At 71.8% G+C, this 452724-nt stretch carries 402 protein-coding genes, 1 tRNA gene, 1 other RNA gene, 6 pseudogenes and 2 riboswitches; of the genes and pseudogenes, 179 read left to right on the top strand and 231 right to left on the bottom strand.

Features of this window, described 5'->3' with window-relative positions; all coding sequences use genetic code 11:
* Positions 1 to 24 precede the first annotated feature (24 nt).
* Entirely contained in the window at positions 25 to 1524 is a 1500-nt protein-coding gene (rpsA, locus tag ACFZDL_RS12420) for a 30S ribosomal protein S1 (protein ID WP_346175183.1), read from the bottom strand.
* Between the two features lie 359 nt (positions 1525 to 1883).
* Between rpsA and ACFZDL_RS12415 the strand changes: the two genes are divergently transcribed.
* Positions 1884 to 2801, top strand: a complete 918-nt coding sequence (locus ACFZDL_RS12415; protein ID WP_391191013.1) for a methyltransferase domain-containing protein — start codon at positions 1884 to 1886, stop codon at positions 2799 to 2801.
* Between the two features lie 91 nt (positions 2802 to 2892).
* Positions 2893 to 5730: an ATP-dependent helicase C-terminal domain-containing protein gene (locus tag ACFZDL_RS12410; RefSeq protein WP_353593003.1), complete on the top strand. Its 2838-nt coding sequence runs from the start codon at positions 2893 to 2895 to the stop codon at positions 5728 to 5730.
* A gap of 57 nt (positions 5731 to 5787) precedes the next feature.
* Here ACFZDL_RS12410 and ACFZDL_RS12405 read toward each other — a convergent pair whose 3' ends face one another.
* The 5 genes from ACFZDL_RS12405 to polA all read right to left on the bottom strand — a co-directional run bounded on the left by ACFZDL_RS12405 (position 5788) and on the right by polA (position 12596).
* Positions 5788 to 6423: a hypothetical protein gene (locus tag ACFZDL_RS12405; protein ID WP_353593002.1), complete on the bottom strand. Its 636-nt coding sequence runs from the start codon at positions 6421 to 6423 to the stop codon at positions 5788 to 5790.
* Positions 6424 to 6539: 116 nt separating this feature from the next.
* On the bottom strand, positions 6540 to 7544 hold the full coding sequence (locus tag ACFZDL_RS12400) for a DUF3068 domain-containing protein (RefSeq protein ID WP_353593001.1): 1005 nt from the start codon (positions 7542 to 7544) through the stop codon (positions 6540 to 6542).
* Positions 7545 to 7568: 24 nt separating this feature from the next.
* Positions 7569 to 7703, bottom strand: coding sequence for an SPW_0924 family protein (locus ACFZDL_RS12395; RefSeq protein WP_353593000.1), 135 nt, complete (start codon positions 7701 to 7703; stop codon positions 7569 to 7571).
* Positions 7704 to 7897: 194 nt separating this feature from the next.
* A complete protein-coding gene (locus ACFZDL_RS12390) occupies positions 7898 to 9715 on the bottom strand; it encodes a lytic transglycosylase (RefSeq protein ID WP_353592999.1) in 1818 nt (605 codons plus the stop codon).
* Between the two features lie 142 nt (positions 9716 to 9857).
* On the bottom strand, positions 9858 to 12596 hold the full coding sequence (gene polA / locus ACFZDL_RS12385; RefSeq protein WP_353592998.1) for a DNA polymerase I: 2739 nt from the start codon (positions 12594 to 12596) through the stop codon (positions 9858 to 9860).
* A 252-nt stretch (positions 12597 to 12848) separates the two neighbouring features.
* Here polA and ACFZDL_RS12380 point away from each other — a divergent pair, with 252 nt between their 5' ends.
* The 8 genes from ACFZDL_RS12380 to ACFZDL_RS12345 all read left to right on the top strand — a co-directional run bounded on the left by ACFZDL_RS12380 (position 12849) and on the right by ACFZDL_RS12345 (position 22385).
* Entirely contained in the window at positions 12849 to 15143 is a 2295-nt protein-coding gene (locus ACFZDL_RS12380; RefSeq protein WP_353592997.1) for an FdhF/YdeP family oxidoreductase, read from the top strand.
* An 80-nt stretch (positions 15144 to 15223) separates the two neighbouring features.
* Entirely contained in the window at positions 15224 to 15739 is a 516-nt protein-coding gene (locus tag ACFZDL_RS12375) for a hotdog fold thioesterase (protein WP_353592996.1), read from the top strand.
* Positions 15740 to 15894: 155 nt separating this feature from the next.
* Positions 15895 to 16329, top strand: a complete 435-nt coding sequence (locus ACFZDL_RS12370; protein ID WP_353592995.1) for a hypothetical protein — start codon at positions 15895 to 15897, stop codon at positions 16327 to 16329.
* Between the two features lie 418 nt (positions 16330 to 16747).
* Positions 16748 to 17983 (top strand): branched-chain amino acid ABC transporter substrate-binding protein, encoded by a 1236-nt coding sequence (locus ACFZDL_RS12365; RefSeq protein ID WP_353592994.1) that lies wholly within the window; start codon positions 16748 to 16750, stop codon positions 17981 to 17983.
* 101 nt (positions 17984 to 18084) lie between these two features.
* Complete coding sequence (locus ACFZDL_RS12360; protein WP_353592993.1) at positions 18085 to 19017, top strand: branched-chain amino acid ABC transporter permease; 933 nt, start codon at positions 18085 to 18087, stop codon at positions 19015 to 19017.
* A gap of 13 nt (positions 19018 to 19030) precedes the next feature.
* On the top strand, positions 19031 to 20779 hold the full coding sequence (locus ACFZDL_RS12355) for a branched-chain amino acid ABC transporter permease (RefSeq protein ID WP_353592992.1): 1749 nt from the start codon (positions 19031 to 19033) through the stop codon (positions 20777 to 20779).
* A 5-nt stretch (positions 20780 to 20784) separates the two neighbouring features.
* Positions 20785 to 21672 (top strand): ABC transporter ATP-binding protein, encoded by an 888-nt coding sequence (locus ACFZDL_RS12350; protein ID WP_353592991.1) that lies wholly within the window; start codon positions 20785 to 20787, stop codon positions 21670 to 21672.
* Positions 21669 to 22385 carry an ABC transporter ATP-binding protein gene (locus ACFZDL_RS12345; protein ID WP_353592990.1) on the top strand — a complete coding sequence of 239 codons (717 nt, stop codon included), beginning with the start codon at positions 21669 to 21671 and terminating at the stop codon, positions 22383 to 22385. Before ACFZDL_RS12350 ends, ACFZDL_RS12345 begins: the two co-directional genes overlap by 4 nt.
* A gap of 84 nt (positions 22386 to 22469) precedes the next feature.
* Here ACFZDL_RS12345 and ACFZDL_RS12340 read toward each other — a convergent pair whose 3' ends face one another.
* The gene (locus ACFZDL_RS12340) at positions 22470 to 22664 is read right to left on the bottom strand and encodes a hypothetical protein (protein ID WP_353592989.1); all 195 of its coding nucleotides are present in this window, start codon (positions 22662 to 22664) and stop codon (positions 22470 to 22472) included.
* Positions 22665 to 23125: 461 nt separating this feature from the next.
* Between ACFZDL_RS12340 and ACFZDL_RS12335 the strand changes: the two genes are divergently transcribed.
* From ACFZDL_RS12335 to ACFZDL_RS12325, 3 genes and pseudogenes are all read left to right on the top strand, one after another.
* Positions 23126 to 23935, top strand: a complete 810-nt coding sequence (locus tag ACFZDL_RS12335) for a BTAD domain-containing putative transcriptional regulator (RefSeq protein WP_353592988.1) — start codon at positions 23126 to 23128, stop codon at positions 23933 to 23935.
* Positions 23932 to 24546 (top strand): annotated as a pseudogene (locus tag ACFZDL_RS12330) (BTAD domain-containing putative transcriptional regulator); the annotation flags it as partial. The gene ACFZDL_RS12335 and the pseudogene ACFZDL_RS12330, both read left to right, overlap by 4 nt.
* A 159-nt stretch (positions 24547 to 24705) precedes the next feature.
* Entirely contained in the window at positions 24706 to 27666 is a 2961-nt protein-coding gene (locus tag ACFZDL_RS12325; protein WP_353593069.1) for a BTAD domain-containing putative transcriptional regulator, read from the top strand.
* Here ACFZDL_RS12325 and ACFZDL_RS12320 read toward each other — a convergent pair.
* Positions 27629 to 28261, bottom strand: coding sequence for an ANTAR domain-containing response regulator (locus ACFZDL_RS12320; protein WP_014180542.1), 633 nt, complete (start codon positions 28259 to 28261; stop codon positions 27629 to 27631). The two genes, ACFZDL_RS12325 and ACFZDL_RS12320, sit on opposite strands and share 38 nt — an antisense overlap.
* A gap of 90 nt (positions 28262 to 28351) precedes the next feature.
* Between ACFZDL_RS12320 and ACFZDL_RS12315 the strand changes: the two genes are divergently transcribed.
* Both ACFZDL_RS12315 and ACFZDL_RS12310 read left to right on the top strand, forming a co-directional pair.
* Positions 28352 to 28434: transfer RNA gene (locus ACFZDL_RS12315), tRNA-Leu, on the top strand.
* Between the two features lie 87 nt (positions 28435 to 28521).
* Positions 28522 to 29301 carry a helix-turn-helix domain-containing protein gene (locus ACFZDL_RS12310; RefSeq protein WP_353592987.1) on the top strand — a complete coding sequence of 260 codons (780 nt, stop codon included), beginning with the start codon at positions 28522 to 28524 and terminating at the stop codon, positions 29299 to 29301.
* A 41-nt stretch (positions 29302 to 29342) separates the two neighbouring features.
* Here ACFZDL_RS12310 and pyk read toward each other — a convergent pair whose 3' ends face one another.
* The 5 genes from pyk to ACFZDL_RS12285 all read right to left on the bottom strand — a co-directional run bounded on the left by pyk (position 29343) and on the right by ACFZDL_RS12285 (position 35112).
* Positions 29343 to 30773, bottom strand: a complete 1431-nt coding sequence (pyk, locus tag ACFZDL_RS12305; RefSeq protein ID WP_353592986.1) for a pyruvate kinase — start codon at positions 30771 to 30773, stop codon at positions 29343 to 29345.
* A gap of 155 nt (positions 30774 to 30928) precedes the next feature.
* On the bottom strand, positions 30929 to 31642 hold the full coding sequence (locus tag ACFZDL_RS12300) for an SIMPL domain-containing protein (protein ID WP_353592985.1): 714 nt from the start codon (positions 31640 to 31642) through the stop codon (positions 30929 to 30931).
* Positions 31643 to 31802: 160 nt separating this feature from the next.
* On the bottom strand, positions 31803 to 32258 hold the full coding sequence (locus ACFZDL_RS12295; RefSeq protein ID WP_353592984.1) for an NUDIX hydrolase: 456 nt from the start codon (positions 32256 to 32258) through the stop codon (positions 31803 to 31805).
* A complete protein-coding gene (locus ACFZDL_RS12290) occupies positions 32258 to 33700 on the bottom strand; it encodes a SidA/IucD/PvdA family monooxygenase (protein ID WP_353592983.1) in 1443 nt (480 codons plus the stop codon). The genes ACFZDL_RS12295 and ACFZDL_RS12290 overlap by 1 nt, the downstream gene beginning before the upstream one ends.
* A complete protein-coding gene (locus tag ACFZDL_RS12285) occupies positions 33697 to 35112 on the bottom strand; it encodes an aminotransferase class V-fold PLP-dependent enzyme (RefSeq protein WP_353592982.1) in 1416 nt (471 codons plus the stop codon). Before ACFZDL_RS12285 ends, ACFZDL_RS12290 begins: the two co-directional genes overlap by 4 nt.
* Before the next feature lie 302 nt (positions 35113 to 35414).
* On the opposite strand from ACFZDL_RS12285, the gene ACFZDL_RS12280 reads away from it, so the two are divergent.
* A complete protein-coding gene (locus ACFZDL_RS12280) occupies positions 35415 to 35966 on the top strand; it encodes a MarR family transcriptional regulator (protein WP_353592981.1) in 552 nt (183 codons plus the stop codon).
* On the opposite strand, the gene narI is transcribed toward ACFZDL_RS12280, so the two are convergent.
* The 7 genes from narI to ACFZDL_RS12245 form a co-directional block, all read right to left on the bottom strand.
* Positions 35908 to 36669 carry a respiratory nitrate reductase subunit gamma gene (gene narI / locus ACFZDL_RS12275; RefSeq protein ID WP_353592980.1) on the bottom strand — a complete coding sequence of 254 codons (762 nt, stop codon included), beginning with the start codon at positions 36667 to 36669 and terminating at the stop codon, positions 35908 to 35910. The two genes, ACFZDL_RS12280 and narI, sit on opposite strands and share 59 nt — an antisense overlap.
* A gap of 234 nt (positions 36670 to 36903) precedes the next feature.
* Positions 36904 to 37512 (bottom strand): nitrate reductase molybdenum cofactor assembly chaperone, encoded by a 609-nt coding sequence (gene narJ / locus ACFZDL_RS12270; RefSeq protein ID WP_353592979.1) that lies wholly within the window; start codon positions 37510 to 37512, stop codon positions 36904 to 36906.
* A gap of 5 nt (positions 37513 to 37517) precedes the next feature.
* Positions 37518 to 39176 (bottom strand): nitrate reductase subunit beta, encoded by a 1659-nt coding sequence (gene narH, locus ACFZDL_RS12265; RefSeq protein ID WP_353592978.1) that lies wholly within the window; start codon positions 39174 to 39176, stop codon positions 37518 to 37520.
* A gap of 1 nt (position 39177) precedes the next feature.
* Positions 39178 to 42945: a nitrate reductase subunit alpha gene (locus ACFZDL_RS12260; protein ID WP_391191002.1), complete on the bottom strand. Its 3768-nt coding sequence runs from the start codon at positions 42943 to 42945 to the stop codon at positions 39178 to 39180.
* 267 nt (positions 42946 to 43212) lie between these two features.
* Positions 43213 to 44250 carry a tellurite resistance/C4-dicarboxylate transporter family protein gene (locus tag ACFZDL_RS12255; protein ID WP_353592976.1) on the bottom strand — a complete coding sequence of 346 codons (1038 nt, stop codon included), beginning with the start codon at positions 44248 to 44250 and terminating at the stop codon, positions 43213 to 43215.
* Between the two features lie 377 nt (positions 44251 to 44627).
* Positions 44628 to 47282, bottom strand: coding sequence for an aminopeptidase N (gene pepN / locus ACFZDL_RS12250; RefSeq protein ID WP_353592975.1), 2655 nt, complete (start codon positions 47280 to 47282; stop codon positions 44628 to 44630).
* Positions 47283 to 47779: 497 nt separating this feature from the next.
* Positions 47780 to 48088, bottom strand: a complete 309-nt coding sequence (locus ACFZDL_RS12245; RefSeq protein WP_353593068.1) for a chorismate mutase — start codon at positions 48086 to 48088, stop codon at positions 47780 to 47782.
* A 275-nt stretch (positions 48089 to 48363) separates the two neighbouring features.
* Between ACFZDL_RS12245 and ACFZDL_RS12240 the strand changes: the two genes are divergently transcribed.
* The gene (locus ACFZDL_RS12240) at positions 48364 to 48741 is read left to right on the top strand and encodes a VOC family protein (protein ID WP_353592974.1); all 378 of its coding nucleotides are present in this window, start codon (positions 48364 to 48366) and stop codon (positions 48739 to 48741) included.
* Here the strand turns inward: ACFZDL_RS12240 and ACFZDL_RS12235 are convergent.
* Together ACFZDL_RS12235 and ACFZDL_RS12230 are read right to left on the bottom strand one after the other, a co-directional pair.
* Entirely contained in the window at positions 48726 to 49409 is a 684-nt protein-coding gene (locus ACFZDL_RS12235; protein ID WP_353592973.1) for an MBL fold metallo-hydrolase, read from the bottom strand. The genes ACFZDL_RS12240 and ACFZDL_RS12235 overlap by 16 nt on opposite strands.
* Positions 49410 to 49519: 110 nt before the next feature.
* Complete coding sequence (locus ACFZDL_RS12230; RefSeq protein ID WP_353592972.1) at positions 49520 to 50317, bottom strand: serine protease; 798 nt, start codon at positions 50315 to 50317, stop codon at positions 49520 to 49522.
* A 210-nt stretch (positions 50318 to 50527) separates the two neighbouring features.
* On the opposite strand from ACFZDL_RS12230, the gene ACFZDL_RS12225 reads away from it, so the two are divergent.
* Both ACFZDL_RS12225 and ACFZDL_RS12220 read left to right on the top strand, forming a co-directional pair.
* Positions 50528 to 51424, top strand: a complete 897-nt coding sequence (locus ACFZDL_RS12225) for a hypothetical protein (RefSeq protein ID WP_353592971.1) — start codon at positions 50528 to 50530, stop codon at positions 51422 to 51424.
* A gap of 45 nt (positions 51425 to 51469) precedes the next feature.
* Positions 51470 to 51943 (top strand): PPOX class F420-dependent oxidoreductase, encoded by a 474-nt coding sequence (locus tag ACFZDL_RS12220; RefSeq protein ID WP_353592970.1) that lies wholly within the window; start codon positions 51470 to 51472, stop codon positions 51941 to 51943.
* Positions 51944 to 52012: 69 nt separating this feature from the next.
* Here ACFZDL_RS12220 and ACFZDL_RS12215 read toward each other — a convergent pair whose 3' ends face one another.
* The 20 genes from ACFZDL_RS12215 to ACFZDL_RS12120 all read right to left on the bottom strand — a co-directional run bounded on the left by ACFZDL_RS12215 (position 52013) and on the right by ACFZDL_RS12120 (position 73842).
* Positions 52013 to 53506 carry a glycosyltransferase family 39 protein gene (locus tag ACFZDL_RS12215; RefSeq protein WP_353592969.1) on the bottom strand — a complete coding sequence of 498 codons (1494 nt, stop codon included), beginning with the start codon at positions 53504 to 53506 and terminating at the stop codon, positions 52013 to 52015.
* A gap of 90 nt (positions 53507 to 53596) precedes the next feature.
* Complete coding sequence (locus tag ACFZDL_RS12210; RefSeq protein ID WP_353592968.1) at positions 53597 to 54478, bottom strand: transporter; 882 nt, start codon at positions 54476 to 54478, stop codon at positions 53597 to 53599.
* Complete coding sequence (locus ACFZDL_RS12205; RefSeq protein ID WP_353592967.1) at positions 54475 to 55590, bottom strand: translation initiation factor IF-2; 1116 nt, start codon at positions 55588 to 55590, stop codon at positions 54475 to 54477. Before ACFZDL_RS12205 ends, ACFZDL_RS12210 begins: the two co-directional genes overlap by 4 nt.
* Entirely contained in the window at positions 55587 to 56528 is a 942-nt protein-coding gene (locus ACFZDL_RS12200) for an ABC transporter ATP-binding protein (protein WP_353592966.1), read from the bottom strand. Before ACFZDL_RS12200 ends, ACFZDL_RS12205 begins: the two co-directional genes overlap by 4 nt.
* Positions 56525 to 56968, bottom strand: a complete 444-nt coding sequence (locus ACFZDL_RS12195; RefSeq protein ID WP_353593067.1) for a GntR family transcriptional regulator — start codon at positions 56966 to 56968, stop codon at positions 56525 to 56527. The genes ACFZDL_RS12200 and ACFZDL_RS12195 overlap by 4 nt, the downstream gene beginning before the upstream one ends.
* A gap of 203 nt (positions 56969 to 57171) precedes the next feature.
* A complete protein-coding gene (locus ACFZDL_RS12190; RefSeq protein ID WP_353592965.1) occupies positions 57172 to 58632 on the bottom strand; it encodes a glutamate synthase subunit beta in 1461 nt (486 codons plus the stop codon).
* Complete coding sequence (gene gltB / locus ACFZDL_RS12185; protein WP_353592964.1) at positions 58625 to 63184, bottom strand: glutamate synthase large subunit; 4560 nt, start codon at positions 63182 to 63184, stop codon at positions 58625 to 58627. The genes ACFZDL_RS12190 and gltB overlap by 8 nt, the downstream gene beginning before the upstream one ends.
* A gap of 296 nt (positions 63185 to 63480) precedes the next feature.
* Positions 63481 to 64212 carry a VIT1/CCC1 transporter family protein gene (locus ACFZDL_RS12180; RefSeq protein ID WP_353592963.1) on the bottom strand — a complete coding sequence of 244 codons (732 nt, stop codon included), beginning with the start codon at positions 64210 to 64212 and terminating at the stop codon, positions 63481 to 63483.
* 174 nt (positions 64213 to 64386) lie between these two features.
* The gene (lgt, locus tag ACFZDL_RS12175; protein WP_353592962.1) at positions 64387 to 65367 is read right to left on the bottom strand and encodes a prolipoprotein diacylglyceryl transferase; all 981 of its coding nucleotides are present in this window, start codon (positions 65365 to 65367) and stop codon (positions 64387 to 64389) included.
* 78 nt (positions 65368 to 65445) lie between these two features.
* Entirely contained in the window at positions 65446 to 66210 is a 765-nt protein-coding gene (locus tag ACFZDL_RS12170) for a thioredoxin domain-containing protein (RefSeq protein ID WP_353592961.1), read from the bottom strand.
* 55 nt (positions 66211 to 66265) lie between these two features.
* Positions 66266 to 67075 carry a tryptophan synthase subunit alpha gene (gene trpA / locus ACFZDL_RS12165; RefSeq protein WP_353592960.1) on the bottom strand — a complete coding sequence of 270 codons (810 nt, stop codon included), beginning with the start codon at positions 67073 to 67075 and terminating at the stop codon, positions 66266 to 66268.
* Positions 67075 to 68307, bottom strand: a complete 1233-nt coding sequence (trpB, locus tag ACFZDL_RS12160; protein WP_353592959.1) for a tryptophan synthase subunit beta — start codon at positions 68305 to 68307, stop codon at positions 67075 to 67077. The genes trpA and trpB overlap by 1 nt, the downstream gene beginning before the upstream one ends.
* Before the next feature lie 340 nt (positions 68308 to 68647).
* Entirely contained in the window at positions 68648 to 68830 is a 183-nt protein-coding gene (gene trpM, locus ACFZDL_RS12155; RefSeq protein ID WP_391190994.1) for a tryptophan biosynthesis modulator TrpM, read from the bottom strand.
* Between the two features lie 7 nt (positions 68831 to 68837).
* A complete protein-coding gene (gene trpC / locus ACFZDL_RS12150; protein ID WP_353592958.1) occupies positions 68838 to 69647 on the bottom strand; it encodes an indole-3-glycerol phosphate synthase TrpC in 810 nt (269 codons plus the stop codon).
* A 201-nt stretch (positions 69648 to 69848) separates the two neighbouring features.
* Positions 69849 to 70313 carry a DUF2752 domain-containing protein gene (locus tag ACFZDL_RS12145; RefSeq protein WP_391190992.1) on the bottom strand — a complete coding sequence of 155 codons (465 nt, stop codon included), beginning with the start codon at positions 70311 to 70313 and terminating at the stop codon, positions 69849 to 69851.
* Between the two features lie 221 nt (positions 70314 to 70534).
* Positions 70535 to 70777, bottom strand: a complete 243-nt coding sequence (locus tag ACFZDL_RS12140) for an HGxxPAAW family protein (protein ID WP_353592957.1) — start codon at positions 70775 to 70777, stop codon at positions 70535 to 70537.
* 197 nt (positions 70778 to 70974) lie between these two features.
* Complete coding sequence (locus ACFZDL_RS12135; RefSeq protein WP_353592956.1) at positions 70975 to 71664, bottom strand: TIGR02234 family membrane protein; 690 nt, start codon at positions 71662 to 71664, stop codon at positions 70975 to 70977.
* A 128-nt stretch (positions 71665 to 71792) separates the two neighbouring features.
* Positions 71793 to 73307: an anthranilate synthase component I gene (locus ACFZDL_RS12130; RefSeq protein ID WP_353592955.1), complete on the bottom strand. Its 1515-nt coding sequence runs from the start codon at positions 73305 to 73307 to the stop codon at positions 71793 to 71795.
* An 11-nt stretch (positions 73308 to 73318) separates the two neighbouring features.
* Positions 73319 to 73684, bottom strand: a complete 366-nt coding sequence (hisI, locus tag ACFZDL_RS12125; protein WP_353592954.1) for a phosphoribosyl-AMP cyclohydrolase — start codon at positions 73682 to 73684, stop codon at positions 73319 to 73321.
* Positions 73681 to 73842 carry a hypothetical protein gene (locus ACFZDL_RS12120; protein ID WP_353592953.1) on the bottom strand — a complete coding sequence of 54 codons (162 nt, stop codon included), beginning with the start codon at positions 73840 to 73842 and terminating at the stop codon, positions 73681 to 73683. Before ACFZDL_RS12120 ends, hisI begins: the two co-directional genes overlap by 4 nt.
* Positions 73843 to 73851: 9 nt before the next feature.
* Between ACFZDL_RS12120 and ACFZDL_RS12115 the strand changes: the two genes are divergently transcribed.
* Together ACFZDL_RS12115 and ACFZDL_RS12110 are read left to right on the top strand one after the other, a co-directional pair.
* The gene (locus ACFZDL_RS12115; RefSeq protein ID WP_353592952.1) at positions 73852 to 74841 is read left to right on the top strand and encodes a hypothetical protein; all 990 of its coding nucleotides are present in this window, start codon (positions 73852 to 73854) and stop codon (positions 74839 to 74841) included.
* 111 nt (positions 74842 to 74952) lie between these two features.
* Positions 74953 to 75585, top strand: a complete 633-nt coding sequence (locus tag ACFZDL_RS12110; RefSeq protein ID WP_353592951.1) for a TIGR03085 family metal-binding protein — start codon at positions 74953 to 74955, stop codon at positions 75583 to 75585.
* A gap of 79 nt (positions 75586 to 75664) precedes the next feature.
* Here the strand turns inward: ACFZDL_RS12110 and leuA are convergent, their stop codons facing one another.
* Positions 75665 to 77479 carry a 2-isopropylmalate synthase gene (gene leuA / locus ACFZDL_RS12105; protein WP_353592950.1) on the bottom strand — a complete coding sequence of 605 codons (1815 nt, stop codon included), beginning with the start codon at positions 77477 to 77479 and terminating at the stop codon, positions 75665 to 75667.
* A gap of 239 nt (positions 77480 to 77718) precedes the next feature.
* Here leuA and ACFZDL_RS12100 point away from each other — a divergent pair, with 239 nt between their 5' ends.
* The 5 genes from ACFZDL_RS12100 to ACFZDL_RS12080 all read left to right on the top strand — a co-directional run bounded on the left by ACFZDL_RS12100 (position 77719) and on the right by ACFZDL_RS12080 (position 81017).
* Positions 77719 to 78432, top strand: coding sequence for an FCD domain-containing protein (locus ACFZDL_RS12100; protein ID WP_353592949.1), 714 nt, complete (start codon positions 77719 to 77721; stop codon positions 78430 to 78432).
* 173 nt (positions 78433 to 78605) lie between these two features.
* Entirely contained in the window at positions 78606 to 78857 is a 252-nt protein-coding gene (locus ACFZDL_RS12095; RefSeq protein WP_353592948.1) for a hypothetical protein, read from the top strand.
* A gap of 19 nt (positions 78858 to 78876) precedes the next feature.
* Complete coding sequence (locus ACFZDL_RS12090; RefSeq protein WP_353592947.1) at positions 78877 to 79431, top strand: hypothetical protein; 555 nt, start codon at positions 78877 to 78879, stop codon at positions 79429 to 79431.
* A gap of 496 nt (positions 79432 to 79927) precedes the next feature.
* The gene (locus ACFZDL_RS12085; protein ID WP_353592946.1) at positions 79928 to 80431 is read left to right on the top strand and encodes a hypothetical protein; all 504 of its coding nucleotides are present in this window, start codon (positions 79928 to 79930) and stop codon (positions 80429 to 80431) included.
* A 19-nt stretch (positions 80432 to 80450) separates the two neighbouring features.
* The gene (locus ACFZDL_RS12080; RefSeq protein WP_353592945.1) at positions 80451 to 81017 is read left to right on the top strand and encodes a hypothetical protein; all 567 of its coding nucleotides are present in this window, start codon (positions 80451 to 80453) and stop codon (positions 81015 to 81017) included.
* Positions 81018 to 81118: 101 nt separating this feature from the next.
* On the opposite strand, the gene ACFZDL_RS12075 is transcribed toward ACFZDL_RS12080, so the two are convergent.
* Complete coding sequence (locus ACFZDL_RS12075) at positions 81119 to 81874, bottom strand: FAD-dependent monooxygenase (protein WP_353592944.1); 756 nt, start codon at positions 81872 to 81874, stop codon at positions 81119 to 81121.
* Here ACFZDL_RS12075 and ACFZDL_RS12070 point away from each other — a divergent pair.
* Complete coding sequence (locus ACFZDL_RS12070) at positions 81824 to 82519, top strand: TetR/AcrR family transcriptional regulator C-terminal domain-containing protein (protein ID WP_353592943.1); 696 nt, start codon at positions 81824 to 81826, stop codon at positions 82517 to 82519. The genes ACFZDL_RS12075 and ACFZDL_RS12070 overlap by 51 nt on opposite strands.
* Positions 82520 to 82563: 44 nt before the next feature.
* Positions 82564 to 83163 carry a hypothetical protein gene (locus ACFZDL_RS12065; protein WP_353592942.1) on the top strand — a complete coding sequence of 200 codons (600 nt, stop codon included), beginning with the start codon at positions 82564 to 82566 and terminating at the stop codon, positions 83161 to 83163.
* Here the strand turns inward: ACFZDL_RS12065 and ACFZDL_RS12060 are convergent, their stop codons facing one another.
* Entirely contained in the window at positions 83164 to 83970 is an 807-nt protein-coding gene (locus ACFZDL_RS12060) for a nucleotidyltransferase domain-containing protein (protein ID WP_353592941.1), read from the bottom strand.
* 171 nt (positions 83971 to 84141) lie between these two features.
* The gene (locus tag ACFZDL_RS12055) at positions 84142 to 84588 is read right to left on the bottom strand and encodes an ATP-binding protein (protein WP_353592940.1); all 447 of its coding nucleotides are present in this window, start codon (positions 84586 to 84588) and stop codon (positions 84142 to 84144) included.
* Positions 84589 to 84752: 164 nt separating this feature from the next.
* On the opposite strand from ACFZDL_RS12055, the gene ACFZDL_RS12050 reads away from it, so the two are divergent.
* Positions 84753 to 85517 (top strand): GntR family transcriptional regulator, encoded by a 765-nt coding sequence (locus tag ACFZDL_RS12050; protein ID WP_353592939.1) that lies wholly within the window; start codon positions 84753 to 84755, stop codon positions 85515 to 85517.
* Between the two features lie 16 nt (positions 85518 to 85533).
* Here ACFZDL_RS12050 and ACFZDL_RS12045 read toward each other — a convergent pair whose 3' ends face one another.
* Together ACFZDL_RS12045 and ACFZDL_RS12040 are read right to left on the bottom strand one after the other, a co-directional pair.
* Positions 85534 to 85875 carry a nuclear transport factor 2 family protein gene (locus ACFZDL_RS12045; RefSeq protein ID WP_353592938.1) on the bottom strand — a complete coding sequence of 114 codons (342 nt, stop codon included), beginning with the start codon at positions 85873 to 85875 and terminating at the stop codon, positions 85534 to 85536.
* Positions 85876 to 86168: 293 nt separating this feature from the next.
* On the bottom strand, positions 86169 to 86891 hold the full coding sequence (locus tag ACFZDL_RS12040) for a TetR/AcrR family transcriptional regulator (RefSeq protein WP_353592937.1): 723 nt from the start codon (positions 86889 to 86891) through the stop codon (positions 86169 to 86171).
* 79 nt (positions 86892 to 86970) lie between these two features.
* Here ACFZDL_RS12040 and ACFZDL_RS12035 point away from each other — a divergent pair, with 79 nt between their 5' ends.
* The gene (locus ACFZDL_RS12035) at positions 86971 to 87285 is read left to right on the top strand and encodes a DUF1330 domain-containing protein (RefSeq protein ID WP_353592936.1); all 315 of its coding nucleotides are present in this window, start codon (positions 86971 to 86973) and stop codon (positions 87283 to 87285) included.
* Positions 87286 to 87330: 45 nt separating this feature from the next.
* Here ACFZDL_RS12035 and ACFZDL_RS12030 read toward each other — a convergent pair whose 3' ends face one another.
* The 3 genes from ACFZDL_RS12030 to ACFZDL_RS12020 are packed head-to-tail and all read right to left on the bottom strand — an operon-like array spanning position 87331 to position 90712.
* Complete coding sequence (locus ACFZDL_RS12030) at positions 87331 to 88449, bottom strand: NADH:flavin oxidoreductase (protein WP_353592935.1); 1119 nt, start codon at positions 88447 to 88449, stop codon at positions 87331 to 87333.
* 41 nt (positions 88450 to 88490) lie between these two features.
* Entirely contained in the window at positions 88491 to 90098 is a 1608-nt protein-coding gene (locus ACFZDL_RS12025) for an MDR family MFS transporter (RefSeq protein WP_353592934.1), read from the bottom strand.
* A gap of 14 nt (positions 90099 to 90112) precedes the next feature.
* Positions 90113 to 90712, bottom strand: coding sequence for an NAD(P)H-dependent oxidoreductase (locus ACFZDL_RS12020; RefSeq protein WP_353592933.1), 600 nt, complete (start codon positions 90710 to 90712; stop codon positions 90113 to 90115).
* Positions 90713 to 90831: 119 nt separating this feature from the next.
* On the opposite strand from ACFZDL_RS12020, the gene ACFZDL_RS12015 reads away from it, so the two are divergent.
* Together ACFZDL_RS12015 and ACFZDL_RS12010 are read left to right on the top strand one after the other, a co-directional pair.
* On the top strand, positions 90832 to 91584 hold the full coding sequence (locus ACFZDL_RS12015) for a TetR/AcrR family transcriptional regulator C-terminal domain-containing protein (protein ID WP_353592932.1): 753 nt from the start codon (positions 90832 to 90834) through the stop codon (positions 91582 to 91584).
* A gap of 191 nt (positions 91585 to 91775) precedes the next feature.
* Positions 91776 to 93398 carry a PQQ-binding-like beta-propeller repeat protein gene (locus tag ACFZDL_RS12010; RefSeq protein WP_353592931.1) on the top strand — a complete coding sequence of 541 codons (1623 nt, stop codon included), beginning with the start codon at positions 91776 to 91778 and terminating at the stop codon, positions 93396 to 93398.
* A gap of 99 nt (positions 93399 to 93497) precedes the next feature.
* Here the strand turns inward: ACFZDL_RS12010 and hisF are convergent, their stop codons facing one another.
* From hisF to hisD, 8 genes are all read right to left on the bottom strand, one after another.
* Positions 93498 to 94271 (bottom strand): imidazole glycerol phosphate synthase subunit HisF, encoded by a 774-nt coding sequence (hisF, locus tag ACFZDL_RS12005; protein ID WP_353592930.1) that lies wholly within the window; start codon positions 94269 to 94271, stop codon positions 93498 to 93500.
* The gene (locus ACFZDL_RS12000; RefSeq protein ID WP_353592929.1) at positions 94268 to 94675 is read right to left on the bottom strand and encodes a RidA family protein; all 408 of its coding nucleotides are present in this window, start codon (positions 94673 to 94675) and stop codon (positions 94268 to 94270) included. The genes hisF and ACFZDL_RS12000 overlap by 4 nt, the downstream gene beginning before the upstream one ends.
* Positions 94672 to 95403 (bottom strand): bifunctional 1-(5-phosphoribosyl)-5-((5-phosphoribosylamino)methylideneamino)imidazole-4-carboxamide isomerase/phosphoribosylanthranilate isomerase PriA, encoded by a 732-nt coding sequence (gene priA, locus ACFZDL_RS11995; RefSeq protein WP_353592928.1) that lies wholly within the window; start codon positions 95401 to 95403, stop codon positions 94672 to 94674. The genes ACFZDL_RS12000 and priA overlap by 4 nt, the downstream gene beginning before the upstream one ends.
* A 67-nt stretch (positions 95404 to 95470) precedes the next feature.
* Positions 95471 to 96115: an imidazole glycerol phosphate synthase subunit HisH gene (gene hisH / locus ACFZDL_RS11990; RefSeq protein WP_353593065.1), complete on the bottom strand. Its 645-nt coding sequence runs from the start codon at positions 96113 to 96115 to the stop codon at positions 95471 to 95473.
* Positions 96112 to 96276, bottom strand: a complete 165-nt coding sequence (locus ACFZDL_RS11985) for a hypothetical protein (RefSeq protein ID WP_319698253.1) — start codon at positions 96274 to 96276, stop codon at positions 96112 to 96114. The genes hisH and ACFZDL_RS11985 overlap by 4 nt, the downstream gene beginning before the upstream one ends.
* Positions 96273 to 96866 (bottom strand): imidazoleglycerol-phosphate dehydratase HisB, encoded by a 594-nt coding sequence (gene hisB / locus ACFZDL_RS11980; RefSeq protein ID WP_353592927.1) that lies wholly within the window; start codon positions 96864 to 96866, stop codon positions 96273 to 96275. Before hisB ends, ACFZDL_RS11985 begins: the two co-directional genes overlap by 4 nt.
* Positions 96863 to 97981, bottom strand: a complete 1119-nt coding sequence (locus ACFZDL_RS11975) for a histidinol-phosphate transaminase (protein ID WP_353592926.1) — start codon at positions 97979 to 97981, stop codon at positions 96863 to 96865. Before ACFZDL_RS11975 ends, hisB begins: the two co-directional genes overlap by 4 nt.
* On the bottom strand, positions 97978 to 99303 hold the full coding sequence (gene hisD / locus ACFZDL_RS11970; RefSeq protein WP_353592925.1) for a histidinol dehydrogenase: 1326 nt from the start codon (positions 99301 to 99303) through the stop codon (positions 97978 to 97980). The genes ACFZDL_RS11975 and hisD overlap by 4 nt, the downstream gene beginning before the upstream one ends.
* A gap of 169 nt (positions 99304 to 99472) precedes the next feature.
* Between hisD and ACFZDL_RS11965 the strand changes: the two genes are divergently transcribed.
* From ACFZDL_RS11965 to ybaK, 3 genes are read left to right on the top strand one after another with little or no spacing between them, the layout of a single operon-like run.
* Positions 99473 to 101068: an oxidoreductase gene (locus ACFZDL_RS11965; protein WP_353592924.1), complete on the top strand. Its 1596-nt coding sequence runs from the start codon at positions 99473 to 99475 to the stop codon at positions 101066 to 101068.
* Between the two features lie 33 nt (positions 101069 to 101101).
* The gene (locus tag ACFZDL_RS11960) at positions 101102 to 101842 is read left to right on the top strand and encodes an LON peptidase substrate-binding domain-containing protein (RefSeq protein WP_353592923.1); all 741 of its coding nucleotides are present in this window, start codon (positions 101102 to 101104) and stop codon (positions 101840 to 101842) included.
* A gap of 24 nt (positions 101843 to 101866) precedes the next feature.
* The gene (ybaK, locus tag ACFZDL_RS11955; RefSeq protein WP_353592922.1) at positions 101867 to 102361 is read left to right on the top strand and encodes a Cys-tRNA(Pro) deacylase; all 495 of its coding nucleotides are present in this window, start codon (positions 101867 to 101869) and stop codon (positions 102359 to 102361) included.
* A gap of 48 nt (positions 102362 to 102409) precedes the next feature.
* On the opposite strand, the gene ACFZDL_RS11950 is transcribed toward ybaK, so the two are convergent.
* The 4 genes from ACFZDL_RS11950 to ACFZDL_RS11935 form a co-directional block, all read right to left on the bottom strand.
* Positions 102410 to 103066: a DUF2567 domain-containing protein gene (locus tag ACFZDL_RS11950; protein ID WP_353592921.1), complete on the bottom strand. Its 657-nt coding sequence runs from the start codon at positions 103064 to 103066 to the stop codon at positions 102410 to 102412.
* 59 nt (positions 103067 to 103125) lie between these two features.
* Positions 103126 to 103965: an ABC transporter permease gene (locus ACFZDL_RS11945; protein WP_391190979.1), complete on the bottom strand. Its 840-nt coding sequence runs from the start codon at positions 103963 to 103965 to the stop codon at positions 103126 to 103128.
* Positions 103966 to 104053: 88 nt separating this feature from the next.
* A complete protein-coding gene (locus ACFZDL_RS11940) occupies positions 104054 to 105034 on the bottom strand; it encodes an ABC transporter ATP-binding protein (protein WP_353593063.1) in 981 nt (326 codons plus the stop codon).
* A 169-nt stretch (positions 105035 to 105203) separates the two neighbouring features.
* A complete protein-coding gene (locus ACFZDL_RS11935; RefSeq protein ID WP_353592920.1) occupies positions 105204 to 106568 on the bottom strand; it encodes an NYN domain-containing protein in 1365 nt (454 codons plus the stop codon).
* Positions 106569 to 106843: 275 nt separating this feature from the next.
* Here ACFZDL_RS11935 and ACFZDL_RS11930 point away from each other — a divergent pair, with 275 nt between their 5' ends.
* Positions 106844 to 107038 carry a hypothetical protein gene (locus ACFZDL_RS11930; protein ID WP_353592919.1) on the top strand — a complete coding sequence of 65 codons (195 nt, stop codon included), beginning with the start codon at positions 106844 to 106846 and terminating at the stop codon, positions 107036 to 107038.
* A gap of 92 nt (positions 107039 to 107130) precedes the next feature.
* On the opposite strand, the gene dnaE is transcribed toward ACFZDL_RS11930, so the two are convergent.
* Positions 107131 to 110676, bottom strand: a complete 3546-nt coding sequence (dnaE, locus tag ACFZDL_RS11925; protein WP_353592918.1) for a DNA polymerase III subunit alpha — start codon at positions 110674 to 110676, stop codon at positions 107131 to 107133.
* Positions 110677 to 110872: 196 nt separating this feature from the next.
* Between dnaE and ACFZDL_RS11920 the strand changes: the two genes are divergently transcribed.
* The 3 genes from ACFZDL_RS11920 to ACFZDL_RS11910 all read left to right on the top strand — a co-directional run bounded on the left by ACFZDL_RS11920 (position 110873) and on the right by ACFZDL_RS11910 (position 113855).
* Entirely contained in the window at positions 110873 to 112198 is a 1326-nt protein-coding gene (locus ACFZDL_RS11920) for a DUF2252 domain-containing protein (protein WP_353592917.1), read from the top strand.
* A gap of 96 nt (positions 112199 to 112294) precedes the next feature.
* Entirely contained in the window at positions 112295 to 112975 is a 681-nt protein-coding gene (locus ACFZDL_RS11915) for a hypothetical protein (RefSeq protein ID WP_353592916.1), read from the top strand.
* A gap of 55 nt (positions 112976 to 113030) precedes the next feature.
* Positions 113031 to 113855 (top strand): thioredoxin domain-containing protein, encoded by an 825-nt coding sequence (locus ACFZDL_RS11910; protein WP_353592915.1) that lies wholly within the window; start codon positions 113031 to 113033, stop codon positions 113853 to 113855.
* Positions 113856 to 113874: 19 nt separating this feature from the next.
* Here ACFZDL_RS11910 and ACFZDL_RS11905 read toward each other — a convergent pair whose 3' ends face one another.
* Positions 113875 to 114462: a dienelactone hydrolase family protein gene (locus ACFZDL_RS11905; RefSeq protein ID WP_353592914.1), complete on the bottom strand. Its 588-nt coding sequence runs from the start codon at positions 114460 to 114462 to the stop codon at positions 113875 to 113877.
* Positions 114463 to 114506: 44 nt separating this feature from the next.
* On the opposite strand from ACFZDL_RS11905, the gene ACFZDL_RS11900 reads away from it, so the two are divergent.
* The gene (locus ACFZDL_RS11900; RefSeq protein ID WP_353592913.1) at positions 114507 to 115628 is read left to right on the top strand and encodes a mechanosensitive ion channel domain-containing protein; all 1122 of its coding nucleotides are present in this window, start codon (positions 114507 to 114509) and stop codon (positions 115626 to 115628) included.
* Between the two features lie 50 nt (positions 115629 to 115678).
* Here ACFZDL_RS11900 and ACFZDL_RS11895 read toward each other — a convergent pair whose 3' ends face one another.
* From ACFZDL_RS11895 to ACFZDL_RS11880, 4 genes are all read right to left on the bottom strand, one after another.
* Positions 115679 to 116149, bottom strand: a complete 471-nt coding sequence (locus ACFZDL_RS11895; protein ID WP_353592912.1) for a GNAT family N-acetyltransferase — start codon at positions 116147 to 116149, stop codon at positions 115679 to 115681.
* Positions 116146 to 117084 (bottom strand): RluA family pseudouridine synthase, encoded by a 939-nt coding sequence (locus ACFZDL_RS11890; RefSeq protein WP_353592911.1) that lies wholly within the window; start codon positions 117082 to 117084, stop codon positions 116146 to 116148. Before ACFZDL_RS11890 ends, ACFZDL_RS11895 begins: the two co-directional genes overlap by 4 nt.
* An 86-nt stretch (positions 117085 to 117170) precedes the next feature.
* Entirely contained in the window at positions 117171 to 117749 is a 579-nt protein-coding gene (locus tag ACFZDL_RS11885) for a signal peptidase II (protein ID WP_353592910.1), read from the bottom strand.
* 74 nt (positions 117750 to 117823) lie between these two features.
* Complete coding sequence (locus ACFZDL_RS11880) at positions 117824 to 118618, bottom strand: TraR/DksA C4-type zinc finger protein (protein ID WP_353592909.1); 795 nt, start codon at positions 118616 to 118618, stop codon at positions 117824 to 117826.
* Between the two features lie 603 nt (positions 118619 to 119221).
* Here ACFZDL_RS11880 and ileS point away from each other — a divergent pair.
* Complete coding sequence (ileS, locus tag ACFZDL_RS11875) at positions 119222 to 122359, top strand: isoleucine--tRNA ligase (RefSeq protein WP_353592908.1); 3138 nt, start codon at positions 119222 to 119224, stop codon at positions 122357 to 122359.
* A 155-nt stretch (positions 122360 to 122514) separates the two neighbouring features.
* On the opposite strand, the gene ACFZDL_RS11870 is transcribed toward ileS, so the two are convergent.
* The 16 genes from ACFZDL_RS11870 to rsmH all read right to left on the bottom strand — a co-directional run bounded on the left by ACFZDL_RS11870 (position 122515) and on the right by rsmH (position 141178).
* The gene (locus ACFZDL_RS11870) at positions 122515 to 123657 is read right to left on the bottom strand and encodes a DivIVA domain-containing protein (RefSeq protein ID WP_353592907.1); all 1143 of its coding nucleotides are present in this window, start codon (positions 123655 to 123657) and stop codon (positions 122515 to 122517) included.
* Positions 123658 to 123706: 49 nt separating this feature from the next.
* On the bottom strand, positions 123707 to 124003 hold the full coding sequence (locus ACFZDL_RS11865) for a YggT family protein (protein ID WP_014180455.1): 297 nt from the start codon (positions 124001 to 124003) through the stop codon (positions 123707 to 123709).
* A 73-nt stretch (positions 124004 to 124076) separates the two neighbouring features.
* Entirely contained in the window at positions 124077 to 124691 is a 615-nt protein-coding gene (locus ACFZDL_RS11860; RefSeq protein WP_353592906.1) for a cell division protein SepF, read from the bottom strand.
* Positions 124692 to 124814: 123 nt separating this feature from the next.
* On the bottom strand, positions 124815 to 125534 hold the full coding sequence (locus ACFZDL_RS11855; RefSeq protein ID WP_353592905.1) for a YggS family pyridoxal phosphate-dependent enzyme: 720 nt from the start codon (positions 125532 to 125534) through the stop codon (positions 124815 to 124817).
* A gap of 3 nt (positions 125535 to 125537) precedes the next feature.
* Positions 125538 to 126269: a peptidoglycan editing factor PgeF gene (pgeF, locus tag ACFZDL_RS11850; RefSeq protein ID WP_353592904.1), complete on the bottom strand. Its 732-nt coding sequence runs from the start codon at positions 126267 to 126269 to the stop codon at positions 125538 to 125540.
* Between the two features lie 44 nt (positions 126270 to 126313).
* Entirely contained in the window at positions 126314 to 127555 is a 1242-nt protein-coding gene (ftsZ, locus tag ACFZDL_RS11845; RefSeq protein WP_353592903.1) for a cell division protein FtsZ, read from the bottom strand.
* Positions 127556 to 127854: 299 nt separating this feature from the next.
* The gene (locus tag ACFZDL_RS11840; RefSeq protein WP_353592902.1) at positions 127855 to 128652 is read right to left on the bottom strand and encodes an FtsQ-type POTRA domain-containing protein; all 798 of its coding nucleotides are present in this window, start codon (positions 128650 to 128652) and stop codon (positions 127855 to 127857) included.
* A gap of 66 nt (positions 128653 to 128718) precedes the next feature.
* Positions 128719 to 129813, bottom strand: a complete 1095-nt coding sequence (gene murG, locus ACFZDL_RS11835) for an undecaprenyldiphospho-muramoylpentapeptide beta-N-acetylglucosaminyltransferase (RefSeq protein ID WP_353592901.1) — start codon at positions 129811 to 129813, stop codon at positions 128719 to 128721.
* Between the two features lie 6 nt (positions 129814 to 129819).
* Positions 129820 to 131448 (bottom strand): putative lipid II flippase FtsW, encoded by a 1629-nt coding sequence (gene ftsW / locus ACFZDL_RS11830; RefSeq protein ID WP_353592900.1) that lies wholly within the window; start codon positions 131446 to 131448, stop codon positions 129820 to 129822.
* 54 nt (positions 131449 to 131502) lie between these two features.
* Complete coding sequence (gene murD, locus ACFZDL_RS11825) at positions 131503 to 132954, bottom strand: UDP-N-acetylmuramoyl-L-alanine--D-glutamate ligase (RefSeq protein ID WP_353592899.1); 1452 nt, start codon at positions 132952 to 132954, stop codon at positions 131503 to 131505.
* Positions 132939 to 134006 (bottom strand): phospho-N-acetylmuramoyl-pentapeptide-transferase, encoded by a 1068-nt coding sequence (gene mraY / locus ACFZDL_RS11820; RefSeq protein WP_353592898.1) that lies wholly within the window; start codon positions 134004 to 134006, stop codon positions 132939 to 132941. The genes murD and mraY overlap by 16 nt, the downstream gene beginning before the upstream one ends.
* Positions 134007 to 134014: 8 nt before the next feature.
* On the bottom strand, positions 134015 to 135457 hold the full coding sequence (murF, locus tag ACFZDL_RS11815) for a UDP-N-acetylmuramoyl-tripeptide--D-alanyl-D-alanine ligase (protein ID WP_353592897.1): 1443 nt from the start codon (positions 135455 to 135457) through the stop codon (positions 134015 to 134017).
* Between the two features lie 62 nt (positions 135458 to 135519).
* The gene (locus ACFZDL_RS11810) at positions 135520 to 137148 is read right to left on the bottom strand and encodes a UDP-N-acetylmuramoyl-L-alanyl-D-glutamate--2,6-diaminopimelate ligase (RefSeq protein ID WP_353592896.1); all 1629 of its coding nucleotides are present in this window, start codon (positions 137146 to 137148) and stop codon (positions 135520 to 135522) included.
* 203 nt (positions 137149 to 137351) lie between these two features.
* Positions 137352 to 139331 carry a penicillin-binding protein 2 gene (locus ACFZDL_RS11805; RefSeq protein ID WP_353592894.1) on the bottom strand — a complete coding sequence of 660 codons (1980 nt, stop codon included), beginning with the start codon at positions 139329 to 139331 and terminating at the stop codon, positions 137352 to 137354.
* An 85-nt stretch (positions 139332 to 139416) separates the two neighbouring features.
* Positions 139417 to 139974, bottom strand: coding sequence for a septum formation initiator family protein (locus ACFZDL_RS11800; protein WP_353592893.1), 558 nt, complete (start codon positions 139972 to 139974; stop codon positions 139417 to 139419).
* A gap of 241 nt (positions 139975 to 140215) precedes the next feature.
* A complete protein-coding gene (rsmH, locus tag ACFZDL_RS11795) occupies positions 140216 to 141178 on the bottom strand; it encodes a 16S rRNA (cytosine(1402)-N(4))-methyltransferase RsmH (RefSeq protein ID WP_353592892.1) in 963 nt (320 codons plus the stop codon).
* A 406-nt stretch (positions 141179 to 141584) separates the two neighbouring features.
* Between rsmH and ACFZDL_RS11790 the strand changes: the two genes are divergently transcribed.
* The 4 genes from ACFZDL_RS11790 to ACFZDL_RS11775 all read left to right on the top strand — a co-directional run bounded on the left by ACFZDL_RS11790 (position 141585) and on the right by ACFZDL_RS11775 (position 147305).
* Positions 141585 to 142142 (top strand): carbonic anhydrase, encoded by a 558-nt coding sequence (locus tag ACFZDL_RS11790; protein WP_353592891.1) that lies wholly within the window; start codon positions 141585 to 141587, stop codon positions 142140 to 142142.
* Positions 142143 to 142345: 203 nt separating this feature from the next.
* A complete protein-coding gene (locus ACFZDL_RS11785; RefSeq protein WP_353592890.1) occupies positions 142346 to 143485 on the top strand; it encodes a MoxR family ATPase in 1140 nt (379 codons plus the stop codon).
* On the top strand, positions 143485 to 144876 hold the full coding sequence (locus ACFZDL_RS11780) for a DUF58 domain-containing protein (RefSeq protein ID WP_391190970.1): 1392 nt from the start codon (positions 143485 to 143487) through the stop codon (positions 144874 to 144876). Before ACFZDL_RS11785 ends, ACFZDL_RS11780 begins: the two co-directional genes overlap by 1 nt.
* Entirely contained in the window at positions 144873 to 147305 is a 2433-nt protein-coding gene (locus tag ACFZDL_RS11775) for a DUF3488 and transglutaminase-like domain-containing protein (protein WP_353592889.1), read from the top strand. Before ACFZDL_RS11780 ends, ACFZDL_RS11775 begins: the two co-directional genes overlap by 4 nt.
* A gap of 227 nt (positions 147306 to 147532) precedes the next feature.
* Here ACFZDL_RS11775 and ACFZDL_RS11770 read toward each other — a convergent pair whose 3' ends face one another.
* From ACFZDL_RS11770 to ACFZDL_RS11760, 3 genes are all read right to left on the bottom strand, one after another.
* Positions 147533 to 147934, bottom strand: a complete 402-nt coding sequence (locus ACFZDL_RS11770) for a DUF3040 domain-containing protein (RefSeq protein WP_353592888.1) — start codon at positions 147932 to 147934, stop codon at positions 147533 to 147535.
* Between the two features lie 281 nt (positions 147935 to 148215).
* On the bottom strand, positions 148216 to 148998 hold the full coding sequence (locus ACFZDL_RS11765; protein WP_353592887.1) for a methyltransferase: 783 nt from the start codon (positions 148996 to 148998) through the stop codon (positions 148216 to 148218).
* Positions 148999 to 149199: 201 nt separating this feature from the next.
* Positions 149200 to 149742 carry an SAV_6107 family HEPN domain-containing protein gene (locus ACFZDL_RS11760; protein ID WP_353592886.1) on the bottom strand — a complete coding sequence of 181 codons (543 nt, stop codon included), beginning with the start codon at positions 149740 to 149742 and terminating at the stop codon, positions 149200 to 149202.
* Between the two features lie 193 nt (positions 149743 to 149935).
* On the opposite strand from ACFZDL_RS11760, the gene ACFZDL_RS11755 reads away from it, so the two are divergent.
* A complete protein-coding gene (locus ACFZDL_RS11755) occupies positions 149936 to 150577 on the top strand; it encodes a TetR/AcrR family transcriptional regulator (protein WP_353592885.1) in 642 nt (213 codons plus the stop codon).
* Between the two features lie 300 nt (positions 150578 to 150877).
* Complete coding sequence (locus tag ACFZDL_RS11750) at positions 150878 to 152473, top strand: NAD(P)/FAD-dependent oxidoreductase (RefSeq protein ID WP_353592884.1); 1596 nt, start codon at positions 150878 to 150880, stop codon at positions 152471 to 152473.
* Between the two features lie 537 nt (positions 152474 to 153010).
* Here the strand turns inward: ACFZDL_RS11750 and ACFZDL_RS11745 are convergent.
* The 5 genes from ACFZDL_RS11745 to ACFZDL_RS11725 all read right to left on the bottom strand — a co-directional run bounded on the left by ACFZDL_RS11745 (position 153011) and on the right by ACFZDL_RS11725 (position 157595).
* Positions 153011 to 153964, bottom strand: a complete 954-nt coding sequence (locus ACFZDL_RS11745) for a hypothetical protein (RefSeq protein ID WP_353592883.1) — start codon at positions 153962 to 153964, stop codon at positions 153011 to 153013.
* A 39-nt stretch (positions 153965 to 154003) separates the two neighbouring features.
* Positions 154004 to 154921: a methylenetetrahydrofolate reductase [NAD(P)H] gene (metF, locus tag ACFZDL_RS11740; RefSeq protein WP_353592882.1), complete on the bottom strand. Its 918-nt coding sequence runs from the start codon at positions 154919 to 154921 to the stop codon at positions 154004 to 154006.
* A gap of 153 nt (positions 154922 to 155074) precedes the next feature.
* Entirely contained in the window at positions 155075 to 155731 is a 657-nt protein-coding gene (thiE, locus tag ACFZDL_RS11735) for a thiamine phosphate synthase (RefSeq protein WP_353592881.1), read from the bottom strand.
* A gap of 134 nt (positions 155732 to 155865) precedes the next feature.
* A complete protein-coding gene (locus tag ACFZDL_RS11730; RefSeq protein ID WP_065958576.1) occupies positions 155866 to 156231 on the bottom strand; it encodes an Rv2175c family DNA-binding protein in 366 nt (121 codons plus the stop codon).
* Between the two features lie 113 nt (positions 156232 to 156344).
* Positions 156345 to 157595: an FAD-dependent oxidoreductase gene (locus tag ACFZDL_RS11725; protein WP_391190965.1), complete on the bottom strand. Its 1251-nt coding sequence runs from the start codon at positions 157593 to 157595 to the stop codon at positions 156345 to 156347.
* 139 nt (positions 157596 to 157734) lie between these two features.
* Positions 157735 to 157849: riboswitch (TPP riboswitch) on the top strand.
* Between ACFZDL_RS11725 and thiO the strand changes: the two genes are divergently transcribed.
* The 7 genes from thiO to ACFZDL_RS11690 all read left to right on the top strand — a co-directional run bounded on the left by thiO (position 157846) and on the right by ACFZDL_RS11690 (position 164410).
* The gene (thiO, locus tag ACFZDL_RS11720; RefSeq protein ID WP_353592880.1) at positions 157846 to 159099 is read left to right on the top strand and encodes a glycine oxidase ThiO; all 1254 of its coding nucleotides are present in this window, start codon (positions 157846 to 157848) and stop codon (positions 159097 to 159099) included. Its footprint overlaps the riboswitch before it by 4 nt.
* Positions 159100 to 159128: 29 nt before the next feature.
* Complete coding sequence (thiS, locus tag ACFZDL_RS11715) at positions 159129 to 159329, top strand: sulfur carrier protein ThiS (RefSeq protein ID WP_353593060.1); 201 nt, start codon at positions 159129 to 159131, stop codon at positions 159327 to 159329.
* A gap of 6 nt (positions 159330 to 159335) precedes the next feature.
* Complete coding sequence (locus ACFZDL_RS11710; RefSeq protein WP_353592879.1) at positions 159336 to 160229, top strand: thiazole synthase; 894 nt, start codon at positions 159336 to 159338, stop codon at positions 160227 to 160229.
* Between the two features lie 25 nt (positions 160230 to 160254).
* Entirely contained in the window at positions 160255 to 160707 is a 453-nt protein-coding gene (locus ACFZDL_RS11705; protein ID WP_353592878.1) for an SRPBCC domain-containing protein, read from the top strand.
* A gap of 134 nt (positions 160708 to 160841) precedes the next feature.
* Positions 160842 to 162794 (top strand): Stk1 family PASTA domain-containing Ser/Thr kinase, encoded by a 1953-nt coding sequence (gene pknB / locus ACFZDL_RS11700; protein ID WP_353592877.1) that lies wholly within the window; start codon positions 160842 to 160844, stop codon positions 162792 to 162794.
* Between the two features lie 81 nt (positions 162795 to 162875).
* On the top strand, positions 162876 to 163757 hold the full coding sequence (locus ACFZDL_RS11695) for a deoxyribonuclease IV (RefSeq protein ID WP_353592876.1): 882 nt from the start codon (positions 162876 to 162878) through the stop codon (positions 163755 to 163757).
* 101 nt (positions 163758 to 163858) lie between these two features.
* The gene (locus ACFZDL_RS11690) at positions 163859 to 164410 is read left to right on the top strand and encodes a DUF4396 domain-containing protein (RefSeq protein WP_353593059.1); all 552 of its coding nucleotides are present in this window, start codon (positions 163859 to 163861) and stop codon (positions 164408 to 164410) included.
* Between the two features lie 34 nt (positions 164411 to 164444).
* Here the strand turns inward: ACFZDL_RS11690 and ACFZDL_RS11685 are convergent, their stop codons facing one another.
* Positions 164445 to 165068: a sulfite oxidase-like oxidoreductase gene (locus tag ACFZDL_RS11685; protein WP_353592875.1), complete on the bottom strand. Its 624-nt coding sequence runs from the start codon at positions 165066 to 165068 to the stop codon at positions 164445 to 164447.
* 157 nt (positions 165069 to 165225) lie between these two features.
* Between ACFZDL_RS11685 and bfr the strand changes: the two genes are divergently transcribed.
* On the top strand, positions 165226 to 165705 hold the full coding sequence (gene bfr, locus ACFZDL_RS11680; RefSeq protein ID WP_353592874.1) for a bacterioferritin: 480 nt from the start codon (positions 165226 to 165228) through the stop codon (positions 165703 to 165705).
* A 20-nt stretch (positions 165706 to 165725) separates the two neighbouring features.
* On the opposite strand, the gene ACFZDL_RS11675 is transcribed toward bfr, so the two are convergent.
* Both ACFZDL_RS11675 and ACFZDL_RS11670 read right to left on the bottom strand, forming a co-directional pair.
* Entirely contained in the window at positions 165726 to 165977 is a 252-nt protein-coding gene (locus tag ACFZDL_RS11675; protein WP_353592873.1) for a (2Fe-2S)-binding protein, read from the bottom strand.
* A gap of 140 nt (positions 165978 to 166117) precedes the next feature.
* On the bottom strand, positions 166118 to 167467 hold the full coding sequence (locus ACFZDL_RS11670; protein WP_391190960.1) for a class II 3-deoxy-7-phosphoheptulonate synthase: 1350 nt from the start codon (positions 167465 to 167467) through the stop codon (positions 166118 to 166120).
* Positions 167468 to 167593: 126 nt separating this feature from the next.
* Between ACFZDL_RS11670 and ACFZDL_RS11665 the strand changes: the two genes are divergently transcribed.
* Both ACFZDL_RS11665 and ACFZDL_RS11660 read left to right on the top strand, forming a co-directional pair.
* Positions 167594 to 167650 (top strand): trp operon leader peptide, encoded by a 57-nt coding sequence (locus ACFZDL_RS11665; RefSeq protein WP_106516695.1) that lies wholly within the window; start codon positions 167594 to 167596, stop codon positions 167648 to 167650.
* A gap of 94 nt (positions 167651 to 167744) precedes the next feature.
* Positions 167745 to 169784, top strand: coding sequence for an anthranilate synthase family protein (locus ACFZDL_RS11660; protein WP_353592872.1), 2040 nt, complete (start codon positions 167745 to 167747; stop codon positions 169782 to 169784).
* Positions 169785 to 169829: 45 nt separating this feature from the next.
* Here the strand turns inward: ACFZDL_RS11660 and ACFZDL_RS11655 are convergent, their stop codons facing one another.
* From ACFZDL_RS11655 to ACFZDL_RS11640, 4 genes are all read right to left on the bottom strand, one after another.
* Positions 169830 to 170858: a 6-phosphofructokinase gene (locus ACFZDL_RS11655; RefSeq protein WP_353592871.1), complete on the bottom strand. Its 1029-nt coding sequence runs from the start codon at positions 170856 to 170858 to the stop codon at positions 169830 to 169832.
* Between the two features lie 303 nt (positions 170859 to 171161).
* Positions 171162 to 171866: a response regulator transcription factor gene (locus tag ACFZDL_RS11650; RefSeq protein WP_353592870.1), complete on the bottom strand. Its 705-nt coding sequence runs from the start codon at positions 171864 to 171866 to the stop codon at positions 171162 to 171164.
* Positions 171863 to 173080, bottom strand: coding sequence for a MacS family sensor histidine kinase (gene macS, locus ACFZDL_RS11645; RefSeq protein WP_391191043.1), 1218 nt, complete (start codon positions 173078 to 173080; stop codon positions 171863 to 171865). The genes ACFZDL_RS11650 and macS overlap by 4 nt, the downstream gene beginning before the upstream one ends.
* A gap of 61 nt (positions 173081 to 173141) precedes the next feature.
* The gene (locus ACFZDL_RS11640; RefSeq protein WP_353592868.1) at positions 173142 to 173924 is read right to left on the bottom strand and encodes a lysophospholipid acyltransferase family protein; all 783 of its coding nucleotides are present in this window, start codon (positions 173922 to 173924) and stop codon (positions 173142 to 173144) included.
* 181 nt (positions 173925 to 174105) lie between these two features.
* Here ACFZDL_RS11640 and ACFZDL_RS11635 point away from each other — a divergent pair, with 181 nt between their 5' ends.
* Both ACFZDL_RS11635 and ACFZDL_RS11630 read left to right on the top strand, forming a co-directional pair.
* Positions 174106 to 174921, top strand: a complete 816-nt coding sequence (locus ACFZDL_RS11635) for an alpha/beta fold hydrolase (RefSeq protein WP_353592867.1) — start codon at positions 174106 to 174108, stop codon at positions 174919 to 174921.
* Positions 174908 to 175486 (top strand): hypothetical protein, encoded by a 579-nt coding sequence (locus ACFZDL_RS11630; protein ID WP_353592866.1) that lies wholly within the window; start codon positions 174908 to 174910, stop codon positions 175484 to 175486. The genes ACFZDL_RS11635 and ACFZDL_RS11630 overlap by 14 nt, the downstream gene beginning before the upstream one ends.
* Before the next feature lie 15 nt (positions 175487 to 175501).
* Here ACFZDL_RS11630 and ACFZDL_RS11625 read toward each other — a convergent pair whose 3' ends face one another.
* From ACFZDL_RS11625 to ACFZDL_RS11600, 6 genes are all read right to left on the bottom strand, one after another.
* Positions 175502 to 176266, bottom strand: a complete 765-nt coding sequence (locus ACFZDL_RS11625; RefSeq protein ID WP_353592865.1) for an endonuclease/exonuclease/phosphatase family protein — start codon at positions 176264 to 176266, stop codon at positions 175502 to 175504.
* 20 nt (positions 176267 to 176286) lie between these two features.
* The gene (locus ACFZDL_RS11620; RefSeq protein ID WP_353592864.1) at positions 176287 to 177228 is read right to left on the bottom strand and encodes an ROK family glucokinase; all 942 of its coding nucleotides are present in this window, start codon (positions 177226 to 177228) and stop codon (positions 176287 to 176289) included.
* A gap of 57 nt (positions 177229 to 177285) precedes the next feature.
* Positions 177286 to 177780 (bottom strand): DUF5304 domain-containing protein, encoded by a 495-nt coding sequence (locus tag ACFZDL_RS11615; protein ID WP_353592862.1) that lies wholly within the window; start codon positions 177778 to 177780, stop codon positions 177286 to 177288.
* A 101-nt stretch (positions 177781 to 177881) separates the two neighbouring features.
* Positions 177882 to 179198 (bottom strand): ArsA-related P-loop ATPase, encoded by a 1317-nt coding sequence (locus ACFZDL_RS11610; RefSeq protein WP_353592861.1) that lies wholly within the window; start codon positions 179196 to 179198, stop codon positions 177882 to 177884.
* A gap of 162 nt (positions 179199 to 179360) precedes the next feature.
* Positions 179361 to 179804, bottom strand: coding sequence for an SRPBCC family protein (locus tag ACFZDL_RS11605; RefSeq protein WP_353592860.1), 444 nt, complete (start codon positions 179802 to 179804; stop codon positions 179361 to 179363).
* 130 nt (positions 179805 to 179934) lie between these two features.
* Positions 179935 to 180696: a metallophosphoesterase gene (locus ACFZDL_RS11600; RefSeq protein WP_353592859.1), complete on the bottom strand. Its 762-nt coding sequence runs from the start codon at positions 180694 to 180696 to the stop codon at positions 179935 to 179937.
* Positions 180697 to 180960: 264 nt separating this feature from the next.
* On the opposite strand from ACFZDL_RS11600, the gene ACFZDL_RS11595 reads away from it, so the two are divergent.
* Positions 180961 to 182760 carry an AMP-dependent synthetase/ligase gene (locus ACFZDL_RS11595; RefSeq protein WP_353592858.1) on the top strand — a complete coding sequence of 600 codons (1800 nt, stop codon included), beginning with the start codon at positions 180961 to 180963 and terminating at the stop codon, positions 182758 to 182760.
* A 12-nt stretch (positions 182761 to 182772) separates the two neighbouring features.
* On the opposite strand, the gene ACFZDL_RS11590 is transcribed toward ACFZDL_RS11595, so the two are convergent.
* Both ACFZDL_RS11590 and ACFZDL_RS11585 read right to left on the bottom strand, forming a co-directional pair.
* Positions 182773 to 183921, bottom strand: coding sequence for a glycosyltransferase family 4 protein (locus ACFZDL_RS11590; RefSeq protein ID WP_353592857.1), 1149 nt, complete (start codon positions 183919 to 183921; stop codon positions 182773 to 182775).
* Positions 183922 to 184000: 79 nt separating this feature from the next.
* Positions 184001 to 185527 carry an MATE family efflux transporter gene (locus ACFZDL_RS11585; RefSeq protein ID WP_353592856.1) on the bottom strand — a complete coding sequence of 509 codons (1527 nt, stop codon included), beginning with the start codon at positions 185525 to 185527 and terminating at the stop codon, positions 184001 to 184003.
* A 113-nt stretch (positions 185528 to 185640) separates the two neighbouring features.
* On the opposite strand from ACFZDL_RS11585, the gene ACFZDL_RS11580 reads away from it, so the two are divergent.
* A complete protein-coding gene (locus ACFZDL_RS11580) occupies positions 185641 to 186168 on the top strand; it encodes a PadR family transcriptional regulator (RefSeq protein WP_353592855.1) in 528 nt (175 codons plus the stop codon).
* Positions 186169 to 186181: 13 nt separating this feature from the next.
* Here the strand turns inward: ACFZDL_RS11580 and ACFZDL_RS11575 are convergent, their stop codons facing one another.
* From ACFZDL_RS11575 to ACFZDL_RS11555, 5 genes are all read right to left on the bottom strand, one after another.
* Positions 186182 to 187426 (bottom strand): hypothetical protein, encoded by a 1245-nt coding sequence (locus ACFZDL_RS11575; RefSeq protein ID WP_353593057.1) that lies wholly within the window; start codon positions 187424 to 187426, stop codon positions 186182 to 186184.
* A gap of 127 nt (positions 187427 to 187553) precedes the next feature.
* Positions 187554 to 188639, bottom strand: coding sequence for a C40 family peptidase (locus tag ACFZDL_RS11570; protein WP_353592853.1), 1086 nt, complete (start codon positions 188637 to 188639; stop codon positions 187554 to 187556).
* 228 nt (positions 188640 to 188867) lie between these two features.
* Positions 188868 to 189893, bottom strand: a complete 1026-nt coding sequence (locus ACFZDL_RS11565) for an NlpC/P60 family protein (RefSeq protein WP_353593056.1) — start codon at positions 189891 to 189893, stop codon at positions 188868 to 188870.
* A gap of 304 nt (positions 189894 to 190197) precedes the next feature.
* Positions 190198 to 191559 carry an NYN domain-containing protein gene (locus ACFZDL_RS11560; protein WP_353592852.1) on the bottom strand — a complete coding sequence of 454 codons (1362 nt, stop codon included), beginning with the start codon at positions 191557 to 191559 and terminating at the stop codon, positions 190198 to 190200.
* A 17-nt stretch (positions 191560 to 191576) separates the two neighbouring features.
* Entirely contained in the window at positions 191577 to 191822 is a 246-nt protein-coding gene (locus ACFZDL_RS11555) for a hypothetical protein (protein WP_353592851.1), read from the bottom strand.
* Positions 191823 to 191994: 172 nt separating this feature from the next.
* Between ACFZDL_RS11555 and ACFZDL_RS11550 the strand changes: the two genes are divergently transcribed.
* Complete coding sequence (locus tag ACFZDL_RS11550) at positions 191995 to 192708, top strand: rhomboid family intramembrane serine protease (RefSeq protein WP_353592850.1); 714 nt, start codon at positions 191995 to 191997, stop codon at positions 192706 to 192708.
* On the top strand, positions 192705 to 192986 hold the full coding sequence (locus ACFZDL_RS11545; RefSeq protein WP_089514181.1) for an Lrp/AsnC ligand binding domain-containing protein: 282 nt from the start codon (positions 192705 to 192707) through the stop codon (positions 192984 to 192986). The genes ACFZDL_RS11550 and ACFZDL_RS11545 overlap by 4 nt, the downstream gene beginning before the upstream one ends.
* A gap of 16 nt (positions 192987 to 193002) precedes the next feature.
* Here the strand turns inward: ACFZDL_RS11545 and ACFZDL_RS11540 are convergent, their stop codons facing one another.
* From ACFZDL_RS11540 to ACFZDL_RS11515, 6 genes are all read right to left on the bottom strand, one after another.
* Complete coding sequence (locus ACFZDL_RS11540) at positions 193003 to 194403, bottom strand: aminotransferase class V-fold PLP-dependent enzyme (RefSeq protein ID WP_353592849.1); 1401 nt, start codon at positions 194401 to 194403, stop codon at positions 193003 to 193005.
* A 198-nt stretch (positions 194404 to 194601) separates the two neighbouring features.
* A riboswitch (SAM riboswitch) is annotated at positions 194602 to 194719 on the bottom strand.
* Positions 194720 to 194933: 214 nt separating this feature from the next.
* The gene (trpD, locus tag ACFZDL_RS11535; protein ID WP_353592848.1) at positions 194934 to 196007 is read right to left on the bottom strand and encodes an anthranilate phosphoribosyltransferase; all 1074 of its coding nucleotides are present in this window, start codon (positions 196005 to 196007) and stop codon (positions 194934 to 194936) included.
* A gap of 222 nt (positions 196008 to 196229) precedes the next feature.
* Positions 196230 to 197861 (bottom strand): cytochrome bc complex cytochrome b subunit, encoded by a 1632-nt coding sequence (locus ACFZDL_RS11530; RefSeq protein ID WP_353592847.1) that lies wholly within the window; start codon positions 197859 to 197861, stop codon positions 196230 to 196232.
* Positions 197858 to 198919, bottom strand: coding sequence for a Rieske 2Fe-2S domain-containing protein (locus ACFZDL_RS11525; RefSeq protein ID WP_353592846.1), 1062 nt, complete (start codon positions 198917 to 198919; stop codon positions 197858 to 197860). Before ACFZDL_RS11525 ends, ACFZDL_RS11530 begins: the two co-directional genes overlap by 4 nt.
* Positions 198916 to 199725 (bottom strand): c-type cytochrome, encoded by an 810-nt coding sequence (locus ACFZDL_RS11520; protein ID WP_353592845.1) that lies wholly within the window; start codon positions 199723 to 199725, stop codon positions 198916 to 198918. The genes ACFZDL_RS11525 and ACFZDL_RS11520 overlap by 4 nt, the downstream gene beginning before the upstream one ends.
* A gap of 67 nt (positions 199726 to 199792) precedes the next feature.
* Entirely contained in the window at positions 199793 to 200413 is a 621-nt protein-coding gene (locus ACFZDL_RS11515) for a heme-copper oxidase subunit III (protein ID WP_014180385.1), read from the bottom strand.
* A gap of 223 nt (positions 200414 to 200636) precedes the next feature.
* Here ACFZDL_RS11515 and ACFZDL_RS11510 point away from each other — a divergent pair, with 223 nt between their 5' ends.
* A complete protein-coding gene (locus ACFZDL_RS11510) occupies positions 200637 to 201038 on the top strand; it encodes a hypothetical protein (protein ID WP_353592844.1) in 402 nt (133 codons plus the stop codon).
* A 42-nt stretch (positions 201039 to 201080) separates the two neighbouring features.
* Here the strand turns inward: ACFZDL_RS11510 and ACFZDL_RS11505 are convergent, their stop codons facing one another.
* The 4 genes from ACFZDL_RS11505 to coxB all read right to left on the bottom strand — a co-directional run bounded on the left by ACFZDL_RS11505 (position 201081) and on the right by coxB (position 205600).
* A complete protein-coding gene (locus ACFZDL_RS11505; RefSeq protein WP_353592843.1) occupies positions 201081 to 202334 on the bottom strand; it encodes an Ig-like domain-containing protein in 1254 nt (417 codons plus the stop codon).
* Positions 202335 to 202503: 169 nt separating this feature from the next.
* Positions 202504 to 202902 carry a cytochrome c oxidase subunit 4 gene (locus ACFZDL_RS11500; RefSeq protein ID WP_353592842.1) on the bottom strand — a complete coding sequence of 133 codons (399 nt, stop codon included), beginning with the start codon at positions 202900 to 202902 and terminating at the stop codon, positions 202504 to 202506.
* Positions 202899 to 204641 carry a cytochrome c oxidase subunit I gene (gene ctaD, locus ACFZDL_RS11495; protein WP_391190949.1) on the bottom strand — a complete coding sequence of 581 codons (1743 nt, stop codon included), beginning with the start codon at positions 204639 to 204641 and terminating at the stop codon, positions 202899 to 202901. The genes ACFZDL_RS11500 and ctaD overlap by 4 nt, the downstream gene beginning before the upstream one ends.
* Entirely contained in the window at positions 204638 to 205600 is a 963-nt protein-coding gene (coxB, locus tag ACFZDL_RS11490) for a cytochrome c oxidase subunit II (RefSeq protein WP_353594431.1), read from the bottom strand. The genes ctaD and coxB overlap by 4 nt, the downstream gene beginning before the upstream one ends.
* Positions 205601 to 205864: 264 nt before the next feature.
* Between coxB and ACFZDL_RS11485 the strand changes: the two genes are divergently transcribed.
* A complete protein-coding gene (locus ACFZDL_RS11485) occupies positions 205865 to 207301 on the top strand; it encodes an aminotransferase class V-fold PLP-dependent enzyme (RefSeq protein WP_353594432.1) in 1437 nt (478 codons plus the stop codon).
* 15 nt (positions 207302 to 207316) lie between these two features.
* On the opposite strand, the gene ACFZDL_RS11480 is transcribed toward ACFZDL_RS11485, so the two are convergent.
* Positions 207317 to 208294 (bottom strand): carbohydrate kinase family protein, encoded by a 978-nt coding sequence (locus ACFZDL_RS11480; RefSeq protein WP_353594433.1) that lies wholly within the window; start codon positions 208292 to 208294, stop codon positions 207317 to 207319.
* A gap of 246 nt (positions 208295 to 208540) precedes the next feature.
* On the opposite strand from ACFZDL_RS11480, the gene ACFZDL_RS11475 reads away from it, so the two are divergent.
* Entirely contained in the window at positions 208541 to 210133 is a 1593-nt protein-coding gene (locus tag ACFZDL_RS11475; protein ID WP_353594434.1) for a hypothetical protein, read from the top strand.
* Between the two features lie 96 nt (positions 210134 to 210229).
* On the opposite strand, the gene ACFZDL_RS11470 is transcribed toward ACFZDL_RS11475, so the two are convergent.
* The gene (locus tag ACFZDL_RS11470; RefSeq protein WP_311724667.1) at positions 210230 to 210583 is read right to left on the bottom strand and encodes an iron-sulfur cluster assembly accessory protein; all 354 of its coding nucleotides are present in this window, start codon (positions 210581 to 210583) and stop codon (positions 210230 to 210232) included.
* A 229-nt stretch (positions 210584 to 210812) separates the two neighbouring features.
* Here ACFZDL_RS11470 and nadA point away from each other — a divergent pair, with 229 nt between their 5' ends.
* Entirely contained in the window at positions 210813 to 212000 is a 1188-nt protein-coding gene (gene nadA, locus ACFZDL_RS11465; protein WP_353594435.1) for a quinolinate synthase NadA, read from the top strand.
* Positions 212001 to 212068: 68 nt separating this feature from the next.
* Here nadA and ACFZDL_RS11460 read toward each other — a convergent pair whose 3' ends face one another.
* From ACFZDL_RS11460 to ACFZDL_RS11445, 4 genes are read right to left on the bottom strand one after another with little or no spacing between them, the layout of a single operon-like run.
* Positions 212069 to 212749, bottom strand: a complete 681-nt coding sequence (locus ACFZDL_RS11460; RefSeq protein ID WP_353594436.1) for a response regulator transcription factor — start codon at positions 212747 to 212749, stop codon at positions 212069 to 212071.
* Positions 212746 to 214029, bottom strand: coding sequence for a histidine kinase (locus ACFZDL_RS11455; protein WP_353594438.1), 1284 nt, complete (start codon positions 214027 to 214029; stop codon positions 212746 to 212748). The genes ACFZDL_RS11460 and ACFZDL_RS11455 overlap by 4 nt, the downstream gene beginning before the upstream one ends.
* A gap of 29 nt (positions 214030 to 214058) precedes the next feature.
* A complete protein-coding gene (locus tag ACFZDL_RS11450; RefSeq protein ID WP_353594439.1) occupies positions 214059 to 214337 on the bottom strand; it encodes a hypothetical protein in 279 nt (92 codons plus the stop codon).
* Between the two features lie 39 nt (positions 214338 to 214376).
* On the bottom strand, positions 214377 to 215147 hold the full coding sequence (locus ACFZDL_RS11445; protein WP_353594441.1) for a PspA/IM30 family protein: 771 nt from the start codon (positions 215145 to 215147) through the stop codon (positions 214377 to 214379).
* A 263-nt stretch (positions 215148 to 215410) separates the two neighbouring features.
* On the opposite strand from ACFZDL_RS11445, the gene ACFZDL_RS11440 reads away from it, so the two are divergent.
* Positions 215411 to 216007, top strand: coding sequence for a DUF3043 domain-containing protein (locus ACFZDL_RS11440; RefSeq protein ID WP_353594442.1), 597 nt, complete (start codon positions 215411 to 215413; stop codon positions 216005 to 216007).
* Positions 216008 to 216066: 59 nt separating this feature from the next.
* Positions 216067 to 216795: a methyltransferase domain-containing protein gene (locus tag ACFZDL_RS11435; RefSeq protein WP_353594443.1), complete on the top strand. Its 729-nt coding sequence runs from the start codon at positions 216067 to 216069 to the stop codon at positions 216793 to 216795.
* Between the two features lie 47 nt (positions 216796 to 216842).
* Here ACFZDL_RS11435 and ACFZDL_RS11430 read toward each other — a convergent pair whose 3' ends face one another.
* On the bottom strand, positions 216843 to 217046 hold the full coding sequence (locus ACFZDL_RS11430) for a hypothetical protein (protein ID WP_353594444.1): 204 nt from the start codon (positions 217044 to 217046) through the stop codon (positions 216843 to 216845).
* Between the two features lie 118 nt (positions 217047 to 217164).
* Here ACFZDL_RS11430 and ACFZDL_RS11425 point away from each other — a divergent pair, with 118 nt between their 5' ends.
* The 10 genes and pseudogenes from ACFZDL_RS11425 (at position 217165) to ACFZDL_RS11380 (ending at position 233056) form a co-directional block, all read left to right on the top strand.
* Positions 217165 to 218364 (top strand): bifunctional adenosylcobinamide kinase/adenosylcobinamide-phosphate guanylyltransferase, encoded by a 1200-nt coding sequence (locus tag ACFZDL_RS11425; protein ID WP_353594445.1) that lies wholly within the window; start codon positions 217165 to 217167, stop codon positions 218362 to 218364.
* 128 nt (positions 218365 to 218492) lie between these two features.
* Complete coding sequence (gene cobT / locus ACFZDL_RS11420) at positions 218493 to 219602, top strand: nicotinate-nucleotide--dimethylbenzimidazole phosphoribosyltransferase (RefSeq protein WP_353594446.1); 1110 nt, start codon at positions 218493 to 218495, stop codon at positions 219600 to 219602.
* 57 nt (positions 219603 to 219659) lie between these two features.
* The gene (locus ACFZDL_RS11415) at positions 219660 to 221438 is read left to right on the top strand and encodes a phosphatidylglycerol lysyltransferase domain-containing protein (protein WP_353594447.1); all 1779 of its coding nucleotides are present in this window, start codon (positions 219660 to 219662) and stop codon (positions 221436 to 221438) included.
* Between the two features lie 339 nt (positions 221439 to 221777).
* Positions 221778 to 222536: pseudogene (locus ACFZDL_RS11410) on the top strand (adenosylcobinamide-GDP ribazoletransferase); the annotation flags it as partial.
* Between the two features lie 645 nt (positions 222537 to 223181).
* Positions 223182 to 224735 carry a leucyl aminopeptidase gene (locus ACFZDL_RS11405; protein WP_353594448.1) on the top strand — a complete coding sequence of 518 codons (1554 nt, stop codon included), beginning with the start codon at positions 223182 to 223184 and terminating at the stop codon, positions 224733 to 224735.
* Positions 224736 to 225091: 356 nt separating this feature from the next.
* Positions 225092 to 226480 (top strand): dihydrolipoyl dehydrogenase, encoded by a 1389-nt coding sequence (lpdA, locus tag ACFZDL_RS11400; protein WP_065958648.1) that lies wholly within the window; start codon positions 225092 to 225094, stop codon positions 226478 to 226480.
* Positions 226481 to 226533: 53 nt separating this feature from the next.
* Positions 226534 to 228306, top strand: a complete 1773-nt coding sequence (gene sucB, locus ACFZDL_RS11395) for a 2-oxoglutarate dehydrogenase, E2 component, dihydrolipoamide succinyltransferase (RefSeq protein WP_353594449.1) — start codon at positions 226534 to 226536, stop codon at positions 228304 to 228306.
* Positions 228307 to 228472: 166 nt separating this feature from the next.
* Positions 228473 to 229096 carry a GntR family transcriptional regulator gene (locus ACFZDL_RS11390; protein ID WP_319699170.1) on the top strand — a complete coding sequence of 208 codons (624 nt, stop codon included), beginning with the start codon at positions 228473 to 228475 and terminating at the stop codon, positions 229094 to 229096.
* 171 nt (positions 229097 to 229267) lie between these two features.
* Positions 229268 to 231943, top strand: coding sequence for a pyruvate dehydrogenase (acetyl-transferring), homodimeric type (gene aceE, locus ACFZDL_RS11385; protein WP_353594573.1), 2676 nt, complete (start codon positions 229268 to 229270; stop codon positions 231941 to 231943).
* A 105-nt stretch (positions 231944 to 232048) separates the two neighbouring features.
* Positions 232049 to 233056: a WYL domain-containing protein gene (locus tag ACFZDL_RS11380; protein WP_353594450.1), complete on the top strand. Its 1008-nt coding sequence runs from the start codon at positions 232049 to 232051 to the stop codon at positions 233054 to 233056.
* Here the strand turns inward: ACFZDL_RS11380 and ACFZDL_RS11375 are convergent.
* Entirely contained in the window at positions 233047 to 233967 is a 921-nt protein-coding gene (locus ACFZDL_RS11375) for an SDR family oxidoreductase (protein ID WP_353594451.1), read from the bottom strand. The two genes, ACFZDL_RS11380 and ACFZDL_RS11375, sit on opposite strands and share 10 nt — an antisense overlap.
* 158 nt (positions 233968 to 234125) lie before the next feature.
* Here ACFZDL_RS11375 and ACFZDL_RS11370 point away from each other — a divergent pair, with 158 nt between their 5' ends.
* The 3 genes from ACFZDL_RS11370 (at position 234126) to ACFZDL_RS11360 (ending at position 237339) form a co-directional block, all read left to right on the top strand.
* Positions 234126 to 234644 (top strand): DUF4240 domain-containing protein, encoded by a 519-nt coding sequence (locus ACFZDL_RS11370; RefSeq protein ID WP_353594574.1) that lies wholly within the window; start codon positions 234126 to 234128, stop codon positions 234642 to 234644.
* A 142-nt stretch (positions 234645 to 234786) separates the two neighbouring features.
* Positions 234787 to 235695 carry a TIGR01777 family oxidoreductase gene (locus ACFZDL_RS11365; protein WP_353594452.1) on the top strand — a complete coding sequence of 303 codons (909 nt, stop codon included), beginning with the start codon at positions 234787 to 234789 and terminating at the stop codon, positions 235693 to 235695.
* Positions 235696 to 236007: 312 nt separating this feature from the next.
* Positions 236008 to 237339: an NAD(P)/FAD-dependent oxidoreductase gene (locus ACFZDL_RS11360; RefSeq protein WP_353594453.1), complete on the top strand. Its 1332-nt coding sequence runs from the start codon at positions 236008 to 236010 to the stop codon at positions 237337 to 237339.
* Positions 237340 to 237446: 107 nt separating this feature from the next.
* On the opposite strand, the gene ACFZDL_RS11355 is transcribed toward ACFZDL_RS11360, so the two are convergent.
* The gene (locus tag ACFZDL_RS11355) at positions 237447 to 238739 is read right to left on the bottom strand and encodes an MFS transporter (protein ID WP_353594454.1); all 1293 of its coding nucleotides are present in this window, start codon (positions 238737 to 238739) and stop codon (positions 237447 to 237449) included.
* 399 nt (positions 238740 to 239138) lie between these two features.
* Here ACFZDL_RS11355 and ACFZDL_RS11350 point away from each other — a divergent pair, with 399 nt between their 5' ends.
* Positions 239139 to 239948 (top strand): winged helix-turn-helix domain-containing protein, encoded by an 810-nt coding sequence (locus ACFZDL_RS11350; protein ID WP_353594455.1) that lies wholly within the window; start codon positions 239139 to 239141, stop codon positions 239946 to 239948.
* A 70-nt stretch (positions 239949 to 240018) separates the two neighbouring features.
* On the opposite strand, the gene ACFZDL_RS11345 is transcribed toward ACFZDL_RS11350, so the two are convergent.
* Positions 240019 to 241518, bottom strand: coding sequence for a regulator (locus tag ACFZDL_RS11345; RefSeq protein ID WP_353594456.1), 1500 nt, complete (start codon positions 241516 to 241518; stop codon positions 240019 to 240021).
* A gap of 214 nt (positions 241519 to 241732) precedes the next feature.
* Here ACFZDL_RS11345 and lipB point away from each other — a divergent pair, with 214 nt between their 5' ends.
* The 4 genes from lipB to ACFZDL_RS11325 all read left to right on the top strand — a co-directional run bounded on the left by lipB (position 241733) and on the right by ACFZDL_RS11325 (position 244708).
* Entirely contained in the window at positions 241733 to 242515 is a 783-nt protein-coding gene (gene lipB, locus ACFZDL_RS11340; protein ID WP_353594458.1) for a lipoyl(octanoyl) transferase LipB, read from the top strand.
* Positions 242516 to 242648: 133 nt separating this feature from the next.
* Positions 242649 to 243599: a lipoyl synthase gene (lipA, locus tag ACFZDL_RS11335; RefSeq protein ID WP_353594459.1), complete on the top strand. Its 951-nt coding sequence runs from the start codon at positions 242649 to 242651 to the stop codon at positions 243597 to 243599.
* A gap of 217 nt (positions 243600 to 243816) precedes the next feature.
* On the top strand, positions 243817 to 244017 hold the full coding sequence (locus ACFZDL_RS11330) for a hypothetical protein (protein WP_065958661.1): 201 nt from the start codon (positions 243817 to 243819) through the stop codon (positions 244015 to 244017).
* 10 nt (positions 244018 to 244027) lie between these two features.
* A complete protein-coding gene (locus ACFZDL_RS11325) occupies positions 244028 to 244708 on the top strand; it encodes a DUF4191 domain-containing protein (protein ID WP_353594460.1) in 681 nt (226 codons plus the stop codon).
* A 116-nt stretch (positions 244709 to 244824) separates the two neighbouring features.
* Here the strand turns inward: ACFZDL_RS11325 and ACFZDL_RS11320 are convergent, their stop codons facing one another.
* Positions 244825 to 245292, bottom strand: a complete 468-nt coding sequence (locus ACFZDL_RS11320) for an RDD family protein (RefSeq protein ID WP_353594461.1) — start codon at positions 245290 to 245292, stop codon at positions 244825 to 244827.
* A 267-nt stretch (positions 245293 to 245559) separates the two neighbouring features.
* On the opposite strand from ACFZDL_RS11320, the gene glnA (ACFZDL_RS11315) reads away from it, so the two are divergent.
* Complete coding sequence (gene glnA / locus ACFZDL_RS11315) at positions 245560 to 246969, top strand: type I glutamate--ammonia ligase (protein ID WP_353594462.1); 1410 nt, start codon at positions 245560 to 245562, stop codon at positions 246967 to 246969.
* A gap of 109 nt (positions 246970 to 247078) precedes the next feature.
* On the opposite strand, the gene ACFZDL_RS11310 is transcribed toward glnA (ACFZDL_RS11315), so the two are convergent.
* Complete coding sequence (locus ACFZDL_RS11310) at positions 247079 to 248257, bottom strand: Ig-like domain repeat protein (protein WP_353594463.1); 1179 nt, start codon at positions 248255 to 248257, stop codon at positions 247079 to 247081.
* A gap of 532 nt (positions 248258 to 248789) precedes the next feature.
* Between ACFZDL_RS11310 and ACFZDL_RS11305 the strand changes: the two genes are divergently transcribed.
* Genes ACFZDL_RS11305 through ACFZDL_RS11290 form a run of 4 tightly spaced genes read left to right on the top strand, consistent with a single transcriptional unit; the run spans position 248790 to position 254530 of the window.
* Positions 248790 to 251402, top strand: coding sequence for a SpoIIE family protein phosphatase (locus ACFZDL_RS11305; RefSeq protein WP_353594464.1), 2613 nt, complete (start codon positions 248790 to 248792; stop codon positions 251400 to 251402).
* A gap of 25 nt (positions 251403 to 251427) precedes the next feature.
* Complete coding sequence (locus ACFZDL_RS11300) at positions 251428 to 252531, top strand: substrate-binding domain-containing protein (RefSeq protein WP_353594465.1); 1104 nt, start codon at positions 251428 to 251430, stop codon at positions 252529 to 252531.
* A gap of 5 nt (positions 252532 to 252536) precedes the next feature.
* Complete coding sequence (locus ACFZDL_RS11295) at positions 252537 to 253319, top strand: ATP-binding cassette domain-containing protein (protein ID WP_353594466.1); 783 nt, start codon at positions 252537 to 252539, stop codon at positions 253317 to 253319.
* Positions 253316 to 254530: a sugar ABC transporter permease gene (locus ACFZDL_RS11290; protein WP_353594468.1), complete on the top strand. Its 1215-nt coding sequence runs from the start codon at positions 253316 to 253318 to the stop codon at positions 254528 to 254530. The genes ACFZDL_RS11295 and ACFZDL_RS11290 overlap by 4 nt, the downstream gene beginning before the upstream one ends.
* Before the next feature lie 79 nt (positions 254531 to 254609).
* Here the strand turns inward: ACFZDL_RS11290 and ACFZDL_RS11285 are convergent, their stop codons facing one another.
* The 5 genes from ACFZDL_RS11285 to ACFZDL_RS11265 all read right to left on the bottom strand — a co-directional run bounded on the left by ACFZDL_RS11285 (position 254610) and on the right by ACFZDL_RS11265 (position 258176).
* The gene (locus ACFZDL_RS11285; RefSeq protein ID WP_353594469.1) at positions 254610 to 255104 is read right to left on the bottom strand and encodes an inorganic diphosphatase; all 495 of its coding nucleotides are present in this window, start codon (positions 255102 to 255104) and stop codon (positions 254610 to 254612) included.
* A gap of 82 nt (positions 255105 to 255186) precedes the next feature.
* Positions 255187 to 256002, bottom strand: coding sequence for a carbon-nitrogen hydrolase family protein (locus tag ACFZDL_RS11280; protein ID WP_353594470.1), 816 nt, complete (start codon positions 256000 to 256002; stop codon positions 255187 to 255189).
* A 266-nt stretch (positions 256003 to 256268) separates the two neighbouring features.
* Entirely contained in the window at positions 256269 to 256718 is a 450-nt protein-coding gene (locus ACFZDL_RS11275) for an SPW repeat protein (protein WP_353594471.1), read from the bottom strand.
* A gap of 142 nt (positions 256719 to 256860) precedes the next feature.
* Positions 256861 to 257754: a DUF1963 domain-containing protein gene (locus ACFZDL_RS11270; RefSeq protein WP_353594472.1), complete on the bottom strand. Its 894-nt coding sequence runs from the start codon at positions 257752 to 257754 to the stop codon at positions 256861 to 256863.
* A 50-nt stretch (positions 257755 to 257804) separates the two neighbouring features.
* Entirely contained in the window at positions 257805 to 258176 is a 372-nt protein-coding gene (locus ACFZDL_RS11265; protein ID WP_353594473.1) for a 5-carboxymethyl-2-hydroxymuconate Delta-isomerase, read from the bottom strand.
* A gap of 121 nt (positions 258177 to 258297) precedes the next feature.
* Between ACFZDL_RS11265 and ACFZDL_RS11260 the strand changes: the two genes are divergently transcribed.
* Together ACFZDL_RS11260 and ACFZDL_RS11255 are read left to right on the top strand one after the other, a co-directional pair.
* On the top strand, positions 258298 to 258429 hold the full coding sequence (locus ACFZDL_RS11260; RefSeq protein WP_353594474.1) for a hypothetical protein: 132 nt from the start codon (positions 258298 to 258300) through the stop codon (positions 258427 to 258429).
* Positions 258430 to 258534: 105 nt separating this feature from the next.
* The gene (locus ACFZDL_RS11255; RefSeq protein ID WP_353594475.1) at positions 258535 to 259182 is read left to right on the top strand and encodes a winged helix-turn-helix domain-containing protein; all 648 of its coding nucleotides are present in this window, start codon (positions 258535 to 258537) and stop codon (positions 259180 to 259182) included.
* A gap of 129 nt (positions 259183 to 259311) precedes the next feature.
* Here the strand turns inward: ACFZDL_RS11255 and ACFZDL_RS11250 are convergent, their stop codons facing one another.
* Entirely contained in the window at positions 259312 to 261525 is a 2214-nt protein-coding gene (locus tag ACFZDL_RS11250; RefSeq protein ID WP_353594476.1) for an MMPL family transporter, read from the bottom strand.
* 310 nt (positions 261526 to 261835) lie between these two features.
* Here ACFZDL_RS11250 and ACFZDL_RS11245 point away from each other — a divergent pair, with 310 nt between their 5' ends.
* From ACFZDL_RS11245 to ACFZDL_RS11235, 3 genes are all read left to right on the top strand, one after another.
* Positions 261836 to 263113: a histidine kinase gene (locus ACFZDL_RS11245; RefSeq protein ID WP_353594477.1), complete on the top strand. Its 1278-nt coding sequence runs from the start codon at positions 261836 to 261838 to the stop codon at positions 263111 to 263113.
* 227 nt (positions 263114 to 263340) lie between these two features.
* Positions 263341 to 264765: a hypothetical protein gene (locus tag ACFZDL_RS11240; RefSeq protein WP_353594478.1), complete on the top strand. Its 1425-nt coding sequence runs from the start codon at positions 263341 to 263343 to the stop codon at positions 264763 to 264765.
* Entirely contained in the window at positions 264762 to 265925 is a 1164-nt protein-coding gene (locus ACFZDL_RS11235) for a hypothetical protein (protein ID WP_353594479.1), read from the top strand. Before ACFZDL_RS11240 ends, ACFZDL_RS11235 begins: the two co-directional genes overlap by 4 nt.
* Before the next feature lie 15 nt (positions 265926 to 265940).
* On the opposite strand, the gene ACFZDL_RS11230 is transcribed toward ACFZDL_RS11235, so the two are convergent.
* Both ACFZDL_RS11230 and ACFZDL_RS11225 read right to left on the bottom strand, forming a co-directional pair.
* Positions 265941 to 268079, bottom strand: a complete 2139-nt coding sequence (locus tag ACFZDL_RS11230) for a DUF6571 family protein (RefSeq protein WP_353594480.1) — start codon at positions 268077 to 268079, stop codon at positions 265941 to 265943.
* A gap of 206 nt (positions 268080 to 268285) precedes the next feature.
* Positions 268286 to 269158: a hypothetical protein gene (locus ACFZDL_RS11225; RefSeq protein ID WP_353594481.1), complete on the bottom strand. Its 873-nt coding sequence runs from the start codon at positions 269156 to 269158 to the stop codon at positions 268286 to 268288.
* A 139-nt stretch (positions 269159 to 269297) separates the two neighbouring features.
* Between ACFZDL_RS11225 and ACFZDL_RS11220 the strand changes: the two genes are divergently transcribed.
* The 3 genes from ACFZDL_RS11220 to ACFZDL_RS11210 are packed head-to-tail and all read left to right on the top strand — an operon-like array spanning position 269298 to position 270718.
* A complete protein-coding gene (locus ACFZDL_RS11220; RefSeq protein WP_353594483.1) occupies positions 269298 to 269627 on the top strand; it encodes a putative quinol monooxygenase in 330 nt (109 codons plus the stop codon).
* Between the two features lie 26 nt (positions 269628 to 269653).
* Complete coding sequence (locus ACFZDL_RS11215) at positions 269654 to 270349, top strand: hypothetical protein (protein ID WP_353594485.1); 696 nt, start codon at positions 269654 to 269656, stop codon at positions 270347 to 270349.
* A 21-nt stretch (positions 270350 to 270370) separates the two neighbouring features.
* Positions 270371 to 270718 (top strand): VOC family protein, encoded by a 348-nt coding sequence (locus ACFZDL_RS11210; RefSeq protein WP_353594486.1) that lies wholly within the window; start codon positions 270371 to 270373, stop codon positions 270716 to 270718.
* A gap of 51 nt (positions 270719 to 270769) precedes the next feature.
* Here ACFZDL_RS11210 and ACFZDL_RS11205 read toward each other — a convergent pair whose 3' ends face one another.
* From ACFZDL_RS11205 to ACFZDL_RS11185, 5 genes and pseudogenes are all read right to left on the bottom strand, one after another.
* Positions 270770 to 271144: a VOC family protein gene (locus ACFZDL_RS11205; protein WP_353594487.1), complete on the bottom strand. Its 375-nt coding sequence runs from the start codon at positions 271142 to 271144 to the stop codon at positions 270770 to 270772.
* Between the two features lie 220 nt (positions 271145 to 271364).
* Positions 271365 to 272729: a hypothetical protein gene (locus tag ACFZDL_RS11200; RefSeq protein ID WP_353594488.1), complete on the bottom strand. Its 1365-nt coding sequence runs from the start codon at positions 272727 to 272729 to the stop codon at positions 271365 to 271367.
* A 156-nt stretch (positions 272730 to 272885) separates the two neighbouring features.
* Positions 272886 to 273410: pseudogene (locus ACFZDL_RS11195) on the bottom strand (TetR/AcrR family transcriptional regulator); the annotation flags it as partial.
* Positions 273403 to 273828 (bottom strand): DUF4260 family protein, encoded by a 426-nt coding sequence (locus ACFZDL_RS11190; protein ID WP_353594491.1) that lies wholly within the window; start codon positions 273826 to 273828, stop codon positions 273403 to 273405. The pseudogene ACFZDL_RS11195 and the gene ACFZDL_RS11190, both read right to left, overlap by 8 nt.
* A gap of 70 nt (positions 273829 to 273898) precedes the next feature.
* Positions 273899 to 274153 carry an ATP-binding protein gene (locus ACFZDL_RS11185; protein WP_353594492.1) on the bottom strand — a complete coding sequence of 85 codons (255 nt, stop codon included), beginning with the start codon at positions 274151 to 274153 and terminating at the stop codon, positions 273899 to 273901.
* A gap of 6 nt (positions 274154 to 274159) precedes the next feature.
* On the opposite strand from ACFZDL_RS11185, the gene ACFZDL_RS11180 reads away from it, so the two are divergent.
* The 3 genes from ACFZDL_RS11180 to ACFZDL_RS11170 all read left to right on the top strand — a co-directional run bounded on the left by ACFZDL_RS11180 (position 274160) and on the right by ACFZDL_RS11170 (position 275324).
* Positions 274160 to 274366, top strand: a complete 207-nt coding sequence (locus ACFZDL_RS11180) for a hypothetical protein (RefSeq protein ID WP_353594493.1) — start codon at positions 274160 to 274162, stop codon at positions 274364 to 274366.
* 11 nt (positions 274367 to 274377) lie between these two features.
* A complete protein-coding gene (locus ACFZDL_RS11175) occupies positions 274378 to 274581 on the top strand; it encodes a DUF397 domain-containing protein (protein WP_353594494.1) in 204 nt (67 codons plus the stop codon).
* 83 nt (positions 274582 to 274664) lie between these two features.
* Entirely contained in the window at positions 274665 to 275324 is a 660-nt protein-coding gene (locus ACFZDL_RS11170) for a response regulator transcription factor (protein WP_353594495.1), read from the top strand.
* A gap of 42 nt (positions 275325 to 275366) precedes the next feature.
* Here the strand turns inward: ACFZDL_RS11170 and ACFZDL_RS11165 are convergent, their stop codons facing one another.
* On the bottom strand, positions 275367 to 276173 hold the full coding sequence (locus ACFZDL_RS11165) for an NAD(P)H-binding protein (protein WP_353594496.1): 807 nt from the start codon (positions 276171 to 276173) through the stop codon (positions 275367 to 275369).
* An 86-nt stretch (positions 276174 to 276259) separates the two neighbouring features.
* On the opposite strand from ACFZDL_RS11165, the gene ACFZDL_RS11160 reads away from it, so the two are divergent.
* Together ACFZDL_RS11160 and ACFZDL_RS11155 are read left to right on the top strand one after the other, a co-directional pair.
* Complete coding sequence (locus ACFZDL_RS11160) at positions 276260 to 276949, top strand: helix-turn-helix domain-containing protein (protein WP_353594498.1); 690 nt, start codon at positions 276260 to 276262, stop codon at positions 276947 to 276949.
* 75 nt (positions 276950 to 277024) lie between these two features.
* The gene (locus tag ACFZDL_RS11155) at positions 277025 to 278164 is read left to right on the top strand and encodes a winged helix DNA-binding domain-containing protein (RefSeq protein ID WP_353594500.1); all 1140 of its coding nucleotides are present in this window, start codon (positions 277025 to 277027) and stop codon (positions 278162 to 278164) included.
* A gap of 20 nt (positions 278165 to 278184) precedes the next feature.
* Here ACFZDL_RS11155 and ACFZDL_RS11150 read toward each other — a convergent pair whose 3' ends face one another.
* The gene (locus ACFZDL_RS11150) at positions 278185 to 279195 is read right to left on the bottom strand and encodes a hypothetical protein (protein ID WP_353594501.1); all 1011 of its coding nucleotides are present in this window, start codon (positions 279193 to 279195) and stop codon (positions 278185 to 278187) included.
* Positions 279196 to 279318: 123 nt separating this feature from the next.
* On the opposite strand from ACFZDL_RS11150, the gene ACFZDL_RS11145 reads away from it, so the two are divergent.
* From ACFZDL_RS11145 to ACFZDL_RS11135, 3 genes are all read left to right on the top strand, one after another.
* The gene (locus ACFZDL_RS11145) at positions 279319 to 280011 is read left to right on the top strand and encodes a TetR/AcrR family transcriptional regulator (protein WP_353594502.1); all 693 of its coding nucleotides are present in this window, start codon (positions 279319 to 279321) and stop codon (positions 280009 to 280011) included.
* Between the two features lie 133 nt (positions 280012 to 280144).
* On the top strand, positions 280145 to 283270 hold the full coding sequence (locus ACFZDL_RS11140) for an alpha-N-acetylglucosaminidase (RefSeq protein WP_353594503.1): 3126 nt from the start codon (positions 280145 to 280147) through the stop codon (positions 283268 to 283270).
* 156 nt (positions 283271 to 283426) lie between these two features.
* On the top strand, positions 283427 to 285415 hold the full coding sequence (locus ACFZDL_RS11135) for a hypothetical protein (RefSeq protein ID WP_353594504.1): 1989 nt from the start codon (positions 283427 to 283429) through the stop codon (positions 285413 to 285415).
* 27 nt (positions 285416 to 285442) lie between these two features.
* On the opposite strand, the gene ACFZDL_RS11130 is transcribed toward ACFZDL_RS11135, so the two are convergent.
* Positions 285443 to 285970 carry a DinB family protein gene (locus tag ACFZDL_RS11130; RefSeq protein ID WP_353594505.1) on the bottom strand — a complete coding sequence of 176 codons (528 nt, stop codon included), beginning with the start codon at positions 285968 to 285970 and terminating at the stop codon, positions 285443 to 285445.
* A 201-nt stretch (positions 285971 to 286171) separates the two neighbouring features.
* On the opposite strand from ACFZDL_RS11130, the gene ACFZDL_RS11125 reads away from it, so the two are divergent.
* Positions 286172 to 286765: a hypothetical protein gene (locus ACFZDL_RS11125; RefSeq protein ID WP_353594506.1), complete on the top strand. Its 594-nt coding sequence runs from the start codon at positions 286172 to 286174 to the stop codon at positions 286763 to 286765.
* 57 nt (positions 286766 to 286822) lie between these two features.
* On the opposite strand, the pseudogene ACFZDL_RS11120 reads toward ACFZDL_RS11125, so the two are convergent.
* From ACFZDL_RS11120 to ACFZDL_RS11105, 4 genes and pseudogenes are all read right to left on the bottom strand, one after another.
* Positions 286823 to 288202, bottom strand: a pseudogene (locus tag ACFZDL_RS11120) (alpha-amylase family protein); the annotation flags it as partial.
* 72 nt (positions 288203 to 288274) lie between these two features.
* A complete protein-coding gene (locus tag ACFZDL_RS11115) occupies positions 288275 to 289105 on the bottom strand; it encodes a carbohydrate ABC transporter permease (protein ID WP_353594507.1) in 831 nt (276 codons plus the stop codon).
* Positions 289106 to 289107: 2 nt separating this feature from the next.
* Positions 289108 to 290157, bottom strand: a complete 1050-nt coding sequence (locus ACFZDL_RS11110) for a sugar ABC transporter permease (RefSeq protein ID WP_353594508.1) — start codon at positions 290155 to 290157, stop codon at positions 289108 to 289110.
* Between the two features lie 12 nt (positions 290158 to 290169).
* A complete protein-coding gene (locus ACFZDL_RS11105) occupies positions 290170 to 291450 on the bottom strand; it encodes an extracellular solute-binding protein (protein WP_353594509.1) in 1281 nt (426 codons plus the stop codon).
* Positions 291451 to 291734: 284 nt separating this feature from the next.
* Between ACFZDL_RS11105 and ACFZDL_RS11100 the strand changes: the two genes are divergently transcribed.
* The 6 genes from ACFZDL_RS11100 (at position 291735) to ACFZDL_RS11075 (ending at position 298422) form a co-directional block, all read left to right on the top strand.
* Positions 291735 to 293396 carry a glycoside hydrolase family 13 protein gene (locus tag ACFZDL_RS11100; protein WP_353594510.1) on the top strand — a complete coding sequence of 554 codons (1662 nt, stop codon included), beginning with the start codon at positions 291735 to 291737 and terminating at the stop codon, positions 293394 to 293396.
* A 25-nt stretch (positions 293397 to 293421) separates the two neighbouring features.
* Positions 293422 to 294462 (top strand): LacI family DNA-binding transcriptional regulator, encoded by a 1041-nt coding sequence (locus ACFZDL_RS11095; RefSeq protein WP_353594512.1) that lies wholly within the window; start codon positions 293422 to 293424, stop codon positions 294460 to 294462.
* Between the two features lie 115 nt (positions 294463 to 294577).
* Complete coding sequence (locus tag ACFZDL_RS11090; RefSeq protein ID WP_353594514.1) at positions 294578 to 295468, top strand: phosphatase PAP2 family protein; 891 nt, start codon at positions 294578 to 294580, stop codon at positions 295466 to 295468.
* A gap of 227 nt (positions 295469 to 295695) precedes the next feature.
* Complete coding sequence (locus ACFZDL_RS11085; RefSeq protein WP_353594515.1) at positions 295696 to 296595, top strand: HAD-IIB family hydrolase; 900 nt, start codon at positions 295696 to 295698, stop codon at positions 296593 to 296595.
* An 82-nt stretch (positions 296596 to 296677) separates the two neighbouring features.
* Positions 296678 to 297793, top strand: coding sequence for a pyridoxal-phosphate dependent enzyme (locus ACFZDL_RS11080; protein WP_353594575.1), 1116 nt, complete (start codon positions 296678 to 296680; stop codon positions 297791 to 297793).
* A complete protein-coding gene (locus tag ACFZDL_RS11075; RefSeq protein ID WP_353594516.1) occupies positions 297790 to 298422 on the top strand; it encodes a PAS domain-containing protein in 633 nt (210 codons plus the stop codon). Before ACFZDL_RS11080 ends, ACFZDL_RS11075 begins: the two co-directional genes overlap by 4 nt.
* Here the strand turns inward: ACFZDL_RS11075 and ACFZDL_RS11070 are convergent.
* Positions 298401 to 299298: pseudogene (locus ACFZDL_RS11070) on the bottom strand (sigma-70 family RNA polymerase sigma factor). The gene ACFZDL_RS11075 and the pseudogene ACFZDL_RS11070 sit on opposite strands and share 22 nt — an antisense overlap.
* Before the next feature lie 86 nt (positions 299299 to 299384).
* On the opposite strand from ACFZDL_RS11070, the gene ACFZDL_RS11065 reads away from it, so the two are divergent.
* From ACFZDL_RS11065 to ACFZDL_RS11055, 3 genes are all read left to right on the top strand, one after another.
* Positions 299385 to 299534: a hypothetical protein gene (locus ACFZDL_RS11065; protein ID WP_353594517.1), complete on the top strand. Its 150-nt coding sequence runs from the start codon at positions 299385 to 299387 to the stop codon at positions 299532 to 299534.
* Between the two features lie 161 nt (positions 299535 to 299695).
* Positions 299696 to 300475, top strand: coding sequence for an alpha/beta hydrolase (locus ACFZDL_RS11060; protein WP_353594518.1), 780 nt, complete (start codon positions 299696 to 299698; stop codon positions 300473 to 300475).
* Between the two features lie 40 nt (positions 300476 to 300515).
* Complete coding sequence (locus ACFZDL_RS11055; protein ID WP_353594519.1) at positions 300516 to 301055, top strand: DUF6368 family protein; 540 nt, start codon at positions 300516 to 300518, stop codon at positions 301053 to 301055.
* A 725-nt stretch (positions 301056 to 301780) separates the two neighbouring features.
* Here the strand turns inward: ACFZDL_RS11055 and ACFZDL_RS11050 are convergent.
* The 5 genes from ACFZDL_RS11050 to ACFZDL_RS11030 form a co-directional block, all read right to left on the bottom strand.
* On the bottom strand, positions 301781 to 302668 hold the full coding sequence (locus ACFZDL_RS11050; RefSeq protein ID WP_353594520.1) for an alpha/beta fold hydrolase: 888 nt from the start codon (positions 302666 to 302668) through the stop codon (positions 301781 to 301783).
* Positions 302669 to 302674: 6 nt separating this feature from the next.
* Complete coding sequence (locus ACFZDL_RS11045) at positions 302675 to 303973, bottom strand: hypothetical protein (RefSeq protein WP_353594521.1); 1299 nt, start codon at positions 303971 to 303973, stop codon at positions 302675 to 302677.
* Between the two features lie 73 nt (positions 303974 to 304046).
* Entirely contained in the window at positions 304047 to 304625 is a 579-nt protein-coding gene (locus ACFZDL_RS11040) for a TetR family transcriptional regulator (protein ID WP_353594522.1), read from the bottom strand.
* Positions 304626 to 304744: 119 nt separating this feature from the next.
* A complete protein-coding gene (locus ACFZDL_RS11035) occupies positions 304745 to 305233 on the bottom strand; it encodes a pyridoxamine 5'-phosphate oxidase family protein (protein WP_089506287.1) in 489 nt (162 codons plus the stop codon).
* On the bottom strand, positions 305230 to 306615 hold the full coding sequence (locus ACFZDL_RS11030) for an MFS transporter (protein WP_353594524.1): 1386 nt from the start codon (positions 306613 to 306615) through the stop codon (positions 305230 to 305232). Before ACFZDL_RS11030 ends, ACFZDL_RS11035 begins: the two co-directional genes overlap by 4 nt.
* A 214-nt stretch (positions 306616 to 306829) precedes the next feature.
* Between ACFZDL_RS11030 and ACFZDL_RS11025 the strand changes: the two genes are divergently transcribed.
* Positions 306830 to 307312 carry a helix-turn-helix domain-containing protein gene (locus ACFZDL_RS11025; RefSeq protein ID WP_353594526.1) on the top strand — a complete coding sequence of 161 codons (483 nt, stop codon included), beginning with the start codon at positions 306830 to 306832 and terminating at the stop codon, positions 307310 to 307312.
* 178 nt (positions 307313 to 307490) lie between these two features.
* The gene (locus ACFZDL_RS11020; protein ID WP_353594527.1) at positions 307491 to 308795 is read left to right on the top strand and encodes a cytochrome P450; all 1305 of its coding nucleotides are present in this window, start codon (positions 307491 to 307493) and stop codon (positions 308793 to 308795) included.
* Here ACFZDL_RS11020 and ACFZDL_RS11015 read toward each other — a convergent pair.
* Positions 308758 to 309795, bottom strand: coding sequence for a ketoacyl-ACP synthase III family protein (locus ACFZDL_RS11015; RefSeq protein WP_353594528.1), 1038 nt, complete (start codon positions 309793 to 309795; stop codon positions 308758 to 308760). The genes ACFZDL_RS11020 and ACFZDL_RS11015 overlap by 38 nt on opposite strands.
* A gap of 204 nt (positions 309796 to 309999) precedes the next feature.
* Here ACFZDL_RS11015 and ACFZDL_RS11010 point away from each other — a divergent pair, with 204 nt between their 5' ends.
* From ACFZDL_RS11010 to ACFZDL_RS11000, 3 genes are all read left to right on the top strand, one after another.
* Positions 310000 to 311142 (top strand): acyl-CoA dehydrogenase family protein, encoded by a 1143-nt coding sequence (locus tag ACFZDL_RS11010; RefSeq protein WP_353594529.1) that lies wholly within the window; start codon positions 310000 to 310002, stop codon positions 311140 to 311142.
* Positions 311139 to 312620: an amino acid adenylation domain-containing protein gene (locus tag ACFZDL_RS11005; RefSeq protein WP_353594530.1), complete on the top strand. Its 1482-nt coding sequence runs from the start codon at positions 311139 to 311141 to the stop codon at positions 312618 to 312620. Before ACFZDL_RS11010 ends, ACFZDL_RS11005 begins: the two co-directional genes overlap by 4 nt.
* Positions 312621 to 312715: 95 nt before the next feature.
* Positions 312716 to 313003: an acyl carrier protein gene (locus ACFZDL_RS11000; RefSeq protein WP_353594531.1), complete on the top strand. Its 288-nt coding sequence runs from the start codon at positions 312716 to 312718 to the stop codon at positions 313001 to 313003.
* A 5-nt stretch (positions 313004 to 313008) separates the two neighbouring features.
* Here ACFZDL_RS11000 and ACFZDL_RS10995 read toward each other — a convergent pair whose 3' ends face one another.
* The 3 genes from ACFZDL_RS10995 to glnA (ACFZDL_RS10985) form a co-directional block, all read right to left on the bottom strand.
* On the bottom strand, positions 313009 to 316275 hold the full coding sequence (locus tag ACFZDL_RS10995) for a bifunctional [glutamine synthetase] adenylyltransferase/[glutamine synthetase]-adenylyl-L-tyrosine phosphorylase (protein WP_353594532.1): 3267 nt from the start codon (positions 316273 to 316275) through the stop codon (positions 313009 to 313011).
* A 134-nt stretch (positions 316276 to 316409) separates the two neighbouring features.
* Positions 316410 to 318047 (bottom strand): serine/threonine-protein kinase, encoded by a 1638-nt coding sequence (locus tag ACFZDL_RS10990; protein WP_353594533.1) that lies wholly within the window; start codon positions 318045 to 318047, stop codon positions 316410 to 316412.
* 75 nt (positions 318048 to 318122) lie between these two features.
* Positions 318123 to 319484: a type I glutamate--ammonia ligase gene (gene glnA, locus ACFZDL_RS10985; RefSeq protein ID WP_353594534.1), complete on the bottom strand. Its 1362-nt coding sequence runs from the start codon at positions 319482 to 319484 to the stop codon at positions 318123 to 318125.
* Between the two features lie 474 nt (positions 319485 to 319958).
* Between glnA (ACFZDL_RS10985) and ACFZDL_RS10980 the strand changes: the two genes are divergently transcribed.
* Both ACFZDL_RS10980 and ACFZDL_RS10975 read left to right on the top strand, forming a co-directional pair.
* Positions 319959 to 321614, top strand: a complete 1656-nt coding sequence (locus tag ACFZDL_RS10980; protein WP_353594535.1) for a multicopper oxidase family protein — start codon at positions 319959 to 319961, stop codon at positions 321612 to 321614.
* Positions 321615 to 321721: 107 nt separating this feature from the next.
* Complete coding sequence (locus ACFZDL_RS10975) at positions 321722 to 323488, top strand: NAD+ synthase (protein WP_353594536.1); 1767 nt, start codon at positions 321722 to 321724, stop codon at positions 323486 to 323488.
* Positions 323489 to 323584: 96 nt separating this feature from the next.
* On the opposite strand, the gene ACFZDL_RS10970 is transcribed toward ACFZDL_RS10975, so the two are convergent.
* The 4 genes from ACFZDL_RS10970 to ACFZDL_RS10955 form a co-directional block, all read right to left on the bottom strand.
* Positions 323585 to 324379, bottom strand: coding sequence for an alpha/beta fold hydrolase (locus ACFZDL_RS10970; RefSeq protein WP_353594537.1), 795 nt, complete (start codon positions 324377 to 324379; stop codon positions 323585 to 323587).
* A 65-nt stretch (positions 324380 to 324444) separates the two neighbouring features.
* On the bottom strand, positions 324445 to 325665 hold the full coding sequence (locus ACFZDL_RS10965; RefSeq protein ID WP_353594538.1) for an MFS transporter: 1221 nt from the start codon (positions 325663 to 325665) through the stop codon (positions 324445 to 324447).
* 72 nt (positions 325666 to 325737) lie between these two features.
* A complete protein-coding gene (locus ACFZDL_RS10960) occupies positions 325738 to 326571 on the bottom strand; it encodes an NAD(P)H-binding protein (protein ID WP_353594539.1) in 834 nt (277 codons plus the stop codon).
* Positions 326572 to 326620: 49 nt separating this feature from the next.
* The gene (locus ACFZDL_RS10955; protein WP_353594540.1) at positions 326621 to 327667 is read right to left on the bottom strand and encodes an MBL fold metallo-hydrolase; all 1047 of its coding nucleotides are present in this window, start codon (positions 327665 to 327667) and stop codon (positions 326621 to 326623) included.
* A gap of 111 nt (positions 327668 to 327778) precedes the next feature.
* Between ACFZDL_RS10955 and ACFZDL_RS10950 the strand changes: the two genes are divergently transcribed.
* Positions 327779 to 328420, top strand: a complete 642-nt coding sequence (locus ACFZDL_RS10950) for a TetR/AcrR family transcriptional regulator (RefSeq protein ID WP_353594542.1) — start codon at positions 327779 to 327781, stop codon at positions 328418 to 328420.
* Positions 328421 to 329020: 600 nt separating this feature from the next.
* On the opposite strand, the gene ACFZDL_RS10945 is transcribed toward ACFZDL_RS10950, so the two are convergent.
* From ACFZDL_RS10945 to ACFZDL_RS10925, 5 genes are all read right to left on the bottom strand, one after another.
* Entirely contained in the window at positions 329021 to 329767 is a 747-nt protein-coding gene (locus ACFZDL_RS10945; RefSeq protein ID WP_353594543.1) for a methyltransferase domain-containing protein, read from the bottom strand.
* Between the two features lie 482 nt (positions 329768 to 330249).
* Positions 330250 to 331455, bottom strand: a complete 1206-nt coding sequence (locus ACFZDL_RS10940; RefSeq protein WP_353594544.1) for an MFS transporter — start codon at positions 331453 to 331455, stop codon at positions 330250 to 330252.
* A gap of 192 nt (positions 331456 to 331647) precedes the next feature.
* On the bottom strand, positions 331648 to 332676 hold the full coding sequence (locus ACFZDL_RS10935) for an endonuclease/exonuclease/phosphatase family protein (protein ID WP_353594545.1): 1029 nt from the start codon (positions 332674 to 332676) through the stop codon (positions 331648 to 331650).
* Between the two features lie 221 nt (positions 332677 to 332897).
* Complete coding sequence (locus ACFZDL_RS10930; RefSeq protein ID WP_391190912.1) at positions 332898 to 333548, bottom strand: TetR/AcrR family transcriptional regulator C-terminal ligand-binding domain-containing protein; 651 nt, start codon at positions 333546 to 333548, stop codon at positions 332898 to 332900.
* Positions 333545 to 335170 (bottom strand): MFS transporter, encoded by a 1626-nt coding sequence (locus ACFZDL_RS10925; protein ID WP_353594546.1) that lies wholly within the window; start codon positions 335168 to 335170, stop codon positions 333545 to 333547. Before ACFZDL_RS10925 ends, ACFZDL_RS10930 begins: the two co-directional genes overlap by 4 nt.
* A 215-nt stretch (positions 335171 to 335385) precedes the next feature.
* Between ACFZDL_RS10925 and panB the strand changes: the two genes are divergently transcribed.
* From panB to ACFZDL_RS10910, 3 genes are all read left to right on the top strand, one after another.
* Positions 335386 to 336297 carry a 3-methyl-2-oxobutanoate hydroxymethyltransferase gene (panB, locus tag ACFZDL_RS10920; RefSeq protein WP_353594548.1) on the top strand — a complete coding sequence of 304 codons (912 nt, stop codon included), beginning with the start codon at positions 335386 to 335388 and terminating at the stop codon, positions 336295 to 336297.
* Between the two features lie 108 nt (positions 336298 to 336405).
* Positions 336406 to 337419 (top strand): ATP-binding cassette domain-containing protein, encoded by a 1014-nt coding sequence (locus ACFZDL_RS10915; protein WP_353594549.1) that lies wholly within the window; start codon positions 336406 to 336408, stop codon positions 337417 to 337419.
* A complete protein-coding gene (locus tag ACFZDL_RS10910; RefSeq protein WP_353594551.1) occupies positions 337416 to 338243 on the top strand; it encodes an ABC transporter permease in 828 nt (275 codons plus the stop codon). Before ACFZDL_RS10915 ends, ACFZDL_RS10910 begins: the two co-directional genes overlap by 4 nt.
* A gap of 33 nt (positions 338244 to 338276) precedes the next feature.
* Here ACFZDL_RS10910 and ACFZDL_RS10905 read toward each other — a convergent pair whose 3' ends face one another.
* The gene (locus ACFZDL_RS10905; RefSeq protein WP_353594552.1) at positions 338277 to 341843 is read right to left on the bottom strand and encodes a BTAD domain-containing putative transcriptional regulator; all 3567 of its coding nucleotides are present in this window, start codon (positions 341841 to 341843) and stop codon (positions 338277 to 338279) included.
* Between the two features lie 164 nt (positions 341844 to 342007).
* Between ACFZDL_RS10905 and ACFZDL_RS10900 the strand changes: the two genes are divergently transcribed.
* Positions 342008 to 342790 carry a site-2 protease family protein gene (locus tag ACFZDL_RS10900; protein ID WP_353594553.1) on the top strand — a complete coding sequence of 261 codons (783 nt, stop codon included), beginning with the start codon at positions 342008 to 342010 and terminating at the stop codon, positions 342788 to 342790.
* Between the two features lie 7 nt (positions 342791 to 342797).
* On the opposite strand, the gene ACFZDL_RS10895 is transcribed toward ACFZDL_RS10900, so the two are convergent.
* The 6 genes from ACFZDL_RS10895 to ACFZDL_RS10870 all read right to left on the bottom strand — a co-directional run bounded on the left by ACFZDL_RS10895 (position 342798) and on the right by ACFZDL_RS10870 (position 348214).
* Positions 342798 to 343001, bottom strand: coding sequence for a hypothetical protein (locus tag ACFZDL_RS10895; RefSeq protein ID WP_353594554.1), 204 nt, complete (start codon positions 342999 to 343001; stop codon positions 342798 to 342800).
* A gap of 113 nt (positions 343002 to 343114) precedes the next feature.
* Complete coding sequence (npdG, locus tag ACFZDL_RS10890) at positions 343115 to 343837, bottom strand: NADPH-dependent F420 reductase (protein WP_353594555.1); 723 nt, start codon at positions 343835 to 343837, stop codon at positions 343115 to 343117.
* A gap of 42 nt (positions 343838 to 343879) precedes the next feature.
* A complete protein-coding gene (locus ACFZDL_RS10885; RefSeq protein ID WP_391190908.1) occupies positions 343880 to 344818 on the bottom strand; it encodes an ABC transporter permease subunit in 939 nt (312 codons plus the stop codon).
* Entirely contained in the window at positions 344815 to 345753 is a 939-nt protein-coding gene (locus ACFZDL_RS10880) for a sugar ABC transporter permease (RefSeq protein WP_353594557.1), read from the bottom strand. Before ACFZDL_RS10880 ends, ACFZDL_RS10885 begins: the two co-directional genes overlap by 4 nt.
* A complete protein-coding gene (locus tag ACFZDL_RS10875; RefSeq protein WP_353594558.1) occupies positions 345750 to 347105 on the bottom strand; it encodes an extracellular solute-binding protein in 1356 nt (451 codons plus the stop codon). Before ACFZDL_RS10875 ends, ACFZDL_RS10880 begins: the two co-directional genes overlap by 4 nt.
* Positions 347102 to 348214 carry a sialidase family protein gene (locus tag ACFZDL_RS10870; RefSeq protein WP_353594559.1) on the bottom strand — a complete coding sequence of 371 codons (1113 nt, stop codon included), beginning with the start codon at positions 348212 to 348214 and terminating at the stop codon, positions 347102 to 347104. The genes ACFZDL_RS10875 and ACFZDL_RS10870 overlap by 4 nt, the downstream gene beginning before the upstream one ends.
* Positions 348215 to 348589: 375 nt before the next feature.
* On the opposite strand from ACFZDL_RS10870, the gene ACFZDL_RS10865 reads away from it, so the two are divergent.
* The 3 genes from ACFZDL_RS10865 (at position 348590) to ACFZDL_RS10855 (ending at position 350826) form a co-directional block, all read left to right on the top strand.
* Positions 348590 to 348787 (top strand): DUF5708 family protein, encoded by a 198-nt coding sequence (locus ACFZDL_RS10865; RefSeq protein ID WP_353594560.1) that lies wholly within the window; start codon positions 348590 to 348592, stop codon positions 348785 to 348787.
* A gap of 54 nt (positions 348788 to 348841) precedes the next feature.
* Entirely contained in the window at positions 348842 to 349447 is a 606-nt protein-coding gene (locus ACFZDL_RS10860) for a hypothetical protein (protein WP_353594561.1), read from the top strand.
* A 65-nt stretch (positions 349448 to 349512) separates the two neighbouring features.
* Entirely contained in the window at positions 349513 to 350826 is a 1314-nt protein-coding gene (locus ACFZDL_RS10855) for an MFS transporter (RefSeq protein WP_353594562.1), read from the top strand.
* Positions 350827 to 350880: 54 nt separating this feature from the next.
* Here the strand turns inward: ACFZDL_RS10855 and ACFZDL_RS10850 are convergent, their stop codons facing one another.
* The gene (locus tag ACFZDL_RS10850; RefSeq protein WP_353594564.1) at positions 350881 to 351120 is read right to left on the bottom strand and encodes a hypothetical protein; all 240 of its coding nucleotides are present in this window, start codon (positions 351118 to 351120) and stop codon (positions 350881 to 350883) included.
* Between the two features lie 73 nt (positions 351121 to 351193).
* Here ACFZDL_RS10850 and map point away from each other — a divergent pair, with 73 nt between their 5' ends.
* The 5 genes from map (at position 351194) to ACFZDL_RS10825 (ending at position 356564) form a co-directional block, all read left to right on the top strand.
* On the top strand, positions 351194 to 352051 hold the full coding sequence (gene map / locus ACFZDL_RS10845; RefSeq protein ID WP_353594565.1) for a type I methionyl aminopeptidase: 858 nt from the start codon (positions 351194 to 351196) through the stop codon (positions 352049 to 352051).
* Between the two features lie 157 nt (positions 352052 to 352208).
* Positions 352209 to 353336: an iron uptake system protein EfeO gene (gene efeO, locus ACFZDL_RS10840; protein ID WP_353594566.1), complete on the top strand. Its 1128-nt coding sequence runs from the start codon at positions 352209 to 352211 to the stop codon at positions 353334 to 353336.
* 14 nt (positions 353337 to 353350) lie between these two features.
* Positions 353351 to 354697: an iron uptake transporter deferrochelatase/peroxidase subunit gene (gene efeB / locus ACFZDL_RS10835; RefSeq protein WP_353594567.1), complete on the top strand. Its 1347-nt coding sequence runs from the start codon at positions 353351 to 353353 to the stop codon at positions 354695 to 354697.
* Positions 354698 to 354730: 33 nt separating this feature from the next.
* Positions 354731 to 355708, top strand: a complete 978-nt coding sequence (efeU, locus tag ACFZDL_RS10830) for an iron uptake transporter permease EfeU (RefSeq protein ID WP_353594568.1) — start codon at positions 354731 to 354733, stop codon at positions 355706 to 355708.
* Positions 355659 to 356564 carry a hypothetical protein gene (locus tag ACFZDL_RS10825; RefSeq protein ID WP_353594569.1) on the top strand — a complete coding sequence of 302 codons (906 nt, stop codon included), beginning with the start codon at positions 355659 to 355661 and terminating at the stop codon, positions 356562 to 356564. The genes efeU and ACFZDL_RS10825 overlap by 50 nt, the downstream gene beginning before the upstream one ends.
* Positions 356565 to 356664: 100 nt before the next feature.
* Here ACFZDL_RS10825 and ACFZDL_RS10820 read toward each other — a convergent pair whose 3' ends face one another.
* On the bottom strand, positions 356665 to 357408 hold the full coding sequence (locus ACFZDL_RS10820) for a bifunctional DNA primase/polymerase (RefSeq protein WP_353594570.1): 744 nt from the start codon (positions 357406 to 357408) through the stop codon (positions 356665 to 356667).
* A gap of 167 nt (positions 357409 to 357575) precedes the next feature.
* Here ACFZDL_RS10820 and ACFZDL_RS10815 point away from each other — a divergent pair, with 167 nt between their 5' ends.
* Positions 357576 to 358448: a glycerophosphodiester phosphodiesterase gene (locus ACFZDL_RS10815; RefSeq protein WP_353594571.1), complete on the top strand. Its 873-nt coding sequence runs from the start codon at positions 357576 to 357578 to the stop codon at positions 358446 to 358448.
* Here ACFZDL_RS10815 and ACFZDL_RS10810 read toward each other — a convergent pair whose 3' ends face one another.
* Positions 358449 to 359051, bottom strand: coding sequence for a TetR/AcrR family transcriptional regulator (locus ACFZDL_RS10810; RefSeq protein ID WP_353594572.1), 603 nt, complete (start codon positions 359049 to 359051; stop codon positions 358449 to 358451).
* Between the two features lie 134 nt (positions 359052 to 359185).
* Between ACFZDL_RS10810 and ddaH the strand changes: the two genes are divergently transcribed.
* Together ddaH and ACFZDL_RS10800 are read left to right on the top strand one after the other, a co-directional pair.
* Complete coding sequence (gene ddaH, locus ACFZDL_RS10805) at positions 359186 to 360022, top strand: dimethylargininase (protein WP_391191039.1); 837 nt, start codon at positions 359186 to 359188, stop codon at positions 360020 to 360022.
* A gap of 112 nt (positions 360023 to 360134) precedes the next feature.
* Positions 360135 to 361172, top strand: a complete 1038-nt coding sequence (locus tag ACFZDL_RS10800; protein WP_353595933.1) for a small ribosomal subunit Rsm22 family protein — start codon at positions 360135 to 360137, stop codon at positions 361170 to 361172.
* Positions 361173 to 361187: 15 nt separating this feature from the next.
* Here the strand turns inward: ACFZDL_RS10800 and ACFZDL_RS10795 are convergent, their stop codons facing one another.
* Both ACFZDL_RS10795 and ACFZDL_RS10790 read right to left on the bottom strand, forming a co-directional pair.
* The gene (locus tag ACFZDL_RS10795) at positions 361188 to 363620 is read right to left on the bottom strand and encodes an ATP-binding cassette domain-containing protein (RefSeq protein WP_391191037.1); all 2433 of its coding nucleotides are present in this window, start codon (positions 363618 to 363620) and stop codon (positions 361188 to 361190) included.
* 91 nt (positions 363621 to 363711) lie between these two features.
* A complete protein-coding gene (locus ACFZDL_RS10790; protein WP_353596006.1) occupies positions 363712 to 364122 on the bottom strand; it encodes a VOC family protein in 411 nt (136 codons plus the stop codon).
* A gap of 1206 nt (positions 364123 to 365328) precedes the next feature.
* Between ACFZDL_RS10790 and iscB the strand changes: the two genes are divergently transcribed.
* From iscB to ACFZDL_RS10775, 3 genes are all read left to right on the top strand, one after another.
* On the top strand, positions 365329 to 366630 hold the full coding sequence (iscB, locus tag ACFZDL_RS10785; RefSeq protein WP_391191036.1) for an RNA-guided endonuclease IscB: 1302 nt from the start codon (positions 365329 to 365331) through the stop codon (positions 366628 to 366630).
* A gap of 119 nt (positions 366631 to 366749) precedes the next feature.
* On the top strand, positions 366750 to 367178 hold the full coding sequence (locus tag ACFZDL_RS10780; protein ID WP_353595936.1) for a helix-turn-helix transcriptional regulator: 429 nt from the start codon (positions 366750 to 366752) through the stop codon (positions 367176 to 367178).
* A gap of 15 nt (positions 367179 to 367193) precedes the next feature.
* Entirely contained in the window at positions 367194 to 367610 is a 417-nt protein-coding gene (locus ACFZDL_RS10775) for a VOC family protein (RefSeq protein ID WP_353595937.1), read from the top strand.
* A 19-nt stretch (positions 367611 to 367629) separates the two neighbouring features.
* Here ACFZDL_RS10775 and ACFZDL_RS10770 read toward each other — a convergent pair whose 3' ends face one another.
* Both ACFZDL_RS10770 and ACFZDL_RS10765 read right to left on the bottom strand, forming a co-directional pair.
* Positions 367630 to 368793: a serine hydrolase gene (locus ACFZDL_RS10770; protein WP_391190899.1), complete on the bottom strand. Its 1164-nt coding sequence runs from the start codon at positions 368791 to 368793 to the stop codon at positions 367630 to 367632.
* Complete coding sequence (locus ACFZDL_RS10765) at positions 368769 to 370094, bottom strand: multidrug effflux MFS transporter (RefSeq protein ID WP_353595938.1); 1326 nt, start codon at positions 370092 to 370094, stop codon at positions 368769 to 368771. The genes ACFZDL_RS10770 and ACFZDL_RS10765 overlap by 25 nt, the downstream gene beginning before the upstream one ends.
* 124 nt (positions 370095 to 370218) lie before the next feature.
* On the opposite strand from ACFZDL_RS10765, the gene ACFZDL_RS10760 reads away from it, so the two are divergent.
* From ACFZDL_RS10760 to ACFZDL_RS10715, 10 genes and pseudogenes are all read left to right on the top strand, one after another.
* Positions 370219 to 371214, top strand: coding sequence for a Gfo/Idh/MocA family oxidoreductase (locus ACFZDL_RS10760; protein WP_353596008.1), 996 nt, complete (start codon positions 370219 to 370221; stop codon positions 371212 to 371214).
* Positions 371215 to 371337: 123 nt separating this feature from the next.
* On the top strand, positions 371338 to 372591 hold the full coding sequence (locus ACFZDL_RS10755; protein WP_353595939.1) for a pentapeptide repeat-containing protein: 1254 nt from the start codon (positions 371338 to 371340) through the stop codon (positions 372589 to 372591).
* Between the two features lie 106 nt (positions 372592 to 372697).
* Positions 372698 to 373300, top strand: a pseudogene (locus ACFZDL_RS10750) (transposase family protein); the annotation flags it as partial.
* A 132-nt stretch (positions 373301 to 373432) separates the two neighbouring features.
* Positions 373433 to 373663, top strand: a complete 231-nt coding sequence (locus tag ACFZDL_RS10745) for a hypothetical protein (protein WP_353595940.1) — start codon at positions 373433 to 373435, stop codon at positions 373661 to 373663.
* Positions 373641 to 374153, top strand: coding sequence for a DUF6879 family protein (locus tag ACFZDL_RS10740; RefSeq protein WP_353595941.1), 513 nt, complete (start codon positions 373641 to 373643; stop codon positions 374151 to 374153). Before ACFZDL_RS10745 ends, ACFZDL_RS10740 begins: the two co-directional genes overlap by 23 nt.
* Before the next feature lie 27 nt (positions 374154 to 374180).
* Positions 374181 to 375026 (top strand): helix-turn-helix transcriptional regulator, encoded by an 846-nt coding sequence (locus ACFZDL_RS10735; protein ID WP_353595942.1) that lies wholly within the window; start codon positions 374181 to 374183, stop codon positions 375024 to 375026.
* Between the two features lie 104 nt (positions 375027 to 375130).
* Entirely contained in the window at positions 375131 to 375580 is a 450-nt protein-coding gene (locus ACFZDL_RS10730) for a hypothetical protein (protein WP_353595943.1), read from the top strand.
* Entirely contained in the window at positions 375577 to 376257 is a 681-nt protein-coding gene (locus tag ACFZDL_RS10725) for a DUF6875 domain-containing protein (protein ID WP_391190893.1), read from the top strand. Before ACFZDL_RS10730 ends, ACFZDL_RS10725 begins: the two co-directional genes overlap by 4 nt.
* Positions 376257 to 377183 carry a protein kinase gene (locus ACFZDL_RS10720; protein ID WP_353595944.1) on the top strand — a complete coding sequence of 309 codons (927 nt, stop codon included), beginning with the start codon at positions 376257 to 376259 and terminating at the stop codon, positions 377181 to 377183. The genes ACFZDL_RS10725 and ACFZDL_RS10720 overlap by 1 nt, the downstream gene beginning before the upstream one ends.
* Complete coding sequence (locus tag ACFZDL_RS10715; protein WP_353595945.1) at positions 377180 to 377635, top strand: GNAT family N-acetyltransferase; 456 nt, start codon at positions 377180 to 377182, stop codon at positions 377633 to 377635. The genes ACFZDL_RS10720 and ACFZDL_RS10715 overlap by 4 nt, the downstream gene beginning before the upstream one ends.
* 109 nt (positions 377636 to 377744) lie before the next feature.
* On the opposite strand, the gene ACFZDL_RS10710 is transcribed toward ACFZDL_RS10715, so the two are convergent.
* Positions 377745 to 378137, bottom strand: coding sequence for an ATP-binding protein (locus ACFZDL_RS10710; protein ID WP_353595946.1), 393 nt, complete (start codon positions 378135 to 378137; stop codon positions 377745 to 377747).
* A gap of 204 nt (positions 378138 to 378341) precedes the next feature.
* Between ACFZDL_RS10710 and ACFZDL_RS10705 the strand changes: the two genes are divergently transcribed.
* Positions 378342 to 379229 carry a helix-turn-helix transcriptional regulator gene (locus ACFZDL_RS10705; RefSeq protein ID WP_353595947.1) on the top strand — a complete coding sequence of 296 codons (888 nt, stop codon included), beginning with the start codon at positions 378342 to 378344 and terminating at the stop codon, positions 379227 to 379229.
* A complete protein-coding gene (locus ACFZDL_RS10700; protein ID WP_353595948.1) occupies positions 379222 to 379452 on the top strand; it encodes a DUF397 domain-containing protein in 231 nt (76 codons plus the stop codon). The genes ACFZDL_RS10705 and ACFZDL_RS10700 overlap by 8 nt, the downstream gene beginning before the upstream one ends.
* A 209-nt stretch (positions 379453 to 379661) precedes the next feature.
* On the opposite strand, the gene ACFZDL_RS10695 is transcribed toward ACFZDL_RS10700, so the two are convergent.
* Positions 379662 to 381284 carry an alkaline phosphatase D family protein gene (locus ACFZDL_RS10695; protein ID WP_353595949.1) on the bottom strand — a complete coding sequence of 541 codons (1623 nt, stop codon included), beginning with the start codon at positions 381282 to 381284 and terminating at the stop codon, positions 379662 to 379664.
* 225 nt (positions 381285 to 381509) lie between these two features.
* Here ACFZDL_RS10695 and ACFZDL_RS10690 point away from each other — a divergent pair, with 225 nt between their 5' ends.
* The 3 genes from ACFZDL_RS10690 (at position 381510) to ACFZDL_RS10680 (ending at position 384097) form a co-directional block, all read left to right on the top strand.
* On the top strand, positions 381510 to 382259 hold the full coding sequence (locus tag ACFZDL_RS10690; RefSeq protein ID WP_353596010.1) for an SDR family oxidoreductase: 750 nt from the start codon (positions 381510 to 381512) through the stop codon (positions 382257 to 382259).
* A 198-nt stretch (positions 382260 to 382457) separates the two neighbouring features.
* Positions 382458 to 383132 (top strand): hypothetical protein, encoded by a 675-nt coding sequence (locus tag ACFZDL_RS10685; protein ID WP_353595950.1) that lies wholly within the window; start codon positions 382458 to 382460, stop codon positions 383130 to 383132.
* Between the two features lie 260 nt (positions 383133 to 383392).
* The gene (locus ACFZDL_RS10680; RefSeq protein ID WP_353595951.1) at positions 383393 to 384097 is read left to right on the top strand and encodes a response regulator transcription factor; all 705 of its coding nucleotides are present in this window, start codon (positions 383393 to 383395) and stop codon (positions 384095 to 384097) included.
* Between the two features lie 164 nt (positions 384098 to 384261).
* On the opposite strand, the gene ACFZDL_RS10675 is transcribed toward ACFZDL_RS10680, so the two are convergent.
* The 11 genes from ACFZDL_RS10675 to ACFZDL_RS10625 are packed head-to-tail and all read right to left on the bottom strand — an operon-like array spanning position 384262 to position 396718.
* Positions 384262 to 384711 carry an SRPBCC family protein gene (locus tag ACFZDL_RS10675; protein WP_353595952.1) on the bottom strand — a complete coding sequence of 150 codons (450 nt, stop codon included), beginning with the start codon at positions 384709 to 384711 and terminating at the stop codon, positions 384262 to 384264.
* Positions 384712 to 384728: 17 nt separating this feature from the next.
* Positions 384729 to 386075, bottom strand: coding sequence for a hypothetical protein (locus ACFZDL_RS10670; RefSeq protein ID WP_353595953.1), 1347 nt, complete (start codon positions 386073 to 386075; stop codon positions 384729 to 384731).
* Positions 386008 to 388377 (bottom strand): MMPL family transporter, encoded by a 2370-nt coding sequence (locus ACFZDL_RS10665; RefSeq protein WP_353595954.1) that lies wholly within the window; start codon positions 388375 to 388377, stop codon positions 386008 to 386010. The genes ACFZDL_RS10670 and ACFZDL_RS10665 overlap by 68 nt, the downstream gene beginning before the upstream one ends.
* 43 nt (positions 388378 to 388420) lie before the next feature.
* On the bottom strand, positions 388421 to 389599 hold the full coding sequence (locus tag ACFZDL_RS10660; protein ID WP_353595955.1) for an acyl-CoA dehydrogenase family protein: 1179 nt from the start codon (positions 389597 to 389599) through the stop codon (positions 388421 to 388423).
* Positions 389600 to 389605: 6 nt separating this feature from the next.
* Positions 389606 to 390673, bottom strand: a complete 1068-nt coding sequence (locus ACFZDL_RS10655) for a methyltransferase (RefSeq protein ID WP_353595956.1) — start codon at positions 390671 to 390673, stop codon at positions 389606 to 389608.
* Positions 390670 to 392439, bottom strand: a complete 1770-nt coding sequence (locus ACFZDL_RS10650; protein WP_353595957.1) for an AMP-binding protein — start codon at positions 392437 to 392439, stop codon at positions 390670 to 390672. The genes ACFZDL_RS10655 and ACFZDL_RS10650 overlap by 4 nt, the downstream gene beginning before the upstream one ends.
* Complete coding sequence (locus ACFZDL_RS10645; protein WP_353595958.1) at positions 392436 to 393680, bottom strand: aminotransferase class I/II-fold pyridoxal phosphate-dependent enzyme; 1245 nt, start codon at positions 393678 to 393680, stop codon at positions 392436 to 392438. The genes ACFZDL_RS10650 and ACFZDL_RS10645 overlap by 4 nt, the downstream gene beginning before the upstream one ends.
* Complete coding sequence (locus ACFZDL_RS10640; RefSeq protein WP_353595959.1) at positions 393673 to 393966, bottom strand: acyl carrier protein; 294 nt, start codon at positions 393964 to 393966, stop codon at positions 393673 to 393675. Before ACFZDL_RS10640 ends, ACFZDL_RS10645 begins: the two co-directional genes overlap by 8 nt.
* Complete coding sequence (locus tag ACFZDL_RS10635) at positions 393966 to 394808, bottom strand: acyl-ACP desaturase (protein ID WP_353595960.1); 843 nt, start codon at positions 394806 to 394808, stop codon at positions 393966 to 393968. The genes ACFZDL_RS10640 and ACFZDL_RS10635 overlap by 1 nt, the downstream gene beginning before the upstream one ends.
* A gap of 3 nt (positions 394809 to 394811) precedes the next feature.
* Positions 394812 to 395084 carry an acyl carrier protein gene (locus tag ACFZDL_RS10630; protein WP_353595961.1) on the bottom strand — a complete coding sequence of 91 codons (273 nt, stop codon included), beginning with the start codon at positions 395082 to 395084 and terminating at the stop codon, positions 394812 to 394814.
* Positions 395081 to 396718 carry a fatty acyl-AMP ligase gene (locus ACFZDL_RS10625; RefSeq protein ID WP_353595962.1) on the bottom strand — a complete coding sequence of 546 codons (1638 nt, stop codon included), beginning with the start codon at positions 396716 to 396718 and terminating at the stop codon, positions 395081 to 395083. Before ACFZDL_RS10625 ends, ACFZDL_RS10630 begins: the two co-directional genes overlap by 4 nt.
* A 420-nt stretch (positions 396719 to 397138) precedes the next feature.
* Here ACFZDL_RS10625 and ACFZDL_RS10620 point away from each other — a divergent pair, with 420 nt between their 5' ends.
* Entirely contained in the window at positions 397139 to 398794 is a 1656-nt protein-coding gene (locus ACFZDL_RS10620) for an FAD-binding protein (RefSeq protein ID WP_353595963.1), read from the top strand.
* A 119-nt stretch (positions 398795 to 398913) separates the two neighbouring features.
* On the opposite strand, the gene ACFZDL_RS10615 is transcribed toward ACFZDL_RS10620, so the two are convergent.
* The 3 genes from ACFZDL_RS10615 to ACFZDL_RS10605 all read right to left on the bottom strand — a co-directional run bounded on the left by ACFZDL_RS10615 (position 398914) and on the right by ACFZDL_RS10605 (position 401450).
* A complete protein-coding gene (locus tag ACFZDL_RS10615; RefSeq protein ID WP_353596011.1) occupies positions 398914 to 399273 on the bottom strand; it encodes a nuclear transport factor 2 family protein in 360 nt (119 codons plus the stop codon).
* 120 nt (positions 399274 to 399393) lie between these two features.
* Positions 399394 to 399954 (bottom strand): hypothetical protein, encoded by a 561-nt coding sequence (locus ACFZDL_RS10610; protein ID WP_353595964.1) that lies wholly within the window; start codon positions 399952 to 399954, stop codon positions 399394 to 399396.
* Positions 399955 to 400091: 137 nt separating this feature from the next.
* Complete coding sequence (locus ACFZDL_RS10605) at positions 400092 to 401450, bottom strand: MFS transporter (protein WP_353595965.1); 1359 nt, start codon at positions 401448 to 401450, stop codon at positions 400092 to 400094.
* Between the two features lie 249 nt (positions 401451 to 401699).
* On the opposite strand from ACFZDL_RS10605, the gene ACFZDL_RS10600 reads away from it, so the two are divergent.
* Complete coding sequence (locus tag ACFZDL_RS10600; protein WP_353595966.1) at positions 401700 to 402389, top strand: GntR family transcriptional regulator; 690 nt, start codon at positions 401700 to 401702, stop codon at positions 402387 to 402389.
* A 41-nt stretch (positions 402390 to 402430) separates the two neighbouring features.
* On the opposite strand, the gene ACFZDL_RS10595 is transcribed toward ACFZDL_RS10600, so the two are convergent.
* The 7 genes from ACFZDL_RS10595 to ACFZDL_RS10565 form a co-directional block, all read right to left on the bottom strand.
* On the bottom strand, positions 402431 to 403519 hold the full coding sequence (locus ACFZDL_RS10595; protein ID WP_353595967.1) for a mandelate racemase/muconate lactonizing enzyme family protein: 1089 nt from the start codon (positions 403517 to 403519) through the stop codon (positions 402431 to 402433).
* Between the two features lie 52 nt (positions 403520 to 403571).
* Complete coding sequence (locus ACFZDL_RS10590; protein ID WP_353595968.1) at positions 403572 to 404489, bottom strand: carbohydrate ABC transporter permease; 918 nt, start codon at positions 404487 to 404489, stop codon at positions 403572 to 403574.
* Positions 404486 to 405484, bottom strand: coding sequence for a sugar ABC transporter permease (locus tag ACFZDL_RS10585; protein WP_353595969.1), 999 nt, complete (start codon positions 405482 to 405484; stop codon positions 404486 to 404488). The genes ACFZDL_RS10590 and ACFZDL_RS10585 overlap by 4 nt, the downstream gene beginning before the upstream one ends.
* Entirely contained in the window at positions 405484 to 406836 is a 1353-nt protein-coding gene (locus tag ACFZDL_RS10580; RefSeq protein ID WP_353595970.1) for an extracellular solute-binding protein, read from the bottom strand. Before ACFZDL_RS10580 ends, ACFZDL_RS10585 begins: the two co-directional genes overlap by 1 nt.
* On the bottom strand, positions 406823 to 408112 hold the full coding sequence (locus ACFZDL_RS10575) for an alpha-L-fucosidase (RefSeq protein ID WP_353595971.1): 1290 nt from the start codon (positions 408110 to 408112) through the stop codon (positions 406823 to 406825). The genes ACFZDL_RS10580 and ACFZDL_RS10575 overlap by 14 nt, the downstream gene beginning before the upstream one ends.
* 559 nt (positions 408113 to 408671) lie before the next feature.
* Positions 408672 to 409077: RNase P RNA component class A (gene rnpB, locus ACFZDL_RS10570), an RNA gene on the bottom strand.
* Between the two features lie 56 nt (positions 409078 to 409133).
* A complete protein-coding gene (locus ACFZDL_RS10565) occupies positions 409134 to 409712 on the bottom strand; it encodes a Uma2 family endonuclease (protein WP_353595972.1) in 579 nt (192 codons plus the stop codon).
* Between the two features lie 163 nt (positions 409713 to 409875).
* Here ACFZDL_RS10565 and yaaA point away from each other — a divergent pair, with 163 nt between their 5' ends.
* Both yaaA and eda read left to right on the top strand, forming a co-directional pair.
* The gene (yaaA, locus tag ACFZDL_RS10560; RefSeq protein ID WP_353596012.1) at positions 409876 to 410673 is read left to right on the top strand and encodes a peroxide stress protein YaaA; all 798 of its coding nucleotides are present in this window, start codon (positions 409876 to 409878) and stop codon (positions 410671 to 410673) included.
* Between the two features lie 251 nt (positions 410674 to 410924).
* Positions 410925 to 411575, top strand: a complete 651-nt coding sequence (gene eda, locus ACFZDL_RS10555) for a bifunctional 4-hydroxy-2-oxoglutarate aldolase/2-dehydro-3-deoxy-phosphogluconate aldolase (RefSeq protein ID WP_353595973.1) — start codon at positions 410925 to 410927, stop codon at positions 411573 to 411575.
* A gap of 12 nt (positions 411576 to 411587) precedes the next feature.
* Here eda and ACFZDL_RS10550 read toward each other — a convergent pair whose 3' ends face one another.
* On the bottom strand, positions 411588 to 412778 hold the full coding sequence (locus ACFZDL_RS10550) for an FAD-dependent monooxygenase (protein WP_353595974.1): 1191 nt from the start codon (positions 412776 to 412778) through the stop codon (positions 411588 to 411590).
* A 151-nt stretch (positions 412779 to 412929) separates the two neighbouring features.
* Between ACFZDL_RS10550 and ACFZDL_RS10545 the strand changes: the two genes are divergently transcribed.
* Positions 412930 to 413421 (top strand): hypothetical protein, encoded by a 492-nt coding sequence (locus tag ACFZDL_RS10545; protein ID WP_353595975.1) that lies wholly within the window; start codon positions 412930 to 412932, stop codon positions 413419 to 413421.
* 51 nt (positions 413422 to 413472) lie between these two features.
* Here the strand turns inward: ACFZDL_RS10545 and ACFZDL_RS10540 are convergent, their stop codons facing one another.
* Genes ACFZDL_RS10540 through ACFZDL_RS10530 form a run of 3 tightly spaced genes read right to left on the bottom strand, consistent with a single transcriptional unit; the run spans position 413473 to position 416382 of the window.
* The gene (locus ACFZDL_RS10540; RefSeq protein ID WP_353595976.1) at positions 413473 to 414735 is read right to left on the bottom strand and encodes a bifunctional RNase H/acid phosphatase; all 1263 of its coding nucleotides are present in this window, start codon (positions 414733 to 414735) and stop codon (positions 413473 to 413475) included.
* A gap of 4 nt (positions 414736 to 414739) precedes the next feature.
* Complete coding sequence (locus ACFZDL_RS10535) at positions 414740 to 415483, bottom strand: C4-type zinc ribbon domain-containing protein (protein WP_353596013.1); 744 nt, start codon at positions 415481 to 415483, stop codon at positions 414740 to 414742.
* Complete coding sequence (locus ACFZDL_RS10530) at positions 415480 to 416382, bottom strand: Nif3-like dinuclear metal center hexameric protein (RefSeq protein ID WP_353595977.1); 903 nt, start codon at positions 416380 to 416382, stop codon at positions 415480 to 415482. Before ACFZDL_RS10530 ends, ACFZDL_RS10535 begins: the two co-directional genes overlap by 4 nt.
* Positions 416383 to 416599: 217 nt before the next feature.
* Here ACFZDL_RS10530 and ACFZDL_RS10525 point away from each other — a divergent pair, with 217 nt between their 5' ends.
* Entirely contained in the window at positions 416600 to 418312 is a 1713-nt protein-coding gene (locus tag ACFZDL_RS10525; protein WP_391190881.1) for a hypothetical protein, read from the top strand.
* A gap of 150 nt (positions 418313 to 418462) precedes the next feature.
* Positions 418463 to 418633, top strand: coding sequence for a hypothetical protein (locus ACFZDL_RS10520; RefSeq protein WP_353595978.1), 171 nt, complete (start codon positions 418463 to 418465; stop codon positions 418631 to 418633).
* A 116-nt stretch (positions 418634 to 418749) separates the two neighbouring features.
* On the opposite strand, the gene ACFZDL_RS10515 is transcribed toward ACFZDL_RS10520, so the two are convergent.
* Genes ACFZDL_RS10515 through ACFZDL_RS10505 form a run of 3 tightly spaced genes read right to left on the bottom strand, consistent with a single transcriptional unit; the run spans position 418750 to position 421738 of the window.
* Positions 418750 to 419697, bottom strand: coding sequence for a 3-oxoacyl-ACP reductase (locus ACFZDL_RS10515; protein WP_353595979.1), 948 nt, complete (start codon positions 419695 to 419697; stop codon positions 418750 to 418752).
* 31 nt (positions 419698 to 419728) lie between these two features.
* A complete protein-coding gene (locus ACFZDL_RS10510) occupies positions 419729 to 420814 on the bottom strand; it encodes a Zn-dependent alcohol dehydrogenase (RefSeq protein ID WP_353595980.1) in 1086 nt (361 codons plus the stop codon).
* Between the two features lie 60 nt (positions 420815 to 420874).
* The gene (locus tag ACFZDL_RS10505) at positions 420875 to 421738 is read right to left on the bottom strand and encodes a MaoC/PaaZ C-terminal domain-containing protein (RefSeq protein ID WP_353595981.1); all 864 of its coding nucleotides are present in this window, start codon (positions 421736 to 421738) and stop codon (positions 420875 to 420877) included.
* Between the two features lie 341 nt (positions 421739 to 422079).
* Between ACFZDL_RS10505 and ACFZDL_RS10500 the strand changes: the two genes are divergently transcribed.
* Both ACFZDL_RS10500 and ACFZDL_RS10495 read left to right on the top strand, forming a co-directional pair.
* Positions 422080 to 423288 carry a sensor histidine kinase gene (locus tag ACFZDL_RS10500; protein WP_353595982.1) on the top strand — a complete coding sequence of 403 codons (1209 nt, stop codon included), beginning with the start codon at positions 422080 to 422082 and terminating at the stop codon, positions 423286 to 423288.
* Complete coding sequence (locus tag ACFZDL_RS10495) at positions 423285 to 423890, top strand: response regulator transcription factor (RefSeq protein ID WP_353595983.1); 606 nt, start codon at positions 423285 to 423287, stop codon at positions 423888 to 423890. Before ACFZDL_RS10500 ends, ACFZDL_RS10495 begins: the two co-directional genes overlap by 4 nt.
* Positions 423891 to 423994: 104 nt before the next feature.
* Here ACFZDL_RS10495 and ACFZDL_RS10490 read toward each other — a convergent pair whose 3' ends face one another.
* The 4 genes from ACFZDL_RS10490 to ACFZDL_RS10475 form a co-directional block, all read right to left on the bottom strand.
* Positions 423995 to 424915 (bottom strand): hypothetical protein, encoded by a 921-nt coding sequence (locus ACFZDL_RS10490; RefSeq protein ID WP_353595984.1) that lies wholly within the window; start codon positions 424913 to 424915, stop codon positions 423995 to 423997.
* Entirely contained in the window at positions 424912 to 425451 is a 540-nt protein-coding gene (locus ACFZDL_RS10485) for a SigE family RNA polymerase sigma factor (RefSeq protein WP_353595985.1), read from the bottom strand. The genes ACFZDL_RS10490 and ACFZDL_RS10485 overlap by 4 nt, the downstream gene beginning before the upstream one ends.
* 68 nt (positions 425452 to 425519) lie before the next feature.
* Positions 425520 to 426986, bottom strand: coding sequence for an MFS transporter (locus ACFZDL_RS10480; RefSeq protein WP_353595986.1), 1467 nt, complete (start codon positions 426984 to 426986; stop codon positions 425520 to 425522).
* A 126-nt stretch (positions 426987 to 427112) separates the two neighbouring features.
* On the bottom strand, positions 427113 to 429443 hold the full coding sequence (locus tag ACFZDL_RS10475; RefSeq protein ID WP_353595987.1) for an acyl-CoA dehydrogenase: 2331 nt from the start codon (positions 429441 to 429443) through the stop codon (positions 427113 to 427115).
* 187 nt (positions 429444 to 429630) lie between these two features.
* Here ACFZDL_RS10475 and ACFZDL_RS10470 point away from each other — a divergent pair, with 187 nt between their 5' ends.
* From ACFZDL_RS10470 to ACFZDL_RS10450, 5 genes are all read left to right on the top strand, one after another.
* Entirely contained in the window at positions 429631 to 430314 is a 684-nt protein-coding gene (locus ACFZDL_RS10470; RefSeq protein ID WP_391190876.1) for a class I SAM-dependent methyltransferase, read from the top strand.
* A gap of 196 nt (positions 430315 to 430510) precedes the next feature.
* Positions 430511 to 431419 carry an N-acetylmuramoyl-L-alanine amidase gene (locus tag ACFZDL_RS10465; RefSeq protein WP_353595988.1) on the top strand — a complete coding sequence of 303 codons (909 nt, stop codon included), beginning with the start codon at positions 430511 to 430513 and terminating at the stop codon, positions 431417 to 431419.
* 165 nt (positions 431420 to 431584) lie between these two features.
* A complete protein-coding gene (locus ACFZDL_RS10460; RefSeq protein WP_353595989.1) occupies positions 431585 to 432415 on the top strand; it encodes a hypothetical protein in 831 nt (276 codons plus the stop codon).
* 120 nt (positions 432416 to 432535) lie between these two features.
* The gene (locus ACFZDL_RS10455; RefSeq protein ID WP_353595990.1) at positions 432536 to 433546 is read left to right on the top strand and encodes an LLM class F420-dependent oxidoreductase; all 1011 of its coding nucleotides are present in this window, start codon (positions 432536 to 432538) and stop codon (positions 433544 to 433546) included.
* 44 nt (positions 433547 to 433590) lie between these two features.
* Positions 433591 to 433884, top strand: coding sequence for a hypothetical protein (locus ACFZDL_RS10450; RefSeq protein ID WP_353595991.1), 294 nt, complete (start codon positions 433591 to 433593; stop codon positions 433882 to 433884).
* Between the two features lie 42 nt (positions 433885 to 433926).
* On the opposite strand, the gene ACFZDL_RS10445 is transcribed toward ACFZDL_RS10450, so the two are convergent.
* From ACFZDL_RS10445 to ACFZDL_RS10435, 3 genes are all read right to left on the bottom strand, one after another.
* The gene (locus ACFZDL_RS10445) at positions 433927 to 435024 is read right to left on the bottom strand and encodes a prenyltransferase (protein WP_353595992.1); all 1098 of its coding nucleotides are present in this window, start codon (positions 435022 to 435024) and stop codon (positions 433927 to 433929) included.
* Positions 435021 to 435764 carry a methyltransferase domain-containing protein gene (locus tag ACFZDL_RS10440; protein WP_353595993.1) on the bottom strand — a complete coding sequence of 248 codons (744 nt, stop codon included), beginning with the start codon at positions 435762 to 435764 and terminating at the stop codon, positions 435021 to 435023. Before ACFZDL_RS10440 ends, ACFZDL_RS10445 begins: the two co-directional genes overlap by 4 nt.
* Before the next feature lie 81 nt (positions 435765 to 435845).
* Positions 435846 to 437216 (bottom strand): glycosyltransferase family 4 protein, encoded by a 1371-nt coding sequence (locus ACFZDL_RS10435; RefSeq protein WP_353595994.1) that lies wholly within the window; start codon positions 437214 to 437216, stop codon positions 435846 to 435848.
* 311 nt (positions 437217 to 437527) lie between these two features.
* On the opposite strand from ACFZDL_RS10435, the gene ACFZDL_RS10430 reads away from it, so the two are divergent.
* Together ACFZDL_RS10430 and ACFZDL_RS10425 are read left to right on the top strand one after the other, a co-directional pair.
* Positions 437528 to 438226: a TetR family transcriptional regulator gene (locus ACFZDL_RS10430; protein WP_353595995.1), complete on the top strand. Its 699-nt coding sequence runs from the start codon at positions 437528 to 437530 to the stop codon at positions 438224 to 438226.
* A gap of 122 nt (positions 438227 to 438348) precedes the next feature.
* The gene (locus ACFZDL_RS10425) at positions 438349 to 438981 is read left to right on the top strand and encodes a response regulator transcription factor (RefSeq protein WP_353595996.1); all 633 of its coding nucleotides are present in this window, start codon (positions 438349 to 438351) and stop codon (positions 438979 to 438981) included.
* On the opposite strand, the gene ACFZDL_RS10420 is transcribed toward ACFZDL_RS10425, so the two are convergent.
* From ACFZDL_RS10420 to ACFZDL_RS10395, 6 genes are all read right to left on the bottom strand, one after another.
* Positions 438958 to 440805 (bottom strand): ATP-binding cassette domain-containing protein, encoded by a 1848-nt coding sequence (locus ACFZDL_RS10420; protein WP_353595997.1) that lies wholly within the window; start codon positions 440803 to 440805, stop codon positions 438958 to 438960. The genes ACFZDL_RS10425 and ACFZDL_RS10420 overlap by 24 nt on opposite strands.
* 97 nt (positions 440806 to 440902) lie before the next feature.
* Positions 440903 to 442765: an ABC transporter ATP-binding protein gene (locus ACFZDL_RS10415; RefSeq protein WP_353595998.1), complete on the bottom strand. Its 1863-nt coding sequence runs from the start codon at positions 442763 to 442765 to the stop codon at positions 440903 to 440905.
* 227 nt (positions 442766 to 442992) lie between these two features.
* Positions 442993 to 443127, bottom strand: coding sequence for a SapB/AmfS family lanthipeptide (locus tag ACFZDL_RS10410; RefSeq protein ID WP_014180165.1), 135 nt, complete (start codon positions 443125 to 443127; stop codon positions 442993 to 442995).
* A 76-nt stretch (positions 443128 to 443203) separates the two neighbouring features.
* Positions 443204 to 445873, bottom strand: coding sequence for a class III lanthionine synthetase LanKC (gene lanKC / locus ACFZDL_RS10405; RefSeq protein WP_353595999.1), 2670 nt, complete (start codon positions 445871 to 445873; stop codon positions 443204 to 443206).
* Between the two features lie 169 nt (positions 445874 to 446042).
* A complete protein-coding gene (locus tag ACFZDL_RS10400; protein WP_353596000.1) occupies positions 446043 to 446273 on the bottom strand; it encodes a ferredoxin in 231 nt (76 codons plus the stop codon).
* Positions 446273 to 447739 carry an aldehyde dehydrogenase gene (locus ACFZDL_RS10395; protein ID WP_353596001.1) on the bottom strand — a complete coding sequence of 489 codons (1467 nt, stop codon included), beginning with the start codon at positions 447737 to 447739 and terminating at the stop codon, positions 446273 to 446275. Before ACFZDL_RS10395 ends, ACFZDL_RS10400 begins: the two co-directional genes overlap by 1 nt.
* A gap of 127 nt (positions 447740 to 447866) precedes the next feature.
* On the opposite strand from ACFZDL_RS10395, the gene ACFZDL_RS10390 reads away from it, so the two are divergent.
* The 4 genes from ACFZDL_RS10390 to ACFZDL_RS10375 all read left to right on the top strand — a co-directional run bounded on the left by ACFZDL_RS10390 (position 447867) and on the right by ACFZDL_RS10375 (position 452579).
* Positions 447867 to 449060, top strand: a complete 1194-nt coding sequence (locus ACFZDL_RS10390) for an MBL fold metallo-hydrolase (RefSeq protein ID WP_353596002.1) — start codon at positions 447867 to 447869, stop codon at positions 449058 to 449060.
* 186 nt (positions 449061 to 449246) lie between these two features.
* Positions 449247 to 450704 carry a cytochrome P450 gene (locus ACFZDL_RS10385; RefSeq protein WP_353596003.1) on the top strand — a complete coding sequence of 486 codons (1458 nt, stop codon included), beginning with the start codon at positions 449247 to 449249 and terminating at the stop codon, positions 450702 to 450704.
* Entirely contained in the window at positions 450686 to 451819 is a 1134-nt protein-coding gene (locus ACFZDL_RS10380; RefSeq protein WP_353596004.1) for a cytochrome P450, read from the top strand. The genes ACFZDL_RS10385 and ACFZDL_RS10380 overlap by 19 nt, the downstream gene beginning before the upstream one ends.
* A 247-nt stretch (positions 451820 to 452066) precedes the next feature.
* Entirely contained in the window at positions 452067 to 452579 is a 513-nt protein-coding gene (locus ACFZDL_RS10375) for a GNAT family N-acetyltransferase (RefSeq protein WP_353596005.1), read from the top strand.
* Positions 452580 to 452724: the final 145 nt, after the last annotated feature.

The raw sequence follows: 452724 nt of genomic DNA, 5'->3' as shown, positions 1-452724 counted from the left end.
GGCCGGAGCCATGGGCAGCCGAGCTCAGCTCTGGCCGCCGGCCAGCTTCTCGCGGAGCGCGGCCAGCGCCTCGTCCGACGCCAGGGCGCCGGAGTTGTCGGCCGACTCCGAGGAGTACGAACCGCCGGACGCCTGGCCACCCTGCGCCGGGGCGGCGCCGCCCGCCTCGGCAGCGGCCTGCTCGTCGGCCTCGCGCGACTTGATGACCTGCGCCTGGTGCTGCTCGAAGCGCTGCTGCGCCTCGGCGTACTGGCGCTCCCACTCCTCGCGCTGCTTCTCGTAGCCCTCGAGCCAGTCGTTGGCCTCGGGGTCGAAGCCCTCGGGGTAGATGTAGTTGCCCTGGTCGTCGTAGGACGCGGCCATGCCGTACAGGGTCGGGTCGAACTCGACCGCGGACGGGTCGGCACCGAAGGACTCGTTGGCCTGCTTCAGCGAGAGGCTGATGCGGCGGCGCTCGAGGTCGATGTCGATGACCTTGACGAAGATCTCGTCGTTGACCTGGACGACCTGCTCCGGGATCTCCACGTGGCGCTCGGCCAGCTCGGAGATGTGGACCAGGCCCTCGATGCCCTCGTCCACGCGGACGAACGCACCGAACGGCACCAGCTTGGTGACCTTACCCGGGACGACCTGGCCGATCTGGTGGGTCCGGGCGAACTGCTGCCACGGGTCTTCCTGGGTCGCCTTGAGCGACAGGGACACGCGCTCGCGGTCCATGTCGACGTCCAGGACCTCGACCGTGACCTCCTGGCCGACCTCGACGACCTCGGACGGGTGGTCGATGTGCTTCCAGGACAGCTCGGAGACGTGGACCAGACCGTCGACGCCACCCAGGTCCACGAAGGCACCGAAGTTGACGATGGAGGAGACGACGCCGGAGCGCACCTGGCCCTTCTGGAGGGTGGTGAGGAAGGTCTGGCGGACCTCGCTCTGGGTCTGCTCCAGCCAGGCACGGCGGGACAGGACCACATTGTTGCGGTTCTTGTCGAGCTCGATGATCTTGGCCTCGAGCTCCTTGCCCACGTAGGGCTGAAGGTCGCGGACGCGGCGCATCTCCACCAGGGAGGCGGGGAGGAAGCCACGGAGGCCGATGTCGAGGATGAGACCACCCTTGACGACCTCGATGACGGTACCGGTGACGATGCCGTCCTCTTCCTTGATCTTCTCGATGGTCCCCCAGGCACGCTCGTACTGGGCACGCTTCTTCGAGAGGATCAGGCGACCTTCCTTGTCCTCCTTCTGGAGAACAAGAGCCTCGATCTCGTCGCCGACGGCCACGACCTCGTTCGGGTCGACGTCGTGCTTGATCGAAAGCTCGCGGGAAGGAATGACGCCTTCGGTCTTGTAACCAATGTCGAGCAGGACCTCGTCCCGGTCGACCTTCACGATGACGCCGTCGACGATGTCGCCGTCGTTGAAGTACTTGATCGTCTCGTCGATCGCGGCGAGGAAGGCTTCCTCGGAACCGATGTCGTTGACCGCCACCTGCGGGGTGGTGCGGGTTGCCTCGGTGCTGCTCGTCATGTGGGAAAGGGCTCCGGTACGGACATGAAGTCGTAGGTACTGCTACGCCGAGGACCCGTATCGCACTGCAGAAGCCGGACAGCCTCGGAGGCGTTGATCTCTTCCCGAGGGATCGAAAAGCGCCTCGGTGACCGAGGGGACATACATACAGATGCGAGCGCGGCCTGCTCCGTCTGAGGCGCGCAGGCCCGCAGCGCAACTTGTAGCATACGGGGGCAGCCGGGCAGGGTCAATGCACGAAGAGCACACGCGGGACATTTCGTCCCAAGCCCGGCAAGTCGCACGGTCCGTGCTGCGACGCGGAGTCCAGCCGTTCCCCACAGCCACAGGTCGATACAGAGAGTACGACGACGCGCCCGATGGTCCAAGAACACATGCCCCGTGCAACCGACGAGCCCGGCACGCCCGGCGCCTTGGGAGATCCCCTGGCTCCCGCGGCGAGCGAGCCCGAGGAGGAACCCACAGCCACCCGGCGGATCGCCGGCGACGCGGAGTCCAGCCGGGCCAGCCGCGGCTGGTGGGACCGCAACGCGGACGAGTACCAGGAGGAGCACGGCGGCTTCCTGGGCGACGACCGCTTCATCTGGGGCCCCGAAGGGCTCGACGAGGCCGAGGCCGGGCTGCTCGGGCCGGCGGACCACCTCAAGGGCGCGGCCGTCCTGGAGGTCGGGGCCGGCGCGGCGCAGTGCTCCCGCTGGCTGGCGGCCCAGGGGGCGCGGCCGGTGGCGCTCGACATCTCCCACCGCCAGCTGCGGCACGCGCTGCGGTTGAACGCCGAGGACGGCGCAGCGGGCGCGGCCGGGCCGGGGCCGGTCGCGCTCGTCCAGGCCGACGCCACGGCGCTCCCCTTCCGGGACGCCTCCTTCGACCTCGCCTGCTCGGCGTACGGGGCGATCCCCTTCGTCGCCGACCCGATGCGGGTGATGCGCGAGGTCCACCGGGTGCTGCGGCCGGGCGCGCGGTGGGTGTTCTCGGTGACGCACCCCATACGGTGGGCGTTCCCTGACGAGCCCGGGCCCGAGGGGCTGAGCGTCGCCGCCTCCTACTTCGACCGCACACCGTACGTCGAACAGGACGAGACGGGCCGTGCCGTCTATGTGGAGCACCACCGGACGCTGGGCGACCGGGTGCGGGACGTGGTGGCGGGGGGCTTCAGGCTGCTCGACCTCGTCGAGCCGGAATGGCCCGCCTGGAACGGCCAGGAGTGGGGCGGCTGGTCCCCGCTGCGGGGAAATCTGATCCCGGGGACGGCGATCTTCGTATGTGAACGGGACTGAAGCGGCGGAGCGGGGCTGACAGGATGATCCGATGACCGCCCGCCGTACGCCCAGCGAGCCCCGAAAGCCACGCACGCCCCGTACGCCCCGTATGCCCCACCTGCCTCGCACCGACGCGCTCGAAGCGCTTCCCGTACGCGACGCCGTGCCCGCCCTGCGGCGTGCGCTCGACGCCCGGGGCGCGGCGGTGCTGTGCGCCCCGCCCGGGACCGGCAAGACGACGCTGGTGCCCCTGGCGCTCGCCGGAGCGACCGGCGGCGGGCCCGCCCGGCGGGTGCTGGTCGCCGAGCCGCGGCGGATCGCGGCGCGGGCCGCCGCGCGGCGGATGGCGTGGCTGCTGGGCGAGGACGCGACCGGCGGCCGGGTCGGATTCACGGTGCGCGGGGAGCGGCGGGTGAGCCGCGAGACCGTGGTGGAGGTGGTCACCACCGGAGTGCTGCTGCAGCGGCTGCAGCGCGACCCCGAGCTCGCCGGAATCGACGCGGTGGTGCTCGACGAGTGCCACGAACGGCACCTGGACGCCGATACTGCCGCCGCCTTCCTGCTGGACGTACGGGCCACCCTGCGGCCCGACCTGTGGCTGATCGCCGCGTCCGCGACCACGGACGCCGAGGGCTGGGCGCGGCTGCTGGGCGCGGACGACGAGGCGGCGCCGGTCGTGTCCGCCGAGGGCGCGTCCCATCCGGTCGAGGTGGTGTGGGCACCGCCCGCGCGCCCCCTCCGCCCGCCGCACGGGATGCGGGTGGACCCCGCCCTCCTCGACCATGTCGCGGCGGTGGTGCGGCGGGCGCTGCGCGAGCGGGAGGGGGACGTGCTGTGCTTCCTGCCGGGCGTCGGGGAGATCGCACGGGTCGCGGGGCTGCTCGGCGGTGCCGACGCGGAGGTGCTGCAGGTGCACGGGCGCGCCCCCGCCGCCGTGCAGGACGCGGTGCTCGCGGGCGCGGAAGCGGCGGGGCGACGGCGGCGGGTGGTCCTGGCGACCTCCGTCGCCGAGTCGAGCCTGACCGTGCCGGGCGTACGGGTCGTCGTGGACTGCGGGCTGGCGCGCGAGCCGCGGATGGACCACGCGCGTGGCCTGAGCGCGCTGACGACCGTACGCGCCTCACGGGCCGCGGCCCGGCAGCGGGCCGGCCGGGCCGGGCGTGAGGCGCCGGGCACCGTCTACCGCTGCTGGCCGGAGGCCGAGGACGCCCGGCTGCCGCGCTTCCCGTCCCCGGAGATCAGCGTCGCGGACCTGACTGCGTTCGCGCTGCAGGCGGCGTGCTGGGGAGACCCCGACGCCTCCGGCCTGGCGCTGCTCGACCCGCCGCCGGGCGGTGCGCTGACCGCCGCACGCGAGGTGCTGACCGCCATCGGCGCCGTGGACGGCGCCGGACGGGCCACGGACCGCGGCACCCGCATGGCCCGGCTGGGCCTCCACCCCCGGCTCGCGCGGGCGCTCCTGGACGGCGCGCCGGAGGTCGGCGCGCGCCGCGCGGCGGAGGCCGTGGCCCTGCTCAGCGAGGAGCCGCCCAGGGAGTACGGCGACGACCTGGCAGCCGCGTGGCGCACCGCCCGGCGCGGCACGGACGCGTACGCCGCCCGCTGGCGCCGGGAGGCCCGCCGCCTCGAGGGCGCGTTGCGGTCTTCCGGACATCCGGCGGCGGAGGCGGCTGGAGGTGAGGCAGTGGCGGCTGGAGGTGAGACGGAGGCGCGTACGGGCGTCCCCAGCGCTGGAACGCGGCGCCACGACGGGCCGAGCGCCGGCGCGCCGGGCGCGGATAGCCACGACGCGGGCGCGCGGGACAAGGGAGCGCCCGCTGTCGCCGCGGAAGAGACAGCCGCACAGGACGTTGCAGCAGTGGGCCCGCCAGGACACGCCGCCGCCGCACCAGCGGCGGCCCGCCATGGGCAGGCACGGGCCGACAACACCGCCGACCGCACCGCGCCGGGCGCCCGCGTCGCGGGGCCGGTGAGTGACGACGCCGTCGTGGGGCTGGTCGCCGCGTTGGCGTTTCCCGAGCGGGTGGGGCGGCGGCGGGGGGAGCGGGCGTATCTGATGGTGTCCGGCACCGGCGCGGAGCTCGGTGAAGGGTCTCGGCTGCGGGACGCGCCGTGGCTGGCGGTGGCGGTCGCGGACCGGCCCGTCTCGGCGGCGTCGGCGCGGGTGCGGCTGGCGGCCGTCGTGGACGAGGAGACGGCTCGTCTCGCGGCGTCGGCCCTTCACGAGCGGCGCGAAGAGGTCGGCTGGTCCGGCGGGGACGTCGTGGCGCGCCGGGCGGAGCGGCTGGGGGCCGTGGAGCTGGCGGCGCGGCCGCTGGCCGCGCCCGATCCGCGGCTGGTGCGCGCCGCGCTGCGGGACGGGCTGCGCGGCGAGGGGCTCGGGCTGCTGCGCTGGTCCGACGATGCCGTCGCCCTCCGGGAGCGGCTGGCCTTCCTCCACCGGGAGCTGGGCGGCCCTTGGCCGGATGTGTCCGACTCGGCGCTGCTGGCGGAGCTGGACGCCTGGCTGGGCCCTGAGCTCGACCGGGCGCGGCGGCGGGCCGACCTGGGGCGCGTGGACACCGGCCGGGCGCTCGCCAGGCTGCTGCCCTGGGCTACCGGGGACGCGGCGCGCTTCGACGAGCTGGCCCCCGAGCGGGTACGGGTCCCCAGCGGCTCGCGGGTGCGGGTGGACTACGGCCAGGAGCAGCCCGTGCTGGCCGTCAAGCTGCAGGAGCTGTTCGGGTGGCAGGAGACGCCCCGGATCGCGGGCGGCCGGGTGCCGCTGCTCGTACACCTGCTGTCACCGGCCGGGCGCCCCGCCGCGGTCACGGCCGATCTGGCGTCGTTCTGGCGGGAGGGTTACCGGTCCGTCCGCGCCGAGCTGCGCGGCCGGTATCCCAAACACCCCTGGCCGGAGGACCCGGCGACGGCCGAGCCGACGCGGCGTACCAACTCCCGTCGCTGAGCCCGCCGGGCCCCGAGCCTCCGACCCGGCGCGCACGCTCCCACCCCGAGCGGCCCGTCAGCACTCGATGAGGCCGCCGAAGTCGCCCGCCCCCGGGAACTGCCGCCCGGCCGGGTACGGGGCGATCCACACCAGCGCCTGCTCGAAGGTGTCGTACGAGCCGCTGTCCGTGCACTGGCCTACCACCAGCGCGTTCCCCCCGCAGCGCCACGCCGCGTAGTTCCAGGGCGACTTGCTCTCCTCGTGGCGCACGGAGACCTCCGGGTCCCCCAGCCGCTCGGTGAACAGGGCCACGGCGGCCCGCCACTGGGCGTCGAAGTGCGCGCGGTCGGTGTGCCGCTCGAAGCGCCACTCGGGGTCGTCGGCGTGGTGCCTCTCCAGCCAGTCGATGTTGCCGCTCAGCCCGCCGACGGCCAGTTCCTCGTCGAAGTCGTCGGCCTCGTAGTAGTAGCAGAACGGCAGGTGGCACGCCTCGTCCTCCTCCTGCTCCTCAGGCGGCGCGGCGAACCATTCGGGGACGACGTAGTGCCCGGTGTTGGTGGCGAAGGCGGCCGTCCAGGGGACGTCGTCGACCGGCGTCCAGCCGAAGCGTTCGGCGGCGGCCGCGGTGGCGCCGGGCGTCCATTCCAGGCGCGCCAGTTCGGCGAGCTGGTCGGCGAGTTCGGGGCTGGGCAGGCAGGTGGTGGTAGGCATGGGCGTACGGTACGGGCTCGCACTGACAGAGCTGACAGACCCGGCAGAACCGATAGAACCGGCAGAACCGGCAGTCCCGATGGCCTCGGCGAGCATCGACAGCCCCGTCGGGCCGATCACACCGGGGCGGGCACGGGCTGTGGCGCCGGGGACTCGTCGCGGGCCTCGGTGCCGCTGCCCGGGCGGCGGCCACGGGCCTCCAGCACGAGGGAGAGGGTCAGCAGCCCGGCGGCGAGGGCGAGGAAGCCCCAGGGCAGGTAGGTGGTGAGCAGGAGGACCAGCTGCCGCTGGGACTTGACCATCTTCACGGTGTGCTCGATGTAGTCCTCGCGCATCTTCACATGGCCGGAGAAGACGGTCACCTTGTCGCGGCCGCCGAGCAGCGTGCCGCCGCGCAGCTCCTCCCGGTGGATCTCCTCCCCGTTGACGGGCGCGCCGGTGGTGGGCTCGACCCAGAACATGCGCTTGGTGGAGTACCAGCGGGTGGTGCCGGCCTTGCGGACGGTCTCGGGGGTGATGCCCTCGACGGGCATGGTTTTCGGCAGCTTCACCTTCGTCCAGGGGATCGTCTGCTCGAAGTAGTAGACCTTCAGACCGCGGAAGTCCCGGGTGCCCTTGTAGTGGATGGGCGCGGAGGTCCTGGTCTGGGCGTCGAAGTAGGTGTAGTCGCGCTTCTCGGTGAGGAAGGGCCACTTGAACTCGATGCCTTCCCGGCGGACCGGGTCCCCGTCGACGTGTTCGCCGCCCTGGTGCACGGGATCCTGGGAGTGCGCGTCGAAGACATAGCGCTCGGGGATCTTGGAGACCATCTTGCCGTCGGGCCCGGCGATGTACGACAGGGCGTCCCAGACGACGACATCGCGCCCGGCCGCCTTCCCGGCCTTCTTCGCCGCGTCGACGTTTCCGCGGAGCGTCTGCACGATGCTGACCTTGGAGACCTTCTTGGGCCGCATGGTGCCGTAGTCGAGCAGCACGGCGGGCTTGGCCTCGAGGACGGCGGTCTGGTACTCGCTGGGCGGGATCTTGGCCAGCCGCGGGAAGGCGTACCAGCGCAGCAGCGGCGACAGGGCGGCGAAGAAGACGGCGAAGGCGAGCAGCACCAGGCTGGCTTTGCGGCGCATGGCGGGATGTCCCTCCCTCGGGGCTCAGGGGTGCTCGGGGACGGTGGTGAGCAGCGGTTCGGGGGAGGTCTTGCCGCTGGGGGCGCCGATGGCCGTCACCGTGAGGACGAGGGCGAGGGCGGCGGCCAGTCCGATCGCGGCGGCGGCGAGGGCGCGCATGTCTCAGCCTCCGGTTGCTGCGGCGTACGGGCGCTCTGACGGGGCGTCAGGGCTGGGGCACCGTAGCAACGCGGGCCGAAGATGAGAACACGAAGCAACACGGGGATGTGAACGCGTGCGGGCAGACATCGCACCGCCCCTGGGCCCGGTGGGGGCGCAGGGGCGGTGGGGCGGCGCTCGGTGGCGTCGGCCGGTTACTTGGCCGTGGGCTCGGATGTGGGCTCGGCCGAGGGCTGATCCGTGGGCTGAGCCGCGGGCTCGGTGACGGTCAGCTCGATGGTCAGGGTCGCGCCGTCGGCCGTGGTGAGGCGGAGCAGGAAGGTGCCCGCGTGGTCGTCGGTGTAGATCTTGGGGAGGACCAGCTGCCCCGTGGCGTCCGTCTTCAGGGTGGTCAGGGTGCGGGTTGGCTTGCCCTGGGCGTCCTTGAAGTAGGGGCCCTTGTCGTTCTCGGTGGGCTTGTCCGTCGCCTTTGCCGCATCGTCGGCGATCATGGTGGCGTTCACCGCCACACCGGCCGCGGCCTTGCCCTTGTAGGTGGCCTTGACGGCGACCACGTCGGCGAAGGAGCTGCCGGTCTCGGCCTTGAGGTCCTTGTCGGCGGTGCGGGCCAGCGCATCGGCCCGCGGCGCGGGGCGGGCCTTGACGGTGGCGTCGAAGTCGGCGGCGGCCACGGTGCGGCCGACGACCGTGACCCGGACGGTGAAGGAGCCGGTGGTCTCGCCCGCGCGCAGCGCCGGAGCGGTGGCGGTGCCGTCGCTGCCGGTCATGACGCTGACGCGGGTCGCGCCCCAGGGGAAGCGGGCGTCCGTCTCGCCGCGGATCTCGAACTGCACGCGCACGCCCGCGACCGGCTTGCCGTCCGCGGTCTCGGCGCGGACCCGGGGCTTGTCGGCGAACTGCTCGCCCGCCGTGGCCGTCAGCTCCGTGGCGCCTACGGCCTTGAGCCGGGCGGCGGTGGCCGGGTCGGGCGTCTCCGGGGAGGGAGTCTCCGGGGAAGGGGTCTCCGGAGAAGGAGTCTCCGGGGAGGGCGTCTCGCCCCCGCCCGAGCCGGTCGAGGGGGGCTCGGGGGTGGGGCTGTGGTCGCCGCCGGGCTCGGTCGGGTCGGGCAGCGGCCTGGGGCTCTCCGAGCCACCGCCGCCGTGGTCCTTGCCGCCGCCCGAGCCGCCGCTGTTCTTGGCCGGGTCGGGCTTCACGCCGGTGCCGTCGGGCACCTCGTGGGTGCCCTTCTTGTAGTACTCGAACCAGGACAGGACGGTGGCCAGGTATTCCTGCGAGTGGTTGTACCCGAGGATCGCCCGGTCCAGATCGGCCTTGTCCGACAGATCCCGGCCGTCCGCGCACAGATACGCGCCGGCCGCGAGCGCGGCGTCGTAGATGTTGTTCGGGTTCTTCTCGCCGTCACCGTTGCCGTCCCGGCCCCAGGTGGCCCACGTGGACGGGATGAACTGCATGGGCCCGACGGCCCGGTCGTGGGTGGTGTCCCCGTCGTACGCGCCGCCGTCGGTGTCGGTGATCCTGGCGAAGCCGTTGCCGTTGAGCACGGGGCCCAGGATGGGCGTGTACGTCGTGCCGTCGGCGTCGACCCGGCCGCCGCCAGCCTGGCCGGACTCGACCTTGCCGATCGCGGCGAGCAGCTGCCAGGGGAGGTTGCAGCCGGGCTTGGACTCCTTGAGCGCAGCCTCGGCCTTCTTGTACGCGTCGAGCACGGTCGCGGGTATGCCCGCCTCGGCTTCCGCGACGCCGTCAGGCAGCCCCGGCAGGTCGATCGATGTGCCGGGCTTACCGGGCTTCTGCAGGGGCGGCAGATCGGTGTGGTAGGACGAACCGCCGTCGACGGGGGTGTCGGACGGAGGTGGTGGTGGCGACGTCTCGCCGGCGCTGTCGTGGTGCCCGTCCCGGGCCGTGCCGGCGAACCCGGGGGCCTGCGAGGCGGTGAGAGCGGCCATCACGACCGCCGCCACCGCCGTCGTGGCCGCTCCCCTGCGCAGTCGTCGGCCGATGTGCGGTGCCATCCGTATGTCCCTCCCTGTCGAGCACTGCGCGCGCTCCCCCACGTCAACCCTCGTGACACTACGGCAACTTACCGCCTCGCAGCTACCGGGCGTACCGCCCGATTCGCCCCTCTCCTGCAGTCCGTTCGGCCCGGAAATGCCCTTAATGCGCCGCCGATTCCCAGTCGGTCCCGGCCCCGACGGACACGTCGAGCGGGGCCCGGAGGTGGAAGGCTCCGGCCATTTCCCGGCGCACCAGGGCCTCCACGCGCTCCCGCTCCCCCGGGGCGACCTCCACCACGATTTCGTCGTGCACCTGGAGCAGCATCCGCGACGACAATTTCTCCTTTGTCAACGCCTCGTCCACCCGAAGCATCGCGATCTTCACGATATCGGCGGCGGTGCCCTGGATCGGGGCGTTGAGCGCCATGCGCTCGGCCATCTCGCGGCGCTGGCGGTTGTCGCTGTTGAGGTCCGGGAGGTAGCGGCGGCGGCCGAGCATGGTCTCCGTGTAGCCGATGGCCCGGGCCTCGTCGACGACCCGCTGGAGATAGTCGCGCACCCCGCCGAACCGCTCGAAGAAGGTGTCCATCAGCTTGCGCGCCTCGTCCGGTGTGATGCCCAGCTGCTGGGACAGGCCGAACGCCGACAGCCCGTACGCCAGCCCGTACGACATCGCCTTGATCTTGCGGCGCATCTCCGGGTCCACCGCGGACTTGGACACGCCGAACACCTGGGAGGCGACCGTGGTGTGCAGGTCCTCACCGGAGGTGAACGCCTGGATCAGGCCCTCGTCCTCGGACAGATGGGCCATGACGCGCAGCTCGATCTGGCTGTAGTCGGCGGTCAGCAGCGACTCGAAGCCCTCGCCGACGACGAAGCCGCGCCGGATGGCCCGGCCCTCGTCGGTGCGCACCGGGATGTTCTGCAGATTGGGGTCGGTGGAGGAGAGCCGGCCGGTGGCTGCCACGGTCTGGTTGAAGGTGGTGTGGATGCGGCCGGCGGGGGCGATGGTCTTGATCAGGCCCTCGACGGTGGAGCGCAGCCGGGCCTGCTCGCGGTGGCGCAGCATGATCACGGGCAGTTCGTGGTCGGTCTGCGTGGCCAGCCAGGCCAGCGCGTCCGCGTCCGTCGTGTACCCGGTCTTGGTCTTCTTGGTCTTGGGCAGGCCGAGCTCGCCGAAGAAGACCTCCTGGAGCTGCTTGGGCGAGCCGAGGTTGAACTCATGGCCCACCGCGGCGTGTGCCTCCTTGACGGCCTGCTGCACGGCCGCGGCGAACTGCTGCTCCATGCGGTCCAGCCACTCGCGGTCCGCCGCGATGCCCGCCTTCTCCATGCGGGCCAGCAGCGCGGAGACGGGCAGCTCGACATCGCGCAGCAGCTCCACCGCGCCGACCTCGGCGAGCCGCTCGCCGAACGCCCCGCCGAGGTCCAGGATCGTCCGGGCCTGGATCATCAGGGCGTCCTGCTCGGCCTGCTCGTCGGTGCCGAAGGCCAGCTGCCCGCTCTCCGCGGCGGCGGCCGGGGACAGCTCACGGCCCAGGTACTCGACGGACAGGGCGTCCAGCGCGAAGGAGCGGCGGCCGGGCTTGACCAGATACGCGGCGAGCGCGGTGTCCATGGTGACCCCGGCCACGGTCCAGCCGTGCTCGTCGAAGACCCGCATCACGCGCTTGGCATCGTGCATCACCTTCGGCCGGTCCGGATCCGCGATCCAGCGGGCGAAGGCCCGCTCGTCGGGCTCGTCCACCGCCGACGGGTCGAAGCAGACGGCGGGGCCCGAGGCGGCGGCCAGGGCGATCTGGCTGACGCTGCCGCTGCCCAGCGCCCAGGTGTCGACGGTGGCCAGGCCCAGGGGCTCGGCGCCGTACCGCTCCAGCCAGGGGGCCAGCTCGCCCGAGCCGATCACCACGCCGTCCACCTCGACGCCGGGGGCCGCGGCCGCGGGCTCCTCCTCGGCGGTGCCGGGGTCGACGGCCAGGACGCGGTCCCGGAAGTTCTGGTGGCGGAACTCCAGCGCGTCCATGATCACCGACAGCGCCTGCCGGTCGTACGGAACGCGCTTGAGGCCGTCGGGGCCGAGGGGCAGCTCGACGTCCCGCACCAGCTCGGTCAGCTGACGGTTGAGCTTGACGGCCTCCAGGTGCTCGCGGAGCTTGTCGCCGACCTTGCCCTTGACCTCGTCGACCCGCTCCACCAGCTCCGCGAAGGAGCCGAACTGATTGATCCACTTCGCGGCGGTCTTCTCGCCGACGCCCGGGATGCCGGGGAGATTGTCCGACGGGTCGCCGCGCAGCGCGGCGAAGTCCGGGTACTGCCGCGGGGTGAGGCCGTACTTCTCCTCGACCTTGGCGGGGGTGAACCGCGTCAGCTCGGAGACGCCCTTCGTCGGATAGAGGACCGTGATGTGGTCGCTGACCAGCTGGAACGAGTCGCGGTCGCCGGTGACGATCAGCACCTCGAAGCCCTCGGCCTCGGCCTGGCAGGCGAGGGTGGCGATGATGTCGTCGGCCTCGAAGCCCTCGACCGCGAAGCGGGTGATGTTCATCGCGTCGAGCAGCTCGCCGATCAGCTCGACCTGCCCCTTGAACTCGTCGGGAGCCTTGGAGCGGTTCGCCTTGTACTCGGTGAACTGCTCGGAGCGCCAGGTCTTGCGCGAGACGTCGAACGCCACCGCCAGATGCGTGGGCTGCTCATCACGGAGCGTGTTCGCCAGCATCGAGGTGAAGCCGTAGATCGCGTTGGTGGTCTGGCCGGTGGTGGTGTTGAAGTTCTCCGCCGGCAGCGCGAAGAATGCCCGATATGCCAGGGAATGCCCATCCAGCAGGAGCAGCCGGGGGCGGTCTCCCGCACGGTCGGCGGTCGCGGGCGCTGCGGTCTTCTTCGATGCTTTCTCTGCCACGCCCCCGATCCTGCCACGCCCCACCGACAACGCCGCCGCTCGCACCGCGAGCGGCGACCGTCGGTCACCATGGCAGGATCGGGGGCGGGCATTTCGCCACTCGCGTAGGGAGAAGCGACGTGACTCCGCTCACCGCCGAAGCAGCGGGCTTCCAACCCGAAGGGGTTGCGGTCCAGCCCGAACCGATCCCCGAAGAGACAGCAGAATGATACTGCACCGTCACGCACCGCAAAGCCACGGAAGGTGAGTTACATGGCAGCCAAGCCGCCCGCGGGCGACCCAGTGCAGGACGCACCCGAGGTGGCCGCACCGCAGCACGCCGCCGCCGGGCTGCCGGCCATCGGCCACACCCTGCGGATAGCCCAGCAGCAGATGGGCGTGCGCCGCACCGCGCTCACCCTGCTGCGGGTCAACCAGAAGAACGGCTTCGACTGCCCGGGCTGCGCCTGGCCCGAGGGGGACAAGCGCCACAAGGCCGAGTTCTGCGAGAACGGCGCCAAGGCCGTCGCCGAGGAGGCGACGCTGCGCCGCGTCACCCCCGAGTTCTTCGCCGCCCACCCCGTCGCCGACCTCGCCACCCGCAGCGGCTACTGGCTCGGCCAGCAGGGGCGCCTCACCCAGCCGATGTACCTGCCCGAGGGCGCCGCGTCGTACGAGCCGGTGACCTGGGATCGCGCCTTCGAGATCATCGCCGAGGAGCTGACCGCCCTCGCCTCCCCCGACGAGGCCGTCTTCTACACCTCGGGGCGCACCAGCAACGAGGCCGCCTTCCTCTACCAGCTCTTCGCCCGCGAATTCGGCACCAACAACCTGCCCGACTGCTCGAACATGTGCCATGAGTCCTCCGGCTCGGCGCTGACCGAAACCCTCGGCGTGGGCAAGGGCAGCGTGCTGCTGGACGACCTGCACCAGGCCGATCTGATCATCGTGGCCGGCCAGAACCCGGGCACCAACCACCCGCGGATGCTCTCCGCGCTGGAGCGGGCGAAGACCGGCGGCGCGAAGATCATCAGCATCAACCCGCTGCCCGAGGCGGGCCTGGAGCGGTTCAAGAACCCGCAGACGCCGCGCGGCCTGGTGGGCGGCGGCACCGCGCTCACCGACCTCTTCCTGCAGATCCGGCTGGGCGGCGACCAAGCCCTCTTCCGCGCCCTGAACCGGCTGATCCTGGAGGCCGCCGAGACCACCCCCGGCGCGGTTGACGAGGCGTTCGTACGCGAGCACACCCATGGGTTCGAGGAGTTCGCCGCGGCCGCGCGCGCCGCCGACTGGGACGAGATCCTGCGCGCCACGGGCCTGGAGCGGGCCGAGATCGACCGGGCGCTGCACATGGTCCTCGCCTCCCGGCGCACCATCGTGTGCTGGGCGATGGGCCTGACCCAGCACAAGCACTCGGTGCCCACCATCCGGGAGGTCGTCAACTTCCTGCTGCTGCGCGGCAATGTGGGCCGCCCCGGCGCCGGTGTGTGCCCGGTGCGCGGACACAGCAATGTGCAGGGCGACCGCACCATGGGCATCTTCGAGCGCCCCGCCCCGGCCTTCCTGGACGCCCTGGAGCGGGAGTTCGGCTTCGCCCCGCCCCGGGAGCACGGCTTCGACGTCGTACGGGCCATCCGCGCGCTGCGCGACGGGCAGGCCAAGGTCTTCTTCGCCATGGGCGGCAACTTCGTCGCCGCCTCCCCCGACACCGAGGTGACCGAGGCCGCGATGCGCCGCGCCCGGCTCACCGTCCATGTGTCCACCAAGCTCAACCGGTCCCATGTGATCACCGGCGCGCGGGCGCTCATCCTGCCCACGCTCGGCCGCACCGAGCGCGATCTGCAGGGCGGCGGCGAACAGTTCGTCACCGTCGAGGACTCCATGGGCATGGTGCACGCCTCGCGCGGGCGCCTCGCACCCGCGAGCCCCGGGCTGCTCTCGGAGCCCGCCATCGTCGCCCGTATGGCCCGGCGGGTGCTGGGGGCCGAAAGCCGCACCCCCTGGGAGGAGTTCGAGAAGGACTACGGCACGATCCGGGACCGCATCGCGGCCGTGATCCCCGGCTTCGAGGACTTCAACGCCCGGGTGACCAAGCCCGGCGGCTTCGCGCTGCCGCACGCCCCGCGCGACTCCCGCTCCTTCCCCACCGCCACCGGCAAGGCCAACTTCACCGCCGCGCCCGTCGAGTACCCGAAGGCACCCGAGGGCCGGCTGCTGCTGCAGACCCTCCGCTCCCACGACCAGTACAACACCACCATCTACGGCCTGGACGACCGCTACCGGGGCATCAAGAACGGCCGCCGCGTGGTGCTGGTCCACCCCGAGGACGCGCGTGAGCTCGGCCTCGCCGACGGCTCGTACGCGGACCTGGTCAGCGAGTGGACGGACGGCACCGAGCGCCGCGCGCCCGGCTTCCGCGTCGTCCACTACCCGACCGCGCGCGGCTGCGCCGCCTCCTACTACCCGGAGACCAACGTCCTGGTCCCGCTGGACTCCACGGCCGACACCAGCAACACCCCCGCCAGCAAGTCCGTGGTGGTGCGTCTGGAATCAAGCGACCCCGCCTAAGCGTTTGCTCAGTCGACTGGCAGGATTCGGCCATCGGCACAACGACGGCAGGACACCCGAGCGAAATGGAGCAGGACCCCATGGGCGAGCAGACCGGTGCGACCTTCCCGCAAGAGGTGATCGACGAGTACGCGGCGCTCGGCGTGGACCTCCCCGCGCTGTTCTCCGCCGGGCACCTCGGCACCCGCATGGGCGTGCAGATCATCGAGGCCTCCGCCGAGCGCGTGGTGGGCACGATGCCGGTCGAGGGCAACACCCAGCCGTACGGGCTGCTGCACGGCGGCGCGTCGGCGGTGCTGGCCGAAACCCTCGGCTCGGTCGGCTCGATGCTCCACGGCGGCAGCTCCAGGATCGCCGTCGGCGTGGACCTCAACTGCACCCACCACCGCGGGGTCCGCTCCGGCCTGGTGACCGGTGTCGCCACGCCCGTCCACCGGGGCCGTTCCACCGCCACGTACGAGATCGTCATCACCGACGAACAGGACCGGCGCGTCTGCACGGCCCGGCTGACCTGCCTGCTGCGCGAGGTCGACGTGAACCAGGCGCTGACCAACCTGCCCGCCGCCGGCGGGCCCGAGGGCGGCTCGGCGCGCTGACGGCCGCCGGGCGGGCCTGGCAGGGCGGCCCTGGCAGGGCGCCCCGCCGGGCCCGCCCGGCCCCGGCCCGGCCCCACAGCCCCTGTCCCGCGACCCGAACGGCCGCCGTGCGCACGGCCGTTGCCTGCCCGCCGGGGCGGCTCTACCGTTTCCCCATGGGGGCACCAACCCGCCGATCGACCCGCACGCGGACCCGTCCCGCCGCCGCCTGCGCCCTCGCGCTGGCGCTCGCCGCGGCCGCGAGCGCGTGCACCGACCACCGGTCCCGCCCCGCCCCCGCCCCGCACACCTCGGCCAAGGCCCCCACCGCCCAGGCGACTTCACCGGTCCAACTGTGTTTCGACCTCATCTCGTACTGGGCCGAGCAGGACCTGCTGGGCAGCAGATGGGCCGGGCTCGACTGGGAGCAGAAGGGGCTGTCCAACCAGCAGTACGAGATCTACGACGACATCGTGCGCGCCGCCCGCGCGGAGCGGAAGCGGCGCGGCACGGCGGCCGCCAGGGAGCTGATCGGACAGGAGACCCTGCGGCGCTGTACGGACGCGCGCGGAGCGACCCACAGCTCGGAGAACTGGCGCCCGCCGTCATGACCGTCGGGCGTAACACTCCGTAACATTCAGGCAATGCGAGACTACGTATTGACTTAGTCGGAGACCTGTAGTGTCGATCTTTTCGTGTACATGATCGCACGCCAGTCCGCACATCCCACGCCAGTCCCCCGCACTGCTTAGCGGAACTGCAGATTCTCAGCATCCGGACCTTATGGATTGCATTGACATGCCCCATTTGTCCCTTACGTTCCGCTACACGAACACGCCCTGATGACTTATGGCATAACAAGACAGTCACATCATTGCCTGCACCTCTGCCCCCCGCTGCGTGACGCGCTTAGAGTCACAGCCAGTCACCACGTCGTCGGGTGTTCACCCAACATCCGACGGCCGTTTCAGACCTCCGGCGAGGACCCGGCACCCAGAGGTAGGGGGCCGGCCAGGGAAAGGATTCCTCGTGCGACACCGTTCCTTGCTCATCATCACGACCGCGATCACCGCGGGCGCACTCACCCTCAGCGCCTGTGGGTCGCGCGACAAGAGCGACAGCAGCGACGGCGACAACAACAAGAAGACCACCGTCGTCATCGGTGTCGACGCCCCGCTGACCGGCTCCCTGTCCGCCCTCGGCCAGGGCATCAAGAACTCGGTCGACCTCGCCACCAAGGTGGCCAACAAGAACAACGAGGTGCCCGGCGTCACCTTCAAGATCAAAGAATTCGACGACCAGGCCGTGCCCTCGTCCGGAAAGACGAACGCCACCTCGATGGTCGACGACGACGAGATCCTGGGCATGGTCGGCCCGCTGAACTCCGGAGTCGCCCAGTCCATGCAGGGCGTGTTCGCCAAGGCCGACCTGGCCCAGGTCTCCCCCGCGAACACCAACCCGGCCCTCAGCCAGGGCGACGACTGGGCCTCCGGCAAGAAGGTCCGGCCGTTCAAGACCTACTTCCGCACCGCGACCACCGACGTCATCCAGGGCCGCTTCGCCGCGCAGTACTACTACAACGACGCCAAGAAGCGGAAGGTCTTCGTCGTCGACGACAAGCAGACCTACGGCGCCGGCCTCGCCAAGATCTTCGCCCAGGAGTTCAAGCGGCTCGGCGGCAAGGTCGTCGGCACCGACCACCTGACCGTCAAGGAGACCGACTTCTCCGGCGTCGCCGCCAAGGTCAAGTCCTCCGGCGCCGACTCCGTCTACTTCGGCGGCCAGTACCCCGAGGGCGGCCTCCTCTCCGACCAGGTCAAGCAGGCCGGGGCCAACGTCCCGATCATGGGCGGCGACGGCATCTACGACCCCGCCTTCATCAAGGCCTCGGGCACCAGCAACGACGGCGACTACGCCACCTCCGTCGGCTACCCCGTCGAGAAGCTGCCCTCCGCCAAGGCCTTCGTCAAGGACTACGCGGCCCAGGGCTACAAGGACCCCTACGCGGCCTACGGCGGCTACTCCTACGACGCCGGCTGGGCGATCATCCAGGCCGTCAAGGCCGTGGTGAACGACAACGACGGCAAGCTGCCCGACGACGCCCGCGCCAAGATCACCGAAGCCCTGAACAAGGTCTCCTTCGACGGTGTGACCGGCAAGGTCTCCTTCGACCAGTACGGCGACACCACCAACAAGCAGCTCACGGTCTACAAGGTCGTCAAGGGCGCCTGGACGGACGCGACGAGCCGAACCTTCAAGGACTGACCTCTCGGACTGACCCGCAAGCACCAACCCCCCAGCCGCGCGGAGGCGCAACAGCGCCCCCGCGCGGTGTCATATCCGACACGCTCATCGGAGGCCCTGCGGTGCACGAACTGCCGCAAACGCTGGTCAACGGCCTGACCCTTGGCGCCCTCTACGGCTTGATCGCCATCGGGTACACCATGGTCTACGGCATCGTCCAGCTCATCAACTTCGCCCATGGCGAGATCTTCATGATCGGTGGCTTCGGAGCCCTCACCATCTACATCTGGCTCCCCAGCGGCACCGCGCTCTCCCTGGCCCTGCCCCTCATGCTCATCGGCGGAGTCGTCGCCTCGGTGGCCATCGCCACCGCCGCCGAGCGCTTCGCATACCGGCCACTGCGCGGCGGGCCCAGGCTCGCCCCCCTGATCACCGCCATCGGCCTGTCCATCGCACTGCAGCAGGCCGTCTGGGCCTTCTATCCGGACGCCAAGAAGCCGCGCAGCTTCCCGCAGTTCGAGGGCAAGTCCCTGGAGATCTTCAGCAATCTGCACATCCAGCGCGGCGATGTCTTCCTCCTCATAGCCGCCCCGGTGTGCATGCTGGCCCTGGGCCTGTTCGTCTCCAAGAGCCGCGCCGGACGTGCCATGCAGGCCACCGCGCAGGACCCCGACACCGCCAAGCTGATGGGCATCAACACCGACCGCATCATCGTGATGGCCTTCGCCATCGGCGGTGCGTTCGCCGCCGTCGCCGCGCTGGCCCACGGGCTGAAGTACGGCCAGATCAACTTCGAGATGGGCTTCATCGCCGGCCTCAAGGCCTTCACCGCCGCCGTCCTCGGCGGCATCGGCAACATCTACGGCGCCATGCTCGGCGGAGTCGTGCTCGGTATCGCCGAGGCACTGGCCATCAAGTACATCCAGGACATCCCCGGCATGGAACAGCTCGGCGGCGGCGCCTGGAAGGACGTCTGGGCCTTCACCTTGCTCATCGTCGTTCTGCTGGTCAGGCCACAGGGCCTGCTCGGCGAACGCGTGGCGGACCGGGCGTGAGGAGGGACCACACATGAGCACCGACACCAGCAAGACCACGGGTGAGAACACCCCGACCGCCCAAACCGGGTCCCGCGCCACCATGCTGCGCGCGATCACCGCCGTCGGCGGCCTCGCCACCTTCGTCTCCACCTTCCTCGCCTGGACCTGGACCGACGAGTTCCCCGGCGACCTCACCTTCAACGGCTACCCCGGCGGCCTGCAGATCCTCACCCTCGTGCTGGGCCTGCTCACCACCGTCTTCGCGCTCGCCTCCATGGACCTGCGCGGGCTGCGCTGGCTCACCCCCGCCGGCTCCACCCAGGCCCTGCGGCTCATGGCCCTCGGCGCCTTCGCCACCACCTGGTTCACCGTCATCGCCATCGCCGTCGACCTCGGCGGCCTGGCCAACTGGGAACCCGGCGCCTGGGTCGCCGCCATCGGCAGCGCCATCCCCCTCGCGTCCCTCCTGATCCCGAACGACACCCGGCCGCTCAAGCGCCCGGCGGAGCTGCCCTCCTGGGCCGAGATCCTGATCATCGCCGCCGTCTTCGCGATCGGGCTCTACGTCGTCAACTACGGCATCCAGACCGACCCCGACCACCCCGAGCCGTTCCTCGGCTATCTGATCGCCGTGGGATTCGCCGCCGCCGCCCTCTTCAAGGCCGGGATCGTCGCCCGCATGGGCGCGCTCACCGGGAAGTACCGTTCCGTCACCCTCCTCGCGGCCCTGGTGACCGCGGTGGCCTTCCCGTTCACCCAGGACAAGGCCAGCTACACCGAGCTCGGCGTCAACATCCTCATCTTCGCGACCGTCGCCCTCGGCCTGAACATCGTGGTCGGCCTGGCCGGCCTCCTCGACCTCGGCTATGTCGCCTTCCTCGGCGTCGGCGCGTACACCGCGGCCCTGGTCTCCGGAGCCACCTCCTCCACGATCGACGTCCACTTCCCCTTCTGGGCCGCCGTCATCGCGGGCGCCGTCGTCTCCCTGATCTTCGGCGTCGTGATCGGCGCGCCCACTCTGCGGCTGCGCGGCGACTACCTCGCCATCGTGACCCTCGGGTTCGGAGAGATCTTCCGCATCGCCATGATGAACCTCGACGGCGACTCCGGCCCCTCCGTCACCAACGGCCCCAACGGCATCCCCAACATCCCGCCGCTGGAGATCTTCGGCTTCAACTTCGACGAAGACCACACCGTCCTCGGCCGCACGCTCGACTCCAACGCCAACTATTTCCTGCTGATGCTGCTGGTGACGGTCGTCGTCGTGCTCGTCTTCAGCCGCGCCGGCAACTCCCGCATCGGCCGCGCCTGGGTCGCCATCCGCGAGGACGAGACCGCCGCCACCGCCATGGGCATCAACGGCTTCCGCGTCAAGCTCATCGCCTTCGCCCTCGGCGCCACCCTCGCCGGTGTGGCCGGCACCGTCTGGGCGCACGTCCAGACCACCGTGGTGCCCGAGCAGTACGTCTTCGCCGGGCCCGTGCCCCCCAACTCCACCTTCCTGCTCGCCGCGGTCATCCTCGGCGGCATGGGCACGATCGGCGGGCCTCTCCTCGGCGCCACGCTCCTGTTCCTGATCCCCAAGAAGCTGGAATTCCTCCAGGACTACCAGCTCCTCGCCTTCGGCATCGCGCTCATCCTCCTGATGCGCTTCCGCCCCGAAGGGATCATCCCCAACCGGCGTCAGCAGCTCGAATACCACGAGACAGGCCAGCTCGACGTCCCCGACCAGCCCCAGCTCTCCGGCAACGCCGTCGGCGTCACCAAGGCGGAGGCGTGACAGACATGACGACCACCACCTCTCCCGTGCTCAGCGCCAGCGGCGTGACCATGCGCTTCGGCGGACTGACCGCCGTACGCTCCGTCGACCTCACCGTCAACTCCGGTGAGATCGTCGGCCTCATCGGCCCCAACGGCGCCGGCAAGACCACCTTCTTCAACTGCCTGACCGGGCTGTACGTCCCCACCGAGGGCAGCGTCACCTACAAGGGCGGCGTCCTGCCGCCCAAGCCCCACCTGGTCACCCAGGCCGGCGTCGCCCGCACCTTCCAGAACATCCGGCTCTTCGCCAACATGACCGTCCTGGAGAACGTGCTCGTCGGCCGCCACACCCGCACCAAGGAAGGCCTGTGGTCGGCCCTTCTGCGCGGCCCCGGCTTCAAACGCGCCGAAGCCGCCTCCAAGGAACGCGCCATGGAGCTGCTGGAGTTCACCGGCCTCGCCGACAAGGCCGACCACCTCTCCCGCAACCTCCCCTACGGCGAACAGCGCAAGCTGGAGATCGCCCGGGCGCTCGCCAGCGACCCCGGTCTGCTCCTCCTCGACGAGCCCACCGCCGGCATGAACCCGCAGGAGACCCGGGCCACCGAGGAACTGGTCTTCGCCATCCGGGACCAGGGCACCGCCGTCCTCGTCATCGAGCACGACATGCGCTTCATCTTCAACCTCTGCGACCGGGTCGCCGTGCTCGTCCAGGGCCAGAAGCTCATCGAGGGCACCCCCGACGTCGTCCAGAGCGACGAGCGCGTCATCGCCGCCTACATCGGCACCCCCTTCGAGGGCGACCCGGGCGCGGAGGAGGCCGCCGAGATCGAGGCAGCCGAGGCGCAGCAGGACACCGGGCCGGACGGGACCCCGAAGAGCACCACAGCACGTACGGAGGACGGACAGTGACCGCACTGCTCGAGGTCGAGGACCTGCGCGTCGCCTACGGCAAGATCGAGGCCGTCAAGGGCATCTCGTTCACCGTCGAGGCCGGCCAGGTCGTCACCCTCATCGGCACCAACGGAGCGGGCAAGACCACCACCCTGCGCACCCTGTCGGGCCTCCTCCAACCGCTCGGCGGCTCCATCCGCTTCGAGGGCAAGCCGCTGACCGGGATCCCCGCCCACAAGATCGTCGCCCTGGGCCTGGCCCACTCCCCCGAGGGCCGGCACATCTTCCCGCGGCTGACCATCGCCGAGAACCTCCAACTCGGCGCGTTCCTGCGCAAGGACGCCGACGGCATCGCCGCCGACGTACAGAAGGCGTACGACCTCTTCCCCATCCTCGGCGAGCGCCGCTCCCAGGCCGCGGGCACCCTGTCCGGCGGCGAGCAGCAGATGCTCGCCATGGGCCGCGCCCTGATGTCCCGCCCCAAGCTGCTCATGCTCGACGAGCCCTCCATGGGCCTCTCCCCGATCATGATGCAGAAGATCATGCAGACGATCGCCGAACTGAAGGCCCAGGGCACCACGATCCTGCTCGTCGAGCAGAACGCCCAGGCCGCCCTGTCGCTCGCCGACCACGGCCATGTGATGGAGATCGGCAAGATCGTGCTGTCGGGGACGGGCTCGGAGCTGCTGCACGACGAGTCGGTGCGAAAGGCCTACCTGGGCGAGGACTGACGCGCCCCCGACGCATCGAGGGCCTGTCCGTACCCTGGCGGTACGGACAGGCCCTCGTCCGTTCGGGGTTCAAGCGTCTGTTGCTCAGGCCACGCCGACCACGCGGTACAGCGCGTAGAGAATCGCCGGCAGCACCCCGACGAACACCCCGAGGGCGCTGATCACCCCGGGCAACCGCTGCGCCGACCGCAGCACCCTGGCCACATAGCCGACCAGTACGAAGAAGGCCAGGATCACCACGACCCCGGCCAGCAACCACACAAGAGAATCCGGATACACCGCAGCACACGCTCCTTCGACTCTGCCTAGTCCAGCTCCCGGCACACGGACGGCAAAGGACTCCACGCAGGCCCTTGGTAGGAGAGCCAGGAGTCCCCGCGACACGCGGCGAGTTGGACATGACGGTAGCCGAAGTGGGCTCGGTTAGGCCAGAGTTACCCGTAGTTACGCAGAAGCACGGCAAGGCAGGGCGCCCCGGGCTACCACCCCCGGAGGCCCTGCCTGAGCGCACGCTGGACTAGGCATGTCGCAAGCGCACTGCTCAATCAGAGTGCCCGCCTCCTATAGACGATTGATGAACGTCCAGATGAGGCAATGTCCTCCGCCCTTTCCCCTCCCCGCTCTGTTTCCGCTCTGCTTCTCCTCTGCAGCCACTTAACGTCCACTAAGCGTACTGCTAGGCTGGCTTTCATCGATCGCCAATCACACGCCAACTCACAGCGCCGGCACTCACGGGAGGGGTGAGGGCGATATCCCTCCGATTCGACCTCCTGGGGCCCGTCCGGGCCGCCCACGACGGTAAGGACATCACCCTCGGCCCCCCGCAGCGGCGGGCAGTGCTCGCCATCCTGCTGCTCTCACCGGGACAGGCCGTCACCATCGCCACGCTGCGTGAGCGCATCTGGGCGGGTCCGCCTCCCGTCTCGGCCACCCAGGCGGTCCACGTCCACATCCACCATCTGCGGCAACTGCTGCGGCAGTTCACCGACGGGACAGCCGACGGCCCCCGTCTGGTCACCCACCCCGGACACGCCCCCGACCAGGTGAGCTACGTCCTGCACACCGCCCCGGACACCGTGGACGTACCCGTCTTCCACCGCCTCCTGGAGGACGGCGAGGCAGCCCAGCGCGACGGCGACACCAGCACCGCGCTCACCCGCTACGACACCGCGCTGAACCTGTGGCGCGGCGAGCCCGTCGCCGACCTCCAGCCCTCCGCCTACATCCGCAGCGTCCGCCTCAGCCTCGCCGAAATCCGCCTCGACCTCGGCAAACGCCACGCCACCGCGCTGCTCGCTCTAGGCGCCGCCGCCCGCGCCACGGCCGAACTGCAGGACCTCCACACCCGCCACCCCGGCGACGAGAGCATCGTCGTCCTGCTCGCCCGCGCCCTGCACGCCACCGGAGCCCACACCCGCGCCCTGCGGCTGGTGACGGATGAACTGGAGCGCTGGGAGCGCGAATACGGCCTGCGCGCCCCCGCGCTCCTCGAACAGCGCGACAGCCTCGTCCACGGCCCAGGCCATGGCCATGGCGGAGCCGCACCATGAGAACTGAAGCGCGGCTCCTGGGCCCCGTCGAACTGCTCGTGAACGACACCGACGTCACCCCCACCTCGGCACGCGCCCGCACCTTCCTCGCCTCCCTCCTGCTCCGCAGCGGACGCCCCGTACCCATGGAAACGCTCAGCGAAGAGCTGTGGGGCGACTCCCCGCCGGCCACCGCCCGAGCCCAAGTGCACACCTACGTCAGCCAGTTGCGCCGCCGCATCGCCCAGGCAGGCGGGCCCGACGCGGGAGGGCGCCTGCTGGCCACCCACCCCATCGGCTACACCCTCCTGGTCGACCCCCAGCACGTGGACCTGCCCCGGTTCACCGCGCTGCTCGACGACGCCAGAACCCAGCTGAGCGAGGCCCGTTACGAACGCGCCCACGACCTGCTCACCACCGCGCTGAAGATGTGGCGCGGCCCCGCCCTCGCCGGCGTCACCGCGGGCCCCCGCCTCGCCGCACACGCACGGCGGCTGGAAGCCGAGCGCCTGGATGCGCTGTCCCTGCGCATCGAGGCCAACCTACGGCTCGGCCGACCCGGCCGGGTCATCCCCGAACTGCGCGCACTCACCGACGAACACCCCCACCACGAGCCGTTCCGCACCCAACTGGCCCAGGCCCTCCACGAGGCGAGCCGTACGACAGAGGCGCTGGACGTCCTGCGCGCCCTGGCCCCCACCCCCAAGGACCAGCCCACGCCTACGCCCGAGCCCCCCACCCCGGCATCGGCTCCCCCAGCCCCCCAGCCGCCCGCCCCCCGACCACCCGCAATCGTGCTCCACGGACCGGGCCATCCCGAACAGCTACGCTTCTCCGTGCTCGGCCCGGTCCGGGTCTGGCATGACGAGGTGCCGCTCAACACCGGCTCCCCGCAACAGCGGGCACTGCTCGCCGCGCTGCTGCTGCGCGGCGGCCGGACAGCGACCGCCTCCGAGCTGATCGACGCGCTCTGGGGCGATGAACCTCCCCACGCGGCCATCGCCGCGCTGCGAACCTACGCCTCACGGCTACGGAAGGCCTTCGGACCGGACGTATTGGTCAGCGAATCGGGCGGATACGCGATCCACGTCAAGGGAGGGGCGCTGGATCTCGAGGTGGCCGAGGAACTGGCCACCAAGGCGGAGCAGGCACGGCACACCGGGGACGCCGCGCGCGCCCGCGAGCTGCTCAACCAGGCACTGGCGCTGTGGGACGGCGAACCGCTGGCCGACCTGCCCGGCCCATACGCGGAGACACAACGCGCCCGCCTCGTGGAATGGCAACTGTCGCTGCTGGAGACGCGGCTCGACCTCGACCTGGAGCTGGGCCTCCACGCAGAGGCCGTCTCCGAACTGACCGCGCTGACCGCCACGCACCCGCTGCGCGAGCGGCTGCGCGAGCTGCTGATGCTGGCGCTCTACCGCAGCGGACGGCAGGCAGAGGCCCTGGCCGTCTACGCGGACACCCGGCGGCTGCTGGCCGAAGAACTGGGCGTGGACCCGTCAGCGGACCTCAGCGATCTGCAACAGCGCATCCTCCAAGCCGATACGGCCCTCGCGGCCCCCGCGGAACACACCCCGGCTCCCCGGCCGCCGAGGCCCGCGCAACTCCCCGCCACCGTCCCGGACTTCACCGGGCGCGCCGCCTTCGTCCACGAGCTGGCCGAACAGCTCGCCACAGCCGGAGGCGGGATCACGGCCATCTCGGCCCTCGCCGGAATCGGCGGCGTCGGCAAGACCACCCTCGCCGTCCACCTGGCGCACACCGTGCGCCATCAGTTCCCCGACGGACAGCTGTACGCCGACCTCCAGGGCGGCAGCCCCACCCCCGCCGCCCCCGAAACGGTGCTGGGCTCCTTCCTGCGCGCCCTGGGCACCCCCGACTCCGACATCCCCGACAGCCTCGAGGACCGCGCCGCCCTCTACCGCTCCCTCCTCGGCGACCGCCGCGTCCTGGTCCTCCTCGACAACGCCCGCGACGCCGCCCAGGTACGACCGCTGCTGCCCGGGACCGAAGGCTGCGCCACCATCATCACCAGCCGCATCCGCATGGTCGACCTGGCGTCCGCCCACCTGGTCGACCTGGACGTCATGAGCCCCGACGAAGCACTCGCCCTCTTCACCCGCATCGTCGGCGAGGAGCGGGTCCACACGGAGCGCGAAGCCGCCCTGGACGTGGTCGCCGCCTGCGGCTTTCTGCCCCTGGCCATCCGTATCGCCGCCTCCCGGCTCGCCGCGCGCCGCACCTGGACCGTGTCCGTCCTGGCCGCCAAGCTCGCCGACGGACGGCGGCGGCTCGACGAGCTGCGGGCGGGCGACCTGGCGGTCACGGCCACCTTCCAGCTGGGCTACGGGCAGCTGCAGCCGTACCAGGCCCGCGCGTTCCGGCTGCTCGGGCTCGCAGACGGTCCGGACATCTCCCTCGAGGCGGCGGCAGCCCTGCTCGGCATGGATGTGTACAGCACCGAGGATGCGCTGGAGTCCCTTGTCGACACCTCGCTGCTGGACTCCGCCGCCCCCGGCCGCTACCGCTACCAGCACCTCGTACGCCTCTTCGCACGGGCCTGCGCCGAGCGCGACGAGCAGCCACCGGAGGACCGGGACGCGGCCCTCTCCCGCCTCCTCGACTTCTACCTCGCAACCGCCGCCCGGGCCTACGCCCAAGAGCGGCCCGGCGACCGCCTCGTCAACCACCTGACGCCCACCGACCACACCGGCCTCGACTTCCCGAACCGGACCGCCGCACTCGACTGGCTCTACCGCGAAGCCGACTGCCTGCTCGCCTGCGTCGCCCAGACCGCGTCCGCCCCCGCCTCCGACACGGCGCTGCGCCGCGCGGCCGACCTGCTCCTGACCGCCTTTGACCTCGCCGAGTCCGGAGCCCACATCCGCCAGTACGAAGCCGTGGCCGACACCCTCAGCACGGCCGCCGAGGCCGCCGGAGACAGCCGGGCCGAGGGCCGCGCCCGCACCGCCCTGTCCCGGGCGCTCAGCCTGCGCGGCGAGTACGAGCAGGCGGACGAACAAGCCGGGCTCGCCTTGGACGCGCAGTCGCGGGCCCAGGACATCGGCATCGGCGGCCATGTGCTGAGCCAGCGCGGCGCCACCGCGCTCACCCTGGGGTGGGCCGAGGAGGCAGAGCGCCACCTGCGCGGGGCGATCCACGCCTTCCGCGCCATCCACGACCAAGCAGGCGAAGCGGGCGCACTGTGCTCACTGTCGCGGGTCCACCTCGCGCTGGGCCGCACAGCCGATGCCGTCCAGTTGGCCCGGCAGGGAGTCACCCTGTACGAGAGCCTGGGCCTCACCCTGCGCCTCGCCAACGGAAAGTACGCACTCGGGGTCGCACTGGCCCAGGCCGGAGAGGGACAGAAAGCGGTCGAACAGCTCCTGGTCGCGCTCGAGATCTTCACCGCGAGCCGACACCGCCTGTGGGAGGGGCTGACCCATCAGCGGCTGGCGGAGGCCCGGTTGGCCATGCACCATCCGGCCGAGGCCGCCGCGCACGCAGAGCAGGCTCTCGCCCTGGGCGTCATCGGCGGCGAATGGCGGCGCGCCACCGTCCTGACCGTCCTCGGCAAGGCTCTGACCGACCTCGGCCACGCCGACCGGGCCCAGGCGTGCTGGCGCGAGGCGCTCGCCATCCATGAGCGGCTGGGAACGGCGGAGGCCGAGGACGTACGGGCGCTCCTCGGCGAGCTCGCCCCTGCCTCCGCTACTGCTGCTGCTTCTTCTCCGCCGCGTCCTCGATGACCGCCTCGGCCACCTGCTGCATGGACAGCCGGCGGTCCATCGAGGTCTTCTGGATCCAGCGGAACGCGGCGGGCTCGGTCAGCCCGTACTGCGTCTGCAGAATGCTCTTCGCGCGGTCGACCAGCTTGCGGGTCTCCAGGCGCTGGGCGAGGTCGGCGACCTCCTTCTCCAGCGTCTTCAGCTCCGTGAACCGCGAAACCGCCATCTCGATGGCCGGGACCACATCGCTCTTGCTGAACGGCTTCACGAGATAGGCCATCGCCCCCGCGTCCCGGGCCCGCTCGACCAGCTCGCGCTGCGAGAACGCGGTGAGCATGAGGACCGGGGCGATACGGTCGGCGGCGATCCGCTCGGCGGCGGAGATCCCGTCGAGGACCGGCATTTTCACATCGAGAATCACCAGGTCGGGACGGTGCTCCTGAGCGAGCGCGACGGCCGTCTCGCCATCGCCCGCCTCGCCCACGACGGAGTACCCCTCCTCCTCGAGCATCTCCTTGAGGTCGAGGCGGATGAGGGCCTCGTCCTCGGCGATGACCACGCGGGTGGTGTGCGGGGGGACGTGCGACTGCGCGTCGGGGGCGTCAGTGGTGCTCACGTGGCTCCTCGTTCATGGCAGGTGCTGCCTCTTGAGCCTACCTGCGAGACGAGATCGTCTCCCACACGGTAAGCTGTCGGCGCTGCACCGGCCGGGTTGGTGGAATGGTATACACGGAGGTCTCAAACACCTCTGCCCGAGAGGGCTTGCGGGTTCGAATCCCGCACCCGGTACTCGCGATCCGCAAGCGGATTTTCCCCTTCGCATGAACGCCCTGGAAACGGCCGTCCCTTCGCCGTTGACTGTGCGACGCTCAGTACATGACTCAGTACGCTCCGTCGGCCCGCCATGAGGCCGTCGCACTGATGCGGCAAGGGGTCCCCAATCGCGAGGTGGCCGAGCGCCTCGGGGTGCCGCGCGGGACTGTCGGCTGGTGGCGGCACGAAGACCGGAAGCTGCAGGGCGAGATCTTCGAGCGGCCCACCGACTGTCCCCAGTGCACGGGCCGCGCATTCGACCACCAGGCCTACTCCTATCTGCTCGGCCTCTACCTCGGCGACGGCCATATCGTCTCCAAGCCCAAGCAACACCATCTGTCGATCTACTGCGCCGACGCATGGCCCGGCTTGATCGAGGGCGCCGAAGAGGCGATGCGGAAAGTGATGCCCGCGCCCAGCGTCCGCCCCCGGCAGAAGAAGGGCTGCACCGAGGTGAAGTCCTACACCAGGCACTGGACCTGCATGTTCCCGCAACACGGACCGGGCAAGAAACACGAGCGGACCATCACCCTCGAAGCCTGGCAGCAGCAGATAGCCGACGAGTTCCCCTGGGACTTCATACGCGGGCTCTTCCACTCCGACGGCTGCCGCATCATCAACTGGACCACGCGGATGGTCGCGGGGAAACAGAAGCGCTACGAGTATCCCCGGTATTTCTTCGCCAACAAGTCCGACGACATCCGCAAGCTGTGCTCCGACACCCTGACGAAGGTGGGCGTCGAATGGTCCACCCTGGCCCGAGGGAGCGACCCCTTCAACATCTCCGTCGCCAAGCGCGCCTCCGTCGCCCTCATGGACACCCACATCGGGCCGAAGTACTGAGCCGCACACAGCACACCCCGCACTCCGGCCCGGATCACCCCCTACCGCGAGTCCGCCTCGCCAATCCGATGCACGCGGACCAGGTTCGTCGAGCCGGAGACGCCGGGCGGGGAGCCGGCGGTGATGATGACGAGGTCGCCCTTCTGGCAGCGGCCGATCCGCAGAAGCTCCTCGTCGACCTGGGCGACCATCTCGTCCGTGGAGTCGACCATGGGGCCGAGGAAGGTCTCCACGCCCCAGGTGAGGTTCAGCTGGGAGCGGGTCGCGGGTTCGGGGGTGAAGGCGAGGAGGGGGATGGGTGAGCGGTAGCGGGAGAGGCGGCGGACGGTGTCGCCGCTCTGGGTGAAGGCGACCAGGAACTTCGCGCCGAGGAAGTCACCCATCTCGGCTGCCGCGCGGGCGACCGCGCCACCTTGGGTGCGGGGCTTGTTGCGCTCGGTGAGCGGGGGGAGGCCCTTGGCGAGGATGTCCTCTTCGGCCGCGGCGACGATGCGGCCCATGGTCTTGACCGTCTCGATGGGGTACTTGCCGACGCTGGTCTCGCCGGAGAGCATCACCGCGTCCGTGCCGTCGATGACCGCGTTGGCGACGTCCGAGGCCTCGGCGCGGGTCGGGCGGGAGTTCTCGATCATGGAGTCGAGCATCTGAGTCGCGACGATGACCGGCTTCGCGTTCCGCTTGGCGAGTTTGATCGCGCGCTTCTGGACGATCGGCACCTGCTCCAGCGGCATCTCCACGCCCAGGTCGCCGCGCGCGACCATGATGCCGTCGAAGGCGTCGACGATCCCTTCGAGGTTCTCGACCGCCTGGGGCTTCTCGACCTTGGCGATGACCGGGAGCCGGATGCCCTCTTCCTTCATGACCCGGTGGACATCGATGACGTCGTTGCCGTTGCGGACGAAGGACAGGGCGATGACGTCGGCGCCGGTGCGCAGCGCCCAGCGGAGGTCTTCGACGTCCTTGTCGGAGAGGGCGGGGACGGAGACGGCGACGCCGGGGAGGTTGAGGCCCTTGTGGTCGGAGACCATGCCGCCTTCGATGACGATGGTGTGCACGCGGGGGCCTTCGACGTCCACAACTTCAAGGGTGACCCGGCCGTCGTCGACGAGGATGCGCTCGCCCCGGCTGACGTCGGTGGCCAGGCCCTTGTAGGTGGTGCCGCAGCGCAGGCGGTCGCCCTCGATCGGTTCGACGGTGATGGTGAACTCATCGCCGCGTTCAAGGAGTACGGGGCCTTCGCGGAAGCGGCCGAGACGGATCTTCGGACCTTGAAGGTCGGCGAGGATGCCGACGCTGCGACCGGTTTCGAGCGAGGCCTTTCGGACTCGCCGGTAACGCTCCTCGTGCTCGGCGTACGTGCCGTGGCTGAGGTTGAAGCGGGCCACGTCCATTCCGGCTTCGACGAGTGCCTTGATCTGCTCGTACGAGTCGGTTGCGGGTCCCAAAGTACAGACGATTTTTGCTCGGCGCATGCGGCGAGCCTATGACTTACCCGCGGGTAAAGAACCGGGAACCAGCCACTCCCCCATGGCCTTTAGGTGGCCGGCCGTCGACAACTAATGAAACGTGCGCGGGCGTGCTCTGATGAGCGGTTTATGTGACCCGCGCACGTCCGTGCGCGGGTCGCTCAAAGCTGCGGGGGCGACATCGTAAAACGGGCGTTGACCTGTGCGTATACGGTCTGGCGCTGGGGTTCGAGGTCCAGGGCGGGGGCGGCCTGGGGCGCGCCGCCGTAGCCGGCGGAGCGCGGGGCCGCCCCGTAGGCGACCGGGTAGGGCTGGTCGGCGCCCTCCGCGTCGAGGTCGGCCAGCTCGACGAGGGCGGTGAGCCGGGCGTCCAGCGCGCCCGCGTATTCACGGGCGCGCTGGACCGCCTCCCGTACGGCCTGGCGGCGCGCTTCGGCGTGGGCGGGCGAGTCGGGGCGCAGGCCCCATGTGGGGCCGTGGACCTGGGTGAGTTCGAGGTCGGCGAGGCGGGTGGTGAGCTCGCCTAGGGCGGTGAAGTCGGCGACGGTGGCGGAGAGGTGGACGCGGCCGTGGTAGGCGTGTATGCGCTCGTGGCGGCCCTTGGCGGTGAGCTGCGGGGTGATGGCGAAGGAGCCGGTCTCCAGCTTCTCGACCGCCTGGCCGTAGGACTTCACGAGGTCGAGGACCTGGGCGTTGCGGCGGGTGAGGTCTTCGAGGGCGGTGCGGCGGTCGCTGCCGCGCGCGCTGACGGTGATGCCGAGACGGGCGATCTCGGGGTCGACTTCGAGGCGGGCCTCGCCGCGGACCGCGACGCGCGGGGTTTCGGGGGTGCCGTAGGGCACGGCGGTCGTGGGCTGCGGGGAGGCGTGGTCCATGGGGTGGCTCCTTGCGCGCGGGTTGGAGGTTCTCGGGGTGGGTGGTTGTGCCGAGGGTTCTTGTGCCGAGGATGGTCGTTCGGGGCGGCGTTCTTGCGGTGGCGTTCTCGCGGTGGTGGCCGATCGTAGGCGTCTGTGAGCCGGTCGCCGACGTCTCGCGTCAGGCGGGTGTCTGGACCCGGCCCTGGGCGGGGCGGGTCCGGTGCAGCGACAGGGCGATGTCCACGAGCGGGACCCGGGGCAGCTCGGCGACCCGGTCGAGTTCGACCCAGGCCGCCTGGTCGGTGGAGCCGTTGGTCTCGTGGCGCAGCTGCCCGCCGACGACATGCGCGGTGTAGACGACGCGGAGGCCGTGGAAGTCGGCGTCGCGGCCCCGGCGGCGGGCGTAGCGGTGGTGGACGGAGTCGATGCCGAGGAGGTCGTCTATCTCGACGGTGTAGCCGGTCTCCTCCTCGACCTCGCGGATGGCGGCGTCGTACGGGTCCTCGCCGTGCCGGATGCCGCCGCCGGGCATCGTCCACTGTTTGCTGTCGGGCCCCACCCATCGGGCGAGGAGGATTCTGCCGTCCTGGATGCAGACGGCGTAGGCGGCGACTCGGAGTTGTCTGTTGGCCATCACCCAAGGATGGCCTGGGCGTCGGATGATCGAAAGCTGTCGCGCTGTTCGGGAAGGTGTCCGCCGGTGGTGCCGGGGTGGGTGGGCTGGAGGCCGAAGGTGGTGAAGGCGGTGCGGGGCGGGAGGGCGTAGACGGGCTCGGTGGTCAGCGAGTTGAGGATGACGGCGGAGCGCCAGGCGGCGAGGCCCAGGTCGGGGGCGCCCACGCCGTGGGCGTGGCGCTGGGCGTTCTGGACGTAGACGGGGCCCTTGACGAGGGGGTCGAGGACGATGCGGTGGTGTTCGTCGATGCGGGGGCGCTCGCGGGAGTCGCGGCGGATGTAGGGGTCGAGGGCGGCGATGATGGTGTCGATGCGCCGTTCGCGGTAGCCGGTGGCGAGGACGACGGCTTCGGTGGTGTGGCGGCTGCGGGTGCCCTGCTGGACGTGTTCGAGGTGGAGTTCGAGGCGGGCGGCGGCGGTGCGGCCGGCGGTGCGGACGGTGACGCCGGGGGTGAGCACGGCGTCGGGCCAGCCGCCGTGCCGGGTGCGGCGGTAGAGCTCGTCGTGGATCTCGGCCATGGTGTCGTGGGCGATGCCCTTGTAGAGCTGCCATTGGCGGGGCAGCAGTTGGTCGCGTACGCATTCGGGCAGGGCGTGGAAGTAGCGGGCGTAGTCGGGGGTGAAGTGTTCGAGGCCGAGCTTGCTGTACTCCATGGGGGCGAAGGCGGGGGTGCGGGTGAGCCAGTGAAGGCCTTCGGCGCCCGGGGGCCGGTTGCGGAGCAGGTCGAGGAAGACCTCGGCGCCGGACTGGCCGGAGCCGACGACGGTGACATGGCCGGTGGTCAGCAGCTCTTCGCGGTGTTCGAGGTAGTCGGCGGAGTGGATGACGGGCACGCCGGGGGCGTCGACGAGGGGGCACAGGGGTGCGGGGACGTGGGGTTCGGTGCCGACGCCGAGCACCAGCGCGCGGGCGTAGCTGCGGCCCATGTGGCGGGCCTCGCCGGCGGCGTCGAGTTCGGTGAAGTCGAGTTCGAAGAGGAGGTGGTCGTGGTTCCAGCGGACGGCGTCGATCTGGTGGCCGAAGTGGAGGCCGGGGAGGTGGCGGCTGACCCAGCGGCAGTAGGCGTCGTATTCGGCGCGTTCGATGTGGAAGCGCTCGGCGATGTAGAAGGGGAAGAGCCGTTCGTGGGTCTTGAGGTAGTTCAGGAAGGACCAGGGGCTGGTCGGGTCGGCGAGGGTGACGAGGTCGGCGAGGAACGGGACCTGGATCGTGGCGCCGTCGACGAGGAGGCCGGGGTGCCAGTGGAAGGCGGGGCGCATGTCGTAGAAGGCGGTGCGCAGGCAGGGGATGCCGTGGGCGAGGGCGGCCAGGGAGAGGTTGAACGGTCCGATGCCGACACCGGCGAGGTCCAGGGGCTGTTCGGGTCCGGCGGCGGGGGTGGGGGGTTGGGCGGTGCTCATGGGGTGCTGCCTTCCACGAGTTCGACCAGCGCCCGCAGGTCGCTGGGCTGGGTGTGCGGGTTGAGGACGGTGGCCTTGAGCCAGAGCCCTTCGCGGGTGGTGGCACGGCCGAGGACGGCCCGGCCCTCGCGCAGGAGGCGGCGTCGTACGGCTGCGACGGTGGCCGGGTCGGCTCCGGCGGGCCGGAAGAGGACGGTGCTGATGGCGGGGCGGGCGTAGAGGTCGAGGCCGGGGCGGGCGTCGATGAGGTCGGCGAGGTGCTGGGCGGCGGCGCAGGCTCGTTCGACGAGGTCGCCGAGGCCGCGGCGGCCGAGGGCGCGCAGGGTGACGGCGATTTTGAGGATGTCGGGGCGGCGGGTGGTGCGCAGGGAGCGGCCGAGGAGGTCGGGGAGGCCGCCGGCGGTGTCGTCGTCGGCGTTGAGGTAGTCGGCGCGGTGGGCGAGCGGGGCGAGGACGGCGCTGTCGGGGACGGCGAGGAGGCCGGCCGCGGCGGGCTGCCAGCCGAGTTTGTGCAGGTCGAGGGCGGTGGTCCGGGCCCGGTCGAGGCCGTCGAGCCGGGCTTTGAGGGTGTCGCTGAACAGGAGCGGCCCACCGTAGGCGGCGTCGATGTGAAGGGTGGCCGGGTGGTGGTCGCAGAGGTCGGCGATGTGCGGCAGGGGGTCGATGGCGCCGGTGTCGGTGGTGCCGGCGGTGGCGACGACGAGCACGGGGTGGGGTGGGCGCGGCAGTGCGGCGAGGGTGTCGTGGAGGCGGGCGGGGTCGAGGACGCCGGTGGGGGTGGGGATGGTGAGGGGCGCGGGGAGGCCGAGGAGCCAGGCGGCGCGGTGGACGCTGTGGTGGGCGTTGGCGCCGCAGACGATCCGGAGGGGGGCGGTGGCGCCCGCGGTGCGGGCTGCCTCGCGGGCGAGCAGCAGGGCGAGTTGGTTGGCCTCGGTGCCGCCGGTGGTGACGAGGGCGTCGGGGGCCGGGCGGTGGGGGTGGACGAGCCGGGCCAGGGCGCGGCAGGTGAGCGTTTCGAGTTCGCCGGCGGCGGGGGCCTGGTCCCAGGAGTCGAGGGAGGGGTTGAGGGCGCTGGCGGCGAGGTCGGCGGCGGCCGCGACGGCGAGGGGCGGGCAGTGCAGATGGGCGGTGCAGTGCGGCTCGGCGGGGTCGGCGGCGCCCGCGGCGAGGGCCCGGACGAGGGTGTGCAGGGCCTGGTGGGCGCCAGTGCCGACGGCGGGGAGGACGGGCTCGGCCGCGGCCCGTACGCGGCGGGCGACGGCCCGGGGGCCGCCGGGTGGGAGGGGGCCGCCGCGGTCGGCGGCGCCGGTGGCGAGGGCGTCGATGACGGTGTCGAGCATCGGGCGGAGCGCGCGCGGGCCTTCGATACCACCGGCCAGGAGGCGGGCGGTCGCGGAAGCGGGCACAGGCATGGGTGTGCCCCTCGTTTCGAGGTCGGGCAGGGAGAGCGGTCCTGGGCGATGGCTCAAAAGCAGCGCCGGGCCGCGCGGGGGCGGGTCTCACAGCCTCGGTGAGCGGACCGGGCGCGCGGGACGGGCGTAACCTCTGAACAGGCCCTAAAGTACTTCGCGCGCAAGCGGTTCGGCCTGTCGTCGCGACAGGTCCACTCGTACGTGGTAGTGGTGGCGCGTGAATTGATCGCGGCGGCGTGAAGCGCGGCGCCGGTTTCCGTAGGATGCCCGGCACAGGAACGTCGAGCGGGCCGGGGGGCGCCGTGGACAGGCAGCCGGACGACAGCGGCCTGGTCGAAGAGGTCATCGCCTCGATGATGGCCGCCTCGCGGCTGCTGGTGGCGATCTCCGCGCGGGCGCTCGCCTCGGTCGACGAGACGCTGACGGCGACGCAGCTGCGCGCCCTGGTGGTGCTGGACAGCTGTGGCCCCGCGAAGCTGGCGGCGCTGGCGTCCGGGCTCGGGGTCAACCCGTCCACCGCCATGCGGACGGTGGGCCGGCTGGAGTCGCTGGGCCTGGTGGACCGGCGGGCCAATCCGGACAGCCGCCGGGAGGTGGTGCTGCGGGTGACCGACCGGGGCGCGGAGGTGGTGGCGCGGGTGCTGGACTACCGGCGCGCCGAGATCTCCGTCCTGGTGGAGCGGCTGCCCGCCGAGGCGCGGGCCGGTCTTGCCCGTGGCCTGCGGGCGCTGAACGCGGTGGCGGAGGAGCCGGATCTGCGTGCGGCGGGCCCGTCCGGGGCGGGGCCGGCCCGGGTCAGCGAGGTGCTCGCCGCCGCTTCCGGGGAGGTGCGTCCGCGCCGTCAGGACCGGTGAGCGCCGGGTGGCGGTACGGCCGGGCGGGGGTGCGGGAGCGGTAGACCACGTACGGCCTGGCCAGGTAGCCGAGGGGGGCGGCGAAGGCGTGGACGAGCCGGCTGAAGGGCCACAGCGCGAACAGGGCCAGGCCCAGCAGGGCGTGCAGCCGGTAGACGAGGGGGGCGTGCGCCATGGCCGGGACGTCGGGGTCGAGGGTGAACAGGCTGCGGAACCAGACGGACACGCCCTGCCGGTAGTCGTAGGCGTCCGCGCTCGCGCCGGTGGCGGTGGCGGTGAGCCCGGCCAGCAGGACGGCGGCGAGCACCGGGTAGACGAGCCGGTCGCTCCGGCTGGTCGCCGCCCGTACGGCCGGTACCCGCAGCCGCCGGTAGAGCAGCAGCCCAAGGCCCGCGGCGGTGGCGAGGCCCGCGGTGCCGCCGACGAGCAGCGCGTTGGCGTGGTAGAACCCTTCGCTGACGCGCAGCCGCTCGGTCAGCGATTCGGGGACGATCAGGCCGACGACGTGGCCCGCGGCGACGAACAGCAGCCCGAAGTGGAAGAGCGGGCCGCCGATGCTCAGCAGGCGGTGTTCGTGCAGCTGGCTGGAGCGGGTGGTGAAGCCGAAGCGGTCGTAGTGGTAGCGCCAGGCGGCGCCGGCGGCGAAGAGGACGAGCACGAGGTAGGGCAGCACGCCCCACAGGGCGATGTTGAGGTGGTTCATCGGCCGGTTCCTCCCGGAAGGTGGCCGGCGCGCTGGGGGGCGGCGGCGAAGGGGGTAGTGGTCTGGGGTAGGGCCGGGTGGAAGAAGGAGGGGGTCCCTCCAGGCCCGCCAGGGCCTAGGGGGAGGGTCGAGGGGCAAGCATGGGCGTGCCCCGTGAGGAGAGCGCAGCGGCGCTGCGTGCGACGAGCGGGGTGCGGCCAGGCGCCGCCCATCGGCACGCGACGCCGCCCGGCCCTACCCCAGACCACTTAGCCCGACCGCTTCGGCGGGCGGTCCGCTGCGGGCGAGCGCCAGGGCTGTGGCGCGGTCGGCGGGCGAGGGGCCGGGCAGGGTGTCGCAGACGGCGCGCAGCACGTCGGCGTAGGGGCTGTCGTGGTCGGTCAGGGCCATTCTCAGCAGCTCGATCGCGGGGCGGTGTTCGCTCAGCAGCCGCGCCCCCGGGGCGGGGCAGCGGGCGGCGAACTCCAGGGCCAGGGGCAGGTGGTCGGGCAGTTCGTCCTCGGGGGGCTCCCAGCCGTGGGCGCGGTAGCGGGCCTTCCACTCGGCGAGCGAGCCGCCGCGGCGCCGGGTGTCGCCGTCGGTGTAGTAGGTGAGGTGCAGGGTGCGCCGCCGGCTGCGGTCGAAGGTGACGACGTAGCGGGCGGCCAGGTCGAGTACGGAGATGTCCTGTACGGCGGCGCAGAACCGCAGCAGTGGTGCGGTGCCGGGGCCGGTCAGTTCGCCGAGGGCGTCGCGTACCAGGGTCAGGCGCGCGGGCCAGTGCTGGTCGGGGTAGCCGAGGAGGAGGGCGGCGGCCTGGTGCACGGCGGGGGTGGCCGGGCCGGCCGGGTTCAGCGGACTCATGGGCGTCATCCCTGCTCTTCGGCGCGGCGCGGGAACAGTCCGCTGGGGCGTCCGCGGCCGTTCCAGTTGAGCAGGTTGAGCCGGCCGGCGAGCCCCGTTCCGGCTCCGGTGCCCGCTCCGGCTCCGGCGGGTGCGGGTACCGGCGGGGCGTGGAAGTCGTCGGCGCCGGGGAAGCCGTCGGGCATCATGCCGGGCAGCCCGTCGGCGTCGAGGCTGCAGGTGTCGGTGGGTCCGTCGCTGCCCGAGCCCGCGGCGTAGCCGGTGGGGATGACGTACCGCTCGTCGTACTTGGCCAGGGCGAGCAGCCGGTACATGGCCTCGATGGTCTCCTGGTCCATGCCGACCGCGCGGGCGATCGCGGGGTCCCGTTCCTCGCCGAGGTTGATGTGCCGCATGTGGCTGCGCATGGCGGCGAGCCGGCACAGGGCCGCCTCGACCGGTTCCGGGTCGCCGGCGGTGAACAGTTCGGCGAGGTAGGAGACGGGGATGCGCAGGGCGTCGATGGCGCCGAAGAGGTTGGCCGGCTCCTCACCGTCGTGGCCGGTGGCGGTGAGCGCGTCCACGACCGGGGAGAGCGGGGGGATGTACCAGACCATGGGCATGGTGCGGTATTCGGGGTGCAGCGGCAGCGCCACCTTGTACTTGTTGATCAGCGCGTGGACCGGGGAGCGCCGGGCGGCCTCGATCCAGTCGTGCGGGATGCCGGACTCCTCGGCGGCGCGGACCACGTCCGGGTCGTCGGGGTCGAGGAAGCAGCCGAGCTGGGCCTCGTAGAGGTCCTTCTCGTCGGGGACGGCGGCGGCCTCGCCGACCTTGTCGGGGTCGTAGAGCAGCACGCCGAGGTAGCGCAGCCGGCCCACGCAGGTCTCGGAGCACACGGTGGGCTCTCCGGCCTCGATCCGCGGGTAGCAGAAGGTGCACTTCTCGGCCTTGCCGCTGCGGTGGTTGAAGTAGACCTTCTTGTACGGGCAGCCGCTGACGCACATCCGCCAGCCGCGGCAGCGGTCCTGGTCGACGAGGACGATGCCGTCCTCGACCCGCTTGTACATCGCGCCGGAGGGGCAGACCGCGACGCAGGAGGGGTTGAGGCAGTGTTCGCAGATGCGCGGCAGGTAGAACATGAAGGCCTGCTCGTACTCCAGGCGGACCTTCTCGGCCATTTTGACCAGGACGGGGTCGCCGGCGAGGTGTTCGGGGCCGCCGCCGAGGTCGTCGTCCCAGTTGGGGCCCCAGGTGACGGCGGTGGGGCGGCCGTCGATGAGGGAGCGGGGCGGGGCGGTGGGCAGGTCCTCGCCGAGGGGGGCGGTGGTGAGGTTGTCGTAGTCGTACGTCCAGGGCTGGTAGTAGTCGTCGAGGGAGGGGAGTTCGGGGTTGGCGAACAGCCGGGCGAGGCGGCGGGCGCGGCCGCCGCTGCGCGGCACGAGCCGGCCGCCCTTGAGCTGCCATCCGCCCTTCCACTTGTCCTGGTCCTCGTAGCCGCGTGGATAGCCCTGGCCGGGGCGGGTCTCGACGTTGTTGAACCAGACGTACTCGGTGCCCGAGCGGTTGGTCCAGGTCTGTTTGCAGGTGACCGAGCAGGTGTGGCAGCCGATGCACTTGTCGAGGTTCATGACCATGGCGACCTGGGCCATCACCCTGGGGCGGGACGGCTGGCGGCGGGGCATGTCAGTACTCCACGTTCTGGGACCGGCGCCGGATGACGGTGATCGCGTCGCGCTGGTTGCCGGTCGGTCCGTAGTAGTTGGGGGCGAAGGAGAGCTGCGCGTAGCCGCCGATGAGGTGGGTGGGCTTGATGAGCAGCTTGGTCAGGGCGTTGTGGGCGCCGCCCCGGCCGCCGGTGGCCTCGGACTTGGGCACGTTCACCAGGCGTTCCTGCACGTGGTACATGAACACGGTGCCTTCGGGCATGCGGTGGGAGACCACGGCGCGGGCGACGACGACGCCGTTGGCGTTGACCGCTTCGATCCAGTCGTTGTCGGCCACGCCGATGGCCTGGGCGTCGGGGACGCTGAGCCAGATGACGGGGCCGCCGCGGGCCAGCGTCTGCATGATCAGGTTTTCCTGGTACTCGGAGTGGATGGACCACTTGGAGTGCGGGGTGATGTAGCGGACGGTGACCGAGCGGCCGTCACCGCCGCCGGCGCCGTGGGTGCCGGGCGGCGGGGCCTCGCCGAGGGCGGCCATGTCCAGCGGGGGCCGGTAGACGGGCAGTTGCTCGCCGAGTTCGGCCATCCAGTCGTGGTCCAGGTAGAAGTGCTGGCGGCCGGTGAGGGTGTGCCAGGGCTTGCGGTGTTCGGTGTTGATGGTGAACGGCGCGTAGCGGCGGTCGGGGGCCTCCTTGCCCGACCATTCGAAGCTGGCGCCGACCTGCACGGGGCGGGTCTGGGTGTCGGAGAACACCACGCGGCGTTCGGCCACCGAGGCGCCGAGTTCGGTGAGGCCCGAGGCCGGGCCGCAGCGGTCGGCGAGCTGCCGGAACCCTTCCGCGGCGAGGCGTCCGTTGGTGGTGCCGGAGAGGGCGAGGATCGCCTCGCACATCTTGGTGTCGGTGTCCAGCAGTGGCCGTCCCTTGGCTGCGCCCCGTACGGCGGTGCCGCAGCGGTCCGCGAGCCAGGCGGCCTCGGGGGTGGGGTCGACGCCCACGCCCTTGACCCGCATGCCCTGCCGCTCGGCGAGCGGGCCGAAGGCGGCGAGCTGGTCGGCGACGGCGGTGTAGTCGCGTTCGACGAGGGCGAAGTCGGGCAGGTTCCGGCCGGGCACGGCGCCGGTCACGGTGCCGGTCGCCGCGTCGCGCCAGTCCGGGACGGTGCCGCCGGGCTGGGCGGTCTCGCCGGGGGTGTCGTGCATCAGGGCGCAGGCCACCAGGTCGTGGGCGCTCTCCAGCCGTCCGGCGGCGAGTTCGCTCAGTTTGCGGGCGAGGCCGTGGAAGATCTCGAAGTCGGTGCGGGCCTGCCAGGGCGGGATGATCGCCGGGGTGAAGGCGTGGACGTACGGGTGCATGTCGGTGCTGGACAGGTCGTGTTTCTCGTACCAGGTGGCGGCGGGCAGCACGAGGTCGGCGAAGAGCGTGGTGGAGGTCATCCGGAAGTCCAGCGCCATCAGGAGGTCGAGCTTTCCGCGCGGCGCCTCCTGTCGCCAGGTGACGTCCGCCGGGCGGTTGCCCGGCGGGGCCTCCTCGGCGGTGGCGTTGTCGCGGGCGCCGAGCAGATGGCGCAGGAAGTACTCGTTCCCCTTGGCCGAGGACCCGATGAGGTTGGCCCGCCAGACGGTCAGCACGCGGGGCCAGTTCTCGGGTGCGTCCGGGTCCTCGCAGGCGAAGTCCAGTTCTCCCGCAGCCAGTTGCCCGGCGATCCACTCCCCCGCCGGCTGTCCGCTCTCCTTCGCCCGGCGGCCGAGGTCGAGGGGGTTGGCGGCGAAGGTGGGGTACGAGGGCATCCAGCCAAGCCGCATGGACTGGGCGACCAGGTCCGCGGTGTGGCGGCCGGCGAACAGGCCGCTGCTGGTGGGGGACGCCAGCGCGTCGGCCCCGTACCGCTCGTAGCGCCACTGGTCGGTGTGCAGATACCAGTACGGGGTGCCGGCCATCTGCCGGGAGGGCCGTACCCAGTCGGCGGCGGTGGCCATTTGCTGCCAGCCGGTGAAGGGGCGCACCTTCTCCTGGCCCACGTAGTGGGCCCAGCCTCCGCCGTTGACGCCCTGGCAGCCGGTGAGGAGCAGCAGGGTGAGGAACGAGCGGTAGATGGTGTCGGAGTGGAACCAGTGGTTGGTGCCCGCCCCCATCACGATCATGCAGCGCCCGTTGCTCTTCTCGGCGGTGTCCGCGAACTCGCGGGCCGCGCGGATCACGGCGGCGGCCGGTACGGAGGTGATGGCCTCCTGCCACGCGGGGGTGCCGGGCACCGAGGCGTCGTCGTAGCCGGTCGGCCACTGCCCCTCAAGGCCGGGGCGGCCCACCGCGTACTGGGCCATGAGCAGGTCGAAGACCGTGGTGACCAGCCGCCCGCCGAGCCGTCGCACGGGGACGGAGCGCCGGACGGTCGCGCCGGACTCGTCAAAGCGGGGCAGTTCGACCAGGGTGGTCTCGGTGGTTTCGGCTCCGGCGGTTCGATGGAGTGTCAGCCGGGGGGTGATGCCGGCCAGGTCCAGGTTCCAGCGGCCCTCGCCGCCCTTGCCCCACCGGTCGCCCAGGGTGCCGTTGGGCACGACCGGGCGGTCGGTTTCCGTGTCGTAGAGCACCGGCATCCAGCGCCGGGCCGCCTCGTCGGCGTGGGCGGCCAGGCCCGGGTCGGTCTCCTCCAGGTCGGCGGCGGTGAGGAACTTGCCGGGGACGCGGGGTCCGGACGGCTCGCGCTCCACCAGGTCCACCAGGAAGGGCAGGTCGGTGAAGCGCCTGACGTAGTCGGTGAAGTAGGGGACCTCCCGCTCGGCGAAGAACTCCTTGAGGATGACGTGGCCCATCGCCATGGCGACCGCGCCGTCGGTGCCGGGGTGGGGGTGCAGCCACTCGTCGGCGAACTTGGTGGCGTCCGCGTAGTCCGGGGAGACCACCACCACCTTCTGGCCCCGGTAGCGGGCCTCGGCCATCCAGTGGGCGTCGGGGGTGCGGGTGACCGGGACGTTCGAGCCCCACAGCATCAGATAGGCGGCGTCCCACCAGTCGCCGGACTCGGGGACGTCGGTCTGGTCGCCGAACACCTGGGGGGAGGCGATGGGCAGATCCGCGTACCAGTCGTAGAAGGAGATCATCGGCGCGCCGATCAGCGACATGAAGCGGGCGCCGACGGCGTGCGAGGCCATGGACATGGCGGGGATCGGGGAGAAGCCGGCGATCCGGTCCGGGCCGTAGGCCTTCAGGGTGTGCACATGGGCGGCCGCCGCGATCTCCAGCGCCTCGTCCCAGCCGATGCGGACCAGCCCGCCCTTGCCGCGGGCCGACTGGTAGCGGTGGCGCTTGTCGGGGTCGCCGGTGATCTCGGCCCAGGCGGCCACCGGGTCCCCGAGCCGCGCCTTGGCCTCACGGTAGAGCTCGACGAGCACGCCACGGGCGTGCGGGTAGCGCACCCGGGTGGGCGAGTAGGTGTACCAGGAGAAGGAGGCGCCGCGCGGGCAGCCGCGGGGCTCGTACTCCGGCCGGTCCGGGCCGACCGAGGGGTAGTCGGTCTGCTGGGTCTCCCAGGTGATCAGCCCGTCCTTGACGTACACCTTCCAGGAGCAGGAGCCGGTGCAGTTCACGCCGTGCGTGGAGCGCACCACCTTGTCGTGGGCCCAGCGCTCCCGGTACGGGGAGTCCTCCACGGTCTGGTCGGTCCGGTACACGGCCCGCAGGTCCAGGGTGGTCGGGGTGCGCCTGAGGGACGCCCCGGCCCGCAGGAGGCGCTCGGTCACCGCTGACGCGGCTGACTCGACCTCCGATCGTGTTGTGCGACGCGCCACGGACCAACAACTCCTCTGGGTGGGGGGCCAGGTCAGGCGCCGTTTCCCCCGCCGGCGGACATGACCTGCTTCGGTTCGCGCCACAGCATTGCCCGCGAATCAGCCACACCGTCTGACCGCTTTCAGCCATTTAGCATCACCTGAAACTGTTTTTTCTTGCACTTTGCAATGCTTGCCTCAGGCGTATGTCTTGCCCGCAAGGCAAAAGTTGACGGAAGTTGACGAGGCATCAAACGCGCCTGGTTGATCGGTACGGCGCGGGCCTCCTCACCGCCCGGGCGGCGCCGCACGGCGGACGTTGCCTTTTCTTGACCTCTTTATCTGGCCAAATCCACGATCGCCCAACGCGCCGATCGCGACCAGCGCCCATGCCCCGGAGGCAGCCCAGGCCATCACATGCCCCACGGCCACCAGGCGGTGCGGCCCCTCGGCGGTGCCCAGGGCGGCGGAGGACACGGCGTACATGCCCAGCGGGAAGACGATCGTCCACCAGGTCGGCTCATAGGCCAGCGGCACCCGGTGCACCCGGTGCCGCCAGATCCCGGCGGCCAGCAGCACCGGCACCAGACAGGTGATCCAGCCCCACATGACCAGCAGAAACCCCGCGGCGACGTCCCCCGGCGGCGAGGCGTCGAGCCCTTGCGGGACGAGCCGGGCACCGGCCAGCAGGCTGATCGCGCAGGCGCCCATCGTGACCCAGTACGGCGGCGACAGCTCCTGCGGCCGTATCCCGAGGCGCACCATCCGGCTCGCCACCGCCACGGCCACCGCGACATACAGCGCCACGCCGAGGGCCCAGCCGGCCGCCTTCGCCGCCAGGGCCCGATGGGGTTCCAGCGCGGCGCCCGCGATCACCGCGGACTGCAGGCCCACCACACACAGAAACCAGCTGCCGTCGACGTGCCGCAGCACCCCGCCGGGCCCCAGCGCGCGCACCACCCGGGCCGCACACCACATCAGGGCCAGCCATACGGGCAGGGCCACGGCCAGCAGAATCGCCGCGGCCGGCCGCCAGGGACCGGCCGCCAGCCGGGTGGCGAGCACATCGGAGCCCGCGACGAAGGTGAAGAATCCGAACACCTTCGCCGGGTCCCTCAGCTGCGCCGCCACCTCCTTCCGGTGCCCGGTCAGCCGCCGCGCCCAGGCCACCAGCAGCAGCCCGTACATCACCAGAGCCGCCGCCAGCAGCCCGTCGGAAACCCATCGCGGGCCCGCGGCGCGGACCCCCTGCGAGACGATGCCGGTCGCCATCACCGGCGCGAAGCCGCCCGGCCGCAGCTCCCGGTCCGCCCGTACACGTGTCATCCACATCACGCCAGGAGGCTGCCACCGGCCCGGCGCGCCGACGCCGTGGTCCGGCCGGGCGGGATCTCGCCAGGGGCGTGTTCGGCCAAAGACATCCCATGATCTGGCCACGCCGTCTTGGTGATTGCTTGGCGCTATGCAGAGATACCCGATACCCGCCGGGGCGCCCGGCCGCCCCGGCCGTACCGGGCGGCCCGAACAGGTGTCGCGAACAGGGCCGCGAACAGATGAACGCCCCCTCGGAAGGGGGCGTGGGGTGGCCGGCCGCGGCGGTCGGGCGGGGTGCGGGGCGCCTTTCCCGGGCGCCCCGCCGCCGGGGCCAGGCCCTGTCCGGCGCACAGCGCCGTCCGAACAGCGCCGTCCGCCGGAGGCGGTGCTCAGCCCCTGTCCCCCGCGGCCACCGCCGCCTCCTCCTGGGCCCGCTGGACGTGCAGCGCCCGGCGCAGATCGTCGATCTGGTCGGCGAGGCGGCGGCGCAGCGCCGGGAACGCCGGGGACATGGCCGGGTCGTCGGCGCTCAGGCACTCCTCCCCCAGCCGCAGGGTCGCCTCGTCCACCGTCGTCGGGAAGCACCAGCGGGCCACCGATTCGGCGATGGCGGGGCCGCGGCGGGCGGCCAGGGCGACGGCGGCCGGGAAGTACGCGGGGACGTACTCGGCGAGCAGGGCGTGCTGCTCGGGCTGCCAGAAGCCCAGCGACGTGGCGGTGACCAGGTAGTTGGACAGCTCGGGGCCGTCGGCGTCGAAGAGCGCGGCCCAGGCGGCGCGCTTGGCCTCGGCGTCGGGGAGCGCGGCGCGGCAGCGGGCGGCGCCCTCCTGGCCGGTGGCGCTGGAGTCCCGGGCGAGTTCGGCGTCGATGTCGCCCGGGGTGACGGCGCCGAGGACGGCGAGGCGCCGGAGGATCTGCCAGCGCAGCTCGGGGTCGAGAGCCGGGCCGCCGGGGACGGTGTCGCCATCCAGCCAGTCGCTCAGCTCGGCGGCCGAGGTGGCGCTGTCGACGAAGGTGCGCACGGCGGCGAGCCGCAGCCCGGGGCCCGAGCCGTCCTCGGTGCGGCGCAGCAGGTCACGGCAGGTGGCGGTGATGGTGGCGAGGGCGGCGGCGCGCCGGGGGGCGGGGAGGTAGCGGTCGGCGATCTGGGTGCGGGCGAAGGCCAGGACGCCCTGGACGATGGCTATGTCGGTCTCGTGCGGGAGATGGGCGCGGGCGGCGTCCAGGTAGGCGCCGGGCGGCAGTTCGCCGTCGCGCACCATGTCGCGCGCGGCGTTCCACACGACGGCGCGGTTGAGGGCGTCGGGGAGGCCGGACAGGGAGCGCAGGGCCGTCTTCCAGGAGCCGGGGTCCAGCCGGATCTTGGCGTAGGTGAGGTCGCTGTCGTTGAGGAGCAGCAGGTCCGGGCGGGGTCCGCTGAACGGGAGGGTCAGCGAGGAGCCGTCGGTCAGCTCGGCCTCGACGCGGTCGCGCAGCACGAGCTTGTGGGGGGCGGCGGGTTCGTGGTCGTACAGGCCGATGGCGATGCGGTGCGGGCGGCTGGTGGCGCTGTCGCCGGCTCCGGCTCCGGCTCCGGCTCCGTTGCTTCCGGCGGGGTTTCCGGCTGGGCTTCCGTCGTGGCTTCCCCGGTGGTGGATCTCGGCGGTCCACCGGCCGCCGCTCGCGGTGATCACGGGGGTGAGGGTGTCCACGCCGGTGGTGCGCAGCCAGCGGTCGGCCCAGGCGTGCACGTCCCGGCCGGAGGCCTCGGCGAGGGAGTCGATGAAGTCGGCGAGGGTGGCGTTGGCGAAGCGGTGCCGGGCGAAGTGGGTGTTGATGCCGTCGAGGAAGTTCTTCTCGCCGAGCCAGGCGACGAGCTGGCGCAGCGCGGAGGCGCCCTTGGCGTAGGAGATGCCGTCGAAGTTGAGGCGGGCGGCGGCGGTGTCGGGGACCTGCTCGGGCTCGGGGGCCACGGGGTGGGTGGAGGGGCGCTGGTCGGCGTCGTAGCCCCAGTTCTTGCGGCGGACGCCGAAGTCGGCCCAGGTGTCGGTGTAGCGGGTGGTCTGGGTGAGGGTCTGGTAGCCCATGTACTCGGCGAAGGACTCGTTGAGCCAGATGTCGTCCCACCACTTCATGGTGACCAGGTCGCCGAACCACATGTGGGCCATCTCGTGGGCGATGACCATGGCGCGGGTCTGCCGTTCGGCGTCGGTGACGGCGGAGCGGTAGACGAATTCGTCGCGGAAGGTGACGAGGCCGGGGTTCTCCATGGCGCCGGAGTTGAACTCCGGGACGAACGCCTGGTCGTAGGAGTCGAAGGGGTACGGCTCGTCGAAGATCTCGTGGTAGTGGTCGAAGCAGCGGCGGGTGATGTCGAAGAGTTCGTCGGCGTCGGCTTCGAGGTACGGGGCCAGCGAGCGGCGTACGTGCAGGCCGAACGGCAGCCCGGCGTGCTCGGTGCGCACCGAGTGGTACGGGCCGGCGGCCAGCGCGAGCAGGTAGGTGCTGATGGGCGGGGTGGGCGCGAGCCGCCAGCGGCCCTCGTGCGGCTCGCCGACGCGGGTGGCGATGCCGTTGCCGAGGACGGTCCACTCGGGCGGGGCGGTGACGTGCACCTCGAAGACGGCCTTGAGGTCGGGCTGGTCGAAGCCGACGAAGACGTCGTTGGCGTCGGACATACAGCACATGGTGTAGAGGTACGTCTCGCCGTCGGCGGGGTCGGTGAAGCGGTGCATGCCCTCGCCGGTGCGGGAGTAGCGCATGTCCGTCTCGACGCGCAGCTCGTGCTCGCCCTCGGCGAGCCCGGTGAGCGGCAGCCGCCCGTCGGCGATCACCTGCTCGGCGTCCGCGAGGGGAAGCTCCTGGCCGTCGAGCACGACGCTGTGCAGGGCGGCCGGACTGAGCTCGGCGAAGGTGTCCACGTCCGATTGGCGCGCGCTGAAGCGGATGGTGGTGGTGGAGCCGAAGATCTGGTCGCCACGGGTCAGGTCGAGGTCGAGGGTGTAGTGGTGGACCTCGATGAGGCGAGCTCGGGTCTGCGCTTCGTCGCGCGTCAGTACGGACATGGAGACATGCTGCCCTACTGCCTGTGGACGTCACACGCCCGGGAAGAGGTTGCGCGGCGCGGTCGGGTCCTGTCGCGGTTCGAGGGTGGTGCGCGGGGGCTGTGGGTGGGTGCCGGGGGCGTCAGGGCGCGGCCAGGCGCCGCTCCGGCGTGGGGCGGTGGGCCGTGGTCCAGGCGTGGGCGGCGCCCACGGCAGCGGACGCGCCGAGGTCGTGCAGCCGCGCCATGGCCGGGGCGGCGGTGTCCCAGTCGATGAGGGCGACGGGGGCCGTGCTACGAAAGCACCTCGCGGCCGTGCTCGTCGGTGCCGAGGTGGCGGGGCGCGCCGGGCCGGCCGCGCCGGGTGAATGGGTGAGGAGGGCGCGTACGCAGCCGGCCCGCTCGGCCGGGCGGCGCCGGACCGTGTTCCCGACGCGGACGACCTCGGTGACGAAGCCGCCGGGCAGCGGCTCTCGTCGGCGGTCATGATTCGGCGGTCATCGTTCAGGCGCTCACGGCTCAGGAGCGCGCGATCGTCTCGTGGTGGCGGATGACCTCCGCGATGATGAAGTTGAGGAGCTTCTCCGCGAAGGCCGGGTCGAGCTTGGCGCTCTCCGCGAGGTCGCGGAGCCGCTTGATCTGGCGGGCCTCCCGGGTCGGGTCGGCCGGGGGGAGCTTGTGGGCGGCCTTGAGGTAGCCGACCTGCTGGGTGCACTTGAAGCGCTCGGCCAGCATGTGGACCACCGCCGCGTCGATGTTGTCGATGGAGTCGCGCAGCCGGGTCAGCTCGGCGCGCACGGACTCGTCGATCTCGTCGTTGGTGCTCATGGTGGCGGCCCCGTCGGTCCCCTCGGTCTCGGTGTGCGTCATGACCAGTGACCTTATGCGGCCCGGGGCGCTCCTGTGACCAGTGGGTGGGCCGGGGCCGGGTCGCGGAGGCCGCCCCCGGCCCCTGTGGGGGGTTGGGAAGGGGCCGAAGGCGGCCGATCCGCTCGGAGTGCTCTCCCCGGTCGAGCGCCTCCACCGTGGAGGAGTGGGATATGGAGGCGGAGGTTCCCTCCGCGGTCGGTTTTTCTCGGTGCGCCCCGCCTATCGTCAAGGACATGATTGCGAAGCTGCAGTGCACCGTCATCGACTGCCCCGACCCCGTCGCGCTGGCCGGTTTCTATGCCGGGATCCTGGGCTGGCGCGTGGACGCGGGCGATCCGCAGTGGGTGTGGCTCATCTCGCCGGACGGCCCGCGGTTCGCCTTCCAGGCGGCCCCCGACCACAAGCCGCCGCGCTGGCCGGACCCGGACCATCCGCAACAGGTCCATCTGGACTTCGACGTGGACACGATCGAGGACGTGGAGCGCGCACAGCGGGAGGTGATCGCTCTGGGTGCGACGTTCCTGCACGACAGCGGCGGCGAGCGGTCGGGGTTCCGGGTCTTCAGCGACCCCGCCGGGCATCCTTTCTGTCTCTGCTACGGACAGAGCTGAGCCGCGGCGGCGCGCAGCGCCGCTCCCGCGCCGGTGCGGATCGGATCACCGTGGCCGAAGCAGGCGGTCTCCACGTCCAGGGCCGCCTGCCGGTGGAAGGACCGCGCGGTTTCCCCGGGGTCGACGTTGAAGACGCCCGGCATCAGCTGCCGGACGTTGGCGATCGAGTCGCCCGTGAACAGGGCGCGCAAGGACGGCAGATGGAGGGCGACGCTGCCGGCCGTATGGCCGGGCACATGCACGATCCGCGCCTCCTGGCCCCAGTCGAGGGCGTCGCCGTCGGCCACTTCCCGGTCGACCGGGACCGGGCGGGGCGGCGGGACCTGGGGCGTGTGGGCGGCGTGGAGGGGCCGCTCCCAGTCGGCGAGCACGGGCGGGGGGATCGTCTCCGTCCCGCTGATGGCGGGCGCGTCGGCCGCGTGGGCGAGAACCCGGGCGCCGGTGGCCTCGGCCAGCCCGGCCGCCGCGCCGTAGTGGTCGGCGTGGCCGTGGGTGATCAGGATCTCGCGCAGCTCGCCGAGTCCGCGCAGCGCGTCGAGGATCTGCCGCTCGTGGCCCGCCCAGCCGCAGTCGACGAGCGCACAGCCGTCGGGGAGCCGTACGGCGTAGGCCTGGCCGACCGGGAAGCGCAGCATCCGGATGTCCGGGGTGACGTCTGTGATCTCCATCCCGCAGACGGTAGGAACCGGGGCGCGGGGTGCCGAGGCGGTTCTGCCCCTGGCAGACACGCCAGGGGCGAACGCCGGGGCCGGCGGGGAGCCGGCCCCGGGGCGGTGGGTCAGCCGCCGAGCTGGGTGGCGCCCGCCTTGATGTCCTTGGCGAAGGTGCTCACCTCGGTGTAGACGCCGGGCTTGCCGGGGCGGGCGCAGCCGTCGCCCCAGCTGACGATGCCGACCTGGATCCACGCGCCGCTGTCGTCCTTGCGGAACATCGGGCCGCCGGAGTCGCCCTGGCAGGTGTCGACGCCGCCGGTGCTCATGAACCCGGCGCAGATCTCCTCGCCCGCGACGAGGTCGCTGTACGCCCTCTTGCAGGTGGTGTCGTCGACGAACGGCACGGTGGCCTTGAGCAGGTAGCGCTGCTGGCCGCCGCCCTCGACGGCGGCGCCCCAGCCCGCGACCGTGAAGTCACCCTTGTTGTAGGCCGTGGTCTCGGCGATCTTCAGGGTGGGCTGGTTGATGGGCTTGGCGAGCTTGATCAGGGCCCAGTCCTTGCCGGTGCCGTTGTAGCCCGGGGCCTGCAGGACCCGGGTGGACTTGACCTTGACGGCGCTGGAGCTCTGCAGGTCCACCACGCCGGCGGTGGCGGTGATGGAGGTGTTGGCGCCGCTGCCGTTGACGCAGTGGGCGGCGGTGAGCACGATGTCCTGGGTGTAGAGGGCGCCGCCGCAGCCCATGGACAGCCGCACCATGAAGGGGAATTCTCCCTGGGCGGCGCGGGTGCCGCCGACGACGGAGGGGCCGGGTTCGGCGCTCTTGGCCTGGGCCAGGGAGGTGCCGGGCATCAGGCTGAACGCGGCGAGAGCGACGGCTCCGACGGCGGCCGATCTCTTGACGGGCTTCCGGAGATTCCGCAACGGGGTTCCTTTCGTGGGGGGTTGGGCTGCTTGCCAGGCTCATGCCAAGCAGCGATGCGATTATCTGGACGCACCGATCAGCCTGACAAGGGTCGCTTTCCGGCCACGCCCATCAGCCACACCGACCGGCCCGGCCTGCGGCGCGGCCGGGCCCCGCGCCCGTAGAGTTGAATCAGGGGACACGGCGGACAACGGGTACGGGGTGACGGCGTGGCGGCACCTGGCAGCGACATCGAGCACGGATTCCCGCACCTGGACACCGTCCGGGCCGCGCTCACCGCGCTCTACAAACGCCTGTCGTACGACGGGGTGCGGACCTACGAGCTCAGCGTGGCCCCCGGCGATGTGGCCTTCTGCGACCAGGACGACCTCTACCTCGGCGTCCAGCGCGTCGCCCGGGTCATGGTGCGGCAGCTGCGCCTCCCGGACGCGCGCATGATCGTGAGCTTCCGCGAGATGCGGCACGCGGGAAACATCGAGCTGGCCGCAGGACCCGAGTACTTCATCGAGCTCAACTCCCGCTTCAAGACCCACCGCCGGGACATCGGCGCGGCCCTCGCCCACGAGGTCACCCACGTCTATCTGCACCGGCTCGACCTGTCGTTCCCCGGCACCCGCGCCAACGAGATCCTCACCGACACCACCGCCGCCTACCTCGGCGCGGGCTGGCTGCTGCTCGACGCGTACCGCCAGGACTCCGTCTCCAGCCAGAAGCTCGGCTATCTGACCCCGGAGGAGTTCGGATACGTCCTGGCCAAGCGGGCGCTGGCGTTCGGCGAGGACCCGGCCGTCTGGTTCACCAGCCCGCAGGCGTACGAGGCGTACGCCAAGGGCCTGGACGTGGCGCGCCACGACGAGCGGCAGCCGCCGCTGGCCGCATGCGGCTGGGCGGGTCGCCGCCGGTACGCGCGGGACCGCCGGTTCGCACAGGCCGACCCCGAGGCGCCGCCGCCGGCCGGCCCGGCCGGATACGCCTTCGAGACCGGCTCCCCGCTGCGCGTCTCGTTCCCCTGCCCGACCTGCCGGCAGCGCATCCGGGTCCCGGTGCGCGGCAGGATGCGGGCCCGCTGCGGTCTGTGCCGCACGGTGCTGGAGTGCGACACCTGACCGGGCCATGCCGCGTCGGGCGTCCGAGGTCGTAGGCTCGGCCGCATGAGCCCCTCCATCGCCACCAACACCCGCGTCGGCCGCGACGAACTGCTGGAGTTCGTACGGCCGCGCCACCGCGCCATCCTGCTGACCCGCCGCGCCGACGGCTCGCCGCAGGCCTCCCCGCTGACGTGCGGCGTCGACGACGCGGGGCGCGTCGTCGTGTCGACCTACCCCGAGCGCGCCAAGGTCCGCAACGCGCGGCGCGATCCGGCCGTCAGCGTCATCGTGCTCTCCGACGAGTGGAACGGGCCGTGGGTGCAGATCGACGGCGCCGCCGAGGTGATCGACATCCCCGAGTCCGTGGAGCCGCTGGTCGAGTACTACCGGAACATCGCGGGCGAGCACCCGGACTGGGACGAGTACCGGGCCGCCATGGTCAAGCAGGGCAAGTCGCTGATCCGGATCGCCCCGGAGCGCTGGGGCCCGATCGCCACCGGCGGCTTCCCCGCCCGCCTGGCCGAGAACGAGGGGTAGGAGCGGTGCGGGCGCGGCATGGTCCGCCTTCGAAGGCGGACCATGCCCGCGTGGCCTGCCGCGCCCGGGTCAGCAGGCGCCGGGGCGGGCGTAGAGGACGACCACCATGCCCTGGACCTCCCGCTCGGCGCACCGGCGGAAGTACTGGTCGAGCACCTCGCGCTTGACCCGCTCCTGAGGGGTGTCGTCCACCGGCTTGCCGGGCGGGTCCATCACCGCGGCGATCCGCTGGACGGCCAGCATGCGGGCGCGGATGCGGGGCGCGGGCAGCTCTGTGCCGTGCAGGGTGGCGGAGGGCACCGCGTGCCGGGCCAGGGCCAGTTCCTTCAGGCCGCGGAACTCCCCTGGGCTCGACAGGATGGGCTCACGCCGCCGCGCGGGCATGAACAGCACCCCGTCCCCGGGCCGGGTCAGCTCCCCTACGGCGCGCGCCGCGGCCATCGGGTCGTCCAGGCGGCTCTGCGGCGTCCGCAATTGGATCGAGTACGGCAGCAGGGCGGCCACCGCGACGGCGGCCAGCGCCGCGGCCGCGGCCTTCGGATGCCGGACGGCGCGCAGCACGGCCTCCAGCGCGGCGCCCGCCAGCAGGGCGAATCCGGCGTAGGCGTACAGGACATACCGGTCGACGTAGATCGGGTGGATGAAGGAGACCGCCAGCAGCGTCGCGCCCGGCAGGACCAGCAGCGGCAGCGCGAGCGCGCGCAGCGGGACGGGTCCGGCCGCGGCCGAGGGGACCTTGGCGCAGCCGAGCCCCACCAGGGCCGGTACGGCGAAACCCAGCAGCTCGGGCGGGCCGGGGTCGTCTATCCACCCCACCAGCGCGGCCTGCTGCTGGCTGACGATCACCAGCGGCGCCAGCGCGACGGCCACGGCCCCGGCCGCCCGCGCCCAGGCCCACCGGACCGGTGTGGGAACGCGGGCCAGGAGCAGCGCCACGCCGTGGGCGAGCACCGCCAGGACCGCGAACTCGTGCAGCAGACAGGTGACCGACGCGGCGGCGGCGTACCCGGCCCAGGTCCGCCTGCGGGGACGCGCGACGGCGGACAGCAGCAGATGGGTGCACCAGACGACCGCCGCGCAGACCAGGGCGTATGAGCGCCCCTCCTGCGCGTACCGCTGCACCGCCGGGGCGAGCGCGAAGACGACCCCGGCGGCCAGCCCAGCCCGGGGCCCCGCGAGCCGGTGCCCGAGCAGCGCCACTCCGGCGGCCGCGGCGGCCATGGCCAGCGTCGAGGGGAGCCGCAGCGCGAGCAGCCCGCCGTCCCACAGGGTGAAGACGCCGTGCATGAGCAGGTAGTACAGGCCGTGGGCGACATCGGCCGCGCCGAGCAGCTGCCAGAGGTCGGCGACGGAGCGGTGGGCGACCTGATACGTCGTCGACTCGTCCCGCCACATGCTGTTCTGACGGCGGATTCCCCACAGGCCGAGCGCCAGCGTCAGCCCGGCCGGGACGAGCGCGACGGCGGCGCGCCGCCAGGGGCGGCGGGGCGCCGTGGGCGCGGGCGCGGGGCGGAGGCGGGGGACGGCCCGGGCTGCGGTGTCGAGGGCGGGCGGGAGGGCCATGGCGTAGGGGACTCCGATCGGAGCGGAGGGTTCGGAGCGGGACGTGAAGGGGGCGCGGAGCGTGAAGGGGCGCCGTCGGGCGGCCCGTGGTCAGGGCCGTCTGTGTCTGATCCACCACAGGCAGAAGGCCGCGAGCAAGGCCGCCGCGCCCAGACAGATCCCGGCCTGGATCCACTGCATGGGCCAGAAGTGGCTGCCGGGGTTCGCGGTCGTGGTGAGCGGGGGCATCAGATGGGGGCGCATCTGGCGGAGGCCGTAGATGGAGCCGACGGTGAGGGCGAGGGTGCAGGCCATGGCGGGCACGGTCCGCCGCAGCAGCAGGCCGAAGGCCGTGCCGAGGACCAGGGACAGCAGGGCAAACGCCACGGGGGCCGGGCCCGCCACCTCGAAGGGCACGGCGGTGACCCAGCTGACCTCCTCGAAGACCATGCCGCGCACGGGCCACCACCACCAGGTGAACAGCGCGGCCAGCAGCGTGGTGGCGGCCAGGGTGGCGGCGGCGGGGAGGGCGAGCGTGGCGAGGAGCCAGCGGGTCCGGCCGGCCGACTGGGACCAGACGAGTTTGGCGGTGCCGCTCTCGATTTCGCGTGCGACGAGGGGGGCGCCGATGGACGTTCCGATGATCGCCGGGATCGCGAGCAGCAGCCGTCCGGTGTGGAGCAGCGCGCTGCGGTACGCGTCGAGGTCGGCGAACGCCCGCCCCAGCGGGGTGGGGCGGCCGTCGTCGGACGACAGTCGCCTCCCGTGGCACTCGGGGTACCACAGCCGGCAGCCGGTCAGGTTCCGGTCGCGGATCAGGGCGACCATGCCGGTGCGCTGGTAGACGATGTATCCGGCGAGGACGAGGACCAGCGCCCCGCCCGTCAGCAGCGCGGCCCGCTGGCGGCGCCAGGCCGGCCAGAGCGGGCCGCTCGGGCGCAGCCGGGCGCGGGTGGGCTGTGCGCCGGGACGCGGGGTGGCCGCGGTCTTCACGCCCCTCCCTCCCGCTCGGTCCTGCCGCGCTCCAACGCGCGGGCCTCCTTCCGGGCGGGCCGGCGCCGGATCCACCACACGCAGAACGCGGCGAGCGCGGCGGCCGCGGCCAGACAGATCCCGGCCTGGATCCACTGCATGGGCCAGTAGTGGCCGGCCGGGTGCAGCTCCTCGTACTGCCGTTTGGTGGCGCCGAGCCGGGCGAGGCAGCGGTTCCAGTCGGCGTCACCGAGAGCGGACGAGCAGCGTTCCGAGGGGATCTTCTCCCCGGAGCGGGTCACAAAGCCCTCGGTGAAGCTCCGCCACGAGGTGTAGAAGACCTCCCTGGGGGTGTGCGAGAAGTCGCCGGTGGCGTCGGAGACGATGGTCCGCGGGGTCATCAGGTGGGGGCGCAGGGCGCCGAGCCCGTACTGGACGCCGACGGTGATCCCCAGCGTGGCCACCATGGCGGGCAGGGTGCGCCGCAGCAGCAGTCCGGCCGCCGCGCCGAGGAAGAAGGACAGCGGGGCGAGGGCGACCGCCGCCGGGCCGGTCGCGTCGAAGGGCACGGCGGTGCCCCAGGCGATGTCCGAGAACTGGACCCGGGCCGCCCGCCACCACCAGGTGTAGAGGGCCGCGAGGAGCGTGGTGCCGGCCAGGACGGCGGTGAGGGGGAGGGCGAGCTTCGCGACGAGCCAGCGGGTCCTGCTGACGGACTGGGTCCACACCACCTGATGGGTGCCCGTCTCCAGCTCCCGGGCGAACAGCGGCGCGCCGACGAAGACGCCGATCACCGCGGGCAGCGCGATGAGCAGCCGTCCGGTGTTGAGCAGGGGTGTCCGGTAGGCGTGGCCGAGGTGGAAGAACGCGTCGGTGATCGGGTCGGTGCCCCGGCGTGGCGCGATCCGCCTGCCGTGGCAGGACGTCTCCCAGTCCGCGCAGCCCTCGATGCCGTGCGTCCGCATATAGCCGACCATCTGGGTGCGCTGCCACACGATGTACGCGGCGACCGCGGCGACCAGGGCGAGGCCCACCCAGAGCGCGGCCCGGTGCTGCCGCCACACCAGCCACACCAGTCCCCGTGTTCGCGGCCGCGCGCGGGGCCCGGCGAGCCTGACACCGGCCGTGCTCACGCGTCTTCTCCCCGCTCGGTCCCGGCGGGCGGGAGCGCACCGGATGTGATCAGCGGCGGGGCGTCGGGGGCGCGAAGATAGCCGAGCAGGACCTCCTCCAGGGACGGTTCCCTGACGATCCAGCCGTCCTCGCCGGGTGCCGCCGACGGCCGTATCAGCGCGGTGAGCTGACGGCCCGTCGCCCGGGTCTCGACCACGGTGTGGCGGGCGACCTCCCGCGGTGTTCCCCCGTCGGTTCCCCTCGGCCCGGTGATCAGGCGGTGGGCGGCCTGGACGGCGTCGGTGTCCCCCGCCAGGCGGAGCCGGCCGCCGCCGATCAGCAGCAGGAAGTCGCAGACGCCGTCGAGTTCGGCGAGCACATGGGTGGAGATGACCACGCTGGTGCCGCGCTCGGCGGCCTCGGCCATCAGGGCGCCCATCATCCGGTGGCGCCGCAGCGGGTCCTGATCGGCCATCGGCTCGTCGAGCAGCAGCAGGTCGGCTCGTTTGCCGAGGGCGAGGGCCAGGGCCACGCAGGTGCGCTGGCCGCCGGAGAGGGAGCCGACGCGGGCGGTCAGCGGCACCTCGGCCTCGGCCATGAGGTGTGTCGCGGCCGACTGGTCCCAGCCGGGGTTGAGTTCACGGCCGAGGCGCAGGGTCTCGGCGACGGTGAAGCGCGGGTAGAGCGGCTTGTCCTGGGCGACGAAGGCGATGCGCCGCCGGGCCTCGGCGGACCGCGGATCGGCGCCGAAGACCCGTACGGTCCCGGTGGTCGGCGCGAGCAGGTCGGCGGCCAGGGACAGCAGGGTGGACTTGCCCGAGCCGTTGGGGCCGACCAGGGCGCAGATGCGCCCGGCGGGCAGCCGGAACGTCAGGTCCCGCAGGGCCCAGCCGCGCCGGTACTTCTTGCCGAGTGCGGTGGCCTCCAGGGCGGTGGTGGGGTCGTGTCGGTCGGTCACCCGTGCTCCCTGTCCAGGGCTGTGCTCTCGCCGGTGTCGTGGTGGGGGGCGGCCGGGCCGTCGGGGAAGCGCTCGTCGAGGACCGAGGCGATCAGCGCCGCGACGTCCTCGCGGTCGAGCCCCGCGGCGCGCGCCCGGTCCGCCCACGCGGCCAGTTCGGCGCGCAGCGGGGAGTCGGCGGCCGCGCCGGGCCGGGCCAGGGAGCGCCGTACGAAGGTGCCGAGGCCGGGCCGCGGCTCGACCAGGCCCTCCCGCTCCAGTTCGCGGTAGGCCTTCAGGACGGTGTTGGGGTTGATCGCGGTGGCCGCGACGACCTCCTTGGCCGTGGGCAGCCGGTCCCCCGGCTGCAGCAGGCCCAGCCGGAGCGCCTGCTTGGTCTGCTGGACGATCTGCAGATAGGTGGCGATGCCGCTGCGGCGGTCGATGCGGTACTCCACCACCACCACCCTTTCACTAATCAGTTAGTGGAATGATGGTGTGATGATCCCGGGGCGATGTCAAGGCGGGCCGGGGCGGCCAGGTGCGGCCGGTGCGTCAACCACACGGCGCCCGCCCCCGGTCGGGATGGGGGCGGGCGCCGTGCGCCGGTCCGTACGCCGTTGTACGGGCGGAGTCCAGGGAGGTGCCTGGAGGTGCGGAGGGGTCAGACGGCCAGGGCTCGGTCCGTCGGGCGGATCGGGGCGGGCAGGGCGCTGGTCCCCGCCAGGTAGCGGTCCACGCCGCGGGCGGCCGAGCGGCCCTCGGCGATGGCCCAGACGATCAGCGACTGGCCGCGGCCCGCGTCGCCGGCCACGAAGACGCCGTCCACGTTGGTGGCGAACTCCGCGTCGCGGGCGATGTTGCCGCGCGCGTCCAGCTCCAGGCCGAACTGCTGGACCAGGCCGTTCTCCTGGTCGGTGCCGGTGAACCCCATGGCCAGGGTGACCAGCTGGGCCGGGATCTTCCGCTCCGTGCCCGGCTTCTGCTCCAGCTTGCCGTCCTTGAACTCCACCTCGATCAGGTGGAGCCACTGCACATTGCCGTCCTCGTCGCCCTCGAAGTGGGTGGTGGAGACGGAGTAGACCCGCTCGCCGCCCTCCTCGTGGGCGGAGGTGACCTTGTAGAGCATCGGGAAGGTCGGCCAGGGCTGGCCCGCGGAGCGCTCCTCGCCCGGCCGCGGCATGATCTCCAGCTGGGTGACCGAGGCGGCGCCCTGGCGGTGGGCGGTGCCGACGCAGTCGGCGCCGGTGTCGCCGCCGCCGATCACCACGACGTGCTTGCCCTCGGCGCTGATCGGGGCGGTGACAAAGTCGCCCTCCTGCACCTTGTTGGCCAGCGGCAGGTACTCCATGGCCTGGTACACGCCGGTGAGCTCGCGCCCGGGCACCGGCAGGTCGCGGGCGGTGGTGGCGCCGGCCGCGATGACCACGGCGTCGTAGCGCTTGCGCAGCTTGGCGGCGTCGATGTCGCGGCCGATCTCCACACCGGTGCGGAACTTGGTGCCCTCCGCGCGCATCTGCTCGATCCGCCGGTTGATGTGGCGCTTTTCCATCTTGAACTCGGGGATGCCGTAGCGCAGCAGCCCGCCGATGCGGTCGGCGCGCTCGTACACCGCGACCGTGTGGCCGGCCCGGGTCAGCTGCTGGGCGGCGGCCAGGCCGGCCGGCCCGGAGCCGATGACGGCGACGGTCTTGCCGGACAGCCGCTCGGGCGGCTGCGGGGTGACGTCGCCCGTCTCCCAGGCCTTGTCGATGATGGAGACCTCGACGTTCTTGATGGTCACGGCGGGCTGGTTGATGCCCAGCACGCACGCGGCCTCGCACGGGGCGGGGCACAGCCGCCCGGTGAACTCCGGGAAGTTGTTGGTCGCGTGCAGCCGCTCGCTGGCCTCCCGCCAGTCCTCGCGGTAGGCGTAGTCGTTCCACTCGGGGATCAGGTTTCCGAGCGGACAGCCGTTGTGACAGAACGGGATGCCGCAGTCCATGCAGCGGCCGGCCTGCTTGCTGATGATCGGCAGCAGCGAGCCGGGGACGTAGACCTCGTTCCAGTCCTTGACGCGCTCACCCACCGGGCGGGTCTTGGCGACCTCGCGGTCCGTGGTCAAAAAGCCCTTGGGATCAGCCATTGGTCGCCGCCTCCATCATCTTCTCGGTGGTCTCGGACTCGGAGAGCCCGGCTCGCTCGGCGGCGTCCTTGGCGGCGAGCACTGCCTTGTACGTGGTGGGGATGATCTTGCTGAAGCGGGTGAGGGCGGCCTCCCAGTCGGCGAGCAGGGCGCCCGCGACGGTGGAGCCGGTCTCCTCGTGGTGGCGGCGCACCACGTCGTGCAGCCACCGCTGGTCGGCTTCGTCCAGCGCCTCGATCGACTCGACGTTGCCGACGTTGACGTTGTCCCGGTCCAGGTCGACGACGTAGGCGATACCGCCGGACATGCCCGCCGCGAAGTTGCGGCCGGTCGGGCCGAGCACCACCGCGCGGCCGCCCGTCATGTACTCGCAGCCGTGGTCGCCGACGCCCTCGGAGACGACGGTCGCGCCCGAGTTGCGGACGCAGAACCGCTCGCCGACGCTGCCGCGCAGGAACATCTCGCCGCCGGTGGCGCCGTACGCGAGGGTGTTGCCCGCGATGGTCGAGTACTCGGTCAGGTGGTCGGCGCCCCGGTCCGGGCGGACGATCACCCGGCCGCCGGACAGGCCCTTGCCGACGTAGTCGTTGGCGTCGCCCTCCAGGCGCAGCGTGACGCCGTGCGGCAGGAACGCGCCGAAGGACTGGCCGGCCGAGCCGGTGAAGGTGATGTCGATGGTGTCCTCGGGCAGGCCCGCGCCACCGAACTTCTTCGTCACCTCGTGGCCGAGCATGGTGCCCACGGTCCGGTTGATGTTGCGGATCGCGACCTGGGCGCGGACCGGCTGGGCCGCCTCGGCGCTCTCCGCGTTCAGCGCGTCGGCCGCGAGCTTGATCAGCTCGTTGTCCAGCGCCTTCTCCAGGCCGTGGTCCTGGGCCACCACCTGGTGGCGCACCGCGCCCTCGGGCAGGTCCGGGACGTGCAGCAGCGGGGCGAGGTCCAGGCCCTGCGCCTTCCAGTGCGCCACGGCACGGGTGGTGTCCAGCAGCTCGGCGTGGCCGACGGCCTCGTCCAGGGTGCGGAAGCCCAGCTCGGCCAGGAGCTCGCGGACCTCCTCGGCGATGAACTCGAAGAAGTTCACCACGAACTCCGCCTTGCCGCTGAACCGCTCGCGCAGCACCGGGTTCTGGGTGGCGATGCCGACCGGGCAGGTGTCCAGGTGGCACACGCGCATCATCACGCAGCCGGAGACCACCAGCGGGGCGGTCGCGAAGCCGAACTCCTCGGCGCCGAGCAGCGCGGCGATCACGACGTCGCGGCCGGTCTTGAGCTGGCCGTCGGTCTGCACCACGATGCGGTCGCGCAGGCCGTTGAGCAGCAGCGTCTGCTGGGTCTCGGCCAGGCCGAGCTCCCAGGGGCCGCCCGCGTGCTTGAGCGAGGTGAGCGGGGAGGCGCCGGTGCCGCCGTCGTGGCCGGAGATCAGCACCACGTCCGCGTGGGCCTTGGAGACGCCCGCGGCCACGGTGCCGACGCCGACCTCGGAGACCAGCTTGACGTGAATGCGCGCCTTCGGGTTGGCGTTCTTCAGGTCGTGGATCAGCTGGGCGAGATCCTCGATGGAGTAGATGTCGTGGTGCGGCGGCGGGGAGATCAGGCCGACGCCCGGGGTGGAGTGCCGGGTCCTGGCGACCCACGGGTAGACCTTGTGGCCGGGCAGCTGGCCGCCCTCGCCGGGCTTGGCCCCCTGCGCCATCTTGATCTGGATGTCGTCGGAGTTGACCAGGTACTCGCTGGTGACGCCGAAGCGGCCGGAGGCCACCTGCTTGATCGCCGAGCGGCGCGCCGGGTCGTACAGGCGCTCCGGGTCCTCGCCGCCCTCGCCGGTGTTGGACTTGGCGCCCAGCTGGTTCATGGCGATCGCCAGGGTCTCGTGCGCCTCCTTGGAGATGGAGCCGTACGACATGGCGCCGGTGGAGAAGCGCTTGACGATCTCGCTGACGGGCTCGACCTCCTCGATCGGGATCGAGGGGCGGTCGTTCTTGTCGTTCTTGAATGCGAACAGGCCGCGCAGCGTCATCAGCCGCTGGGACTGCTCGTTCACCCGCTCGGTGTACTTCTTGAAGATGTCGTAGCGGCGGGTCCGGGTGGAGTGCTGCAGCCGGAAGACCGTCTCGGGGTCGAACAGGTGCGGCTCGCCCTCGCGGCGCCACTGGTACTCGCCGCCGATCTCCAGCGCCCGGTGGGCGGAGGGGATGCCGGAGACGGGGTACGCCTTGACGTGCCGCGCGGCGACCTCCTGGGCGATGACGTCCAGGCCCGCGCCGCCGATCTTGGTGGCGGTGCCGTGGAAGTAGGTGTCCACGAAGGACTCGTCCAGGCCGACGGCCTCGAAGACCTGCGCACCGCGGTAGGAGGCCACGGTGGAGATGCCCATCTTGGACATCACCTTCAGCACGCCCTTGCCCAGCGCCTTGATCAGGTTGCGGATCGCGGTCTCGGCCTCGACGCCCGGCAGGAACGTCCCGGCGCGGACCAGGTCCTCGACCGACTCCATCGCCAGGTACGGGTTGACCGCCGCGGCGCCGTAGCCGATCAGCAGCGCGACATGGTGCACCTCGCGGACGTCGCCCGCCTCGACCAGCAGGCCCACCTGGGTGCGCTGCTTGGTGCCGATGAGGTGGTGGTGGACGGCGGAGGTGAGCAGCAGGGAGGGGATCGGGGCGTGCTCGGCGTCCGAGTGGCGGTCGGAGAGCACGATCAGCCGGGCGCCGTCCTCGATGGCGGCGTCGGCCTCGGCGCAGATCTCCTCAAGGCGCGCGGCGAGGGCCTCGCCGCCCCCGCCGACCCGGTACAGGCCGGAGAGGGTCGCGGCCTTCAGGCCCGGCATGTCGCCGTCGGCGTTGATGTGGATGAGCTTGGCCAGCTCATCGTTGTCGATCACCGGGAAGGGCAGGGTGACGCTGCGGCAGGAGGCCGGGGTCGGGTCCAGCAGATTGCCCTGCGGGCCCAGCGAGGAGATCAGCGAGGTGACCAGCTCCTCGCGGATGGCGTCCAGCGGTGGGTTGGTGACCTGCGCGAACAGCTGGGTGAAGTAGTCGAACAGCAGCCGCGGCCGCTCGGAGAGGGCGGCGATCGGCGAGTCGGTGCCCATCGAGCCGATCGGCTCGGCGCCGGTCTTGGCCATCGGGGCCAGGATGACGCGCAGCTCCTCCTCGGTGTAGCCGAAGGTCTGCTGCCGGCGGGTGACCGAGGCGTGGGTGTGCACGATGTGCTCGCGCTCGGGCAGGTCGGCCAGGTCGATCAGGCCGGCGTCCAGCCAGTCGCCGTACGGCTGCTCGGCGGCGAGCGCCGCCTTGATCTCGTCGTCCTCGATGATGCGGTGCTCGGCGGTGTCGACCAGGAACATCCGGCCGGGCTGAAGCCGGCCCTTGCGCACCACCTTGGCCGGGTCGATGTCCAGCACGCCGACCTCGGAGGCCAGCACGACCAGGCCGTCGTCGGTGACCCAGTAGCGCCCGGGCCGCAGACCGTTGCGGTCGAGGACCGCGCCGACCTGGGTGCCGTCGGTGAAGGTGACGCAGGCGGGGCCGTCCCAGGGCTCCATCAGCGTGGAGTGGTACTGGTAGAAGGCGCGCCGCGCCGGGTCCATGGAGGGGTGGTTCTCCCACGCCTCGGGGACCATCATCAGCACGCTGTGCGGCAGCGAGCGGCCGCCGAGGTGCAGCAGCTCCAGGACCTCGTCGAAGGTCGCGGAGTCGGAGGCGTCGGGGGTACAGATCGGGAAGATCCGCTCCAGGCTCTTGTCTCCGAACAGGTCGCTGACCAGCTGCGACTCCCGGGCGCGCATCCAGTTGCGGTTGCCCTTGACCGTGTTGATCTCGCCGTTGTGGGCGACGAAGCGGTACGGGTGGGCCAGCGGCCAGCTCGGGAAGGTGTTGGTGGAGAACCGCGAGTGGACCAGCGCGATGGCGGTGGCGAAGCGGCGGTCGGACAGGTCGGGGAAGAACGGCTCCAGCTGCCCGGTGGTCAGCATCCCCTTGTAGACCAGGGTGCGCGAGGACAGCGACGGGAAGTAGACCCCGGCCTCCCGCTCGGCGCGCTTGCGCAGCGCGAACGCCTTGCGGTCCAGGGCGAGACCGCTGCTGGCGCCGTCGGTGACGAAGATCTGGGAGAAGGCGGGCATGGTGGCGCGCGCGCCACTGCCCAGCAGCTCGGGGGCGACCGGCACCTCGCGCCAGCCGAGGACGGTCAGGCCCTCCTCGGCCGCGATCCGCTCGATGTGGCCGGCGGCAGCGGCGCCCTCGGCCTCTCCTTCGGGGAGGAAGGCGATGCCCACGGCGTACGAGCCGGCATCGGGGAGCTCGAAGCCACTGACGCTCTCCCGCAGGAAGGCGTCCGGGACCTGCACCAGAATGCCGGCGCCGTCGCCGGAGTCGGGCTCGGAACCGGTGGCCCCGCGGTGCTCGAGGTTGGTCAGGACAGTAAGAGCCTGCTCCACGAGCTCATGGCTGGCCTCGCCGGTGAGGGTCGCCACGAAGCCGACACCACAGGCGTCGTGCTCATCGCGGGGGTCGTACATCCCCTGTCGGGCGGGGTGGGACGCGGAACGCATCGGCTCTCCCGTCGTCGTCTACGGCATGTGGGTGTGCCGAGGGACGACGCTGGCCCTCCGCCAAGAAATTTTCGTGCAGGTTACATGATGAGGCGCTTCTCGAGAAGCGGATAGCTCGTTCCATCATGCGGACACTGCGCACGAGGGGTGAAGTCGGGCAAGGGGGGATCAAAGGATCACCCCGCCGCAGCACCTGGCGGGCGACGCTGCCCATGGCGCTACGGCGTTATGCCCGCCGGTAAACGGATTGAAACCGTCAAGTAACGGGGTAATCTTGCGGCTCGCCGTATGGTAAATCAACCCACGGCCGTGCCAAAGAGTATGCCCAAGGCATATGTCACACCGGCCGCCGCGCCACCCAGCACCAGCTGCCGCAGCCCGCTGAACCACCAGCTGCGGGCGGTCACCCGCGCCACCACCGCACCGCATCCGAACAGCCCGATCAGCGCCAGCAGCACGGCCGGCCACAGCGCCGTCGCCCCCAGCAGATACGGCAGCACCGGCAGCAGCGCGCCCAGCGCGAACGAGCCGAACGAGGACACCGCCGCGACCAGCGGCGACGGCAGATCGTCCGGGTCGATGCCCAGCTCCTCGCGGGCGTGTATCTCCAGCGCCTGCTCCGGGTCCTTCGACAACTGCTCGGCCACCTGACGCGCCAGCTCGGGCTCCACGCCCCGCGACTCGTACAGCGCCGCCAGCTCCTCCAGCTCGTCCACGGGATGCTTGCGCAGCTCGCGCCGCTCGACCTCCAGCTCGGCCTCCACCAGCTCACGCTGGGAGGCGACGGAGGTGTACTCCCCGGCCGCCATCGAGAACGCACCGGCGGCAAGACCGGCCAGGCCGGTGATCACGATCGTCTGCCGGTCCACAGCACCGCCCGCGACACCGGTCATCAGCGCGAGGTTGGAGACAAGACCGTCCATGGCACCGAACACGGCCGGGCGCAGCCAGCCGCCGTTCACATCGCGGTGGGTGTGGTTGTCGCGGTGCGCGATGTGCGGGGGTTCGGTGCTCGCGATGACAGACATGACGGATACTGCGCTCCCTTCAGGGGTGCGGGCGCGGCCGCCCTCAACCCAACAGTCCGAAGGTACGCACGAATTCCCCGCCGCCGCCAGCAAGGAAGGCCGAACTTACCTCGCTGACCTGCGGAAACACAAAGGCCGCCGAACCCTTGCGGGTCCGGCGGCCTCTCGGCGACGCTACTTCGAGGCCTCGGCCTCCGGCTTCGACTCCGCCGCGGGCTCGGTCTTGCCCTCCGCCTTGGACTCCGTCTCGGTCCCGGCCTTGGCCTCCGCCTTGTGCTCCGCCTCGCCGTCCTCACGGCCCGGCTCGCCGCCCTCGGCCTGCTCCGCCTCGGCCACCGCGGCGGGCTCCACGATCTCCTCCCGCCCGGGGGCCTTCTTCGCGGAGATCACGAAGTAGGCCACCGCCGCCAGGAAGACGACGATCGCCGTCCAGTTGTTCAGCCGCATGCCCAGCACATGGTGGGCGGTGTCCACTCGTAGGTACTCCACCCAGAAGCGGCCTACGGTGTACGCGGCGACGTACAGCGCGAACGCCCGGCCGTGTCCCAGCTTGAACCTCTTGTCCGCCCAGAGCACCAGCAGCGCCACGCCCACGCACCACAGCGACTCGTACAAGAACGTCGGCTGGTACGTACCGGCGACGCGCCCTATGTCGGCGTCGGCGTCGATCTTCAGTCCCCAGGGCAGATCGGTCTTCTTGCCGTACAGCTCCTGGTTGAACCAGTTGCCCCAACGGCCGATCGCCTGGGCGAAGGCGATCCCCGGCGCGACCGCGTCCGCCCACGCCGGGAGCGGGATGCCCCGGCGCCGGCAGCCGATCCAGGCGCCGAGGGCGCCCATCGCGATCGCACCCCAGATCCCGAGGCCGCCCTCCCAGATCTTGAAGGCGTCCACCCAGTCACGGCCGTCGGTGAAGTACAGCTCGTAGTCGGTGATGACGTGGTACAGCCGACCGCCGACCAGGCCGAAGGGCACCGCCCACACGGCGATGTCGGCGACCGTGCCGACCCGGCCGCCCCGGGCGACCCAGCGTCGGCCGCCGAGCCAGACCGCCACGAAGACACCGAGGATGATGCAGAAGGCATAGCCGCGCAGCGGGATCGGGCCGAGGTAGATCACGCCGGACGACGGGCTGGGAATGTATGCGAGGTTCATGTCGGAGTCGACGCTACCGTGCCGGGCGGTCAATGCGGCAACCCACCCGGCGCAACGGCTGCGTAACGAGCCGGGCTGCTAGCCCTTCCCGGTGACCATCCGCTTGAGCTTCCGCGGGCTCAGCGGCTCGTCCGGATCTCCGTAGACCGCCTTCCCGTCCAGCAGAACGGTCGGCGTCGAGCTGTAGCCCGAGCGGTTGAAGGCGCCATTGGACTTCCGCACCCACCCATCGTGCCTGCCCTCCTGGACGCACCTGCGGAAGGCCTCGGTGTCCAGCCCCGGGACCTTGCCCGCCAGCTTGATCAGCTTCGTCTTGTCCGCGTACGAGTCCTTGGTCTCCGGCGGCTGGTTCTTGTAGAGCACATCGTGGTACGCCACATACTTCCCGGCGTCCTGCGCGCAGGCCGCCGCGTTCGCCGCGTACAGCGAGCCGGTGCCGCCCATGTTGCCGTCGATGATCGTCACCAGGTGGTAGCGGACCTTCATCCGGCCCTCGTCCTGCAACTGGTGCACAGTCGTGCGGAAGACGTCCTCGAACTGCTTGCAGCCGGGGCAGCGGAAGTCCTCGTAGACGGTCAGCGTCTTCTTCGCGCCCGCCTTACCTGTCGGGATCACCGTGCCGGCCGCGCCCTTCGGGGCGACCGCCCGGCTGCCCGACTTCCCCGAGTCCCCGCCGGTCTTCGTGGCGACCACGCCCACCCCGGCGGCCACCCCCAGCACGGCCACGACCGCCCCGGCCACCCCCAGGGCGCGCCTGCGCCTGGCGCGGGCCTGGTCCTTCTCTCGCTGTTCCCGCAGCCGCTCCCGGGCGCTGCGCTTCCCCTGACGGTTTTTCTCGCTCACGCCCTCGACAACGAGGCGGAGGAGCCCCACTGAACTCCTCCGCCCCGTATTCGCTCTAACGGGGGACGCGGACGCCCTCCGCCAGCTCACCCGCCAGCTCGCGGACGGCCGTGAGCCCCGTCTCCGGGTCCTCGGCGTCCATCATCCGCCGCACGAACGCCGTCCCGACGATGACGCCGTCCGCGTACTCGGCCACCTCGGCGGCCTGCCCGGCGGTGGACACCCCGAGCCCCACGCACACCGGCAGGTCGGTCGTCGCGCGGGTCCGCTCCACCAGCCCCCGCGCCCCCTCCCCCACCGAATCGCGGGTACCGGTCACCCCCATGACCGAGGCCGCGTACACAAAGCCGCTGCCCGCCGCGGTGATCCTCGCGAGCCGCTCGTCGCCGGTGCTCTGCGCCACCACGAACACCGTGGCGAGCCCGTGCTGCTCGGCGGCCTTCCGCCATCCCTCCGACTCCTGGACGGGCAGGTCCGGCAGGATGCACCCCGCGCCGCCCACCGCGGCCAGATCGGCCGCGAACCGCTCGGGCCCGTACCGGTCCACCGGGTTCCAGTACGTCATGCACAGGACGGGCGCCCCGGTCCGCTGGTGCACCTCGCCGACCGTACGGATCACATCGCGGATGCGAACGCCGCCCCGCAGCGCGATGTCGTCGGCGGTCTGGATGACCGGGCCGTCCAGCACCGGGTCGCTGTAGGGCAGACCGACCTCGATCACATCGCAGCCGCCCTCGACCATCGCCGTCATCGCCCGCACCCCGTCGTCGACGGTCGGGTAACCGGCGGGCCAATAGCCGATGAGCGCGGCACGCCCCTCCGCCTTGGCCTTGGCCAGCACGGATCCCAGCAGCTCTGCGCTCATCACTTCTCTCCCTCGTAGAGCCCGAAGTACCGCGCGGCCGTGTCCATGTCCTTGTCGCCACGGCCCGACAGATTGACCAGCACCAGCGCGTCGCCGCCCAGCTCACGCCCCAGCTCGAGCGCCCCCGCCAGGGCGTGCGCGCTCTCGATCGCCGGGATGATCCCCTCGGTCCGCGACAGCAGCCGCAACGCCTGCATCGCGGCGTCATCGGTGACCGCCCGGTACTCGGCCCGCCCCGTGTCCTTCAAATACGCGTGCTCCGGCCCGACCCCCGGGTAGTCCAGACCCGCCGAGATCGAGTACGGCTCCAGGATCTGCCCGTCCTCGTCCTGCAGCACATACGACCGGGAACCGTGCAGAATCCCCGGCTCCCCCTTGGTCAGCGTGGCCGCGTGCTCCCCGGTCTCCACGCCGTGCCCGGCCGGCTCGAAGCCGAACAGCCGCACGGACTCGTCCTTCAGGAAGGCGTGGAACAGCCCGATCGAGTTCGAACCGCCCCCCACGCACGCCGCGACCGCGTCCGGCAGCCGCCCGGTCCGCTCCAGGATCTGCCGACGCGCCTCCACGCCGATCACCCGGTGGAAGTCGCGCACCAGCGCCGGGAACGGGTGCGGTCCTGCGGCGGTCCCGAACAGATAGTGCGTACGGTCCACATTGGCCACCCAGTCGCGGAACGCCTCGTTGATCGCGTCCTTGAGCGTCCGGCTGCCGGTCTTCACGGCGACGACCTCGGCGCCCAGGATCCGCATCCGCGCGACATTGAGCGCCTGGCGCTCGGTGTCGATCTCGCCCATGTAGATCACGCACTCGAGCCCGAACAGCGCACATGCGGTGGCCGTCGCCACGCCGTGCTGCCCCGCGCCGGTCTCGGCGACCACCCGGGTCTTGCCCATGCGCTTGGCGAGCAGCGCCTGGCCCAGCACGTTGTTGATCTTGTGCGATCCGGTGTGGTTGAGGTCCTCCCGCTTCAGGAAGATCCGCGCACCGCCCGCGTGCTCCGCGAACCGCGGCACCTCGGTCAGGGCGCTGGGCCGCCCCGTGTAGTTGACCAGCAGATCCTCGAGCTCGGCGGCGAACGACGGGTCGCTCTTCACCTTGTCGTACTCGACGGCGACCTCGTCCACCGCGGCGACCAGCGCCTCGGGGATGAACTGGCCGCCGAACGCGCCGAAATACCCCTCGGCGCTGGGGATGTGACCCTCCGGGTCCGGGACAAAGAAGTCAGACGGCATCTGACGTACTCCTCAGTCGGGGCGCATACCCCACCACTCATAACGGACAAATGACCACGATGATCGCTGCGCGGCGCTGACGCTCTGAACGCTGCAGGGCACCCGGACCGCGCCCGGGACGGGCCGACGCCGGGGTCACCGGCAGGGAGCCGCCGACGAGGCGGGAGGGGGCGGGGGTGCAGGGGTGGCGCCCTGGACGCTTACGCATATGTGTGGCGCCAAGTTCCGGCCAGCGCCACGCTTCGGGTCACCGGCGCCGTAAATATGCGGTCCAGGGTGACAGCCCCGGAGGCCCCGCCCCCGGCACCCACCACGAACGCTCAGCGCACCCCGCGCAACCTCAGCCCGCCACGCACAAGCTCAGCACACCGCGCGCAGCAAGGCACGCGCGCCATCGACGCCCGTTGACCTGCCCGGGCTCGCACCCGATGTGGTAGCGCACGCGCCGCCCCCGCACCCGCCTCGCGGGCGCACGGCAGCCACGGGGACGACACCCCCGGGCCAGGCGCGCGTACGTGTCCATGACGGTCTCAGTCCCGCCCGTGCCGCAGCGCCGGGTGCGCACCCGCCGCGACCAGGTCCGCGACCGCGCCCTTCGGGTCCCGGCCGGTGACCAGCGACTCGCCCACCAGCACGGCGTCCGCGCCGTCGTTCGCGTATGCGATCAGATCGTGCGGGCCGCGTACGCCCGACTCCGCGACCTTCACGATGTGGTCCGGGATCTCCGGCGCGACCCGCGCGAAGGTCCCCCGGTCCACCTGGAGCGTCTTCAGGTTCCGCGCGTTGACGCCGATCACCCGCGCCCCGGCGTCCACCGCCCGCTCGACCTCGTCCTCGTCGTGCACCTCGACCAGCGGCGTCAGCCCGATGGACTCGGCGCGCTCGATGAGCGAGACCAGCGCCGGCTGGTCCAGCGCGGCGACGATCAGCAGGGCGACGTCCGCGCCGTATGCCCGCGCCTCCCACAGCTGGTAGGAGGTGACGATGAAGTCCTTGCGCAGCACCGGGATGTCGACCTTCGCGCGCACGGCCTCCAGGTCGGCCAGCGATCCGCCGAACCGCCGCTGCTCCGTGAGCACGCTGATGACGGCCGCGCCGCCCGCCTCGTAGTCGGCGGCGAGCCCGGCCGGGTCGGCGATCGCGGCGAGCGCGCCCTTGGACGGGCTGGAGCGCTTGACCTCGCAGATCACCTTGACGCTGTCGCCCTTGAGCGCGGCTGCCCCGTCCTTGGCCTGGGGCGCCCTGGCGGCCCGCTCCTTGAGCTCGTCGAGGGTGACGCGCGCCTGCCGCTCCGCGAGGTCGGCACGGACTCCGTCGATGATCTCGTCGAGCACACTCACGCGAGCGGCCCCCTTCCGGACGGGGTTGGAGCTTCTGATCACTACTGGCGCAGCGGGCCTCCACCGGGAGGCGAGCACTTCACCAGGCACTGCGATGGTATCTGGCGGAGGACCGAGGTCTCGCATCCGGTTGACGCGGACCTGCACACTCCGCTGCACCGAAGCCGATACGGAACCAAGGGATCCCTGTGTATTCAACGGTCACGGCGTGAGAAAACTTCCGAAGGGGAGGTTCCGGATAACGGTGAAACCCAGAACCGCCCCACTGAGCACCCACCCGTGCACGGCGCGCAGCGCAACCACCGGCCCGGTCGACGCCACCGCCCCCACCGGCCCCGCCGTACGCCACCGCACGCACTCCACGAACCACCGCAGCCACACCACGGCGAACCCGAGGTAGCCGAGGACGGCGAGCGCATTGCCCCCCAGCGCGGCGAGCGGCTCCCCGTGGGCGACCGCGTACGCGCTGCGCAGCCCGCCGCAGCCGGGGCAGTACAGGCCGGTGAGCCTCAGCAGCGGGCAGGCGGGGTAGTGGCCCGGCTCATTGGGGTCGACGAGCCCGACGAAGGCGAAGGCGGCCAGAACCGCCGCGAGCACGCCCACAGGAGCGCCCAGCCGACGCACCAACGACGGAACGTCCGACGGCGCGGGTGTTTCCTCGGTCACATCGCCGAGTCTCCGCGCGGATACGCGAAGGCGCAGCTCAGGATCCGCGCACCTGCCTCCGTACGGCTGTACCGCTGTACCGCTGTACCGCTGTACGTGCCGTACGGCGGCGGCCGTACGCCCGGACCCCGCGCCGCGCCTCGAAACGAACCAGGCGGACAAAGGCGGCGGATCAGGCGGGTCGCCTCAGCCCCGCCCCACACGCCCCACCCCGCCCCGGGCTACTGCTGCGCCTGCGCCTGGGCCGCCGACTGCACCTGCGGCTGGCGCTTCGGCGCCTGCCCGAGACCGGCCGCGCGCATCGCCGCGCCGACGACACCGCCGAGGGCCACCACGACCAAGCCCGCCCAGAAGCCGATCGGGTTGGCCAGCACGACGAACGCACTGGAGATGCAGAAGCCGATGAAGGCGATGGTGACGCCGGTCCAGGCGGCCGGGGTGTGTCCGTGGTTGTTACCCGCCATGAATACTCCTCGTTGCTCTACTGCCCCCGGGTCCCGGGCGCGCGGGGCGAACGCTCCCACGTCATTGTCCCCGACGCGCGAAGCCGCCTTGAGCGGGGGGTGCCGCTCGGACCGGCCCGCCGGGCCGGTCCCGTCGGACCGCTCAAGCCGCAGCCGGTCCATGGGGACCGCTCAGGCGGGGCAGACCCGAAAACCGCTCAGGCCTCGCGGCCCGCCGACCCCTCCGTCGGGTCCTCGCCCCGGTCAAGGGCCTTCCACAGCTCCTCGGGCCGCTCCGGATCCCCGGCGGGCCCGCCCCGCCGCACCCGCGCCCCCGCGCCGCGGCTCTTCCCGCCGCCCCCCGCGCGCTCGTAGCGGCCGGACATGGCGGGCCAGTGGCGGCCGTAGCCCAGCGCGAGCAGCCCGGCGAGCAACAGCAGCAGCCCGCCCACCATGGCGACCCAGGGCCATGGGGTGTACGCGACGTCGTGGATGGCGCTGTCGGCCAGGCCGGTCGCCTGGGACGCCTTCTCCTCGAGCGCCGCCTTGTCGGACGCGCCCAGCGCCGAGCTGACCACGATCCCCGCCCCGCTGAGGGCCAGCAGCCCGGAGACGACCCAGCGCCCGAGGCGGTTGACGGCGAACACCGCGACGAGCGCGGCAAGGCCGACGACCGCGAGCGCTCCGGGCAGCCCGGTGATGTCGTCACCGTCGGCATGCTGCTGCAGGGTGCCCTTGGCGACCGCGGCCGTGCCCTTGGCCCAGGTGCGGCTGGTGGCCAGCAGCACGAGCGCGGCGCCGAGCGCGCCGGACAGCAGGGCGACGCCGAGGCTGCGTCTGCGGCTGCGCGCGGCGGAGGCGGTGGGCTCGTGATGGGCCCGGGGCTGGGGTACGGCTGCTGCACTCACGCGTACCACTATCCCCCACCGGTCGGACAAGCCCGCCGCGGGGATACGGTATGCCTGATTCGACGCCGGAAACCCGGAACGTCAGATGCCCGGAACCCGCATCTTCACGACGCCGGAAACCCCGAACGTCAGCCCCGCTCCAGCCGCCCCGCCGTGTGCACGGCCCGCAGCACCGCCGCCGCCTTGTTCCGGCACTCCGCGTCCTCCGCCACCGGGTCGGAGTCGGCGACGATGCCCGCGCCGGCCTGGACGTACGCGGTCCCGTCCCGCAGCAGCGCCGTACGGATGGCGATCGCGGTGTCGGAGTCGCCCGCGAAGTCGAGATAGCCGACGCACCCCCCGTACAGGCCGCGGCGGCTCGGCTCGAGCTCCTCGATGATCTGCATGGCGCGCGGCTTGGGGGCGCCGGAGAGGGTACCGGCGGGGAAGCAGGCGGTGAGCACGTCGAAGGCCGTACGGCCCTCGGCGAGCCGGCCGGTCACGGTGGAGACGATGTGCATGACGTGGCTGTAGCGCTCGACCGACATGAAGTCGACGACCTCGACGCTGCCCGGCTCGCAGACCCGGCCGAGGTCATTGCGCCCGAGGTCGACGAGCATGAGGTGCTCGGCGCGCTCCTTGGGGTCGGCGAGGAGTTCGTCGGCGAGGGCGGCGTCCTCCTGCGGGGTGGCGCCGCGCGGGCGCGTACCGGCGATCGGGTGCACCATCGCCCGCCCGTCCTCGACCTTGACCAGCGCCTCGGGGCTGGACCCCACGACGTCGAACCCGTCGAAGCGGAAGAGGTACATGTACGGGCTCGGGTTGGTGGCCCGCAGCACGCGGTAGACGTCCAGGGCGCTGGCCGCGCAGGGCGTCTCGAACCGCTGGGAGGGCACGACCTGGAAGGCCTCGCCCGCGCGGATGCGCTCCTTGATGTCCTCCACGGCCGCCATGAAGTCCGGCCCGCCCCACAGGGCGGTGTACTCGGGGAGCTCGGAGGCCGGCAGGGCGGTGGGGTCCGTGGGGACGGGGCGGGCCAGGTCGGCGGCCATCGCGTCGAGCCGCGCCACGGCGTCCGCGTACGCCTCGTCGACGCCCGTGTCGAGGTCGTTGTGGTTGATCGCGTTGGCGATCAGCAGGACCGTGCCGTCCCAGTGGTCGAGCACGGCGAGATCCGAGGTGAGCAGCATGGTCAGCTCGGGCAGCCGCAGATCGTCCCGGCCGCTCTCGCCGATCTTCTCCAGGCGGCGCACGATGTCGTAGCCGAGGTAGCCGACCATGCCGCCGGTGAACGGCGGCAGATGGACCAGCCCCCCGAGGTCGCGGGGGGTGTGCAGGGTTTCGATGGTCGCGCGCAGCGCCTGCAGCGGGTCGCCCTCGGAGGGGACGCCGACGGGCGGGGTGCCCAGCCAGTGCGCCTGGCCGTCACGCTCGGTGAGGGCGGCGGCGCTGCGTACGCCGATGAAGGAGTAGCGCGACCAGGACCGGCCGTTCTCGGCGGACTCCAGGAGGAAGGTGCCGGGGCGCTCGGCGGCCAGCTTGCGGTAGAGCCCGACCGGGGTGTCGCCGTCCGCGAGCAGCCGCCGCGTGACGGGGATGACGCGGCGGTCGGCCGCCAGCTTGCGGAAGGTCTCGAGGTCCATCGTGTGCGCACCCTGGGTCATGGCTGGCGAGCCTACTGGCCGAGTGGGAGGACGTCGGAATCGAAGCAGGTGCGGTCGCCGGTGTGGCAGGCCGCGCCGACCTGGTCGACCTTGACCAGGACGGTGTCGGCGTCGCAGTCGAGGGCCACGGACTTGACCAGCTGGATGTGCCCGGAGGTGTCGCCCTTGACCCAGTACTCCTGGCGGCTGCGGCTCCAGTAGGTGCAGCGGCCGGTGGTGAGGGTGCGGTGCAGCGCCTCGTCGTCCATCCAGCCGAGCATCAGCACCTCGCCGGTGTCGTACTGCTGGGCGATGGCGGGGACGAGGCCGTCGGCGTCGCGCTTGAGGCGGGCGGCGAGGGCCGGGTCGAGGGCGGAGGGGCGGTCGGAGCCGGTCATGCGACCATTCTGCACTCCTGAAGCCGGGAGGTGATTCCGCGCTCCCCGTGGCCGAGCGGGCCGGGGTCGAGCCGGGCCGGGCCGGGGTCGAGCCGGGGCGGGCCGGGGCCGGGGATGCCGCGGAGCCCGATGGCTCGGTTGTCGGTGGCATGGGGCATGCTTCGGGCATGACGTTTCCCCCGCCGCCGAACGATTCCAACCGGCCTGGAAACGGCGGGGGGTTCGGGCCACCGCCGGAGCAAGGTTTCGGGCCGCCGCCCGAGCAGGGCCAGGGACAGGGCTTCGGACCGCCTCCGGAGCAGGGCTTCGGGCCGCCCACGCAGCCCGGCCTGCCCGCCCCGCAGGGACAGCTGCCGCCGGCGGGCGGCTTCGGGCCGCCCACCGGCGCCCTGCCTCCCGGTCCGCTGCCTTCCGGCGCGCTCCCGCCCGGCGCCTTTCCCCCCGGCCCCCTGCCGCCCCCGCCACCGCCGGGCCGTGGCTCGGGCGGGGCGAGGACCGCGGCGATCGCGATCGCCGCGGCGGTGGCGGGCGCGCTGGTCATCGGCGGCATCCTCATCGGCACCCGCGACGACGACAGCAAGAGCGAGGCATCCGCAGACAAGACGGCACAGCCGTCGGCGGACGCGAAGTCGTCGGACTCCCCCTCGCCCTCGGCCTCCGCGTCGGCGTCCGCCTCCGAGGGAGGGTCCGGTTCGGCCGACCCCGGGCAGGGCGCGCCGCTGGGCGGCGGCAGCGACGTCCCCGACGGTGGTACGACCCCCTCGGCCTCCGCGTCCGGGGACCCCGGCGACCTGGTGCCGTATGTGGTGCTCAAGCCCGGCGAGTGCTTCGACCACCCCATGCTCGACACCAGCGTGACGAAGGTCGAGAAGCGGGGGTGCAACGGTCCGCACGACGGTGAGGTGGTCGCCAACGAGACGCTGACCGGGGACTTCTCCACCGAGAAGGACATCCAGGCCAAGGCGCTCTCACTGTGCGAGACGGACGCCAAGAAGCGGCTGAAGTCCATACCGAACGACGGTCGGATGTATTACTACTACGCGCTCTATCCGGCGCTGGGCACCTACCGGATCCGGGGCGAGGACCAGGTCTCCTGCTCGCTGACGCTCAGCTCGGGCCCGGGTGGCAAGAAGCTGACCAAGCCGCTTCCGGGGTGACGGGGCGCAAGGCTGACGGGGCACAAGGCCGACCTGGACGCGAGGGCAATCGGCACCGCGGCGGCCCGGCGCCAGTGGCGGGGGCCGGACGGCGGTCGTAGGGTGGGCGGTATGTCCACTCACGCGAGGCGCGAACGGCTGCTCCTGGCCGATCTGTTGGAGACCGCGGGCCCCGATGCCCCGACGCTGTGCGAGGGCTGGACCACCCATGACCTGGCCGCCCATCTGGTGGTCCGTGAGCGCCGCGCGGACGCGGCCGCCGGTCTGCTGCTCAAGCCGCTGGCCGGGCGGCTGGACCGGGTCCAGGCGGAGTTCGCCGCGAAGCCGTACGGGGAGCTGATCCGGCTCTTCCGCGAGGGCCCGCCGCGGATGTCGCCGTTCGCCGTCAAGCAGGTGGACGAGGCGGCCAACACCGTCGAGTTCTACGTCCACGCCGAGGACGTCCGCCGGGCCCAGCCGGACTGGCAGCCGCGCGAGATCGACCCGGTCTTCGCCGACGCGCTGTGGTCCCGGATCGAGCGGATCGCCAAGGCGATCGGCCGCAAGTCCCCGGTCGGCCTGGTGCTGCGCCGCCCGGACGGCCGTACGGCGGTGGCGCACCGCGGCACCCCGGTGGTGACGGCCACCGCGGACCCGGGCGAGCTGGCGGTCTTCGTGTTCGGCCGCCAGGACGCCGCCCGGGTCGAGTTGGAGGGCGAGAAGGAAGCGGTGGCCAAGCTCCAGGCCGCCAAGCTCGGCATCTGAGCCGGCGTCCGACGGAGCGCCCGGCGGAGCATCGGCACACCACCCCCTCATCTCACCTCACCTCACCTCACAGCGGTCATCACAGCGCCCGCGCCCGGTTCACCGCGGCCAGTACCGCGCGCACCGAGGCGGTGAGCACGGAGGTGTCCTGACCGGCGCCCCACCGCGTGGTGCCACCGACGCGGCATTCGGCATAGGCCATGGCGGGACTGCCGGGCCCGGCGGCGGTCGCGTGCTCGGCGTAGTGGAGGATGTCCACGGCGATCCCGGCGCCGGCCAGGGCGTCGGCGAAGGCGGACAGCGGCCCGTTGCCCGTGCCCTCGTACACACACTTGTCGTCGCCCATGTGCAGCTCGCAGACGAAGCGGTGCCGGCCGGGGCCGGTCTCCTCGGCCGTCCACGCCCCGAGGGTGACCGGACCGTCGTCGTGGCCGGGGGCGAGATACGAGGCGCGGAACAGCTCCCACAGGTCCTCGGCCGCGGCCTCCCGGCCGCTGTCGTCGGTGGCGGCCTGCACGATGCGGGAGAAGTCGGCGCGCAGCCGCTTCGGCAGGTCCAGGCCGTAGTGCGCCTGGAGCAGATGGGCGATGCCGCCCTTGCCCGACTGGCTGTTGACGCGGATGACGGCCTCGTAGCTGCGCCCCACGTCGGCCGGGTCGATCGGCAGATACGGCACCGCCCACGGCGCCTGCCCCTCCGGCACCCCGGACTCGGCGGCCCGCCGGGCGTGCTCGGCCAGCCCCTTGCTGATGGCGTCCTGGTGGGTGCCGGAGAAGGCGGTGTAGACCAGCTCGCCGCCGTAGGGGTGGCGGGGGTGGACCGGCAGCCGGTTGCAGTGCTCGACGGTGTCGCGGATCGCGTCGACATCGGAGAAGTCGATCATCGGGTCCACGCCCTGGGCGTAGAGGTTCAGGGCGAGGGTGACCAGGTCCACATTGCCCGTCCGCTCGCCGTTGCCGAACAGACAGCCCTCGACGCGCTGGGCGCCCGCCAGCACGGCCAGCTCCGCGCAGGCGACCCCGGTGCCCCGGTCGTTGTGCGGGTGCACGGAGAGGACGACGTCCGAGCGCCGCTCCAGGTGGCGGTGCATGTACTCGATCTGGTCGGCGTACACGTTGGGGGTGGCGCACTCGACGGTGGCGGGCAGGTTGTGGATCACCGGCCGCTCGGGGCAGGCGTCCCACAGCTCGGTGAGGCCGTTGCAGACCTCCAGCACGAAGTCGGGTTCGGTGAGGTTGAAGACCTCCGGGGAGAACTGGAACCGGATGTTCTCGGGGCGCGCCTCGGCGAGCCGGGCCAGCTGCCCGGCGGCGTCCCGGATCATCCCGTACACCTCGGTACGGTCGCGGCCGAGCACCACCTCGCGCCAGACGGGGGCGGTGGCGGTGTACAGGTGCACCACCGAGCGGGGCAGGCCCTCGATGGCGGCGAACGTCCGCTCGATCAGGTCGCGGCGGGCCGGGGTGAAGACCACCACGGTCACATCGGCGGGGACCGCGTCGCTCTCCGCGAGGTGGCGTACGAAGTCGAAGTCGGTCTGACTCGCGGAGGGGTAGCCCACCTCGATCTCCTTGAATCCCATCGCCACCAGGAGGTCGAACATCCGGCGCTTGCGCGGGGTGTCCATCGGCTCGGCCAGGGCCTGGTTGCCGTCGCGCAGATCCACCGGCACCCACAGCGGGGCCCGTTCGATCCGGCGCCCCGGCCAGGCGCGGTCGTCGGTCAGCGGCACCGCGACCCTGTCGTACACGGACCGGTAGCGGTGGTACGGCATGGCGCTGGGGCGCTGCGGGTTCCAGGAGGGGGCGTCGGCGGGGAGGGGCCCGTGCGGGGTGCGGAGCGCCGGGGGCGCGGGGGTGTGGTGCTGGATAAGCTCGTCGTACTGAACAGCCATAAGGCCGGGATGTCCTTCGCTCGATCGGGGTCGACCGGCAAGCACGGCACTCCGCGGCGGGGTGCCGGTCCGGTCAGGCCCCGCCGCGGCAGCCGAGAAGAAGGAGTCCGCGCAGCGACATGCGGGATAGGCTAGCCACATGTCAGGTCCTCAGACAAGCTGAGAACTTGCGGAGTTGGCGACGACGAGACGACGCCCACGCCCCCAACTCTCCAGACGCACCCCGAAAGGTGAACCGGATGCCGCTGGCCGCCCTCCGCCCCACCCCCCTGATCGAACAGGCGGCCGCACGGCTGCGCGAGGAGATCACCGGAGGCCACTGGCCGGTCGGCACCCGGCTCCCCGGCGAGACCACCCTGGCCAAGACCCTGGGCGTGGGCCGCTCCACCGTGCGCGAGGCGGTCCGCGTCCTGGCGGGCGCGGGGCTGGTGCGGGCCCGTCAGGGCTCCGGCGTCTTCGTCGTCGCCACCGAGCCCGCCGAGGACTGGCCCGCCCGGCTGCGCCGCGCGGCCGTCACCGATGTCTTCGAGGTGCGCATGCTGGTCGAGGTCCAGGCCGCCCGCCTGGCCGCGCTGCGCCGCACCGACGCCGACCTCACCACTCTGAACGCGGCGCTGGACGCCCGGAGCGCCGCCGCCGCGGGCGACGACGCCGCGTTCGTGGACGCGGACATCGCGCTGCACGCGGCGGTGGTCGGCGCCGCGCACAACCCCGTACTCACCGATCTGTTCGCCGAGTTCGTCCCCCGGCTGCGACAGGCCCTGATCGACCTGGTGGACCTGCTCGCCCTGCGCACCGGGGCGACCGGGACGCCGAACCCGGGCGACGAGGCCCACTCCGCCCTGGTCCGTGCCGTCGAGCGGGGCGACGCGGATACGGCGGGCCGTGTGCTCCAGGCCGAGCTGGAGCAGACCCTGACCCGGCTGCGCGACGGCGACGGCCACCTCGACTGAGCGACACCGCGCTGACGTGACGAATCGAGGCTGACTTTGCCCGGCCGCAGCCGGAGTGATGTCATCCGATTCGGCTAGCATGCGTTTCTATTCGCGATGTGGTGCGGCGAGCCAGGGGAAGGACGGCCGCAGCGCCGGGCGCGCTGATGTCCTCTTCGGGAGGTAACGGGGAAATGTCGTTCGACAGCGAGTGGTCTCAGCTCAAAGCGGACGCGGCCGGGCAGCAGAGCGCCCATACGCGACTCAACCAGCTTGCCGGGGCCGGGGCGGACAAGGAGGGCGTGGCGTCGTCCATGCGGTCGGCCAAGGCGCTGAGCGACCACAAGAAGAGTCACGCGAACGACGACGAGCTGATCGCGGCCTCGTTGCGACACCGGGACGGCTCGGCCGTGAGCGTTTCCGAGATATCCAAGACGGTGAAGTAGCGGAAACGGGGGAATGACGATGGGGACTCTCACTTACACGGATCTCGTCGGGGTCGATCTGGGAAAGCTCAATACCGCGGTCACGGACTGGAAGTCCGTTGTCGATGGTTTGAAGAAGCTGATGAGTGATGCGCGTTCGGGCCTGCTGAAGAAGTCGGAGGATGCGCGGTGGGATGGGCTCAACGCGACCGTCACGCGTGAATTCGTCAGCAAGACCGCGAAAGAATTCGAGGACCTGTACAAGGAGGCCAGCAGCATCTATGCCATCCTGGACGACGCGCACTCCCAGCTGACGATGATTCAGTCCAAAGTCAAGTCGCTCGTCGCAAGCGCGCAGGACGACGGGTTCAGGGTCTCCGACAACTCCGACGGCACCGTGCGTTTCGATGAGTCCGGGGACGGCGGGTCGCGGTGGTCACTGGACTCCCCGACGTCGTACTCCGAAGCCGTCAATCATGAAATTCGCCGGGCCGTCACGACCGACCTCCTGGCCAAGCGCGCGCTGGCCAAGATCCACGGCGGAGACCCGTCCGACGCGGGCCACGCCCAATACCACTCTCTGCTGGACGTATAACAGGGAAGTCGTGACGGTGGAGCCCGGTGGCCATGGGAAGCCCAAGGTGTCCGCACGCGCACGACCGGAGGGGCCGGTGCATGGCGTTCTTGGCCAGCTCAGCCGCTTCCGCCCCTCGATGTCGCGGTGGTCGATCCGCTGCTCCTGGGGCCCGGCCGCCGCCCGGCCGAAGGTGATCCTCGAATCGGAATTCATCGCGTACGGGGAGGAAAGAGGGACCTTCGCATTCTCCGAGCCCGTGGAACCCGGCGCAGCCGGACGGCGTCACGCGACAGCCCATCCCGCACCGGCCAAGAACATTACGGGCGAACCACCGGATCGATCAGCAATCGAACCCCGCTGACGAATCGAGGCTGACTTTGCCCGACCGCAGCCGGAGTGATGTCATCCGATTCAGCTAGCATGCGTTTTCATTCGCGATGTGGTGCGGCGGGCCAGGGAAGAAACGGCCGCGGCACCGTACGCGCTGATGTTCTCTACGAGAGGTAACGGGGAAATGTCGTTCGACAGCGAGTGGTCTCAGCTCAAGGCGGACGCGGCCGGGCAGCAGAGCGCCCATACGCGACTCAACCAGCTTGCCGCGACCGGCGGGGGCGGCGGGGGCGGCGGGGGCGAGGACGGCGGCAAGGCCTCCGATCTCATCGTTCATCAGGACGACTTGGGCGCCGTGGGGCACGAGGCCTTCGTCCTGCACGGGCAGCTGCAGAAGGCGGCCGACATCGCCGGAGCCGGGGCGGGCGAGGACGGCGTGGGGTCGTCCATGCAGTCGGCCAAGGCGCTGAGCGACCACAACTTCACCATGGGCGATGAGCTGAGCACGACGGTGTCCGTCTGGACTTCCCAGGTGAACACCATGCTGCAGATGTGCGCCCATATCTCCAATCACCTGGACTACTCGAAGAAGAGTCACGCGAAAGACGACGAGCTGATCGCGGCCTCGTTCCGAAACCGGGACGGCTCGGCCGTCAGCGTTTCCGAGATATCCAAGATCGTGAAGTAGCGGAAACGGGGGAATGACAATGGGGACCCTCACTTACAGGGATATCGTCGAGCTCGATCTGGGAACGGTCCTGATCGCGACCATGGACTGGAAGTCGGTTGTCGATGGTTTGAAGAAGCTGACGAGCGATGCGCGTTCGGGCCTGCTGAAGAAGTCGGAGGGTGCGCGGTGGGATGGGCTCAACGCGACCGTCACGCGTGAATTCGTCCGCAAGACCGCGAAAGAGCTCGAGGACCTGTACAAGGAGGCCAGCAGCATCTCGGCCATCCTGGACGACGCGTATGACCAGCTGACTGCGATTCAGGACAAGGTCAATCGGACCGTCAATGACGCGAAGGTCCACGGGTTCAAGGTCTCCGTCAGCTCCGACGGCACCGTGCATTTCGATGTTCCTGAGGGTGACGATTCGCGGTTGGCGCAGGTCAACAAGCGGTTGTATGGCGATTCTGTCAATCAAGAAATTCGCCGGGCCGTCACGACCGACCATCTGGTCAAGCGCGCACTGGCCAAGGTCCACGGCGGAGACCCGTCCGACGCGGGCCACGCCCAGTACCACGGTCTGCGGGAGATAACAGGAAAGCCGTGACGGCGGAGCCCGGTGGCCATGGGGTGGTCGGGGCGCACGACCCTGCGCCCTCCCACCCTGCGCCTACGCGACGGCCGCCCCCTGATGACCGGTTGGCCTGGTTATAGCGAGATCGCGTTCTTGGCCCGCTCGACCGAGGCCTCGGAGGCCGGCCCGCCCGGATTCTCCGTGGCCAGCGCCTGGTTGAGCGCGACGAACGGCCGCATGCGCCGCTCGTACTGGTCGTACGCCGCGCGGTGGTCGCCCTCCGCCCGGCCCAGCGCGTCGGCCAGTACGTAGGCGCCCACCAGGGCCAGGCTGGTGCCCTGGCCCGACAGCGGGGACGCGCAGTAGCCCGCGTCGCCGAGCAGCGCCACCCGGCCGTGCGACCAGCGCTCCATTCGGATCTGCGCCATCGCGTCCGAGTAGAAGTCGGGCGCCTCCCGCATCGCCTTGAGCATCCTCGGCGCCTCCCAGGGGACGGCGCTCATCCGGTCGGCGACCACCCGCTTCCGCCCCTCGACGTCGCGGTGGTCACCCCCCTGGTCCGAGGGCCCGGCGGCCCAGCCGAAGGTGATCCTCAGCTCGGAGTTGTCGCGTACGGGGTAGACGCCGTATCCGGCGGTGCCGTCCCTGAGCCACAGCTGCCAGTCCTCCAGGCCCAGGAAGTTGTCCGCGCGGAAGATCGCCACATGCATCCCGAGGTGGTGCGCGAACTCCTCCTCGGGGCCGAAGACCAGGCCGCGCACGGTCGAGTGCTGCCCATCGGCGCCGACCACCAGGTCGAACGTACGCGACCGCCCGCTCTCGAACTGCACGCGCACGCCGTGCTCGTCCTGGCGGAGGGCCGCGATGCCGTCCCCGAAGAGATACTCCACGCCGTCGCGGGTCCGCTCGTACAGCAGCCCCGTGAGGTCCTCGCGCAGCAGCTCGATGTCGTCGCTGTCGAGCCGGCCGCTGCTGTACGTCTTGTCGGTGGACCGCTCGGTCTCGTTGCCGACGCCGGCCACGACCGTGCCGACTCGGGGGCGCGCCTCGACGAGTCCTACCCCGCCGACCCTCCCACCGACTGGCGCCCCCGCCTGGAACTGGCCGCGCACACCCTGTGGGCCCTCTACCGCAAACACCCCTGGCTGGCCCAGACCGGCCCCCTCACCCGCCCCCTGCTGCTGCCCAACCTGATGGTCCACGCCGAATGGGTGCTCGCCACCCTCGACGGCCACGGCCTCGACCCGAAAACCGTCCTCGACCTGCACGTCCTGCTCTACAGCTACATCCAGGGCATCGCCGTCCACCTGGAGCAGGAGGCCCAGGCCGAGGCCGCGACGGGCCTGTCGGAGGACGAGTGGATGGACCGCCAGTCCCAGGCCCTCCAGGCGATCACCGCCTCCCCCCGCTACCCGGCGTTCACCCGCCTCACCGCCTCCCTCTCCGACGGCTACGACCTCCGCCTCGACGAACTCTTCGAACTCGGCCTCGGCACGCTGCTCGACGGCGTCGCGGTCATCATCAAGGGCCGTTAGGCGCCGCGCCATGTTCGGCAACACCGCCGTGTAGCTTGACCGTCATGCCGTCCAAGAGCTTCTACGACCTGGCGTTCGGGGTGTCCCCCGGAGCCGCCCGCAAGGACGCCCACTACATCCGGGGCAGTCTCGACGAGGTGAAAGCCGACCTCGCGGACGAACTGTCGGACAGCCTCAACGTGTATCTGCTGTGCTGGCACAACTCCGCGCAACTCGCGCTCCATGTGTACCAACAGGGCACGCGGACACACTCGATAGACCTCCGTCCCTTTGTCACGGTCTCGGTCGACGGCTATCCGGACATCACCTTTCTCGACTCCGGCGAGCCGACCGGTTACGCCGCCGGCGCGGATGACCCGGCCACGGTGTCGCAGGTGCTCGCCGACGGAATGTTCTCCCGGGAACTCGACGGCGCGATCAAGGTCACCGTCGACTGGGACGCCATCGAAGTACCGTCGCTGATCGGCGAGATCGCAGCGGACGGCGACTATGTGCTCCTCGCCGAAGACCCCGACGGCGCCGACTTCGAGGACTACGGCTGGGAGGACAGCGAGGAGGATGACGACCTCGACGAGGACGAGTGGGAAGACCTGATGATCGAGCGAGGAGCCATCCCCTACGGGTTCACCGACTTCGAGTCCTGACTATGACCCGGCGGCCCCGTCCCCGGCAGAGGGGCGCCAGGACGCGACGTATCCCTCCCGGAGGGGACCGCCCAACAGCTCCAGCACACGGCGGGCCGCAGTGGTCAGCGGCGCCGGGTCGGCACGCTCTGCGAGGGCCAGGTGCCCACGGAGCAGTTCCCGACCGAGGACCGGATCGGCTGCGGTCAGGCGTCGGGGCAGCCACTTGCCGGCCCCGTTCCAGGCGCGGTGATAAGCGGTCAGGAGGTGTGCGGCCTCGCGCAGCGTCCGGTCGGCGATGGCCAGTTGCTCATGTCGGTCAGTGCCGGGACCGGTCTCGACCAAGTCGTCCAGAAGGTCGGTGAGCACGAAACGGCCGAACTCGCTCTCGTTCGGGGCAAGGGGCTCGGGCCCGGCGGCGAGCAGGGTCTGTGCCTCGGCACGCTGGGCTTCGACATGGCCGTCCGGGTCGTGCAGCAAGACGGACTCGGCGTAAATGAAGAGCGCGGTCGCCCGGCGGCTGGCGCGGGCTGCCGCGAACGCCTCCCCCAAGTCCGCGCGGGTGTGCAGGAACACCTCGGCGGGGCGGCCTTCGTGACGGAACACTTCACGGCGGCTGGTGCCGTCGTCGGGGAGAAGGACAGCGATGTCGAGGTCGCTGCCGGGGGTGGCCCGGCCGGAGGCGCTGGACCCGCCGAGTGCGGCGCCGAGTGCGTCCGGATAGCGGGCGAAAACCAGTCTCCGGGCTTCGTGAGCGTACTCAGCGACCGCGCTGGAACCGGTCGCCTCCGGGAAGGTTGGGGGGTCAGTCCGTGGGTGGGCATCCATGGCTGCCATCGTTCCAAGCCGACGGCGAATGTGGGCAGGGTTAATCGCGTGAGCACAGTCGCGGACCACATCTGGCTTCGGAGCGGGCGGGCACCTGTGGCGCCCGCTTGGAGGCTGCGGGGGTCATCGACGGACGATGGCCGCAGAGTATGCGCAGTACGGAGACGAGCGTCAGCGTGAGCGGCCGAACGCCTTGTACATCACGAACACAACCACCGTGCCCCCGTATGGACTCGGCGCCGACCACCACTCGTCGCACACCGCGTCCACGATCATCAGCCCGCGCCCGTGGGCCTCGTCGGCCGCAGGGCTGCGCAGCCGGATCCCGGCCGGGAGACCGGGGTTGTGCACATGCACCCGAAGCGACTGCCCCACCCGGTACCACTCAACACGTACGCGCCAGATCCCCTCTGCCGAGCCGTACCTGATCGCGTTGGTGACCAACTCCGAGATCAGCAGCACGCATTCGTCGATCGAGCAATCGAGCTCTTCATGGGCCGTGAACTTCCGAAACCAACGGCGCGCCCGCGGCACCGACTCCGGGACCGGGCACAGGACCAGCATTCCAAGCCGCTCGGGCTCCGCTTCACCGCCCTGGACGTCGACCACACGCACCATCACACCCTCCCCACCGGAGACATCTCTAGACATCTCCATTCCAGCGGACATCTCTAGAGATGTCAACACGCTGATGCGTGACCCGATTGGTCAATCAATCGAACGGAGATCTAGGGTGTCTCTAGAGAAGATCGGAAAGTCTCAGAGAGATCGGAGGACGGCCATTGGCAGCGGGCCAGGGCAACGTCGGAAAGCTCAAGTATCAGCGCATCGCAAATGCGCTCAAGGCCGCCATCGCCGCTGGTGAGTACGGGCCGGGGGATCGCCTGCCGGGCGAGAACGAGCTGATGACCACGTACCAGGTGGCTCGCATGACCGCCCGCCAAGCGCTCGGCGTCCTACAGAGCGAAGGCATCGCCGAAGCTCGCAAAGGCGCCGGGGTCTTCGTACGGACGTTCCGACCGCTGCGGCGACGCGGCATCCAGAGGCTCGCCCGGGCCCAGTGGGGAGCGGGGCGGTCGATCTGGTCCGCGGACCTGGATGAGGACCGCGAGCTCACCGTCGACAACATCTCGGTGACCGAAGAAGAAGCCGCGAGCCACATCGCCGATGTCCTGGGGCTTCGCCCCGGCGACCGAGTCTGCACCCGCACCCGCCGCTTCGTCCTCGACGGCAAGCCGGTCCTGCTCTCCACCTCGTACTTGTCCACCGCCCTGGTCGCGGACTCAGCGATCACCCGGGAGGACAGCGGCGCCGGCGGCATCTACGCACGGCTCGCGGAGCTCGGCCACGCACCCGTGCACTTCCGGGAGGAGATCCGGTCACGCATGCCCAGTGCGACCGAGGCCCAGGACCTCCGGCTGTCCAGCGGTACTCCCGTCATCCTGGTATGCCGCACGGCCTTCACAGAGAACGGAGCGGCGGTGGAGGTCAACGAGATGGTGCTCGACGCCGCCTCCTACATTCTGGAATACGACTTCGACGCGTGACCGGGGAGTTCGGCGCTCATGTCTCCCGGACCCGGCCGCCGAAGAAGACCTGGGTCTCGGTGATCCTTCCGTCCCGCACGGTGATCAGCTCGACGTTGCGATAGCGTCCGCCAGCCTTCAGTTCGTACTCGTAGAGGAGGAAGACGTCGTCGCCCCCGGCGGGGACCGCGTCCAGGACCTTCTGGTACCGGAGGCGATCGACCGTGGGGAAGCAGCGTTCGAAGAACGCGGCCTTGTCGATGTGGTCGTCCTGCGGGCTCGTGAAGACGAAATCCTCGGCGATCAGCCGGTCCGCGGTGTCACGGTCCTGTGCGAGGTAGCTCTCCATGCATGCGCGGACGACGTCGACGTTCGCCATGGCTGCTCTTCCTTCCGGTCCGGGTCGCTCTCCTGGCCCCATAGGGCAGACCGATCCCGTCGCCGGAACTCATCGGCGAGGCGCCGCGGGCCTGGCCCACGGGAGGACGGGCGCACGTCCGCCTTGAGGCGCATACGCGAAGGGGCAGTCGGACCTTGGAATCAGCCGCACCATGGTGAAGCCTGCGGCCATACGCACATGCCGTTCCGCGTCAGACAAGTGGCCCTGACCCACGCCAGTTCAACGGCCTGACCGTCAGCCAGCCACATGATCGCCACCCGGAGCAGTAGAACCTAGGCCAGGCCCAGTGATCCGACCAGGTCAAGCATTTCGGCGCGGTGCAGGGCGGCCGGGTTCCCCGCGACGGGGTGGATGTGGCCGTCGATCTCCAGGGCCACCAGGCCGTGCATCCGGCCCCAGACGCGCAGCGCGAGCGCGGCCGCGGCGGGTGGCACGTCCGGGAGGTCTTCCTGGATCTTCGCGACGTAGTCCGGGTGAAGATCGGCCCAGGAGGTGTCCTCGGGCTGGCGGTGCCGGGCGTTGGGCCATGCGGCGGCCACCAAGCGGGTGAGTTCGCGGCACACACGGCGTGCCGTCCGGTCCACCGGCCCGTCCTCGGGGGGTTGGTAGCCGGGGATGGGGTGGCCGTAGAAGAGCCGGAAGCTCTCGGGGTGGGCCAGTGCCCATTCCCTCAGGGCCTGGCCCCAGGCCAGCAGCCTGCCACCGGGGTCGGTGTCGGGCACGGCATTGCTGGCGGTCTCCAGCGCCTCCGCGAGCGAGGCTGCGATTCCGCTGATCAGTGCCGTGATCAGGTCGTCCCGGGTGGGGAAGTAGCTGTAGATCGCGCGAGCGGTCATCCCCATCTCGCGGGCAATGCCGCGCAGCGAGATCGCTCCGGGCCCCCCTTCTGCCATCTGCCGCAGCGCGATGGCCTTGATCTCCCGGCTCGTCTCCATCCGCAGCCGCTCCCGGCGGCTCATCACACCCGTGACACTTGCGCCCTCTTCGATACCCACCTTGAGCACGTTACAGGGATGCAATAGTCTCCGCCGTGACATAAGTACACGCCGTGTCCAAAGGAAACGGGGAGCCCCTATGCCTGCTTACGTCATCGTCAACGCCGATGTGATCGACGAGGAGGCCGGCTGGGCCTACGCCCCTGTGGCCCAGAAATCCATCCTCGACCACGGCGGCCGTTACCTGGTCGCGGGCCCCACGCCCGAGCCCGTCGAAGGCGCCTGGGACTCCTCCCGGTTCCTGGTCATCGAGTTTCCCGACATGGACCGGGTGCGGGAGTGGTACGACTCCCCCGAGTACCGACGGGCCCGGGAGATACGAGAGGGCAAGGTTCGAGTGGGAATGCTGTTCGCCGAGGGCGCGCCTCCCGAGGGCTTCTCCCTCCCTGCCTAGCCGTGCTGCTGGTGCGGTGACCGGACCGGGCCTCGGCGGAGCGGGTCAGTTCAGGGCGGCGAGCAGGCCCACGTGGAAGGGCCTGAGGTCCGACGTCCGGCCCGTGAGGACCTTCGTGAGCCAGTCGGGGTCACCGAGCAGGGCGCGGCCGACCGCGGCGAGGTCGAACTCGTCGCGCTCCATCCGGTCGAGCAGGTCTTCGATGCCCGTGACCTCGCCCGGCCGGCCCTGGATCACATCGGTGAACTCGTTGTCGAGGCCGACCGAGCCTACGGAGATCGCGGGCTTGCCCGAGAGTTTCTTCGCCCAGCCGGCCAGGTTGAGGTCGGACCCTTCGAACTCGGGCTGGTGGAAGCGGCGGGTCGAGCAGTGGAAGGCGTCGACTCCGGCGTCCGCCAGCGGGGCGAGCAGGGCTTCGAGTTCCTGCGGCGAGCGGGCGAGCCTGGCGTCGTAAGCCCCCATCTTCCACTGTGAGAACCGGAGGGTGATCGGGAAGCCCGGGGAGACCGCCCGACGGACGGCGGCGACGACCTCGGCGGCGAAGCGGGAGCGGGCGGCGAGGTTCCCGCCGTAGGCGTCGGTACGACGGTTGGTCCGCTCCCAGAGGAACTGGTCGATGAGATAGCCGTGGCCCGCATGGACCTCGACGCCGTCGAACCCGATCCGCTGGGCGGACGCGGCAGCCGTGGCATAGGCCGCGACGACGTCGTCGATGTCGGTCTGGGTCATGGCCCGGCCGGTCTCCATGCCGTCGACGGCGATGCCGGAGGGACCCATGGGCGGGGCGGCGGGCACGGGCGGGGAGCCGGGCTTGCGGTCCATGCCGACGTGCCACAGCTGCGACATGATTGTCCCGCCCGCGCTGTGCACCGCGTCCGTCACCCTGGCCCAGCCCGCCAGGGCCTGTTCGCCGTGGAGACGGGGGACGCGGTCGCTGCTGCCCGCCGAGTCATGGCCGATGTACGTCCCCTCGGTGATGATCAGGCCGACCCCGCCCACGGCCCGCCGGGCGTAGTACGCCGCCACGTCCTCGCCCGGTGTGCCGCCGGGCGAGAACTCGCGGGTCATCGGCGCCATCACGATCCGGTTGGGAAGGGTGAGACCGCCCAAGGTGAAGGGGCGCAGAAGGACGTCCTTGGCGCGTGCGGCGGAGGTGCTGGGCATGGGTTGCTCTGCTTTCTCGGTCGAGTGCGTGTGACAAGGCTTCAGTCCGCCGTCGCCGGGATCTGCGCGCGGTCCGTCTCCTTGGTGGGGCCGGAGGGCTTGGCGGCCGCGTTCCCCCGGACGCACCAGGCGAGGGCGAAGGCGGCGACGGCCAGGACGGCCGTGCCGGCGACGACCCCGTGCAGGCCGCTGGTGAAGGCCTCTTGGACGGCGTGGCGCGTCCCGGCGGGCAGGGTGGCGACCGCCGCCGGGGTCACCTCGCCCGTGGAGGTGAGCTTTTCGGCGGTGCGGTGGCCGAGCCGGTCCGCGAGTTCGGCCGTCATTCGGCCGGCGTGTACGGCGCCGAGGGCGGCGACGCCGAGCGAACCGCCGATCGTGCGCAGCAGGGTGACGGTTCCGGTGGCGGCGCCCATGTCGCGGGGCGGGGCGGTGTTCATCGTGGTGAGCAGCGTGCTCTGCATCAGCATGCCGACACCGACGCCGAACACCAGGGTGAGCGCCGAGGCCGCGAACCCCGGGGTGTCGGTGTCGAGCAGGAGCAGCAGGAGCGCGCCGGTGACCGTGAGGGCGGCGCCGGCGATCGGCACCGCGCGGTCCAGGTCAAGGCCGCCCAAGCCGCCCTTGCTGTCCTGGCCGCCCTGGCCGCCTCCGCTCATCAGTCGGCCCGTGATGAGCTGTGCCGCCAGCATGCCGAGCATCAGGGGCAGGATCCGGATGCCGCTGACGGTGGAGGAGGAGCCCTGTACGAACTGCATGTACTGGGGCAGGTAGTTCACCACCGAGATCAGCGCGGCACCGACCAGGAAGCTGAGGATCTGGGCGAGCGTGAAGTCGCGGCTGCGGAACAGCCTCGGCGGGATGACGGGCTCCGCCACCCGCCGCTCCACCCGGACGAAGGCGGCGAGGGCCACGACGGCCGCCACCCCGAGCAGCAGGATCTGCGGTGAGGCCCAGTCGTAGGTGGTGCCGCCCCAACTGGCCAGCAGGGTGAGCGACAGGATGGCGATGGTCAGCAGGGCCGTGCCGGCGTAGTCGATACGTCCGCCGGCCCGTGGCGCCCGTGGCAGCCGTACGCCCTTGCCGACGGCGAGCAGCGCGACGGCGCCGAAGGGCACATTGACGTAGAACACCCAGCGCCAGTCCAGGGCGTCGGTGATGAATCCGCCGAGCAGGGGGCCGCCGACGAAGGCGACCGGCAGCATCACGCCGATCATCGACTGGACGCGGCCGCGGTCCTGCGCGGGGACCAGTACGCCGATGACGGACAGCGCACCGACCATGAGACCCCCCGCCCCGAGCCCCTGGGCGGCGCGGAAGGCGATGAGCTGGCCCATGGTCTGCGCGAGCCCGCACAGGACCGTACCGGCAAGGAAGAGCGCCACGGACCAGAGGTAGGCGCCCTTGCGGCCGTAGAGGTCGCCGAGTTTGCCCCAGATCGGGGTGGCCGCGGCCATGGTGAGCAGATACGACGTGACGGCCCAGGAGAAGTGGTCGAGGCCGCCGAGGTCGCCGACGATGGTCGGCAGCGCGACGCCGACGATCTGGCCGTCGAGCGTCGCGAGGAAGATGCCGAGCATCAGGCCGAAGATGCCCAGGTAGGGAAGGTTCTGCCGGGTGGGGTCGGGGGTGTCCCCCGTGTCGCTGGTCATCGCTCTGCCCCGCCTCAGCCCGCGTACGGGCGTGCGGCGCGGGCGTCGCGCAGCGCGAGCCCCCACCACGTCAGCTGGTCGAGCAGGGACTTGGCCGCGGCGTCGCACTCCGGGTCCAGGGGTGCGCCGTCCGCGTCGAACTTGTCACCGTAGTTGTGGAAGCTGACCGTGTTGCGGATGGTCACCGCGTGCAGCTCGGCCAGGACGCCCCGCAGGTGTTCGACCGCGCGCAGGCCGCCGGAGATGCCGCCGTAGGAGACGAAGGCGACCGGCTTGGCGTGCCACTGCTGGTTGTGCCAGTCGATCGCGTTTTTCAGGGCCGCCGGGTAGCTGTGGTTGTACTCCGGCGTGACGATGACGAACGCGTCGGCCGCCGCCAGCCGCGGGGTGACGGCGCCCAGCAGCGCCACGTCCTCGTCGGCCGGCGGCTGCCCGAAGGCCGGCATGACGGCCGGAACCGGTGTCTCGACCAGGTCGACGAGGTCGGCCGTCATGTCCTCGCGCCCGGCGATCCGGCCCGCCGCCCACCTGGCCACCACGGGCCCGAAGCGGCCGTTCCGGGTGCTGCCGACGAGGACCGCCACGCGCAGCGGGCTGTTGTTGAGGTCGTTCATGGGGGGACCTTCGTTCGATGTGTACGTTGTATCGGACGAGATACAACGTACACACAGGGGTGTACGTTGTCCACTGAGCGATACTCTGTACATCACTCGCGAGAGAAGGAGCTGGCCCCATGCCCCCCCGGAAGAAGCAGGAGACCCAGGCGAAGCCGGAGCAGGGCGAGCCGGAGGCCGCCTTCCTGTGGGAGCGGCTGAACCGCCCGGCCCCCGCCCCCCGCTCCACGCTCAGCCCCGAGCGCATCGCCCGGGCCGCGGTGGCGATCGCCGACGCGGAAGGGCTCGACGCCGTCACCATGCGCCGGCTCGCGACCGATCTGGGGGTCGCGCCGATGGCGGCGTACCGCTATGTGTCCGGCAAGGGCGAGCTCCTGGAGCTGATGGTCGACCACGTCTACGGCGAGATGACGCCACCCGAGGGCGCCAAGGACTGGCGGCAGGCCATGCGAGCGCTCTCCCAGCGCACCAGAACCGTGCTCCTCCAGCACTCCTGGGTGGCTCGCACGGCGGTGTTCACGCTGACCCCGAATCAAATCGCCGTGGTCGAGGGCGCCCTGGCCTCGCTCGACGAGCTCGATCTGGACATCGACACGATGATGGCGGTCTGCCGCGCCGTCGACTCCTATGTGAAGGGCGCCGTGGACCGCGAGATCGGCCTCGCGGAGCTGATGCAGGAGCAGGGGTGGGCCAGCGCCGACGAGACGCGCCTCGCCCTTGCCCCGCGCATGACCTGGCTGATGAACACCGGCCGGTACCCGACATACGCCCGCTACATCAACGAGGCGACCCGCAAGGACGACGCGGAGTGGCAGTTCGAGATCGGGCTCGACGCCGTCCTCGACGGAATCGCCGCCCGCCTGGGCATCTGAGCCGTCATCACACCGGGGCTCAAGTGGCCGAAACACAGCGCCTGTGCGGCAGCTACCACCGGCTGACGGCCGCCTGAACCTTCTGCTCCTGGGCCCGCCTTCGGTGCAACTCCACGGCTTCGATCGTCGTCTGTCCCTGTGTCCATGCGGGCCGCAGGTCGTGGCCCAATCGGTGGACGGGGGTTGGAACCATGACGTACGAGGACAACAGCGACGCGCCCGGGCCGGGCACGCCGAACGGGCCGGGCGCGCCGAACGGGCCGGGCACGCCGAACGGGCAGGGCGCGCCGAACGGGCAGCCGCCGGGCCAGGGGCCGGCGGGGGCGGCCGTGCCGCCGAGACCGCCGGTGCCCCCGGCCGCGCCCGGGACCGGGCCGCAGCCCACTCCGCCCGGCGCCGCGCCGCAGCCCGGGCAGCCTGGGCAACCCGGGCAGCCCGCGCAGCCGGGCCTGCCCTCGTATCCGCAGCCGCAGCCCGGAGGCGGGCCCGCCCCCGGGGCCCCGTGGCCGCCGCCCCCGCCCGTGCCCCCGCGGCGCGGCGGGGGCAAGGTCGCGACCGTCATCGCCCTCGTCGTGCTGTTGCTGGCGGGCGGCATGGCGGTCGCGCTGGCCAAGCACAGCAGCTCGGGCTCCGGGGGCACCGGCTCCGGCGACCCCTCGGCGAAGCAGTCAGGGCCCCCGGCCCACGCCCTGCGCCAGAAGTGGCAGACGGAGCTGCCCGAGTCGCACGTCCTGGGCAATCTCAGTGGGCTGCCCGCGCTGTGGACGACCGAGCGCGGCCCCGTCTACGCCGACGACAACGGCGTGCGCGGCTTCGACCCCGAGACCGGCAAGACGCGGTGGACGGTGAAGACGCCGAAGGGGGCGAGCGAGGTCTGCGCCATCGCCCCGCAGCCGAACTCCGAGGGCGTCGGCGCCGCCGTCTACGACGCGGGCGGCAACGACTGCGCGTACCTCGTCGTGTTCGACACCGAGACCGGGCGGACTCTGTGGTCGAAGAACCTGTCGAGCGGCTACAGGACGGTCGCGCCGCACGTCGAGGTCAGCGAGGACACGGTGGTTGCCAGTATCGGCGTGGTCTCGGCGTACTCCATCTCCGGCGGCGACAAGAAATGGACGGTGCACTCGCGCGGCTACGACTGCGGGAACGACATCGAATGGTCCGCCGGCTACCTGGCCTACTCCAGCAGTTGCAGCGACGCCAAGCCGGAGGACGAGCTGTCCATCCTCGACCTGCGGTACGGCGACAACTGGAAGTTCCCGAACGAGAAGCGGGACGTGGAGATGGTGGTGGGGGACGACCCGCTGACCCTGGTCCTGGTCGACCAGGAGGGCAACGACGACGCCAAGCGCTATCTGCAGACCTATACGGACGACGGAAAGCCGGACAACAGCTTCCGTCTGACGGGCAAGCTGGGGAACGTCCAGTTCGGAAACACCAGCATCGTCGTCAAGGACGGGTCCGTGCTGCTGTCCAACTATGACGACACCGCGGGTCTGGGGGCCACCGACCTCAAGACCGGCAAGGTGCTGTGGTCGAAGCGGCAGACGCGGGAGGTCGGCCTGGAGGACGGGAAGGTGCTCGCGCTCAAGGCGGCCGAGCAGCTGGGCGGTGACCCGACCCTGGTCTCCGTCGGACTGCGGGACGGCAAGGAGGAGTCCCGGGGCGTGCTCTACACGCCGAAGCACTCGCTGAACCGGGTCGACATGATGAGCGTCGGCACATGGGGCGACAAGCTCTACGTGATCGGCCATCCGAGCGATGACCCCCAGGGCAAGCTCGTCCTTCGCGCCTTCGACATCAGCGGGAGCTGAGCCGGGCCCGGCGCTCCGGGCGGCGGCGTGTGCGCGCCGCCGCCCGGGGTTCCGGAGGCCTACAGCCGGGGCCTGCAACCGGAGCCCGCGACGGGGGGCCTACAGCCGGACCGGGTGCCCCGCCTCCCGCAGCGCCTCCTTGACCTGCCCGATGCGCAGATCGCCGAAGTGGAAGACGGAGGCCGCGAGCACCGCGTCCGCGCCCGCGGCGATCGCCGGGGAGAAGTCGGCGAGCTTGCCGGCGCCGCCGCTGGCGATGACGGGCACGGTGACGTGCTTGCGGACGCCCTCGATCATGGCGGTGTCGTAGCCGTCCTTGGTGCCGTCGGCGTCCATCGAGTTCAGCAGGATCTCCCCCGCGCCCAGCTCGGCCGCCCGGTGGGCCCACTCGACGGCGTCGATGCCGGTGCCCCGGCGTCCGCCGTGGGTGGTGACCTCGTAGCCGGACGGGGTGACCGTGCCCTCACCGCAGCGGCGGGCGTCGACGGACAGGACCAGGACCTGGCTGCCGAAGCGCTCGGCGACCTCCCGGATCAGCTCGGGGCGGGCGATGGCGGCGGTGTTGACGCCGACCTTGTCGGCGCCGGCCCGCAGCAGCTTGTCGACGTCCTCCGCGGTGCGGACGCCGCCGCCCACCGTGAGGGGGATGAAGACCTGCTCCGCGGTGCGGCGCACCACGTCGTACGTGGTCTCGCGGTTGCCCGAGGAGGCGGTGATGTCGAGGAAGGTCAGCTCGTCGGCGCCCTCCTCGCCGTAGATCTTGGCCATCTCGACGGGGTCGCCGGCGTCCCGCAGGTTCTGGAAGTTGACTCCCTTGACGACCCGGCCGTTGTCCACGTCCAGGCAGGGGATGACTCGGACCGCCAGGGTCATGACGCTTGGGCTCCTCGGAATGCTTCTACTTCGACTTCCACCAGGACGCGCGAGTCGACGAAGCCGGACACCACGACGAGGGTCGCGGCGGGGCGTACGGCGTCGAAGAGCTCCTTGTGCGCGCGGCCCACCTCGTCCACATCGCGCGCGTGGGTGAGGTACATGCGGGTACGGATGACCGATTCGACGCCGAGGTCGAACTTGCGCAGCGCGTCCAGCGCGTTGCGGAAGGCGGCCAGAGTCTGTTCGTACGGATCGCCCTCGCCCTGCAGGACCCCGCCCACCAGCGGCATCGTCCCGGAGACCAGGACCCGGTCGCCGGCCGCGACGGCCCTGGCGAAGCCGATGGTCTCTTCCCAGGGGCTGTCCGCCTGGACGCGCCGCACACGCTCGGGTGAGGTCATACGGATACCGCCTCCAACGCCTCTTCCAAGGTGAACGCCTTGGCGTAGAGAGCCTTGCCGACGATGGCGCCCTCCACACCCTCCGGTACCAGGGTCGCAAGGGCGCGCAGATCGTCAAGGGAGGAAACGCCGCCGGAGGCGACGACCGGCTTGTCGGTGGCGGCGCAGACGTTCTTCAGCAGCTCCAGGTTGGGGCCCTGGAGGGTGCCGTCCTTGGCGATGTCGGTGACGACGTAGCGGGCGCAGCCCTCGGAGTCCAGGCGGGCGAGGGTTTCGTACAGGTCGCCGCCGTCGCGGGTCCAGCCGCGGCCGCGCAGCGTGGTGCCGCGGACGTCGAGGCCGACGGCGATGCGGTCCCCGTACTCGGCGATGACCTTGGCGACCCACTCCGGGGACTCCAGCGCGGCGGTGCCGAGGTTGACGCGGGTGCAGCCGGTGGCGAGGGCCGCGGCGAGCGAGGCGTCGTCGCGGATGCCGCCGGACAGCTCGACCTTGAGGTCCATGGCGGCCGCGACCTCGGCGATCCGCTCGCGGTTGTCGCCGGTGCCGAAGGCCGCGTCGAGGTCCACCAGGTGCAGCCACTCGGCTCCCGCCCGCTGCCAGGTGAGGGCGGCCTCCAGCGGGTCGCCGTAGGACGTCTCGGAGCCGGACTCGCCGTGGACCAGGCGGACGGCCTGGCCGTCGCGGACGTCGACGGCGGGGAGGAGTTCGAGGCGGTGCGTGCTCATGGGAGACCTTACGGTGAGGTGCGGGCAGGTACGAGAAGGCCTGGCGAGGGCGGGGCCGGGCCGCTGGTCAGAGCGTGTCGAGCCAGTTGCGCAACAGCTGCGCTCCAGCGTCGCCGGACTTCTCGGGATGGAACTGGGTCGCCCACAGCGGCCCGTTCTCGACCGCGGCGACGAACGGCTCGCCGTGGGTGGCCCAGGTGACCTTGGGGCCGGGGATCTTGGGGTTGGCCACTTCGAGCTCCCAGGTGCGGACCGCGTAGGAGTGCACGAAGTAGAAGCGGGCGTCCTCGTCCAGGCCCGCGAAGAGCTGGGAGTCCTCGGGGGCCTTGACCGTGTTCCACCCCATGTGGGGGACGACGGGGGCGTTCAGCCGCTCGACGGTGCCGGGCCACTCGTCCAGCCCCTCGGCCTCGACGCCGTGCTCGATGCCGCGCCCGAAGAGGATCTGCATACCGACGCAGATGCCCATCACCGGCCGCCCGCCGGCCAGCCGACGCCCCACGAGCCAGTCGCCCCGGGCCTCGCGCAGCCCCTTCATGCAGGCGGCGAAGGCGCCGACGCCGGGGACCAGGAGTCCGTCGGCGGCGTCGGCGCGGCCGTAGTCACGGGTGATCTCGACGTCCGCGCCGACGTGGGCGAGGGCCCGCTCGGCGGACCGTACGTTGCCGAAGCCGTAGTCGAAGACGACGACCTTCTTGGCGCCCGCGGTCAATTCCACACCTCCAGCCGAAGGATCCCCGCCGTGAGCGACATCGCGGCGCCGATGCCCAGCAGCACGATGATGCTCTTGGGCAGGCCCTGCTTGACGAAGGAGTAGACCCCGCCGAGCAGAAACAGGCCGAGAACGATAAAAGCCGTGGACAGACCGCTCACAATGCGCCCTTCGTGGAGGGAAGAATGCCCGCGGCCCGCGGGTCGCGCTCGCTCGCGTAGCGCAGCGCCCGCGCCAGCGCCTTGAACTGGCATTCGACGATGTGGTGGGCGTTGCGCCCGTACGGGACGTGGACGTGCAGGGCGATCTGTGCCTGCGCGACGAAGGACTCCAGGATGTGCCGGGTCATCGTGGTGTCGTAGGTGCCGATCATCGGCGCCATGTTCTCCGGCTCGCTGTGCACCAGGTACGGGCGGCCCGAGAGGTCGACGGTCACCTGGGCCAGCGACTCGTCCAGCGGCACCGTGCAGTTGCCGAAGCGGTAGATCCCCACCTTGTCGCCGAGCGCCTGCTTGAAGGCGGCACCGAGCGCGAGGGCGGTGTCCTCGATGGTGTGGTGGGTGTCGATGTGCAGGTCGCCCTCGGTCTTGACGGTGAGGTCGAAGAGTCCGTGGCGGCCGAGCTGGTCGAGCATGTGGTCGTAGAAGCCGACGCCCGTCGCGACCTCTACCTTCCCCGTGCCGTCCAGGTCGATCTCGACGACGACCGAGGTTTCCTTGGTGGTGCGCTCCACACGGCCCACGCGGGTCATGCGCTTCTCTCCTTCATCAGCTCGCGTACCGCGTCGAGGAACGCGTCGTTCTCGGCCGGGGTGCCCGCGGTGACCCGCAGCCAGCCCGGCACACCGTTGTCCCGGACCAGGACCCCCCGCTCCAGCAGGGCCTGCCACGCCACATGGGCGTCCTCGAAGCGGCCGAACTGTACGAAGTTGGCGTCCGAGCCGGTCACCTCGCAGCCGAGCGCGCGCAGCTCGCGCACCAGCCGGTCCCGCTCGCCCTTGAGCGCCTCGACGTACCCGAGCAGGGTATCGGTGTGTTCGAGGGCGGCCAGCGCGGTGGTCTGGGTGATGGCGGACAGGTGGTAGGGCAGGCGGACCAGCTGGACGGCGTCCACCACCGCCGGGTCGGCGGCGAGGTAGCCGAGCCGCAGCCCGGCCGCGCCGAAGGCCTTGGACATCGTCCGGGACAGGACCAGCCGCGGCCGTCCCTCGATCAGCGGAAGCAGCGAGGGGCTGTGGCTGAACTCCCCGTACGCCTCGTCGATCACCACCAGCGCCCCGGCCGCGTTCGCCCGCGCCGCCTGGGCCGCGTCATGGAGGGCCAGTACGGTCTCGGCGTCGACGGCGGTGCCGGTCGGGTTGTTCGGCGAGGTGATGAAGACCACGTCGGGCCGGTGCTCGGCGATGGCCGCGCGGGCCGCGTCGACATCGATGGTGAAGTCCGCGTTCCGCGGGCCGGAGATCCAGGCGGTGCCGGTGCCGCGGGAGATCAGCGCGTGCATCGAGTACGAGGGCTCGAAGCCGATGGCGGTGCGCCCGGGCCCGCCGAAGGCCTGCAGCAGCTGCTGCAGCACCTCGTTCGAACCGTTGGCGGCCCACACATTGGCCACTCCGACCTCGTGGCCCGCGGTGCGGGTCAGATACTTCGCGAGCTCGGTGCGCAGCTCGATCGCGTCCCGGTCCGGGTAGCGGTTGAGGTGGCGGGCCGCCTCGGCGACCCGCTCGGCGATCCGGGCCACCAGCGCCTCGGGCAGCGGGTACGGGTTCTCGTTGGTGTTCAGCCGCACGGGCACGTCCAGCTGGGGGGCGCCGTACGGGGACTTGCCGCGCAGTTCGTCCCTGATGGGGAGATCGTCAATCCCGGTCACTTGTCGCCCGGCACCTTCCAGTCGAACCTTGCCTTCACCGCGGCGCCGTGGGCGGGCAGATCCTCCGCCTCGGCGAGCGTCACCACATGGCCGGCGACCTCCGCCAGCGCCTGGCGGGTGTAGTCCACGACATGGATGCCGCGCAGGAAGGACTGCACCGAAAGACCCGAGGAGTGGCAGGCGCAGCCGCCGGTGGGCAGGACGTGGTTGGACCCGGCCGCGTAGTCGCCGAGGCTGACGGGCGCGTACGGCCCGACGAAGACCGCGCCGGCGTTCCGCACCCGGGCCGCGACCGCCGCCGCGTCCCTGGTCTGGATCTCCAGGTGCTCGGCGGCATAGGCGTCGACGACCGCCAGGCCCTGCTCCAGGCCGTCGACCAGCACGATGCCGGACTGCCGCCCGGTCAGCGCCGGGCGGATCCGCTCCTCGACGTGCTTGGTCGCGGCGACCTGCGCCTCCAGCTCCTTCTCGACCGCCGCGGCCAGCTCCTCGGAGTCGGTGACGAGCACCGAGGCGGCCAGCGGGTCGTGCTCGGCCTGGCTGATCAGGTCGGCGGCGACATGCACCGGGTCGGCGGTGGTGTCGGCGAGGATCGCGATCTCGGTGGGGCCGGCCTCGGCGTCGATGCCGATCCGCCCCTTGAGCAGCCGCTTGGCCGCGGCCACATAGATGTTTCCCGGCCCGGTGACCAGGGAGACCGGGCGGCACTCCTCGGTGCCGTAGGCAAACATGGCGATGGCCTGGGCGCCGCCCGCCGCGTACACCTCGTCCACGCCGAGCAGCGCGCACGCCGCGAGGATGGTGGGGTGCGGCAGCCCGCCGAAGTCACTCTGCGGCGGCGAGGCGACGGCCATCGAGCCGACCCCGGCCTCCTGCGCGGGCACCACGTTCATCACAACGGAGGACGGGTAGACCGCCCGTCCGCCCGGTACGTAGAGCCCCACCCGCTCGACCGGCACCCAGCGCTCGGTGACCGTGCCGCCGGGCACGACCTGCGTGGTGTGGTCGGTGCGCCGCTGCTCGCGGTGGACCAGCCTGGCCCGCCGGATGGACTCCTCCAGGGCCGCCCGCACGGCCGGGTCCAGCTCCGCGAGGGCGCGCGTCAGCGCCTCCTGGGGCACCCGCGCCCGCTCGATGGCCACACCGTCGAACCGCAGCGCGTAGTCGATCAGCGCCGCGGTGCCGCGATGGCGCACGTCGTCACAGATGGGCCGCACCTTCTCCAGGGCGGCCTCGACGTCGAGCTCGGCACGGGGCAGCAGGTCGCGGTCGATCCCGCCCTCGGGGAAGGCGGCGCCGCGCAGATCGATACGGGAGATCACGCGATCAATTGTCTCAGACCCGCACCGGCGGCCCGCCCCCCGTATCAGTGAGTGATACGTACCCCCTAGGTTGACCCTGGAAGTTGAACCTGACCGCAAGCGTTCAAGCGGTTACTCAGCGGGAATGGGGATCCGTACGGGGGTACGGAGAACAGGAGGGGACACGGCTGTGACCGAGCCACGCGACGGCGATCCACCCCCGGGGCTCGACCTGACCACCGCGGAGTGGGGCATGTGGCAGGCGTTCCGCAACGGCAGCACCCACGATCTGCGCACCTCCCACCCCCAGCGCAACGACCCCTCCGGCCCCTACGCCTGGGGGCCCGAGCGCAGTGTGCGCGCCCGGGTGGTGGCCCTGCTGCTGCTCGACGGCCCTCCCCCGCAGCCGGGCCGGGTCGCCGCGCTCAAGCTCAACGGGGTGCACATCACCGGCACGCTCGACCTGGCCGGCGGCACCATCGAGCCGTATGTGGAGATGAAGAACTGCCGCTTCGAGCGGGAGGTGCTGCTCCCCGAGGCCCACTTCACCACCCTGCGCCTGGTCGGCTGCGCCCTGCCCCGGCTGGAGGCGGCCCGGGTGCGCACCGAGGGGGATCTGCATCTGCCGCGCTGTGTCGTGGAGCACGGCATCCGGCTCACCGACGCCCATATCGGTACGGACCTGCTGCTCAACCAGTTAGTGGTGCGGCGGGACCGGCGGGGCCAGTCGATCAGCGCCGACGGTCTGACCGTCGGCCAGGACCTGCAGGCCGAGATGATCGAGTCACACGGCGAGCTGAGCATGCGCGGCGCCCAGATCGGCGTGTCGCTCAGCCTGCGCGGCGCCCAGCTGCGCAATCCGTACGGGCGCCGGGCGCTGAACGCCCCGCAGCTGACCGTCGAGCGCAGCCTCTACCTCACCGCCGCCGGGGTGAGCAGCTACCCCAGCGGCTCGACCCCGCCGTACGGCACCAGCAACACGCCGACGCGCGGGACGCGCATCCAGCGCTTCGAGTGCGAGGGCGGGATACGCCTGGACGACGGGCGGTTCAACGACGCGGTCGACTTCGACCAGGCCCGTTTCGTCATGGAGAACGACCAGGAGCTGTCGCTGCGCCGCATCCAGACGCCCGAGCTGCGGTTCGTCGGGGAGCGACCGCAGCGCGGCCGGGTGATCCTCTCCGGCGCGCGGGTGGTCAACCTGATCGACAAGTCCGTCAGCTGGCCGGGCCCCGGCGGGCTGACCATGGCGGGCTTCTCCTACGAGTGTCTGATCCCGGTCGGCCACTTCCCGCTCTCCCGGCGGCTGGAGTGGGTGGCGGCCGCGACCCCGGAGTTCTCCCGGGGGCCGTACGACATGCTCGCCACGGCGCTGCGCACCAACGGCGAGGACGCGGAGGCGCGCGAGGTGCTGCTCGCCAAGGAGCGGCGGCGCCGCGAGACGCTGCCGCTGGCCGGGAAGCTGTGGGGCTACCTCCAGGACTGGACCGTGGCCTACGGCTACCGGCCGGGCCGGGCGGCGGTGTGGATGGCGGTGCTGTGGGCGATCGGCTCGGTGTTCTTCGCCCACAACCGGCCGGACCCCATCAAGCCGGGCGAGTCGCCGAACTGGAACGCCTCGCTGTACACCCTCGACCTGCTGATCCCGGTGATCGATCTGGGCCAGGACGGCTACTGGAAATCCGACGGCGCGGTCCAATGGGCGGCCATCGTGACGATCTTGCTCGGCTGGATCCTGGCCACCACGGTCGCCGCCGGCGCCTCCCGTCTGCTGCGCCGCCAGTGATCGGGGCGCGCGGGGCCATTAGGCTTAACGCCCGTGACCTCCGCGCGCCTTCCGCTCTTCCCGCTGAACACGGTGCTGTTCCCGGGGCTCGTCATGCCCCTGAACGTCTTCGAGCAGCGGTATCGCGCCATGATGCGCGAACTGTCGGCGCTCCCCGAGGACGCGCCGCGCCGCTTCGGTGTCATCGCCATCCGGGACGGTTTCGAGGTCGCGCCGACGGCCGTCGGCCTCCCGGACCCCACCGCCGAGCCCCAGCGGGGCGCGGCGGCCGGGTTCGGACCGGAGCCGATGAAGTCCTTCCACGCCGTCGGGTGTGTCGCGGACGCGGCCACCATCCGGGAGCAGAAGGACGGCACCTTCGAGGTGCTCGCCACCGGCACCACCCGCTTCGAACTGCGCTCGGTCGACACCTCGGGCCCGTATCTGACGGCCGAGATCGACGAGCTCGACGAGAAGCCGGGCGACGGCGCCGGGGCGCTGGCCTCCGGGGTCGTACGCGCCTTCCGGACCTACCAGAAGCGGCTCGCGGGGGCCCGTGAGCGGACCCTGGCCGCCCAGCAGGACCTGCCCGGCGAGCCGTCCGTGCTCTCCTACCTGGTCGCGGCCGCCGCCGTGCTCGACACGCCGACCAAGCAGCGGCTGCTGCAGGCCCCCGACACCGCCACCCGGCTGGCGGAGGAACTGAGACTGCTGCGCGCGGAGAGCGCGCTGATCGGTAAGCTCCCCTCGCTTCCCGCGGTCGAGCTGACCCGCCACCCCACCAGCCCCAACTGAACCCCCACCTCACCCCGGACCCACATGGCCAAGAAGAAGACCTCCGCCGGCACCCCGGCCACCACCGCCCTGACCGCCGCAGGCACCGCCTTCACGGTGCACGCCTATGAGCACGACCCGGCGGCCCCCTCGTACGGCGAGGAGGCCGCGCAGGCCCTCGGCGTGGACCCGGCCCGGGTCTTCAAGACCCTCATCGCGAGCGTCGACGGCGGCCTCACCGTCGCGATCGTGCCCGTCTCCGCCACGCTCGACCTCAAGGCCCTGGCGGCGGCGGTGGGCGGCAAGCGCGCGGCGATGGCGGATCCGGCGGCGGCCGAGCGCGCCACGGGCTATGTGCTGGGCGGGATCTCCCCGCTCGGCCAGCGCAAGCGCCTGCCCACGGCCCTGGACGCGTCGGCGGCCGACCACGAGACCATCTGCGTCTCGGCGGGGCGGCGCGGGCTGGAGGTCGAGCTGTCGCCCAAGGACCTCGCGACGCTCACGGACGCGGTGCTGGCGCCGATCGCGCGCCACGGCTAGCCCGCCGGCGGCGGGCTGGCCTCAGCTGGTCTGCCGCGCCGGCACTCCTCACCCCGCCGGCTGCGCCGGCTCCTCGTCTCGCGGTCCGAAAAGCGACGTGAGCCCCAGGTGCACCGCCATGGCCGCGAACGACCACGCCAGCAGCGCCCCCTTCGCCCCCAGCTTCAGCGGCGCGTCGAACGTCACGCCCTTTCCCACCGCCTTGGCGTGCGCCTCGATACTGGACTCGGGTCCGAGCCACACACCGAGCCGCCAGGCGATCACCGAGGCCAGCACCCCGCCGATCGCCAGCCCCACGACCAGCGGGATACCGCCCCGCCGGAAGAACAAGAAGACGAGGGCCGCCGACACGGCCCCGAAGGCCAGCGCCCACAGCGTGAACACCCCGTCCGCCCCCATCGCCTGCTCGCCCTCGGCGTCCTTCGGGTAGATCCCGTCGCCGATCCAGACCAGCGGCACGCGCGGCGCCAGCCACAGCCACACCAGCCCGAGCAGCACCCCCGACACCGCCACCCCGATCGCCACCAGCGCCGCCTGCACCAGCTCGGCGCGCAGCTCGGGGCCGGGCTCGGAGTGGTCCGGAGCCGAGGGGCCCGGCCCGGAGGGAGCCGGGGCAGAGGGGTTGGGCACTGCACCTCCCAGCGCAGACGGGTCGTGCGGCGAAGGCTGTTGAGGCTGATCGTGCGGAGTCAACGGTGCGGTCACCCCGTCATGGTGCCAGGCGGTGGAGGTACATCGGGCGGCGGGAGGCCCGCCGCGGCGCGTCAGCGTACGGCCGCGCGCCGATAGGCCCAGGTCGCGGCGGTCAGCGAGACCACCGCCACACCCGCGCACACCCCGAGGTCCGCGCAGACCACGAGCCAGTCGGGGTGCCCGTCGAAGGACCGCGCCAACGCCTCCACACCGTACGTCGAGGGCAGCAGATCGCGCGCGTACGACACCGGCGCGGGCATCCGCTCGGCGGGCAGCACCCCCAGCAGCAGCGCGGCCGACATGCCCAACTGCCCGCACAGCGTGGCCAGTTCCTGGCGGGGCGCGATCAGCCCGAGCGCCGCGCCCAGGCCCGCGAGGGCCGCGCCGGACAGCGGGATCACCGCTGCCAGCACCCACAGATGCGTCATCGGCAGCTGGAACAGCGCGCTCCCCGCCACCGCGGTGACCACCGTCCCGGGCACGGTGAAGGAGGCGTACGCGGCGGCGGCGCCGAGCACGACGGCGGCGGGCGGCACCGGCAGGGTCGCGTAGTGGTCGAGCCCCCCGCTCGCCCGCAGCTGCCCGAAGTACTGCGCCAGCAGGTTCAGCGCGACGAACGCCACGACCAGCACGCTGGACCCGGCGACCACGGACCGCGCCTCCATCCCGCCGTCCACGACCCCGCGCATCAGGACCATGATCCCCACGGACTGGAAGGTCGCCACGAACAGCAGCGGTATCCGCGCCACCCGGGCCCGGGACAGCTGCGCCCGGTAGACGGCGGCCAGCGCGGGCAGCAGCCGCGCCCGCGCCGCCAGGGGGGCGGGGGCGGCGTCGTCGCCCGGCCACGGCGCCTCGGCGGCCTGGGCCAGGGCTTCTCCGGACACGGCCTCCGCGGGCACGACACTCACCTTGCGCTGCTCCTGTTCCCCGCGCCGCCCGCACCTCGTGCGGGTGCGGCGGTCCCCGCGGCGGTCCCCGCGAGGGTTCCGACGGTCGTCACGCCTTCACCAGCCCCTCCGCCCCCTCCGAGCGGCCGCCCAGCGCGAGATAGACGTCCTCCAGGCTGGGGGTGGCGAGTGTGAAGTCGTCGAGGGCCGCGAAGGCCGGACCGCCGGTCACCGTGGCGATGGTGGCCCGGGCCCGCTCCGGGGCCATCCGCAGCGTCCAGCGCCGCCCGGAGGCCAGCGCGGCCTCCCGCAGCGCCGCGACCTCCGGCACCTCAAGCGGCGGCTCCCCGCGCCAGACGAGGTCCACCCGGACCTCGTCGGCGACCAGCGCCTTCAGCCCGGCCGGGGTGTCGCAGGCGATGACCCGGCCGCGCTCCAGCACCGCCACCCGGTCCAGGACGGTCTCCGCCTCGATCACATTGTGGGTGACCAGCAGCACCGTCACCCCCCGCTCCGCCCGCCGCCGGTCGACGGCGGCCCACACGGCCCGCCGTGCGACGGGGTCCATCCCGGTGGTCGGCTCGTCCAGCACCAGCAGCGGCCGCTCCCCGACCAGTACGGCGGCGAAGCAGGCCAGCCGCCGCTGTCCCCCGGAGAGCTTCTTGAGCGGGCGCCCGGCCACCTCGCCCAGGCCCAGCTCCTCGATCACCGCGTCCCGCTCCGCGCGGGCCGCGCGGGCGTCAAGACCGCGCAGCCGCCCCGTGGTCTCGGCGGCGAGCGCGACGGTCAGCTCGTCCAGCGCGGTCGAGTCCTGCCCCAGATAGCCGAGGAGGCGCGCCGCGCGCTCGGGGTGGCGTACGAGATCGTGGCCGAGCACCCGGACGCCGCCCTTGTCGGGGCGGAGCAGCCCGGTGAGCTGGCGCACCAGGGTGGACTTCCCGGCGCCGTTCGGGCCGAGCAGCCCGAACACCTCGCCGCGGCGCACCTCGAGGTCGATGCCGTCGCTGGCCCGGACGGCGGGCGCGGCGGGCACGCCCCGGCGGCCGCGCGCGGCGGGGTAGGTCTTGACCAGGCCGCGCACGGTGCACACCACATGGCCGTCCCCAGCCTGTTTCGCGCCCGTCCTCACGAGCTACGAGGGTACGCGCCCAATCACCCACGCTTGCCCTCGGGTCGGGCGGAGCGTCCGATTCCGCCTGCGGCCGGGAACACCTCCCAGCGGTGGCCGGGGCAGCGCCGAGCCCCGCGGAAGGGCGCCGTCAGTCCGCGGCGGGGGCGTGCTCGGCGGCCGTACGGATGTCGATCTCGCGCCAGAAGCCGGCCCGGATCGCATAGCGGTCGTGCTCGTCGATCTGGTCGTCCTTGTGGGCGAGCAGTCCGAAGCGGGCCGCGTAGCGCAGCAGTTCCCCGTCGATGCGGTGGGGGATGCGCGGGTATTCGGTGGACAGCTGCTGGAGGTGGGCCGGCTCGGAGAGCCGTTCGATCCAGCGGCGGGCGAAGACCTGGCCCACCTCGAAGGGGTCGCCACTGACGGTGGTGATGTCCTCCTCGCGGTCGGCCCAGCGCTGCTCGGGGCTGGTGAGCTGGGCCAGCATGGGCAGCCCGGCGGTCTCCGGCGGCTCGCCGAGCCCGGTGCCCGAGCCGCGTTCGATCCAGCCCTTGTCCGAGGACCAGCGCAGGGTGGCGCTGGGGGCCGGGTGGGAGCCCGCCTGGCCGCCCGCGGGGCCGCGGCCGAGGTCGGCGAGGTCCTTGGGCGTGGGCACGCCTCTGCCGCCGGGGGCGGAGCCCGCCTCCGCGCCGTCCTCCGGGGCGGCGCCCGGGCCGCCGGCGGCGGCGCCGGGGCCGCCCGCCGGGGCCGGGGCCCGCCCGGGGGCGCCCGCGGCGCGTGTGGGCGCGCCGCCCGGCCGCGTGGCGCCGTTGCGGCCCGGGGCCAGGTCGCCGGGGACGCCCGGCACCCCGGGGACACCGGTCACCGCGCCGGCGGCGGCCGCGGCGGCCGTCTCGGGGAGCGGGGCGGAGAGGATGGCCGCGATCTCCGGGCGGGGCTCCGTGACCGGCGCGCACGGCCCCGTGAGGTCCTTGGCGCGGACGGCCCGGGTGATCCAGGAGCGGTCCAGGACCCGCCGTTCGTCGGCCTCGGCGACCAGGTCCTCCGACTGGTTGTAGTCGCCGTCGGCGGCCTGGACGGCCCACAGGTGGACGGCCACGCCGTGTTCCTTGGCGGACATCAGGCCGGGCAGCAGATCGCCGTCGCCGGTGACGAGCACGATGTCGGAGCAGGCCCGGTTGCGGGCCAGCTCGGTGAGCTCGGCGTGCATGGCGGCGTCCACGCCCTTCTGCGCCCAGCGGCCGTCGCTGCGGGTCAGGGCGCCCAGCCGGACGGTGACCCGGGGCATGACGCGCAGCCGCCGGTGCTCGGGCTGGGGGACGCGGTCGGGGGCTCCGTCGAACCAGTAGATGCGCAGCAACGGTCGCTCGGTCTCGGCTTCGGCGCGCTCGCGCAGCCCCTGGATGAGGGTCGCGTGGTCGACGGAGATGCGGGACCGGGCTGGCTCCCCGGCGAGCAGGCTCGCGGCGGCGCCCAGCAGATAGCCGGCGTCCACCAGGACGACGCAGCGGTCCACGTTCCACCCTCTTTCCTGAAGTCCAGTCCTCGGTTGCCCCCCGTACACAGCCGTGCTCGAAATTCCTGTCTTCGGCCTCATGTGGAGTGTGCCCGACCGTACCGGGGTTATCAGTCCGAACTGGATCACTGGCGTGGCGGATACGGCCTACCCTCGAAGACCCTCCTTCTCACTCACCGTAATTGCCCGAAATGCAGCCTTCCGCACGGCGTGTCAGTGTTTCTTCCCGGAGGGCTCTTCCCTTGGGGGGCGATCCCAACTGGAGGCACAGCACCATGGCTAAGAACAAGAACCGCGACCGCAAGCAGCAGCAGCGCCAGGGCCGCGGGACGGCCGACCGTCCGGGTGAGCAGGCGCAGAACTCCTCGATGGACGCGCAGTCGCAGGCCATGCAGTCGGAGGGCGGTCCGGCGACGGCCCCTTCGGCCGCCGCCCGTAAGGACCGGCAGAAGAGCTTCGGCCACAATTGATCGCCGCGGCACAGCCGTTGAGGGGCGCGCCCGGTGCGGGCGCGCCCCTCTCATGAGCGGTGGTCCGTCAGCCCACCGTGATGAGCGGTGGTTCAGCCCGCCAGGCAGGCCGGGCCCAGCAGCACCTTCAGGTCGCCGAACAGCGCGGGGTCGGCGGTGACCCGGTGCCGGTCGAGCCGGAGCACCGTGGTCTTACGCGCCCCCTGGAGCTTGATCCGCACCTCGGTGGAGCCCCGGTGGTGGGTGAGGACTTCGCCGAGCTTCTCGACCAGGGGCGGGGTGACCTTCACCGTGGGGATGGTGATCGTCACCGGCGCGTTGGCCCCGGCCTCGGACAGGTCGGGGACCATGAGCTCCATGGCGACCAGCCGCGGCACGTCCTCGCGCTTGTCGAGCCGTCCCTTGACGAAGACGACGGCGTCCTCGACGAGCTGGGTGGAGACCAGCTGGTAGGTGGCGGGGAAGAACATGCAGTCGATGGAGCCCGCCAGGTCCTCGACGGTGGCGATGGCCCAGGCGTTGCCCTGCTTGGTCATCTTGCGCTGCAGACCGGAGATGATCCCGCCGATGGTGACGATGGCGCCGTCGGCGTGCTCGCCGCCGGTGAGCTGGGCGATCGCGGCGTCGGCCTTGTCGTTGAGGACGTGCTCGATGCCGAAGAGCGGGTGGTCGGAGACGTACAGGCCCAGCATCTCGCGCTCCTGGGCGAGCAGATACGCCTTGTCCCACTCCACGTCGGAGAACTCGACGTCGAGCCCGAAGCCCGGCCCGTCGCCCCCGCCGTCGTCGCCGCCCATACCGCCGAAGAGGTCGAACTGGCCCTCGGCCTCCTTGCGCTTCACCGCGACCACATTGTCGATCATGGTCTCGTAGTGCGCCATGAGCCCCTTGCGGGTGTGGCCCATCTCGTCGAAGGCACCGGCCTTGATCAGCGATTCGGTGGTGCGCTTGTTGCAGACCACCGCCTCGACCTTGTCCAGGTAGTCCGGGAAGGAGGTGTACTTCCCCTTCGACTTACGACCACGGATGATCGCTTCGACGACGTTCGCGCCAACGTTTCGGACCGCGGTGAGGCCGAAGAGGATCACATCGTCGCCCTGGGCGGTGAAGTTCGCCTCGGACTCATTGACGTTCGGCGTGAGCACCTTGATGCCCATGCGGCGGCACTCGTTGAGGTAGATCGCCGACTTGTCCTTGTCGTCGCGCACCGAGGTGAGCAGCGCGGCCATGTACTCGGCGGGGTAGTTGGCCTTCAGATACGCGGTCCAGTAGGTGACCAGGCCGTACGCGGAGGAGTGGGCCTTGTTGAAGGCGTAGCCGGCGAAGGGGACCAGCACGTCCCACACCGCCTGGATGGCCTCGTCGGAGTAGTTACGGTCCCGCATGCCCTTCTGGAAGGGGACGAACTCCTTGTCGAGGACTTCCTTCTTCTTCTTGCCCATCGCACGGCGCAGCAGGTCGGCCTGGCCGAGCGAGTAGCCCGCGAGCACCTGGGCAGCCTTCTGCACCTGCTCCTGGTAGACGACCAGGCCGTAGGTGATGCCGAGGACCTCCTTGAGCGGTTCTTCCAGCTCCGGGTGGATCGGGGTGATCTCCTGCTGGCCGTTCTTCCGCAGGGCGTAGTTGATGTGCGAGTTCATGCCCATCGGGCCCGGCCGGTAGAGGGCCGAGACGGCGGAGATGTCCTCGAAGTTGTCGGGCTTCATCATGCGCAGCAGGGAGCGCATGGGGCCGCCGTCGAACTGGAAGACGCCGAGCGTGTCACCGCGGCACAGCAGCTCATAGGTCTTGGGGTCGTCCAGCGGCAGCTCGAGCAGCTTGAGGTCGACGCCCTTGTTGGCGCGCACCATCTTGACCGCGTCGTCCATGATGGTCAGGTTGCGCAGGCCGAGGAAGTCCATCTTCAGCAGGCCCAGCGACTCACAGGTGGGATAGTCCCACTGGGTCACGACCTGGCCGTCGTTCTTCGGCGAGAAGACCGGCACGTGCTCGGTGACGGTCTCACTGGACATGATCACGCCCGCGGCGTGCACGCCCATCTGCCGCACCAGGCCCTCGATACCGCGGGCGGTGTCGATGACCTTCTTCACATCCGCCTCGTTCTCGTACATCCCGCGCACCTCGGCCGCCTCGCTGTAGCGGGGGTGCTTCTCGTCGGTGATGCCGGACAGCGGGATGCCCTTGCCGAGCACATCGGCGGGCATGGCCTTGGTGATCCGGTCGCCCATCGCATACGGGTAACCGAGCACACGGGCCGAGTCCTTGATCGCGTTCTTGGCCTTGATGGTGCCGTACGTGCCGATCTGGGCGACCTTGTCGGCGCCGTACTTCTCGGTGACGTACCGGATCACCTCACCGCGCCTGCGCTCGTCGAAGTCGATGTCGACATCGGGCATGGAGACGCGCTCGGGGTTGAGGAACCGCTCGAAGATCAGTCCGTGGTCGATGGGGTCGAGGTCGGTGATGCCCATCGCGTACGCGACGATCGAACCGGCCGCGGAGCCACGGCCGGGGCCGACCGCGATGCCGTTGTTCTTCGCCCACATGATGAAGTCGGCGACCACGAGGAAGTAGCCCGGGAACCCCATCTGGATGATGACGTCCATCTCGTAGTCGGCCTGCTTCTGGCGGTCCTCCGGGACCCCGGCCGGGTACCGGCGCTCCATGCCGCGCCGGACCTCCTCCTGGAACCAGGAGACCTCCGTGTAGCCCTCGGGGACGTCGAAGCGCGGCATCAGGTCGCGCTTCTCGAACCACCCGGTGGTGTCGATCTGCTCGGCGACCAGCAGCGTGTTCCGGCAGCCCTCCTGCCAGGCGTCGGAGGAGTCGATGGCGTACATCTCGTCCGTCGACTTCAGGTAGTAGCCGGAGCCGTCGAAGCGGAAGCGGTCCGGGTCGGAGAGGTTCTTGCCGGTCTGGACGCACAGCAGCGCGTCGTGGGCCTCGGACTCGCGGGAGTAGGTGTAGTGCGAGTCGTTGGTGACCAGCGGGGGGATGCCCAGCTTCTTGCCGATCTCCAGCAGGCCGTCGCGGACCCGGTGCTCGATCTCGATGCCGTGGTCCATCAGCTCCAGGAAGTACCGGTCCTTGCCGAAGATGTCCTGGTACTCGGAGGCGGCCTTGAGGGCCTCGTCGAACTGGCCGAGCCGCAGCCGGGTCTGCAGCTCACCGGACGGACAGCCGGTGGAGGCGATCAGGCCCTCCGACCACTGGGCGATGGTCTCCTTGTCCATCCGCGGCCACTTGACGAAGTAGCCCTCCATATAGGCGTCCGAGGAGAGCCGGAAGAGGTTGTGCAGACCTGCCTTGTTGGACGCCCAGATCGTCTTGTGGGTGTAACCACCGGAGCCGGAGACGTCGTCCCGCTTCTGGTGCGGCTGGCCCCACTGCACCCGTCGTTTGTAGCGGCGCGACTCGGGGGCGACATACGCCTCGATCCCGATGATCGGCGTGATGCCCGCGCCGGTCGCCTGCTGGTAGAAGTCGTACGCCCCGTGGAGGTTGCCATGGTCGGTCATGGCGATGTGCGTCATGCCCATTTCCTGGCAGGCGTTGAACATGTCCTTGAGCCGCGCCGCACCGTCCAGCAGCGAGTACTGGGTGTGGACATGCAGGTGCGTGAAGGGCGGCTTGGTCACGGTGGCAGACCTCCGGCGAACGGTCGATGAAGGGTGGGCGGAACAGCTCCGAAGGTTACCCCTCCGGACTGACAGCGGATGGGCACCCACGAGTAGCCTCAGGCGTTGGGACGGACGGAGCGAGCCGTCCCGTTCGCGATCTTTGTCATGCTCTTCTCTCCACGTCCTTCCCTCACGCACCAGGAGGCGCCCCGCGATGCCGACCCAGCAGACCCAGGCGGAACAGCGCGGCGAGCACATCCTCGCCGTCTTCGACACCGCCTTCGGCGAGCTGCTCGCCGCCGACCCGGCCGCCTTCCGCGTCAAGTTCCGCAAGATGGCCGCCTCGGCCTTCGCGTTCTACCGCGGCACGGCCTGCCTGTTCTACGCCGATGTGGAGCAGGAGCGCGAGGGCGGCCCCTACCTGGACGACCGCACGGGCCGGGTGTGGATCCACGGTGACCTCCACGCCGAGAACTTCGGCACCTACATGGACGCCAACGGCCGCCTGATCTTCAATGTCAACGACTTCGACGAGGCGTACGTCGGCCCCTTCACCTGGGACCTCAAGCGCTTCGCGGCCTCCGTCGCGCTGATCGGCTACACCAAGGCGCTCAGCGACGAGAAGATCAGCGAGCTGGTGCGCATCTACGCCGCCGCCTACCGCGAGCGTATCCACGCCCTGGCCGCCGGCGCCAAGGACGACGAGGTGCCGCCGTTCACCCTGGAGACCGCCGAGGGCCCGCTGCTGGACGCGCTGCGTGACGCCCGCTCGCTGACCCGGTTCGGGCTGCTCGACTCGATGACCGCGATCCGCGACTTCGAGCGCCGCTTCGCCTCCGGCGGCGGCTCGGTCGAGCTGGACGCGGCGACCCGCTACAAGGTCCTGGCCGCCTTCGACGGCTATCTGGAGACGCTGCCCGAGTCCAGCCTCGCCAGGCCGGACTCCTACCGCGTCAAGGACGTCGTCGGCCGCCGCGGCATCGGCATCGGCAGCGCCGGGCTCCCCTCGTACAACATCCTTCTGGAGGGCAACAGCGACGCCCTGGAGAACGATGTGGTGATCTACATGAAGCAGGCGCAGACCCCGGCGGTCTCCCGCCACATCACGGACGAGCGGGTCCGCTCGTACTTCCACCACGAGGGGCACCGCACGGTCATCTCCCAGCGCGCCCTGCAGGCCCACGCCGACCCCTGGCTGGGCTGGACCGAGCTGGACGGCTCGGGGCAGCTGGTCGCCGAGATCTCCCCGTACGCGGTGGACCTCGACTGGTCCGACATCGACGACCCGGCCGAGATCGCGGCGGTCGTCGCCGACCTGGGGCGGGCCACGGCCACCATGCACGCGGCCGCCGACGACCAGAGCGGCCACTCGCTGGTGCCCTTCTCCACCGAGCGGGCCATCGACGCGGTGATCGCGGCGGACGAGGGCGGCTTCGCTGAGCTGCTGGTGGACTTCGCGCACTCCTACGGGGCGCGGGCGCGGGCCGACCACCAGATCTTCGTGGACCTCTTCCGGAACGGGCGCATTCCCGGGCTGTGAGGCCCCCGTACGGTCGGTAGGCGCGTGGGCGGGGAGTGATCCCCGCCCACGGTCTTGACGCCATCCCTACATCCGATCGTGTGACAATCGGGCTCTATGGACGGTACGGGACCGCTGCTGAGGGCACTGCGCGCGGCGCTGTTCACAGCGCTGTGCGTCACGCTGTCCTCCGCCGCCCACGTCCTGCTGTCACGCACGCCGCTGCCGCTGACGACCGTGGCGGCGCTGTCGGGCGTCGTCTTTGTGATCGCGTACGCCCTGGCGGGCCGGGAGCGCGGCTACTGGAGCATCGCCGCTCTCCTGGTCCCGCTGGAGCTGGCCGCCGACACGGTGTTCACCACCGGCCAGAGCACCTGTTACGGGCCCTCCGGCGGCCCCGTGGCGGGCTCCCTGCGCGCCCTGGGCATGGACTTCCTGTGCGGCAGCGGCGGGGTCGGCTCACCGCTGGCCCGGGTCGCCGGACCGGACGGCAGCGGCGCCCTGACGGCCGCCGTGGGCTCCGCCACCCCCTGGCTGCTGCTCGCCGCCCATATCGCGGTCGGACTGATCGCCGCGGCCTGGCTGCGGCGCGGCGAGGCCGCCTTCGCCCGGCTGCTGACCTCGCTCGCCGCCGTCGCCTTCCGGCCGCTGCTGCTGGCCGTCGCGGTGGTCACCGCGGCCTTCGCGCCCCTGCGCCGCTCCCCGCGGCCGGCCGGACCCCCGAGTCCGGCCCCGGCGCTCCCCCTCCTCGTGCACTCCGTCGTGCGGCGTGGTCCGCCGTGCTCAGCCACCGCCTGAGCACAGCGTTTCCCACCCTTTCGTACGACCTTCACACGACGGAGACCGATCCATCATGAGCAACCGCAACAACCACCAGAACAAGCAGGCCGCACGCGAGCGGATGCGCGCCGAGCGCGAGCGCCAGGCCAAGAAGGACCGGGCGCGCCGCCAGCTGGTGGTCGGCGGCGCGGTCGTCGCCATCCTGGCGATAGCGGGCGGCATAGGCTACGCCGTCACCCAGATGAACGGCGGCGGGAACGCCGGCAAGGAGTGGACGGCGGCCGCGGAGAAGAAGGCCCTGGTCAAGCCCGCCCACACCACTGGCCCCCAGGGTACGACGGTGATCATCGGCAACAAGAACGCCAAGAACACCCTGCATGTCTACGAGGACATGCGCTGCCCGTACTGCGCGCAGTTCGAGCAGCTGACGGGCACGACCGTGGCGAAGGACATCAAGAACGGCACCTTCAAGGCGCAGTACACGATGGGTACCTTCCTGGACGCCAAGACCGGGGCCGGCTCGAAGAACGCCCTGAGCGCTCTGGGCGCGGCCCTCAATGTCAGCCCCGACGCCTTCCTGGAGTACAAGTCGGCGCTCTACTCGGCCAAGAACCACCCCAAGGAGACCGATGACGCCTTCGCCGACGACCAGAAGCTGATCGCCATCGCCCAGCAGGTCAAGGAGCTCAAGGGCAACAAGACCTTCGAGAAGGCCGTGACGAACGGCACCTACGACCGGTGGGCGCTGGCGATGTCGAAGTCGTTCAACGACACGAAGGACGTGAGCACCACCCCGACCCTGAAGCTGAACGGCGAGATCCTGACGACGGACCAGGGGGGCGTCCCGCTCACCCCGGCCCAGTTCACCCCGCTGCTCCAGCAGCACCTGAAGAAGTAGGACCGAGGGGCCCGAGGGGCTACCCCTCCGCTACCTCCGAGAGGAAGCCGAGCGCCACCTTCCAGGTGGCCTCGGCGGCCTCCTCGTCGTAGTCCGGCAGCTCCGGGTCGGTGAACAGGTGCCCGGCCCCCGGGTAGCGGTAGACCTCCACGTCCGCCCCGGCCCGCCCCATCCGCAGGTACCACGCGTTCAGCCAGTCGTGCGGCTCGAAGGGGTCCGGGTCCGCGACGTGCAGCTGCACCGGCAGGCCGTCCGCCGCCGCGTCCTCGGCGATGTCCGAGGTGCCGTGCAGAAGCAGCAGCCCGCGCGCCTTCTCGTCGCCCAGCGCGAGGTTCTGGGCGATCGACCCGCCGAGCGAGAACCCCGCGTACACCACGCCGCGGTCCGACAGCGGCGCCGCGGCCACCACGGCCCGCCGCAGCAGCTCGTCCTTGCCGATCTCCTCCTTGAGCGCCATGCCGTCCTCGGCGCTGTCGGCCGTCCGCCCCTCGAACAGATCGGGCACGTGCACCTCGTGCCCGGCGGCGCGCAGCCGGTCTGCGGCGGTGTGCACGGCGGGCCGCAGCCCGTACATCGAATGGAGGAGCAGGATCGGGGAACGGGTCACTTCGTCACTTCCTTGTCACGCGGTAAGGATCAGGATAGGTGTCCATGGAGGACGTACTGCGGCCGATCGTCGTCATCGGCGGCTCGCTCGCCATCACCCTGTTGATCGGATGGGCGGTCGACCGGCTGCTGCGGCGCGCCGACGCCCGCCACCCGGAGACGCCGCTGTGGGGCCTGCTGCGGCGCTGTCGGCTTCCGCTCCAGGTGACCGTCTGCACGGCGCTGCTGCGCGGCTCCTACGACAAGACGCACGCCCGGGTGGTCCAGGAGCACGCGTCGGCCATCGGGCAGATTCTCGCACTGGTGCTGATCGCGGCCACGGCGTGGCTCGCGGTGCGGGTCTCGGCCGCGGTGGTGGAGTCCTCGTACCGCCGCTATGCCGCCAGCGCGCACGACCCGGCGCGGGTGCGCCGGGTGCGCACGCAGGTGACGCTCATCCAGCGGGTGGTGGCGGCGATCGTCGGGGTGGTCGCGGCGTCGGCGATGCTGCTGACCTTCCCCGCGATGCGTACGGTGGGCACCTCCATGCTGGCCTCCGCCGGGATACTGGGCGTCGTCGCCGGTGTGGCCGCGCAGTCGACGCTGGGCAACCTCTTCGCCGGGCTGCAGATCGCCTTCGGCGACATGGTGCGGATAGGCGACACGGTGGTCGTGGACGGCGAGTGGGGCACGGTCGAGGAGATCACGCTGACCTTTCTGTCGGTGCGGACCTGGGACGAGCGCCGGATCACCATGCCGGTGTCGTACTTCACGGCCAAGCCGTTCGAGAACTGGTCGCGCGGCGGCACCCAGAAGACCGGCGCGGTCATCTTCCACCTCGACCACTCGGCGCCGGTCCCGGCGATGCGGGTGAAGCTGGGCGAGATCGTGCGCAAGTCCACGGCCTGGGACGGCCGGGACTGGAACCTCGCGGTCACCGACACCACGCCGTCCACGATGGTGGTGCGGGCGCTGGTCACGGCGCGGGACGCGGACGACGCGTGGAACGTGCGCTGTGAGGTGCGGGAGCAGATGATCGCGTGGCTGTGGGAGCACCATCCGCACGCGCTGCCGCGCATCACCACGGCGACCGTCCAGCCACCGCGGATCGCGGCCGACTCCGAGGACCGTCTCACCCGCTTCAGCGGCGACCTCCGCAAGGACGGCACGGCCCCGCGCCGGAGCTAGGCCCTGTCGTCGAAGTCCCGCCGGGGGGGTGCTCCCGGGGCCCAGGGGGGCTACAGCGCCCTGCGCATGGCGCGGTGCGGGATTCCGCTGCCCTCGTCGAACTCGGGGCCGTACGCCGCGTACCCCAGGCGCTCGTAGAAGCCGAGGGCATGGGTCTGGGCCTCCAGGTAGACCTCGGCGAGACCGCGCCGCAGCGCCTCGGCCTCGACCGCGCGGACGAGCTCCGCGCCGAGCCCGGTGCCGCGGGCGGCCGGCAGGACCGCGAGCCGGCCGAGGACGGCGGTCGTCACGCCGTCCACGCCCGCGTGGCCGTACTTCTTGTCCGCGGCCGCACCGTGGAGGAAGCGGACGGTGCCCGTCGGGCCCTCGGGGCCGGTGGCCAGGAGGTGGACGGCGTGCGCGTCGTAGGCGTCCATCTCCTCCGACTCGGGGATCCGCTGCTCGACGACGAAGACCTCGCGGCGGACCGAGCGGCAGGCCTCGAGGGCGGCTGTGCCCACGACCTCGATCCGGTACGTCACGCGCTGTCCGCCCGCACGGTGTCCAGCGCCCGCTGCAGATCGTCCGGGTAGCGGCTCTCGAACTCCACCCAGCCGCCGCCCGGGTGCTCGAAGCCCAGGCGCACGGCGTGCAGCCACTGCCGGGTCAGCCGCAGCCGCTTGGCGAGCGTCGGGTCGGCGCCGTACGTCAGGTCGCCGACGCAGGGGTGGCGGTGGGCCGCCATGTGGACGCGGATCTGGTGGGTGCGGCCCGTCTCCAGCTTGATGTCGAGGAGGCTGGCGGCGCGGAACGCCTCGATGAGGTCGTAGTGGGTGACGCTGGGCTTGCCCTCGGCGGTCACGGCCCATTTGTAGTCGTGCTGCGGATGACGGCCGATCGGCGCGTCGATGGTGCCGCTGAGCGGGTCGGGGTGGCCCTGGACGAGGGCCTGGTAGCGCTTGTCGACCGTCCGCTCGCGGAACTGCTGCTTGAGCAGGGTGTAGGCGAGCTCGGACTTGGCGACGACCATGAGGCCGGAGGTGCCGACGTCCAGCCGGTGGACGATCCCCTGCCGCTCGGCGGCCCCGGAGGTCGAGATGCGGAAGCCCGCGGCGGCCAGGCCGCCGATGACGGTGGGCCCGCTCCAGCCGGGGCTGGGGTGGGCGGCGACCCCGACCGGCTTGTCGACCACCACGACGTGGTCGTCGTCGTGCACGATCTCCATGCCCTCGACGGGCTCGGCGACGATCTGTACGGGCGGCGCGGCCTGCGGCATCTCCACCTCGAGCCAGGCGCCGCCGGACACCCGGTCGGACTTGCCCGCGACGCTGCCGTCGACCTGCACCTTGCCCGCGGCGGCCAGCTCCGCCGCCTTGGTCCGAGAAAAGCCGAACATGCGCGCGATCGCGGCGTCGACGCGCTCGCCTTCGAGGCCGTCGGGTACGGGAAGCGTGCGGATCTCGGGAATCGTACTCACCCGTCGAGTATGCCGGACCGCACGCCCCGCTTCGTACGCCAGTCCTCGGGCCCCCGCCCCCGATCCGGCCCCCGCGCCCTGAAGGCTCAGTCCTTGTGGACGGTGCCGTCCGGGTCCAGGCCGCGGAAGGACAGGATGACGATCAGGAAGCCACCGCAGACGATCGCCGAGTCGGCGAGGTTGAAGACCGCGAAGTGGGCGGGGGCGATGAAGTCGACCACCGCGCCCTGCAGCCCACCGGGCGCGCGGAAGACCCGGTCGGTGAGGTTGCCGAAGGCGCCGCCCAGCAGCAGCCCGAGCGCGATGGCCCAGGGCAGGCTGTAGAGCTTGCGGGCCAGCCGGGCGATCACCACGATGACACCGGCCGCTATCACCGTGAAGACGATGGTCATGGCCTCGCCGAAGCCGAAGGCGGCGCCCCGGTTGCGGATCACCTCGAACTGGAGCCAGGTGCCGATCACCTCGATCGCGTCATGGTGCTCCAGCTTGGCGACCACGAACAGCTTGCTGCCCAGGTCGAGGAGGTAGGCGAACGCGGCGACGGCCAGCAGCACCCCGATGCGCCGCCGCCCGCGCCCGGCCCCCGCGCCGTCGGCAGCCGCGACGGCGCCTTCCTCGGCCTTCCCCGCTTCTGGCGTACCGATGGCCTGCTCCGCCTCTGTCACGTAAGTCCCTCAAACATCGTCCGGGCCAGTCTCCCCCTGGCTGAGGACGAGCGTACGGCACTCCCGACGGGCGGTCAGCGCCGCTCCTGCCGCTGTTTGCACTCCACGCAGAGAGTGGCCCGGGGGAACGCCTGCATCCGGGCCTTGCCGATGGGGTTGCCGCAGTTCTCGCACAGCCCGTACGTCCCGGCATCCAGCCGATCCAGGGCGCGCTCGGTCTGCAGCAGCATCTCGCGGGCGTTGCCGGCCAGGGCCAGCTCGTGCTCGCGCGTGATGTTCTTGGTGCCGGTGTCGGCCTGGTCGTCGCCGGCTCCGTCCCCGGAGTCCCGCATCAGACCCGTGATCGCCTCCTCGGAGGCGAGGATCTCGGTGCGCAGCCGGCCCGCCTCAGCCAGCAGCTCGGTGCGCGCCTCGGCCACCTCCTCCGCCGACCAGGGCTCCTCACCCGGGCGTACGGGCAGGTCACCGGGGGCCACGGGGCCGGCGCCCGCGCGGGCCTTGGGGACCGCGCCCGGCGCCTCGGGGGCCTGCTTCGCGGTCGGCGCCCCACTCGGAGTCTTCTTCGCAACCACTTTCCTGGCTCCCGTCTTCTTCGCGGGCACCGCCTGCTCGGCGGATGCGGCCTTCTTGGTGGCCTTCTTGGCCGTGGGGTTCGTGGCCTCGGCCTTCTTGGCCGTGGTCTTCATGGCCTCGGCCTTCTTGGTCGCGGCCTTGTCGGCCGTGCCCTTCTTTCCCACCGCACTCTTCGCGGCCTTCTTGGCCGCCGTGGCGGGCGCTGCCGCCTTCTTCCCGGAAGCACTCTTCTTGACGGTCGTGGCCTTCGTCGCCTTCGCCGTGCTCTTCTTCACGGCGGTCTTCCTCGCCACCATGGCCGCGGCCCCTTCACATATTGTGATCTTGCACGCGAATCGTTCCGGAACGATAAATCGACTCCAGGCACGCGGCAACGGGGCACGCCGCCTGATTCGCCCGGCTTATCCGCAGGACAACCCGGTCTCAATCGGTTGTGCCCCACCGCCCGCCCGGTAATCCGGCCATGGACCGGCCATGAATCAGTACCGCGTGGTGATGCCCCGGCCGGGCGGACTCCGGCACCCTGCGTATCGCCATTCGGGTCACCGCCCGGCGGCCCGTACCTCACTCGGCGCAGCCCGTAAACCGGTCGGCCGGGTGCCGCCCGGACCCGTACACTGGGCGAAGCGAAAGGCGTGGAAGGGGACGAGTAGCGTCGTACGCAGCCATGAGCGACCCGGGGACGGTGCGAGCCCGGGGGCGAGCGCGATGTGAAGGATCACCCCGGAGCCGCCGGAAGAACCCCCGCTCAGGGCCAGTAGAACCGGTGTCGCGACCCCAATGAGGGGGCCAGGAGCAGCCCAGCGCTCCCGGCCAAGGAGGGTGGTACCGCGGGAGCGCGAGCTCTCGTCCCTCCGACGGAACGCAGGCCAGCACGTTTCCGCCGGAGGAAGGATCCGATGACGCAGTACCGCCAGGTGCCCGCCCAGGTCGACCTGCCAGCCCTCGAGCACGCCGTGCTCGACTTCTGGCGGGAGAACAAGATCTTCGCCCGGAGCCTCGAGCAGTCCGCGGGGCGGCCCGAGTGGGTCTTCTACGAGGGCCCGCCGACCGCCAACGGCATGCCGGGCGCCCACCACATCGAGGCCCGCGTCTTCAAGGACGTCTTCCCGCGCTTCCGCACCATGCGCGGCTACCACGTCGAGCGCAAAGCGGGCTGGGACTGCCACGGCCTGCCGGTCGAGCTGGCCGTCGAGAAGGAGCTCGGCTTCAGCGGCAAGCAGGACATCGAGGCGTACGGCATCGCCGAGTTCAACGCCAAGTGCCGCGAGTCGGTCGGCCGGCACACCGACGCCTTCGCCGAGCTCACCACGCGCATGGGGTTCTGGACCGACCTCGACGGCGCGTACTGGACCATGAACCCCGAGTACGTCGAGTCGGTGTGGTGGTCGCTCAAGGAGATCTACAACAAGGGGCTGCTGGTCCAGGACCACCGGGTCGCCCCCTGGTGTCCGCGCTGCGGCACCGGCCTGTCCGACCACGAGCTGGCGCAGGGCTACGAGACGGTGATCGACCCGTCGGTCTTCGTCCGCTTCCCGCTGACCTCCGGCCCGCTGGCCGGCGAGGCGGCGCTGCTGGTGTGGACGACCACGCCATGGACCCTGGTGTCCAACATGGCCGTCGCCGCGCACCCCGATGTGCGCTACGTGGTGGCCACCGACGGCCAGGAGAAGCTGGTCGTCGCCGAGCCGCTGCTGGCCAAGGCCCTCGGCGAGGGCTGGACCGCGACCGGGCAGTCCTTCACCGGGGCCGAGATGGAGCGCTGGACCTACCAGCGCCCGTTCTCCCTCGTGGAGGTCGACGGCGACGCGCACTTCGTGGTCAACGCCGAGTATGTGACGACCGAGGACGGCACCGGCCTGGTCCACCAGGCCCCCGCCTTCGGTGAGGACGACCTGCGGACCTGCAAGGCGTACGGCCTGCCGTACCTCAACCCGATCCGCACGGACGGCACCTTCGAGGAGGGCCTGGAGCTGGTCGGCGGCCAGTTCTTCAAGAAGGCCGACGAGGCGCTGACGGCCGATCTGGCCGCCCGCGGCCTGCTGTTCCGGCATGTGCCCTACGAGCACAGCTACCCGCACTGCTGGCGCTGCCACACCGCGCTGCTGTACTACGCACAGCCGTCCTGGTACATCCGCACCACCGCGATCAAGGACGCGCTGCTGCGCGAGAACGAGCGGACGAACTGGTTCCCCGAGTCGGTCAAGCACGGCCGCTACGGCGACTGGCTGAACAACAACATCGACTGGGCCCTGTCGCGCAACCGCTACTGGGGCACCCCGCTGCCCATCTGGCGCTGCGCCGAGGACCACCTCACCTGCGTCGGCTCCCTCACCGAGCTCTCCGAGCTCACCGGCGCCGACCAGACGGGCCTGGACCCGCACCGGCCGTACATCGACGAGGTGACCTTCACCTGCACCGCCGAGGGGTGCGAGCTGGAGGCCGTCCGGGTCCCCGAGGTCATCGACGCCTGGTACGACTCGGGCTCCATGCCCTTCGCCCAGTGGGGCTACCCGTACCGCAACAAGGAGGTCTTCGAGAAGCGGTACCCGGCGCAGTTCATCTCCGAGGCCATCGACCAGACCCGTGGCTGGTTCTACACCCTGATGGCGGTCGGCACGCTCGTCTTCGACAAGTCGAGCTATGAGAACGTGGTCTGCCTCGGACACATCCTGGCCGAGGACGGTCGGAAGATGTCCAAGCACCTGGGCAACATCCTGGAGCCGATCCCGCTCATGGAGCGGCACGGCGCAGACGCCGTCCGCTGGTTCATGGCCGCCGGCGGCTCGCCCTGGGCGGCGCGCCGGGTGGGCCACGGCACCATCCAGGAGGTCGTCCGCAAGACGCTGCTCACCTACTGGAACACGGTCGCCTTCCAGGCCCTGTACGCCCGCACCTCGGGCTGGGCCCCGAGCGAGGCCGACCCGGCCCCGGCCGACCGGCCGCTGCTCGACCGCTGGCTGCTGGGCGAGCTGGGCACGCTGACCGAGCAGATGACGCTGGCCCTGGAGGCGTACGACACCCAGCGCGCCGGCAAGCTGCTGTCGGGCTTCGTCGACGACCTGTCCAACTGGTACGTCCGCCGCTCCCGCCGCCGCTTCTGGCAGGGCGACGCGGCCGCGCTGCGCACGCTGCACGAGGTGATCGAGACGGTCACCCGGCTGCTGGCCCCGCTCGTCCCCTTCATCACCGAGCGGGTCTGGCAGGACCTGATCGTCCCGGTCACCCCGGACGCCCCGGAGTCCGTGCACCTCGCCACCTGGCCCGAGGCCGACAAGGCCCTGATCGACCCGGCCCTCTCCACGCAGATGGCGCTGGTGCGCCGCCTGGTGGAGCTGGGCCGCGCGACCCGCGCCGAGTCGGGGGTCAAGACCCGTCAGCCGCTGTCGCGCGCGCTGGTCGCGGCGTCCGGCTTCGAGTCGCTGTCCGCGGAGCTGCGCACGCAGATCGAGGAGGAGCTGAACGTCTCGTCCCTCGCCTCGCTCAGCGAGGTCGGCGGCTCGCTCGTCGACACCACGGCCAAGGCCAACTTCCGGGCGCTGGGCAAGCGTTTCGGCAAGGGGACCCAGCCGGTCGCCAAGGCGATCGCCGAGGCGGACGCGGCCGCGCTGTCGGTGGCGCTGCGCGAGGGGACGGCGTCGGTGGTGGTGGACGGCGAGACAGTCGCGCTGTCCGCGGACGAGGTGATCATCACCGAGACCCCGCGCGAGGGGTGGTCGGTCGCCTCCGACGCGGGCGCGACGGTGGCCCTCGACCTGGAGATCACCCCGGAGCTGCGGCGCGCGGGGCTCGCCCGTGACGCGATCCGGCTGATCCAGGAGGCCCGCAAGAACAGCGGCCTTGACGTGGCCGACCGGATCTCGCTGCGCTGGGGCACGGCGGACGAGGAGGTCCGTACGGCGCTGACCGACCACGCGGCGCTGATCGCGGACGAGGTCCTCGCCACGGACTTCGCGTCCGGCGACGGTGACTCCGGCTACGGCGAGGAGTTCTCCGACGAGGCCCTGGGGCTCACCTTCCGCCTCCGCAAGGCGTAAGGGCGCCGCCTCGTGGTGGGGGCCGGGACTCCGGCCCCCACCGTCCGCGAGAGCGGCGTCGGTTCAGGCGCAAAACAGCCCGGGCCCAGGAGCTCTGCTCCTGGGCCCGGGCTTTTGACTGCCGACGACTGCGCGCTACGCCGCGCGCCGCCGCGTCAGTTGTCGTCCTCGTCGATGAGGAAGCCGCGCATGGGGCTCGGTGCCTGCTGCATCGGCTGCGGGGCCTGCGGGCGCACCGGGGCCATCGGCTGGGTCATCGCGGGGGACATCTGCTGCTGACCGCCGTAGGACGGCGCGCCGCCGCCCTGGGTGTGGCCGCCCATGGGCTGGTTGCCGCCCATGGTGTGGCCGCCCATCGTGCTCGCGCCGGCCGAGGCCATGGAGCCGGTCATGGACGGGGACGGCGGCAGCGAGGCGGTCGCCGGGGTGCGCGGCGGGGCCAGGGAGTCGTCAGCCTGGTTCTCCAGCTGGCGCAGCTGGCTCTCCAGGTACGACTTCAGCCGCGTGCGGTACTCGCGCTCGAAGCCGCGCAGGTCCTCGACCTTGCGCTCCAGCGTGGCGCGGGCCGACTCCAGCGAGCCCATCGCGACGCGGTGCTTCTCCTGCGCGTCCCGCTCCAGCGCGTCGGCCTTGGCGCGGGCGTCCCGCTCCAGGCCCTCGGCGCGGCTGCGGGCCTCACCGACGATCTTGTTGGCCTCGGAACGGGCCTCGGCGATCGCCTGGTCGGCGGTCTGCTGCGCGAGCGAGAGCACGCGCGCGGCGCTGTCGCCGCCCGGGCCCTGGCCCGGCTGCGGCAGCTGCGGGCCGCCGGGGCCGCCCATCGGACCGCCCATGGGGCCACCGGGGCCCATCGGACCGCCCTGCCCCATCGGGCCGTTCTGTCCCATGGGGCCGCCCTGCCCCATCGGACCGGGGCCGCCCTGGCCCATCGGACCCGGTCCGCCCTGACCCATCGGGCCTGCCGGCAGCTGCGGGGCACCGCCCGGAAGTTGGGGCGGGCCACCCATCTGCTGCTGGCCGGGCGGCACGGGCTGCGGTCCGGATATGGCGGCGGGCACAGGTGCGCCGGGCCGCTCCTGCTGTTCCGGAGGTTTACGCATGTTCTGCTGCTGACTCTGCGCGGCGGCGCGGGTCGCGGCGGCCAGCTTGGCCCGCAGATCCTCGTTCTCCCGCAGCAGCCGGGTCAGTTCGGCTTCGACCTCGTCGAGGAAGGCATCGACCTCGTCCTCGTCATAGCCTTCTCGGAGGCGGACGGTCGTGAACTGCTTGTTCCGCACGTCCTCGGGGGTCAACGGCATCTCTAACTCACCTCAACGTAGTCGTCGGCAATCGGCAAGACCGTATCGTTCACACGCTGCTCGCAAAATTGCGGACGACGGTGATCAGGATCCAGACGATGATCATCAGAACGAAGAAGGACAGGTCGAGCGCCACACCCCCGAGACGCAACGGCGGGATGAACCGCCGCAGAAGCTTCAGCGGCGGATCGGTGACAGTGTAGGCGGCCTCCAGGATGACCACCATCGCCTTGCCGGGTTGCCACGAGCGGGCGAACTGGAAGACGTAGTCCATCACCAGCCGGAAGATCAGCACGATCAGGAAGCAATACAGCGCGATGTAGATCACCTGCAGTGCGATGCCCATCCCGCTGTGTCCCTCTCCCCTTGCGTGCTCGGCCGTACGGCCTGTTGATGACTCGGTGTTGCCGTGTTGCGTCTCAGCTTTGGTTGAAGAACCCGCCCTCTGCGATACGGGCCTTGTCCTCCGCCGTGACATCGACGTTAGCAGGAGACAACAGAAACACCTTCTGAGTCACCCGCTCAATGCTCCCATGGAGACCGAACACGAGTCCGGCCGCAAAGTCGACAAGTCGCTTCGCGTCCGTGTCGTCCATCTCCGTGAGATTCATGATCACCGGGGTGCCCTCACGGAAGTGTTCCCCGATAGTACGGGCCTCGTTGTAGGTCCTGGGGTGCAGCGTCGTGATGCGGTACGGCTCTCGCTCGGACACGACCTTGGGCATGATCACCGGCGCGTTCTTCTCCAAGTTCTGACGTTCAGGTGTGATGGATGCCACGGGGGCGATTCGCGCGGGTCGCCCGGTTTCCGCTACGAGCGGGGCGGGTTCACGCTGCGCCGGGGGATGGACGACTCGTACAGATTCGCCCCTCTCCGGCCGCGGCTCGGTTTCCGCCACCTGATGCCTGCGACGATCCCGCTCGGGCTCCGGTTCGGGCTCGAACTCGTCGTCGGGGTCGAATCCCCGGCCGTCGTACCCATCGTCCTCCACGAGGCCGAGGTAGACCGCCATCTTGCGCATCGCGCCGGCCATTCTCTGCGTCCTCCGCTCTGTGGTGGATCGGCTCCGCCACCGGATGCCTTGGATCCACGCGGCCTGCCCGCCTTTTGACGGGAATGACCATATTTTGTGCTGTGGTCCGACTTCTTCGCGACGTTACCGGAGCCTGGGTCGGACTCCGAGTACCGCCGTGCCGACGCGCACATGTGTCGCACCGGCGGCCACCGCGTCCTCGAGATCCGAGCTCATCCCCGCCGAGACCATGTTCGCAGCAGGATGGTTCGCGCGCAGGCGGGATGAGATTTCCATCAGCCGATCGAAGGCGGCCCGCGGCCGCCCCTCGTACGGTCCGGCCAGCGGAGCCACCGTCATCAGACCGTCCAGCCGCAACCCCCGAGCCTCGACCACCGCGTCGGCGAGGGCATCCACCGCGTCCGGCGCGACACCTCCCCGGCTTCCTTGTTGACCCGACTCCGCGTCGAGAGCCACCTGAATCAGGCAGCCCAGTTCACGGCCGGCCGCCACCGCCGCGCGCGAGAGCGCGTCAACCAGCCGCTTGCGGTCGACGGATTGCACCATATCGGCATAACTGGCGACGGAACGCACCTTATTGGTCTGCAATTGCCCAACAAAGTGCCAAATCAACGGAAGATCAGCACATTCGGCCGCTTTGGGAGCTGCGTCCTGATCGCGGTTCTCTGCCACGTGGTGCACGCCGAGTTCCGCGAGGAGCCGGACATCGCTCGCCGGGTAGGTCTTGGTCACCACAATCAACGTGACTTCTTCACGTTTGCGGTCAGCAGCAGCACAAGCCGCAGAGATACGTTCCTCCACGCGAGCAAGATTTTCGGCCAGTTCCGTTCTGCGATCGGTCACAGTTCAGCCGCCCAACCAGACATAGCTCGCGAGCCGCCCCGTGGTGCGCTCGCGCCGGTACGAGAAGTGGTCCGTGGATTCCAGGGTGCAGACGTGGGGGTGCTCTTCCGTCTTCACGCCCGCGTGCGCGAGCTGGGAGCGCACACCGGCGGTCACATCCACCGCCGGAGTGCCCCAACTGGTCTCGGCCCATGCCGCGGGCACGGTCTTCGCGACCTCGGCGCGCATCGCCTCGGGGACCTCGTAGCAGCGCCCGCAGACCGAGGGGCCCGTACGGGCGAGAATCCGGGCGGGGTCCGCGCCCAGTTCGGTCATCGCCCGCACCACCGCAGGCACCACCCCGGCGACCAGGCCCGGCCGCCCCGCGTGCGCGGCCCCGGCGACCCCGGCCACGGGGTCGGCCAGCAGTACCGGGGTGCAGTCGGCGGTCAGGACGGCGAGGGCGAGCCCCCGACGGGCCGTCACCACCGCGTCGACCGCCGGGACCTCGCGGTCCCCCCACGGCCCGTCGACCACGGCCACGTCCCGGCCGTGCACCTGGTTCATCCAGACGACCTCGGCCGGGTCCAGGCCCAGCGCCTTGGCCGCCAGTTCACGGTTGGTCCGTACGGCCGCGGGGTCGTCGCCGACCGCGCCGCCGAGGTTGAGCTGGTCATACGGAGCGGCGCTCACTCCGCCCCACCGGTCGGTGAAGGCGAAGTGCGCGCCGCTCGCGTCGTGCTGTTGCGCTATCACTTCTGGATCGCTTCAGGATCGCCGTGGAGCCATGCCCGCACGGCTCACTTGAGGAAGTCCGGCACGTCCAGCTCCTCGGCCTGGCTCTCCGGGTACGGACGGGCCGGCGGGACCTGGGGAGTGGGCATCGGGGCGGGCGCCGGGACCTCGGCGACGGGGGTCGGCTCGGGCGCGGGCTCCTCCTCGCGCGGGGTGACGCTGCCGAGCCCGCCGAAGGACGGCCGGCTGCCGGTGTCGGAGGACGAACGGCCGGTGCCGGCGCCGACCGGGCCGAGGCCCTCGTCGCGGCTGCCGCCGCCGTAGGAGCCGAGCACCTTGTCGCGGTTCTTGGCCGGCGGCTGACCGCCGTCGAAGCCGGCCGCGATCACGGTGACCCGGACCTCGTCGCCGAGCGCGTCGTCGATCACCGCGCCGAAGATGATGTTGGCCTCGGGGTGCGCGGCCTCGCTCACCAGCTGGGCGGCCTCGTTGATCTCGAACAGGCCGAGGTCGGAGCCGCCGGAGATGGAGAGCAGCACACCGCGCGCACCGTCGATGGAGGCCTCGAGCAGTGGCGAGGAGATCGCCATCTCGGCGGCGGCCACCGCGCGGTCGTCGCCGCGGGCCGAGCCGATGCCCATGAGCGCCGAGCCCGCCTCGGACATCACGGACTTGACGTCCGCGAAGTCGAGGTTGATCAGACCCGGGGTGGTGATCAGGTCGGTGATGCCCTGGACGCCCGACAGCAGTACCTGGTCCGCGGACTTGAACGCGTCGAGCACGCTCACCTGACGGTCCGAAATGGACAGCAGCCGGTCGTTCGGAATCACGATGAGGGTGTCGACCTCGTCGCGCAGCCCCGCGATGCCGTCCTCGGCCTGATTGGCGCGGCGGCGGCCCTCGAAGGTGAACGGACGGGTGACCACACCGATCGTCAGTGCGCCCAGCGAGCGGGCGATGTTGGCGACGACGGGCGCGCCGCCGGTGCCGGTGCCACCGCCCTCGCCCGCGGTGACGAAGACCATGTCGGCCCCCTTGAGGACCTCCTCGATCTCCTCGCGGTGGTCCTCGGCGGCCTTCCGGCCGACCTCGGGATTGGCGCCGGCGCCGAGGCCGCGGGTGAGCTCGCGGCCGACGTCGAGTTTGACGTCCGCGTCACTCATCAGCAGGGCCTGCGCATCGGTGTTGATCGCGATGAACTCGACGCCCTTGAGCCCGACCTCGATCATCCGGTTGATGGCATTCACGCCACCGCCGCCGATGCCGACGACTTTGATGACTGCGAGGTAGTTCTGCGGTGCTGCCACGTCGAAGGCCTCTCGCCTCGAGTTACGTGTCGCCACCCCGCCGTTGCCGCGGTGCGCCGACTGATGCCGAATGGGACGGTTCTGATCGCCGACCCCAACCCTAACGCTGAAGTTTAGGGTTACCAGTGCCTCTGTTTCCCGGAGTCTTCGGAACAGGACACTAAGTCGACAAGTGGCGCGCGTTCAACGAACACGCCGAACCTCCCGTTTTTCTTTTCACCCTATGTGATCACCCAGCGGACTAGCCAACCAGGGTCCTGGCCTGCGGCCCCTCTTCCTGCGCGGTCTCGCTGTATACGTCAACCGCGCGTCACCGCAGGGGCGGTCGGCGCACTGACGTCGTAGCGCTCCGCGTCCGGCACGGCCTTCATGAGCGCGGTCAGAGTCTTCGCCTTGGCCGCCCCGCGCTCGGAGCTGCCCCATACGACCGTGCGGCCGCGGGTCAGCCCGAGCGCGATGGAGTCATAGGAACGGACGCGGATCGAAAGGGTCTCCGCCCGGACCTTTTCGGGCAGTTGAGCGATCACGCCGACCGCCTCACGGCGCAGCCTGGGCGCGCCGAAATGGCGGGAACTCGGCGACCGGTCCGCGTCCACTTCCAGCAGCGGAACGCCCTTCGGCGCCTGTGGAACGGTCGCGAACAGCACGCCTTCCTCGTCTACTTCGAGGAACTTGCCGTCCTTTTGGACGATCGCCTCGGGCCTGCGCTCGGTCACCCGTACGGCGATGGTGTCCGGCCAGGAGCGCGAGACGTCCACCTCCGCTATCCGCGACAGCCGCGCCCGCAGCCTGTGCTCGACGGAGTCGGTGTCCACCGCCGCCAGCGGCTCGTTCAGCGGGACCGCGGCGGCCTCGCGCACCTCGTCCGGGGTCAGGGCGGCCGTACCGCTGACGGCCACATGCTCGACCCGCAGCCAGCTCGACCCGTACAGCAGCCAGGTGACGCCGGAGCCGAGGAGCACGGTCGCCACCCCCGTCACCAGCACCGTGCGGCGGCGGGGCAGCCGGAGGCGGCGGCGCGCCTTGAGGGCGGGCGGGGGCGGGCCGGGCGGCGGTGTCCTTCGGGCACCGCCCTTGGCGGTCGTCGCTCCGGCCACGCTTGCCCACCTTCCTTCTTCCGGTCCGGAGGGGTCCTTGAGGTCGCCCTCCGGACCGGCCCCGCCTCACATCTGGCGGCGTGCCGCGATTGCCTCGTACACCATGCCGACCAGCAGCTCGTCGGCGTCCCGGCGGCCGAACTCGGCGGCGCGCCGGGACATCTCGTACAGACGGTGCGGGTCGCCGAGCACGGGGAGCACATGGGACTGGACCCACTCGGGGGTCAGCTCCGCGTCGTCGACCAGCAGCCCGCCGCCGGCCTTGACCACCGGCTGGGCGTTGAGCCGCTGCTCGCCGTTGCCGATGGGCAGCGGGACGTAGGCGGCCGGCAGCCCGACGGCGGACAGCTCGGCGACGGTCATCGCGCCCGCGCGGCAGAGCATCATGTCCGCCGCGGCGTACGCGAGGTCCATCCGATCCACGTACGGTACCGGCACATAGGGTGGCATACCGGGCATGTTGTCCACGCGTGGCAGTTCGTTTTTCGGTCCGACCGCGTGCAGGATCTGGATTCCGGCCCGCTGCAGGAACGGGGCGACCGACTGGACCACCTCGTTCAGCCGGCGCGCGCCCTGCGAGCCGCCGGAGACCAGCAGCGTCGGCAGGTTCTGGTCGAGGCCGAAGGCGGCGCGCGCCTCGGGGCGGACCGCCGCCCGGTCGAGGGTGGCGATGGTGCGGCGCAGCGGGATGCCGACGTAGCGGGCGCCGCGCAGCTTGCTGTCCGGGGTGGAGACCGCGACGAACTTGGCGTACCGGGAGCCGATCTTGTTGGCGAGGCCCGGCCGGGCGTTGGCCTCGTGGACGATGATGGGCACCCCGAGCCGCTTTGCCGCCAGATAGCCCGGCAGCGCCACATAGCCGCCGAAGCCGACCACGCAGTCGGCCTTGGTGCGCTCCAGGATCTGCTCGGCGGCCTTGATCGTGCCGCGCAGCCGCCCGGGGACGGTGATCAGCTCAGGGGTGGGCTTGCGCGGCAGCGGCACGGCGGGGATCAGCCCGAGTTCGTAACCCCGCTCGGGCACGAGCCGGGTCTCGAGCCCCCGCTCCGTGCCGAGCGCCGTGATCCCCACGGTCGGATCCTGCCTGCGCAGGGCGTCCGCGAGGGCGAGCGCGGGCTCGATGTGGCCGGCGGTCCCCCCACCGGCGAGTACGACATGCACCGAAATTCACCGCTCTCCGGACGGTCGCTTCTTGACGCGCCGTCTCATCGTCTTCCGTCTCACCCGAGCCAGCTTCTTCCGCAAAGCAGGCTGCCGCGTGGCCAGCGCCGCCCGCGCGCTCGGCTCCGCCCGCGCGAAGGCGATCAGCAGGCCGATCGCGAACATGGTCGGCAGCAGGGCGGACCCTCCGTAGGAGAACAGCGGGAGCGGGACCCCGGCGATCGGCAGCAGACCGAGCACCGCGCCGATGTTGACCACGGCCTGGGCCGTGATCCAGGTGGTCACGCCTCCCGCGGCATACCTCACGAAGGGGTCCTCCGTGCGTCCGGCCACGCGGATACCCGCATAGCCTAGAGCCGCGAAGAGGACGAGCACCGACAGCGTCCCCGCGAGGCCGAGTTCCTCCCCGGTAATGGCGAAGATGAAGTCGGTGTGCGGTTCGGGTAGTTCGCCCCATTTTTCCATACTTGCGCCCAGTCCGGAACCGAACCAGCCGCCATTGGCGAGGGCGTAGATCCCGTGCACCGCCTGCCAGCACTGATCGCCCGGACCGGGCTCGGTGGCCCCGATACAGGCGAGCCGGGACATCCGGTTGGCACTGGTCTTGATGAGCAGCACACCGATCGCCACGGCGAAGGCGAGCACCCCGGCGAACAGCCGGGTAGGGGCGCCGGCCAGCCACAGCAGGCCGAAGAGGATGGCGGTGAGGATGATCGCGGTGCCCATGTCCCCGCCCAGCATGATCAGGCCGAGCAGCAGGGCCGCCGCGGGCACCAGCGGGACCAGCAGGTGCTTCCACTGGGCCAGCAGCCGCTTGTCCTGTTTGCGGGCCAGCAGATCGGCCCCCCACAGCACCAGCGCGAGCTTGCCGAATTCGGAGGGCTGCAGCAGGAACGGGCCGCCGAAGGAGATCCAGTTCTGGTTGCCGTTGACCGCCACCCCTATCCCCGGCACCTGCACCAGGCACATCAGGAAGACCGACCCCGCGAGCAGCGGATAGGCGAAGGCGCGGTGCAGCTTGATGGGCATGCGCACGGCGAGCAGCAGCAGCGCACCGCCCAGCACGGCGGCGAGCAGCTGCTTGCGGAAGAAGTAGGAGGGGGCCAGCCCCGACTGCAGCGCCTTGATCTGGGAGGCGGAGTAGACCATCACCAGGCCGAGCACGATGATCAGCAGGCTGCCGCCCATGATCAGGTAGTACGCGGTCAGCGGCCGGTCCCACGCCTTTCTGAGCCGCGTCTGCGCTCCGCGCAGCGCCTCCAGCACGCTCCCGCGGGTGGGGCGGCGGGGCGGGCGGGGGGCGCCCGGGCCGCGCTCGGGGCGTGTGAAGCGCGGGGCCCGCTCGCGCGCGGCCGTCCGCTCCCGGGGGGCCGCCCCCTTTTTCGCGGCCGTCCCTTCGCTCCCCGCCACGCGCCTGCGCCCCACCGCGCCCTGACGCGCGGCGCCGCTCTGGCGCGCGGCCGCCCGCTCCGGCGCGGCGGCCCGCTCCCGTGCGCCCGCGCGCTCCCGCGAGGCAGGCTGGGCCCGCGGGGTCGTCCGGTCCCGGGGAGCCGCCTGGGACCGTGGCGCGCCGCGGCCGGTGCCCGGGCGGCCGGGCCTCCAGGGTCGCGGCGCGGCGGGCTGGTCAGCCGTCATGTCGTATCCCCTCCAAGGTCCCCGCGCGAGCGGTCCGCGCGGGGGACCGGCGGGTTACTGATCGTCCGGGACCCGGCCCGAGGCCAGGTCGTGAACCGCCGCGGCGAAGGCGTCGCCCCGCTTGTTGTAGTTGGCGAACATGTCCATCGAGGCGCAGGCCGGGGCCAACAGGACCGTATCGCCCGGCCGGGCGAGCCGGGCCGCTTCCCGGACAGCCGCCGCCATCGCCCCAGTGTCGGTCCGGTCGAGGTCCACGACCGGGACATCTGCCGCGTGTCGCGCGAGCGCTTCGCGGATCAGGGCCCGGTCGGCGCCGATCAGCACGACCCCGCGCAGCCGCTTCGCCGAGGCGACCACCAGCTCGTCGAAGGTGGCGCCCTTGGCCAGGCCGCCCGCGATCCACACGATGGGATCGAAGCTGTCCAACGACGCCTGGGCCGCGTGGGTGTTGGTGGCCTTGGAGTCGTCCACGTACGCCACCCCCGCCACGTCCGCGACGTGCTCGACGCGGTGCGGATCGGGCCGGAAGGCGCGCAGCCCGTCCCGTACGGCGGTGGGCGGGACGCCGAAGGCGCGGGCCAGGGCGGCCGCCGCGAGGGCGTTGGCGATGTTGTGCGGGGCCGGCGGGTTCACATCACGGACTTCGGCGAGCTCCTGGGCCTGCTTCTGCCGGTTCGCCACGAAGGCCCGGTCGACCAGGATGTTCTCGACGACGCCGAGCTGGGAGGGGCCGGGCGTGCCGAGGGTGAAGCCGATCGCCCGGCAGCCCTCCTCGACATCGGCGGCGCGCACCAGGTCCTCGGTGGCCGGGTCGGCGACGTTGTAGACGCAGGCGACCTGGTTGCCCTCGTAGATACGGCCCTTGTCGGCCGCGTACGCCGCCATCGAGCCGTGCCAGTCGAGGTGGTCGGGCGCGAGGTTGAGCACGGCGCCGGAGTGGGCGCGCAGCGACGGCGCCCAGTGCAGCTGGTAGCTGGAGAGCTCGACGGCCAGGACGTCGTACGGCTCCTCGCCGAGCACCACGTCCAGCAGCGAGACGCCGATGTTGCCGACCGCGGCGGTGCGCAGCCCGGCCGCCTCCAGGATGGCGGCCAGCATGCGCACGGTGGTGGTCTTGCCGTTGGTGCCGGTGACCGCGAGCCACGGCGGCGCGTCGGCCTTCCTGAGCCGCCAGGCCAGCTCGACATCGCCCCACACCGGCACGCCGGCCTCGGCGGCGGCCTGGAACAGCGGGCTGCTCGGCTTCCAGCCGGGCGTGGTGACGATCAGCTCCGCGCCCTGGGGAAGTGTGTCCCCGTCGCCGAGCCGGACCGTGACGCCGCCCAGCGCCTCCAGTTCGGCCGCCTCGGCGCGCTGCCGCTCGCCGTCGTTGCCGTTGACGACGGTCACCGTGGCCCCGAGGCCCCGCAGCGCACGCGCCGCGGGGACCCCGGAGACGCCGAGTCCGGCGACGGTGACATGCCGCCCGGCGAGGTCGGAGACGTCCAGTGTCACTGGGCTCGCCATCCCCCGTAGAAGAGGCCGAGTCCGACGATCACGCACATGCCCTGGATGATCCAGAACCGGACCACCACAAGGACCTCGCTCCACCCCTTGAGTTCGAAGTGGTGCTGTAGCGGCGCCATTCTGAAGACGCGCCGCCCGGTGAGCCGGAAGGAGCCGACCTGGATGACCACGGACATGGTGATCAGGACGAACAGGCCGCCGAGGATGGCGATCAGCAGCTCGGTGCGGGAGCAGATGGCCAGGCCGGCGAGCGCCCCGCCGAGCGCGAGGGAGCCGGTGTCACCCATGAAGATCTTCGCGGGCGAGGTGTTCCACCACAGGAAGCCGAAGCAGGCGCCCATCAGCGCGGAGGCGACGACCGCGAGATCGAGCGGGTCGCGGACCTCGAAACAGGACGAGGGGTTGGTGAGGGTCTGCGCGTTGGCGCAGGACTCCTGGTACTGCCAGACGCCGATGAAGGTGTAGGCGCCGAAGACCATCACGGAGGCGCCGGTGGCCAGGCCGTCGAGGCCGTCGGTGAGGTTCACGCCGTTCGACATCGCCAGGATCATGAACAGCGCCCAGATCGCGAAGATCACCGGACCGAAGGACCAGCCGAAGTCCTGGACGAAGGAGAGCCGGTCGGAGGCGGGGGTCTGCTGCCGGGAGTCGGCGAAGTTCAGCGAGAGGATCGCGAAGGCGACGCCGACGATCAGCTGGCCCAGCATCTTGGCCTTGGCGCGCAGACCCAGGCTCCGCTGCTTGACGATCTTGATGTAGTCGTCCAGGAAGCCGACCAGGCCCATGCCGGCGAACAGGAAGAGCACCAGCACACCGGAGAAGGTGGGCTGGCTGCCGGTGATCACCTTCGTCAGGGCGTAGGCGATCAGCGTGGCCAGGATGAAGGAGATGCCGCCCATGGTGGGCGTGCCCTTCTTGCTGCCGTGGGTGCGCGGGCCGTCGTCCCGGATGAACTGGCCGTAGCCCTTGCGCGCCAGCAGTTTGATCAGCAGCGGGGTGCCGATCAGGGTCAGGAAGAGCCCGATGGCTCCCGAGAAGAGGATCTGCCTCATGCCACCCATCAGCGGACGACCTCACCCTCGCCCTCGAGCAGCGCCTGCGCGACCCGCTCCAGCCCCACCGACCTGGATGCCTTCACCAACACGACGTCCCCCGGTCGCAGCTCGCTGCGCAACAGATCGACCGCCGCCCGCACGTCGGACACGTGCACCGACTCCTCACCCCACGAACCCTCGTTCTTGGCGCCCATGTCGAGCCATGCGGCCTCCTGGCCGCCGACCGCCACGAGCTTGCTGACGTTGAGCCTGACGGCCAGCCGCCCGACCGCGTCGTGCTCGGCCAGTGACTCCTCGCCGAGCTCGGCCATCGGGCCCAGCACCGCCCACGTGCGCCCCCCTTCCGCCTGGCCGGCCGTGCCCATCGCGACCAGCGCGCGCAGCGCGGCTCGCATGGACTCGGGGTTCGCGTTGTAGGCGTCGTTGACGACCGTCACGCCGTCCCGGCGCTCGGTGACCTCCATCCGCCAGCGGGAGAGCTGACCCGCCTCGGAGAGCGCCACGGCGATCTCGTCGACGGACATGCCCAACTCATGAGCGACGGCGGCCGCGGCAAGCGCGTTCGACACGTGGTGCTCACCGTACAGGCGCATGGTCACTTCACTGCACCCGGTAGGGGTGTGAAGGGTGAAGGACGGCCGACCGCCGTCGGCGAGCCGGACATTCTCGGCACGTACGTCGGCATCGGCGGCCTCGCCGAACAGCACCGTGCGGGCCTTGGTGCGCGTCGCCATGGCGCGTACGAGGGGGTCGTCGGCGTTGAGCAGCGCGATCCCGCCCTCCGCGGCGGCGGGCAGGGCCTCGACGAGCTCGCCCTTGGCCTCGGCGATCGCCTCACGGCCGCCGAACTCGCCGATGTGGGCGGTGCCGACGTTGAGGACCAGGCCGACGCGGGGCGGGGTGAGGTCGGTCAGGTACCGGATGTGGCCCTTGCCCCGGGCGCCCATCTCCAGCACCAGGTGGCGGGTCGTCTCGTCGGCGCTCATCGCGGTCAGCGGCAGGCCGATCTCGTTGTTGAGCGAGCCCGGCGTCCACACGGTGGGGCCGTGCCGCCGCAGCAGCTGCGCGATCAGGTCCTTGGTGCTGGTCTTGCCCGCCGAGCCGGTGAGCGCGACCACGGTGGCGTCCAGGCGCTGTACGACGGCGCGGGCCAGCACCCCCAGGGCGGCCTGGACGTCGGGCACGACGATGACCGGTACGGGCGCGTCCGCGGCGGCGGACGGGACCGGCCGAGCGGCCAGCACCGCCACGGCGCCCGCCTCGACCGCGCGGGCCGCGAAGTCGTGCCCGTCCACGCGCTCGCCGGGGAGCGCCGCGAAGAGGCCGCCCGGGCGCACCTCACGGGAGTCGATCACGACGGGGCCGGTGACCTTCAGGTCCGTGTCCGGTATGTCGTGCGGCTGCCCGCCGACGATGCCGATGATCTCGGCGAGGGACAGGGCGATCACTGATCACCTCCGGCCGTGCGGGGAAGCTGCCGGGAGGGGGCTGGTGCGCGCATGGCGGTCTGTCATCCCTGGTTGTCTTGGCGTTTGACGGCGAGCTCGATGGCTTCGCGCAGTACCTGGCGGTCGTCGAAGGGGCGTACCACCCCGGCGATGTCCTGACCCAGCTCATGGCCCTTGCCCGCGACCAGGACGGTGTCGCCGGGCTCGGCGCGGGCGACGGCGGCGGCGATGGCCTGCGCCCGGTCGGCGTCGACCAGCACATCGCCGCGTTCGTGTACGGGCACCTCGGCGGCGCCCGCGAGCATGGTGGCCAGGATCGCCAGCGGGTCCTCGGAGCGGGGGTTGTCGGAGGTCAGCACGGCGGTGTCGGCGTAACGGGCGACGGCGGCGCCCATGGGGCCGCGCTTTTGCGGGTCGCGGTCGCCGCCGCAGCCGAGGACGGCGTGCAGCCTGCCCTCGGTGACCTTGCGCAGGGCGCGCAGGACCGACTCGACGGCGTCCGTCTTGTGTGCGTAGTCCACAACCGCGAGATACGGCTGTCCGGCGTCCACGCGCTCAAGCCGGCCGGGCACCCCGGGGACGGCCGCGACGCCGTCGGCGGCGGTCTGCGGGTCGATCCCGGCGACGGCGAGCGCCACGACGGCGGCGAGCGTGTTGGCGACGTTGAAGGCGCCCGGGAGGGGCGCGGCGGCGGTCACGGACTCGCCGTTCGGACCGACGATGGTGAACTCGGAGCCGAGCGGGCCCACCGTCACGCCGGCCGCGCGCCAGTGGGCGTCGGGGTGGCCCTCGGCGGAGAAGGTGGTGACCGGGACCTCGGAGAGGTCCACCAGGCGTTTGCCGTACTCGTCGTCCAGGTTGATCACCGCGGCGCGGCTGCGCGCCTTGGTGAACAGCTGCGCCTTGGCCTGGAAGTAGTCCTCCATGCCGGAGTGGAACTCCATGTGCTCCGGGCTGAGGTTGTTGAAGACGGCGACGTCGAAGACGCAGCCGTCGACCCGGCCGAGCACCAGGGCGTGGCTGGAGACCTCCATGGCCAGCGAGCGGACCCCGCGCTCGCGCATCACCGCGAAGAGGGCCTGCAGATCGGTGGCCTCGGGGGTGGTGCGCTCGGATTTGATCCGCTCGTCGCCGATCCGCGACTCGACGGTGCCGATGAGGCCGGTGAGCGAGCCGTCGCCCTTGGCGGCGGCCGCCTTCAGCCCGCCCTCGACGAGGTAGGCGGTCGTGGTCTTGCCCGAGGTGCCGGTGATGCCGATCTGCAGCAGGTCCCGGCCCGGCTCGCCGTAGATCGTAGCGGCCAGCGCGCCCATCCGGCCGCGCGGGTTCTCGACGGCCAGGACCGGCAGCCCGGTGGCCGCCGCGCGCTCGGCGCCGCCCGGGTCGGTGAGCACGGCCACCGCGCCGAGGTCGGCGGCCTGGGCGGCGAAGTCCGCGCCGTGGAGGCGGGCGCCGGGCAGGGCCGCGTAGACGTCACCGGGGCGCACGGCCCTCGAGTCGTGGGTGATGCCGGTGACGGCCGCCTCCTCGGGGGCCTTCAGGGCGTCGAGGCCCAGCTGATCGGCCAGCTCCCGGAGCGGGGTGGCGCGGACCTGGAGGGGCCGGGGCGCTCCCGGGTAGGCCGAGGGGCCGCCCTTTTGAGTGGGCGGCTGCGAGGGCTGGGAGGTTTGAGACTGATCAGCGTGGGGCACGGCGTGAGACTACCCGCCGCACCCGCTCCCCCGCGAAATGAGGGGGTGCTGCGCGCAGCGCAGACGGTTGAGGGTGGTGGTGGGAGACGGGCAGGCGAGGGGTGCCTGCGCGCAGCGCAGACGGTTGAGGGTGGTGGTGGGAGACGGGCGGGCGAGGGGTGCCTGCGCGCGGGAGTGGAGTGGTCTCGGTCACGGCTTGACCGTCATCGGCCGGGGCTGTAGCTGACCGGCAGCCGCGCCGCCCGCTTCCCTGACGGGGCCACCTGCAGCGTCTTCAGCGAGAACTCCATGACCTGTTTGAAGACCGGCCCGCAGACCTGGCCGCCGAAGTAGCTCCCCTTGGTCGGGTTCTGGACGGCGCAGTACACGGTCACCCGCGGCTGGTCGGCGGGCGCGAAGCCCGCGAAGGAGGCGGTGTAGCCGTGGTAGCGGCCCGTCTTGGGGTCCACCCGGTTGGACGTGCCGGTCTTGCCCGCGACCCGGTAGCCGGGGATCTTCGCCTTGGTCCCGGTGCCCTGCTGGTCGTCGACGACCGACTCGAGCATCGAGGCGAGCGTCTTCGCGGTCTTCTCGCTCACCACCCGGGTCCGCTTGGCGGGCGGCGCGGCCGTGAAGCGGTCTCCGGAGCTTTGGGTGCCGCGCACCAGGGAGGGCTGGACGCGTTCGCCGCCGTTGGCGATGGTGGAGTAGACGGAGGCCGCCTGTACGGCGTTGAGCGAGAGCCCCTGGCCGAAGGGGATCGTGTACTGCTGTGAGGCGCTCCAGTCCTCCGGCTTGGCCAGGATGCCCCGGGTCTCGCCGGGGAAGCCGAGCCCGGTGTAGCTGCCGATCCCGAACTTCCGCAGGTACGAGTAGAGAATCCGGTCGGCTTGCTTCTGGTTCTTCCCCAGCTGTTCGGTGGCGAGGATGGTGCCGATGTTGCTGGACTTGGCGAGCACCCCGTTGAGGGTGAGGTACCAGGTGGGGTGGTCGATGTCGTCCGCGAAGGCGCGGTCCGCGCGCGGCAGCCGGTTGGGGACCACCACATGGGTGTCCCAGGTGGCGACGCCCTCCTCCAGGACGGCGGCCATCGACATCAGCTTGCTGACGCTGCCCGGCTCGTACGCGTCCGAGAGCGCGGCGTTGCCCATGGCGTCCGCGTTCGCGCCCGAGATGTCGTTCGGGTCGAACCCCGGGGCGTTGGCCAGCGCCAGGATCTCACCGGTGCGGGTGTCCTGGACGACCACATAGCCGCGGTCCGCCCTGGACTTCTTCACCTGCTCGCTGATGGCGCTCTGCGCGGCCCACTGGATGTCGCGGTCGATGGTCAGCTCGACGTCGCTGCCGGGCACCGCGGGCTGCTCCTTGACGTCCCCGGTGGGCACCTGGCGGCCGCCGGACTGGGCGTAGACCCGCTTGCCGTCCTTGCCCGCGAGCTGCTTGTTCAGCTCCCGCTCGACGCCCGCGGCGCCGTGCCCCTCCGCGTCCACGAAGCCGAGCACCCCGGCGGCGAGGTCCCCGTTCGGGTAGACCCGCTTGCTGTGCGCCTCGCGGTTGACGCCGGCCAGGACGTTCACGCCCTTGCCCTTGGCCGCCGCGTCGTCCAGCGCGTTCTTGAGGTCCTTGATCTGCTTCCACACCTGGGGGGACTGCTGGCGGGCCAGCACCACGTACTTCGACTTCGGATTGGCGGTGAGCTTCCGCTCCAGCTCCGCCTGGTCCTCGCCGAGGATCGGCGCGAGCAGCGCGGCGGCCTGGCGCGGCGCGTCGTCGGTCTTGGCCGTCTGGGGGGTGAGGAGGTCGGGGGCGGCGGTGATGTCGTACGCGTCCACGGTGGTGGCCAGGTCGACGCCGTGGCGGTCGGTGATCGAGCCGCGCTCGGCGGCCAGCGTGACCGGGATGTAGCGGTTCACATTGGCCTTCGCCGCGTACGCGCCCGCGTCGACGGCCTGCACCTGCAGCAGCCGTACGACGAAGACCAGCATGATCAGGGTGAGGCCGAGGCTGATCAGCCGCAGCCGTGGGCGCGGGCTGCCCAGCCGCAGCGGGGATGCGGCGTTCCCCGGCCGGGCGGCCCCGGCGGACCGCCGCGGGGCGGGGCGTGCGTCGCCCGGCCGGCGCGGCGCGCCCTGGCGCGGGCGGCCGTCGCCCCGCGACGGTCCGCCGGGGCCGGGCAGGCGGCGGGGGTCGCGCGGGGCCGTCACGCCGTCGTCCCGGGACCGGTCCTGGCGCGGACGGTCCTGGCGCAGACGGTCCTGGCGCAGGCAGAGGGTCGCGTCACCGTGTCACCTACCGAGGGGCGGGGGTGGAGTTCGCGGACGGAGCGGCGCCGGGCGCGGTGGCCGTCGCGGCGCCGTCGGCGGGCGGCGCCGCCGAGGGCGTCGGGGAGACCTCGGCGTCGTCGGACACCGCGCCCGGCGCGGTCGACGACGGCGATGCGGCCGTGGGGCCGGGGGCGGACGCCTGGGCCGAGGGCGCCGCGGCGGGCGGGGACGGCAGCGGCGCCCCGGGGGCGCGGTACACCGAGGGCCCGCCGGAAGCGGGCGCGGGCGCGCCCCTGACGCTGCCGTCCGGGTTCAGGAACGCCGGGCTGCCACCCGGCACCATCCCGAGCTCCCGGGCCCGCCGCTCCAGCGCGTCCGGCGCGGAGAGCCTGTCCACTTCCTGCTGCAGCGCCTGCCGCTCATCGGAGAGTTCGGTGGTCTGCCTCTCCAGCCTGCTGAGCTCGAAGGACCCTTGGTTGAGCGAGGAGTTGAGCAGCAACAGCGCGATCAGCCCGGATCCCAGCAACACCACGACCAGCAACACAAACGGCGTCCGCCGCGCCACCCTCGTCCCCCCGGCCATCACCACGTCCCCCTGTCCCCATCACCCTTCACGCCCCGGCCACGCGCCCCCGATGCCGCGCGCACGTCGCCCGCGGCGCGGAAGCGTTCGTCTCCCCGCCCGCGCAGCGACGGCGCGGGCACCACTGCCGCCCGCCGCCCGGCAACGGCACCCGCAGCGCCAACGCACTCGTCCCCACCCCCGCACGGCGCACCCGCGAGGTTTGCCACCCGCCGCCCGGTGGCGACGGCGTGTGTGGCACTCACGGCGCGACCTCCTCGCGGATGCGCTCCGCGCCTCTCAGGCGGGCGGGGGCGGCGCGGCGGTTTTCGGCGATTTCTTCTTCCGTGGGAAGTTCCGCGCCGCGGGTGAGGAGCTTGAGGCGGGGCTGGTAGCGCTCGGGGACGACCGGCAGGCCGGGGGGTGCGGTGGACTCCGCGCCGGCGCCGAGTACCTGCTTGACCAGGCGGTCCTCGAGCGACTGGTAGGAGAGGACGGCGATGCGGCCGCCGACCGCGAGGGCCGCGACGGCTGCGGGGATCGCGCGTTCCAGGACCGTGAGCTCGCCGTTGACCTCGATCCGCAGCGCCTGGAAGGTGCGCTTGGCGGGGTTGCCGCCGGTGCGCTTGGCCGCCTGCGGCAGGGCTTCACGGATGAGTTCGACCAGCCGGGCGCTGTTACGGAAGGGCTCCTTCGCCCGCTCGCGCACCACGGCGTCCACGATCTTCCTGGCGAACTTCTCCTCGCCGTACGTCCGCAGGATGCGCACCAGTTCGCCCGGTGGGTAGGTGTTGAGCACCTCGGCCGCGCTGATCCCGGTCGTCTGGTCCATCCGCATGTCCAGCGGCGCGTCCTGCGCGTAGGCGAAACCGCGCTCGGCCTCGTCGAGTTGCATGGACGACACGCCGAGGTCGAAGAGGATCCCCTGGACGCGCGGGATGCCGAGCCGGGCGAGGACGTCGGGGAGCTCGTCGTAGACGGCGTGCACGAGGGTCGCCCGGTCGCCGTAGGGGGCCAGGCGTTCGCCGGAGAGCTGGAGCGCCGCCGGGTCGCGGTCGAGGGCGACCAGCCTGGCCTCGGGGAAGGTGCGCAGCAGCGCCTCGCTGTGCCCGCCGAGGCCCAGGGTGCAGTCCACCACGACCGCTCCGGGCCGCTCCAGGGCGGGGGCGAGCATGTCCAGGCAGCGCTGGAGCATGACGGGGACGTGGAGAGCGTTGCTGCTCATGCGCTGCTCGTGCGCCCTTCTGCGGGTCGGGCGAGGAGGGCACGCACCGCCGGGTCCCCACCCGCTCTGAAGGGGAAGTGACCTACTGGCGCCGGGGAAGTGACGTCAGGCGGCCGGAGCGGGAGGAGGCCGAGTGGTACGTACGCACCGCGCTCACGCGAAATTCCGGGATCCTTGGGGAGCGTCAGGCCTCCCACTTCGCGCCACTTTAGTCCACTCGTCCCTTCGGTCAACCAACCGGCCACCGTGCCCGGCGCGGGTGTCGAACACGTGCGGCGGGCGCACGGAGGGGCGGGCGCCGCCGGTGTGGGGTCTCTCACACGGATGGCCGTGCGCCTGCCGATGCACCCGTTTGCCCTATCTAAAGAAAAGACAAAATCCCCTGGTGGAAGGTAGTGTTCCAGCCATGTCGATATCCGCGCCGCAGCCGCTGCCCCAGTCCGCCGACAGCGCCGCCCGCACGGGAGGTACGGTCACCGATCGCCTCGTAGAGGCCAACCGCCGTTATGCCGCCGAGTTCCAGGACCCCGGCATGGACGCCCGCCCCGTGCTGCGCGTCGCCGTGGTCGCCTGCATGGACGCGCGTCTCGATCTGCACGAGGCGCTCGGCCTGGAGCTGGGCGACTGCCACACCATCCGGAACGCGGGCGGTGTCGTCACCGACGACGTCATCCGTTCCCTGACGATCAGCCAGCGCGCGCTGGGCACCCGCAGCGTCGCGCTCATCCACCACACGGGCTGCGGCCTGCTGAACCTGACCGAGGACTTCCGGCACGACCTGGAGGACGAGGTCGGCCAGCGGCCGTCCTGGGCGGTCGAGGCCTTCAAGGACCTCGACGCCGACGTACGCCAGTCGATGCAGCGGGTGCGCACTTCCCCGTTCCTGCTCCACACGGATGATGTGCGCGGCTTCGTCTTCGACGTGAAGACCGGTCTGCTGCGCGAGGTGGCGCCACGCGAGTGAGCCCGTTTTAACTCCTCAAAACCCTCCAGTCCCGACAAATCACTCCGGGTTATCCACAGCCGAGTGACGAGATGAGGCAGGGACCGCAAGAATGCGTATGTGACATCGCCCCCCGCGGCCTGCGGGGGGCCGATGCCAGCGTGTTGCGGTGGGCCGGTCCGTTCCGAGGGCAGCGGCCCCGAGATCGGGCCGAGGAGGGCCGGGTGACGACCTATGACGAGCGAGCGAGCCTCAGCGATCTGACCACCACAGCGGAGCGGGTCCGCCGGTCGGTGGAGGGTGTGATCGAGGGCAAGCCCGAGGTCGTGCGGCTTTCGCTGACCGTACTGCTCGCTGAGGGGCATCTCCTGCTGGAGGATGTCCCGGGCGTGGGAAAGACCATGCTTGCCAAGGCGCTCGCGAAGTCCATCGACTGCTCGGTGCGCCGTATCCAGTTCACTCCCGACCTGCTGCCTTCGGACATCACGGGCGTGAGCGTCTACGACCAGCAGCAGAAGGACTTCGAGTTCAAGCCCGGTGCAATCTTCTCCCAGATCGTCATCGGGGACGAGATCAACCGGGCCTCGCCCAAGACCCAGTCGGCGCTGCTGGAGTCGATGGAGGAGCGGCAGGTCACCATCGACGGGCAGACGTACGAGCTGCCGACCCCGTTCATGGTCGTGGCCACGCAGAACCCGATCGAGATGGAGGGCACCTACCCGCTGCCCGAGGCGCAGCGCGACCGCTTCATGGCGCGCGTCTCGATCGGCTATCCCAGCCCGCAGGCCGAGCTGCAGATGCTGGACATCCACGGCGGTGTCTCCCCGCTGGACGATCTGCAGCCGGTGGCCCATGCCCATGAGATCGCCAAGCTCATCGAGGCGGTCCGCGAGGTCCATGTGGCCGAGGCCGTCCGGCGTTACGCGGTCGACCTGGTCTCCGCCACGCGCAACCACCCCGACCTGCGGCTGGGCGCGTCGCCGCGGGCGACGCTGCATCTGCTGCGGGCGGCCAAGGCGGCCGCGGCGCTGGCCGGGCGGGACTTCGCCCTGCCCGACGATGTGCAGTCGCTCGCCGTGGCCGTACTGGCCCACCGGCTGCTGCCGACCGCGCAGGCCCAGCTGAACCGGCGCACCTCGGAGCAGGTGGTGGCGGACATATTGCAGCGCACCCCGGTGCCCAGCGCGGCTCCGCGCGGCGCGGGCCAGCAGATGCCGCCCGGCGCGGCCTCCATGCCACCGCCCGGAGCGCCGCTGCCGCCCGGCGCCGGCCCGGTGCCCCCCGGCGCCGGTCCGATGCCGCCCGTGCCGCCCGCGCCTCCGGTTGAGTACGGTCAGCAGCCGCCGGGCGCGCGGAGGCTGTGATGGCGGCAGGGGGGATGCCCGTGGCCCCCGGCGACGACGACGGCCGCGAGGGCCGGGGCGGGCTGCGGGCGGCGCTCGCCGGCCTGACCACCCGCGGCCGTTCGTTCCTGGCGGCCGGGGTGGCGGCCGCGGTGTGCAGCTATGTCCTGGGGCAGGCCGATCTGCTGCGGGTCGGGCTGCTGCTCGCGGCGCTGCCCCTGGTGTGTGTGGCCGTGGTCTACCGCACCCGTTACCGGGTGGCGGGCAGCCGACGGCTCTCGCCCGCGCGGGTCCCGGCGGGCTCCGAGGCCCGGGTGCACCTGCGCATCGACAATGTCTCGCGGCTGCCCACCGGCCTGCTGATGCTGCAGGACCGCGTGCCGTACGTGCTCGGGCCGCGGCCGCGTTTCGTGCTGGACAGGGTGGAGCCGGGCGGGCGCCGCGAGGTGTCCTACCGGGTCCGCTCGGATCTGCGCGGCCGCTATCCGCTCGGCCCGCTGCAGCTGCGGTTGAACGACCCGTTCGGGATGTGCGAGCTCACCCGCTCCTTCAGCGCGTACGACACGCTGACGGTGGTGCCGCGGGTCGAGCCGCTGCCCCTGGTGCGCTTCGCGGGCGAGGCCATGGGCTACGGCGACGGGCGGCACCGGTCGCTCGCGCTCGCGGGCGAGGACGACGTCATCCCGCGCGGCTACCGCCACGGCGACGATCTGCGCCGGGTCCACTGGCGGTCCACCGCGCGCTACGGCGAGCTGATGGTCCGCCGGGAGGAGCAGCCGCAGCGCGCCAGCTGCACGGTGCTGCTGGACACCCGGCGCGTGGCCCACCAGGGCTCGGGGCCGGACTCGGCGTTCGAGTGGGCGGTCTCCGGAGCGGCCTCGGCCGCGGTGCACCTGCTGGAGCGGGGCTATGGGGTCCGGCTGCTGACCGACACCGGCACCTCGGTGCCGGGCCCGGACAGCGGGGGCGGCTTCACCGGCTCGGGCCATGACTCGGCGGACACGGCCGGGCTGATGCTCGACACCCTCGCGGTGGTGGACCACTCCGAGGAGGCCGGGCTCTCCCGGGCCTACGAGGCGCTGCGCGGTGGCAACGAGGGGCTGCTGGTGGCGTTCCTCGGCGATCTGGACGAGGAGCAGGCGACGATGGTCGGCCGGATGCGGCACCGCACCGGGACGGCGGTGGCGTTCGTCCTGGACGGCGGCGCCTGGTCCCGGGGCGCGTGGGCCCCGGATCCGCGGGGTCTGGAGGAGCGGCTGCGGATGCTGCGGGAGTCGGGGTGGACGGCGCTGCCGGTCACCCCCGGCACCACGGTGGCGCAGCTGTGGCAGCAGGCCGACGCCCAGGGCAGCGTCCAGGCCGGCGTCGGGCGGCCGTCGGCGGGCGGCGGTATGACAGGGGGCTGGGCATGAGTGGAAGCGTGCGACTGGCGATATGCGCCGCGCTGGCGACGGTGGCGGCGGCCTGTGCGTTGCTGCCGCTGGTCGACAAGCCCGGCTGGCTCGTACAGGCCGCACTGCTGCTGGCGATCCAGAGCACGGTGGGCGCGCTGGCCCGCCGGGTGCCGCTGGCGCGGCCGCTGACCCTGGCGGCGCAGGCCGTGACGGGCCTGCTGCTGCTCACGATCGCCTTCGCGCGCCACGAGGCGCTTGCCGGGGTGCTCCCGAGCCCGCAGGCGTTCCAGGCGCTGGGGCGGCTGCTGCAGCAGGGCACGGTCGACGTGGGGCAGTACGCGATTCCGGCGCCGGTCACCGACGGCATCAAGCTGCTGCTGGTGGGCGGGGTGCTGGTGATAGGCCTTGTGGTCGACGCGCTCGCGGTGACCTACCGCAGCGCCGCCCCCGCCGGGCTGCCGCTGCTCGCGCTGTACTCGGTCGCGGCGGGCCTGTCCGACGGCGGCGACGACTGGCTGTGGTTCCTGGTGGCGGCGGCCGGCTATCTGCTGTTGCTGCTGGCCGAGGGGCGGGACCGGCTGTCCCAGTGGGGCCGGGTGTTCAGCGGCGGCGCCCCGCGCCCGTACGGGATGGGGTCCTCGGGCCTGGCCGGGGCGGGCGGCAGCCCGGCGCTGGCCCCGGTGCGCACCGGCCGCAGGATCGGCGCGCTGGCGCTGGGGATCGCCCTGGCGGTGCCCGCGGTGCTGCCGTCCCTGGACGGCGGCCTGCTGGACCAGCGGAACGGCGGCGGTGGCGGCAGCGGGGGAAACGGGACGATCTCGGCGGTGAACCCGCTGGTGTCGCTGCAGGACAGCCTGAACCAGCCGGAGAACCGCGAGGTGCTGCGGTACCGCACCTCCTCCCAGACCGCCCAGGACATGTATCTGCGGATCGTCGCGCTGGACAAGTTCGACGGGACGGCGTGGAAGTCCTCCGAGCGGCATGTCCAGGACGTGCCGGACAATCTGCCCACCCCGACCGGTCTCGGCGCCTCCGTGCGTGTCTCCTCGATCGACACCAGGATCACCGCCGCCGACTGGTACGCGCAGAACTGGCTGCCCCTCCCCTACCCCGCCATGAAGGTCGACATCGACGGCCGCTGGCGCTATGAGCCGGAGGGCCGGACGCTGGTCGGCGACCGGGGACAGACCACCCGCGGTGTGCGGTACCGGGTCAACAGCCTGGTCGTGGAGCCGACCGCGGCGCAGCTGGCCGAGGCGCCACAGCCGCCGGCGAAGCTGCTGCGGGAGTACACCGAGGTGCCGGACTCGCTGCCGTCCGTCGTCTCCCGCACGGCGCGCCAGGTGACCGCGGGCGCTTCGAACGCGTATGAGCAGGCGGTGAAGCTGCAGGACTGGTTCGCCGTGAGCGGCGGGTTCCGCTACGACACGCGGGTGCAGTCGGGCAGCGGCTCGGCCGCCATCGTCAAGTTCCTGCAGCAGAAGGAGGGGTTCTGCGTCCACTTCTCCTTCGCCATGGCGGCCATGGCCCGCACGCTGGGCATCCCGGCCCGGGTGGCCGTCGGGTTCACCCCCGGCACGGCGCAGGCGGACGGCTCGGTGTCGGTCGGGCTCAAGGACGCCCACGCCTGGCCCGAGCTGTACTTCGAGGGCGTCGGCTGGACCCGTTTCGAGCCCACCCCCAGCCGCGGCACCCAGCCCGACTACACGATGGAGCAGACGCCCTCCGGCGACTCCACCGATGAGCCGACGCAGGCGCCCACCGCGTCCGAGGAGCCGTCGGCCGCGCCGTCGGCGTCGGACAGCTGCGCGCAGGACATGAAGAAGCTCGGCGAGTGCGGCGGGGCCCCGGGCGAGCAGCCCGAACAGCCCTCCTCGAGCGGCGGCTGGTCGGTCGGCAAGCAGATCGGCTGGAGTTCGTTCGCGGCGCTGCTGCTGGTGATTCCCCTGCTGCCGATGTTGTGGCGGCAGCGGCTGCGGGCCCGCAGACTGGGCGGCTCGGGCGGGCGCACCGAGCAGGACGCCGCCGACCGGATCCTGGCGGCCTGGCGGGAACTGCTCGACACCGCCTGGGACTTCGGGATCGTGCCGGACGACTCCCAGACCTCGCGCAACGCGGTGGCCCGCATCGTGCGGATGGCGGAGCTCGACCAGGAGGCGGCAGAGGCGGCGCAGCGGGTGGCCGCGTCCGTCGAGCAGGTGCTGTTCGCACCGCGGCCGCGTCCGGCTCCGGGCGTCGGGGACGAGGTGCGGTTGGTGCTGGCCGGTTTCCGGGCCAAGGCCGGGCGGTGGGACCGGCTGCGGGCGTTGCTGGCCCCGCGGTCGGCGGTCCGGGTGGTCTGGGCGGCCTCGGCGCGCTGGTCCGCGCTGGTCGAGCGGTGGGGCGCACCCCGGTGGGCACGGTGGCTGTCCGGGCTGCGGGGCGGTCCCAGCCGTCAGCGGGGCTGACGGGGACGAGGGGACGCGACAGCGAAGCGAGGGGCGGCCGCCGAGTGGCGGCCGCCCCTCGCTCATGCACGAGATGGCGCGTGCGCTTGCCGAGATGAGGCGTGCGCTCGCTTACGCGGTTCCTGTCTGCGCGGCAGGCCGGAAGACCTTCCCGCACCAGCTCGACCGGGCGTCTTCCAGCGGCAGCCGAGAAGCAGCCGAGCGCCTTGGAACCGGGTGGTCAGGGCTCAGTGGCCCTGCTCGTCGCGGCGGCGCTGCCACCGCTCCTCGATCCGGCTCATCATGGAGCGGCGCTGACGGCTCTGGCGACGGCCCGCAGGCCCGCCCCCGCCCGCCTGGGGCCGCTCGCCGGGCTTGGGCGCCTTGCGCCAGCCGGTCACCGCGAGCCCGGCACACCCCAGCATGACGAGGAAGCCCACCACGCTGATCCAGATCTGCTGCGGAATGATCACGCCGACCATCAGGAGCGCAACGCCCACCAGAAAGCCCGCGATCGCCTGATAGACCCGTCGCCGGGTGTACGTGCGCAGGCCGCTGCCCTCAAGCGCTGTCGCGAACTTGGGGTCTTCGGCGTACAGCGCTCGCTCCATTTGCTCGAGCATGCGCTGCTCGTGCTCCGAGAGCGGCACGGAGTCCTCCTACTCGTCGGTCGCGGGGGGCGACCGGGGTGCGACCCTTTCAGGATAGGCAGGGAATCGCCCCCGTGAAACCCGCCCCTCTGCGCCAATTCGTCACCGGTACGCGCGTGGCGACAGTTGACGCTGAGACGTGCATTCCCCTCCCGCCGATCCGCCATGCCCGACGGTGTACCTCGATCATACGGGGCACGGCGGCCGATCGGAGGGCCTGTGGCCTACTCCACCTGCGCCGTCCGTCATGCGGTCATGCAGGCCGGAGGGGCCGGTAGCGGTCAGTCGCGCTCCGCGAGCACATGCAGCTGGGTGGCGACGGCGTGGAAGGCGGGCAGCTCCGCGGCGGCGGCCTCCAGTTGCAGCAGGGCGTCCAGGGCGCCCGGTTCGGTGTCGACCAGCACGCCGGGCACCAGATCGGCGAAGACCCGCACCCCGTGCACCGCGCCGACCTCCAGGCCCGCACCCGTGACCAGTCCGGTCAGCTGCTCGGGGGTGAAACGGCGGGGCATCGGGTCGCCGGCGCCCCAGCGGCCGGCCGGATCGGCAAGCGCTTGCCGGGCCTCGGTGAAGTGGCCGGCCAGCGCCCGGGCGAGCACGGCGCCGCCGAGGCCCGCCGCGAGCACACTGAGCGTCCCGGCCGGGCGCAGGGCCGCCACGGCGTTCCCCAGGCCCTCGGCCGGGTCGTCGACGTACTCCAGCACGCCATGGCACAGCACCACGTCATAACCGCCGCGCTCGGCCACCTCGAACAGGTCGGCGGCATCGCCCTGGACCCCGCGGACCCGGTCGGCGACCCCAGCCTCGGCGGCCCGCCGCTCCAGCGCGAACAGCGCGTTGGGGCTCGGGTCGACCACCGTGACGCGGTGGCCGAGGCGGGCGACCGGCACCGCGAAGTTGCCGCTGCCGCCTCCGGTGTCGAGCACGTCAAGCGCACCAGGGGCGCGCTCGCCCGCGCCGGGGCCCTGGCCCACCGCCTTGACCCGGCGGTCCAAGGCGTCTTTGAGGACCTCCCACACCACGGCGGTACGGAGGGACGCACGGGGGCGCAGCGGGTCTGACACGGTGGGTGGCTCCTCGGCGCGGTGCCGCCACCGCCCATGGCGGTGACGACGAGTTACTGACGTCGGCGCTCCCAGCCTATTGCCTCTGGCGCGATGCTCCCCCAGCCACCGCTGGGAGGCGCCCCTGCGCCGGTCCGAGGCCCGGGACCCCGCGTCTCCTCCCGGGCCCGCGACCGGCGCCTCCCGGCGCCCGGCCCGCGGCTACGCGCCCTCCCTCCCGCCGGGCGCGGCCGACTGCGGGTGCTGCGGCTGCTGCGGCAGTGCGGGCTGGAGGGCCAGCATCCGCTCGACCAGGCGCAGGAACATCGCGACGGCGCGCAGCAGATCGTCCGCGTCCCGGCAGGTCGCCGCGCCTGGTATGCCCGCCTCGGCGCGGGCCCTGCGGTCGGCGCCGGCGGCGAACAGGGCGCTCCACTCGGTCAGTTCGGGAGCGACCTCGGGCAGCACTTCCCAAGCGCTGCGGATCCGCGCACGGCGGCGCGCGGTGGGCTCGGGGCGGCCGCGCACGGCGAGCACGGCGGCCGCCGTGCGCAGGGCGGCGAGGTGGGCGGTGGCGAAGCGCTCATTGGCGGTCTCCAGCCCGGCGGCCTCCTCCAGGCCGTGGTGGGCCTGGGTGAGCAGGTCGAGCGCGGCGGGCGGCGCGGACGCGCGGCGCAGCACGGGGTGGACATCGCTCGCGGGACCGGTCAACGAAGGGGCAGGGGCGGCGGCACGGTGCCGGCGCGCTGCGGCGGTACTGGCCATGACGAACCTCCTGTCGTCGCGTGGCGGCCGGTCATGTGGTAGAGCGACCGCCGTATGGACCCATCGTGGGGCACACCACTGACAATCGGCTCTGACCTGTCGGTGAAGCGGCTCCACCCGGCGCTGAGCCCGTGATCGTCTCGGGAACGGGCCTGTGAGCGGGACCACTTGGGCAGCGGGCACAATCAGCGCCATGGACAGCAGCAGCACGCGTCGCCAGGCCACCCGGCAGAAGCTTTTCGAGGCAGCGGTCACCCTCATCGCGGAGCAGGGGTTCTCCTCCACCACCGTGGACGAGATCGCCGAACGGGCCGGAGTGGCCAAGGGCACGGTCTACTACAACTTCGCGAGCAAGACCGTGCTCTTCGAGGAGTTGCTGCGGCACGGCATCGAGCTGCTGACCGCCTCGCTCCAGAGCGCCGCCGACGAGACGGCCGAGCGCGGCGGCAGCCATGTCGACGCGCTGGACGCCATGGTCCGAGCGGGCCTGCACTTCATCGCCCGCCACCCCTCGCTGACCCAGCTGTACGTCGCCGAGCTGTGGCGCACCAACCGCGCCTGGCAGCCCACGCTGATGGTGGTGCGGCAGCAGGCCATAGCGGTGATCGAGTCGGTGCTGCGGGAGGGCGTGGCCGCGCGGGAGCTGAGCGAGGACATCGACATCCCGCTGACGGCCTCGGCGGTGTTCGGGATGGTGCTGGTGGCGGCGCTGGACTGGCAGTCGTACCAGCCGGAGCGGTCGCTGGACGATGTGCACGCCGCGCTGTCCCGGCTGCTGCAGGGACGCGTGAGCGGGGCCCCGGCCAAGGGGGTCGGAGCCCCGGGCCGGGCCTGACGCCCAGAAGGTGCTGTTCTGGTGCGGTTCGAACCCCGATCGACCCGCGCCGGAACAGCACCCCCCGTACTCCCCCGGGGGACTCCCCCGGCTCGGACAGGTCGCCACGCCGTTCCGCCGCCCCGTGTCGGCGGTCCGGCGCCGCGCCCCTTCCGCGCTCACCACTCTCCCGTCCGCGCAGGTCATGACCCATCCGCGCGGCTACTCATCTGTCCGGCTAGGTACACGTACTCAAGCCCTGGGCGGTTGTCCCCAGGCCGCGGTGCCCGGGTGTCGGTGGCGGCGGATAAAGTCGCGGTCATGGCACGGATTGCGGTGATCGGCGCCGGGATGGGCGCCATGGCGGCCGCCGCCCGGCTGGCCGTCGCGGGCCACCAGGTGGCGGTGTACGAGCGCGGGCGGACCCATGGCGGCGGGGTCGGGCGCTTCGAGCGTGACGGCTTCGCCTTCGACACCGGCCCCGGGCTGCTCCATCTGCCCGCCGTCTATCGCGATCTGTTTGTGAAGACCGGCAAGGAAACCCTGGAGCAGTGCGTCGAGCTGACCCAGGTCGACCCCGCGAGCAGGCACGTCTTCGCCGACGGCACGGACGTCCCGCTGCCCAACGCCTCGCGGGCGGGGGTCCTCGGGGCGCTGGACGACGCTTTCGGCGCGGGCGTGGGCGAGCGCTGGAGCGACCTGGTCAACCGGGCGCGCGAGGCCTGGGACGCCACCCGCAGACCGCTGCTCGAGGAGCCGCTGCGCGCGGACTGGCAGACCCTGGGCCGTGACCCGTATCCGGTGCCGGCCCGCCGCGGGCTCGCCGGGTGGTTCCGGCGGGACGGCGGAGCCGCCCGGCAGCCCGTCACGCTCGCCGATGTGGCGCGCCGCGAGCTGAAGGACCCCAGGGCCGTCGCCCTGCTGGAGAGCCACGCGCTCGCGCACAGCCTCGATCCGCGCACCGCTCCGGCCGGCGCCGCGGTGCTGCCCTATCTGGAGCAGACCTTCGGCACCTGGTACGCGCGCGGCGGAATGCGGGCGCTGGCCGACGCGGTGTACGAGCGCTGCCGGGCCCGGAAGGTGCGGTTCAGCTTCGACACCGAGGTCGTCGGCATCGTCGAGAAGGACGGGCGCGCGGCGGGCGTGGAGCTGGCGGACGGCTCGGTGGCGGAGGCGGACGCGGTGGTGGCCGGCATCGACCCGGCGCTGCTGCCCGCGCTGCTGGGCGGGGCCGAGCCCTGGCGCGACGGCGATGTGCGCCCCGCCGCCGGGGCCGGCGGCGGTCCCGGCGGCGGTGCGGCGGGGCGGCTCACGGTCTTCCTCGCGCTGCGCGGCGCGCGTCCCCGGGGCGCGGCGCACCGCACCGTGGTCCACACCCCGGATCGCGGCGCCGAGCTGGCGGCGGTCTTCGGCGAGGCGGGCGGGCCCGGCGGGCCCGGTGACAGCCTCAGGACGCGCGCACTGTGCCCCCGCCCGACGGTGACCGTGCTGCGCCCGGACGACCCCACGACCCGCCCCGACGAGGACCACGAGGCCGTCACGCTCACCGCGACCGTCGCCCCGCACGGGCCGGTGGACTGGATCGACGGCACGGCCGCCGAGGAGGACGCGGACCGGCTCGTGGCGGCCGCCGAGCCGGCGATGCCGGGGCTGCGCGACCGCATCCTGTGGCGCGAGGTGCGCACCCCCGCCGACACCGCCGCGGCCACCGGGGCCGCGCGTGGCGCCGTGCCCGGGCCCGCGCTGGCCGGCGCGGAGGGCCGCTTTCTGCGCCCCGCCAACGCGACCCGGCTGCCGGGCCTTTATCTGGCGGGCGGCTGGGCGCATCCGGGCGGCGGGCTGGCCCATGCGGGGATGTCCGGCGCGATGGTGGCCGGGCTCATCGTCGGGGGCGCGGACTGGCGCGGCTCGCAGTGACCGCGGTGACCACCGCGGCGCTACGGCGGTGACGCGGCGGGGCGCCGCGGGGGCCTCACCGCGCCCCGGCCGCGGCGTGGCCCGCCGGGGCCGTCCGCGCCACGCCAGCAACGGCCGACCACCCGCCGGCCAGGTGCCCCCGGACCGGCTGCGCACCCTCGCGCCGCGCGCGGCCATGCGTCCCGGCCGGTGGCACCCGGTGGGACAGTCGCCAGTCGCCCCCAGGTCAGCGGCGCATGCGCGCCCCGCGCGGCAGTGTGTCCCGGCCACTGGCGCCCGCTGGGACGGCGCCGGGCCCTGTCGCGCCGCGAGCCGAAGTGGCGCGGACGGCCAAGGCTCTCGGCCGCGGCTGCGGCCCTCTGACCCGGGGCCCGGCGCGACAGGGCCCGGATGGCGCGGGCGGCCCGGCGCCCGGTTGGCCGCGCCGGGACGGCCGGGCAGGGCGGGGGCACGGGCCGCTGCCGCGGCGGGCAGCGGAGTGTCCGGCCCCCGCCAAGAGCCGTCAGCCCTCAGCCCTCAGCCCTCAGCCCTCAGCCCTCAGTAGCGGTACCGCTCGTCGTAGCCGCCGCTGTTGTAGTCCTGCTGCTGGTACGGGTACGGCGACTCGTCCTGCGGGAGCCCCGCGTCGCCGTCGCGCTGCTGGGGGACCCAGCCCCCGCCGGGCTGCATCCCGGCGTCCGGGGCGTACTGCTGCTGCCCGCCGTAGGAGGGCTCCGCCGCGTAGTGGTCGCCGAGGCTGCCACCGCCGTACTGGTCCTGGCCGTAGGCGGCGTACTGCCCGGCGTACTGCTGGTGCTGGTCGGCGTAACCCTGACCGCCCTGCTGCTCGTAGCCCGGCTGCTGCGAGCCGTCGTACGGGTCGGCATAGCCCGCGTACGCCCCGGCGCCGTAGCCGTACTGCCCGGCGTCCGCGTAGATGTCCTGGCCGTTGCTGTGGCCCTGGGCCGCGTCCGCGTAGACGGCCTGGCCGTCCGGGGTGCCGTAGCCGCCGTAACTGTCATAGCCGCCGTAGCCGCCGACCCCCGCGTTGGCGGCGCCGGGCACGCTGTGTGCGGCGTGCGCGGCGGAGTCGCCGTAGACGCCGTACTCGCCCGTGTCGTCGGGCAGCGGCTCCGGCTGGTACGCGGGTGGCTCCGGCGCGGCCACCGGGACCGCCTCCAGGTCGGAGACCTGGAGCGTCGGCTCGGCGTCCACCGGGGGCGGGGCGCTCTCGTCCTCCCCGCGGTTGAGGCCGGGCACCCCGCGCAGCGCCCACCCGGCGACGAAGCCGCGCCGGAAGGACAGCGTCACGTACGTCTGGCCGATCGCGAAGGCGACCGCCCCCGCGCCGATCACCGGCACGGACGGGATGAGCACCCCGGCCACCACGCCGAGGAAACCGGTGAAGGCGAGGAGCCGCCAGCGCAGCCGCGCCTTGTACTGCAGCAGCACCTCTCCCAGCAGCCACAGCGCGACCACGCCGAACGCGATGTAGAGGACCGCCCAGCCCATGCCCGCCCCTCTCGTGCGGCCGCCCGTCGGCTGCCGTCCTCAGGACCGCTGATGCAGTCCCAGATTCTCGTAGATCTCCAGTGTCGCCGGGGAGTGGTTCAGCGTAATGAAGTGAAGTCCGGGGATCTCCTCGGCCATCAACCGCGCACACAGCTGCGTGGCGTAGTCGATCCCGATCGAGCGTACAGCCGCCGCGTCGTCCTTCACCGCCAGGATCCGCTCCGCGAGGTCCGGGGGGAAGGCGGCGTTGCTCAGTTGCGCGAAGCGCTCGATCTGCTTCACGTTCGTGACGGGCATGATCTCAGGGATGATCGGCGTCGTACAGCCCGTGGCGGCGACCCGGTCACGCAGCCGCAGATAGTCCTCCGCGTAGAAGAACATCTGAGTGATCGCGAAGTCCGCGCCCGCCCGGCACTTGTCCACGAAGTGGCGGACGTCGGTGTCCCAGTCGGCCGAGCGCGGGTGCATCTCGGGGAAGGCCGCGACGCCGACGCAGAAGTCCCCCGACTCCTTGATCAGCTCGACCAGTTCGGCGGCGTAGGTGACGCCGTCGGGGTGGCGGACCCACTCGCCCATCGGGTCGCCGGGCGGGTCGCCGCGCAGCGCCAGCATGTTGCGGATGCCGGCGCCCGCGTACTGCCCGATGATGTTGCGGAGTTCGGCGCGGGAGTGGTTGACGGCGGTGAGGTGGGCGACCGGGGTGAGCGTGGTGTCGGTCGCGATGCGCTCGGTGACGCGCACGGTCCCCTCACGGGAGGAGCCGCCCGCTCCGTAGGTCACGGAGACGAAGGTCGGTGAGACGGCTTCGAGCCGACGGATGGCGTTCCACAGCGTCTGTTCTCCCTTCTCCGTCTTCGGGGCGAAGAATTCGAAGGAGTACGACTGCTCGCCTGATGCGAGCAGATCACGCACCGTCCGTGCGCGATCCGTCCTGGTGGAGGCTGTGCCTAGGGCCATACGGGAAGGTTAGCCAGCGGTTCGGCGCACGCCCAGCCGAAGGCGGCGTTATGCCCCTTTCGCCGGGCATTGGTCCGTACTGCGGACACTTTGCCGACGACGAGCCGACGACGAGCGGGCCGACGCGCCCCTCACGGGCCGCGGGCACACCCCTCACAGGTCCCGGGCGCGCACCCGCTTGGCCAGCTCGGCCGCGGCCGCGCCGGGGTCATCGGCCGCGGTGATCGCCCGCACGACGACGATCCGCCGCGCGCCCGCCTCCAGCACCTCGTCCAGGTTCGAGGCGTCGATTCCGCCGATGGCGAACCAGGGCAGCGCGGGCTTCAGGGCGGCGGTGTGGCGCACCAGCGACAGGCCCGGGGCGGGCCGGCCCGGCTTGGTGGGGGTGGGCCAGCAGGGCCCGGTGCAGAAGTAGTCGACGCCCGGCTCGGCGGCAGCGGCCTCCGCCTCGGCCGGCGCATGGGTGGACCGTCCGATCAGCACGTCCGCCCCGAGGATCGCGCGCGCCGCCGGGACCGGCAGATCGCCCTGGCCCAGGTGCAGCACGTCGGAGCCGATGGCATGGGCGACATCCGCCCGGTCGTTGACCGCCAGCAGCTTGCCGTGGCGGCGGCAGGCGTCGGCGAACACCGCGAGGTGGTCCAGCTCCTCGCGCGCCTCCATGCCCTTGTCGCGCAGCTGGACGATGTCCACCCCCGATGCCAGGACGGCGTCCAGGAACTCCGGCAGATCGCCCTGGCGCCGGCGGGCGTCGGTGCACAGATAGAGCCGGGCGTCGGCAAGCTGCTCGCGGGCGGCGGTGGTGGCCATCGGGACGGCTCTCCCCTGGGTCGGCGACGTGTCGGCGGCATGTCGGCGGCGTACGGACCGGAGCGGCCGGCCCGTACGCCGCGGTGGTGATTCAGCGGTGGTGATTCAGACGGTACGGATGGTGGTGCGGCGGCTCAGACGGCGAGCGCCTGGGCGCGGCGCTTGACCTCTGTGCCGCGATTCTCGCGCAGGGCCTGGGCCGGGGTGCCCGGCAGGCTCGGATCCGGGGTGAAGAGCCACTCCAGCATCTCTTCGTCGCTGAAGCCGTCGTCCTTCAGCAGCGTCAGGGTGCCCACCAGGCCCTTGACGACCTTTCCGTCACCGATGAACTCGGCGGGCACCTGGAGCACCCGGTTCTCGCCACGGCGCACCGCGATCAGCTGACCCTCCTTGACCAGCTGCCGCACGCGCGTCACCTCGACACCGAGCCGTTCGGCGACGTCGGGGAGGGTGAGCCAGGCGGGGACGAGAGCATCGATCTTTGCGTCAATCTCGGTCACGGGACAAGCCTGCCATCTGGGACTGACAGTGGGTAGTCGGGCACCCGGCACAGGTGCCGCCGCGCCCGCGTCAGCCGCCCTCGGCCGAGGTCACCGCCGGGGCGCGCCGAGGGTCACAGGACCGCCGACTTGAGCGGCACCGACGGGTCCGCGGCGCGGCCGCGGTCCAGCCGGGAGCCCTGCTCGATCAGCTTGCGGCCCTGGGCCAGATCGCGCGGACGGCCGACGGCCAGCAGGGCGACCAGCGCCCCGTCGCGCAGCCAGCACACCGACCAGGCCGCGCCCTGCGGGTCGCCGCGCCAGACGAGTTCGTCGGCGGCGGCGTGGTGGCCCGCGTACTGCACGAAGCGGCCGAACTGCTCGGACCAGAAATACGGCACCGGGTCGTAGACCGAACCGGTGAAGTGCGCGTTCCGGCTGCCGACCACATTGGCGGCGACGGTGCGCGGCCCCTGCAGGGCGTTGTCCCAGTGGTGCACCAGCAGCCGCTCGCCGTAGCGGGCGGAGGGGAAGGACGCGCAGTCCCCGACGGCGTACACGTCGGGCGCCGAGGTGCGCAGCTGTTCGTCGGCGGCGACGGACCGGTCAGGGGCCAGCTCGACGCCCGAGTCCGCCAGCCAGCCCGTGGCGGGCCGCGCCCCGATGCCGATGACCACCGCGTCGGCGCTCAGCCGGGTGCCGTCCCGGAGCAGCACCCCCTGCTCGTCCACGGAGGCCACCTGCGCGCCGGTGACCAGCTCGACGCCGTAGTCGGCGTACCAGCCGGCCATGGGGGCCGCGACCTCGGCCGGGAGGGCGCCCGCCAGCGGGCGGTCGGCGGCCTCCACGACGGTCACGGCGCAGCCCGCCTCGCGCGCCGCCGTGGCGAACTCCGCGCCGATCCAGCCCGCCCCGACCACCACGATCTCGCGCTGCCCGGCGAGCACCGGGCGCAGCCGCTCCGCGTCGTCCAGCGTGCGCAGCAGATGCACGCCGGGCGCGCCCTCGCCGCCGGGCAGGGTGATCGGCTCGGCGCCGGTGGCGATCACCAGGACGTCGTACGGCACCGGGCCCGCCGCGGTCTGAAGCCGCCGCGCGCCGGTGTCCAGGCCGGTGACGGACACCCCGAGGCGCAGCTCGACGCCGAGCGCGGCGAAGTCCACGTCGAAGGCCGAGCCCTCGGCCTTGCCGAGCAGGACGGCCTTGGACAGCGGCGGCCGGTCGTACGGCTGGTGCGCCTCGGCGCCGAGCAGCAGGATGCCGCCGGTCCAGCCCTGGTCACGCAGCGCGACGGCGGTCTGCACCCCGGCCATCCCCGCGCCGACGATCACCACTTGCTGCCCGCTGCCCCCCGCGGACGCCGATTTCGTCGTCTCATCGCTCACACGATCACTGTAGGGCGGCGCGAGGGGCCGACCGGAGAACCGGCGGACGAGATCTCCGGCACAGGAGCGGCCGCGGGCGGGTCGCCCGGCGGCGCTCGCCCTTCCGGGCGGTTCCGGCCTCGTACTAGGGTTGGCGGGACGAAGCACTCGCGGGAGCCCGGACGCACCGGGCTGAGAGGGAGGCTGAAGCGGCCTCCGACCGTACGAACCTGATCCGGGTCATGCCGGCGAAGGGAGGGGCGTTACAGCCATGCACGCATCGCGCGCGAACGCATCGCGCACATCCTCACGTACGCAGCCGGACGGGCCATCGGACGGACCGCCGGACGGACCGTACGACGCGCTGGTCGTCGGAGGCGGTGTCATCGGCCTGGTCACGGCCTGGCGGGCGGCCCAGCGGGGGCTGCGCACCGCCGTCGCCGATCCGGCGCCGGGCGGCGGCGCGGCCCAGGTGGCGGCCGGGATGCTCGCGGCCGTCACCGAGCTCCACTACGGCGAGCAGACGCTGCTCGCCCTCAACCTGGCCTCCGCGCGCCGCTATCCGGAGTTCGTGGCCGAGCTGGAGGAGGCGAGCGGCCAGGACGTCGGCTACCGCGCCTGCGGCACGCTCGCCGTGGCCTTCGACCCCGACGACCGTGCCCACCTGCGCGAACTCCATGACTTCCAGCGGCGGCTCGGACTGGAGTCACAGTGGCTGACGGGGCGCGAATGCCGGCGCCTGGAGCCGATGCTCGCGCCGGGCGTGCGCGGGGGCCTGCGCGTGGACGGGGACCATCAGGTCGACCCGCGGCGGCTGGCGGCGGCGCTGCTGGCCGCGTGCGAACGGGCCGGCGTGGTCTTCCACCGCGCCCGCGCGGAGCGGCTCACGCTCACGGCTGACCGCGCGACCGGCGTCCAACTCGCCGACGGCACACGGCTGGCCGCCGAGCGGACCGTGCTGGCCGCGGGCAGCTTCAGCGGACGGCTCGCGGGCGTCCCGGAGGACGTGCTGCCCCCCGTACGCCCCGTCAAGGGCCAGGTGCTGCGGCTGCGCGTGCCGCCCGCGTACGCGCCGTTCCTGTCCCGGACCGTACGGGCCGAGGTGCGCGGCGGGCACGTCTATCTGGTGCCGCGCGAGAACGGCGAGCTGGTCGTCGGCGCCACCTCCGAAGAGCTCGGCTGGGACACCACGGTCACCGCGGGCGGCGTCTACGAACTGCTGCGCGACGCGCATGAGCTGGTGCCCGGCATCACCGAGCTGCCGCTCGTCGAAACCCGTGCCGGGCTGCGCCCCGGCTCCCCCGACAACGCGCCGCTGCTCGGCCCGAGCGCGCTGCCCGGCCTGTTCGTGGCCACCGGCCACTACCGCAACGGCGTCCTCCTCACCCCCGTCACGGGCGATGTCATGGCCGAGGCGCTGACGCGCGGCGAACTCCCCGACGAGGCCCGGCCGTTCTCCCCGCGGCGCTTCCAGGCCGCGCCCGTCAGCCCCACCACCCCCGTACCGCAGGAGCAGCCCTCATGAGCGCCCCCATGACCGGCCCGACCGCCTCCATGACCGTCTCCGTGAACGGCGAGCCCCGCGAGCTCCCCGGCGGCACCACCCTCGACCTGCTGGTCGCGGAGCTGACCCCGGCGCGCTCGGGGGTCGCCGCGGCCGTCAACGAACAGGTCGTCCCGCGCGGCCAGTGGCCCGCCACCCCGCTCGTCGACGGAGACCGGGTCGAGGTCCTCACCGCGGTCCAAGGAGGCTGAACCCAGATGGCCGAGACGACGCAGGACACCATGCACGACACGACGTACGCCACGGTCCGCCCCGGGCCTGCACCGGACCCGGACCGGAACCGGACCCCGGACCCGGACCCGGACCCGCTCACCATCGCGGGGACCGCCTTCACCTCCCGCCTGATCATGGGCACCGGCGGCGCGCCCAGCCTGGAGGTCATGGAGCGCTCGCTGCTCGCCTCCGGTACGGAGCTCACCACCGTCGCGATGCGCCGCCTGGACCCCACCGTGCAGGGCTCGGTCCTGTCGGTGCTCGACCGGCACGGCATCCGCGTGCTGCCCAACACCGCCGGGTGCTTCACGGCCGGCGAGGCGGTGCTGACCGCCCGGCTGGCGCGGGAGGCGCTGGGCACCGACTGGGTCAAGCTGGAGGTGGTGGCCGACGAGCGCACCCTGCTCCCCGACCCGGTCGAGCTGCTGGACGCCGCCGAGACGCTGGTCGACGACGGCTTCACCGTCCTGCCGTACACCAACGACGACCCGGTCCTGGCCCGCAAACTGGAGGACGTGGGCTGCGCCGCGATCATGCCGCTGGGCTCCCCCATCGGCTCCGGTCTCGGCATCCGCAATCCGCACAACTTCCAGCTGATCGTCGAGCGCGCCACGGTCCCGGTGATCCTGGACGCGGGGGCGGGCACCGCCTCGGACGCCGCGCTCGCCATGGAGCTGGGCTGTGCGGCGGTGATGCTCGCGTCCGCCGTCACCCGCGCCCAGGAGCCCGTCCTGATGGCCGAGGCCATGCGGCACGCGGTCCGGGCCGGCCGGCTGGCGCACCGCGCCGGCCGCATCCCGCGCCGCCATTTCGCCCACGCCTCCTCACCTGCGGAGGGGCTGGCCGCGCTGGACCCGGAGCGCCCGGCGTTCGGGTAGGGCGGTGAGCGGTTAGCGTGGTGGCATGGTGGCCGACCGGATCGAGCGCGAGGTGTACGTCCAGGCGCCCGTCGACCGCGTGTGGCGGGTGCTGACGACCCCCGAGCACATCCGCGTCTGGTACGCGTTCGAGGGGTGCGAGATCGACCCGCGTCCCGGCGGGACGCTCCGCTTCCGCTGGGATGACCAGGGGGAGTTCCACGGCAAGGTGGAGAAGGCGGTGCCGGACGCGCTGTTCCGCTTCCGGCTCGCCAGCGAGCCGGACCGCCCCCTGGGCGCGGAACCGGGCGACTCGACCCTGGTGGAGTTCGCGCTCTCCGCCGAGGGCCACGGCACCCGGCTCCGCCTGGCCGAAAGCGGCATCCAGGAGCTCGCGGTGCCGGAGGACGCGAAGGCCAAGCACGCGGAGTACGCCGCCGCGACCTGGACCACCGCGCTGGAGGAGCTGTCCGCGCTGGCCGCCGCGTCGCACAACTAGGGCCCGTGTTCAAAGGGCGCGCGTACGGCCAGGAACACGCGCGCGGCCAGGGCATGTCACCGTTCGGCACCAGTCCCGCGCCCGGGCCTGGCAAGCGACCTTGCGTGTCGTAGCGGCTCGTAGACTGCTCTCTCGTGGATACGACCCTGCATGATCCCTTGGTCGGACAGCTGCTCGACGGCCGCTACCGCGTCGAGGCGCGCATCGCCGTGGGCGGCATGGCGACGGTCTACCGCGCCGTCGACACACGGCTCGACCGCGTACTGGCCCTCAAGGTGATGCATCAGTCGCTCTCCACCGACGACTCCTTCGTCGAGCGCTTCATCCGCGAGGCGAAATCCGTGGCCAGGCTCGCCCACCCCAATGTGGTGGGCGTGTACGACCAGGGCACCGACGGCTCCCACGTCTATCTCGCGATGGAGTACGTCGCCGGGTGCACGCTGCGCGATGTGCTGCGTGAGCGCGGCGCGCTGCAGCCGCGGGCCGCGCTGGACATCCTGGAGCCGGTGCTGGCCGCGCTCGGGGCGGCGCACCTCGCGGGGTTCGTCCACCGGGACATGAAGCCGGAGAACGTGCTGATCGGCGACGACGGCCGGGTGAAGGTCGCCGACTTCGGACTGGTGCGGGCCGTGGACACCAACACCAGCGCCTCCACCGGCACCCTGCTGGGCACCGTCTCCTATCTCGCGCCCGAGCAGATCGAGCACGGCACGGCCGACACCCGCGCCGATGTCTACGCCTGCGGTGTGGTGCTCTACGAGATGCTGACCGGCGCCAAACCGCACACCGGGACCACCCCGGCGCAGGTCCTCTACCAGCGGCTGAACGAGGACGTGCCCCCGCCCTCCGCGAGTGCGCCGGGGGTCGCGCCGCAGCTGGACGGCCTGGTCGCCGCGGCCACCGCCCGTGAGCTCGGGCAGCGCCCCGCCGACGCCGTCGAACTGCTCGGCCTCGCGCGGGAAGCGCGTGCCGCGCTGAGCGACGAACAGCTCGACGCCGTGCCCCCGCAGGCCAAGGCGGACGCGCACGACGGCTCCGAGAACCGTACGAGCGTGATCCCGCGCCCGGTCGGCGGCATCGGGGGGCCGGTGCCCGCCGATGAGCAGCAGCTCAATCTCACCAGCCGGCTGGAGCTGCCGCCTCAGCCGCCGCAGGGCGGGCGCCCCCCGCGGCCCGCCGGCCGCGGCCGGCTGCCGCGCCGCGGGATCGTGACGATCGTGGTCGGGCTGCTGCTCGCGCTCGGCCTCGGGGTGGGCATCTGGTACATCAATTCCGGCCAGTTCACCAAGGTGCCCTATGTGCTGGGCAAGTCCGAGGCGGACGCCCGGAACAAGCTGAAGGACGCCGGGCTCGAGGTGAAGATCACCCGGGAGTTCAGCGATGCCGTGGACAAGGGCAGGGTCATCAAGACCGACCCGGGCGGCGGCAAGCAGATCCGCGACACCGGCACGGTGACGGTCCACATCTCCGACGGGCCGCCGCGCACCAAGGTGCCCAATGTCGTGGGTATGCCGCTCAAGCAGGCGAAGCAGCAGATCTCGGACGCGAATCTGTCCGTCGGCGAGGTGACCGAGGACTTCAGCGACGAGACGCCCCAGGGCTCGGTGCTCAGCACCGACCCGAAGGCCGGCACCACCCGCCGGCCGGACACCCCCGTGGGGATCATGGTCAGCAGGGGCCCCAAGATCGAGATCCCCGATGTGATCGGCGAGTCCGAGGAGGACGCCCGGGCCGAGCTGACCGAGGCGGGATTCACGGTGGAGATCGCGTCGGAGCGGGTCTTCTCCGACGAGGACAAGGGCTCGGTCGCGGACCAGTCCCCGGCCGCGGACGGGGGCGCCGTGGGCGCCAAGGGCGACAAGGTGACGCTGACCCTGTCCAAGGGCCAGGAGATGATCGAGGTGCCGGACGTCACGGGCATGTCCGAGGGCGACGCCAAGCAGACGCTGGAGGCGGCGGGCTTCGAGGTCGACGTGGACAAGCCGCTGCTGTTCCCCGGTGACAAGGTCTCCGACCAGTCGGTGGAGGGCGGGGACAAGGCACCCAAGGGCAGCACCGTCACGATCAAGTTCAAGGGAGTCTTCTAGGGCGTCCCCTGAGGGAGCCCTCAGGGGATCTCCCCCGGGCCCGGCTCACGGCCGTCGGGCCCGGACTGGCACCCTGGGCTCGTGAGTACGCCCAAGAACCGCACCCGCGACCGCAATCCGGTCGGCGGCCATATCCGCGTGGCCGGCGGCCTGGCCACCGTCGGCCTGCCGTACGCCCGTGACATCGGCGCCGAGGCCGTCCAGGTCTTCGTCGCCAACCCGCGTGGCTGGGCCACCCCGCGCGGGGTGGCGGCGCAGGACGAGAAGTTCCGCGCGGCGTGTGCCGAGCAGTCGGTCCAGGCGTACGTGCACGCCCCCTACCTGATCAACTTCGGCTCGCACAGCGCCGAGACGGCCGAGCGGTCGGTCGACTCGCTGCGCCACTCGCTGCGGCGGGGCCGCGCCATCGGCGCGCCGGGCGTCGTCGTCCACACGGGCTCCGCCACCGGCGGCCGGGCACGGCCCAAGGCGATCGCCCAGGTGCGGGAGCGCGTCCTGCCGCTGCTCGACGAGCTGAGCCACGACGACGACCCCTGGCTGCTGCTCGAGCCGACGGCCGGGCAGGGCGCCTCGCTGTGTGCGCTGGTCGAGGACCTGGGCCCGTACTTCGACGCGCTGGACCGGCATCCGAAGCTGGGCGTCTGCCTGGACACCTGCCATGTCTTCGCCGCCGGTCATGACCTGGCGGCCCCGGGCGGGATGAAGAAGACGCTGGACGAGCTGGTCGCGGTCACGGGCAAGGGGCGGCTGAAACTCATCCACGCCAATGACTCCAAGGACGTCGTCGGGGCCCACAAGGACCGCCACGAGAACATCGGCGCGGGCCATATCGGCGCCGATCCGTTCCGGGAGCTGTTCCGGCATCCGGCGACGAAGGGGGTGCCGCTGGTGATCGAGACGCCGGGCGGCAAGGAGGGGCACGCGGCGGACGTGGCGCGGCTCAAGGAGCTCCGCGACAGCTGACGGCAGAGAGTTGACAGGCATCGGGAATACCCCGGTGGGGTATCTGAGCTGGTGGAAGGAAAGACGGCAGGAACACCATCACCCTCCGGAGAGTGACCCCGATGGAGCGGCACGACGCACACGCCGGCCATGAGCACCACCAGCACGGCGACGCCGACCTAACCGACCACACCGATCACGCAGGTCATACCGGCCACGGGACACACGCCGGCCACGCCCCGGCGAACTGGGCCATGGCCGCCCAGGCCACGCTGCACTGCCTGACCGGCTGCGCCATCGGCGAGATCCTGGGCATGGCCATCGGCACCGCGCTCGGCTGGCACAACGCCCCGACCATGGTCCTGGCGATCATGCTCGCTTTCGTCTTCGGCTACTCGCTCACCATGCGCGGCGTGCTGCGCGCCGGACTGGACCCGCGTACGGCCCTCAAGGTCGCGCTCGCCGCGGACACGGTCTCGATCACCGTGATGGAGCTCGCCGACAACGCGACCATCCTGGTCTTCCCGGGAGCGATGGACGCGACGCTGTCCGACGCGCTGTTCTGGCTCAGCCTCGCGCTGTCCTTCGTGGTCGCCTTCGCGGTGACCACCCCCGTCAACCGGTGGATGATCGGCCGCGGCAAGGGCCACGCCGTGGTGCACCAGTACCACTGACCCCGCCGGGGCCACCGACGCCGCCGGGGCACCGCTACAGCTCCGGGCCCTCCCCCGGCTGCTCCTGGTACGAGTAGCGCTGTTCCTGCCACGGGTCGCCGATGTTGTGGTAGCCGCGCTCCTCCCAGAAGCCACGGCGGTCGGCGGTCATGTACTCCACGCCCCGGACCCATTTGGGCCCCTTCCAGGCATAGAGATGGGGGACGATCAGCCGGACCGGAAATCCGTGCTCGGCGGTGAGCAGCTCGCCGTCCTTGTGGGTGGCGAAGATGGTCTTCTCGGCGGTGAAATCCGAGAGCCGCAGATTCGAGCTGAAGCCGTACTCCGCCCACACCATGACATGCGTGACCTCGGGAGCGGGCGGCGCGAGTTCCACGATCCGACGCGCCGCCACGCCGCCCCATTCCGCGCCCAGCATGCTGAATTTCGTCACGCAGTGCAGATCGGCCACGACGGTGGAGTACGGCAGCGCCGAGAACTCGTCATGCGTCCAGGCGTGCTTTTCCCCGTCGGCCGTGGCGCCGAAGACCCGGAACTCCCAGCGGTCCGGCTTGAACTTGGGGACCGGCCCATAGTGCGTAACCGGCCAACCGCGCTGCAGCCGCTGCCCCGGAGGCAGCTGTCCGGGCTCCCCCTCGCGGCTTTCCGACTGACCCATGGACTCCATGGTGTCAGACCATCGGGGGTGGTCGTGACCAGGGCAGCAGCTATCCGGGCAACTCATACTAAGCGTGCACTTACTGGACGCTCTCGACAGCGCGGTGCGACGATGCGCACAACCCGCCATCCCGTTCGGATTGGAAGGAGCCCCTTCGATGCAGGGCGACCCCGAGGTCCTCGAGTTTCTCAACGAGCAGCTGACCGGTGAGCTGACCGCGATCAACCAGTACTTCCTGCATTCGAAGATGCAGGACAACTTCGGCTGGACGAAGCTCGCGGCCTACACCCGGGCGGAATCGTTCGACGAGATGAAGCACGCGGAGATGATCACCGATCGGATCCTTCTCCTGGACGGGCTGCCCAATTACCAGCGGTTGTTCCACGTCCGCGTGGGCCAGACCGTCACCGAGATGTTCCAGGCGGACCGGCAGGTGGAAATCGAGGCCATCGACCGCCTCAAGCGCGGCATCGAGGTCATGCGGACCAAGGGCGACATCACCTCGGCCAATATCTTCGAGGACATCCTCGCCGACGAGGAGCACCACATCGACTATCTCGACACCCAGCTCGCGCTGGTCGAGAAGCTCGGCGAGGCGCTTTACCTCGCCCAGCAGATCCAGCAGCCGGAGACCTGACCGGCGAGCCGGCCGGAGCGTTACGCGGCTTCCGCGACCCGGGGCTCGGACGCCGACGCGACGGCGGGCACCCCGGCCGGGCCGAGGGTGTCCAGGGACTCGCGCCGGGGGCACGCGCCGCGGCCCAGCAGCGCCTGGATGCGGCGTACGCACGAGCCGCAGTCCGTACCGGCCTTGCAGGCACCCGCGATCTGGCGCGGGGTGCAGGCGCCGGACTCGGCGTGCTCGCGCACCTGCTTCTCGGTGATGCCGAAGCATGAGCAGACGTACACGCGGCTCTCCAGATCGATCAGTGAGGTAACCCTTACCTTACCTTCCCCTCGGGAGGGACGACAACGCCGATGGGGCGCGGACCATGTGATCCGCGCCCCATCGCACCGTTCAGTCCCGGTGTGTCACCGGTCCCTGTGTGTCACTGGTCCCGGTACATCTCCGCGACCAGGAACGCCAGGTCCAGCGACTGGCTGCGGTTGAGCCGCGGGTCGCAGGCCGTCTCGTAGCGCTGGTGCAGATCGTCGACGAAGATCTCGTCGCCGCCGCCCACGCACTCGGTGACATCGTCACCGGTCAGCTCCATGTGGATGCCGCCCGGGTGGGTGCCGAGCCCCTTGTGGACCTCGAAGAAGCCCTTGACCTCGTCCAGCACATCGTCGAAGCGCCGGGTCTTGTGCCCGGACGCCGCCTCGAAGGTGTTGCCGTGCATCGGGTCGCAGATCCAGGCCACCTGGGCGCCGGAGGCCGTGACCTTCTCCACCAGGTCGGGCAGCTTGTCGCGGATCTTGTCCGCGCCCATCCGGGTGATGAAGGTGAGCCGGCCGGGCTCGCGGTTCGGGTCGATCCGGTCGATCAGCGCCAGCGCGTCCTCGGGCGTCGTGGTCGGGCCGAGCTTCACGCCGACGGGGTTGCGGATCCGCGCGGCGAACTCGACATGCGCCCCGTCCAGCTGGCGGGTACGCTCGCCGATCCACACCATGTGGCCGGACACGTCGTACAGCTCGCCCGTACGGGAGTCCGTGCGGGTCAGCGCCGACTCGTAGTCCAGGATCAGGGCCTCGTGCGAGGAGTAGAACTCGACGGTCTTGAACTCCTCCGGGTCCACCCCGCAGGCGTTCATGAAGTTCAGCGCCCGGTCGATCTCGCGCGCCAGCGCCTCGTAGCGCTGCCCCGCGGGGGACGACTTCACGAAGTCCTGGTTCCAGGCGTGCACCTGGCGCAGGTCCGCGTAGCCGCCGGTGGTGAAGGCGCGCACCAGGTTCAGCGTCGAGGCGGAGGCCTGGTACATCCGCTTGAGCCGCTGCGGGTCCGGAATCCGGGCCTTCTCGGTGAACTCGAAACCGTTGACCGAGTCGCCGCGGTAGGTCGGCAGGGTCACCCCGTCGCGGGTCTCGGTCGGCTTGGAGCGCGGCTTGCTGTACTGGCCGGCGATCCGCCCGACCTTCACCACCGGGACCTGCCCGGCGTAGGTCAGCACGGCGCCCATCTGCAGCAGCGTCTTGAGCTTGTTGCGGATCTGGTCCGCGCCGATGGCGTCGAACGCCTCGGCGCAGTCGCCGCCCTGCAGCAGGAACGCTTCACCCCGGGCCACGGCACCCAGGCGGTCGCGCAGCTGGTCGCACTCGCCCGCGAAAACGAGCGGCGGATAGGACTCGAGCTCGGCGATCACCTCGCGCAGAGCCGCTTGGTCCGGCCAGTCGGGCTGCTGCGCCGCGGGAAGGGACTTCCAGGTGTGGCCACCGGTGTGGGATTCAGCGTTCACGGTCACGCCAGCAAGGTTACGGGGTCCCTACGGGCGCCCCGCCCCCTGCCCACGGATTGAGACACCTTCCGCCGCCCCGGCTCCGGGCCGCTCGGACATGCGGGACGGAAAAGATGCGGTAGGGTCCGGGCCATGTTCGCGCGACTGACCATGACCTGGTGGTGGACCGCTCATCCGGCGGCCCACTGATCGCGCGTACTCACCGACATCGCGAAGGCCGCCCGAGGGGCGGCCTTCGGCGTATCCGCGGGTCGTTCCTCCCTCCCGGAAGGAATCCCCCGCCATGGGAATCCCCGCCCAGCACCGTGATCCGCACCACGACCCCCGCGACCACGACCCCCGCGAAAACGACCCGCGCGACCACCACCCGCGGGACCACGACGCGCGCGCGATCGTCCGGCGGCTGCTGGCCGCAGACTGCCCGCCCTTCGCCCTGCTGCACCGCCGTACGCCCGGCCACGCGCCCGACACCGTCGAGGTGCTGCTCGGCCCCGTCACCGAGGTGGCGCGGCTGACCGACATCCCGCTGCCGACCGGGGCGCCCGAGCGCGGCGCGGGCGTGCGCGACGCGCTGGCGCTGGTGCCGTTCCGGCAGATCCGCGAGCGCGGGTTCGAGGTGCGCGACGACGGGACGCCGCTGGCCGTGCTGCGGCCCGAGGAGAGCTACGAGCTGGCGCTGGGCGAGGTGCTGGACGCGCTGCCCGCGCACCCGGTGCGGACCCGGGGCGGGGCCTTCGACATCGACGACGACGCGTACGCGGAGATCGTGCGGCGGGTCGTCGAGGACGAGATCGGGACCGGGGAGGGCGCGAACTTCGTGATCCGCAGAACCTTCCGCGGCGAGATCCCCGGCTTCGACCGCGCCGACGCGCTCGCGCTGTTCCGGCGGCTGCTGGCCGGGGAGCGCGGCGCGTACTGGACGTATGTCGTCCGCCTGGCGGACGGTCGGACGCTGGTGGGCGCCAGCCCCGAGGTGCATGTGCGGATGTCCGGCGGGACGGTCGTGATGAACCCGATCAGCGGGACGTACCGCTATCCCCGGGACGGGGCCCGGCTGGAGGGGCTGCTGGAGTTCCTGCACGACCGCAAGGAGGTGGAGGAGCTGTCCATGGTCGTGGACGAGGAGCTGAAGATGATGTGCACCGTCGGCGACATGGGCGGCGTGGTGGTCGGCCCCCGGCTCAAGGAGATGGCGCACCTCGCGCACACCGAGTACGAGCTGCGCGGCCGATCGTCCCTGGATGTCCGCGACGTGCTGCGGGAGACGATGTTCGCGGCGACGGTGACCGGCTCGCCGGTGCAGAACGCCTGCCGGGTGATCGAGCGGTACGAGCCCGCCGGGCCCGACGGGGCGGGGCGCGGCTACTACGCGGGGGCGCTCGCGCTCATCGGGCGGGACGCCGGGGGCGCGCAGACCCTGGACTCGCCGATCCTGATCCGCACCGCCGACATCGACGGCACGGGCGCGCTGCGGGTGCCGGTCGGGGCGACGCTCGTACGCCACTCCGACCCGCGCGGCGAGGTCGCCGAGACCCACGCCAAGGCGGCCGGGGTGCTCACCGCCCTCGGGGTGCGCCCGGCGCCCGCGGGGCGGCCCGGCGGACCCGAGCTCCCCCGGCTGGCCGACGACCCCCGGGTGCGGGCGGCGCTGGACGCCCGCCGGGCCGACCTGGCCCCGTTCTGGCTGCGGATGCACACGCCCGAGTCCGCGCCGCCGGCCGGGCCGGGCCGGCCGACCGGGCACGCGCTGGTCGTCGACGGCGAGGACACCTTCACCGCGATGCTGGCGCATCTGCTGCGGACGAGCGGGCTGACGGTGACCGTGCGGCGGTTCGACGAGCCGGGCGTACGGGAGGCCGCGCTGGCGCACGAGGGCCCCGTGATCCTCGGCCCGGGTCCGGGCGACCCGTCGGAGGTGGCCGACCCCAAGATGCGGTTCCTGCGCGGGCTGACGGCCGACCTGGTGCGCGGGCACCGGCACGGGCTGCTGGGCGTGTGCCTGGGGCACGAACTGCTCGCAGCCGAGCTGGGCCTGGAGATCGTACGGAAGGACGTGCCGTTCCAGGGCGCGCAGGAGCGCATCGGCTTCTTCGGGCGCGAGGAGACCGTCGGCTTCTACAACACCTTCACCGCGCGGTGCGACGAGGCGGCCGCGGCCGAGCTCGCGATGCACCGGGTGGAGGTGAGCCGCGACCCGGCGACGGGGGAAGTACACGCGCTGCGCGGACCGAACTTCGCGGGCGTGCAGTTCCACCCCGAGTCCGTGCTGACCCTGAACGGCTCGGCCATCGTCGCCGAGCTGCTGGCGGCCGTCCTGGTGTGACACCGGCCTCGGCCGCCCGGGACACGGGCCCGGGCGGCCGGGGGTTCAGCCGAAGAAGACCTCGGCCTCGGCGTACAGGGAGAGGTCCACGGTCTTCAGCCGCGCGGTGGCCTCCGTGAGGGGGACGCGGACGATGTCGGTGCCGCGCAGCGCGACCATCTTGCCGTAGTCCTCGTCCCGGACGGCGTCGATGGCGTGCAGTCCGAAGCGGGTGGCGAGCCAGCGGTCGAACGCGCTGGGGGTGCCGCCGCGCTGGACGTGGCCGAGCACGGTGGTGCGGGCCTCCTTGCCGGTGCGCCTCTCGATCTCCTTGGCCAGCCACTCACCGATGCCGGAGAGCCGGACGTGGCCGAAGGAGTCGAGCGACTCGTCCTTGAGGACCGCGTCGCCGCCCTTGGGCATGGCGCCCTCCGCGACGACGACGATCGGGGCGTAACGGATCTTGAAGCGGGACTCGACCCAGGCGCAGATCTGGTCCACGTCGAAGCGCTGCTCGGGGATGAGGATGACGTTGGCGCCGCCGGCCAGCCCGGAGTGGAGGGCGATCCAGCCGGCGTGACGGCCCATCACCTCGACGACGAGGACGCGCATATGCGACTCGGCCGTGGTGTGGAGGCGGTCGATGGCCTCGGTGGCGATGTTGACGGCGGTGTCGAAGCCGAAGGTGTAGTCGGTGGCGGACAGGTCGTTGTCGATGGTCTTGGGGACGCCGACGCAGCGGATCCCGTACTCGCTGGAGAGCCGCGCGGCCACCCCGAGCGTGTCCTCGCCGCCGATCGCGACGAGCGCGTCCACTTCCTCCTTGGCGAGGTTGTCCTTGACCCGGCGGATACCGTCCTGGCTCTTGAGGGGGTTGGTGCGGGAGGACCCGAGAATGGTGCCGCCGCGCGGCAGGATGCCGCGCACGGCCTGGATGTCGAGGGTCACGGTGTCGCCTTCGAGCGGACCGCGCCAGCCGTCCCGGAAGCCGACGAAGTCGTAGCCGTACTCCTGCACGCCCTTGCGGACGACGGCGCGGATGACCGCGTTGAGCCCGGGGCAGTCACCGCCACCGGTCAGTACTCCGACCCGCATCGTTTCTTCCCTTCTCCCATGAAAACGCGTGAATGACCCGATACGGGAAGCCACGCTAACGGTGATCCAGGTCACACGGGATAGGGCGGGAAGTGAATCCCCTGTGGGCAGGGGCAGTTGACGGCCGACTTCACTCGAACGAGCGGTGGCGGCCGCTGACGCCCCCGGCGAGTGAGCCGAAGGGGCGCGGCCGCTGTCGAAAGGGAGAGCGCGCGGAGGCCCTGAGGAACGAAGGGCCGAGCACGGTCGACCGTCGACAGGGGCTGTAGCGCCCCGGAGGCGAACCGAGCCGTAAAAAAGGGCTCAGGCGCCGGTGTCCAGGCCGCGCTCGATCGCGTACCGCACCAGCTCGACGCGGTTGTGCAACTGCAGCTTGCCGAGGGTGTTCTGGACGTGGTTCTGCACCGTGCGGTGCGAGATGACCAGCCGCTCGGCGATCTGCTTGTACGACAGCCCCTTGGCCACCAGCCGCAGCACCTCCGTCTCCCGCTCGGTCAGCCGGGGGGCGACGGGGCGGTCGGGCGCGGCGGGGGCGGGGTCGGTGGCAAGCCTGCGGTACTCGCCGAGCACCAGGCCGGCCAGGCCCGGGGTGAAGACCGGCTCCCCGGCGGCCGTCCGGCGCACCGCGTCCAGCAGATCCTCCGTACTGGCCGATTTGAGCAGATAGCCGGTCGCCCCGGACTTCACCGCCTCCAGGACGTCCGCGTGCTCCCCGCTCGCGGACAGGACGAGTACGCGCGGGCCGGACGGGGCCGACTCGCCGCCCACGAGCTGCCTGCAGACCTCGACCCCGGGCAGCCCGGGGAGGTTGAGGTCGAGCACCAGGACGTCGGGGTTCGCGGCCTTGGCGCGGCGCACGGCCTGCGGGCCGTCCCCCGCCGTGGCCACCACCTCGAACCCGGCCTCGGACAGATCGCGGGCGACGGCGTCGCGCCACATCGGGTGGTCGTCGACCACCATCACGGTCACGGGCCGCTCCTCGCCCCCGCCGCCCTGCCGCTCGGTCATCGTCCGGTCTCCCCCTGTCGCGGAACCTTCAACTCCACCTCGGTGCCCTGCCCGGGGGCCGAGATCCACTCGGCGCTGCCGCCCAGGTCGCGCAGGCGCCCCCGGATGGACAGGGCCACCCCGAGCCGCCCCTCGCGCTCGGCGTCGGCCAGCCGCCCCTCGGGGATGCCGGGGCCGTCGTCGCGGACGGTCACCATGACCGCGTCCGGCTCGTCCTCGACCAGAATCCAGGCGTGCGCGTCCTCCCCCACGTGCGCCCGCACATTGTCCAGGGCGGCACCGACAGCGGCCGCGAGCTCGGCGGCGGCCTCGGCGGGGAGCGACACGGCGGTGCCGGGCCCGGAGAGGGTGACGCGGGATCCGGCGTGCGGGGCCAACAGGGCCAGCAGATCGGACTGTTCGCCCTCGGCGGCCCCGCCCCCGGCGGGGGCGTCGGCCGCGACCGTCAGGAGCGCCGTCCCGACCGGCTCAGCCGACTCCGCCGGCTGAGCCGTCGTGGCCCCGGGCCCGGTCGCCGGGCCGGTGGAGATCAGCGTGCGCAGGGCGATCTCCTGTTCCCCCGCCATCCGCCCCAGCTCGGCCGCCTCCCCGCCGATCGCGGCACCCCGCCGCTGCACCATGGCGAGGACCTGCAGCACGCTGTCGTGGATGTCGCGGGCCAGCCGCTCCCGTTCGCGCGTGGCCGCCTCGATCCGCAGCGCCCGGGCCAGGGTGCGCTCACTGGCGCGGGCCACCTCGACCACATAGCCGATCGCCACGCTCGCCACCCACACCAGCATGAGCATGTGGACGGCGTCCTGGGCGAATCCGCCGCGCTCGATGATGTTGGCCGCGCAGACGACGGTGGAGGCCCAGGCGGCCCACCGCCAACCCCCCTTGATCGCGAAGCCGAGCACGGCTCCGGCCGTCCATATCGACGGCAGGGTCGGCGTGCCCTCGGCGATGCGGTCGTGGGTGTCGACGAGCGGGGTGAGCAGGATGCCGACCACCGCGACGGTCAGATCACCGACCAGGAAGCGCAGGGTGCACCGCTCGGCCGAGGAGACCATGCGAACGGTGAGGGCGGTCCACACGGTCAGCACGGCCATATAGGCGCCCGCCCCGAGCGGGTGGTCGTAGTTCTCGTAGGCGTAGGCGTAGAGGGTGAGCGCGTACAGCAGTGTGAGCACGCGGTAGGCGGTCAGCGCCCGCCACAGGGGCTGTTCCACCGACATGCGCACGACACGCTCCCCCTTGGGACGCTGCGCCACTTCCCCACCCCCGTGCCGGACGCGGTCACGCCCCGGCCTTGTCCCCGCCCCGCTCGTCGGACTTGTCGTCGCCCCGCTCCCCGGGCTTGTCGTCGACCGCGCCCTCCGCGCCCTTGCCCTCGCGCTTACGGGCCGCCTCGGCGTCCGCGATCTGCCGCTTGGCGACGGTCGCGTAGATGTCGACGTACTCCTGGCCGGACAGCTTCATGATCTCGTACATGACCTCGTCGGTCACCGAGCGCAGGATGAAGCGGTCGTTGTCCATGCCGTGGTAGCGGCTGAAGTCCAGCGGCTTGCCGATCCGGATGCCCGGCCGCATCAGCTTGGGCATGACCTTGCCCGGTGGCTGGATCTTCTCGGTGTCGATCATCGCGACCGGGATCACCGGGGCGCCCGTCGCCAGCGCCACCCGCGCCAGACCGCCCGGCTTGCCGCGGTACAGCCGCCCGTCCGGCGAACGCGTGCCCTCCGGGTAGATGCCGAACAGCTCGCCGCGCTCCAGCACCTCGATACCGCTCTTGATCGCGGCCTCGCTCGCACCGCGCCCGCCCGAGCGGTCCACCGGCAGCTGCCCGACACCCTTGAAGAACGCGGCGGTCAGCTTGCCCTTCACACCGGGGGTGGTGAAGTACTCCTGCTTGGCGATGAAGGTGACCTTGCGGTCGAGCATCGCGGGGAGGAAGAAGGAGTCGGAGAAGGACAGATGGTTGCTGGCGAGAATGGCCGGCCCTTCGGCGGGGACGTTCTCCAGTCCCTCAACCCAGGGCCGGAAGGCAAGCTTCAACGCTCCGCCGACCGACAGCTTCATGGCGCCGTAGAACAACCGAGGACCTCGCCTGTATCCGATCTGTACCCGACGAGGAGACCTTAACGTGCCTACCCCCTGTGCGGCGCGCCGCGTACGCTGAGATCCCGGGCCGCCCGGCCCCGTTCCACCGCCCGGCCAGATGCTTCAACCCACTGCTTGATACACCGAACGGAGATCCGCGGTGCCGCTCCTCCCCGGGGCCCAGCCGTTCCGCCGCGACGGCGGAGAGACCGGCGTCCTCGTCTGTCATGGCTTCACCGGCTCGCCCCAATCGGTCCGCCCCTGGGCCGAACACCTCGCGCGGCAGGGCCTGACGGTCTCGCTGCCGCTGCTGCCCGGCCACGGCACCCGCTGGCAGGACCTCGCGGTCACCAGCTGGGAGGACTGGTACGCCGAGGTGGACCGGGAGCTGCGCGGGCTCTCCGAGCGGTGCCGTCAGGTGTTCGTATGCGGTCTTTCGATGGGCGGCGCGCTCGCCCTGCGGCTCGCCGCCCGGCACGGGGCGCGGGTCAGCGGGCTGGCCCTGGTCAACCCGGCCCACTCGATGCACGACCGGGCGGCCCCGGCGCTGCCGGTGCTGCGCCATCTGATCCCCTCCGTCAAGGGCATCGTGAGCGACATCGCCAAGCCGGGCACACCGGAGTGGGGCTATGACCGGGTGCCGCTGCACGGCGCGTACCAGCTGCGCCGGCTGCTGCGGAAGGTGGACGCCGAGCTGCCGCGGGTGACCCAGCCGCTGCTGCTGATGCACAGCGCGCAGGACCATGTGGTGCCGCCGGTCGACTCGGCGCGCATCCTGAGCCGGGTCTCCTCCCGGGACGTCACCGAGCTGGTGCTGGAGCGCAGCTACCACGTGGCCACCCTGGACCACGACGCGGAGCTCGTCTTCGCCGAGACCCACGCGTTCATCAGCAGGCTGGCTCGGGGTATCGATGAGGACAGCGGGACGGAAACGCGACGTGGGAAGGAGGGGGCGGCGACCAGTGGCGGAGCGTGACCCGAACGAGAACGAGGCAGGCGCGCGGGACGACGACGCCGCGTTCGCCGAGATCGTCGCCGCGTACGGCAAGGACACCCGGGACCCCGAGGGCCGGGCGCCCTGGCCCGAGGCCGAAGACCTCCCCGACGACGCGGCGGACGTGAACGACGCGGCCGACGCGAACGAGGAGACCACGGCGGCGGGGGCCGGCCCGGCCGACGTGGCCAAGCCCGACAAGCCCGTGGGCAGCTTCATCGTGTACGCGCCGGGGGTCGGCCCCCGTGACTGGGAGCCCGCCGAGCCGTCCGACGACGACTTCGACGAGACCGACGAGGGCCACTTCGTCCCGCCCGAGCCGCCCCCGCTCCCCGAGACCGACACCACCACCCGCTTCGCCTGGCTGGGTGTGCTGGGCGGCCCGCTGCTGCTGCTCGGCGTGGTGCTGTTCCAGGTGGAGCTGACCTGGTGGATCACCACGTGCGGGGTGGGCGGCTTCCTGGGCGGCTTCACCACGCTGGTGCTGCGGATGAAGGACGACGACGAGGAGGAGGACGACGGCCCGGGGCGCGGCGCGGTCGTCTGACCCCCGCGCGGCGGCCTAGATCGGGAGCCTGAGGGCCGCGAGGACCGGGAGGTGGTCCGAGGCCGCCCTCAGATCCGCCTCGGTGACCCCGGGCAGCCCGGTCGGCACCCCGCAGCCGAGGATTTCCACACCCTCGGTCGCGAACAGGGCGTCGATGCGCTGCCGGGGCTGCCCCGGCGGGTAGGTCAGCTCGCTCCCCCAGGGCTCGGTCGCCCAGGCGTCGCGCAGCGATCCGGCCAGCCGGCGGAAGGCGCGGCCGTCGGGCGCGTCGTTGATGTCACCGGCCAGGACGGTGTACGGGACGTCCAGCCGGGCCAGGTGGTCCAGGACCATCCCGGCCTGGTCGTAGCGCTCTGCCGCGGCCAGGCTCAGATGGCAGCTGACCACGCCGAGCCTGACCCCGTTGTCGCCCCGGTGCCCGCCGAAGCGCAGCACGGCGGTGGCCAGGCCGCGCCGGTGCAGCCCGGGGACGCGGGGCAGCAGGATGTCCTCGGTCCGCTCCACATGCGCGCGCAGCGAGGTCAGCAGCATCGGGCCGGTGGCGGTGGCGCCGCCGGTGGTGTGGACGAGGCCGGTCTCGCGGGCCAGCCAGGAGGCGGCCTTGCGCCAGCGGAAGAAGCGCGGCGCCTCCTGGACGCACAGCACGTCGGGGGCGCAGGCCCGGACCACCCGGACCAGCGCCTCGCGGTCGTCGCGCAGCGAGCGGATGTTGTAGCTGAGCACCCGCACCACCGCGGCGTCCTGGGCGGTGGCCGATGCCGGCAGGTCCGCGAGCACCATGAGTCGTCCCCCCGTCCCCGTCAGCCCTGGCGGGCCAGGTCGGCGGCGCCTACGAGCCCGGCCTTGCCGCCGAGCTGGGCGGCGAGCACCTGGGCGTGCGGGCGCCACTGATTGCCGACCAGCCAGCGGCGGAAGGACTTGCGGATCGGCTCGAGAACCAGGTCGCCCTCGTCGGAGACGCCGCCGCCGACGATGAACGCCGAGGGGTCGAAGAGGGAGGCGAGGTCGGCGAGGCCGGCGCCGGCCCAGCGGGCCAGCTCGCGGAAGGAGTCGACGGCGACCGGGTCGCCCTGGCGGGCGGCGTCGCTGATGTGCTTGCCCTGGATGCCCTCGGGGGTGCCGTCGCCGAGGCCGAGCAGCACCGCCGCGTTCTCCGGGGTGGCGTTGGCCCGCTGCTTGGCGTAGCGGACCAGGGCGCGGCCGGAGGCGTACTGCTCCCAGCAGCCCTGGCTGCCGCAGCCGCACAGCAGCCCGTCCGGGACCACGCGGATGTGGCCGAACTCGGCGGCGACGCCGAAGCGGCCGCGGTGCAGCCTGCCGCCGATGATGATGCCGCCGCCGAGGCCGGTGCCGAGTGTGATGCACACGACGTCGTCATGGCCCTGGCCGGCGCCGAAGCGGTATTCGCCCCACGCGGCGGCGTTCGCGTCGTTCTCGACGACGACGGGCAGGCCCACGCGCTGCTCGACCTTGTCCTTCAGCGCCTCGTGGCGCCAGTTGATGTTGGGCGCGAAGAGCACCGTGGCGCGCTTGTCGTCCACGTAACCGGCCGCGCCGATGCCGACGGCCTCGATGTCATGGCCGGTGCTGACCGTGCGCACCGCGTCCGCGATGGCGTCGACGACCCCCTCGGGAGTCAGCGGGGTCGATACCTTGCACGTCTCGAGAATCGAGCCCTCTTCGTCGACCACGCCAGCTGCGATCTTCGTGCCGCCGATGTCGACGCCGATGGTGAGTCCCATGTGTCCCTCAGTTATTTGGTCGAACCCCGCCGAGCACAACGGTACCGGAGAAGGGGCTCAGTCGAGGTCGATGTGTTCACTACTCGAAGACTCATCGCCCTTGTCCGGCTTCTCGGCGCCACTGTCCGCCTCGGTGGCGCGGTCGTCGCCGCCCCGCGTCCAGCGCTGCTCCTGACCCTGGACGGCGGCCCGATAAGCGGCGAGGAGTTCGCCGCCGGCGGAGGCGAGGTGGTCGAAGACCTCAGGGTTCCGTTCGATGACCGGTTCGACAGCGGCCTTCGCCTGTGCGATCAAGTGTTGTACGGCGCCCTGCACGGCCGTTCCGGCCAGCGGGGCCTGGGCTCCGGCGAGCCTGTCGGCGATGGCCTCGGCCAGTTTGCGCAGCTCCTCGGCCGCGCTGCCCGGCTCGTGGCCGCCCTCGCGGGCCCGGCGGCGGGCCCGCTCCGCGGCGAGGTCTTCTTCACAGGCCCGCTCCCAGGCGTCGGGGTCGATGTCGGTGACCGGTACGTCGGTGACCGGGGATTCGGCGGGGCGCTCGGTGGCGTCGCTCATGGCGGGCTCCTGCGGCGGAAGGACTGGCGGCCCGGGGGTGTTCATCCGGGCTTGCTCCCGACGTTACCGGAATGACAAGGGGAGAAAAGGGGCCCGGGGCGTCACAGGCCCTTCGGCCACAGCTCGGGGTCCGGCGCGAAGCGGACGTGCAGGCGGCCGTCGCGCAGCCCGGCGCCCGCCACGGTGCAGCGGCGCAGGGCGGACGGCAGCGGCAGCACGCGGTGGAACGGGCCGACGGTGACGATCAGTTCATCGCCGCGGCGCACCAGGCCGAGGGCGTCGCGGTCGGCGCCGGGCAGCGGCAGCCGCCACACCAGCTCCCCGTCGTCGGCGAGGCGGTCCTCGACCGTCCACGGCTCGGCGGCGGGGCGGTCGGGGCGCGGCTCGGGGGCCCCGACCGGGCCGGCGAGGGCGGCGAGCCCGGCGGTCCCGCCCGCCCGGTGCGCACCTCTCGCCCCTTCGGAGCCGTGCGGCGCGGCGGGGTCCTGCGCGCCGCTCGGCTCCAGCGGGTCGCGGCCCAGGTGGGGCAGTTCGCGGACGGGCACGTCGGGCGCCCACTCCCCGTGCAACTCCTTGAGCGCGGCCTGCTGCTGCCCGGACAGCGCCGCGAGCCAGGGGTCGGCCGTGCCGGTGGGCAGCAGCCGGTTGGCGACCACGGCCTCCACGCGGCAGCCGTACAGCGCGAGCCCGGCGCGCGCGGTGCGCAGCGCCCGGTCGGCGAGCGGCCCCGGGTCCACCACCAGCCGTACGGTGGTGGCCTCGGACTCGATCAGGGCCTGCACACCGGCCAGTTCGCGCTCCCAGCGCTCGGCCGTCTCGTACAGCTTCTGGGCCGGCATCGGCACCCCGGCGAGCTGCGCCAGCATCGGCCGCAGGGCGCGCGCCGCCTGCCGCTCGGCGGGCAGCAGCCGGCGCAGATAGCGGCGCAGCTGCTCGGGCAGCGCGAGGACCGCGACCGTATCGGGGGCGGGCGGCATGTCGACGACCAGCACGTCCCAGCCCGCGGCGGCCGGTTCCGCGTCGTGGGCGGCCCGCAGCGCGCGCAGCACCGCGAAGGCCTCCGTGCCCGGCAGGCCGGTCAGCTCCTCGGGGTCCAGCGGAGTGGCGCCGAGCATGTCCAGCGCGCCGCGCCCCCGCTCCTGGAGGGAGGTCAGCTCGCCGCGGAACCAGTCGTCGGCGGCGATGCGCGCGGCCCACAGCCCGGGGGCGGCCTCGACCGGCGGGGACCACGGCAGCCGCTCGGCCGCCGGGGCGGCGGGCCGGGACGCGGGGAGGCCGAGCAGCGCCTCCGGGGTGCCGTCGCGGTCGGCCGTGAGCAGCAGGGCGCGCCGTCCCTCGCGGGCGGCGGCGAGCGCGGTCGCGGCGGCGACGGTGGTGCGGCCCGCGCCGCCGGTGCCGGTGACGAGGACCGTACGCATGAGAAGGAGCCTCCGGGCAGGGTGGGGCGTGGTCGGGCTTCCCGACCGTAGCGTGGTCGGGCTTCCCGACCGTAGCGGGATCAGCGGCGCTCGCGGTCGCGCCCGCGCCGGGCGGGGCCGGGTCCAGGGGCCCGGTCGGCCCCAGGGCCTGTCGTCAAGGCCCTAGGCGGCGCTTTCCACCCGCTTCTTCAGACCGGCCAGCGCGCGGTCGATGATGACCTTCTCGGCCTTGCGCTTGATCATGCCGAGCATCGGGATCTTGACGTCGACGGTGAGCTGGTAGGTGACCTCGGTGCGCTTGCCGCTGTCGAGCGGGGCCAGCAGGTACGAGCCGTCGAGGGAGCGCAGCATCTGGGACTTGACCAGGGACCAGCTGACCTGGTTGTTACCGGTCCAGGTGTACTCCAGGGTGTAGTCGTCCTTGATCGCCCCGGCGTCGAGCAGCATCCGCACCTTCTCGGCGCGCCCGCGGTCGTCCTTGGTAAGGACGTCGGCCTCCTTGACCTCTCCGGACCACTCCGGGTAACGGTCGAAGTCGGCGATCACCTCCATCACGTCGGCCGGTGCCGCCTCGATCGTGATGCTCGAGCTGGTGTGTTCCGCCATCGCCGTGGTTCCTTCGGTGTTGGTCCGCTTTGATCCGCCGCCTGGGTCTCTGCCGCTGAAGGCTACCGCGCGCGGCTCGGACCGCCCGACAGTAGGGCCCGCGGCGTCGTGGGCCCGCTGTCCGGCGGTCTCACCACTCCAGGGCCCAGGGGGTGCCGGTCGAGGCGAAGTGGCCGACGTTCACGCACTCGGTGGCGCCGATCCGCATCCGGCGGGCGAGCGGCTGGTGGACGTGGCCGAAGAAGGCGTACGTGGGCCGCACGGCGCGGATGGCGTCCAGGAGGGCGGCGCTGCCGCGCTCGAAGCGGCGGGCGACGGTGTCGTAGCACAGCTCGGGGACGTCGGGCGGGATATGGGTGCACAACACGTCGACCTCGCCGAGCGCGGCGATCTTCGCGGCGTAGGCCTCGTCGTCGATCTCGTACGGGGTGCGCATCGGGGTGCGCAGCCCGCCGCCGACGAAGCCGAAGACCCGGCCGCCTATCTCGATCCGCTCGCCGTCGAGGACGGTGGTGCCGGGCGCGGCGTACTCGGACCAGAGCCTCGGCATGTCGACATTGCCGTAGGTGGCGTACGTGGGGGTGGGGAAGGCAGCGAAGAGTTCGGCGTACTGCCGGCGCACCGCGGACTCGATGGCGGCGTTGCGGTCGAGGCCGTCCCACAGCCGGTTGCCGAATTCACGGGCCTCTTCGAACCGGCGGGCGGTACGCAGCTCCACGATGCGGTGGGCGTTCTCGACGCCGAACAGGTCGGGGAAGATACCGCGGGAGTGATCGGCGTAGTCGAGGAAGAGCACCAGGTCCCCCAGACAGATCAGGGCGTCCGCGCCCTCGCCCGCCCTCTTCAGATCCCGGCTGTTGCCGTGCACGTCGCTGACCACGTGAACTCGCATGCGGGTCAGCCTAAGTCCTGCGTCCTTCGGCGGTCAGGGAGCGGCCCGCACCGCCCCGCCGCCACCTGCGGTTACTTCCGGGTCCGGGGCGGGGTCGACTAGTCTGCGGCCAGTACGAGAGCGGGGTGTGACGCATCGAACATCTGGGAAGACCCCCCTATCCCAGATGCCATACCCATCGGTAACGTCCGGGCAGTCCACCATCCCCCCTTGCCCGCGGGGATTGCCCGTAGCGGCGCCGGCGCCCGACGAGGAGCAGCAGTCTTGCGCGAGTTCAGCCTTCCGGCCCTGTACGAGGTTCCGGCCGACGGGAATCTGACCGACCTCATCCGGCGCAACGCCGCCCACCACCCCGATGTCGCGGTGGTCGGCAGGAAGGTCGCCGGCGCGTGGCAGGACGTCACCGCCACCGAGTTCCTCGCCGAGGTGCGGGCCGTGGCCAAGGGCCTGATCGCGGCCGGGGTGGAGCCCGGCGACCGGGTCGGGCTGATGTCCCGTACCCGCTATGAGTGGACGCTGCTGGACTTCGCCATCTGGAGCGCGGGCGCGGTCACGGTGCCGGTCTACGAGACGAGTTCGGCCGAGCAGACCCAGTGGATCCTCGGCGACTCGGGCGCGGTCGCCTGCGTGGTGGAGTCCGCCGCGCACGAGGCCGCCGTCGAGTCCGTACGGGACACCCTGCCCGCGCTGAAGGGCCTGTGGCGGATCGAGGGCGGCGGGGCGATCGAGACCCTGCGGAACCTGGGCGCGGACATCGCGGACGAGGTGGTCGACGAGCGCAGCACCATCGCGAACGCCGACTCCCCCGCCACGATCGTCTACACCTCGGGCACCACCGGCCGCCCCAAGGGCTGTGTGCTCTCCCACCGCAGCTTCTTCGCCGAGTGCGGCAACGTCGTGGCCCGCCTCAAGCCGATCTTCGTGACCGGCGAGTCGTCGGTGCTGCTCTTCCTCCCCGAGGCGCATGTCTTCGGGCGGCTGGTGGAGATCGCGGCGGTGCTGGCGCCGATCAGGCTCGGGCATGTCGCGGACATCAAGACGCTCACCGACGAACTGGCCTCCTTCCGGCCGACGCTGGTGCTCGGCGTGCCGCGCGTCTTCGAGAAGGTCTACAACGCGGCCCGGGCGAAGGCCCAGGCCGACGGCAAGGGCAAGATCTTCGACAAGGCCGCCGCGACCGCCATCGCCTACAGCGAGGCGCTGGACAACCCCTCCGGGCCGTCCTTCGGGCTCAAGGTCAGGCACAAGGTCTTCGACCGGCTGGTCTACAGCAAGCTGCGCGCCGTCCTGGGCGGCCGGGCCACCCACGCGATCTCCGGCGGCGCCCCGCTGGGCGCCCGGCTCGGCCACTTCTACCGGGGCATCGGCTTCACGGTGCTCGAGGGGTACGGCCTGACGGAGTCCTGCGCGGCGACCACCTTCAACCCGTGGGACCGGCAGAAGCTCGGCTCGGTCGGCCAGCCGATGCCGGGCACGGTGGTGCGGATCGCGGACGACGGGGAGGTGCTGCTCCACGGCGACCACCTGTTCAGCGGGTACTGGAACAACGAGGCGGCGACGGCGGAGGCGCTGTCCGACGGCTGGTTCCACACCGGCGATGTGGGCACCCTCGACGAGGACGGCTATCTCACCATCACCGGCCGCAAGAAGGAGATCATCATCACCGCGGGCGGCAAGAACGTGGCCCCGGCGGTGATCGAGGACCGGATCAGGGCGCACGCCCTGGTCGCCGAGTGCATGGTGGTCGGCGACGGCCGCCCCTTCGTCGGCGCGCTGGTCACCGTCGACGAGGAGTTCCTGCCGCGCTGGCTGGCCGAGCACGGCAAGCCGGCCGGCTCCACGGTGGCCGCCCTGCGGGAGGACCCCGAGCTGCTGGCCGAGATCCAGCGGGCGGTGGACGACGGGAACGCGGCGGTCTCCAAGGCGGAGTCGGTGCGCAAGTTCCGCATCCTGGCCACGCAGTTCACCGAGGACTCCGGGCATGTCACGCCGTCCCTGAAGCTCAAGCGGAACGTGGTGGCCAAGGACTTCGCGGCCGAGATCGAAGCGCTCTACCAGCGCTGAATCAGCGCCGCGTCAGCTTTGGAGCAGGCCCTCCAGGCGCTCGGCGAGCAGGTCCCAGCGCCAGCGCTCCTCCACCCAGGCGCGCCCCCGCTCCCCCATCCGCCGCCGTAGCTCGGGGTCCTGGAACAGCGCGACGATCCGCTCGGCCGCCTGCTCGGCGGAGCCGCCCGGCACCACCCAGCCCGTCTCGCCCTCGAGGACCGCGTCCGGCGCGCCGCCGGAGTCGCCGGCGACGACGGGCAGACCGGTCGCGGAGGCCTCCAGGTAGACGATGCCGAGGCCTTCGACGTCCAGGCCGCCGCGGCGGGTGCGGCAGGGCATGGCGAACACGTCGCCCGCGCCGTAGTGGGCGGGCAGCTCCTCCCAGGGGACCGCGCCGGTGAAGCGTACGGAGCCGGCGACGCCGGTGGTCTCGGCCAGCCGGTGCAGCTCCTTGGCGTACGGGCCGCCGCCGACGATCAGCAGGACGGCGTCCGGGACCCGGTCCAGGATCCGCGGCATGGCCTGGATGAGGGTGTCCTGCCCCTTGCGCGGCACCAGCCGGGAGACACAGACGACGACGGGGCGGCCGGCGAGCCCGAGCCGGGCCCGGACCTCGGCGCCGCCCGATTCGGGGTGGAAGGTCTTCTCGTCCACGCCGGGCGTCAGTTGGACCATGCGCGCCGCGGCCTCGGGCCCGATCGCGGCCGCGATCCGCGAGCGGGTGTACTCGCCGAGGTAGGTGAGGGTGTCGGTGGACTGGCCGATCCGGCGCAGCAGCCCGCGGGAGGCGGGGAGCTGGGCCCAGGCGGCCTCGTGCCCGTGGGTGGTCGCCACCAGCCGCCGGGCGCCGGCCGCGCGCAGCGCCGGGGCCATCAGCCCGAGCGGGGCGGCGGCCCCGAACCACACCGAGGTGCAGCCGTGCGCGCGCAGCAGCTCGCAGGCCCGCCGGGTCACCCGCGGGGTGGGCAGCAGCATGGTCGTACGGTCCCGTACGACGCGGAACGGCTGCTCGGCGTCGAACCGGGCGGTGGCCTCGGCGCCCTCCCGGCCGCGCTTCCACGTGGAGGCGTAGACCACGACCCGCTGCGGGTCCAGGCGCAGCGCGATGTTGTGCAGGAACGCCTGGATGCCGCCGGGCCGGGGCGGGAAGTCGTTGGTGACGATCAGGGTCTTGTCCATCCCTGCCGACAGTACCGGCCCCGCCGACAGTACCGGCCCCGCCGACACTACCGGGTGCGGGCGCGGCCGCCGGGCCCGGTCAGCGCGCCCCGGCCCGCTCCGCCGCGCGGCGGGCCGGCGCCCGTGGCGGGGTGAAGCGGCGGCACAGGGCGAGCACGGCCAGGCACTGGAGGGCGGCGGCCAGCGCCATGGCGGCGCACACCCCGGGCAGCCCGAAGCCGGACAGGCCGTAGGCCAGCGGCAGTTGGACGGCCGTACCGGCGAGGGTGACGCGCAGCGTCAGCGGGCTGCCCCCAGCCCCCTCGAACACGCCGCCCAGCGCGATGAAGCAGCCCAGCAGGGCCAGGTACGGGCCCACGCAGCGCAGAAACGCCGTACCGGCCTCGGCCACGTCCGGCCGCGCGCCGAAGGCCCGCATCACCCACGGCGCGGCGGCCAGCAGCGCCAGGGCGGCGAGCGCGCCGAGCGCGGCGCCGAGCAGCGCGGCCTGGCGGGCGATGGCGGCCCGCTGGTCGCGGCCGGCGCCGAGGGTGTGGGCGGTGTGGATGGCGGCGGCCTGCCGCACCGCGTAGAAGGACATGGTCGCCACGTACATCGCCTTGGTGGCGATGGCGTACGCGGCGACGGACGCCACCCCGATCCGCGCCACGACGGCCACCAGCAGCAGGGAACCGGCCATCCGGGCGGTGAAGTCGGCGGCCATGGGCAGCCCGGTGGCGGCGGTGGCGCGCAGGGCGGCGAAGCCGCCTCGGGGCGGCGGGGGTGAGTTCCCGCGCCGTCCGGCGCGGGAGGACCAGCGGCGGCCGGGGGCGCCGCCCGCCGTGCCGGCGGTTGGTGTCACCGCGGCGGCGCGGGGGGCTGCGCCTCCTTCCCCGGAACCGCTCGGAGTGCGCCCCGTGGGGCGGGCCGTGGCGGCCCGGCGCGGGAGGCGGTCACCCCCCAGGTCGTGACGGCGCAGCGCCATCAGTCCGGCCGCGAGGGCGGCCGAGCGGCCGGCGACGGTGGCCCAGGCGGCGCCGGTCACGCCGAGCCGGGGCAGCCCGCACAGGCCGAAGACGAGCAGCGGGTCGAGGACGAGGATCAGCGCGTTGGCGAGGAAGGCGAGGCGCATGGGGGTGCGGGTGTCCCCGGCGCCCTTGAGGACGCCGTCGAGGAGGTTCTGCGCGAAGAAGACGGCGAGGCCGGGCAGGGAGACCGCGAAGTAGCCGACGGCGAGGCGGAGGGCGGTCGCGTCGCCGCCGCCGAGCACCAGGTGGGCCAGTGGCTCGCGCAGCGCCCAGCCGCCGATCGCGACGGGCGGGGTGAGCAGCGCGCACAGCGCCCAGCCGCCGCGCACGGCGGTGCGCAGGGCCGCCGGGTCGCGCGCGCCGCGGGCGCGGGCGACCAGGACGGTGGTGCCGCTGCCGGCCATCAGGATCAGGCCGAGGGCGAGGTTCTCGACGTTGGTGGCGACGGCCACGGCGGCGACGGCCGGTCCGCCGAGGCGGGCCACCCACACCATGTTGACGATCCCGGCGACCACGCCGGCCAGCAGCTCGGCGTAGACCGGGCCCGCCAGGCCCAGGAGTCTGCGGCGGTGTTCCCTCGGCAGTGCCTTCTGCGGCATTCTTCCCCTCCCGGTGCCACGTACCTCGAATCGAGGTACCGCGATGAGAGGTACCATGGCGCGGTCGCAGGAGCAAGTGAGTCGCAGGAGCACGTGAAAGGACGTCACCCAAGGTGCTGGAGCTGTCGATCCTCGGCTTCCTGTACGAGCAGCCGCTGCACGGCTACGAGCTCAAGGAGCGCATCAAGGCCCTGAGCGGCCATGTCCGCCCGGTGAGCGACGGCGCGCTCTACCCGGCGATCACCCGGCTGACGAAGGCCGGTCTGCTGGACCAGCGCACCGAGCCGGGCGCGAGCGCCGCCCCCCGCCGGGTGCTGTCCCTCACCGGCGCGGGCCGTGCCGAGCTGCTGTCCCGGCTGCGCGCCCCCAAGGACGTGGAGATCACCGACGGGCAGCGCTTCTTCACCCTGCTGGCGTTCCTCCGCCATCTGCCGGACCCCGCCGAGCAGGCGGCCGTGCTGCGGCGCCGCCAGGCGTTCCTGGACGCGCCGTCGAGCTTCTTCTACGAGGGCGGCGAGCCGGTGCGCGCGGAGCGGGCCGGGGACGTCTTCCGCGAGGGGATGCTGCGGATCGCCCGCGCGACCACCGCGGAGGAGCGGCGGTGGCTCGCGGACGCCCTGGACCGCCTGGAGGCCCGCTAGCCCGCCGGCCCGCTCATCGAACCCCTTGGTCGAACTGAGAGATCACGTACTTGCGCCACAGGCCGGTGAAGTCGGCCAGGTTCGTGCCCAGCACCTCGCGCAGCGCGGACTCCACCGCCCCCTCGCGGCGCGGGCTCGCGCCCACCGCGCGGTAGAACTCGACCAGCTTCCCCTCGCCCCACTTCTCCGCGATCAGGCGGCAGGCGAGCCAGCCCTCCTCGTACGCCTGGGACAGGGCGTCCGCGTCGCCGCCGAACCTGAAGGCCTTGTCGTCCGGGAGGGCGTCCGGCAGCCGGCCGGCCGCGACGGAGCCGGCGAGTTCCGGGGCCACGTCGCGGGCGGCGCGGCCGGTGCCCACATAGCCCGTCCAGTCCGCGAAGCCCTCGGAGAGCCACATCGGGGTGGCGGCGGTGGTGGCGGCCCGGGTGGCCACATGGGCCGTCTCGTGGGTGATCACGACGCGCCGCCCGAAGTCGCCGAGGACCTGGTACGCCTCGGGGTTGACGATGACGCGGTCGGCGACCGCGGAACGGCCGCCCCCCGCCTCGCCGGTGGTGACGGCCGCGATACCGCGGTAGCCGCTCGCGGACGAGCCCAGCAGGGCGGCCATCCGCTCCAGGGAGGCGGGGACCTCCACCACCACCCGCCCGGCCCACGGATGGGGCCACACCTTCCGCAGCACGGCCACCGCCCGGTCCGCGCCGGCCGCCAGTTCGCGCAGCCGCCGCCGGTCCTGGCCCACGCCGAGGACGAGGCTGTGCTCGCCGCGTACGGCGGTCACCGCGCCCTGGTCCCACAGCTGCACGGAGGTCCGCCGGCCGTCCTTCTCGCCGTCGTCGGAGGCCACGTACCAGCGCCCGCCGCGCTGGGCGAGGGTCAGGTACTCATCGGCGACGACCGGCGCGGTGTCGTACCCGGAGAGCCGGTAGCGCAGTTCGACCCGGGCGGCGAGGCGGCGGCCCCCGCCCAGCGCGGGGTCGAAGCCGCCGGTGTCCACCAGGCGGTAGGTCCAGGAGCGCACCGGTACGGCGGACAGGTGAGCGAACATCCGCCGCTGCTCGGCCAGATAGCGGGCGGAGCGCCGGTCCACGGTGGCGAGGAAGGCGCCCTCGTCGCGCTCCCGGACCGCCGCGGCCCGCCGGTCGAGCAGCTGCTGGACGGCTCGCCCGTCCCGCCCCGCGCCGTCATCGGGGCTCTGCGCGGTGCCGCAGCCGGTGAGCGCGACGGCCGGCAGGGCGCAGAGCGCGGCCAGGCACAGCGCCGTCCAACGCCTGGAACACCGCCCGGCCCACCGTCTGCCCAACCGCCGCCTACCCGCCACGCCGTAGATCGTACGAGGCCAACGGTTCGGAATCAGGCGCGCTTATCAGACACGTGCGGTGGCATCAGACACGTGTGATGGCCGAAATCGGCATCATTCCGACCGGGTCGTAGCGCACCCGTGCCCCGGGGTAGGGCGCGTGGATGACCTGGCCGTTGCCCGCATACATCCCCACGTGGCCCGCGTCGGAGCGGTAGACCACCAGATCGCCGGGGCGGATGTGGCTCAGCGCCACCGGGTGCCCTGCGGACGCCTGCTGCTGCGAGGTGCGCGGGATGGCCACCCCGGCGTGCCCGTACGCCCATTGGGTCAGCCCCGAGCAGTCGAAGGCGCTCGGCCCGGCCTGCCCCCAGGCGTAGGGCCGGCCCACCGCCCCGCGCGCGGCCTCGAGCGCGGTGGCCGCGCGCGGCGAGGACGGCGGCAGCTCCGCCACGCCCGGCGGCCGGGAATCCGCGGGCGAGCCCTGGAGATAGGCCGCGCGCTGTGCGGGCGGCAGGGCGTTGAACAGCCGGCGCGCCGTGGCGAGCTTGTGCCGTACGACCCGCTTGTGGCGGATGACGGCCTTGCGGCTGTGCTCCAGCCGCGCGAGCCTGGCCGCCGCCTCCGCGCGCTGCTGGCGCAGCGTCCGCTGGGCGCCCTGGAAGACCCGGAGCTGCCCGGCCTGCCGCTTGCCGATCCGCTGCAGGGTGGTGGCCTTGTCGAGGTAGTGGGCGGGGTCCTCGGAGAGGATCAGGGCGAGGCCGGGGTCGACCCCGCCGGACCGGTACTGCCCGCCCGCGAGGGCGCCGAGCGCCACCCGCATCCGGTTGAGCCGCTCCTGGCCGCGGGCGACGCGTTCCTGGATCAGGTCGACCTGGCGGCGCAGCCCCTGGGTGTGCGCCTCGGCCGCGTTGTAGCGCTCGGTCGCCCGCTCCGCCTGCGCGTACAGCCGCTCCACGGCGCCGAGGGTGGCCTGCGGGGCCGCGCTGTCCGAGTGGGGGTCGTGCGGCTCGGCGCAGGCGGGTGCCGCCGACAGAGCGGCCACCGAGGCCACGGCGGCCGAGGCCGCGGTCCAGACGGTGGCCCGGCCGGAGCCGGATCGCAGAAAACCGGACTGGGGGAAACCGGACTGAGGGAAACCGGACTGAGGGGAACGGCGACAGGACGCCATGGAAGCCGAACTCCCTTCCGCTGTGTCGGGAAGTCCACCTATGTCGAGAACTGTGCACGGTGAACTGCGCGCAGACAGTAGCCGCACGATCACGCGCGGTCCAAGAAGCTGTGGCGGGTACACAAAGCGACGCCCCGCCGGAGACGCAGGTCACCAGCGGGGCGGACGCTCAGCGGAAGGTGTTCGGCTCTCCCGAATTCCCCCGAACGGACGGTTCGGAGAGGCGGCTCAGACCCGGACGCCGAACATGAACGGCATGTTGTCCATCGACTCGTAGCGCACATTGGCCCCGGGCTTGGGGGCGTGCAGCACCTGGCCGTTGCCCGCGTACAGGCCTATGTGGTGCAGATCGCTGTAGAAGAGCACCAGGTCGCCCGGCTTGAGCTGGCTGCGGCTGATGCGGGTGCCGGCGTTGGCCTGGTCCTGCGAGATGCGCGGCAGGGAGACGCCGGCCTGCCCGTACGCCCAGCCGGTGAGCCCGGAGCAGTCGAAGGAGGACGGACCGGTGGCCCCCCACACGTAGGGCGAGCCTATCTTCGTCTTGGCGGCGGCCAGCGCGGCGGCGGCGCGCTGCGAGTCCGGCACGTCATTGCCCAGGTTGACCCGCTCGTTGGAGCGGTTGGAGCGCTCCTGCTCCTTGGCGGCGAGCGCGGCCCGCTCCTTGGCGGTGAGGGTGTTCAGGAGCTGCTGGGCCTTGGAGAGCTTGCCCTGGATCTCCTTCTTCTTCTCGCCCAGCGCCTTGCGGGTGTCCTCGAGGTCCTGCAGCTTCGTGGACGCCTCTTCGCGCTGCTGCTTGAGCGTGCGCTGCTTGTCGGCGATCTTGCGCAGCGACTCGGCCTGCTTGCCGCTCAGCTGGCTGAGCGTGGAGGCCTTGTCGAGGTAGGTGTCCGGGTCGGAGGAGAGCAGCAGCTGAACGGAGGGGTCGATGCCGCCGGAGCGGTACTGGGCGGTGGCCATCGAACCCAGGCCGTTGCGGAGCTTGTTCAGCTCCTCCTGGCCGCGGGCCACCTTGTCCTGCAGCTCGCCGACCTGCTTCTCCAGCTTCTCTTTCTTCTCCTTGGCGCCGTTGTACTTCTCGGTCGCCTGCTCCGCCTGCTCGTAGAGCTTGTCGACCTGCTCCTTGACGTCCTTCTTGTCCGCCTTGGGCGCGGCCTGTGCGGCCTGGGACGACAGGGCCACGGCCGCCGCGGCCGTCGCGGTGAAGACGGTTACCCGAGTGCGGCTCGGCTGCTTGGGTCGACGGTGGGACGCCACGAAGGCGAGCTCCTTCTTCCTCCAGCCGCCTACCGGGTGAGTGGGGGTCAAGACCCCGGCTCCGCGGAATGCAGCGCACGCGGACTCGGCGGTACCCCCGCTGTCATCCCCTATGGATGATCAACCGCGCGGAGGTTCGAGCTGACCATAGTGACCTCGTCGTGATCCGTTCAAATCCCACCGACAAAAAAGTTGGTCTCCGAGCGCATCTTTTACAAACATCACACATACCGTAACGGTCGGTTGACGCTCCGCAGGCGTCAACAGCCATACGGCGCCCCCTCAGCGCATCGCCTGGAGCCACTCAGGTACGCGCGAGTCGCTTGAGCAACAGAGCGGAGGCGACCGGTCGTGCCCCGGCCTTGGCCACCCCGTCGGCCACCTCACGATCCGTGGAGACCACGACCACCGGCCGGCCCGGCGGCTCCGCCCGCACCAGCTGTCTGATCAGCTCGTCCGCGGTCACCCCCGGCTTGCTGAACAGCACCCTGACCCCGCGCGGCGGCGCCAGCAGCACCGGCGCCGCCAGCTCCGCCCCGTCGAAGACACAGGTCATCTCGGCGCCGGTCTGGGCCGCGAGCACCGCGAGCCCGCCCAGCAGCCGCAGCCGCTGCTTGTCCAGCGGCATCGTCGGATAGCCGGTCTTGGTGACGTTGTAGCCGTCCACCACCAAGTGGGCCTGAGGCAGCGCGAGCAGCTGGTCGAGCAGCGCGGGGTCCATCTCCGACAGCGCCCTGGTCGCTATGTCTTTGGGTGTCATCTTGCCCGGCTCGACCGCGTCCACCGCGTCCGCCGGGCGCATCGACGCGGGTGGCAGCGCCAGTTCGCGCCGTAGCCCCTGCGCCGCGTCCAGCACCGTGTCCAGCAGCAGCCGCACCCGCATGTCCTCGACGCTGCGGCCCTCGCGCGCCGCCCGCCGGCTGGCCTCAAGCGCCGACTCCGTCTCCGCGAGCCGGGCCCGCAGCCGCCGCGCCTCGCCCTCCGCCGTGGCCTGCCGCACCGCGGCCGCCGACCGTACGGACTCCAGCTCGGAGGCGGCCTTGCGCAGCGCCGCCTCGCCGCGCTTGACGTCGCTGAGCGCGCTGCGCAGCTTCCGGTGCAGCGCGTCCGACTCCTTGCGGGCCGCCTCCAGTTCGGCGCGGGACCGCTCGGCCTCCGTGCGCGCCGCGGCCCTGGCCTCGGCCAACTCCTCGCGCAGCCGCCGCAGTTCGCGCTCCGCCTCCTCGCCGGCCCGCTCGGCGGAGGCCCGCTGCGCCTCCTCGCCCGCGGCCTCGACCAGCTTGACCCAGCCGGCCGGCCGCAGCACATAGGCGAGCGCCGCGACATCCACCGGATCGGCGGCGGCCGGCGGCGAGCCGCCCTCGATGGCCTCGGCGAGCTCCTGCTGCGTCTCCCGCAGCCGCCCCGCGATCCGCTGGCGGAAGACCGGATCGGACTCCACGGCCGCGGCCATCGCGTTGCCCGCGAACTTCGCCCGGCGGGTCGGGGTGAAGCGGGCGTACTGCCGCAGCTGGGCGGGCAGCTCGGTGACCGTCAGCCCTCCGAAGGCGTCCGCCACCAGGGCCACGACCCGGCGCCTGACCCCCTCCGGCAGGGGGCGGTCGAGCGCCTCGGCGACGCCCTCGGCGTCACCGGCCGACGCGGGGTCGCCCGTCCGCTCCACCACCTGTCATCGCTCCGTTCTCAGGCGCTCGCGCTCGCGCCCGGACGGTCGACCAGCTCGATCTGGTCGACCGCGTTGCACCAGCGGCAGCGCACCGACTCAATGGTCTCACTGACCACCTCGCGCTCCTCGACCCTGGGCTCCCCGCCGAGGTCGAGATGGACGTACTCGACGGCCTTGGTCGAGCGCGTCACATCGAAACGGGTCAGATTGCCGCACAGAGTGCAGCGCCAGCGGGTCTGGGCTGTCGGCAGGGGCACGGACATGGCGTCGTCGTCCTCAATCTCTTGGTCGCCTTGGTTCCACTGTGGCACTTGGCGTGCTGTAACCCTACGGCCTGAGCCCTGCCCCGCGCCGGGGCCGGTGCGCTCCCCGGTCCGCCCCCGGCGGCGGCGAGGCACTCTGGGCAGGTTGTGCCCGGTACGCCATGATCTGCCCATGATCGAGACGTCGGAAGGGTCCGGCCACCGCCCCCTGATGACTTACGCCCTCATCGCGTCCTGCTGCCTGATCTTCGCCCTCGGGCCGGCCTCCGGCCTCGACCCCGGCTACGGCACGGGAGACGAGCTGCTGCGGGCCCAGACGGGCTACTTCGAGCGCTGGGGGGTGGTGCCGAGCGCCCTGTGGAGCGGTGCGCCCGCGGAGCCGCTGACCCCGCTGACCGCGCTGTTCGTCCACGGCAACTGGCTGCACCTGCTCGGCAACATGCTGTTCCTCTACGTCTTCGGGGCGATGGCCGAGGAGCGGATGGGGCGGATCCACTTCGCTCTCTTCTACCTCGCCACCGGCTATCTGGCGCTGCTCGGCTACGCGGCGGCGCACGCCGGCTCCACCGAGACCCTGGTCGGCGCCTCCGGGGCCATCTCCGGGGTCCTCGGCGCCTTTCTGTGGCTGTTCCCCCGGGCCCGGGTGACCAGCCTCTTCCCGTTTCTGTTCTTCCTGCCGCTGCGCTTCCCCGCCTGGGTGGTGCTGATCTTCTGGGTCGCGCTGCAGTGGCTGGCCGCCCGCGGGGCCGACGACCGGCCCGGCGTCGCCTACCTCGCCCACCTCGTGGGCTTCAGCCTCGGGTTCCTCTACGCGTGGGCCCGCTTCGGGCGGACGACTAGAGTGAGCAGGGCAGTCAGGTCCAGCGAGGGAGAAAGCCAGCCGTGATCACTTCGATCGTGCTCATCAAGACCAGCGTGGACCAGATCCCCGAGATCGCCGAGCAGATCGCCGCGCTCGACGGCGTGAGCGAGGTCTACTCGGTCACCGGGGCGCACGATCTGATCGCGATGGTGCGGGTGGCCCGGCACGACGACCTCGCGGACGTCATCCCGGGCCGGATCAGCAAGGTGCCGGGCGTGGCCTCCACGGAGACCCACATCGCCTTCCGCACCTACTCCCAGCACGACCTCGAGGCCGCCTTCGCGATCGGCCTCGACGGCTGAGGCATCTCGCCGGACGTCAGCCGCGGTCCGGGACGCAGCGCCCGTCCTCGGTGCGGTAGCTCCACTTCGCGCCGTCCCGGACCAGCTCCTTCACCGCGCCGACGAACCGCTCGACGTGCTCGTCCGGGGTGCCCGCTCCGAAGCTGACGCGGATCGCGTTCAGCGACCGCTCCCCCGGCGCGGCCTCCGGGGCGCCGCACTCGCCCGCCTCCCCGGGCTCACCGCCCAGCAGGGTGCGCACCAGCGGATGCGCGCAGAACAGGCCGTCGCGCACGCCGATGCCGTACTCCGCGGAGAGCGCCGCCGCGAAGTGGGAGCTGTTCCAGCCCTCCACGACGAACGAGATGACCCCCACCCGGGGGGCGTCGTCGCCGAACAGCGACAGGACCCGCACCTCGGGCACCTCGGCCAGCCCCGCGCGGACCTTGGCGATCAGCTGCCGCTCCCGCGCCACCAGGGACTCGAACCCGGCCTCGGTCAGCGCCTTGCAGGCCGAGGCGATCGCGTACGCCCCGATGACGTTCGGCGAGCCCGCCTCGTGCCGGGCCTCGGTGGTGTGCCACTCCACGTCCACCCCGCCGTCGTCCGCCCGGGCCACCTTGCGGCTGGCGCCGCCGCCCGCCAGATACGGCCGCGCCTCGCGCAGCCAGTCCGCGCGCCCCGCGAGCACACCGGCCCCGAAGGGCGCGTACAGCTTGTGCCCGGAGAACGCGACCCAGTCGACGTCCAGGGCGGCGATGTCCACGGGGTGGTGCGGTGCGAGCTGCGCGGCGTCCAGCACGATCCGGGCGCCGTGTGCGTGCGCCGCCCGCGCCAGCTCCCGCACCGGCCACAGCTCACCCGTCACATTCGAAGCACCCGTCACGCACACCAGCGCCGCACCGCCCGTGCCCGCCTCGGCCCGCCAGTCGGCCAGCGCCCGCTCCAGCGTCTCGACGGCCTGCCGCGGGGAGCGCGGCGCGCTCAGATAGCCGACCTCGACGCCCTCCCGCTGCTCCCACGGCAGCAGCGAGGCGTGGTGCTCCGTCTCGAACACGAACACCCGGGTGCCCTGGGGGAGCGCGGCGGCGAGGAGGTTGAGCGAGTCGGTGGTGGCGCGGGTGAAGATCACGTGGTCGTCGGGGCGGCAGCCGAGGAAGGCGGCGACATCCTTGCGGCTGTTCTCGAACAGGTCGGTGGACAGCTGCGAGAGATAGCCGGCCCCGCGGTGCACGCTGCCGTAGTACGGGGCGTAGGCCGCGATGTCGTCCCAGACCCGCTGCAGGGCGGGGGCGCTGGCGGCGTAGTCCAGCGCGGCGTAGCCGACCTCGCCGCCGGTGACCAGCGGGACGAGGACATCGCGGCCGAGGACGGGCAGCGGGGAGGGGGTGGCGGTGGTGGCGGCGGGGGCGGTGGAGGCAGCGGCGGTCGCGGACATGGCGAAGTCTCCCGGGAGGACGAAGAGGTGAATGCGTCACGCGCGCAGGCGGCAGCCCGCCGCCGGGCACGTGGAAAAGAAACTCACCGCGCGGACGGGACCGCGCGAGATGAGGGGGAAAGGGGCCGTCGGCCCTAGCGCATTCGCTGCATCACGGAAGAACTCCCTCGACAACCAGGACCCCTGGGTTTCGCGAGGGGTCCGCGCTTGCCGCAGACCTCGCTGCCTGCGGCCTGGTCATCACCCGGGGCACCCCGCCACGGACGGAGGGTTGCCGGACAGCGGGCCGGGGCCGAAGTCGCTGTCGCTCGTGACCTGCGCAGGAGTATGCCATGCCCTGCCACAAACCGAGATCCCTGTCCGCGATACGGACACACCCGCCCGCGAGGGCCCGCCCCGTCCCCCCCGCGCGGCGGAGCCGCGGAACGACAGGGGGGAAGGGGCGGGGAGTGGCGGGGTGGGGAACAGGCACGCCGCGGGCGGCCCGGCGCCGCGGGCCGGGCCGCGTCGCGTCGCGTCGCCAGGGTCGGTTACGCGTTCGTGGCCAGCACCCACCGTTCCAGGGCGGCTCGGGCCTCGCCCGAGTCGATGGATTCGGCCGCCTTCTCGACACCCGCCGCGATGCGCTCCGCGAGGGGCTTGGCGCCCGGTCCGCCCTCCAGTGCGACCAGGGCTGCCGCCGAGTTGAGCAGGACCGCGTCGCGGACCGGCCCGCGCTCGCCCGCGAGCAGCCGCCGGGCGACGTCCGCGTTGTACGAGGGGTCGGCGCCGCGCAGGGCGTCCACCGGGACCAGGCCGATGCCGACGTCGCGCGGGTCGAAGGTCTCCTGGCGTACGGTGCCGCCCTCGACCACCCACACCTGGGAGGTCGAGGTGACGGTCAGCTCGTCCAGGCCGTCGTCGCCGCGGACGACCAGCGCGGAGGTGCCGCGCTCGGCGAGCACGCCGGCCATGATGGGCGCCATGCGGGCGTCCGCGACCCCGGTGGCCTGGGCGCGCACCCGGGCCGGGTTGGTGAGCGGGCCGAGGAAGTTGAAGATGGTGGGGATGCCGAGCTCGCTGCGCGCGGTCCCGACGTGGCGCAGCGAGGGGTGGAACTTCACCGCGAAGCAGAACGTGATGCCGGCTTCCTCGGCGACCTCGGCCACCCGCCGCGGCGTCAGGTCCAGGTTGACGCCGAGCTTGGCGAGGACGTCGGAGGAGCCGCTGGCGGAGGACGCGGCGCGGTTGCCGTGCTTGACCACCTTGGCGCCGGTGCCTGCCACCACGAGCGCGGACATGGTGGAGATGTTGACGGTCTTGGCGCGGTCGCCTCCGGTGCCGACGATGTCGACGGTGGCCCCGGGGACCTCGATCACGTTCGCGTGCTCGTACATGGTGCGGACCAGGCCGGACACCTCCGCGACGGTCGCGCCCTTGGCGCGCAGCGCGACCGCGAAGCCGGCGATCTGCGCGTCGCTGGCCTCGCCGCGCATGATCCGGTCCATGACCCAGGCGGTGTCGTCGGCGGTGAGGTCGTGGCCGAGCAGCAGCGAGTCGAGCACGTCCGGCCAGGTGCGGGCCGTCGCGCGGTTGTCGCCTCCGGCTGGGGTCACAACGTCCATGGTCCGCTCCTGCGTCTCGGCTGGGGAAGGAAGGGTCCGCGCAGTTCAACGGCCCCTGGCAAGCCTATCGGCGCGGGCCGGGCACGCGGCCCCGTGCCCGGGTCCCGGACGCCCCGCGGGAAGCCCGGGTGCCCGGACATGGCCCAGGGCCCCGGCCCGGACCGTGTGGTCCGGGCCGGGGCCCTGGTGTGTGGCGTACAGCTGAGGTGTTCGCTGAGGGGATCAGTGGTGGCCGTGGCCGCTGGTGATCTCCTTGTACTCCTCGACGGTCGGCTTGGGGATCACGTTGTCCCCGCCGTAGTAGCCCTTGGACAGCTTGGCCCGGAGCTTCTGCGAACCCTTTATCTTCCGGCGGACCCCGTTCTCGTCGACCGCGGGGCCGACCTCGTACGGCTTGGGCTGCTCATGCTGGGTGAGCTTGTGCAGGTCCTCCTGCGACAGCGGCTCGTGCACCTCGATGAACTCGCCGTGCGGCAGCCGCTTGATGATGCCGGTCTCGCGGCCGTGCAGCACCTTCTCCTTGTCGCGCCGCTGCAGACCCAGGCAGATCCGCTTGGTGACGATGAAGGCCAGCACCGGGCCGGCGAAGAAGCCGATCCGGACGAACCAGGTGATCGAGTTGATCGACAGGTGGAAGTGGGTGGCCCACAGGTCGTTTCCACCACCGACCAGCATCACCAGGTAGGCGGTCAGCCAGGCGACACCGAAGGCCGTACGGGTCGGGACGTTGCGCGGGCGGTCCAGGATGTGGTGCTCGCGCTTGTCGCCGGTGATCCAGGACTCGATGAAGGGGTAGACCCCGATCGCGAACAGGACCAGCGGGAAGAGCACGATCGGGATGAACACGCCCAGGACGAGCGTGTGGCCCCAGGCGTTGATCTCCCAGCCGGGCATCACACGGACCAGACCCTCGGCGAAGCCCATGTACCAGTCGGGCTGGGCGCCGGTGGACACCTGGTCCGGCCGGTACGGGCCGATGGCCCAGATCGGGTTGATCGTGGCGACCGCGGAGAGGATCGCGATCACACCGAAGACCAGGAAGAAGAAGCCGCCCGCCTTGGCCATGTAGACCGGCAGCAGAGGCATGCCGACCACGTTCTTCTCGGTCTTGCCGGGGCCCGGGTACTGCGTGTGCTTGTGGTAGAAGACCAGGATCAGGTGCGCCACCAGCAGGCCGAGCATGATGCCCGGCAGCAGCAGGACGTGGACCGGGTAGAGCCTGGGGATCAGGTCCATCCCGGGGAACTCGCCGCCGAACACGAACATCGAGATGTAGGTGCCCACGACCGGGATCGACAGGAACACACCCTCGATGAACCGCAGACCGGTGCCGGAGAGCAGGTCGTCGGGGAGCGAGTAGCCGGTGAAGCCGGTCAGCATGCCGAGGAAGAACAGCAGGAAGCCGAAGAGCCAGTTGATCTCGCGCGGCTTGCGGAACGCGCCGGTGAAGAAGACGCGCATCATGTGCACGAGCATCGCGGCGAGGAAGATCAGCGCGGCCCAGTGGTGGATCTGCCGGATGAGCAGACCGCCGCGCACCTCGAAGCTGATGTCGAGCGTCGAGGCGAACGCCTCGGACATCCGCACGCCCTGCATCGGGACGTACGGGCCGTGGTACGTGACCTCTTCCATGCTGGGGTGGAAGAACAGCGTCAGATACACACCCGTGAGGATGATGATGATGAAGCTGTAGAGCGCGACCTCACCCAGCATGAAGGACCAGTGGTCCGGGAAGATCTTGCGCATATTGGCCTTGGCGAGGCTGTAGACGCCCAGCCGGCCGTCGGCCCAGTCGGCGACGCGCTCGCCCGCGGGGGCCTTGCGGCCCCGCTGCGTTTCAGTTGCAGTACTCATCCGCGCTCCCAGAAAGCAGGACCGACGGGCTCCGCGAAGTCGCCCTTGGCTTCGAGGTAACCGTCCTTGTTGACGCCGATCCGCAGCTGCGGCAGGGCGTGCCCGGCCGGGCCGAAGATCACGCGGCCGCCGTCGGAGAGGTCGAACGTCGACTGGTGGCACGGGCACAGGACGTGGTGCGTCTGCTGCTCGTAGAGGTTGATCGGGCAGCCGACGTGGGTGCAGATCTTGGAGAACGCGACGATGCCGTCGTGCGACCAGTCCAGCTCGCGCTTGTCCTTGATGTTCTCCGGCTGCAGCCGGACCAGCATCAGGGCGGCCTTGGCGATCTGCGTCTGGAAGTCGTGGTCCGACTCGTGCATGCCCTCGGGCATGGCGAAGGTGAGCGAGCCGACCGCGATGTCCTCGGGACGCAGGGCCCCACCGGTGTTGTAGTTCATCAGGCGCTTGCCCTTGGCCCACTTGGTGTGCCGGAGCTTGTCCTCCGGCAGCGGGCCGAGGTCGCGCAGCAGCACCAGGCCGGAGAGCGGCACCAGGGTCAGCGCGCCGAAGAGGGTGTTGCGGGCCAGCTTGCGCCGGCCGAACCCGGACTCGGCGGCGCCGGCCCGGAAGTCCTCCAGCACCTTGGCCTTGACCTCGGGCTCGGCCTCGATCGGGTGACGGTCGTCGGCGATCTCGACGTCCGACATCAGGGTGCGGGCCCAGTGGACCGCGCCCGCGCCGATGGTGAACAGCGCGATGCCGAGGGTCAGGCCGAGCGAGAAGTTCAGCGCGCTGATGTGGCCGAGCGGGAAGACATAGATGATCTTGTCGACCGGGAAGGCCACATACGAGGCGATGAAGGCGATCGTCGCCAGCATCGAGACCGTGAACAGCAGCGCGATGGTGCGCTCGGAGCGCTTCGCGGCGCGCTCGTCGATGTCCTGCTGGCGGTGCTCGTGCGGCGGAAGACCCGGGTCGGCGAACGGGTTGTCGGCCGCCTCTACCGCGCCGCCCTCCGCGGCCTCCCGCCCCTGTGGCAGGTTGTCGTCTGTGTGTGAAATGTCGTGGCTACTCATGACTTCTTGGCCTTTGCGGTCCGGGCGGCGACCCAGATGGTCAGGATGATCATCACACCCATACCGAAGACCCAGCCGAACAGACCCTCACTGACCGGGCCCAGGCCGCCGATCTCCATACCACCGGGGGTCTTGGTCTTGTCGCTGTTGACCGTGTCCAGGTAGGCGATGATGTCCCGCTTCTTCTCCTCCGGCATCACGGTGTCCGGGAAGGAGGGCATGTTCTGCGGGCCCGTCTGCATGGCCTCGTAGAGGTGCTTGGGGGACACACCCTCGAGGGACGGCGCGTACTTGCCGTTGGTCAGGGCGCCGCCCTTGCCGACGAAGTTGTGGCACTGCGCGCAGTTGGTGCGGAAGAGCTCACCGCCCTCGGCGATGTTGCCGCCCGCGGGGTCGTACTGCTCCTTGGTCGGCGTCACCGGGCCGGGGCCGAGCGAGGAGATGTACGCGGCCAGCTGCTGGATCTGGGCGTCCGAGTAGATGTTCTTCTTCTTGGGCACCTGGGCACCGGGCTGCTGCGCGGGCATGCGACCGGTGCTGACCTGGAAGTCCACGGCGGCGGAGCCGACGCCGACCAGGCTGGGACCGTCGGTCGTACCCTGACCGCCGGTGCCATGGCAGCTGGCACAGCCGACGGCGTAGAGCTTCTTGCCCTCCTCGATGGCGAGGGACTGGGCGGAGCTGTCATCGGCCTTCGCCTCGCTCGGCGAGAACGCGGCGTACAGCCCCCCAGTGACCGCCAGCGCGAAGAGTAGGACGACGAGCGCAGCCAGCGGATGGCGCCGTCGTGCGGAGAGCTTTTTCACGGATTACCCCGGTGTCAGGATCTTCTGCGTCGATGCTTTAGGACGTGGTGCCGGTGCGGCGACCGGATTACTTGATCATGTAGATCGTGGCGAAGAGGCCGATCCAGACGACATCGACGAAGTGCCAGTAGTAGGACACCACGATGGCCGCCGTCGCCTGCTGGTGAGTGAACCTCTTGGCCGCGTACGTCCTGCCCAGGACCAGCAGGAAGGCGATGAGGCCGCCTGTCACGTGCAGTCCGTGGAAACCGGTGGTCAGGTAGAACACCGAGCCGTACGGGTCGGACGAGAGCGACAGGCCCTCGTGCTTGACCAGTTCGGTGTATTCGAAGATCTGCCCGCCGACGAAGATCGCGCCCATGATGAAGGTGATCACGAACCAGGCGCGCAGCTTCTTCACGTCACCGCGCTCGGCAGCGAAGACACCGAGCTGGCAGGTGAGAGAGGAGAGCACCAGGATCGTGGTGTTCGTCGCGGAGAACGGGAAGTTCAGCGCGGACGCCATTTCCTTCCAGTGCTCTGCGCCGGTCACCGATCGCAGGGTGAAGTACATCGCGAAGAGGGCCGCGAAGAACATCAGCTCGGAACTCAGCCAGATGATGGTTCCGACGCTGGTGAGGTTCGGCCGGTTGACCGATGGGTGCGCGTGCCCGGTATCTACTGCTGTTGCTGTCGCCACGACCGACATTATGTCGGTCGCTTATCCAGCCCTCACTCCCGGGGGTACCGTTCGGAGTGTCAAGGGCATCGATGCTGCTCGTACGGCCCGTTGCGAGCGGGGATCCGGCAGTTGTCGAGCGCGTGCCGCCCGGTCCCCCGAAGGAAGGACGGGGTTGCACGCCCCCTCCTCCCCAGGGCTGTACCGGAGTAGCATCCGCGCCAGGAGTCCACCCACGTAACGCGGAGGAACGATGCAGCCGACCGCCACGGTGCTGGTCTACAGCGATGACTCGGGCACCCGCCAGCAGGTCCGGCTCGCGGCCGGGCGCCGGCCCGCCCCCGACGTCCCGCCCGTGGAGTTCGTGGAGTGCGCGACCCTCCCCGCCGTCCTCTCGGCTCTGGAGGACGGCGGTATCGACGTCTGCGTCCTGGACGGCGAGGCGGTGCCCGCGGGCGGCATGGGGGTCTGCCGGCAGATCAAGGACGAGATCTTCCGCTGCCCTCCGGTTCTGCTGCTCATCGGCCGCCCGCAGGACGCCTGGCTGGCCACGTGGAGCCGCGCCGAGGCCGCGGTCACCCATCCGGTGGACCCGGTGGCCTTCGCGGACGCACTGGCCGGGCTGTTGCGCCAGCGGCTCGCCGTGGACGCCTGACCGGGCGCCTGACGCGTCACCGCCCTGCGCCCGGGGCCGTTCCTACACCTGGGGCCGCAGCCTGGCCGAGTCGGCCGTGGTGCCGCCGTCGGCCCGTCCGGAGGCCACGGCGCTGCCCGCACGCCACTTGTCCCAGGCCACGTTCCAGTCGCCGAATCCGTTGTCGAACGGTGTCATCATCGAGCCGCGGCTGTTCACGACCTTGACGATGTCTCCGAGGCGCACGGTGTCGAAGAACCAGTGCGCGTTCTCGGTGCTCATGCCGGTGCAGCCGTGGCTGACGTTGGCCGCGCCCTGTGAGCCGACGGACCAGGGCGCGGCGTGGACGTACTCGCCGCTCCAGGTCACCCGGGCCGCCCAGTGGACCAACAGGTCATAGGAGTTGCCGAGGCCGATGCTGGCGCCGGTCATCCGTACGGAGGACTCCTTGGCGAGGATCACCTTGATGCCGTTGCGGGTGTCGAAGCCGGGCATGCCGGTGGTGATCGGGATGGTACGGATCGCCTGACCGTTCTTGAGCACCGTCATCTGGTGGGTGCCGGAGTCGGTGATGGCCTCGACGCGGTCGCCGGTGTGCAGCCGCAGCGGCTTGGAGGAGGCGCCGTACAGGCCGTTCGCGACCCTGATGCCCTTGAGGTTGGCGTGCACATCGATGGTGGCGTGCGCGGGCCAGTAGTCGCGCGGACGGTAGTGCAGGGTCCGGTCGTCCACCCAGTGCCAGACGCCGTCCACCGCGGGCTGTGAGTCCACCTTCAGGGCGCGTTCGACGACGGCCCGCGCCGAGGGGTCCTTGACCGGCGCGCTCAGCGAGGCGGTGACGGGCTGGCCCACCCCGTAGGTGCCGGCGTCGGGGCCGAAGGTGACCCGCAGCCTGCTCTCGGCCCCCGAGGTGTCGAAGCCGATGGTCCGGCGCCCCGGCGCCCCGTGGGAGTCCTCGGTGCTCACCCGCAGCGTGTAGTGGGTTCCCGCGGCCAGGGGCACGGTGCTGCGCCAGCGCTTGCCGTCGGGCGTGAGCTCCCCGCGTACGTACCGTCCCGCGGAGTCGGTCGCCGTGACGTCGGTGATGCGGCTGTCGTCGCCCTTGGCCGTGACCTCAAGTGGCTTGTCGGGGTCGGCCTTGTGGGAGCCGCCCACGCCGCTGAAGGCGACCTGGTCGGCCGCGTCGTACGGCTTGGCCGCCAGCGGATCCGAGGAGGGGCCGCCGCATCCGGAGAGCCCCGTCGCTATCAGGGGTGCCAGCAGCAGAGCGCAGCCGAGCACCGTCCGGGACCGGGGTGATCGAGGTGTGTGGCTCATGGTCACAAGCTAAGAAGACCGGCCCCGGACGGCTCGCGGAATGCGGCAGTCGGGTGAACAGGAGACCCGGGGGCAACGCGGCGGGGCCCGGACACCTGGGGAGGTGTCCGGGCCCCGCTCGGGCTCGGTGCGCCGGGGCCCGGTTCAAGGGGCTCCGGTGGACGACCGGTTACTGGTTCTGGTTCTCACCGCGGTAGTACTCGAACACCCAGCCGAAGAGGCCGGCCAGGATGACCGGGGCGGAGAAGTACAGCAGCCACCAGCCGAAGATCACGCCCATGAAGGCCAGGGCGCCACCGATCCCCAGGAAGAGCGGCTGCCAGCTGTGCGGGGAGAAGAAACCCAGCTCACCGGCGTCGTCCGCGACATCCGCGTTCTTGTTGTCCTGCGCCCCGACATCCACCCGGCGAGCGGTGAAGGCGAGGTAGTAGCCGATCATCACGCTCAGGCCGAAGGCCAGGAAGAGCGCGGTGGTGCCGGCGGGCTCCTTCGACCACACCCCATAGACGATCGCCATGATGAGGATGAAGACGGAGAGCCAGATGAACATCCGGCCTTGGACCTTCACTTGCTGGCCTCCTTGCCACCCGCGAGGGCCTTGTCATCGGACCCGGCGGCCCCGTGGTTCTCGAGCTGGTCGAGGGCCGCGATCTCCGGGTGGTGCAGGTCGAACGCCGGGGATTCGGAGCGGATACGGGGCAGCGTGACGAAGTTGTGCCGCGGCGGCGGGCAGGAGGTCGCCCACTCCAGCGAGCGGCCGTAGCCCCACGGGTCGTCGACCTCGACCTTCTTGCCGTACTTGGCGGTCTTCCAGACGTTGTAGAAGAACGGCAGGATCGACAGACCGAGCAGGAACGAACTGATGGTCGAGATGGTGTTCAGCGTGGTGAAGCCGTCGGCCTTCAGGTAGTCGGCGTACCGGCGCGGCATGCCCTCGGCGCCGAGCCAGTGCTGGACCAGGAACGTGCCGTGGAAGCCGATGAACAGCGTCCAGAAGGTGATCTTGCCCAAGCGCTCGTCCAGCATCTTGCCGGTGAACTTGGGCCACCAGAAGTGGAATCCGGCGAACATCGCGAACACGACGGTGCCGAAGACCACGTAGTGGAAGTGGGCCACCACGAAGTACGAGTCCGAGACGTGGAAGTCCATCGGGGGCGAGGCCAGGATGACACCGGTCAGACCGCCGAAGGTGAAGGTGATCAGGAAGCCGATCGTCCACAGCATCGGGGTCTCGAAGCTCAGCGATCCCTTCCACATCGTGCCGATCCAGTTGAAGAACTTGATACCGGTCGGCACCGCGATCAGGAACGTCATGAACGAGAAGAACGGCAATAGCACGCCGCCCGTGACGTACATGTGGTGCGCCCACACCGTCACCGAAAGGCCCGCGATGGAGATCGTCGCACCGATCAGGGAGATGTAGCCGAACATCGGCTTGCGCGAGAAGACCGGAATGACCTCGGAGACGATTCCGAAGAACGGCAGCGCGATGATGTACACCTCTGGATGGCCGAAGAACCAGAAGAGGTGCTGCCAGAGCAATGCGCCGCCATTGGCCGCGTCGAAGACGTGCGCGCCGAATTTACGGTCGGCCTCCAGCGCGAACAGCGCGGCGGCCAGGACCGGGAAGGCCAGCAGCACCAGCACACCGGTGAGCAGCACGTTCCAGGTGAAGATCGGCATGCGGAACATCGTCATGCCCGGAGCGCGCATGCAGATGATGGTGGTGATGAAGTTGACCGAGCCGAGGATGGTGCCGAAGCCGGAGAAGGCCAGACCCATGATCCACATGTCGGCGCCCACGCCCGGCGAGCGGACCGCGTCCGACAGCGGCGAGTACGCGAACCAGCCGAAGTCGGCCGCGCCCTGCGGGGTGAGGAACCCGGCCACCGCGATCAGCGAGCCGAACAGGTACAGCCAGTAGGCGAACATGTTCAGCCGCGGGAACGCCACGTCGGGGGCGCCGATCTGCAGCGGCATGATCCAGTTCGCGAAGCCGGCGAACAGCGGGGTGGCGAACATCAGCAGCATGATCGTGCCATGCATGGTGAACGCCTGGTTGAACTGCTCGTTCGACATCAGCTGCGAACCGGGACGGGCCAGCTCGGCGCGCATGAACAGCGCCAGGAGGCCACCGATGCAGAAGAAGGCGAACGAGGTGACGAGGTAGAGCGTCCCGATCGTCTTGTGGTCGGTGGTGGTCAACCACTTGACGACCACGTTCCCTGGCTGCTTGCGGCGCACGGGCAGCTCGTCCGCTTGCGCGGCGGCTGCGTCGGCACCCTGAGGTTCGTTGAGGATGCTCATCGGTTCCTGGTCTCCGCGTTCTTGGCGGCGTCCGTCTGCTCAATGCCCGCCGGGATGTACCCGGTCTGGCCCTTCTTCGCCAGCTCCTTCAGGTGCTCCCGGTACGCCTTCGGAGAGACGACCTTGACGTTGAAGAGCATCCGCGAGTGGTCCTGACCGCACAGCTCGGCGCACTTGCCCATGAAGGTGCCGTACTTGTTCGGGGTCACCTCGAAGCGGTTGGTGTGCCCCGGGATGACGTCCATCTTCATCAGGAAGGGGACCACCCAGAACGAGTGGATGACATCACGGGAGGTCAGGATGAACTGGACCTTCTCGCCCTTCGGCAGCCACAGGGTGGGGCCCGGCCAGCCCTTGTCCGGGTTCCGGTCGCCCGGGATGCCCGCCTCGTAGACGCCCTCGGCGCCCTTGGGCACGGCCTTGAGCATGCGGTCCGGGATCGACGAGACCTCCTTGGGGGTCTTCGCCGGCGTGGACAGGTTCCCGTCCACGTTCTCCATGTAGTTGAAGCCCCAGCTCCACTGGTAGCCCACCACGTTGATCACGTGGTCCGGCTTCTTGGAGGTCTTCAGCAGCTCGTTCTCATCACGCGCGGTGAAGTAGAAGAGCACCGAGACGATGAGGATCGGGACCACGGTGTACAGCGCCTCGATGGGCATGTTGTACCGGGTCTGGGCGGGAACCTCGATCTTGGTCCTGCTGCGGCGGTGGAAAATGACCGCCCACAGGATCAGGCCCCAGACCAGCACGCCCGTGGCGAGCGCAGCCGCCCACGAGCCCTGCCACAGGGAGAGGATCCGCGGCGCCTCCTCCGTGACCGGGGTGGGCATTCCGAGGCGGGGGAAGTCCTTCGATGTGCAACCGGTGGCGGTCGCCAGGACCAAGCCCGCGGCCAGCGCCTGCAGCAGCTTCCGCCGCACCGGGCGCCGCGACGAGCGGTCGGAGCCGTTGGGACTCACGTAGCGCCTTCCCGAGAGTCTCGCCCGCACGGCCGCGGCCGTCTCTCTGGTCGGTCGCCGGCCCGGTGCGGGCAGGGGTTTGGATGTTTATGCGGAGCAAACCCTACTGGACGCCTTTTAGGGCCGCGCGGGGAGGGTGCCCAACGCGCCGGGGTGCTCCCCGAAGAGGTGGAGGAACCCGTTCGAAGGGGACTTCAAGAGACCCGAAGGGACTTCGACGAGGCACGGAGCCGACTTCCGCGGGCTGCGACTAGCGTTTGGTGTGTGCCCTACTTCGACGCCGCTTCGTCCGCCCCGCTGCATCCCGTCGCCCGCCAGGCGCTGCTCGCCGCGCTCGACGAGGGCTGGGCCGACCCGGCCCGCCTCTACCGCGAGGGGCGGCGCGCCAGGCTGCTGTTGGACGCCGCGCGCCAGACGGCGGCCGAGGCCGTCGGGTGTCGCCCCGACGAACTCACTTTCACCTCTTCGGGTACCCGCGCGCTGCACGACGGCATCGCGGGAGCCCTCGCGGGCCGCCGCCGGGCCGGCCGCCATCTGGTCGTCTCCGCCGTCGAGCACTCCGCGGTGCTGCACGCCGCGGCCGCCCACGAGGCGGGCGGCGGCACGGTCACCGAGGTCCCGGTGGACAGCGCCGGCCGGGTCGCGCCGGGCGCGTACGCCGCGGCGCTGCGCGACGCCCCAGGACCGACCGCCCTGGCCGCTCTGCAGTCCGCCAACCACGAGGTGGGCACCCGTCAGCCGGTGGCCGAGGCCGCGGCGGAGTGTGCGGAGGCGGGCGTGCCGCTGCTCGTGGACGCCGCGCAGTCGCTGCCCTGGGGCGCGGTCGCGGGCGGCTGGTCGCTGCTGACCGCGAGCGCCCACAAGTGGGGCGGCCCGTCGGGCGTCGGCCTGCTGGCCGTGCGCAAGGGGGTGCGCTTCGCCGCCCACGGCCCGGCGGACGAGCGCGAGTCGGGCCGCGCCCCCGGCTTCGAGAACATCCCGGCCGTCGTGGCGGCGGCGGCCTCGCTGCGCGCCGTACGGGAGGAGTCCGCCGCGGAGGCGGAGCGGCTGCGGGAGCTGGTCGACCGGATCCGTACGCGGGTGCCCCGGCTGATCCCCGACGTGGAGGTGGTCGGCGACCCGGAGCGGCGGCTGCCCCATCTGGTGACCTTCTCGTGTCTCTATGTCGACGGGGAGACATTGCTGCACGAGCTGGACCGCGCGGGTTTCTCCGTCTCCTCCGGCTCCTCGTGCACCTCGAGCACCCTGACGCCGAGCCATGTGCTGCGCGCGATGGGGGTGCTGTCGGAGGGCAACGTCCGGGTCTCGCTGCCGCTGGGGACGCCCGAGGAGGACGTGGAGCGCTTCCTCGCCCTGCTGCCGGACGTGGTGCGCCGGGTGCGCGGACAGCTGGGCGCGCCGGAGCGGGACCTCACGGCGGCGGTGGGGTCGGCGGCCGCCGCCGGTCCGGGCGGCGGGGAGGCGGCGGAGGAGGCGGCGGAGCTGGTGGTCGACTCGCTCGGCAAGCTCTGCCCGATCCCGGTCATCGAGCTGGCCAAGGTCATCGGGGACGTCCCGGTCGGCGGCGTCGTCACCGTGCTCGCCGACGACGAGGCCGCCCGGCTGGACATCCCGGCGTGGTGCGCGATGCGCGGCCACGAGTACATGGGCGAACGCCCGGCCGACCACGGCACGGCGTACCGCGTCCGCCGCCGGGCGTAACCCGCTCTGCGGTCCTCAGCCGGCGAGGTGGGGCTGGATCTCGGAGGCCGCCTCCTGGCCGTACGCCTTGGCGAAGCGCTCCGTGAAGTGGCCGCGGCGCAGCTCGTACTCCTGGGGGCCGAGGGTCTCGATGACCAGTGTGGCGAGCATGCAGCCGACCTGGGCCGCGCGCTCGAGGGACAGGTCCCAGGAGAGCCCGGAGAGGAAGCCGGCGCGGAACGCGTCGCCGACGCCCGTCGGGTCCACCTTCGCCTCCTCCTCCGGGCAGCCGACGACGATCGGCTGCTCGCCGACGCGGTCGATCCGCACACCCTGCGCGCCGAGCGTGGTGACGCGGGTGCCGATCTTGGCCAGGATCTCGTCCGCCGACCAGCCGGTCTTGGTCTCGATCAGCGCGGCCTCGTACTCATTGGTGAACAGGTAGTCCGCGCCCTCGACGAGCATCCGGATGTCCTCGCCGCCCATGCGCGCGAGCTGCTGCGAGGGGTCGGCGGCGAAGGGGATGGAGCGGGTGCGGCACTCCTCGGTGTGGCGGACCATCGCCTCCGGGTCGTCTGCGCTGATGAGGACGAGGTCGAGCCCGCCGACCCGGTCGGCGACGGGCTGCAGCTCGATCTGGCGGGCCTCGCTCATCGCGCCGGTGTAGAAGGACGCGATCTGGTTGTGGTCGGCGTCGGTGGTGCAGACGAAGCGCGCGGTGTGCAGCACCTCGGAGATATGGACGGAATCGGTGTCCACACCGTGGCGCTCCAGCCAGGCCCGGTACTCCGCGAAGTCCGCGCCGGCCGCTCCGACGAGGATCGGGCGCAGGCCGAGGACGCCCATGCCGTAGCAGATGTTGGGGCCGACGCCGCCGCGGCGGACGTCGAGGGTGTCCACCAGGAAGGAGAGGGAGACCGTGTGCAGCTGGTCGGCGACCAGCTGGTCGGCGAAGCGGCCGGGGAAGGTCATCAGGTGGTCGGTGGCGATGGAGCCGGTGACTGCGATACGCACGGCTGGTCTGCTCCTGCGGGAGACGGAGGAAGTCGGAGGAAACGCGCGCCTTACGCTATCGGCTCCGCCACCCCCGCACGAATGGCCGAAACCACCCGATAGTAGCTCTTTGCGTACTGCGTTCACGATGCATACGCCGCCGGTTACGGCGCATGGAGGAACCACGCGCCCCCGCGCTCCGTCTCAGCGACGTCCCCTCGCGAGAGATGGGACGGTACAGCCGAGCGGATCCGAAGGAGCGAAACGGTGAGCACCGAGGACACCGACACCCCACAGACCCCCGAGGGCGAGAACCCGCGGCCGCGGCGGCGTTCGCCGCTGGCCGTCGCCTCGGTGGCGGCGGCGGTGCTGCTCGCCGGTGGCGGCGGGGCGTACTGGGCCTCCACCGCCGCGGGCGGCGGCGCGCAGGACCCGGGGGCCGCACAGAAGGACGGTTCGCCGAAGCCGCTCGCCCTGGACGGTTACGGATCGCCGGGCCGGGCGGGCATCGCGCCGGGCGAGCCGAACCCGTACGGGCGGCAGTACAAGGCCGCGGGCGAGCTGCCAAAGGGGCCCGAGTCGGCGCCGGTGTACGAAACCGCCGCCGAGGTCGCCAAGGACGAGGTGGCGCGGCTGGCCAAGGCCCTGGACGTGGCGGGGACCCCGCGCGCGGACCACGGCGTCTGGAAGGTCGGGGGCGCCAAGGACGCGAGGGGCCCGGTGCTCCAGGTGAGCCAGAAGGGGCCGGGCGGCTGGTCGTACACGGCCTACGGGTCGCCGGGCGGCACCTCCTGCGTACAGCAGCCGGACACGGGCTCCGGCGCCCAGCCCTCCGACGCGCAGTCCACCGACTCCACGGGGAGCGGTAAGAGCTGCCCCTCCTACCGTGGCGGGCCCGCCGACTCCAAGGGGTCCGGGTCCGAGGGGTCCGGGTCCGAGGGCTCCGGGGCCCGGGGCGACAAGGGCGCCAAGGGGTCCGAGGGCTCGGACAAGGCCGTCTCGGAGGCCGAGGCCAAGCGGGCGGCCCAGCCGGTGCTGGACGAGCTGGGGCTGAGCGGCGCGAAGCTGGACGCGACGCAGCTCTACGGCGCGGTGCGGGTCGTGAAGGCGGACCCGGTGCTGGACGGTCTGCCGACGCACGGCTGGCGGACGAGCCTGCAGGTGGCCGCCGACGGACAGCTGGTCGGCGGCGACGGTCTGCTGTCGAAGCCCGCGAAGGACGACACGTATCCGCTGATCGGCGCCGCCGAGGCGATGAAGCGGCTCAACAAGGGCGACGGCATCTCGGGCGGCGCGGACGGCGAGGACGTCGTGCCCGAGAAGGCGGAGCCCGCGGAGAAGGCGCCCGAGGAGGCGGCGACGGGCAGCGCGAGCGGCACGGGCGACGAGGTCACGGTGCGCAAGGCGACGCTGGCGCTCGCGGCGCACTCGGTGGGCGGCCGGCGGGCGCTGGTGCCGTCCTGGATCTTCCAGGTCGGCCCGTCGAGCGCGGATGACTCCGTGAACACGGTCGCCTACCCCGCCATCGACCCGAAGTTCATCAAGAAGCCGTCCCCCTCGGGTACGTCCCCCTCCACCAAGCCCGGCGAGGAGAACGTCGACGACATCACCTCGTACACCGTGGACGGCAAGAGCCTGACGGTGCGCTTCTGGGGCGGCGTCTGCGAGCGGTACTCGGTCTCGGCGGTGGAGTCCTCGTCGCAGGTGAAGGTGGAGATCAAGGGCAAGCGGCTGCACCCGGGCCGGCCCTGCATCCTCATCGCCAAGCAGATCGACAAGAAGGTCGAGCTGGACAAGCCGCTCGGCGACCGCAAGGTCGTGGACGCCAGGACCGGCGAGACGGTGCCCAAGCGCAAGTAGGGCAGCGAGAACCGAAGACGCCGCAGGGGGCGGGCCCGGCACCGGGCTCGCCCCCTGCGGCGTCTGATCGAGGTGAGGCCGCTTGCGTGAAGCGCCTCAGCTGAAGGAGTCGCCGCAGGCGCAGGAGCCCGTGGCGTTCGGGTTGTCGATGGTGAAGCCCTGCTTCTCGATGGTGTCGACGAAGTCGATCGAGGCGCCGTTCAGGTACGGAGCGCTCATGCGGTCGGTCACGACCTTGACCCCGCCGAAGTCCTTGACGACGTCGCCGTCGAGCGAGCGCTCGTCGAAGAAGAGCTGGTAGCGCAGGCCGGAGCAGCCGCCGGGCTGGACGGCGACGCGCAGCGCGAGGTCGTCGCGGCCCTCCTGCTCCAGCAGGCCCTTGACCTTCGACGCGGCGGCGTCGGACAGGATGATGCCCTCGCTCGCGGTGGTCTCGTCCTGAACGGTCATCTGCTTCTCTCCCGGGTCGTACGGACTGCTTGCCGTCGGCTCCAACCAACGGCGTCCCGGATTCATTCCGGGGCGGGCGCTTTTCTCACCGCGCTGTTCATGCTCGCACACACGGGCCTCGCCCTGGAATGCGTCACATCGACGCGATGGGCATCGTCAAACTGACATGAAGCAGTTATGATAGATAGCGTCATTTTGACGATTACTGGGTCCCCATGAAGAAAGAAGGGTGCGTGACGTGACCACCGCCCAACCCCTCGATGTCCAGCCGACACCGCTCGCCCTGCTCCTCCTCGGCCGGGAGGCCGACCCCAGGAGCGAGCGCGGCGTGGAGTGCCCCGGCGACCTTCCCGCGCCCTCCGACCCGGACCTGGTGGCGCGCGCCCGCGCGGCCAAGGCCGAGCTCGGGGACCGGGTGTTCGTGCTCGGCCACCACTACCAGCGCGACGAGGTCATCGAGTTCGCCGATGTCACCGGGGACTCCTTCAAGCTGGCCCGCGACGCGGCCGCCCGGCCCGACGCCGAGTACATCGTCTTCTGCGGTGTGCACTTCATGGCCGAGTCCGCCGACATCCTCACCGGCGACAGCCAGCAGGTGATCCTCCCGGACCTGGCCGCGGGCTGTTCGATGGCCGACATGGCCACCGCCGAGCAGGTCGCCGAGTGCTGGGACGTGCTGACGGAGGCCGGGGTCGCCGGGGCGACGGTGCCCGTCTCGTACATGAACTCCTCCGCCGACATCAAGGCCTTCACCGGCAAGCACGGCGGCACCATCTGCACCTCCTCCAACGCGAAGCGGGCCTTGGACTGGGCCTTCGAACAGGGAGAGAAGGTGCTGTTCCTGCCCGACCAGCACCTCGGGCGCAACACCGCGGTGCGCGAGATGGGCCTGTCCCTGGACGACTGCGTGGTCTACAACCCGCACAAGCCGGGCGGCGGGCTGACCGCCGACGAGCTGCGCGCGGCCAAGATGATCCTGTGGCGCGGGCACTGCTCGGTGCACGGCCGCTTCTCGCTGGACTCCGTCAACGAGGTCCGCGAGCGCATCCCGGGCGTCAACGTCCTGGTGCACCCCGAGTGCAAGCACGAGGTGGTGGCGGCGGCGGACCATGTGGGCTCGACCGAGCACATCATCAAGACGCTGGAGGCCGCCCCGGCCGGGTCGAAGTGGGCGATCGGCACCGAGCTGAACCTCGTCCGGCGCCTGGCGAACCGTTTCGCCAGCGAGGACAAGGAGATCGTCTTCCTCGATCGCACGGTGTGCTTCTGCTCCACCATGAACCGCATCGACCTGCCGCATCTGGTCTGGTCCCTGGAGTCGCTGGCCGCCGGCAAGGTCGTCAACCGCATCCAGGTCGACAAGGAGACCGAGGCCTACGCCAAGCTCGCCCTCGAGCGCATGCTGGCCCTGCCGTAACGGACACCTGCGGCAGAACGCCTTCAGGGCCCGGGGCCGGAACGCCCCGGGCCCTGAAGTCCGCCCGCTCACACCCGGGGCCGCACCAGCCCCGTCTCGTACGAGATCACCACCAGCTGCGCCCGGTCGCGGGCGCCGAGCTTGGCCATCGCCCGGTTCACATGCGTCTTGACCGTGAGCGGGCTGACCTCCAGCCGCGCCGCGATCTCGTCGTTGGACAGCCCGCCCGCGACCTGCACCAGCACCTCGCGCTCCCGCCCGGTCAGCGCGTCCAGCCGCGCCGCGTCATACGCCCCGGCCTCCCCGTCCCGCCCACCGCCCTGCGCCAGGAACTTGGCGATCAGCCCCTTCGTGGCGGCAGGCGACAGCAGCGCCTCCCCCGCCGCCGCGATCCGGATCGCGGCCAGCAGCTCATCGGGCTCGGCGCCCTTGCCCAGAAAGCCGCTCGCGCCGGCCCGCAGCGACTCCACGACGTACTCGTCCACCTCGAAGGTCGTCAGCATCACCACCCGGACGTCCTCGAGCCGCGGATCCTCGCTGATCATGCGGGTCGCGGTCAGCCCGTCCGTACCGGGCATCCGGATGTCCATCAGCACCACATCGGCGCCCCGGTCACGGGCGATCTCCACCGCCTCGGCGCCGTCCGACGCCTCGCCGACCACCTCCATGTCCGGCTCGGAGTCCACCAGCACCCGGAACGCACTGCGCAGCAGCGCCTGGTCGTCGGCCAGCAGCACCTTGATCGTCATGAGTCCCCTTCACCCCCTTCGCCCCCTTTTCCGCGCGCCTCCCCTGTCCGCGCCTGCAGGGGCAGTCTCACCCGGACCCGGAAACCGCCCTGCGACCGGGGTCCCGCCTCGCAGCTGCCGCCCAGCGCGGCGACCCGCTCCCGCATCCCGATCAGCCCGTGTCCGCCGCCGGGCTCCTCTGCTGGGGGCTGCTCCGCGCAGGGCCCGTCGTCGTCGACCGTGATCAGCAGCACGGCGGAGGTGCGCACGATGCGGACCTGGGCCTTGGCGTCCGGCCCGGCGTGCTTGTGCACATTGGTCAGGGCCTCCTGGACGATCCGGTAGGCGGTGAGGTCCACCGAAGCCGCCAGCGGGCCGAGCCCGTCCCGGGAGACCGCCTCCACCTCCACCCGCAGCCCGGCCTTGACGAAACCGTCGACGAGCTGGTCCAGCACCGCGAGGCCCGGGGCCGGCTCGGTGGGCGCGGCCGGGTCGCCGTACTGCCGCAGCAGCCCGACGGTGGCGCGCAGCTCGTCCAGCGCCGAGCGGCTGGCCTGGCGTACATGCGCGAGCGCCTGCTTGGCCTGGTCCGGGCGGTTGTCCATGACGTGCGAGGCGACCCCGGCCTGGACGTTGACCAGCGCGATGTGATGGGCGACCACATCGTGCAGCTCGCGGGCGATGCGCAGCCGCTCCTCGGCGACCCGGCGGCGGGCCTCCTCCTCCCGGGTCCGCTCGGCGCGCACCGCGCGCTCCTCGATGGCCGCGACATAGGCGCGGCGGCTGCGGGCCGCGTCGCCCGCGGCGGCGGCCAGCCCGGTCCAGGTGAAGATGCCGAAGTTCTCCTGCGAGTACCAGGGGCGCACCCCGCAGAGCATCGCGACCCCGGTGAGCAGGGCGACGGTGGTCAGCCCGACCCGCAGCGTGGTCGGCCGGTCGGTGCGCGCGGCGACGGTGCACAGGGCCACCACGACGCCGAACACGATCGAGATGCGCGGCGGCCCGTCGTGGGCGGTGACGACCTCCACGACCGTGAGCCCGGCGGTGACCGCGAGAACGCCGATCGGGAATCTGCGGCGCAGCACCAGCGCGGCCGCGGCGAGCCCGGCCAGCAGGACGAAGACCGAGTCGATCGGATCGACGGAGCGGTGCCCGGTGTGCGGGCTGGCGGCTGCGCCGATCAGCATCAGCGCGAAGGCGACCACGGCCAGCAGCACGTCCAGCGCACGCGGATGCGCGATCAGCCAGCGGTACGGACGGGCCAGACCTGGCCCGACGGCGAGGGGAGTCACGGCATCCAACCGTAAGCGCTGGGCCACGGCGCGCCGTCTCAGCCCGGAATGAGGCCGTCGTCCCTGAGCATCGCCCGGACCTCCTGGAGCGTCGCGTCCGGGCCCGGCAGGATCAGTTGGGAGGGTTCCAGAGAATCGTCGGGCAGCGGCTCGCCCAGTGAGCGCACGGCGTCCAGCAGCGCGCCGAGAGTGCGCCGGAAGCCGTCCGCGTCGCCGCTCTGCACCTCGGCGAGCAGCTCGTCATCGAGCTTGTTCAGTCCGGACAGGTGGGAGTCGTCCACCCTCAGCTGCCCCTCCCCCATGATCCGTACGATCATGACGACCTCCTCCGGGGCCGGTGGACCACGTGTCCAGGACTACTTGTCCATATTGGGGCGGGGCTGCTCCTGCTTCTGCCCGCCCTCGATGGCCTGCTGCGGGGCGCCGCCCGCCAGCTCGGCCTTCATCCGCTGCAGCTCCAGCTCCACGTCCGAGCCGCCGGAGATCCGGTCCAGCTCCGCGGCGAGGTCGTCCTTGGCCATGCCGGAGGGGTCGTCGAGGGCGCCGGAGGCCATCAGCTCGTCGAGGGCGCCGGCCCGGGCCTGCAGCTGCGCGGTCTTGTCCTCGGCGCGCTGGATCGCCATGCCGACGTCGCCCATCTCCTCGGAGATGCCGGAGAACGCCTCGCCGATCCGGGTCTGCGCCTGGGCCGCGGTGTAGGTGGCCTTGATGGTCTCCTTCTTCGTACGGAAGGCGTCCACCTTGGCCTGCAGCCGCTGCGCGGCCAGCGTCAGCTTCTCCTCCTCGCCCTGCAGCGTCTGGTGCTGGGTCTCCAGGTCGGTGACCTGCTGCTGCAGCGCGGCACGGCGGGACAGCGCCTCGCGCGCCAGGTCCTCCCGGCCCAGCGCGAGCGCCTTGCGCCCCTGGTCCTCGAGCTTGGCGGACTGCCCCTGCAACTGGTTGAGCTGGAGCTCCAGCCGCTTGCGGGAGGTGGCCACGTCGGCGACGCCGCGCCGCACCTTCTGCAGCAGCTCCAGCTGCTTCTGGTACGAGTAGTCGAGGGTCTCGCGCGGGTCCTCGGCCCGGTCCAGGGCCTTGTTGGCCTTCGCGCGGAAGATCATTCCCATACGCTTCATGACACCGCTCATGGGCCTCGCGCGCCCCCTTCTGACGGACTACGGACTACCGGCTCCAGCACATCCAACAGACCCAGCCTACGGGCCACACATCCATTACCGCACTGTTCGGACCCGCTCGTGCTCCTCCTGCAGGACGATCGGTTCCCGGGCGCCTCCGGCGCAAGGAGGAGCAAAGGCTTGGCAGCGAGGAGCAGTGATGAGCGCGGTGCCGTTGCCGGATCGTTCCCCCAGAGGCTGGGGCCCACACCCGCAAACCCGTACCCTTGGGCTTTGTGTTCCGTAGCCGTTCAAAGGACGAGCAGGCCGCCACCACCAAGGTGATCGCGGACCAGCCGCAGCAGACCCGTGACCCTCAGGCGCCCAAGGGCCGCCCGACCCCCAAGCGCAGCGAGGCCCAGTCGCAGCGCCGCAGCCTGGCGAACTCGCAGATGAGCCGCAAGGACGCGACGCGGCGCCAGCGCGAGGCCCGCCGGGCCGACCTCGCGCGCCAGCGCGAGGCGCTGGCCGGCGGCGACGAGCGGTATCTGCCGGCCCGTGACAAGGGTCCGGTGCGGCGCTTCGCCCGTGACTACGTGGACTCCCGCTTCTTCGTCGCGGAGTTCTTCCTGCCGCTGGCCGTGGTGATCCTGGTCCTCAGCATGATCCAGGCCGGGGCCATGCAGACCTATGTGCTGCTGCTGTGGATGCTGGTCATCCTGCTGATCGTCATCAACTCCGTCGTCCTCGGCATCCAGCTCAAGCGCCAGCTGCGCAAGAAGTTCCCCGACGAGAACCTGCGCGGCGTGGTGGCGTACGCCCTGATGCGCACGCTCCAGATGCGCCGCCTGCGGCTGCCCAAGCCGCAGGTCAAGCGCGGAGAGCGGCCCTGAGCGCGGCCCCTTCCGGTTTCGCGGGCGGGGCTGACGGCTGGCTGAGCGGGCTCGGGGCCTTGCGGAACACCGTCCGCCAGGCGCTGGTCGCCCGTCAGCTCGACGAGCAGATCGCGGCCCACTTCCCGGTGGGCCGGCGGTTACGGGTGCTCGACGTCGGCCTCGGCCAGGGCACCCAGGCCCTCCGGCTGGCCCGGGCGGGCCATGAGGTCACCGGGCTCGAGTCCGACCCGACGATGCTGGACGCGGTCCGCGAGGCCCTGACGCGCGAGCCCGCGGGCATCCGGGAGCGGATGCGCCTCATCGAGGGCGACGGCCGGGACACGGGCGCGCACTTCCTGCCGGGCGCCTTCGACGTCGTCCTGTGCCATGGCGTGCTGATGTACGTGCCCGAGCCGGACCCGATGCTCGCCGCCCTGGCCCGGGTCCTGGCCCCCGGCGGCCTGCTCTCGCTCCTGGTCCGCAACGCGGACGCGCTCGCGCTGCGGCCGGGGCTCTCGGGCGACTGGGACACCGCGCTCGCCGCCTTCGACTCCCCCGCCTACACCAACCGCATCGGCCTCACCGCCCGCGCCGACCGCCGCGAGGCGCTGACCACCACGCTCACCGCGATCGGCACACCGCTGCACACCTGGTACGGCGTGCGGGTCTTCACCGACCTGGCGACTGACGACACCCCGGTCCCCGAGGACTGGGACCGGCTGCTGGCGGCGGAGGACCGGGCCGGGCGCACCGACCCGTACCGCGCGGTGGCGGCGCTGCTGCACCTGTGCGGAGTGCGCGGCTGACCCGGCGCGCCCAGCGCCTGTGTCAGCCGCGCGCCCTCACCACACCGTTACTCGGCCCGCAGGCTCATCGGCCCGTAGACCTTCGACCCGTCTTCGAAGAGGATCACCTGCTCCGCCCCTCCCTCCAGCAGGGCTCTCCACTCCTCTCCGATCCACGACTCCGCGTCCCCCTGCGTGGGGAACTCGTCGGGCTGTACCGCGGGCTTCGTCTCCGTACCGTCGGACTTCTCGAACCGCCACGTCCATGCCATGTCCGCCTCCTCCATCCCGCCGGTCACATAATGTCTGCCCCGCAGCCTAGGGGACTGATCACTCCCGACGAGGTGACCTGAGCGCGCCCGCCGCACCGGGACGCGAGACGATCAGGGCGTGGAACTGACTCTCCTGGGCACCGGAGCCCCCGCCGGGCTGCCGCGCCACGGCTGCCCCTGCGCGGCCTGCGCCGCCGCCGTGGGCGACGAGGCGCGGGCCGCGACCGCGCTGCTGATCGACGGCGCGCTGCTGCTCGATCTGACCCCCGGCGCGGCCTTCGCCGCCGCGCGCGCCGGATACTCGCTGACGGGTGTGGTGCAGGTGCTCCTCTCGCACCCCCACGAGGGCCCGGCCGTCGAGTTCCCCGCCGGGCTGCCCGCGCCGGGGCGGGTCCCCGACGGCCGGGAGCTGGTCCTGATCAGCGGCCACCGGGTACGGGCCGTCCCGCTGGACTCCCCCGGCACCGGCTACGAGGTCACCGGCCCGGACTCCACCCGCCTGCTCTACCTTCCGCCCGGCGCGGCCCCGGCCGGTCTGACCGCCCCCGCCGAGCCCTGCGACATGGTGCTGCTCGACGTCCTCGGCCGCCCAGGCGCGCTGGCCCACCTCCGCGCCACGGGGGCGGTCGGCCCGACCACCGACGTCCTCGCCGTCCACCTCGACCACACCGTCCCGCCCGGCCCCGAGCTGCACCGCCGGCTCGCGGCGGCGGGCGCGCGCGCCGTCCCGGACGGCGAGACGGTCGTCGTCGGGGAGTACCACGCGGTGCCGGACCTGCCCCGCCGCACCCTGGTCCTGGGCGGCGCGCGCTCCGGCAAGTCCCTGGAGGCCGAACGGCGGCTCGCGGCCCTCCCCGACGTCCTGTACGTCGCCACCGGCGGCACCCGCGACGGCGACCCCGAGTGGGCCGCGCGCATCGCCGCCCACCGCGAGCGCCGCCCCGGCTCCTGGCGCACCACCGAGACCTGTGACCTGCCGCCGCTGCTCGCCCGGGACGGCGGGCCGCTGCTGATCGACTGTCTCGCGCTGTGGCTCACCGACGCGATGGACTCCGTCGGCGCCTGGGACGACGAGACCTGGGCCCACGGCGGCAGGCGCGCCCTCCACGAACGCGTCGACGCCCTGGTCTCCGCCCTCCGGGCCACCACCCGCACGGTGGTCGCCGTCAGCAACGAGGTGGGCTCCGGCGTGGTCCCCGCCACCGCGTCCGGGCGCCGCTTCCGCGATGAACTCGGCCGCCTGAACGCGGCGTTCGCGGCCGAGTGCGAACAAGTCCTCCTCGTCGTGGCCGGCCAGGCCCTCCCCCTGCGGGGCTGAAGGAGCTTCCAGCGCAGCCGCCGGGCGGCCACCGGCGCCGGTCGCATGCGGTCGGGACCAGGCGGACGGCGGCGAACGCTCGCGCACCCCCACCACACCACCGGGGTACCCCCGGTAGGGTTCCGCCCGTGAGCGGTCTGAATCTCGATGACTTCGTCGACCTGATCGAACGTCCCGACGGCGGTGTCCGGCGCGATGCCGAGGAGCGCCGGGAGCGGCTGACGCTGCCCCCGGGGACGCTGGGGCGCCTGGACGAGCTGGGCGAGTGGCTGTCGGCCGCCCAGCAGCGGGTGCCGGTCAAGCCCATCGAGCGGTCGCGGGTCGTGCTCTTCGCCGGCGACCACGGCGTGGCGGAGCTGGGCGTGTCCGGCCGCCCGGCCGGCACCGCCCACCGGCTCGTACGCGCCGTGCTCGACGGCGAGAGCCCCGTGGCGATCCTGGCCCGCCGCTACGGCGTGCCCGTGCGCGTCGTCGACATGGCCCTGGACTGCGACCCGGACGACCTCCCCAAGGAGGTCACCCGCCACCGGGTGCGGCGCGGCTCCGGCCGCCTCGACATCGAGGACGCGCTGACCCTGGAGGAGGCCGAGCAGGCCTTCCGCGCGGGCATGGCGATCGCCGACGAAGAGGCCGACGCGGGCACGGACCTCGTGGTCCTCGGCGATGTGAGCGTCGGCGGCACCACCGCCGCCGGCACCCTGATCGCCGCGCTCTGCGGCACCGACGCCTCCGTGGTCACCGGCCGCGGCGGCGCGGGCATCGACGACCTCGCCTGGATGCGCAAGTGCGCGGCCATCCGCGACGGGCTGCGCCGCGCCCGCCCCGTCCTCGGCGACCAGCTGCAGCTGCTGGCGACCAGCGGCGGCGCCGACCTCGCCGCGATGACCGGCTTCCTGCTCCAGAGCGCCGTACGCCACACCCCCGTCATCCTGGACGGCGTGGTCTCGGCGGCCTGCGCGCTCGTCGCGCAGCGCGTGGCGTTCCGCGCGCCCGACTGGTGGCTGGCCGGGCAGAACAGCGGCGAGCCGGCCCAGGAGAAGGCGCTCGACCGGATCGCGCTCGACCCGCTGCTCGACCACGGCGTCACCGTGGGCGAGGGGACGGGGGCGCTGCTGGCCCTGCCGCTGGTGCAGGCGGCCGCGGCGCTCGCCGCGGAGCTGCCCGAGCGGACCGACCCGGCGCCCGGCGAGCGGGCCGACGGGCCGGACGACGCCCCGGCGGTCGACGACATCACCTGACCGCACCCGCCCCGCCCCCGTCCGTCCCTCGTCCCCTTCTGCCCATATGCTCGCGACATGGGAGAGGTCCGTACGAAGACGACCGCGGAGGCCACCCGGCGCGGCCACCCCTGGCCGCGCCGCTCCGCCGCCTTCGCCGTCTGGTACCTGCGCGCCGTCACCGCGCTGAACCTCCTCGGCGCGGTGTGGGTCTCCTTCGGCAACGACATCAGGCGCCACAACGTCGACCAGTACTTCACCCCGTACCTGCTCACCGCGGGCTTCTTCTCCGGCGCCTTCTCGATGTTCCTGGCGATCACCATGCGCCGCCGCAAGCGCGCCGCCTGGATCCTCAACCTCGTCCTCGGCGGGCTGACCGTCCCGCTGCTGGCCCTCGCCCTGACCCAGCCGCCCGTGGCCCGCCACCCGCAGAACTGGATCTCGCTGGGGCTCACCGCCGTCTTCGTCCTCGCCCTGCTCATCGGCCGCCGCGAGTTCTACGCCAAGGGCGACCGCTCCAACCCCAAGCTCGCCGCCGCCGTCGCCGTGAGCGGGCTGCTGATCGGCTCGCTGCTGGCGACCGCGCTGGTCACCCTCACCAACACCGCGCCCGACGACTACCGCTCCTCCTTCCTCGACCGCTGGCACTACGGCGCGCTGCGCCTGGTCTCGCTCGCGGCCCTCGAAGGCCGCTTCGAGGGGATCCAGACCCCCGGCTGGGCGAATGTGGCCATCAACATCATGAGCACGGCGCTGCTGCTGCTCGTGCTGTACGTGGCCTTCCGCTCCCGCCGCGTCGTCGACCCGATCTCCGCGGCGGACGAGCGCGGGCTGCGCGCGCTGCTGGAGCGGCACGGCGACCGCGACTCGCTCGGCTACTTCGCGCTGCGCCACGACAAGAGCGTCATCTGGTCGCCGACCGGCAAGTCCGCCGTGACGTACCGGGTGGTGAGCGGCGTCTCCCTCGCCTCGGGCGACCCGATCGGCGACCCGGAGGCCTGGCCCGGCGCGATCGACCAGTGGCTGGCCGAGGCGCGCGAGCACGGCTGGACGCCGGCCGTGATCGGCGCGAGCGAGGAGGGCGGCACGGTGTACGCGCGGCACGGCCTGGACGCCCTCGAACTCGGGGACGAGGCGATCGTCGACACCGAGGAGTTCACGCTGGAGGGGCGCGCCATGCGCACGGTGCGCCAGGCCTACAACCGCGTCAAGCGCGCCGGCTACACGGTCCGCATCCGCCACCACGAGAACATCCCGGCGGAGGAGATGGCCGAGTTGCTGCGGCTCGCCGACGACTGGCGGGACGGCGAGACCGAGCGCGGCTTCTCCATGGCGCTCGGCCGGCTCGGCGACCCCGCCGACGGCCGCTGTGTGCTGCTGGACTGCGCCGACCGCGACGGCAGGCCGCGCGCGCTGCTCAGCTTCGCGCCCTGGGGTTCGCACGGGCTCTCCCTGGACCTGATGCGGCGCGACCGGGACTCGGACAACGGGCTGATGGAGTTCATGGTGCTGGAGCTGATCCAGCGGGCGAAGGAGGTCGGCGCCGACCAGATCTCGCTGAACTTCGCGGTGTTCCGGTCCGTCTTCGAGCGCGGGTCGAGGCTGGGCGCCGGCCCCGTGCTGCGGCTGTGGCGCTCGCTGCTCAGCTTCTTCTCCCGCTGGTGGCAGATCGAGTCGCTGTACCGCGCCAACGCCAAGTACCGGCCGATCTGGGAGCCCCGCTATCTGCTCTTCGAGAAGAGCACCGACCTGCCGCGGATCGGTATCGCCGCGGCGCGGGCCGAGGGATTCCTGGAGGCGCCGGGGCTGCCCAAGTGGCTGAACCGCAAGCACTTGGAGACGACGGCGGCGCGCTGAGGGCGGTGCGCGGTAGCCTGCGGCGCGATGGACACCACGCCGGAGCAGTCCCCCGCACGCCGGCCCGGGCCCCCGGGACCCCCGGGACCCCCGGGACCCCCGGAGCCGCCGAGGCCCGCGGCCCCGCCACGGCCCGCCGCGCCTCCGAAGGCCGCGGACGAGCCGAGCGAGCCGGCTGAGCCGACTGGGCAGAACCAGCCGAACCAACCGGCTGAGGCTACTGAGGCGGCTGCGGCCACTGAGGCGGCTGAGCCTGACGGGCCGGGTGAGCCGTCCCGGCCCGAGCCCCCGGCCAGTCCCCCGCCGCCGCCCCACCCCCCGCGCGCCTCCTGGGAGGACGGGCTCCGCTTCGCCTTCGGCACGCTCACGGCCCTCCCCGTACGTGTGACGCGCTGGGACCGCGAGGCGGCGCGGGCCGGGATGCTGTGCGCCCCGCTGGCCGGGCTGGCGGTCGGGCTCTGCGCGGCCTCGGTGGGCGCGGCGCTGCTGCTCCTGGGCGGCGGCGCGCTGCTGGCGGCGGTGGGCACGGTCGCGGTGCCCGCCGTACTGACCCGCGGGCTGCATCTGGACGGGCTGGCCGACACCGCCGACGGCCTCGGCAGCGGCAAGCCGGCGGACGGCGCGCTGCGCGTCATGAAGCAGTCGGACATCGGGCCGTTCGGGGTCATCACCCTGCTGTTCGCGCTGCTCGCGCAGGTGGCCGCGCTGGCCGAGCTGTACGGGGCCGGCTGGCCGCACGGCGCGGTGGCGGCGGCCACGGCCGGGATGGCCGCGCGGTGCGCGTTGACGCTCGCGGCGCGCGACGGAGTGCCCGCGGCGCGGCCGGAGGGCCTGGGCGCGGAGGTCGCGGGAGCGGTGCCGCCCGGGCCCGCGCTGGGCGCGGCGGCGGTGTCCGTCGTCGTATGCGCGGTGGGCGGCGCGGCCTTCGGCGCGTTCGGGGCGGTGCACCACGCGCTCGCCGTCCTCGCCGCGCTGGGCGCCGCGGAACTCCTCCAGCACCACTGCCGCCGCCGCTTCGGCGGCGTCACCGGCGACGTCTTCGGCGCCCTCGCCGAAACGGCCACCACGACCGCCCTGATAGCCACGGCCCTCGCCTGACCCACCCGCGCCGCCCCGCCGCAGGCAGCGCGGTGGCCGCCGGGTCACGGCCCCGCGTGCACGCCGAAGCCACGGAACGCCGCCGCCCGAGCGCCACCGGCTGGCGGCAGCCGGCGGGCGCCGCCCGGCGGGCCCAGCCGGTCCGTCCGGCCGGAGCCGCCGGACCACCCGGGCCCGGTCTCGCCGGCAAGGCGGGCCCGGGCCCGGCGGCGCCGGGCAGAACTCCCGCCCCCGGCATCCACCACCGCCGCGCCAACTGCCCGCCCCGCGCTGCCGCACACCTCCCCGCGCGCCTCAGCGCGCCACCGCCCCGTCCACGGGCTGGACGGCGCGGTTCCCCTCCGGGGGGCGTGGGCGCAGGTGGACGGGCGTGCCTCGCGCGGCGCCGCCGCGGCGGCGCGGGAAGGCCGCGGGGGCCGCCGTCGGGTGCCCTGGGCGGGAGGGTGTCCGTGCTCGCCCGTCCTCGCGAGCCCGCGCGCCGGTGCCGTCGGGGGAGTTACCCTCGCGATGGCCCGCGACAGCCCGCCGCTCGGACACCTGGTGACCCGCGCATACGATGCCGATGGGCGCGGCTGACCCGTCCCTGTCTCGACGGGGGCACCCCACGTCGGCCGAGGAACTATCCGGAAGAGGGACCCCATCACCGTGACTTCTCTGACTCTCAGCACCTCCTCCGCCGCGACGCTGCGCGCGGACGCCGTCGTCGTCGGCGTGGCGAAGGGGGCCAAGGGCCCCGTCGTCGCCCCCGGCGCCGAGGCCGTGGACAAGGCCTTCGGCGGGAAGCTGGCCTCCGTCCTGGAGACCCTCGGGGCGACCGGGGCGGATGGCGAGGTGACCAAGCTGCCCGCCGCGTCCGGCCTGAAGGCCCCGGTCGTGCTGGCGGTCGGACTCGGCGACGCTCCGGCCAAGGGCGACGGTTACGACGCCGAGGCGCTGCGCCGCGCGGCCGGTGCGGCCGCCCGCGCGCTGTCCGGTTCGAAGAAGGGCGCGTTCGCCCTGCCGGTGGCGGACGCGGCGGACGCCGCCGCCGTCGCCGAGGGCGCGCTGCTCGGCGCGTACTCGTACAAGGCCAATCAGAAGGCCGGCCAGAACGGCGGCGGCAACAGCGGCAACGCGAACAGCGGCGGGAAGAAGAACGGCGCCCCGCTCGCCGAGGTCGCCCTGATCGGTGCCAAGCCGCGCGACAAGGAGTTCAAGGCGGCGGCCGAGCGCGCGATCGCCCTGACCGCCGAGATCAACCGTGCTCGCGACCTGATCAACACCCCCTCGAACCTGCTCAACCCCGCCATCTTCGCCGCCGCCGTGCAGGAGGCGGCCAAGGAGCACGGCCTCAAGACCGAGGTGCTGGACGAGAAGGCGCTGAAGAAGGGCGGGTACGGCGGCATCATGGGCGTCGGCCAGGGGTCGGAGGCCCCGCCGCGCCTGGTCCGGGTGGCCTACTCGCACCCGAAGGCGGAGAAGACCCTGGCCCTGGTCGGCAAGGGCATCACCTACGACTCGGGCGGTATCTCCCTGAAGCCGGCCGGCCACAACGAGACCATGAAGTGCGACATGAGCGGCGCGGCCGCCGTGTTCGCCACGGTGGTCGCCGTCGCGAAGCTGGGTCTGCGGGTCAATGTGACCGGCTGGCTGGCGCTCGCCGAGAACATGCCCTCGGGCTCGGCCACCCGTCCCGGCGATGTGCTGACGATGTACGGCGGCAAGACCGTCGAGGTGCTGAACACCGACGCCGAGGGCCGGCTGGTGCTGGCCGACGCGCTGACCCGGGCCTGTGAGGAGAAGCCGGACGCCATCGTGGACGTGGCGACGCTGACCGGCGCGATGGTGTTCGCGCTGGGCCACCGCACGTTCGGGATCATGGCGAACGACGAGGCGTTCCGTACCTCGCTGCACGAGATCGCGGAGGAGGTCGGCGAGCAGGCCTGGCCGATGCCGCTCCCCGGGGACCTGCGCAAGAGCATCGACTCGCCGGTGGCCGATCTGGCGAACATGGGCGAGCGGATGGGTGGCGGCCTGGTGGCCGGGATCTTCCTGAAGGAGTTCATCGAGGACGGCACGGTCTGGGCCCACCTGGACATCGCGGGTCCCGCCTTCAACGAGTCCGGCCCCTTCGGCTACACCCCCAAGGGCGGCACGGGCTCCGCGGTCCGCACCCTGGTGCGGCTGGCCGAGCGCACCGCGGCCGGCGACCTCGGCTGAGCCGCCGACGGCCGGGCCCGACGCGGGCCCGGCCGCCCCGCGCGGCCCCGCACGGACCTGCGCGGCCCCACACGGACCCGCACGGACCCCGTGCCCCGCACGGACCCCGCGGATTTCGCCGTAAACGAAATCCGACCACCCCACGCACGCAGTACCCGCGAGTAACCCCTGAACAGGGGTTTGGAGATATCTCACACAGCGGCCCCGCGTCCCGCCTCCCGTCAACAAGTGCGAAGATGTTGTCTCGGCAGGACAGGGCCCCCGACACCAGGGCCGAAAGCAAGACGCGGCCGAACAACAGCCGCCGCCCGGCCAACGACGGCCGGCCCCGGCGCACCATGCATGGAGGACGTGACGTGGCGAACGACGCCAGCACCGTTTTCGACCTAGTGATCCTCGGAGGCGGTAGCGGCGGTTACGCCGCTGCCCTGCGCGCGGCGCAGCTGGGTCTGGACGTCGCCCTGATCGAGAAGGACAAGGTGGGCGGCACCTGCCTGCACCGCGGCTGCATCCCCACCAAGGCTCTGCTGCACGCCGGTGAGATCGCCGACCAGGCCCGTGAGGGCGCCGAGTTCGGTGTGAAGACCACCTTCGAGGGCATCGACATCGAAGGCGTGCACAAGTACAAGGACGGCGTGGTCTCGGGCCTGTACAAGGGTCTGCAGGGCCTGATCGCCTCCCGGAAGGTCACCTATGTGACCGGTGAGGGCCGGCTGTCCTCGCCGACCTCGGTCGATGTCGACGGCCAGCGCTACACCGGCCGCCACGTCCTGCTCGCCACGGGTTCGGTGCCCAAGTCCCTGCCGGGTCTGGAGATCGACGGCGAGCGCGTCATCACCTCCGACCACGCGCTGGTCCTGGACCGGGTTCCGAAGTCCGCGATCGTGCTGGGCGGCGGCGTCATCGGCGTCGAGTTCGCCTCCGCGTGGAAGTCCTTCGGGACCGACGTCACCATCGTCGAGGCGCTTCCCCACCTCGTCCCGGTCGAGGACGAGAACAGCTCCAAGCTGCTGGAGCGCGCCTTCCGCAAGCGCGGCATCAAGTTCTCCCTCGGCGCGCGTTTCTCGGGCGTCGAGCACACCGCCGACGGTGTGAAGGTCTCGCTGGAGAACGGCAAGACCTTCGAGGCCGAGCTGCTGCTCGTCGCCGTCGGCCGCGGTCCGGTCTCGCAGGGCCTGGGCTACGAGGAGGCCGGGGTCGCGATGGACCGCGGCTACGTCCTCGTCGACGAGTACATGCAGACCAACGTCCCCACCATCTCGGCCGTGGGCGACCTGGTCCCCACCCTCCAGCTGGCCCACGTCGGGTTCGCCGAGGGCATCCTGGTGGCGGAGCGGCTGGCCGGTCTGAAGACCGTGCCGATCGACTACGACGGTGTGCCGCGGGTCACCTACTGCCACCCCGAGGTCGCCTCGGTCGGCATCACGGAGGCCAAGGCCAAGGAGCTCTACGGCGCCGACAAGGTCGTGGCCCTCAAGTACAGCCTGGCGGGCAACGGCAAGAGCAAGATCCTGAAGACCTCGGGCGAGATCAAGCTCGTCCAGGTGCGGGACGGTGCCGTCGTCGGTGTCCACATGGTCGGCGACCGCCTGGGCGAGCAGGTCGGCGAGGCGCAGTTGATCTACAACTGGGAGGCGCTGCCGGCCGAGGTCGCGCAGCTCATCCACGCGCACCCGACCCAGAACGAGGCGCTCGGCGAGGCCCACCTGGCACTGGCCGGCAAGCCCCTGCACGCCCACGACTAATAGTCCCCGAGCGCGCGAACCATCCGCACAGATCGTTAGGAGCAACCGAAACCATGGCGGTTTCCGTAACCCTGCCGGCGCTCGGCGAGAGCGTGACCGAGGGCACCGTCACCCGCTGGCTGAAGGCCGAGGGTGAGCGGGTCGAGGCCGACGAGCCTCTGCTCGAGGTCTCCACCGACAAGGTCGACACCGAGATCCCGGCCCCCGCGGCCGGTGTGCTCACCTCCATCAAGGTGGCCGAGGACGAGACGGTCGAGGTCGGCGCCGAGCTGGCCGTCATCGACGACGGCGGCGCGGCCCCGGCCGCCGCCCCCGCCCCCGCGGCCGAGCCCGCCCCCGAGGCGCAGCCCGAGCCCGCCCCGGCCCCCGCCGCCGAGGCCCCGGCCCCGGCGCCCGCTCCGGCCGCCGCCCCCGCGGGCGGTGCCGAGGGCACCGACGTCGTGCTGCCCGCCCTGGGCGAGTCGGTGACCGAGGGCACGGTCACCCGCTGGCTCAAGGAGGTCGGTGACTCGGTCGAGGCCGACGAGCCGCTGCTCGAGGTCTCCACCGACAAGGTCGACACCGAGATCCCCGCCCCGGCCTCGGGCACCCTGCTCGAGATCCTGGTGGCCGAGGACGAGACCGCCGAGGTCGGCGCCAAGCTCGCCGTGATCGGCGCTGCGGGCGCCGCTCCGGCCGCCGCGCCCGCCCCCGCGGCCCCGGCTCCGGCCCCCGCCGCCGAGGCCCCGGCCCCGGCTCCGGCCGCCCCGGCGCCTGCTCCGGCCCCGGCCCCGCAGGCCCCGACCGCCCCGGCCCCGCAGGCCGTCACCCCGGCGCCGGTCGCCCCGGAGCCGGTCCCGGCCACTCCGGTGCCCGCCCCGGCCCCGGTCACCCCGGCTCCGGCCGCCGGTGAGGGCGAGGGTGCGTACGTGACCCCGCTGGTGCGCAAGCTCGCCGCGGAGAACGGCGTGGACCTGGCCAGCGTCAAGGGCACCGGCGTCGGCGGCCGCATCCGCAAGCAGGACGTCATCGCCGCCGCGGAGGCCGCCAAGGCCGCCGCCCAGGCGCAGGCCCAGGCCGCCCCGGCCGCGGCTCCGAAGGCCGCCGCCGCGGCCCCGTCGCCGCTGCGCGGGCAGACCATCAAGATGCCGCGGATGCGCAAGGTCATCGGCGACAACATGATGAAGGCCCTGCACTCGCAGGCGCAGCTCACCAGCGTGGTCGAGGTGGACATCACCAAGCTCATGCGGCTGCGGGCCCAGGCGAAGGAGGGGTTCGCGCAGCGTGAGGGCGTCAAGCTCTCGCCGATGCCGTTCTTCGTCAAGGCCGCCGTCCAGGCGCTGAAGACCCACCCGGCCATCAACGCCCGGATCAACGACGACGAGGGCACCATCACCTACTTCGACGTCGAGAACGTCGGCATCGCCGTCGACGCCGAGAAGGGCCTGATGACCCCGGTCATCAAGAACGCGGGTGACCTGAGCCTCGCCGGTATCGCCAAGAAGACGGCGGAGCTGGCGGGCAAGGTGCGGTCCAACAAGATCACCCCGGACGAGGTGTCCGGCGCGACCTTCACCATCAGCAACACCGGCTCGCGCGGTGCGCTGTTCGACACGATCATCGTGCCGCCGAACCAGGTCGCCATCCTGGGCATCGGCGCGACCGTCCGCCGCCCCGTGGTCATCAACCACCCGGAGCTCGGCGAGACGATCGCGGTGCGCGACATGACGTACGTCGCGCTCTCCTACGACCACCGCCTGGTGGACGGCGCCGACGCCGCCCGCTACCTGACGGCGGTCAAGGAGATCCTGGAGGCCGGTGAGTTCGAGGTCGAGCTCGGCCTCTGAGGCCGCCCGAGAGCCCCTGAGGCTGTCTGCGAGCCCCTGAGGCTGTCTGCGAGCCCTCGAGTCGGCACAGCTGACGGCGGCGCCCCCGTCCGGAGTGATCCGGGCGGGGGCGCCGCCGTTTGCCTGTCCGCCGTATTGTCATGTCAGTACCGTCCGGAGGAGTGCCATGGTCCATCCCGTCGTCCACTCGCTGCGCGAGCAGATCCGCGAGCACATCGTGGAGGGCATCGTCAGCGGGCGCTGGAAGCCGGGCGAGCGGATCGTGGAGCGTCGGATCGCCACCGAGCTGGAGGTCAGCCAGACGCCCGTCCGCGAGGCCCTGCGCGAGCTCGAGACGCTGCGGCTGATCGAGTCCGCCCCCAACAAGGGCGTACGCGTCCGCAATCTGACCGCTGCCGACCTGGAGGAGATCTATCCGGTGCGGGCCGGTCTGGAGCAGATCGCCGCGGAGCTGGCCGCGCCCCGGCTGGCCGAGGACACCTCGGCCCTGGAGCCCGAGGTGGCGGCGCTGTACGAGGCGGACCGAAGATCCGACGGGGAGGCGCAGGTGCGGCACACCGTGGCCTTCCACCGCGAGCTGGTCCGGGCCTCCGGCAACAGTGTGCTGCTGCACACCTGGGAATCGCTCGGCATCGAGATCTGGACCACCTTGTCCATCCGCTGGCTGGGCACCCGCCAGCAGTCGTACGCCGAGGAGCACCAGGCCGTCGTGGACGCGTTCCGGCGACGGGACCCGAGGGTGGCGGAGCTCGTCAAGGAGCATGTGCTCGGCTGCGCCCCGCGCGCGTAAGCCCCCTGGGGCTGCACGGCGTGCCCCGTTTCGCGGCACGGAATGCCAATTTCGCCTTCCGGAGAAGTTTTTGGGCTCAAGTACTTTGATCGATCATCGATCAGAATTTACAGTCGACGCATGACCGACCTCGTCAACGGAGGGATGGCCGCAGCCACCCGGAAGCAGCCCATCCAGCAGCCCGTCCCGAAGCAGCCCAGCGAGCTCGACCAGCTCCCGGACCGCGACCCCGAGGAGACCGCCGAGTGGGGCGCGTCCCTGGATGCCGTCACCCGGGCCGCCGGCCCGCACCGCGCCTCGTACCTGATGCGGCGCACGCTGGAGCACGCCGAGAGCGCCGGGCTCGGGCTGCCCCCGCTGCTCGAGACGGACTACGTCAACACCATCCCCACCGCCGCCGAGCCCTCCTTCCCCGGCGACGAGGACATGGAGCGCCGCATCACCGCCTGGAACCGGTGGAACGCGGCCGCGATGGTCACCCGCGGCAGCCGTGACGGCCTCGGCGGCCACATCGCCACCTTCGCCTCCGCGGCCTGGCTCTACGAGACGGGCTTCCAGCACTTCTTCCGCGGCAAGGAGGCCGACGGCTCCGGCGACCAGCTCTACATCCAGGGCCACGCCTCCCCCGGCATCTACGCCCGCGCCTTCCTCGACGGCCGGCTGACCGAGGCGCACCTGGACAACTTCCGCCGCGAGGCGGGCGGCTCGGGCCTGCCCTCCTACCCGCATCCGCGGCGGCTGCCCTGGCTGTGGGAGTTCCCCACCGTCTCCATGGGCCTCGGCCCGATCTCCGCGATCTATCAGGCCCGCTTCAACCGCTACCTCGCGAACCGCGGCATCAAGGACACCTCCGGCTCCCACGTATGGGCCTTCCTCGGCGACGGCGAGATGGACGAGCCCGAGTCGACCGCGGCGCTCGCCCTGGCCGGCCGCGAGGGCCTGGACAACCTCACCTTCGTCATCAACTGCAACCTGCAGCGGCTCGACGGCCCGGTGCGCGCCAACTTCAAGATCGTGCAGGAGCTGGAGGCGCAGTTCCGCGCCGCCGGCTGGAACGTCGTCAAGGCCCTGTGGGGCTCCGCCTGGGACGAGCTGCTGGCCCTCGACACCTCGGGCGCGCTGCTGCGCCGGCTGCGCGAGGTCCCCGACGCCCAGTTCCAGACGTACGCGACCCGCGACGCCGCGTACATCCGCGACCACTTCTTCGGCGCCGACCCCCAGCTCGCCCGGCTCGGCCAGGGGCTGACCGACGCCAAGCTCGCCGAGTGCTTCCACACCTCCCGCGCCGGCCACGAGCCGCGCAAGGTGTACGCGGCGTACCGCGCGGCCATGGAGCACAAGGGTGCCCCGACCGTCGTCCTGGCCCAGACCGTCAAGGGCTACACGCTCGGGCCCGGCTTCGAGTCGCGCAACGCCAACCACCAGATGAAGAAGTTGACCGGCAAGGAGTTCCGCGCCATGCGCGACCTCCTGGAGCTGCCCATCCCGGACAGCGCGCTGGACGACAAGCTGGTCCCCTACGCCCACCCCGGCGCCGACTCCCCCGAGGTGCGCTACCTCCAGGAGCGCCGCGCCGCCCTCGGCGGCCCCGCCCCGGCCCGCAGCGTCCACCCCGTGGCCCTGCCCGAGCCGTCGGCCAAACCCTTCGAAACCCTCGCCAAGGGCTCCGGCACCCAGGAGATCGCCACCACCATGGCGTTCGTCCGCCTGGTCAAGGACCTGATGCGGGACAAGGAGACCGGCCGCCGCTGGGTGCCGATCGTCCCCGACGAGGCGCGCACCTTCGGCATGGAGTCGCTCTTCCCGACCGCCGGGATCTACTCGCCGCTCGGCCAGACCTACGACCCGGTCGACCGCGACCAGCTGCTCTACTACAAGGAAGCGGCCAACGGCCAGATCCTCAACGAGGGCATCACCGAAGCCGGTTCGATGGCCGACTTCACCGCCGCCGCGACGTCGTACGCGACGCACGGCGAGCCGATGATCCCCTTCTACATCTTCTACTCGATGTTCGGCTGGCAGCGCACCGCCGACCAGATGTGGGCGCTGGCCGACCAGCTCGGCCGCGGCTTCCTGATCGGCGCCACGGCGGGCCGCACCACGATGACCGGCGAGGGCCTGCAGCACGCCGACGGCCACTCCCACCTGATCGCCTCCACCAACCCGGCGGCGGTCGCCTACGACCCGGCCTTCGCGTACGAGGTCGGCGCGATCGTGCGGGACGGTCTGCGCAGGATGTACGGCCCGGACGCCGAGGACGTCTTCTACTACCTGACCGTCTACAACGAGACCAAGGTCCAGCCGCCCATGCCGACCGGCGAGGGCGTCGAGGAGGGCATCCTCAAGGGCCTGTACCGCTACAAGTCGGCCGAGCCGGCGGACGAGGGCGCCCCGCGCATCCAGCTCCTCGCCTCAGGCACCGCCATCCACTGGGCCCTGGAGGCCCAGAAGCTCCTCGCCGACGACTGGGGCGTGGCCGCCGACGTGTGGTCCGCCACCTCCTGGAGCGAGCTGCGCCGTGACGCCCTGTCCTGTGACGCGGCGCAGCTCAACGGTGAAGACCGGGTCCCGTACGTCACCCGTGCCCTGGCAGGCGCACCGGGCCCGGTCCTCGCCGTCAGCGACTGGATGCGCGCCGTCCCCGACCAGATCAGCCAGTGGGTCGAGCAGGACTGGTACTCGCTGGGCACGGACGGCTTCGGCCTCTCCGACACCCGCGAGGCCGCCCGCCGCCACTTCGGTGTGGACGCCCCGGCCATCGTGGTCGCCGCCCTCAGCCGCCTCGCCCGCCGCGGCGAGGTCAAGCCCACGGCGGCGAAGGAAGCGGCCGAACGCTACGGCATCTGAGGGGCCTCTCGCCCCTACCGCACGCCCCGGGCCTGCCAGGACGACCCTGGCGGGCCCGGGGCGGGTCCATGGGCGGCCGGCCGCGGGCGACGGCATGATGGGCGCATGCGTGCCGCTCGGCTGATCCGTCTCGTGCTGTTGCTCCAGTCCCGGCCCTCGATGACGGGGGCCGAGCTGGCGCGGGAGCTGGAGGTGTCGGAGCGTACGGTCACGCGCGATGTCGCCGCGCTCTCCGAGGCCGGGGTCCCGGTCTACTCGGACCGGGGCCGCAGCGGCGGCTACCGCCTGGTCGGCGGCTACCGCACCCGGCTGACCGGCCTCGGCCGTACGGAGGCCGAGGCGCTGTTCCTGTCCGGGGTGCCGGCCGCGCTGCGCGGCATGGGGCTGGCGGACGCCGCGTCCGCCGCCCGGCTGAAGGTCTCCGCCTCGCTGCTGCCCGAGCTGCGCGACGCCTCGCACACCGCGGCGCAGCGCTTCCACCTCGACGCCCCCGGCTGGTGGCAGGAGCCCGAGACACCGGAGCTGCTGCCCGCGGTCGCCGACGCCGTGTGGGACGACCGCCGGATCACCGCCCGCTACCGCCGCCGGGACACGGAGGTGGAGCGGGAGCTGGAGCCGTACGGCCTGGTGCTGAAGGCGGGCGTCTGGTACCTGGCGGCACGGATCGCGACCGAGGGCGACTTCCGCGTCTACCGGGTGGACCGCTTCACCGCCGTCTCGCCGACGGCCGTCGACGGGACCAGCCACGACCGCCACCCGCGCCGCGACCGCTTCGAGCGCCTGCCGGACTTCGATCTGCCCGCGTTCTGGGAGGAGCGGGCCGCGCAGTTCGCCCGCTCGCTGCTGCGCGAGAAGGTCGTGCTGCGGCTGACCGACGAGGGCACGCGGCGGCTGCCGCATGTGACGGACCGTACGGCGGGCCAGGAGGCGGTGGCGGCGGCCGGGGAGCCCGACGGGCGGGGGCGGATCACCGTCACCCTGCCCGTCGAGTCGCTGGACGTGGCGTACGAGCAGCTGCTGGCGCTCGGCCCTGAGGCGGAGGTGCTGGCGCCGCCGGAGCTGCGTGAGCGCTTCGCCGCGGCGGCCGCCCGGGCCGCGCGGCTCTACCGGTAGTCCTCGGCCGCCCCCTCCCTCCCGCCGAAGACCACGTCCCGGAAGTAGCCGAACGCGTCCGGCCGCGAGCCGTCCACATCCGTGAAGCCGTACTCCTTGGCCAGCTCCCCGCTGGAGACGGACTTGCCGGACCACCGCGCCCGCTCCGGGTCCGCGGCGAGCGCCGCGACCGCCCGCCCGACGAAGCGCGGCGTCTCGGCGATGGCGAAGTGCGGCTCGCGCGCGATGGCGTCGCGCCAGTTCTCCTCGGTCACCCCGAAGTGGTCGAGCATCTGCTCGGAGCGCAGAAAGCCCGGGGTGATGCACACCGCCGTGCCGCCGAACTCCTTGAGCTCCTGCGCGAGCCCGAAGGCTGTCCGGATGGGGGCGTTCTTGGCGAGGTCGTAGAAGAGGTTCTCGCGGTAGGTCTTGTTGAACTCGGCAGTCCCGTCGGTCACCTCCACGACCAGCCCGCCCGGCCGCCGGACGAGCAGCGGCAGCGCGTAGTAGCTGGTGACCAGGTGGGTCTCGACGCCGAGCCGGAGCATCCGCAGCCCGTTCTCCAGCTCCAGCTCCCAGGACTTCTTGTCGAAGGTGACCAGGTGCTCGCCTCCCCACACGTCGTTGACGAGCACATCCAGCCGCCCCTGCTCACGCTCGATGCGCTCCACCAGCGCGCGCACCTGCTCGGGCTCCAGGTGGTCGACCGGCACCGCGATCCCTTCGCCGCCCGCCGCCGTGACCAGTTCCGCCGTCTCCTCGATGGTCTCCGTCGGCCGCCCGACCTCGCTGACCTTCTGCCGCGTCGTGCGCCCCGTCGCGTAGACGGTGGCCCCCGCCGCCCCCAGCTCCACGGCCATCGCCCGGCCCGCGCCGCGCGTCGCCCCCGCGACGAGTGCGACCCTGCCGGCCAGTGCGCCATTTGTGCTCACGTTTGTACGTCCCTTCGGTGTGGCGTCCACCCGGACCGGTGTGGACACCTCCGACCCTCGCAGCGAATCCCGCCATCTTCTGTCGCCTTTTCCCGGGGGAGCATTCGGGGCCACTCCGGCGTGCGCGGGCGCGCGCGAGGGCCGATCCTGGTCCCGTGATGGACGAGACGGAGTTCTGGGAGCTGGTCGACAGCGCTCGGGATGCCGCCCAAGGCGACCCCGAGGACCAGTCCGACCTGCTCGTCGACCGGCTGTCCCAGCTCGATCCGGACGCCGTCCTGGACTTCGCCCGCCACTTCGAGGCCCGCTCCAACCGCGCCTACCGCTGGGATCTGTGGGGCGCGGCCCAACTCCTGCTGGGCGACGTGGGCGACGACGCCTTCGACGCCTTCCGCTACTGGCTGATCGGCCAGGGCCGGGAGGTGTTCGAGGGCGCGCTGCACGAGCCGGACGACCTCGCCGAGCTGCTGGAGGACTTCGACGAGCAGGTGGACGGGGACTGCGAGGACCTGGGCTTCGCGGCCGACGAGGCGTACGAGCAGCTGACCGGCGCGGTGCTGCCGGACCTGGGTCTGCCGCCGCGGCAGACGGAACCGCAGGGCACGGTCGTCGACCTGGAGGACGAGCGGGCGCTGGCGCAGCGGTTCCCCCGGCTGTGGGAACGCTTCCGCGGCTAGTGCCGCGTCAGCTCACAGGGCACGCCCCATCAGCACGTCGTCCACGTACTCCCCGTCCAGCGTCGGCGCGACGAGGCGTATGAAGCCCGCCGTCCGCCCCCGCCTCCGACATCCCGCGCACGATGGCGGGCAGGATGGCCCCATGCGTATCGCGATCACTGGTTCGTCCGGGCTCATCGGCACGGCTCTCGTCCGCTCCCTGCACGCGGACGGCCACCAGGTGGTGCGTCTGGTGCGGCGCGCGCCCCGGGCGGAGGACGAGGTCCGGTGGGACCCGAAGCGGCAGTGGGTGGACCCGGAAGGGCTCTCGGGCTGCGAGGCGGTGGTGCACCTCGCGGGCGCGGGGATCGGCGGCCGCCGCTGGACCGACGCCTACAAGAAGGAGTTGCGGGACAGCCGGGTGCTCGGCACGGCCGCCGTCGCCGAGGCCGTGGCCTCGCTCGACGCCCCGCCCCGGGTACTGGTGAGCGCCAGCGCGATCGGCTACTACGGCGACACCGGGGACCGCGTGGTGGACGAGAGCGCGCCCCCCGGCGACGGCTTTCTCGCGGACCTGTGCCAACAGTGGGAGGAGGCGACCGCGCCGGCCCAGGAGGCGGGCGTGCGGACCGCGTTCGCCCGCACGGGGCTGGTGGTGGCCGCTGAGGGCGGGGCCTGGGGGCGGCTCTTCCCGCTGTTCCGGTTCGGCCTCGGCGGCCGGATGGGCAGCGGCCGCCAGTACTGGAGCTTCATCGCCCTGGACGACCACATCGCCGCTCTGCGCCACATCCTGGCCACCGACGAGCTTGTCGGCCCGGTCAACCTCACCGCGCCCGAGCCCATTACCAACCGGGAGGTGACCGCCGCCATGGGCCGGGTGCTCGGCCGGCCCACGCTGCTGTCCGTCCCCGCGCCCGCGCTGCGGCTCGCGCTCGGCGAGCTCTCCGGCGATGTGCTGGGCAGCGTACGGGCCGTGCCCCGGCGGCTGTTGGACTCGGGGTTCTCCTTCGCCCATCCGACGATCGAGCAGGCGCTGCGGGCCGCGCTGGCCGCGCGCGCCGATCGCCGCTGACGCCCGCGGCTCCGTCGGCCCGGTCCCTGACCGGTCCCTGGCCGGTCCCTGGCCCGGGACCGCCCGTCAGCCGACGCTCTCAAGAGCCGCCAGGCGCCGTTCCAGCGCCTTTTCAGCCCACTTCAGCCCCAGCCCAGGGCAATGTGCGACCGCTGTGCGCCCATGCTCGGTCGATGCGCGTCTGGCATCGACCGTTTTTGTCCGTACCGTCATGACCAGCCCAGGGAACCCGAGTTGCGGAACGTACGCATCCGGGCTGCCGGTCGGGGGCATCAGGCCCCTTAGCGTACGCACCGACCTCGGGGAGGGCACGTGCTCACCAGCGCGCACCGCACGGACGTCGTCATCGTGGGAGCCGGACTGGCGGGGCTGGCCGCGGCCCAGCAGCTGACCAGCGCGGGGGTGACGGTCACCGTTCTGGAAGCCGCGCCCCATGTGGGCGGCCGCATGACCACCGATCTGATCGACGGCTTCCGGCTCGACCGCAGCGGGCAACTGGTCACCACCTCCTTCCCGGAGCTCCAGCGCACCCCCGGGCTCGGCGGGCTCGTGCTGCGCCCGTTCTCCCCGGGCGTGCTGGTGCGCGCCGACGGCCGCACCCACCGGGTCGGTGCCACCGGCACCGGCGGCCGGGGCACGAGGGGCGCACTGACCACCGCACGCGCCCTTGCGAACGCCGCCCGTGCGCCCCTCGGGAGCGCGCTCGACCAGGCGCGGCTCGGCGCCGCCCTCGGCAGGCTCGCCGCGGTGCCCGCCGACCGTCTCCTCACCCGCCCTGACCGGCCCGTCGCCGAGACCCTGGCCGGGCGCGGTCTCCCGGCCCGTACCGTCGAGGGCTTCCTGCGCCCGCTGCTCGTCTCGCTGCTCAGCGACCCCGGGTTGACCACCTCCAGCCGCTGCGCCGACCTGGTGCTGCGCGGCTACGCGCGGGGCCGTCTGTGCCTGCCCGAGGGCGGCGCGTCGGCCATCCCCGAACTGCTGGCCGCGGCCCTGCCGCCGGGCACCGTACGCACCGGCATACGCGCCGTGACGGCCTCCACCACCGCCGTGGCCACCGCCGGACACGGCGAGTTCGCCTGCCGCTCGGTCCTGGTGGCCACCGGCGCCCACGCCGCGGCCGACCTCCTCCCCGGGCTGCGGCTGCCGTCCTTCCACCCGATCACCGTGTTGCACCACACCGCGGACCACGCACCGCTGCGCGAGCCCGCGCTGGTGCTCACCGCCGGGGACCGCGGCCCGGTCGCCCACACCGCCGTGGCCAGTGAGGTCGACCCGTCGCGCACCCCGCCCGGCCGGGTCCTGATCACCTCCACCGTCCTCGGCTCCGCCGCCGCCCTGCCGACCGCCGAGCTCGACCGGGCGGCCCGGACCCAACTCGCCGCGGTCTACGGCACCTCCACGGTCGGCTGGGACCTGCTGGCCGCGCACCACGACCCCTACGCGGTCCCCGCCATGCCCGCCCCGCACGACCTGCGGCGCCCGGTCCGGCTGCTGTCCGGCCTGTACGTATGCGGGGACCACCGCGACTCCAGCACCGTGCAGGGCGCCCTCGTCTCCGGCCGCCGCGCCGCCCGGGCGATCCTCCACGACCTCGGCGCCCTCCCCGGCGCCGAGCCCTCAGCCCCGGACGCGGCGGCGGCCTGACCCGCCGCGCCCGGAGGACCTGCGGGGCGGCGGGTCACCCCCGCCGCCCCGCGCCCAAGCCCCGGCCGACACCCCCACACGACGCCCCCACTCACGCGCCGCCCCGCCTACCCGGCGCGCGCGTCCCGCGCCGCACCCCCGCCCGGCCCGACGCCCCCGCCCGGCCCGCCAGGGCCGCCCGCCGCGCCCGGGCGCGCCACCGCCGCCACGGCCGCCAACACCGCGCCCGCCGCAAAGCACCCCGCGCCGAGCACGGCCGACAGCCGCATCCCGGCGTAGAAGCCACCGGACGCCGCCAGGAGCGTGCCGAACAGGGCGACCCCGATCGCGCTGCCCAACTGCCGCGCCGCGTTGAACGCACCGGACGCCGCGCCGCGCACGTCCTGAGGTGCCGCCTCCATCGCCGCGACGGTCGCCGAGGGCATGGCGAACCCCGTTCCGAAGCCCGCCGCCAGCAGGGCCGGGAGGAGCAGCCCGTACGGTGTGCCCGATCCGGCCGCGCACCAGCCGAGCAGCCCCAGGGCGCCGATCAGCAGCCCGGCCACGACCGGGACGCGGGTCCCGACGCGCGCGGCCAGCCGCCCGGACAGCGGCGAGCCGAGGCCCGCCATCGCCCCCATGGGCAGCAGCGCCAGGCCCGTCCACAGCGGGTCCCAGCCGCGGTTCCCCTGGAAGTAGACGGTGGTCACGAACAGCAGGCCGTAGAAGCCGAGGTTGAGCAGCACGCCCACGGCCAGGCAGGCCGGGAAGCGGAAGCCGGTGAACAGCCGCGCCGGCAGCGCGGGGGCCGCCGCCCGGCGCTCCAGCGCCCAGAACAGCACGCCCGCCGCCGCCGCGGCGGCCAGGCAGCCCAGAACCAGCGGGTCGCCCCAGCCGCGGCCCCCGGCCTCGTTGAGCCCGGCCGTCAGGGCGGCGACCCCGGCGGCGCCGCAGAGCTGGGCCGCCAGGTCGAGCGGTCGGCGCGCCCGGCCCTCGGGGGCCTTCGGCGCGGGCACCCGGCGGCGGGTGAGGAACACCGCGAACACCCCGACGGGGACGTTGAGGAAGAAGACCGAACGCCAGCCGACGCCCCACACCAGGAGCCCGCCGACCACCGGCCCCGCCGCCGCGGCGACCCCGGCGATCCCGCCCCATACGCCGAACGCCCGGGCCCGGGTGGCCGGTTCGGGGTGGAGCTCGCCGAGCAGCGCGAGCGAGGCGGGCACCATCATCGCCGCCCCGGCCCCCTGCGCCAGCCGCGCGCCCACCAGGACCACGGCCGTCGGGGCCAGGGCGCACCCGGCGGAGGCCACCGTGAAGGTGCCGAGCCCGGCCAGGAACACCCGCCGGTGTCCCAGCCGGTCCCCCAGGCCCCCGCAGAGCAGCAGCAGCCCGGCGAAGGCCAGGGTGTACCCGTCCACCACCCTCCCCCAGCCTTCGGCCGGGAGGTGCCCCCTGCAGGACGCCGTGCCCCGCGCCGAGCTCCGCCGCGATACGCGGGACGGCCACGGTGACGACGGTGACGTCGAGGATGACCAGGAAGTAGCCGAGGCAGATCGCGAGCAGCGGCAACCTGCGCACCGGCGGTGGGCCGGTGCGCGGGCGGGCGGACCGCGGAGAGCCGAGGTCGGATGCGGTCATGCCTCCAGCCTCACCGCCCAGCCCTTCGGCCCCCGCCGAAGCATGCCCGTACACCGCGGGGCCGACCGCTACGGACCGCCCCGCGCACACCACCCGGCGCAACGCGCCCGCCGCGGACCGCCCGGCCTCGCGTCCACTCTTCGCCTGCCGCCAAAACGTCTCCGCCCTACGGTGGACTCATGGCAACCGTCGCACCGCTCGCCCCCGCCCCCGCCCCCGCCCGCGACGCCGACATCGCCAGCGCCGCCGCCGCGTTCGCCGACCCCTCCCGCGCCCGGGTCCTGCGGGCCCTCGCCGAGGGGCGGGCGCTGCCCGCGAGCGTGCTGGCCGCCGAGGCGGGGGTCAGCGCCTCCACGGTGAGCGGACATCTGGCGCTGCTGCTGGACTCCGGCCTGGTCCAGGTCGAGCCACACGGCCGGCACCGCTACTACCGGCTGGCCGGACCCGCCGTCGCCGAGGCGCTGGAGGCGCTGGCCCGGATCTCCCCGCCGCTGCCGGTGACCTCGCTGCGCGAGTCCACCCACGCGCACGCGCTGCGCCGCGCGCGTACCTGCTACGACCACCTCGCGGGCCGCCTGGGCGTGGCCCTGATGGCGGCGCTGCTCGAGCGGGGCTTGCTGGAGGGCGGCGACGGCCGGTACGACCCGGGGGCGGCGAAGCTCGACCGGCCGGCCACCCCGGGGAAGGACACGGCGTACCGGCTGACGGCGCGCGGGGGCGAGGAGTTGGCGGCGTTCGGCGTGGACGCGGACCGGCTCCGCGGGCGGCGCCCGCTGATCCGCTACTGCGTGGACTGGACCGAACAGCGCCACCACCTGGCCGGTGCCCTGGGCGCCGCGCTCACGGACCGGCTGTTCGAACGCGACTGGATCCGCCGGGGCGGCCACCGCCGGGTGGTCCTGCTGACCGACGCGGGCCGTACGGGCTTCGAGCGGGCCTTCGGCGTCTGCCCGACCTGGGACAGGCTGCCGGAACAGCCCCCGGCCTGACGGCCCCGGCAACCCCGGCGACAGCCCCCGGCCTGACGGCCCGGCCATCCCGGCCAGCAGCGCCCACGGCCTATCCCAGCGCCGCCACCCGGTCCCGGTACCCCCGCACCGCCGCCGCGTCCCGGTACGGCTCCAGCCGCCGCTCGAAGTCCCGTACGTAGTCCGTCGCCCGCGCCGACCGCATCTCGGCCGCCTGCTGCGCCGCCTCCGCGCCCAGCGCGCAGGCCTGCTCCAGTTCGCCGAGGCCCAGCCGGGCCGTCGCCAGCACCACCCGGCAGAACAGCCTGCTGCGCGCGTACGCCTTGCCGCGCAGCTGGAGCGAGCGCTCGGCGTGCTGGGCGGCGGCGCGGTACTGCTGCAGATCGCGGTGGCAGTGTCCGAACTCGTCGGCCAGCTGCGCCTCGTCGAAGAACCGCGCCCAGTACGGCACCTCGTCCCCGGGCCGGGAGGTCTCCAGCGCCCGCTCGGCGCGCGCCAGCGAGGCGGTGCAGGCCCGGACCTCGCCCATCACGGCGTGGCCCCGGGCCTCCACGGCGTGCAGCAGGGACTGCAGGACGGGCGGGGCGCCGCCGCCCATGCCCTGCTGGGCCACCCGGGCCAGCTGGACGGCCTCCCGCCCGTGGCCCAGGTAGACGGCCTGGCGGCTCATCGTGACCAGCACATAGCTGCCGTACGGCCGGTCCCCGGCCGCCTGCGCGAGCCGCAGGGCCTGGACGAAGTAGCGCTGAGCCAGGCCGTGGGCGGCGATGTCGTACGACGTCCAGCCCGCCAGCCGGGTCAGATCGGCGATCGCCGCGAACAGCCGCCGCCCGGTCGCCTCCCCGTAGGTGCCGCGCAGCATGGGCTCGCCCTCGTGTTCCAGATAGCGCACCAGGGCCTGCCGCGCGTGTCCGCCGCCGTAGGTCTGGTCGAGCGACCGGAACAGCTCGCCCACCGACCGCAGCGCGGCGATGTCCCCGCCGGTGACCCGGTAGCCCGGGCCGCGCTGGGACCGGTCCGCCTGCCGCTGCCGGGGCAGCGGCGGCCGGCCGGCCGGGCCCAGGGCGCGTCCCGCGGCCCTGGGCCCCGGCATGCCCCCGGCGGGGGGTGCCGTGGGGGGTGCCGCCTGGGGCTCGCCGCGCGCCACCTTGTCGTCGGGCCGCCCGATCAGCCAGTCACGGCTGGGGACCACCAGGCCGGCCGGGGTGAAGGCGATCTTCCGTAGCTCGGCCTGGCTGCCGGAGTCCTTGCGCCACAGCCCGCTGACGATGTCCACCGCCTCCTGGGGGGTGGCGGCGAACTCCAGCCCGGCGTAGACCGGCGCACAAGCGTCGAGGCCCAGGTCCTGGGCGGTGAGCCGGCGCCCCAGGCGCCGGGTGAACACCTCGGCGATCAGCGCCGGGGTGGTGCCGCGTGGCTGCTGTCCGCGCAGCCAGCGGGTCACCGATGTCTTGTCGTACCGCAGGTCCAGGCCGTGTTCGAGGCCGAGCTGGTCGACCCGCCGGGCGAGCCCGGCGTTGGAGAAGCCAGCCTCCGCGATGAGCGCGGCGAGCTGACGGTTGGGAATGCGCTGCGGGGGTCGTTCCGTCATCAGCCTGCCGGTCTCCCTGATCGCTTCGTGGAACGGCCCGAAAGTAGCCGCCGGTGAGGCACTGATCGTCTCGGTCGCCCGGCATTCATCCGATCGTGTGAGGGTCGGCTGAGATCGATCCGGATGCGGGGCCCGTGTTTCCCGGACGTACAGTGACTGAGGCGTCCCGTGCGGGGCGCCGGAGCGCTGTACGAGGTCCGAAGGGATTGCCGCCGTGAGTGAGCTGCGCTTTGTCCATCTGGGGTTCGGGGCGGACGCCGTCGAGTACCAGGAGGCGTGGCAGGAGCAGAGGCGGGTGCACGCCGCTCGGTTCGCCGACGAGGCGCCGGACACCTGCCTGTTGCTGGAACACCCGCCGGTCTACACCGCGGGCCGGCGCACGGCCGACGACGAGCGCCCCCTGGACGGCACCCCGGTCGTGGACGTGGACCGCGGCGGCAAGATCACCTGGCATGGCCCGGGTCAGCTCGTCGGCTATCCCATCCTCAAGCTGCCGCGTCCGGTGGACGTCATCGCGCATGTACGGCGTCTGGAGGAGGCCCTGCTGCTGACCTGTGCGGAGTTCGGTCTGGAGGCCACCCGGGTCGAGGGCCGCAGCGGGGTGTGGGTGCTGGGCGCCCCGCTGGAGGAGCGCCGCGCGCTGGGCGGGCTGAACCTGGACTTCGACCCGCGCGTCGCGGACGAGGAGTTCGACCCGCGGCTGAGCGGCCCGGAGTACGCCCCGTCCAACGCCGGACAGCGCGGCGAGGACCGCAAGCTCGCCCAGATCGGGGTGCGGGTCGCCAAGGGCGTGACGATGCACGGCTTCTCGCTGAACTGCAACCCGGACACCACCTGGTTCGACCGGATCGTGCCGTGCGGCATCCGGGACGCGGGGGTGACCTCGCTCTCGGAGGAGCTGGGCCGCGACATCTCCGTGGCGGAGGTGGTTCCGGTGATCGAGAAGCATCTGCGAGCCGTCATGGAGTCCGCCGTGCCGCTGCCGCGCGCCGTCTGACCGCCGTACCGCCGCCGGGGAATGGGACCTGGGGGTTCTCGGTTGCCCTGGACGTAAAGGCGTACGAATGACGGGCGTACGCTGGGGTTCGCCAAAGATTCGATGCCTCGCCAAGCACTAAGGAGTGCCGGACGTGTCCGCAGTCGCACCCGACGGACGCAAAATGCTGCGCCTTGAGGTCCGGAACAGCCAGACGCCCATCGAGCGCAAGCCCGAGTGGATCAAGACCCGCGCGAAGATGGGGCCCGAGTACACCGAGCTGCAGGGCCTGGTGAAGCGGGAGGGCCTGCACACCGTGTGCCAGGAGGCGGGCTGTCCGAACATCTACGAATGCTGGGAGGACCGCGAGGCGACCTTCCTGATCGGCGGCGACCAGTGCACCCGGCGCTGTGACTTCTGCCAGATCGACACCGGCAAACCGCAGGCCCTGGACCGCGACGAGCCGCGCCGGGTCGCCGAGTCGGTCCGGTCCATGGAGCTGAAGTACGCGACGGTCACCGGTGTCGCCCGCGACGACCTCGAGGACGGCGGCGCCTGGCTGTACGCCGAGACGGTCCGCCAGATCCACGCGCTGATGCCGGACACCGGCGTCGAGCTGCTGATCCCGGACTTCAACGCGGAGCCCGAGCAGCTCGCCGAGGTCTTCTCCGCCCGCCCCGAGGTGCTGGCGCACAACGTGGAGACCGTCCCGCGGATCTTCAAGCGCATCCGTCCCGGCTTCCGCTACGAGCGCTCCCTCGAGGTGATCACCAAGGCGCGTGAGGCGGGTCTGGTCACCAAGTCCAATCTGATCCTGGGCATGGGCGAGGAGCGGGCGGAGATCAGCCAGGCGCTCCAGGACCTGTACGACGCGGGCTGTGAGCTGATCACGATCACGCAGTATCTGCGCCCGAGCGTCCGGCACCACCCGGTGGACCGCTGGGTCAAGCCCCAGGAGTTCGTGGAGCTGAAGGAGGAGGCGGAGGAGATCGGTTACGCCGGTGTCATGTCCGGCCCGCTCGTCCGCTCCTCGTACCGCGCGGGCCGGCTCTACCAGCAGGCCATCGAGAAGCGCGGGATCGCGGTGGCCGCTCAGGCGGTGTGACCACCGCATGTGACCAACACGCTATGTGAGTACGGGCACACCCCGGGCCCGGGGCTGTGTGCGACACCGCAGGTCAGCGTTAAGTTCGGGGCCATTTCAAGGCTTCATCGGTGTTTGACCGGCCGGTCACGCGCTGGTAACACCTTTGGGTAACGATTGAGCCACACAACGTTCTGTGTGTGGACTCTGATCATCCGCCGCTCCCGAGGGGGACCCCATGTCGGCCGCGCCCGTTCGTCCGCCGTCCGTCACCGACGCACTGCTCGTTCTGGAGGGTCTGCTGCTGGGCGGCGGGCAGCGCACCGCCCGCCGCAACGCCTGGACCGCGGTCCTGGAGGACCGGCGCCGCGCGAAGGACCGTCACGAGGCCGAGCACGTGCTGGAGGCCGTGTCCGCCGGGGCTTCCCAGGCCACGTAAACTTCGCTGTATGGCGAGGAAGGAAAACTCCGAGAACCCCGGGCGGCTGAAGCAGATCGCCCTGACCTACAAGATGACCAAGAAGGTCGACTCGAAGGTCGGTCTTGTCGTCGCCGCGGTGGGAATCGTCACATTCGGTGTCTTCCTCGCGATCGGCTTCTGGATCGACCACCCGATCTTCCTGGGAATCCTGGGCTTTGTCCTGGCCTTCCTCGCGATGGCGATCGTTTTCGGCCGCCGTGCCGAGCGAGCGGCCTTCGGGCAGATGGAGGGACAGCCGGGCGCGGCGGCCGCGGTGCTGGAGAACGTGGGCCGCGGCTGGTCGGTGACGCCCGCGGTGGCGATGAACCGCAACCAGGACGTCATCCACCGGGCCGTCGGCAAGGCGGGCATCGTGCTGGTCGCCGAGGGCAACCCGAACCGGCTGAAGTCCATGCTGGCCGCGGAGAAGAAGCGGATGGCGCGCATCGTCGCGGATGTGCCGGTCCACGATGTGATCGTGGGCACCGGCGAGGACCAGGTGCCGATCAAGAAGCTGCGCACCAAGCTGCTGAAGCTGCCGCGGGTGCTGCCCGGCGCGCAGGTGACCGCGGTCAACGACCGGCTGCGGGCGCTGGGTGACCTGATGAGCAACATGCCGATCCCGAAGGGCCCGATGCCCAAGGGCATGCGGATGCCGAAGGGCCGCTGAACCCCGTTCGACCCGCCGCATGGGACGGCACAGGACCGCATACGACTGGGGCGGCCCGGAATCGAGATTCCGGGCCGCCCCAGTCGTTTCGGCTCCCGTTGTCTTCGGCGCCGGCCTCAGACCTGGATCTGCACCGAGTTCGAGAGCCGGTCGTGCAGACCGCGCGTGTCCCGGTCCCAGACCACCGCGGGGATCACGATCAGCAGCAGCACGCTGCGCAGCACCACGCGCGGCAGGCTCAGCCGCCCGCCGCTCGCGGAGATCACGCGCAGCTTCAGCAGCAGCTTGCCCGGGGTGCAGCCGACCGTGCCGACGGTGAGCACGCTCAGCACGAAGAAGACGGCCAGCGCCCAGTTGCCCGTGGCCTGCGCCTTGCCGCCGGACAGCAGCGCGTAGGAGACGAGCAGGCACAGTCCCCAGTCGATGAGCAGCGCCCCGAGGCGGCGTCCGATGGGCGCGATGGAGCCCGGCCCGCTCTCGGGCAGCCCCAGTGCCTCGCCCCGGTAGCCCAGCTCGACGCCCATGTCCTCGGCGGCCGCGCGCGGCCCGGAGAGCCATGATCCGATTGCTTGCCTCTTGTCCACCCGACCACGTTACTGCGACCGCATACGTTCCCCGCGGAGCGGGGCCCGCTTCCCGTACGGCTCTCCCGCGGCCCGCCCGCGCGCGGACCGGGCCGCGGCCTCACGTGCCCCCTCCACATCAGACGTATGCCGGTTAACCTGGGTGAAACAAATGGGTCATGCCCGGGAAATCCCGTCTGCCTATGGTCGGCCACAGCGCGCCAGCCGCACATGAGCCGCGCGACCGAACAAATCCCCGTCCCCCGCGGCCGGGCTAGGAGGAGTTGGATGTTCCAGAACGCCGACGACGCTCGGAAGTTCATCTCGGACGAGGACGTCAAGTTCGTCGACGTCCGGTTCTGTGACCTTCCCGGCGTCATGCAGCACTTCACCGTACCCGCGGAGGCGTTCGACCCGCACGAGGAGCTCGCCTTCGACGGCTCGTCGATCCGCGGCTTCCAGGCGATCCACGAGTCGGACATGGCCCTGCGCGCCGACCTGTCGACGGCCCGTGTCGACCCGTTCCGCCGGGACAAGACGCTCAACATCAACTTCTTCATCCACGACCCGATCACGGGCGAGCAGTACAGCCGTGACCCGCGGAACATCGCCAAGAAGGCCGAGGCCTACCTCGCCTCCACCGGCATCGCCGACACCGCGTACTTCGGCCCCGAGGCCGAGTTCTACGTCTTCGACAGCGTCCGCTTCGAGACCAAGTCGAACGAGGCCTTCTACCACATCGACTCCGAGGCGGGCGCCTGGAACACCGGCGCGCTGGAGGACAACCGCGGGTACAAGGTCCGCTACAAGGGCGGCTACTTCCCGACCCCGCCGGTCGACCACTTCGCCGACCTGCGCGCCGAGATCAGCCTCGAGCTGAACAGGTCCGGTCTCCAGGTCGAGCGCCAGCACCACGAGGTGGGCACCGCCGGTCAGGCCGAGATCAACTACAAGTTCAACACGCTGCTCGCCGCGGCCGACGACCTGCAGCTGTTCAAGTACATCGTCAAGAACGTGGCGTGGAAGAACGGCAAGACCGCGACCTTCATGCCGAAGCCGATCTTCGGTGACAACGGCTCGGGCATGCACGTCCACCAGTCCCTGTGGCTGGGCGGCGAGCCCCTCTTCTACGACGAGCAGGGCTACGCGGGCCTGTCGGACACCGCCCGCTACTACATCGGCGGCATCCTCAAGCACGCCCCGTCGCTGCTGGCCTTCACCAACCCGACGGTGAACTCCTACCACCGTCTGGTCCCCGGCTTCGAGGCCCCGGTCAACCTGGTGTACTCGCAGCGCAACCGCTCCGCCGCGATGCGTATCCCGATCACCGGCTCCAACCCGAAGGCCAAGCGCGTCGAGTTCCGCGCCCCGGACTCCTCCGGCAACCCGTACCTGGCCTTCTCCGCCCTTCTCCTCGCGGGCCTGGACGGCATCAAGAACAAGATCGAGCCGGCCGAGCCGATCGACAAGGACCTCTACGAGCTCGCCCCCGAGGAGCACGCGGGCGTCCCGCAGGTCCCGACCTCCCTGCCGGCCGTTCTCGACTCCCTCGAGGCCGACCACGAGTTCCTGCTCCAGGGCGACGTCTTCACCTCGGACCTGATCGAGACCTGGATCGACTACAAGCGCACCAACGAGATCGCTCCGCTGCAGCTGCGTCCGCACCCGCACGAGTTCGAGCTCTACTTCGACGTGTGAGCCGGCATCGCCCGAGCTGACCTCGGACACAGCGGCGACGGCCGCCACCCGCACGGGTGGCGGCCGTCGCTGTTTTCCGGGCGGCGGCGTCAGGCCGGGTTCGCTCCGCTCACACGACGATGTGCGTGGCGGAGGCGCCCGAGACGTTGAAGTTGTTGTTTCCGTTGTAGGTCGCCGAGACCGTGTAGGTGCCGGCCGTCAGGGCAGTGGGGTCGTTGAACACCGCGAAGCCGCTGCTGTCCAGGGCCACTGTGCCGGTCGAGACGACGTTGCTGCTGGAGTCCGTGACGGTGAAGGTCACGTTCCCCTGGGGGATGCCCGCTCCCGGGGGCACCGCTGCCACGAAGGCGATGTAGGTGATGGGGCTTCCCGCCGTGCTGGGGTTGGGGGTGGAGGTGACCGTGGTCGAGGTGGTCGCCTTGTTCACCTGGTGGGTGGTGGTCCCCGTCGAGGTGAGGAAGTTCGTCGTGTTGGGGTTGTAGACGGCGGTCACGGTGTAGGCGGTGGGGTCGGCGTTGAGGGCGCTGGTGGTGAAGGTCGCCACACCGCCGACCAACGTCCCGCTGCCGGTGACCGTGCCGCCGGGGCCGCTGATGGTGAAGGTGACCGTGCCGGTCGGTATGCCCGTGGCGGGCGGGTTCGTCGTGACGGTGGCGGTGAAGGTGACCGGCTGCCCGAACACCGTCGGGTTCGGCAGGCCGATCACTGTTGTCGTGGTGGCCGCAGGACCGGGGTTCACCGTCTGGGTGTCGGTGCCGGTGGACGGCAGGAAGTTCGCGTCACCGCTGTAGATGGCGGTGATGGCGTGCGAGCCGGCCCCCAGGGTGTTCAGTGAGATCGAGGCCTGGCCGCCCGACAGCGTCTGGGTGAACGTTCCGCCGCCGGGGCCGGTGACCACGAAGGTGACCGTGCCGGTCGGGGTGCCCGTCGCGGGGCCGACCGGGGTGACCGTGGCTTTGATCGTCACGTTCTGGCCCAGCGCTGACGGGTCCGGCGTGGAGACCACCGAGGTGGTCGTCGTGCCCTGGATGACGACCACCGCGTTGAAGCCGGTGGAGCCCGTGAAGTTGGCGTCGCCGCTGTAGACCGCGGTGACCGTCGCGGCCCCGGCGCTGTTCAGAGTGAAGGTCGCCGAGGCCGTGCCGCCCGTCAGCGCCACGGTCTGGGGAGAGGCGCCGGTGACATTGAAGGTCACACTGCCGGTCGGGGTCCCGGCCCCGAGCGGGATCACGGTGGCGGTGACGGTGAACGACTGGCCGACGACCACCGGATTCGGCGATACGGTCACCAGGGTAATCGTGGGACTAGGCATGATGAGCCCTCCGAGCTGCGTGCTGTGGGTGTTGGTGGGCCGTTGCGCGCCGCACGAAGCCTTGAGCCGGGCTGAGCGGACGCTGCATGCGCCAGGGGGGCTCATCACGGCGACTGACGCTGCGTCACACACGCGTCGCCGTCCCCCGGCAGATGGGAAAACCCACCGGTCGATACGACTAGTAGGCGCGCCGTCAACACGGTTACGCCATAGAGATGACCGCGAATTACCCTGAATGGCGCAGCGCTCTGCGGTTCGCGGGGCGCGGGCGGTGTACGCCGTGCGGCGCGCGTTAGGCATACGAGCTCTGAATCCCGTCTCTCAAGCCCCCCGCCACAAGATCAGTGCCCAGAGATCCGTCCCCCGCGATCCCCTCGGAGATCCGTTTGCGCAGATCACCAGCGCTCGCCGGGGCCGCTCGATCCGTGGCGGCTATGCCATCCTGTTTGTGTGAGCGCCATCACGTGTGTGGGTGGCACACAGGCGGGCCAGGAGGTGGAATGGCGACATGGCCGGCCAAGGCGGCTCCGGAGTGGACATCACGCGGCCGAGAAGGGAGCCGGGTGCCGGGGAATCCCATGTCGGGCTCCGGCCGCCGGCGACGGAGCGCGCCGTGACGGAGCAGGCCCTGGTGTTCGCCACGGCGGCGCTGACGGCTGTCTACGTACTGTCAGCGGACGGTGACGAGCTGCGGCTGACCGAGACGGCCGGCGGCCCGCGCGCCCTGTACGGGCTGCCGACCAGCTATCCGCTGTCCGGGCGCTCCCCGGTCGCCGACGCCTTCCGCACCGGGCGGCCGCAGTGGTCGACCTCGGCGAAGCTCGCCGCCTACGGGGAGGACGCCCCGCACGCCCTCCCGGCCGACATGTCGCTGGGCGCGCTGCCGCTGGGGGCGGACGGCAGGCGTCTCGGCTGTCTGGTCGTGCTCTATCCCGGGGACGGCTTCGACGCCGAGCAGCGCAATTTCCTGGAGCTGTACGCCGACCAGATCGCCGCCCAGCTCAAGGCGGGCGCGCAGGCGCAGGCCGCCGGTGGCGGGGCGCAGGGCCGGGGCGGCCCCCTGTCGCTGCTGCGCTCGGCGCTCGACCACCTGCATGTCGGCTCGTTCACCCTGGTGCTGAACACCGGGCGGATCGACGCGGACGCCCAGCTGCTCGAGCTGGTGGACATCTCCCCGGAGGCGTTCGACGGACGGGTGGAGACCCTGCTGGCGCACACCGTGCCGGATGACCTGCCCGCGCTGATGTCCATCGTCGAGCCTGGTCAGCTGAGTCTGGGCAGCCGTGACCTGGAGTTCCGCATCCGCCGGCCCACCGGCGACCTGCGCTGGCTGCGCCTGTGCTGCCGGATCCAGGGCGATGCCGTGGGCACCCCCGAGCGGCTGCTCGGCCTGGTGGCGGACGCCTCGTATCTGCGGCCCACCGCCGACGAGGTCTCCCGGGTGCAGCGGCTGTCCGCGGCGCTGGCCAACGCGATGACCGTCCGGGACGTCAGCCTGGTGGTGACCGCCGCGCTGCGCGAGCCGCTGGGGGCCGACCGGGTGGCGCTCGCCGAGCTGGAGGGCGACCGGCTGGTGGTGACCGCTCTCGACCCGCCGCAGCCCGGCGCCTGGCCGGGTATGTGGCGCTCCGAGTGGCGGTCGGAGTGGCCCGATGTGCCGACCCGCGTGCTGCCCACGCTGGAGACCGCGCTGCGCGAGGGCCGGCTGTGCCTGCTGCCCTCGGGCGGCGGCCTGGAGCCCGGTCTCGCGGACATGGGGGCCGGCGGTCTGGCCGTCCTGCCGCTCCCCGCGCAGGGCCGGGTGGTCGGGGTCTGTCTGGTCGGCTGGGAGGAGCCGCACGCGTTCGGCCCGGAGGAGCGGTCACTGCTGACCGCGACCGCGGGGCTGGTGGGGCAGGCCCTGATGCGCGCCCACGCGTACGACGCCGAGCACGAGCTCGCCACCATGCTGCAGCGCAGCCTGCTGCCACGCAGGCTGCCCGAGCTCCCCGGCGGGGTGGCCGTGGCCCGCTATCTGCCCGCGATGAGCGGTCTCGAGGTGGGCGGCGACTGGTACGACGTCATCCCGCTGCCCAACGGTCATGTGGCGCTGGTGATCGGCGACGTCCAGGGGCACAGCGCCGGGGCCGCGACCATCATGGGCCAGATACGCACCGCCATCAGGGCCTACGCGGTCGAGGGCCACCCGCCCGACGTGGTCGTCTGCCACGCCAACCGGCTGCTCGTCGGCATGGAGACGGAGCTGTTCGCCACCTGCGCCTATGTCGAGCTGGACATGGAGGAGGGCGACGCCTGGTTCGTACGGGCCGGGCATCTGCCGCCGCTGCTGCGCCACCCGGACGGCTCCACCGAGGAGGTGGAGGCCGAGGGCGGGCCGCCGCTGGGGGTGGTCGCCGACGCGGAGTACGCCATGACCGCGGTCGGGCTGGCCCCTGGCACGGTGCTCACGCTGCTGACGGACGGGCTGGTCGAGTCCGCGAGCCTCCCCCTGGACGACGGCCTGCTGCGGGTGCGCGGGGCGCTCTCCGACGCCGATCCGTCCGACGCCGGGCGGCTGGCCGACTCGCTGCTGGGCGACCTGAGCCGGCGCGACGACGACGTGGCCCTGCTGTTGCTGCGCTACGACGGGATGAAGGTCCGGCCGACCCGGGCCGGCTGGGCGGTGTGGCGGCTGCCCGACGCCGTGATGCACGCGCGCCGCTTCACCGCGCGCACGCTGCGCTCCTGGGGTGTGGCGAGGGAGGCGGACATGCTGCTGCTCGTCGTCTCCGAGCTGGTCACCAACGCCCTGGTGCACACGCAGGGCCCGGTGCGGCTCGACCTCACACTGGCCGGGGACCGGCTGCGGGTCGCGGTGAGCGACTCGTCGCCGCGGGCGCCCGCCAAGCCGGTGCTCGTGGACTGGGAGTCGACCGGCGGCCGGGGCCTGCTCCTGGTCGAGGCGATGTCGACGACCTGGGGTTCGGTGCCGGTCAGCGGCGGCAAGCAGGTGTGGAGCGAGGTCGTGGTGGCGCACCGCCCCGACGGGACGGACAGGACCGGCGGGACCGACGGGACAGACGGCACGGGCGGCGGGGCGGACGGCGGGATGGGCGGCGGAGCCGTGGACCGCGCCGGTTAGCCCGCGTGAGGAGGTGCTTCCCATCGTGAGAGGTCGTCCGCGCGGTGCCGCCGTCCTCATGGCCGCGGCGGCCCTCGCCCTCGCGCTGGGGGCCTGCGGCAAGGCCGCCGAGTCCGGCACCGCCGTACGGCCCGTCCCGCCCCCGACGGCGGGCCGCCCGTCGATCGGCCTGCTCGTACCGGACAGCACCACTCCGCGCTGGGACCGGTTCGACCGGCCCCTGATCGAGCGGCGGATCCACCAGCTGTGCCACGACTGCGCGGTGCAGGCCGTCAGCGCCCAGGGCGATGTGGCCCTCCAGCAGCAGCAGGTGGACTCGATGATCATCAGGGGCATGGACGCCCTGGTCCTGGTCCCGGTGGACGCCAAGGCGATGAGCCCCGCGGTCGAGAAGGCGCAAGACGCGCGCATCCCGGTCCTGTCGTACGACCGTCTCGTTCAGGGCCCCATCTCGGCCTATGTGTCCTTCGACGGCAAGGAGGTCGGCAGGCTCCAGGCGCGGGCGCTGCTGAGGGCCATGGGCCACCACCCTGCGCACGGCCGCGGGATCGTCATGATCAACGGCGACCAGGCCGACCCCAACGGTGTCGCGTTCAAGAAGGGGGCGCTGTCCGTCCTCACCGGCAGGGCCAGGATCGACAAGTCGTACGACGCGGCCGGATGGCGGCCGGAGAACGCCTACACCGACATGTCCGGCGCCATCGCCGCTCTCGGGCCCCAGCGCATCGAGGGCGTCTACGCCGCCAACGACGGCCTCGCCTCCGGCGCCATCGCCGCGCTGAGGGCCAACGGCATCCGGCCGATCCCCCCGGTCACCGGCCAGGACGCCGAGCTCGCGGCCGTACAGCGCATCGTCGACGGCGAGCAGTACATGACCGTCTACAAGCCGTTCAAGCCCGAGGCGTACACGGCCGCCAAGATCGCCGTCGCCCTGGCCCATGGCGCGGGGCCCGGCCCCGTCGCCAGGGACCGGGTGCGCGGCGGCGTCCCGGCCGTGCTGCTCCGCCCGATCCCGCTGACCGTGCACACCATCAGGAAGACGGTGGTCAAGGACGGTATGTACACGATTGATCAGATCTGCACCCCGCAGTACCGGTCCGCCTGTGAGAGGGCCGGGCTCATGCCGTAGGGGAGATGGTTACCGTGCCGGCTCCACCTCTGCTGGCGTTGCGCGGCGTCTCCAAGCGCTTCGGCGCCGTCCAGGCGCTCGCCGACGTCGATCTGGAGATCCACACCGGTGAGGTCGTCGCCCTGCTGGGCGACAACGGCGCCGGCAAGTCCACCCTCGTCAAGGTGATCGCCGGGGTCGGCCCCGCCGACCAGGGCGTCATCGAGTGGCAGGGCCGCTCCGTCCAGGTGAGGCGCCCCCACGACGCGCAGAGCCTGGGCATCGCGACCGTCTACCAGGACCTGGCGCTGTGCGAGAACCTCGACGTCGTCGGCAACGTCTTCCTCGGCCGCGAGGTGCGCAGGTTCGGCGTCCTCGACGAGGTGGAGATGGAGCGCCGCACCCGTGGTCTGCTGCAGAACCTGTCCATCCGCGTTCCCGATGTGCGGGTCCCGGTGGCCACGCTCTCCGGCGGCCAGCGGCAGACCGTCGCGATCTCCCGCTCGCTGCTCGGCGAGCCCAGGCTGCTGCTGCTCGACGAGCCCACGGCCTCGCTGGGCGTCGAGCAGACCACGCACGTGCTGGACCTGGTGGACCGGCTGCGCGACCACGGGCTCGGAGTGCTGCTGATCAGCCACAACATGGGCGATGTGAAGGCCGTGGCGGACCAGGCCGCGGTGTTGCGCCTGGGGCGCAACAACGGCTTCTTCGATGTGATGACCACGTCCCAGGAGCAGATCATCTCCTCCATCACCGGCGCCACCTCCCATGCCCGCCGTCCGCCCCGCCCCGGGGAGGCCGGGCTGTGACCGGCCGCGCTCTGGTGCCCGGCCGGCGGCGCGTCAAGGGCGTCCTGGGCGACATACGGCGGCGGCTGGGCGAAGGGGAGCTGGGCGCGCTGCCGGTCGGCCTCGGCCTGATCGTGCTGTGGGCCGTCTTCGAGCTCCTGAACGACAACTTCCTCTCCCCGCGCAATCTGTCCAATCTGAGCGTGGACATCGTGGGCACGGGCCTGATCGCCGTCGGCATCGTCTTCGTGCTGCTCATCGGGGAGATCGATCTGTCGGTCGGCTCGGTCGGCGGGCTGGCGGCGGCCGTCTTCGCGGTGCTGAACGTCAACGAGGGCCTGCCGGAATGGCTCGCCCTGGTCATCGCGGTGCTCCTGGGCGCGCTGATCGGGGCGCTGCACGGGTTCTTCTTCGCCAGATTCGGCGTACCGGCGGTCGTCGTCACCCTCGCCGGGCTGCTGGCCTGGAACGGCCTCACCCTCTACCTGCTCGGCCAGAGCGGCACCATCAACCTCGACAGCCAGGGCCTGGTCGCCAAGCTGACCAGCTACTACTTCAACGACGTCGCCGCCGCCTACAGCCTCGCCGCCCTCGGCCCGGCCGTCTTCTTCCTCGCCGCGTACCGCGACCGGCGGCGCCGCAAGGCCGCCGCGATGCCGTACCGGCCGCTGCACGAGATCGTGGTGCGCACCGCCGCGATCGCGGTGGTCGCGTTCGCGGCCGCCTATGTGCTCAACCAGTTCCAGGGCCTGCCACTCGCTCTGCTGATCTTCGTGGTCCTGGTCGCCGCCCTGGACGTGCTGCTGCGCCGCACGCCCTACGGCCGCACGGTCTACGCGCTGGGCGGCGGCGTGGAGGCGGCCCGCCGGGCCGGGGTGCGGGTGACATGGGTGCGGATCTCGGTCCTCATGGTGTCCGGCACGATGGCCGCGCTCGGCGGGCTGTTCCTGGCCTCGCGGATCACGTCGGTGAGCCAGCCCTCCGGCGCCGGCATCCTGCTGCTCAACGCGCTCGCGGCGGCCGTGATCGGCGGTACGAGCCTGTTCGGCGGGCACGGCCGGACCTGGTGCGCGCTGCTGGGCATCCTGGTCATCCAGTCGCTCTCGTCCGGCATGGCCCTGCTGAGCGTCGAGTCGGCTCTCCAGTTCATGATCACCGGCGGGGTGCTGCTCGCCGCGGTCGTGCTCGACTCGCTCTCCCGTCGCTCCCAGAAGTCGCGCGGCCGGGCCTGACGCCCGGCGGCGGGGCGAGGCCGTACGGGAGACCGCCGTGCACTCGGGGCGTACGAGGCCCTGGCCGGGCCGGGGCGGCTCAGCCGCCCCCGGCCGACTTGGCCGCCCGGGCCCGGGAGGCCGCTATCTCCGCGTAGGCCTGGTCGCGGCCCTCCCAGTGGGAGCCCTCGACGGATTTGCCGGGTTCCAGGTCCTTGTAGACCTCGAAGAAGTGGGTGATCTCCATCCGGTCGAACTCCGGGACATCGCCGATGTCCTGCACCCCGGCGTAGCGCGGGTCGTGGGCGGGGACGCACAGGATCTTCTCGTCCGGGCCCTTCTCGTCGCTCATGCAGAACATCCCGATGGCCCGGCACTCGATGACACACCCGGGGAAGGTGGGCTCACCGACCGTGACCAGGGCGTCCAGCGGGTCGCCGTCGCGCCCCAGGGTGTGGTCGATGTAGCCGTAGTCGGCCGGGTACTTGGTGGCGGTGAACAGCATCCGGTCCAGCCGGATCCGCCCCGACCCGTGGTCCATCTCGTACTTGTTGCGCGATCCCTCGGGGATCTCCACGACGACGTCGAACTCCATCGCGACCTCCTCCCCCGGTCACCCGTGTGCCCGGCGCGCGCTTCCAGTGTGCGCCGTGAGGGCCGTACGGGCAGCCCGTACGTCATGCGTTCCGGCCAAGCCTCCGGTTGGCCAGGACGGACACCTTGCGCCGGACGGCCGTCACCTCGTCGGTGTTGACCTCCGCCACCAGCAGCCCCGGGGTCGCCCCCAGCCGCTGGCGTACGGTCCCGTCGGGGCCGACCACGGCGCTGTGGCCGATACCGGTGGGGGCCGTCGGATCGGCCGCCTCGGCCGCCAGGGTGCCGGTGGCCGCCGGATCTGCCTGCCCCACGGCGGCCAGCCAGACGGTGGCGTCCAGCGCCCGCGCCCGGATCAACAGCTCCCACTGCTCGCGTTTGCCGGGCCCCGCGCCCCAGGAGGCGGGCAGCAGCGACAGGTGTGCGCCGGCGTCGGCGTGGGCCCGGAACAGCTCGGGGAAGCGCACGTCGTAGCAGGTGGCCAGGCCGATCCGGACGCCGTCGAGGTCGAAGGTCACCACCTGGGAGCCGGGTGCGACGGAGTCGGACTCCGCGTAGCCGAAGGCGTCGTACAGATGGATCTTGTCGTACGAGGTCTCCACCCCGGGGCCGGTGGCCAGCAGGGTGTTGGTCACCCGGCCGTCACGCGCCGGGGTGAACATACCGGCCACGACCACCAGACCGGTGTCCTTGGCGATCTGCCGCACCTCGGTGGCCCACGGCCCGTCCAGCGGCTCGGCGAGCGGCCCCAGGGGGGTGCCGAAGCACGCCATGGCGGCCTCGGGGAAGACGATCAAGCGGGCGTCGGCCGCGGCGGCACGGTGTGCCTGCTCCCGAAGGACGGCAAGGTTCCGCTCCGGGCGCGGGCCGCTGACGATCTGGCTCAGTGCGATACGCATGACGTGGTCTGCCTCTTTCCCTGAACGTGGCCTCGAGTGGTCCCCACGGGTGTGTACGTGACGCCCCGGGGGTGCGCTCATTGTGCGGCCCGCGCATCTCGGCCATGTCTCGAGGACGCCACCCCCGCGCCCCGAGGCGGGAACTGGCCGTCCGTCAGCGGAACCCCGCCGGCCGAAGCGGTCAGGTGAAAGCCGTCGGCCGCACGCCCCGTGGGGTCGTGCGGCCGACGGCCCTTGTCACCACACCTGCCTTGTCACCTCTCGATTCACACCTCGCGCGCCTCCCGGCCGGTGCGCATCAACACCCCCGCCGCGACCAGTCCGAGCACACACGTGACGGCGCCGACCACGACGTTGTTCCAGATCATTCCGGCGTCGGGGAACCGTGTGACCACCCACGGAGAGATGATCATCCATACACCGATCGCGGACATCGCCCAGCACAGGCTGTACATCCGGCGCGGCGCCGTGGTCAGGCCGACGCCCAGCAGGGCCACGCAGATGCCCAGGATGAGGTTGTTGACCGTGAGGTCGGGGCGGGTGCCCGAGAAGTGGATCACCCAGGGAGAGATGGCGAAGTAGAGACCGGCCAGGAGCACCGGCCCGTCGACGAAGACAACATCCCGGGCGCCGAGCATGCGTGCGTACCGCTCGCGCATCTCGGTGACGTCGGGGTGGCGCGTGATGTCGCTCCTGTGGCGTGAGACGTCGGCCATACGACTCGCCTCCTTCGATCCATGCAAGTCTGACCGCGCAGTGCGGCGCTGCGCCGCACCACCATTGTGCGCCTCGCCTTGGTTTATAGGTAGATGTCTGTTTGAACGGCGAGAAAGTGGTTATGCCCGTGAAACCGCCGGTTCAGCTGGAGTCGGACCGGTGGTCGTACGGCATCTTGGGGCAGCGCGGGCAGACGAACACGTACACGCCGCCCATGTCGCCGATCATCAGGCCCGGGGCCCGCTGCACGGCCTCCCGCCGCTCGTAGGGGAGGTCCCTGATCTCTCCGACGGGCGGCCGGTCCTCGACGGGCAGCCAGGTCTTCGCGGACCCGCCGTCGAACTCCGCGCTGTCGACGGTGAGCAGATGGTCCATCCGGAGCCCGCAGTCCGGGCAGTCGGGCCAGTCGGGCTCCTGGGTCCAGTTGGGGTAGCCGCCCGCCTTGACCCCGGGGGCGACCGACAGCGCGTACCAGTACGACCAGCCGCTCTCCTCCTTCAGCCGGTCGAACCGCTCCCCGAGGTCCCGGGACAGCCCCTCGGGCAGGTCCCACTGCGGATACTCCACGACCCGCTCGGGGTGCACCACGCACGGCGCCGGCAGGTAGCCGTCCGGGGCGCCCGCCGGGCGCGGCGGGGCGGCGAGCGGCCGGTCCACGTCGCCCGAGGCGCGCCAGCGCAGTTCGGGCCAGGGCGCGTAGTAGCGCTCGTGGTCGTACGGGCACCACAGCAGCTGGAGCAGATCCGTGCCGGGCGGGAACGGCAGCCCGGGCACATCGGCCGCGTACAGCTGCAGCACGGGCACGAGCGGGACGGGGTCCTCCGACGGGTCGCTCAGCCGGGTGACCGGGTGGTCGTCCGCGCAGTGCGGCCACGGCTCGGCCGACGGCCACAGCAGCGGCCCGCCGACCGAGCTGTCGCGGACGCCGGGCTCGCCGCGGCGGGGGTGCAGCCGGGTCGCCTCGCGGCGGAAGGGCACGAGCTCGGGGAAGAGCGCCTCGACGTCCACCGGTCGCGGAGGGGTCGTACGGGTCACGCGGGGCCTCCGGCGCGGTCGGGGTGCTGGTGCCCGGAACCCTAGCCTGATCAGGCCGGGAAGACCTGCTCGTCCTTGGCGTACCAGGCGCGGTCGAGGTCGGTCACATGCACGGTGGTCTGCACGGTCAGCCCCGCGACCGGTGCCAGATGGGCGCGCGCGACCTCCAGCACGGCGCCGGACAGCTCCCGCTTGGTCTCGGCGTCCCGGCCGGACAGGATCGCCACCTCGATGTGGATCATGGCGTGGTGCGGGGCGCCGTCGGCCAGGACGGCCTCCTCGACCCGGCGGAACCGGGTCTTGCAGCCGACGACCGTGGTGTCGATGGTCTTGGCGACGACCGGGTGCAGGGCGAGGCCGAAAGCGCGCCGGTCGAAGGCCTCGGCCAGGGTGTCGGAGTACTCGACGACGATGTGCGGCATGGGGAACGTGCTCCTTGACGGGTCGTGGCGGGCCACACTCGCGCGGACCCGTTGCGTGGGCATCGTCGCACCCCGCCACCGCGGCGAGCGCCGAGGGGCGGTCGTCTGCTTCAATAGGTCCATGGCCAGCCTCCTTGACGCCGCGACGGGTCCCCTCGACCTCAAGCCGTTCTGGCCGTCCCGGCAGGCGCACCACTTCGACCGCGAGTGTTGCCGCGCATCGCATGCGCGGGCCTGCTCGCTCGGCCGCTGACGTCACTCGACCGCTCAGCCGCCCTGCTCCCGGGTGATCCCCGGCGGCCCAGCCCGCGCGCACGACGTCCACCGACGCCCCTTGAGCGCGAAAGAGCCGAATCCCATGACGAACGTCCGTAGTCTGTCCGCTACCCCTGTCTCCCCCGTCTCCTCCGCTTCCCCCGCCGCCTCCCCGGCGTCCGCGCCCGGCCGGCACCCGCACGCGCACCCCCATCCGCACCCCGCTCCGCACCGGCAGCGGCTGCGCGCCGTCGCGCCCGACGAAGTGCCGCCGGTCGCCGAGCTGCTGCACCCCGGCGCCACCTGGCTGCCCGCTCCCGCGCACACGCTGCCGGCGCTCCCCGGGCAGCCGCCGATGGTCGGCTATCTCGTGCTCGTCCCCGCCACCGACGCCACGGCGGCGGCCCCGGCCGGGCAGGGCGTACCGGGCGGGCAGCCGGCGGAGCGCGGCGCGGTCACGGGCGACGAGCTCGTACGGATCGACCCCGACCAGCGCACCGCGCATGTCGCCGGGCGGCCGCTCGATCTGACGTACCTGGAGTTCGAGCTGCTGGCCCACCTCGTGGCCCATCCGCACCGGGTGCACACCCGCGACCAGCTGGTGACCACGGTGTGGGGGTACGGCCACGTCGGCGACGGGCGGACCGTGGACGTCCATGTCGCCCGGCTGCGGCGGAAGATGGGCCCCGAGCACCGGGGCACGATCGTGACGGTCCGCCGGGTCGGCTACAAGTACGTACCGACCGCCTGAGGCGACGGGCACTCGGACGGCAGACACCGGCACGGCAGCGTGAAGCCCGCCGCGCCGGGTCAGGCGGTACACGGCCTGATCCGGCGCGGCGGGCTGGTTTGTCGCGGGGTCAGCTGGTTTGTCGCGAGGTCAGCGGCCGGCGGACACCGGCGGCTGGTGGCCCTGGGCCGCGGGCGGCAGCGGCTCCTCGCCGTGGCCGCCGTGGTCGAGCCGCGGCAGCCAGGCCAGCGCCCGCGGCAGGTACCAGTTGCGCTCCCCGAGCAGCGCCATCACCGAGGGCAGCAGCACCATCCGGACGAGCGTGGCGTCCACCAGCACCGCGACCGCGAGGCCGATGCCCATCTGCTGCATGTCCTGCATCTGCAGCAGGGCGAAGACCGCGAACACCGCGACCATGATGGCGGCCGCTCCGGTGATCGAGCCCGCCGTGGACCGGATGCCCTCGCGGATCGCCTCCCGGGTGGCGAGGCCCCGCTCGTGCGCCTCACGGATCCGGGAGACCACGAAGACGTGGTAGTCCATCGAAAGACCGAACAGGATCACCAGCACGAACAGCGGCATCCAGGACTCGATCGCCCCGGCCGGCTCCATGCCCAGCGACTCCGCGCCCCAGCCGTGCTGGAAGACGGCGGTCATCGTGCCGTAAGCGGCCCCGACCGACAGCAGGTTGAGCAGGATCGAGGCGATGGCGATCGGCAGCGATCGGAAGCAGACCAGCATCAGCAGGAAGGTCACGGCCGCGATGAACAGGAACACCGGGAGGAAGTCGTCGGAGAGCTGGTCGTTGAAGTCGACGTTCGCGGCCGTCTCGCCGCCCACGTACGCCTTGTCCGAGACCGGGCCGAGGACCTGCGGGACCAGGTCGTCCTTCAGGGTGTGCAGCGCGTGCTCGGAGGCGTCGTCGGAGCCGTTGCCGGCCAGCGGCACCTCGATGCGCGCCACGCCCTGGTCCTTGTGCAGCTCGACCTTGACGGTCTTGCCGAACTCGCCCGAGGCGGCGAGCTTCTGCTTCAGGTCGGCCACCGCGCCCTGGAAGCGGGGTGAGGAGACGTCGTCGGCCCGTGCGATCACCTCGGCCGGGGCGGGGCCGCCGGGGAAGGACTCGGTGATCGCCTTGAACGCCACCGTCAGCTTCGAGTCCTTGCCGAACTGCTTCTCCATGCCGAGCTGTTCGGTCTTCATGCCCAGCGCGGGGGCGCACAGGGCCAGCAGCAGCGCGCCGGCGATGACCGCGAACAGGCCGGGCTTGGCCAGCACCGGCTTCATCAGCCGGCCGGAGATGCCGCCGCTGGCGTGCACGCCCTTCTTGCCGCGGCGGTTGAGAAGCGGCACCCGCCCGGCGTCGACCCGGTCGCCGAGCCAGGACAGCATCGCGGGGAGCACCGTCACCGAGCCGAGCATCGCGGTGAAGACGACCAGGATGGTGGCGACCGCGAAGCCCTTGAAGAGCAGCAGCCCCGACAGGAACATGCCCGACATGGCCAGCATGACCGTGATGCCGGAGACCAGCACCGCGCGTCCGCTGGTCGCGGCGGCGATGCGCAGCGCGGTCTCGGGGTCCCGGCCCGCGGCCCGCTCGTCGCGCTCGCGGCGCAGGTAGAACAGGCAGTAGTCGACGCCGACGGCCAGCCCCACCAGGAACATCACGGACTGGGTGCTGGAGAACATCGGCAGCTTGTGGCTGGCGAACGCGAGGAGGCCGAAGGTGCCGATGCACGCGGTCACCCCGAGGAAGACCGGCAGCAGCGCGGCGACCAGGGCGCCGAAGACCACCAGCAGGATGCCAAGCGCCAGGGGTACGGCCGTGAGCTCCGCCGTCTTCATGTCGCCGGAGAGGATGCCGTCCAGGCTGTGCGCGAAGCTGGCGTCGCCGACCTCGTACGCCTGGACGCCCCCATGGGCCGCCTCGGTCTGCTTCACCGCGTCGAGCACCGGCTCGATCCGTTCTCCCGCGGTGTCCGCGTCGCCCTTCATCTCAAAGCTGATCAACCCCTCCCGGCCGCTCTCGGAGCGCACCGGCGGCTGGACCCGCACCGCCTCGCCGCTCTTCTCCAACCGCGCCGTGAGGTCGCGCGCGGCGGCCCGCCAGCCGTCCGGCTCGGCGCTGCGCAGCATCACCATCTCGCCGGCGGGGTCCTTGAGCCCGGCGTCCTCCAGGATCTTGTCGGCGCGCGCCGAGTCCCCGGTCCCGCCTTCGGAGTTGGTCATCTCGTTGATGCCGGACATGCCGCCGATGACCGCGACGACCACGACGAACAGCAGCCAACCGATGATCGCGGTCTTGCGGTGTCGGGTGCTCCACCCGCCGAGCCGTACGGCGAGGCCCCGCCTCGTTGCGCTCATGGCGTCTCCCCCCGGGAGGTGTGCGTCCTGGCCGGAACCGACAGGACTGAACGGACTGAAAGGACTGTTGAGGTCACGTCATCGACGCTAGAAAAGGGCGCGCTCGCGCCCCAGCCGCACAAGTCCCCAATCGGCTGAAGCAAAAGGAGAGTCCCGGGGGTGGGGCTAGGTATACCCCGGGACGGGGGCAGGGCAGAGTGACCGCGGCGGGCGGGTCCGCCAGACTTGAACCGTCCGGCCGTGGGGAGCGTCCCGGCCGGGCGCGGGCCCCGGCGCGGGTCCCGCGGGAGCGGCGTCAGGGAGATGTCGGATGAAGGTACGCAAGGCGCTGGTGGCCGCCGCCCGGGGGCTGGTGCTCGCGATCGCCTCGCTGGCCGGGTCGATCACGCTGTTCATCCTGACGGTGCTGTCCCTGGCCTTCATCCCCCTGGGTGTGGGGGTGCTCACCACCCCGCCGCTGCTCGCTCTCGTGCGCGCGCACGCCAATCAGAGACGGCTGCTGGCCGCCCGCTGGTCCGGCGTCGAAATCCCCCTGCCGTACCGCGCCCTGCCTCCCGATCGGCGCGGCGGGCTCGTGGGCGTGGTGGAGCAGTGCTCCCTGCTGCTGAGGGACCCGGCGACGTGGCGTGACCTGTTGTGGCTGATCGTCGACATGACCGCCGGGGCCGTCGTGGCGCTGCTGGCGTGCGTCCCGATGCCGTACGCGCTGGAGGGCTGGGTGCTGGCGCTGGGCACCTGGCGGCCGATCGTGGGCGCGACGGACACCTACTGGTACGGGTTCGTCCCGGTCACCTCCCAGGCCACCGCGAACTACGCCGCTCTGCTGGGCTGTGCCCTCGTCGTCCTGGGCGTCTTCACCTCCCCCGTTCTGCTGCGCGTCCACTTCCTGGTCGGCCGGGCCTTTCTCGCGCCGACGCCGCGGATGACGCTCGCCGAGCGGGTCCAGCACCTCACCGAGACCCGGCATGACGCGGTCGACACCTCCGCCGCCGAGCTGCGCCGCATCGAGCGCGATCTGCACGACGGGGCGCAGGCCCGGCTGGTCGCCATGGGCATGAGCCTGGGCACCGTCGAGGCGCTGATGGAGAAGGACCCGGCCAAGGCGAAGGAGTTGCTGGCGGCGGCCCGCGCCAGTTCCGCCGAGGCGCTGGCCGAGCTGCGCGATCTGGTCCGCGGCATCCATCCGCCGGTGCTGGCCGAGCGGGGCCTGGGCGATGCCGTGCGGGCCCTGGCGCTGCGGATGCCGCTGGCCGTGGAGGTGGAGGTGGACCTCCCGGGGCGGTCCGACGAGCCGGTCGAGTCGGCGGCGTACTTCGCGGTCAGCGAGCTGCTGACGAACGCGGCCAAGCACTCCGGCGCCGACCGGGTGTGGATCGACATCCACCACGACGAGGGTGCCCTGCGTATCGCGGTGACCGACGACGGGAAGGGCGGGGCGGCCGAATCGGCGGGCTCCGGGCTGAGCGGGGTGCAGCGGCGGCTGGGCACCTTCGACGGGGTGATGGCCATCAGCAGCCCGGTCGGCGGGCCGACGATGGTGACGATCGAGATACCGTGCCGGCTCTCCGCCCCGCGCCCCGCTGGGTGAGACCACCGGTGTGCGGGACCACCGGTGTCCGGGACCGCCGGTGCCTCAGGGTCCGGGGGGGGAGCCGGAAACCGGGGGGCGGAGCGTACGACGCGGGTGTTAGCGTGCGACAGTCGGCCGCGGGACTCCGGTGCGACTTCCGGAACCCGCCTGCTAAGCGATGATTCGCAGTTCGTGCCCCCATTCCCCGGCCGACACCCGCACACCATGCCGCCAGGAGACCCGAGATGGAGAACCGGACCGACCTCGTGGCGGCCGAGGACCTGCTGCTGTTCGTGAACGCGGCGATCACCTCGACCGGACAGCGGGAGTTCCGCTCGGGCGAGTGGCAGCAGCACATGTCGCTGGAGTTCCTGCACGCGTATGTGCTCGGCAACTACCGGGAGCTGTACGCGGCGACGCTCGCGCTGGACATCAACCACCACAACGCGGCGCTGATCGTGCGCAGACTGCTGGAGACCGCCTTTGAGGCGTCGCCCGAGCAGCGCCGCACCGAGGGGCGGCTGATCGCCGGGCGGCTGGCCCTGCTGCCGCCGCAGCGGGTGTACCGGCTCTTCCGCGAGCTGCGCCGGTCCGGGGTCAACAACCGCCGCACCCGGGCCATCATGCGCGACTGGCTGGCGGCCCGCCCCGATCCGGCGCTCGACGCGGTCAAGTACCGCGCCGGGGTCAAGGCGGTCGCCCGCCACGCCCATCTGCCGCTCGACACCGAGCTCGGCGCCTTCCTCTTCGCACCGCACAGCCGCAAGTCCGGCTTCTCCACCCCCCTGTTCGAGTCCTGGCGCCGCGCCCACTACACCCAGAGCGCGCTGTACGAGCTGCCGTACACCGTCGCCGAGGGGTTCGCGGTCAGGCACGGCATCGACCGGGGCGCCTTCCTGGAGCGGATCGCCCCTCGGCTGACCCGGCTGGAGCGGCTGCGGCTGCAGCGGTCGGCCCGTGAGAGGCGGGCGGACGCGGTGGTCGGCGACCTCGCCACCATGCCGCTGACCCGGCTGGCGAGCTATGTCCTCTCCCTTCCCCTCGACGACCGCGTCCGCCGCCGTGAGGAGCTGACCGCCGCGCTGCGGGCGGCCGCGCGGCGCACCGCGGGCCCGCGCGCGGGAAGTTGGGGCCGGGTGGCCGCGGTGCTGGACGACAGCTTCTCGGCCTTCGGCTCGGCGCAGAAGCGGCGCCGCCCGCTGGCGGTGGCGCTGGGCTGCCACTTCCTGCTGGAGGCGCTGGCGGGCGAGTTGATCCCGCTGTGGCTGTCCGGCCGCACCGACGCGCTGCTGCTGTATCCGCTGGGCCCGACGCCGCTGGGCGCCCGCGTCCTGGACGCGCTGGAGCACCGGCCGGACCGGCTCGTCATCGTCTCCGACGGCTGGGACAACGCGCCGCCCGGCCTGGCCGGCGAGGTGCTGCGGATATGGCGCAGCCGCCTGGACCCCGAGGGCCGCACCAGTGTGGTCCACCTCAACCCGGTATACGACGCGGAGGACTTCGACGTACGGCGGCTGGCGCGGGAGGTGCCGACCGTCGGGGTGCGGGACGCGGAGGACCTTCCGGCCCTGGTGGAGCTGGCCCAGTTCGCGGAGGGCCGCACTCGCGCGGCCGAGCTGTGGGCGCATGTGGACGCCCGCGTACGGCGGTTTCTGGAGGTGGAGGGATGAGCCAGGACACGACGCTCGTGGCGCTCACGGGCCTGACCGCGCTGCCCTCCCAGGTGTGGGGCGCGATCCGTCTTGTACCGCTGGTGCGGGACGAGCCGATCACGGATCTGCGGCTCGACGACCGGCTGTACGGCGATGACTTCGCGGCCGTTGCGGTCGACCGGCGCACCGCGTACTGCTCGTACATCCCGCACGGCTACGTGGCCACCTGGACCGACGACGGCACCCCCGCGTCCTCCTACGGCACCCAGCTGCGGCGGGACGCCGACGGACCACGCCCCGCATGCGTTCCGCTGCGCTTCCACCGCCGGATGGCCCGCCGCGTCGACAAGAACCGGGTGCGTTTTCTGCCCCTCCACCTGGCCCTGGAGGGCTATCTGGCGCTGCACTTCGGCGGCCCCTCGGTGGTGTGGGAGGAGTGGTCGCACCGGGCGGTCAGCCGCGGTCTGTCGCCTCGGGTCGAGCAGGCGTATGCCGGGGCCGAGGTGGAGGGGTTGCGCGACGCGCTGCGGGTCTTCGAGATCCACCCCGGCCAGTGCGGGGTCATGATCTACGCGGCGGACGCCCTCGCCGCCGCCTTTGTCGTGCCGCACCCCGACGACTACCGCGCCCTGCACCCCTCGCTGGTCCTGGACCTCTTCGGGGAGCTGATCCACCACTACACCACGCTGCACGGCCCGGTCCCGGAGTTCCGGGCCCACATCCGCGACGGCGCGGTGGGCTCACTGGCCGAGCTGCGGGCGGAGGCCGCCCGGCATCAGCGCGAGTGGGCGGAGTTCCACGACCACACCATGGCGGGCGGGTTGCTCGACGCGTCGTACACCCTCCAGCGCGTCCGCACGATGGGGCCCTTCACCCTGTCCCGCTTCCTGCCGCCCTTCCACCGCAACACCGAGCAGCACATCGGCGAGACCATCACCCACGAGGACGGCCGACTGGCCTATCTCAAGACCTTTCGTCTCTCCGAGGCCCAGACCCGGCGCGGCCATCTGCTCACCCTCCTCGCCGCCCACGACTGGCACTTCGGCGCGACCGCCGACGCCCTGGGGGTGAGCCGCGACCAGCTCGCCTCCCGTGTGGAGCACGCGGGGTTCGGCGCGCTGCTGCGCCAGGACATACGCGACCACTACCGAGCGGCGGCGCGCCGCGCGGCCACATGAGACCGGTGGCGGCCACTAGAACCCCGGCCGTCCCAGGGCCTGGAGCGCCTCCCGCCGCGCGCTGTCGTGGCGTTCCTGGCCGGAGCCGACGAGGGTCTTGGTGAGGCCGCTGTCGGCGTCCTCGCCGTGTTGCTCGCTCCAGCCCACGACGAGGGCGTCCACCTGCCGCTGGCCGACGTCGAACGTCTTCATGTTCTCCAGCGCCGCCGACGCGTTGGCCTGGGCGACCTGGTCCTTGCCCCACTCGTACATGCCCACGTAGAGGATGGATTGGACCACGTTGCCGAGGACCGGCACGGCGGCGGGCGTCGACGGAACGAAGTTGAACGCGACTGCGGGGATGGTGAAGGCGGCCGTACGGACGTCCGAGGCCCACTGCACCGCCTTGTCCCTCTTGTCGAAGGCGATGTCGGAGCTGACCCCGTCGTAGAAGCCGAAGGCGGAGGAGGCGGCGTTGATGGCGGCGGTGCGGTCGTTCGGGTGCTTGAAGTCGGTCCCGGCCAGCGTCTGGGCCGCGTACTGCCGCTCGGCGGTGTACATCCCGGCGTAGGCGGCGGGGTCCTCCGACACGCCGCGCATGATGCGGGACAGCTCCTCGGGGGACACGGCCATACGGACCGTGCCATCGTCCTTCCACACCCCGTCGCCGTCCGCGTTGACCTTGTAGTTCTCGTTGGTGCGGGACAGGATCTCGTGGGTGTCGGCCGTGTAGTCCATGAGCATGTGGCCCAGGTTCGACCGCAGGTTGGCCGGCATCTCGTCGCCGCGCCAGTCCTTGTTGAGGAGCTTGATGGTGTCGTGCATGACCCGCGCCTCGGCCTCGGTGTGCCCGCCCAGCGGATGCTCGGTACCCGGCACATTGCCGGTGGCGGCCGCCTCCAGCGCCGCGCCCAGGCCCAGGCGGTTCGCCGGGTCGTCCCTGGTGGCGCTGCCGTAGCCGGTGGCGGTCTCCCACCCGGGCCAGTCGCGGTCCTGGAGCAGATACTTCAGGCGCTCGTTCCCGCCGTCCGCCCCGGGGTCGAGGTAGGACGTCGCGACGTCGGGCTGCTTGCCCATGATGCCGAGGACGGTGTCGAGCGGGTCGCCCGTGTAGTCGCCGTGGCCCGCGTTCAGCTGCTTCCACCGGCCGGTCCCGAAGTCGTCCTTCTGCTCAACGGCGATGATGTCGTCGGCGACATCGGTCAGGAACTGCTTCCCGTAATTCTTGCCGTGCGTCATCAGATCGGCGAACGACTGATAGCCGGTGAGCGGGTTCAGCTCCTCGCCGAAGTTCTCGTCGCCGACCTTGCGCAGACCCTCGCGCCACTTCGTGTAGAAGGGGTCGGAGGGAGATGTGGTGGCCGTGGCGATCGAGGTCGCCACGCCTTCCTGGAGGGCGGTGAAATCCTTCTTGTCATCGCCCTTGCCGAGGCTGTGGAACTTGTTGTTGAGCTCGATGACGCCCTTGGGGCCGATGCCGTCCAGGAAGGTCTGGCTGAACGCCTTGTCGTGCCCGTTGTCACGGAAGAGCCGCTGAAATTCGGCCAGCTCCGTGCCGCTCAGCTTGTCGCCGGAGTTGAGCTTGGTCGCGAGCTCCTGGGCCTCCTTGGCCTCGGCCTTCTCTATGTCGCCTTCCGCCTGGTCGTTGAACCCGTCGACGGCGCCGTCAACGGGGTCGGGGTCCCGCACCGCCGCCTTCAGCGCGAGCTTCACGCCCTGGTCGGCGTCGTCCACCGCCTTGACCGCCGCCGCGATGTGTTCGGTCCACGACTGCTCGGTCCGGTGCAGATCCGGGTCGTGGCGCGCGGCATTGGCCTCCGCCTCGCTCGCCTTCGAGAAGTCGTAACTCGCGATTCCGGCCTCGGAGACCTTCATTCCGGCCTTCACCGCGTCCGCTACCGCGGATTTCAGCTTCCCGCGCAGTTCCACGAACTGCTGATGGGCGTCGGTCAGCAGTGAGGCGATGGCCTTCGCCTCCTTCTGGGCGGCGGTGAATTGCTCGTCCGTGACGTCCATGGTGTCCTGCGCGACGAAATTCGCCTGACCATTCCAGCTGCCGTCGGTCCCGACCGACTTGACGTCCTTGCGGTAGAGCTTCTGGGCATCCGAGAACTTCTTCGCGGCCTCCTTCCACTGCCCCGCGGCGGTCTCCAGGTAAGACAGATCAGCTGTCATGACCTGGTGGTACGTGAGCACGGTTTCCCCCATGGCTGAGCGTCAAGCGGTACGTAGGTCGAACCGCGACAGTACCTCTGGCCTGGAGGAACGGGCCGTTTTCACGGCCCGGTTCACAATGTCGAAAGAATTCCGTCACAAGGAAAGGGAAAATCGGGTGACATCCACCAGGATTCCCTTGTGACCCGCCTCACCCATGACCCGCGTCACGACGATTTCGGGACCTCCACCCGTACCTCCTTGCGGAGATCGGCGGCGATCTTGGCGGCCTCGTCGAGCGTCAAGCTCTTCGTCCCCTGGCGCGGCACCACGGTCGCCACCGTGTCGTAATCGGCCCAGGTGCACAGCGTCAGCGTGCCGGGCTCATCCGGGCTCGGCTCCTCCTTCGCCTTGAGCATCTGACACTTCATGACGCCGTTCTCGAATCCCTCGGGCGACTTCCGCTCCGGGCTGCCCACCAACTCGGCGTCACTGTCGCTGCCGCCCGCCTCGCTCTTCTTCTTCAGGGTGTTGAAGAAGGCGTCAACCGACTTCTCCGGATCCTTCACCTCTCCATAGGCGCCCACCAGCTCAAGCTTCTTCGCATCACCGGCGGCAGCCCACTCCACGTTCACCCCCGTACCGGTCGTGAGGCCGAAGGCCTCCGCATTCTCACCGGTCAGCGGCTCACTGTCGGAGTCTTCGCTCGTGTACTCGCCGAGCACGGTCTTGGGTGCGGTGAGTCTGTAGTCCTTGCCGTCGTCGGTCAGCGTCCCGCCGTCGTCGCCGCCCATCAGCATGACGCCACCGACGATCGCCCCGACCACGACCACGGCGCCGATCACCAGGCCCATCGTCTTGCCCTTGCCGCCGCCCTGCGGAGGCTGCGGGTAGCCGGGCGGCGGATATCCGGGCTGCGGCTGCTGTGGGTAGCCGTAGCCGGGCTGCGGAGGTTGCTGCGGCGGCGGTGCGGCGTACGGGGCGCCGCCGCCCTGCGCGTACGGATTCGGGCCGCCCTGAGGGGGCTGGCCGGGCGGCGGGCCCGGCGGCTGTCCCGGAGGCGGGCCGTACGGTCCTGGCGGCGGCTGGTTGTAGCTCATGCGCGGTGAACTCTCCCCCACAACAGAAGGTCTGAACAGGCGTCACGCACTGGGACGCGACAAGGAGTGTGCCGGGTTCCGGATACGACCGCCACCTGGCTTGACCTTCACGCCGACGTCAGACTTTAGCGTTGCCCGCATGACGACACCCACGACGACGGCCGCACAAGCCCCCCTCTCCCTCTACGGCTTTCTGCGCCCCAGGCCGGAGCGGGCCGACGAGGTCAGACAGCTCCTGTCCGCCCTGGTGGAACCCACCCGGCAGGAAGAGGGCAACCTCCAGTACCACCTCCATGAGCACGAGGACGGCCGGCTCTTCCTGTACGAGGTCTGGCGCACCCAGGAAGACCTCGACCGCCACAACGCCCGGCCGCCGCTGCGCGACTTCCTGGCCAATCTGCCGGACTACCTCGAAGAACTCCCCGAGGGCTACTTCAACACCATGATCAGCGACTATCCGCAACCGTAAGGGCGGCGCCCGCGTCCGCCCTGACGATGAACGAAAGAAAACACCCCGCCGGAGTGGTGCCCTGGGCCGTGGCGGCGGGCGCGGTCGCCTGGGGCCTGGCGGGGAGCTGGCGCGCCGAGCACATGCGCAACTACCCATGGAACGTCTGGACGCCCATCGGCTACGGCGCGGCCAAGGGCGTCGCGCTGGGGCTCCTGGCGGGCTGGTGCGCGGTGTGGTTCCTGCGCCTGGGGAAAACGTCCGAGCCCGGCGTGAGCCGGGCCCGCGCGGCGGGCCTCGCCTTCACCGGCGGCCTGCTGGCCGGCATCACCCCCGGGACGATCCGGGACTTCACGGGGCCGCCCCAGCCCCGCACCCTGTACTACTTCGACGAGCCGAGGCCGGACGCCGAGTGGTACTGGCACCCCCTGCTCTCCGAATGGCTCACCTACACCGTCCTCCCCGCCCTCGGCTGCGCCCTCGCCGTCACGGCCGCCGCCCTCCTCTCCGCCCGCGCGTCCCGGCATGCCACCCTCGGCTGGGCGGTACTGGCCGCGCTCGGCGTGGGCCTGCTGCTGCTCCCCCACTACGCGACCGCCGGGCTGCCCCCGGCGGAGGGCAATGGCGACCACGTCAACGAGTCGCCCATCGCCGCGATGACCGTCTGGGCGACGGGTCTCGGGGTTCTGCTGAGCGCTGTGGTGCTGCGGAGGAGAATGAGGCGAGCGCCCAGCACCGCGTGAAGTCTCAGAAAAGGGGAGCCGATGACCGTCCGCCGCGTCATGCCCATTGTCCACTCCGAGGACATGGAGCAGAACCGGGAGTTCTACGGCCGCCTGGGCTTCGAGGAGGTCATGAACCTCGGCTGGATCATGACCCTCGCCTCCCCCACCACCCCGGCGGCCCAGGTCAGCATCATGACGAGCGACAAGACCGCGCCGGTCTCGCCCGATATGAGCGTCGAGGTGGACGATGTGGACGCGGCGTACGCGGCGATGCGCGAAGCCGGCGCGGAGATCGTCCACCCCCTCCAGAACGAGGAGTGGGGCGTCCGCCGCTTCTTCGTCCGCGCCCCCGACGGCCGGGTGGTCAACGTCGTGAGCCACCGCTGATACGCCCTGGTCGGGCGCCATGCCGGGGCGCCCGACCAGGGACTCACTCGGTTACAGGTACGGTCGTGTGATCAGCTCGATCGCATGACCGGCAGGGTCCTTGAAGTACACCCCTCGGCCGCCGTGCTCGTTGTTGATCTCGCCGGGGCGCTGCATCTGCGGATCGGCCCAGTGGACGATGCCGCCATCGCACAGCCGCTGATACGCCCGGTCGAAGAGCTCGTCGTCGATCAGAAAGGCGTAATGCTGCATCTGGATCTCCACCGGCGGCTCGGCGAACTGAAGCAGCACACCGTCGCTGAGCTGGATGTTGGTGAACGGGCCCCAGGACGGTGCTTCCGGAATCTCCAACAACTCCCGGAAGAACCGAGCCGACTCGTTGCGATCCTTGGAGGCGATGATGGTGTGGTTGAACGTGGCTGTCATTCGGCTGACCTCGCTGTTGCTCGACACGAAGAAGGGACTCTCGGTGCACGAGCGCGGGGAGGTCCGCGTGCCGAACTGAGGGGGTGCTTTCCGCGCCCCCACCGTGCGGTCAGACCTCCACCGGATAGCCGATCCGTGTGTGGCGCGATGCCGGTCCGGTGTTCACGTCGGGTGACGTTACTGGATCTTGCCGATTACGACAACAGCGCGCCACACGCGCTCAGTCAGTGATGTACCAGTCGTCCTTGAGGTACTCCAGGGTGGAGGTCCCGATCTCGTTTTCGGAGAAGGTGACGGAGGCCTTGACCGCATCGGCCGGAATGTCGAACTTGGCGGGGCTTCGTACAACGACCTTCTGCGGATCGACCGTCGCGGTCTGCAGAGCCTTCTTCTGCGTAGGCGAGATCATCTGGAACGTGACGAGGAACGTGGACGTGCACGGACCGAACCCCTGGTCCTCCGCCTGCTTCGCCGCGGGCCCGGCCACCTCGCAGACCGTCTTGATGTCCTCCCGCCCCACGGCGTGCAGATACTGCTCGTACCGCCGGATCGCCCCTTCCTTCGTCCTGGCCGCGGCCTGGTCCGTGGGCTGATCCGTGGGCTGGTCCTTGGGCGGATCCGTCGGCTTCTTGTCGGCGGGCCCACAACTGTCGTTGGTGAAGATGCCCGGCAGCAGACGCTTCGGGGAGGGGCCCATCGGCCCGTTGAAGCCCTTCACATGCTGCTGCGAACCCCACCACCCGGAATACCCCCACCAGGGCTCGCCGTCGACGGGGCGGACGTTGTCCCATGTGTGCCACTCCGCACCCTTCGAGGTCCGGTCGAACGTGGGCTTCACCCAGTGGTATCCCGTGGTCGGGTAGGAGCCGTGTGAACCACGCGCCGAGTACACCGTCGGATGCCCGTTCCGCGGATCCAGGTCCGACCACTTCACACTGCACGGATCGCCGCCGTGCTTCGCGAAGGTCACCGCCTCCGGCTTGCCGTCGCGCAGTTGGACCGCGACGCGCTCCCAGTCGCCCTCGTGCCTGTTGCCCGCGATCAGGTTGTTGTAGGCGTAGAAGAACCAGTACACATACGCCGCCCGCTTCGGGTCGGACTTGTGCTTGTGGTACTCCCAGTAGACCGGGGCGCCGGTGCCCTCGCCGCCCCGCACCTCCTTCGGCGGGTCGAGGTAGAAACCGCCGTCGACCTCGGTTGAGGTGTGCCACTTGTCCCCGTGTCCGGGGCAGGACACCGGCTTGGACGAGGACTTCCCCGGCTGCACGTCCGCGTGCTGGTAGGGATTTTTCGCACTCCCCAACCGCCGTGGGTCGACCGGATCGGCCACCGGCCCCTCGTCACGGCAGAAGCCGTCATGGTCGAAGCGCAGCGCGGACCGCCCGATGAACCGCGTCGCGTCCATCGGCAGCAGCGTCTCCCCCTTGGCGAGCCGCACCAACGGCGCGTACCGCGCGGCCTCGGCCGCGGACCCCTTCGACGGCTCCGCCCCCGTCCACTCCTTCTCCTTCTCCGGACCGCACGCCACCAGCGCCACCGAAAGCGACACCGCCACGCCCACCATCGCCCGCATCCGACCCCGCACCGGCTCCCCCCTCGTTCGCGCACCACCAGCCGGCAGCACGTCAGGACATCACGCGGAATCCGAGCGAATGGTTCCCGGCGCGGCGTTGACGACGTGGGCATCGTAGGTGAGATCGACTGCGCCTCCGTCGATGGGTCCATGAATCGTCTCCGGCTGGAACGCAGCCGCGCCCGTTTCCCACGCCTTGGTCAGGTCGGCACCGTCCGGGAAGCGGCCGTTGAGCTGGAGGACGACCATGCCGTGGGCGAACGCCCAGGCAGCGCGGGCAAGGTCCTCGTCGCCGCCGCAGGCGCGGAAAAGAGGCGCGGCGGCGCGGTACTCCAGACCGGGCGGAAGGGCGGCGCGCGGGAGAGGGCGCTCAGTGGTGAGCCGGTAGAGGTGCGGGTGGGCCAGGGCATGCCGGCGGTATGCCTCGGCAAGGGCCGGTACGGACCCCGGGTCGGCGGCCTCGGCGGCCTCCAGTACCTCGGCGGTCTCCCACAGCGACAGGGCGATCAGCTCCGACTCCACCGCCGCCTTGTCGGGGAAGTGCTTGTAGAGGGAGGGGGCCTTGATGCCGAGGCGGTCGCCGAGCCGGCGCATGGTGAGCGCTTCCGGACCCTCCTCCTCGAGCAGCGCCCGGGCGGCGCTCACGATGTCCCGGGCGCGCGGGGTGAGCCGGTCGGTGAATGGGTCAGCCACGCTGGAAGCCCTCCTTGGTGCGCGGTCCGTAGCCGAAAGCTCGATCGTAGGAAATGTGGGCCATCCAGCCGCAGAGCGCCGCGAAGGCAGGCGCCCAGGCGATCGGACCGAACGTATAGAGCACCATCAGAGCCAGCGGGACCAGCGGATAGTGGGCGGCGTTGTAGTACGGGACCGCGCGCGGGAGGAGCCGGCCCCGGGCGAGCCCGGCGGACGCGGCCTCACGGACGCCGATCAGCATCGTCAGGTCGGGGGCGAGCAGACCGGCGAAGGCGAGCAGACCGGCGGCCCAGCCGTGGTTGACCGCCTCCAGCACGGCGAAGGCGGACCAGAACAAGGCGCCGCCGAACCACGCGGCACGGCGGACCACGGTGAGCGTGCGGCGCGGGGCCGGGGTGTCAGGGGTCGTGGCGCTCATGGCTGAGCCTCCTTCGAGACGCATGGGCTAACGTCGTTAGCCACAAAGCTATGGCTAACGACGTTAGCCGTCAAGGCCGGCGCCCCGCACTCAGCCGCGCCACTCCTCCGCCTTCGGCGGCGCGAGGGCGAACCACACCGCCTTGCCCGACGCCCGCGTCCTTGTCGGTGTAGTCGACCACGCCCCAGTCGTCCGAACACGACTCGACGAGCGCCAGCCCCCGGCCGCCCTCGTCGTCGGCCTCGGCCCGCACGGGCTGGGGCAGGGCCGAGCCCGAGTCCCATACGGTGACGCGGAAGTCCGGGGGCTTCGGCTGCCAATCCATGCGCGCGTGGCGGACCTGGGCGTGACGCTGGTCTCACATATCGAGCAGACGCTGTACCTGGAAAACGCGGCCTCTATTGCCAGGTACGACGAGCACTTCGCTAGGTTGGAAGCCATGGCGCTGGCTCCCGTCGACGCCGCGGCGGCACCCGAGACACGCATCGCCAAGGACTCGCTGGGGCTGATCCAGCGCATCCTGTACCCCCTGCTCTAGGAGAGGCATCGATGTCTCGGCTGATATGGCCGAAGTCAAGCTTCAGCGAGGGAGGAGCCGTCAACTGCGTCGAGGTCGCCACCGACCCCACCGGCACCCCGCATCTGCGGGAGAGCGACGACCCCCACACCGTCATAGCCACCACTCCCGCCGCCCTTCGCGCACTCCTCCGCACCATAAAAACCGGCACCCTGGACCGTCCGAGCCACGGATAACCCCCGCTCACCTCACAGCGGTACATTCGTCGGATTCGGTCAAGTCCCCCACCCCAGGGGCCCGACGAAGTCTTGGAGCCGCCGTGCGCGTTGTCCTCGCCGAAGACCTCTTCCTCCTGCGGGACGGTCTGGTCCGGATGCTGGAGGCATATGACTTCGAGATCGCGGCGGCCGTGGACACCGGGCCCGATCTGACCCGTGCGCTCGCCGAGCTGAAGCCGGACGTCGCGGTCGTGGACGTACGGCTGCCGCCGTCGTTCACGGATGAGGGGCTGCAGTGCGCGCTGGCGGCGCGGCGGGCGCGGCCGGGGTTGCCGGTGTTGGTGCTCTCGCAGCATGTGGAGCAGCTGTACGCGCGGGAGCTGCTGGCCGATGGGAGCGGTGGGGTGGGGTATCTGCTCAAGGACCGGGTCTTCGACGCTGATCAGTTCATCGACGCGGTGCGGCGGGTCGCGGCGGGCGGGACGGCGATGGATCCGCAGGTGATCTCGCAGCTGCTGACCCGGCGGTCGCAGGACAAGCCGATGGGGAACCTCACGCCGCGCGAGCGGGAGGTGATGGAGCTGATGGCGCAGGGGCGGTCCAACGCGGCCATCGCCGCGCAGCTGTTCGTCACCGAGCGGGCGGTCGCCAAGCACACCTCGAACATCTTCGGGAAGCTCGGCCTGCCGCCGTCCGACGACGACAACCGCCGGGTGCTGGCCGTGCTGGCCTATCTCGACCGGGGGGACACCCGGGGGTAGCCTCCCTGTTCCATACGCCCGGCAGCCGTCGGTGGCGGCGGGTTACGGGAGTGCCGCGAATGCATCTCGATGGTCACGTGCCCACTGCTCGAACGTGCCCGCCGGTCGGCCCAGCACCCGCGGCACATGCTCGGTGACGTAGGCCGCACCACCGGCGCGCGCCCAGCCGATGCCAGTGATCATCCCGTCCGGCAGCTGGTCGAGCGCACTCACGTCGTCGGTTGTCTTGACCGGCCGTTCCAGCACCCGCTCCAGGATCGCCGCCTGATCCGTGAACGTCAGCAGCTCCGGCCCGGTCAGGTCGTACCGCTGCCCGTCGTGTGCGTCGCTGGTCATGGCGGCGACGGCGACCGCGGCCACGTCCCTCGGGTCGACGATGGCCTGCCGGGAGTCGCCGGTCAGGTTCGGGATCGGCTCGCCGGCCTGGATCAGCGCCCGGTGCCACAAGAAGTTCGACGCGAAGCTCGGCGGACGGAGCATCGTCCACGCGAGCCCGCTGGCCTCGATCGCCTCCTCCGCGGCGAGGTGCCACGCCCCGACGGTCGCCCCCTCGAACCGCTCGCCGCTGCCGATCGCGGACAGCTTGACGATCTTACGGACGCCCACCGCCCGCGCGGCCTTCACCAGGGCGATGTCGTGGTCCGCTGTCGGCACGGGCGCCACGGTCACCAGGAAGACCGTATCGACGCCGGTCACCGCGCGCGCCAGCGACGCCGGGTCGTCGAAGTCGGCCCGCACCCCGCCGGGCCGCTCGCGGCGGGACATCGCCCGAAACGGCACACCTTGTTCGGTGAGCAGACGGACAACATGGCTACCAATGGTGCCGGTGGCACCCGTAATAAGGATCATGTCCCGACGATCGCAGCGCTCTCACACCGCGTGATAGGAAGTTTCGGCACTGTCGTGGACCGTGTGAGCTCTCTATCGTGGACCGGGTGAATTCCCTGGTCGTGCCGCCTGCCCTTCTGCGTTGGGTGGCCAGGATCGAAGTCGCTACGGCGACCGGTTCGGCGGCGGTCGACGTACCCGATCACGCCACCACGCTTCTCCTGCGCAGCGACAAACGTGAGCTGATCGTCATGGGCCCCCGCACCCGGGCCACCTATCACATCGGCGCGCCCGGCCATTCGTGTGTGCGGGTTCGTATGCGGCCGGGGCGTGCCCAAGCCCTGCTCGGCCGTCCGCTGCGTGATCTCGCCGACCGGGTCCTGCCGCTGCGCGAACTACCGGGCCTGGACATCGGCCAGTTCGCCGTCGATCCGATCGCCGCCCTCGAAGGCGCGGTGGCCGACCGACCGGAGCCCGAGGCGCGGCTCGACGAGGCGGCAGACCTCCTGGTCGGCGCCACTGTTGCCGCGACCGCGGCCCGGTTGCACATCAGTGAGCGCCGCCTGCACACCTTGTTCACCGACGGCACCGGCTTGTCTCCCAAGCACTTCGCACGCATCGACCGTGTTCGTGCCGTGCTCGCGGCCGATGCCGGCGGCCGGTGGTCGGACATCGCCGCGACGGCGGGCTACTACGACCAGTCCCATATGACGGCCGAGTTCCGCCACTTCATGGGCGTGCCACCGGCCGCGTTCACCGCGGGGCGGCGTCCCGCCGCGACTGCGTGCACTGGCTGAAGCAAGAGCTGAAGACCCTGTCCGCGACGTCACACAGTCGCAAAATCACACACTCGCACGGCACAATCCTCCGTCGTGGAGATCACCGCGCGCGAACTCAACCGGGCCACCCTCAGCCGTCAACTCCTCCTGCGGCGGGAGCCACTGGCCGCCGTCGACGCCGTACGCCGCATCGTGGCGCTCCAGGCGCAGCACGCCGCCTCGCCGTATGTCGCGCTGTGGAACCGGCTCGCCGGATTCGATCCCGCGCAGCTGGACGCCGCGTTCGCCGGCGACGCGGTCGTCAAGGCGACCTTGATGCGGATCACGCTGCACGCGGTCCACGCCGACGACTACCAGGCCTTCCGCGAGGCGATGCGGCCGACGCTGTACGCCTCCCGGCTCGGCTACCGCTTCGCCGCCGCCGGGCTCACGCCGGCCGACGCCGATGAACTCGTCCCGGAGCTGCTGGCGTTCGCCGAACGGCCGCGCACGACGGCCGAGATGGACGCGTGGCTCGAGGAGCGGCTCGGCCCCGAGAAGAAGGCCGGGGCGTGGTGGGGGCTGCGGGCGTACGCGCCGCTGTGGCACGCGGCGACCGGCGGGCCGTGGTCCTTCGGGTTCCGGCCGTCGTACCGGGCGGCGCAGGCGGGTCCGCTGCCCTTGGGGCGGGAGGCGGACGCGGACGCGCTGCAGAGGCTCCTGGTGCGCTATCTGGAGGGGTTCGGACCGGCTTCGGTCGCGGACATGGCGCAGTTCGCCATGGTCCAGCGGACGCCGATACGCCAGGCGCTGGGCGCGCTCGGGGACGCCGTCGACGAGCTCAAGGGGCCCGACGGCATCGCGCTGTTCGACCTCCCGGGCGCCCCGCGCCCGGCCCAGGACACCCCGGCCCCGCCCCGGCTGATGGCGATGTGGGACAGCGTCCTGCTCGCGTACGCCGACCGCAGCCGGGTGATCCCCCCGGCCTACCGCCGGACGGTGATCCGCAACAACGGCGATGTGCTGCCGACGCTGCTGGTCGACGGCTATGTGGCCGGTGTGTGGCGGCCGGTCGACGGGGGCATCGAGGCCACGGCCTTCCACGAGCTGTCGCCCGCGGTATGGGACGGGCTCGCCGCGGAGGCCCGCTCGTTGCTGGCGCTGCTGGCCGACCGCGATCCCCGGGTCTACAGCCGTTACGACCACTGGTGGGCCAAGCTCTCCGGCGCCCAGGTGCGGATGCTACGACGCTAGTCCTCCAGGCGCGGGGCCTGTCACCTCCGATACCGCTGTGCCACTGCCGCGAAGGCGGCCTTGGGTTCCCAGTCCATGTCGGGGTAGGTCCGCCCCCGGCGCCCTTCGAGGAGTTTGACGATGCCCAGGCCGGCCCGGTCCAGGTCATAGCGGGGGTCGGCGTCGGGGCGGTGCGGGTAGCCGGGTAGGGCGAACAGGAACACGAACGCGCTGTCCACGCCCTCGGTCTCGAAGATCTCCAGCAGTTCGCTCAGATACGCGGCCTGGCCGGCCTCGTCGCGCTCGTACACGCCGTTCAGCCGCACCGGGGCCCTGGTCTCCGGGTCGTACTCGACCACCTCGAGCACCCGGCCGCCCCGGTCGCCCGCGCCCCGGTAGGCCGCGGTGCCGAACCCGGTGATGGCGAGCGGCTTGGCGCCCTGGGCCAGGGTGCGCACCGCGTCCCGGAACCGGTCGGCGACCTCGGCGGAGCGGATCAGCTCGAACGTCACGAAGTCGAAGGGGGCCCAGTCGACCTGCTCGAACTGGATGGACGCGTAGGTGAGTTCGCCCTGGAAGCGTTCGCGGACCGTGGCCGCGGCGTCGCGCAGGAAGGCGTTGACGCGCACGCCGAGCTCGCGCATCGCCTCGGCCCGCCGCTCGGGTCGGCTCATCAGCTGTCCGACCCGCTCCTCGGGGCTTTCACCGGGCAGGAACCCGCGGTTCATCACGCTCAGCTCCACCCCGGCGACGAACACGACCGCGGCCCCATGCCGCCGGAGCCGTTCCGCCCGCTCGGCACAGTCGCTCAGCAGCGCGAGGATCTGCTCCGGGTCCAGCTCCAGCGGATAGGGCGAGAACCAGACCTCCAGGCCGAGCTCGGCGGCGGCGCCGGCGGCCAGCTCCAGCCGGTCCGGGTCGCCGCCGATGATCTGGACCGCGTTGCAGTGCAGGTCGTCGCGGATGATGGCGAGTTCACGCCGGACCACCGCGGGGTCGAAGCGCTCGCGGGACATCTGGCCGTGCACGACGAATCCGGTGTCGTAGGTCATCCCTCTTGCTCGCATGCCGCTGCCCTCTGTCCTCTCCGTCGGTCTCGGTCGGCTCGAAGCTGGCAGGAAAAGTGCGTGCACGCAAGTTTGCGTGTACGCAACCCTGTGTGGAAGGGTGGCACCGTGACGACACCGCCAGGGCTGCGGGAGCGGAAGAAGCAGGCAACGCGCGCGGCGCTGCGCGAGGCGGCCCTGCGCCTGGCCCTGGAGCGCGGACCTGACCAGGTACGGGTCGAGGACATCGCCGAGGCGGCCGGGGTCTCGCCGCGCACCTACAACAACTACTTCGCCAGCCGCGAGCAGGCGATCGTCGCCGCCGTCACCGCGGACCGGGAGGCGCGGATCGCGGCGGCGATCGCAGCCCGGCCCGCAGGGGCGCGCCTGGCCGACGCCATCACCGAGGCGGTGATCCAGCAGTACACGGACCCCGGCGAGCACGACCCCGAGGTGCTACTGCTGATCACCTCCAGGGCCGCGCTGCGCGACGCGTTCCTCGACACCACCGCCGGAATCGAGCCCCCTCTCACGGCGGTGATCGCCGAACGCCTCGGTGACGCCGGAGCGCACACCGCCCGCGTCCTCGCGGCGAGCGTGGCCGCGGCGGTGCGCATCGCGTTGGAGGGCTGGCTCCGGCCGGACGGGGCCGCAGGGTCTGCCGGGGCCACAGGGGCCGCCGGGGCCACAGGGGCCGCAGGGAGCTTCGGTGTCGGAGGGCTGGTCGTACCCTCCGGCTCGCTGCCCGACCAGTTCCGCGCGGCGCTGGCCCCGCTCGCGCCCGCGTTCGACGCCGCCGAAGAGCACGCCTCTGGTCATTGACGGGAGATCAGGCCCCGGTTCGGTCCGTACGGGTGGACACCCCGTACGCACCATTGCTGCCACCCCGCCACCCTCGTTAACGTGCCGCTCACATACCACCGTTGGCCCGGGCCGGGCGTCATTGGGGGGCACCATGAGCGATCTGAGCAGACGTACGCTGATCGGAACCGCCGGAGCACTCGGCGTCGGGGCCGCACTCGGGAGCCAGTCCCCGGCGGCGGCCGAGGGAACGGAAGGCACAAGAAAAACCGTGTTCGACACCGCGCCCGCGCGCGCCGCCCTCAAGCGGCTGCTGCCGGACCACGCCGAGCAGTTCCGCCTGGTGCCGCTGGAGGCCGAGGGCGGCAAGGAGCGGTTCGAGGTCTCGGGGCGGCCGGGGCGGATCGAGGTGGCAGGGACCAGCCCGGCGGTGCTGCTGACCGGGGTGCACTGGTATCTGAAGTACACCTGTCATGCCCTGATCACCTGGGCCGGGGACCAGCTGGACCTGCCCAAGCAGCTGCCCGCGCCCCGGGGCCGCGTCGAGCAGTCGACCGCGCTGCCGCACCGCTTCGCGTTCAACGACACCCACGACGGCTACACCGCGCCGTTCGCCGGCTGGGACCACTGGGAGCACCTGATCGACGTCGCGGCCCTGCACGGCTGCAACGAACTGCTGGTCACCGCCGGACAGGAAGCCGTCTACCACCTCCTCCTCCAGGACTTCGGCTACTCCGACGAGGAGGCGCGCGCCTGGCTGCCCGCGCCCTCCCACCAGCCGTGGTGGCTGCTGCAGAACATGAGCGAGTACGGCGGGCCGGTGAGCCCCGAGCTGCTGGCCAAGCGCATCGACCTGGGGCAGAAGATCGCCGGCCGGCTGCGCGAGCTGGGCATGCGGCCGGTGTACCCCGGCTACTTCGGGACCGTCCCGGACGGGTTCGTCGAGCGCAACCCGGGGGCGCGTACGGTCCCGCAGGGCACCTGGAACGGGCTCAAGCGCCCCGACTGGCTCGATCCGCGCACCGAGCCGTTCCGGCAGATGGCCGCCGCGTTCTACCGCCACCAGCAGAAGCTGTTCGGCGAGTGCGCGCTGTTCAAGATGGATCTGCTGCACGAGGGCGGCGCCGCCGGGGACGTGCCCGTGGCCGACGCCGCCCGCGCCGTGGAGACCGCCCTGCAGACCGCCCGGCCCGGCGCGATCTGGGTGATCCTCGGCTGGCAGGCCAACCCCCGGCGGGACCTGCTGGACGCCGTGGACCACGACCACATGCTGGTCGTGGACGGCCTGTCGGACCTGGACTCGATCGGCGACCGGGAGCAGGACTGGGGCTCGGTGCCGTACGCCTTCGGCACCATCCCCAACTTCGGCGGGCGCACCACGATCGGCGCCAAGACCCACATCTGGGCGCGGCGGTTCACCCAGTGGCGCGACAAGCCGGGCAGCAAGCTCGTCGGCACCGCTTACATGGCGGAGGCGGTCGGGCGCGATCCCGCGGCGTTCGAGCTGTTCAGCGAGTTGGCGTGGCGGGATGCGGCGGTGGACCGCGAGGAGTGGTTCCGCACCTATGCGGACGTACGGCTGGGCGGGCGCGACGAGCAGGCCCGGGAGGCATACGCGGCGCTGCGCGACACCGCGTACCAGATCACCAGCTCCGACGGCCGCCCGCACGACTCGGTCTTCTCCGCCCGCCCCGATGTGACCGCGCGCTCGGGCACCAACTACGCCACCCGCATCCCCGCCTTCGACCTGGCGGACTTCGACGCCGCCTTCGCCGCGCTGCTGGGCGTGCGCCCGGGGCTGCGCGACTCCGACGCCTACCGCCACGATCTGACCGACATCGCCCGCCAGGCGCTCGCCGACCGCTCCTGGACGCTGATCCCCCATCTGCACGACGCGTACGAGCGCAAGGACCTGGAGGCCTTCCGCACGCTCGCCCGGCTGTGGCTGAAGCTGATGCGGCTGAGCGACGACATGACCGGCGCGCACCGCGGCTTCCTGCTCGGGCCCTGGCTGGAGGACGCCAAGCGGATGGGGTCCGACGAGACGGAGTCCGCGCGCTTCGAACACCTGGCGCGCACCCTCATCACCACCTGGGCGGACCGGGTCACGGCGGACGCCCCCGGGAAGCTCGCCAACTACGCCAACCGCGACTGGAACGGCCTCATCGGCGACTTCCACCTGCCGCAGTGGCAGAGCTATCTGGACGAGCTGGAGGACGCGCTCGCCGAGGGGCGCGAGCCGCGCGACTTCGACTGGTTCACGGTCGAGGAGCCCTGGACGCGCGAGCGCAAGAGCTACCCGGTCCGGGCCACGACGGACGCCCACCGCACCGGGCTCCGGGTGTACGAGGCGCTGGCCAAGGCCCCGTACCAGGGCACGGCCGCCGTCTCCACCACCCCGCCGCAGGTCGAGCCCGGGGGCGCCGCCGACATCACCGCGTCCCTGCGCAACATGAACGGGCTGCGCGCCACCGGCCGCGTCGACTTCGACCTGACCGTGACCGGCCTCGACCCCAAGCCGCAGGGCGACACCTGGCTCCGCTCGATCCCGGCGGCGAGGACCGGCGAGGTCCACTGGACGGCCACCGCGCCCGACGAGCCGCTCCAGGACCCGCTCAAGCCGCTGCCGTACGAGCTCGGCGTGGAGTTCGGGCCGCGCGGCGAGGACCGGGGGCGGCTGCTGCGCACCGGCACGCTGTGGGTGGCCGGGCCCCTGGACGCGGGCCTGAAGACGGTCACCAACAACGCCGCGGTCTTCGGGCAGCTGTCGGACCGCTTCGCGATCGACGGGGCCGGGCGGGACCTGTGGAAGGCGACGGCCGAGTTCGGGTCGGTGTACCGGGAGGGGGCGCTGGCGGTCGGCACCGCCGTCACGGTGAAGGTGGTCAGCCAGGCCGTGACGGGCGCGTGGGCCAGGGCCGGCATCATCGCCCGCGACAGCCTGGCGACGGCGGGCTCCCGGGGCTTCGTGAACCTGGCCGCGACCCCGTCCAACGGCGTCGTGCTGTCCTACGACTCGAACGGGGACGGCACGCTGGACACGTACAAGCGGATCACCGGAGTCAAGGCGCCCGTGCTGCTGCGGCTGACGCGGACGTCCACCACCTCGTACAAGGGCGAGCTGTCGACTGACGACGGGACGACCTGGCGGACGGTGGGGACGGTGACGGCGCCGGGGGGCGCGGGCTCCGCGCAGGACGTCGGGATCTTCATGAGCGCGACGCACGGGGGGAACGTGGCGCGCGGGACGGCCGAGTTCAGCGGGTGGCGCGTGGGGTGACGGCCGGGGGGACGGCGGGGGGACGGCCGGGGGGCTCCCCGCCCCACCCCTTCGCGCGGCATCGATATGCGGCCCCGCCGGGTCGCGGCCCCGCCGGGTTACGGCCAGTAGGCGTGCCCGGCGGTGACCATCGCATCCTGCGCTCGTTCTCCAACCGTGGAGCAGCAGCAGGCGACAGCCAACCTCTCCGGCGAATCCCCCACCGTCATCGACGTCGAGCAGGCCGAGGCCGCTCTCGTCGAGCACTATCCGCGCCTGGTGCGGCTCGCCTATCTGGTGCTGCCGCCCGGCGCGGGGCGCGCGCGCCGGGTGCTGGCGGCGCACGCGCTCGCCCAGCGCGCGCTCCCTCGCAACCGGGCGAACGGCGACGAAGCTCAGGCCGGGGCCGGCACCGGGCCGGGACTGCCCGGGCAGCGCGGGCCCGAGGGCACGGCGGTCGACAGCGGGTACGCCCTCGTACGGTTGCGGGTGTTGCGCGGCGCGCTGCGGGCCGCGCGGCGGCGGCGCGGCCCGCTGGCGCCGGCGCTGCCCCGGGTGTGGGGGCTGCGGCTGGTCCCGCGCCCGGGCGGGGCCGATGAGCTCGCCCTGGACAAGGCGCTGTCGGAGCTGTCGGGCCCCGGCCGCGCCGCGTATGTGCTGCGCGAGCTGGAGCGGATGGGCGACCGCGAGGTGCGCGAGGTGCTGAAGGCCGCCGGGGTCATCGACCCGCGGGGCGCGCTCATCGAGGCGGACGCGGTGGACGACCCGGCGGGCAGCCGGGACGGGGCGCTGCTGGAGTCCCCCGAGTTCGACCCCTGCTCGCTGCAGGCCCGGCCCACCGATCTGCTGCGCCGCCGCCAGCACGTACGGGCCGCGCTCGCCGCCGCCGCGGCACTGGTGGTGTGCGGCACGCTGCTCGGCCTGCCCGGTGAGGGCTGGGGCCCCAGCGGCGCCGCCGCGCCCTCGTACGCGCGGAACCCGTCCTCGGAGCGGGCGCTGGACCCGGCGGAGCTGATCCGCGCCGCGCCCGACGCGTGGCGCACCGCCACCCGCGCCGACTTCTCGTCCTGGCCCGCGCGCGGCGACCGTACGGACGACACACCGCTGCTGCGCCGCGCGCTGGCCGTGTGGGCGCGGCCGGGCCGCTCGGTGCGCGTGTCGGCCACGCCCGGCACCCAGTCGGGCCCGCCGCCGGGGCCGCCGCAGCTGCTGTACGCGGGCGAGGTGGACCAGGTGGCGGTGGTGCTGCTGTACGACGGGCTGCGGGTGGTGCGGTACGCGGAGACGGGCCGGGGCGACGGCGGCGCGGTGGCGCTGGACTTCGCGCGGGCCGACGCCGCCGACGCGGCCTCCTCGACCGGGCTGGTCGCCACCCGCACGGACGGCAACGTCCGCTATCTGACCGCCCCTTGGGTGCGCCACCCGCTGGTGCGGGACCTGGTGCGGCCCGACGAGGCGCCGCAGCCGCTGGGTCTCGCCGCGGACGGGGTGACCGACCCGGTGCGGGCGGGCGGCGCGGGCCTGGTGCGCGGTCCGGGGCAAACGCCCGGCTGTGAGAGCTGGACGGCGCTGCGGCTGGGCTCCCGCCTGGTGACGGACCTGGGCGAGATCGTCCCGGTCCGGCTGACGTACGGCGCCCCCGGCGGGCGGGGGGAGGGCGGCGGCCGGCGGGACGTGGCGGGCGCGGAGGCCCGGGCGGCCTGGGCGCACACCGCCTGCCGTCTGCCGCTGCTGCACTCGCGGGGGGTGCGCGAGGTCAACGCCTGGCGGTTCGCGGCGCAGCGGCTGCCCGAGGGCGGCGGCGCGGCGGACTGGGTGTGCACCCGCGCGGAGACCTGGCGGGGCGCGGGCGACCGGGTGCTGGCCCAGTTCCAGCCCCCGGCCAGGGACCCGGGCGCCCCGGCCGCCGTCGTCGCGAGCGCGGACGGCTCCCCGGCCTGCGGGCCGCGTGCGCCGCGCGTGCTGGCGGGCGCACTGTGGAAGTCGCGCACCGGGCGGTGGTATCTGCTGGCGGCGGGCAGCGGCCAGGTGACCTCCGTCGCGGCGCGCGGGGACGTCCGGGGCACGGCGGCGGGACGGCTGCTGGCGCTGCCCGCCGAGGCCGGCGACCAGGCCCGGCTGAGCGGCCGGCTGGCGGGCGGCGGACGGCTGACGGCGCTGCGCTGAGCCCGGCTCCGTTCAGGTCGGCTCGACTCAGCGCGGTGACGCGGCGCGCAGCAGCCGGAGTTGGCCGATCTCGGCGGCGTTCTTCATGAGTTCGGAGTTCACCCAGCCGAGCATGTGGGCGACGGTGTGCTCGGGGTCGTGTCGCCAGGGGAAGGGCGCGACGGCCTCCAGCTCGGCGTCGGTGAGCTTGTCCAGCACCGCCAGCCAGTCCGCGCGCAGCCCGCGCAGCCACTCGATGGCCGCCTTCCCGTCGCCCGGCCAGGTGATCTCGGTGCGGTCCCGGGGCGTTTGGCCCCGTGTGTGGTCGAGGGTCACACTCCACCACCAGCCGATGTGCCAGCTCAGCCAGGCGATCGTGGGGACGGGCACCGGATCGGGTTCGGTGTCGGCCCAGTCGGGCACCCAGGTGCCGTCGGGCTGCTGACGCACGGTCCAGCAGTGGGCCGCGGGCTCCCACAGGAAGTCCTCGGGCTCCAGCCGCTCCAGGTGGTACTCGAACAGCGACCAGGTCAGCTCGAACTGCCGGCGCGCCAGATCACAGGGGGATGTATCCATCCGGCGATCCTGACATGCCGTCATCCGTTCCCCAAACCGATTTTCCGGGGCGAACGGGCCCTGAATGCCGTTCCTTATCCGGAGTACAGCGGAACTGATCCAGAGAACGCGTTTGAGCACTGGATTTCGCGTTGCCGCGTGTGGAAGGCTCGCCGGCGTCCATGAAATTCCGAAATCGAATGTGGTACGGCAGGATATCTCGTGCGGATAACGACTTCGATCGCCGCCGGCGCCGTCACGGTGCTGGCACTCACCCTGACCGGCTGCGGCGGCGACGACGGCGGCGGAAAGACGGCGGCGCCCGCCAAGGACGACAAGGGCGCCAGTCGGTCCGAGGACACGGCCAAGCCCTCGCCTTCCGGCACCGGAGCGTCGGGCGACATGAAGTCCTCCAGCCCGACGGCCACCCCGAGCAGGACCCCCAGCAGGACCGCCACCCCGGCCCCCAGCCGCAGCACCACCAGCGCCCCCACCAAGGCCCCGGTCCCGCGCCGCACGACCGCCGCCCCGCCCACCGCTCCCAGCCAGTTGTCGAGGGTCCAGGGCACCTGGTACTACCCGATGCGGGACGCGAACGGGAACCTGATCACCTTGAGGATCAGCGGTACGTCCATGTCCGCGAGCGGTAACAAGGGGACCTGCTCCGGGACCATCAGCGCCTCCATGGCCACCTCCTTCACCTGCGGGGGCGAGACCACGAGCGGCACGGCCCAGCTCAGCGACGGCGGCCAGACCATCACCTTCAACTGGAGCAGCGGCAACCCCGACCGGTTCGTCCGCGCCAAGCCCGCGTAACGGCGAAGGAGCCGCACATCCGCCGGTGTGCGGCTCCACTTCAGGCAACGGGGATCAGCCGCAGCTCCGCGCGCCCACGTGCAGGGCCACCGCCGTGTTCGCGCCGAGGGTCGCGGTGAACCGGCCGGAGGAGTCGACCGTGACGCCCTTGCCGCTCTGCACATCGCAGTAGGCGCCCGCGGGCAGCGAGGTCTGGAAGGTCCGGGTCAGCGAGGTGCCCTCGTGGTTGATGGCGACGTACGCCGCCTCACCGCGCCCGAAGGCGATGGCGTTGTTGCCGTTGTCCCACCAGTTGGTGACGGCCGTGCCGCGCGCCGTATTGCGGAAGGCGACCATTTTGATGATCTCGGGCCATTTGTGCTGGCATTTCCAGCCGTCCTGCCAGCAGGCGTTGACCGTTCCTCCGTTCGGCGGCCCGGCGTCGTTGTCGGAGAACTCATAGCCGGAGTGGACGTCCGGGGAGCCGTACGGCCAGGCCAGCATGAAGACATTGGCGAGGGTGTAGTCGGCGTTGTCCTTGTAGGACAGGGTGGAGCCGTTGCGCTCGGTGTCCCAGTTGTCGACGAAGACACCGGATTTGCCCGAGGCCATATAGCCCCAGCCCTCGCCGAAATTGTTGAGGTAGGCCAGTTTCTCGCTGGTGAAGACGCGCTTGAGGTCGCGGCCGTAGCGGAATTCCTGCACATCGCCGTTGCCCAGGTACTCCGTCGGTGAGACGGCCTCGCCCGCCCCGTGGATGGCCTCCTGCTTCCAGTAGACGTTCGGGTTGCTCAGCCTGCTCTTGATCGCGGCCAGGTCCTCGGCCGCCATGTGCTTGGCGGCGTCGATCCGGAAGCCGTCCACGCCGAGCGAGAGCAGGTCGTTCAGGTACTGGGCGATCCGGTCGCGCACATACGACTCGCCGGTGTCCAGGTCCGCCAGGCCCACCAGCTCGCACCGCTGCACGTTCCAGCGGTCCTGGTAGTTGCTGATCTGCGCGGTGCAGTCGTCCATGTCCTGCGGCTGGTAGATGCCGGGATAGGTGTACTTGGTGTACGAGGAGCCGCCGGTGCCCGTGCCCGATCCGGCGGACATGTGGTTGATGACGGCGTCGGCGACGACCTTCACACCCGCCGCATGGCAGGTGTCGATCATGTTCTTGAACGCGGCGCGGTCACCGAGCCGTCCGGCGATCTTGTAGCTGACGGGCTGGTACGAGGTCCACCACTGGCCGCCCTGGATGTGCTCGGTCGCCGGGGACACCTCGACATAGCCGTAACCGGCCGGTCCCAGCGTGCCGGCGCACTCCTTGGCCACCGAGTCGTAACGCCACTCGAAGAGTTCGGCGGTGACGTCCTTGTCGCCGGGCGGCGCGGCCTGCGCCTGCCCCGGCAGGGCTATCAGCATCGCCGCGCCCGCCGCGAGGGCGAGGGCGGCCGCGAGGGGTCTGCTGGCCATCGTTCCTCCTGCTTGTGGGGGGGACTGCTGGTTGTGGGGGGATTGCAGAAGACGATCGAGGCTCGGTCGGGGTCAGGACTTGGTCGCGCCGGCGGTGAGCCCGGCGACCAGGTGGCGCTGGGCCCAGGAGAACACCAGCGTCGCGGGGACGGCGATCAGGACGGCGGCCGCGGTCATGGAGCCCCAGTCCGAGGTGTACTGGTTGACGAAGGTCTGCAGCCCGGCGGAGAGGGTCAGGTTCTCCTCCCCCGTCATGAACGCGGAGGCGTACGCGACCTCGGCCCAGGCCGTGATGAAGGTGTAGAACGCGGTCACCGCGAGGCCCGGCTTGGCCAGCGGCACCACAAGACGCCAGAAGGTGCCGAAGGGGTTGAGCCCGTCGACCCGGCCGGACTCGTCGATCTCCACCGGGATGGTGTCGAAGAAGCCCTTCATCATCCAGGCGCAGAACGGCACGGCGACGGTGAGGTAGGTGACGATGAGGGCGATCGGCTGGTTGAGCCAGCCCAGCGTCGACATGATGTTGTAGAGCGGGACGATGAGGATGGCCACCGGGAACATCTGGGTGATCAGCAGCAGCCACATCAGCGGGCGCATCCCCGGGAAGCGGAAGCGGCTGACGGCGTATCCGGTGGTGGCCGCCACGAACACGCCGAGCAGCGTGGTGATCAGCACGATGAACAGCGAGTTGCCGAACCAGGTGAGGAACTTCGTGTCGGCGAGGACGTGGTGGTAGTTGTCCAGCGTCGGGTTCCGCACCACATTCGTGGAGAACGCCTCGCTCTTGGGCTTGAAGGAGGTCACCAGCAGCCACAGCGGAGGGAAGACCGCGACGGCGGAGGCGACGATGAGGGTCGCGTGCAGCCCGACCGAGGCCAGCGGGGAACGTCGTTGGTCGCGCATGGTCACCACACCTCTCCCTGCCTGCGGAGTGCGCGGCGGTAGACCGCCGCGAAGAGCATGAGGATCAGCAGGATGAGCACGCCCCATGCCGAGGCGCCCGCGAAGTCGCGCGGGCTGTCGACGAACGAGAGCCGGTAGGCGTAGGTCACCAGGATCTCGGTGCTGTCGCCCGGTCCGCCGCGGGTGAGCAGGAAGATCACCGGGAACATGTTGAAGGTCCAGATGGTCGACAGCAGCACCACCGTGGAGCTGACCGAGCGCAGCCCGGGCAGGGTGATGTGGCGGAACCGCTGCCAGGGCCCGGCCCCGTCCATCTCGGCGGCCTCGTACAGCTCGCCCGGGATGGACTGCAGTCCGCCGAGCAGCGCGACCAGCATGAACGGCACCCCGAGCCAGATGTTCACGGCGATCACCGAGATCTTGGCCATGGTGGGGTCGTTCAGCCAGGGCACGGCGTCGATGCCGCCGCCGTCCAGGATCTTGTTGAGGATGCCGTTCCGCTCGTTGTAGAGCAGGCGCCAGGCGAAGACGGAGACGAAGGCGGGCACGGCCCAGGGCAGGATCAGCAGCGACCTGTAGAGGGTGCGGCCGGCGAATCGGCGGTTGAGGATGACGGCCAGGCCGAGGCCGATGGCGAAGGTGAGGGCGACACAGCAGGCGGTCCAGGTCACGGTCCAGATGAGCCGGTCCCAGAAGACCTGGTCCTTGAGGATCGCGGTGAAGTTGTCCAGGCCGACGAAGTCGTACGTCGCGGGGATGTGGTTCATCCCGATGGTGCGCTCGACGTTCGCCTCGTTGGCGTCGGTGAGCGACAGATAGAGGCCGCGCGCCAGCGGATAGCCGATGATCAGGCCGATCACCAGCACGACGGGTGCGACCATGGCCCAGGCGTACCAGTGGCGGCCCAGCGCGTTGCGGATACGGCCCGGGGGCCGCTTGCCCACCCTGTCCTTCTCGCCGGGCCTGTGGGGTGTGGCGGTCTCGCGGACCCGGCCACGGGCGCCCTCCGCGCCCGCGGCCGATCCTGCCGACTGCCCGGTCTCGACAGCCATCGTCGTGGGCCTCTACTTCCAGTCGCCCTTGAGGAGCTTGCGGTACGCGTCGCCGACCGCCTTGGCCGCCTTCTCGGGCGAGGTCTTGCCGGTCACCACGTTCGGGAACTGGACCAGGATCGCCTGGAAGAGGCTGTTGCCCTCGGGGATCCAGGGGCGCTCGACGGCCTTGTCCACGGCCGACTTGAAGAACTTGACGTTGGCGTTGGCCGCGACGGCCTTGTCGGCGTAGACCGAGGTGCGGGTCGGCAGCAGGCTCAGCTTCTCGGTGGTCTTGGCCTGGACCTCGGCCGAGCTCATGTACTTGACGAAGGCGTAGGAGGCGTCCAGGTTCTTGGACCCGGCGTAGACGGTGAGGTTCTGGCCGCCCTGCGGGGAGCCCTGGGCCTTGCTGCCGGCCGGGACGGGGACCACGCCGAGGTTGGACTTGTCGTCCTTGAACGCCTTGCCGGCCAGGGTGTCCTCGATCGCCCACGGCCCGTTGATCGTCATCGCGACGTCGCCGTTCTTGATGGCGTTCTGCATGTTGTCCCAGCCGTCGGTGGCGTCGGTGACCGCCGCGCCGGACTCGACCAGGTCACGGGCGGTGGCGAAGGCCTTGACGCCGGCCTCGTCGTCGACGGTGACCTTCTTGGCGCCGGTGTCCAGGAGATCGCCGCCCTCGCCGTAGATGAAGGGCAGGTACCAGTAGGCGTCGTCGCCGCGCAGATACAGGCCGGTCTTGCCGGTCTTCTGCTTGATCTTCTTCGCGGCCGCCTTGAGCTCGGTCCAGCTGGTCGGCGGCTCAACCCCGGCCTCCTTCAGCAGCTTCTTGTTGTAGAAGAGGCCGAGGGTGTCGATGACCTGCGGTACGGCGTAGGTCTTGCCCTTGAACCTGGTGCCGGCGGCGGCCTTGGGCAGATAGTCCGACTCCTTGTCGAGGGCGGCGGTGCCGTCCAGCGGGGCCAGATAGCCGATGTTGGCGAGGTCCTGGGTCCAGGCGACCTCGGCGCGCAGCACGTCCGGGGCGCCGGAGCCGCCGCTGCCCGCGGCGTTCTTGAAGTTGTTCAGCGCCTGGCCGAACGGCACGCTGACGTAGTTGACCTTGACCTTCGGGTACTTCTTGCTGAAGTCCTCGGCAAGTTGCTTGTACGTGCCCTTCTCGGCTTCGTTCGAGGTGTCCCAGTAGGTCACGGTGCCGGAGATCTCCCCGGCCGACTTGTTGCCGCTGCTGCCGCCGTCGTCACCGCCGCACCCGGTCGCCGCGAGCGCGATCGCCGCGACGAGCGCAGTGGCCGCTATGCCACGTCGCATCTGAACTCCTCCAAAGCCGGCCGCGTCATCGCGGCGCCGAGTTGCCGAGGAACGTAACAGGGATGCAAACCCATCGAAAGACCTTGCGGCAAATTTCTGAAAGCAACCGGGATCGTTACCTCCACGTGTCTCTCCAGTGGCCGCCCGGGCGCTTGACACATGCGCCGGAGTGCCCCGGCGAGCGCCCCAGAGCCGCCCTGAGCCGCGCCGAGCCGCCCCAACGGGCGTTGCAAGCCTCTGCAAGCCCTTCCGCAAGGCATTGCAGAGCTGTTACGTTCACCGGCATGACCCAGGAGCTCACCACCTCCCCCCAGACCGAGACCGCGCAGCCGGCCGACGGCGCCGGCTGGTGGCGCGACGCCGTCATCTACCAGGTGTACGTGCGGTCCTTCGCCGACAGCGACGGCGACGGCATCGGGGACCTGCGCGGCGCCCGGGAGCGGCTGCCGCACCTGGCCCGACTGGGCGTGGACGCGGTCTGGCTGACCCCGTTCTTCGCCTCGCCGCAGGCCGACGGCGGCTACGACGTGGCCGACTACCGCGCGGTCGACCCGCTGTTCGGCACCCTCTCCGACGCCGACGACCTGGTGCGCACCGCCCATGAGCTGGGCCTCAAGGTGATCGTGGACATCGTTCCGAACCACACCTCCGATCAGCACGTGTGGTTCCAGGAAGCGCTCGCGGACCGGCCTCGGGGGGCGGCCCGCGAGCGCTACCACTTCCACCCCGGCCGGGGTGCGCACGGCGAGCTGCCCCCCAACGACTGGGAGTCGGTCTTCGGCGGCCCCGCCTGGACCCGCACCACCGGCCCCGACGGCACCCCCGGCGAGTGGTATCTGCACCTCTTCGCGCCCGAGCAGCCCGACCTCAACTGGGAGTGCCCGGAGGTCGCCGAGGAGTTCGCGTCCGTCCTGCGGTTCTGGCTGGACCTGGGCGTGGACGGCTTCCGCATCGATGTCGCACACGGCATGGTCAAGGCCGCGGGCCTGCCCGACATCGGCCGCACCGAGCAGGCCAAGCTGATCGGCGCGCAGGTGCTGCCGTTCTTCGACCAGGACGGGGTGCACGAGATCCACCGCTCCTGGCGGCGGCTGCTGGACTCCTACAGCCGGACCCACGGCGGCCCGGCGCGGATCGGCGTCGCCGAGGCCTGGGCCCCCACCTCGGAGCGGCTGGCCCTGTACGTGCGCCCCGACGAGCTGCACCAGGCCTTCAACTTCCAGTTCCTCAGGTGCCCGTGGGACGCGGCGGCGATGCGCGAGGTGATCGACGACTCGCTGGCCGCGACCGCCTCCGTGGGCGCCCCCACCACCTGGGTGCTCTCCAACCACGACGTGGTCAGGCACCCCACCCGCTACGCCGAGGACAGCCCCGCCCAGGGCCTGCGCCGGGCCAGGGCCGCCGCCCTGCTGATGCTGGCGCTGCCCGGCTCGACGTACATCTACCAGGGCGAGGAGCTGGGGCTGCCGGAGGTCACGGACCTGCCGGACGACTGCCGCCAGGACCCGGCCTTCTTCCGCACCTTCCAGGAGAGCGGTCAGGACGGCTTCCGGGACGGCTGCCGGGTGCCCATCCCCTGGTCGCGCGACGGGGAGTCGTACGGATTCGGCCCCGGCGGCAGCTGGCTGCCGCAGCCCGCCGGCTGGCGGGAGCTGTCGGTCGAGGCCCAGACCGGCGCCCCGGACTCCACGCTGGAGCTGTACCGCGCGGCGCTCGCGCTGCGCAAGGAGGCGCCCGGCCTCGGTGACACCCCGATGGAGTGGCTGGACGCGCCCGAGGGGGTGCTCGCGCTGTCCCGCCCGGGGTTCGTCTGCACCCTCAACACCCTCGGGGAGGCGGTGGAGCTGCCCGTACCAGGGCGCGCCCTGCTGTCCTCGGCCCCGCTGGACTACGGGGCCGGCACGGTACGCATTCCCGCCGATTCCTGCGCGTGGTGGGCAATCTGACATGCGACCGGTACAGTCCAGCCCCATGACCGCACGGCTCGCTGACATCGCGGCCCAGGCGGGGGTCAGCGAAGCCACCGTCAGCCGCGTCCTGAACGGCAAGCCCGGCGTGGCGGCGGCCACCCGCGAATCCGTCCTGGCCGCGCTCGACGTACTCGGATACGAGCGGCCGGTGCGGCTGCGGCAGCGCAGCGCTGGGCTGGTGGGCCTGATCACCCCCGAGCTGGAGAACCCGATCTTCCCCGCGCTCGCCCAGGTGATCGGGCAGGCCCTGACCCGCCAGGGCTACACCCCGGTGCTGGCCACCCAGACCCCGGGCGGCTCGACCGAGGACGAGCTGACCGAGATGCTGGTGGACCGCGGGGTGGCGGGGATCATCTTCGTCTCCGGGCTGCACGCGGACACCAGCGCCGATATGCAGCGCTACGACCAGCTGCGCGGCCAGGGCGTCCCGTTCGTCCTGGTCGACGGCTACTCCCCCAAGGTGCGGGCGACCTTCATCTCCCCCGACGACCGGGCGGCGATGCTGCTGGCGGTGACCCACCTGGCCTCCCTCGGACACACCCGGATCGGGCTGGCGCTCGGCCCGAAGCGGTTCGTCCCCGTACTGCGGAAGATCGAGGGCTTCCAGCGCGCGATGCACGAGCAGCTGGGGATCGGGCCCGAGAAGTCCGAGGAGCTGATCCAGCACTCGCTCTACACGCTGGAGGGCGGCCAGGCGGCGGCCGGCGCGCTGATCGAGCGCGGCTGCACGGCGGTGGTGTGCGCGAGCGACATGATGGCGCTCGGCGCCATACGGGCGGCCCGGCAGCAGGGCCTGGCCGTGCCGCGGGACATCTCGGTGGTCGGCTTCGACGACTCGACGCTGATCGCCTTCACGGACCCGCCGCTGACCACCATCCGCAAGCCCGTGCAGTCGATGGGCCAGGCCGCGGTGCGGGCCCTGCTGGAGGAGATCGGCGGCACCCCGGCGCCGCCCAGCGAGTTCGTCTTCCTCCCGGAGCTGGTGGTCCGCGGCTCCACGGCCTCGGCCCACGGGGCGGGGGCGCGAGGCGGGGGGACATAACCGGGCGTACACCGGAGTACGTCACATGCGGGGCGGGCCGGAGTAGGACATAAGACGCCAAGACCGGCCCGGAGGACGATCTGCCACTGGGCCGCTTCTGGCAGACTGTTGCCCTATGGGTGAAGCGACTGTGAGGACTCTGGCAAGCCGGACGGCCACTCCGTCACCCATCGCGGGGAGCCGGGCGGAGAGCGGCCCGCGCCCGGCGCGGCCCCGTGCGCTCATGGACCGGCTGCGCACCCCCCGCAGACCCCGGCTCTGGTTCGAGATCCTGCTCGTCGCCGTCAGCTACTGGACCTACTCCCTGATCCGCAATGCCGTCCCGGAGCAGCGGCACGAGGCGCTGCGCAACGCCGGCTGGATCTGGGAGTGGGAGCACCAGCTCGGCATGGCCTTCGAACGCGGCGTCAACCACGCCTTCGATTCGGTCGGCTGGCTGATCGTAGGAATGAACTACTACTACGCCACGCTGCACTTCATCGTGACCCTCGGCGTGCTGGTGTGGCTCTACCGCTGGCACCCGGGCCGCTACGCCGCCACCCGGCTGGTGCTCTTCGCGACCACCGGCGTCGCGCTGCTGGGCTACTACTTCTTCCCGCTGGCCCCGCCCCGGCTGATGACCGGCGGACACTTCATCGACACCGTCGTGGCGCACCGCACCTGGGGGTCGATGGCGTCCGGGAACCTGGCCAATATGTCCAACCAGTACGCGGCGATGCCGTCGATGCACATCGGCTGGTCGCTGTGGTGCGGCGTCACCATCGCCGTCCTGGCCCGCCCGGTGTGGGTGAAGGCGCTGGGGCTGCTGTACCCGACGGCCACGCTGGTGGTGATCGTGGCGACCGCCAACCACTTCTGGATGGACGCCCTGGGCGGCGTCATCTGTCTGTCGTTCGGCTTCACCCTGTCGCGGCTGTGGTACGGCAGGCTCTCCTACCGGCTGCCGAGGCAGGTGGCGGCGGAACGGGCGGAGGCCGAGCCGGAGGCGGGGCTGAAGGCGGCGTGAGCGCGGGAGCCCCGGCGGCCTGACCGCGAGGGCCGGGACGTCTTGTCCGTGGCTGTCAAGGCGGCTTGATCGCACCCGCCCGAGCCGCCATTCTGGCTCAGCATTCAAGGGGCTCGATCACCGGCTCGACCATCGCGCGGGGGCGGCGGTCCGCGCCGCGCGCGTACCTGTGCGCGTGACTGTGGGGCACTGCCGCGGGCCCGAGGACACGAAAGGGACACCCGCACGTGCACACCGCCGACGCCACGCCAGCCACACCCGCGTCATCCTTCCGGCTGCCACGGCCCCGCTCGGGCTCCGCGCCCCGTCCGGACTCCGCCGGGCCGCGCTTCCGGCTGGTGGCCACCGACCTCGACGGCACACTGCTGCGCAGCGACCTGACCGTCTCGGCCCGTACCCGCGCGGCGCTCGCCCTCGCGGGCCGCGCCGGGGCGCACCACCTGGTCGTCACCGGCCGACCCGCCGCCTCCAGCCGGGAGTTCCTGGTCGCCATCGGCTATCGGGGGCTCGCGGTGTGCGGTCAGGGCGCGCAGCTGTACGACGCCTCGGCGGACCGGCTGCTGGTCTCCGCGGCGCTGGACCTGGACCTGGCGCGGGCGGTGGTCAAGCGCACCGAGGAGGAGTTGGGCGGGCGACCGCTGGAGCTGGCGGTGGTCACCGCCGCGCCCGAGAACCGCTTTGTGATCACGCCGCGCTTCACCGACCGGGTACGGCCCGACTGGGGGCTGGTGGGCAGCCGGGAGGAGCTGTGGGCGCAGCCGATCGAGAAGGTGCTGATGCGCCACCGCGAGGTGCCCGACGGCCGGGTCGCGGCGGCCGCGGCGCTGGCGGGCGGGGGCGAGGTGTCGGTGACGCACTCCGAGAAGGGCATGATCGAGGTGCTGCCTGCGGGGGTGGACAAGGCCGTGGGGCTGGGCCGGGCGGCGGAGCGCATGGGCTTCTCGCCCGAGGACACGATCGCCTTCGGCGACATGCCGAACGACATCCCGATGCTGGAATGGGCCGGGTACGGGGTGGCGATGGGCAACGCGCACCCGGGTCTGATCGCCGTCGCGGACGAGGTGGCGCCGGACCATGACGAGGACGGGGTGGCGGCGGTCCTGGAGCGGCTGTACGGCCGCCCCTGAGGAGGCACCCTTGACTGACCCTCCACAACTAAACAGAATTTCTAAAGTGCACCCTGAACCCCGTCGCCCCGAGCCCCACTACCTGGACGAGCGCTCCGGCGCCCGCTACCCGCTCACCGACCCGCGCTGGTGCGGCGACGACGGCGCCCCGCTGACCGTCGCCCCGCTGCCCGGCATCACCCGCGAGGACGTGGACACCGGCACCCGTTCGCTGTGGCGCTACCGCGCCGCCCTCCCCGTGGACATCGCCGCCCCGGTGTCGCTCGGCGAGGGCTGCACCCCGCTGGCCGAGAAGGACTGGGGCGAGGTCCCGGTCCGCTTCAAGCTGGAGTGGTTCAGCCCCACCGGCAGCTTCAAGGACCGCGGCACCAGCGTGATGATCTCCCTGCTGGCACAGCGTGGCGTGCCGGAGGTCATCGAGGACAGCTCCGGCAACGGCGGCGCCTCCGTCGCGGCGTACTGCGCGGCCGCCGGCATCCGGGCCACGATCCTCGCCCCCGAGGCCACCTCCCCCGCCAAGGTGCTCCAGAGCCGCGCGTACGGGGCACGCGTGGAACTCGTCCCGGGCGACCGGGACGCCACCGCGGCGGAGGCGCTGCGCCGCTCGTCCCGTACGTACTACGCGAGCCACAACTGGCACCCGTTCTTCCTGCAGGGCACCAAGACCCTCGCGTACGAGCTGTGGGAGGACCTGGGCTTCGCGGCCCCCGACAATGTCGTCACCGTGGCCGGCGCCGGCTCCACCGTCCTGGGCTGCGACATCGGCTTCTCCGAACTGCTGGCCGCCGGCCAGATCCGGCGCCGCCCCAGGCTGCTCGTCGCCCAGCCCGCCAACTGCGCCCCCATCCACGCGGCGTTCCACGCGCAGGACCCCGCCCCCTTCGCGTCCACCCTCGCCGAGGGCACCGCCATCCGCGAGCCCATCCGGCTGCGGGAGGTCGTCCGGGCCGTCCGCCGCTCGGACGGCGACATGGCGGCCATCCCCGAGGACGACATCGCCACCGCGGTCCGCCGCCTGGCCGCCATGGGCCTGTACGCGGAGCCGACCAGCGCGACCGCGGCCGCCGCGATCGATGTCTTCCGCGCCCGGGGCGCGATCCGCCCGGGCGAGACGACCGTCGTGCTGCTGACGGGCTCGGGGCTCAAGGCGGCGACCGCGATGGGCGCCCTCTTCGCCGATCAGGGAGGCACACCATGACCGCCGAGGACGACCTGCTGCTGCGCGAGGCCGAGAAGATCGTCGTCGCCATCGGCCGGATGTTCCCGGGCCTGTGCGAGGTCGTCCTGCACGATCTGCGCGACCCCGACCACGCCATCCGGGCCATAGAGAGCAATCTCTCCGGCCGCGCCGTCGGCGACCCCGCCACCGAGCTCGGCATCGCCCGCATCCAGGACCCCGGCTTCCCGGACATCGTCCAGAACTACCCCAACCGCTTCCCGGACGGCCGCCCGGCCAAAAGCACCTCGATCGGCATCAAGAACAGCACGGGCGAGTACGTCGCCGCCATCTGCCTCAACCTCGACGTCTCGCTGTTCGCCAGCGTCGCCCGCAGCCTCAACAACCTGGTCAGGACGGACGACCAGGAACAGCCCCTCACCGAAACCCTGCGCGCCCGCACCGCCGACGAACTCCGCGCCGTCGTCGAGGAATTCGCCGCGGCCCGTGGCCACACCCCGCGCAGCCTCGGCTCCGCCGCGAAGAAGGAACTCGTACGCTCCCTCAAGACCCGCGGCTTTCTGCAGGTCAAGCACTCCGTGCAGGTGGTGACGGAGCTGCTGGGGGTCTCCCGGGCGACGGTCTACAACTACCTGCGCTCACCCGCCTGAAGCCGCCCGCGCCGACGCTCCATCGACGCGAGCCTGGCCGGGTCGGTCAGGACCGAGATGCCCGCGATCCGGCCCTCGACGACGGTGAACGCCATGCCCGACAGCGGGACGCCGTCCTCGCGCCAGGACACCAGCCCGGGCAGCCCGTTGACGAGCGCCGCCCGCCCCTGCGCGGCCGCGCCGGCGGACAGTTGCGCGCCGCGGCGACCTGAGTGGCGCCGAGGACGACGACCACACCCCCGGGGGTGTCGACGGTCAGCCTCACTTCGGGGTCGAGCACGCGCAGCAACCCCTCGAAGTCGCCGTGGCGAGCCGCCGCCAGGAAGGCCTGGACCACCTCTCGCTGCTCCCGTCCGGCGCCCGCCGGCCGCTCGGTCGCCCGCACCTTCCTGCGGGCGCGGCTGGCGAGCATCTTGGTGGCGGCGGTGGGCCTGCCGAGGATCCGGCCAATCTCGTCGAACGGCACCGCGAACAGGTCATGCAGCACGAACGCCGGCCGCTCGCTCGGCCCGAGCGACTCGAGGACGACGAGGAACGCGAGCCCGACCGAGTCGGCGAGCGCCACGTCGTCCTCCGGCGCGGGGCCGTCGTCGACCGTCACCACGAGCTCGGGCAGCCGGTCGTCGTACGACGCCGCGGGGTGGGCCTGGCGCGATCGCAGGACGTCGAGGCTGATCCGTCCGACCACCGGGGTCAGCCAGCCGGCGAGGTGTGGATGGCCGCCGTGTCCTGGCGGGAGAGGTGCAGCCAGGCCTCCTGCACCACGTCCTCGGCGTCGGCATGCGAGCCGAGCATGCGGTGGGCGACCGCGCGCAGACGGCCGCGCTGGGCCTCGAACGCCTCGGCCACCGGGTCCCGCGGGGTGGGGTCGCACATGCTGTTACCTTCCTCGGCTCTGCTCCGTCATGGGGATGACGGGCCCGGACGGGCACAGGTAACAGCCAGATCAACGGCTGCAGCCCGTGCGTGTTCGCCGGGGTCGAGTCGGCGACGCCGCCGCCGACCACTTCGATGAGACCCAGCTGTCCGCGATCATCGCGAATATCGCGATGACCAACTTCTTCAACCGGATCAGCCACACACTCCGGGAGCAGGCCGGCAAGACCTGGTGAGCCGGGCGGGGCGTCATCCGCACGGGGCCGCGGGTCCCGCGGCCCCGTGCGGCCGGGTCTGCTGCGTGGCACGGTGCTCGTGCCGGACCCGGCGACGTTCACCGCCCTCCGGTGTGGCTACTCTCGTCTCCCCATCGATCTCGACCGCAGGAGAACAGGCCATGCGCAACGCCGCCGTAACGCCCAGGGGCGACCGGATCCGGTGGGTCGAGCTGCCCGGGCAGGAGCCGCCACGCGTCTATGTGCACGGTCTGGGGGCCACATCACCCGCCTACTTCGCGGAGATCGCGGTGCACCCCCTCCTGGCCGGCCGCCGCTCACTGCTGATCGACCTGCTGGGCCACGGCATCAGCGACCGGCCGACGGGCTTCGACTACACGCTGGAATCACATGCCGACGCCCTCGCCACGGCGCTGACCAGCGCGGGTGTCACCGGCGCCGAGCTGATCGCCCACAGCATGGGCGGCTCGGTGGCCATCGTCCTGGCCGCCCGCCACCCCCACCTGGTCTCCCGCCTGGTCCTCATCGACGCCAACCTCGACCCCATCCCCCGCAAGCCCGGCACTTCGGGCAGCAGCGGTATCGCCGCGTACTCGGAGGAGGAGTTCCTGACGGGCGGCTGGGAAGAGGTCCGCGACCGCGTCGGCCCTCAATGGTGGTCCACGATGCGCCTGGCCGGCCGGGAGGCGCTGCACCGCAGCGCGCTCCACCTCACCCGCGGCACCGTCCCCACCATGCGCGAGCTGCTGCTGGACCTGAAGATCCCCCGCACCTTCCTGCTGCCCGAGGCCGACGCCCCACTTCCGGGCACCGAAGCGCTCACCGAGGCCGGAGTGTCCGTCGTCGCCATCCCCGACTGCGGGCACAACATCATGCTGGACAACCCGGAAGCCTTCGCCCGCGCCACGGCGGCGGCCCTCGCGGCCCCTGTCCAGAACTGACCGGGCGGCGCGCCGCCCCTCCCGGGCTATGCTGCGCGCCATGGGCGCGGTGTTGGTGATCGAGCTGGCGGAAGCGCCGCCCGCCTCCGCCGTCCAGCGGCTCCGCGACTACTTGGCGGCCTCCTCATCACGCCTTGAGGAGGAGCGCCCCGGCAAGTACGACCTCCATGTGCGGGCGGAGAGCCTTGGCATCGCGGCCACGGACGGTGTCGACGGCCACCGGCCGGTCCTCGTCTCCCTGATGGGCCCTGGAATCGGCGACGAGGAGACCTTCGAAGCCGAACACGCCGACGAGGCCGACCAGAAGCGGGTCATCGGCTTCACCCCGACCCACGCGGTCGACGTGCTCGCGTTCTGCAACAGCCCGGTCGACCATGTCGTCCTGGCCTTGCTGACCGCCGGAATCATGGACGTGCTCGGCGGCGCCGCCAACGCGGAGCTGCGCGAGGATCAGGTGCGGCTCGTGTCTGGCCTTCCCGGGGTCGTGGCCCTGATGACGGAGCCCTGGCCGGCCGCGTATGGCTCCGCCGAGTTCCTGAGGGCGTGGGCCGGGCAGCCCGGCTTCCGGCTCCTCAAGTAGTCGCTACTGCGGGAGTCGGTCGAAGTCGCCGCGCTTGACGCCTCGTATGAAGGTGGCCCACCGGGCCGGGGCGGTGGTGATGACGGCGGTCGTGGGCACCTGCGTCCGTCGCAGGGGGCGGCCGGCCCGGTGCCCCGATTCCTCGGCCCGGCGGGCGGCTGAGGTCAGGACAGGCTCCGCTGCGCTCCGCCGCAGCTGCTGCCGCGCGGTGGCGAGCCGGTCAGCCCAGCGGTGCGCTGGACCGGAGGCGCGCGAGCGCGACGAACGAGCCGGCGACCGCTGGACGGCATGGTCCAGACGCCGCGTGCGGGCATCGTCTCGCGCCTTCGGCGCACAGCGGCCGGCAGAGGGAAGGGGAGGGGGTGCCGGAGGCACCGTCGCCACCCAGCCCAACGGGCCCTCACTGTCCGACGGGTGGCGGAACGGCGGATGGTCGCCCGTAGCGATGGACGCCGGTCCGGTTGGGCCCTCCCCCCCCCACCTCTTAAAAAATGCTTGATGCAGAGCAAGGGCGGTTTCCACTGATGCTTGATGCAGGTCAAGCAATTTTTTAGGAGCAGGCGGGGGAGGGCGGATCCCGCTCATCTGAGCTCGTCTGTCCGTCGCGCTCCCGCGCCCCGGTCCAGCGCACCGCTGGTCTGACCGGCCGGCCACCGCGCGGCAGCAACTGCGGCGGAGCGCAGCGCACCCGCACCCTCGCCCTCACCCGCGAGACTGACGACGAGTCAAGCCGCGTGCACGAGGGCCAGGAACGGCAGTACCACGGCGGCCACCTCGTCCGGTACTTCCTCGGCGAGGTCGTGTCCGGCATCGAAGACGTGGCCGGTGACGTCGTGGGCCATGAGCCGCATCTGGGTCTCGTTGCGGTCGCCGATGAAGGCCGAGCCGCCGAGGGCGAGTACCGGGATGTCCAGCTTCTTCTGGGCTGCCTGACGGTTCTGTTCGGCGTCGATGAGCATGGACCGGTAGATGGCCAGCATCGAGCGGATGCCGCCGGGCATGGAGTAGCAGCGTACGTATTCGTCGACTGCTTCGGCGGTGGCTGTGTCCGGGTGGCTGCGTTCGTTCTTGAGCATGTACGTGATGAGTTCACGCTCGTGCCCGCCGATCAGCATCTCCGGGACGTCGGGCTGGAAGTAGAAGCCCAGATGCCACAGATGCATCCCGCTCGAGACGTTCTCCTGGGTGAGAGCGGTGTGGTCCTCGAAGCCGAACCCGGGGAACAGCGCCTCGGCGAAGACCAGGGCGTTGACGTGAGCGCGGTGGCGGGCGGCGAGTTGGTAGCCGATGACCGCTCCCCAGTCCTCTCCCATCACGCTGTAGGACTCGTGGCCGAGGTGGGCCATCAGCGCGGCGATGTCGTCGCTCATTGTCGCGGAGTCGTATCCGTCCGCGGGGTGGGCGGAGTCGCCGAGGCCGCGGAGGTCCGGTACGACGACGGTGTGATGTGGCGTCAGTTTGGGGACGAGGTGTCGCCAGTGGTAGCCGGTCTTGGGTACGCCGTGCAGCAGCACCACCGCCGGGCCGGAGCCACCGGTCCGGTAGTGCAGACTCGTTCCGTTGACGGTGGCACGGCCCGTGTGGACGCGGGCTCCATGGTGGTCGAAGATCATGCCCTGTCAGCTCTCCTGGTGTGCTTCGCGGCGAATGTCGATCACGAGGCCGCTCGGTCCGTTCCTCGCCGCGGTCACTGGACCGGCGTGATGACCGGCGGGGCGTAGGACGATGTTGTCCGGGTAGAGCCGGCCGAGCAGGGCCAGAACGACGGTGTTGTTCTGGGCGGTGGCGTCCAGGGTGACGTCGCCGCCCTCCGTCCACACCAGTCCGGGTGCGCCCAGTACGGCCCATACGTCCGCGGTTCGGGCGGCGGCGGATACCTCGGGGCGTGTGGTGGAGTCCTGGCGGTGGGCGAAGCGGTGGCCGCGCAGGGCCTGGCCGAGGTCGACGCGGACGGGGGTGCCGTCGTGGGTGGCGTGGGTCACTTCGATGTGGGCGGTGCGGGTCCCGTCGACGACCGGTGCGGCCACGACGCGGGCGGTGATGGGCCCCGGTGTTCCGGTGGCGGGCGGCAGGTGCTCGATGAGCGTGCGGGGTGCGGCGTAGTAGTCCCGCACCTCGGCGACGTAGGTGGCGGATTCGCCGGCAGCCGGGTCGGGGCGCCAGGTCAGCAGGTGCCGGGGCGCGGTGAGGGGTGGCGCGTCGACGACAGCGGGCAGGACGGTGCCGCCGTCGTGGTCGAAGCCGTAGCCGTCGGGGCCGGAGCCGCCGGTGATGGTGTGGCGGGCGAAGTCCACGATGCTGGTGTGCCGGATCTGGCGGACCAGGAGTTCGGTGAGGAAACGGTCGCGGGCCGGCTCGGTGTGCCGCAGTCCGGTCGGGGTGACGAGGAGCGGGACGTCCTGCCAGTTGGTGAAGGGCAGCAGGGCGTCGCGCAGCAGGACCATCTGGTGCAGCCACTCGTTGTAGAGCTGCATCGCGACGGGGCCGCCCCGGCGGCCCATGAGCAGGTCGGTCGCGGGGTGGGTGAGCAGATGGCCGTAGCAGTGGCTGCGGACGACGAGTGGGCCCGCGGGCAGTGATATCCGGTGGGCGAGCAGCCGGTCCAGGGCCGCTGTCGCCCAAGAGGCGATCTCCCGGCCGATGGCCTCGGCCTGTATGCCCAGTTCGCGGGTCGCCGAGGCGGCGTCGGGGCCGATGGCCAGTGGCAGCGAGGTCTCCCGGGTGCCGAGGCCGAGCGTCGCGTGGATCTGGGCGTCGAGGACCACGCGGTCGACGCTCAGCAGGGCGTCGATGACGCCCTGCAGCAGCGGTTCGGTGCCGGTGAAGAACTCGCGGGCGGTCATGGTGCCCGTCGCCGGGAAGGTGTTCCATCGGCTGCCGCCGAGGGTGGGAGTGGCCGAGGTCCGTGAGGGGGGCATGGGTCCTCCGGTGTCGTCGAGGGGGTGGTGGAATTTTCTGGATCGCCCGATACAGATTGAGGGCATGAAAAAGTCAGTCGAGGGTCGCCAGCGCGACCTCCACAAGGGGTTCGAGGGCGCGCGGATCCGGTGTGACCTTGGAGGAGACGAGCAGCCCGTTGAGGAAGGTGACGAGGAAGGCGGCGAGGGTCTGCGGATCATGCCGCGGCGCGATCTCACCGCGCTCCGCCGCCACGCGCAGCACCTCGGCAAGCGCGTCCTGGCTGGCGCCCAGTACGTCACGCACGGTGCGCCGGGTCACCGCGTCCTCCGGTACGCGCTCACAGGCGGCGTTGATCAACAGGCAGCCCTGGCCGCCATGTTCGACGGCGATCCGGACCCGCTCGACCAGCATCGTACGGATCGCCGACCGGGCGTCCGCCCCCTCGTCGAGGCTGCGCAGCGCGGCCGCCGCGAACGTGGTGCGGTAGTGCTCCAGCGCGGCCCGGTACAGGCCGTCCTTGTCGCCGAACGCCGCGTACAGGGACCCCTGGCCGATCCCGAGGTGCCGGGTCAGGTCCCGCACCGAGGTCCCCTCGTATCCGCGCGCCCAGAACAGCTCCATCGCGCGGCTCACCGCCGCCTCGGTGTCGAACTCGCGGGTCCTTGCCATGCGTCCACCATAATCTATCTGGATCGATCGCTCAAGAAAGCGTCCTGGGGCGATGGCCGGCGTGCCCCCGGCCACGAGAACTGAAGCCGTGGCCGGGGGCACGCCAAGAGCCGGGGCCGCTACGCGCCGCCTTCCGCCGTCCAGATCCTGCTGCGCAGATCCGTGCCGCGCAGCACCTGCACCCGCCACGGCTCGATGCGCACCACGTGGTACTCCGGGTCCGTCGGTCCGCCGCGCCAGTAGCCGCGCGGGTCGTAGCCGACGCCGGGTGGGCTGCCCTTGCGGTAGAGCTCCCAGGCGTAGCGTTTGGTCGGTTCGTCCTCGACCCAGGTGGAGACGCTGTCGATGAACACGGCGTTCTGGCGCGGGCTCCAGTAGGAGTAGGTGGTGTGCGGATTGTTCGCCAGGTGGGCCGACTTCACCGGTGTCTTGTAGGCGGCGAGCCAGCCGACGGGACGGCCGTCGACGAGTTCCCAGACCGGGAGTAGTACCCGGGCCCGGGGGCGGTTCTTCTTGTCGACGGTGATCATGGTCGCGTACGCGATATCGCCGATGTACTGGAAGAACTCGCGCTCCACGTCCGAGAAGGAGCCGACCTTCAGCGTCATGTCGCCACCGCCCCGCCACGGGGTCGGCCGCGGAGGCCGAAGGCACTGATGAGCGTGGCCACCCCGGCCGCGATCAGCGGGACGAACAGGGCGGCGTGGTAGCCGTCGAGCAGGGCCTGCGGGGATCCGTCCTCGCCCGTGGCGGCGACATTGACGGCGGTGACGGTGGACAGACCGAGGGCGGCGCCGAACTGGAAGGAGGTGTAGAGGAGACCGCCGGCCAGGCCCTGTTCCTCCTCCTGGACGCCTTCGGTCGCGATGATGGTGAGCGGGCCGTACGCCAGGGAGAAGGCCAGACCGAGGGCGATGAAGCTGGGGAACATCGCCGCGTACGTCCAGTCCTCGCCGACCGGCAGGAACAGGGCGTACGACAGCGCGGCCAGCACCAGGCCGCCGAAGACGACCCGCGCGTTGCCGAAGCGGCCCGCGAGCTTGGGGGTGAGCGTGGGTGAGAGCGCTGCGTCGATGCCGATCACCAGGAGCGCGAGGCTGGTCTCGACCGTGGACCAGCCTCGCAGCTCCCGCAGATACAGCACGGCGATGAACTGGAAGCCGAAGAAGCCGCCCGCGAAGAACAGCGCGGAGAGGTTGGCGCGTACGAGGGCGCCGCTGCGGAAGATCCCCAGCCGCACCAGCGGCGCGGCCGCACGGCGTTCGGTGAGTACGAAGACGGTGAGGAGTACGAGGCCGGCGGCGACGGTGCCGAGCGTCTGGCCGAGGCCGGTGTGGGCGGCGCGTTCGACGGCGAGGACGAGGAGCACGATCGCGCCGGTCACGGTGAGCGCCCCGAGCAGATCGACGCGCTGCCCGGTGCGGTCGGGCCGCGGGGACTTGGGGACCAGAGCCGGCGCGGCGATCAGGATGAGGAACGACAGAACCACGGGCGCGAAGAACACCCAGCGCCAGTCGGCCGAGGTCAGCAGCCCGCCGACGACCAGGCCGATGGAGAAGCCGCCGGCCGCGGTGCCGGAGTAGATCAGGAGTGCCTTGTCGCGCTGCGGCCCCTCCTCATAGCTGGTCGTGATGATCGACAGCCCGGCCGGAGTCATGAAGGCGGCCGCGACCCCCGTCACAAAGCGGGCGACGATGAGCGTCGGTCCGTTGTCGGCGAAGCCGCCCAGGCCGGAGAAGAGCAGGAACACGGTGAGCCAGAGCAGGAACATCTGCCGGCGGCCGAAGAGGTCCGCCGCCCTCCCGCCCAGCAGCATGAACCCGCCGTAGCCCACGACGTACGCGCTCATCACCCACTGCAGCTCACCGGTGGACATCCCCAGGTCGGCGCGGATCGACGGCAGGGCCACATTGAGCATGGCCACATCGATGCCCTCCAGGAAGATCGCTCCGCACAGCACAAAGAGCACACCCCAGCCGCGGCCGTTCAAGGCACCGGACTCGGGGACGGTCTCCCGCGGTGGTGGCTCAGACGGCGCAGAGGGCGCAGACGGCCCAGAGGGCGTGGACGGCGTGGACACAGCACAGCTCCTTGAAACAGGAAGAAAGAAGGGGGAAGAAGAGGGGACGCGTCGCACGCGGTTACCGGGGCGCCAGTCAGTTCCCTCTTGTTACCGTCTCGATCCTGATGCACCCTGAACCACCATGGAAGAAGGCACTTTGAAGTCACCGAGTCACTGCACGGGAACCGACGACGACCAGATCCGCCAGTGGGACACCCGGGAGGGCTGCGAGGTCCGTCAGATCCTCGACCGCGTGGCCGACAAGTGGTCGCTGCTCGTCATCGCCCTGCTCGACGTCCGCACCATGCGCTTCACCGAGCTGCGGCGCGAGATCGACGGGGTCAGCCAGCGCATGCTGACGGTGACGCTGCGCCATCTGGAGCGCGACGGGCTGGTGCGCCGTACGGTGCATCCGGTCGTCCCGCCGCGCGTGGACTACCAGCTCACTCCGCTGGGCGCGACGCTGCACGACACCATCCAGGCGCTCGTCACGTGGACCGAGGATCACCAGGACGAGATCGCCGCCGCGCGCACCGCGTACGACCAGTGCGAGGCCAAGGCGGAAACGACGACCGGGGACGAAAGCGCAGGCGAGGGCTTGCAGTTGGCGGTGGGCGGGGCCTGAGCCGGTCCGCATACGCACAGGCGTGCGCGTCGCGGACGCGGCGGGGGCTCCGATCGTTGTCGACCGCCGCTCAGGACGGGACGGGCAGAGGACAAGGGGTTCGCCGAACACTCCGGCCCCAGTCCGCCATCGGCGGTGAACCGCACCCGCCGCTCCCAGGTCAGCCCTTGGAGGGAAGATGGATGCCCCACGCGATGTCCACTCCGGTGAGAAGCGCTATGACGCCGTGGACCTGTCGTCCCTGGCCTTCTGGTCGCAGACCGCCGAGCAGCGGGAGCGGTCCTTCGCCCTGCTGCGCGCCGAGCGGCCGGTGTCCTGGCACCGTCCGGTGGAGGGGAGGTTGCTGCCGGACCCGGACGACACGGGCTTTTGGGCCGTCGTCCGGCATGAGGACATCGTGACGGTCAGCCGCCGCTCCGATCTGTTCGCCTCGTCCGCCGGTGTGCTGCTCGAGAACATCCCCGAGGGTCTGGTCGAAGGCTCCCAGTCCCTGCTCGCCATGGACCCACCCCGGCACACCAAGATCAGGCGGCTGGTCAGCGGCGCCTTCACCCCGCGGCACATCCTGGGGATGCGACAAGGGATCGAGGCCCACGCGCGGCGGATCGTCGCCGAGTTGGCCCACCGCCCCGACGGCAGGGCCGACTTCATGCGGGACTGCGCGTCGCTGCTGCCCATGCGCGTGATCTCCGATGTGATGGGCATCCCCCGCGAATGGCAGGACGCCGTGGCCGCGACGGTCTCCCAGAGCATCAGCGGCACGGACGGGGCGGGCGGGGACGAGCAGAGCCCGTTGGAGCTTCTGGTCGAGGGCCATCGCAGACTGCGCGACATGGCCCTGAATCTGGCCGGGTTACGGCGTGGCCGCCCGGCCCAGGACCTGATGACCGTCCTGGTCCAGGCCGAGGTCGACGGGGACCGGCTGACCGACGACGACATCGCCGACTTCTTCCTGCTGCTGTGCCTGGCGGGCAACGACAGTACGACGCTGACCATCGGCCACGGGCTCAGGCTGCTCACCGACCTGCCCGAGCAGCGCGCCTGGCTGCTGGCCGACCTCGACGGCCGGATCGGCTCCGCCGTGGAGGAGATCCTGCGCTACGCCACACCCGTGCTGACCTTCCGCCGTACGGCGGTGGCCCCCACCCGGCTCGGCGGCCGGCACATCGCAGCCGGGGACAAGGTGGTGATGTTCTACGCCTCGGGCAACCGCGACGCGGCCGTCTTCCGCGAACCGGACCGTTTTGACCTCGCCCGCGACCCCAACCCCCATCTGTCCTTCGGCGGTGGCGGTGCGCACTACTGCCTGGCGGCCCAGCTCGCCAGGGCGCAGCTGAGGATCCTCTTCCGGGAACTGCTGCGGGTCCTGCCCGATATCGAGGCGGGTGAGCCCGAGTTCGTGACCGGGACGTCCATCCACGGAATGACGCGGCTGCCCTGCCAGTTCACGCCGCGGAGGGTGCCCACGGCGGGAGCGCGGTGACCTCCACGACGGCTGCCGCGATGCCCAGGCCGGGGCCGGAGCCCACCAGCAGGACGCGGTCGCCGGGGCCGATCTCCCGGGCCATGAGCAGGTGCTCGAAGGAGACCAGTTGGTCGCTGGCCATGAGGTGGCCCACCCCGCGGCCGAAGTCCCAGGCGGACCGCTCCAGGGTGTGGCCCAGGGAGGACAGCCACGCATCGACCAACTCGCGGTTCGCATGAGCGGTGATGACGCGGGCCACGTCCCCGGCGGCGACGCCTGCCTCGTCGAGGGTCCGGGCCATCAGCTCACGCTGCGCCTTCATCACCCTGAGCATCCAGTCCGTCGGCGCGCCGTCGCCGTCCAGGAACTCACGCTGCCTGGCCCCGAGGTCGAGCGGCCCTGGCAGGGCCGAGCCGGAGGGGTCCAGCGGCTGTGTGCCGCGGTGCAGGGCTTCGAGTTCGGGCACGGCCTTGGAGTTGACGGACAGCAGCCGGGCGAAGCCCGGGGTCCGGGTGAGCACCAGCGCTGACGCGCCGTCGGCGAGGAGATAGCCCGGGCTCGCCCGCCAGCGGTCCACCAGCGGTGAGCCCATGTTGTCGGCCGCCACGATCAGCGCCGCCTCGCTGCCGGCGCCCCTGAGGTGCGCCGCCGCCAGCTCGAGGGCGCCGAAGACCCCGTTGCATCCCTGCCGGACGCCCACGGCCAGCAGATCACCGCCGATCGCCTCGCGCATCACATACGACTGCGGAAGCCAGCCGTCGGGGCCGCAGCGGTAGCCCTCGACGTAGAGCAGCAGCCCCAGCTCCGAGGGGTCGCCGCCCCAGCGTCCCAAGGCCGCGCGGACCGCGCGGACCCCCATCTCCGGGGCGGGGGTGTCGCCCGCGACGGCCGCGCCCAGCAGACCGGACCGCTCCGCTTCGGCGTCGTCCAGCCATCCCCGCCGGACGGCCTCGGTCACGCTGACGCTGTCGGGCAGATATGTCCCTACGGCGGCGACGTACACATCCGGTGTCCGCATGTACGTGCACCCCTTCGCACCTGTCCGTGAATTTCGGTTCGGCTTTCTCCATATACGCCGACGCGGAAGAGAGGCAGTCGCTTCCAGCTCGAAAACACCTCAGGCCACGATGGAGACCGTGAATTCCTTTTTCTCCTCCCTTGCGTCCGTCGGGCGTTGCGGATACACCTGAAATCCGCTTTTCCCGAAACCGGAGGGCGGCCTGTGGACTTCACACTCAGCGAACAACAACGCGCCCGTCGCGCGACCATCCTGGCCCGTACGCAGGCCGCCTTTCCCGCCGGTCCTGGCCATCGGCCCACGGCGTACACCCGCGCCGAATGGTCCCGCCTCGCCGCCTTGGGGCTGCTCGGGGCCAGCGTGCCGGTGGCGGAGGGCGGCGGGGGGCTCGGCGCGCTGGACACCGCGCTCGTCTTCGAATCCGCCGGCCAAGGCTGCGCGGACACCGGAATCCTGTTCGCCGCGGCCGCTCATCTGTTCGCCTGCGGAATGCCGATCCTCGATTTCGCGCCGCCCGATACGCGCAAGCGGCTGCTCCCCGGAATGTGTTCCGGGGAGCTGATCGCCGGAAACGCCATGACGGAGCCGGAATCCGGCTCGGATGTCGCCCGGCTCGCGGTGACCGCGCGGCGGGTCGCGGACGGTTTTCTCCTCAGCGGCACAAAGAGCTTTGTGAGCAACGGGCCGGTGGCCGATGTGTTCGTGACCTACGCGACCACCGATCCACGGGCCGGGCACCTGGGGGTGACCGCGTTCGTCGTCGAGCGTGGCACTCCGGGGCTGACGGTGGGCGAGCCGCTGGAGAAGATGGGGCTGCTGTCGTGTCCGGCCTCGGCGGTGACGTTCGACGACTGCTTCGTACCGGACGAGCGGGTGCTCGGCGCCCCCGGTCAGGGGGGCGCGGTCTTCCAGCACTCCATGCGGTGGGAGCGGTCCTGCCTGTTCGCGGTGTACCTGGGGGTGCAGCAGCGGCTGCTCGACCGGTGCGTGGAGCACGTACGACAGCGCCGGCAGTCCGGCAGGCGGCTGGCGGCGTTCCAGTCGGTGAGCAACCGCGTCGTCGACATGAAGCTGCGGCTGGAGAGCGGGCGGCTACTGCTCTACCGGGCCTGCGACGCCCTGGACCGCGACGATCCGGACGCCTCCTTGTGGGTGTCGCTGTCCAAACTGGCCGTCTCCGAGGCGTCCGTGGCCGGGTCGCTGGACGCCATGCAGCTGTTCGGCGGCCGGGGATATCTGATCGAGGAGGGCATCGAGGCGGCGGTCAGGGACGCGCTGCCGACGACCGTCTTCTCCGGCACCTCGGAGATCCAGCGGCAGTTGATCGCGAGGAGCATGGGACTGTGAGCCTGCACCGACTGGTGGTCGAGGCCGCCGAACGCACCCCAGAGGCGCCGGCCGTCCACGACATGACCGGCGGCCTCAGCTACGGCGGGCTCGACGCGCTCGCCGACCAGTACGCCGTGGCGCTGCTCGACGCGGGCGTGCGGCCCGGGGACCGGGTGCTGCTGTGGACGGGCAAGAGCGCCGAGGTGGTCGCCCTGACGCAGGCCGTGCTGCGGATCGGAGCGATCTATGTGCCGGTGACCGCGTCGAACCCGATCGGCCGGGTGCGCCGGATCGTGGCGGACTGCCGCCCCTCACTGGTGGTGACCGACCTCGACACCGCCCCCGACCCGGCGGACCTGGACGCCCTGCGGGTCGCGGTGGTCGACCGGGCGCCGCTGCGGGCCGCCGCCGCGCCCGGCCGACGCCCCGCGCACCACCATCCCGCCGCGCCGGACGACGCCGCGTACATCCTGTACACCTCGGGCTCCACCGGCGAGCCCAAAGGCGTCTGTCTGAGCCACCGCAACGCGCTGTCCTTCATCGACTGGGCCGTCCAAGAGCTGCGCCTGCGCCCCGCCGACCGGCTGGCCAACCACGCGCCCTTCACCTTCGACCTGTCGGTGTTCGACCTCTACGGCGCCTTCCGGGCCGGGGCCTCGGTGCAGCTCCTCCCCGACACCTTGGCCCACGCCCCCGACCAGCTCATCGACGTGCTCGCCCGGCGCCGGATCACCGTCTGGTACTCGGTGCCGTCGGCGCTCCTGCTGCTGATGCGCGAGGGGCGGCTGCTGGACCGGGGGCCGCTGTCCCTGCGCGCCTGCGTCTTCGCGGGCGAGGCCTTCCCGCTCGAGGACGTCAAGCGGCTGCGCGCGGCCTGGCCCGGCGTACGGCTGCTCAACTGGTACGGCCCGACGGAGACCAATGTCTGCACGTCCTACGAGGTGACCGCCGCCGACCTGGACCGCGGCACCCCGCTCCCGATCGGCACCGGGTGCTGCGGGAACGACGTACGCCTGGAGCCCCGGCCGGACGGTACGGCCGAGATCGTCGTCAGCGGCCCGACCGTGATGCTGGGCTACTGGGGCCGGCCGCCGCACCACGGCCCGTACCGGACCGGGGACCTCGGCCGCCGCGATGTCCACGGCGAGCTGGAGTATCTGGGCCGGTTCGACGACCTGGCGAAGGTGCGCGGCCACCGGGTCGAGCCGGGCGAGGTGGAGGCCGCACTGGGCGCGCACCCGGCGGTCGGCGACGTGGTGGTGCTCGTCTCGGGCAGCAGCGACGAGGCGCGGATCCACGCCGTCGTCGTGCCCCGTCCCGGGCACCGGCCACATCTGCTCGACCTCAAGAGGCACTGTGCCTCGCTGCTTCCCAGCTACATGGTCATCGACGCGGTGCACACCGTCGAGGCCCTGCCCCGCGGCCCCAACGGCAAGACCGACCGCGCCGCCCTCGCGCGGGAGGTGCGGGAGAGGGAGCGGAACCGCGGCACCTGACCGCCGCCTCGCCGCCTCGCCCTCACCCTCGTCCTCGCTTTCGCCCTCGTCCTCGTCCTCGCTCTCGCTCTCGCCCTCGAAAACGTGGAGTCCCCATGTCCGACACCGAACGCCCGGCCCTGCTGGACAGGCTTCTCGGCTATGTCCGGGACGAGTTGGTCGGCGATCCGGACCTCGCCGAGATCACCCCGACCACACCGCTGCTGGCCTGGGGCATCCTGGACTCGCTCCGGACCGCGCGGCTGCTGGCCCATCTGCGGGACGAACTCGGCGTCCTGGTGCCGGCCACTCATCTGACGGGCGGCCACTTCAAGGACGTCGAGAGCATCACCGATCTCGTGCTGTCCCTGCGCCAGCCCTCGCAGCCCCGTCGGTCCTCGTAGCCCCGTCAGTCCTCGTAGTCGTAGAACAGCCGCTCCACCACCGCCCGCGCCCGCCGCGTCGTACGGCGGTAGTCGTCGAGCATCTGGCCGACCATACCGGGGCCGTAGCCCAGGTAGCGGGAGACCGCCGCCAGTTCGCGGCTGTCGCCGGGGAAGGTGTCGCCGGGGCGGCCGCGGACCAGCATGATGCCGTTGCGGGCGCGGGTGGCCAGCACCCAGGCCTCGTCCAGGGTCTGCGCGTCCTCCGCGCCGATCAGCTCGGCGGCGTGGGCGGCGGCCAGGGCCTCGCGGGTGCGGGTGGTGCGCAGGCCGGGTTCGGCCCAGCCGTGGCGCATCTGGAGCAGCTGCACCGTCCACTCGACGTCGGACAGGCCGCCGCGGCCCAGCTTGGTGTGGGTGGTGGGGTCGGCGCCGCGGGGCAGCCGTTCGGATTCCATCCGGGCCTTGAGCCGCCGGATCTCGCGGACCGCGTCCTCGCCCAGGCCCTCGGCCGGGTAGCGCAGCGGATCGATCAGCTCGATGAAGCGGGCGCCCAGGTCGGCGTCGCCCGCGACCGGCTCGGCGCGCAGCAGCGCCTGGCTCTCCCACACCAGCGACCAGCGCCGGTAGTAGGCGGCGTACGAGGCGAGGGTGCGCACCAGCGGGCCGGACTTGCCCTCCGGCCGCAGGTCGGCGTCGATGGCCAGCGGCGGGTCGACGGTGGGCAGCTGGAGCAGCCGCCGCATCTCGTTGGCCACGGCGAACGCGGCGCGTGAGGCTTCCTGTTCGTCCACGCCCTCGCGCGGCTCGTGGACGAACACCACGTCGGCGTCCGAGCCGTAGCCCAGCTCGTGCCCGCCGAACCGGCCCATCCCGATGACCGCGAAGCGGGTGGGCAGCTCTTCGCCCCACTTCTCGCGCACCGCGGCGCGCAGCGCGCCCGCGATCGTCGCGGCGTTCAGATCGGAGACGGCGTCCCCGACCAGGTCGACCAGCGCGGCGGGGTCCAGCGGCGGCTCGCCCACCCCCGGGACGCCCTTGGCCGCGGTGGCCGCGGTGGCGTGGGCGGTCCCGGCCGGCTTCGCCGCCCCGGCGGGGCCGAGCGGGCCCGGGGTGCCCGGCCTGGTCGCGGGGGGCCGCGCGCCCCCGGCCGCCGCGAGCGCCCCGCCGCCGGCCGCCCCCGGGCCGCCCGCCGGCGGCAGGGACACGGACGGCTGGACGGCGCCGTTCGCGTGGCGCGCGCTCTCGATGATGTCGGCGGCCGCGGTACGGAACAGCTCGCGCCGCCGCACCCCGCGCGCCGCCGCGACCGCCGCCTCCGCGCCCTCTGCGCGGCCGACCGCCGCCAGGGTCTCCTGCTCAAGGTGGGCCCGGCCGCGCGGCCGCAGCCCCTCCGGGTCGCCGAGCAGGGCGACCGCCTCGGGGGCGCGCAGCAGCAGATCGGGGGCGAGCCGCCCGGTGGACAGCACCCGCGCCAGGTTCTCCGCGGCGGCGCCCTCGTCACGCAGCAGCCGCAGATACCAGGGCGTCTTGCCCAGGGCGTCGGAAACCTTCCGGAAGCCCAACAGCCCGGCGTCCGGATCGGCGGAGTCGGCGAACCAGCCCAGCAGCACGGGCAGTAGCGTACGCTGAATCGCCGCTTTACGGGTCACACCGGACGCCAATGCCTCCAGATGTCGTAGCGCGGCGGCCGGATCGGCGTAGCCGAGCGCCTCCAGGCGCTGGCCCGCGGCCGCGGAGCTGAGCCGGGTCTCGCCGGGCTCCAGTTGGGCGACCGCGTCCAGCAGCGGCCGGTAGAACAGCTTCTCGTGCAGCCGCCTGACCTCGCGCGCGTGGCGCCGCCACGCCGTGCCCAGCTCGGCCACCGGCTCCGTACGACGGTCCCAATTGTAGATTCTGGCGAGCGAGCGGCCCAGGCGCCGCAGGTCGGCCTCGTCCTCGGGCACCAGGTGGGTGCGGCGCAGCCGGTACAGCTGGATGCGGTGCTCCATGGAGCGCAGAAAGCGGTACGCGGCGTCCAGCGCGGCGGCGTCGGAGCGCCCCACGTAGCCGCCCGCGGCCAGCGCCGCGAGCGCGTCGAGCGTGGTGCCGCTGCGCAGCTTCTCGTCGGACCGGCCATGGACCAACTGCAGCAGCTGGACGGCGAACTCGACGTCGCGCAGGCCCCCGGGGCCGAGCTTGAGTTCGCGGTCTATCTCGGCGGCGGGGATGTTCTCGACGACGCGGCGGCGCATCTGCTGCACGTCGGGGACGAAGTTCTCGCGCTCGACGGCCTGCCACACCATGGGCGCGAGGGCGTCCATGTACGCCTGGCCGAGCGCCGCGTCGCCCGCGACCGGCCGGGCCTTGAGCAGCGCCTGGAACTCCCAGGTCTTGGCCCACCGCTGGTAGTACGCCAGATGGCTGGACAGGGTGCGCACCAGCGGCCCGTTGCGGCCCTCGGGGCGGAGGTTGGCGTCGACCGGCCAGATGCTGCCCTCGACGGTGGCCTCGGAGCAGATCCGCATCAGCCGGGAGGCGAGCCGGGTGGCGGCCTGCACCGCCTTGCCCTCCTCGACGCCTTCCACCGCCTCGGCGACGAAGATGACGTCCACGTCCGAGACGTAGTTGAGCTCCCGGCCGCCGCACTTGCCCATGCCGATCACCGCGAGCCGGCAGGCCGCGGCGTCCTCGGGCTGCTCCTCGGCGGCGATCTCCAGCGCCGCGCGCAGCGTGGCGGTCGCCAGGTCGGCCAGCTCGGCGGCCGTCTGGACCATGTCGGTGGTGCCGCACACATCGCGGGCGGCGATGGTCAGCAGCGCCCGGCGGTAGGCGACGCGCAGCGCGTCGGGCCGGGGCCGCCCCGCGCCGGACGGGCCCCAGATGCCCTCGGCCAGGGCCCGCTCGAACTCGGGGGTGGTCGGATGCAGATCCGCCGACTCGTACATCACCAGGGCCTGCCAGTCCCCCGGGTGCCGGGCGAGGTGGTCGCCCAGCGCCTCGGACGCGCCGAGCACCCCGAGCAGCCGGTCGCGCAGCGGCTTGGCGGTGACGAGGGTGTCGAGCAGCGCCTGCCGCGAGCCACTGTCCGAAGCGGCCGCGCCGTCCGGCAGCGCCTCGACGAGCCGTACGAGCCCGCGCAGGGCCAGATCGGGGTCCGCGGTCACGCCCAGCGCCTCCAGCAGCACCGGGTCGCTGCGCACGCCGGACAGCTCGGGCGCGTCCAGCAGCCGCTGGGCGGCGGAGGGGTCGGTGAAGCCGTGCCGCAGCAGCCGGGTGAAGTTGCTGCTCCTGCGTCCCTGCGGTACGGACATGCCGCCGCCTCCCGTGCCTGTCGAGTGCCGCCGCCCACGGGCCCGCTGCCCCGGTGACCAGGGCGGGCGGGTCCGATGACGAGCCTAGGCCCTGCGGCGCTGGTGGTGACGTGTGAGGTCGCCGTCGGACGGTGTCAGGGGCCCCAGCACTGCCATGAGTACGCGTTGTCGATGTCGTAGTAGTGCGCGATCGCGTCGGAGTCGTACTGCTGAGTACACGCCGCCTCGACCGAGACGTCGATGTCCGAGCTCTTGTACGGCCGCCGTCCCCCCGGTGTACCGCACCGCCAGCCGAAGACGTCGTCATGGGCGCCGACACCGAGGACGGCTTGGAGGCCGGGTCCCTGCCTCCGGCAGTAGGCGGCGATGTCGACGCCTCCCAGCACGGTGTAGCCGGACGGAACGATGCCCGGTCCGCCGTTTCCCCGGGGCCGCCAGGGTTGCCCGGAGGGCGGAGACTGCGAAGCGGGCGGGGTGGTGTGCGGGGTCCGCGAGGTCTGCGAGGTCTGCGAGGGGGTGGGCCGGTGGGTGCCGGGCGTCGTGGTGGCGCCGGCCGCGCCGCCGGTGCCGCCCGCGGTCTTGTCCCGGTCGGTGCCGTGCGCCCCCCAGATGATCAGACCGGCGATCGCCGCCACGCACACCGCGGCGACGGCGAGTACGGCGGGGCTGCCTCTTCGCCGGCGGCGGGGAGCGTCGAGCGGGTCCTCGCCGGCTACCGCAGTTTCATACGGCGTCGTGCCGTGTGTGCCGTGCTCCGCGGTCCGGTCCTGGACGGTCGCGGCAGCGGTGGGGGACTCACCATCGGCGGTCTCGCGGGCGACGAAGTCTGTCCTCCGGGCGATCGGGGCCGTGACCTCGGCCGGCCAGACCGGACTCGCTTCCCCTGCCGCGTCGCCCGTCACCACCGTCGGCAGATTCGGGGCGCACCTCGTGATCAGCTCCATGGCGGTGGGGCGGTCGGCCGGGTCCTTGGCCAGACAGGCGGCCACCAGGTCGGCCAGATCCGGGTCCGCCGCACGCAGCGGGCCCAGCTCCGGATCGCCGTGCACCACGCGGAAGAGCACATCGGGTCCGGAGCCGACGCCGAACGGCGGTTCGCCCTGCGCGGCGTAGCAGATCAGACAGCCGAGGGCGAACACATCGACCGCCCCGGTCAGCTGCTTGCGTCCCATGGCCTGCTCGGGCGCCATGAAAGCGGGCGTGCCCACGGTCTGCCCGGTGAGGGTCAGCCGACTCTGGTCCGCCGCGCGGGCCACCCCGAAGTCGATCACCTTGAGGCCATCGAGGGTCAGCATCACGTTGGAGGGCTTCAGATCGCGATGCACCACGTCCAGGGCGTGCACGGCCGCGAGGGAACGGGCGACCTCGCGCATCAGCAGCCACATATGGGCCGGGGGGAATCCGGCTCCGCACAGGCCCCGTGCCTGAGCGAGATCGACCCCGGGCACATACTCGGTGGCGAACCACGAGGGGCGCTCGGTGCGGTCCGCGGCCAGCAGACGCGCGCTCAGCCCCACCGGAAGCCGGGCCAGGTTGTCGAGTTCATGCCTGAAATGCTTCAGGAAATGATCGTCCCGGATGAGGTGGGGCAGCACCTGCTTGACCGCGGCCAACCGCCCGGAGTCGTCCACGCCGAGGTAGACCCGGCCCATACCGCCCGTGCCCAGCACACCCAGGATCCGGTAGGGACCGATGCGCGGCGGGTCCGAGGATTCGAGCGGACGAGCGCCGCTGCCGGTCAGATCGACGTGTCGCTCCCCGCCCCCAGTCACGGGCGGGAGCATAACAACACGGCGGGCCCCCGGCTCCTGGCCGGCGCCGCGACGGCATCGGCCAGGAGCCCGCGCCTACAGCACCGGCAGGTTCTTGCGCAGCTCGAACGGGGTGACCTCGGAGCGGTACTCCTCCCACTCCTGCTTCTTGTTGCGGAGGAAGAAGTCGAAGACGTGCTCGCCGAGCGTCTCGGCGACCAGCTCGCTGCGCTCCATCAGGTAGATGGCCTCGCCCAGGTTCTGCGGCAGCGGTTCGATGCCCAGGGAGCGACGCTCGGCCTCGGACAGCGCCCACACGTCGTCGTCGGCCCCGGCCGGGAGCTCGTAGCCCTCCTCGATGCCCTTGAGGCCCGCGGCGAGCAGTACGGCGTAGGCGAGGTAGGGGTTGGCGCCGGAGTCGAGGGAGCGGACCTCGACGCGGGTGGAGCCGGTCTTGCCGGGCTTGTAGAGGGGCACGCGGACCAGCGCGGAGCGGTTGTTGTGGCCCCAGCAGATGTACGAGGGGGCCTCGCCGCCGGCGCCCGCGGTGCGCTGTGAGCCGCCCCAGATGCGCTTGTAGGAGTTGACCCACTGGTTGGTGACGGCGGAGATCTCTCCCGCGTGGCGCAGCAGGCCCGCGATGAAGGACCGGCCGACCTTGGAGAGCTGGAACTCGGCGCCGGACTCGTAGAACGCGTTCCGGTCGCCCTCGAAGAGGGAGAGGTGGGTGTGCATACCGGAGCCGGGGTGCTCGGAGAACGGCTTGGGCATGAACGTGGCCTGTACGCCCTGCTCCAGCGCCACCTGCTTCATGACCAGCCGGAAGGTCATGATGTTGTCGGCGGTGGACAGCGCGTCGGCGTAGCGCAGGTCGATCTCCTGCTGGCCGGGCGCGCCCTCGTGGTGGGAGAACTCGACCGAGATGCCCATCGACTCGAGCATGGTGATGGCCTGGCGGCGGAAGTCCATGCCGATGTTCTGCGGGGTGTGGTCGAAGTAGCCGGAGGTGTCGGCGGGCTCCGGGCGGCTGCCGTCCACGGGCTTCCCCTTGAGCAGGAAGAACTCGATCTCGGGGTGGGTGTAGAAGGTGAACCCGAGGTCGGAGGTCCTGGCCAGGATCCGCTTGAGCACGAAGCGGGGGTCGGCGAACGACGGGGAGCCGTCCGGCATCAGAATGTCGCAGAACATCCGGGCGGTGCCGGGGGCCTCGGCGCGCCAGGGCAGTATCTGGAAGGTGCTCGGGTCCGGCTTGGCGATCATGTCGGACTCGTAGACCCGGGCGAAGCCCTCGATCGCGGAGCCGTCGAAGCCGATGCCCTCGTCGAAGGCGCCTTCGAGCTCGGCGGGCGCGACGGCGACGGACTTGAGGAAGCCGAGCACGTCGGTGAACCACAGCCGCACGAACCGGATGTCGCGCTCTTCGAGGGTGCGGAGCACGAACTCCTGCTGCTTATCCATGGTCCCCTATCCTTGCAGGTCAGACGGCACTTGGGGTACGCGTGGGGCGCCTGTGGACCCCAGTATCACCTGACGGGGTTTCGGAGAGGTTTCAGACCTCTCGCCCGATGTCCCCGCCACGATGTGTGCATCGTACTTTCATGTGGCCCCGGACGGCCCCGAGCGCTTCGCACACGGGCCCGCCACCAGGGTTTCCATACCCCTTGGGGGTAAGGTGTGGCCGACGTCGGCACGAGCCGACACCGATCGTAGGGGCCGCGGCCGACCGGAGCGACCGGAGGAGGGCAATGCTCGAACAGCGCCAGCGGAGGGCGACGACCGCCTGGTGCGGTCGGCCACTGCCTTCAGGGCCCTGTGCCGCGCCGCTGCTGCGCATATAACAGCGCGTCCGCCCAGCCCGCACCCCGCGCGGGCGAGGCGTACGCGCCACCCCTCCACGCAGCTCACACACATCGGCCATTGGGGTGCCCACTCATGCACGCATTCACTCGCCGCGCCGTGCTCGGCGCGGGAATCGCCCTCGCGGGCGGCGGCGGACCGCTCACCTCCTGCTCCCCCTCGTCCTCCGCGTCCGACGACCCACCCGGCCGGCGGCGCGGCCTTGGCAACGCCGGCGCCCCGGACGCCGAGCCGCTGGACGGGGGGTATGTCTCCCCCCACGGCGAGGAGGTCGCCGCCGCCGATCGGGAGCGGGGGCAGGGGCCCGTACGGGAGTTCCGGCTGACCGCCACCACCACCTCGCTCGACCTCGGCGCCCGTACGGTCAGGACCTGGGCGTACGGGGACGAGCTGCCCGGCCGGCCGATCCGGGTCACCGCGGGCGACACCCTCGCGGTCCGGGTCGACAACCACCTGCCGCACTCCACCACCGTGCACTGGCACGGCATCTCCCTGCGCAACGACATGGACGGCGTCCCCGGGGTGACCCAGCCGCCGATCAAGGCCGGGGCCTCCTTCGACTACCGCTTCACGGTCCCGGACCCGGGCACGTACTGGCTCCATCCGCACTCCGGCGTCCAGCTGGACCGGGGGCTGTACGCGCCGCTGATCGTCGACGACCCCAGGGAGCCGCTGGAGTACGACGAGGAGTGGATCGTCATCCTCGACGACTGGGTCGACGGAGTGGACGGCAGCACCCCGGACGCGGTGCTGGAAGAGCTCGGCGGCGGCATGGCGGGCATGGACGACATGGGCTCCGGCGAAGGCTCCGGCGAGGGCAACGGGGACGACTCGGGCGACGAGGGGGACGGCGGGGACGGCTCCGGGGACAACGACGGCTCCCGCGCCCCCCGCACCGGCCCGTCCCGGCTGCTGAAGGGCGCCAGGAGCCGGCTGCTCGAGGGCGACCCGGGCGATGTGGCGTATCCGTACTATCTGATCAACGGCCGCACCCCGGACGACCCCCGGACCTTCCGCGCCAATCCCGGCGACCGCGTCCGCATCCGGATCATCAACGCCGGCGGCGACACCGCCTTCCGTGTCGCGCTCGGCGGCCACACCATGACGATCACCCACACCGACGGCTTCCCGGTCGAGCACACCACCACCGACGCGCTGCTGCTGGGCATGGCCGAGCGCTACGACGTGATGGTCACCGCCCAGGACGGGGTCTTCCCGCTCGTCGCGATCGCCGAGGGCAAGGGGCACTCCGCGATGGCCCTGCTGCGCACCAGCGAGGGCGCGAGCGCGCCACGGCCGTCCGTACGCCCCAGGGAGCTGGACGGCAGGCTGATCACCGCGGACAGGCTGCGGGCCGCGGAGGACGTACGGCTGAAGCCCCGCGACCCCGACCGGACGATCCGGATGCGGATCACCGGGTCCATGAAGAAGTACAACTGGGCGATCAACGGCAAGCCGTACGACCCGTCGCAGCGCTATCCGGTGCGCGCGGGCGAGCGGGTCCGGCTGTCCTTCATCAACGGCACCGACATGTGGCACCCCATGCATCTGCACGGCCACACCTTCCAGCTGCCGGACGGCGGCCCGCGCAAGGACACGACGATCCTGCTGCCGCACCACAAGGTGAACGTCGACTTCGACGCGGAGAACCCGGGGCTGTGGATGGTCCACTGCCACAACGTCTACCACTCGGAGTCCGGGCTGATGACGATCATCGGTTACCAGAAGTAGCCGTACGGTGGCCCGGTCTCCGCCGGATGCGACGGCGAGGACCGGGCCGACGTGACGAAGAAGACACTCAGGGCCATCGCGTCAAAGAGACGATTACACTGGTCGCCGTGCCTCAACTTCGCCTCGCTCTGAACCAGATCGACTCGACCGTCGGCGACCTCGACGGCAACGCCGAGTCGATAGTCCACTGGACCCGGCACTCCGCCGAGCAGGGCGCCCACCTGGTGGCGTTCCCCGAGATGGTGCTGACCGGCTACCCCGTCGAGGACCTGGCGCTGCGCTCCTCCTTCGTCGAGGCGTCCCGCGCCGCGCTGCGCGCGCTCGCCGCCCGCCTGGAGGCCGAGGGCTTCGGCGAGCTGCCCGTCGTCGTCGGCTATCTCGACCGCAGCGATCGCGCCCAGCCGCGGTTCGGCCAGCCGGCCGGGGCCCCGCAGAACGCCGCCGCCGTGCTGCACCGCGGCGATGTGGTGCTCACCTTCGCCAAGCACCACCTGCCGAACTACGGCGTCTTCGACGAGTTCCGCTACTTCGTCCCGGGCGAGACGCTGCCCATGATCCGTGTCCACGGCGTCGATGTCGCCCTCGCCATCTGCGAGGACCTGTGGCAGGACGGCGGCCGGGTGCCCGCCGCCCGCTCCGCCGGGGCCGGGCTGCTGCTGTCGATCAACGCCTCGCCGTACGAGCGGGACAAGGACGACACCCGCCTGGAGCTGGTGCGCAAGCGCGCCCAGGAGGCGGGCTGCACCACCGCCTACCTCGCCATGATCGGCGGCCAGGACGAGCTGGTCTTCGACGGCGACTCGATCGTCGTCGACCGCGACGGCGAGGTGATCGCCCGCGCCCCGCAGTTCGCCGAGGGCTGTGTGCTGCTCGACCTCGACCTGCCCGCCGCCGACCCCGGCACCGTCCCGCAGGGCGTCGTGGACGACGGGCTGCGCATCGACCACCTCACGCTCTCCGCGGACCCGCTCCCGGCGTACGAGCCCGAGCTGGCCGGCGGCCAGGCCGAACGCCTCGGCGACGACGAGGAGATCTACACCGCGCTCGTCGTCGGCCTGCGCGCGTACGTGGCCAAGAACGGCTTCCGCAGCGTGCTGATCGGTCTGTCCGGCGGCATCGACTCCGCGCTCGTCGCGGCCATCGCGTGCGACGCGGTCGGCGCGCAGAACGTGTACGGCGTCGCCATGCCGTCCCGCTACTCCTCCGAGCACTCCATCGCCGACGCCGCCGAGCTCGCCCGCCGCACGGGGCTCAACTTCCGTACGGTCCCGATCGCCCCGATGTTCGACGCCTACATGGAGTCGCTGCGCCTCACCGGCCTGGCCGAGGAGAACCTGCAGTCGCGGCTGCGCGGCACGATGCTGATGGCCATCTCCAACCAAGAGGGCCACATCGTGCTGGCCCCGGGTAACAAGTCCGAGCTGGCCTGCGGCTACTCGACCCTGTACGGGGACTCGGTCGGCGCGTACGGCCCCATCAAGGACGTCTACAAGACGTCCATCTTCCGCCTGGCGAAATGGCGCAACCAGGCCGCGGAAGAGCGCGGCCAGACCCCGCCCATCCCGGAGAACTCGATCACCAAGCCCCCGAGCGCCGAGCTGCGCCCGGGCCAGGTCGACACCGACTCCCTCCCCGACTACGACGTGCTCGACCAGATCCTGGAGCTGTACGTCGACCGGGACCAGGGCCGGGCGGAGATCGTCGCGGCGGGCTACGACGACGAACTGGTCACGCGGATCCTGCGGCTGGTCGACACCGCGGAGTACAAGCGCCGCCAGTACCCGCCGGGCACCAAGATCTCCGCCAAGGGCTTCGGCAAGGACCGCCGCCTGCCGATCACCAACCGCTGGCGCGAACGCGGTCCCCTGTCTTAGGGCTCGGTTCCCGCCTGGGTTTGTGGTGAGTATGGGACAACGACACGCCGGCAATACGGCGTGTCGTTGTCCCATACTCACCGCAAAGTGCAGTGCCTAGCCTTCCACGCGCGCGTCCAGGAACTTCCTGATCAGCGCCAGCCACTCGTCAGGGGCCTCCAGGAACGGCAGGTGGCCGCTGCTCAGCTCCGCGAACTGCGCACCGGGGATCCCGTCCGCGACCTGGCGGTGGTGGTACGTCGTCGCCATCGCGTCCAGCGCGGTGGAGATCACCAGAGTGGGCACCCGGACCCGGCCCAGGTCCTCGCGTACGTCCACGCTCCCGACGAGCTCGACCTGCTGAATCGCCCCGGGCGGCACGGACCCCCGGGTCCCGGCCACCATGTCCGCGAGCTGCTCCGGGCTCATCCGGTCCAGATAGGGCGCCCCGGCACCGGCGAGCAGCGTCCACCGGGCCGTCGCCTCTGCGTCATCCGACCTGAGGTGGCGCAGCCAGTCCTCGACCAGCAGCCGCATCCGCGCGTTCGGGTGGGCGAAGGTGGCCGTCAGCACCAGCGCGGTGACCCGCTCCGGGTGCCGGGTGGTGGCCCGTAGGGCAACGGGGCCGCCCAGGGAGTATCCGGCGATCGCGAACGTCTCGAGCCCCTCCTCGACGGCGGTGGCGACGAGGTCGTCGGCGAGCCGGTCGAGGTCCAGCGGGCCTTCGGCGCGCGGGGTGCGGCCCGAGCCGGGGTAGTCGGGGCCGACCACCTTGTACCGTTCGGCCAGCCCGTCCAGGATCGGGCCGTAGTTCCCGTCGATGCTGCCGGTGCCGCCGTGGGCGAGGAGCAGCCCGGGGCCCGTGCCGCGCACGATGCGGCCGAGGCGTCCAAGGGGTGATGCGGTGGTCATGAAGATGTTCCTTCCATGGATTGTCGATGTGGTGTTCCCGGCGCCGCGAGAGTCTGTCCGGGTGGTCACAGGGCCTGGCGCGCCGGCTCGGCGCCACCGTTCCGGCCCGGCCGTACGCCGCCGCGCCCCGTGAGGACCGTCTCGGACGCCAGACCGAGCCCGGCCAGCACGACGAGCGCGCCGACCGGGGCGAGTGCGGTCAGGCCGAGGCCGCCGCTCCCCAGGATTCGGCCGCCGAGCCAGGACCCGGCCGCGATGGCGAGGTTGAAGACGGAGGTGTACGCGGAGACGGCGAGCGTGGGGGCGTCCGGCGCGGCGGCCACCGCCTGGGTCTGCAACACCGGCACCAGCGCGAAGGCGACCAGGCCGAGGCCGAACACCGTCACCGCGGCCGTCACGGCCCAGTGGCTGGTGACGGCGAAGACGGCCAGCGCCGCCGCCAGCGCCCCGGTCAGGGCGCGCAGCGCGCTCTGGGGGCGGCGGTCGGCCAACCGGCCCCCGATGATGTTGCCGACGAGCGCCCCGCCGCCGAAGACGACCAGCAGGACCGTGACGGACCCCTCGCCGAATCCGGCGACGCCGCCGAGTATCGGCGCGATGTAGGTGTAGACGACGAAGAATCCGGTCTCCGCGACCAGAGTGACCGCGAGGAGTGCGACGGCCCGGCGGCCGCGCAGCGCCGCGAGCCCGTCGCGGAGCCGGGGCGCCGCGTCCGGGCGGATGGCCGGGACGAGCAGCGCGACGGCCGCGAACGCCACCGCGCTGACCGCGCCGAGGGTCCAGAACGCCGCCCGCCAGCCATGGGCGTTCCCGATCCAGGTGCCGAGCGGAGCGCCGAGGACGGTGGCGAGGTTCAGCCCGGTGGACACGAAGGCGACCGCCCGGCCCCGCCGCTCCTCGGGGACCATCGCCGCGGCGGTCACCACCGTGATCGCGAAGAAGGTGCTGTGGGTCAGCGCGGTGAGCACCCGCGCGGCCATCAGCAGCCCGAACCCGCCGGCACTCGCGGCCACCAGATTGCCCGCCGTGAACACGGCGAGCAGCCCCAGCAACGCCCCCTTTCGCGGCGCGCGCAGCGTCAGCGCGGTCACCACAGGACCGCCGACGGTGGCCGCCAGCGCGTAGCCGGTCACCAGCAGTCCGGCGGTGGGCACGGACACCCGCAGATCACCGGACAGCTCCGGCAGCAGGCCCACGACCACGTACTCGGCCGTGACCACCACGAACAGGCATGCGGCAAGCGCGGCGAGCGCGAGCCGGTTCACGCGGGGAGACGTCGAACTCATGCCTGCGACGCTAAAGTCTCACATCGGTGTCAGAGTCAAGCCGGTGCAACCGGTCGGTGATGCCGACCGCGGTCAGTGGAATTCACCGGCGTGCGCGCGGGCCCACTGCTCGAAGGTGCGCGGCTCGCGCCCGGTGATGTCCCGGACGGTCGGGTACGTGCGCGACTCGTCGAGGGTGCCGTCGACGAAGAAGCTGAAGAAGGCGTCGACGTACTCGGTGGGCATGGTCCGGCTCATGTCCTCCCGTGCCTCGGCGTCCGTCAGGCCGTGGGGGTGCAGGTCGCGCCCGAGCACCTTGGCAAGCACGGCGACCTGGTCGGCGGGCAGCAGGGACTGCGGGCCGGTCAGCTCGTGGACGCGGCCGTCGTGGTCGTCGGTCAGCAGCGCCGGGACCGCGACGGCCGCGATGTCGTACGGGTCGATGGCGGCGGTCCGCACGCCGGGGAACGGCACGCGCACCTCGTCGCCGACCGCGAGCTGCGGTCGCCAGCGCAGAGCGTTGGACATGAAGGACCGGGGCCGCAGGAAGGTCCAGGACAGCCCGGACTCGCGCACGGCACGCTCGGAGAGGGTCATATAGCGGGACACCGCGTTGTCGAGGTCGGCGAGCCCGGCCGAGCCGCCGGACAGCAGCACCACCCGCTTCACTCCGGCCCGCCGGGCCTGCGCCAGCAGACCCGGCATGTCCTGATACCCGGGCAGCAGGAAGATCCCGCTGACCCCCGCCAGCGCGTCGGCCAAGGTCTGGGGCCGGTTCAGGTCACCCGCCACGGGCTCGACCCCGGGCGGGAGAAGAGCGGCGGCCGACGGATTCCGGGTCAGCGCACGCACCTGCTCGCCGGCCTCGGCCAGCGCACTGACCAGTTCCGATCCCACATTGCCTGTCGCACCTGTCACCAAGATCATTTCACTTCTCCCTGTCGACGGATGGACGAAAAAGCCACCGAACAGCCACTCAGTTCGCACGATCCCGGCAGGCTTCGGGCAGCCGGCCGCCGTTCTCCCCGCGCAGCTCCCTGGCCACGGCGTCGACGTTGACCGCATGCAGGTCGGGGAGGGTGGCAACGGGCTGGAAGCCCGGATACGAGCGCTTCAGTTCGGCGATGGCCGAGTTCTTCTCCTCGCGGGTCACCTTCTCGCCGCCGGGCGACTCCGCGGCGACGGTGGGCCGAACCAGGTGGCGGATGTGCACCAGGTAGTCGCGCTGCCGATCGATCAACTCGGCCGGCTCACCAGGCGCCCCGTGGCCGGGATAGAGGGTGCGGGCGTCGGGGAACTCGTCCTTGAGCCGGTCGAGATCGGTGAGCCAGCCGCAGGTGTTGCCCTCGATCAGCGCGGGCGTGGCCTCGTTGTTGACCAAGTCGCCGGCGAAGAGCGCGCCGGAGCGGGGCTCGTAGTAGGCGGTGGTCGTCACCGATTCGCCGGGGCCGAACTCGGCGGTCTCCAGCCGGACGCCACCCGGGTCGAGGGCAGCACCGGACCGGATCAGGTGGTTCGGCAGGGTCAGCTTCTTGGCGTAGTCGGAGCCGGGGAGCTTTCGGGTGAGCGCGTAGAAGCCCAGCGGGTCGTCACGCATGAAGTCCCTGGCCGCTTCCGAGGCATAGATCCCGGCCCGCGGATACGCGTCATGGAGGACTCCCACTCCGCCGACATGGTCGGGGTGGGGATGGGTGATGAGAACGGCGACGACGGGTTCGGCGGTGCCCCGGAGGGCCTTGAGCGCGCTGCGCGCATCGGTGAGCGAGCGCTGGGTGTCCACGACGATCAGCCCTTCGGGCGCCGGGAACCAGTAGGTGTTCACCGAGCCCGGATTGTCCGAGGCGATCCGCTCCACCCGAAGCGACTTGGCGCTGCCCGGGTTCCGGCCCGCGGGGTTCTCGGGGTCCTCGTCGCCGCTGGAACAGCCAGTGGCGGCCATCATGAGCGCGCACAGCGCGGCCAGCCAACCTAACAGCAGGCGTCGCGTTCGTGTGCGGGATGGCCGTGCGGAGGCGTGGGGCATGGTGCCGCTCCTGTCGAACTCAGATGTAGTGGAACGTTCCCTAACATCGGCGTGGCCTATACCCTAGAGCGGCGGTCAACGAAGAGGCAAGGAATCGAAGGGGGAACTTCGATGCGACGCTCGGCGGCGGAAACGCGCGAGCATGTGCTGACGGTCGCCCACGACCTGTTTTACTGGCACGGCGTCCGTGCCGTCGGTATCGACCGAGTCGCCCGGGAGGCGGCCGTCGCTCCCACCACGCTCTACCGGCTCTTCGCCTCCAAGGACGACCTGGTCGCCGCCTACGTCGAGCACAACGGGCACGGCTACCAGCAGTGGTTCACCGAGGCGACCCGGGCCGACGGCCGCCATCCGCGCGAGCGGATCCTGGCGCTGTTCGACGCGCTCATCAGCCAGGTGCAGCCCCAGCAGTGCCGAGGCTGCCCCTTCCTGATGACGCTCGCCGAGTTCCCCGACCGCGAACTGCCGGCCCACCGCAACGCCGTTGCCGTCAAGCGTTGGGTCCGCGACCGCTTCCGCGAGCTCACCGACGCCCTGGCGGCCGTCTCCCCGATCGCCGACCCCTCGGCGCTCGCCGACCAGCTCACCGTCACACTGGAAGGCGTCTACGCCTCCGTCCAGGCCCACCGCGCGGACTGGCCGGCCCGGCAGGCCCGCGCCATGGCCGAACTGCTCATCGCCCCGGGCGGTACGGACGCCCGCGCCCCGGCGACTGCCTCCCCCGACTGCTCGGCGGTCACCCGGTCCGCGTAGGGCGCCCCGGCACCGGCGAGCAGCGTCCACCGGGCCGTCGCCTCCCCGTCAGCCAGGTCGCGGCCCGCAGCGCGACCGGGCCGAGCGGGTACGCTCATCGCCGATGCCGACGGCGAGGATGTCATGCGGTTCGTCGCCGACGACCCGGCCACCAGGCAGTGGTCGGCGTCGCTACGGGGACGTGTAGGCGGCAGTAAGCCGGTCGACCGTGCCGGCGCCGAAAGGGAGCGCCGGGGTCTCGCGTTTCCATCGTTCGACTCCCTCGCTTCCGACTGTTCGCCTGGAAGACTCTTCCCCTGTTGCGGGAGGTTTCAAGTCCGTCGCAGGCTGCTGTGGCGGCGTGCGTGCGTGGCGCCCTCTGTCCCGGTCCGAACCTCAGGGGAGGATAGGGGCACTTCGGCCTGGCTCCGCCTGATCTGCGGTCCGTGCCAGTCCGGCAAGCAGATCGGCGTGTGCGACATGAAGGCGTGGACCGGTCCGCAAGGGCGGCCCTGGAGCCTGCCGCTGGAGGACCGTGTGCTGCTGGTTCGGCCCGCGTCATGGATCACCCAGGCAAGCGGGGCCGGCGGCATGCCGCCGGCCCCAGCCCCGACGTGACCGTCAGCGGCCCATGAGAGCGAAGACCCCCCAACCGAGGTACTCACGCTCGTACCTGGCATAGCGAGCTGGTTGCTGGGAGAGCTCGGCCCTCAACTCGGCAGCCAGCTCGTCATCGGGATTTCGGTCGAGCCAGCGTCGGACGTTGAGCCACTGCGCAGCCCGATACCGATCCCAGCTGTCCTGATCAGCAAGCACCATTTCGACGACGTCGTAACCCAGTTCACCGAACTGTTCGATCAGCTCAGGCAGCAGTCGGAAGTCGTCTTTGGCGCTGACATGGCACGCCTCGACGATGTGCTGGTCCGAGGGCTCCTGACGCCAGTACGGCTCGCCGATCAGCAGCATGCCACCAGGGCGGAGGCTGCGACGCAGCAGATCGATCGTGCCGGACACTCCGTTACCGATCCAGGTGGCGCCGATGCACGTGGCGAGGCCGACGGGTTCGTCCGCGACATAGCCGGACGCATCGCCGTGAATGAAAACCACCTGATCGGCAACGCCGAGCTCAGCTGCCCGGACACGGGCCCTGGCCGTGAACTCGGTGCTGATGTCCACTCCGGTCCCGACGATGCCGTGGGCCTGCGCCCAGGTACACAGCATCTCGCCCGTCCCACTGGCGAGGTCGAGCACGCGCGTCCCGGGGGCCAAGCCCAGCGCCTGCCCCAGAGCAGCCAGCTTCTCGCTGGTGAACGGGTTGTGGATGCGGTGGCTGCTCTCGCGAATGGTAAAGCTACGTGGAAGGTCCACTGTTGGGGTTCCTTACGTCCGATGAGGTCATGACGTGCGCGGAGAACGGCCTGTTGAAGCTGGCCGTCGTTGCCTGGACCGTCATCAAATGCACCTCATCCGGACGTGGGGATCTTCCAACCTCGGTGAGGCTAGGACGCACAAGTAACCGTGTCCATCGGTTTCCGCCTGCGCGGCCCCCACACCTGGCCCAACTCGAACGGACAAGGCACCCACGCCGCGATCACATTTCCGGCGGGAGCTTGCGGGGCGCGGGGGCAGCCTCGTACGAGTCCTGGGGCCCTGGGACGGCCGACCTCGGTCTCTCACGCCGCCTGGTCCGCATTCCTCGCAGCCGTCGTCGATGACACCCTGAGCGGCGGGTTCGGCTGACCGACCGCCACATCGTGCAAGACAACGCGCCCCGCCTCCGACTGTCTGCCGGGAGCGGGGGCGCGTTGTCGCGTGCGGTCCGTACAGGCGGTACGTACGGCGGCGAGGGGTCAGGCCACCTCGGTGAGGCGCGGCCTCGACTCGCTGCTCGCCACCACCCGGGACGCCCCGCTCGTACCGCGGTCGAGCACACCCGCCGTGACCGCGATGGCCAGGCCCGCGACCGCGAGGGCCGCGCCGACCAGGGTCGGCGAGGTCCAGCCCCAGCCGGCCGCGATCGCGACGCCGCCGAGCCAGGCCCCGCCCGCGTTGGCGAGGTTGAAGGCGGAGTGGTTGGAGGCGGAGGCGAGGGTCGGGGCGTGCCGGGCCTTGTTCATGACCAGCATCTGCAGCGGGGTCGTGGTCATGAAGCCGACCGCGCCCAGCACCACGACCGTGGCCATGGCCGCCCACTTCACATGCACCGTGAAGTCGAACACCACCAGCACCACCGCGAGCGCCGCCAGCGACCCGTAGAGCGTCGGCCGCAGGGCCCGGTCGGTGAGCGGCCCGGCGAGCAGCGCGCCCAGGGTCATGCCGATGCCGAAGAGGGCGAGCACCACCGTGACGGAGGCCTCGGCCAGGCCGGTGACCTCGGTCATCATCGAGGCGAGATAGCTGTAGACGGCGAAGACGCCGGCGAAGCCGAAGACCGCGGTGAGCAGTCCGAGCACGACCTGGCGGTCGCGCAGCGCGCCCAGTTCGTGGCGGAGGCCGGACTGCTGGTCCAGGGAGATCTGGGGGATGAGCCGGGCGAGCGCGGCCATGGCGACGACGCCGATCGCGGCGACCACGAGGAAGGTGGCGCGCCAGCCGAGGTGCTGGCCGAGCAGCGTGGCCACGGGCACGCCGACGATGTTGGCGACGGTGAGGCCGAGGAACATCGTGGCGACCGCGCGGGCCTGCCGCTCCTCCGCCACCAGCCGCGCCGCGACCACCGCGCCGACGCCGAAGAACGCGCCGTGCGGCAGTCCGGCGAGCACCCGTCCGGCCACCAGCAGCCCGAAGGAGGGGGCCAGGGCGGAGGCGAGGTTGCCCACCGTGAAGAGCGCCATGAGAAGGATGAGCATCCGCTTGCGCGGGATGCGGGAGCCGAGGGCGGTCAGCAGCGGAGCGCCCACCACGACACCGATGGCGTAGGCGGAGACGAGGTACCCGGCGGTCGGCACGGAGGTGCCCAGGTCGTCGGCGACGTTGGGCAGCAGGCCCATCATCACGAACTCGGTAGTACCAATGCCGAAGGCGCTCACAGCGAGTGCGAGCAGGGCCAGGGGCATGAGAGACCTTTCAAACGAAGGAGAAAAGGGATGTGACGCGTATGTTCTCTACCGGAACAAAGTCTCTCACGCGTTTTGTTCCCCAGGAGAATCCCCCAGGTGAACATGTTGTTAGATCTTGCCGACGGCCGCCCTCGGGGCTGCGCTCAGGACAGCCTCGGAGCCGGGCTCAGAACAGCCTCACGGCCGCGCTCAGAGCTTGACCGACGCCGCCACCGGCAGGTGGTCGCTCCCGGTCCGCGGCAGGGTCCACGCCGAGACCGGCGCCACCCCGCGCACCATGATCTGGTCGATGCGCGCCATCGGGAACGACGCGGGCCAGCTGAAGCCGAAGCCGTCGCCCGCCGCGCCCTGCGCGGACCGCATCTGCGAGGTGACGGGGGCCAGCGAGCGGTCGTTCATGGTGCCGTTCAGGTCGCCCAGCAGGATCACCTTGTCGACCGGTTCGTGGGAGATGGCCTCGCCCAGCGCGTCGGCGCTGTCGTCGCGCTGCCCGGCGGTGAAGCCCGCGTTGAACTTCACCCGGACGGATGGAAGATGCGCGACGTAGAAGGCGACCCGGCCGTCCGGCGTGGCGACGACGGTGCGCATCGCCCGCGTCCAACCCAGCTTGATGTCCACGGGCTTGGTGCCGGAGAGCGGGTACTTGCTCCACAGCCCGACCGTGCCCTGGATCGTGTGGTAGCGGTAAGTGCCCGCCAGCGCCCGCTCGTACGTCGGCACCGCGGCGCTCTTCAGCTCCTCCAGGGCCACCACGTCCGCGCCCGAGGCGGCCACGTCCTTCGCGGTCTCGGCCGGGTCGGGGTTGTCCGCGTTGACGTTGTGGGTGACGACGGTCAGATCGCCGTGGCCGCCGGACTTGTCGGCGAACATCAGCCCGCCGAAGAGGTTCAGCCATACGCTGACCGGCAGCACCAGTGACAGCACGGCGCTGGCCGACCGGCGGACCAGCGCGAGCACCAGCAGGACCGGAATCAGCAGGCCGAGCCAGGGCAGGAAGGTCTCCAGCAGACTGCCGAGGTTGCCCACGCGGTTGGGGATCTCGGCGTGGAAGATCATGACCAGCGCGAGCAGCACCGCGATCGCCGCGAGGACCAGCCCCCGCCGCCAGATGCCGCGGTCACGGCGGAGCCGGTCGAGCAGGCGCCGGGCCCGGGAGCCGGTGGGCTCAGGAGCGTCTCCCCCATGCTGTGCCGTCTCCTGCGTGTACGCCTGCGCCATTCGTCGTCCGTCCCTCGCTGCCTTCAACTGCCGCGCCCTGGGCAAGACCCTAGGCGATGACCAGTGCTTTACCCGACGCTCCGGGCGAGTGCCCCAGGGAAGGGGACGTTCGCCGGGAGCGTACGGGTTCCGGCTCCGGGGAGAGGGATGACCGTTGTGACACAACAGGCACAAACCAGCCGTAAGGCGGCGGGCTTCACCAACCGGTAGGACGGCGGGCGTCAGGCCCGGGGCCGCACCCCCTCGAGCACCGTATCGACGATGGTCTCGGCCAGTCCCTCGGGGAGCGCCTTCCGCTCGTGAAGAATCGTGCGGGACAGCATCGGCCCGGTGAACAGATCGGCGATCAGCTCCACATCGAGGTCGTCGCGGATCTCACCGCTCGCCACCCCGCGGCGCAGCACCTCGTACATCACCTCGCGCCGGGCCGTTATCACATGGTCTTCATAGGCGTGCCACAGCTTCCGGTTGGCGTGGATCTGGGTGAGGACGGTGCGCATCAGGGCGGAGTTGCGCTTGGCCAGGCCGCGCCGCCGCATCCGCTCCAGGATGGTGACCAGGTCGTCGCGGACCGAGACCCCGGGCGGCGGTTGGCTCGGCTCCTCCAGGGAGCGCATCACGTCGACCATCAGCGCGTCCTTGCCGGACCAGCGGCGGTAGACGGTGGCCTTGCCGACCCCCGCCTCGCGCGCGATGCGCTCGATGGACAGCTCGCCGATCGTGACACCCTCCTCGATCAGCCGCAGCGTGGCCTCGATGATCGCGGCGTCGACGGCGGCGCTGCGCGGCCGCCCCGGCAGCCGGGGCCCCGCGCAGTCGGGCGCGGCCATCGCCCCCTCGGACGTGGTCATCGCCCCCTCGGACGTGGTCATCGCCCTGCTCCTGCCCCCGCGTTCTCCCGCGGCCGGCCGGCGCCGGGCTCGCCTTCGGCTGCGCCCTTGCCGGGCAGGAAGGCCAGCACGACCAGCGCGCCGACGAGGGCGACGCCCGCCGAGCCGAGCGCGGTGATGTGCATGGCGTGGATGAAGGCGTCGTGCGCCGGGCCGACCAGCGCCTGGCCCTTGGGCCCCAGCTTCTCGGCGAGGCCGAGGGTGGCCTCGACGGACTCCCCCGCCGTGTGGCGCGCGGAGTCGGGCAGCCCGGGCACGGCCGCCAGCGTGCCCTCGATACCGTCGCGGTAGGAGGTGGAGAGCACCGAGCCGAGCACCGCGATCCCGAGCGCGCCGCCGACCTGGCGGAAGGTGTTGTTGAGCGCCGAGCCGGAGCCGGCCTTCTCACGCGGCAGCGTCTGCATGACGGTCAGTGTGACGGGCGGCATGATGTGCGCCATCCCCGCGCCCTGGAAGAAGAAGAGCACTTCCATCACCACCAGCGGGCTGTCCGCCCCCAGCAGCGTGAACCCCGCCATCGTCCCGGCCACCAGCAGCATGCCGCCCGCGCACACCGCCCGGACCCCGAACCGCTCGACGACCAGCCGGGTGCGCGGCGCGAAGATCAGTTGGGCGACGGCGAGCGGCAGGATCAGCAGGCCGGAGTCCAGGGCGCTGTAGCCGCGCACGCTCTGGATGTAGAAGACCATGAAGAAGGTCACGCCCATCAGGGCGAAGAAGACCAGCGCGATCGCGGCGATGGCGGCCGAGAAGGCGGGCTTGCGGAAGTACGAGACATCGATGGCCGGGTGGTCGCTGCGCTTCTCGTACACCACGAACAGCGCCAGGACGGCCAGTCCGCCGCCGATCGTGCCGAGCACCTGCGGGTCGGCGAAGTCGGCGATCTGGCCGCCCTTGATGATGCCGTACACCAGCAGCACCAGACCCGCCACCGACAGCAGCACCCCGCCGGGGTCGAGCCGGCCGGGCGCCGGGTCCTTGGAGTCGGGGACCAGCAGCCCCATCGCGATCAGCGCGATGACGACGACGGGCACATTGACGAAGAAGACCGAACCCCACCAGAAGTGCTCCAGCAGCACGCCGCCGGTGATCGGGCCGATCGCGATGCCGAGGCCGACGGCCGCGGTCCAGATGCCGATGGCCTTGGGCTGCTCATCGCGCTCGAAGACGTTCACCAGGATGGCGAGGGTGGCGGGCATCACGAACGCCGCGCCCAGTCCCATCAGCGCCCTGAAGGCGATCAGTTCACCCGGCGAGCTGGAGTAGGCGGCGAGCACCGACCCGACACCGAAGATCACCATGCCGCTGAGCAGCACCTTCTTGCGGCCCAGCCGGTCGCCGAGGAGGCCGGCGGTGAACAGCAGCCCGGCGAAGACGAGGGTATAGGCGTTGATCGCCCATTCCAGCTGGCTCTGGCCGGCGCCGAGCCCCGTCGGCTCGGGCGAGGCGATGGTCTTCATCGCCACGTTGAGTATGGAGTTGTCGAGGACGACGACCAGGACGCTGAGCATCAGCACGACCAGGATCGCCCACCGCCTGCGGTGGATTGCCTCGGGGACGCCGCTCGCGGTGGGGGTGTCCCGGGCCTCGGAGGGGGATGCCATGGGCCCCAGGCTAGGCGGCGTTCCGATACGGGACCGTCTCGTATTGGAAAGTCTTTGCGAGCCTTTACCCGCCTTTACGGTCGCGCGCACGCCGAGCGGGGGCAAGAGCGGGCCCGGATGGGGCCCACTTTCGCCCGGCGGCACCGCGTGCCAGCATGGGGGTGGTCCGGGGACGCCGTGAGGGCGCCTCGAGATGACGAACAGGAGCCATTGCGATGACGCACGTCAGCCCTGCCGGGAAACAGCCCGACAGCAGCGGGACCGGCCCCACCGCGGCCGGAAAGGCGCTGTACGGAGGCAAAAAGGCGCTGTACGGAGGCAAGGGGTCCCGGCGCATCACCGTCCGTGACATCGCCGCCGCCAAGGAGCGCGGCGAGAAGTGGCCCATGCTCACCGCGTACGACGCGATGACCGCCTCCGTCTTCGACGAGGCCGGCATCCCGGTCATGCTGGTCGGCGACTCGATGGGCAACTGCCACCTCGGCTACGAGTCCACCGTGCCGGTCACCATGGACGAGATCACCATCCTGTCCGCCGCCGTCGTACGGGGCACCAAACGCGCCCTGATCGTCGGCGACCTGCCCTTCGGCTCGTTCCAGGAAGGCCCCGTGCAGGCGCTGCGCAGCGCCACCCGCCTGGTCAAGGAGGCCGGGGTGGGCGCGGTGAAGCTGGAGGGCGGCGAGCGCTCCGCCCACCAGATCGAGCTGCTGGTCCAGTCCGGCATCCCGGTCATGGCGCACGTCGGCCTCACCCCGCAGTCCGTCAACGCCTACGGCGGATATCCGGTGCAGGGGCGCGGCGAGGAGGCCGCGCAGCAGCTGCTGCGCGACGCCAAGGCCGTGCAGGACGCGGGCGCCTTCGCGGTCGTGCTGGAGACGGTCCCGGCCGAGGTGGCCGCCGAGGTCACCCGCTCCCTGCACATCCCGACCGTGGGCATCGGCGCCGGGCCCCACTGCGATGCGCAGGTCCTGGTGTGGACCGATATGGCGGGCCTGACCGGCGGCCGCGTACCGCGCTTCGTCAAGCAGTACGCGCAGCTGCGCCAGACCCTCGGGGACGCGGCGCGCGCCTTCGCGGACGATGTCGTCGGCGGTGCCTACCCGGCCGCGGAGCACTCCTTCCACTAGCCAACGCGGCACGCCGACAGCCCGCCGATCGTCCCCCGTCGGCGGGCTGTCTGCCGCTTGTCCCCCGTATGTCGGCGGTTTGTCGGTGGCGGCTGTCATCGTGGTGCCATGACGCGAAACGAACACACGACCAGCGGCGGCAACGCCGTCGAAGTGCGGGGGCTGGTCAAACACTTCGGCGACACGAAAGCCGTCGACGGAGTGGACCTGACGGTGCCGGAAGGCACCGTCCTCGGTGTGCTCGGGCCCAACGGCGCGGGCAAGACCACCCTCGTCCGCTGCCTGTCCACCCTGCTGGTGCCGGACGCCGGCACCGCCGTGGTGGCCGGGTACGACGTGGTGCGCCAGCCCCGGCAGCTGCGCCGCAGGATCGGGCTGACCGGGCAGTACGCCTCGGTCGACGAGAAGCTCTCCGGCTGGGAGAACCTGTACATGATCGGGCGGCTGCTCGATCTGTCCCGCAAGGACGCCCGCGCGCGGGCGGACGCCATGCTGGAGCGGTTCTCCCTCACCGACGCGGCCCGGCGCGCCGCGCGCACCTATTCCGGCGGTATGCGCCGCCGGCTGGACCTGGCCGCGTCCATGATCGGCCAGCCTTCCGTGCTCTATCTGGACGAGCCGACGACCGGTCTGGACCCGCGCACCCGCAACGAGGTGTGGGACGAGGTCAAGCGGATGGTCTCCGAGGGCTCCACGGTCCTGCTGACCACGCAGTACATGGAGGAGGCCGAGCAGCTGGCGGACGACCTGACGGTCATCGACCAGGGCAAGGTCATCGCCGAGGGCCGGGTCAACGAGCTCAAGGCCAAGGTCGGCGGCCGCACCCTGCAGATCCGCCCGTCCGATCCGGAAGAGCTGCACCGCATGGTCGGCGCCATCGCCCAGGCGGGGCTCGACGGCGTCGGCGGCGCGATGGCGGATGTGGAAGAGGGCCTGGTCAATGTGCCCATCATCAGCGATGAGCAGCTGACCGCCGTGATCGGCCTGCTCGGCGAGCGCGGCTTCGCGATCTCCGGGATCGACACCCATCTGCCCAGCCTGGACGAGGTGTTCCTGGCCATCACCGGTCAGAAGACTTCGACGGGCGAGAGTCACGACGCACTTGAGGAGGTCGCCGCGTGAGCGCCGCGACGGTGAGTTCCGCGCCGGGGAAGGCGCTGCCCGGAGAGGGCCGGATCGGGCTGCGCGCCAATCTGCGCCACATCGGCGCCCTGGTGCGGCGCAACGCGCTGCAGATCAAGCAGGACCCGGAGTCGATGTTCGACGCCCTGCTGATGCCGATCATCTTCTCGCTGCTGTTCGTGTACGTCTTCGGCGGCGCGATGACGCAGGGCGACCGGGGCGCCTATGTGAACTACTTCATCCCCGGGATGATGGCGATGGGCGGTCTGAACATCGCGATGTCGGTCGGCACCGGCGTCAACGACGACTTCAACAAGGGCGTCATGGACCGCTTCCGGACGATGCCCATCGCCCGCTCCTCGGTGCTGATCGCCAAGCTGATCGTGGAGACCGGCCGGATGCTGGTGTCCACCGTCATCCTGCTGATCATGGGCTTCATCATGGGGTTCGACCTCAAGACCGGCCCGGTCGAGCTGCTTGCCGCGGTCGCGCTGGCCCTGTTCTTCGGCTCCTCGCTGACCTGGATATTCATGCTGCTCGGGCTGTCGCTGAAGACCCCTCAGGCCGTGCAGGGACTGGGGTTCCTCGTGATCATGCCGCTGCAGTTCGGCTCGTCCATCTTCGCCCCGACGTCGACCATGCCGGGGTGGCTGCAGTCCTTCACCAAGTACAACCCGCTGTCCCAACTCGCGGACGGCGCCCGGGCGCTGACCAGCGGTCATGGGGCGGTCGCGCATCCGGTGACCATGGTCGTGATCTGGGCGCTGGCCATCACGGTGGTCACCGCGCCGCTGGCGGTGGCGAAGTTCCGCAACAAGACCTGAGCCGCGCGCGCCCCCGCCGCATATCCACCCACCTCATACGAGGGCGGTGGCCTCCTCCAGGGACAGGCCGCCGCCCTCGGTGTACGCGCGCTCGTACGCCGCGTCGCCCAGCAGGTCCCGCGCCGCGGCCCGAGTCGTCTCGCGGTTGGTGATCTCCATGCTCGTGACGAGGTAGCCGGCCGGCCGCAGCGCGTCATAGGCGCCGAGCAGCCGCGCCGCGGTCTCTGCGTGCGCCGCGCCGCCCAGCGCGGCCAGCGCCCGGGCGCCGGTCAGGATGTTGACGGCCTGCATCTGCGGCGCGATCATCCGGGCCAGCGGATCGGCGCCCCTGGCCAGGGCTCCCCGCAGCGTGGTCAGGGCGTCCTGGGGCCGTCCCTCCAGCAGCTCCAGCCAGCCGATCATCCCCTTCACCAGCCCCTGGAAGAGGTCCAGCGCGCGCTGGTCGAACACCTCCATCACCTGCTCCAGGAGGACCCGCGCCTCCTGGGTGGCTCCCTTGTTGCCGCACCGCATGGCGAGGTGCAGCCGGGCGTACGCCAGCGCCTCGGAGTCCATGTGCTGCCCCTGCCGCACCACCTCGCGCAGGATCCGCTCGCCCTCGGCGGCCTCGGCCGCCGACCCGCTCTCGACCATGACCCCGGCCAGCCGGGCCCGCAGCAGCGACACCTGCGACAGGGCGCCCAGCCGCTCGGCGCAGCCGATCGCCGCGCGGTAGTCGGCGGCGGCCGCCTCGCTCTCGCCACGCTGCTCCAGCAGCTCGCCGCGGCCGGACAGGGCCTCGGCCACGCCCCACGCGTCCCCGAGCCGGGTGAAGATCTCCAGGCTCTCGTCGGCGTCCCGCCGCGCCTCGTCGGTCGCCTCCACCCGGTCGCTGAGGAGCTTGGCGCGCAGCTGCAGGATCAACGCGGTCTCCCACTCGTAGCCGAGCTTCCGACAGCTGCGCACCCCCTCTTCGACGATCTCCCGCAACAGCGCGAAGTCGCCCGTGAGCAGCACGGCGTAGAACCACATGAAGCCCGGTACGCGGCAGTTCTGCGGCAGCCCGGGGCGGTAGGCGGAGATGATCCCCTGCAGCTCGCGCTGCGCCTCCGCGCCGCCCACCTTCCGCATGTCGCCTTCGATGTTGGCCAGCCCGACCAGCCGCACCCCGCGCCGTGCCTCCTCCAGCAGATCGGGCGGCATGGGCGGCGGCCGGTCCGTGGAGGCCGAGAACAGCGGGGGCACCGGGGCCACGGGCGGCGCGAAGGGGTTGGGGCCGAGCGCCGCGGCGGCGGCCGACCACTGGCGCGCATCGCCGCGGTGGCCGCGCAGCTGCCAGAACCAGCTGAGCGAGAGCACCAGGCACAGCGCCTCGTGCTCGTCGCGCGCGGCGACGGCGCGGCGCAGCGCGGCCCGCAGATTGTCGTGCTCCACCTCCAGCCGGTCCAGCCATACGCGCTGCTCCCGGCCGCGCAGCAGGGGGTCGGCGGTGCGGGCCAGCTCCCGGTAGGCGACCAGGTGGCGCCGCTCGACCGCCGGGCGCTCCCCGGCCTGTTCCAGCCGCTGCGCGGCGTACTCGGCGACGGTCTCCAGCAGCCGGTAGCGCATCCCGCCCGCCGCGTCGGGGGCGGCGACGACCAGGGACTTGTCGACGAGCGAGCCGAGCAGGCCGGTGACGTCGAGGGGGTCGACCGCGCCGGGGCGCCCGGCCGCGCCGGTCCCGCCAGCCCCGTTGTCTCCGACGGCCCCGTGGTCTCCGTCGTCTCCGTTGCCCCCGTCGGCCGGGTCCCCGCACACCGCCTCGGCTGCGGCCAGGTCACAGCCGCCCGCGAAGACCGACAGCCGGCGCAGCACGGTGCGCTCCCGCTCGTCGAGCAGGTCCCAGGACCAGTCGACGACCGCGCGCAGCGTCTGCTGGCGGGGCAGCACGGTGCGGCTGCCGCTGGTCAGCAGGCGGAAGCGGTCGTCGAGCCGGTCGGCGAGCTGACGCGGGGTGAGCAGCCGCAGCCGCGCCGCGGCCAGCTCGATGGCCAGCGGCAGGCCGTCGAGCCTGCGGCAGATCTCGGCGCAGGCCGCCGGGTCGTCCTCCACCCGGAAGCCTGGCCGGGCCGCCGCGCCCCGGTCCTGGAGCAGCCGCAGCGCGACGGGGTCCGGCAGCGGATCGACGGGGCGCACCAGCTCGCCCGGGACGGCCAGCGGTTCCCGGCTGGTGGCCAGGACGGTGACGCCGGGGCAGCGGGTGAGCAGGGTCTCGGCGAGCCGGGCCGCGGCGTCGACGAGGTGTTCGCAGTTGTCGAGGACGATCAGCATGCGGCGCGGCGCACAGTGCTCCACGAGCCGCGTCAGCGGGTCGAACGTGGTGGGGTCGGTCGCGGCCCGCAGCCCTTCCGCGGCGGTGCCGCGGATGACGGTCTGGCGCGCGCCGAGCGCGGTGAGCACCGTCTCCGGCACGGTCCCCGGGTCGTCCACGGGCGCCAGCTCGGCCAGCCAGACGCCGTCCGGCCAGAGGTCCACCACCGACTCGGCGACCTCCTGCGACAGCCGCGTCTTCCCGGCCCCACCGGGCCCGAGGAGGGTGATGAGCCGGTGCTGCCCGGCCAGGTCGGCGCGCAGCACACCGAGGTCCGCCTCCCGGCCGACGAAGCTGGTCAGCCGGGTCTGCAGAGTGCCGCCCCGCACCCCGGGCCGCGCACCGGACGGGCGGGGCGGTGCGCCGCCTCCGCCCGGCGCCACGAGTGCGGCAGATGCCGGGGATACGGCGGATGCGCCGGATACGGCGGGCGCACCGGGCGGCCCCGCGGACGCCGCGGGCGCGCCGGGCACCACGGAAACCCCAAGCGCGCCAGGCGCGCCGGGCCCCGCGGGCGGCCGGGCCGTCGCCGGTCCGGGGGGACCCGGCGGCGTCGGGTCCAGCAGTTCGGCGTGGAGCGCGCGCAGGGCGGGGCCGGGGTCCGCGCCGAGCCGGTCGGCGATCTCGGCGCGGATCGCCTCGTACGCGGTCAGCGCCTCCGCCGGGCGGCCCGCGTCGCGCAGGGCGCGGATCCGCAGGGCGTGCAGGGGCTCGTCGAGGGGATGGGCGGCGCACACCTCGGCGAGCCGCGGCAGGGCCTGCTCGGCCCGGCCGAGGGCGAGGTCGGCCGCGATCCGCAAGCGGCGGGCGTCCAGGCGTCGGGCCTCGGCCCGGGCCGCCGCCGAGCCGCCGCCGGGCAGGTCGGCGAGGGCCGGGCCGCGCCACAGGGCGAGGGCGTCGTCGAGGACGGCCGCGGCCTTGGCCGGGTCGCCCTCGTCCAGGGCCCTGGCCCCCTCGTCCACGAGGCGTTCGAAGCGGTGCAGATCGACGTCGTCGCGGTCGGCGCACAGCCGGTAGCCGCCGGGGACCGAGCCCACCGCGTCCTTGCCGAGGGCCCTGCGGAGCCGGCCGACGAGGGCCTGCAGCGCGCCGTTCCCGTCGGCGGGCGGATCGGCGTCCCAGACGTCCTCGATCAGCGCGCCGGTGGTGTGCGCCCGGCCGGGGTGGAGCGCCAGTACGGTCAGCAGCGCGCGCAGACGGGTGCCCCCGAGCGCGAGGGGGGTGCCGTCGTCGCGTCGGGCCTGGGTGGTGCCGAGTATGGCGTAGCGCACCGCCCTATTGTCATGCACGGCGGCGGCTGGTCCGCTCAGCTGTTCGCCCCTAGCATCGGCCCGGAACTCCCGGCACCCCGCTCGACGTTTCCCGATCACCGCCCCGCCCCGCACCGCACCGCACCGCGCCCCCGACCGCACCGCCCCACGGAGAGACATCACGCATGGCCACCGCAGTCAGCCGCCGCAATCGGCAGATCAGCCCCGTGTTCCTCGGCCTGGTCGCGATCATGGGCGTGTCCGGATGGGCGGTGTGGACGGACTTCTCGGCGAGCCCCGGCTTCGCGGTCTTCCTCTTCGTGGTCTCCGGCTGGATCGTGTCGCTGTGCCTGCACGAGTACGCCCATGCGCGCACCGCGCTGCACGGCGGTGACATCTCGATCGGGGCGAAGGGCTATCTGACCCTCAACCCGCTGAAGTACACGCATGTGGCGCTGAGCATCGTGCTGCCCGTGCTCTTCGTGATCATGGGCGGGATCGGCCTCCCCGGCGGGGCGGTGTTCATCAAGCGGCACCGCATCCGCGGCCGCTGGAAGCACAGCCTGATCTCGGCCGCCGGGCCGCTGACGAATGTCGCGTTCGCCATCGTGCTGACCGCGCTGTTCTGGCTCGGGGTGGACGGCGTGCCCGAGGTGTTCCGCTACGCGCTGGCGTTCCTGGCGATGCTGCAGGTCACCGCGGCCATCTTGAACTTCCTCCCGGTCCCGGGGCTCGACGGGTACGGGGTGATCGAGCCGTGGCTGTCGTACCGCGTACGGCGGCAGGTGGAGCCGTACGCGCCGTTCGGCCTGATCGCGGTGTTCGGTGTGCTGTGGATACCGGAGGTCAACGAGGTCTTCTTCGACGCCATCGACGCGGTGATGCGGGCCCTGGGCGTCTCGGCGTGGGAGACGAGCTGGGGCCAGGAGTTCTTCCGGTTCTGGAAGGGCGAGCCCCAGCTGTACTAGAGCTGTATCAGACCGAGGCCTCCCGGGCGCCCTCCCCGGCGGCGGCCCGGTCCATCTTGTCCTTGCGCAGGTAGTACCAGGTCATGTTGGACGAGATGCCCGCGAGCAGGATCCACACGACGCCGATCCAGCTGCCCTGCGAGAAAGACACGACCGCCGCGACGACGGCGAGGACGCAGACGGCGAGGGCGTAGAGGGCCAGTCGGGGCATGGGGTCGGCTCCTGTCCGGGGATGTGTCAGTCCCGGACATTGTCCCCCATGCCCCGTTCCCCGGGTCCGCGGCCCCGGCCCGCGGCCCCGGTCGGACGTCGGTCAGTCGCCGGTCAGACGTCCGTGATCCGCAGGCCCGCGTGCGCCTTGTAGCGGCGGTTCGCCGAGATCAGGTTGGCGACCAGCGATTCGACCTGGTGGGCGTTGCGCAGCCGCCCCGCGAACACGCCCCGCATCCCAGGGATCCGGCCCGCCAGCGCCTGCACCAGGTCCGTGTCGGCGCGGCTCTCGCCCAGCACCATCACATCCGTGTCGATCCGCTCGACCTCCGGGTCCTGCAGCAGCACCGCCGACAGATGGTGGAAGGCGGCGGTCACCCGCGAGTCGGGCAGCAGGGCGGCGGCCTGCTCGGCGGCGCTGCCCTCCTCGGGCTTGAGCGCGTAGGCGCCCTTCTTGTCGAAGCCGAGCGGGTTCACACAGTCGACGACGAGCTTGCCGCTCAGCTCCTCGCGCAGCGCCTCCAGGAGCTGAGCATGGCCCTCCCACGGCACGGCGACGATCACGATGTCGCTGCGCCGCGCGCACTCGGCGTTCTCCGCGCCCTCGATGCCGTACTCCGCGCCGCCCAGCTCCTCGGCCGCGGTGCGCGCCCGCTCCGCGGCCCGGGAGCCGATGATCACCTTCTGGCCCACCCGGGCCAGCCGGTACGCCAGGCCGCGCCCCTGGTCGCCGGTGCCGCCGAGCACTCCGACGACCAGGTCGGACACATCGGGCAGGTCCCAGGGGTCCTTGGCCGGGGCCTTCTTCGCGGGAGTCGCGTCATCAGCAGTAGTCATAACTGCGATATTGACACGTCCGGCGATACGGACACGCCCCGGTCAGGCCTTGACGCTGCCCTCCGTGAGCCCGGTGCGCCAGTACCGCTGCAGAACCCCCATCAGGACCATCAGCGGCAGTACGGACAGGAAGGCGCCGCCGACCGTGTACTGGTAGAGCTCGGGCTGCCGGTCCGCGTACCCCTGCCAGGAGGTGAGCCCCAGCTGGATCGGATACAGATCGGAGTCCGAGAGCATCACCAGCGGCAGGAGGAAGTTGTTCCAGATGTGCACGAACTGGAACAGGAAGACGGTCACCAGAGCCGGGGTCATCAGCCGGAGCCCGAGCGTGGAGAAGATCCGCACCTCGCCCGCGCCGTCAATCCGCGCCGCCTCCAGCAGCGAGTCGGGCACGGCGGCGGCCGCGTAGATCCGGCACAGATAGACCCCGAAGGGGCTGACCACGCTGGGCAGCAGCACCGCCGCGTAGGTGTTGGCGAACCCCATCTCGCTGAACAGGAGATACAGCGGGAGGGCGAGCGCGGTGCCCGGGATGAGCACCCCGGCGAGGATGACGTTGAAGACGCCCTCCCGCCCGGGGAAGGGGAACTTGGCCAGGGCATAGCCGGCGGCGGCCGACAGCAGGGTGGCGGCCAGCGCCCCGACGCCCGCGTACAGCAGGCTGTTGGCGAACCAGCGGACGTAGATGCCGTCGTCGTAGGTCAGCACCCGGTGCAGATAGTCGATGGGGTGCGGATCGTGGAACCAGAAGCCGAAGGTGCCGAAGAGGTCGCTGCTGGACTTGGTCGACGACACCACGAGCCAGTAGACCGGGACCAGGAAGTAGACGGCCGCGACGGCGAGCAGCGAGAAGGTGATGATGCGGTAGCGCAGCGGCGGCTGCCGGCCGTCCCGGCGGCCGGGACGGCGCGGCTCGCTCTTCCCGGTGCCCGGCGCCGGGGTGCCGTCCGCCGGGATCTGCTGGGTGACCTGGGTGCTCACCTGCTCGTCCCGCCCTTCCCCTTGGAGCCTTTGGGCTCTCGCTGTCCCACGAGCCTGAGGAAGCCGAAGGACAGCACACAGGCGACGAGCGCGAGCAGCACCGCCTCGGCCGCCGCGATGTGCTGGTTGTTGCTGGTGAACGCCTCGTTGTAGGCGGCAAGGTTGGGTGTGTAGCCGGAGTCGATGGAGTTGCTGAGCGGTTTGAGCACCTTGGGTTCGGAGAACAGCTGGAGGGTGCCGATGATGCTGAAGACGGTGGTCAGCACGAGCGCGGGCCGGATCAGCGGCAGCTTGATGTGCCAGGCGATCTGCCAGGCCCTGGCCCCGTCGATGCGCGCCGCCTCGTACAGCTCCCCGGGCACGGCCTTCAGCTGGGCGATCAGCACCAGCATGTTGTAGCCGGTGAACTGCCAGGTGACGATGTTGGCGATGGACCACAGCACGGTGCCCCGGGACAGGAAGTCCACGTCCCAGCCGGCGGAGTGGGCCATCTCCACCAGCGGGCTGATGCCCGGTACGTACAGGAAGCCCCACAGGATCGAGGCGATGACGCCGGGCACCCCGTACGGCAGGAAGAAGGCCGTCCGGAAGAAGCCGACCCAGCGGGCGGAGGCCGCCTCGAGCAGCAGCGCGAGCCCGGTGGCCAGCACGATCATCACCGGGATCTGGACGGCGCCGAACAGCAGCACCCGGCCGAATCCGGCGGTGAAGCGGTCGTCCTCCAGCGCGTGCGTGTAGTTGGCCAGGCCCGACCAGACCTCTTTGGTCTCGCCGCCGAGGCCGAGCGTGCCGGTGCGCTCGACCTTCAGCAGGCTCTCGTACAGGGCGTATCCGATGGGCGCGACGAAGCACAGCAGGAACAGCGCGAGGAAGGGCAGCAGAAATCCGGCCGCCGCCCGTGCGCTGCGGGCCTCGGTGCGGGTGGGGCGTCTCACCCGGCCTTCACCTGCAGTCCCTTTTCCTTGAGGTCGGTGATCGTCTCGCTCTGCACCTTCTTCAGCACGGACCGGAAGGAACCGCCGTCGCCGAGGGCCGCGGTGAAGGCGTCGCCGAGCCGCTGGTAGAGAGTGTCGGTGGCCGGGCCCCACCGCCAACTGGTGTCCACGCCCTTGCTCGCGGCGTCGAACACCTTGCTGTACTCCTGGCCGCCGAAGAAGTCCTTGTGCACATCCAGCTGGGAGGTGGCGTAGCCCTGCTTGGCGGCGGGGGTGCCGTAGCCGTTGTCGATGAGGAGCTTGATCGACTCGGGGTCGGTGTTGAGCCAGACCGCGAACTTCACCGCGTCCTCGGGATACTTGCTCTTGGCGAAGACCGCGGTGGTGGAGCCGCCCCAGTTGGCGAACGCCCCGTCGCCCTTCTTCCACTGCGGCATGGCCACGACCCGCCACTTCCCGCTGGTCTTGGGGGCGTTGCCGACCAGCAGCGCATCGCCCCAGCTGGCGCCGAGCCAAGAAGCCATCGCGCCGGTCTGGACGTCCTTGTACCAGGCGTTCTGCCGGTCCGGGATGGTCTTGATCAGCTTCTGCTTGACCAGCGCCTCCCAGTAGTCGGCGACCTTGCGGGTGGGCTCGTCGTCGATGGACACGAGCCAGGTGTCGCCCTCGGAGCCGAACCAGCGCGCCCCGGCCTGCCAGGCCAGGCCCGCGAAGCGGTTTCCGTTGGTCGCCGAGAAGGTCTCGATCCACGCGCCCTTCTTGCGGATCGCCTTGGCCGCCGCCTCGTACTCGTCCCAGGTGGTGGGCGGCTCGATGCCCCACGTGTCGAACAGGTCCTGACGGATGAACAGGCCCATGGGGCCGGACGCCTGCGGTACGGCGTAGACGGCCTTGCCGAACACCGACTGCTGCCACTGCCAGCCGACGAACTTGTTCCTGTACTGGTCGATCCCGTACTTGGTGAGGTCCAGCAGTCCGTTGTCGATGAGGAAGCTGGGGACGACCGGATACTCGATCTGGCCGAGGTCCGGCGGGTTGCCCGCCTTGATCGCGGCGTGCATCTTCGCGTACTGCGCGCCGTCCACGGCCGAGACCTTCTCGACCTCGACCTGCACCTCGGGGTTCTTCCTGTTCCACAGGTCGACGGGCTTGTCGATGCCCGGCACCCAGGACCAGAAGGTGAGCTTGATCTTCTCGCCCTTCTTGCGGGCCTTGGGCTCGTCGTCCCCGTCGTCCGAGCCACAGCCCGCGAGGGCGAACCCGGCCGCCACGGCGGCCGCGCCGCCCAGGACGGCGCGCCGCCCGGGGGCCTGCAGGGGCCCGTGAGAACTGTGGTGGTGCGTCTCGCTCATACCAGCTCCTTCACCGGAATGCGCCGGAAGGTGATCGTCGAGTAGGCGCTGAAGTCGCCGGTCTCGTACAGCAGTCCGACGGTCCCTTCATCGATCCTGACCAGGTCGGAGTAGGCGGCCGGCAGCCCGTCGACAATGTGCGCGGGCCGCCAGGTGACCCCGCCGTCGCGGCTGGTCCGCACGGTCATCAGGGCCCGGTAGCCGGGGTCGGCGGGCCCGGAGAACAGCAGTACGTCCGGGGCGCCGAGGTGCAGCACACTGCCCTCGACCACCGGCGCGACCAGCCCGGCCTGCGGCCTGAAGGGCGTGTCGAGGGTCGCGCCGCCGTCGGACGAGTGGGCGTCGGCGCGGTTGCCGGGCGCGTTCGCGTCGCTGCGGGTGTTGAAGTAGACGCGGCCGTCGGGGAGTTCGGCCGCGCTGGTCTCGTTGGCGTTGATGTATCCGTCGGGGTTGTCCTCGACGTATCCGATCCGCCAGGTGGCGCCGTCGTCGTCGCTGAGCAGATCGTGTCCGCCGTCGTACTTCCCCTCGGCCCCGGTGTCCCCGGCGGCGGTCGGGGGCGTCGAGTGGTTGCCGGGGACGACGAGCCGGCCCGCCCAGGGGCCGTGCCGTAACCGCAGGGCGTGGCCGGGCGTGGTGGCGTACCAGCGCCACTCCGGCCGCTTCGCCTCGCCGGTGATCTCCCGGGCCGCGCTCCAGCTCTCCCCGTCGTCGTCGCTGTACGTCACCCACACCCGCCGGCCGTCGGCGGCGGACACCTCGCCGCGCCGGATCAGGGTCTCGGTGGCGCTGGCGGCGCTGGTCACATGGACCAGGACGACGCGGCCGCCGGCGGTGACCACGGGCGCCGGATTCCCGGCCGTACCGCCGCCGTTCTGTGCGACGACGCGTAAGGGCCCCCAGGTGCGCCCGCCGTCGGCCGAACGCCTGAGGACGAGGTCGATGTCCCCGTGGTCGGCGGAGGACCCCACCCGCCCCTCGGCGAACGCCAGCAGCGCCCCGGAGGCCGTCGCCACCACCGCCGGAATGCGGTAGCTCGCATACCCCCCGGCCCCCGCCCGGAACGGCACGGAGACCTCGTACGCGCACGCTGCCACACCGCTTGCCATCCGACCCCTCTTCCCGCTCAGTCTCGGGGCGCTTCTACGCGCGGGCTTCCCTCGTCACTGCTCACTCCTCCGTCGCTGCGCGGCTCCTCAGTCCAGCCCGCGCAGCGCCCCGAGACACGCTCGTTCCGTCCGATGCCCCGTTGCAATCGAGTGCCGCCGCCAAAATCACCGGACGTAGGACGTCCCTTGTGTGCGGCGACCTTAGGGTTCGTCTCACAGAGCGTCAAGGGACGGCACATGAACACTTCACGGCGGATCCGTCGAAGGATGCAGGGAGCCGCCACGGATCTCGTCCGCCGGGCCGAGGTTCCGTCAGACAGCGGCTCATAGCGTGAGGTTGTTCGCCCGCCCCAAGACCAAGGACCGCGCACCACGATGACCAAAGCCCTCAAGCAGCTCCTCGAAGGGAGCGTCACCCTCGTCGCCGGGCTGGCGCTGTGGCTGTTCACCGGGGACGTCGAGCTCCCCGTCGTGACCCTCACCAAAATCGGGGTCGTGATGATGTTCTGGGGCGGCGCACAGCTGCTCTACGGCTCCTACTTGAGCCTGGCCGGACAACGCTCAAAGGGGTGAGGCCCTGCCGATACGCCCGCGCCGCCCCGCGCGCCACGGCAGGATCCCGGTGCCATGAACGCCGTACGGGTCGCGCTGCTGCGCGATGTGCTCGCCGGGACCGAATGGCTGCGGACCACCCGCCGGTTCGCGGGGTCCCTGCGGGCCTCGGTCGGGCCGCGCGGGGGCGGGCTGCTGCTGGTCGGCAGCGAGGAGTACGAGCCCTGGCACCTGGCCGCGCACCTCGACGACGAGGCCGCCTGGTCCGGTCTGCCCGAGCTGTCCCCCACCCTCGTACGCCACCGGGTCCCGGACGGCGCGGTCCCCGCGCATCTGGCCATCGGCCTGGCCCGGCTGGAGCGCGCCCGGCGCGGCGAGACGCTGCTCGTGGTCGCGCCGGACGACCCGGGGGCCGGGCTGCTGGAGCGGGTGCACGACGCGCGCCGGAGCGGGGCCACCGTGCTCGCCCTCGACGGCGGCCACGCCGAGCTGCACGCCCTGGCGCATGACGCGCTGGCCGCCCCGGCCGACGCGGGCCTCGATCTGGACACCCTCCAGCACCTGGTCAGCGCGGCCGCCGGGGAGAACGGCCTGCCCGCCCCGCGCGGCCGTCACCGCTTCCGCGACCGCCTCGCCCGGCTGGCCGAACAGCTGACGGCCCCGCCGCCGGCGCCCTGGTGATCACCGGCCTTGGCGCGAATAAATCGTTTGTCGGCCGTGCGGGCGGCACTTGAGCATGTCCCCTTGTGACGGACGATCCGCATCCCCCGCCGCCGGGGGCGCGTTGGCGCGCCCTGCTGCCCGATCTCGCGCCCTGGCGCTCCTCCCGCGACTTCCGCCTGCTGTGGACCGCGGGCCTGGTGACCTCCTTCGGCACCTTTCTGACCATGGTCGCGCTACCGCTGCAGATCAAGGAGTTGACGGGGTCGACCCTCGCCGTCGGCGCGATCGGCGCGGTCGAGCTGGTGCCGCTCGTCGTCTTCGGCCTGTACGGCGGGGCGCTCGCCGACGCCGTCGACCGCCGGAAGCTGATCCTGCTCACCGAGGCGGGGCTTGGCCTGCTGTCCGCGCTGCTGCTGGCCAACAGCCTGCTGCCCGACCCCATGCTGTGGCCGCTGTATGTCGTGGCCGCCCTGACCAGCGCGCTCACCGGGCTGCAGCGCCCGGCGATCGACGCGGTCACGGCCCGTATCGTCCCGCACGACCAGCTGACCGCGGCCGCCGCGCTGAGCTCGATGCGCTGGCAGCTGTCCGCCGTCGCGGGCCCCTCGCTCGCGGGCGTGGTCGTCGCGTACGCCGGGCTGCCGTTCGCCTACGGCCTGGACCTGCTGACCTTCGCCGTCTCCGTCCTCCTCGGGCTCGGCCTCACCCCGGCGGCGCCCGCCCACGACGCGGAGAAGCCGTCGCTGCGCGCGATCGCGGAAGGCGCGCGCTACGCCTGGCGGCGCAAGGAGCTGCTGGGCACGTACGCGGTGGACATGGCGGCCATGCTGTTCGCGTTCCCGAACGCGATCTTCCCCTTCCTCGCCGACGAACTGGACGCGCCCTGGTCGCTCGGCCTGATGTACGCGGCCGGGTCGGTCGGCTCCATCGTGGTGAGCGTGACCAGCGGCTGGGCCTCACGGGTGCACCGGCACGGCCGGATGGTCGTGCTGAGCGCGGCGCTGTGGGGCGCGGCGATGGCCGTGGCGGGATGGCTGCCGAACGTCTGGCTGGTGCTGCTGTGCCTGACCGTGGCGGGCGGGGCCGACATGGTCAGCGGGCTGTTCCGCTCGACGATGTGGAACCAGACGATCCCCGACGAGCTGCGGGGCCGGCTGGCGGGCATCGAGCTGCTGTCGTACTCGACGGGCCCGCAGCTGGGCCAGGTCCGGGCCGGCGGCACGGCCGGGCTGGTGGGCGTGCGGGCCTCGGTGTGGACCGGCGGTCTCGCGTGCGTCGCGTCCATCGGACTGCTGGCGCTGGCCCTCCCGAGGCTCATGGCGTACGACGCGCGGACGGACGAGCACGCGCGCCGCGTCCGCGAGCGCCGCGAGACACCGGCCCCGACGGCGGCGTAGGCCGCGGCGCCGGAAGCGCCCCCGGGGCGCGGCCCCGTAGGCCCGGGGCGCGGGTCAGCCGCCGTCCCCCGTGCCCTCGCCGCGCGTGGGATCGTCGCGCCACCGCGGGTCGGTCTCCCACTCCGCGTTCCGCTCCGCGGTCAGCTCCACCGCGTGTTCGGCCTCGGTGCGGCTCGGGTAGGGCCCCAGCCGGTCGGCGGCCCGGCATTCCGGGCCCTCCTCGACCTTCTGGTGCTTGATGCAGTAGTACCACTCGCCCGGCTTCCCCGCGGCCCGCTTCCCGAACAGCGCCATCGCGGCCCTCCCGCCCTTGTCTCTCCCTGTTTCCCGCCATGCTGCCCGATGCGCCGCCGATACACTCGCTGACATGTCTGGCCAGTCGCTTCTTGCCCCGGGAAAGCTCTCCCCCACCCGCCCCGTCCCCGCCGCGATCCCCCGACCCGAGTACGTCGGCAAAGAGGGCCCGACGCCGTACACGGGGTCCGAGGTCCAGGACGCCGAAACGATCGAGCGGATGCGGATCGCGGGCGGGATCGCCGCGCGGGCGATGGCGGAGGCCGCGAGCCGGATCGCGCCGGGGGTCACCACGGACGAGCTGGACCGGGTGGCGCACGAGTATCTGTGCGACCACGGCGCGTACCCCTCGACGCTGGGCTACCGCGGCTTCCCCAAGTCGCTGTGCTCATCCGTCAACGAGGTCATCTGCCACGGCATCCCGGACTCGACCGTGCTGCGCGACGGCGACATCGTGAACCTGGACGTGACCGCGTACATCGGCGGTGTGCACGGCGACACCAACGCCACCTATCTGTGCGGCGAGGTGGACGACGAGTCGCGGCTGCTGGTGGAGCGCACCCGGGAGTCCCTCAACCGCGCGATCAAGGCGGTCAAGCCGGGCCGCCGCATCAACATCATCGGCCGCGTCATCGAGTCGTACGCCAAGCGCTTCGGCTACGGCGTGGTCCGCGACTTCACCGGCCACGGCATCAACTCGTCCTTCCACTCCGGCCTGATCGTCCCGCACTACGACAGCCCGCACCACACCACCGAGATCAAGCCGGGCATGACGTTCACGATCGAGCCGATGCTGACGCTGGGCACCTACGAGTACGACATGTGGGAGGACGGCTGGACGGTCGTCACCAAGGACCGGAAGCGGACGGCCCAGTTCGAACACACGCTCGTGGTGACCGACACGGGCGCGGAGGTTCTGACCCTGCCATAGGGGCGTATTACTCATTTTTTACTCTCAGCTTACGGTTTCTTGGGGCTGAGCTGGAGCCGGGTAGGTAAGCCTCAGTTAAGTTAGGGCGGCCTATCCGGCCCCTGTCTCGACATGCCGCCATGTGGCATGCTGCCCGATCTCGACTGGAGTCCGTTTTATGAGAGCCGCCCGCTCTTCCGCCGTCACCGCCGTCGCGGCCGTGGCTTCGCTGGCCGCCGTGTCCGGCTGCGCCGAGAAGTCCGACGCCAAGGGCTCCGACGCGATCCGGATCACGGCGTCCGACGACAAGTGCGAGGTCTCCAAGACCACGTTCCCGGCCGGGCACGTCAAGCTCGCGGTGGAGAACAAGGGCTCCAAGGTGACCGAGGTGTACGTCTACGCGCCCGGCGACCGGATCGTCACCGAGCGGGAGAACATCGGCTCCGGCCTCAAGGTCGGCATCACCGCCGAGATCAAGGCGGGCAGCTACGAGATCGCCTGCAAGCCCGGCATGAAGGGCCACGGCATCCGGCAGAAGGTGACCGTGACCGGCGGCAAGGTCGCCAAGCGGAACCCGAAGCTGGACAAGGCGGTGGCCGACTACCGCGCCTACGCCCAGGCCCAGGCCGACGAGACGCTGCCCAAGGCGCAGGCCTTCGCGGACGCGATCAAGAAGGGCGACCTGGAGGCCGCCAAGAAGGCGTACGCGCCCTCGCGCGTCGGCTGGGAGCGCACCGAGCCGGTCGCCGAGTCCTTCGGCGACATCGACCCGAAGGTCGACCTCCGCGAGGACGGCCTGGACAAGGGCCAGAAGTGGACCGGCTGGCACCGGCTCGAGAAGTCCCTGTGGAAGGACAAGAAGATCACCGCCGAGGACAAGACCCTCGCCGACCAGCTGATCAAGGACCTCAAGGACTGGCAGAAGCGGGTCGGCACGGCGGACATCACCCCCACCGGCATGGCCAACGGCGCCAAGGAACTCCTCGACGAGGTGCAGACCGGCAAGGTCACCGGCGAGGAGGAGCGCTACAGCCACACCGACCTGGTCGACTTCGAGGGCAATGTCGACGGCGCCGAGAAGTCGTACCAGCTGCTCAAGCCGGTGGCCTCGCAGAACAGCCCGGCCCTGACCAAGGAGCTGGACAAGCAGTTCGCCGCGGTGAAGAAGCTGCTCGACAAGTACCGCGAGGGCGACGGGTTCGTGTCGTACGACACCGTCGGCGAGGCCAAGCGCAAGGAGCTGTCGGACGCGGTCAACGCCCTGGCCGAACCGCTGTCCAAGCTCGCCGCGGCCGTGGCGAAGTAGGGGCGGCGCCGACCATGACCGACCAGTCCGCAGACATCCCTCAGACCGACCAGTCCGAAGACATCCCGCAGACCGACGAGACCGCTGACGAGACCGCCGACGGGACCGCCGCGCGCCGCACCGCCCCCTCGCGCCGCGCGCTGCTCGGCTGGGGCGGCGCCGGGCTCGCGCTGGGCGCCGCCGCGGGCGGGGGCGCCGCGGCCGCCCTCGGCGGCTCCGGCGAGGACGCCCAGCCGGTGGCCGACAGCGGGGCCGCGGTGCCCTTCTACGGCGCGCACCAGGCCGGGATCGCCACCGCCGTGCAGGACCGGCTGCACTTCGCGGCCTTCGACGTCACCACCGACGACCGCGACGAGCTGATCGCGCTCCTGAAGGAGTGGACGAAGGCGGCCGCCCGGATGACGCAGGGCCACGCGGTCGGCGGCGGCGCCGTCGGCGGGCTCGCCGAGGCCCCGCCGGACGACACCGGCGAGGCGCTGGGGCTCAAGCCGTCCCGGCTGACCCTCACCTTCGGCGTCGGGCCGACCCTCTTCAAGGACAAGAAGGGCAAGGACCGCTTCGGCCTCGCCGGGCGCCGCCCGGAGGCCCTGATCGAACTGCCCGCCTTCCCCGGCGACAACCTGGACGCCGCGCGCAGCGGCGGCGACCTGTGCGTCCAGGCCTGCGCGGACGACCCGCAGGTGGCGGTGCACGCGATCCGCAACCTGGCCCGCATCGGCATGGGCAAGGTCGCGATCCGCTGGTCGCAGCTGGGCTTCGGCAAGACGTCCTCGACGACGCCGGACGCCCAGACCCCGCGCAACATGATGGGGTTCAAGGACGGCACCCGGAACATCGCGGGCACCGACTCCGCGGCCCTGGACAAGCACGTGTGGGTGGGGGCCAAGACCGGCCCGGCGTGGATGGTCGGCGGCTCGTACCTGGTCGCCCGCCGCATCCGGATGCACATCGAGACCTGGGACCGCACCTCCCTGAAGGAGCAGGAGGACGTCTTCGGGCGCACCAAGGGCGAGGGCGCGCCCCTCGGCAAGCCGCGCGAGCGCGACGAGCCGAACCTGAAGGCGATGCTGCCCACCGCGCATGTCCGCCTCGCCCACCCGGACTCCAACGGCGGGGTGCGGATCCTGCGCCGCGGCTACTCCTTCACCGACGGCACGGACGGCCTGGGGCGGCTGGACGCGGGGCTGTTCTTCCTCGCGTACCAGCGGGACGTGCGGCAGGGGTTCGTCCCCGTGCAGCAGCGCCTGGCGCGGGGTGACGCGCTCAACGAGTACATCCAGCACGTGGGTTCGGCGCTGTTCGCCGTCCCGCCGGGCGTCCGCGACGCGGACGACTGGTGGGGACGGGCGCTGTTCACCTGAGCGACCCGAGAAGCGAAGAGAAAGGCCAACCCCGTGTTCGGCAACTACCTGGTCGGACTGCGCGAAGGGCTGGAAGCCAGCCTCGTCGTCTGCATCCTCGTCGCCTATCTGGTCAAGACCGACCGCCGTAAGGCGCTGCTGCCGGTCTGGCTGGGCATCGGCGTCGCGGTGACGGTGAGCCTGGGCTTCGGCGCGGCGCTGCAGTTCGGCTCGCAGGAGCTGACCTTCAAGGCGCAGGAGGCGCTGGGCGGCTCGCTGTCGATCGTCGCGGTCTCCCTGGTGACCTGGATGGTCTTCTGGATGCGGCGCACCGCCCGGCACCTGAAGGCCGAGCTGCACGGCAAGCTGGACGCGGCGCTGGCGATGGGCACCGGCGCGCTGGTGGTGACCGCCTTCCTGGCGGTGGGCCGCGAGGGCCTGGAGACCGCGCTCTTCGTCTGGGCGGCGGTGCAGACCAGCAACGACGGGACGTCTCAGCCGCTGATCGGGGTGGTCCTGGGGCTGCTCACCGCGGTGTTGCTCGGCTGGCTGTTCTACCGCGGCGCGCTGAAGATCAACCTGGCGAAGTTCTTCACCTGGACCGGCGGCATGCTGGTCGTCGTGGCGGCGGGCGTGCTCGCGTACGGCTTCCACGACCTGCAGGAGGCGGAATTCGTCCCCGGCCTGCACAGCCTGGCCTTCGACATCAGCGGCACCATCCCGCCGGACTCCTGGTACGGCACCCTCCTCAAGGGCGTCTTCAACTTCCAGCCGGACCCGACCGTTCTGCAGGTCTGCGTGTGGCTGCTGTATCTGGTCCCCACACTCGCCTTCTTCCTGATCCCCGGTAGGGTTGCGCCGTCCAGAGCAGTCCCGAAGGAGCCCAGGTCCGATGACACGCAGGTCACAGCGTCGGCAGTGCGCAGTTCCGACAGCCGCGGCAGCGGCGGCGGTGACGCTGGCGATGACACTGACAGGCTGCATGACGGTGCACGGCGAGCGGGAGAACATCCCGTCCATCGCGAAGGATGAGGCGCCCAAGGCGCTCAAGCGGTTCACTGACGTCTACAACAAGTCCTACCGCGAGCTCGATCCGGAGCTGGCGGGCCAGGTCCAGACCGGCCCGCTGCTCGACATCAGCGCCGCCGACCTGAAGGCGCAGCACGCCGAAAAGCCCGGCGGGAACCCCGGTTACCCGCCGCTGAGGCTGGGCGACGCGCGCTACGTCATACCCAAGCAGGTCGGCTGGCCGAAGTTCTTCGTGGCCGACACCGAGAGCAACCGCGACGACAACCGCTGGCTGCTGGTCTTCACGCGGGCCGGCGCGGGCGAGCCGTGGAAGGCCGCGTATCTGTCGATCCTCAGCCAGGACGAGGTGCCCGACTTCCAACTCGACAAGGACGGCTGGGCGAAGCCCGTGCCGGCCGAGGGGGCCACGCCCAAGCTGGCGACGCGGCCGGACAGGCTCAGCGCCGAGTACACCGACTATCTGATGACGGGCAAGGGCGAGGTCTTCGCGGACGGCCAGTCGACATCGGGGCTGCGGACCGGGCGGAAGAAGTACCTGCGCACCCCCAAGTTCTGGACCGAGTACATCGACACGGCCGCGCAGGGCGCCCGCTACGCCCCGGTGGGGCTGCGCCTGAACGACGGCGGGGCGCTCGTCTTCTTCACCTCCCACCACCGGCAGAAGCAGACCATGGCCAAGGGCTACCGGCCCAACCCCACCCCGCAGATCAAGGCGCTGATGACCGGCGAGGCGAAGAAGTCGGTGACCTTGACCCGGGTGTCGGAGTCGGCGGTACGGGTCCCGGCGAAGGACGCGGCGGACCCGAAGGTGGTGTTCCTCAACCGGCTGGAGGGCGTGACGGCGGCGAAGGGCGAGTAGGGCACGCGCGGCCGGCCTCGTCACCGGCGTACGGCCGCGTCACCGTACGGACGGTCGGCCTGCCCGTCCCGGTACGGGCCCCGTCACCGTACGGGCCCCGTCACCGTCCTATCGGCCAGGCGTGCGACTCGTGCTCGTGCCCCTCGTCCGCGAACCGGGCGCACGCGTCGGTCAGCGACTCCAGCAGCGACAGCGGGTCCGGCAGCGGCCGCTCCGGCCCGAGCAGCCAGGCCACCCGGCCGTCCCCCGGCAGCCGCGCGGGCGGCAGGAGCACATAGCTGCCCCGGCAGTGCCAGCGCAGCCCGGGGTGCTCGTCCATCGTCTCGGGGTGGCAGTCCAGCTCGCACGGCCACCACTCGTCCTCGTCCTCCGGCGTGCCGCGGGTGGCCGTGAAGAACAGCATCCGGTCCTGCCCCAACTGGCTCTCGGCGCTGGTGGTGGCGACCGGGCCGACCTCGACACCCGCCTCGCCCAGCCGCTCCAGGGCCAGCCGGCCGGCGGCCACGGGCACGTCGAGCACGTCATGGGCCATGCCGGTGGCGGTGATGAAGTTCGCCTCGGGATCGCCGCGCAGCCACCGCGCGACCTTCTCCGGGTCGGTGGTCGCCTGCGTCTGCCAGGCGAAGGAGACGGGGTGCCGGGCCGGGGTCGGACAGCCGATGCGGTCACAGGAACAGCCATAACCGGAGGGGTGCGCGGCCGGGGCGAGCGGGAACCCGGCGGCGGCAGCGGCCATGAGCAGATCCTCGCGGGCGCCTGCCGCGCCCGCCCCCGTGCCCGTGTCGCCGCCCGCACCGCTCCGCGGTCGGCGCAGCCACTGGGAGAACCTGCCCTTGCGTTCCATCTACCGCCTCGCTTCCCCGCCGGTACCGCCGAATACCGAGCCAACGCTGCCAATGCTGCCACCATCCTGCTCCGGAGGTGGCCGGTGTCCGCATCCGGGGGTCCCAGGACCCCCCTCTGGGTGCGGATATCAGGCATAACCGAACTGGCGCCCCTAGCGTTCCCTTTATGGTCACGAGGTCTCTACTGACTGGTATAGCGGTCCTCACCCTGGCCGTACCGGCCGCTGTGCCGACCACCGCACCGGCCACCGCACGGCCCGCGGCGCCGACCGCGGTTCCGCCCCTCCCGTCCGGGCGGCGCGGCGGGTCCCCGACCGCCGATTCGCTCCCGCCGATCACCTATGTGGCGCACCGCGGCGGCGCCCTGGAAGTCCCCGAGAACAGCATGTCCGGCCTGACCGCCGCCTATGAGCGCGCCGCAGCCCCGGTGCTGGACTTCGACACCAGGATGCTGCGGGACGGCACGCTCGTGGTGATGCACGACGCGACGCTGGACCGTACGACGTACTCGACCGGCCCCGTGAAGTCGCTCACCGCCGCCCAGTGGCGGTCCATACGGCTGCGGCCGCGCCCCGATCTGCCCGGCCTGTGGCTGCCCGAGGCGCCGCCGACCGTCGGCGAGGCGCTGGACCGCTTCGGCGGACGCACGGTGCTGATGGTGGAGGCGAAGGACCCCGACAGCCTGCCCCGCCTGTCCGCGATGATCCACGAGCGCGGCCTGACCCGCTCCGTCTTCGTCAACACCAACCGCCTCCGGGTGGCCCGGCAGGCCCACCGGCTGGGGCTGCTGACGCAGCTGTGGCGCTCGGCGCCGCAGCTGCGCAAGGACCGGCCCCGCGCCTGGCGGGGGTTCGTAAACCTGCTGGACATCGACTACCAGGCGCGGACGAAGGACCTGCGGCGGGCGGTGGGCTCCGGCATACGCCGGGTGTGGGCGCACACGGTGAACACGCCGGCGGCGCGGGACCGGATGCTGCGGCTGGGCTGTGGGGGGATCATCACGGACGCGCCGACGCTGCTGACGCGGACCGCGCACTGATCACCCCTTGAGGATCCCCCGGAGCGCCGTCTCGACCACCGCGTCCGCGTGGGCGTGGGTGAGCGGATGGGTGCGCAGCAGCCAGCGGTGGGTCAGCGGGCCGCACACCAGCTCGACGACGACGTCCGGGTCGACGTCCCGCGCGAGCTGCCCGGCCTCCTGCGCGGCCCGCAGCCGCTCGGCGAGCAGCCGCAGCCCCGGCTCCAGCACCCGGGCGACGAAGTGGGCGCCGAGCTCGGGGTTGACCAGACCCTCGGCGGTCAGCGCGCGGGCGGGCAGGTCGTACGCGGGGGCGTTCATCTGGTCGACGGCCGTCCGCATCACCAGCTTGAGGTCCGCCTCCAGGTCCCCGGTGTCGGGCAGCGCGGGCTCACCGCCCTCGGGCGCCTCCCCCTGGGCGGTGAAGGCGTCCAGCAGCACCGCGGCCTTGGAGGGCCACCAGCGGTAGATCGTCTGCTTGCCGACCCCGGCGCGGGCCGCGATGGCCTCGATGGTGAGCCGGGGGTAGCCGATCTCGCCGATGAGCTCCAGAGCCGCGTCGAGGATCGCCCGGCGTGAGCGTTCGCTGCGGCGGGCGGAGTCGGGCGCTGCTTTGTCGGCCATGGCGGACAACCTATCGACCTCTAAACCATCCATACGGCTCATGCCCCTGGCGGGCGCCGGGGCGCACCATATGTCCAGGACCGCGTACGACGATCCGTACGGGCCTGCATTCCCGTGAGGAGCCATCCTTGTCCTTGCGCACCCCTGAGCGCCGCGCCACCGCGCGCCGCTATCTGATGTGTCCGCCGACCCACTTCCGGGTCACCTACTCCATCAACCCCTGGATGGACCCGGCCAAGCCCGTGGACCTCCCGCTCGCGCTCGCCCAGTGGGAGGACCTGCGCGACCGCTACCGCTCCCTCGGCCACACCGTCGAGGTACTGACCCCCCGCTCCGACCTCCCCGACATGGTGTACGCGGCGAACGGCGCGACCGTCGTCGACGGCCGCGTCCTCGGGGCCCGCTTCGCCCACCCCGAGCGCACCGGCGAGGCGGCGGCCCACCTGGAGTGGTTCCGCTCCCACGGCTACCCGCAGGTGCGAGAGCCCGAGCACGTCAATGAGGGCGAGGGCGACTTCGCCGTCACCGCGTCCTGGCTGCTGGCGGGCCGCGGCTTCCGCAGCAGCCCGCTCTCCCACCCCGAGGCCCAGGAGTTCTTCGGCCGCCCGGTGATCGGTCTGGACCTCGTCGATCCGCGCTACTACCACCTCGACACGGCGCTGTGCGTCCTCGACGACACGACGGACACGGAGATCATGTACTACCCCGGCGCCTTCTCCCCGGGCAGCCGGGCCGTGCTCGCCCGTCTCTTCCCCGACGCGATCATCGCCACGGAAGCGGACGCATCGGCCCTCGGGCTCAACGCCGTCAGCGACGGCCTCCATGTCCTACTCCCCCAGGCGGCGGCCGGACTCTTCCACCCCCTGCGCGAACGGGGCTACGAGCCGATCGCGATGGACCTGAGCGAGCTGCTCAAGGGTGGCGGCAGCGTGAAGTGCTGCACCCAGGAACTACGAGATCCGGGCCGCTAGGCCGGGGCACCCAGGCGTGCTGGGGGCCGACCGCCCCCAGCACGCGGGACAGGGCCGCCCGCCGTCCGGCGGGCGGCCAGGGCGCGGGCGGGTGGGCGGTAGACTCTCGCGGATGCACGCTTCCGCTTCTGAGGGCGCCCGGACGGGTGAGATGTTGCGGGCCGCGTTGGCCGGGCTGCTCGACGGTTTGCCGGCTCGGCAGGCCGCGCAGGCCACGGGGCGGCTGATGGAGAACTACCGGGGGCGGACCCCGACCGACGCGCCCGTGTTGCGCGATCGGGCCGATGTCGTCGCGTATGCCGCGTATCGGATGCCCGCGACGTTCGAGGCCGTGCGCTCCGCGCTGGAGGCCTTCCGGGCGGGGGCGCCGGGGTGGCGGCCGGGTTCGCATGTCGACATCGGCGGTGGTACCGGCGCGGCCACGTGGGCGACCGCCGCGGCCTGGCCGGGCGGGGGGCGCGTCACCACGGTGCTGGACTGGGCCGAGCCGGCGCTCGCGCTCGGGCGGGAGCTGGCGGGCGGCGCGGGCGTCGAGGGGCTGCGGGAGGTGCGCTGGCAGCGTCAGGCCATCGGTGACGGCTTGGTGCTCCCCGAGGGGACCGACCTGGTCACCGTGTCGTATGTGCTCGGCGAGCTCACGGCCGCCGACCGCCGCGCCGTCGTCGACGAGGCGGCCCGGATCGCGGAGGCCGTGGTGCTGATCGAGCCCGGCACCCCGGACGGCTATCTCCGTGTCCGCGAGGCGCGGGAGCGGCTGCTGGCGGCGGGGCTGCGCGTGGTGGCGCCGTGCCCGCACGGCGCCACGTGCCCGATCGAGCCGGGCGCGGACTGGTGCCACTTCGCGGCCCGGGTGAGCCGGTCGTCGCTGCACCGGCAGGTGAAGGGGGGTTCGCTGCCGTACGAGGACGAGAAGTTCGCGTACGTCGCGGCGGCCCGCTTCCCCGCCGCGCCGGCCCCCGCCGAGCCCGCGGACGCCCGTGTGGTGCGCCGCCCGCAGCTCCGCAAGGGCCAGGTGCTGCTCGATCTGTGTGCCCTCGACGGTCTGCGCCGCGAGACCGTCACCAAGCGCCAGGGCCCCCGCTACCGCGCGGCCCGCGACGCCGACTGGGGTGACCTCTGGCCGGGCCCGGAGGAGGGCCCGGCCGGCTGATCGTCCCGCTGTCGGTCACCTGCCCACGTAGGCCGCCAGATGTTCGCCGGTGAGTGTGGCGCGCGCGGCGACGAGGTCCGCGGGGGTGCCCTCGAAGACGATCCGGCCGCCGTCGTGGCCGGCGCCGGGGCCGAGGTCGACGATCCAGTCGGCGTGTGCCATGACCGCCTGGTGGTGTTCGACGACGATCACCGACTTACCGGAGTCGACGAGCCGGTCGAGCAGGCCGAGCAGCTGTTCGACGTCGGCGAGGTGGAGGCCGGCGGTCGGCTCGTCGAGGACGTACACGCCGCCCTTGTCGGCCATGTGGGTGGCCAGCTTGAGCCGCTGCCGCTCGCCGCCGGAGAGCGTGGTGAGCGGCTGGCCGAGGGTGAGGTAGCCGAGTCCGACGTCGGTGAGCCGGCCGAGGACGCGGTGCGCGGCCGGGGTGCGCGCCTCGCCGGCGCCGAAGAACTCCTCGGCTTCCGTCACCGACATCGCCAGCACCTCGCTGATGTCGCGCCCGCCGAGGTGGTATTCGAGCACCGAGGCGTCGAACCGCTTGCCCTCGCAGTCCTCGCAGGTGGTGGCGGTCCCGGCCATCATCCCCAGGTCCGTGTAGACGACGCCGGCGCCGCCGCAGGTGGGGCAGGCGCCCTCGGAGTTGGCGCTGAACAGCGCCGGCTTCACGCCGTTGGCCTGTGCGAACGCCTTGCGGATCGGGTCGAGCAGCCCGGTGTACGTGGCCGGGTTGCTCCGCCGGGAGCCGCGGATCGCGCCCTGGTCGACGGACACCACGCCTTCACCGGCGGCCCCCGACTGTTGACACAGCGAGCCGTGCACGAGGGAGCTCTTGCCGGAGCCCGCCACTCCGGTGACCACACAGAGCACCCCGAGCGGGAGGTCGACGTCGACGCCCTGCAGATTGTGTGTGCTCGCGCCGCGGATCGGAAGCGTGCCGGTGGGCTTGCGCACCGTCTCCTTGAGCGAGGCCCGGTCGTCGAAGTGGCGGCCGGTGATCGTGTCGCCGGCCCGCAGCCCCTCGACGGTGCCCTCGAAGCAGACGGTGCCGCCCGCCGTACCGGCGCCGGGGCCGAGGTCGACGACGTGGTCGGCGATCTCGATCACCTCGGGCTTGTGCTCCACGACGAGCACCGTGTTGCCCTTGTTCCGCAGCCGCAGCAGCAGCCCGTTCATCCGCTGGATGTCATGGGGGTGCAGGCCGGTGGTGGGCTCGTCGAAGACGTAGGTGACATCGGTGAGCGAGGAGCCGAGGTGGCGGATCATCTTGGTGCGCTGTGCCTCGCCGCCCGAGAGCGTGCCCGCCGGCCGGTCGAGCGAGAGATAGCCGAGGCCGATCTCCACGAACGAGTCGAGGGTCTGCTGCAACGCGGTGAGCAGCGGCGCCACCGACGGCTCATCGAGGCCGCGGACCCATTCGGCCAGGTCGCTGATCTGCATCGCGCAGGCGTCGGCGATGCTGATCTTCTTGATCTTCGACGACCGGGCGCCCTCGCTGAGCCGGGTGCCGTCGCACTCGGGGCAGACGGTGAAGGTGACGGCCCGTTCCACGAACTCCCGGATGTGCGGCTGCATCGCCTCCTTGTCCTTGGAGAGCATCGACTTCTGGATCCGCGGGATCAGCCCCTCGTAGGTCATGTTGATCCCCGCGATCTTCATCCTGGTCGGCGAGCGGTGGAGGAAGTCGTGCAGTTCCTTCTCCGTGAACTTCCGGATGGGCTTGTCCGGGTCGAAGAAGCCCGACTCGATGTAGAGCCGGGAGTTCCAGCCGCCCCCCTTGTAGCCGGGGACGGTGATCGCGCCTTCGGCGAGCGACTTGGAGTCGTCGTAGAGCTGGGCGAGGTCGAGGTCGGTGACCGAGCCCCGGCCTTCGCAGCGCACGCACATGCCGCCGGTGCGGGTGAAGGTCGCCTTCACCGCCTTCTTGGCACCGCGCTCGACGGTGATCGCGCCGCTCGCCCGGACCGAGGGGACGTTGAAGGCGTACGCGCTGGGCGGGCCGATGTGCGGCTTTCCGAGCCGGCTGAAGAGGATGCGCAGCATCGCGTTGGCGTCGGTGGCGGTGCCGACCGTGGAGCGGGGGTCGGCGCCCATCCGCTGCTGGTCGACGGTGATCACCGTGGTCAGCCCGTCGAGGACATCGACCTCGGGCCGTGCGAGCGTCGGCATGAAGCCCTGGACGAAGGCGCTGTAGGTCTCGTTGATCAGCCGCTTGGACTCCGCGGCGATCGTGTTGAACACCAGTGAGCTCTTGCCCGAGCCGGAGACGCCGGTGAACACCGTCAGCCGGCGCTTCGGGATCTCGATGCTGACGTCCTTGAGGTTGTTCTCGCGCGCGCCGTGCACACGGATCAGGTCGTGGCTGTCGGCGGCGTGCGGCTCGGGTGACGCCGTGTCCGTCGGCGACTGCGTCCCCGTGGGCGACTGCGTGTCCGTCTTCTTGGCCATGCTCATGGTGTCTCCGTCTGTCTGTTGCGCGGGTGCGCGACCCCGTCCTATTGACGCCGGACGGGGTCGCGCTCGGCAAGCGCCGAGGCGATCAGCGCAGCTCGTTGATGCGGATCAGGTTGCCCGCGGGGTCACGGAAGGCGCAGTCGCGCACACCGTACGGCTGGTCGATCGGCTCCTGGACGACCTCGGCGTCGCCGGCCTGCAGCCGCGCGAAGACGCCGTCGAGGTCGGCGGTGGCCAGGGTGATACGGGCGTAGATGCCCTTGTCCATCATCGAGACGATGGTGCCGCGCTCGTCATCGGTGATGGCGGGGTCCATGGCCGGCGGCTCCAGGACGATGGATGTGCCGGGCTGGTCGGCGGGGCCGACCGTGATCCAGCGCATCGTGCCCTGTCCGACGTCCTTGCGGACCTCGAAGCCGAGGATGTCCCGGTAGAAGGCCAGGGAGGCGTCCGGGTCCTGGTGCGGGAGGAAGGTCCAGTGAATGCTGATGTCCATGGTGTTCTTCACGGCGTTGTTCATGGCGTTCACGCTAGCCACGCCTCCGTGACCACGGCTTCTCCATTCCTGATCGGTCTGCTCGCCCGCTCCGAGGGTGTTTAGCAGTTTGTCTTCCTGGTTTTCCTGGGCTTCGCGGGTGGGGTGGATGGGCGTGCGTAACCCGTACGGGAGTTCGGTCGTTGATGTGATCGTCAGGGCGGGAGCAGAGCGAGGCGCATAAGGGGGTCGGCGGGATGCGGCGCAGGGTTCCGGTGGGTGAGGGGGAGGTGCAGCAGGTCGCGGCGGCCTGCGCCCGCGCGCTGCGGGGTGTGGACGCGGTGACCGGCCGGCAGCTCGGCGAGGCGGCCTTGGTGGAGCGGGCCGGGTGGCTGACCGCTCCTGTCGAGTCGCTGGCGGCGGGGGTGGTCCAGGAGCACTGGAACGGGGCCGATCCGGGCCCGGCTCGCCTCCGGCGTCGATCATCGGGTGCATCGCTGCCGTCGCAGAGGTGGATGGCAGAGAGGGGAAGCAGCGCAGGGTCCCCGCCCCACCCGACCACCGCACCCCACCCAGGGCGCGGCCGGGTGGCAAGCGTCCGGCGGGGCGGACCCCCACACACCCGCCCCTTCCCCAAACTCTTCGAGCAGGGGATACCCCATGGCCAGCGGTGTCCACGGCAGCAGGGACCGAACACGATCGGCACCCCCACCCGGCATCAGCCGGACGGGGCCAGACTCGGGGCAGGCTTCCACCGCCACGCCCACACCACCCCCACCTGGGAACGGCCGAGCCGCCCTCCCACACGATCCCCAACACTCGGATCATCCAGGAAACCCAAGCCGATTAGAGGCGCTCCTCACGGCCCCGAATGCTGTGCGAAACTCCTCGCGTAACCGGATCCCCCTCCTGAAGGAGGGGGCTTTCAGCCGCACCGGCTGAGGCCCGTGTGTTACCAGCACCAGCCAACTCCCATGGAGGAGGTGACCGAAGTTGGCTACGTTCCGCGCAGGACAGAAGACCCACCGCGCTGTCCTTCCTCAGCAGCTCGCTCTGGAATTCGAGTCAGCAGACAACCCCGGGATCAAGGACGAAACGGGGCTCGAACGCCGTGAGGCATCCGGCGCTGGACATGTGCGAGAGGAGACCGCCGAGCGTTCACCTGCGCCCGGCAGCGTCACTCCCAACCCTCCGGTTGGGAAGCAGCCGCGTGAGCGGCACCTGTTCGTGTTCGTGCTCGACAAGCATCATCGCCCGTTGCAGCCGTGCGCCCCGGCCAGGGCCCGCAAGCTCCTCAAGAAGGGAAGGGCTGTTGTCCACCGGCATACGCCGTTCGTCATCCGCCTCAAGGACCGTACCGCCGCCACCTCAAAGGTCGACGGAGTAGAGGTCGGCATCGACCCCGGCAGCAAGCACACCGGCATCGCGGTGTTCACCGCTGCCCAGGGCGAACGCCGCGCCCGGTACGCGGTGCAGCTCGACCACCGGGGCGCGACGATCCGCAAGAAGCTGGAGCAGCGCGCCGCATACCGGCGCGGACGCAGGTCGCGGAACCTGCGCTACCGCAAGCCGCGCTTCAACAACCGCACCCGGTCCAAGGGCTGGCTGGCGCCCACTCTCCAGCACCGGGTGGCCACCACCATGTCGTGGACGAACCGGCTGGCCAGGTGGGCGCCCGTGAGGGCGGTGCACGTCGAACGTGCGGCGTTCGACACCCACGCCATCAGCGCGGGCAAGCCGCTGGAGGGAGTCGAGTACCAGCACGGCACCCTCCACGGTACGGAGGTCCGCGGATACCTCCTGGCCAAGTTCGGGCACGCCTGCGTCTACTGCGGAATCACGAACGTGCCGCTGAACATCGACCACGTTCAACCCCGCTCCCGGGGCGGCTCGGACCGCATATCCAACCTCGTGCCGGCCTGCATCCCCTGCAACGAAGCCAAGTCCAATCGGCCGGTGGAAGAGTTCGCCCCCAAGCGGGCCGCGGACATCCTGCGGCGAGCCAAAGCCCCGCTCAGGGATGCAGCCGCCGTCAACTCGACCAGGTGGACGCTGTGGCGGGCGCTGGACGCGATGCTGCCCACTCACACCGCCTCGGGCGGTCGGACGAAGTGGAACCGCACCCGCTGGGGCCTGTCCAAGAGCCACACCCTGGATGCACTGGCGGTGGGCAAGCTCGATTCGATCACCGAAATCGTCACTCGTGTGCTGGTGGCCGGGTGTACGGGGCGCGGCACACATGCCCGCACCCGCACCGACAAGCACGGCTTCCCCCGCCTGCGCATGCCCCGCCAGAAAACGTTCTTCGGCTACACCACCGGCGACCTCGTCCGCGCTGTCGTTCCCACCGGCAAGAAGGCCGGTACCCATACAGGTCGGGTCGCCGTACGGGCGACCGGCAGCTTCAACATCACCACCACGAACGGAACCGTCCAAGGCATCCGACACACCCACGTCCGCCTCCTCCAACGGGCCGACGGATACGCCTACACCACCCAACCCGAACAGCTCCGCGCGGCAGCCAGGTAACGGACGCCGATCCGCCCTGGCGGCGAATCGGCCGTCCCTGCCCCGCTCCGCAGAAGCGTCGTTTCCTCCCCCGGCCAAAGCCAGGCTGAAGCCGGGAGTATCCACGAAGGAGAAACCTGATGAAACGGCTGGACCTCGACGACCTCGTACGGCTGCGGCAGGCCCGCGACCGGATGGACCGCGACTACGCCGAGCCGCTCGACGTCCCGGCGCTGGCGCAGGGCGCCCTGATGTCGCCGGGCCACTTCTCCCGCAGCTTCCGCGCCGCCTTCGGCGAGACGCCGTACAGCTATCTGATGACCCGGCGCATCGAGCGGGCCAAGGCGCTGCTGCGGCGCGGCGACCTCACGGTGACCGAGGTCTGCTTCGCGGTCGGCTGTACGTCGCTGGGGTCGTTCAGCTCGCGCTTCACCGAGCTGGTCGGCGAGAGCCCGAGCGCCTACCGGGCCCGGAGCCACGACCACGCCGTCGCCATCCCGGCCTGCATGGCCAAGATCCACACCCGGCCGGTCAGGAACGGAGAAGGAAGCCCCGCCCGGCAGCCGTAGCGTAGCGTGAACAATATGGAGATCACGCTTTCCACCTGCTTCATCGCCGTCGACGACCACGACAAGGCGATCGCCTTCTACCGCGATGCGCTCGGCCTTGAGGTGCGCAACGACGTCGAGTTCGAGGGCATGCGCTGGGTGACCGTCGGATCGCCCTCTCAGCCGGACGTGAGCATCGTCCTGGAACCACCGCTCGCCGATCCGAACGCCTCGCCTGCCGACAGACAGACCATGGCGGAGCTGATGGCCAAGGGCCTGCTGCGCGGTGTCATCTTCTCGACGGACGACTGCGACGCCACCTTCGAGCGCGTCAGCGCCGCGGGTGCCGAGGTGCTGCAGGAGCCCATGGACCAGTTCTACGGCCTGCGCGACTGTGCCTTCCGCGATCCGGCCGGCAATCTGCTGCGCTTCACCCAGCCCCTCCAGAAGTGAGCCCTTGGGCACCCGGGGCTCACAGGCCCGGTGTTCCGGGCCGTAGCGCCCGTGCCAGCGCCGTCCCCGCCGCCGCGCGCGGGGCGCTGTCGGCCGGGCGGCGGCGTGGGTGCACGGTGTTGGCCAGCAGCACCAGATACGAGGACGTGGCCCGGTCGAGCACCAGGCTGGTGCCGGTGAAGCCGGTGTGGCCCGCCGCGCCACGGCCCGCCAGTTCGCCCATGAACCAGGGCTGATCGATCTCGAACCCGAGCCCGGGCGCGGCCAGCATCAGGTCGACGGACTCCGGCCGCAGCACGGGCGGCCCCCCGCCCAGCAGGGCGCGGCACAGCAGCGTCAGGTCCGCGGCCGTGGAGAAGAGGCCCGCGTGGCCCGCGACGCCGCCCAGGGCGTGGGCGTTCTCGTCGTGGACGACGCCCCGCAGCATGCCGCGGTCGAGCTTGGCCCAGGGGCGCCGCTGGTCCTCGGTGGCGGCGATGCGGGGCAGCCAGGCGCGGGGCGGGCGGTAGCGGGTGGCGGTCATGCCGAGGGGGCGGGTGATGCCGTCGCGTACGAGGTGGGCCAGGGAGCGGCCGGTCACCCGCTCCAGGACCCGCTGCAGCAGCAGGAAGTTCAGGTCGGAGTAGCGGCGGGCGGTGCCGGGGGCGGTGGCCGGGGGTTCGGCGCGCAGCCTCGCCAGCCGCTGTTCGTGTCCGTCGTAGTCGTACAGCGGGAGTTCGGGCAGCAGCCCGGAGGTGTGGGTGAGCAGCTGCCGCACGGTGATCCCGTGCTCGGCGGCGGCCGTGAACTCGGGGGCGTACGCGGCGACCCGGCCGTCCAGGTCGATCCCGCCGCGCTCGGCGCACCGCATGGCGACGATCGTGGTGAACAGCTTGGTCAGCGAGGCGAGATCGAAGACGGTGTCCTGCCCCCGGTCGCGGCCCGGCCCAGCGTCCTGCCCGGCGCTCTGCCCGGTGCGCATCGGCACCCACTGCTCGAGGGGCAGCTCCACGCCGCGGTCCGTGGCCTCGTCGTACGCCGCGTACCGCACCGCCCAGCCGAAGGCCTCCTCGACCAGGACCTCCTCGCCCCGCCCGGCGGCCACGACCACGCCGGCGCACCAGGGGCGCTCCCCCTCGGGAAGCGCCCCCACCGCTCGTATCAGCTGATCCAGAGGGTTCAGCCGGTCTTGCGCTGCTGCCACGGACGGCACAGTCCCACGAAACTGGCCATGGCCGCGAGCGCACACACCAGCTGGACGACGGTCATCGGCACGGCCGTGTGCTCACCCGCGATGCCCACCAGCGGCGAGGCGATCGCGCCGACGAGGAACGAGCAGGTGCCCAGCAGCGCGGACGCGGAGCCCGCGGCGTGCTTGGTGCGCATCAGCGCCTGGGTGTTGGTGTTGGGCATGGCCAGGCCCATCGCCGACATCAGCACGAACAGCCCGGCGGCCATCGGCACAAGCCCGATGTCGCCGAAGACCCCGCCGGCCATCAGGCACAGCGCGGTGGCCGACAGGGTGATCGCGGCAAGGCCGACGAACAGGGCCGCGTCCAGGTTGACCCGCCCGGCCAGCACCTTTCCATTGAGCTGTCCGACGGAGACCAGGCCGATCGAGTTGATCCCGAAGAGCAGGCTGAAGGTCTGCGGGGAGGCGCCGTAGATCTCCTGGACGACGAACGAGGACCCGGAGACATAGGCGAACAGCGCGGCGAAGGCGAAGCTGCCCGCCAGCATGTAGCCGGTGAAGACGCGGTCCGCGAGCAGCCCGCGCATGGTGCGCAGCGCCTCGCCGAGGCCGCCGCCGTGGCGCCGCTCGGGCGGCAGCGTCTCGTGCAGCCAGCGCCAGACGACGAGGGTGAGCAGGGCGCCGACGACGGCGAGCACGACGAAGACGCCGCGCCAGTCGGTGAGCCGGAGGACCTGGCCGCCGATGAGGGGCGCGGCGATGGGCGCCACGCCGGAGATCAGCATGAGGGTGGAGAAGAAGCGGGCCATCGCGGCACCGTCGTACAGATCGCGGACGACGGCGCGGGAGATCACGATGCCCGCGGCCCCGGCCAGGCCCTGCAGCAGCCGGAAGGCGATCAGCAGCTCGATGGTGGGCGCGACGGCGCATACGGCGGTGGCGACGATGTAGACCACCATGCCGATGAGCAGCGGGCGGCGGCGCCCCCACTTGTCGCTCATCGGGCCCACGACCAGCTGGCCGAGCGCCATGCCCGCCAGGCAGCCGGTGAGGGTGAGCTGGACGGTGGCGGCGGGGCTGTGCAGCGCGCCGGTGACCTCGGGCAGGGCCGGGAGGTACATGTCCATGGACAGCGCCGGGAGGGCGTTGAGCCCGCCGAGGACGAGGGTCATCAGCAGGCCGGCCCGGCGCGCCGCGGCGCTCGCGGCGGCGGGGGCGCTCGCGGCGGCGGGGGCGGGGAGGGGGGTGGACTCGGGTACGGATATGGATACGGGTCTGTGGTCGGGTGCGGTCGGATGGCCGGACGGCGGCATTCAGCTCTCCGTGAGTCGTTGAGTCTTCTCTATGCTCTCAGCAAATTCGTTGTGGTCATGACCGGTGTCTGTCCGGTGGAAGATCCGGTGGAAGATCCGGTGCGAGAGCGGAGTGGGCGTGGAGATGGGCGAGACCGTGCGGTGGGGGATTCTGTCGACGGGCGGGATCGCCGCGTCGTTCACGGCGGATCTGCTGGAGATGGCGGACGCGCGGGTGGTGGCGGTCGGCTCACGCGGCCCGGAGGCCGCGAAGCGCTTCGCCGAGCGGTTCGGGATACCCCGTGCGCACGGCAGTTGGGCCGAGCTCGCCGCCGACGAGGAGGTGGACGTGGTGTACGTCGCCACCCCGCATTCGGCGCACCGCGCGGCGGCCGGGCTGTGCCTGGAGGCGGGGCGGGCGGTGCTGTGCGAGAAGCCGTTCACGCTCAATGTGCGGGAGGCGGTCGAGCTGGTGGGGCTCGCCAGGGCCCGCGGCCGCTTCCTGATGGAGGCGATGTGGACGTACTGCAATCCGGTGGTCCGGCGGATGACCGAGCTGGTCCGGGACGGCGCGATCGGCGATGTGCGGGTGGTGCACGCGGACTTCGGCCTGGTCGGGCCGTCCGACGCCGGGCACCGGCTGCGCGACCCCGGGCAGGGCGGCGGCGCGCTGCTCGACCTCGGGGTGTATCCGGTGTCCTTCGCGCAGCTGCTGCTGGGCGAGCCCGATGACATCCAGGCCGGCGCGCGGCTGACCCCGGAGGGCGTGGACGAGAACACCGGGATCCTGCTGGGCTGGGACAGTGGCGCGGTGGCGCTGCTGAGCTGCTCGCTCAACGCCGATACGCCGCAGACGGCGTCGGTGACCGGGACGGCGGGCCGGATCGAGTTCCCGCGCGGCTTCTTCCACCCGGAGCGGTTCGTGCTGCACCGCCCGGGGCGGGATCCGGAGGAGTTCACGGCCGAGGGCCCGGCGGCCGGCCTGCGCGGTATGCAGCACGAGGCGGCGGAGGTGATGCGGTGTCTGCGGGCGGGCGAGACGGAGTCCCCGCTGGTGCCGCTGGACGGCACGCTCGCGGTGATGCGCACGCTGGACGCGGTGCGCGAGCGGGTCGGCGTGCGGTACCCCGGGGAGGACTGAGCGGTGGTGACAGGTGAGGGTGCCGCATCCACAAGGAAGGTCGACGATCGTAACCTCAACTTTTTCTCTTGAACTGGGGCGTTCGCTGGCTGACGGGAGTCCGTGCGGGCCATGCTGCTCGGCATGAAGCCGAAGACGAAGCGGGTCACCTTCGCGGTGGTTCTGGCGGCTGTGGTCGTGGGGTACGCGCTGCTTCTGTGGCGCGGCCCCTGGTGGATCGACGGTGCCCACCTCCGGACGAAGAGCCTCCAGCCCGCCGACGGGGTTGTGATCACCGGCTTCCGCACCATGCTCGTCGCCATGGGTGCCGGCGTCGTTGCAGGGATTGGGCTTTGGTACACGCACCAAAACCACAAGCTCGCGCAGCAGCAGTTCGAGCACACGCAGGAACAGTTCAAGCTCGCGCAACAGCAGTTCGAGCACTCGCACGAACAATTCACGCACACGCAAGCCAAGGATCGAGAACGATCTGAGCTCACCCGCGAAGGGCAGGTCACAGACAGGTACGTCGAAGCGAGCAAGTTGCTGGCCTCAGAGCGCCTGACCGAGCGACTGTGCGGGATCTACTCCTTCGAACGCATAATGCATGACAGTGAGAAGGATCGTGGAACCACCATCGAAGTCCTCGCTGCGTTCATCCGCAGCAAATCGGCGGAACTCAAAGCTAGGCGGGAACGTGAAGCGCGACAGGAAGGAAGCCAGGCAGCGAACAGCGCTATCAGCTCAGAGGGTATAGAAAAAAATTCATCGAAACTCGGCGAGCAGCCCGACATTCCACTATTACCCGAAGATATCCAGGCCGCGTTGACCGTACTAGGCCGACGGCCAGCCCCCGACAAAGAACAGGACATAAGTCTACGCAATGCGTACATCCCGCGGGCTGACCTCGGCGGGGCGAATCTCGGGAATGTGAACTTCGCTAAGGCGGAGCTCACTCGTGCAAACCTGAGGAGGGCGGAGTTGGGTAGGGCGAACTTCTTCGGGGCAAACCTCAAAGGGGCGAACCTGGAGGAGGCAGCCCTGGTAGGGACGGGCCTCGTCCAGGCGAATCTTGAGGGAGCGACCTTCGAAGGGGCAGTTCTTAAGAGCGCTTTACTCTGGCGCGCCAGCCTCCCGGGAGCGAACCTCAGAGGAGCGAACCTTGAGATGGCCTTACTTGAAGACGCGGACTTTCACTCCGCGAAAGGGTTAACGGTTGAGCAGCTACTACCCAGTATTCTTCGTCGGTCCACCCGGCTCCCGTCGCAGTTGGCCCGAGATCGCCAGATTCACGCTCTCCTCAGCGATATCGAAACCGCAAAGGTGGCTGTCAACAGTGATCTGGCGACTCCTCGGTCATCATCTGACGGTACACCCACGGCTGGTGAGCCCACTTGAAGCATAAAACTCTTTCAGCGTGGCCGCTGATCGGGTGACGAAATCAACGTCCGCAACGCTCAAGCTTTTGTGTCCTTGAGAGAGGTGATCGATATCTAAACTCCCCCTCGGCGGCCTGGTCTACCTCCGTAAGCACGACACCCTCGCGCAGATCGCCGCCGGCTTCGGGCTCTGCGTTGGCACTGCGTACGCCTACGCCACTGCCGCCATCGACCACCTCGTCCAGCGCGCACCCAGCCTGCTGCGTGTTCTGCGGTAGACCACCAGTCCCGATCACGTCTTGCTCTACGGCACGCTCGCGGAGTGCGACCGGGTCGGCGACAGCCGGGCCGACTACTCCCACAAACCCCGCCGACACGGAGAACGTGCAGGTGGTGACGGATCCGGCCGGACGACTACAGTGGATCTGGCCCCGCCCTGCCCAGCCACGACCTCACCGCGGCCCGCGCCCACCGGATCATCCGGATCTGCGAACGCCAAGCCCTGTCCTCGCCGACCGTGCCTACATGGGAGTCGGCCCGTGGGTGACGACACCCCTCAGACGCCTGCGGCCGCGACCGCACACCAACCCAGCAAGCCGTCAACCGTGAGCTGTCGGTGGCACGGGCCACCGGTCGAGCGCGGCGTCACACGCTTGAAGTCCTGGCGCATCTTCCGCCGAGCCCAGTGCAGCCCGAATCGAATATCTTACCCCCCGGTCCGCTGCTGATCGCCGCGACTCCCGCAACGTACGGTCAACTCCCCGCATCTCTGGCAAGTCTCGGCAAGTTCCTCGCTCCACGGAGCAGCTGCGGGCAAGCTCTGGCACAGAGAGCCATTACGTGCATCCGAGGAGGACAGCATGGCCCTGCGTAAGCTCGGTAAGGACCCGGAAAGTCCCAACGGCGGCTCCCCCACCATCTACCTCGACGAGGAGAAGGACAACTACCTCGTACAGGGGTGGAAGGTGGAAGACTGCGAGCGACTTGGGCAGATGGACATCCCCGGCCATGAGTCGGTGGTGGAGATCCCCCGGCGCATGGTGCAGTTCTTCCTGGAGGTGAAGAAGGATGACGAGGACCCCGACGTTTGAGGAACTGTTCCGCGACTGTCAGAGGACTGCGATCCATCTGGAGATGCGCGACGGCTACATGAGGTCGGACCCGGCCTTCATCGACTGGAAGACCGGCAAGACTTTCGACCCCGCCGAACGCTGGGCCGACTGGCACGCCATCGTCACGGAGGCGACCGCGCGAGGCGTCGAGGTCCGGCGTGCCCGCGTCGTTTCGACGCCCGTCAGCGAGTACATCCGCTTCGAGTACGACGTGACGGCCGGACTGAACATCGATGCTGGCGAAGACGTGCGTTGGCTCTCCCGACGCGGCGCGACCGACCTCGCACTTCCGGGCAACGACTTCTGGCTATTCGATTCCAGCCTCGTCCTCGTCAACCACTTCGATGGTGAAGGTGAGAACATGGAGGTGGAACTCACAGAAGATCCGGAGGTAGCGAAGCTGTGCGAGTCTGCCTTCGAGTCTGTATGGCAGCGGGGAACGCCTCATGCAGACTTCGAGTTGGCCTGACAGACAGAACAGCACCTTCGTACCGACATGACATCGCCATCTTCGAGTGTTCAGGAAGCCCGCAAGGCGCTCGGCCAACGCCTGGGCGAGATTCGGCAGGCAGCCGGTCTCACTAAGCGAGCCCTGGCCAACAGTCTGGGTTGGCATGAGTCGAAGGCTTCGCGCTTCGAGAGCGGCACCCGCGCGCCCTCGGAGCGCGACCTTCTCGATTGGTGTTCCGCGTGTGGCGCGGAGAGTGAAACAGAAGATCTCATCTCGATGGCCCGCGGTATTGAGGGCATGTATGTCGAGTGGCGCAAGATGGAACGCAACGGGCTCAAGTGGGCCCAGAAGTCTGTTCTCCCTCTCTGGGAGCGCACGCAGCGGTTCCGCATCTACTCGCCATGGCTCATTCCCGGCCCAGTGCAAACAGCCTCATACATCACCGCACTTCTGACCTCCATTCGTGACCGCCGTGGGCTCATCGATGACGTGCCGAGGGCCGTCAGAGTGCGCGTCGAGAAGCAGCAGGTCGTGTACGGCAACCACACATTCGCCATCCTCCTGGAAGAGAGCGCACTCCGATACCGCATCGGAGGGACGGATGTGATGGCGGAACAACTCGACCATCTTCTCGGCGCAATGGCGCTCCCTTCGGTGAGTATCGGCATCATCCCCCAGGATGCGGACCGATCGTCCCTCTGGCCCGTCGAGGGCTTCTTCCTGTACGACGACGAAACGGTGAACGTGGAACTCGTCTCGGCGCACCTAACCGTTGTCCAGAAGCAGGAACTCGCCCTGTATGTACAGACATTCAACAAGCTGGCCGAACTTGCCGTCTACGGTCCGGCTGCACGTGAAATTATCGCCGCAGCCATCGAATCTCTAGGGTGAAAATTGGGCAAGTTCCGGCATATTCGTGGAGCCTCGTCTACTCCCCCTCCTAGCTTTATTGGCACGGCTCAGTGCGTCCAGCCGTCATCAACGAAGGGAAAGCCATGCCCCACGCTAAGGAACAGCCGTCCCGGCTGGACGGCGCCGAGCTCGATGAGCTCGGGAATTTCTTCACCTTGTACGCCGAGCGGCAGGCCCGCGGTGACGACCGCGTCATGCCGATGTTCTCGGCCCGCATTGACGCCGCGTGGCACCAGCTCAACACCGACCCGGCCGCTCTGGCCGCGTTCTGCGATCGCCACGCCGGCCTGCCCGTTGGTCACGCACCGCTCAAGGGCTCCGGCCGCGTGGGCTGGGTCGAGGAGTACGCAGCCCGCTTCGGCACACTGCCCGCGGTGTGGTTCACCGACGTGTCCGGACAGGTCGACACGGACCTCCTCGGCCGATACGAACGCACCGGGATCGTGATCACCGACTGGGACTGCTCGCCGGTTCCCGGAGACGGTGGCGACGTGGCGAAGCCTCCCCGGCCCGCAACTGCCCGACGGCGGTGACTGAGTCCGCGGCAGAGCCCCGACGGAACTCCGTCGGGGCCCCGCCCGCATTCGGGGTGCTGGACCAGGTGAGCGCCGGCGATGCGTCGGCTGTAGGGCTCGCCGCGTACGCGGAAGCGGTGGCGGGGAACTGCCCGTATCTGGCTCCGTCGATACGCGCCGGACAGACGCGGTGGGTGCGCTACCGGCCCACCTTTGGCGCCGACATGGGCGCCGTCGAAGCGGGCGTGTTCGGCGCTGCGGTTGATGCCGCCGAGCAAGTGCGAGCGCGGCGAGGCGATGGTGCCCGATTGGCGTGCGTCGTTGTCGCCTTCGAGCTGAGCCCGTATGTGGGGCCTCGAGTCCTCCCATGGCCCCACTGGGCGTTGAAAGCCGCGTACGCCCCGGTCGGGGTCATGGTGGGGAAGTTCTGGCCGCGGCGATCGGACACCGATCGGAAGGGGCAGCCCATCGCTGCTGCACCTCTTCCGTTGCTCGCGCTGCGGGCCGCAGTCCCCGCCATCGACGGCCGCCTCCTGCCCCACACGCCGCACCTGGCCCACGTCATCGCCGACTCGGAGGACGATCGCCGGGACGTATTCGCCCCGGCGGGTGGGCTTGGCGAGGAGGCATGCGCGGCGTGGCCACGGTTGCGATCCTGGGCGGCTCACCAACTCGAGACAAGGGGAACGCTGTAATGCTCAGCACAGAGCAGTGGCCGGCACCGGTTGGGGCACTGGCCGCGTATCTGGCGAACATCGGCGAGCAGATCACCGAGGCCCGGCAGGTGTCGGATCGGCGCGGCTCAACAGCGTGGAAGGTGGCGACGACCGGCAACACTTACGCCCTGAAGGCGAACACCGAAGACGACTACGAGGGACGAGACAAGCGCGCCGAGCTCGAGCGGGAGGAACGTGTCATCGCCGAGCTGGACCGGCTCCGTGCCGTGCCTGTCGGCTACCTCGTCGGTGCGGGTGAATTCGAGTCCGGCCGGTGGCTTGCGGTGACTTGGGCACCCGGTGGCCCGATGTGGCACACCCTCTCACCGGCCCGTACCGATGACACGCCCTACGCTCGTCATCTCCTGCTCGCATGTGCACGGTCGATGACAGCCGCCGTGGCGTCTCTGCATGGGGCCGGGTGGGTGCACGCCGATATCCAGCCCACGAACATGCTGTTAACGCAGGACGGCGCGGCGACGCTGATCGACTATGCCTTGGCGTGTGGCCCGGTGGCGGATGGGCTGCCCGACCTCGAGACCGGTCGCACGCCCTACCGAGGCGCCTTGACCCACACCACCGCGCCGGAGATTGCCGCCGCTGTTCTGGACACGGTCGACACAGTCCATATCGCGCCGACACCGGCGGCTGATGTGTGGGCGTTGGGCGCGTCGCTGTTCTGGTGCTGGACCGGACACCGGCCGGTGCCGTACCGGGATCCCGAAGGACCACGGGGAGGGAAGTTGCGGGATATCGCCGAGGGGCGCACGCTCGACTTCGCCAGTGCCCGCCCGTGGCCATTCCCAGGATTCGAGGAGATCGTCGCCGGGTGCCTTCATCCGGACCCCGACAAGCGGCCGGTCTCCGCCGACCTCCTCACCGCCTTGAAGACAGCAGACCGGTGAACCCACGCCGCGCCACCGGCGACGATGCGCCGGAGCTCGCGCGACTGCGCGGTGTGATGTTCGCCTCTCTCGGGCCCGTGCCCGACGGCCCATGGTTCCAGGAGAGCGCAGCCGCCTTCGCTGACCGTCTTGAGTATGACCCGGCGTTCGCCGCATTCGTCATCGATGACGGGGCAGGGCGGTTGCTGTCCTGCGCGATCGGGGTGTACACCCCGCTCTTGCCCAGCCCCCGTGCAAGGGCGGCGAACATCGGACACATTCTGTCCGTCGCCACCGATCTCGAGCACCGGAGCCGCGGTCACGCCCGCGCCTGCGTGGCTGCGGTCATGGGCTGGCTTGCCGAGCGGGACTGCGGGCATATCCAGTTGCGCGCTTCCTCCGAAGGACAGTCTCTCTATGTCGGACTCGGGTTCGAGATCGTGAACGATGTCTTCATGATCTGGCGCCCATGACTCTACGCGGGGCCAGGGCCTCCCTGGTCCCGCGTAGAGTCATGGCGCTACGTTGCCGATACTCAGCAGTTCCAGGCGGATTCTTGCGCTCATGGCTGGCATAGCAAGGTCACCATCCCTTCGGCAAGAAACAGACCGTCTTTCCGTCTGGCCCAATGTCGACTGTGTAGCCGGGAGCCAAAAGCTCCAGCAATTCCAAGCCGCGCCCGCCGGTCGACTGCTCGTTGGCCACGCGTCTCTGGGGCTCCTGGCGAGAAGCGTCCCAGACCTCAATCCAGAGATCGGACCGCACTCGCACTTCGAACTCCGGGCCCTCGGCATAGTTGACCGAGTTGGTGGCCACTTCACTCACTAATAGTTCACATACATCGACCTCGCTTCCCCCGGCATCGGAGTAGGCCTGAACAGCCCAATTTCTGGCAAGCGCCACCGACTTGGGCTCGCGAGCGAACCTGGCTGTCGCCGACATCTCTCCGTATGCGTCGTGCTGATCCGTACGCATGGCAGCCTCCAGGGCGCGGCTGCGACCAGCCACGCAGACGTACACGCACCGCTACGGAACCGACTCGGTGCGTGATGATGAGTGTGGTGCGTACGCAACTGCGTACGCAACCTCATCGCCGGAATTACCCCCCAGAAGTGCCGTCCGCGTCGCGCTGCGCGCTACCCTGCGCTGGACACCACCACCGCCGAGGGGAGGGCGCCCGTGGCACTGAACACAGCCGCGATGGCTGCGCGAAAGCGCTTCGGTCAGGCGCTGCAAGAAGTACGCAAGGCCGCTCGCCTACCCAGCGGTGAGCCGGTGCAGCAGGGCGACGTCGCACGCGCACTCGGCTACAAGAGCTACCACCGCGTCTCGCGGATGGAGCGCGGCGAGACGTGGCCGAACAAGGATGAGTGGAAGATCCTCGTCAAGTTCCTGGCCATGGACCTGGCTGCCCGCGTACGACTGGAAACCATGCGCACCGAGGGCATGTCGATCGCCGACGCGTGGTGGACGGCGTACGACGGAGAGTTCCCGGAAAGTCTGCTCCAGTTCATCGCCTATGAGGACGCCTCACAGCGCATCACAACATGCGCGGTCAACGTGGTGCCGGCCCTGCTCCAGACGCGGTCTTACGCACGAGCGATCACGAAGTCCGTCGCGGGTTCCGTCCTCGCCCCTGATGCCGTAGAACGCTCGGTCGAACTGCGCCGCAGTCGTCGAGGAATCTTCGACAAGCCCAACCCGACCCCGGTTGAGTTCATCTTCGGTGAGGCCGCCCTGCGCCAGCACGTCGGCGGCACCGGCGTCATGCTGGAACAGCTCGATTCGCTCATCGAGGATGATGCCAAGTACAAGATCAGCATCAGGGTCGTACCTTTCACAGCAGAAGCCGCATCCATGTATATGATGCACCTGCTTGAGTTCGGCGAGGCGGACGAGAAGCCGATCACGGCCTTCGATTCCATGACGGGAATGACCTTCCAGAAACGCCCCCGGGAGGTCCGCGAAAATCGGCACTACATTGAGGCCGTGCGTAATCTTGCCCTCTCACCACTGGAATCTATGGCAATGGTTAAAGAAATTAGGAAAGAGATGTCTAGTGCGTGACAAGAGCGAACTGATGGCCCAAGACGTGCCCGAAGACGCGTGGACGAAGTCGTCGTTCTCTGGCGGCGGCAGCGGAGGGGACTGCCTCGAAGTCGCGAAACTCCGGGGCGGCGTTGCCCTCCGTGACTCCGAGAACCCTGGGATGCGGATATATCTCACGGATGCCGAGTACAGGGCGTACACACAGGGCGTTCAGGCCCGGGAGCCCGGCCTGGTGTTGTAGATCCCCAATATGGCGAAGGCCCCTTTCAGTCCGGGCAACCCCGATCGTCGCCTTCTTCCACAGCCGGAGTCGATGTACATCTGGTCGGCGTTCGGCCGAACTCGCAGGTAGCTGAAGGGCCGGAAGACGGCACCACCTGAATTGGCAGTGCCGTCTTCCGTCTGCGGCCGACCTGCGGCGTATGCTTCGCCGGCCGGTTCAGGCCGCCGTCAGGCCTCCTGGAGGCCGGGGTTGCCGGCCTCGCTGACGAACGACGCCGCCGTGGTGAGGGGCGCGCCCGGGGTGGTGACGGCGGCGACCGTCTTGTAGTCGGCCCGGGCGGCTTCGCCGTCCAGGGTGACCGTCACATAGCCGCGGCGGCCGTTGTAGAACTTCATGTGCGGGTTGGCCGCCATGTACGTGGCCCAGTTGGACGGCTTGTCGGAGCCGTCCTTGCCGCTGGTGATGGAGGTGCCGACGAACTCCACGCCCAGGGTGCGGGAGGCGGGGTCGTTGAAGTCCTTCTTGATGTCGAAGGCGTAGTGGACGTGGACGTCGCCGGTGAGGACGACGAAGTTCTCGATCCCGGCCGCCTCGACGCCCGCGAGGATCCGCTCGCGGGAGGCGGGGTAGCCGTCCCAGGAGTCCATGCTGAGCTTGGAGCTGGCGGCGGTGGTGTTCTTCCGCTGCGAGAAGGTGACCTGCTGCGGAAGCACGTTCCAGGTGGCCCTGGAGCGCCGGAAGCCGTCGAGCAGCCAGCGCTCCTGGGCGGCGCCGGTGAGGGTGCGCGACGGGTCCTCGGACTCGGGCCCCGGGTACTGCCAGCCGTCGCCGTACGCCTGGTTGGAGCGGTACTGGCGGGTGTCGAGGATGTCGAACTGGGCGAGCCTGCCGTAGTGGAAGCGGCGGTAGAGCCGCATGTCGGGGCCGTCGGGCCGCTGGGGCATGCGCAGCGGCATGTTCTCCCAGTACGCGCGGTAGGCGGCGGCCCGGCGGATCAGGAACTCCTCCGGCGGGTCCTCGTTCTCGTCGATGTCGCCCGCGTAGTTGTTCTCGGTCTCGTGGTCGTCCCAGGTGACGTACCAGGGGAAGGCGGCGTGCGCGGCCTGCAGGTCCTCGTCGGTCTTGTAGAGGGCGTAGCGCAGCCGGTACTGGTCGAGGGTGAGGGTCTCGGTGTTGAAGTGGGCGGGCAGGGTGCGGTCGGTGTAGTTGCGCGCGCCGCCGACCGCGTTGACGGCGTACTCGTACTGGTAATCGCCGACGTGGAAGACGGCGTCCAGGTCCTCGCTCGCGAGGTGGCCGTAGGCGGTGAAGTAGCCGTCGTGGTACGCCTGGCAGGAGACCAGGCCGAAGCGGCCCTCGCGGACGTGGGCGCCGGTGGCGGGGGCGGTGCGGGTGCGGCCGGCGGGGCTGGTGAAGCGGCCGGCGCGGAAGCGGTACCAGTAGCCGCGGTCGGCGTCGAGGCCCTTGGCGTCGACGTGCACGGTGTAGTTGAACTCGGCGTGTGCGATGGTCTTGCCCTTGCGGACCACTCGTCTGAAGCGCTCGTCGTGGGCGATCTCCCACTGGACGTACACGAAGCCCTCGTCGGGCAGTCCGTTGCCCGGCTCGTACGGGCGCGGGGCGAGTCTGGTCCACAGCACGACGGCGTCAGGCAGCGGATCGCCGGAGGCCACGCCGAGGGTGAAGGGGTCTTCGGTGAGGGAGTGCGAGGTCTGCTCGGTGGCGTGGGCGCTGGGCAGGTTGGTGCTGAAGGCGATGGCCGCGGCGGCCCCGGTGACGGTGAGGAAGCGGCGGCGGCCCAGGCTCGCTGCCGCGGCTCGTATGGCCTGCTGATGCGGGTGGTGTGCCATCTTGTGCTCTCCCCTGGCTCGTGGCGACTGGCTGTGGCGTCCGGTTCGTGGCATCTGGCAAGTACGTCAGAGGAATTGGACGGGCAACGGACGGCCGCGCGCTAGCCTGTACACGTCATAAAGATGTCGGACGGGTGAGTTCCGCATCAGGATGGGACGTTTGACGCGATATGCCGCCGCTCTGGCGGATCTTGACGTCGCGTACGCTGCGGACCCATGAATGTGATGTCGAAGGTTGCGGTGGTGACCGGCGCCGGATCCGGGATCGGCCGGGCGGTGGCCCTCGAACTCGCCGACGCGGGCTGGTCGGTGGCCCTGGCGGGACGCCGCCGGGAAGCCCTCGCCGAGACGGAGCGGCTGGCGGGCCGGGACGGGGCGGTGATCGCCGTACCGACCGACGTGACCCGCCCCGAGCAGGTCGACGCGCTCTTCGCGGCGGTACGGGACCGCTTCGGCCGCCTGGACCTGCTGTTCAACAACGCCGGGAGCTTCGGGCCGCGGAACGTGCCGCTGGACGAGCTGCGCCACGAGGACTGGCAGGCGGTGGTGGACACCAATCTGACCGGCGCGTTCCTGTGCGCGCAGGCCGCCTTCCGGCTGATGCGCACCCAGGACCCGCAGGGCGGCCGGATCATCAACAACGGCTCGGTCTCCGCGCACGCCCCACGGCCGCGCAGCGTCGCCTACACGGCGACCAAGCACGCCCTGACCGGACTGACCAAATCGCTGTCGCTCGACGGGCGGCCGTACGGCATCGCGTGCGGGCAGATCGACATCGGCAACGCGGCCACCGAGATGACGCAGAGGATGACCGTCGGTGTCCCGCAGGCGAACGGGGAGACGGCGGTCGAGCCGGTGATGGACGCCGCCGACGTGGCTCGTACGGTGCGTCATATGGCATCGCTGCCACTGGAGGCGAACGTGCAGTTCGCGACCGTGATGGCGACGGCGATGCCGTTCATCGGGCGGGGCTGACGGGCGAAGGATCGTCACTACGCGTACTTAACCGGTCACTTGATCAGATAATTCGATCAAGTGCTGATTTCACCCCTTAGGGCCAGCCGGACGCGACCCCCGGGCCGCCCCGGGCTGTTCGCAGACCCGTTCGTATGGCATGGTCGTGCTCCGATCCGCGCCGCCCACCACGCCGCTCACGACCGAAGAGAGACCGCCGTGCGTTCTCTGCCGCTCACGCTGGTCGCCCGCCTGCTGCCGGTCGCCGTACTCGCCGCCGCGGGCGTGGCCATGACGACCACCGCCGACTCGGACGCGCACCCCAAGCCCTCGGCCGCCTCGCCGCACCCCTCCGCGACCGCGACCGCCTCATCGGATCCCACGTCCGCCCCGGCACCGGACGGGCAGGGCGACGGCACCGCCGCGCCGCGCTACCCCGAACCCCCGGCCAAGCCCTGCGGCACCCTCCCGGCGAGCACCGTCAAGGACCTGGTGCCGGAGGCCGAGACGGCCGGCACCCAGCTCAAGACGAGCGACCCGGCCCACCGCTCGGGCTGCTCCTGGCACGCGCTGAGCGGATTCGACTACCGCTGGCTGGATGTCACCTACGATGTGTCGGCCTCGGCGGCCACCCGCGCCCGGTCGGCACAGGGCGACGGCCCGAGCACCGCCGTGCCCGGCCTCGGCGACCAGGCGTCGGTCAGCCTCACCGTCACCACCGACGACCAGCAGCGCATACGCGAGGCGGTCGTCGTCGCGCGCGAGGCGAACGCGGTGGTCACGGTGGTCTACAACGGCGGCGACTTCGAGACGCACGAGGCGGCGGGCGCCGACGAGCTGCGCAAGGGCGCGGTCACCGCCGCGAAGTCGGCCCTCGCCGCGCTCGACGGCTGAACCGCATCCCGGCGCCGTCCGCAAGAGCATCGACCAGAAGGTGGCATGAAGTCTCCATGTGCTTGAGACCGGCGTCCGCCATGCGCGACGATCGCCCCTACCAGTGGTAACGACAGCACCATCGGAACCGCTCCGAACAGCACGAAGCTGCAACCAACCCCACCCAGCGCCCTTGAAGGTGCTGATTTCTGCTCAGCTGTACACCTTTCGGTGTCTCTTGAGCACCTTTCGGCGCCGGCGTGGATGAAAGGAGCTCAAAGGTGATCGCAACGGGGGAGGACGCCATGCCGGTCAAGGTCCTGATCGCCGATGGACACGCCCTGGCCAGACTGGGGCTGTTAACCCTGCTGAGCTCGGTCCCCGCGCTGCGCGCCGTCGGCGAGGCCGCCGACAGCGACGGCGCCCGCGCCCAGGCCGCCGCACACAACCCGGACGTCATCCTCATGGACATCTCCCTTCCGCATCTCGGGGGGATCGCCACCACCCAGCACATCGTGGAGGCCGCGCCCGTCCGGCCGCCCCGCGTCATCCTCACCGCCTCGGAGGTCAGCGACGAGGAGATCCAGTCCGCGCTGCGGGTGGGCACCGCCGGGATCCTGCTCAAGGACACCTCGCCACAGAAGATGATTGCCTCGATCAGCGCGGTCGCCACCGGCGACATGGCCTTCTCGCCCAGCGTGATGGAGCGGCTGATCGACGCGTACACCTACCGCGCGACGGCCACCGAGACCGCCGGGGCCACCCTGGCCATGCTGACCATGCGGGAGACCGAGGTGCTGCGCCATGTCGCCAAGGGCCGCAGCAACTCCGCCATCGCGCGGGAGCTCAAGATCAGTGAGGCGACCGTGAAGACCCATCTGAACCGGGCGATGACCAAGCTGGGCATCACCAGCCGGGCCCAGGCCGTGGCGCTGGGCTATGAGTGCGGCCTGGTCGTACCCTCGCAGCCCCAGTCGGTCGCCTGAGGGCGCCGCGCTGCTGACCGCTTGCGGCTGCTCTCCCTCCCGATGAAGGGCCTGCCCCGGCGGACCGGCCGACGGCCGGTGACGATGACGGCGTTCCGGCCGTCGGGGCATCGTGGCGCGCTCCCGCGGGGTGTCGCGGCGCGCTGCCGCGGGGACGAAAGGTCTCACCCCCGCTCCGCCGCCTCCTTGATCCGGGCCAGGGTCGTGCGCATCCCCTCGACCATCAGCCGCTCCCGCCTGAACCCCACGAGGCCGCTGGCGTCGACCGCCCGTATCAGCAGGTGGGGGCGGCCGAAGTGCTCCCGCCACTCGGTCAGCGCGACGCCCTCGCCGTCGGGTTCGAGCCGGTAGCCCCACCGCACCTTCGACTGGGCCACCTCGAACGCGAACACCTTCCCTTCCTCGCACTCCACGACCGTGCAGTCGGTGGTCCAGAAGATGGGCCCACGCCTGTTGCGGCCGCGGAACCGGGCCCCGACGGCGGGCCCCGACGCCGGGGCCACCCAGCGCCCGCCCTTGCACTCGGGGCTGAACCGGCCGAAGCCGGTGACATCGGAGACCAGCCGCCACACCCGCTCGGGTGGGGCCGCGACGGAGATCGACACCTCGTCCACTGCGCACCGCCCTCCGATCAGCGCCCGTGCCAGTCCCGCATGTGGGACCGGTGCACCTCGGGGACCACGGACGGGTCGTAGAACTCGTCGTAGAAGTCCACGTCGAGATGGACGGACTGGAATCCCATCTGCGTGTGGTACGCGGGCAGATACGAGGGGAACCGGCCGGACTTCTTGTAGGCGTACTCGCAGAAGGCCACCGTGGCGTCGATCGCCTTCTGGCTGATCCCGCTGATTCCCGCCGCCACCTTCTCCGGCTCCCGCCAGCCGCCCCGGCCGATGCCGCCGCGGTAGATGCCGCTCTCGCCGAACTTGCGCTCGACGACCGCGTGCACCGCCGCCTCCATCGACTCGTAGTACGGCGGGCAGTACGGCTTGAGCAGCACCTCGCCGTCCCGCTCCAGGCCCAGCGGATAGGCGAAGCCCGCGTCCTGCCCCCGGAGTTTGAGCACCATCTTGGCCAGCGTGGGCACCCGGAAGTAGCGGCTGATCGGCATCTCGGCCATGCGGAAGTCCAGCGCCTCGAACCACCCGCCGTCATGCCCGGTGTAGTGCGGGAAGCCGCCCAGGCCAAGCGCCTGGCTGACCAGGCCCAGGTTCTGCAGCATCATGCCCATCTCGATGCACGCCGTCTCCACCAGAAGGCGCTCGGCGTACTCCATCGGCATGGACTTCAGCTTCCGCGGGTCGTCGTCGAGGTGGCCGCCCTTGGACTTGCCGAACTTGCCGAGGCCGGCCGGCAGGAAGAACCGCCGCTCGTCGATGCAGAAGACCGCCATCTCCTCGTTGAAGAACTCCAAGAGGATGTTGATGTAGAGGTAGGACAGGTCCTCGATCGGCAGGAAGTAGGTGGACCCGGGGGTGTGCAGCGACCACTCGTTGCCGGTCAGGTTGTACGGGGACGCCACCGGCGGATGGCGGCGCTCGGTCCCGATCCTGATCCGGGTGGCCCGGTACGCCCCGACGAAGTCGTTCTTGGCGACCAGCTCCTTGACCTCGTTGAGCTCCGCCGTGGACAGATCGGCGGGCCGGCGGATCAGATAGGTGGCCTCGTCGTCCATGACCACCATCGCCCCGCTCTGGAGCGCGTCCGAGCTGGAGACGGTGCGGCCGACCACGCCGGCCATCACATTGCCGCCCTTGCCCTTCTCCCAGTTCCAGTCGTTGAGCGCGGGGCCGGTGATGCCGCAGGCGGCGAAGGTGAGGATCGCCTGCTCCTCCTCCGTCAGCGGCACCGGCTCGTGCTTGCTGCGGTACTCCAGCGGCCCGCCGGGGACCGTCATCCCCATGCCGAATCTACGGGCCCGGCGGGACTTCAGGCCCTCGATCAGCGGAAAGCTCTGCCAAGTGTCGCTCGCTGCCATGCTCTCGCGTGCTCCCGGTTCTTGAGGTTCGTGAGTGAGCGGCTTCGGACGATGCGCGGCCCCGGCCGGGGAACCACCAGTTCGCCGAGCCCATGAGCTTCATGGCGGCCGGCACGACGAACATCCGCACCAGCGTGGCGTCCACGGCGATCGCCACCGCCATGCCGAAGCCCAGCTCGCCGATGGGCTGGATCCCGGAGAGGGTGAAGCCGCCGAACACCGCCACCATCAGCACCGCCGCGCCAGTGATCAGCGGGCCCGTGGCGGAGATGCCGAGCGCCACGCTCTCGGTGTTGCCGAGCCCCGCCTTGTAGTACTCGCGCACCCGGCCCAGCACGAACACCTCGTAATCCGTGCTCAGGCTGAACAGCAGGGCCAGCAGGAGCACGGGGACGAAGTTGGTGACCCGGCCGGACGCGTCGAAGCCGAGCGCCTCCGCCACCGGGCTGCCCTCCTTGAAGGCGAGGGCCAGCATGCCGAACGCCACGGACACCGACAGCACATTGACCAAGATGGCCTTCAGCGGCAGCAGCACCGAGCGGAACGACAGCATCAGGATGACGAAGATCGCGAGCAGCATGACCCCGACGACCGTGGGCAGTCCGTCGGCGATCACCTTGTTGGCGTCCACGCCCTCGGCGGTCTGCCCGCCGACCTCGATGCGCAAGCCCTCGCCGTCGGCCCGCGCCGCCACCCGCCGGACGTCCTCGAGCAGCCCGCGCGTCCCGGGCGAGGAGGCGTGTTCCTCGGGGATCACCTGCGCGATGAGCTTGGTGCGGTCCTCGGAGACGAAGTACCCCACCGAGGCGCGGACGGGGTCCGGCAGCCGGTCCCGTACGCCGGGCTCCAGCGCGTCGAACGGACGCCCCGGAGCCGCCTGTTCCAGGGCGTCGAGCGCGGAGTCCACCCGCCGGACGTGCGGGAGGCCGGCCAGCTCGTCCCGCAGCGCGGCGATCCGCCCGCCCTCGCCGCGCAGCGGGGTGTCGGAGCGGATCAGCACCACCATCGGGGAGGCGTCGCCCGGCCCGAACTGCTCCTCCACCCGGTCGTAGGACTGGCGCACGGTCGAGGAGGTGGGGGTGATCTTGGCGTCCGGGGTGAAGGTGTCCAGGGCCAGGGCCGGGACGGCGCCCACCGCCAGCAGGGCGCCGCCGCCCAGCAGGGAGAGCACCGGGCGGCGCAGCACCCGGTGGGCGAAGCGGTACCAGCCGCGCTCGCGGGGGTCGGCGGTGGCGCTCGCCGGGCGGAGCTTGGCGAACACGTCCCATCGCCCGATCCGGTTGCCGACCGCGTACAGCAGCACCGGCAGCAGCAGGACGCTGGTGAGCACGGACACCGCGACGACCAGCGCGGCGCCCAGCGCGATCGACTGGATCACCGGGAGGTTGACGAAGGCGAGCGTGGCCATGGACACGATGACGGTCACGCCCGAGGCGACCACGGTCTCCCCGGAGGTGGCGAGCGCGATCCGCAGGGCGCGCGGTACCGGCTCACCGCCTTCGAGCTCGTCCCGGAAGCGGCGGATCATGAACATCGAGTAGTCGATGCCGACGCCGAGGCCCAGCATGGTCGCGGTGTTCTGGACGAACACCGACAGGTCGTAGGAGTCGGCGAGCACGGAGAGGATCGCGAAGGTGACGACGGCCGCCGTGCCCGCGGTGATCATGGCGACCACCGCGGAGACCACGCTGCGGAACAGCAGCAGCAGGATCACGGTGATCAGCGGCATCACGATGATCTCCGCCTTGACCAGGCCCTCTTCGCTCAGGACATTGATCTCGCCAAAGAACGGGGCCGTTCCCACCATGCCGACGGTCAGGCCCCGCGCCTCGTACCGCTTGTCGAACTCCCGCTGGATGTCGGGGAGGATGCGCCGGGCGGTGCCGTCGTCCACGTCGAGGCCGAACATCTCGATCGCGGTGTGGCCGTCCCGGCCGACGAACGCGTTCTTCGGCGCGCTCTGGAGGGTGGACCACCCGTAGTGCGAGGCGGCCCTGAGCCGTTTGTCGCCCTCGATGTCGTCCACCACCTGGCGCACCCGGCGCTCGAAGGGGGCCGTGCCGGTGGCGTGGCGCTTGTCGTGGACGACCAGGGTGACGCTGGTCCGGCCACGGCCGGTGAACCCCTCCTTCTGCTGCTCCGCCACCCAGGTGGACTGTGAGCCGGGGACGTACCAGCCGCCGCCGCTCAGCTTGTCCGGCAGCGACAGCGCGAGCAGCCCGCTGATCACCAGCAGCGCGCCCCACACCGCCAGCAACGGCCATCGCACCCGGCCGATCACGCTTACGAACCGCTCCGTCACGTGGCCCTCTCCCCGGCTTCTTCCCCGCTCCCCTGTCGGACGATCAGTAGACCGTGGTGTCCAGGCCCTCGCCCAGGAAGTAACCGGCCAGTGCGGGCAGCGCCTTGGCCCGCGCGGGCGGGTGGAACGCCAGGGCGCGCGTGGCCTGCAGCAGATAGCCGACCTCGGTGTCGCGGATGAAGGAGATGCCGCCCGCCAGCTCGCTCGCGGCCGTGGACACCTCCATCACCGACTCCTGGACCTGGAAGCGGGCCAGCAGCGAGCGGGCCAGCTGGTCGCCCGGGTCCTCGAGGGACGCGGCCATGTCCCGCGCCACGTTCTCCACGGCGCCCATGGCGCTCTCCAGCTTCACCAGCAGGGCGCCCACCTCGGCGCGGGAGACCCGCGGCGAGGCCATCGCCTTCTCCACCAGCGTGCTCGCGACGCCCACGTACGAGGCCGCGGCCAGCAGCTCGAACCAGGTCCAGCCGCGGATCTGGAGGGTGTCCATCTGGGTGCCGGGGCGCTGGTCGGTGAAGACCATCAGCGACTCGTCCAGGACCAGGTCCTCCAGGATGACCTCGTCGCTCTCGGCGCCGGCCAGCACCTCGCTCTCCCAGAACGGGCGCCGCACCAGGCCCTCGGTCGCGGCGGGCACCAGGGCCATGGCCAGATGGCCGTCGTACTTCTCGTCGCCCTCCACCAGCACGCTGGCGGTGAACCAGTCCATCGACGCCGACAGGCTGCACGGCTTCTTGCTGCCGCTGATGATGAAGTTCTTGCCGTCCCGGCGGGCCCGCATGGTCGGCTCGAGCATGCTGCCGCCGCGCTTGGCCTCGGCGGACGCCGAGGCGACCAGCTGCTTCTCCCCCGCGATCGACTTCAACAGGATCCACTCGAAGGCGTCGGGGGCGCAGTGCTCGGTCAGATACTCCGTGAAGGTGGCCAGCGAGAGCTGGTGCATCATCGCGGCGACCGCCAGCGAGGGCGAGCGCATGGCCAGGGCCCGCTGGACGCGGACCGCCTCCAGCGGCTCGGCGCCCAGACCGTCGTGCTCGGCGGGCACCAGCAGCCCGGCCCCGCCGGCCTCCCGGAACGCCGGGATGGCCGGGCCGCCACGCTTCTCCAGCTCTGCCAGCGGATGCTTGGCCAGCTTCTCGTCGAGCCCGGGGAGCAGCCGCTCCAGCGCCGCGCGCTCCCGCGTCCCGAGGCGGCCCGCTGCGGTCGAATGGGTGTCGGTCATGGTGGACTACTCCGGTTTCGCTACGACGGCACAGACAGGGGAGAAGCCGCGGTGGACGGCTTCGAGACGGAATCCGGCGGATGCGAGCAGGGACTTGATCTCCAGCTCGGTACGCAGCTCACCGCCGCTGACGACCAGGCACTCGATGTCGCCGAGGGTGGCGAAGGAGGGGGTGCCGTTGCCCGGGATCACCATGTCGAACAGGACCAGGGTGCCGTCCTCGCCCATGGCGGCCCGGCAGTTCTCCAGCAGCTTGCGGGCCTTGTCGTCGTTGTAGTCGTTGAGGACCATCGACAGCAGATAGCAGTCGCCGCCCTCGGGTACCGACTCGAACATGTCCCCGGGCACGAAGTCGACGCGCTCGGCGTGCCCGGCCTCGCCCATGAGCTGCTTGGCGCTGTCCACCACCCGCTCGCGGTCGAAGAGCACACCGCGCAGACCGGCGTGGGTCTCCAGCAGGTTGGACAGCACCACCCCCGCGCCGCCGCCGACGTCCACGACCACCTTGTGCTGCCCGAAGTCGTGCAGCGGCACGGCCAGCAGCTGGGCCTGGGAGGCCATGGCCGTCATCGCGCGGTCGAAGAGGTCGCCCTCCTCGGGGTGCTTGTCGATGTACGCGTAGTAGGGCGAGCCGTGGTGGTCGGAGAAGGTCTCGCCGCCCTTGCGCACCGCCTCCGGGGTCAGCGACCACGGGTCCCAGTGCCAGCGCGAGCCGTGCAGCATGGCGTTGTAGCGCATCGAGAACGGGTAGTCGGTGCGCAGGAAGTGTCCGGCCTCGGTCAGCGCGAACGTCTCGTCCTCGGCGTGGTCGAGCACCCGCAGCGTGCCCGCCGCCCGCAGCACCCGGTACAGCGCCCGCGGGTCCACCTCGTGCTGCTTGGCCAGGTCCTCGGCGCCGCGCGGGCCGTCCGCGAGCGAGTCGGGGATGCCCAGGGTGGCCAGGGTGGAGATCACCTGGGTGCCCCAGTGGCCCAGGATGAGCTGCATGAGGCCGGCGACCGGGAGCGCGGAGTGCGCTATGACGTCGACCGGTTTGAGCTGTTGGTCGTCGGAGGATTCGGCGTGCTCGGTCATACTCGTCCTTCCTCGGGGCGCTGCGGGCGGTGGGCGACCACGTCGCCGGGCAGTTTCTGGTCCAGGTACTGGGTCAACATGAGGCGGCGCCGGGGCTTGCCGCTGGAGGTGCGCTGGATGGTGCCGCGCCGGCAGCTGAAGACGGTGACGTCGACGACGCCGCCGATGTAGAGGGACAGGGCCTCGGCCAGCCGCTCGGCCCACTCCCCCGGCTCCAGCTCGGCGAGCACCACGATCCGGCGGGCGTCGACCAGGGTGGCGCAGCGGTAGCGGTCCACGCCGGGGGTGTCCCCGAGCCGGGCGTCCAGGTCCTCGGCGTAGATGTTGCGGCCCCTGACGCTCAGGGCGTCGCCCAGCCGCCCGATGACGTACGTCTGGCCGTCCAGCAGGAACCCGGCGTCTCCGGAGTACACGCTGCCGTCCGCGAACCGGGACGAGCTCTCGGCGTCCGGCGGCTCGTACCCGGCGGCCACGCTGTCTCCGGACAGCAGGAGTTCGCCGAGGTAGCCGTCGGGCAGCGGCCGGCCCTCGGGGTCCACCGCGGTCACCGAGACGCCCTCGATCGGGGTCCCCGAGCTGACCAGCCACTGGGCCGGGCTTGCGGCCGCCCCCGCGTCCCGCAGGGTGCCGCGGGCGAGGACCTTGACCGGCTGCTCCGGGGCCAGCGACTCCCAGTCGAGGTGGACGGCCTGCGGCACGGTGCCCGGCGGGTGTCCGGTGATCCCGAGGGTCATCTCGGCCATGCCGTAGCAGGGTGTGAAGACGGCGGGGTCGAAGCCGTACGGCTCGCACAGCTCGGTGAACTCCCACAGCCCCCGCGGATCGTGCCGCTCCGCGCCCAGGGTGGCCGAGCGCAGGGCGGAGAAGTCGGCGCCCTCCAGGTCCTGGGCCTTGAGCCTGCGGGCCGCGTACGCGAATCCGAAGGACGGCGCCGCGGTGTACGCCATCCCCTCCCGGGCGATGCAGTCGACCCAGCGCCTCGGGTCGTAGATGAACTGCTCCGGGCGCATCAGGGACAGGTCACCCTGCTGGGACACGATGGTCATCAGACAGCCGACGAGCCCCAGGTCGTGGTACATCGGCACCCAGCTGACGGTCTGCAGGGCGCCGTCGTAGTCGATCAGCCGGCTGTTGCCGCGGGCGTTGGCCTCCATGTTCGCCCAGGTGATCCGCACCCCGCGGGGGCTGCTGGTCGAGCCCGAGGTGAACTGGAGGGTGGCCAGTTCGGCGCTGGGGACGGCGCTGAGCCGGTCGGTCTCGGTGCCGGTGGAGAAGTCGCTGGAGAGCACGGCGACCGGGCCGCCGCCGTCCTCGCCCGCCGCCTCGGCGGCGGCAGCGGCGGCAGCAGCTGCGTCGGTCAGCATCGACAGGTGCACCGGGTCGCCGACCACCGCCGAGGCGCGGGTCAGCCGCAGCACGCGGGCGACATGGCGTACGTAGTCCTCACGGCCGCCGAAGCGGGCGGGCGGCGCGATGGCGGTGGGGACGAGCCCCGCGTTCACGGCGCCGAAGAAACCGGTGACGAAGCCGACGCTGTTGGGCGTGGCCAGCACCACGCCCGGGCGGTCCTTGTGCGCCCGGGCGCGGAGGGCCGCGCTGGCCAGCGAGACCAGATGCGCCAGATCGGCGTAGCTGTAGCGGTCCCACTCGCCCGAGCCCCGCGCGAAGCGCATACCGCGGTCGCTGCGCGGGGCGACCAGCCAGGACAGCAGCGGTGAGGGAGCTGCGCCGGACGCACCGGTCACGGGGTCGGGCCCACCGGTCACGGGGTGCCCGCCTTCCGCTTCATCACCTTCTGCACCTCGGCGAACACCTCGAGCGCCTGTTCCAGCTGGGCCTGGGTGTGGGTGGCCATCGGGCAGATCCGCAGCATGGCGCCCGTCGGCGGGACGCCGGGGTACAGCGCCACACCGGTGAACACGCCGCGGTCGTACAGCTGGCGCCACCACTCCATGGCCAGGTCGTCGTCGCCGAGGATGACCGGGATGATGGGCGTCGTCCGCTCGGGGAGGTCCGAGTCGGGCCCCATCGGCAGGCCCAGGCCCTTGAGCTCGGTGCGCAGGAAGCGGGAGTTGCGGCGCAGCTGCTCGGCGAGTTGGTCGCCTTCGGGCGAGCGGCGGATGCGTATGGCCTCCAGCGAACCGCCCAGCGCCGCCGGGACGCCGACCGTGGTGAACACGAAGGCGCGCGCGGTGATCTGGAGGTAGTCGATCAGCTCGCGGCTGCCGGCGATGAACCCGCCGACGCCGGCCAGCGCCTTGGACAGGGCGCCCATCCGGATGTCGATCTGGTCCTGGACGCCGAACACCTCGGCCGCGCCGGTGCCGTGCTCGCCGAGCACACCGAGGGAGTGCGCCTCGTCCAGCATCACCGCCGCGTCGTTCTCCCGGCAGATGTCCAGCATCTCGTCCAGCGGTGGCAGGTCCCCCTCCATCGAGTACAGCCCGTCGAGGATGACCAGGATCCGGCCGCCGTCGGCCTTGGCCCGGCGGACGCTGTCGGCGAACAGGTCCATCCGGTTGTGCCGGAAGCCGCGCAGCTTGGCCCGGGAGAGCCCGGCCCCGTCCAGCATCGAGGCGTGTGCGAAGGAGTCGGACACCACGGTGTCGCCCACGCCCACCAGGGCGCTGATGGTGCCGATGTTGGTCTGGAAACCGGTGGTGAACAGCAGGGTGGCCTCGACCCCCAGCCAGTCCGCCAGCTCCTCCTCCATCTCCCGGTGCAGGGCCGTGGTGCCGTTGAGGATCCGGGAGCCGGTGAGCGAGGTGCCGTAGCGGTCCACCGCGGCCTTGGCGCCGGCCAGCACACGGGGATGGCTGGCCAGGCCCAGGTAGTTGGGCGAGCCCAGCATCAGCCGCGGGGTGCCCTCCATGGTGACGACCGGGTCGAGCAGGGATTCCGCGTTCCGGAAGAACGGCAGGTTTCCGGCTGCGACGCCGCGGTGGTACGCCGTGACGAACTCCGAGGACTGGAGGTCCCTCAGCCAACTGGCCGTGTACTCAGGCATCGTGGGCCGCCTCGCTCTCGGTCCGGGCGCCGGACACGCGCACGATGTAGTCGACGGCGTCCCCCACGGTGCGCAGGTCGATCGCGTCCTCTTCGCCGATCTTCACGTGGAAGGTGTCCTCGAGTTCCTGGGTGAGGGTGAGGATGTCGAGCGAGTCGATGCCGAGGTCGGCCTTCCAGGTCGCGCCGCGCACGATGCGCTCGGCGGACACCCCGCGGACCGTCAAGTGGTCCAAGATCACCTTCAGGACCTCGTCATCCGTCACCCGGGCCGACTGCTCTGCCATCACTCGTCCTCTCCATGTTCCCGGCGGTCCCCGCGTTCCAGGTGTTCCTGGCCTTCCCGGCGCAGCTGCCCCCGGGCCCTGACCAGATCGCGGCGGCTGACCCCGACCTTCTTGAGCGTCGGCATCAGGACGTCGCGGAAGAACACCTCGCGGTCGATCCCGATGACCTGCATGACGGCCAGCCGCTTGTCGTAGTCCGGCAGCAGGTCGTAGGCCGGCATCTTGAATTCCTTGACCACGTGCGCGATGTCCTTGAGCGTGCCCTCGTAGTCCTCCTGAAGGCAGGCCTGCAGGGTGCGCCGGTAGAAATCCGCGTGCGCGGCCTCGTCCCGCGCGATGTAGCGGCAGATCTCCGCCATCACGGGGTCGCCGAGCTCACGGGCCCGGTTCAGCTGCTGCCGATAGCTCATCCAGGTCGTCTTCTCCTGGATGGCGCCGTACACGAACATTCTGCGCGGCGTGGCGAACGGCATCGTCCACCGCCGGCTCAGTACTTTTCTCTCGAATTCCCGGACCTGCTCCTCGGTGCGCTGACCGCTGCGCAGCAGGAATTCCTTCAGGGCGAGCGCGTGCTTGGATTCCTCATAGCCCCAGTTGACCTGGAACCAGGCCTGTCCGAAGGACTCCCGTACGACATTGAGCCCTTCGGCCACATAGTCCGGAAGATACATCTCGACGCCGAGGAACGTCTCCGCGCACTGGGCCAGGCTCTCGTCCCGGCTCTGCTCCTGCCATTTGTCCCACGGAATGTCGTCGAAGACGCTCCAGCGGCGGCGCCGCTCGGCGAGTTCGAAGAACTCCATGTACTGCCGGTACAGCGTCTCCTCTGAAAGGAGGTCCACGGCTCAGCCCTCCCGGACCGCGGGCGTTCCGGAGCGGATCAGTTCGACGACATCGCCGACGGTGCTGACGCCGAACAGCACGTCGTCGTCGAAGCTGAGCCCGGTCTGGTCCTCGATGGAGACGATCAGTTCGAGGGTGGCCACCGAGTCGAGGCCGATCTCCCCGATGTCGTCCGCCGGCGTGAACGTCCGCTCGGCCAGCCGGGCGTCCACCTCCGCCGCCGCCTTGGCGACGATGCGCAGCGCTTCTTCTTCCGTCAGATCGGCGGTCGTCACTGGACTCCTCCGTGGCCCGCGAGGCCGTTGTGGGAATACGCGCCGCGGCAGTACGCGTCGCGGCAGGCGGCGCGCCGCAGTTTGCCGCTGCTGGTCTTGGGCAGCGTGCCGGGCTTCACCAGCACCACCTCGTCGGGCGTCACCCCGACCGAGCCGCGGACCCGGGTGGCGATCTGCTGCGCGAGGTCGGGGGGCGAGCTCGCCGGCTTGTGCTCGGCCACCACCACCAGGCGCTCGTCCGGGGTGGAGAAGGCGATCACATGGTCCGGGCGGACCCCCGGGAGCCCCAGAGCGGCCCATTCGATGTCCGTCGGGTGGTACTTGCGGCCGTGGTGGATGACCAGGTCCTTGGTCCGGCCGGTGACATACAGCTCGCCGTCGCGCAGAAATCCGAGGTCGCCGGTGCGCAGCCAGCCGTCCCTGAAGGTCTCCTCGGTCAGCTCGCGCGCCCCCCAGTAGCCGCGCGCGACGCTGCCCCCGCGGATCTCGATCTGCCCCTCGGTGGACTCCTCGGCGAGCTCACCGGAGGCGGCCCGGATACGGGCTTCCCAGCCGCTCAGCAGCGGCCCGCAGGAGACCATCTCGCGCGTCCCGGTCTCCCCGGCCCCGGGCCCGGTGTCCACCGGGCGGACCGCGCCCTCCTCCTCGAAGGCCGCCCTGTCCACCGACAGGGTGCGCAGCCCGTCGCCGATCGTGGTGAAGGCCACCCCGAGGGTGCCCTCCGCCAGCCCGTAGGAGGGGGTGATGGCCTTCGCGTCGAACCCGACGCCGGCGAAGCGCTCGGCGAACTCCCGCATGGTCCGCGGCCGGACCGGCTCCGCGCCGACCCCCGCCACCCGCCACGCGGACAGGTCCCAGCCGGCCATCTGCTTGTCGGTCGCCCGGCGGGTGACCAGCTCGAACGCGAAGTTGGGGGCGTAGGAGAAGGTGCCGGAGACCTTGGACATCCAGTCCAGCCAGGTGGTGGGGCGGCGCGCGAATTCATAGGGCGGGATGAACCAGACCGGGACCTCGTACACCAGCGGCCCGAGCATGCAGCCGATGAGCCCCATGTCGTGGTACAGCGGAAGCCAGCTGACGAACCGGTCGCGCCCGGCGGACGTCCCCAGCGCCTCGTCCATGGCCCGCGCGTTCTCCAGGAGGTTGTCGTGGGTGACCACGACGCCCTTGGGGCTGGCGGTGGAGCCGGAGGTGTACTGCAGGAACAGCGGCTCCCCGCCCTCCGCCTCCACCAGTTCCCCGGTCGGCTCCCCGGCGGCGAGCTCCGGGTAGCCGACGGGCTTGGCCCCCACCGCGTCGACGCAGATGTCGAAAAGCGCCTCGTCGGCGATGATGTGCCGCGGCTCGCACGACGAATGGATCGAGCGCAGGCGTTCCCGGTAGGCCTCGATCCGGGTCAGCATGGCCGGTGGGAACACCGGTACGGGGATGACTCCGGCGCGCACCATACCGATGAACGCGACGATGAACTCACGCTGACCGGACAGCATCAGAATGCCGCGGTCGCCTCGCCGGAAACCCGCGGAGGCGAGCCGCCTGCCGAAGTCCTCACCGGCGTCCTTCAGCTCCGCGAAGCTGAGAAAGTCAGTGGAATCCCCGGAGACGAAAGTGAATCCCTGGGACGTTGATGACAACCGAGCGATGACACGAGAAAAGCTCACGTGCTGGAAACCTCCGCGTGCACGTACACCCCTTGGCAAGGGGGCATCGTTTTGCCGGGCCGCATTTTCGGTCCCCGGCGCCGTACGACACGGCAAGAAAATACCGAGGCTCGCACCGCGCGGAATCCGGCACCCGATGTAGTCACGCTGCAACCCGGGCGGAAGTCCGGCATCAACCTTCCGCGGCACACCGGATCAACCTCAGGGGGTGGGCGGCGGCGCGCGTGCCGCGGGGGTGGGGCGGAGGGGGTGGAAACCCCCGACGCGGGGTGGTGCGGGATGTACCCCGGATCGGCCGCGTAGCCCACCTCTCAGGGCCGGCGCAGCTCCCTACCGTCGGGTGTGCGCCACCGCATGGCGCACACCACTCCCCCCAACAGCGAGGAGCCGGGCATGGGTTCAGAGGAGCCGACCATGGGTTCACACGGCAAACACGCGCGGCGCGCGGTCCTGCGGGCCGTGTCGGCCGCGGGCGCGGGGCTGGCGCTGACCCCGTCGGCGGCGCGGGCCGCCTCCCCGAAGGGAGCCGACACCGGCGCGTGCGGGCCGGGCTGGCTGCCCGAGGGCCCGCTGCGCGTGTCCGCCGCCGACCCCCGCTACGCCCATCTGGTCGCGCGGGGCGCCAGCAACCGCTTCCGGGGCCGGCCGGACCACGTCTACCTGGTCGGCTCGACGGAGCACGTCGTACGGGCCGTACGGGAAGCGGTCAGGTCCGGGGCGCGGCTCGCCGTCCGCAGCGGCGGGCACTGCTTCGAGGACTTCGTCGACAGCCCCGACGTCAAGGCCGTCATCGACATGTCGCCCATGGCGGAGGTCTCCTTCGACGAACGGCGCCGGGCGTTCGCCGTCGAGGCCGGGGCCACCCTCGGCGAGGTGTACCGGAAGCTGTACCTCGGCTGGGGCGTGACCTTACCGGCCGGGTACCACGCCGAGGTGGGCGCGGGCGGGCATGTGCCCGGCGGCGGATACGGGCCGCTGTGCCGGCTGTTCGGGCTGGTCAGCGACTACCTCTACGCGGTGGAGGCCGTCGTCGTGGACCGCGCGGGCGAGGTGCGCGCCGTCGTGGCCACCCGGGAGGAGGACGACCCGAACCGCGAGCTGTGGTGGGCCCACACGGGTGGCGGGGGCGGCAACTTCGGCGTCGTGACCCGCTACTGGTTCCGCTCCCCCGAGGCCACACACGACACGGACCCGGCCCGGATGCTGCCCGCTCCCACCAGGACCGCGCTCACCTTCACCGCGGACTGGAGCTGGGAGGGGATGGACGAGGAACGCTTCACCCGCATGGTCCGCAACCACGGGCAGTGGGCCGAGCGGCACGGCGCCGCCGACGACGAGAACGCCGCGCTGTACGCCGAGTTCGCCCTGACCCGCCGCGCGGCCGGCTCCCATCTGCTCCTCGGCCAGGTCGCCGCGGAACCCGGCGCGGACCGCCGGCTCCTTGACGGCTTCCTCGGCGCGGTCAGCGCGGGCACCACCCGGCCGGGCAACCTGAAGGTCCACCGGCTGCCCTGGCTCACCGCCGCGCTGAACGGCTCGGGGGAGGCGGTGGGCGACTGGCACATCAAGATCAAGTCGGCCTTTCTGCGGCGCCCCCTGACGGACGCCCAGATCGCCGTCGTACACCGTCACCTCACCCGCGCGGACACCGACGTGGTCGCCGGGAGCGTCGTCCTCAACACCTACGGTGGCGCCGTCAACACCCTGTCCCCCGCCGATACGGCCATGCCGCACCGCGACTCGGTCCTGAAGCTCTCCTGCCTCGCGTCCTGGGCCGAGCCCGATCAGGCGCCCGGATACCTGGCCTGGATCCGCGAGTGCTACCGGGACCTGTTCGCCGACACCGGCGGTGTCCCCGTACCCGGCGAGGCCGCCGACGGCGCCTTCATCAACTACCCGGACACCGACCTCGCCGACCCGCGCTGGAACACCTCGGACACGCCCTGGCAGACCCTCTACTACAAGGCCAACCACCCCCGCCTGCGCGCGGCCAAGGCGCGCTGGGACCCCAGCGACGTCTTCCACCACGGGCTCTCGATCCGCCCCTGACCCGCGCGGCCGCGCCGACCACGCCGGAACGGGGCGCCCAGCCGCGCACCGGACGCGGCCGCCGGGCGGGCGTGGCTGCCGCGCGGTCGGAGCGGCGGGCCGGAACCGGCTGGGTGAGGTCAGCCCTGGGCGTTCCTGGCCGCCTCGGCCGCCGGGAGACGGTCGAAGATCGTGGTGACGTGCGCGATCTTGCCGTCCTCGATCGTCATGTACTCCGCGCAGCGGAAGCCCTTGGTCCACGGGGTGTCGATGCTGTAGACGATCGCCGCGCTCCCCTCGTCGGCGAGCACCTTCGTCACGGTCGCCTCGGTCAGCAGGTCGACGAACTTCTGGGTGAACGGGCGGTACGCCGCGACACCCTCGATCCGGCCGGCGGGCGCGTCACAGACGACGTCCTCCTTCAGGAAAGTCAGCGCGGTCTCGACATCCCCGCTGGTCCACGCCTTGGCGTAGCCCTCGGCGATCTGCTTGGTGTCCATCGCGGTCACAGCCGTGTCCTTCCCTACGGGCCGCGCCCTTCCGGCGGCCTGATGACTGCATCCTCCGCGCTGTATATGACACCTTCCGTCATATACCCCAGGAACTCGGTGCGAGGGGGCTCAGGACGCCGGGGTCTTGTCCGCCGCGGTGATCTGGCAGGTGATGGACGTCCGCTTGGTGTAGCTGGTGGTGTCCGCCATGGTGACGGTCTTGGTGGAGTTCGCGAGCACCGTGACGTACTTGTGGCGGTACCCGATGAGACCGCCCGATGGATCGTTCCAGCTCACCGCGATGCTGTAGCTGTAGCCGCGCGTCGTGTCGTCGTTGGTGATGGTGACGTCGTACGTGAGCTGACCGGCCGTCGGGTCGTAGTTGCAGTTGCTGCCGTCGGTCTCGTCGAGCCCTTCCGGGTCGTACGTGGTCGGCAAGGAGGGGGAGTCCGAGGGGGTCCCGTACGACGGCGCGGACGAGGGGACACCCGAGGGCAGGTCCGTAGGCAGATCCGTGGGCAGATCGGTCGGGACCCCGCTGGCACCGGACGACACGCCGCCGCTGCCGCCCCCGGAGACGAACCCACCGCCCCCGAGCCCGTCACTGTGCTTGTCCTTCTTCCCGCAGCCGGTCAGGGCGAACAGCCCGACCGCGGCGACGGCGACAAGGCGCGTGGAACGACGATGCATGTGCTACCCCCGTGGGACAACGGCCGATCAGGCCTTTGACGAGCACACGCCACCCTAAACGGCCCCCGGTCCCGGAGCGGAGTCGGGGGTTCCGGCAACCACCCGCACGCCCTCCCGGCACGACCTCGTGATCAGCGTCAGCGGTAGGTTCCGGTCGAGTCCCGGAGGGCGTCGACGGTCGTGGCGGAGAGGTCGCGGCCGCGGGTCTCGGGGCCGAGGCCCACCGCGAGACCACCGATGACGCAGGAGGCGATGACGAACAACGCGACGCCCCAGGAGCGGCCGCCCGTCGCGGCGACGAGGGCGACGGCGATGAGCGGGGTCAGTCCGCCGGTGACCGCGCCTGCGACCTCCCGGTACAGGGCCAGGCCGGTGAAGCGGGACCGCGCGGTGAACAGCTCGCTGAAGTAGGCGGCTTGCGGGGCGAACATGCAGCCCACGCCGATGCCCATGCTGACCACGACGGCCAGGGTGACGGTGAGCGAGCTGTGCGCGTGGTCGATGACCCAGAAGTACGGGAAGACGAAGACGGCGGAGAAGACGACGCCGGCCAGGGCCACCGGTTTGCGGCCGACGCGGTCGGTGAGGTGGGCGAACAGGGGGAGGGAGACGGCTGTCACGGCGGTGCCGACGGTGATCGCGACGGGGCCCGTCGAGCTGGAGAGTTTCAGCGTGTCGGTGAGGTAGGCGGCCAGGAACGTCAGGTTCAGGTAGGCGACGACGTTCTGCGCGGTCTGCAGGCCGAAGACGACCAGGCCGGCCCTCCACTCGGTGCGCACGACCTCGCGTACGGGAGAGACCTCGGCGGTCGTCGAGCGTTCCTGGGCGGCTTCGAACGCCGGGCTCTCGGTCAGCCGCAGGCGGATGACCAGGGCCACGGCGATGACCAGCACGCTGGCGGCGAACGGGATGCGCCAGCCCCACGCCAGGAACTGGTCTTCCGGCAGCTGGGTCGCCAGCGCGAAGGCACCGGAGGCGAGGAGGATGCCGATGTAGACACCGACGCTGGGTGCCGCGCCGAACAGTCCGCGCCGTCGTGGCTGGGAGAACTCGGCCGCCAGGATGGCCGCCCCGCCGTATTCGGCTCCGGCCCCGAGCCCTTGGACGGCGCGCAGGACGACCAGCAGGACGGGGGCGAGGACGCCCACTTGCCCGTACGTCGGGACGAGTGCCATGCCGACGGTGGAGGCGCCCATCACCAGCAGGGTGATGACCAGGACGCGTTTGCGGCCGAACAGGTCGCCGAGGCGGCCGAAGAGGACGCCTCCGAGCGGCCGGACGAAGTAGCCGATGGCGAGTGTGCCGAAGGAGGCCAGGAGTGAGGCCGTGTGGTCGAACGAGGGGAAAATGATCTTGTTGAAGACGAGGGCCGCGGCCGTGCCGTAGAGGTAGAAGTCGTACCACTCGAGGGCGGAGCCGACGAGGGAGGCCAGCAGGACCCTGCGGCGGTGGGCGGTGGCGCTGGGGGTGGGCTTCGCCGTGGCGAGGGTGGACATCGTCGTCCTCCTGTGACGGAAAGGGGCGGCCTGTTACGGAAAGGGACCTCGTTTTCCTATAGGAAATGCGGACCGGCGATAGGATGCTATAGGAATAGGGAGCGGGGCAATGGCTTGTGCTGAACAGTTCGAAACGGAGCCCCAGGCCGTCACCCAGAGCGCCGAGGCGACGGCGGGCGGAGCGCACCCGAAGGACGGACGGACTGGCCATCGGCCCCGCATGAGCAGGGATTCTCTATGATTGAGCCCATGGCCGATGGGACTCGACAGGATGCGCTGACCGATCGCGTGTACGAAAGCGTCAAGACGATGGTCATGGACCACGAGATCGAACCTGGCGCCCGCGTGAACATCGAGGGACTGGCCCGTCAGCTCAACGTGTCGGCGACCCCGGTCCGCGAGGCGCTCGCCCGGCTCGAGTCGGAGCGGCTCATGGTCAAGCGGCCCAACGCCGGCTATCGCGCCACCGACCTCCTCGACCCCGACGCCCTGCTCGACCTGTTCGAGATGCGGCTGTTGCTCGAACCCCGGGCCGCTTCACTGGCCGCGGAGAACGCGAGCGACGAGGAACTGCACCAACTGCGTTCCATCGTCGAGGAGATGCGCCGCCAGCCCGACCTGGGCGAGAAGTACTCGGACTTTCGCCGGTTCGCCGCGCTCGACCAGGAGTTCCACGATGTGCTGGCCCAGGCGACGGGGCGGCCGCTGCTCGCCGACGCGGTCAACCGCCTCCACGCCCATCTGCACATGCTGCGGCTGAACAGCGCGCCCGGATCCGTCGACGCCACCGTCGCCGAGCACGAGCACATCCTGGACGCTCTCGTGCAGCGCAACCCGGAGAAGGCGGCCGAGGCGATGGCCACGCACCTGCGCTCCAGCCGGGTGCGCCACCGCCCCCGTCCCAGGCCCCCGGCGCGCAGTCGGACCGCGTCCCGCTGAGCGGCGGCGGGCGGCACGGCCTGGTTCGGCCTTGAAGTCGTTCAGGCGACCCGGTGGTCGTCCAGGGCGTCGGGGTTCCAGTCGATTCCGATGCCGGGGACGTCGGGAGGGGTCACACAGCCGTCCTCGATGGCGAGCGTGCTGTGCGTGATCGCCTGGAGTTGCGGGATGTGCTCGACGAAGATCCCGTTCGGCACGGCCGCGGCAAGGCTGACGTGCAGCTCCATGAGGAAGTGTGGGCTCACCGCGACGTTGAAGGCCTCGGCGGCGTGCGCGACCTTCAGCCAGGGGGTGATCCCGCCGACACGGGCGACGTCGACCTGGACGATCCCGGCCGCGCCCGCGGCCAGGTAGGCGCCGAACCGCTGGACTGAGTACAGCGACTCGCCGACCGCCACCGGCACGCTGGTCGAGGCGGACAGCCGGCGGTGCCCGGCCAGGTCGTCGGCCGGCAGGGGCTCCTCGAACCAGGCGATGTCAAGCGGCTCGTACGTGCGAGCACGGCGGATCGCCTCGGCGGCCGTGAAGGCCTGGTTCGCGTCGACCATCACCTCCAGCTCCGGGCCCACGGCCCCGCGGACGGCCGCGAGCCGCTCGGCGTCCTCGGCCGGCGAGTCCCTGCCCACCTTGATCTTCACGCCGCGCAGCCCGGCCGCGGCCGACCGCTGCGCGCCTTCCACGAGTTCTTCGATCGGCAGGTGCAGCCAGCCGCCCTCGGTGTCGTAGACGGACAGCCGCTCGTGGGCGCCGCCCGCCATCCGCCACAGCGACTCGCCGGTGCGGCGACCGCGCAGGTCCCACAGCGCGGTGTCGACGGCGGCGAACGCCAGCGAGGTGATCGCCCCGACGGTCGTCGCCCGGGTCTGGTCGAGCATGTGCCGCCACAGTGCCTCGACGGGCCGGGCGTCCCGCCCGAGCAGCGCCGGGGCCAAGTGGTCCCGGATGAGCGACACGACGGCCCGCCCGCCGGTCCCGATGGTGTAGGAGTACCCGATGCCGGACAGCCCGTCGGACGTGTGGACTGTGGCGAGGACCGTCTCCTGTTTGACGAAGGACTGCATCGCGTCGACGCGTACGGCCGCCGGCTCGAGATCCACCAGTTGGACGTCGATGCGTTCGATTCGGGTCATGTGGTGTGCTTCCTGGGTCGGGGCACGGTACGGCTCACTTGGGGGCTGCGGCTCACTTGAGGGCGCCCAGCGTGATGCCGTTCGTGACGTAGCGCTGGAAGATGAGGAAGAGGATGACGATGGGAAACGTCGCGATGGTGAGGCCGGCGAAGAAGGCTCCCTGATCGCTGACGAACTGTCCCTGGAAGGACAGCAGCCCGACCGACAGCGTGCGGTTCTGCGGGCGGGTCAGCAGGACCACGCCGAACTGCACCTCGCTCCAGACGAAGATCAGCCCGAGCATCGAGACCGAGATGAAGCCGCCCTTGCTGATCGGCAGGACGATGCGCAGCAGCGCGGCGAACTCCCCGCATCCGTCGATCTTGGCCGCCTCGAGCAGTTCACGCGGCACGGCGGCGAACACCGACCGCATGATCAGGGCGATGGTCGGCGTCATGAACGCCGCGTACACCAGCGAGATGCCGAGCACGCTGTTGAGCAGGCGGTACCTGCCGAGGAGTTCGAACGTCGGAATCAGCGCGACGATCAGCGGGATGCTCAGCGCGAGCACCATGATGCGGCTGACCACGCCCGACAGCGCGCGGGTCGCCCGGGCCAGGCCGTAGCCGGCGAGGCTGCCGCAGGTCACGCCGATGCCGAGGCTGCACAGCGTGATCAGCAGGCTGTTGCCGATGTACGTCGGCAGAGGTGCCCCGCCGACCGTGCCGCGCCAGGCGGTGGAGTAGTTCGACAGCATCCAGCGACCGCTGAGGCCCAGCGGATGGGCGTAGATGTCGGCCGTCGGATGCAGTGACAGCAACAGCATCGACAGGAACGGGACGATGGTGATCAACGTCCAGACGAGCAGCAGCAGATACCCGAGGTACCACAGCGGGCCGCGTCGCCGGAGCCGTCCGCGCCGGCGTGTGCCCGCCGCCATGTCGGCCGTCCGGGTCTTCGCGCGCCAGGCCGGTGTCGTCGGGGCCGTCATCGCGCCTCCAGCCGCTGCTGGCGGAACAGTTGCAGGACCAGGACGCCGATGACACCCACGATCAGCGTCGTCACGACGGCGGTGGCCGAGCCGTAGCCGTAGTCCTGGTCGACGAAGGACTGTTTGTAGACCAGCACCGGCAGGATGCCCGTGGCGTTGCCGGGCCCGCCCCGGGTCATCGCGTAGATGATGCCGAAGGCGTTGAAGGAGAACACCGTCATCAGGGTCGTGACCGTGCCGAGCATCGGCACGATGTTCGGCAGTGTGATCCGGAGAAGCCGTCCGGCCTCGGACACGCCGTCGAGGGTTGCCGCCTCGTGGACCTCGGGGGAAATGGTGTCCATCGCGCCCAGCAGGATCAGCATCGCGTACCCGGTCTGCGTCCACACTGCGACGAAGATCGTCACCATCAGCGCGGTCGTCGGCGACGCGAGCCAGGCGTGTGTGTCGCCCAGTCCGAGTGAGCCGAGCACGGTGTTCACCACGCCGGTGGACGGCTGGAACGAGTTGGACCAGAAGACGCCCGCGACGCTGACCGGGACGATCACCGGCAGGAACCAGATGGTCTTGAAGAAGCGGGCGCCGGGGACCTTCCGGTTGATCGCGTTGGCGAGCAAGGTGGCGATCATCACGGTGAAGACCACGGTGCCGACGAAGAACACCAGGCTGGTCACGATCGACTGCCGGACCAGTGAGTCGTTGATGAGCCGCCGGTAGTTGGCCAGCCCGCGGTAGGTGACGGATCCGATGCCGTCCCACGAGCCGAGGCTGATGTGCACGGACTCGGCGACCGGGTAGGCGATGAGCAGGGCCATCAGCACCAGCGCCGGTGCGACGATCAGAATCGGGAACTTCTGTGCCTTCCCGCGCTGTGCCTTGCCGCTCTGTGCTTTCCCGCTCTGTGCCTTGCCGCTCTGTGCTTTCCGGCGTGGCCCGCGGGCGGCGGTGCGGGCCGTGGTGCGGGCGGCCACCGGGGGGATCTCCTGGGCTGCCATCAGTCCGTCGCCCCGGAGACCTTGCCGGACTGCAGTTTCTCCAGCGCGGTCTGGAACTGCTGGGCCGCCTGCTGCGGGGTCAGCTTGCCGGAGACGAGCTTCTGCAGCACCGGCACCGCGAACGACTGCCCGAGCGTGGACGGCACGGTCGAGTCCCAGATGTTGACCAGTCCAACGGACTTGGACACCTCGAACTGCTGCTGCACCAGGTCGCCCAGGTTCGACAGGCGGGACGGCTGGATCGAGGTGAACACCGGCAGGGAGCCACTGGCGGCGACCACGCTGACCTGGTACTTGTCCGTCATGAAGAACTTGAGGAACTTCTTGGCCAGTGCCGGGTTCGCCGCCTTGGCCGGGATGACGAGGGTGTCGCCGTTGAAGGCGTTGAACGGCGTCTCGCGGCCCTCCGTGAGCGGCGGCAGCAGGAACCAGCCCATGTCGAACGACGGCTTGGCCGCCTTCAGGTCCGCGTAGCTGTAGTTGCCGCCCTGCAGCATCGCGAGCCTGCCGCTGGTGAACAGCGCCTGGGCCTGTGTGGTGTCCATGCCCAGCATCCCCTTCTGGAAGACGCCCTTCTTCTGCCAGCCCTGGATGGTCCGCAGTACCTTCACGAAGCCCGGGTCGGTGTACTTGACGTTCGTCGGCGAACCCGGCTTGAAGTTCGTGAGCATGGCCTGGTAATCGCTCTTCGACACCGCGGTGGGCAGCAGCGCGTCGAGCGTGTGCCCCAGGTCGTACGGGCTCGACCCACCGACGCCGAGGCCCTCGTACCCTGCGGACTTCACCTTGGCCGCCATGGACTCGAACTCGGCGACGGAGGCGACCTGATGATCGGCCGGGTCGGGGATGCCGGCCTTGGCGAACGCCGCCTTGTTGTAGTAGATCGGGGCGATGAGCAGTTCCTCGTAGAGAACGCCGTAGTGATGCCCGTTGGTCGTGTAGTAGGCGGTCTGGCTCTTGGCGTACTTGTGCGCCAGACCAGCGTCATCCCACACATCATCGATCGGGGTGAGCTGCTTGTTCTTCAGCAGCGCCGACCAGACGCCGGTACTGCGCTGGAGGTAGCCGATGTCCGGGGTGGCGGTCGAGCTGAGCAGGGCCACGTTCGGGCCGCGGGAGCTGTTGGAGTCGACGCTCTCGAAGGTGACCTCGGTGCCTGGGTTGGCCTTCTCGAAGTCCTCGCCGACCTGTTGCATCCGATCGGCCATCGGCCCGGCGGGGATCTGCACACGGAGCGACTTGCCGTCGCCGGAGGAAGCGCCCGGACCGGTGCCGCACGCCGAGAGGATGCTCGCGGCCGCGAGCAGGACGACGGCGCGCCTGGCCGCCCGGGGAGTGTCAAAGGCCCGCACGTGACTCGTCTTTCCGGGAGTTGGACAGTTCGATGGCGATGACGTCGATGAGGGCGCCGGTCGGTGGCGGCACGGTGATGAAGAGCTCGCCGAGGGGCTCGTCCTCGGCGCCGTTGGCCTTGTGCACTTCCTCATTGACGGAGTACTCCAGGGGCTGCTCGGTGCCGAGCATGCGCACGCCGGTCACCGAGCCGATGGGCACGTTGCGCACGACGAGGAGGTCCTGCGGCCGCAACAGCAGGTGCAGGTAGACGGTGTCGCCGTGCTGGGTGGCGGGGCCGTGGAAGTCGAGGCGTTCGGACGCCGGCCCGGCACCGAAGAGGGCCTCGCCGTGGCTGGCGAGCCAGGCGCCGAGCCGCTTGAGTGTGGCCACCTCGGTCGGCACAAGCGAACCGTCGCCGCGCGGCCCGATGTTGAGCAGGAGGTTGCCGCCGCGCGAGACGACCTCGCTGAGGTAGCCGGCGAGCAGGCGCGGGCTCTTGTAGTCCAGGTCGTCGGGCCGGTACGCCCAGCTGTCGCTCATGGTGAGGCACAGCTCCCACGGCCCGCCCGGCGGACGGCGCGGCATGCCCTGCTCGGGAGTGGCGTAGTCGCCCTGGCCCGGCAGGCGGTCGTTGATGATCACTTCCGGCTGCAGCGACTTGATCAGCTCGCGCAGCTCGGCGGCATGCCACTCCTCCGCGGTGCGTTCCCACTCCCCGTCGAACCAGAGCAGGTCGATCGTCCCGTACCGGGTGAGCAGCTCGGTGAGCTGTCCCTTGACGTAGTCGATGTAGCGCGCCCACCGCTCCGGCGACGGCCGGCGGTACCGGTCGTGCGGGTAGGGGCGGTCGGCGTCGGTGAACGCCGGGTAGTCCGGATGGTTCCAGTCCAGCAGCGAGTAGTAGACGCCGACCCGCAGGCCCTCGGCGCGCAGCGCGTCGAAGAACTCACGGGTGATGTCACGGCCGTACGGTGACGCCGCGATGGAGAAGTCCGAATGTTCGGTGTGGTACATCGAGTAGCCGGCGTGGTGCCGGACGGTGAAGACCACATAACGCGCACCCGCGGCGCGGGCGAGGCGGGCGACCGCCCGCGGGTCCCAGTGCTGCGGATCGAAGGTCGCGGCGGTCGACTGGTACTGCGCGACCGTGATGTCGGCTTCGGGCTCGGTACGGCCCGGAAGGATCGAATGGCCGACCAGCGGCCAGCCGATCTCCACGCCTTGCTGACTGGCGTGGTCCCAGTGGACGAACAGCCCGAAGGCCGCTTCACCGAACCAGTCGGGAATGGACATGAGGGTCACCCTCCCCATCGAGAGGATCTTGATCCGAATCGGATGCTATAGGATTTGATTGAGAATGCAGGTCTTCCGATCGGACGTCAACCAGTCGTCCCAAGGTTTCGCTACGATCGACGCCGTCCTCCTGATTGAGCGGCGTCAAACGCGTAGCTTCAGTGACCGACGACGTGGAGGGTTGATGAGTGACCCCGTGCCGCTGACGGCCGCGCCGCACGCCATGCGCGACCACCTGGAAGCGTCGAGGCCGCGCCTGAGGAACACTGACGACTCCTGACAGGACGCCCGACCTCGCGAGCCGGCGCGCCGGGCGAGTGCGCAATGCGGCGGCGTCCGGTTGCCCTGAAGGGTGTCACTCTTTCGATCACGCTGCTGAGCTGGGCGTTTCCTGGCCGGACTCGCTGCGGCCGAGATGGCGGCGGCCTCATCGGCGAGCACCACAGCGACCTGGAGAGCGGACTCCGGGAGCTAAGGGCTCCGCATTCGGCCTGGATTCGACCGCGACGGCTTGCTCAACTGGAGAAAGTGGCCTCTGGCCTGCGGAGAGAAAGAGCGGCGGACGAGTCGGCCTGTACGCCGGGTTCTGTTCCCCAGGGCCCTTACGGCCCCCGGGGCGGCGGCCATCCATCTAGGACCGACGTTGCCGCCGGTCTCGTGCGGTCTACCCGCGGACTCGGGCGGGCAGCCCTCGATCGTCCGCGCAGAGCCGCCGGGTGGCGGCTCCTCTTGACCTTGCTCCGGGTGGGGTTTACCGAGCCGTCCGAGTCACCTCGGACGCTGGTGGTCTCTTACACCACCGTTTCACCCTTACCGGAAGCCTCGCGGCTCCCGGCGGTCTGTTTTCTGTGGCACTGTCCCGCGGGTCACCCCGGGTGGGCGTTACCCACCACCCTGCCGTATGGAGCCCGGACGTTCCTCGGCGGGACCCCGAAGGACCCCGACGCGACCGCCCGGCCGGCTCGTCCGCCGTGGTGACCATGGTACCGGGGGCGCGCGGTGGCCCGGACAGCGGCGGGGGTCAGAGGAAGTCGGCGGTCTCCAGGGGGAAGGAGAAGGGCGCGGGAAGGTCGATCGACTTGCCGAAGGAGACCGTGACGACCTCGCGGTAATCGGCCTTCTCCGGGTCGCTGAACAACGTCACCGAGCTCTTCTCGCGGTCGACGAGAAGGTAGAGCGGGATGCCGCCGTTCGCGTAGCAGTGGCGCTTGACCTCCCGGTCGCGGTCAGGCTTGGTCGAGGTGACCTCGACGACCATCCAGACGCCCTCGCACGGCATCCAGGACTCGGCGCCCCGGAAGAGATCATGCTCAACAGGGGCGAATGTCACGTCGGGGATCACATGATTGCGTACACACAGCCCGCCGCGCGGGACCGTGAGCCCCTTGTGGCCGGAGACGTCCATGTCGGTGACGGACTTCCTGATCACCTGCCCGACGATCCGGCTGATGCAGGTCTCATGGTCCCCCTCAGGCGGCCCCGTGACAACGATCTCCTCCTCGATCAGCTCGGCCCGGTAGCCTTCCGGCGTCCCCAGGTCCAAGAAACCCTCCAGCAGGACTTCCTCCCGCGCGGACGGTTCATGTGCCATGGCGCCCATGCCACGCCCCTCCCTGTCTCGCCGCCACCGTAGGTGCCGAGAGGGTCGGCACCGCACGAAAAGGCGTATGCCTCACTCGATCGTGGCGCAGGCACCCCCGCGCGGGGCCGTAGGCTGCCACGGGCTCGCCGCCCGGAAGTCGTGGAGCGAAGGAGAGAAGACCGTGCTCGTGCTGTTGCCGCCGTCGGAGGGAAAGGCCCCGGCGGAGTCGGGGGACCCGCTGGACCTGGGGGCGCTGTCGCTGCCGGGGCTGGGCGAGGCGCGGGCGGCGGTGCTCGATGAGTTGGTGTCGCTGTGCTCGGGCGACGTGGGGAAGGCCGCCGAGGTGCTCGGGCTGAGTGAGGGGCTGCGCGGCGAGGTGGCGAAGAACGCGGGGCTGCGGGAGGCCGGGACGCGGCCGGCCGGGGAGATCTACACCGGTGTGCTGTACGACGCGCTCGGGCTGGCGACCCTGCCCGCCGCCGCCCGGCGCCGGGCGGAGCGGTCGCTGCTGGTCTTCTCGGGGCTGTGGGGCGCCGTACGGATCGACGAGCGGATCCCGTCGTACCGCTGCTCGATGGGCGTGAAGCTGCCGGGGCTCGGCGCGCTGGGGGCGTTCTGGCGCGCGCCGATGAGCGAGGTGCTGCCCGAGGTGGCCGGGGACGGGCTGGTGCTGGACCTGCGGTCGGCGGCGTACGCCACGGCGTGGAAGCCGAAGGGCGAGGTGGCGGAGCGTACGGCGAGCGTGCGGGTGTTGCAGTCGAAGATCGTGGACGGGGTGGAGAAGCGGTCGGTGGTCAGCCACTTCAACAAGGCGACGAAGGGGCGGATGGTACGCGATCTGCTGCTGGCGGGCGCGGAGCCGGGCCGGCCCGAGGAACTTGTGGAGACGCTGCGGGGGCTCGGCTACACCGTGGAAGCCGCGGCACCGGGCAAGCGCGGACGGGGCTGGGGGGTGGATGTGGTGGTCACCGAGTTGTAAGTCCTTGAGCGGGATAGCGCTGTGCGCGGCGGCCCCGCGTGAGCAGTTGCCCCGCGTGAGCAGTTGCCCCGCGTGAGCGGTAGCTCCGCGTGAGCGGTAGCTCCGCGTGAGCGGCAGCCCCGCGGCCTCAGGAGTGGCAGCCCTGCGCGAGCTGCACCCCGTATGTCTCCTCTGGTCTGCATGAGTGGCGGGTCCCGCCTCCATTGCAGCATGCGCAACGATCGTTGCGGTACGTGTCCGGCGGCGGCAGGATGGCCGGTGTGACTAGCGCCGCTGCCTCCTCCACGCCCTCCGTGCTCGACCTCGCCCCCGTCATCCCCGTCGTCGTCATCGACGACGCCACCCACGCCGTGGCGATGGCCCGCGCGCTCGTCGCGGGTGGGCTGCCCGCGATCGAGGTGACCCTGCGTACCCCCGCCGCGCTCGACGCCGTCCGGGCCATCGCCGCGGAGGTGCCCGAGGCGGTCGTCGGGGTCGGTACGGTGCTGTCGCCCGAGCATGTGGAGGCGTCCATCGCGGCCGGGGCGCGGTTCCTGGTGAGCCCGGGCTGGACCGAGCGGCTGCTGGGGGCGATGCGCGCTTCGGGTGTGCCGTTTCTGCCGGGGGTCTCGACCGCCTCGGAAGTCGTGGCGCTGCTGGAGCACGGGGTGACCGAGATGAAGTTCTTCCCGGCGGAGGCGGCCGGGGGGACGGCCTATCTGCGGTCGCTCGCCTCCCCGCTCCCTCAGGCCCGCTTCTGCCCCACGGGCGGCATCGACGCCGCCCGCGCCCCGGGCTATCTCGCCCTCCCCAACGTGGGCTGTGTCGGCGGCACATGGATGCTGCCGCCGGACGCGGTCGCGGCGCGCGACTGGGCGCGGGTTGAAGGACTCGCCCGCGAGGCGTCGGCTCTGCGCGACTGACGACGGGCGCCGTCAGGCGAGCGCCGACGCGGGCCTGCGGGACGGGGTGATCCGGTTACGGACCCAGGACGCGGCCGCCACGGTCGGCCACAGCCGAGTGGCCATGTTGCGCGCGGCGACCCCCGCACGGGTCGCGGGGACCATGAGCGCGGCGGCCGTCGCGACGTTTCCCTGCCGGGGGTCGACCAGGGTGCGGTGCCTGGTCTCGTATCGCGCGAAGGCCGCCTGCGGGTCGGTGGGGGTGGCGGCCAGTTCCTCGGCGAGGGTGTGGGCGCCCGCCATGGCGAGGGTGGACCCGTCGCCGAACAGCGATACGGAGGAGGCCGCGTCGCCCAGCAGCGCGATACGGCCGTTCGCCCAGGAGTTGAGCCGCACCTGGCTGACGGAGTCGAACCACAGGTCCTCGGCGGCGTGGGCCCGGTCCAGCAGTTCGGGTACGCGCCAGCCGTCGTCGGCGTAGGCGTCGGCGAGGATCCGCTTGTGCTGGGCGAGGTCGCGGTGGTTGAAGCCCGCGACCGCCGGGTGGCGGAAGATGAAGGCCGCCAGGGCGCGGCCGTGGACGGGGTGCAGGGAGGCCATCCGGCCGGGGGCGTTGTGGATGACGACGTCCTGGGGGCTGTCGGCCGGGCCGTCGAGCGGCATCGTCGCGACGTACAGACCCATGTGGCGGACGAATTCCGACTCGGGCCCGAAGGCCAGCCGGCGGGTCGTCGAGTGGAGCCCATCGGCCCCGATGACCAGGTCGAACCGGCGTGGCGCGGCCTTTTCGAAGGTGACGTCCACGCCGTCGCCGTTCTGGCGTAGCGCGGTCATGGTGTCGCCGAACAGGAACTCGGCAAAGTCCCGGCTCGCCTCGTAGAGGATCTCGGCCAGATCGGAGCGTGTCACCTCCACCTCCCGGCTGTCGGACGCCCGCCGCAGGGCCCGCATGTTGACCCGGCCCACCTGACGGCCGGAGCCGTTGACGAAGCTCATCGCCGTCACCTGGGTGCGGGCCCGGCGCAGCCGTGGCATGACGCCCATGCGCTCGGCCACCTCCACGGCCGGGCCACGCACATCCACCGGGTTGCCGCTGGAGCGCAGGCCCGCCGCGCGCTCGACGATCGTGGGCCGGAATCCGTGCCGCGCCAGCCAGTAGGCAAGCGTCGTGCCGGCGATCCCGGCTCCGGAGATCAGGACGGTGGGGTTGGCCTTGGCGCTCATCTCTCGCTCCTGTCGCAGGGCTTCGCCGGGCGGCCGGTCGCCGCCTCAGGCTCCATGACCAGCCGAGATCGGCAAGGGCACCGTCTATCTGCACTGGAAGAACCGCGAGCTGCTGTTCAGCGCGGTCTTCGAGCGGGAGGTGCACCACGCGATGGACGAGCTGCGGCAGGCGCTGCGCCGGGACCCGCGGACCTGTCTGCCGCACCGCTTCGCGCGCGCCTACTTCCTGGCCATCACCGACCGCCCGCTGCTGCGCGGGTTCCTCCTGGACGACCCCGACCTGCTCGGCAAGCTGACCAGTTCACCGGACACCGCCCGCGACGAGCGGCACACCCGCATGGCGGGCGAGTACTTCCAGCTGCTCGCCGAACACGGCCTGCTCCGCGACGACATGGGCGTCGATGAGATCGGCTACGCCTACCAGGCGACGTTCGAGGGCTTTCTCCGGGCCGAAGGCGCCGCCGATCGGCGTGCGGACCTGCTGGCGCGGACCGTGCGGCGTGCGTTCGAGAGCGAGTCAGCAGTCCCGGACGCCGCGCCGCGGGACGACGCCGCGTTGCGGGACATCGCCGCCGCCACCGTCGCCCTGCTCACCGACCTGATCGACGCCGACCGCGCCGAGTCCGGCATTCCCCAGGACTGACGGCAGGACTGACGGCAGGACTGACGGCAGGACTGACAGCAGGACTGACGGCTACCGCAGGTGCGTCGTGTCGTTCAGCAGGCGCAGCGACGCGTTGCCGTCCGCGTAGTACGCCAGCGCCGACAGCGACGCCGCGGAGATCTCCATCCGGAACAGCGACTCCGGCGGCGCGCCCAGCGCCAGCCGGACCAGGGTCTTGATCGGCGTCACATGCGTGACCAGCAGCACCGTACGGCCCGCATGGCGCGCGATGAGCTTGTCGCGGGTCAGCGCGACCCGGCGGGCGACCGCCGCGAAGCTCTCGCCGCCGCCGGTGGGGGCCGCCTTGGAGGAGGCGAGCCAGGCCTGGAGGTCGTCCGGGTGGCGCTCCCGTACCTCCGCGAACGTCAGGCCCTCCCAGGCCCCGAAGTCGGTCTCCCGCAGCCCCTCTTCGACATGGACGTCGACACCGATGCGGGACGCCACCGCCTCGGCCGTCTCAACGCAGCGCCTGAGCGGCGAGCTGACCACCACCTGAATGGTGCCGCGCGCCGCCAGCGCCGCCGCCACCAGTTCGGCCTGGCGACGGCCCACGGGCGAGAGCTCGGGGTCGCCGCCGCCGCTTCCGGAGAAGCGCTTCTCAGGGGTCAGCGCGGTCTCGCCGTGCCGGAGCAGGACGAAGGTGGCGGGGGTGCCCAGATCGGCCGGGACGGCCCACCCCGGGGGTGCGGTCCGGGCGGGCGCGTCAGCCGGGGGCGCGACACCCGGGGCCGTCGTCTCGGCGGGCGCGACGCCCGGGGCCGGTGCGCCCGGGGCCGGTGCGCCCGAGCTCCCGACGCCGTCCAGGGCCGCCGTCTCCGCGGGCGCCTCGAGGGCGTCGTCGGCGGACGGCGTGACTCCGGTGCTCGGCCGCCACTGCTCGCCCCGCGCGCCCGCGTCCATCGCCGCGTTGGCGAGCCGGTCCGCGTGCCTGTTCCGCTCGCGCGGGATCCACTCGTACGACACCTGCCCGGGCGGGAAGATCTCCCTGGCCTCGGCCGCGAGCGGGCGCATGCCGGGGTGCTTGACCTTCCAGCGGCCCGACATCTGCTCGACCACGAGCTTGGAGTCCATCCGGACCTGGACCCCGGCCTCCGGGTCGAGGGCGTGTGCCGCCCGCAACCCGGCGATCAGGCCCCGGTACTCGGCGACGTTGTTGGTCGCGGTGCCGATGTACTCCGCCGCCTCGGCGAGGGCCTGGCCGGTCTCCGCGTCGCGGACGACCGCGCCGTAGCCGGCCGGCCCCGGGTTGCCCCGGGAGCCGCCGTCCGCCTCGACGACGAAGCGGCGCGCCATCGGCCTACAGCCCCGATTCAGGCGTACGGACCAGGATGCGGCGGCAGTTCTCGCACCGCACCACGGCGTCCGGGGCCGCCGCCCGCACCTCGTTGAGCTCGGTGATGGCCAGCTCCTGGCGGCAGCCGTCGCAGCGCCGCTGGTAGAGCCGGGCCGCGCCGACGCCGCCCTGCTGCTCGCGCAGCTTGTCGTAGAGCTTCAGCAGATCGGCGGGGATCGTCCCGGCGATGACCCCGCGCTCCTTGGTGACGGTCACCACCTCGGCGTCGATCTCCCCGGCCGCCGCGTCCCGCCGGGCGGTGGCGTCGCCGATCTTGGCCTGCAGCGATTCGACGCGGCCGGTCAGCTCGGTGACCCGCTCCTGCGCGGACTCGCGGCGCTCCATGACCTCCAGGACGACGTCCTCCAGGTCGCTCTGGCGCTTGGCGAGGGAGACGATCTCGTGCTGCAGGTTCTCCAGGTCCTTCGGGGAGGTCACGGCGCCGGAGTCGAGGCGCTTCTGGTCGCGGGCGGCGCGCTGGCGCACCTGGTCCACGTCCTGCTCCGCCTTCGTCTGCTCGCGGGCGGTGTCGCTCTCCTCGGTCTGTGCCGCCACCAGGAGGTCGCGCAGCTGGGTGAGGTCGGCGTTCAGGGTGTCGAGCTCGGCGTGCTCGGGCAGCGTCTTGCGCTTGTGGGCGAGTTGGGAGAGCCGGACGTCGAGGGCCTGGACCTCGAGGAGGCGGATCTGGTCGGCGGGCGCGGCGTTCAGCGTGGGGCTCCAGGGGTGGTGGTGGACGGGACGTGAGCGGTGGTGGGCGCGTGAGCGGCGGGCGCGTGCGCGGTCCAAGGGTCGGTGACCGTACGGGAGATGTGGGTGCGCAGACCCCAGCCGTGCCGGTCGGAGATCTCGTCGAGCTGTGCGGCGGCCTGCTCGACCCACGGCCACTCGGTGGCCCAGTGGGCGGCGTCCAGCAGCGCGAGGCCGTCGCCGCCGTGGGACATCGCGGCGGCCTGCTGGGCCTCGGAGGCGGGGTGGTGGCGCAGGTCGGCGGTGAGATACGCGTCGACTCCGGCCGCGCGCACCTCGGCGAAGAGGCTGTCGCCCGAGCCGCCGCAGACGGCGACCGTACGGATCAGCCGGTCCGGGTCGCCCGCGACGCGGATGCCCTGGGCCGTGGCGGGCAGCCGGGCCGCGGCGCGCTCGGCGAAGTCCCGCAGCGCGACGGGGTGGTCGAGCTCGCAGACCCGGCCGAGCCCGCGGCGCCCCGCCGGGTCGGTGGGGTCGGGCACCAGCGGGCCGGTGATCCGCAGGTCGAGGGCGCCTGCGAGGGCGTCGGAGACGCCCGGGTCGGCGCGGTCGGCGTTGGTGTGCGCGACGTGCAGCGCGATGTCGTTCTTGATCAGGGTGTGCACCACCCGGCCCTTGAAGGTGGAGGCCGCGACCGTGGTCGTACCGCGCAGATAGAGCGGATGGTGGGTGACGAGCAGATCGGCGCCCAGCTCCACCGCCTCGTCGGCGACTTCCTGGACCGGGTCGACGGCGAACAGGACGCGGCCGACCTCGGCGGCGGGGTCCCCGCAGACCGTGCCGACGGCGTCCCACTGCTCCGCCCGCTCGGGCGGCCAGAGTGCGTCGAGTGCGGCGAGGACGTCAGAGAGTGCGGGCACGGGGCAAGGCTACCTCCCGGACCCCCCGCAAGCCTTGCCCCTGCCTTCACTCACGGCAACCACTCGTGCGGTCCGGCGGATGGCCCGGCGTACAGCACAGCCCGGCGCGACTTCTCAGGCGAATCGGGCACAGACACACTTACGTGTGAAGCGAGCCGATTTCGATGTTCGGCGGGGAGTGCGAAAACTACGTTGGGTGGCCGGAGGTGACTGAACGATGACAGCCTGTGCCTTCGATGCCGCGCTCGCCGCAGGCGCCACCGGTGCCCAGGGCACCGCACACCGGCGCCGAGCGGCGTTCACGATCGCCGCGGACGGTTCGTACGGCGCCCGGCTCGCGCTCAGCGGCGAGGCGGGCCGCTGGTTCCCCGAGCGCTGGACGCTCGACGGACCCGAGCCGTACGCCGTGCCGCTGCCCGCGGCCCAGCCCGAGGAGCCGGACAGCGAGGTGCTGCCCCTGGCCGACGGGCAGGTGCTGATCCGCCGCCGGGTGGCCGGCCGCCACACCCTCTCCCTGCTCTACCCGGCCGGCCCCGGCACCGGCGAGCGGCCGCTGGGCGCCATCGAATGCGCCGAGCTGTCCCTGCTGCCGCCGGCGCCCGGCGGCTCGTTCGCCTTCGCGCTCGGCCACGGCGAGCGGTCCACCTCGGTGTGGCTGGTGCACGGCGGCTTCGGGCCGCAGCACCTGGCCGAGCTGCCCGGCCGCTGCACGGGCGGCGTCTGGCTGGACCGTACGGGCCGGCTGCTCGCCCTCGACCGGCGGCTCGACGGCCGCACCAAGACCGTCGTCGTCGACCTGCGGCGGGGCGGCGAGACCAGCCCGCTGCTGCAGATCACCGACGACAGCGACGACCGGCTGCTGCTGGCCGACCCGGACAGCGGCCTGCTGCTCGTACGGTCCGACGCGCCCGGGGACGAGCGGCTGGGGTGGGGCGTGCTGGGCAGCGCCCGCCCCGTCAGGTTCCCCGACTGTCTGCGGTCCGCCCAGGCCGAGGCGACACCCTTCGCGGTGCAGCCGGGGCAGGTGCTGACCCCGGAGGCATGCGCGGTGGCCTTCCGCATCGACGGCCCGGCCGCCGGGCGGCCGTGGGTGGGCCTGTGGCGGCCGTCCGAGCGGCGGCTGCAACAACTCCCCGCGCCGGAGGGCTGGCTGGCGGGCGCGGGCCTGTGGACCCGTGACGGCGAGCTGCGGCTGCCGTACGCGACGGGCCAGGTGCCGTGCGGGCTGGCGCGGCTGCGGATGCCCGAGCCGCCGGAGCCGGCCCGGGTGGCGCGGGTCGCCCGGGTCACGCGGGTGGACCGCGTGGCGGGGTCCCTGGATCTGCCGCGGCCCATGGGGCTGGTGGGGCCGGGGCGGTCGTCGGCCTCGCCGGCGCCGGCACCATCCCTGTCAGCGGGGGCCGCCATCGCGTCGTGGACCCGGGCCGCGGCGGGGTCCTCGACCCCCGCGGACGAGACGGGGGTCGAACCATGGGCCGGTACGGGGTCATGGGCCGGGGTCGAGCAGGAGACCGGCCCGGAGGCGGAGTCCGGAGCCGAGACGGGGCCCGGGCCTGAGGCGGCGACGGAACCCCGGCGCGGGGCGGGGCCGGGCTCCGGGCCGCCGCCTGGGACACCGGCCGCTTCGGCCCACGAGCGGGAGCGCGCGCCGGAGCGGGCGGCCGTCGCCGTACGGGAGCCCGGCCACGGGATCGGGCACGCGATCGGGCACGCGATCGGGCACGGGCCGGAGCGCCTGCCCGCCCACCGGCTCAGACCCGAGCTGGTACCCGAACCCGCCCCCAGGCAGGAGTCCGGCACCGCCGCGCGCCCCGTACCGCTCCAGCAGGCACCACTCGCCCGCCCCGGGCAACTCCGCGAGTCCCCCCAGTCCCCCCAGCCCCGTCAGCCCCGTCCACCCCGCTGGGTCCGAGATCGGCGCTCTGGTTAGACTCGTGCGGGGGCTGCGGCAGCCGTGCGTTCCGTCCACCCGCGGGGCGTGGGTGGCACGTACTGACATCGTCTTGACGTTGTGGCGAGTTGACTTCGTGGCCGGCCTCCGGCGCACCGTACGCAGCGATTTGACGGGGTGACTTCCCACATGTCCCAGACCGGCACCAACACCACCGAGGCGCGTCCGCAGCAGGCGGCCGCGGCGGCCGGAGCCGACGCCACAGCCCACGGCAAGCACCGCGGCCAGGCCGCGCCCGACGACACCCAGGCCCCGCCCCACGGCCGCCACCGCCGCACCGACGAGACGGCGGCGTCCTGAAAAACCGGCTGACGTCGCACGCCGCTGGGCCAGGCCCCCGCCGGGGTCCTGGCCCGCGTCGCATGTGGCCCGCCAGCCGTCCCCGGCGAAAGACCCTGGCTCGAGCGTCGACGACCCTATGCCCGCTTGAGCCCCAGCACCTCCACCGCCGCGAAGGTCTCCCCGCGGGGCCGTCCGGCGAAGTACGGGGTGAGCGCCCCGTCCAGCTCCTCGAAGGTGAAGGCCTCCTTCGCCGTGTCCACCTTCAGCGCGACCTTCGGCCGCTCCAGGACGGCGACCATCCCGCCGTGGACGACGAAGACCTGCCCGCTCACGCCCGCCGCCTCCGGGGCCGCCAGGTAGCCGACGAGCGGGGCGACGTGTTCGGGCGCGAGCGCGTCGAGGGTGCCGTCGCCGGGGGGTTCGAGGCCGGCGAAGACGTCCTCGGTCATACGGGTGCGGGCGCGCGGGCAGATGACGTTGGCCGTGACGCCGTATTTGGCCAGCGCCCCCGCCGTGGAGGTGGTGAGCCCGACGATGCCGCCCTTGGCCGCGGCGTAGTTCGGCTGGCCCGGGGAGCCGGCGAGGAACGCCTCGGACGAGGTGTTCACGATCCGGCCGCCGACCGGGCCGCCGTCCGCCGCCTTGGAGCGCTCCCGCCAGTGCGCGGCGGCGGAGCGGGTGGTGTTGAAGTGGCCTTTGAGATGGACGCGGATGACGGAGTCCCACTCGTCCTCGCTCATCGAGAAGATCATCCGGTCCCGCAGGATGCCCGCGTTGTTGACCAGGATGTCGAGCGCCCCGTAGGTGTCGACCGCGAGCCGCACCAGCTCGGCCGCCTGCTCGAAGTCGGCCACGTCCCCGACGTGGGCCGTGGCGCGCCCGCCGGCCGCCCGGATCTCCCGCGCGACCGCCTCGGCGGGGGCGGCCGACGACTCGCCCGAGCCGTCGCGCCCGGGCCGGCCGAAGTCGTTGACGACGACATTGGCGCCCAGGCGCGCCAGTTCCAGCGCCTCGGCGCGGCCGAGGCCCCGCCCGGCGCCCGTGACGATCGCGGTCTTGCCCGCCAGCGGTGTGTTCGGCATGAACGTCCTCCCGGGGCTCCGTGTCCGAATGTCAGACCTGGACGCAGGTGCGCAGCGCCTCGCCCGTCCGCATCTGGTCCAGCGCGTCGTTGATCTCGGTGAGCCGTACGCGGTGGGTGATGAGCCCTTCGAGGTCGATCCGGCCCGCCCGCCACAGGGCGACGGCCCGCCGGTACGAGCGGAGCACATCGCCGCCGCCGTACAGCGAGGGCAGGATCCGCTTCTCGTCGAAGAACAGCTCGAACATGCTGAGCCGCAGGAAGTCGTCCACCGCCCCCGCCCCGACCACGCACAGCGTGCCGCCGCGCCGCGTCGCCTCGTAGGCCGTGCGGGCGGTGGCGGACCTGCCGACGACCTCGAAGACGTAGTCGAAGCCCTCGCCCGAGGTGACGCGGTTCTTGGCGTCGTCCAGGTCCTCGGGCGCGACCGCTTCCGTGGCGCCGAAGCGCAGCGCCGCCGTGCGCCGCGCCTCGACCGGGTCGACGGCGACGATCTGCGCGGCGCCGGCCGCCCGGGCGCCCTGGATCGCGCTGATGCCCACGCCGCCGCAGCCGATGACCGCGACCGAGGAGCCCGCCTCGACCTCGGCGGTGTTGAGGGCCGCGCCGAGCCCCGTGGTCACCCCGCAGCCGATGAGGGCCGCGATGTCGTACGGCACATCGTCCGGGATCGGCACGGCGCACTGCGCGGGCAGCACGACCTCCTCGGCGAAGGTGCCGGTCCCGGCGAAGCCGAAGATGTCCTCCGGGGCTCCGCCGGGGCGCTTGAAGTTGGGGGTGCCGGCGTTCATGAAGCCGGTCAGGCACAGATGGGACTGGCCGCGCTCGCAGGCCGGACAGGAGCCGCAGGCAGGCAGCCAGCACACCAGGGCCCGGTCGCCCGGGTTCAGGCCGGTCACCCCGTCCCCCACCTCGACGATCTCGCCCGCGCCCTCGTGCCCGGGGACGAAGGGCCCGGGCTGGGGCAGGACGCCGCTCATGGCGGACAGGTCGGAGTGGCACAGCCCGGTGGCCTTGACGCGCAGCCTGACCTTGCCCGGGCCGAAGCCCACCGCCTCCATGTCGTCGAGGACTTCGAGCTTGTCCTGCCCTATCTCGTGCAGTACGGCTGCGCGCACAGCGGCTCCTCTCGTCCGTGCGATCGTCCGTGCGAGGTCTGCTTGATCGGTCGTGCGACGTCAGTCGTGCTCGACGAGCGTGTCGGTGAGGACCGGCGCGTCGTCCCGTTCGACGGCCGTGGCCAGCACCTGGACGCGGCCGGGCGCGCCGGAGTCCCGCCACATCCGGATGCGCAGCGTCTCGCCGGGGAAGACGACCCCCGCGAACCGCGTGGTGTACGAGCGGACGCGGGCGACGTCCCCGGCCAGGGCGGTGTCCACGACGGCCTTGAGGGCGATCCCGTACGAGCACAGGCCGTGCAGGATCGGCCGGTCGAACCCCGCGACCTTGGCGAACTCGGGGTCGGCGTGGAGCGGGTTCCAGTCCCCGGAGAGGCGGTAGAGCAGCGCCTGGTCCTCGCGGATCGCCCGTTCGACGGTCAGGTCGGGTTCGCGGGCGGGGGGCTCGATCCGGTCGGCGGGCCCGCGGTCGCCGCCGAAACCGCCCTCTCCGCGGACGAAGATGCGGGTGTCGCAGGTCCACAGCGGCCCGTCCGCGTCGGCGACGTCGCTGCGCAGCACGATGACCGCGGCCTTGCCCTTGTCGTGGACGGCGGCGACCTTGGACGTCTGGGTGGCGTCCCCGGCGAGCGGGATGGGCCGGTGCAGTTCGATGGTCTGGCCGCCGTGCAGGACGGCGGCGAGGTCGACGTCGATGCCGGGGGCGCTCAGCCCGCCGGCCAGCGCCATGCCGCCGCCCGCGACCGTGGCGAAGCTGGGCAGGACGTGCAGTTTGCTCTCGAGGGTGTAGCGGAGCTCGTCGGGGTCGGTGGCCGGGACGCCCGCCCCCACGCCGAGGTGGTAGAGCTGGATGTCCTTGTGGCCCCAGGTGAGAGCCGTCGTCCGGGGTTCGGCCGAGACGGCCTTGGCGGCATCGATGGGCATTGCTGAGAGCACTCCTCGCCACGGTGGGGAAGACCCCGGCCCGCCCGTCCGCACCGTCGGCCGCGCCGGGGTCGTCACTGGTCGGCCGACCCGCGCCGGGTCGAAGCCCTTGCTCGCGCGGGCGCGTACGGCAGCCCGCGCGGCGGAGCCACACATCGACACTGGAACGCGTTCTAGCCGATGGCCCTTGTATAGCCCAATCCCCCCGCACTGGGAAGACTGCTGACGGGTTGTCAGGTCTCCGCGCCCGCCCCTCCGCGCCCGGCCGGGACAAATGTCACCGGCCGGACCCTGACAACCGGGTCTGCCCTGCTCACCGACGGCTTCCGTAACCTCGGACCATGCCTGCGAGTACCACGGACATCGAGCGCCGCAAGCCGCCCGGCCCGCGCGGCTTCCTGCCTTGGCTCTTCATGCTCACCGGGGACGTCAAGGACCTGATCCAGGGGAACACCCCGCTGCCGTGGCTCGGCGCCGCAGGGATGACCGCCTTCTGCGCGCTGTACGCCACCACCGTCTATGCGGGCCTGGACAAGCGGCGCCGCTCCACCCCGCTGTGCCTCGGCTCGCTCGCCGGGCTGGCCGCCCTCACCTACGCCCTGTCCATCGGCTACGCCGGCAACTGGCTGCTCTGCTTCCCGCTGTTGTCGCTGGCCACCGGCATCGTGATCCGCCACCGCCGGCTGGGGCCGCTGCTGCTGGCGTACTCGGCCTCCGCCGGGATCATCTCCGGCTGGCGCGGCGGCGCGGACGACGCGCTGATCGTCGGCTACGGAACGGTGATGTCCGGCCTGGTGACGGCGGCGATCCTGTCGCTCTTCGACACCGTCGCCGAACTGCGCGAGACCCGTCAGGAGCTGGCCCGTACCGCCGTCGAGAAGGAGCGGCTGCGCTTCTCCCGCGATCTGCACGATCTGCTGGGCCACACCATGTCGGTCGTGGTGGTCAAGGCCGAGGCCGTACGCCGCCTCGCCCCGCGCGACCTGGACGCCGCGCTGGGCCAGGCCGCCGACATCGAGGCCGTCGGCCGCCAGGCCCTCACCGAGATCCGGGAGGCCGTTACCGGCTACCGCGAGGGCAGCCTGGCGACGGAGCTGGACCGGGCCCGCTCGCTGCTCGACGCCTCGGGCATCGACGCCGTCGTCCGCCGATCGGGGCCGCCGCTGCCCCCGCAGACCGAGGCGCTGCTGGGCTGGGTGGTCCGCGAGGGGGTCACCAACGTGGTGCGGCACAGCGGGGCGGGCCGGTGCGAGATCGAGGTCCTTCAGGAGGACGGCCAGGTGCGTCTGGAGATCGTCGACGACGGAAACGGCGTAGGCTCCCGTTCCGCCGGTAAGGCCGTATCCGCCGGAAGGGGCGGTACGGGGCTCAAGGGGCTGGCCGAGCGGCTGGCCGCGGCGGGCGGCTCGCTGGAGACCGGCCCGGCCGGGCGCCGTGGCTTCCGGCTCGCGGCGGCGCTGCCGGTGGATGGCAACAACGGCGACGACGGCGAAGACAGGGAAGACGAGGGCAAGGTTCCGATGGACGTCAAGGGGGTCCGTACGGCGTGATCAAGCTACTGCTCGCCGAGGACCAGGGCATGATGCGGGGCGCGCTGGCCCTGCTGCTCGGCCTGGAGCCGGACTTCGAGATCGTCGCGCAGGTCGGCGAGGGTGACAAGATCGTGTCCCGCGCGCTCGAGACGCGGCCGGACGTGGCTCTCCTCGACATCGAACTGCCGGGCCTCAGCGGCCTGGACGCCGCCGCCGCGCTGCGCCAGGAGCTCCCCGGTTGCCATGTGCTGATCCTGACCACCTTCGGCCGCCCCGGCTATCTGCGCCGCGCGATGGAGGCGGGGGCCTCCGGCTTCCTGGTCAAGGACGGCCCGGTCGAGGAGCTGGCCGTCGCGGTCCGCCGGGTGCTCGCGGGCGAGCGGGTCATCGACCCGGGCCTGGCCGCGGCCGCCCTGAGTGCGGGCCCCAACCCGCTGACGCCGCGCGAGCGGGATGTCCTGACGGCGGCGGTGGACGGGGCGACCGTCGCCGACATCGCCGCCAAGGTCCATCTGTCCCCCGCCACCGTCCGCAACTACCTGTCCTCGGCCATCGGCAAGACCCAGACCCGCAACCGCATGGAGGCGGTGCGGGCGGCGCGCCAGAACGGCTGGCTGTGACGACCTGGTCATAACGGCTGGTCATAACGGCTGGCTGTGATGGCTGACGGCCCCGCGGCGCGCCCCGGGTCGCCCCCGAGGCGCGCCCGCCCCCGTCTCTTGTCCTACTTCTTCGTCGAAGCCGCCACCCGCTTCTTCTCCTGCTCCTTCCTCTGGAACGCCGGATCCTTCTTCAGGGCATCAAACCGCAAGGGGGGCCCGATCCGCGTTCCTCTCCCCGCACCGTCAAAGAGCTCGATGAAGTCGTCCGATACGCCGTGGCCCGGGCGCTCGCTCACGATCCAGCGGACGTCGGTGCCCTTCACCGGGACCACCTTCGGCTCGTCGGTCGAACCGTCCTTCCAGTGGACCGCCACGCGCTCCACCTTCGGCGACAGCCACGCCAGGCCCACCGGGCCGGCCTCGGCGCCGGAGTGCTGATACGAGCCGCCCAGCAGCGTCTCCCCCTTGGCCGGCTTCGGCGACACCCAGTCCGCCATCGTCGTCCTCTGCTTCCCGCCCTCGGTCACCCGGGTGGAGAACCAGGTCACGCCGATGCGCAGGGTCTTCGGGTACTTCCCCTCCCACTTGCCGTCCAGTGTCGGGTAGGCGTCCCCCCGGCGCATCGCCAGGTCGTACTGGCGGTGCGCCTCCTCCTTCGACCGCGCGGGCCCGTAGACGGTGACCGAGACCTGCCACCGCTTCCCGTCGACCTTCCCCTTGCCCACGACGGTCGTGACCGGGTCCAGCGGGGCGGGCGCCGGCGCCGACGCGGCGGCGGCTGTCGCCGTCTCTTCCTGGCCGGAGTCGCCGAACTGCCCGAGGCCCACCCCTCCGGCCACCAGCACGGCCGTGACCGCCAGCGCGGTGGCCCCCACCCGGCGGCGCGCCCTGCGCCGGCGGCCGGCGCGGACCACGTCCGGGTAGGGCGCGGGACCGATGGTCACCTCGTCCGCGATCGTGCCCAGCCGATCCGTCAGTTCACCTGCTTCACGGTCCGGATCCCCCGCGTGCTCGGGCTCCGCGTACCACGACTCCTTGTTCATCGCACCTCCCCGTGACCCGCGGTCACGTCTTCGCGCGCCAGCGCGGCCCGCAGCTTGGCAAGCCCCTTCGCCGTCTGGCTCTTGACCGTTCCGACCGAGCAGCCCATGGCGACCGCGACCTGTGACTCGCTGAGGTCCTCCCAGTACCGCAACACCACGGCCTGCCGCTGCCGGGGCGGGAGTCGCACCAGGGCGTGGCGCAGCATCTCCCGGTCGTCGGCCAGGGTGATCCGGTCCCGGTCGGGTGCCTCCCAGCCGGACGTGTCGCCCGGGCCGAGGGTCAGCAACTCCTTCAGCTTTCTGCGGTGCCGCCGCGCGTGCTCGTTGACGAGGACGCGGCGTACGTAGGCGTCCGGCTCGTCCGCGGCGCGGACCCGTCGCCATGCGACATAGACGCGGACCAGGGCCGACTGGACCAGGTCCTCGGCCGTGTGCCGTTCACCGCAGAGCAGATACGCGGTGCGCAGCAGCCGCGGCCATCGCGTGGTGACGAACTCCCGGAACTCCTCGTCCCGGTCCGCCGTCGTGTCCCCCATGGGCACCTCCTCGTCCTACGGAGTCCATGGGGACGGCGAACCGTTGCCCGGCCGCGGAAGAAGAGTTCTCAGGCGCGCCGGCGCGGCAGGGCCACGGCCATCAGGACCACGGCGGCCGTGATGATGCCCGAGGCGACGGTGAAAGCATGGCTGTACCCGGCCGCCAGCGCCACCGGCCCCGGCCCGTCCCCGCTGCCGCCCCCGTCGCTGCCACCCCCGCCCTCGGTCGCGGCGATGCGCCCGGCGGCGACCGTGGTCAGCACGGTCAGGCCGAGCGCGCCGCCGATCTGACGGCTGGTGTTGACCAGGCCCGCCACCAGCCCGGCCTCGGTCGGCGCGGCGCCCGAGGTGGCGGCCGTGGCCAGCGGGGTCATCATCAGTCCTGAGCCGAGCGACATGACGATCGCGGGGCCCAGGACCGTACCGGCGAAGGTGCCGTCGGCGTCCATCCTGCTCTGCCAGGCGTAGCCGATCACGGCCAGGACCCCGCCGGTCATCGCCAGCGCCTTACCGCTGAACACCGCCATCAGCCGGGGCGCGAGCTTGGAGCCAAGGACGATGGACAGGGTGTGCGGGAGGAAGGCGAGACCGGCCTCGACGGGGCTGAAGTGCAGCACGTTCTGCAGATAGAGCGACATGAAGTACCACATCGCGAACATGCCGCCGCCGCACACCAGCATCACGGCGTTCGCCGCCCAGACCGCTCTGATACGGAACAGCCCGAGCGGCATCAGCGGGGCCCGGGTGCGCGCCTCGACGGCGACGAAGAGGCCGAGCAGCGCCGGCCCGCCGAGCAGCGGTACGAGTGAGGCCGCGGCGGCCCAGCCGTGCCGCTCGGTCTGCACGATGCCGTACGCGAGCGAGGAGACCCCCGCCGTGACGAGGACCGCGCCCGGTACGTCGAGCCGGCGCCCGGCCGCCGCCCGGCTCTCGGCCAGCCACACCGCCGCGGCGACCAGCACCAGCGCGCCCACGGGCACATTGACCAGCAGCACCCAGCGCCAGGAGAGGTAGTCGGTGAGCAGCCCGCCGACCAGCCCGCCCGCGGCGCCGCCGCCCGCCCCGACCGCCGTCCAGGTGCCGATGGCCCGGGAGCGTGCCGCGCCGCCCGGGAAGGTGGTGGTCAGGATGGTGAGGGTGGCCGGGGAGAGCACGGCCGCGCCCAGGCCCTGGGCGGCCCGGGCGGCGACCAACTGCCAGGGCTCCTGGGCGAGTCCGCCCGCCAGGCTGGCGGCGGTGAACAGGCCGAGGCCGACGAGGAAGGCGCGCTTGCGCCCGAAGAGGTCGGCGGCCCGGCCGCCGAGCAGCAGGAATCCCGCGAAGGTGAGCGCGTAGGCGTTGACCACCCACTGCAGCGCGGTCTCGCCGAGCCCGAGGTCCGTACGCATCGACGGCAGCGCGACATTGACCACCGACACGTCGAGGACGACCAGGAACTGGCCCGAGCACGCGGCCAGCAGCACCGCCCAGGCCGGTGGGGTGACGCGTGCCGCGGCGGACGAGTGGCCTGTGGTGGAGGGGGTGTGGGCGGGCATGGCCGTGATGCTGGCACCGGGCCATGCGCAGTGCATCGTATTTTTGTCGTACCTACTTGGGTCTTTGGGCGTAAGGCTCATACGGCAGGCGCATGTGCACGGGCGCAAGCCGGGTCACGCGCCCGCTTACGCCGGGTCGCGGGGCAGCCTCAGCATCCGCTCCGCGACGACGTTCAGCTGAACCTGCGTCGTACCACCGGCGATGGTCAGGCAGCGGGACATCAAGAAGCCGTGCAGCGCCCGCTCCCCCGCGCCCTCGCGCACCGCGCCCGCCGGGCCCAGCAGTTCCAGGGCCAGCTCGGCGACCTTCTGCTGGTGCGCGGTCTGGATCAGCTTGCGCACGCTCGCGCCGGCCCCCGGCTCCACACCGGACACCTGCCGCAAGGTGGTGCGCAGCCCCAGGCACGCCAGCGCGTGCGCCTCGGCCATCAGCGCCCCGACCCGCTCCCGCACCCAGCCGTCGGCGCCTGAGTCGTCCACACCGCCGGCCGTGCGGGCGATCAGGGCCTCCAGGCCGGTGTCGAAGGTCAGCTGATCGGCCATGTGGACGCGTTCGTTGCCGAGCGTGTTGCGGGCCACCGCCCAGCCGCCGTCCACCTCGCCCACCACGGCGTCGTGCGGCAGCAGGACGTCGTCCAGGTAGACCTCGTTGAACACTGACTCCCCGGTGATCTCCCGCAGCGGACGGATGTCGATCCCGGTGGTCCGCTCCATGTCGACGAGGAAATAGGTGAGTCCCTTGTGCTTGGGCGCCCGGGGGTTCGTACGGGCCAGCAGGATGCCGTGGTGCGCCCGCCGCGCCCCCGACGTCCACACCTTCTGCCCGCTGACCCGCCACCCCTCCTCGGTCCGCTCGGCCTTCGTCCGCAGCGCCGCCAGATCGGACCCCGCCTCCGGCTCGGAGAACAGCTGGCACCAGCGCAGCTCGCCGCGGAGCGTCGGCAGCAGATAGCGCTCCCGCTGCTCCGGCGTCCCGTACGCGATGAGCGAGGGCACGACCCAGGTGGCGACCCCCAGATCGCTGAGGACCACCCCCGCGTCGGCCAGCTCCCGCTGCACCGCGAGTTGCTGGAGGGGGCCGGCGCCGAGCCCGTACGGGGGCGGCAGATGCGGGGCGGCGTGACCGGTGGGCGCGAGGGCGCGGCGGGCGGCGCCGGGGTCCAGGCCGCGCGCCGCCCCGACCGCGGCGCGCGCCCGCGTCCGGTACCGCTCGTAGTCCCGGCGGACCTCCCCCTCGGCCGGCAGCTCCAGCCGCAGCTCGCGCCGCGCCCCCGCGGCGGCGAGCCGGACGGCCCGCAGCCGGTGCGCGCCGCCCGCGCCGAGCAGGGCGCGGGCGGCGGTCGCGCGGCGGAGGTGGAGGTGGGCGTCGTGCTCCCAGGTGAAGCCGATGCCGCCGAGGATCTGGACGCAGTCCTTGGCGCACCCGTGGGCGGCGTCGAGGGCGGTGGCGGCGGCGAGCGCGGCGGTGAGGGCGCGGGCGGCGGTGAGGGCGCGCGGGCGATGCGGCTCGGGTGTCGCGGGCTCGTCGCGTGCCGCGGCCTCGCCGTCCGCCGGCGGCTCCTCGCCCTGCTCCCGTTCCTCGCCTGCCGCGCGGGCCGCGTCCCAGGTGAGGGCGCGCGCCTGCTCGACGCGTACGAGCATGTCGGCGCACAGGTGCTTGACGGCCTGGAACTGGCCGATGGGCCGCCCGAACTGCTCGCGCGTCCTGGCGTGCGCGACCGCGGTCTCCAGGGCCCACGCCGCCGTCCCGCACGCCTCGGCAGCGAAGAGCACCGCGGCCAGGTCCCGCACCAGCCCCGGGTCCACGGCGAGCGCCCGGTCGGCGGGGACGGCCGTACGCGAGGCCCGCACCTCGGCGGTGGGGCGGGTCGGGTCGGCGCTGTCGTGAGCGCGAACCTCCAGGTCGCGGGTGTCGACGGCGAACCACGCGGTGCCGCCGTCGGCGGTCGTGGCGGGCAGCACGACGAGGTCGGCATCGGCCCCGCCGAGCACCGCCGGCGCGCACCCCTCCAGCACCCAGCCCCGCGCGGCGTCGGCCGCCGTCGTCGTGTCGCCGGACGCGGCCGGGGCGGCGGTGAGCGATCCGGCGTCCAGGGCGACCGCGCCCACACGCGCGCCCCCGGCGAGCGCGGCGGTCAGCTCGCCCTGCCCCGCGCGCGCCAGCACCGCCGAGGCCAGTACGGTCGGCAGATACGGCCCGGGGAGCACCGCCCTCCCGGTCTCCTCCAGGACGACGGCGAGGTCGAGCAGCCGGCCGCCGCCCCCGCCGTACGCCTCCGGCAGATGCGGCCCGAGCAGCCCCTGCGCGGCCAGGCCGTCCCAGTAGGCGGGCCGCCCCGAGCCGCCCGCGGGGGCGTCGAGCAGTTTGCGCACCTCCTCGGGCGGCACGGCCCGAGCGACCCACCCCCGCACCGCGTGCGCCAGTTCCCGCTGGTCTTCCGTGATGGCGATGCCCATGGAGCGCCCCTCTCGGCTCTCTCGGCCTGCCTGCCCGTGAACCCAATCTGACGGATAGTCAGAAGTGAGGGAAGACCGGTGACCCGGGTAGAGCGACGCGGTTCAGGCCGCCGGCTCGTCGGCGGCCGCTCCTCCGGCTCGGCCACCCCCGCCGCCCCGCCGCAGCGCCGTACGGCACGATGACCGGGTGACCCAGCCTGCCTCCGCCTCCACCTCCACCGAGACCCCCGACGCCCCCACGCTCGCCGCCTTCCAGGCCGCGAAGGGCTTCATGCCCGTGGACGAGGGCCTTGCCCTGTACGCCGCCGCCACGGACGCGGCCACCGCGCTGCGGCTGCCGCTCCTGGAGGTCGGCACGTACTGCGGCCGCTCCACGGTCCTGCTGGCCGCCGCCGCCCGCGCGGCGGGCACGGTCGCGGTCACCGTCGACCACCACCGCGGCTCCGAGGAGCAGCAGCCGGGCTGGGAGTACCACGACCCGGAGGTCGTCGACCCCGAGGTCGGCCTGATGGACACCCTGCCGACCTTCCGCCGCACCCTCCACGCCGCCGGCCTCGAAGACCACGTGATCGCCGTCGTCGGCCGGTCCCCGCAGGTCGCGGCCGTATGGGGCGGGCCGGTCGGCCTGGTGTTCATCGACGGCGGCCACACCGACGAGCATGCCACGGCCGACTACGAGGGCTGGGCCCCGCATCTGGCCCCCGGCGGGCTCCTCGTGATCCACGACGTGTTCCCCGACCCGGCCGACGGCGGCCAGGCCCCGTACCGCGTCTACCGCCGCGCCCTCGCCTCCGGCGCCTTCACCGAGGTGTCCGTGACCGGCTCGCTGCGCGTCCTGCGCCGCGAGCCGGGCGCAGACGCGTCCAGCTGATCTCCCCCCCTGCCCGCCCCTACCCACACCAGCGGCCCAGCCCCCGGGAGCGGTCCCGGGGGGGGGCCGCGTGCCCCCGGGCCACGGGCCCGCCGGGAGCCCGCGCCGCATCGCACCGCCCACGCGCCGGGAGCCCGCGCCCGCGCCCGCGCGACCCGCCCGCGCCCGTTGGCCCCGCCCGGCTACCATCGCCCGAGTGTCGAACGGAAGCTTTCCCCCAAGCCCCGGCCGCCGCGGCGGCGCCCTCGCGGTCGCGCTGACCGCGCTGGTGCCCGTCTGTCTCGCCGGCTGGCTGGTCTGGGATTCCATGGGCGACTCGAAGAGCGGCGGCACCGGCTCCCTGCCGACCGCCGACAGCACCTCGATCGCCCCGCCCGCAAGCGGTGGCCCGTCGGGCGCGGCCACAGGACATCCGAAGGACGACTCCGGCCGGCCGCTCGCCGGCAAGGTCGTGGTCATCGACCCGGGCCACAATCCGCACAACCGCGAGCACCCCTCCGAGATCGCCCGCAGCGTCGACATCGGCACGGCGAGGAAGGAGTGTGACACCACGGGCACGGCGACCAACTCCGGATACTCCGAGGCGTCCTTCACCCTCGACGTCTCGCGCCGCCTGCGCACCCTGCTCCAAGAGCGGGGCGCCGAGGTCGTCTTCACCCAGGACGGCGGCCGGGCCTACGGGCCCTGCGTGGACGAGCGGGCGGAGATCGGCAACAAGGCGCACGCCGACGCGGCCGTCTCCGTGCACGCGGACGGCGCCGCCGCCGGGCAGCGCGGCTTCCATGTCATCCTGCCCGCCTCCGTGCGCGGCGGCGACGCCGACACCTCGGCGATCTCCGGCCCGTCCCGCCGCCTCGGCAAGCGGCTGGTCACGGAGTTCAAGGAGGCGACCGGAGCGGAGCCCGCCAACTACGTGGGTGACGGCACCGGCCTGAACGTGCGCGGTGACCTCGGCGGACTCAACCTCTCGACGGTTCCGAAGGTGTTCATCGAGTGTGGCAATATGCGTGACCCGAAGGACGCCGCACAACTGACCGACGCGGCGTGGCGGGAGCGCGCCGCACGGGGGATCGCACAGGGCATTACGGACTTCTTGAACGGATAACGCAACAACTCCCCGAACAGCAGGTCACGACCGGGACACCGATCGGACACCCCTGCTCACCGGCGAGAGATTCACCCGTACGATGGGGCACCACCCCCGACGCCTTCGCGCCACGCGTGCGGCGATTGCCGTCCGTACCGACGAAACCGACAAAGGACCTCTACGTTGAACATCCGCTCCCTCACTCGAGGCGACGGCGTGGTGATCGGAGCAGCGGTGTTGCTGTTCATCGCCTCGTTCCTCGACTTCTACTCGCCCGATGGCTGTGGCTCGTACTGCGACAAGATCGACGTGCCGAACGCCTGGGACACGGACACGTACCACATCGTCCTGCCGTCGGTCGTCCTGGCCGGTCTGATCGGCGCGGGCCTCGTCGTGGCGGGCCGCTTCCAGCCGGAGTCCCGCAAGATCAGCGGGCTCACCCTCGGCCAGTGGGGCGCCGGCTTGACGGTGTCCGCCGCCTGGGCCTCGCTCTGGACGCTGTTCACCACGCCCGACGGCGCCAGCATGGGCGTCGGCGCGATCCTCTCGCTGCTGGCCAACCTCGCCATGGTGGCGGGCGTCGTCCTGACCCCGCGCGTCCCCGCCCTTCAGGCCCCGCTCGCGGGCGCCGGCGGCCCGGCGGCCCCGTCTCCGTACGGCGCCCCGGCCCCGCAGCCCGGTTACGGCTACCCGGGCCCGGGTGGCGCGCAGCCCGGCGCCCCGGCTCCGTTCGGTGCCCAGCCCGGTCAGCCCGCCCAGCCGTTCGGCGCCCAGCCGGGCGCGGGTCAGCCGACCCCGCCGCCGGCCGCCGGTTCGGACTTCGCTCCGTTCTGGTTCGCGGTGCCGGTGGCCCGCCCGCTGTACGCGGAGGACGGCTCCTCGTCGACCATCGCGGAGCTGGCCCCCGGCACCTGGTACCTCGCGGTGGAGCAGCGCGGTCAGGCGCTGGTCGCCCAGACGCAGGACGGCCGTCGCGGCGTGCTGCAGGACACCACGGGGATCCAGCGCGGCTGACGCTCACGCGAGCCCATCGGCCCCCCGCCCGATCGAGGGCGGGGGGCCGTTGCCTTTCCCGGGCCCGGCCCGTACAGTCCGCACCACCTGACACACCGTCACACCGGACGGAGGGACGCCATGCGGCTCGGACTGGCGCTCGGCTACTGGGGCCGCGGTCCCGACCCCCGCCACCTGGAGCTCGCCCGGCAGGCCGAGCGGTTCGGCTATCACTCCGTATGGACGGCCGAGTCCTGGGGCTCTGACGCCTTCACCCCGCTCACCTGGATCGCCGCCCACACCACCCGGGTCAAGCTGGGCACGGCCGTCGCCCAGATGGCCGCCCGCACCCCCACCGCCACCGCGATGCACGCCCTCACCCTCGACCATCTCTCCGGCGGCCGGATGATGCTCGGCCTCGGGCTGTCGGGACCGCAGGTCGTCGAGGGCTGGTACGGGCGGCCGTTCCCGAAGAGCCCGCTGACCGCCACCCGCGAGTACGTGGAGGTCATCCGCCAAGTGCTGCGCCGGGAGGCCCCGGTGCGGCTGGACGGGCGCTTCCATCCGCACCCGTACGCCGGGCCGGACGCGAGCGGCCTCGGCAAGCCGCTCAAGCCGATCGTCCACCCGCTCCGGTCCGACCTGCCCGTGCTCCTCGGCGCGGAGGGCCCCAAGAACATCGCGCAGACGGTGCGGATCGCCGACGGCTGGCTGCCGCTCTACTGGTCGCCGGGGCGCACGGAGCTGTACGAGGCGGCGCTCGCCGAGGCGCCCGAGGGGTTCGTGGTGGCGCCCATGGCCCAGGCCCGGGTCTGCGCGGACGTCGCCGAGGGGCTGCTGCCGGTCAAGGCGATGCTCGGCTTCTACATCGGCGGCATGGGCCATGCGGCCCGTAACTTCCACGCCGATCTGATGGGGCGCATGGGCTACGAGGCGGAGGCGCGACGGGTCCAGGAGCTTTTCCTCGCGGGCCGCCGCGCGGAGGCGGTCCAGGCGGTGCCGGATGCCTTCGCGGACGAGATCTCGCTGGTCGGGCCGCGCGAGCGGATCGCGGAGCGGCTGGAGCTGTGGCGCAAGGGCCCGGTGACCGATCTGCTGGTGACCTCGCCCGACCCGGAGACCCTGCGGACGCTGGCGGATCTCAACAGCTGAGGCACGGCGCGTTTGGCCTCCGCCCGCCGGGCAACCCGCCTGGTATGTCTCGAAGTTATCGCTACGGAAGCAATGAGGCCGCGCGGGTCGTGGCGGTCGTGGCGGACGTGACCGCGGTCATCCTCGGGCTGTGGATCCTGTTCTCCCTCCTCGACGCGAACCGCGCGAACGACCTGGTGAGCTTTGTCCACGACGCCGCCCGGTGGCTGGCGAGCTGGTCATATGACCTGTTCACCATGGACACCGACTGGCTGCGCACCGTGCTCAACTACGGTCTGCCCGCGCTGGTCTACCTGATCATCGGCCATGCGCTGGCCGCGCGCATCCGGCGGATCTGAGGCCGCGGGGCCCGAAGCGGTACGGCGGCCAAGGCGCGGCCGCTACCCGCAGCAGTCCGAGTCCAGCCCGCGCGGCAGCCGCTCCCCGCCGAAGACCGCCGTGGTGGGCTCGTCCCCGCCGAGCGCGGCCGCCGCCAGCAGCAGCGAGCCCGCGGTCCAGGTGGTGCGCTCCTCGGGCCAAATGGCGTCGTCGTCGAAGACGTACCCAGTCCAGTACATCCCGTCCTCCGCGCGCAGCGGGGCCTGGATCCACTGGAGTATCTCCACCGCCCGGTCCGACTCCCCCATCGCCCACAGTGCGAGGGCGAGTTCGCAGCTCTCGCCGCCGGTGACCCAGGGGTTGGTGGACAGACAGCGCACGCCCAGGCCGGGGACGACGAAGCGGTCCCAGTCCGCCTCGATGCGCTCCTTGGCCGCGGCGCCGGTGAGGGCCCCGCCGAGCACCGGGTAGTACCAGTCCATCGAGTAGTGGTCCTTGTTGAGGAACCGCTCGGGGTGGTGGCGGATGGCGTGGCCCAGCAGCCCCGCCGACAGCTCCCAGTCCGGCTGGGGCTCCTCGCGGTGCTCCGCGATGGCCAGGGCGCAGCGCAGCGCCTGGTAGACGGAGGAGGAGCCGGTGAGCAGGGCGTCGGTGTTCGCGGTGCCGTCGGCCTCGCGCCGCCAGCCGATCTGTCCGCCGGGCTGCTGCAGGCCGAGGACGAACTCGACGGCGGCGAAGACGGTGGGCCAGACGCGCTCCAGGAAGGCGTCGTCGCCGGTGGCCAGGTAGTGGTGCCAGACGCCGACGGCGACGTACGCGCAGAAGTTGGACTCCCGGCCGGGGTCGGTGGGGTGCGCGGCGTCGACCCCGCTCGCGGTGTCGGGGTAGGCGGCGTACCAGGACCCGTCGGGGTTCTGGTGGCGGGCCAGCCACGCGTACGCGGCCGCGGCGCGCTCCGGCTCGCCCGCCGCGTCCAGCGCCATCGCGGCCTCGATGTGGTCCCACGGGTCGAGGTGGTGGCCGCGGAACCACGGGATGGCCCCGTCGTCGCGCTGGACGGCTTTGATGCCCGCCACCGTCCGCGTGGCCTGCTCCGCGGTCAGCACGCCGGGCAGGACGAGGCGTTCGGTGCGGCCGGGCCCGGGGCCGAAGGCCGTCACGCCTCCCCCTGGGAGCCCTGGGCGGGGGTGTGCGGCTTGGTCGCGTACGCCACGAAGCTCTTGCCGATGACCGGGTTGAGGGCCCGCTCGGCGAGCCGGGTGGCCAGCGGCTTCTTCATGATGTCCCACACCAGCAGCTTGTGGTACGCCCGGACGGGCAGGACCTTGTCGTTGTCCACGCCGAAGGCGCACTTGAGCCACCAGTAGGGGCTGTGCAGCGCGTGGGCGTGGTGGGTGCCGTAGGGGCGCAGTCCGGCCTCGCGCATCTTGGCGAGGAGTTCATCGGCGCGGTAGATGCGGATGTGGCCGCCCTCGACCTCGTGGTACGCGTCGGACAGCGTCCAGCAGACCTTCTCCGGGCCGTAGCGCGGCACGGTGACCGCGATCCGGCCGCCGGGGCGCAGCACCCGCACCATCTCGGCCAGTACGCCCTTGTCATCGGGTATGTGCTCCATCACCTCGGAGATGATGACGACGTCGAAGCTGTCGTCGGGGAAGGGCAGGGAGAGCGCGTCGCCCTCCATGGCGGTGGCCGTCGCGCCCGTGGGGGCCTCGCCCGCCTCCTTCATGGCGGCGAACCACTTGGCGACTTCCCGTATCTCCTCGCCGTTGCGGTCGAGGGCGACGACCCGCGCGCCGCGCCGGTAACACTCGAAGGCGTGCCGGCCGGCGCCGCAGCCCAGGTCGAGGACGCGATCGCCGGGGGCGAGCGGGAAGCGGGAGAAATCGACGGTCAGCACGGTGATCTGCCTTCTGATCAGGGGGGTTCCGGCGGGTCGGGCTGCGGGGGTCGGACGGGGCTGAAGGGGCCGTGGAGGTGGTCAGAGGGGGCGGCGGGCGGCGGGCCGGGGGCGGGGGGCTCCGGCCCGGGCCGCGATGGCCTCGCGGTAGCGCTCCACGGTGCCGATCGCGGCCCGCTCCCAGGTGAAGCGCGCAAGGACCCGCTCACGGCCCGCCGCGCCCAGCTTCCGGCGCAGCTCGGCGTCGCCCAGGAGCCGGGTGAGCGCGGCGGCGAGCGCGCCCGCGTCGCCGGGCGGCACCGCGAGGCAGGTCTCGCCGTCCGGGCCGGCGACCTCGGGGATCGCGCCGCCGGTGGTGGCGACCAGCGGGGTGCCGGTGGCCATGGCCTCGGCGGCGGGCAGCGAGAACCCCTCGTACAGCGAGGGCACACAGGCGATCTGCGCGCCGCGCACGAGGTCGACGAGTTCGGTGTCGCTGATGCCCTTGACGAAGTCGACGGCGCCCTCGAGCCCGTAGCGGGTCATGGCCTCGGCCACCGGGCCGGTCTCGGGGCGCTTGCCGACGACGACCAGGTGCGCGTCGGGGTTCTCGGTCCGTACCTTCGCGAGCGCCTCCACGAGGTGGACCAGGCCCTTGAGCGGTACGTCGGCGCTTGAGGTGGTGACGATCCGGCCGGGCACCTCGGGCACGGCGGGGTCCGGGGAGAACAGCCGGGTGTCCGCGCCTATGTGCACCACGTGCACCCGGCCCGGGCGCACCCCGAGGTGGCCGACGATCTCCCGGCGGGAGGACCCGGAGACGGTGAGCACGGAGGGCAGCCGCCGGGCCACCCGCTTCTGCATCCGGGTGAAGCCGTACCAGCGGCGCACCGAGGCGCGGCGCTTCCAGTCGGGCGCGGCGTCCAGCTCCAGCTGCCGGTCGACGGTGATGGGGTGGTGGATGGTGGTGACCAGCGGGAAGCCGATGCGGTCGAGGTCCAGCAGGCCGTAGCCGAGGGTCTGGTTGTCGTGGACGACGTCGAACTCGCCGCGCCGGGCGGCCAGATGGCGGCGGGCGCGCAGGCTGAAGGTCAGCGGCTCGGGGAAGCCGCCGGTCCACATCGTGGCGACCTCCAGGGCGTCGACCCAGTCGCGGAACTCCTCGCGCCGGGGCGTACGGAAGGGGTCGGGCTGCCGGTAGAGGTCGAGGCTGGGCAGTTCGGTGAGGGTGACGCCCTCCTGGTCGTCGAGGACGGGGTACGGCTGGGAGCCGATGACCTCCACGGTGTGGCCGAGCCGGGCGAGTTCGCGGGAGAGGTGGCGTATGTAGACGCCCTGGCCCCCGCAGAACGGATTCCCCTTGTAGGTGAGCAGCGCGATCCGCAGCGGTCTGTCCGGATCCCTGTCGGCGGTGGCCGGAGGCGGGTCGGGGAGCGGTCCGGTCCCGGTCTTCTGCGCGGCCTCAGCGGTCACTCGCGCCCCCTCCTAGGTGCAACTCAGCGGGAGCGTAACCGCTCGCGTTTATCTAGAACAAGTTTCACTAGCGGATCGCCCGAGAAGTCTCGAAGATACCTGGTCAGGACATCGGTTCCGCTGCCGGGACGGGTGATGCGCACCACTGCGGGCGCAGGTCCGGAGGTTCAGGTGAGGCGCGGACGGCCCGCCCGGATACTCGCCAGTAGGGCCGCCACCTGTCTCAACTGCGCAAACGCCGGTGTGGTGGGCGAGCCACCGCGCTAATCTAGAACGAGTTTCAGTGGCTGTACCGCACCGAAGTGAGACAGATGACCGCAGAAGCCAAGCCGGCCTCCCTGCAGTTGACCGAGCGGCAGGAGGCGCGCCGCCGGCGGATCCTGCACGCCAGCGCCCGGCTGGCCAGCCGCGGCGGCTTCGACGCGGTGCAGATGCGCGAGGTCGCCGAGAACTCGGGCGTGGCGCTCGGCACCCTCTACCGCTACTTCCCCTCCAAGGTCCATCTGCTGGTGGCGACCATGCAGGACCAGCTGCAGCACATGCACGAGGCGCTGCGCAAGCGCCCCCCGACCGAGGAGGAGTCGACCGCCCGGGTCGCCCAGACCCTGATGCGCGCCTTCCGGGCGCTGCAGCGCGAGCCCCATCTGGCGGACGCGATGGTGCGGGCGCTCACCTTCGCCGACCGCTCGGTCAGCCCGGAGGTGGACACCGTCTCCCGGCTCACCACCGCGATCATCCTCGACGCGATGGGTCTTGACGGGCCGCCGACGCCCGAGCAGCTGTCCGCCGTGCGCGTCATCGAGCACACCTGGCACTCGGCGCTGATCACCTGGCTGTCCGGGCGCGCCTCCATCGCCCAAGTGAAGATCGACATCGAGACGGTCTGCCGCCTCATCGACCTCACCGCCCCGCGCCGGACGGAAGGCGCCGGGCGCGGGGACGGCGGGGGCGACGGAAACGGCGCATCGGGGGCGCAGGCGGCGCGCATGAGGGCCGGAAAGCGCGAATGAGCTCTTTTGTGCGCCCGCGCGCCCCCCATTGGCTCAATACACGCGTTCATGACAGGGGCAACCCCGGTAAGCATCAACGACGCCCGCGACGGGCGGACCACACGGGGTTGGAGGGACAGCACGTGATCCGGGTACTTCTGGTGCACGACTCTCGCTTGCTGCGATCCGGACTGGCAGCGCTGATCGAAGCCGAACCGGACATCGAGGTGACGACGACATCATGGCGCGACGCGCGTAGCAGGGCCCGCGCGGTCCGACCGCACGTATGCGTGGTGGACACGGACTGTCCGGGCTCCGACGGGGCCACGAGAAAAGGGGAGTTAGCGAAGATATCGGAGGGGATACCCGGCGAGAGACCCGGGATGGACGGCCGGTGCGAACTGCTGGTGCTGGCGGACGCGGAGCGGCCGGGGCCGCTGCGGCGGGCCCACGAGGCGCGGGCGCTCGGCTACATCGACCGGAACGCGTCGCCCGACCGGCTGCTGGACGGCATCCGGAGCGTCGCGAACAAGGAGCGTTTCATCGACGACTCCCTGGGCTATGGCTTTCTCCAAGCGGCCCGGATGCCGCTGACCGCACGCGAGTTGAGCGTGCTCTCGCTGGCCGCCGAAGGCGCCTCGATCGCCGAGATCGCCCGCAGCCTGCACCTGTCCAACGGGACCATACGCAACTACATGGCCTCGATCACCCGGAAGACCGGGGCGCGCAACCGCGTGGACGCCATCCGCATCTCACGGTGCGAGGGCTGGGTCTGACACCCCGGCGCCCGGCCGGCCCCCCGAGCCTCCCTGGCTCCCCCAGGCCCCCGGGCCGTCCCCGCCTCCCCAGCTTCCCGCGAGGTCGCGGTAGAGCGGGGAGCGCTCCAGCAGCTCGGCATGGCGGCCGCAGAGCGTCTGCCGCCCGTCCATGACCAGCACCCGCTCCGCACGGCGCGCCGAGCTCACGCGGTGGGCGATCACGATCAGGGTGGTGCCGGGACGCCGCGCGAAGGCCCGCTCCGCACGGGCCTCGGCGGCCGGGTCGAGATGGCAGGTCGCCTCGTCGAGCAGGACCACGGGGGCGGGCGAGAGATACGCGCGGGCCAGCGCGATCAGCTGGCGCTCCCCCGCGGACAGGGCGGCGGGATCGACCTCGGCGCACGGCCCGCCGATCCGGGACAGCAGCGCGTCGAGCCCCATGGCCTCGGCGGCAGCGGCGAGTTCGGCGTCGGTACGGGCGCCGGGGCCTGTCGTCGGGCACAGGTAGCGGAGGTTGTCGGCGAGGGTGCCGGAGAAGACGTACGCCTCCTGCGGAATCAGCACCCGCAGCGCGGCCGGCCGTACCGCGCCGGGCCCCCGCACGGGCTCCCCGCACACCCGGACCTCACCCGAGCGCGGCTCCAGCAGACCCGCGATCAGCCCCGCCAGCGTGGACTTGCCGATGCCGCTCGGACCGACCACGGCCAGATGGCCACCCGCCGGAACGTCGAGGTCCAGGCCCTCGACGACCGGGGCGGCGCGGTCGCCGTACGCGAACGTGACCGAGCGCAGCTCGACGGCGGCGGAGGCGGGGCGCGATGGCGCGCGGAACGGCGCCGCGTCGGCCGTCTCCGCGCCACCCGCCGTCGCGGGGCCCCGTCCTCGGGGACCCGCACCCACCGCCGCGCGGGGCGCCGTTCCCTCTGGAGCCGTCGCGCCTGGCCCTGGACCGGCCAGCCGACGGATCACCACCGCCAGGCGGGAGCCGCCCGTGCCGAGGGCCTGCATCAGGCTCTGCAGGGCGGGCAGCAGGGACTGCTGGAGGTAGGCCAGCGCCCCGACCAGCGCGCCCGTGGTGACCCCCCGGCCCAGCAGCCACGGGGCGGCCACCAGCAGCAGCACGACGGGCAGCCGTCCGCCCACCCCGATGGCGACCACGCGCACCACGCTCCAGCGGGCGAGGGAGCGCGCCGCCCGGTACTCGGCGTCGATCCGCTCCCCCGCGTCCGCCCCGACCCGCTCCTCCGCCCCCGCCGCCGTGATGTCCCGCAGCCCGGAGGCGGCGGCGCCCAGCGTCTCCGCGATGTTCTCGTCCGCTTCGAGGAACGCCTCCTGACGGCGGGCCATCGGGCGCAGCGTCGCCAGGAACAGCGCCAGCCCGAGGACCAGCGGCGGGAGGACGACGAGCAGCAGGACCGGGGCGAGCGAGAAGAGGCCGGCCAGGGCCCCGGCGGCGACGAACACGAACGAGCGGGAGACCATGACCAGACCGGCGAAGGTGTCCCGGGCGATCTCCACCTGATGGGTGAGCCGGGAGACCGCCGTACTGCCCCCGCCCCCACCTGCCGTACGGCCGCCGCCCGCACCCCCTACGGCGTGCGTCACCACCCGGCGTACGAGCGCGTCGCGCAGCGGCTCGACGAGGGCGGCCATCGCCCCGTAGACGCGGCCGGTGCCGTACGCCCCGACGGCCACGGCCAGCGCGGCGACCCCCAGCCACGCCAGCCCGGTCTCCCGCTCCCCCGCCAGGAAGCCGTCGTCCAGCGCCCGGGCCAGCGCGTATCCGCCCAGGAAGGTCTGTCCCGACTCCAGCACCGACCACGCCGCGAGCCGCAGGAGCACCCGGCGCCGCCCACACAGAAAGCGAATGCCCTCGGCATATGGCCCCGGCCTAGACCCACGCCTCCCGGCCCGGCCACCCCTTTTTTCCGGTCCGGATTCAGCCACCCTGAACTCCCCCGTCCGCTTGCGGAACTTCGGGCTCGTTCGGCCCGTCGAACCCATCCGCCCCGCCAGAAACATCCGGCGCGGCGAACACCGCCCGATAGCCGTCCAGCTCCCAGAGTTCGGCGTGGTCCCCCGCCGCCCGTACCCGCCCGTCCTCCAGCCAGACCACCAGATCCGCGCGGGCCGCCGTCGCCGCGCGATGGGCGACGATCACCCGGGTGCGGGGCCGGGCGCCCAGGAGGCGGCCGGACAGGGCCCGGGCCACCCGCAGCTCGGTGACGGTGTCCAGGCTCGAGGTGGCGTCGTCGAGGATCAGCACCCTGCCCTCGTGGGCGAAGGCCCGTGCCAGGCCCAGGCGCTGGGTCTCACCACCCGACAGCGGGGCGTCCGCGACCGGCGTGTCGTACCCGTCCGGGAGCAGCCGCACGAACTCGTCGGCGCAGGCCGCGCGCGCCGCCCGGACGACCCGGCCGGGCGGGGGCTCGGCCGGTCCCAGCGCGATGGTCCCGCCGATCGTGCCGCCGAGCGGCGCCGGGCGCTCGAAGGCGTAGCCGATCGCGCGGCGCAGCGCGTCGTGGGTGAGTTCGGGCAGCGGCACGCCGTCGAGCAGCACCTCGCCGCCGTCCGGGTCGGCGAGCCGCCCGGCGATCGCGGCCAGCGTCGACTTGCCGGACCCGGAGCGGCCGACCACGGCGAGACAGCGCCCGCCCGGCACCACCAGATCGACGCCGCGCAGCACCGTACGCCCGCCGCGCGCCGCCCGGACCCCGCGCAGCTCCAGCGTCCCGTCCCCCGGCGGCAGCGAGCGCGTGCCGTACGCGGTGGCGGGCTCGGCCAGGACGGGCGCGAAGCGACGGGCGGCGGTGCGGCTGCGCACCAGGCCGTTGAGGTGGCCGACCAGCATGCCGATGCCGGTGGCCAGCACCGCGTAACGGGTGGCGGCCAGCAGCTCGCCGACGCTCAGCTCCCCCGCCGTCAGCCTCAGCCCGGCCACGGCGACCACGGCGATCTGCAGCAAGGGAACGATCGCGGCGGCCCACGCGGCGGAGCGCCCCTGGACCCGCCACATGCGATGCCCCTGCCGGCTGAGCTCGGGCAGCGGCGCGAGCACCCGCGCCCGCTCCCGGCCGCCCGTCCCGGCCGCCGCGATGGTCCGCGCCCCGCCCAGCGCCTCCACCAGGCGGCCCGCGATCTCACCCTGGCTGTGCTGGTAGCGGGCGACGCTGTCGGTGGTGTCCCGGACGAACGAGCGCAGCAGTACGGCGAGGAGCGGCAGCCCGAGGAGGAAGGCGAGGGCGAGCCACGGGTCGATGAGGGCCAGCGCGACCAGCCCGCCCACCGGGGTGACGACGGCGGCCAGCGCGGAGGCCAGCGCGGTCGGCGCGGTCCCGGCCTGCGCGGCGTTCCCCACGAGCCGGGTCACCAGATCGCCGGCCGCCGCCCGCCGCCCCGTGCGCGGCCCGGCGCTCAGCGTATGGCGCAGCAGGCTGCGGCGCAGCCAGGCGATCGAGCGGGCGTTGGCGGTGCCGGTGAGGAGCGAGTCCAGCGCGTCCAGCACCACCAGCAGACAGGTGAGCCCCGCGCCGGCGAACACCCAGCGCCGGGCCTCGGCGCCGTGGGGGTCGGCGAGCAGGACGTCGAGCGTGCGGCCGAGGACGGCGGGGAGCGCGAGCCCGACGGCGGCGGACGCGGTGGTGAGCAAGAAGACGGCGCCGACATGCCCCGCGCTGTGCCGCAGCGCTCCCCGCAACAACCGCTCACCCGCACGGTCGGACGGCCGGTCGGGGGTGGTCGTGGCGGTGTCCGCGGAAGTGGTGTCCGCCGGGGTGGTGTCTGCCGGGGTGGAAGAGGCCATGCGGGGCAGGTCCTCGTCTCCTCGCGAGTGGGGTGTCGTCCGGCCGGCCGGAGCGGGGTGCCGCCCGTCCGGGCCCGGACCGGGCCCGGACCGGGCCGTGCACGTGAAGCGCCCCGCGCCGGTCCGGAAGCCCGGCGCGGGGCCGCGGGTGCGGTGGGCCGACCCCCGCGGGTCGCGGCCCCGGCGGGTGATACCGCCGGGACCGCGATGGTGCGAGACCGGTCAGGTCACAGGCACAGGAGGTTGCTGTGCGAGCTGTGCTTGTCACAGAGCAGCAGGCTCACGCTGCTCTCGCCGCCGCCACCGCCGCCGAAGTCCTCGGACTCCTCGGTCTCGAGCGTCTGGAGGTCGAGCAGTGTCATGGTCGTTCCTCTCTCTGTTATCCCTGGGGATGGGTTGTGTTGGTTTTCTTGCTGCGACCCCTGGCAGGGGCCGGTCCTAGGGCCGCCGGAGCGGCGGCAGGAAGGGCAGGCCGACCGGTCCGGCCTGCGGCGGTGCGCAGGCCGCGGCGAGCGCGAGCAGGCAGCCCGCGGTTCCGGTGGCCAGATCCATCGAAAGGCGCATCATCTGCTCGCCGGGGAAGGCGAGATGGCCCTGGTACGGCACGGCGTACCAGCCCAGGCTCGCGGTCTGCGCGGCGAGCCGTTCGGGCGCGAGGTCCGCGGTGGTGGTGCGGGCGAGGTGCAGGACCATCCCGGCGCGGCCGTTGAACAGCCCCGGCTGGGCGTAGTAGCGCAGCGACGCCGCGGCCGCGATGGCACCGCGGACCGCCTCGAAGTCGTCGTCGGCGCGGTGGGCGAGCCAGCTGTCGAGGACCATCCCGATCCCGACGCTTCCCGCGCCCAGGTACGGCATGGTGCGGAACCCCTCGTCGACGAGCAGGGCGCCGTGGCGGTCGCGGACGCAGCGGTCCAGGTCCTGGCGGAGCGCGGTGGCGGCGAGGTCGAGCAGCGCCGGGTCGCCGGAGTGCTCGTACAGCCGCAGGAAGAGCAGCGCCGGGCCGGTCGCGCCGTGCAGCAGCCCGGCCCGCTTGCCGGTCAGCCGCTCCCCGGCTGCCCCGCCCAGCCGGTCGGCGAGCAGCCGCGCCGCCTCCGAGGCACGCTCGCGCAGCTCCGTCTCGCCGGTCACCCGGGCGAGGTGGTCCAGCGTCAGGCCGACGCCCGCGAGGCCGCCGTGCAGATCCGGCGCCAGCCGCTGCCACTTCTCGTCGAGGACCCGCTGGACGAGCTCCAGCGCACGCTCGGTGTGGCCGAGCCGCTCCAGGGCGTACGCCACGCCCGCCAGCCCGTCGTAGAAGCCGAGCGGGGTGCCGCGCGGGGGCGGGGCGGTGTGCTTCAGCAGCCACTCCTCCCCCGCCTCGAACCGCCCGGCGCCGGTCTGGTCGAGCGCGAGGAGGACACCCGCCGCGCCGTGCGCCACTCCGAGCCCGCCGCCGTCGGCGAACTGGCCGATGTCGCCCGGGAAGAGCCGGTCGTCGCGCTCGGGCGTGGCCGAGGCGCGGATGGCGCGGGCCATGGAGTCACGGCTGCGGGGCCAGTCCGCGGGGTCCACGGGCACATAAGAGCCGCCGCCGCCCGCCAGGCCCACCGAGCCACCGCCACCCGCCACACCGGCCGAGCCACCGCCGCCCGCCGCACCCGCCGAGCCACCGCGCTCGCCGCCCGCGATCACCTCCACCGCCTCGTCCAGGAAGGCCCGGTCCACCGGGAACTGCCCGGCCGCCACCTCCGCCAGATGCGCCGCCTTCCCGCGGTCCACCACCAGCAGCGTGGTCATCGGCACGAAGAGGGCGAGCCGCAGACACGCGAGCGCGTAGCGGTCCACCTCGAAGCCGCGGCGGTCCAGCGGGGCGACGAAGCCGGGGTGGGCGATGGCCTGCCGCCGCCCCTCGCCGATGTGCGCGGCCGCCTCGAAGTCCAGCAGCATCACGGACGACTCGTCGGGGCTGACCATGATGTTGAACATGTGCAGGTCGTTGAAGACCACCCCGCGCCCGTGGACGGCGGCGACGGCCTCCTCGACCGCGCCGTGGATGCGCAGCGCCCAGCGGGTGTACTCGGCGACCGCGGCCGGATCCGGCTCGGCGGCCAGCAGCGGGTGGCGCTGCGCGAAGAAGGAGTTGAGGGTGCGGCCGGCGACATGGTCCATCACCAGGAAGCGGTGGTCGCCGAGGGTGAACCAGTCACGCACCTCGGGCGCCACACCCAGCCCGGACAGCCGCTCCAGCGCGGCCTTCTCCCGCTCCAGCCGGGTGACGGCGTCCGCCCCGTCGGAGGCGAGGCCGGCGTACGGGCGCGCCTCCTTGAGGACCACCTTGGCGCCGGTGCGGGTGTCCGTCCCCACATAGACCCCGCCGCCGTTGGAGAAGTGCAGGGCCTTCTCGATGCGGTACGGGAGGTCGGCGACCGTGGTGGCGTTGCGGGCGGCGAGCTGCGGCGCGAGGAAGTCGGGCAGCGTCACCCATTCGGGGACGTGGAAGGCGGGGTCGCGGCGGTCCGGGACGAGCCTGCCCGACGCGTCCTCGATGGCGGGCACCAGCGCGCCGCCGGAGCCGTCGGCGTCATCAACACAGTAGCGCTGTGCGAAGCCGCCGTACCGCACATACAGCGGGCCGTCCTGCCAGCGCAGATCGGTGAGGATGTACGGGCCGGGCTCGCCCGCCAGCAGATCGCCCAATTCCCGGAGAATGGTGTGGAGTTCTGCCTCGTCGGCCGGGTAGATGGTGGCGAACTTCCCGCTGGAGCCGCGCCCCGCGTATTTCGAGTTGCGCAGGTGCAGCGCATGCGCAGTGGGCACGAATTTAAAGGGTATTTCCCGGGGAACGCAGTAGTCCCAGACCTTGGCCGCGGTCTTTTCCGCGTTGTCGAGACAGGCCGAGACATGCACCTTCCAACCCTGCTGGGGCCGGCCCGGCCGCGGTGTCCCATCCGGCAGTACGGGGTTGACGTGCAGCCAGTCCCCGGAGACGAAGGTCTCCCACCCCTCGGGCACGGCGCGCTGGCCGGCCTCGTAGCGGGATTCGGAATCCCGCGTATCGGCGGACAGCCGGTCGGGGGTCTCATAGAAATATCTGTCGGCAAGACAGAAGACCTCATACCTTTTGTCCATCGCGTCCCCCTCGGCGTGATGGCCTAGAGATTTCCACGCCACCGCCGGGAGGAACAGTCACATCCGTCACGAAGAGACCGTGCAATACGCATGAGTAAGTTCGATGAACTGCAGTTCGAAATGCATGAACTGTAGTTCGAAACTCCCCGCCGCTCAAGTCCCGGTCCGACTATTCGTCCGGGGGGAATACCTGCTCACCGCCGATGAGCCGGATGGCAATGGCCTCGACCGGGCACCCCTCGGCCGCCGCCAGCACCGCCTCCGACGCGTCGGTCTCCGGCGCGACGGGATGCGACTGCCGGGCCCCGTCGAGCCGGAACCCGCCGGGCGCGGCGCTCACACACAGCCCCGAGCCGATGCAGACGTCGCGGTCCACCTCGACGTGCCAGCGGTCGCCCATCAGCCCTGCTCCCCGTCCCAGCCCTGCGGCAGATGGATCATCTTGTGCTCCAGGAACGAGGAGAAGCCCTCGGGCCCGAACTCCCGCCCCAGGCCGGAGTTCTTGTAGCCGCCGAACGGCCCGAGCATGTCGAGGCTGAAGGTGTTGACGGAGTACGTACCGGTGCGGATCCGGCGCGCGATCTCGATGCCGCGCCCCACGTCCGCGGTCCACACGCTGCCGGACAGGCCGTAGTCGGAGTCGTCGGCGATGCGCACCGCCTCCTCCTCGTCCCCGTACGGCAGCAGGCAGATCACCGGCCCGAAGATCTCCTCACGGGCGATCCGCATGCCGTTGTCGACGTCGCCGAACAGCGTCGGCTCGACGTACCAGCCCTTCTCCCGGTCCGCTGGACGCCCGCCGCCCGTCAGCACCTTGGCGCCCTCCCGCTGCCCGGTGGCGATGTAGTCGAGCGACCGCTGCTGCTGGCGCCGCGCCACCAGCGGGCCGACCTGTGTGGCGGGGTCCAGCGGGTCGCCGACGACCAGGGCCGAGGCGGCGGCCGCGAAGCGGTCGGCGATCTCGTCGTAGTGGCTGCGGGGGGCGAGGATACGGGTCTGGGCGACGCACGCCTGCCCGTTGTTCATCCACGCGTTGGGCACGATCCCGGCGACCGCCGCGTCCATGTCGGCGTCGGGCAGGATCACCGCGGCGGACTTGCCGCCCAGTTCCAGGGTCACCCGGGTCAGATTGCGCGAGGCGACCTCCATGACCCGCTTGCCGCCCGCGACCGAGCCGGTGAAGGACACCTTGTCCACGCCCGGGTGCCCGACCAGGTACTCGCTGACCTCGCGGTCCGCCGGGAGGATCGACAGCACCCCCTCCGGCAGCCCGGCCTCGGCGACGATCTCCGCCAGGATGTAGGAGTCCAGCGGGGTCTCGGGCGACGGCTTGAGGATCACCGAACACCCGGCCAGCAGCGCGGGCGCCAGCTTCGCCGCCGCCGTGAACTGCGGGACGTTCCACGGCACCACCGCCGCGACCACCCCGACGGGCTCGCGCCGTACCAGCAGCGGCCCCAGGACCCCGGTGCGCCGCTCCTCGAAGACGAAGTCGCGCGCCACCGTGATCGCGGAGTCCCACACCATCAGCGCGCCGAGCGCCTGGCCCAGCACGCTCCAGGAGTACGGGGAGCCGTTCTGCGCGCTGATGACCTTGGCGATCTCCTCGTGGCGGACGGCGACGGCGTCCTTGATACGGGTGACGACCGCGATCCGCTCCTCCAGCGACGCCCGGGCCCAGGGCCCCTCCTCGAAGGCGGTGCGCGCCGCCGCGACCGCCCGGTCCACGTCCTCGCGCGAGGCGTGCGGCACCCGCCCGATGACCGCCTCGGTGTGCGGCGAGACGACCTCGATCACATCCGTGCCGGCCGGATCGGCCAACGTGCCGCCGATGAAGAGCTGTCCGTGCTCGATGAGGTCGCTCATCGCCGAGCCTCCCGCCGCTCGTCTGGATCTGACGCCCAACTGACGCTGCATCAGAACTGATACCAGTTCTAGTTATAGTGGGCAATGCTTGCGATGCTCGCAGGAGCGACCGGAAGAGGGGGCGTCCATGACGGGGGCAGAGGCAAAGGCGGACCCGGAGGTGACCGACCACGGCGGCGGGGTGTGGAGCATCCCGGTCCCCATCCCGGACAACCCCCTCGGCCACACCCTCGTCCACCTCCTCGACACCGACCGCGGCCCGGTCCTCATCGACACCGGCTGGGACGACCCGACCGCCTGGGACACCCTCACCGCCGGCCTCGCCGCCTGCGGCACCTCGGTGTCCGACGTCCACGGCGTGCTCGTCACCCACCACCACCCCGACCACCACGGGCTGTCCGCCCAGGTGCGCGAGGCCTCCGGCGCGTGGATCGCCATGCACGCCGCCGACGCCGAGGTCGTACGCCGCACCCGCGAGGCCGAGCCCACCCGCTGGCTCGACTACCTCGCCGTCAAGCTCGCCGCCGCCGGGGCCCCCGAGGAACACCTCGCCCCGCTCCGCACGGCCCGCGCCTCCGGCCGTGCCCCCTCCTCCCGCTCAGTCTCGGCGCGCTCCGACGCGCGGGCTTCCCTCGTCACTGCTCGCTCCTCCGTCGCTGCGCGGCTCCTCGGTCCAGCCCGCGCAGCGCGCCAAGACACGCTCATAGCCACCCTCCCCGGCAGGCGCGCCGCCCTGCCCGACCGCCCCATCGCCCCCGGGGAACTCCTCGACCTGCCCGGCCGCCGGCTGCGCGCCGTCTGGACCCCGGGCCACACCCCCGGCCATGTCTGCCTGCACCTCGAAGAGACCCACCCGGCGGCCGGAGAGGGGCTGCCCGGCCATGGCCGGCTATTCTCCGGCGACCACCTCCTGCCCGAGATCAGCCCGCACATCGGCCTGTACGAGGACCCCGACGACGCGACCGTCACCGACCCGCTCGGCGACTACCTGGACTCCCTGAACCGCATCGCCGCCCTGGACCCGGCCGAAGTGCTCCCCGCCCATCAGCACGCCTTCACCGACGCCCCGGGCCGGGTCCGGGCGCTGCTGCGCCACCACGAGGAGCGCCTGGCCGGGCTGCGCGCCCTGCTGCTCGGCGCACCGCTGACGCCGTGGCAGCTGGCGGAGGCCATGGAGTGGAACCGTCCCTGGGCCGAGATCCCCTACGGATCGCGCAACATCGCGGTCTCGGAGGCCGAGGCGCATCTGCGCCGCCTGGTGAAGCAGGGCCGGGCGGAGGCGGTGCCGGGCACGGACCCGGTGACCTACCGGGCGGTGTGACCGCTCCCCTGGGCCCACCAGGCGGGCTGAGTCTTCCTCAGGGGTGGAGGCACCGGTGATCCACAGCTAGCCTTACCCCGCCCGGCCAGGCCGTACGGTGTCGTTGCCGCACGGGATCGAGCCGCGCGCACCCCCCGCCATGACGCTGTCATGCCCTGTTCATCCCAGCACCGCCCAGGAGTACGTGTGCCGACCTCCACCCCCGACTCCGGTCCGACCCCGCCGCCCGGCTGCCCCGCCCACTCCGGCCAGACCCCGGCACCGGGCCACCCCGAGTCGCTGTACGGAGCCGAGTTCGCCGAAAACCCCTCCGCCGTCTACGCCCGGCTGCGCGCGTACGGACCCGTCGCACCCGTGGAGATCTCCCCCGGCGTCCACGCCTCGCTGGTCACCAGCTACTCCACCGCCCTGGAGATCATGCGCAACACCGAGACCTTCCCCAGGGACCCGCGCCGCTGGGAAGCGCTCAACAACGGCACGGTCCCCATGGACAGCCCCGTCGTCCCGATGATGATGTACCGGCCCAACCCCATGTACACCGACGGGGAGGAGCATGAGCGGTACCGCGGCGCGGTGTCCGACACCCTCAACCGGCTGAACCCGCACGCCCTGCGCAGCTACGTCGAGGAGAGCGCCGACCTCCTCATCGACCTCTTCGGCCCCGAGGGCGAGGCCGAACTGCTCAGCGAGTACTGCGCCCGGCTGCCGCTGCTGGTCTTCAACCAGCTCTTCGGCTGCCCGCCCGAGCTGAGCGAGACGCTGGTCAAGGGCATGGCCTCGCTGCTGGACGCCAGCGAGGACGCCGTGGAGGCCAACGCCGTCCTCATCGAGACCCTCCTCGCGCTGATCGCCCTGAAGCGGCGCGATCCCGGGGCGGACATCACCTCCTGGCTGCTGGCCCACCCCGCCCGCCTCAACGACGAGGAGATGGTCAGCCAGCTCATCCTCCTCACGGGCGCCGGCGTCGAGCCCGTGAAGAACCTGATCTGCAACGCGCTGCGGCTGCTGCTGTCCGACGAGCGGTTCGCGGGCGACCTGTCGGGCGGCACCATGCCGGTCGACGAAGCGCTCGACGAGGCGCTGTGGACCGACCCGCCGATCGCCAACTACGCCACCCACTTCCCAGTCCGCGACGTCACCATCGCCGGACACCGGGTGGCCAAGGGCAGCCCCCTCCTCATCAGCATGGGCGCCGCCAACAACGACCCGCAGCTGGTCTCCGACCGCCGCGGCAACCGCGCCCACCTGGCGTTCGGCGCGGGCCCGCACGCCTGCCCCGCGAAGGACCCGGCGCGCATCATCGCCTCCACCGCCGTCGAGAAGCTTCTCGACCGCGTCCCGGACATCGAGTTGACCATGGACCCCGCCCAACTCCAGTGGCGCCCAGGCCCCTTCCACCGCGCCCTGGTCGCTCTGCCTGTGCGTTTCCCTCCGGTGACCGCCAAGTACGATGCGACGGGCGCCGCCGCGAACGACCAGAACTCCGGAGACAACGCATGGAACCCGAACCGAGATCCCTCGACCTCAGCCCCCTCGTCCTCGACCCCCAGGGACGCGACGTCCACGGGGAGGGAGCGCGGCTCCGGGAGCGCGGCCCAGCGACCCTGGTGGAACTCCCTGATCACGTGGTGGCGTGGTCGATAACCGACCCCACCCTCCTCAAGCGGCTGCTCACCGACCCTCGCGTCTCCAAGGACCCCCGGCAGCACTGGCCCAAGTTCGCGAGCGGAGAGATCCCCGCGACCTGGCCCCTGATCGCCTGGGTCGCGGTGGAGAACATGTTCACCGCGTACGGCGCCGACCACACCCGGCTGCGCAGGCTCGTCGCCAAGGCCTTCACCACCCGCCGCACGGCCGCGCTGCGCCCCCGGATCGAGCACCTGGTCTCCCGTTTCCTGGACGACCTCGCGGCAGCCGGGCCCGACACCGCGGTCGACCTCAAGGCCGGGTACTGCCACCCGATCCCCATGGAGGTCATCTGCGAGCTGCTCGGCATCCCCGAGGGAGAGATGCGCGAGCGCGAGCTGGAATTCGTCAGCACCATGTTCCGTACGAACGCGCCCCCGGAGGAGGCCGTCGCCGCCTACCAGGGCCACGAGGCCCTGCTGCGCGAACTGGTGGCGCTCAAGCGGGAGACCCCCGGTGACGACATCACCAGCGACCTCATCTCCGTGCGCGACGAGGACGGCTCGCACCTCAACGAGCAGGAGCTCGCCGACACCGTGGGCGTGCTGATCGCCGGCGGGTTCGAGACCACCGTCCAGCTGCTCGACAACGCCGTCCACGCCATGCTGACCCACCCCGACCAGCGCGCCCTGGTCCGCTCGGGCCAGGCCTCCTGGGACGATGTGATCGAGGAGACCCTGCGCAACCAGCCCCCGGTGGTCAATGTGCCGCTGCGCTACGCCGTCGAGGACATCGAACTCGAGGACGTCACCATCAAGCAGGGCGAAGCGATCGTCCTCTCCCTCACCGCCGTCAACCGCCACCCCGGCGTCCACGGCGAGGACGCCGACCGCTTCGACGTCACCCGCGCCGTCAAGGAACACCTGGCCTTCGGCCACGGCGTCCACTACTGCCTGGGCGCCCCGCTGGCCCGCCTCGAAGCCCGTATCGCCCTCCCCGCCCTCTTCGACCGCTTCCCCGACCTCCAACTCGCGGTCGACCCGGGGGAACTGCGTCCCATGCCCACCCTCATCTCCAACGGCCACCAGGCACTTCCGGTGCGCCTGGGCGGGGAGGCGGCGCTGACGGGCTGACAGCCACGACCGTGGTCGTCGCGGCCGTGGCTGCCACAGTCACGGCCGTCACGGCCGTCACGGCCCCGGAAAGGCGCACAGCTCGAACGCGGTTGCTACGATCGCTCCGGCGCGAGACACGCGTGATCACGTGACGAGGAGGTTGATGAATATGGCTGCCGTCCGCCTTCGTCAGCATGCCCTCGTCCGGCCCGCGCAGCAGTAGCGGAGCGCGGCCCGGGTCGTTCCAACAACCAGGAGTGACACCGTGTCTTCCAGTCGTCCCACGCAGGATGATCTGACCACCGACCGCCTCGTCCTTCGGACGTGGACCCTCATCGAGGCCGCCGCCGTCCTCGACAACGCCCGGCCGACGCACTGGGCGGAGGACTTCCCCGCCGAGGGCGACCGGGTGATCGCGGCCCTCTTCGAGAAGCACCCCGACTGGCTCGGCGCCTACGGCCACCGCCTGATCATCGAGCGTGACAGTGGCGTGGTGGTGGGCTCGATCGGCCTGTTCTGGCCGCCCAGCGAGGGCATCCTCGAGATCGGATACGGCATCGTGGCCTCCCGCCGCGGCCGGGGCTACGCCACCGAGGCCACCCGGGCCCTGGCGGAGTTCGCCCTCACCGCGCCGGAGGTCCACACCGTCTCCGCCGCCGTGGAACTGCCGAACCCGTCGTCCCAGCGCGTGCTGGAGAAGGCGGGCTTCCACCACGTGGCCACCGAGGAGAACGTGGCCAGGTTCCAGATCACGCAGCCGGACCCCGACCGGCAGTGACCAAGTAGTGACCCGGTAGGGCGCGGTGGGGGGGGGGGGCCGGCCCCCCCCCCCCCCCCCGCCCGGGCGGGCCCCCCCCCCCCCCCCCCCCCCGCGGCGGGGGCCCCGGCGCGGCCGGGCGACCCGAACCGCGCCCGGGGGCGGG

The organism is Streptomyces sp. NPDC007917, assembly GCF_042959105.1.
GTDB lineage: Bacteria > Actinomycetota > Actinomycetes > Streptomycetales > Streptomycetaceae > Streptomyces.
The sequence above is the reverse complement of the archived record's forward strand: the minus strand, read 5'-3'. Positions and strand labels throughout refer to the sequence as shown.

What these genes read in the sequence shown, in the direction of transcription:
- ACFZDL_RS10865 (WP_353594560.1), top strand. Translation starts at nt 348,590, where the DNA reads ATGACCAAAGCCCTCAAGCAGCTCCTCGAAGGGAGCGTCACCCTCGTC.
- ACFZDL_RS11505 (WP_353592843.1), bottom strand. Translation starts at nt 202,334, where the DNA reads ATGAGCCACACACCTCGATCACCCCGGTCCCGGACGGTGCTCGGCTGC.
- ACFZDL_RS11295 (WP_353594466.1), top strand. Translation starts at nt 252,537, where the DNA reads ATGGTTACCGTGCCGGCTCCACCTCTGCTGGCGTTGCGCGGCGTCTCC.
- lgt (WP_353592962.1), bottom strand. Translation starts at nt 65,367, where the DNA reads ATGAACCTCGCATACATTCCCAGCCCGTCGTCCGGCGTGATCTACCTC.
- ACFZDL_RS12130 (WP_353592955.1), bottom strand. Translation starts at nt 73,307, where the DNA reads ATGACCCAGGGTGCGCACACGATGGACCTCGAGACCTTCCGCAAGCTG.
- ACFZDL_RS10670 (WP_353595953.1), bottom strand. Translation starts at nt 386,075, where the DNA reads ATGGCAGCGAGCGACACTTGGCAGAGCTTTCCGCTGATCGAGGGCCTG.
- bfr (WP_353592874.1), top strand. Translation starts at nt 165,226, where the DNA reads ATGCAGGGCGACCCCGAGGTCCTCGAGTTTCTCAACGAGCAGCTGACC.
- ACFZDL_RS11305 (WP_353594464.1), top strand. Translation starts at nt 248,790, where the DNA reads ATGGCCGGCCAAGGCGGCTCCGGAGTGGACATCACGCGGCCGAGAAGG.
- ACFZDL_RS11215 (WP_353594485.1), top strand. Translation starts at nt 269,654, where the DNA reads ATGAACGAAAGAAAACACCCCGCCGGAGTGGTGCCCTGGGCCGTGGCG.
- ACFZDL_RS10775 (WP_353595937.1), top strand. Translation starts at nt 367,194, where the DNA reads ATGGAGATCACGCTTTCCACCTGCTTCATCGCCGTCGACGACCACGAC.
- ACFZDL_RS11685 (WP_353592875.1), bottom strand. Translation starts at nt 165,068, where the DNA reads ATGGGTCAGTCGGAAAGCCGCGAGGGGGAGCCCGGACAGCTGCCTCCG.
- ACFZDL_RS11285 (WP_353594469.1), bottom strand. Translation starts at nt 255,104, where the DNA reads ATGGAGTTCGACGTCGTCGTGGAGATCCCCGAGGGATCGCGCAACAAG.
- gltB (WP_353592964.1), bottom strand. Translation starts at nt 63,184, where the DNA reads ATGCGTTCCGCGTCCCACCCCGCCCGACAGGGGATGTACGACCCCCGC.
- ACFZDL_RS10620 (WP_353595963.1), top strand. Translation starts at nt 397,139, where the DNA reads ATGGGTTCAGAGGAGCCGACCATGGGTTCACACGGCAAACACGCGCGG.
- ACFZDL_RS10940 (WP_353594544.1), bottom strand. Translation starts at nt 331,455, where the DNA reads ATGCCCCTGGCCCTGCTCGCACTCGCTGTGAGCGCCTTCGGCATTGGT.
- ACFZDL_RS12415 (WP_391191013.1), top strand. Translation starts at nt 1,884, where the DNA reads ATGGTCCAAGAACACATGCCCCGTGCAACCGACGAGCCCGGCACGCCC.
- ACFZDL_RS11325 (WP_353594460.1), top strand. Translation starts at nt 244,028, where the DNA reads ATGGCGAGGAAGGAAAACTCCGAGAACCCCGGGCGGCTGAAGCAGATC.
- ACFZDL_RS10505 (WP_353595981.1), bottom strand. Translation starts at nt 421,738, where the DNA reads ATGCCCATCGATGCCGCCAAGGCCGTCTCGGCCGAACCCCGGACGACG.
- ACFZDL_RS11870 (WP_353592907.1), bottom strand. Translation starts at nt 123,657, where the DNA reads ATGCCGTTGACCCCCGAGGACGTGCGGAACAAGCAGTTCACGACCGTC.
- ACFZDL_RS11540 (WP_353592849.1), bottom strand. Translation starts at nt 194,403, where the DNA reads ATGTCCGCGACCGCCGCTGCCTCCACCGCCCCCGCCGCCACCACCGCC.
- ACFZDL_RS10545 (WP_353595975.1), top strand. Translation starts at nt 412,930, where the DNA reads ATGGACGAGCTGCGGCAGGCGCTGCGCCGGGACCCGCGGACCTGTCTG.
- ACFZDL_RS11015 (WP_353594528.1), bottom strand. Translation starts at nt 309,795, where the DNA reads ATGCGGACACCGGATGTGTACGTCGCCGCCGTAGGGACATATCTGCCC.
- ACFZDL_RS11185 (WP_353594492.1), bottom strand. Translation starts at nt 274,153, where the DNA reads ATGGATTGGCAGCCGAAGCCCCCGGACTTCCGCGTCACCGTATGGGAC.
- ACFZDL_RS11775 (WP_353592889.1), top strand. Translation starts at nt 144,873, where the DNA reads ATGAGTGGAAGCGTGCGACTGGCGATATGCGCCGCGCTGGCGACGGTG.
- ACFZDL_RS10935 (WP_353594545.1), bottom strand. Translation starts at nt 332,676, where the DNA reads ATGGCGCAGGCGTACACGCAGGAGACGGCACAGCATGGGGGAGACGCT.
- rpsA (WP_346175183.1), bottom strand. Translation starts at nt 1,524, where the DNA reads ATGACGAGCAGCACCGAGGCAACCCGCACCACCCCGCAGGTGGCGGTC.
- ACFZDL_RS10960 (WP_353594539.1), bottom strand. Translation starts at nt 326,571, where the DNA reads ATGATCTTGGTGACAGGTGCGACAGGCAATGTGGGATCGGAACTGGTC.
- ACFZDL_RS11235 (WP_353594479.1), top strand. Translation starts at nt 264,762, where the DNA reads ATGAGCCAGGACACGACGCTCGTGGCGCTCACGGGCCTGACCGCGCTG.
- ACFZDL_RS11275 (WP_353594471.1), bottom strand. Translation starts at nt 256,718, where the DNA reads ATGGCCGACGTCTCACGCCACAGGAGCGACATCACGCGCCACCCCGAC.
- ACFZDL_RS11100 (WP_353594510.1), top strand. Translation starts at nt 291,735, where the DNA reads ATGACCCAGGAGCTCACCACCTCCCCCCAGACCGAGACCGCGCAGCCG.
- ACFZDL_RS12370 (WP_353592995.1), top strand. Translation starts at nt 15,895, where the DNA reads ATGGGGGCACCAACCCGCCGATCGACCCGCACGCGGACCCGTCCCGCC.
- ACFZDL_RS11930 (WP_353592919.1), top strand. Translation starts at nt 106,844, where the DNA reads ATGGCTAAGAACAAGAACCGCGACCGCAAGCAGCAGCAGCGCCAGGGC.
- sucB (WP_353594449.1), top strand. Translation starts at nt 226,534, where the DNA reads ATGGCGGTTTCCGTAACCCTGCCGGCGCTCGGCGAGAGCGTGACCGAG.
- ACFZDL_RS12065 (WP_353592942.1), top strand. Translation starts at nt 82,564, where the DNA reads ATGCCGTCCAAGAGCTTCTACGACCTGGCGTTCGGGGTGTCCCCCGGA.
- ACFZDL_RS10395 (WP_353596001.1), bottom strand. Translation starts at nt 447,739, where the DNA reads ATGAGCGACCTCATCGAGCACGGACAGCTCTTCATCGGCGGCACGTTG.
- map (WP_353594565.1), top strand. Translation starts at nt 351,194, where the DNA reads ATGTCTGGCCAGTCGCTTCTTGCCCCGGGAAAGCTCTCCCCCACCCGC.
- ACFZDL_RS11230 (WP_353594480.1), bottom strand. Translation starts at nt 268,079, where the DNA reads ATGACAGCTGATCTGTCTTACCTGGAGACCGCCGCGGGGCAGTGGAAG.
- ACFZDL_RS10540 (WP_353595976.1), bottom strand. Translation starts at nt 414,735, where the DNA reads ATGGCGCGCCGCTTCGTCGTCGAGGCGGACGGCGGCTCCCGGGGCAAC.
- rsmH (WP_353592892.1), bottom strand. Translation starts at nt 141,178, where the DNA reads ATGAGCAGCAACGCTCTCCACGTCCCCGTCATGCTCCAGCGCTGCCTG.
- ACFZDL_RS10400 (WP_353596000.1), bottom strand. Translation starts at nt 446,273, where the DNA reads ATGGGCGACCGCTGGCACGTCGAGGTGGACCGCGACGTCTGCATCGGC.
- ACFZDL_RS11760 (WP_353592886.1), bottom strand. Translation starts at nt 149,742, where the DNA reads ATGGCCAGTACCGCCGCAGCGCGCCGGCACCGTGCCGCCGCCCCTGCC.
- ACFZDL_RS11610 (WP_353592861.1), bottom strand. Translation starts at nt 179,198, where the DNA reads ATGCGTACGGTCCTCGTCACCGGCACCGGCGGCGCGGGCCGCACCACC.
- ACFZDL_RS12180 (WP_353592963.1), bottom strand. Translation starts at nt 64,212, where the DNA reads ATGTCTGTCATCGCGAGCACCGAACCCCCGCACATCGCGCACCGCGAC.
- ACFZDL_RS10500 (WP_353595982.1), top strand. Translation starts at nt 422,080, where the DNA reads ATGCCTGCGAGTACCACGGACATCGAGCGCCGCAAGCCGCCCGGCCCG.
- trpD (WP_353592848.1), bottom strand. Translation starts at nt 196,007, where the DNA reads ATGGACGTTGTGACCCCAGCCGGAGGCGACAACCGCGCGACGGCCCGC.
- ACFZDL_RS10915 (WP_353594549.1), top strand. Translation starts at nt 336,406, where the DNA reads ATGACGCGAAACGAACACACGACCAGCGGCGGCAACGCCGTCGAAGTG.
- ACFZDL_RS11115 (WP_353594507.1), bottom strand. Translation starts at nt 289,105, where the DNA reads ATGCGCGACCAACGACGTTCCCCGCTGGCCTCGGTCGGGCTGCACGCG.
- ACFZDL_RS11515 (WP_014180385.1), bottom strand. Translation starts at nt 200,413, where the DNA reads ATGTCGGTCGTGGCGACAGCAACAGCAGTAGATACCGGGCACGCGCAC.
- ACFZDL_RS11655 (WP_353592871.1), bottom strand. Translation starts at nt 170,858, where the DNA reads ATGCGGGTCGGAGTACTGACCGGTGGCGGTGACTGCCCCGGGCTCAAC.
- ACFZDL_RS10950 (WP_353594542.1), top strand. Translation starts at nt 327,779, where the DNA reads ATGCGACGCTCGGCGGCGGAAACGCGCGAGCATGTGCTGACGGTCGCC.
- ACFZDL_RS11370 (WP_353594574.1), top strand. Translation starts at nt 234,126, where the DNA reads ATGGACGAGACGGAGTTCTGGGAGCTGGTCGACAGCGCTCGGGATGCC.
- ACFZDL_RS11525 (WP_353592846.1), bottom strand. Translation starts at nt 198,919, where the DNA reads ATGAGTAGCCACGACATTTCACACACAGACGACAACCTGCCACAGGGG.
- ACFZDL_RS10800 (WP_353595933.1), top strand. Translation starts at nt 360,135, where the DNA reads ATGCACGCTTCCGCTTCTGAGGGCGCCCGGACGGGTGAGATGTTGCGG.
- ACFZDL_RS11250 (WP_353594476.1), bottom strand. Translation starts at nt 261,525, where the DNA reads ATGAGCGCAACGAGGCGGGGCCTCGCCGTACGGCTCGGCGGGTGGAGC.
- ACFZDL_RS10455 (WP_353595990.1), top strand. Translation starts at nt 432,536, where the DNA reads ATGCGGCTCGGACTGGCGCTCGGCTACTGGGGCCGCGGTCCCGACCCC.
- ACFZDL_RS12350 (WP_353592991.1), top strand. Translation starts at nt 20,785, where the DNA reads ATGACGACCACCACCTCTCCCGTGCTCAGCGCCAGCGGCGTGACCATG.
- ACFZDL_RS10605 (WP_353595965.1), bottom strand. Translation starts at nt 401,450, where the DNA reads ATGTCCACCCTCGCCACGGCGAAGCCCACCCCCAGCGCCACCGCCCAC.
- metF (WP_353592882.1), bottom strand. Translation starts at nt 154,921, where the DNA reads ATGGCCCTAGGCACAGCCTCCACCAGGACGGATCGCGCACGGACGGTG.
- narH (WP_353592978.1), bottom strand. Translation starts at nt 39,176, where the DNA reads ATGCCCCGCCGCCAGCCGTCCCGCCCCAGGGTGATGGCCCAGGTCGCC.
- ACFZDL_RS10795 (WP_391191037.1), bottom strand. Translation starts at nt 363,620, where the DNA reads ATGGCCAAGAAGACGGACACGCAGTCGCCCACGGGGACGCAGTCGCCG.
- ACFZDL_RS11225 (WP_353594481.1), bottom strand. Translation starts at nt 269,158, where the DNA reads ATGAGCTACAACCAGCCGCCGCCAGGACCGTACGGCCCGCCTCCGGGA.
- ACFZDL_RS10930 (WP_391190912.1), bottom strand. Translation starts at nt 333,548, where the DNA reads ATGACCACGTCCGAGGGGGCGATGACCACGTCCGAGGGGGCGATGGCC.
- ACFZDL_RS11860 (WP_353592906.1), bottom strand. Translation starts at nt 124,691, where the DNA reads ATGGCCGGCGCGATGCGCAAGATGGCGGTCTACCTCGGCCTCGTGGAG.
- ACFZDL_RS10780 (WP_353595936.1), top strand. Translation starts at nt 366,750, where the DNA reads ATGAAACGGCTGGACCTCGACGACCTCGTACGGCTGCGGCAGGCCCGC.
- ACFZDL_RS11780 (WP_391190970.1), top strand. Translation starts at nt 143,485, where the DNA reads ATGGCGGCAGGGGGGATGCCCGTGGCCCCCGGCGACGACGACGGCCGC.
- ACFZDL_RS11865 (WP_014180455.1), bottom strand. Translation starts at nt 124,003, where the DNA reads ATGGGCATCGCACTGCAGGTGATCTACATCGCGCTGTATTGCTTCCTG.
- ACFZDL_RS10895 (WP_353594554.1), bottom strand. Translation starts at nt 343,001, where the DNA reads ATGCCCCGACTGGCCCTCTACGCCCTCGCCGTCTGCGTCCTCGCCGTC.
- ACFZDL_RS10485 (WP_353595985.1), bottom strand. Translation starts at nt 425,451, where the DNA reads ATGGGGGACACGACGGCGGACCGGGACGAGGAGTTCCGGGAGTTCGTC.
- ACFZDL_RS12235 (WP_353592973.1), bottom strand. Translation starts at nt 49,409, where the DNA reads ATGGAGATCACAGACGTCACCCCGGACATCCGGATGCTGCGCTTCCCG.
- ACFZDL_RS11600 (WP_353592859.1), bottom strand. Translation starts at nt 180,696, where the DNA reads ATGCGAGTTCACGTGGTCAGCGACGTGCACGGCAACAGCCGGGATCTG.
- ACFZDL_RS12295 (WP_353592984.1), bottom strand. Translation starts at nt 32,258, where the DNA reads ATGGCCAACAGACAACTCCGAGTCGCCGCCTACGCCGTCTGCATCCAG.
- ACFZDL_RS12100 (WP_353592949.1), top strand. Translation starts at nt 77,719, where the DNA reads ATGCCGCTGGCCGCCCTCCGCCCCACCCCCCTGATCGAACAGGCGGCC.
- pyk (WP_353592986.1), bottom strand. Translation starts at nt 30,773, where the DNA reads ATGCGCCGAGCAAAAATCGTCTGTACTTTGGGACCCGCAACCGACTCG.
- ACFZDL_RS10790 (WP_353596006.1), bottom strand. Translation starts at nt 364,122, where the DNA reads ATGGACATCAGCATTCACTGGACCTTCCTCCCGCACCAGGACCCGGAC.
- ACFZDL_RS10980 (WP_353594535.1), top strand. Translation starts at nt 319,959, where the DNA reads ATGCACGCATTCACTCGCCGCGCCGTGCTCGGCGCGGGAATCGCCCTC.
- ACFZDL_RS10820 (WP_353594570.1), bottom strand. Translation starts at nt 357,408, where the DNA reads ATGGAACGCAAGGGCAGGTTCTCCCAGTGGCTGCGCCGACCGCGGAGC.
- ACFZDL_RS11690 (WP_353593059.1), top strand. Translation starts at nt 163,859, where the DNA reads ATGGAGCGGCACGACGCACACGCCGGCCATGAGCACCACCAGCACGGC.
- thiS (WP_353593060.1), top strand. Translation starts at nt 159,129, where the DNA reads ATGACCGTCTCCGTGAACGGCGAGCCCCGCGAGCTCCCCGGCGGCACC.
- ACFZDL_RS11790 (WP_353592891.1), top strand. Translation starts at nt 141,585, where the DNA reads ATGTCGATATCCGCGCCGCAGCCGCTGCCCCAGTCCGCCGACAGCGCC.
- ACFZDL_RS11345 (WP_353594456.1), bottom strand. Translation starts at nt 241,518, where the DNA reads ATGACGGAACGACCCCCGCAGCGCATTCCCAACCGTCAGCTCGCCGCG.
- ACFZDL_RS10600 (WP_353595966.1), top strand. Translation starts at nt 401,700, where the DNA reads ATGGCCGATGGGACTCGACAGGATGCGCTGACCGATCGCGTGTACGAA.
- ACFZDL_RS11130 (WP_353594505.1), bottom strand. Translation starts at nt 285,970, where the DNA reads ATGGATACATCCCCCTGTGATCTGGCGCGCCGGCAGTTCGAGCTGACC.
- ACFZDL_RS12240 (WP_353592974.1), top strand. Translation starts at nt 48,364, where the DNA reads ATGATTGCGAAGCTGCAGTGCACCGTCATCGACTGCCCCGACCCCGTC.
- ACFZDL_RS10515 (WP_353595979.1), bottom strand. Translation starts at nt 419,697, where the DNA reads ATGCCGAACACACCGCTGGCGGGCAAGACCGCGATCGTCACGGGCGCC.
- ACFZDL_RS10740 (WP_353595941.1), top strand. Translation starts at nt 373,641, where the DNA reads ATGACGAGGACCCCGACGTTTGAGGAACTGTTCCGCGACTGTCAGAGG.
- ACFZDL_RS11745 (WP_353592883.1), bottom strand. Translation starts at nt 153,964, where the DNA reads ATGGGCTGGGCGGTCCTCTACATCGCGTTCGGCGTGGTCGCGCTGTGG.
- ACFZDL_RS12255 (WP_353592976.1), bottom strand. Translation starts at nt 44,250, where the DNA reads ATGACACGTGTACGGGCGGACCGGGAGCTGCGGCCGGGCGGCTTCGCG.
- ACFZDL_RS12245 (WP_353593068.1), bottom strand. Translation starts at nt 48,088, where the DNA reads ATGAGCACCAACGACGAGATCGACGAGTCCGTGCGCGCCGAGCTGACC.
- ACFZDL_RS10490 (WP_353595984.1), bottom strand. Translation starts at nt 424,915, where the DNA reads ATGAACAAGGAGTCGTGGTACGCGGAGCCCGAGCACGCGGGGGATCCG.
- ACFZDL_RS12220 (WP_353592970.1), top strand. Translation starts at nt 51,470, where the DNA reads ATGAGCCCCTCCATCGCCACCAACACCCGCGTCGGCCGCGACGAACTG.
- ACFZDL_RS11330 (WP_065958661.1), top strand. Translation starts at nt 243,817, where the DNA reads ATGTCGGCCGCGCCCGTTCGTCCGCCGTCCGTCACCGACGCACTGCTC.
- ileS (WP_353592908.1), top strand. Translation starts at nt 119,222, where the DNA reads ATGACGCAGTACCGCCAGGTGCCCGCCCAGGTCGACCTGCCAGCCCTC.
- ACFZDL_RS12095 (WP_353592948.1), top strand. Translation starts at nt 78,606, where the DNA reads ATGTCGTTCGACAGCGAGTGGTCTCAGCTCAAAGCGGACGCGGCCGGG.
- ACFZDL_RS10410 (WP_014180165.1), bottom strand. Translation starts at nt 443,127, where the DNA reads ATGACACTGCTCGACCTCCAGACGCTCGAGACCGAGGAGTCCGAGGAC.
- ACFZDL_RS12290 (WP_353592983.1), bottom strand. Translation starts at nt 33,700, where the DNA reads ATGAGCACCGCCCAACCCCCCACCCCCGCCGCCGGACCCGAACAGCCC.
- ACFZDL_RS10590 (WP_353595968.1), bottom strand. Translation starts at nt 404,489, where the DNA reads ATGACGGCCCCGACGACACCGGCCTGGCGCGCGAAGACCCGGACGGCC.
- ACFZDL_RS10615 (WP_353596011.1), bottom strand. Translation starts at nt 399,273, where the DNA reads ATGGACACCAAGCAGATCGCCGAGGGCTACGCCAAGGCGTGGACCAGC.
- ACFZDL_RS11075 (WP_353594516.1), top strand. Translation starts at nt 297,790, where the DNA reads ATGACCGCCGAGGACGACCTGCTGCTGCGCGAGGCCGAGAAGATCGTC.
- ftsW (WP_353592900.1), bottom strand. Translation starts at nt 131,448, where the DNA reads ATGACGGCTGACCAGCCCGCCGCGCCGCGACCCTGGAGGCCCGGCCGC.
- ACFZDL_RS11245 (WP_353594477.1), top strand. Translation starts at nt 261,836, where the DNA reads ATGAAGGTACGCAAGGCGCTGGTGGCCGCCGCCCGGGGGCTGGTGCTC.
- narI (WP_353592980.1), bottom strand. Translation starts at nt 36,669, where the DNA reads ATGAACCACCTCAACATCGCCCTGTGGGGCGTGCTGCCCTACCTCGTG.
- ACFZDL_RS11380 (WP_353594450.1), top strand. Translation starts at nt 232,049, where the DNA reads ATGCGTGCCGCTCGGCTGATCCGTCTCGTGCTGTTGCTCCAGTCCCGG.
- ACFZDL_RS10695 (WP_353595949.1), bottom strand. Translation starts at nt 381,284, where the DNA reads ATGGCACACCACCCGCATCAGCAGGCCATACGAGCCGCGGCAGCGAGC.
- ACFZDL_RS10925 (WP_353594546.1), bottom strand. Translation starts at nt 335,170, where the DNA reads ATGGCATCCCCCTCCGAGGCCCGGGACACCCCCACCGCGAGCGGCGTC.
- ACFZDL_RS12030 (WP_353592935.1), bottom strand. Translation starts at nt 88,449, where the DNA reads ATGCCCAGCACCTCCGCCGCACGCGCCAAGGACGTCCTTCTGCGCCCC.
- ACFZDL_RS11755 (WP_353592885.1), top strand. Translation starts at nt 149,936, where the DNA reads ATGGACAGCAGCAGCACGCGTCGCCAGGCCACCCGGCAGAAGCTTTTC.
- ACFZDL_RS11710 (WP_353592879.1), top strand. Translation starts at nt 159,336, where the DNA reads ATGGCCGAGACGACGCAGGACACCATGCACGACACGACGTACGCCACG.
- ACFZDL_RS10720 (WP_353595944.1), top strand. Translation starts at nt 376,257, where the DNA reads ATGCTCAGCACAGAGCAGTGGCCGGCACCGGTTGGGGCACTGGCCGCG.
- ACFZDL_RS12010 (WP_353592931.1), top strand. Translation starts at nt 91,776, where the DNA reads ATGACGTACGAGGACAACAGCGACGCGCCCGGGCCGGGCACGCCGAAC.
- ACFZDL_RS11590 (WP_353592857.1), bottom strand. Translation starts at nt 183,921, where the DNA reads ATGGACAAGACCCTGATCGTCACCAACGACTTCCCGCCCCGGCCCGGC.
- ACFZDL_RS10645 (WP_353595958.1), bottom strand. Translation starts at nt 393,680, where the DNA reads ATGCCTGAGTACACGGCCAGTTGGCTGAGGGACCTCCAGTCCTCGGAG.
- ACFZDL_RS12380 (WP_353592997.1), top strand. Translation starts at nt 12,849, where the DNA reads ATGGCAGCCAAGCCGCCCGCGGGCGACCCAGTGCAGGACGCACCCGAG.
- ACFZDL_RS10860 (WP_353594561.1), top strand. Translation starts at nt 348,842, where the DNA reads ATGAACGCCGTACGGGTCGCGCTGCTGCGCGATGTGCTCGCCGGGACC.
- ACFZDL_RS11390 (WP_319699170.1), top strand. Translation starts at nt 228,473, where the DNA reads ATGGTCCATCCCGTCGTCCACTCGCTGCGCGAGCAGATCCGCGAGCAC.
- ACFZDL_RS11095 (WP_353594512.1), top strand. Translation starts at nt 293,422, where the DNA reads ATGACCGCACGGCTCGCTGACATCGCGGCCCAGGCGGGGGTCAGCGAA.
- ACFZDL_RS11450 (WP_353594439.1), bottom strand. Translation starts at nt 214,337, where the DNA reads ATGATCGTACGGATCATGGGGGAGGGGCAGCTGAGGGTGGACGACTCC.
- ACFZDL_RS12400 (WP_353593001.1), bottom strand. Translation starts at nt 7,544, where the DNA reads ATGCGCCGCAAAGCCAGCCTGGTGCTGCTCGCCTTCGCCGTCTTCTTC.
- ACFZDL_RS11255 (WP_353594475.1), top strand. Translation starts at nt 258,535, where the DNA reads ATGACGAACGTCCGTAGTCTGTCCGCTACCCCTGTCTCCCCCGTCTCC.
- ACFZDL_RS11205 (WP_353594487.1), bottom strand. Translation starts at nt 271,144, where the DNA reads ATGACAGCCACGTTCAACCACACCATCATCGCCTCCAAGGATCGCAAC.
- ACFZDL_RS12120 (WP_353592953.1), bottom strand. Translation starts at nt 73,842, where the DNA reads ATGCCCCATGCCACCGACAACCGAGCCATCGGGCTCCGCGGCATCCCC.
- ACFZDL_RS10710 (WP_353595946.1), bottom strand. Translation starts at nt 378,137, where the DNA reads ATGCGTACGGATCAGCACGACGCATACGGAGAGATGTCGGCGACAGCC.
- ACFZDL_RS11040 (WP_353594522.1), bottom strand. Translation starts at nt 304,625, where the DNA reads ATGGCAAGGACCCGCGAGTTCGACACCGAGGCGGCGGTGAGCCGCGCG.
- trpM (WP_391190994.1), bottom strand. Translation starts at nt 68,830, where the DNA reads ATGGACACGTACGCGCGCCTGGCCCGGGGGTGTCGTCCCCGTGGCTGC.
- ACFZDL_RS12035 (WP_353592936.1), top strand. Translation starts at nt 86,971, where the DNA reads ATGCCTGCTTACGTCATCGTCAACGCCGATGTGATCGACGAGGAGGCC.
- ACFZDL_RS12395 (WP_353593000.1), bottom strand. Translation starts at nt 7,703, where the DNA reads ATGCGCGCCCTCGCCGCCGCCGCGATCGGACTGGCCGCCGCCCTCGCC.
- priA (WP_353592928.1), bottom strand. Translation starts at nt 95,403, where the DNA reads ATGAGCACGCACCGCCTCGAACTCCTCCCCGCCGTCGACGTCCGCGAC.
- ACFZDL_RS11260 (WP_353594474.1), top strand. Translation starts at nt 258,298, where the DNA reads ATGGCCAGCCTCCTTGACGCCGCGACGGGTCCCCTCGACCTCAAGCCG.
- ACFZDL_RS12215 (WP_353592969.1), bottom strand. Translation starts at nt 53,506, where the DNA reads ATGGCCCTCCCGCCCGCCCTCGACACCGCAGCCCGGGCCGTCCCCCGC.
- ACFZDL_RS11090 (WP_353594514.1), top strand. Translation starts at nt 294,578, where the DNA reads ATGGGTGAAGCGACTGTGAGGACTCTGGCAAGCCGGACGGCCACTCCG.
- ACFZDL_RS11915 (WP_353592916.1), top strand. Translation starts at nt 112,295, where the DNA reads ATGGACGGTACGGGACCGCTGCTGAGGGCACTGCGCGCGGCGCTGTTC.
- ACFZDL_RS10550 (WP_353595974.1), bottom strand. Translation starts at nt 412,778, where the DNA reads ATGAGCGCCAAGGCCAACCCCACCGTCCTGATCTCCGGAGCCGGGATC.
- ACFZDL_RS10640 (WP_353595959.1), bottom strand. Translation starts at nt 393,966, where the DNA reads ATGGCAGAGCAGTCGGCCCGGGTGACGGATGACGAGGTCCTGAAGGTG.
- ACFZDL_RS10575 (WP_353595971.1), bottom strand. Translation starts at nt 408,112, where the DNA reads ATGTCCATTCCCGACTGGTTCGGTGAAGCGGCCTTCGGGCTGTTCGTC.
- glnA (WP_353594462.1), top strand. Translation starts at nt 245,560, where the DNA reads ATGTTCCAGAACGCCGACGACGCTCGGAAGTTCATCTCGGACGAGGAC.
- hisI (WP_353592954.1), bottom strand. Translation starts at nt 73,684, where the DNA reads ATGACCGGCTCCGACCGCCCCTCCGCCCTCGACCCGGCCCTCGCCGCC.
- ACFZDL_RS12025 (WP_353592934.1), bottom strand. Translation starts at nt 90,098, where the DNA reads ATGACCAGCGACACGGGGGACACCCCCGACCCCACCCGGCAGAACCTT.
- ACFZDL_RS10415 (WP_353595998.1), bottom strand. Translation starts at nt 442,765, where the DNA reads ATGGCCTCTTCCACCCCGGCAGACACCACCCCGGCGGACACCACTTCC.
- ACFZDL_RS11625 (WP_353592865.1), bottom strand. Translation starts at nt 176,266, where the DNA reads ATGGTGCTCGCGGACCTGCCGGCATCGGCCACCGCCCAGGACGCCGCG.
- ACFZDL_RS11445 (WP_353594441.1), bottom strand. Translation starts at nt 215,147, where the DNA reads ATGAGCGGTGTCATGAAGCGTATGGGAATGATCTTCCGCGCGAAGGCC.
- ACFZDL_RS10595 (WP_353595967.1), bottom strand. Translation starts at nt 403,519, where the DNA reads ATGACCCGAATCGAACGCATCGACGTCCAACTGGTGGATCTCGAGCCG.
- ACFZDL_RS10965 (WP_353594538.1), bottom strand. Translation starts at nt 325,665, where the DNA reads ATGAGTTCGACGTCTCCCCGCGTGAACCGGCTCGCGCTCGCCGCGCTT.
- ACFZDL_RS11605 (WP_353592860.1), bottom strand. Translation starts at nt 179,804, where the DNA reads ATGGCGGAACACACCAGCTCGAGCATCACGATCGAGGCGGCACCGGCC.
- ACFZDL_RS12020 (WP_353592933.1), bottom strand. Translation starts at nt 90,712, where the DNA reads ATGAACGACCTCAACAACAGCCCGCTGCGCGTGGCGGTCCTCGTCGGC.
- ACFZDL_RS11615 (WP_353592862.1), bottom strand. Translation starts at nt 177,780, where the DNA reads ATGAGCGACGCCACCGAGCGCCCCGCCGAATCCCCGGTCACCGACGTA.
- ACFZDL_RS11365 (WP_353594452.1), top strand. Translation starts at nt 234,787, where the DNA reads ATGCGTATCGCGATCACTGGTTCGTCCGGGCTCATCGGCACGGCTCTC.
- ACFZDL_RS11150 (WP_353594501.1), bottom strand. Translation starts at nt 279,195, where the DNA reads ATGACCTACGACACCGGATTCGTCGTGCACGGCCAGATGTCCCGCGAG.
- ACFZDL_RS10480 (WP_353595986.1), bottom strand. Translation starts at nt 426,986, where the DNA reads ATGCCCGCCCACACCCCCTCCACCACAGGCCACTCGTCCGCCGCGGCA.
- ACFZDL_RS11460 (WP_353594436.1), bottom strand. Translation starts at nt 212,749, where the DNA reads ATGACGATCAAGGTGCTGCTGGCCGACGACCAGGCGCTGCTGCGCAGT.
- ACFZDL_RS10850 (WP_353594564.1), bottom strand. Translation starts at nt 351,120, where the DNA reads ATGGCGCTGTTCGGGAAGCGGGCCGCGGGGAAGCCGGGCGAGTGGTAC.
- ACFZDL_RS11620 (WP_353592864.1), bottom strand. Translation starts at nt 177,228, where the DNA reads ATGGGACTCACCATCGGCGTCGACATCGGCGGCACGAAGATCGCAGCT.
- ACFZDL_RS11060 (WP_353594518.1), top strand. Translation starts at nt 299,696, where the DNA reads ATGCGCAACGCCGCCGTAACGCCCAGGGGCGACCGGATCCGGTGGGTC.
- hisB (WP_353592927.1), bottom strand. Translation starts at nt 96,866, where the DNA reads ATGACCCGCGTGGGCCGTGTGGAGCGCACCACCAAGGAAACCTCGGTC.
- ACFZDL_RS11920 (WP_353592917.1), top strand. Translation starts at nt 110,873, where the DNA reads ATGCCGACCCAGCAGACCCAGGCGGAACAGCGCGGCGAGCACATCCTC.
- ACFZDL_RS11430 (WP_353594444.1), bottom strand. Translation starts at nt 217,046, where the DNA reads ATGGCATGGACGTGGCGGTTCGAGAAGTCCGACGGTACGGAGACGAAG.
- ACFZDL_RS10765 (WP_353595938.1), bottom strand. Translation starts at nt 370,094, where the DNA reads ATGCCGCCGTCCGGCCATCCGACCGCACCCGACCACAGACCCGTATCC.
- ACFZDL_RS10450 (WP_353595991.1), top strand. Translation starts at nt 433,591, where the DNA reads ATGTCTCGAAGTTATCGCTACGGAAGCAATGAGGCCGCGCGGGTCGTG.
- ACFZDL_RS11880 (WP_353592909.1), bottom strand. Translation starts at nt 118,618, where the DNA reads ATGGTGGCGAGGAAGACCGCCGTGAAGAAGAGCACGGCGAAGGCGACG.
- ACFZDL_RS12375 (WP_353592996.1), top strand. Translation starts at nt 15,224, where the DNA reads ATGGGCGAGCAGACCGGTGCGACCTTCCCGCAAGAGGTGATCGACGAG.
- ACFZDL_RS10955 (WP_353594540.1), bottom strand. Translation starts at nt 327,667, where the DNA reads ATGCCCCACGCCTCCGCACGGCCATCCCGCACACGAACGCGACGCCTG.
- ACFZDL_RS11110 (WP_353594508.1), bottom strand. Translation starts at nt 290,157, where the DNA reads ATGGCTGTCGAGACCGGGCAGTCGGCAGGATCGGCCGCGGGCGCGGAG.
- ACFZDL_RS12285 (WP_353592982.1), bottom strand. Translation starts at nt 35,112, where the DNA reads ATGCCTGTGCCCGCTTCCGCGACCGCCCGCCTCCTGGCCGGTGGTATC.
- ACFZDL_RS11570 (WP_353592853.1), bottom strand. Translation starts at nt 188,639, where the DNA reads ATGGCGTCCTGTCGCCGTTCCCCTCAGTCCGGTTTCCCTCAGTCCGGT.
- ACFZDL_RS11800 (WP_353592893.1), bottom strand. Translation starts at nt 139,974, where the DNA reads ATGGCCGGGGGGACGAGGGTGGCGCGGCGGACGCCGTTTGTGTTGCTG.
- ACFZDL_RS12080 (WP_353592945.1), top strand. Translation starts at nt 80,451, where the DNA reads ATGGGGACCCTCACTTACAGGGATATCGTCGAGCTCGATCTGGGAACG.
- ACFZDL_RS11660 (WP_353592872.1), top strand. Translation starts at nt 167,745, where the DNA reads ATGGGAATCCCCGCCCAGCACCGTGATCCGCACCACGACCCCCGCGAC.
- ACFZDL_RS12355 (WP_353592992.1), top strand. Translation starts at nt 19,031, where the DNA reads ATGAGCACCGACACCAGCAAGACCACGGGTGAGAACACCCCGACCGCC.
- ACFZDL_RS11900 (WP_353592913.1), top strand. Translation starts at nt 114,507, where the DNA reads ATGGAGGACGTACTGCGGCCGATCGTCGTCATCGGCGGCTCGCTCGCC.
- murD (WP_353592899.1), bottom strand. Translation starts at nt 132,954, where the DNA reads ATGGCGAGCCCAGTGACACTGGACGTCTCCGACCTCGCCGGGCGGCAT.
- ACFZDL_RS11265 (WP_353594473.1), bottom strand. Translation starts at nt 258,176, where the DNA reads ATGCCGCACATCGTCGTCGAGTACTCCGACACCCTGGCCGAGGCCTTC.
- ACFZDL_RS11585 (WP_353592856.1), bottom strand. Translation starts at nt 185,527, where the DNA reads ATGCCGCAGAAGGCACTGCCGAGGGAACACCGCCGCAGACTCCTGGGC.
- ACFZDL_RS11280 (WP_353594470.1), bottom strand. Translation starts at nt 256,002, where the DNA reads ATGCGTATCGCACTGAGCCAGATCGTCAGCGGCCCGCGCCCGGAGCGG.
- ACFZDL_RS10815 (WP_353594571.1), top strand. Translation starts at nt 357,576, where the DNA reads ATGGTCACGAGGTCTCTACTGACTGGTATAGCGGTCCTCACCCTGGCC.
- ACFZDL_RS10755 (WP_353595939.1), top strand. Translation starts at nt 371,338, where the DNA reads ATGAAGCCGAAGACGAAGCGGGTCACCTTCGCGGTGGTTCTGGCGGCT.
- ACFZDL_RS12055 (WP_353592940.1), bottom strand. Translation starts at nt 84,588, where the DNA reads ATGGTGCGTGTGGTCGACGTCCAGGGCGGTGAAGCGGAGCCCGAGCGG.
- ACFZDL_RS11705 (WP_353592878.1), top strand. Translation starts at nt 160,255, where the DNA reads ATGGTGGCCGACCGGATCGAGCGCGAGGTGTACGTCCAGGCGCCCGTC.
- ACFZDL_RS10655 (WP_353595956.1), bottom strand. Translation starts at nt 390,673, where the DNA reads ATGACCGAGCACGCCGAATCCTCCGACGACCAACAGCTCAAACCGGTC.
- ACFZDL_RS10660 (WP_353595955.1), bottom strand. Translation starts at nt 389,599, where the DNA reads ATGACCGACACCCATTCGACCGCAGCGGGCCGCCTCGGGACGCGGGAG.
- ACFZDL_RS11910 (WP_353592915.1), top strand. Translation starts at nt 113,031, where the DNA reads ATGAGCAACCGCAACAACCACCAGAACAAGCAGGCCGCACGCGAGCGG.
- glnA (WP_353594534.1), bottom strand. Translation starts at nt 319,484, where the DNA reads ATGGATAAGCAGCAGGAGTTCGTGCTCCGCACCCTCGAAGAGCGCGAC.
- ACFZDL_RS10610 (WP_353595964.1), bottom strand. Translation starts at nt 399,954, where the DNA reads ATGCATCGTCGTTCCACGCGCCTTGTCGCCGTCGCCGCGGTCGGGCTG.
- ACFZDL_RS11555 (WP_353592851.1), bottom strand. Translation starts at nt 191,822, where the DNA reads ATGTCCGTGCCCCTGCCGACAGCCCAGACCCGCTGGCGCTGCACTCTG.
- ACFZDL_RS11025 (WP_353594526.1), top strand. Translation starts at nt 306,830, where the DNA reads ATGGAAGAAGGCACTTTGAAGTCACCGAGTCACTGCACGGGAACCGAC.
- ACFZDL_RS11140 (WP_353594503.1), top strand. Translation starts at nt 280,145, where the DNA reads ATGAGCGATCTGAGCAGACGTACGCTGATCGGAACCGCCGGAGCACTC.
- ACFZDL_RS10430 (WP_353595995.1), top strand. Translation starts at nt 437,528, where the DNA reads ATGACCGCAGAAGCCAAGCCGGCCTCCCTGCAGTTGACCGAGCGGCAG.
- ACFZDL_RS11045 (WP_353594521.1), bottom strand. Translation starts at nt 303,973, where the DNA reads ATGCCCCCCTCACGGACCTCGGCCACTCCCACCCTCGGCGGCAGCCGA.
- ACFZDL_RS11650 (WP_353592870.1), bottom strand. Translation starts at nt 171,866, where the DNA reads ATGACCGAGCGGCAGGGCGGCGGGGGCGAGGAGCGGCCCGTGACCGTG.
- ACFZDL_RS12015 (WP_353592932.1), top strand. Translation starts at nt 90,832, where the DNA reads ATGCCCCCCCGGAAGAAGCAGGAGACCCAGGCGAAGCCGGAGCAGGGC.
- ACFZDL_RS11165 (WP_353594496.1), bottom strand. Translation starts at nt 276,173, where the DNA reads ATGATCCTTATTACGGGTGCCACCGGCACCATTGGTAGCCATGTTGTC.
- ACFZDL_RS11035 (WP_089506287.1), bottom strand. Translation starts at nt 305,233, where the DNA reads ATGACGCTGAAGGTCGGCTCCTTCTCGGACGTGGAGCGCGAGTTCTTC.
- ACFZDL_RS12140 (WP_353592957.1), bottom strand. Translation starts at nt 70,777, where the DNA reads ATGGCGGGTAACAACCACGGACACACCCCGGCCGCCTGGACCGGCGTC.
- ybaK (WP_353592922.1), top strand. Translation starts at nt 101,867, where the DNA reads ATGGCCAAGAAGAAGACCTCCGCCGGCACCCCGGCCACCACCGCCCTG.
- mraY (WP_353592898.1), bottom strand. Translation starts at nt 134,006, where the DNA reads ATGAGGCAGATCCTCTTCTCGGGAGCCATCGGGCTCTTCCTGACCCTG.
- ACFZDL_RS12045 (WP_353592938.1), bottom strand. Translation starts at nt 85,875, where the DNA reads ATGGCGAACGTCGACGTCGTCCGCGCATGCATGGAGAGCTACCTCGCA.
- ACFZDL_RS10475 (WP_353595987.1), bottom strand. Translation starts at nt 429,443, where the DNA reads ATGGGCATCGCCATCACGGAAGACCAGCGGGAACTGGCGCACGCGGTG.
- ACFZDL_RS10995 (WP_353594532.1), bottom strand. Translation starts at nt 316,275, where the DNA reads ATGTCCGTACCGCAGGGACGCAGGAGCAGCAACTTCACCCGGCTGCTG.
- ACFZDL_RS11175 (WP_353594494.1), top strand. Translation starts at nt 274,378, where the DNA reads ATGTCTCGGCTGATATGGCCGAAGTCAAGCTTCAGCGAGGGAGGAGCC.
- leuA (WP_353592950.1), bottom strand. Translation starts at nt 77,479, where the DNA reads ATGGCTGTTCAGTACGACGAGCTTATCCAGCACCACACCCCCGCGCCC.
- ACFZDL_RS12090 (WP_353592947.1), top strand. Translation starts at nt 78,877, where the DNA reads ATGGGGACTCTCACTTACACGGATCTCGTCGGGGTCGATCTGGGAAAG.
- npdG (WP_353594555.1), bottom strand. Translation starts at nt 343,837, where the DNA reads ATGACTACTGCTGATGACGCGACTCCCGCGAAGAAGGCCCCGGCCAAG.
- ACFZDL_RS11220 (WP_353594483.1), top strand. Translation starts at nt 269,298, where the DNA reads ATGACGACACCCACGACGACGGCCGCACAAGCCCCCCTCTCCCTCTAC.
- trpA (WP_353592960.1), bottom strand. Translation starts at nt 67,075, where the DNA reads ATGAGCGCAGAGCTGCTGGGATCCGTGCTGGCCAAGGCCAAGGCGGAG.
- ACFZDL_RS11350 (WP_353594455.1), top strand. Translation starts at nt 239,139, where the DNA reads ATGGCAACCGTCGCACCGCTCGCCCCCGCCCCCGCCCCCGCCCGCGAC.
- ACFZDL_RS12405 (WP_353593002.1), bottom strand. Translation starts at nt 6,423, where the DNA reads ATGCCTACCACCACCTGCCTGCCCAGCCCCGAACTCGCCGACCAGCTC.
- narJ (WP_353592979.1), bottom strand. Translation starts at nt 37,512, where the DNA reads ATGAGTCCGCTGAACCCGGCCGGCCCGGCCACCCCCGCCGTGCACCAG.
- ctaD (WP_391190949.1), bottom strand. Translation starts at nt 204,641, where the DNA reads ATGAGCATCCTCAACGAACCTCAGGGTGCCGACGCAGCCGCCGCGCAA.
- efeB (WP_353594567.1), top strand. Translation starts at nt 353,351, where the DNA reads ATGACCGACCAGTCCGCAGACATCCCTCAGACCGACCAGTCCGAAGAC.
- ACFZDL_RS12410 (WP_353593003.1), top strand. Translation starts at nt 2,893, where the DNA reads ATGCCCCACCTGCCTCGCACCGACGCGCTCGAAGCGCTTCCCGTACGC.
- ACFZDL_RS11190 (WP_353594491.1), bottom strand. Translation starts at nt 273,828, where the DNA reads ATGAGCGCCACGACCCCTGACACCCCGGCCCCGCGCCGCACGCTCACC.
- ACFZDL_RS11640 (WP_353592868.1), bottom strand. Translation starts at nt 173,924, where the DNA reads ATGAAGCTGTCGGTCGGCGGAGCGTTGAAGCTTGCCTTCCGGCCCTGG.
- ACFZDL_RS10735 (WP_353595942.1), top strand. Translation starts at nt 374,181, where the DNA reads ATGACATCGCCATCTTCGAGTGTTCAGGAAGCCCGCAAGGCGCTCGGC.
- ACFZDL_RS10900 (WP_353594553.1), top strand. Translation starts at nt 342,008, where the DNA reads ATGGCCACCGCAGTCAGCCGCCGCAATCGGCAGATCAGCCCCGTGTTC.
- ACFZDL_RS10585 (WP_353595969.1), bottom strand. Translation starts at nt 405,484, where the DNA reads ATGGCAGCCCAGGAGATCCCCCCGGTGGCCGCCCGCACCACGGCCCGC.
- ACFZDL_RS10760 (WP_353596008.1), top strand. Translation starts at nt 370,219, where the DNA reads ATGGGCGAGACCGTGCGGTGGGGGATTCTGTCGACGGGCGGGATCGCC.
- ACFZDL_RS11000 (WP_353594531.1), top strand. Translation starts at nt 312,716, where the DNA reads ATGTCCGACACCGAACGCCCGGCCCTGCTGGACAGGCTTCTCGGCTAT.
- ACFZDL_RS10390 (WP_353596002.1), top strand. Translation starts at nt 447,867, where the DNA reads ATGACGGGGGCAGAGGCAAAGGCGGACCCGGAGGTGACCGACCACGGC.
- ACFZDL_RS12190 (WP_353592965.1), bottom strand. Translation starts at nt 58,632, where the DNA reads ATGGCTGATCCCAAGGGCTTTTTGACCACGGACCGCGAGGTCGCCAAG.
- lanKC (WP_353595999.1), bottom strand. Translation starts at nt 445,873, where the DNA reads ATGGACAAAAGGTATGAGGTCTTCTGTCTTGCCGACAGATATTTCTAT.
- efeO (WP_353594566.1), top strand. Translation starts at nt 352,209, where the DNA reads ATGAGAGCCGCCCGCTCTTCCGCCGTCACCGCCGTCGCGGCCGTGGCT.
- macS (WP_391191043.1), bottom strand. Translation starts at nt 173,080, where the DNA reads ATGTCGGTGGAACAGCCCCTGTGGCGGGCGCTGACCGCCTACCGCGTG.
- ACFZDL_RS11470 (WP_311724667.1), bottom strand. Translation starts at nt 210,583, where the DNA reads ATGACCGTTCAGGACGAGACCACCGCGAGCGAGGGCATCATCCTGTCC.
- trpB (WP_353592959.1), bottom strand. Translation starts at nt 68,307, where the DNA reads ATGCCGTCTGACTTCTTTGTCCCGGACCCGGAGGGTCACATCCCCAGC.
- ACFZDL_RS11550 (WP_353592850.1), top strand. Translation starts at nt 191,995, where the DNA reads ATGATCGAGACGTCGGAAGGGTCCGGCCACCGCCCCCTGATGACTTAC.
- ACFZDL_RS11210 (WP_353594486.1), top strand. Translation starts at nt 270,371, where the DNA reads ATGACCGTCCGCCGCGTCATGCCCATTGTCCACTCCGAGGACATGGAG.
- pepN (WP_353592975.1), bottom strand. Translation starts at nt 47,282, where the DNA reads ATGTCCGTACTGACGCGCGACGAAGCGCAGACCCGAGCTCGCCTCATC.
- panB (WP_353594548.1), top strand. Translation starts at nt 335,386, where the DNA reads ATGACGCACGTCAGCCCTGCCGGGAAACAGCCCGACAGCAGCGGGACC.
- ACFZDL_RS12310 (WP_353592987.1), top strand. Translation starts at nt 28,522, where the DNA reads ATGACTCAGTACGCTCCGTCGGCCCGCCATGAGGCCGTCGCACTGATG.
- ACFZDL_RS11510 (WP_353592844.1), top strand. Translation starts at nt 200,637, where the DNA reads ATGCAGCCGACCGCCACGGTGCTGGTCTACAGCGATGACTCGGGCACC.
- thiO (WP_353592880.1), top strand. Translation starts at nt 157,846, where the DNA reads ATGCACGCATCGCGCGCGAACGCATCGCGCACATCCTCACGTACGCAG.
- thiE (WP_353592881.1), bottom strand. Translation starts at nt 155,731, where the DNA reads ATGGCCACCACCGCCGCCCGCGAGCAGCTTGCCGACGCCCGGCTCTAT.
- ACFZDL_RS12085 (WP_353592946.1), top strand. Translation starts at nt 79,928, where the DNA reads ATGTCGTTCGACAGCGAGTGGTCTCAGCTCAAGGCGGACGCGGCCGGG.
- ACFZDL_RS10825 (WP_353594569.1), top strand. Translation starts at nt 355,659, where the DNA reads ATGACGGTGCACGGCGAGCGGGAGAACATCCCGTCCATCGCGAAGGAT.
- ACFZDL_RS11415 (WP_353594447.1), top strand. Translation starts at nt 219,660, where the DNA reads ATGGGAGAGGTCCGTACGAAGACGACCGCGGAGGCCACCCGGCGCGGC.
- ACFZDL_RS11530 (WP_353592847.1), bottom strand. Translation starts at nt 197,861, where the DNA reads ATGAGTACTGCAACTGAAACGCAGCGGGGCCGCAAGGCCCCCGCGGGC.
- ACFZDL_RS11055 (WP_353594519.1), top strand. Translation starts at nt 300,516, where the DNA reads ATGGGCGCGGTGTTGGTGATCGAGCTGGCGGAAGCGCCGCCCGCCTCC.
- ACFZDL_RS10520 (WP_353595978.1), top strand. Translation starts at nt 418,463, where the DNA reads ATGTCCCAGACCGGCACCAACACCACCGAGGCGCGTCCGCAGCAGGCG.
- ACFZDL_RS11240 (WP_353594478.1), top strand. Translation starts at nt 263,341, where the DNA reads ATGGAGAACCGGACCGACCTCGTGGCGGCCGAGGACCTGCTGCTGTTC.
- ACFZDL_RS12300 (WP_353592985.1), bottom strand. Translation starts at nt 31,642, where the DNA reads ATGGACCACGCCTCCCCGCAGCCCACGACCGCCGTGCCCTACGGCACC.
- ACFZDL_RS11020 (WP_353594527.1), top strand. Translation starts at nt 307,491, where the DNA reads ATGGATGCCCCACGCGATGTCCACTCCGGTGAGAAGCGCTATGACGCC.
- hisF (WP_353592930.1), bottom strand. Translation starts at nt 94,271, where the DNA reads ATGACCCTGGCGGTCCGAGTCATCCCCTGCCTGGACGTGGACAACGGC.
- ACFZDL_RS10875 (WP_353594558.1), bottom strand. Translation starts at nt 347,105, where the DNA reads ATGAGCGAGACGCACCACCACAGTTCTCACGGGCCCCTGCAGGCCCCC.
- ACFZDL_RS12390 (WP_353592999.1), bottom strand. Translation starts at nt 9,715, where the DNA reads ATGGCACCGCACATCGGCCGACGACTGCGCAGGGGAGCGGCCACGACG.
- ACFZDL_RS10745 (WP_353595940.1), top strand. Translation starts at nt 373,433, where the DNA reads ATGGCCCTGCGTAAGCTCGGTAAGGACCCGGAAAGTCCCAACGGCGGC.
- eda (WP_353595973.1), top strand. Translation starts at nt 410,925, where the DNA reads ATGGCCGGTGTGACTAGCGCCGCTGCCTCCTCCACGCCCTCCGTGCTC.
- ACFZDL_RS11750 (WP_353592884.1), top strand. Translation starts at nt 150,878, where the DNA reads ATGGCACGGATTGCGGTGATCGGCGCCGGGATGGGCGCCATGGCGGCC.
- ACFZDL_RS10870 (WP_353594559.1), bottom strand. Translation starts at nt 348,214, where the DNA reads ATGGCAAGCGGTGTGGCAGCGTGCGCGTACGAGGTCTCCGTGCCGTTC.
- ACFZDL_RS12060 (WP_353592941.1), bottom strand. Translation starts at nt 83,970, where the DNA reads ATGGATGCCCACCCACGGACTGACCCCCCAACCTTCCCGGAGGCGACC.
- ACFZDL_RS12110 (WP_353592951.1), top strand. Translation starts at nt 74,953, where the DNA reads ATGTCCACTCACGCGAGGCGCGAACGGCTGCTCCTGGCCGATCTGTTG.
- ACFZDL_RS10690 (WP_353596010.1), top strand. Translation starts at nt 381,510, where the DNA reads ATGTCGAAGGTTGCGGTGGTGACCGGCGCCGGATCCGGGATCGGCCGG.
- ACFZDL_RS10565 (WP_353595972.1), bottom strand. Translation starts at nt 409,712, where the DNA reads ATGGGCGCCATGGCACATGAACCGTCCGCGCGGGAGGAAGTCCTGCTG.
- ACFZDL_RS12115 (WP_353592952.1), top strand. Translation starts at nt 73,852, where the DNA reads ATGACGTTTCCCCCGCCGCCGAACGATTCCAACCGGCCTGGAAACGGC.
- ACFZDL_RS10810 (WP_353594572.1), bottom strand. Translation starts at nt 359,051, where the DNA reads ATGGCCGACAAAGCAGCGCCCGACTCCGCCCGCCGCAGCGAACGCTCA.
- ACFZDL_RS10525 (WP_391190881.1), top strand. Translation starts at nt 416,600, where the DNA reads ATGACAGCCTGTGCCTTCGATGCCGCGCTCGCCGCAGGCGCCACCGGT.
- ACFZDL_RS11050 (WP_353594520.1), bottom strand. Translation starts at nt 302,668, where the DNA reads ATGATCTTCGACCACCATGGAGCCCGCGTCCACACGGGCCGTGCCACC.
- ACFZDL_RS10970 (WP_353594537.1), bottom strand. Translation starts at nt 324,379, where the DNA reads ATGACCACCGCATCACCCCTTGGACGCCTCGGCCGCATCGTGCGCGGC.
- ACFZDL_RS11105 (WP_353594509.1), bottom strand. Translation starts at nt 291,450, where the DNA reads ATGCGACGTGGCATAGCGGCCACTGCGCTCGTCGCGGCGATCGCGCTC.
- ACFZDL_RS12000 (WP_353592929.1), bottom strand. Translation starts at nt 94,675, where the DNA reads ATGACCTCACCCGAGCGTGTGCGGCGCGTCCAGGCGGACAGCCCCTGG.
- ACFZDL_RS10730 (WP_353595943.1), top strand. Translation starts at nt 375,131, where the DNA reads ATGCCCCACGCTAAGGAACAGCCGTCCCGGCTGGACGGCGCCGAGCTC.